This window comes from Aliivibrio sifiae (genome assembly GCF_002954715.1).
Taxonomy (GTDB): Bacteria; Pseudomonadota; Gammaproteobacteria; order Enterobacterales; family Vibrionaceae; genus Aliivibrio; species Aliivibrio sifiae.
Map to the genome: position 1 here is coordinate 1,178,912 of NZ_MSCP01000002.1, position 441,027 is coordinate 1,619,938.

Genomic DNA, 441,027 nt, shown 5'->3' on the forward strand with positions numbered 1-441,027 from the left:
ACATAAGACAGTACCTAACAAATAAATCCCCTGCCCTAAAATAAAGATTGGTCGCCTACCTAATGCATCAGATAGAGGTCCATAGAACAACTGAGAGCCACCAAAGCCAACTAAAAATAACGTAACAAGTAACTGAACATCTGCAGGGGAAACACCAAGATCTTGGCTAATTAAAGGCAATGACGGCAGATAAATGCTCACACCAACTTGCCCCGTTGCAATAATCATCATTGCAAGAAGTAACGGTGTTTTATTTAAGCGGCCGGCAGGCAGCGCTGAGATATTATTTTTATTCATTTAATCAGTTTACATTCAATCGATATGATTGATAATAGCTATCATAGGAATCAAATTAAGTCCAAATAGGAACTAATCATGGATTGGATTGAAAGCGTTAGAAGTTATATTAAAGTTGTTGAAGAAGGTAGCTTTAATGCTGCAGCTTTAGTACTAAATACATCAGGCTCAGCCATCAGTAAACGCATAAATTGGCTTGAAGAACGAGTTGGAGTGCAGCTATTAACTCGAACCACTCGCTCAGTACACCAGACTGATGCGGGTATTTTATTTTATCAACGAGCGCGCTTGCAGCTTGATCAATGGCAACACCTTGTCGATGAAACTCGAGCAATTAACCAGACTCCTACGGGGTTATTAAAAATAGGCGCTACTCTTGCTGTTGGTTCTAAATTTATTATTCAATATTTAGACGAATTTTTAGTTACTTATCCAAAGATTAAAGTTCAATTAGTAACGACGTTACCCGGGCAAGTTCCTGAAAGTAATATTGATGTATTCATTAGCCGTGAATTAGAACAATTAAATACATTTAGTTATAAATCTACTCCACTTTTTGAGCATCATTCTGGTTTTTTTGCTTCTAAGGAATATATTGAGAAAAAGGGAATGCCCACTAGTCTTGATGATCTCAAACGTCATAATATGCTTATATGGGGGGAGCGCCCTATTAGAGAAGTGAAATTATCGAATGGCAAGCGCATTACTTTACGCGGTAATTTTGCGACCACAAATCCAGAAGCTTTATTTCATGCCGCTAAACGAGGCATGGGGATATTATTAACAAGTAAGCAAATGTTGATTGATGATATTCAATCAGGAAATCTCGTTGCAGTACTTCCTGAATTTACTACAGATCACACCTTAGTTAATGCTTATTATCCGACATTAGATTACGAACATACCCGAACCCAACTTTTTATTAAATACCTAAAAAGTAAACTAAGTTGACGTGTGTAACACTATTAACATGTTTCATATTATGAATGAACATTTGTATTGATTTTGAACTCAATATTCGTACTCTGTTTTGATTATCTCTTAAAACTAAATAGACACAAATGAATACTGCAATTTTATGGGCTTTTATCCCTACCTTTTTCTTCGTTTCTGTTACTCCTGGCATGTGTATGACATTAGCTCTTAGTTTAGGTATGAGCATTGGTTATAAACGTACACTTTGGATGATGATGGGAGAACTGGTTGGCGTCGCTGTTGTGGCTGTTGCTGCTGTCTTAGGTGTCGCTGCCATTATGCTAAATTACCCATGGCTGTTTACTGTATTTAAAGCTATCGGGGCAAGTTACCTTGCTTATATTGGCATCCAAATGTGGCGCTCAAGAGGCAAGTTGGCGATGAGTGCTGAACAAACCGAAGTACCTAAAGGCAAAGATTGGGATCTAGTAGTACAAGGCTTTGTCACTGCGATAGCAAACCCTAAAGGCTGGGCTTTCATGGTTTCGTTACTTCCTCCATTTATTGATGGAAGTAATCCTATTGGGCCGCAATTAGTTGCTCTCGTATCTATTATTTTAATCTGTGAATTTTTATGTATGACACTTTATGCTGCTGGCGGCAAGGGGCTTAAACGCGTATTAGGTCATTCTAATAACGTGAAAATAATGAATCGTATTTCGGGTAGCTTAATGATTGGCGTTGCGATTTGGTTATTCGTTGGATAATCAAAAAATTTAATGATGTTTAAGTAAGACGATCTACGCGAGTGGTCGCTTAATTTAGCATTGCACAGAAAGGTTAACTGCATTTATATAGTAGATCAAGGACGATCGAAGCAGTTGAAAGATAAGAAGGTATGGATGAGCAGAAAGATAGAGAAATTAAATCATTAAAAATTAATTTCTCATTACTTCTGCCAGCATATCCAATTCTTCATCAGTAAGCAGTCCATTCTCTGACTTATTAGCTTTGGCTGCTGCTTTTTCTTCTAATTTTTTAGCGATCGCATATTGAAGACTTCTCAACTGGTATACTGTGAGTTCGTTTAGATCACTCTTTAATGTCTCTGTATTAATCATAATAAACCTTGTATATATTACGTTTCATATCAATAGTGTGAATAATAGTTCTCTTTTTCCTACTCTTTGTCAGACAAATGTCAAAGCTAAAAGTTGCAAAAATAAGTTATACTAATCACATTGTTGTTTAATGGAGAAAACAAATGCGCATTCAAGTAGATACACATACTCATACCTACGCTAGCGGTCACGCTTACAGCACTATCAGCGAAAACGCTTTTTCAGCCTCTCTGCTTGGCTTGCCTATGTTTTGTACGACAGACCACGCCTCTCTAATGCCAGGAGCCCCTCATTATTGGTTTTTTAGCAACCAACGAGTCCTGCCTCGCTTTCTTCATGGTGTAGCGATTATCAGAGGTTGCGAAGTTAATATTCGCAATATAGAAGGCGATATTGATATTCCACCTTCCGTTGACCAAAACCTCGACTGGGTCATCGCAAGCTTCCATGAACCTGTTTTTTCTCCTACAAATAAGTTAGTACACACCCAAGCATTAATCAAGATTATAGAATCAGGTCGCGTTGATGCTTTAGGTCATTTGGGTAATCCAAACTTTGATTTTAACTTTAAAAAGGTAATTCAGTGTGCTGCTGATCATAATGTAGCGATTGAAATTAATAACACGTCTCTTAAAGGTGGAAGTCGAATAGGAAGTATTGATCGTTGTTATGAGATAGCAAAAACAGCAAAAGAATTAGGCGCTTTTATCACGACTGGCAGTGATGCTCATTTTTGTGAGGATATTGGTAAGTTTGAGAAAGTAGAACAGCTTATTGATGCAATTAACTTCCCATTAGATAAAATTATTACTCATACACCTAAGCAATTTTTAAGCTTTCTTGCTTTGCGTGGACGAACGCCAATTACAGAATTTGAAGCATTAGTACAATAGCTTTCAACGTGTTCTAATTTTAGTTCTAGATCGGTATATAAAAAATGGAAGGCTATCATTAACCTTCCATTTTTCAGATCTACTATTGAGATTCTAATTGCCTTAAATTAGATAAATATTTAACCCATCCCTTAGTTTCATTAGACGCAGATATATCATTGGCTTTTTTCGCATTAATCAACCCTTCTTCTAAACGATCCAGTTTGTAATACGCTTTCACCTTCGCCAATAACACCGCTTGTTTTTTCTTGGGATCATTCACTTTATTTAACGATCGTAATGCCGCTTCATAGTGTTTTTGCTGCAAAAGTAATTGAGATTCTTGCCAGTAATAACGAGACGATATTTTTGCGGCTTTACTCCAGAATTGAATAGATTTATCCCACTCTTTCGCATTTTGCCAATGCACGGCTTGCTCTACCAATAAATCGACATCGGTATTTACTGTTGATAAGCGTCCTAATGTCTGTGCAGCTTTCTCTGGAATACCTTGTTTTGCGTATAGCTGAGCCAACAATTTAATGTCTTGCTCAGGAAGAGATAATTTGTTGATATCCGCTAACACCAATACATTTAATGCTTGCTTGGTTTGACCTAACTGCAAGTGAGCCGTAACTAACTGACGCCACCACGTTAATTTCTCTGGTTGTAGAGCAATTAACCGCTCTAAGGTAGGAACAACTTGCTTCCATTGTTTGAGTTGAACTTGCGCACCAAACTTTAACGACAATGGCGTTAATTCATCAGGCTTACGGTACGATTCATATCGACCAATCGCTTTAAGGGTTGGTGCAAACTCTGAGTTCTGATAATGGATCTGAGCGATCCTAAGCCATAACTCATCCCCTTTTTCATTCTTTGGTACCGTTTTAACCAATTGATAATAATGAGGCAGTGCCGCTTTATACTTTTGTTCCATTAAGAGGATATCGGCCAACATTTTTCGGGTTGTCCACGCTTGTTTATCCTGTAATTGACCACTCGAAACCGCATAATCAAGCTGTTTAATCGCTTGTGATCTTTGATTATTCTGCCAATAAAACACACCCAACATTCGAGCTACGAATGCTTTATCATAGGCTTTCGATGTATCAACATCCGCAAGAACATCAATGGCTTCACTCAATTTTTCATTTTGCTGAAGGTTTTGTGCCCTTTGTACTTTTGTAGCGGTATATCGGCTCAATTCAGCGGCCGTCACACCATTGCAGAGCAAGGTAAAAAGAACCATTAGTGCAATTTTCTTTATCATTTGGCTAATTTAAACTCCAGTCTAACGGTTTGATTCTGCTGAACAATGGCCTTTCCTTCTACCAACTTAGGTTGATATTTCCATTGCTTTAATGCTCGAACCGCATCACGGTCAAAAATTCGTTTTGGCTCCGCTCCTTTGACTTCGATATCAAAAGGTTCGCCCGTTTCATCAATAGAAAAAGACATAATAACGTAGCCTTCAATTTTTCGTTTTAATGCTCTACTCGGATATCGTGGTTCTACACGATACAATGGCATTGCCTGTTGATTGGTCGTAAAACTTCCGAACGACGTTGGCGCACTTATTTTTAATCCGTTAATCGCCGTATCTAAACCAACCGAAGACATTGGTGTTACAGGCATCACCGAAGACATCTCTGATTGCGATTGCGATATTTTCGTTTCTGGTGGTAATTCTGGCGGTTTAGGCTGCTCAGGAACAGAACGCTGACGACGTTGAAGATCACTTTCAGGTTCAACCATCATCATAGTAAAGCTTAGATTTTCACTGGCTTCCGGTTTCCCTTGATTACCATTATCTACCATCCATGCCATGACGGAAAATAAGGCAATACTAATAGCCACAGCAATAGGTAACGCCATCAATAACCTAAACACTATTTCTTCTCCGCAGCCAATGCTATTTGCTTCACGCCCGCGCCTTTTGCTGCATCCATAACTTTAACTACGGTGCCGTTATACGCATGTTCGTCCGCTTGGATCACAAGAGAGGCATCAGGTTGCTCTAATAACAGATGCTCTAACGTCGCTTGTACACGCTCTACATCCACTATTCGTTTATCGATGTAAATATCATTTGATGCATTAATGCCAACAAAGATGCCTGCGTCTTTCTGGCTTGTTACATTAGATGCTTGAGGGCGATTCACTTCAACCCCTGATTCGCGTACAAACGAACTCGTCACAATGAAAAAAATCAGCATGATAAAGACAATATCCAACATTGAGGTTAAATCAATTTGAGCTTCTGCTGTTTTTGTATCGCGTCTTCCGAGTCTCATGTTGGACTCCTTAATGATTTTTCTAACTTCAATTCACATAAACGACACGTCTTTGCTAAACGTGCATGAACAAATAACCCAGCAAGAGCGGCAACCATACCCGCCATCGTTGGTAGCGTAGCCAGTGAGATGCCTGAGGCCATCAGTTTCGGTTGGCTACTGCCTAATGTCGCCATCACATCAAATACAGAGATCATTCCAGTCACAGTACCTAATAATCCTAACATTGGGCAAATTGATACTAACCATTTGATTAGGTTTAAGTTCTGATTTAATTCTATGTGGGCCTGATTTAACCAACTGTCACGAATCGCATGGGCATACCAAGATTCATGTTCACTGCGTTGATGCCATTGTGTTACCCATTGTTGGCGGCGCTTTGGAAAATAAAAACCAAGATATATCACACGCTCAACCACAAATAACCAACATACAACCACAACCCCTGCCAGCCACCACAAGATATGACCGCCTTGTGCCATAAATTGCAGTAACGTATCAAGCCAATTAGATAGCCATGACATTGCCATTAGATGTTACTTCCTACCGTTGTTTTCACTGTCGGCTGTGGTTGCTTTTCTGCCTGTATTGCGACTAACCCAATACCTTGTTTCTCTAAAATACTACGTATATTCTCAGCTTGAGTGCTTAAAATATTATGAGCAAACAACAACGGCATTGCAGCAACTAAGCCAAGAACGGTGGTAACCAACGCCATCGAGATCCCTCCTGCCATCACTCTTGGATCTCCATTCCCAAACTGAGTGATCACTTGAAATGTTTCGATCATGCCAGTAACGGTGCCTAACAAACCAAGCATTGGTGCAAGAGCTGCAAGTAATTTCAACATTGAAAGGCCTTTTTCTAACCCTTGTTGCTCATCAACAATCGCTTCTAATAAACGCAACTCTAATGACTCAACACTTCGGTGTTTTTCTTCATCGTAAACAGATAACACTCGGCCTAACGGATTGTCGGTTGGTGCTTCTGGATTCTTCAACTGTGTTTTTATTTGCTGTTGAATAATCGCTAATTTAACGCCTCGGAAAATCGCAATCACCAATCCTAACGTTAATAACGCAAGAATGATTTTACCTACAACACCACCGGCTTGGAGTCTTTCAAACAAGGTTGGTGTTAATGCCAGTTGATCTATCATGAAGCCACGAGACGGATCGACAACCATCGTTTCCATATCACCACTTGCAAGATCAGACAGTGAACTCAAGTTTGGGCCATTATCTGGTTGCTTAACATAATAAGTGCCGTCTTTACGTGTGCCATTCCAATTCAAGTAGCCTTGATCGGCAATTAAACCTATCGAACCTAAGCGATACGACGCTTGAGAAGCGGTTTGACCTTCACCATCAATCACATTGGTATTAATTTTTTTCAGTTCACCACTGGCCTGGATTTGTTCATCCATGCTCATCCATAAGTCAGTTAACTGTGGCAAGGTTGGCAACGTTTTAGCAGATACGATGGTATTTACTGCTTGTGAGTATTGAAGATTATCCGCACCGGTAACACTGGTTTGATTTTCGCTTTTCAACTCTTTAGCTGCTTGACGAACAACACCAAACAATTCACCTAAACTGCCAGTATCTAAACGCAGTTTCTCTTCTCGTTTTGCTAATAGCCCTTCATTTTCGCTGAAGGTTTTTGTCAATGCATTAATCTTTTTTTGAACTTGGCGTTTACGCTCTGCAAGTTCTTTTTTCTGTTGTAGATACGTTTGTTCTGTTTGTTTAAACCCCGATTCTCGCTGCACATCATGTGATTTTTGTGCTTTATTTTGAGCTTGTGCACTGCTTGCTAAATCACCTTGAGCTGCAACTGAAAAAGAAAGGCTTAATAAGCAAACACTAAGAAGTGTGGATACGTAATTCATCTTATTTCTCCTCAGTAATATTCAGTGACACAGGCAACGTAAGTAAGCTTGGGGCTACCTCTTTATTCGCAACGGCATACGCATGATTAAGATCCGAATTAAGTGAAGAGTCTAATAGTACCCATGCCTTTTCTTTTTGATCCCAAGCCCAATATTTGTCTTGATTAAAATTACGTGCAATTAAAGAAATTCGGCCTAAATACAAAATGTTAGCTTCAATAGATTTATCATCATCAAGCGTAATTTTACCTTGGTAAACACCCAACTTAATGCCGTAATCCAGTTCGATTTGATACGCTTCTAAAATACGACGATACTTCTCAGCATCACTGACATTCGCCACTGTCATCATGGTCTCTAGCTTTTCAATGCGAAGATTACGTTGCTCAATACGAATAGGTTTGTCGTTTTTAACCGTTTGTTTTAGACCATCAATCATTTTATACATCAAAGGCACGACCCCTTGACGAGTTTGTTCAATGTCTGAAATTTGCTGATCAATATTACTCAATTCACTGTGTTGATCCTTTACTAATGCCTCTAAATGCTTGCGGTAAACATCGAGGTTTTTAACTTCTTCTTCCAGTTGCTCAATATCAGCACGCAACGATAAAGTAGAATCGGCACTATGACTAATACGAGTCTGGCTTTGAGCAGAAGCCGTATTGGTCTTATTTTGAATGGCTTGAGCCGTTCCTAAATCGCTGGCATATACCGCCATTGGTTGTGCCATCATGACCAATAGCCATGCTTTCTTCGTCATTTTTATCATAATCAAATCGCTAATTAATTAAATTCATCTAGCCAATATCAATGCAAGGCTAGCCATTATTGAACGTCTATTGTTAATGTGCAGAGCGTTGGCCTTTTATCAACAAACCAATAAAGTAAATACCACCAATCACTGATACTAACGTTCCTGCCGCCACTTGAGATGGAAATAAAATATGCTGACCTAACCAATCAGCAATCACCATTAACCAAGCGCCAATTAATGCCGCTACAACAATCTGTTCAAATGCTTTTTTCGCCCCTAAAAGAACCGCCATATGGGGAGCAAGTAAGCCTATAAATGCAATTGGCCCCATGGTAGCAGTTACTGCCCCACAAAGTAATGCAACACAAATAAGCAATGCGATAAAACTCTTAGTTACGTTTAGCCCTCTGGCTTGTGCAAACAATCGCCCTGCTGAAATAAGAGTTAGCCAACGATGGGTTAATAACGCAAAAGCCACCAATAAAACGACGCAAAAGAACAAAACAAAAGCAGATTGGGGAGACACTCGGTAAGTAGAACCGGCAAGCCAATTCAATAATGAATATGAATCCTCATTCCCTTTTGCTAATGAAAATTGGACTAAAGCGTCGATTAACGCCGTTAATGCTATCCCAGTAAGAATGAGCATCGAAGGCGCATACTGATGACGCTTCCCTAGCACCAGTAACAGCACTAATACCGCTAAACTTCCACAAAAAGCCACAAGAGGCGCGGCTTCAAAGATATTAAACCCTAAAAAAACGCTGCCACCAATTAAGCTTAATGTCGCTCCCGCTGAGATACCTAAAATATCAGGACTTGCTAAAGGATTATAAATCAATCGTTGCAATAATACGCCAGCAACTGCCAACCCGGCCCCTGCAGATAAAGAGGTAAGTAGCCTTGGCCATTTTAACTCCCAACTGAACTCACTTGGGATCATCATTACCCACGGATGAAGTGTTTGGGTTGAATCTTTTGTTATCACAGCCGCTAAAACCGCGACGACCACAAGACCTACAATTAATGATGGAATTAACCCTGTTGGTAAATACGATTTCCCTTTTGGTAAGCTGATCGACAGTTGATCTTGCGAGTTCATGTTTCTTCGAGTAAACCAAATAAGTGCAGGTGCGCCAATGAATGCCGCCGCTGTTCCACTTGGGATCATATCTGTTGTGTAATGACTGAGCACTACCGCCAATAAATCAGTACCAACTAATAACGTAGCGCCTAATAATAAGCTAAAGAACAATTCATCTCTTGGAGTTCTAGCTCCTAAATGACGCGCAATATTCGGTGCAAGTAAACCAATAAAACTGATCACGCCAACCACAGTAATCGAAGAGGAAACCAGCCATAAACCAACAGTAAATAACCCAAAGAAAGCAGGAATAACATTCAGCCCGCGAGCCGCAGCACCAACATTACCCAAACGTAATAACGCTAAGACTCTGGGCGCGAAAATAAAAATAAGTACAGCGGCTGATAGTTTAGGTAATAACCATACAATTTGATCCCATCCATTCTGAGCCAGATCCCCTGCTCCCCAAATAAACAAATTCTTTGCGTATTGCTCATTTAATAAAACAATAGCGGTGGCGACAGCACCCAGAAAAATATTCACAGCCATGCCAGATAATACGATAGGTAAGCCTGATAAATTTCGAATACCAGCAATAGCAACGACTAAACCAAACGTGAGCGATGCCCCAACGAGTGCCGCCATAGACGCATAATCAGCCACATACTCAGCAAACCACACATTCATAATGACTAAGGCTAGCCACGCACCAGATGCCGTACCAAGTGTCATTGGGGAAACGAGGGCATTCTGAGTCAATTGTTGCATTAAGCTACCGACTAACCCAAGCATTCCACCAACCAAAAGTGCCATGATTAAACGAGGCAATTGTGACTCAACAAAGATGATCTTATCAAAGTCATCAAGTAAAGTGAGATCAACACTCGCTTGGCTTATTGCTTGCCATTGCTGAGATAAACTCAATACAGCATCAAATTGAAACGTAGCAACCACCAACCCAATCAATACACAAAGTACCGATAGATAACGGAAAGAGACGCCCTTCAACTGACTACTCATTATTACCACTAACATTGATTGATTTAGGTGCTACCTCAAGTAGGCTTTTTGCCAATGCTTGCGCTGTGTATTTGATCGACATTGCGCCACCATAACTCCATACCGATTCAACACTATTCACTCGATGGGCACGTACGAAAGGCATCGCATTCCAAATAACTGATTTGTTTAATTTATTCTCTTCATTAAACGGTTCTATATACAACGCAATGCCATCATCAATATGACGAAGATCTGTTAAGCGAAGTTGTGTTACTCCCCATTGGTTACTTTTTTGAGGTAACGCGGTGGTAAACCCTAACTGATTTAACGCGTATTGCGCTGTTGAATTATCACCATACATAAAGACCGAAGTCAGAGTTGCGAATCGAAACACAGAGACGGCTGGTAGCGAATTACCATACGCGTCAGCTAACTGTTGCTTTAATTCTGCTATCTCGGTATCCATCTCAATTAACTTCTCTTGTGCGACTTTCTCTTTTCCTAACACAAGGGCAATGGCTTCAAAGTTATTAATCGCCATCAAGCTATTATCATGATCTGCAGAGTAAGTTTGAAAATACAACACAGGCGCTATTTTTTCTAACTGAGGAATTAAATCGGCCTGCGGAGAAGCAACAAGAATCACATCCGGTTTTACCGCCGCTATTTTCTCAAAATTTGGTTCTGCGCGAGTACCGACATCTTCAATATCACTCGATAATGCGGGTTGTACTACCCACTCACTGTACCCCGCGGTATCTGTGATTGCGACAGGTGTAACACCGAGCTCTATAACTTGTTCTGCTAGATCCCAATTTAAGGCCACAACTCGCTGAGGTATTGAATCCAGAACTTGTTCATCACGACTGTCTTGCACAACAAATTGAGCCGATGCAGTGTGACTTACCATCAAAAATAGAAGAGTGATAAGCGAAGGAATACGATTTTTCAACATACGATAGCAACTTTATGATTATGAATAGGATGATCAATTAAGGTGATCGGTGTGCCATACAAGTCAGACAATAACGCATCATCAAGCAAGTGACCTGCTTCTCCTTTAAAAGCCACTTTTCCGCCTTTAAGTGCAATGATTTGTGTCGCATAACGAAGCGTTAAATTAAGATCATGCAGAATAACAATGATCCCTTTTTTCGTTTGTTGGTTTAACTCGCTCAATAGTCCCATGAGTTGATATTGGTGATGAATATCCAATGCTGATGTTGGCTCATCTAAAATCAAAATATCCGCTTGCTGAGCTAATAACATCGCCACCCACGCTCGTTGTCTTTCCCCACCAGAAAGTTGGTCAGCCAATGTTGAACGAAAAGTTTCTACTCCTGTTTTTCTCATTGACTCGTCAATAATCTGAGCATCTTCTTTATTAAAACGCCCAAGAACACCACGCCAAGGATAACGACCTAAGCGAACAAGCTCTTCAACATTAAGCCCTGCGACTTCTGGTAATTTTTGAGGCAAAAACGCCACTTTTTGAGCAAATTTTTTCGAATTTAACGTAGACAGCTGTTGTTGATTTAATCTCACTTCACCTTCTTCTGGTGAAAATTGATTCGCCAACAAATTCACCAAGGTCGATTTACCTGATCCGTTATGGCCAAGTACCACCGTTAAGGCGGTTGGATCTATTGTTAATTCATCAATATCAAGAATCGTACGTTCGTCCCTGATCACTTTTATATTATTTAGTTGATACATACAGCTACATTATTTATGTGTGTAAATGGATTTCTTTACGTCATACCTAATTCATTTCTTTCATGGCAAAAACGCAAGAAAAGAAGCACGTAAAATGATACGTACTTCCCCCTTTTTCTTAATTAAGCTTAAAAGTTATAATTAACACTCAATTCTACCGTTTGCTCTGCACCGTACCAACAGTTAGCCGAGTCATAACAACTGTAATATTCAGTATTAAATAGGTTAGTTGCGCTTAGTTGCGCCGTTGCACCAGCCAATGATTCACTTAATCCATCCAACTCATAACCAATAGAGACATCAGCAACCGTATAATCAGGCACTTTATCTGTATTGTTCGCATCCATTTCCATTTCACCCACATAACGTAAACCACCACTAATGCGTGTTCCCGTTAGAATACCATCGTAGATATAGTAGTTAGACCAAAGGCTAGCGGCATGGGTTGGTACATAAATTGGTGTTTTACCTTCTAAGTCATTACCACTGTCTTTGGTAATTTCCATATCAATATACGTATAGTTTGCAGCGACGTCCCAGCTATCATTAACCATCCACTGACCTTGCAGCTCAACACCTTGAGAACGGATTTCACCAATTTGCAATTGAGGTCCCCATGGGTCTGTCGGATCTGACATTAATGCGTCACTTTTTACGATTCTAAACACCGATGCTGACGCTGTTTTTGTATAATCAGCTGAATCATATTTCACACCCGCTTCTATTTGCTCACCCAATTCAGGATCATAAGCGTTACCTTTTCCATCAAGACCGGCAGCTGGTTCAAAACTGGTTGCGTAGCTAATAAATGGTGAGAAACCACTTTCAAGCTCATACAGTGCACCAACACGGTATGAGAATTGACTTTGATCTGCATCTTTAGACGTTGTGCTTGTTGTATTGCTTGATTTATATTGATCGAAACGACCACCGGCAATCAGAACTAAACGATCAATTCGCACTTGATCTTGAGTATAGAACCCTAATTGTTCAACACTGATTTTTTCTTTCGATTCATAAGACTTGGTAAGTTTACTTTTATCAATCATGTCATTGTTTGGATTGAAAATATTAAAATTACCAAACTGATTGGTCGTACCAAACTCTTGATAAAGTGAGTCACCATCTAATTTCTGGTAATCAATACCAAACAACAGATTGTGCTCAATACCTCCAGTCACTACACGACCAGACAGTTGGTTATCAATCGTATAACCAGTTGAGCTTTCATCAGTACTGTAAATATTGCGATCAAGATTGCCCGTTGATGCATCAAAGTTACTTTCAATATGGTATGTATTCTCTTGATACAGCGATGCATTCATATAACGGAAGTTTTGTAAGAATGACCAGTTATTATTGAACTCATGGTTGATCTTATAACCAGCCATAAAGAATTCACGCTCAAACGTACTCCAGTTTTTATCTCCAACAAACGTGGACGGATCTGTACTGCCATTTAGATTGTCGTAAATCATTCCAGAAGATGGCATTGAAGAGTTCATACCCATTGACGGATCATTCTGATAATACATATTAAAGTTGATCAGCGTTCGGTCACTTACTTGCCAATCAATTGATGGGGCAATAACGTAGCGTTCTTCTTTTGTGTAATCAACTTGACCATCTTTTTGACGAGCAAGGGCAATAAAACGATAAGAGAAATCACTGTCTCCAAACTGCCCTGTCGTATCAATAGAGGCTTCCACAAGATTACCAGTACCTGTTGCTAATTTTACATCCGTACTTTTTTCTTTTTGTGGTGATTTGGCGATCATATTGACCATACCACCCGGTGGCATTGACCCATATAATACTGACGTTGGCCCTTTAAATACTTCAATTTGTTGAAGCGCAATAGGATCAATCTGAGGTTGTAAATTCCACCCATTTAAGCCTTGTAAAACCAAACCATCGTAATAGCTTTGGTTTACATCAAATCCACGAATATTGAACGTATCGTACATTGTCACTGCACCACCTTTCTGCTCGGTTGTCACACCAGGAACATAACGTAGTGCCTCATTAAGAGATTTCACACTGCGTTGTTCTAATGCCTCACCATCGAGAATAGTAATGCCCTGAGGAGTTTCCTCTGGCTCTAACGATGTTTTTGTTGCGGTATTACGATAAGCCTGACCAAATATTGAAATAGTCTCAATATCATCAGAAGAGTTATTGTCATTAGCCATTGCTGAAATAGGAAATAAAAAAGAGGCAGCAATTGCCGTTGCTAATAGAGTGACGTTAAGTTTTGGATGTTCAGTAGATACGTTCATTATAATCCTGTTTACAACTTCTTAAAAATTGAATGCAAATGAGAATGATTCTCTTGCGCATGAGTATAATGATTTATTTTATCTAAAGTTAACAATTTGGGGCATGAAATAAAATTTTTACTGATAAATTGATTTATAACAACAGCTACAGATTTCGAATTGGCAACCAATACTCAACATCAATAATTTCTTCATTAGTATTTTGCTGGTAAATTTCAAGATCAAAACCTTCAATGCCTTGATGACCAGATAACGGTAGCCATTCTGAGATCAACCATTCAACGGACTTCGCTAAACCACTTGAAGGCCCGATATAAGGGAGAACCGCATATTCTTGAGATGGAATTATGACGCGTGATACACTTTTACTTAGTAACATTAACTCTGGGGATAAATGTTCATCTTCAATAATTCCTGCCCAGTAAATTAAAGACTCGGTATCATTTCGAGTATCAATGACGCCATATTTACTTTTTGGGGTTGAAGACATTTGCGTCAAATAGTCATCAAGCTCTTGCCATACTTGAGGAACCTTATCTAAAAAATCTGGTACATCAGAAAGCAAACCTTGCAACCTAGTTGGTAGCCCCGTTAACGTAAAGCTCTCTCTATACTCTAAACGTACTTGATAAAAACCAGAGCCTTGGATCTCTGTTTGGCTTTTGCTTTTTAGAAAAGGCTTACGAATACCAACTTTCTTACCTTGTTTTTGGTACTCTCGTGGTGACATTTTAAAATACTGTTTAAAAGAACGACTAAAGGCTATCTCTGAGGTAAAACCATATAAATAGGCAATATCTAACATTCGATATTTTTTATTTAAAACCTCAAGCGCAGCCATACTTAAACGTTGCTCTCGTACGTATTGAGCCACATTCATTCCAGTATGATTTAAAAATACACGTTGTAATTGCCACCGAGACCAACAGCTCATCTCTGCCAGTAGTTCAACAGATAATGGGCTATCCATATTTTGATGGATATACGCCAAAATAGTATCGATTCGATTGAACGTTTTATCATTATCGATATCTGCTGACATTACTATTCTCCGACCATTAAAGTAGGTAATCGCTTATATTAAATATAGGTACTTGCCATAAAGTACAATAGTTAATAAATAATACAAGCATAAAAAATGGCAGCTTATAAATAAGCTGCCATATAGATTTCTATCAGGATTTATTAGCTAAATTAGCCTTTTAGACCTTGTTTTGCTAGGTACTCTTCGTAAGTACCGTGGAAATCGTTTACGCCATCTTTTGTAATTTCGATGATGCGTGTTGCAATTGAAGATACAAACTGACGGTCATGAGATACAAACATTAATGTACCTTTGTAGTTCTCAAGTGCCAAGTTCAATGCTTCGATTGATTCCATATCCATGTGGTTTGTTGGTTCATCCATTAATAGGATGTTTGGCTTTTGCATAATTAACTTGCCAAATAACATACGACCTTGCTCACCACCAGAAATCACTTTTACTGATTTCTTAATATCACTTTGAGAGAAAAGCATACGGCCAAGAATACCGCGAACAACTTGTTCGTCATCGCCTTCTTGTTTCCACTGGCCCATCCAATCTAATAAATTTAAATCTTCAGCAAAATCATGACCGTGATCTTGTGCGTAAAAACCGATGTTGTTATTTTCAGACCACTTCACCATACCTGACATTGGTTCCATCTCGCCCGCTAACGTATTTAGGAGCGTTGATTTACCGATACCATTTTCACCGATGATTGCAATGCGCTCACCCACTTCAACCATTAGGTTTACACCATTGATTAAAATGTTTTCGCCGTAACCTTGTTTTAGACCTTCTACTTCTAATGCATTACGGAAAAGTGGTTTTTCTTGGTCAAAACGAATGAACGGAGATTGACGGCTAGATGCTTTAATCTCTGTTAGTTCAATTTTATCCAGACGTTTCTGACGAGACGTTGCTTGTTTTGCTTTTGATGCGTTTGCAGAGAAGCGGCTTACGAACGTTTGTAAGTCAGCAATTTGTGCTTTCTTCTTAGCGTTATCTGCTTGAAGTTGTTCACGAGCTTGCGTTGCTGCAGTCATGTATTCGTCGTAGTTACCTGGGAACAGACAAATATCACCGTAATCTACATCGGCCATGTGTGTACATACTGCGTTTAAGAAATGACGGTCATGCGAGATGATAATCATGGTGCAGTTACGAGCTAAAAGAACGTCTTCTAACCACGCGATTGTGTGCATGTCCAAGTTGTTCGTTGGTTCATCAAGAAGCATAATATCTGGTTCTGCGAACAGAACTTGTGCTAAAAGAACACGAACTTTAAGACCTGGAGCAACTTCGCTCATTAAACCAAAATGTTGTGATTCAGGAAGACCTAAGCCTAATAGAAGTTCACCCGCACGAGCTTCAGCTGAATAGCCGTCCATCTCTGCGAATTCAGTTTCTAAATCGCCAACACGCATACCATCTTCATCTGACATTTCAGGTAAAGAATAAATACGGTCACGTTCTTCTTTCACTTTCCACAGCTCTTTATGACCCATGATAACAGTATCGATTACTGTGAATTCTTCGAATGCGAACTGATCTTGACCTAATTTAGCCATACGTTCATTTGGATCTGTTGAAACTGTACCGCCAGACTGTTCTAACTCGCCACCTAAAATCTTCATAAAGGTAGATTTACCACAGCCGTTCGCGCCGATTAAACCGTAACGGTTACCGTTACCAAACTTAACAGAAATATTTTCAAAAAGTGGCTTATCGCCAAATTGCATTGTGATGTTAGCAGTCGTTAGCACAGTACATTCCAATTAGTTATTCAAATAGACATAAAAAAACTGGCCCGTACGTCCAGCTTTTCAAATTTGCGCTGATTATAGCAGCATTTGTGATTTACATCACTGTATTATTGTTCTTTTAAACAGTGGTCAAAAAAACCATCTTCAAAGGCTGTTATGTTATAATTTGTTACGTTTTCCATCACCGAAATTTATTGCTTTAGTTTATGAAATATTTAGTCACCGGCGTTTCTGGTTTTATTGGCTTTTCTATTGCCAAGCAACTACTTAAACTTGGTCATACCGTCGTTGGTATTGATAACCACAATGCTTATTATGATATTTCATTAAAACAAGCTCGTCTCAACCAATTACTTCCAAGTTCTTTGTTTGAATTTCACCAGTTATGCATAACAAATGCTCACGAGCTTACTGTGATATTTAAAGATCATCATTTTGATCGCGTGATTCATTTAGCAGCCCAAGCAGGGGTTCGTCATTCTATTGATAACCCTGTATCTTATGGCGAAAATAATCTAATGGGTTACCTCAATATTTTAGAAGCTTGCCGCAAATCACGCATTGCACATTTTATCTATGCGTCTTCAAGCTCAGTTTATGGATTAAACAATAAAACGCCTTTTTCCTGCCATGATAATGTTGACCACCCAGTATCACTTTACGCAGCGACAAAACGTGCCAATGAACTAATGGCTCATTCATATTCTCATTTATATAATATGCCAACCACTGGTCTTCGCTTTTTTACCGTCTATGGCCCGTGGGGTCGTCCTGATATGGCCCCTTTTATTTTCACGAAAAAAATACTCAATAATCAAACTATTAATATTAATAACAATGGGGAAATGTGGCGAGATTTTACTTATATTGATGATATTGTTGAGGGAGTAATAAGGATCGCTGATGTCATTCCATTTCAAGAAAAGAACATTGAAAATAACGATTCTCCAGCGCGAAGCTCCGCCCCTTATCGCATTTACAATATTGGGCATGGCAGTCCAGTGAATTTAATGAGCTTTATTCAAGAAATAGAAAAAGCGACCAATAAAGTAGCAACGAAACATTTTAGAGAAATGCAGCCCGGTGACGTATACCAAACCTATGCAGATACTCAAGACCTCTTTGATGTGATTAATTATACTCCTAAAGTATCTATTACAGAAGGCGTTCCAAAGTTTGTCGATTGGTTTAAATATCATTATCAACACAAAGATAATTCGATGATTTCAACAAACAACAATGATACAAATGGTCGTGTTAATTCAATAGAGAGCATGCTATTACAGTCATAAAAAATGGGGAATGATAGACATATAATTCCCCATTTTTTCATGTTGTTCTCTATTCTGTGTAGGTTTTCACTACTTTTTGAAGCTCAATAACTTCAGGCTCTGGAATGTTTTCATCAGGATAAGCAGCTCGAACTTTATTCGTTAATCCTTTAGCAAACACTTGGTAGAGCACTCTTGTTGATACCGTAATTGGATATTCAACTTTTGTTGGTAACTCAAAGTGTTCTTGACGCGTTTCACCCGATTTAATACGAGTATCTTGCCCTATTTTCACATAACGCCAGAAACGTAATCCAACAGGCTTTCCATCTTTATCAACGCCAATTTTAATAAATCGATGCGCATCTTTGGGAATAAAACCATCCTTCATTACACCACTCTCAAACACATTTTTACCCGTTGCATCCGTCGCAATAACTTCCAACCACACTTGTCGCCGAGCACCTCCTGGCATGTCATGTCCTGAGTTAACATTGGTCACATTTGCTGTAAATGAGTTTCCTTGTTTTTCTACGGTCAATGTTAATGCTGTTTTCAAGATATCAATGCTCAATTTTTTATGCTCAGGATTACGCATCCCAGTAAAGTAATAATTACCTCCAGCAAAATGATGCGAGCGTAAATTTGACTTCATTGGGCCATCGTCTGTTGATTGCCCCCCCACCTTATGATTGAAATCAGTGACATCTTGAGTCATATGGCAATCAATACATGTTTTATTTTTGCTCGGGTCATTAGGAGCATTAAATGGAGACGCTAACCACTCACCAAAATTATCATTAATATTGGCGCCTTGCCCTGTTGTAAATTCATTATGACAACTCGCACAATACAACGAGCTTTGATATAACTTTGGATTAGAGTACGACGCTTTATGTTGCTTTGGAGACGCATTAATTTGTTTTTCAGATAACCATTTCAAGAGACTATTTTCTGTATCTTCAAACACATAGGCTTCACGATCTTTTAGGTTAACCGTAACATCCGTATTACCACCTGCATTTTCGGCTTTAGTGACTCGATGACAGAATACACACCCTGTACCACGTTCACTCACTGATCTACCATGAGCATAGGCTTCTTTTAGATCCTCTCCTCCTTTTGACCACATATCACCAAAGTCTGATAATGGCTTGTTGTCTCCATTAATAACACCTTGTGGGACGTGACAACCACGACAAAGCACTCTGAATTCTTCACCTTCACTCTCAGCAGCAACGTCTTCTTGGAATCGATAATAAGGATGATCCATATTCATTCCATGGTTTGAGTCTGCCCATTGATTAAATATTGTTGTATGACAATCGGCACATTCAGCAGAATTAATCCATTCATCCGGATGGGTATAACGTTTCGTGTCGTCTAATCTTAACCATGTTGATAAATAAGGTAAATTTTCTTGAGATCGTACGTACTCATTCAGTGCTGACATCATTTTAGCAGCCTCAACAGGCGGATGCTCTACACTTATTGGGGGCTTATCTTCTTCACGGGGATCGCCCCCCATTCCACCTTGAGTTTTTTGAATAATATCGATATAGGCACCAACGGGATCACCTGCGATCATTTTTCGTACATCAACATGCCCTGTTAATGCATTTTCAAAGCGATCTTTTTTACCGTCTTCCATTAATTGACGATTAGTAAAATTAAAACCATCTAAATGGCATGAGTTACAACTCATCCAAAAATCACCCGCCATTGGAAAATCAGGATAATCAGCCATATTTGCTGTGTTGAATAATCGTTTACCTTCACGTAATTGTTTTGGCATTGGATCTCTAGTAACTACATTCGCAAAATTCGCCTGAGTTAATTTTACTTTAGCAAAAGGCCCTGCCGCTCCTGTATCAAATTTGGTGATATCTAACGACATCGCATTTTGAACATAAAGCTCGCGCCCTGATATTAAGATCCCTCTTGGATTATCTCCCGGCACATTACGATAAATTTGTGTTGCTTTTACGCCACCTTGAAACTTTTTGCGACGGTGACGTTTCTTATTTCTTTTTCCTTCACGAGATAAATCGAAAACCAACAGATCTTCAGAACCAGCTAATGTAAAAATGACTTTTTTACCGTCATCAGTAAATGCTCCATCATGTGGGTTTGATACGATTCGAATTCGATTCCCACTTTCAATTATATTGATTTGCTTAAAGAGTTGTTTACGCTCATCAACCACTTCTTGTTCATTTCCAGGCGTTAAATCTAAAATTGATATCGTTGGAAAAACTGTTGATTGAAATTGAAAATCATGGCCGAACGACCACAACACGTGTGGTAGCCAAGCAGTTTCACCATCAGGGGATATAACAATATTATCCAATAGCCTTGGTTTACCTTGAGGTGTTGTTTTCTCTTTATGCACTTCAGAGTCAGCTAACTGGATCACCTTAATTAATTTAGGAACACTGCTATTCGTATCAAAAATAGAAACTTGTCCAGTTAACGAATGGGACACCAGTAGACGTCCATCATCCATCAGCGAGAGTCCACGCGGGGTTGATTCTGTACTGATGGTTTTGATCACTTGGCCTGAACGGTCTATCACTAACAGTTTATCTTTCTCAAAACTCGTTACGTAGTATTGTTGATTCTTAGCATCAAAAACTGCACCAAATGGACGCGAAGGCACTTGGGTAATATGCTCAACTTTTAATGATTTAGCATCGAGTAATAAAATATTATCACTTAAGTAATCTGTAATTAAGAGTTGCTTAGCATCATCACTCATAGCAACTCGGCGAATGTCTCTGCCAACAGTCGCTTCATTAATGATTTTTCCGCTCACTCTGTCAATAATACTCACACTACCCGCATCAAAATTAGCACTAATAAATTGTGACTTATCTGAATTGAACAGGATCGAGCTGCTTTTTTCGATTGCCGAAGCAAATTGACTCACACTCATACATAAGATAAGCGTTAGCCAGTGTACCGATGTCCATTTACTACTTAATTTCATCGTCGTATACCCAATTGTTTCATTTCAACCTATTGCTCATCAATTATCTGATATAAATACAGTGCTCTTTCCCCGATGAATCGAGCAGAAAATTGCTGAACTAATATTCCTTTTTCTAATACTGATCCTGATATTCGCCATGCACTTTCTGGTGATACTAATGCCGCTTCGTGTAATTTAATATTACTACTCGGATAATACATATCGTAAACCGCTCGTTCACTTAATCTATCTCTGAGTAAATTAACACTGTAGTTCGTCCCGATAATACTGGCCTCAGGGTGTACTTCAAACCATGCTATCGCTTGCTGTATTGGTGCTTGCCTCGATTGTTCAACGGTTAATTTATCACCGGTAACTATGAACAAAAGAATGATAAATAAAGGCACAAATCGTTTGTTATGTTGCCAAAATATAGAACAAAAGCTCATCGAAAATACAATAATGACAAGAACTAAAACCGGAGCCCAATGCCGTAAATTGTCTGGGTTTTGGCCTAACGTAATCCAACCCCAATAAATCAATGTGATTAAAGAAATCATTCCGACACAACGTGCTTTTAACTGTTGCTTTGATGGTTTTTTAAATAATGTTTTTAGTGACCAAATAAGAAGAATAAAAATGGAATTAAGGACGACCAAACCATAAGCACTCATCAATCCTTTCACCCATTGTATAATTTGAGATTGATTACCCTCAGCCGTATTTCCCCATATCTCAAAATGTCCTTGGGTAAAACGTACTCCTTCTTCAAAATACGCCATTCCATCATGTTGTAAAATAAACAGTAAGCTAACGCATCCTATAATCGCAATCACACTAGCCGCTTGAAAATACGCTTTCAGCTTCAATAGACGACTTGGTACAAATAATGGAAATAATGCCAATCCCATCGCTAATGGAAAATAAGAAGGTCTTGATGCCAACATCAACCCTAACCAAAAACCAACATGGTAGTTCCGTTGTAAAATAGCTGAAATAACAGCCATAAGGAAAAATGCTAGAGCAATTGGATCTGATAAACCACTTAATGCCATTGAAGCCAACAACGGTTGCATTAATAACACAACGCAACCTAAAGCCGACTTCCACCATGACGCCGATAATATAAAAACAATACGAGCCACAAGCAGAGGTAACATAAGTGCGCCAAGCAATGACACCCACACATTCGCTGTAATGGGATTCACTATTGTCGCTGCGACCCTATTCAAGATCACAAACGCGGGATAACCAGGAAAATGAGGGCGAAATTCTAAAACAGAAAATCGCTCTACCGCACGTGAAAAATTAAATGCATCATCACTGGTTATCTCTATCGGGTATTGATTTACATATAAGCCCCAAAGAAAATAACTGGCGACAATAATCAATAGCCAAACGTACTTATTGCCGTTCATTTTTTATTTAAAATCACTGATCGCATTGAGCAGTAGCGCTTTTTGCTTTGAAAATTCAACAGGGTTCGCAGGCGCTTTTCCTACTCCAAACACTCCTGGATTACCAATAGAGGCTAACGCACCTTGAATAGCTTGATTCGCCTCTTGACGTTGGTTACTGCTCATTTTAGGAACAAGTAAATCTAAAAATAACTTACTTTTTACGACCAATACTTTGGCTACTTGATAATCATTAAGATTATTTTCTGCACCATCTAATCGACGAATAATTTCTTCTACTACCGCAGAATCCATTAAAGTTTCTATTTTCTCTGCATCTTTATTATCAATTGCTTCTAACATCGGTGTTAAAAGATCAACTTGATGTTCATTTTTCAAGTAAGTAAATTCGTCATTTAAACTAGCTACGGATGTACTAACTGCAGCATAGTCAGGAATTGTTAGCGCTTGTAAAATCGCTTCTCGCCCTTCAATAACGGGCTCTTTACCTGCCGCTGCATAAGAATACGCATACGAAGATACATTAAAAAGTAGACTTAAAAACAAGACGAATAATTGGCGAACCACCGCTCTTCCATATCTATTCATTTATCACTCCTAAAGGTCACTTTACGCCACGCTTTGAACTTCAATCACCGTTTTTTCATTACGGAAATCAAATATTTCACGACGACGATCTTTGCCATCAATCACACTTTGTGCGGCCATCATTCCCATTTCCATCGCTGTATCTGTGAAAATGTAACGGAAAGTACCTTGTCGCCCAGTCATGATTAAATTTTCAAATTGACATAAATGGGTAATGGCCTTTTCACGTTTGGCTTGATAAGTAATATCCATTAATGGGTAGGCGTGCTCTGTGTATGAGGTAAAAAACTCTCCTGTCGCTAATTTAGGATCAACACCCAGAGCTTCAAGATCACTCAAAATACGTGTTTGTAGTTTTTTGCCATCCATATTCCAAACATCATCATTTTTATTGCATGGGATCTCGATCATCACTGATGAACGTCCCTCTGGAGCCATATACGATGAACGACGTTTTGGTTCTTGCAAACGAGTACCTAACATTTCAGGATCAGATAAATATTGCCATGTATTATCAGAGATATTTTCTGTCTCCATCGGCATATTCATAAAACGTAATGAACGGAATTCTAGTTGACTGTCAAAATCGGTTAATTTACACATTAATGATAATGGAAGTGTTGATATAAGATCATCACATTGAATATGCTTTACTTCATCGTTATGCTTATAACTTACTGAACCAATACGATTATTCTCAGCATCAAGGCCACATACATCACTGTTTAATAAGATTTTAGCACCGCGTGTTTCTAACTCTTCTGCCAATCGAGTATATAACTGACCAAAGCCTAATTTAGGATAGCGGTATTGTCGGGCGTAGGTACGAACGGATGATTTTTTACCTGGTAATAAACGTCGAACAACGTCTTTTAAATCCATCAAGCTAATACGTTGAGATGCCCAATCGCCAGATAAAAATTTAGGATCGATTCCCCATAATTTACCGGTATAACCTTCAAAAAAGTGTTTATATAAAGTACGACCAAAACGGCTTTCTATCCATTCGGCAAAACTTACATTCGATCTATCTTGAGGTTTTGATTTAAATAACTGTTTTATAAAGTCAACACCTCCACCCACAAGTAGAGGCAGCGGTGCATTTTTAATGAGATCTACCAAGGCTAACGGATATTGATAAATACGGCCTTTATATCGAATAACACTTTTACGTTGTGCAAACAGTAAATCATCTCCCATCAACTTATCAACAAAGGTCAATAATTTAGGGTTTTTAGTAATAAAACGATGCCCACCAAAATCAAAACGATATTCGCCATGTTCTCCGGTAAATGTTTGGGTTGCACACATTCCGCCTACGTGATCATCTCGTTCAATAATCGTAACTTGATAACCTGCGTCCATTAACTCCCATGCAGACATTAGGCCTGCCGGACCAGCACCAAGTACTATAACGTGTTTTTTATTTGATGATTCACTCATGCTTGCTTATAACCTCTATTCCAAAATGTAACAAATGTTGCCATGTATCCTCCCCATACTAATAATTGCAATAAACCTGGGGATGAATTGTAACCAAATAAAGCACGTAAAAATGTGCCAAAAACACCTCGATCATCGAGAATATGCGAGATATCAAATAATTGAGCATGCAAAATTGGAAGTAAATGAGCGGCTTGAAGCATATTAATAGCAGAAGATAATAAACCTGCGGCAATCACAATAATCAACAAACTCGTCCAGCGAAAGAATGAACGAATTGGTACATTTTTAGTACTTTTAAGCATCATCCAAACAATAACAAAAGCTAAAACTAAACCCGCGACGGCGCCAATAAGAGCATCTTGTGTACTGAATTCGCCAAAGTTTGAATACATCAATGCAGAGAAAAATAAGATGGTTTCAAACCCTTCTCTCAATACCGCTAAAAACGATAAGAAAACCAACCCGACAACATTGCCCTTAGAGACCATATCATCAATCTCTTTTTTCATGCCTTCTACTTGGCTTTTAGCCTGATTTTGCATCCAAATAGCCATATAAGTAAGAACGACAGTAGCAAAGAGCAATATCCCTGCCATAAGAATATTGCGATACAATTCGCTACTAAACTGATCAACAACAACCTGAAATACAACCGCAATGGCTAACGATAAAATGAGTCCCGCAAACACTCCAACATAGATATATTTATTGTATTGGCGTGCGTTTAATTTTGATAAATACGACAATGCAATCCCTACCAACAAAAAGGCTTCTAGCCCTTCTCGTAGGGTGATTAAAAAACTTGCAAACATAGTGACCTCAAATAGGTTAATTTAATTAAGAGTCTGAGCTCTTTCATTTATTACTTTATTGTTTTAAATACTTTTAGAACAGTCCAACGCATAGCGTGACGAAATACTAACGGTACAAGTAACCACGAAGAATAAAAATGCACATCTTGAATAAACAATCCTAGCTCATTACCAGGTTTACCAATAAAGAACAGATAAAAACCACTAAGACTGCAGATAATAAGCAGCCATTCAATGGCATTACCTGTGTGACGAAGAAAGGCCTTTTTACTTTTAGTAATTAATCGACGATGGGAAATCCAAAATGCACCAACCACTAAAATAAAAAAAGAAGCACCAATCAGCATATGACCTAGTAGTACCCACCGTTCAACTTGCCAATAAATTTCAACACGCTCCCAAAGCAAAACACCACTAATGAACATGGTATAAAGTAGAGCTTCAGCCCATTGATGATGATAGGCTAAACGTTGCCACCACTGACTAAATTTACTTAATTCTATTTTTGATTCAGAGATCTGATTTACAGCCATAATAATCGACACCTATTCTGTTTGAACTTTATGCTGTGTGTTAAGGCAATAGAAACGACAAAGGCAGCGAGAGAAATCGCTGCCTAAATACAGATAATGTCGCTTAATCGTTACTTAACACTGACTTTATTTGCCATTGTCATTGCTGTACCAAACTTACCACCAGCAGCAATAATTTGATAAACACCATCTTCATCAGTATCGGTTGATTTGCTACCTTTTAATTGGTTCTCACCTGAATCTCCCATCCATTCAGCTAATTGCATACCACCATTAATTACACCACGGAACCAACTTACGTAACGATCGGTTAATGTTGTTAGCTCAAGCGCTGGTTCATTTTCACCTTCTTCATTTTTAAGGTGTAAGATCACTTCACGCAAACCACCTGAAATCGCAGCGGCTGTGTATGGGGTATGAATAGTTGCTTTACCTGGTACTGAAGCCCATGTATTAATATTTTTATCAAACATGTTTTTCTCTACCGCTAGGTAAATAGAGCGAGCTGCTTGCTTGTATTTCACGTCATCAGTCGCTAAGAACGCAGCAACTAAACCTCGAATGGCAGCAAACTGTGCATCTAGTGATTTTCCATCATCGACTTTTACCGTTTTAGATAACGTTGCACCATCAGCCACTAAACCATTTTTAGTCACTAATTTATTAATGATGAAATCAGCTTGGCCTTTTATCATCATTAATGCTTCTTTACCTGCATCTGTTTTTAAATCCACATCTCCTGATTCTGCTGAAGCATAACCTACAGGCAGTGCATCTTTCGCTCGTTGATAAATAGACAGAGCAACAATGGAGTAAGCTGCATCATAAGTATCAACTTTATTGCCTTGTTTACCCGATTTATTTTCGGTTACAAATGTCCCTTTGGCTTTATTGTAATGCAGAGCAGCAATGTTCTTAAATAATAAATTCGACAAGTTGTTTGATAGTGAAAATGCATCTGTCGCAATGACATCATTCTTCTCATTAGCATCAATATTTACTTTTGGCGCTGCGGCAAATGGAGCGCCATCAAATACAGCTAAAAATGCCGGATTTTGAGCTGTATTTGCTGTACGTTGATCACTGTATGCAAAGAATTCTGAAACAGGCCATAACATTGACCATGTATCACGTAATGATGATGAACCATCAGTAACTTTCAATGCTTGGATTGATTTAACACCATTCTCCTGCCCTTCAATTACTGCAACTTTATGTGCGAACCAAATTGGTTTTTTAGACGGATTATAATCAGGGCCAAATTTCACACCTAATGTTTTTCCGTCAAATCCCATTTTATCCTGCATGATTTGCATCTTATCAACCGACATTTCAGTAAGAAGCATACCGTTGAAACCATCTGCAGCAGATACACCTAAACTGTGCTGACCATCTTGATCCATGATAGCTGATTCAGCTTCGACTTCTTCATCAGTCGTCGTTACGTGCATACCACCTAAGAAATCTTGCGACCACATCACTTCTTTAAGAAGAATGCCACCAGTGGCAGCTGGATTAAATGACTTATCAAAAGAGGCTTCATTCCAAGATAACGACTTGTAATCACGGAAATAAGCAGGTACTTCTGTTTGAACGGTTTTACTATTGCCTTTAGCTGTTGTGATTTCAACTTCATCACCATTAACCGTCGTTGTATCAGGCTTTTGTGCAAACTCAGGACTACCAGAAACATAAGGAAGTGAAATTGGGTACATATTCTGAGGAACTTCACTTACAGGAAAACCAACCGCTGTTGCCATCTCAATAACACGTTTACCTAAATCGGCTAACTCACCACCACGTGCTTTGTTCGCTGGGCCATTAACTAAATGAGGACCCATTGTTGATTGGTAGTTTAGTGCGTACATCGCTTCTTCAGAATATTCGTAGCTTTCAATACCTGATGCAAAATCAAATGGCGTTGGATCATCGGCAACATTTGGATCTAGCACATCCAAATCAAGACCTAATGACTCGGCAAGAGGCTCACCCGAAAGTTCAAATTCGGTATAAGCTAAGAAGTTACCTGCTGGCTCAAGAGTTTTATCTAAAACGGTTACTTCTGGTGCAGCATATACTGATGAAGCTAATACGGCGGCTGAAATAGCGATACTTAATGTTGATTTTTTCACTGCTTTTTCCTTTAGCTTTGATAATGAGAGTGATTATCATTAATAAACTTATTAACAACAAGGTTTTATTTTTTAAAGCAGGAAAAGTGTGACAATGATCACCAAAGTGTAAGTAAATATTACAAACCGTTAAAACCACAACTAAAGCAAAACAAGTAACCTTAAACATTTTCTGAATATAGTGAATAAAAAAAGAAAAAGCCCAAACCAAAATTTGAGCTTTAGAATGAAATATTAATGCCCATCAGTTAAATCGATAATGTCATTATTTTCCTTCGAACATAGGGTAATCAATATAACCAAGTTCGTTACCACCGAACAACGTTGCACCATCTAACCCTGAAAATTCATAATTGTTCTCTAACCGTGATACTAAATCTGGGTTAGAAACAAACGGACGACCAAAAGCAACTAAATTAGCATAGCCTTTATCTAATATCTCATCAGCTCGCTCTTGCGTATAACTGCCTGCCACGATAATAGTATTTGTAAAAATTTCTCGTAGCGTAATACGAAAACTCTCAGGAATAACAGGTGCATCATCCCAATCTGCTTCTGATAAGTGCATATAAGCAATATCACGAGCCTGAAGCTCTTTTGATGCGTCAAGAATAGTAGGAACAATGTCTGGGCAATCCATATCTTTAAATGTAATAAACGGAGCAAGACGAACACCCACTTTATCAGCACCAATCACTTCAATTACCGCATCGACAATTTCAAGTAAGAAACGAGTTCTATTTTCACGAATCCCGCCGTAGTTATCCGTGCGCTTATTTGAATTTGTACGTAAAAATTGATCAATCAAATAGCCATTGCCGCCATGAATCTCTACGCCATTAAAGCCCGCTTCTATCGCTTTCTTTGCTGACTGAGCGAAATCTTTGATAACCCGATCGATATCCGCCTGAGTCATTTCTCGCGGTTGAATGCAATCAACCATATTTCCATTGCCTTTATCATCAGAGATCCAAACCTTTGTCTCAACAGGCGATAATGCTGATGGTGCAATAGGCAATTCTCCCTTTTGGAAAGTAGGGTGAGAGACTCGTCCTACATGCCAAAGCTGACAAAACATCTTAGCACCTTGTTCTTGAGCCGCTTTAGTTACTAATTTCCAGCCTTCTACTTGCTCATCAGTATAAACACCAGGAGTAAATGAATACCCTTGTGAATCATCTGAAATTTGAGTCGCTTCAGATATAATTAAGCCCGCAGTCGCTCGCTGCTTATAATAAGTTGCCATCATTTCATTTGGGATATTACCCGGCTGACTTGTGCGAGCACGAGTCATTGGTGCCATTACAATACGATTCTGTAATGTCATCTCTTTCAAATTTGTTTTCTGAAATAATTTACTCATTATTATTACCTTACTAAAATAATTTAATCGCTGATGATTGTTATTATATTCATTCGATTTATTTTGATAATTAGGTAAAATATAAATTCATTATTTAGTTAAATCGAATAAAGAAGGTGGTATGGATAAATTCTCAGATATGGCAATGTTCATTAGCATTGTTAAACATCAAGGGTTAGCTGCTGCGGGGCGTGAACTGGGGCTTTCTCCCGCCACTATGACAGCAAGACTCCAAGCACTTGAAGAACGTTACGGAGTTAAATTTCTGAATAGAAGTACAAGGCACATTTCTCTAACCGATTCTGGGGAGCTGTATCATAAAGCATGCCTTGAAATATTAGATAACGTTAATGAAACTGAAACTCTCATTCGTAATGGCGTGAAGGAAGTGAAAGGCCCATTAAAAATCTCTGCCCCAAAAGACATCGGGCAGCAATATATCCTCCCTATTCTATCGGAGTTCTGCAAACTCTATCCTAATATTGTGCCTTATTTATATTTAAATGATCGTATCTCTAATATGGCTGAATCAGGTATAGATATTGTGATCCGATATGGTGAACTCACTGACAGCAGTTTGATATCACGTCGTTTATCCCCTAGTCGCCGAGTATTATGTGCCTCTCCAGAATACTTAGCTCAACATGGAACACCATTAACACCTAAAGATTTAATGAACCATGATTGTTTGGCAATGCTACGCAGTAATGAGGAATTAAAAACGTGGCACTTCCAAGACAAAGAGTCAAAAAGTGCAGTCACTATTATACCGAAACGATTTTCTGATGATGGTGAGGTAATTAGACATTGGGCATTAGAAGGTGCAGGGATTGCATTAAAGTCAATATTGGATGTACAAGCCGATATCAACAGCCAGCGTTTAGTGACTTTACTTAACGGCTATATGAAGAACTTTAATACATCGACATCAAGTGCGAACTTAAATGTGGTGTACATCAGTAAGAAATATCAACCTAAGCGGATCCGCTTGTTCTTAGATTTTCTTCATGACAGATTTGGAGATTTAATCAAAAACCAAGAATTAAATGGAAAGTAGTTCATTTTTGTAGTTTATCTGCCTCGTAACAAAAAGGCTCAAACCTAAGTCTGAGCCTTTTAATATAAGTCATATAACTACTTAACGATTACAGCAATTCAACAGACTGCTGAGCGATCACAAATTCTCCGTTGGTTGGGGTTAGTAAAGTATCGCACCTTAAATGCCTCTAATTTATGATGCTATACATTTCAGCGTTCAGACATTTAGGTTCATGCAACTTCATCTTGCTGATAAACAGGATGTTTATATTGATCATTTAATCTTTTTATTTTGACCATTTCCATTTCTGGGAAAAGTAATTTTAAATGGGATAACAATTCCGCTTTTTGTTCGAGGGTCTGAGTATATATATCACCTATATACCCATACGCACCTTTTTCAGGGATAGTTAATGACACCACACCATCATTAATTATGTGAAAAACAACACTGCGTTCATCAATAAATATATGGCTCTTATCTACAGTTGACTGGAAATTCGTCATCCCAAATGACATAAGCGCAAAGGCCCCAGCACCAACAAAAGCCAGTGGACCAAGCATAAAGGCAACGATAATACAGACCACAATGCCAACCCAAGCAAAGCCTCGCGCGATCTTATAAGCCACTTCAGGGATCATGTCTTGTTCTTTATAATGAATCCCATTGATGTTAGGTGATAACAACGATGTTTATCTGGAAAAATAAATACCTCACGACCAGCATTCCAGCTATTGCACAACCTGTAAAAAACCAAAATTCATTACTCCATAAAGGAATACTTTCAACACATATTAGAAATAAAGGTAAAAGCCAACCAATAAAAGCAGCGACTCCCCAAACTACTAATTTATCCTTTAAACTTCCTCCTACATCCTCCCAACTGTAGATAATCTTTGCCTGATATAGCTGTTCTTTTAATTGATCTATTTTTTCTTTAGAACCCATCATTCACCTCAACGTTAATAGTGCGAATGACGTTATCTTTCCGTGCTGGCAATATAATGAGTTCTCCCTTGACTACTACCTGAAGCAATATAGCCCAACATATCATGCTCTGATGCTTGCCAGTTAAAAGGCATATTAACTAAGATCGTAATGGTATCTCGGATTGTGCCGCCTAAATCTAACTGATAAATTGGATTTCCCATGTCATCTTTACTCCAAATACCATTTTGTTCGTTTACTACTACCGCTGATTTTAATGAAGAAGTCACATAACTATATTTATTTTGCGCTAGCTTGTTAGGAGGAGTAGAAAGTATTGTTTAATCTTATTTGAGGCTTATAAATAAATCACTCTGCAATTTCATCTTGCTGATAAATTGGATGCTTGTATTGATCATTTAATCTTTTGATCTCCATGATTTCCATATTTATAGAAAGTGATTGTAAGTTGGTAAGTAACTCCATTTTTTCTTCGAGAGTCGAAGTGTATACAAGGCCTTTATATTGAAACTTACCTTTTTCTGGGATCGTAAATGACACTACTCCATCATTCCTTATATGAAAAACAACACTACGCTCATCAATGAATATATAACTCTTATCTATGGTTGACTGGAAATTTGTCATCCCAAATGACATGAGCGCAAAAGCCCCTGCTCCAACAAAAGCTAAAGGACCAAACATAAAGGCAACGATAATACAGACCACAATACCAACCCAAGCAAAGCCTCGTGCGATTTTATAAGCCATCTCTGGGATCATGTCTTGTTCAGTGTAATGAATGCCCATTGGAGTCAAGTTATAGCAACGATGTTTATCTGGTGCAAATAAATATCTTCCTATAAACACCAGTGTCATTGATAAAATAAAGAGCCCAAAAAAAACAGGTGAGTCTACTGTCATGTCAGTAACCGACCAAAGAAACAATAATGGTATTCCCCCTGAAAATATTGACAAAATCCAGTATGCTAAATTAGTGTATTTTTGACCCGCGCCCTGATACTCCCAAGAATAAATTGTATTCGCTTTGTAAAGTTGATCTCTTAGCCGTTTTTTTTGTTCACCTGCATTCATTTAGTTCACATCCACATTAATTGTTCTAATAGAAGATTCTTTAAATGCAGGTGATATAACAAGCTCACCTTGGCTATTACATGAAGCAATATAGCCTAACTGTTCATGCTCTGATGCTTGCCAGTTAAAAGGCAGGCTAATGAAGACCGTAATACTATCTTTGGTTGTACCAGCTAAATCTAAACGATAGACTGGATTTCCCGCTTCATCTTTACTCCAAATGCCATTTTGTTCGTTTACGACTACCGTAGGTTTTGGTGAAGATGTCACATAGCTGTACTTATTTTGCATTGGTGTGCGCGTAACTTGTAAACCAATGGACTTACCTTTTGTATACATGGGCAAAGATATCTCTAATTGCCATTGTTGCCCCACAGCGGAAGCGTACATTGCTTTAGAAGGAAGGCTAGAAATTACCTTATTTAGCCTGACCTGAGGCTTATGAATAATCTGCTCCAATCGGGTCAACTCATCAACGACTTCCCATTGCTTTGAAGCTTTTCCCCATGTGGAATGTAATAGCCATTTTTCTAATTCGGAGCGCTTAAAGGTATTGATAATTATAATCGAGATAAAAAAGAGAATTGCACTAACCATAAATGTGGTCAGCATCCAAGGCGCGATAATAGCACCGATACTAGTAGAGAATATCCCAAATCGACTAAAGACGTTTGCTCCAAACTGGAAGAAATATACAAACGTTTGAGAAAAAGTCGATACCCCTTTCAGTCCATATCCAAACCGTTCCATCGGTGAATGACTCGTATCTTTAAATTTATCATGGCTCTCCCACGTCTCTAATCCTGTCGCGATTAAACCAAATAAAGATACCGCAGCGGTTGTTTTGGCAAAGGTTTTAAGTGCTATTGTTTCTGAAACACTAGCTTCTTTTATCGCTAAATGTAAACTCTTCTTAAGTAATTCTCCATCTGTAGCCATCTTACTCCAAGTAACATCTCTCCACATTGCTGTGACAGCCGATACTGCATAACTTGTCGCATAGGTTGCTTCTCTAACAGCAGGGTCGGTCCATAAATCACTCTCTGGATGTTGCGCTGCTTTATGATGGAGATTTTTAAGCACTGCTGCCGTATTCCAAAGGTTAAGGATGGCGACAACCCCACCCATCTTCCCCATTTTATTCCACGATGCTTGAGTAATATCTTTACCTTGCTGCCAACTGCGCTCTATTGCTTCATTGAGCATTTGCTTGGCGGCATTATTGACGGCTTCATACTTGAGCATCACCATCACAGGAAGTTCACTACTCAATAACTTTTGCATTCTTTGTTGAGCGCTGCGCATGGTTTGTATTTGATGGTTTTTCGGTGTCGGTTGCCCTGATGGTGGTTGACTAATTTGGCGAATGATCATCACTTCTGCATTCATCTTTCGCTGCCACGCGGCAAAGTGTGCAGGGTAATCAGGGTTATGTATCACAACTGCCTCGGGGTTAACCAGCGCTTCCAATATGACCAACCTTAAATTACTGATCATCCCCAGAGGCGTTGTTGCAGTGTTCATTTGATGTGGAAACAGTAAATTCGCTATCCCTCGCCAACTCTCCTTAGCTTGGCCTGTCACTGCATTTTGCAGAGCAATAAAACTTAACTGCACAGGCTCAGCTAATGCTTTAAACCATTTATTATCTTGAATTCGAATATCCTCTGTAAAGCCTCCCCAACTCGCTATCGCTCCCGATAATGCCCCCATATCACCTGAGCTATTGGTTGAAATAAGGTGATTACTCAACTCTTCCACATGATCATTAAGTGCTTGTAAGTTGTCGTTTGAAAATCCCAATGACGCTAATGCAAACAGTGTTTTTGGCGAATCGAGGGAAAGTGCGATTTCTAGGGTGGCTAGCTCCTTCTCGGTATTCACCGCTTGTTTGATTACCTGTAAATATTGGCTAATTACACTTAATAAATAAGTAAGGTGGTCTTCATCTTGATTATCAATACCAATGACTAATGGATCAGCTCCTAATTGCTCAAACGCCTCCATAAAATCTTGATAGAGCATGGCAATACGCTTATCTTGATCTTTACGTTGGGTGTAATGTTGAGTAAGAAACTCATCTAACTCATTCCAATTAACCTCATCACTGAAGAGAGTATTCTTTTCCCAAGCGGTTTTCTGCTCATCACTGGGCGTAAAATGGTATTTTTCTTTTAGTTCAGAGTGTTTCTCTAACGCTTCTTCTTGAAGTGGAGTAAATGGGGTATTGCCAATACTTGGATTTGACTCGAAAGCCGCAGACTCTTTATCTGCCAGAGATTGAATGGCTAGATATTCGGTTAACTGGCGTTCAAATTCCAATACCTTCATTGGGTCATCGCTAACTTGCTCAGGTAGCTCCTCAGGCTTTAGCCTAACTCGACCCAGATTACGGGTAATTTCAGCCATTTGCAGTTTATGGATATTATATTCATCTTTGTGTATTGCGCTGCGTAGTGTGATTTCTTCTGCAAGTGGTAAGAATAAATCGGATACATCCGCTAACGGATCATCTAGCGCAATAAACATTCCACAATCTTGGGCTGGTAAATCGACTCGATAATCGACATCCCAACACCCTGGCTTATCTGCTACATGTTTAAAACTATCAGTTTGAGCTTCAGTTGAAGTTAATGGTGTGCAAGTCGAGTTAAATATCCCTGTTGGAGCACCATTTACGCCAATATCTGCTGCATAGTGACCAAGCTTAGAAGAAAGTCCAGTGTGAGGGTGAGCCAAGGCCGAGTTAAATTGTTTTAAATTAACCTTACGCATCCATAATGAGCGATTAGATGTATGGGAGCGCATATGCTCACACAATCGCCATGTCCAACGTTGATGGGCAAATGCCATATAGATCGTATTCTTCGCTGGGTACACTAAGCAACTCTTGGTTTCACCTTTGCTACCTCGTTCATTAGCGAGCTTATCGGCTTCATCGTTTGACCACTCAATTTTAGTAAACTCATACCCTTCAATTTGATATTCATGAAATGTTTTATCTGTTTCATCATACACATACAACCAACCATCACGGAGTTGCCTTAACGTATACTGACGCTGCTTAGGCGTAAATCGGCCTTTCCATTGCGCGTCAGAAGCTGGGAATGGGTGCATCTGCAGCCCTTGCTCATTCATATCGTCCAAGGCATAACTAACGGGAATAATACCAATATCACTACGCTGAAAGGGGCATAAGCCAACAGGACTTCTTACGTCACGGGTTGATGCGCACATAGCGGCTTTGTTGGCAGTACTCATTCAATACTCTTCCTTATGTGTATTTAGCATTTACTTTGACTGGCTGATTGCTTACGAAAAACCAACAAGTAAGGTTTCTTGTAAAATCGAGATGAGAAAACTCTATATAGGTGAGAAATAAGACACAATAAAATCACACATTTTAAGACTTAAAAATCAAATCGACCCGAGAGAGTTCACACTTTAAATGAAAGAGATTGTTGGAAGATGAGTGATTTTTTATTTATAAGGTTGGGGAGAACTTATAAATAATAAAATCAATAGGATGTGAAATTTAGCATTAATTATCTGCAAGTGTTTCTTTTGTATGTATATGCAATCACAAACCCAAGAAACAAAAAAAAGCGAGCCATCACAGCTCGCTTTTAAATCTATGTTTTTATTATAATTTACAGCAATTCAACAGACTGCTGAGCTATCACGAATTCTTCGTTGGTTGGAATAACCATTGCGACAGCATTTAACATTTCAGATTTAGCAATAATACCATCAGCGCCAAAACGAGCACCTTCATTACCAGCAACATCTTCAACAAAACCAAGAATTTTAAGATTGTTTAAGATTTCGCGACGGATTGGTAAAGAGTTCTCACCAATACCACCAGTAAAGATGATACCATCTAAAGAATCTAATGCAGCAAGGTAAGATGCAACATATTTAGCAACACGGTATGTGAACACTTGGAATGCTAGTGTTGCGCCTTCGTGTCCTTCTTCCATCGCTTCTAAGATACCACGAGCATCACTTGTTAAACCGGACACTCCTAAGAAGCCAGACTCTTTATTTAAAGAGTTAAATACTTGCTCTTGTGACCAACCTTTCTTAAGTAGGTATTCAATAATACCTGGATCTAAATCACCACAACGAGTCCCCATCATTAGGCCTGAAAGCGGTGTAAAGCCCATTGATGTATCAACACTGTTACCGTCTTTAATTGCACAAACCGATGCGCCATTACCTAGGTGAACAGAGATAAAGCTAGATTCTTCAATTGGCTTATTAATCATTTTAGCCGCTTCACGACTTACAAAGTAATGACTTGTGCCGTGGAAACCGTAACGACGTACACCAAAATCAGTATATAACTCTTTAGCAATTGCACCCGTGTATGCACGCTTTGGCATAGTTTGGTGAAAAGCTGTGTCAAATACCGCAAATTGAGGAAGAGAAGGAAAGGCTTCAACAGCAGCTCGAATGCCAATAGCACCAGCAGGGTTATGCAACGGAGCTAAATCAGATAGGCTTTCAATCTCTTTTGTGACTTCTTCTGAAATTCGTACTGTTTGCGTGAATTTTTCGCCACCATGAACAATACGGTGACCAATAGCAACAATGCCATCAGTAAAGCCTAGTTCTTCAGTTAAACCAACTAATTTGCCGATAGCAATTTTATGATGGTTTTCTTCGCCTTCAATGGCAATTTCAGTTTTCTGTCCCTGATACTTCCAGCTCATACGAGCATCTTCCAGGCCAAAACACTCACCCAACCCGCTTAATACTGCATCACCAGAAGCAGAATTGATAACAGCAAACTTTAGTGAAGAGCTGCCTGAATTGATAACTAATACGTATTCGTTGTTCATCATTATTCTCTTTTTATAAACTGTAGGTTACACATATATTTGTGCCTTTTGTAACACTCCTATTATTCAACTTTTTTTTAATTATTCAACTTTTGTTTTTCTTTTGTCCGTTTTTTTCTAGCAATTCTTTATCCTAGATCAAAATCCATACTTTTAAGCAGATATTAAACAAACTGATAATTATGTAAAAAGTGTTAGCTAGGTCCGATTACCACCCTTTACTGGAAGCAATGTATTGATTTTGAACTTCATAAACTAAAAAATGACACTTCGTCTATTTTTTGACTTTTAGTACCTATGAATATATTGATCTGCGATGACTCTAAAATCGCACGAAAAGCACTCTCAAGTAATATAGAGCTATCTCAAGACCTTACTCTGTTTTATGCTGAAAATGGGAAAGAAGGATTAGATGTATTACGAGCGCACTCGATTGATATACTTTTCCTTGATTTAACCATGCCTGTCATGGATGGTTTTGATGTACTAAGTCAACTCCCAATCAATACCTACCCAACCCAAACGGTGGTGATCTCTGGTGATGTTCAAGAGAAAGCAAAACAACGTTGCTACCAATTAGGTGCAAATGAATTTATTAATAAACCATTTAAGCAGGAAGAAATTGCAGATGTCCTTCTTCGGTACGGTATTCCTGTTTCATCAAAACTCTTAGCTTTTCGCCCTAAGTTCTCTCTAAGCTCTGCAAATCTAATAGAGAATATTAAAGAGATCAGTAACGTTGCCTTAGGGGCTAGTGCCGCTCTGATTTCTGAACAATTTGACCGTTTTATTGATATGCCATTACCGAATGTCGCTTCTTTACACCATTCAGAGCTTCAAATGACATTACAAGATATTGTTAATAACTCAGAGTATCGCACTATCTCACAACGATTTGTAGGTTATGGCATAAACGGAGAAGCATTAGTATGCTTACATGGCAGTGATTTAGCAGAGTTACTGAGTGTCAATCAAGGTAACGAACAAATCACAACCAATGAAGCGATCTTAGATATTTCAAATCTGTTGGTATCTTCATTTTTATCTTCTTTTAATAAACAATTAGATATAGAGATTTCTCTACGCCAACCTATTGTATTAGAAACAGAACAGTTAAAGGCTGCGTTAAAAGAAAGTCATTCTTTTCTTAACGACTATGACTCTGATATTTTTACGATTGAATTCGTGTATTCAGCGGAAAGCTTAGATTTAAAATGCGATGTCATTTTTTTAATGGATAACGATTCATTAACGGCCATTAAATCAATCTTAGAGAGCGTATTATAATGAACACCGATATGAATGATTTTCATTGGGCAATGCAAGTAATTGGTGATTTGGACGCAGGTTTAATTGTGTTAGACCAAGATTATCAAGTCTGTGCTTGGAATGCGTTTATGCAATCTTATAGTGGTATCACCTCAGATAAAATCTTAGGTAAGGTCATTTTTGATGCCATTCCAGACTTACCTGAAACTTGGTTAAGAAAAAAAGTTAACACTGCTTTTAGGCTTAATACTCGAGGTTTCTCCTGCTGGGAAGATAGACCTTATCTGTTTAAATTCAAAAACTTCACCCCTATTTCTAATAGCTTGATTGAAATGCGTCAAAATATCACCTTTTCTCCTCTTACTTCACTAAATGGGCAAGTTTCTCATGTTAGTTTAGTGATCAGTGACGTTACCGATATTGCAAAGAGTAAACTTCATTTACAAAAATCAAATCAACAACTCTCGAAATTAAGCCGAACAGACGGATTAACACAATTATTTAATCGCGCTTATTGGGAAAAATGCTTACAACAAGAATTTGACCAAGCAAAAATATCCGGAAGTGCTTCATCTGTTGTGATATTTGATATTGACCACTTTAAAAAAGTAAATGATACCTACGGCCACACTGTTGGGGATGATGTGATCCGTAATGCCGCTGACTTGTTAAGAAAAACATCACGTAACACAGACAGCTGTGGCCGCTATGGCGGAGAAGAATTTACAGTTATCCTCCCTGGTGCAAATTCAGAGCAAGCGCTGTATTTCTCAGAGCGATTACGTAAACGAGTAGAAAAGGCAATTGTGAAGTGCGAAGGCTCTAATGTAAGTTATAAGGTCAGTTTAGGTATCTGTGAATTATCAGATGAACATGATGACTATTCAAGTTGGTTAGAAATGGCTGACAAAGCACTTTATCACTCTAAAAAAAACGGTAGAAATCAATCTACAATTTATACTTCTGCTCTAAAATAGCTTTATCTTCTTAAGTAATAAATAGAAAAAAGCCTGAGTGATAATACTCAGGCTCTGATTACAAAAAGTAAAGTTGCATCCTGCAACACTTACCCAGCTATGCGTAATGCCAATACTGCGCTGAACACTTTACCGATCGGCGACCAAACCATCATAAAGCTCTTCACGCAAATGGACCCTGCCCAAAATGTGTCGGGTCCGTATAATTATCGTTATCCTTTTACACCACCGGCTGTCAAACCACCCACAAGGAACTTCTGAGCAAGTAAGAAAACCAATGTAATAGGCAATGCTGATAATACAGCAGCGGCCGCAAAATCGCCCCATAAGTAGTTCTGAGGGTATAAATATTGTTGCATACCCACTGCTAATGTGTATGAGTTTACATCAGAAAGTAGTAAAGATGCTACCGGAACCTCAGTAATTACACCAATAAATGACAAAATGAAGACAACTGCCAAAATTGGTACAGACAATGGTAATAATACTAAACGGAATGCTTGCCATGGCGTAGCTCCATCTAACGCTGCGGCTTCTTCTAATGAATTATCAATGGTTTCAAAATACCCTTTAATCGTCCACACATGTAAAGCAATACCGCCTAAATAAGCAAAGACAAGACCACCATGAGTATTTAATCCTAAAAATGGAATGTACTGACCCAATTTATCAAACAAAGCGTATAAAGCAACCAGCGCCAGTACCGCAGGGAACATTTGGAAAATCATCATACCTTTCAGTATAGTTTCTTTTCCTTTAAAACGTAGTCGAGCAAACGCATAGGCACTGGTCGTTGATAATGCAACTATCAATATAGAACTAATCGCAGCAACTTTTACTGAGTTCCATAACCAAGTGAGAACAGGAAATGGAGGTTGAGTTGTTGAGCCGTCAGCGTGCTCTACTGCTATTCCTAATGCTAACTTCCAGTGCTCTAACGATGGATTTTCAGGAATAATACTCCCTGTTGCAAAGTTACCTTCACGGAATGAAATCGTAATAACCATTAGCAGTGGGAATATTATCATTGCTAAAAATATCCACATTGCTACATGAGTAGCCCAAACACGATACTTTAAGTTTTTTCCTTGAACCATTGCCATATCAATGAATCCTTATTTGTTGGGAATAAAGCAGCTAAATACAAATCTCTTAATAGATAGCTACTTAAACATTAATTATTTGATAATTTAGTGAAACGTAGGTTCAGTAACGCTAAGCCACCAACCAATAAGAAAATAAGCGTTGCAATTGCACTTGCTAGACCAAAGTCTTGACCACCACTGCCCTCAAACGCGATTCGATACGTGTAGCTTACTAATAAATCAGTATAGCCTGCGGGCTCAGTTGTTCCGATCATATTTGGGCCACCTTTAGTCAATAGTGCAATCATTACGAAGTTATTGAAGTTAAAAGCAAAAGCAGCAATCAATAACGGTGTTAACGGTTTTACCATCATTGGCACAGTAATGTTGAAGAAGTTTTGAATTGGCCCAGCCCCATCAATTGCTGATGCTTCATAAAGATCTTCAGGAATAGATTTCAACAAACCCATACATAAAATCATCATGTAAGGGAAACCAAGCCATGTATTCACGATTAATACCATTGTTTTTGCAGTAAATGGGTCGGAGAACCAATTAGGTTGAATACCAAACATGCTATCAAGTAACATATTTATTTCACCAAAGCTTTGGTTAAAAAGACCACGGAAAATCAAGATAGAAATAAATGCAGGAACTGCATAAGGAAGAATTAATAGAAGACGATAAACCGCACGACCTTTAAGCTCTTCCCACTGCACTACCGCAGCAAGAACTAAACCTATTGCTAAAGTGAAGACAACGGTACAAGTTGCAAAAATAACCGTCCAGATAAAAATGCTAATAAAAGGTTCTTTAATACCATCATCTTTCCAGATACGTTCAAAGTTAGCAGCACCAACATTTACAACAAAACCAGGAGAAATAGGATCGCCAATGAAAGCATCATTATCGTTCACTTCTTGATAGAAGCCTGTTTCATGGTTAGCTTTAAAATAAGTTTCAGTTTTATTGTTATAAAGCGTTTCACCGTCTTCCTGTAAAACAAACAGTGGTGCTACCGCTGCAAATTTACGCAACCCACTCATTTGAATCTCACCACCAGATGGTAAAGATAAAGTGATTAAATTTAAATTTGGGCGTTTACCGATAATTTGTTTAATTGTTACTTTTTTACCTTTAACTGAATCAACTGGCGTTAAAGCAAGATTGCGCTCAACAGCCTCAGTTAAATCAAAGGTTTCAGTTGCTAATAACTCACCTGAATCTTTAATCGTTAATGCATAACCGTTTCCCTGATTCATTAATTCAAATTTATAACTCTTTCCACTTTGAAATGTTTTTGATAGATGAACGGTTTGTGCTCGTTCTAATGTCACCTGATTAGTTGCACTATAGTTCGTGAATGCGAGTCCAACGGTATAAACTAATGGAAAAATAATGAATAAAATCATGCCTGCAATACCAGGGAAGGTATATCTATGGGCGTACGTTTTTTTGCTACCAAATACATAAACGGCTAACGATGTTAATACGAGAGTTAACATTGCAAATGCAGTTTCACCACGAGAATACATAAGTACGCATACATAACCATTGATCGCGGCAATAGCAGACAATAGTCCCCATTTTGCTAATGATTTATAATTTGTATGCGAAGCGACTGCTGTTGTCATAAGCTCCAAGACCTTTTTTAAAATACCAACCTAGTAAGTCAATTAATGTGATAACAAACTTACTCAAGTGGGTATATATCGATAAAATGATTCTGTTTTAATCTAAAGAGGAGGATGGTTCCTCCTCTTTATTTTTTATTTAGTCATTCGCTGCTCTGCAGCTGCTAATGCATCATTAATCATTTGGCGACCATCTACCACATTGCCTAATGCTTCTTCCATGCTGTACCAGAACGTCGTGAACTGTGGAATGTTTGGCATGATTTCACCATTCATTGCATTATCCATTGTCGCTGCGATACGCGGATCATTACCTAATTGTGCTTGGTATGAATTTAAAGCTACAGCACCTAGTGGCTTATCATCATTCAGACTTTTTAGACCTTCATCTGTAAGTAGGTAACTTTCAAAAAATTCAACAGCAAGATCTTTATTTGGAGAAACAGCACTGATACCACCAACCCAAACACCAACAAATGGTTTAGATGCTTGACCGTGGAACTTAGGAAGCGTTGTTACTCCATAGTCAATGCCAGCTTTCTCAATGTTTGCCCAGCCCCAAGGACCATTAATCATCATTGCAACATTGCCTTTCACAAATTCAGATTCAGCAACTGAGTAATCCATATCTGCAGAAATGGTTTTATCTTTTACCATCTTCTCAATAAAGCCCATCGCATCTTGAACGCCTTTTTGGTTCACACCTGCGTTTTTAATATCATAGCCGTCTGCCGTTTTCTTAAAGGCGTATCCGCCATCAGCAGCAAGTAGAGGCCATGTAAAGTAAGCACCACCACGTAAAGGCCACATGATTGCTTTTTGGTTTTTAGTCATTAGTTCTTTGTCTAATGCTGGAATATCTTCCCAATTTTTTGGTGGCGTTTTGATAATTGCTTTATTATAAATTAATGACACAGATTCAATCGCGATTGGGTAAGCGATTGTTTTGCCCTTGTACGATACGGCATCCCATGCAAAATCGACGATTTCAGATTTCAACTCTTCAGACGGTTTAATTTCAGCTAAAAGACCTGCTTCTGCAAAACCGCCAAAACGGTCATGTGCATAAAAGATCATATCTGGACCATCACCTGCCGCCGCTACTTGAGCAAACTTCTCTTCCGCCTTATCAGGGAAAGCAACGGTAACCTTAATACCTGTATCTTCTTCAAATCGTTTACCTACTTCAGCCATACCTTCATAAGACTTATCACCAGTCACCCAAATAGTAAGTTGACCTTCTTCGATTGCAGCAGAAGCGTTAATTGAACCAAGAGCTGCCATTGTGCATAGCGCGACAGTACTGAGGACTTTTTTCATTGTGAATCCTTCCTTTATAATTAGCGAATCATCCGTAGGGTTGAAGTAAAAGTAGATGATGATTCAATTTTCAGGATGTATTTTCATTAATAAATCCCTTAAATTCATCCTCCTACTCCCTACGCCCTTTTAACACTCAACAAAAAGCGTGATCTCAATCAGGATAAGAGCTGCGCCACCTCACAAAACAAACGCGAAGTGAGATCATCTTCACATTGAATTTTAAAAAAACTTTGAACTCCGTCGATATTTATTAAAAACGTGACCTAAGTACTCCTCCCCCCTACTCCCCCAAAAAAAAGAAGAAGGAGGAGGATGACGAACGCCTCCATTTACATAAGAATGACACTATAAAAGCGCATAGCTAATACCAAGCTGAATAAGTAGTTGGTAAAAATTATTTAAAATTAGATGAGGATAGACACAATGACGAGTGTCACTTTACGCAACGTTTGCAAATCCTATGGCGACGTTAAAATCTCGAAGAACATTGATTTAGATATAAACTCTGGTGAGTTTGTTGTTTTTGTTGGGCCATCGGGCTGTGGTAAATCAACGTTATTGCGTTGCATTGCGGGTTTAGAAGACATTACGTCTGGCGACTTATACATGGGTGAAAAACGCATGAATGATGTCGAACCCTCTAAACGTGGCGTAGGTATGGTTTTCCAATCTTATGCGCTTTATCCACATTTAAACTTGTTTGATAATATGTCTTTTGGCTTAAAGTTAGCAAAAGCAGATAAATCTGAAATCAAAAAACGTGTTGATCACGCCGCTGATATCCTACAACTAGGTCATTTACTAGAACGCCAACCTAAAGCACTTTCTGGTGGTCAACGCCAACGTGTTGCTATCGGTCGTACTTTGGTATCTCAACCAGACGTTTTTCTTCTTGATGAGCCTTTATCAAACCTTGATGCGGCATTACGTGTTCAAATGCGTATCGAAATTGCCAAGCTGCATAAAAAACTAAATTGCACCATGATTTATGTAACTCATGATCAGGTTGAAGCAATGACAATGGCTGAAAAAATTGTAGTGCTAGATGGCGGGTATGTTTCTCAAGTTGGTGCGCCGCTAGAACTATACCACTACCCAAAAAACCGCTTTGTAGCAGGCTTTATTGGTTCTCCTAAAATGAACTTTATTAGCGTCTTCATTGAAGATGTTGAGAAAAATCAAGTTAAGGTTCAATTTAAGAACGGCGCTTCATTTTGGATCCCTGTCGATGGTACACATGTCACTCGTGGTGAAAGAATGTCACTAGGTATTCGTCCTGAGCACTTAGTTTCTGCTGACAATAGCGACGCTGTTATTAAAGGAGAAGTTTTAGTTGTTGAAAAATTGGGATATGAAACACAAATTTATTTAACAATTGAAGATGCCGATGCCGATATGATATACCGTGTCCCTGACACTGCGTTAGTTGAAGCAGGAGATGCCTTCTCTGTCGGAATTCCCGCACATCGATGTCATTTATTTCATAATGATGGAAAAGCATGCCAAAGGCTCTATAAAGAAGCCGGCGCTTAACAAACATTACTCATTTATAAAAAAAGCCCAACAATGAATTGGGCTTTTGTTGTTTATTCAGTAAGAGGAATATTGTGAACACACACCATGCTTTCCCGCACCCTCTAGGCGCAACATTAACTCCCGATGGATGTAATTTTTCAGTCCATCATTCGTCTTCATTTCCTCTATCATTAATTATTTTTAATGATGATGGTACCTATAATGAACATCCATTCACTGAAGAATATGGTTCAATTAAATATACCTTCATTGACAATATCACTAAAGACACTGCTTATGGTTTTAAAATAATTCAAGATAAAAAAGCACTGCTTTTACTTGACCCATACGCTAAAGCTTTAAAGAACACACCTCATTATGATGTCCCTTATACTGCAGAACAAAGTTGGGTCCTAGCGCAATCTCTTGTCGTTGATGACACATTTGATTGGCAAGAAACACCAAAACCAATGATCTCTCGTTCTGAAACTATTTTATTAGAAACTCATGTAAAAGGATTTACGCTATTAAATCCAAAAGTGGATACTAAAGTAAGAGGCACCTACCTTGGTTTGGCTGATCCAGCCAACATCGCACACTTAAAGCACCAAGGCATTACAAGTATTCAGTTGCTTCCTGTTGCCGCTTGCATGCATGAGCCTCATTTACTTGAAATGAACATGGTTAACTACTGGGGTTATAATCCAATTTCATTTATGGCACCCGATCCACGCTATGCGCGTAATGACGCTGTCACTGAATTAAAAACAGCAATCAGAGAGCTTCATAAAAACAATATAGAAGTCATTCTCGACGTGGTATATAACCATACCGCTGAGGGCGGAGATGGTGGAGTTACCTTTAACTTAAAAGGCCTAGACCAAGACTATTATCTGCATCACCATGGCAAATATACCAACTATACAGGGTGCGGGAATACACTAGACATTACACATCAACCAAGCTTAAACCTTGTTATGGATACGCTAAGATATTGGGTTGAGCAATACCATATCGATGGTTTCCGATTTGATTTAGCAGCAACACTAGGGCGTGAATACGATCAATTTAACCCTAATAATGCGTTCTTTAAAGCCGTAGCTCAAGATCCAATACTTCAGAAAGTAAAATTGATTGCAGAGCCATGGGATATTGGCCCTAACGGTTATCAAGTGGGTCAATTTCCTGATGGTTGGAATGAGTGCAGTGATAAATTCCGTGATACGACAAAGAGCTTTTGGCGTGGTGAGCAAAACTATTTAAAATCAATGGCAACTCGTTTAATGGGTTCTCGCGATCTGGTTAGTGCTTCCCGCTGGCCTCATAAACTGCCTGTCAATTATGTCAGCTACCATGATGGGTTTACGCTTCAAGATCTTGTTAGCTACAAAGAACGCCATAATCTTGCTAATGGTGAAGAAAACCGCGATGGACATGGTGATAATCGTTCTGATAACTATGGTGTTGAAGGCCCAACAGATAACCCAAGGGTCATTGCTCTACGTGAAAAACAAAAGCGTAATATGGTGACTACCTTATTGTTTAGTTTTGGCATCCCTCATCTTTTAGCTGCTGATGCTTGCTCGCACACTCAACAAGGTAATAATAACGCTTATTGTCAAGACAGTGATATTAGTTGGGTAAATTGGGATTTAGATGAAACCGCTCTAGAGTTTAAACGCTGGCTATCAGACATGATCCAAGCCAGACAAACTCATATGGTACCAGTCATTAATGCATTTAGCGGCACGAGTAGATCCAAACAGAAAGTCGCTTGGTATACGCCTGAAGGTAGTAATATGACTCATGCCGATTGGCACGGTGCTGAATCATTATGTCTTCATCTCAATATATATGATGGAACTAAAGAGTTACTGATTTTAATTAACCAATCAAACATACCAACTCGTTTTGAGTTACCAAAACCCAAGCAACATTCACGTTGGTCTTTAGTATGTAATACTCAGCATACTCAAGTAACATCAAAACATGCCGTTGTTGATTACAGCTTATCGCCGTTATCTATTGCCATATTTAATGCCGAATAAAGAAAGGCTATCAAAATCACAATAAAAAAGGAGGCAATTAAGCCTCCTTTTGTTTTTCAACTAAGCTAATCTAGCCCAGATTCAGATTTTACACGTCCTTTGTGATATGTTCTATACGCTAAAACCGTCAGCGTAATTATTAGCTTAGATATCATCCAGATCATATACGAACAATCTACCTTATAACATGGTGTGTAAAAGACAAAGCGTCTTGCTCTTAGCGCTCCAATGTCATGGAACTGTCAATATTATACCAAATAACAACAAACCTGTCACATTTAGTATGAACTTACCCACATTACGATGATGTAAAAACTTAATACAACATTAAACGAATAAAAGACAACTAAATGATTTGAGCTAATCTCTCTTGAACAACGCCTACAATCAGATCTGGTTGAAACTTAGAAATAAAACGGTCACACCCTACTTTCTGAACCATTGCATCATTAAAACTGCCACTTAACGACGTATTTAACGTAATAAACAAATCATTCATTCTAGGATCATTTCTGATTTCATGAGTCAGTCTATAGCCATCCATCTCTGGCATTTCTGCATCTGTGATCATTAATAAAATTTCATCATTAACCACTTTGCCTTCATCACACCACCCTTTTAAAAGATCGAGAGCTTGGCGTCCGTCACTTCGCTCAATCACTTCAAGACCAAGTTGTTGTAATGTATTTCTGACTTGAGTTCGTGCCGTACTTGAATCGTCAACGATAAGCACTTTACGCCCATGCATATGACTAACCAATTCTTGATCTAGCACGCCTTCCGAGATTGAAATGTCGTATTCAATAATCTCAGCTAATACTTTTTCTACATCAATAATCTCAACGATTCTCGTGGTATTAGGTTCAACCTCAACTTGAGTAATTGCAGTAAGAAAATTATGGCGTCCTACCGTTTTTGGTGGCGGTTGAATATCAGCCCATGTTGTATTAATAATATTCTGAACTTGGCCAACCAAGAACCCTTGGGTTGTGCGGTTATATTCAGTAATAATTAGTGTGCTTTCTTCATCATTACCCATTGGTTTCATACCGATAGCACCACGCAGATCAATCACAGGAACTGATTCACCACGCAAACTCGCAACACCTGAAATATGATAATGAGAGCCGGGCAGCTTAGTTAGCTTTGGTACTTTTAATATTTCTTTTACTTTAAAAACATTAATCGCAAAAATTTGAGTGGTGTTTAGCTTAAAAAGCAACAATTCCAATCTATTTTCACCCACGAGTTGGGTGCGCTGATCAACACTATTTAACATTCCACTCATAAACATCACTCATTTGATTATCATTGCCGATATTATCACCAGCAATTATTTCTGTAACACGTTAATACTATATATTATCGGCATTTTTCTAGAAGTCTTTAACAAGTTAGTGCAAAAAAATAGACAATAATGTTACTATCTTTCGCATAAGCATCAGATAAGATGCATGTTGTACTAAATTAAAGGAATTTAATATGCCGCAAGCCCAACCCTTACTCGTTCGTATGATGAATACAAACATTGTTATACAAATTCTAATAGGTATTGTCGCTGGTGTCACACTTGCCACACTGTCACCAGAAACTGCTGTTTCTGCTGGTCTTTTTGGTCAACTATTTGTTAGTGCCCTAAAAGCCGTCGCTCCTATTCTTGTATTTATTCTAGTTGCATCTTCAATTGCAAATCAGAAACGAGGCCAAGATTCAAACATGAAACCTGTCGTGGTTTTATATTTAGTTGGTACTTTTTGTGCGTCACTAACTGCCGTCACTATGAGTTTCATTTTCCCAACTACTTTATCTCTAGTCACTGATGCTGCAACCAATAGTGCTCCTGAAGGCATTATGGAAGTCCTTTATACTCTACTATTCAAAATCATTGATAACCCAATCAATGCATTAATGACTGGTAACTTTATCGGTATTTTAGGCTGGGCAATTGCTCTTGGTTTGGGCTTACATTCTGCGTCTGATGCAACAAAAAAAGTGTTCATTGACCTTTCAAACTGTATTTCGAGCATTGTAACGGTAGTTATCCGTTTTGCACCAATTGGTATCTTTGGTCTTGTAGCAAGTACCTTTGCAGAGACAGGCTTTGATGCATTAGCTGGCTACTCTCACCTATTAGCCGTTCTACTTGGTTCAATGGCAATTATCGCATTAGTTGTAAACCCATTAATTGTGTTTATTCGAACAAAACGCAACCCATACCCACTTGTGTTCTTATGCCTGCGTGAAAGTGGTGTGACGGCATTCTTCACTCGAAGCTCTGCTGCAAACATTCCAGTAAACATGGCATTATGTGAGCGTCTAAACCTACATAAAGATACTTACTCAGTATCAATCCCATTAGGTGCGACAATCAACATGGCCGGTGCTGCAATAACAATTACCGTACTTACGCTTGCAGCAGTACACACATCAGGTGTTGCTGTTGATTTACCAACCGCTCTATTACTTAGTTTAGTTGCTGCTGTCTCTGCGTGTGGTGCCTCAGGCGTTGCCGGTGGTTCATTGCTACTTATCCCATTAGCATGTAGCCTATTTGGTATTCCAAACGAAGTGGCCATGCAAGTTGTTGCTATCGGCTTTATCATTGGTGTGGTTCAAGATTCAGCAGAAACAGCGCTAAACAGCTCTACTGATGTTCTGTTCACTACAGCAGCTTGTCGTAAAGCTGACAATCCATATAAGCCACTAGTTCAAACATCAAATTCTTAATCAATACTAAGAAATAAAATCAAAAATGGCAGCTAATTTTAGCTGCCATTTTTTTATTTACGGATTTATACCAATGTAACGAATTAGATGATCTATTTATTACTGGAATTGGTATTATTATCTAACTTTATTAATGATCTTTATGCTGATACAAATAAATAGAATAAGAGAGTGCTAATAAAGCACATAACGTAGCAGGTATCGCTAGCGTATTGATCCCTAAAGAAGGATAAAAATAACCGCCAATTACACCGCCAAAAATAAAGCCAAACGCAATGAATAAATACAATGCTAAACGACGGTGATGAATTGGTTCACCTTTTAACTTCATTCCTAACATGATCCCAAGATCTGTAAGCACACCTGTAACATGAGTGGTTCGAACAACAGCACCACTATAAGTTGTGACTAGACCATTCTGTAAACCACATGCAGCAGAAGCAAAATAGTGTCCCCACTGACTGCCTTCATTCAACACGAACATCGCAACAAAAAGTAAAAGGCTTTCAATAACCAAAGCAAAGTTATAACGACGCCCTAATTTTAATGCGGTACACCCGACAATAAGACTACTTAATGAAGAGCCTAAAATGAAACTGAATATAATGAAAAATAAATGCCATGTTTCCTCATTAAAACCAAGCAATTGCGTGCCTAGTAACGTTGCAGTCCCTGAAAGATGAGAAATTGACTGATGTTGAAAACCCAGCAAGCCCACTGAGTTAGTAATTCCAGCTAAGAGAGCTAGAAAAAAGGTGCCGTACTCGACCCATTTAGGTAATTTTGAAATCACAATTCGATACCTAGCCAGTAAAGAGCGTTATTCTATACCCAAGTAAGCATAAGATACAATTTCAGCAAGAATTTATTATACTCTATACTGATTATTGACTTACCAACGTTAAAATAAAAAGGAAAGACAAAATGCCTTTCCTCCGTTATTGATTATTTGTTACTGCTAAAGAAGTTTAAGACAAATACATCTCAACATATTTATCAGCCGCTTCATCCCAACTAAAATTTTGCTTCATTGCATGCAGTTGCACACGCTTAATTTCATTTAGGTTTTGGCTATAAAGTAATAAAGAACGCATTAATACTAATAACAATTCTACAGGCTCTGGATTTTTAAAACTAAACCCTGTGGCATTATCAATATCACTGTCGTAATCAGTTACACTGTCTTTAAGACCACCAACTTCACGAACAATTGGAAGCGTGCCATAAGCCATACTATAGATTTGATTCAATCCGCACGGTTCAAATTCTGATGGCATCAAAAAGAAATCCGACGCAGCTTCAACCCAATGAGCTAACTTATTGCTATAAGCTTCCACAAAAGCAAATTTATCACTATTTATTGCCGCAATTTCTGCTAGTTGATTAGCAAGAACAGGATCACCAGTTCCAACAATAACAACTTGAACATCATTCTTTAAGAACTGCTCTAAAATAGGTAATAGATAATGAATGCCTTTTTGATTAGTCAAACGACAAACCATGCCATACATCGCTACCTCTTTTTGAGGTAAATTCACTTCTTCTTGCAATGCAGATTTACATGCCTTCTTGCCACGAACCATACTAATACGGTTTGCTTTAAACTGTTTAGGAATGAAGCTATCTACTTCCGGACTCCACTCACTATAATCACATCCATTAAGGATCCCAAACAGATCCGACTCTCTTGATTGGAAATCAACAGCCATGCCATGAGAACCTAACTCTGTAAGTAGTTCTTTTGCATAAGTTGGGCTTACTGCATTAATTTTATCTGCACATAGTACGCCCGCTTTTAGCATACTAATATGACTATGGCTTACTGCAGCTTCAGGGACATAATTTGCTTTAAATTCAGCAAGGCATGCAATTTCATCATAATGAAAAATACCTTTAAATACCGCATTATGAACAGACAAAACTGAACGGATATGCGAAAAGAAAGCGTCATTTTCATAACGTTTTTTCAGCAGATATGGGACTAATCCGGTATGCCAATCATTTGCATGAATTATATCCGGTTGAACATTAAGTTTTGGTAACATATCAAGACAAGCTGCACTGAAAAAAGCAAACCGTTCACCATTATCAGAATACGCTTGGTTATTTTCAGCGTACATCTCTGAACGATCAAAATACTCTGCACACTCAATACCAAACACAGAAATGCCATCAACTTCTAGCGCTCTTACTTGATAAGGCGTATGTGGCCAGTGTGTTAATGTTGTTTCCAGTAAGATATCAGCGGCATCTCGGCCTGAAATCGACTGATAGGCAGGCATCACGATGTTAACCTGATGCCCTAACTTTTTAAGTGACTTAGGCAGAGCCTTGGCAACGTCTGCCAAGCCTCCACTTTTAATCAACCCTTCAACCTCAGATGCTACAAATAAAATTGAAAGCGTCTTAGTAACCAATTCTCTCTCCTTTAGGGATAACGACTATACCCTCATCTGAAACATGATATCTCTTCTTATCTTCTTGAAGATTAACACCAATTTCAGTTCCTGGGGCAATATCTACGCCTTTATCAATGATAACTCGGCGTAAAACACAGCCTTTACCGATTTTTACATCACCTAAAAGAATACTTTCACTAATATCACACGCTGAAGCAATATTACTACGGAAGCCTAATACTGATTTTTCAATGCGTGAACCACGGACATAACTACCGCCACACACTAAGCTGTCGATAATTTGCACTCGGCCATTATCTGAATCACTGAATGTTGCAGGTGGAAGTGGTGGGTAATACGTATGTAAAGGCCATTTACGATTATAAAGAGAGAATGGAGCATCTTTCTTTAACAGATCCATATGAGCTTCCCAGTACGATTCAATCGTACCTACATCACGCCAATATACTTCTTCTTTTTCACCCGTAATATGGTTAGTACTGAAATCATAAACATAGACATTTCCTTCAGGGAACATCTTAGGAATAATATCTTTACCAAAGTCATGTGATGAATCAGCAAGATCAGCATCATACTTAAGCTCTTTACATAAACTTTCAGATTCAAAAATGTAATTACCCATTGATACAAGAGCAATACCTGGATGACCAGGAATACATTTTGGTGTTGCTGGTTTTTCTTCAAAGCCAATCATTTTCCCGTGCTCATCAACCTCTATAACACCAAAGCCAGTGGCGTCTTTTGCAGGCATACGAAGTGCAGAGACAGTCAGAGCTGCTTGTTTCTTCTTATGGAAATCGAGCATTTGTCGAATATCCATCTTATAAATATGGTCAGACCCAAAAATACATACATGTTCAGGATCTGATGCTTCAATAAAGCTAATGTTTTGATAAATCGCATCCGCAGTACCTTCGTACCAACGTTTACCTGTACGCATTTGCGCAGGAACAGGGTCAATAAAGCGATCTGTAATTCCGTTTACATTCCAACCTTTTTTCATATGTTGGAATAATGATTGCGACTTAAACTGAGTTAATACATAAATACGCATTAAATCTGCATTTACAAAATTGTTTAAGGCAAAATCGATTAAACGATAACTACCACCAAACGGTACTGCAGGTTTTGTACGTGACTCTGTTAACGGACGAAGACGTGAGCCTTCACCTCCAGCCAAAATCATTCCTAATACACCAGCCATTTTCTCTCCAACTTTTATAATTAAAATCGTAATTATTAAAAATATTACTTATATCTGTTTATTTTGGGATTAACTTAACACATTTGGATTACAAAACTGTGAAGCATGTAACTTCAATTTATTTACAAAAAAGATTCAATCAATAATGTGCATCAGCTCAATCTTTACCACTTTCAAGTTAACTATACGTTAACATAAAAAACACAAAACCAAAATACAGTACGGCAAACTAAATACACTATTTGCATGATCAACAGAGCCTATGTAATTATCAAATGACTCATATAAAGTTTCGAGGTTTTTATGTCACCTTCGCTTTTCCAGCAACTGCAATTGGTATGGGATTACCATTTACTGAATCAACCGATTAAAAAAAGTGATGCTATTTTTGTTTTATGTAGTTATGACTTACGCGTTGCTGAGCATGCAGCACAACTATATCTGGATGGTTATGCACCGTTATTGATCTTTTCAGGAGCTCAAGGTCGTGCAACTGAGGGGCTGTTCACATTAAGCGAGGCTGAAACCTTTGCGAATGTTGCCAAAGACATGGGAGTTCCTTCTTCAGCAATTATTATCGAGACAAAGGCAACAAATACTGGAGAAAATATACTCTTCACTCAAGCCTTATTAAAAGAAAAAAAGATTACGCTTAACTCTCTTCTTTTAGTTCAAAAGCCATATATGGAGAGAAGATTACTCGCTACTTTCTTAAAAAACTGGACCAATATAGAATTCTGTATTTCATCGCCTAATATTACTTTTGTTAATTACCCTACAGAAGAGGTCACATTTGATCATGTCGCTAGTATTATTCTAGGTGAATTACATCGCTTAAAAGTATATCCAACACTAGGATATCAAGAAGCACAGGATATTCCCGATGATGTTTGGCAAGCCTTTGAAAATTTGACTACGATTGGGTTTGATGAGTATTTATTGCCAGAATAAAGCAAGTAATAAAAAATCCCTGAATAACATAATTATTCAGGGATTTTTATTACGTAAAGCTTAATTATTACTTCAAACGATAAAACATTGTCGACAATGGAGGCAATGTGATTGAAATAGACTGTGGTAAACCTTGAGACTCAATAGCTTCTGTTTTCACTTCACTAACAACAGTGTAGTCACTACCACCATAGAAGTTCGCATCACTATTTAGAATCAGTTCGTAATCGCCGGCAATAGGCATACCTAAACGGAAATCTTCTCTTGGAGCTGGTGTGAAGTTACTAATAACTAAAATACGTTCGCCGTTATCACCTAAACGCTCATGAGCTAACACACTCATTTCAGCTTCGTCGTGCAAACGCCACTCAAAACCCACTGGGCTACAATCATTTTGATACAATGCAGGCTCAGACGTATACATTTTATTCAGGTCTCTCACTAAAGACTGCATACCTGAATGACGTTCAAATTGCGTTAAGAACCATTGTAATTGACTATCATGATCCCATTCAGCACTTTGAGCAATCTCTGTTCCCATGAAGTTTAATTTCTTACCAGGTTGCCCATACATGTACCCCATGTACGCACGCATATTGGCTGTTTTCTGCCACTCATCACCCGGCATTTTATCTAAAATAGATCCTTTACCATACACTACTTCATCATGAGAAAGTGATAATACATAGTTTTCACTAAATGCGTATACCATTGGGAAAGTGATAGTGTCGTGGTGATAACGTCTGTGAATTGGATCTTCTTGAATATAGCTAAGGCTATCGTGCATCCAACCCATATTCCATTTAAAGCCAAAGCCTAAACCACCATCAAATGTTGGTGCAGAAACACCAGGGAATGCGGTTGATTCTTCGGCAATAGTCATTGCATTTGGATAATGAGAATATACTTCTTCATTCATCCATTTTAACAAGGCTATTGCGCCGTGGTTATGGTTACCACCATCCCAATTAGGAATCCACTCACCATCATCGCGTGAATAATCAAGGTAAAGCATTGACGCAACAGCATCAACACGTAAACCATCAATATGGAAATGTTCAAACCAGTACAAAGCATTTGAGACTAAGAACTCACGTACGTGTTGTTGGTCATAATTGTAAATAAAACTCTGCCAATCATTATGCCAACCACGACGAGGGTCAGGATCATTAAATAATGATGTACCATCAAAGTTCGCTAAACCGTGTGAGTCTGATGGGAAATGTGCAGGAACCCAATCAAGAACAATACCTACACCAGCTTGATGACATTGATCAACAAAAAATTTGAAATCATCAGGTGTACCGAAACGACTTGTTGGAGAGAATAAGCCGATTGGTTGATAGCCCCATGAGCCATAGAATGGATGCTCTGAAACAGGCATTAATTCGATGTGGGTATAGCCCATGTCAACAATGTAAGGAATTAATTGCTCCGCTAATTCACGATATGTTAAGAAATCACCCTGTTCGTTTCGTTTCCATGAACCAGCATGCAACTCGTAAAAAGATAAGGCTTCTTTCTGCTTTTGGGTTACCGAGCGAGTTTGCCATGTCGTATCTTGCCATTGGTATTCTTTTTGGTCATAAACCACCGAAGAAAAAGAAGGATATTGCTCATTATAGGCACCAAACGGATCCATTTTATGAGGTAATGCTTCACCATTTGGCCCTTTTAGCTCAAATTTATATTTAGTTCCTGCTTCTTGCTCAGGAATAAATAGTGCCCAAAGTCCATTATCTATGCGCTGCATTAAATGACGACGACCATCCCATTGGTTAAAATCACCAATAACACTGACAGAAGAAGCATTAGGAGCAAAGACGACATAACGAACACCTTGGACTTCCTTGCCATCTCGCTCCACCGTCATTAAATGCGCGCCTAAATGGTTATACATCTCTTTTGGTGTATGGGCTTGAGCATTAGTTGGCGAAATATTATGGTACTGATAAGGGTCATCAATAACTTGTTCTGTACCATTCCAATCAACCACAAGTTGATAATGTGTACTTGTAAGATCAATCGATTGATTTAAAACGAAGATGCCAGAACAAGAAGGTTCAGGAATGAGAGGATAATCAGAATGAGATTCAAGACGAACGCTTACCGAAGTGGCTCCAGGAAGCCAAACACGTAGTGCAATGTCTTTAGATTGATATTGTGGACCTAGAAAAGAAAATGGATCTGAAAATGCAGCCCTTTCGAGCTGCATGTAAATGTCCTTTTCTTTACGTTCAACAAGTAAGTTCAACGTAAATACTCCTATTATTTTCGGCTAGCTTGAGCTCGAATGTCAGTTAAACGCTTAGTTAACTCATTTACTTCTTGGCGATTAAATATTTCATCCAAGGTAATTGATAACTTACGACGCCAGTTTGGATATTCATCAACAGTTCCCGGTATGTTAACTGGTTTATCCATTTCTAGCCAATCTTCAAGCTGTAAACTGAGAAGCGTGCTCGATCCTGCTGCTAAATGATACTGAAGCGCATCACTTAAATGCCTATCCATAGGAACATAAGACGCATCACGACCAATACCTTCCGGAAGGTAACCATGAAAGTCAACGCTATTTAGTATCTCTTGCTTTGATTCAGCACGAGTTTTAAATAGCTCTTTCAATTGTTCAGGATCTGGATAAAGACCAATTTCTTCGCCCATTTTTAAATCATCACAATGCCAAAAGCCACGTAATGTCGGCATATCATGAGTACATAATGCTGACATTGATTGCTCTTGGTAATGCGTTGGAGAATAGAATCCACCATCTTTTGCTGTTTCGAAGAAGAAAACTTTATAAGAATGAATACCTGCATCCGCTAATAAATCAACAATCTCATCAGGTACAGTACCGAGATCCTCACCAATAACAGAACATTGATGACGATGGCTCTCTAAAGCAAGGATCGATAACATGTCTTCTACTGGGTAGTACATGTACGCGCCTTTAGTTGCATCTTCACCTTTAGGGATCCACCACAAACGTAATAAACCCAATACATGGTCAATACGTAAGGCACCGCATGCTTTCATATTTGCACGAAGTAACTCAATGTAAGCATCATAAGCCGTTGATTTTAATGTATGAGGGTTTAATGGTGGTAACCCCCAGTTTTGACCTAGAGGGCCTAAAATATCAGGTGGCGCACCAATACTAACATCCAAACATAAATTGCCATGATCAGCCCATGTTTCTGACCCTGAATCTGCAACCCCTACCGCTAAATCACGATATAAACCAACATTCATACCTTTGTTTTCTGCAAAATGTTGAACGTCATTAATTTGTGTAAATGCAATCCATTGTAAGTACATGTATAAATCAACTTGATCACGGTTATCCGTAATAAATTGCTGTACTTGCTTATTATCAAAATGCTGAAGTTCGCTTGGGAATACTGGCCAACCCCAAATGCTTTGGTCTTGTGTGTAAAGCGTATTATGTAACGCATCAAAAGCAGCTTGATGAAGTAAGCTTTCTCCGCCCTCTTCTACAAATGCCAAGAATGCATCTGCTCGTGCACTATTTTTGTCAATATGACGCGCTTTAAACTCTTCAAAAAGGAAAGGTAATACGCTCATTTTAAGTGATGACACTTCTGTGTAATTCACCCAATGAGATTGACGCGCTTCATTTAATCGCTGTTGGAATTTAGCGCTACCGACTAATTCTTGAGCTTGGTTACATAATGCAAATTCAGGAACTGAACACACATCAATGTATAAAATATTCAACCAACGACGTGATGATGGACTATACGGACTTGCGCCTTCAGGGTTTGCAGGGAACAATGAGTGAATTGGGTTGAGACCCACAAAATCACCACCACGATTCGCAATGTCACCAACAAGTTGTTTAAGATCGCCGAAATCACCAATACCCCAGTTATGAGACGTTCTTAATGTGTAAAGTTGGACACTTGGGCCCCACATTTTTTTGCCTTGATTGATCGCGTTTTGCTTAAAACATGCTTTTGGAGTGACAATTAATGTCATTACATACGGTGTTTTACGGCGTTTGCGAATAATCTCTAATGTATGGTATCCCCAAGGTAATACAGGCAGAGAAAATAATAATACGCCACCATTATCACGGTCATCAGCAACAACTTGAGATTGTAAATATCCCTCAAGGATTTCACCTTCTTCTGTCGTTACTTTCCAGCTGAATTCGCTAATACGCGCACTTTTACCTAGGTGCATTTCAACGTGTAAAGGTTCACTGTCTCTAATGACTTTTACTGCCGCTAACACTTCTTTCTTCTGCATTTTTTCAGAAGACGTAATCAGTGTTTTATCATTCTTAGTGTCATAACCTAAAGAAGCCAGTAAACGAGTTAAGGTCTCATCACTGACTTTTGCTTCATCGCCCCAAGCACTTACGTAACTATTTGCTAGCCCAGCCTGCTCTGCGATTTGATGTAGTACATTATTATCTTTCATCGCTTTTTCTCCAAGGGCAGCATGATACTGCCCTCATTTATCTACTTCTAAATCAAATTAACGTTTAACCGCTTCTAGTTTCCAAATGTTATTTACATAATCACGGATACTACGGTCAGAACTGAATTTACCCACAAGAGCAGTGTTTAAAATAGCCATTTTTGCCCACTGTTTTTGGTTACGATATGCCGCATCAATGTCATTTTGAGCACGTACATAATCAGCAAAGTCAGCCAATACTAAATATGGGTCACCACCGTAAAGCAAATTGTCACGTGTTGCAGATAGTAGGCCCACTTTACCTGGAGTAAACTCATCACCAGCAAGAAGATCTAACGATGCTTGCAATAATGAGTCCGCTTCATAATATTTATACGGATTGTAACCAGATGCTTTAAGTGCTTCGACTTCATCAACATCTAGACCGAAGATAAAGATATTTTCATCACCAACTTCTTCGCGGATCTCAACGTTTGCTCCATCCATCGTACCGACAGTCAATGCACCGTTTAGCGCCATTTTCATGTTACCAGTACCAGATGCTTCTTTACCTGCGGTAGAGATTTGCTCAGACACATCCGCTGCTGGGATGATGATTTCAGCCATACTTACACGGTAATCAGGAATGAAGACAACTTTTAAGAAATCAGACACACGAGGGTCATTGTTTACTTTCTCTGCCACTTTATTAATCGCAAAGATGATCTCTTTTGCTAGGTGGTAACCCGGCGCGGCTTTTGCGGCAAAGAAAAACACTCGTGGATGCATATCAAAGCTAGGTTCGTTCAAAATACGGTGGTATAGAGAAAGAATATTTAGCAAATCTAAGTGCTGACGTTTGTATTCATGCAAACGCTTAATCTGAACATCAAAGATTGCATCGGTATTTAATTCAATACCCATGTTCTCTTGAACCCAATCAGCTAAACGTTGTTTATTTTGCTTCTTAACCGCCATGAAATCTTTTTGGAATTTTGCGTCATCAGCAAATTTTGCAATATCACGCAATTGATCTAAATCTGCTGGCCAGTCATTACCAATTTTAGTTGAAATCAAGTTAGAAAGACCTGGGTTACAGAACTTCAACCAACGACGAGGCGTTACACCATTCGTTACATTCGTTAATTTACCTGGGAAATATTCATTAAACTCAGGGAATAAATCACGCTTAACTAACTCTGAGTGAAGTGCCGCTACACCATTTACCGCGTAAGAAGAAACTACACATAAATTCGCCATACGCACCATACGGTGTGTGCCTTCTTCAATAATAGAAAGCTTACGCAGCTTATCTACATCACCAGGCCACTTAAGTTTAACGCCTTCTAAGAATAGGTAGTTAATGTGATAAATGATTTCCATGTGTCTAGGCAGTAAGCGAGAAATTAACGATTCGCTCCACGTTTCTAATGCTTCAGGAAGTAATGTGTGGTTCGTGTAAGCAAACGTCTTAGAACAAATAGCCCAAGCCGCATCCCACGTTAAATTACGCTCATCCACTAAAATACGCATCAACTCAGGAATACCAATCGTTGGGTGTGTATCATTTAATTGGATCGTTTCGTATTTTGGAAGATCTTCAATTTTATGACCTGCCGCATCATGACGACGTAAAATATCCGCAATAGAACATGCACAATGGAAGTATTGCTGCATTAAACGCAGTGTTTTACCTTTCTCATGGTTATCATTAGGGTACAAGACTTTCGTTACGTTACCCGCATCAATCAAAGCGTGTTGCGCTTCGAAATAATCACCATTATTAAAGCTTGCTAGGCTGAACGGTGCTTTTGCACGACATTCCCATAAACGTAATGGGTAAACGGTATCACTTTGATAACCTACAATTGGTAAATCCCAAGGCATACCTTCTACTGACATTCCAGGAACCCAACGACGCTTCTCTTCACCATCAACAATATGTGTTTCTACATGACCATAGAAACCTGCATTTTGAGCGAAGTCTGGGCGAGCCACTTCCCATGGGTAGCCTTCTACACCACACCATGCATCTGGAGCTTCTTGTTGACGTCCATCTTCAAAAGACTGACGGAATAGACCGTATTCGTAATGAAGACCGTAACCAATAGCTGGGAACTCTTGTGCAGCCAAAGAATCCATAAAACAGGCAGCTAAACGACCTAAACCACCATTACCTAATGCTGGATCGCGTTCTTCTTCTAATAAATCAGTCAGATTATGTCCTAACTCACCCATTGCATCCGTAATGTCTTCATAAAGACCCATGCTAATTAGGTTGTTACCCGTTAAACGACCAATCAAAAATTCTAACGATAAGTAGTTTACGCTTCGTGCATTCTTAATTTTCTCATCATTTTCAGTGTTAACAAGATCAAAAGTCGTCAGTTCAGCTAGGGCTTTACCCATTGCTAAGTACCATACTTTTGACGCTGCTGTTTTTTCATCAGCACCAAATGTTGTTACTAAATGCTGTTTTACAGAAGCTTGAAATGCCGCTTTATCAAATTTTTTGATGTTGTTCTTTTTCATCTTTTGTCTCTCACGAAAGTTCATAAATCAACTGTGATTAATCCTGCCTGTTTCGTCTAGGGGTCACATCCTCCTTCTTAGGGGGAGGAGAATAAAAAGAGATAAGGCGTAGCTAAAAGGAGAAAATATAGTGTGATAAGACGCAAGTTTTGTAGGCTTACAGAGAGATTAGACGTGATGATAAACACACTTTTACAGCATAAAACACAAAATGATAACAAGATCACATTTTTAAACATTCAGGAAATTACATTCAACACCGTACTAGAAGCTATTGATTTATAAATCAAATCACAACTAAAAGAGAACTTAGATCACATTTATAGGGCGTAGAAGAGACATTTCTTCTCATTATTGAGGATAATCTTCTTAGTATTTTTAAGAAGAACAATAATTATGTTAATACCATCGAAATTACATTTTCCAAGGCGCTTACATAACGCAATTATCAGACAGAGAGTATTAGACACTCTATCTGATGCAATGCATTACAAGCTTGTTTTGTTTCGATCTCCCGCTGGCTACGGTAAAACAACAATGGCTGCGCAGTGGCTATCAAATAAAGAAGCCACTGGTTGGTATAGTCTTGATGACGGCGATAATGATGAATTCAAATTCGCAAAGTACTTTATTCAAACCATCAGCAATGCCACTGAATTAGAACTCCAACACTCTAAAGCATTAACTGAAAAACGGCAGTTCGCTTCTTTATCCAGTTTATTTTCTCAGGTCTTTACTGAGCTTATTCCATTCGAAGGTGAAGCTTACTTTGTGCTTGATGACTATCACCTAATCACGAATGAAGCGATTCATTTAGGCTTGAAATTTTTCCTTAAACATCTGCCTGATAATCTCACCCTTGTTATTACCAGTCGCTCTCAACCCCCTCTTAACACGGCAAACCTACGTGTTCGAGATTTATTAATTGAAATAGACAACCAAAGCTTAGCTTTTGATCAATCAGAAACGTCTCTATTCTTTAATCAACGTCTTAATGACGATATCGACCAAGAAGCGATTACCCACGTTCGAGAGCACGTCGAGGGATGGCCTTCGGCTTTACAATTAATCGCCTTACACAGCATTCAAAATAATCAGTCTTTAAGTAATTCAGCTCAAGCAATGGAGCAACTTAATCATGCTCATTTATGGGATTATCTTGCAGAAGAAGTCTTTGACCATTTAGATAAAGAAACACAACAATTCTTAATGCGCTGTGCCGTATTTGAACATTTTAGTACTCAGCTATTAACAAGTGTGACGGGACGAAACGATGCCCAACTATTAATTGAAAACTTAAACCGTTTTGGTTTATTTATTAATAGTGATGGTGAAAAAGGTGACTGGTATAAATTCCATAATTTATTTGCTGAATTTTTAACACATCAACGCCAAAATCATCTTGCGCATGAAGAAACCCATCTACAACAAAAAGCGGCTCATGCATGGTTATCTAATAACAATATTTATCAGGCACTTCGTCATGCTAAAAATGCGCACGATGATGTTTTAGTCGCAGAAATATTAACTCAACACGGATGGTATTTATTTAATAATGGCGAACTTACGTTACTCGAATCTACGATTAAAGGACTTGAACCCGAAGTATTATTCACCTCCCCACGTCTGGTGATTATTCGTGCGTGGTTAGCACAGAGTCAGCACAACTATTTACAAGTGGATGATCTGATCTCTGAAGGTCAGCGAGAAATGTCTGAACGAAACATTACGTTAGACAGGCACATGCAAGGTGAGCTTGATGCCCTACGCGCTCAAGTTGCTATTAATAAGAATGAACCTGAAGCTGCTCTCGCCTTTGCAGAAAAAGCCCTTGAAGAGTTGGAAACCAATAAATACCGTAGCCGTATCGTTGCAACATCTGTTATTGGTGAATATCACCATGTATCAGGTAATCTTGCACAAGCGCTTGCATTGATGCAACAAACTGAAAAAATGGCCATGACTTATGGCATTTATCATCAAGCGTTATGGGCAATCTTACAACAAAGTGAAATCTTAATGGCGCAAGGTTTTATGCAAGCGGCTTTTGATTTACAAGATAACGGTTTTAAACTAATTAAAGATCAAGACTTAGGTCAATTGCCACTTCATGAATTCTTATTACGTGCACGAGCTCAAATTTATTGGTTCTGGTTCCGATTTGATGAGGCAGAGCAATACACGTGGAAAGGCTTAGACGTACTGTCTCCATTTGATGAAACAAAGCACTTACGTGGTTATTCAATGCTGGCACGTCTTGCTGTTGCTCGCGGAGAACTAGATAAAGCAGAGCGATACCTTGAGAAATGTCAGCAGCTTTTAAGCCAAGCTGATTACCACATCGATTGGAAAGCTAACGCTTCTTCAGCTCAACTGTTCTATTGGCAATCAAAAGGAAACACAGAAGCCATTAGTTACTGGTTAGCTCATACTGAAAAGCCAGAAACTCGCTGTAATCACTTTACTCAACTTCAGTGGCGAAATATCGCAAGGGCGCATTTCCATTTAGGCGATATTGAAAAAGCAATCAACACCTTACAAGCATCACAGATTATTGCTCAACAACATAAACTGATTACTGACATTAATCGTAACGCCATTATGGAGTCGGTTCTGTTGTATGAAAACAAACAGATAAATGAATCGATTGAAGCAATACACCTTGCAATTAAACAATCAAATCAAACGGGTATTATTGGCAGTTTCTTAATGGCTGGCAGAGACATTTTAAAACCTTTAGCTAAATTACAGCAAAAAGGAAACATCACAGAGCTTGAAAAACATCGAATTGAACAGTTGCAAAAAGCATTATCTAATAATGAACGTTCTCGCTCTGCCCATTTTGATGAAGCCTTTATTGAAAAAGTAATTAACACCCCAGAAGTGCCAGAATTAATCCGCACTAGTCCTCTTACTCATAGGGAGTGGCAAGTGCTCGGCTTAATTTATTCAGGGTTTAGTAATGAGCAAATTGCGGTTGAATTTGATGTAGCACCAACAACCATTAAAACTCATATTCGTAATTTATATCAAAAGCTTAACCTACCAAACAGAAAAGCAGCAATTGCAATGGCAGATGAGCTTGTTAGTATGATGAAATAATCACTTTTACGACATTCTTTCCACAAAACTTATGTATAATCATAAAATATTTATGCATTGTGCATAAGTTTTTCTTTATCTATATAGAGCTAAAATGAACTATTTAACGACATTCTTCAAAGGAATGGCAATGGGCGCAGCTGACGTTGTTCCTGGAGTATCTGGTGGTACGATTGCCTTTATTACTGGTATTTACGATACGCTTTTAGAAAGTATCCGCCGTATTAACCCTTCAATTTTAGGATTATGGAAACGCGAAGGATTTAAAGCCGCATTTGCCCATATTAATGGCTTTTTCCTTATCTCTCTTTTTGGTGGGATCCTTACTAGTATCTTAACGCTAGCAAAATTCATCACTTGGATGCTTCATACTCACCCAATTCCATTATGGTCATTCTTCTTTGGATTGATCATCATTTCAATTATCCATATAGCAAAACAAATTGAAAAATGGTCATTAGATCGTTTTGTTATGCTATTAGCAGGGGCAGCATTTGCTTATAGCATTACCGTGCTAAACCCAATGACAATGACACCATCAACCTTCACTTATATCCTTGCTGGTTCTATCGCTATTTGTGCGATGATTTTACCAGGTATTTCAGGCAGCTTCATCCTTCTGCTTATCGGTATGTACAGCCCAGTTCTTGGTGCCGTAAAATCATTAGATTTAGTAACTATGGGTTTATTTGCTTCAGGTTGTTTGATTGGTTTATTAAGTTTCTCACATGTACTTTCTTTCTTATTAAGAAAATTTCGTGATATTACGTTAATCTTTTTGACTGGTTTAATGGCTGGTACATTAGGTAAAATCTGGCCTTGGAAAGAAGTGATTGAATGGCGTATTAACTCAAAAGGTGAGCAAGTGCCGCTTATTGAGCATAACTTATCTCCATTCAATTATGAGCAAGTAACACAACAACCTGCATTAATTGGTTTTGCTGTTGCTGGTGTCGTTCTGGGTATCGGCTTAGTGGTTGGCTTAGAAATGTACGCAAAGAAAAACGAAAAATAATCTTCTAATTTTCGTATAAAAAACACTATTAATACAAAATGGCAATTAAGAAAAAGGATCATACACCTCATCTTAATCGCCATTTTTATGGAAAAAATTAACTCTTATTTAATACCATAAGATTGAATAAAAATAGACGTTACCGTATCAACCTTACTCTTCATTACTTCACCTGTTGGCTCAGTATCTAAATTCATTACCTGAGGCCAAAAGAATAGCCCTTGAAATAAGCTCACGTAAACATCAGTCATCAATTTCGAATCAACATTCTTTAGTCTTCCGGCTTCAATCGCTGTATTAAACCACTGTGTAATTGCTCGAATACTATAAATGTTTTTAATCAAATTTTTTGCCATTTCTGGTTGGCGTAAAAATTCCATCACGATGGTACGAGCAAGTGCTATTCCGTACGTTTGATAAAGTATTTCGATTTCTTTGTAAGCAATCTCATTTAACTGTTCTTCAGTGCTTTTTTCATCATCAAATTGATAAGAAACATTTTCATTAACTGAATTATTAATGATGGTTAATACGGATTCAAACAACACTTCTTTACTTTCAAAATGACGATAAAGCGTACGCTTAGACACCTCAGCAGATGACGTGATTCTGTCCATATTGGCTGAAAGGAAACCGTGCTCAATAAACTCTTCTTTTGCTGCATTGATTATATCAAGGTGCTTTTGTTGTGAACGCGTCAGTTTTTTCATAGTCCCTCCATCAATAAACTCATCGTATTCTACCTACTCAAAATAAAAATGTATACGCGAGAGTTTACTTTGTAATATTTAAACCATAAAATAAACTCAATAGTTTACTTTATTACTAATGAATAACATATCCGTTCATTTTATGTTCAACCACACTCTATTTCATAAGGAATGAGCCAATGAGATCAACTATCTCTACAGTAATGTTAATTAAAAAAACCGTATTGGCTGTTAGCCTTGCGATTGGCACTCTAATGGCGTCAGGTTGCGACTCAAATAGCCTACAAACCAACACTGCACAAACGGTGACGGTTCGCCCTGCCCTTATTGAAGTCATTGCTCCAAGTATGAATGCACAATTACGTTTTAACGGCGTTGTACGCTCTGCGGAACGTGCTGATCTGGCGTTTAGAATGAATGGACGTATTATTAACGTGCTTGTTGCAGAAGGCCAACAAGTAACAAAAGGACAATTATTAGCGCAGTTAGATCCTCGTGATGCAAAAACAGCACTAGAGTCAGCGCGTGTTGAATATAAAAACAGTCAAGCAGAATACAACCGTGGCAAAGCGATTTACGAGAAAAGCCAAGCCATTGCTAAAAGTGATTTAGACACACTAAGTACCCGCTATAATTTAACAAAAAATCGATTAGAAGAAGCAAAACGTCAATTAGAATACACCCAATTAACTGCTCCTTTTGATGGTATTGTTGGGCGTAAAATGATCGACAATCATGTACAAATACAAGTGAATAGCCCTGTATTGACCATTCATGATCTTGATAACTTAGAAGTACTTATTAATATTCCAGACAGTGTGATGTTAGGTGAATTAAAAGGCTCAGAAGCAATTGCTCAGATCAGTGCGATCCCGAGTGAACGCTTCCCTCTTGTACTAAGTACTTATGGAACTCAAGCCGATCCCATTACTCAAACCTATCCAGTCGTTCTGAAATTTAAAGATTTAGGTGGCTTTAATGTATTACCTGGCATGACAGTAAAAGTAATTCCAATCTATCCAACTCCTACTGTCGAAGAACATTCATTAATTACCGTACCTCTTACTGCTATCGTACCAGATAACAAAGGGGGGCAATTTGTGTGGGTTGTTGATTCACACAATCAAGTACAGCAACGTGTCGTTAATACAGGTGAATTATTAACTAATCGCGTAGTAATTACGAAAGGATTGCAGATAAATGATCGCATTGTCATTGCTGGCGTTACCAGTATAAAAACTGACATGATCGTAAAACCCTATTCTGAACAATCAGCAATGAGTCACGGGGAATAAAAATGGACATTGCACGTTATACCATTACTAAGCGTACCTCTGTGTGGGTGCTTATCACTCTGATCCTATTTGGCGGCTATTTAAGTTACTTAAAATTAGGTCGCTTCGAAGATCCTGAGTTTGTCATTCGCCAGGCGGTCATTAATACACCATATTCAGGGGCAACCGCTCAAGAAGTATCTGATGAAGTCACCGATATTATTGAAGGTGCCGTTCAATCACTTCAAGAAGTCAAAGAGGTCAAATCCGTCTCGAAACAAGGCATGTCAGAAGTCACCGTCGAGATCAAACTTGAGTTTGCTCAAGGCCAAGCCGCTTTGCAACAGGTATGGGATAAGTTACGCCGCAAGATCAGCGATGCTCAACGTTTATTACCTCCAGGTGCGCATCCATCAATTGTTAATGATGATTTTTCTGACGTATATTCATTATTCTTTGCTGTAACTGGCGAAGGTTTTAGTGATAAACAACTGCAAGACTATGTGGATGATTTGCGCCGTGAACTAGTTCTTGTTCCTGGTGTAGCCAAAACAGCAACATTAGGTGAACGCCAAGAGACCATTTTTGTAGAGATGTCGAGTGAGCGTATGGCGCAGTTTGGTGTGTCTGCTGAAAAAGTATACCAAGTACTACAAAAGCAAAACATCATCACTGTCGCTGGCAGTATTGAAACCAATTCAATGCGGATCCCCGTTATTCCAAACTCAGGAATTAACTCAATTAATGATTTAAATAACTTGCAAGTTAATCTAGGTGATCATAATACGGTACTTCGCCTTGGCGACATAGCAACGATTACTCGTGGGTATCAAGAACCAACCTCAATGCTCGTTCGTTACAATGGTGAACGTGCTGTCGGTTTTGGTATTTCAAATGTCTCTGGTGGTAACGTGGTTGATATGGGAGATGCTGTAAAAGCCCGTATTTCAGAACTTGAAAGGCAGCGTCCATTAGGCATCGAACTTAACATTATTTCCATGCAATCTGATTCGGTTCGCGCATCAGTAACCAACTTTATTGATAACTTAATTGCTGCGGTAGTCATCGTATTTGTCGTATTACTATTGTTCATGGGATTACGCTCTGGAGTGATCATTGGGTTTGTTTTATTACTAACCGTTGCTGGTACTTTATGCATAATGCTCATTCAAGATATTGCCATGCAAAGGATCTCTTTGGGGGCTCTGATCATTGCATTAGGTATGCTAGTAGATAATGCGATTGTTGTGACTGACGGCATTTTAGTTCGCTTACAAACTACGCCAAATGACAGTCGTGATGAAATCGTTTCTGATGTTGTTAATGCAACAAAATGGCCTTTACTTGGAGGGACAATTGTCGGGATTTGTGCGTTCAGTGCTATCGGTTTATCTCCATCAGACATGGGCGAATATGCTGGTTCTTTGTTTTGGGTGATTTTATATTCCATGTTATTAAGTTGGGTATTCGCGGTCACCATAACACCAATGCTGTGTTATGACTTTTTAACGGTAAAAGCCATTGATAATCAAGCCCCAGCGAGCCGTATCAGCCAACAATACCGTCAATTATTAACTTGGGTATTAGCCCATCGAGGCATTAGTGTAAGCCTACTATTAATTGTTTTATTTACTTCAATCTATGGTGTCCGATACATTCCACCCGGGTTTATGCCTGAATCGCAACGCGCTCAATTCGTGGTTGATGTCTATTTACCACAAGGTTCTGATATCAAACGCACCGAAGAAACTATTGCGGGAATAGAACAAGACGTAAAACAAAAAGAAGGTATTACTAATATCACCAGTTTTGTTGGCGGTGGGGGTCTGCGCTTTATGCTAACTTATTCGCCAGAAGCGCGTAATCCAAGTTATGGTCAGCTATTGATTGATATTGATAATTATAAAAATATCGCGCCATTATTGATAGAACTACAAACTGAATTAGATGATAAGTACACTGACGCGTCAATAAAAGTGTGGAAATTCATGCTAGGTCGTGGCGGCGGTAAAAAGATTGAAGCAGGGTTCAAAGGTCCAGACAGCCATGTATTACGTCAATTAGCAGAACAAGCCAAAGCGACGATGCTAAATGATCCACAACTGATCGCTGTTCAAGATGATTGGCGTCAACAAGTTCCGGTATTACGTCCTCAGTTTTCAGAAGAGAAAGCACAGCAATTTGGGTTAACGATACAAGAGATCAATAAAGCCATCGCTCAAACTTTATCTGGACGAAATGTTGGTGTTTATCGTGAAGGTAATGATTTAATTCCGATCGTTGCTCGCTCACCAGAAACTGAACGTAATCATCAGCGTGCAATTGAAAATACAGAGGTATTTAGTCCCGCAACAGGCAGCTTTATCTCAGTAAGTCAGTTCATTGAGTCATCAAATCTGGTTTGGGAAGATGCCATTCTACGTCGAATTGATAGAATGCCGACCATTTTAGTTCAAGCAGATCCAGCACCGGGTGTATTAACTGCCGACGCATTTGCACAAGTGCGAACGAAGATTGAAGCAATAGACCTTCCATCTGGATATGAACTGATTTGGTATGGCGAATATAAAGCTTCTAAAGATGCGAATGAAGGCCTCGTCATTTCTGCTCCTTATGGATTTGCAGCGATGATCTTAGCGGTTATTTTTATGTTCAATGCACTGCGCCAACCATTAGTCATTTGGTTAACGGCACCACTGGCAATTATTGGGGTTTCAATAGGCTTAATTGTGTTTCAAACCCCCTTTGAATTTATGGCAATTCTTGGATTCTTAAGTCTTATAGGAATGATGGTGAAAAATGCAATCGTACTTGTTGACCAAGCAGATGTTGAGGTCGGTCATGGAAAAGCGCCTTATCACGCAATTATTGATGCATCATTAAGTCGTGCAAGGCCGGTATTACTAGGTGCATTAACCACAATATTAGGAGTTGCACCATTGCTAATTGATCCATTCTTTAAAAGTATGGCGGTAACTATTATGTTTGGTTTACTGTTTGCTACGATCTTAACCTTGGTAGTAATTCCTCTCTTTTATGCGATATTTTTTAGAATAAAGACAAGCCAATAACTGTAAATTTCAGGTACAAAAAAAAGGAGCGTTCAATACGCTCCTTTCTTTACAATCTATGTCAGAAACATAAGATTAATGGTGATTTGGTTCACGCAGATAGATAATCCAGTAACCCATACCAACAAAAATACCACCACCGATGATGTTACCAATTGTCACTGGGATCAGATTATTAATCACAAAGTTACTTAGTGTTAAATCAGCAAAATCTAATGCTGTATAACCACTTGTCGACCAAAACTCTGGAGAAGCAAAAGTTTTTATACCAACAGCCATTGGGATTTGGAACATGTTAGCAATACAGTGCTCAAAACCTGCAGATACAAACATTGCAACAGGAAGAATCATCACTAAGATTTTATCCGTTAATGTACGGCCAGAGAATGTCATCCATACACCAACACATACCAATACATTACACATAAGGCCTAGCGCAACCGCCTGCCAAAAACCGTGATGTAATTTATGCTGTGCAATTTTCATGGTATTAATACCAACAGCACCGCCATCACTCATGTATTGTTTTGCAACTAGCATGATACCAACTAACAGCATCGCACCAATAAAGTTACCAATATAAACAACAGCCCAGTTAGCACATAAGCTTTTCCAGCTTATTTTTCCACTTGCACGAGCAACTAATGTTAATACCGAGCTGGTAAATAGCTCACCACCAGTAACAACCACTAAAATAAGACCAAGACTGAAGGCTAAACCACCAATAAAGTGAGTCATCCCCCAAGGCATATCTTCAGCACCGGTGGTCACTGTAGTATAAAAGATAAAAGCAATACCAATGTGTATACCAGCGGTAATTGCTAATAAAAATGATTTAAATGGGTCTTTAGTTGCTTTTGCTACGCCAACTTCAGCAGCGCGTTCAGCCATTTGTGGCGGTAATAAAGAGTCGAACTGGTTCATATTAGAAACATTTTGATACAAGTGAAAAGGAAGTCGGATAATCCTCCTATTTTGTATGGAATACAAGCAATTTTCTGACGTAAAAGCATTAAAAATGAGAAAATTTACAACGACCTGACAAATAGAAAAAATGAGAGCTAGTTCACACTCAATAAGTAAATATAAGATTTATATTTTGATATCTACCTTATCTTTATGCCGACGATCTTCTTTAAATCTTCTCTCATATAAAACAGGTTTTGATGGGTAATTACGTCTCTCTTCCTTTTTACGTAATTCTTCTTGGTATGTCCCATCAACATCTACCGTTTCTATAATTGTTTCTTTTGAGTTTGGTAAGGATTTTTTATCCATAATTGTCCCTCCCTATCTATTGCAGTCTACCTACTTTAAAACGTTCACATTCAAATGTTACTCATATGTTATTATTAGCATAACAAGGACAATTAACCAAATGATCATTTACAACACCCGTTGCTTGTAAGAATGCATAGCAAATAGTTGAACCTACAAACTTAAAACCACGTTTTTTTAAATCTTTACTTAGCTTATCCGATAATTCTGTTGTAGCGGGAACCTCTGCCATTGTAGCCCAATGATTTATAATCGGTTTATCATCAACGTAACTCCAGAGATACTGAGAAAAACCACCAAACTCTTTTTGTATTTTGATAAATGCATGTGCGTTAGTTATTACTGAATTAATTTTTAATCGATGACGAACAATACGTGCATCTACCATTAGTGCTTCGACCTTTGCTTCATCGTATTGACTTATTTTTTCAATATCAAAATTATCAAATAACAATTGATAGCCTTCACGTTTCTTTAAAATAGTCGACCAGCTTAAACCGGCTTGTGCACCTTCCAATGTTAAGCATTCAAATAATTTGCGTTCATCGTAAACCGGCACCCCCCATTCATTATCATGATAATCTCGATCAAGATCCGATACTTCAGCCCACTCACATCGTTTTTTGTTCATTTCTCATTCACCTTTGCTTTAGGTTATTAACTAAGCTCACATTACCACAACAAGTATTCTATCCAGAATTTACCTTATGTTACCATTTATGCATATTTTTCTTGAGCCATTATCTATATGAAGATGCTTACTTCTACGGTTAAAATTTTATCGCTACTAGCCTTATTCTTTATCGGTTTCTTTTTCTCAGAGCTAACAACATTAGTAAAGAGTCACATAACACCGACAATTACTGTTGAAGAAAGTTGTCAATTATCTAGCCATGCTTGTGTAAAAAACGGCGTAACAATTAAATTAGAGAGGGATACATTAACACCTTTAGAATCTAGTTCTATTAGTGTTAATTGGCCAAACTCTATGGCTGAAAATATTGTGGTTTCTCTTGAAGGACTAGATATGTCTATGGGAAAGCCTCTCTTTCAATTGCATAAAACAACAAGCGAAACCTATGAAGGTAAGATCTTATTGCCAATATGCACCCAAAATACCATGACATGGATTGGAACCATCAGTGACGGTTCAAACTCAATTCCTATTTCATTAAAGGCTGTACAATGAAAAAAACCATACTGATTATCGCTCTGATTCTATTAGGATTTGGCGCTAAACAAGCTTACCTATCTTTTTCCAAAGCAGACACTGCACTTTATGGATTAGAAAATAAAAAAATCGCTCTGTTCGATCTGAATGATCCTCGTATCCGTATCGTTTACTTTGGGTTTACTCGCTGCCCAGATGTATGTCCAACCTCTCTCGCCATGTTGTCTGGTGCATTAAACCAAATAGACGCCAACACGCTGGCTCAATTTCGTCCAATATTTATTACGCTTGATCCAGAAAGAGACAACCCTGAGCATTCCGCCGAATATGCTCACTACTTTCATTCTACTATCGAAGGCTCCTCTGGATCTCTAGAAGCAATAACAATGCTAGCCGAGCGCTATGGCGTTATCTTTCATAAAACAGAACTCGCAGACTCTGCATTAGAGTATACGATTGACCACTCTTCTTACTTTTATTTTTTAAAACCCGACGGCACTTTAATAACAAAAGTACCTCACACCACAACTCCAGAACCAATCGTGGAAGCGATACTTTCTCTTTCACAATAATAATTAGTGTCAATCATTGACCATAACCCTTTAAAGGAATATCTAATGAAAAAAACAATCTTTGCTCTAAGTGCACTTTTATTAAGCTCAACGGCTTTTGCTCAAAGCGAATTGGTAATTGAAAACCCATATGCGCGCGCAACACCACCAAATGCCGTTAATAGCGCAATCTTCATGACAATTAAAAATACAGGCAATGAAGATCGCACATTAATATCAGCAAGCACATCAATAGCTAAAAAAGTGGAACTTCATACTGTAGTTAAAACCGACGGAATGATGAAAATGCGCGAAGTTGATACCATTGATATCCCAAAAAACAAAGATGTGATGCTAAAACCTGGTGGCCTGCACATTATGTTATTTGAACTAACACAACCCTTAAAAGAAGAAGAGTTTATTGATGTGACACTAAACTTCAAAAATGGTGATAAAGAACAATTCAAAGCACCAGTGAAGAAAGTAATGGCCGGCATGAAACACAAAATGTAATGCTAATCTGGTTTAATACCATTATGTCTTTCTACTAAATCAAAATGTCTGATTAAAGATATATATATTTTAATAGACCTGTCAAACTACATCTCATTACCTATTAACGAGATGCAGATCACATGTATTACCTATTACCATTATTTACCGTCCTGATCTGGGGTGGTAACTCTATCATAAATAAAATGGCTGCATCGGCTATAGAACCAAGTGCTATGAGTTTTTATCGTTGGGCATTTGCAATGCTTTTATTAACTCCATTTTGTTTGCCTTCAGTCATTAAATCACGTCATGTTATTCGCCCTTACCTTTCTAAATTGGCATTTTTGGCATTACTTGGCATGGTATTAAATCAGTCTTTAGGTTATTACGCGGGGTTAACGACAACAGCATCTAACATGTCATTAATTACCTCTTTAGTCCCCTTAATTAGTATCTTTCTTAGCTTACCTTTATTGGGTAAACGCATTTCCAAATTAAGTATTGTAGGTGCAGTAATTTCATTAGCAGGGCTGACATTTATGCTTGGTCATGGAGATATTACTTTCTTCTTACATCAGCCTATAACTGAAGGCGATGGCTTGATGGTAATCGCTGCCTGCTCTTATGCTGCTTATTGTGTTTTACTCAAACGTTGGAAAATGCCAATCTCTAGTTGGCAGTTAATTTATATGCAGGGCATATTTGCAGTTGCTATGCTAACGCCACTATGGTTGACCAGCGACAGTTTATTACCAACTGAACGTTCTATTCCTCTTATTATGTACGCATCAATTGCCGCGTCTATTTTAGCGCCTTGGATGTGGGTAAAAGCCATTGATGTCATTGGTGCAGAATCAAGTGCGATGTTCATGAATTTGCTACCAGTGGTTGCAGTGTCACTTGCCGCAATTTTACTCGGAGAGAAGATTGAGAGTTATCATTTAATGGGTGGGTTAATGGTTATTTCTGGTGTCATTTTAGCTCAAGTAAAAACTAAAAAAGCCAAACAAGAAGCAAGTGTACTCGTTAAAGCATAATCATTATTGATAATGAATTTATATAGAAAAGCCGACTATCTGCTAGTCGGCTTTTTCGTTTTGAGTTCAATCACTTGATATTAATTACTTGCGGTCTCATGATGCGCTGTCAGTTGCTTATACAGAATGTCTTTTAACTCCATACGCTGCAACTTTAATGTATTCATATTTTCATCATCAATTGGACTGCCTGATATTTCCAATTCTCTAATGTCATAATCCAGTTGATGGTATTTCTGTAGCTCAGCCTTGAATGTAGAATCGTCGTGATTTAGCTGAACAATGTCTAATTTAAGCTCCGGAAAATCTAAGATAAAAGCATGGTTTTCATTTAGCATTGGCATTCCCTTTTCAATCAGATTGCCCTCAGTATAAGAGGTATTTCTGAAAATAAATGTGGGGTGTAGCTCAAAAATCATTAAGATAAAAAACGAATTAATTAACCATTCATAACGCTTTATTATCTATAATTACGTTAAGCTCCTGCTAACTGATCTTCATGCTTAGCAACTTTATGCCCATCTTCTGTGCAGCCTTCTTTCCAATAACTACTGATATAAATATCATCTTTATCTATTTCTTTCTCATTACGGAAATACGTACGAAGCTGCTTCATATTATTAAACTCACACGCACTCCAAATAGCCACTCGACCTGGTTTCCATACTTGAGCACGAACAATATTAATTAATTTACTTTCTGTTAAACCATCTTGCTGTTTAACCACCCAGACTATATTAATACCCTCAGGTTTAACCAATACTTGCTTGTCTGACTCATGATTAATTTCAATCACTGCATAACCAATTGCGCCTGATGGCAGTACTTCTAACTTTGCAGATAACGCTGGTAATGCCGTCATGTCTGCTACTAAGAAAAACCAATCTGCCTCTTTAGTAAGCCCTTTGATTGAACCAGGACCAACAATAGAAATTTGACTACCTACTTTAACTTGTTGTGACCAATTAGACGCAAAACCACCACTATCAGCATTAACACAATCAACAGAGTGATGATGACGTACAAAATCCACATCTAATTCGTTCTGCTCTTTACGTAAATGACGAATAGTATAGGTACGCATTTTAGGACGTTCGCCTTCCTCTATCCCAGAAAGATCTGTTCCACCATTCTCATTAAACAATAGCTTGATGTACCCGCCTTCGCTCTCGGTTTCAAAATCAGATAAATCACCAGCTTTAAACGTAATACGCTGCATATTTTTTGTTAGCAGTACGTTGTTGATGACGGTTAATACTCGTGGTGATGGCTTACTCATAAACATGTTCCTTATCTTTTCTATGTACCATCAATTACTGACCGTAGTACATACAAATACGTTGCCCATTAACTTCATGGATATCAAAGTCTGTTTCATAAATCTCTGAAAGAACCTCTTTTCTAATGACTTCAGCAACCGTTCCATTGGCAACAACTTTACCTTTCTTTAATGCCACGATATTGTCTGAATAGCATGATGCAAAATTAATATCATGAATAACAATCACGACCGCTTTGCCTAACTCATGAGCTAACGTTTTAATGTTTTTCATGATTTGCAATGAATGTTTAATATCAAGATTATTCAATGGCTCATCCAAAAATACGTAATCTGTATCCTGAGCTACGACCATCGCAATAAAAGCTAATTGACGTTGGCCACCACTCAATTCGTCTAAATATTTACTTTGGATTGCCGTTAAATCAAGATAATTAATGGCATTGTCAATCACCTCATTATCATGTTTAGTTAATTTACCTTGGCTGTAAGGAAAGCGACCAAAAGCCACCAATTCACGCACGGTAAAACGCATATTTAAATGATTTGATTGACGAAGTACCGACAGCTTTTTTGCTAATGCCTTTGTGCCCCAATCGACCACTTCTTGATTTTCGATCAGCACACTACCGCTGTCTTTCGCTAACAGACGGCTTGCCATTGATAAGACCGTACTTTTACCTGCGCCGTTAGGTCCAATGATTGACGTCACTTCTCCTTTAATGAAAGAAGCTGATGCTTGATCAACCACTTTTTGTTGACCAAATGATTTAGATAATTGAGATAATGAAATCATACGTTTCTCTATTGAATTTTTTGTCTAACTAGCAGTGATAAGAAATACAAACCACCGATAAAATTAATTACTACGCTTAATGTTGTTTCAAACTTAAAGATGTTTTCGATGGCCCACTGCCCAGAAAGCAACATAGACATCGCCATTAAACTGCTGCCCAATAACAAAGTTCGATGACGGTAAGTATGAAAGAATTCTTTAGCTAAGTTTGCCACTAATAAACCAAAGAACATCACAGGACCAACTAACGCTGTAGATACCGAAATTAGAATCGCCACTAAAATAAGTACGTGTTTAGTTACCTTACTTACATCAACACCTAAACTTATGGCGTTATCATTATCAAGCCAAAATACATCAAGGATAGTCGACATTCGGAACAATACCCCACTAATAAGCAATAAAGGAATAACGCAGAAATACACTAACTCTTTATTAATATTATTAAAGCTCGCAAACATACTTGATTGAATCGACGCAAAATCATTTGGATCAACCAACATCATAAAGAAAGAAGATATATTCGAGAATAATTGCCCAAAAATCACACCAAGCAACAATAACGTAATCACATTGCTGTTGTTCTTCTTAAAATAAAAACCAAATAGCAATAATGAAAAACCGATCATAATGACAACTGATAAAGCAAAGTTAACAAATGGATTAATAACTAAAATACTAATGCTGCCAAAAATCACAACGACCAAGACTTGAGTTAACAAATACAAGGCATCAAATCCCATAATACTCGGGGTTAAAATACGGTTATGTGTAATGGTTTGAAACACCAATGATGATTGAGCAATCGCAATACTGGCCAATACCATTGCCAATACTTTAGGTACTCGACGAGATAAGAAGTACTCGTAATTTGATGCATCCAACCCAATACCAATAAATAAAAACGTAAACAGAACCGTAATGAATGCTAACCCTGTTAATTTAATTGAATCAAACATTCTGTTTTCCTTTCACGATAAAGCCAATAAATACGACACCACCAAGAATACTAATGATCATTGAGATTGGAATTTCATAAGGGAAGATAACAATACGACCAACCAAATCACAAACAAGAATAAGAATGGCTCCTACAATCGCGGTTAGTGGAATATTTTTACGTAAATTATCACCATAAAATTGCGCGACTAAATTTGGCACAATTAAACCCAAAAACGGCAATTGACCAACAATCATAACTACCGTTGCTGACATCACTGATACCAGCATAATCCCAATAAACAACACTTGTTTGTATTTGAGGCCAATATTAGTGGCAAAATCTTTCCCCATACCAACAGCAGAAAGACGAGTTGCATACCAATAGCTAATTATTGATATGGGTATCGCAATATAAAGCAGTTCATAGTTACCTTGAAGAATGCTAGCAAAATTCGCAACAGTCCATGCTGAGAGGTTTTGAACAGCATCATATTTGTAAGCAATAAAGGTCGCCGCAGAGGAAACAACATTACCAAAAATAATTCCGACTAAAGGTACAAAGATGGCGTTTTTGAATTGAATACGATGGATAAATTGAATGAACAATAATGTACCAGCAATCGACATACCAAAAATTAACAGTAAATTATCTCCATGACCAAAAATGACTAAGCTAAGCACATAACCAAGCATTGCACATTCAATCGTTCCTGATGTAGAAGGGGCAGCAAATCGATTCTGACTGATCTGTTGCATAATTAAGCCTGCAATACTAAGGCCTGCTCCTGATAACAAAACAGCTAATAAGCGTGGTAAACGGCTAACGGCAAGTAACTCTAACGCCTCGGTATCACCACTGAAAATAGCGTTCAAAGGCAAGTCAGCAACACCAATAAATACAGAAGAAAAGCTCAATACAATAAGAACAAGCAATAACTTTTTCAAAGCTAACCTCAGCCTGAACAAGCGTGCTATCTCAAAAGAAATAGCACGCTTAAAGGGGAATTAAATGTGAGTTATAAATATTAGGAGTACTCGCCTAAAGGTGAATAGATTGCTTTACGTCTGCAATCATTTGATCTGTTGCCGTAACCCCTGCAATCGCTAAGTACCATGCATTAATATCTAAATAAGTTAGGCTATCGTTTTTATACGCATCGGTAGCTTGCACTAGTGGGTTAGCAAACTCTTCACGTGTACGACTTTTGTCTTTGTTGATTAATTTGTCCTTATCAACAATAAGAAGATTTGATGGATTTACATCACGAATATACTCATAAGAAACTAAATCGCCATGGCGAGATTCTTTAATACCTTTAGCTGCTTCTTGGAAACCAAAATCTTTATAAATAGCAGAGAAGCGAGATTGAGCACCAAACGTTGTGATATTTCCACCTGCACTCATTACTGTTAGTGCTGCTATATTGTTCTCTTTATTATAAGTGGCGATTTCATTAATCTCAGCGGTAACACTAGAAATTTTTGCTTCTACTTTATCTTGAATTTCAAACACATGACCTAACATACGCCATTGTTCTTGCGTGCTTTCCCAGTATCCTTTTGAATCAGCTGCAAATACAATCGTTGGTGCAATTTCAGACAATTCTTTATATGCTTTAACGGCACGAGGGCCAATAATAATCACATCAGGTTTTTGCATGTAAATCGTTTCAAAATCGGGTTCATTTAAGCTACCAGATGAAGCAAATTCTTTCGCTTTATATTTCAAAAGGTAAGAAGGCATTGTTGTTGCCTGAGTTACCGCTACTGGTTTAATACCAAAATAATCAACTGCATCTAGTGTGCCAGTCCCGATAACAACAACTCGTTGAGGCTTAGTTTCTAGGGTTGTGTTGCCTAATTGGTGAGAAACCGTAATTGTTTCTGCATAACTTGATGCTGAAACTACCAAACCAAATAACATTGTAGCGATATTTTTTTTCATGCTCTTTACACTCAAGTGATAACCATTCGTATTTAAAGTCACTATAATGAAAATCACTCTCATTCGCTAGAATAAAAAAGTAAAGATTGTAAAGACATATAATATGTAGGGGTAAAGAGTGGTATAGCATTAATGAAGGTAGAAGTTAAGTAATTCGCTTTATTAGGAGGAAGAGTTGAAGCAAAATATAAATCTATAACAAGAAGGTTAATTATAGAACATTAAGACATTAAAAAAGGCCATTATTGGGGGAGTAATAACGGCCTTAAAAATACATAGCTTGTTTACTTTAGTGTAAGTGTCTCTTCGTTACTTCACATGAAAGAGTCTCATGATCAAATAGGAAGCGAAATGCATGAGAATTAAAATACTTCCCATCACTCCATAGAACTTCACCAAAGATCTTGCAGAGATCCATGTCTGATGCTGAACCTTTCTTATCGATTAATCCAATAACAGATAAAACTTGGCTCTCTATATCCTTGGGACAATTTTTAATTGACCATTTATGAGTCATACTCATTTTTTCCATAATAACTAGCCTAATGTGTTTTTATTTTATTGTGAATCAAGTCACGAAGAACAGTTTAACTGAACCGTAACTTAAAACCAAGCTTTTTGTGACTTGAGTCTCATAAAGTAATAAAAACGATTAGTAATAGAACTATTAACAATCAATTCTCATAAATAACACACTATAATTTTCACATAAAAAAAACATTAAAAAAGCGAGCCATAATAGACTCGCCTTCTTGGTAACACTTTAGTAGTAATTTAACCGTATGAGATTTAAGGGTATTTTTCTTCTAAAAAAGCCATAATATCTGATGACTCATACATCCATGTTGTTTCACCCTCTTTATCGATACGTAAGCACGGTACTTTTACACGTCCTCCGCCCGCTAATAATTCAGATCGATGTTGCTCATTATTTTTTGCATCACGTAGCTCGATCTTTAATGATTGGCGTTTAATTGTTCGGCGAACCTTTACACAAAATGGACATGCTTCAAACTGATATAATGAATAGTTAGCCGTTTCTGCATCTATTTCTGCTTGCTTCTCTGATGTTCGCTTTACACCTGATGGTGAAAATGCACAATCCAAGCCTAAAATGACTTTCCCAAGCACGAAACGAATTAATTTCATGTTTACTCTCCTAGTAATGCAATCTAATTGATTATAATTGTTATTTCTTTTTGAAGTGTTTGGATTGTAACAGTTTCATTTCATTGAACATACAAAAAAGCCCCAAATAGATAAACTCTAAATGAGGCTTCTAATTTTAAACTGCTATTACATTGATTTATTCAAATTCAATTAAGTTACGCTCAAATTGTTCGTGCTGTTTACGCACTTTTTCTTCAGGCTCACCTGTTAACTTACTTACTGTTATAATAGCCACAGTTGCAAAGATAATCCCTGGAACAATTTCATATACATCAAACATACCGCCAGTTAACTGCTTCCAGATAACAATGGTAAGACCACCAACAACAATACCAGCAAGCGCACCATTACGGTTCATTCCTTTCCAGTACAAACTTAGAATAATAGCAGGACCGAATGCAGCACCAAAGCCTGCCCATGCATAAGATACAAGACCAAGTACAGAACTGTCTGGGTTCATCGCTAATGCAAGTGCTATCAATGATAATCCAATAACCGCAAAACGACCTACGTTAACAATTTCTTTACTCGTTGCATCTTTTTTAACTAATTGCTTGTATAAATCTTCAGACAATGCAGAAGAAGACACCAGAAGTTGTGAATCGGCAGTACTCATAATTGCCGCTAAAATCGCAGCTAAAAGTACACCAGCAATTGCAGGATGGAAAATCGCATTAACTAGTAGCATGAAGACTTTCTCACCATCGATCACTTCTCCACTCATTGAACCATTAACGTAGAGTAAGCCAACTAGACCAACTAATACCGCACCAGCCATTGAAAGCGCAGTCCAAACTACAGCAATACGACGAGCAGTTGTTAATTCTCTATTTGTACGAGAAGCAAGAAAACGAGCAAGAATATGCGGCTGACCAAAATAGCCAAGGCCCCAAGCAACTAAAGATATAATCGCAACGGCACTTAATGGGTTACCATCCATGCCAGTCCATAATGTCATCAGTTCTGGATTAATGGTTGTTAAATCCGCACTTAATTGGCCAAAGCCACCTTGCATTGCTGCGATTGGAACAATCATTAGTGCAGCAGACATGAGTAATCCCTGAACTAAATCTGTCCAAGCTACCGCTAAGAATCCACCAAATAAAGTGTACGATACAACACAAAGCGTTCCGATCACGACCGCAACTTTGTAATCAAGACCGAATACAGTTTCAAATAACTTACCGCCAGCAACTAAACCTGAACTCGTATAGAAAAGGAAGAAAAGAAGAATAAACAATGCAGAAATTGTCTGGATAAGTTTTGAATTATCATTAAAGCGACGAGATAAAAATTCAGGTAAAGTAAGCGCATCATCGGTTGTGATACTGTACGTTCTTAAACGTTTAGCACAAATCAGCCAATTCAACCACGTTCCTAATAATAAACCACCAGCAAGCCATAATGACTCAAGTCCTGCCGCATAAGCGTATCCAGGTAAACCAAGCAACAACCAGCCACTCATATCAGAAGCACCTGCAGACAATGCCGCAGGCCAAGGACCTAATGTACGACCACCTAAAAAGTAATCTGATGAACTACTCGTTCGCTTATATGCGTATACACCAATGGCAAGCATCATTATCAGGTAGGCGATAAACGTACCTGTAATGGCAAAATTATTTTCTATCATTTTATTTCCTTTATTTGATTTGGCAGTAAATTTAACGTCGTTACTACTATGTATGAGCATCAAGGCCCTATTGTTATGGCGCAATAACGACGATGGGGCATTTAATTATTAACTTTTTAGTGGTTACCGCCTCCAAGTTCTAGCAGAGTTGCGTTACCGCCGACTGCTGTCACATTTATTGTTCGAGTACGCTCTGTAATAAAGCGTAGAACAAAATGGGGGTCAGTAATGTTTGCTAAACGTTCTTGATCTGTTTCTGCGATCAATTGCGCTAATAATCCATCTCGTTTTGCTAATTGTTGATTAAGCTCTATTTCTTTTTGTTTACTTCCTACAAAGCAAACCCCCGCTAATCGAACATCATCAACATCTGTTTCTGTGGCATTTACCTGTTGAACCGTTAATTTAGGCACATTTGCTTGATGCAAACCTTCAACGATCACAGAGGCAATCATTGCCTCCTCATTTTGAAGGGCAACAATAATAGCGTTTCCAGCGGCCAATGCCGCAGTTATTTGCCCAACAATAGCAACAACTGATGCTTTATTATCCGATGTGATGTAAAAAACACCTCTTGGAGCCGTATAGAGTTCGTTACTTTCACCTGTTGGCCCCGGCATCAACTCTGCTTCGGCTATCAAATTCAGTGCTCTTTGACATTGAAAGCGCACCATTTTTGCAGCAAGCACACCAAAATCAGGATGTTCAGCTAAATGATTCGACCACTGAAGTAGCTTTTCTACACGTTGAGAAAATGAATGATCTGCCCATTCAGGATGACCTTGAGAAAGAGCAGAATCAATAATCTGAGTAATAATTGTCATGAGGTTCTCCTTTCTCATTTATTAGATACAAAATTAGATGCAACCGCTTGGGTATAACGGAATAAATAACGCGGTCCACCCGCTTTCGGCCCTGTCCCCGATAACCCTTGCCCACCAAATGGCTGTACTCCAACAACTGCTCCAACTTGATCACGATTGATATAACAGTTACCAACCTTAATATTTTTCTCAATGCGGCTGTAAGTCACTTCATTACGACTATGAATCCCCATTGTTAAACCAAATCCTGTTGCATTAATATCTGCAACCATTTGGTCTAATTCACTCGCTTTAAAACGTACAATATGAAGAATAGGACCAAATTGTTCATTTTCTAATTGGGCAATTGAGTCAATCTCAAACGCACTCGGTGGTACAAAATCTCCCTTCTCTGACCAATCGGGCAATGTTGCTTGAGCTATGAGTTTTCCTTCTTTTGTTATTCGCTCAATATGCGCTAATAGCTTTTCTTTTGCTTTTTTATCAATTACTGGACCAACATCAGTGCTATGAAGTTCAGGCAAGCCAACACTCAACTCTGCCATCGCACCTTTAATTAAATTAATAATACGTTCGGCAATATCTTCTTGAACAAACAATACTCGAAGTGCTGAGCAACGTTGACCAGCAGAAGCAAAAGCGGAACGAACAACATCTCGAACGACTTGCTCTGGTAATGCTGTGCTATCAACTATCATGGCATTTTGACCACCCGTTTCCGCAATAAATGGAACTGGCGAAACACCTTCACTTTCAAATGTGCGATTAGCCAATGTGCGATTAATTAACTGAGCCGTTTCTGTTGATCCCGTAAAGGCAACACCGGCAACGCGATGATCTGACGTTAATGGGGCACCTACCGTTCTACCATCCCCAGGGAGTAAGTGAACAACTTGTGGTGCAATTCCTGTCTCTAATAAGAGTTCAATCGACCGCACTGCAATTAATGAGGTTTGTTCCGCGGGCTTTGCAACCACAGTATTACCAGCAACCAATGCAGCAACGACTTGACCTAAGAAAATCGCAAGCGGGAAATTCCATGGGCTAATACATACAAATACCCCACGACCTTGGCGTGCTATCTGATGTGAGATATCATCAAAACCGACAATGGTTTCTGGCGTAGTAAAGTTTAGTTTTGCTTGAACCGCGTAATAACGACAAAAATCCACCGCTTCACGAACTTCATCGATACTGTCATGAATGGTTTTCCCTGCCTCTTTATGACACAACGCGACAAGTTCAGGCATATTTTCTTCAAGTTTATCAGCCAATGCATTCAAATAATCAGCACGGTCTGTCACTGGAGTTTTCTGCCATGTAGGGAAATAATCATCCGCTACCGTTAATGCTGTAGAGACCTGTTCTTGTGAACTCCATACTAATGAACCAACATTATTACTACGATCATACGGAGACGTAATTACATGAAGTCGAGACTCTCCATCCTTGATCATGCTTTCATAATCTCGAACATTATTAACAATAGCCCCCCCCTGCCAATAAGTCTTCATTTTCGCTTTTATAGCCACTTCAAATGGATGAGCTTCACTCTCTACATCAAAATTAATGCTATATGAATTTTTACGATCAGAGAAAATATGTGGCGGTAACGGGATTAATTGATTATCTAATGATGGACACGCTAATAGAGTATCAACCGGATGCTCTGTCAAACTTTCAATTGGGCAATTTGCATCAACTAAACGATGAACAAACGAACTATTTGCTCCATTTTCAAGCAATCGACGAACTAAATACGGCAATAGATCTTTATGACTCCCCACTGGCGCATATATTCGCACGCTGCGGTTAAACATATCCATAGCATGATCGTATAACGCATCCCCCATGCCATGTAAGCGCTGGAATTCGAACTCATCATGCGTTGCCATAGAAGCAATCGCTGCCACAGTGTGTGCATTATGACTGGCAAACTGAGGAAAAATATTGCCTTTAACGTGATCGCTTAATAGATAACGAGCACAAGCAAGGTAGGAAACATCTGTCGCCTCTTTTCTTGTAAATACAGGGTAACGAGCAAAACCAAATTGCTGTGATATTTTTAATTCTGTATCCCAATATGCTCCTTTTACTAAGCGAAGTGGGATCGAATCACCCTGCTCTTTTGCTAACGCGGTTAACCAAACCAGCACTGGTAGTGCGCGTTTTGAATACGCTTGAACGACAATACCAAATTTACCCCAGCCTTTAACGATATCGCTGCTATACAGTTTTTCAAATAATTCTAGCGACAATTCTAAACGATCGGCTTCTTCTGCATCAATCGTGATACCTACATCTAATTCACGAGCACGTTCAAGAAGCTGTAAGACTGACTCACACATTTCTCCCATTACACGGGCTTTATTCGCCATTTCATAACGAGGGTGCAACGCCGATAGTTTAATAGATACGGTAGGATCAGGAGAGCCTGCAATATTAGCAGCACGCCCCACACTCTCAATTGCCACAATATAATCTTTAAAATACTTATGCGCATCAGATTGCGTTAATGCTGCCTCTCCTAACATATCGAATGAATAGGTATAGCCTTTATCACGCATAGGCTTACCTTTCTTCTGCGCTTCTTCAATCGTTCTGCCTAATACAAACTGATGTCCCATGATCTTCATCGCTTGATTCATTGCTTGACGGATCACTGGTTCTGAAAACTTATTAACTAAACGACTAATGGCATTAGAAGGTGAACCATCAGATTTAACGTCCATACTCACTACTTTACCAGTCAGTAACAGCCCCCAAGTTGATGCATTCACAAATGTAGAATCTGAATTTTTAAGATGTGATTTCCAATCAGCAACACTTAACTTATCACGAATAAGTGCATCTGCCGTTGCCGCATCAGGGATCCTCATTAGGGCTTCGGCAAGGCACATTAATAAGATACCTTCTTTAGTATCTAAACTATATTCCAATAATAGAGCATCTATCATCTGTACTGCTTGTTTATCGTTACGCACTCTTTGAATAAGTTCAGCGGCCTGTTCTCGCATCACCTTAGCTTCATGCTCACTAGGTTGAGCTAATGGGATCAGCTCTTTTAACCATTTGGCTTCATCTACCATATAAAGAGGAGAAATAGTTGACCACAACACAGTTAATGGTTGATCAACAATGGACGACAACAATACATCTTTCGCTTGAAACATACCTGTTCCTCTTATTAATCGGATCGTTATTAAGGCTAATTGCGAAAGAGTCTATTTTCTATTTAGATAAAATACTTGCCAAAAGCTCCGATTAAATTGCTAAATTGTCCATACGGTTACAAAATGAGAACAAAAGCAGTATTTTTCAGTTACGAATAAAGTGAGCATAACGATATTTACTTGGTGAGCGACCTTTATATTTTACAAATGCATGACTAAACGCACTTTGATTCGCAAAACCTGTTTGTTGCGCGATATCACCGATACTTAAGTTACTTTTTATAAGTAATAACTTGGCGTAATCAATACGCTTCTCAATAATGTATTGATGAGGACTTTTTCCAAATTCTTGCTTAAAAATGGCATAAAATTGACTCTCACCAAGAAAAACAGTGCTTGCCAACTGAGCAACTGTGATCTTAGTTCCGATATGCTGCGTTATAAAATTGTCGATCACATCAGAATTCAAACGATTTTGCTTTCTTTCTGAGTTTTCATCAATTAAATGACGGTGAAGTAAAGCAATAATCGTATCACTGCAAGCCCGACTAAGAAGGTGGTCATCAAGGTTAGCTTGTATTTCACAGACTAGAAGTTGAATTAAGTTCTGTATTTGTGCATCAAGCTGATAATAACCAGGATTAATAAATAGGGCATTAACACGGGAAGCAAGCTCTTCATCCTGAAAATATTGAGGAAAATTAAGTACTAAGATTTCTGATTGATACAAACTTGAAAAAGAATGTTGCTGATGTGAAGGAATAACACCAACTCTACCAGAAGAGATAACACTACTTTCACCACTAATCTCAAACTCAGATTGTCCTTTTAATCCAATGACTAATTGATGGTGTTCGTGAGCATGTAACTCTCTTTCTTCCGGCAACATGATAATTTGTGCCGGTGAAATCCAATCCAAAACCATGATAAATCCATTTATATACTGTTTATTTTAATATGAAGAGTGTAACGAAGATCATAATAACAATCTATTCTGAATTCACTATCGAAAGCATGATCAGGTTTAACTACAATACAGTTGATGTAAATCCAATTAATAATCTGAATAAAAAGCCATATATAAAGTAGAAAATACATTATTTTTCATGTAATTAATGAACAATTTCATCTTTAAGAAAATCATATCTCACTTTTAACCTTGATCATGCTTCTATTGCTATGAAACGATGATCAAGTAAAACCTCACCTACTTCCTTTTATAAAGCAAACATCTGGTATAAAAATTGCTTTAATAATTAATGTTAAAACTATGAATAACAGATACTCATCTGCTTCGATTTTTATAATTAATGATCTAAGCAGATCAGTATCGATATACATTAACCGTCATGGATGTGCTCTGAGCTAAGTAACCATATGCTCAGCCTGTTAGCTATGCTGATACCGTTAATTCACTAATTTCCGAATGAAAATTTATTTATGTCTAATATTAAAAGCAGAAAAATTATGAACCGTAAAGGACTACCCGCTCTAGCACTACTGTTATCGCCGGCACTTTTTACCTCTGTTGCGCTTGCTAATACTGACACTCAATCTACTGCTCCTGCGGTTGATTCTGTTGCTTCAATTGATGCAAAACTAACGAATAAGCGTAGTGAAGTTAAGCAGTTGGAAAACACAGTAACCAACAATCAAAATCACCTTCGTGATTTACGTAATCAAAACGACGCGCTAGATAAAAAAGCAGACCAACTGGATGCTAAGCGTAAACTTGCTCAACGTAATTTGGATGAGCAATATAACCGTATGATTGATGATCCTGATCTTGATATCACACCTTTTCAAAAGCAATACCAAGATTCTTGGAAAGAAGTAAAAGAGAACCAAGTGGCTAAACTTGCGATTCAACAAGATATCCAAGAGCAAAGTCGTGTACTAAAAGAAAGCAGTACTAAAAAACAACGCTCTTTAGATGAGCTGGAAATTCTTGGTGAGTCTCGTCAAGAAGCTCGCGTTCTTCGCCTTCAAGAAGAATTAGCAGCGCAAGATACTCTAGATGTTGTTCATACTATTACTTGTAAAATGTCGATGACATTAGACGCTTGTGCAAGCCAAGGCAAAACACTAAGCATGCAAAAAGCAGTCAACAACTTCCAGCAACAGCTGATCAACGGTTTCACCGAAATGGATACGGTAAAACAGCATGTTGATAGTGTGTCATTAAATATTCATGTATTAGATAGCGCTATTATCGACAGTGGTTTCAATGGTAGTAATCGTTACACAACGAAACTTCAAGCTTCTTTACGTGCTCGCCCAAATTCAACAGCTGCATGTCAACTGCTTGGTCTAGAAAACCGCTATTGTATCGAACAAGGCACAACTCAAGCGTCTAATGACAAGATCAAAAAAGAGAAGAAATGGGTTGGTATAACTATTCGCTCAAATCGTCATGGCGATAATGTAACAGTAAACGGCGTTAATTACGGCAGCACTCCTGTTGATGTAATGCTTCCTGCTGGTCAGCACCAAGTTACTGTTGAAAAATCAGGATTCGAACCATATAGTCGTCAAATGACGTTGTCTAAAGATATGACAGTTTGGGCTGAGCTTAAAACTCAAGAAAATCGCCCAAAACCTGGTAAGAAATTTGCTGACCTTTTAACTAATAACCAACAAGCACCTCAAATGGTTGTGATTGGTTCTGGTAATTATCATATCGGTGAAAATGCAAAGCAAGATGTTAACATTTCAAAAGCATACTCTATTGCAGCAACTCCAGTTACTGTAAACCAATTTAATGCATTTGTTGCGAGCACTGGCTACATCACTGAAGCTGAAAAAGGCGCTGGCTGTAACGCAATTAATGGTGGTGAAACAAAACGTCACCAAAACCAAAACTGGCGTAAACCTGGTTTTGAACAATCAAAAAATGCACCTGCTGTATGTATTTCTAAAACGGATGCCGAAACTTACGCTAATTGGTTAACAAAACAAACTGGCTTTACTTACGCACTACCTTCTGAAGCACAATGGGAAGTTGCCGCTCGCGCTGGCAGTAAAGAAGCATATTGGTGGGGTTCAGATATCGGTTCTGGTAACGCGAATACTGGCTGGGGTGGTTCTTCTTGGGCAAACAAATCTACTTCACCTGTAGGCAGTTTTGGCGCTAACCCTTACGGTATTTACGATACTGCAGGTAACGTTTGGGAATGGACAAACACCACATCTGGCGTTGTCCGCGGTGGCGCATGGAACTTTGCACCAACAAAAGCAAAAGTATACGAATCTCTAGAATTATCACCATCAACAAGCGCTAACTACACAGGCTTCCGTGTGGTTCGTTCTTTGTAATTAATAGACACATTATTAAAAAAGCCGCTATAACTAGCGGCTTTTTTTATATGACGTCATACTACTGAGCAAACAAACTCACAGTCATTACGTCTTGATAAATACCTGCTGTCGCATAAGGAGAAGGATGGTTTTCAACCCCTATTTTTAACGGTGTACCTTCTAAATTCGAAGCATTATACATCCGATATTCTACTGGTGTGTTTAATGACCTTCGTCGGCCATCAATAGTAATAAAATAAGGAATCGTACGATTAGGGATCTCTATATTCACAAGATTACCTTTATTTTCCGAAGCTAACCACACTCTAACGCTAGAATTACTTTGCACGGTAAAATCTAATACGCGATGATTTCGCTTCGTTAAATTCCCCATATCAAGTCGTATACTGCTACCAGTGAAGCTTAATCCATTTTTTCCTTGACCATTAATTCGTACTTTTACATAAGGTTTAACGCTGTATTTAAATTGAGCATAACGTAATCGTTCTCGTCCTGCATAGTGATTAATAGAAAAACCTAATTCACCACTGTATACCCCTGGTGATAATTGCCGCCCATTTGCTAAATACAACCAAAAACGAATACGACGTTTACCTAATGTTTTTAATACATACTGACCCTTACCATTTTTAGCTAACGGTATTCTTTTATCATCAGATAATGACGACACCACATCACTTTGTGGTCCTTTGATTATACGATCTCCTCCTCGCCCTAATGGCTCAATCTCAATCCATTGAACGCATGAAGATAAAGATTTGCTCAATTCAATATAAGCCGGAAACCACAAATCCCCTCGATCCCTTGCTGATGAGTTAACTGATGTATTTGATAGCGATACCGTCCATTCACCATCACATGCCTCCTCACTTTTTGCAGAAACAGAAAAGCATAAAATAAATGTTAAAATGATATTATATAAATTGAATGTATTACTCATCACATACCCCCGCACACGCTATACGAAGTACTCCTACATCAATGAGATTACTTTCTCCCCCAATCACTTGAACCTTAATTGATGATGAATGTTTTATCCCATCTACCGTTAAGGTGTAACTTCCGGGAGTTAATCCTTGAATAAAGAAGCGTCCTTGTTTATTAGTAAAGATAGAAATAGCGATATCTTCACCTTTGATCTTTCCTTGATAATAAGTTAATGGGCTTCCATCAACGAACTGTAATATCCCTTTAATGGTATAAGACGCATCTGAGCCAATCTCCATAAAATGTCCAGTAGCAGCTCCAGGTATGAAGGTTATTTGACCTTCTCCCCAATCATAACCTAAAGGTGCATCTTTCATATTATAATCAATGTGATTGCTAGAATAAGGTTGAGTTAATGGGTATAAACCATCAATTAACGATGTAGCTTGAGCTGTTGGCCTACCATCTTGGTCGACATCTAAATCTGCCGTATTCTTTGCTAGCGTTGGATGCAAACTAGAAACAACAAACGGACCAGAAGGTGCCCTTCCCCAACCGAGATGACCATCAACGATACCTATTGCTGTGTTGGCTCTCAACGACGTCTGATAGGTATCATAATCTGTTGATTTTGAATTATTTCTCGTTATTTCAATTTCAGAACGATAGCGATTAGCGGTATAGCTTGCTAATACATTTTGCTTCTCTTGATGTTGATCATTTTCAATCTCGGCTCTTACGCCTATATCTCCTACTTTTTCAGAGCCTTCGTTGCTCAAATAAAAGCGAGACCTTTCATCTTTACCATTATAAGAAAGTCCAATTCTGTAATCATCATTTGAAGAATACCAACTCCAATCTACAGTAAATAACATCCGAGAATCTGGGTCGGTGTATCGTTCAGACTCTTCATATTCAACTCCGACACCAAGAGCTAAATTATTTTCCCGCCAATTAACTAAAGAAGAAGCTGTAAATTCATTCTCTAATTCTGAAAAAGTTGTTAACTTTCCCGACAACGTAAAATCAAATTGTGAGTTTATTTGCCAATAATAATTACCTAAATACCGAATAAATTTATTCATGTAATCGTTTTGAACCCAAGGCTGATTGGTAAAGTAATCTGAATGCTCGATAGCTAAACGTAAATTAGGCGATTGTGTTTCACCTCGACCAATCACACTGTGTTCATAATCAATTGAGACAACATTACCTGTTTCTTGATCCTTAATATGACTCATAGAAAAACGTCCGGTGATATTTCCCCAATCACTACTTAATGTCATTATACTGCCAATAACAACCCCATCATCGGAGCTTAATCCATTAGCACCAATGGTTAGCCAATCTAAGAAGCCGTATTCAACAAACCCTGTAGTCACCCACATATCACTATATTCAATACCACTCTCACCATAATTTAATGGCCGTCCCGTTGAAAATGAGTAATCAAACAACCCTCTTTCTAGTAAACGACTATTATAAAATTGTGTGAATACCAATGTTTCTTGTTTACCAGAAAGGTAAGAAACATAGACAGTAATATCATTCGCACCATTACCTAGCATTAGCTTTTGTAAATTATATCGTCCGGGCTCAAGCCGACCACCAGATATCCTTTCTCCATTCACGTAAACATCAACATCGGCAGATTCTAAAAGAAACAGTTGTTGACTACTTTCAGGACTAATATCTCTATTAGGTTGCAGATCAGCATAACGACTATCTATCGTAATACCCCCAATAGCCATGCTGCTTATATGGCCAGACTCTCCAGTCGAAACATCGCCGACAGAAACTCGCATTGGCGTGTTCGGTCTGTCATAAAATGCTTTCCATTCACCTCGATGGAAATCAGTACCTATTTCATTACTATCAAGGTAGTTCGCCATTTGAACGTTAAGTCCATTAGAACCACCAATGTTCAGTTGTGATAGCCAATCTATAGAAGTAGAAGATTCTTGAAGTGAATCACTCCATACCGTGTCATAACGGACGTTGAGACTATTTAACCAAGCAAAACTTCCACTTTCTGATGGAATAAATAAAGGATATTGATTCGCTAAACTAATATTTTGTTCGGCCAAGGTTTCAGGGGAAATAAATAAGTCGATCACTAATGCTTCTTGATCCAATTTAGCAGATAGGCCGAACTTAGAGAGTAATTGAATACTAACAAACCCACTATCATCTGTATTTTCACCCTCTAATTCTGTCCACCAATGATCACTTAATCGCTCCGAGAGTAAGTTTTTTAAGTCTGCCGTTGATAGCGCGGTTAGTGTCATGCCATCAACCAATACTGGTAATTGTCCTAATTCAGAATCACCATAAATAACAGGAAGAATGACATTAAATGCCGCTGTAGTGGGTAATGATAAACACAGTAAAGAACAAAATAGCAGCATCAAACGACGCATAAACACCTTCTCCACCATCAGTGGTGAGTTTTTATTTCTCTACTAATTCAGTAACAGGAACACTCACGTTTTGGCCGGGAACCAAATAATGAAGAGGAATAAAAGGCTCAATTTGTTCCCATTTCCAAGTGTATGAATTGTCTTGCCATTTATTTTTAAATGAATGCTTACTAACCTCAATAACACTATTACCTAAATTATCAATTTTAAGTACTGGCTCTTCTTTTTCATTTAACAATATGCGACTTGCTATCTTCTCTTCTGCATTATGGGGAGAAACAAAAATTAACCCTCCAATCCTAAATAACATCTGAATACTGTCGTCCCCCATATCATCTTTTAGAGGTAATTGACTTACTATTAACCGATATGATTCTGCAAACTTTTTAGGTGAACCAACATATTGAACCCTGATCGTTTGAGATGCCCCAGGAGCAATCATAGCTTGAGGAGGAAAAACAAAAATATCATCCGTATTGGTAAGTTCTTCAGGCTGTTCTCCACTAATCAATCTTTGATTAACGACGATCTCTACAGGAAGTTGTTGTAATGAAGTATTTGTTATTTTAAAAAAACCAGATGTACTTTTCCCTGAATCACTAAAAAAATTAACCATAGGAAAAAGTTCAAACGAAGAAACTTGAAAAGAGCATAAAACTATAAATAAAAAGGCATAACATTGTTTTTTCATAACAGATCTCATTGGGGAGTAGATTTACTCCCCAAACAACGAAGAGTAAATTACATATGGAATAAACTTACGTACATTGCACCATTGTATGCACCATGACGCGCACCTTTCTGCGGTGATGACTTAATCGTTAATTCATGTCGATCAGACATTGATTTATTGATGTCATTACTAATATCAATAACTTGGTCAATACGTGTAAAAACTGTGTCAGCAGTATTTGTAACTTCATCGCCATTGAACTTATACGTCATTGGAATCACGTCACCATTACCATTTTTAAATTGGAAGCCATCAATAACTAGCTTTCCTTTGCTGCCATACGAGTTACACCATGCTTTAAATGCGAATGTTTTAGTGTCTGATTTTTTTTCCAGATCAAAAGTTAATGTTTCTAAGTTTTTATTCGCACGCATTTCACAGCGTTTTGGAACTTCACCATTAAATTTTACATAAAAATCTGCACGACCTTCATCACTACCGACAACCCACGCACTTGCGCTTGCTCCAGTTGAGCATAATAATGCTAGCGCAACGCCACCAATTAAACGGTTCATAACTTTTCCTTCCCTAGTTGACTTATTTTGTACAATCCAAGGTGATTGTATGCGGTCAATATAAGGGGCAAAGATAAAATAAAACATAGGCCAAATGGCCAGTTTGGTACTTAAAGCAGTGTATTTATGGCCTATATTGAGAAATTTAAGAACTACTATATTCTGAAATATTATCAACTAATAATGAACTGAGTTGACTACGGCTATGCTTACCTGTTTTTAATAAAATATTTGAGACATGACATTTTATTGTGCTCGGACTTACGCACATCTTTAATGCAATTTCTTTATTACTAAGTCCTTGTAACAAAGACAAAAATATCTGCTGCTCTCTTTGAGTAAGTTTATATTTCGCAGCTAAGATATTGACTGAACTTCCAGAATGATTACCAACTCTAATTATCTGCCTAAGAGATAAGGAAAGTGCTTCTCGGCTAAACCATAATTCACCATCAATTATGGTTCGTATCGCTTTAGGTAGCATCTCAATTGTATATTCAGAAACAATTAAACCAGAGAAGCCTAAGGCGATTAAGCCAGGACAAGCCTCAATATCAGCGCTTTCCCCATTCACGATTAACCACTCTCCGCCTCTAGCCCCTGGAGATACCAATTTTAAGCAAGGGCTACCAAGTGTTTCTTTATCATAAATAACAATAGCTATATCTGATAAATCCCATAACTCATCAATTGTCTTTACATGATAAAAAGCGGAATCACTAAAAATTCGAGAAAGCCCACCTTTCATTGCGTCAGCCCATCCAACATTCTCTGAAACAATATATATTTCACTAGATTTAGTCATGACCGTCCGTGTATGTGTAAATAAATTAAAATATCATTGAGGCATACTAATAAAAATTTAGTCATATTTATGACCTTTAAAATCAATACTACAACGCTGAAAACAACATAATGCCAAATATAAAAAACTAATCATTACAAAGATATATTTTGCTAATTCTATCCATTAAAAAATTGAAGTCAGCCGCAGACATTGATGATATAAAGCACTATATATCAATGATATAATTAACATTAAGCCAATAACATATTTCTTCATAATAGTTCAACATTAGATTTGGTAAGTATAATTTACTCTTTAACCCTTTCTCTTTATTTCCATAAAAACCCACTTTAATGCTTAACGGAAGTTTTGTTATGAACTCAATAAAAAGTAGATTTTTTTACTCATTATCAGTTAGCATCTCTCTGGTTAATACTCTATTTTTAAATATGAAAGCGTTACCGCTCTCCATCATGCAGTAAAAAAACACAATAAAAATACCTTAAAAATTAATGTGTTTTAAATTTTTAGAGAGGACTCGTAGTGAAGAAAATGGATGCTCCACTTGATATGGTTAATGGAGCTAAATTCAAAACAAACAAACACGGCTATGTCACTGTTGTCGATTATTATAACTGCCATACCGTAATTGTCGCTTTTGATAACACCGGTAATGTCAGGGCGATTAGTGCAGCAAAATTGCGAAGTGGTTTAGTCACAGATCGTACCGTTCCACCAGAATCAATTATGGTAGGTGAGCAATTTGAATCAGCTAAACATGGTTTACTTACCATCACTCAAGTGGAATCAGACAACATTGTGGTGTTAACAACCGTCAATGGTGAAGAAATTCGAATGCTTCTGCCAACCGTCCAAAAAATGAAGGATAAGCTAGAGCAACTTAATGCAGCAAGAAATACACAAAAATCACCAGCATCATTAAGCGATCTCACTAAGCGAAATAAAAAGACAAAAGAAATTAATAATATGTTTAATAAGATATTGAAAGATTACGGTAAATATTAAACCTATTTAATATCTATATTAATGGTGATGATTAAATATCATCGCCACTTCCCTTCTCCTCCCTCTTTCCATTTTTGATAATTGATATTTATAAAAGTTATTTTCTATAAATTATTAACTTTACAACTATCAATAACCTCCCCAATAATAGATCTGCATCACAATCTCATTCTCGCTTTGTGATTCAGATCTTATTTAGATTGTATTTATTCCATTATGATTCTCACACAAACTTCAAACGGTGCAACTTTGCATTTTGATTTATCCAACTGGGAATTAATATTATGAAAAAGATTTTAGTGGTATGTGGCAACGGTTTAGGTACTTCATTAATGATGGAAATGGCAGTTAAAGAAGTCGTTAAAAAGATTGGTTTTGAAGCTGAAGTCGATCACGAAGATCTATCATCAGCCGCATCAAGCAAGGCTGACATCTGGGTTGCTGCTACAGATATCGCAAATCAATTAGAAGATGCAGGCAAGCAAAATATTATTAGTTTAAAAAATATTTTTGATAAAGCGTCAATCGAAGAACAATTAAAAGCATTCATGTAAGGTTTTAATATTATGACAAACTTTTTTGAATTTATGCTCGGCTTATTAAAAGAGCCAGCAATCATGGTTGGTCTTATTGCTTTTGTTGGCCTTGTTGCACAAAAGTCTGATGTATCGACTATTTTAAAAGGTACGATTAAAACCGTAATGGGATTCTTAATCCTTGGTTTTGGTGCTGGCGCTCTTGTTGGTGCATTAAATAACTTTTCAACCGTATTTACTGAAGCCTTTGGCGTAAGTGGTGTTATTCCAAATAACGAAGCGATTGTAGCATTAGCACAAGAAGCATTTGGTTATGAAATGGCATTAATTATGTTCTTTGCTTTTGTCGTGAACATTATATTGGCGCGTATCACTCCTTTGAAATATATATTTCTAACGGGCCACCACACAATGTTTATGTCTATGCTTGTTGCGGTAATTTTATCAACGGCAAATATTGAAGGCACTGCATTAGTTGCTATCGGTTCACTTATCGTTGGTTCTTTGATGGTTATCATGCCTGCGTTAGGTCAAAAATACACAGAAAAAGTAATGGGTACTGATCAACTTGCTATCGGTCATTTCTCTACTTTGTCTTATATTGTTTCAGCTTACATCGGCAGTAAATTTGGTGATACATCAAAAACAACTGAAGATATTAATGTACCAAAAAGCCTAATGTTTTTACGCGATACCCCTGTCGCGGTAGCAACTACCATGTTCGTTTTCTTCATGTTCGCATCAATCATTGCTGGTGGTGAATTTGTTGAAAGCGTTTCTGGTGGGCAAAACTGGGTTGTATTTACCTTTATGCAATCATTAATCTTCGCTGGTGGTGTTTACATCGTTCTTCAAGGTGTAAAAATGCTAATCGCTGAAATCGTTCCTGCATTCAAAGGCATTTCAGATACTTTAGTTCCTGGTGCTAAACCTGCATTGGATTGCCCAATGGTATTCCCTGTTGCTCCAAATGCAGTATTAATTGGTTTCTTATCTTCATTCTCTGCTGGCCTATTAATGATGGGCGTACAAGGCATGATGGGTTGGACTATTATTGTTGCAGGTGTTGTACCTCACTTCTTCGTAGGTGGCGCATCGGGTGTTTATGGTAATGCAACAGGAGGCTTACGCGGTGCGGTATTAGGTGCGTTTACTCAAGGTATCTGTATTTCGATCTTACCAATGTTATTACTTCCTGTTCTTGGTGGTTTAGGATTAGAAGCCACAACTTTCTCTGATTTTGATTTTGGTGTTGTTGGCCTACTGCTAGGATGGATTGTGTCATGAGTTTATTTGACTTAATTGGTAACGACGGCATCGTTATTACCTCAGATAAAAACTTAAATGTTGATACTGCGCTTGATTTAACCTGCTCAGCTTTATTAGCAAAAGGGAAAATCAAACAAAGTTATTTAGAGGCAATTAAACAAAAGCACAACGAAATTGGCGCTTACTATGTTCTTGCTCCTAAGATCGCTATGCCTCATGCTCGCCCAGAAGATGGAGTCAACGAAGCGGCCTTACAAGTAACTGTATTTAAAAATGGAGTTAACTTAGAGTCTGAAGATAACGGGGATGTATTTGTTTCTATCACCTTAGCAGCAATGGATTCAGACAGTCATATTAATACGATTATGGCCCTATCTGAGCTATTCCAAAATGACGACGATATTGAAAAAATCATTAACTCTGGTTCAATCAAAGAGATTGCTGAGATCATGAAGCAATACTAATGCTCTAGCTATGTTAAACGCCGTTGATCGATTTATCGCTCAGCGGCTTTTTTATTCCCCCTTCTATTTCATTTCTTTTGCACTAAAGGCCACAAAACCAATTATTATGTTTAGAAACTTACGCATTCTTGAGATAATAACTAAACCCTCAATGTTACGAGTACAACACCAATGCAATCAGCCTTAGATATTAGTTGGCCACTCATGGGTTTATTCAGTCTGACTCTCCTTATCCCATTCTCTATCAATCGTTTCTATCAATTAAATCTCGCTAAAGATATTACCGTCAGTGTGCTTCGAATGGTGGCTCAACTTGTATTCATTGGTTTATATTTAGAATTTGTGTTTCAACTGGATAATCCCCTATTAAATGTGGTTTGGATCATCGCGATGATCAGCATTGGCTCTAGCTCTATTGTGTCTAAAGCCAAGCTTCCAAAACGTCACATTTTCTTCCCTGTACTTATAGGGCTTCTTATCGGTTTGTCACCTTTGCTGTTGCTATTGAGTGGAGTAATTATTCAGCCTACCCCATTTTACAGTGCTCAATATCTGATCCCTCTTGCTGGCATGCTATTGGGCAACAGTTTGAGTGGCAATATCGTGGCACTGCAAAACCTCTTCACTTCGTTTAAAGAACGAGAAAGTGAATATCACGCAGCGATTGCGCTAGGGGCATCCCCTCAATATGCGTCAATTCCGTTTGTTCGTGCTGCGATGCAAAAAGCGTTTGCACCAATAATGGCGTCAATGGCAACCACAGGGTTGGTTACATTACCCGGAATGATGACAGGGCAGATTTTAGGTGGCGTTAATCCAATGGTCGCCATTAAATATCAATTACTGATTTTAATGGCCATTTTTGTCATGCTGACTATTTCTGTCACCATCACTCTGCAACTCACCATTAAAAATAGCATTACAAAAGAAGGAAAAGTGTTGGTATCATTACCGACTGATTAATCGTTTTCTCTTATTATTGGGTTCTACGTTCATTTGCGTTGAACCCTCTCTGTTAGTTGGTATAACGCAAACAAAATAAACAACGTAACGGTAAGCTCCCAGCCGCGTAAAAACGTTCTTTCTAACCCATCATTTACACTCGTAATATAGAGTTGGATAGGCAACATCGTTGCGAGTAATGCGTCACCATGAATGTCACGTTTAATACCCACTTCATTGACCATAGCTTTGGCAATCACATAGATAACCATCGCTAAAACAAAACCATAAAAGCCAATAACGGATTGATGTTCAACTAAGACTATCGTGAATATTGCCGCTAAAGCACAGCCTCCTACTTGCGTTATAAACCGCAGTTTTACCGTCGCTAAAAATTTTTCACGTGTGAATTGAGAAGCAGCTGCAATAACCGGCACTAAACAAAACGTTGCCGAGACTAGATCTACGATCATTAAAAAACCAATCCCACTACCAATTAGTGCCGTTGATACAAAACGATGTTGGTAAGTGACCTCATGTGGTTCAAACAAAGGTGGTTTGCCATTGCTAACGATAGGAAATAAAGACACCATTGTCTTTGCGACAATTATCGTGATCGCCATAGAAATAAAGATTTCATGAATTCGTGTCGGCATTGAGGCATCAGTGTGCATTGAAAAGATAACCACCAGTATCCAGTTGAAAGTAGGCATTAACATCGCCCCTAACTTGGGTGGTGTGTTTGCTTTTTTTCTCATGTAATCAAAGAACAATAAACTGATCGCCCAAATGATAAATGGATGATTCGAAAAAACCTCACAAACCACCAATGCTAACGAGGCGGCACACAGAACCGGAACAAACATTTTTACCAGTCCTTTTAATGAGTAATCCTTTCCTTTTGTCATGACGATCACGGGGTATAACGCTAAATAAACAGGCGAATGTAATCCCATCAACTTACCTGCCAACATACAAATCGTAACGGTTAATGTGATGCGCAATATTTCATTGCGTTTACTGTCATTCATTGCACAACCCGCCTATTAGTAAACGTATCGGAACAATGAAACGAAATGCATCCACGCTATCCCTACCGCATCAATGATAGGGTTCCCATTAGCAACCATTACTGTTGCTCTTGACCCACTGATCAGATCGCTATTCATGTTATCGACTGCAATTCGAGTTCTTATTTTTTGTTGGTTTCGGATCCAACGATCATCATTTTCTACACTTGCTAACTGATTTGTTGGGTTGTATATATCAAAAATCGCACTGTCTTTACTTATGATTTTTCCATCGAAAACATAACCGGGTAATGCATCAAAAACGACATAAGTTACGTTCCCCGTTTTTAAATGACTGACACCTTTTTCATTAAAATCCGCACTTACCCACTCCGCCTTATCATTCACAACAAATAATGATGGTGTACCAATATTAATGTAGCTGCCTTTTTGCAACTGCAAGTTTGTCACTACTCCATCAATAGTTGATCTAATCTCAGTATTACTTAGATCTAAACGTGCAGAAGACACATTATCACGAGCAATTTTCATCGCAGCATGATCGCCATGATTAAGCTCAATGTTAATCTGCTCAATATTACTCTTTGCTATCTCAATATTATTAATCGCTAAATCAAGCGCGACTTTCGCATCATCAATGGCTTTCTTATTGGTTAAGCCTTTTTTATCTAGCGTAAGATAGCGGTGGTAATCTTTTTCAGCATCAATCAATTCTAACTGTCTTTGCACAAGCGTCAGCTTGGATGACTCTAATAATTGCTCTTTTGAATGATTCGATTCAATGGCTTGTTGTAATTGAGATTCTGCTTTTTCAACGGCAAGTTGATATTTCGCTTTATCAATCGAAAATAAGAGTGAACCTGTACGAATATGATCTCCATTCGTAATGTATACCTCCGTAATTTTCCCTGATACTTCCGGTGCAATATTCGCAATAGGTTTATGAACTGTGGCTTGTGTCGTAAAAGGCGATACATTATCCGATAAGATTAAGAATACAGAAAAACCTACCGTTATCGCTAGCACTGAATTAATCGCGTATTTGTACACATTGCCTTTCATTGTTTTTTGTCTCTTTTGTCATCTTATTTTATGCGCTGATATTATCAATTATGGTGCTAGGAACAATAACAAGAACTGCAATCAACACTTCCATTTATGGAATTATTATCAAGGAAATCTCATTAAACAACCATAATTATGAGATTTATTTTCTGTAATACTCAAAAACAAAAAACACAAAAAACGATCTAAGTACGATAAGATTAATAATAAAATAGATTAAGGAATCCGCTCAATGGAATACTCAACACTTGGTAGCAGCAATCTCTCTGTCTCTCGTATCTGCTTAGGCAGCATGACATGGGGAAAACAAAACAATCAAGAAGATGCCAATCAACAAATTGATTACGCACTTAGCCAAGGCATTAATTTTATCGATACCGCTGAGATGTATGCGGTTCCACCTTCCCCTGATACCTATGGAAAAACAGAAACCATTATTGGTAACTGGCTTGCTGCAAACCCTAAACGCCGTAAAGAGATTATTCTGGCTTCAAAAATTGCAGGTCCAGGTTTACCTTGGGTTCGTAATGCTGCGCCAATCACAGGTGAAGCCGTTATTGCCGCAGTAGATGCGTCACTTACACGCCTACAAACGGATTATATTGACCTCTACCAACTCCACTGGCCAAATCGTACTTCTCCACATTTTGGTAAGCACTTTCCTAATCAATTCAAGTTCAGTGATTTTGATGCGAAGAAAGAAGAAGCGGATATGCTTGAGATCTTACAAGCACTAAACGAATGCATTAAGGCAGGAAAAATTCGTCATATTGGATTATCAGATGATACACCGTGGGGCATTAACACTTACCTGAAATTGAGTGCTAAATACGATTTACCACGCATGGTTTCAATCCAAAATGAATTCAGCTTACTACACGCGAAAGATTGGCCTTATTTAATAGAAAACTGCGTTCATGAAGACGTTGCCTATTTACCTTGGTCGCCATTAGCCGGAGGTATGTTAAGTGGAAAATATCTGGATGGACAAATGCCAGAAGGAAGTCGTTGGACCTATTCACAACGTAATGGGATCTTCCGTGATACACCTGCAGCGAATGAAGCAGTTAAAGCCTATATAGATGTTGCAGAAAAACACGGATACACACCTTGCCAACTTGCTTTAGCTTGGTGTGATCAAGTCGATGGCGTGACATCAACCATCATTGGTGCCACTTCATTAGAGCAGTTAAAAGAAGACATTGAAGCGTTTTCTAAACCATTAAACGATGATGTATTGGCTGATGTTAATACGGTCTTTAGAAAGTACCCAATGCCGTTTTAAATTAAGACTTTGCACTAATAGTAAAAAATGGCGCACAAATTAATCTGTGCGCCATTTTTCTTATGAATCAAGACCGTTTTATTTTGCTTCTAAAGACAATAATACACTGCTTGTATCTTGCTCAATATCAAATCGACTGTCCAATAAGAACACTCGTGATGCATCGACTTTTACCACGTCAACTAAATAAGCCTTTACAGCTTGAGCTCGTTGCTGAGCTAATTGCCCTAAATCACCTTTTGCGACTTCTTGTTTATTTAATGCCAAATTATACAAAGCAATATGCCAACGTTTAGCTAACTCTTCATCAGTTAACTCTATGCCTTTTTCATCTTGCTCGTCTTCAATCTTATCTTCTACTAAACTTGCTTTTTCGCCAAACTCTTGTTTATACAAGCGCTGTAAAGCATCAGACAATTTTCCTGATATCGGCATCGTAGTTGCACTTAAATTTGCTGGTAGTTCTGCAACATTAATTTCTGCTGTATCCGCCAGTAATTGATTAAACTGTGTTAATGCTAATGCTTTGCTATCTTCTTGTGCGCTTACTGCACCATCAACCGTCAGTTTTAGCTTTGGTCGAGTTTCTAATGCTTTTCCTAACGTCTGTAGTTTTTCTTTCTCTTCCGCCGTTAGCGTATTTGTACCAAAATCAAACGCGATTATATTCAACTCTTCATCTGAACCTGCAAGACCAGCAATGAAAGAAAATGGTGCAGTCACGGCTTTAGTTATGATATTAGAAATCGTACTCCAAATAACCGCACCAAGGCTAAATTCTGGATCATTCACATCCCCAGATACTTCAACGCCTAAGTCAATCACCCCGTTATTATCTTGCAATAAGGCAATAGCCAACTCTAACGGCAGTGACGTTGCAACATCACTGTCACTGGCTTTACCTAACTTAAGCTGATCGATAATAACGTGGTTTTCGCCTTTTAGTTTGTTATTTTCCAATTGGTAATTTAATGCTAGTGTCAATTGCCCTTTATCAATGTAATGACCTGCGTACGTACCTGAATAAGGGTTTACCGTGGTTAGCTCAACACTTTTAAAGATAACGTCTAGATCTAAATAAGGCTCTTTAAGTAATGGATTGATTTCACCTTTAACTTTCACTGGTGCGTATTTCTCAATATTACCGCTGATATCAACCGTTGCTTTCGTTCCAGGAATACTTGATACATGACCAATATTTCCTTTTAATTGTTCGATACCTGATGAAAAATTTGGCGTTAAAGAGTTATCCGCAAAGAAGGCTGAACCATTATTAAATGCTATTTTTCGCACACTTAATGCAAATGGTTTCCCTTTATTCACTTTACTTGCTTTTATTTTCTTCTTGCTCGTCGGTTGCGCGACAATCAAATCACCAATATTGGTAGTACGATCGTCGTTTATCACCACTCGTGCATAAGGTTGGTTTAAACTTAATGTATCAATGTTTAATTTCGATTTCTGTAAGTCAAAATTAAACTTATTCACCGCCAACGAACGCCACTTAACAAATGGTTTTCTTAGCTTATTATCACGAACTGAAAGATAGTTAACTTGAACGCCACCACTTACCTCAACGTTACCTTTTGCGTTAACCTCTAATTTTGCTTGAGTATTCACTTCACCTTTAGTTACCGTCGCATTCACAGCGGTTGCTACATAAGGCTGGAACTGAGCTAACTTCAATGATTTTACATCAATGTTGGCTAATACAGCTTGTTGCTTAGCATCAGCCTGACCTTTAACACTAATATCACCTTTACCATTTATAGAGGTAAAGAAATCAAAATCAATCGGTTTAGACAAATCACTTACAATCTGACTTGTGGTTAAATTAATTGGAGAGATCTGCCATTGATTGGCTTTTTTAGTAACCGCTTTCTCTTCAACGTTTAATCGGTAATTTTTTATTTCTACCTCATCAAGAGTGACTAACCACGCAGGAGAATTACGCTCAGATTCTGGCTCTGTTGGTGGTGTGACTTCTTTTTTCTCTTTTGGTGCCACTGACTCTTGAGAAAGAAATTTAGGCGTAAATAAGGTCACTAAATCAGCGCCTTTATCGTCTACTTTTGCTGATACATTAAGTCCATGAGACGTAATAGAAGCAATATTGATGGCTTGGTTTTCAACATTGGTCGCAATATTATTCACAGAAAGATTTGATAACGAAACGACCGATTTATCACCTGCATTGAAGTTCACATCATTAAGCGAGAACATCCCTTTTGCGGTTGAGATACTCATGGCATCATCCGCTTCAGTGTTATCCATCGTTTGTGCAATATGATAATTTGATGAGAAGTTTACTTCACCCGACGTTAATTTTGCAATGATGTCTTTTTCAATGAAGCCCCATAAACGTGGTAATTGAATATGCTGAACATCAATATCACCGACAACTTCTAGCGGTTTTAATTGAACTTGGCCCGTCAACTCAACCGTGCCTGAATCTACATCAGTAATATGTAAACGGTAATCGTTCTTTTTCTCTGCATCCGAAAGCAAGCTTTGAGTCGAAAACTCACCAAGTGTGATATTAATATCTGGATAAGCAAGCTGAGTTCCTGTTACTCCATCTAATAAACGAACCTCACCTTGAGCTAATGCGGTGTGTTTAATCAATACTGGAAATAACGGGGCTTTTCTATCAATGACTTCATCAGTCTTTGGTTCTGACTCTTCTGTCGTCACCGTATTACGAGCAACAGCATCGATAATATCGCTAAAATTAAATAGTAATTCATCGGTATTATTTAAACGTTCGAGATTAATGTAAGGCTTATTAAGAGAAATATATTCAACCGAAATAGCGGCATTAAAAATCGATTGCCAAAAATTAACCTGAACGCTGGCATGTTCAAATTGAACGAAAGGTTTAGTTCCTTCTAAAATAGCAAATTGATGAACATCAAGCTGAAGCGTAAAAGGATTAATAGTAAAGTCTGTTAGTGTCACAGGACGTTCAATCAGCTTTGATACTTGTTCAGGAATTTGTTGCTTTGCAATATAAGGAACAAGTAACCCGAGTAAAGCAGCATAAAAAAGGTATGCGCTTAATGTATACGTACTCCAACGAATGTATCGAGGAAAGGCACGAAACTTTACCATTGCTGCTTTAAGTTTGTTCGACATTATGACTCTCTACTCCTACGTCTATATCGACAATAATATAATACTCATCTGGATAACTCTCGTTTAAAAAATCTATTCAGATAAGTATGACTCTCTGACTATTTTAAAGAATGGCCATAACTACAATAATTATTACTTTTTGCCTGCCGACATTAAGTAATACGCAAAATTTTATCCCTCCCGCATTGGTATGTCTACCACTCTCCCTCTATCAACTCGCAAAACCCAAATATATTTAGTTTGGAATAAGGATCACGCCAAATCATGAGTGAATAATACTCGTATTTTTGTTTCTAGGAACAATTCATAAAGCATGGCATTATCTTTCGATAATCAAAAATACACTCATAGCTAGGACGGTTTATGAATAAAATTCATCTTATTGGTTCATTAATTCTAGGGCTTTGCTCTGCATCTGCGATAGCGGGAGTTTCAAACGTTACACCATCACAATGTCAAGTGATGACAAATAAGAACGTTATGGCACCAAATGCACCAATACAATGTAATCGTCTAAAGAATGTTACATTTAAGCATTATGATTTTAAGGGAAAAACAGCAACAGGTCAGATCGTTGTTTTAGATGCCGTGGCTCCATATGTTGACCACATTTTTACTGAGTTATACCAACAACGCTTTCCTATCGCTCAAGCAAAACCAATCGAAAACTATTCTGGTGACGATATCAAATCGATGGATGCTAATAACACTTCTGCATTCAACTATCGTCCAATTACGGGGAAATCTTCTCTTTCATTACACGCTTATGGTGTAGCCGTCGATATCAACCCATTACAAAACCCATTTGTTGAATTTACTTCTTGGGGAACCGCGACATTTAAGCCACTTAAAGGTCATGAATATTCAAATCGAATGTTACAACGCTTAGGAAAAGAAAACAGAAAAGGATTTGCAGAAGAAGTAATAAATATCTTCGCTAAAAACGGATTTATTTATTGGGGCGGGTACTGGGATACGCCGATTGATTTCCAGCACTTTCAAACCAGCCGAGACATGGCTTATTTAATGACGACAATGCCAACCAAAGAGGCATCCCTATTCTTTAGTCATTATGTAGATTGGGTTCAATCATGCCAACAGAATTACGGCACAAAACGTATGAACGAATTCAAAGACTACACTTCATATTTACAAGCTGAATTAAAAACGACCACCTCGTTGAATAGATTATATAAAGTAAATCCTAATGCCGTTATGCAAGCAATAAACAAGAAAGCGCAAGTTTCACAAACTCGTTGTTTTAAATAAAAACAATCCAGATGGCCACATTATGTGGCCATTATTTACCAACAATTCAAAGCATGTCCTTCATTGCTTTATCTATACATTACACTTTATTTATCAAGTGAACTGGGATCACTTACTAATCTAATTTTATATTCATCTTTATCTTCATTTTTTGTTACGTAAACAAAAAATGTTCTTATCAAGCCAGAGTCTCCTGGAATCCATCGATTATCCTCTAGTATAAAATCCTTACTTCCCAGCACCCCTTCATCCCAAGAAGATATCTGTACTGTTGCTGTTTCTCCTTCAGTATATTTGTAATTAGAAAAATAAACGACATAAAGACCTGTTTGAATTATATTTGGATCACATGAAACGAGATAACGCTCAGGCCCATACCCTGTTGTATTATTTATATCAAGATAACCAGATTCACCAATAGGGTATTCAAAATTAACAAGATCCCAAGGACTTAGAGGAAGCGGCTCTTGAATCGATAAATCTACGTCTCCTAAGCCACTCCATGTTAGCGTTGCTGTAAATAATCCAGTAGAAGCCTCCACTGATGGTGGCGCTAATGAATTCAATGCATCATCAATATAGCTCTTCACTGAAGTTGAGATATGTATTTGGGGATTCAAATATATCTCTAATAAACCATGACCCAAAAAGTCTGTTTCACCATTAAGCCCAGCGGGACGAAATAAATATGGGGGGATGAAGTCTGTAATATTAGGAACACTACCAACAAGACGAAGACCATTGATAACTAAATCTTGATCCGCCAACACATACTCTCCTCTTAAGGTGGGAGATGCAGGTCCGATATGAACAACCTTTACTGCTTCCTCTCGCGTATTTTGAGTTAAAGCGTAGTCATACGCCACATTTACAAATAAATTTCCTTGAGAATGCGCGACAAAAAGTAGCTTTTTCCCCTCAGCAATCCATGTATCAATTCGCGTTTGTTGCTCTGAATAATTTTCTAATGTCGGAGGATTTTCAATAAATTTTGTTAGAATTTCAACAGCTGCTGCTTGAGCGAAATCAGTCAGTTCATCTCTAAGCTCAATAGCAGATGGAACCGTCTCAATAATAATCCCCCACCAATCACCACCACCATGAATTGACTCAAAAAATAATTCATATCGCTCAGATAAAAGCCCTTCTTGCTCTCGTAATCTTTGCTCAAATGTTTCTACAAAATCTTCAAATCCATTGGAGTAATTATATACAAGTTCATATTTAATAGGCTCGCCATCTTCATTTTTATTACCGTGAATTTTTTTCAATTTATTGAGTGCATCTTTAGCTTGTATTTCTGTTGTTAAAACGCCATTAAAAAAACCAAATACAATACCTTGGACTTCACATTTTTTTTCATTAATACTACTAGCTTGAACAAAATTAAATGGATAAATAAAAAGCATACTAATAAGAATAAATCGATTGATTCTAGTCATGACAAGAACCATCTTGTAAACTAAATACCATTCCACTAGCAGCTTTACTTACAGATAAATAGGCAAGCAATCTCTTTTTGGTATTAGTCATCATTGATTCAATTTCACTCCATACAATTGATGTGTTCTTAGCATCAGGTCCACTAAATTGGTCATTAAGACAATTTAACGCCTCCCCAACAGCTACATCCATTTTTCTTATATCAGCTTTTACCTTATTTCTGTCTTTGTTTGTTACATCAATAACCATATTCATTTGTAGAGCCTTAGCCATTTGCATTGCTGCCGTACGTTGCTTCGGTTCTTGGTAAGTGATTTCAATGTACTTTTCTATGTCATCCCTAATGCCATTATTATTAATATCTGGCCCTGCAATGTCATCGCTGCGATCTAACGTTGGTAATTCACCCGTCACTTCTAATTCTGCAATTTTATCTTTAGGAGAGAGTTCATCATCACTGTCATTGCAACCAACAAGAGCAAGAGATAGAAGAATAAGTACTGTAATTTTGTTCATTTTATTTATCCGTTAATAAGGCTGAATAAATAACGATCTCATAACTATGTATCTATAAACCAAGGCATATCAAAACTTAATTTCAAAAAATAATCACATAATTGCAGTAAATCATTTGAAATTTACGAAGAGAAAAAAGCAGAAAGAGGATGACGGGTTCTATTACGGAAGTTTTTTATAACAACATAAAAAATCCGATATTAATCACTTAATATCGGATTTGAAATTGTTAGCAACAATCATTCAAGCATTTCAATTAATATATTACACCGTCATTTCAATGCTTATATGTTTGTCTTTATTATTCAATGATAATACTTATTTCCCAATACGGTTCGCAGTCCACACGTACAGTAATTCAAGTGCAATGGTTGCACCTGCTAGTGCAGTAATATCACTTTGGTCATACGCTGGTGATACTTCGACCACATCCATACCAACCATATTGATACCTTGTAAACCACGAATGATTTTTAAGATCTTATCTGAATTCAAGCCACCACACACAGGTGTACCTGTACCCGGAGCAAATGCAGGATCAAGACAGTCAATATCAAACGTTAGATAGACTGGCTTGTCGCCAACAATGCTTTTCACTTGTTCGATAATGGCATCAACGCTCATGTCATTCGCTTGCATCGCATTAATCACATTGAAGCCATGATCTTTTGGGTCATACTCAGTACGAATACCAATTTGCACTGAATGCTCAGGCGAAATTAAACCTTCGTTAGGCGCATGATAGAACATAGTACCGTGATCATAACGACTACCATGACTGTAAGTATCTGTATGTGCATCAAAATGAATCAATGCCATTTCACCGTATTTTTTCGCGTAAGAACGGAGTAATGGCAGAGTAATGAAATGATCACCACCTAAGCCTAATAATGTTTTACCACTATCTAAAATCGCATCAGCAGCGGCTTCAAGACGTACAGTAAAATCTTCTGCATCACCCGTATCAAACACTAAATCACCAGAATCGATAACTTTAGTATGATCAAATACATTGAAATCCCATGGGAATTTTTTACCTTCCCACGATAGATTTACTGATGCACGACGAATCGCATCAGGGCCTAAACGCGCACCAGGACGACCTGAAGTAGCCATATCTAACGGTGCACCTAAAACAACGATGTCTGCATCATTATCGATTGGGTTTTGTACCAATGGGCGACGCATAAATGTCATTGCATTTGAGTACAATGAGTAATCTTTTTTAGTGAATAAATCGTTCATTAAAAATCTTCCAAATAAGTGTAACCCATCAAGCCTTGCTCTAACTCTTCAAGCACGCTTTGTTGTTCTTCTTTTGCGACTTTAGCCGTAACCATGTCTTTGTAGTTTTGACGAATTAAATCCACATCAATATGAACATAACGCATCATGTCTTCAACCGTATCGCCTTCATTGATGTAATCAATATTGGCTTCACCGTTGTCATCCACATTGACAACTACACTGTGCGTATCACCAAATAGGTTATGCATATCACCCAAGATCTCTTGGTATGCACCCACTAGGAAAAAGCCCATTAAATAAGGTTCATCTGGGTTCCACGCTGGTACTGGCAGTGTTGTTTCAATGCCTTGGCCATCAACGTATTGATCAATAATACCGTCAGAATCACACGTAATATCAAGAACGACTGCACGATGCTCATCCGCATTATCAAGACCACTTAATGGCAATACAGGGAACACTTGGTCAATACCCCATGCATCAGGCAACGATTGGAACAAAGAGAAGTTAACAAAGAACTTATCTGCTAAACGCTCACTCAACTCATCCAAGATTGGGCGATGGTAGCGGTTCTTAGTATTCATTTTTACGCTTAACTCGTAGTTAATACGTAATGAAACCTGCTCTGCCCATGCTCGATGTTGCAGGTTAATCATACCTGTCGCAAATTGATTATGTGCTTCAGATACATCGCACTGCGTATCATTATAAATCTCAATTAGTGCACGGTCATCACTGCCATTTTCTAGCTGCTCTAAGTTACGCCACATATTGTGTAGCAACAAAGGTGCATCACCATGAGGTTCTTCAATCGCTTCAGGTGTGTAACTTTCTGTGCCGATCACATTAGTAATCAATACTGCGTGATGCGCTGTCAATGAACGTCCAGATTCAGAAATAATGACTGGCATTGGTTGTGAGTAAAGCTGACAAATATCACCAATGGTCATCACAATGTTACGTGCGTACTCCGCCAAACCGTAGTTCATAGAATTAGATGATTGACTACGAGTACCGTCGTAATCCACCGCCAAACCGCCCCCCACATCTAGGTATTTTAGTTTTGCGCCAATATCACGTAATTCACAATAGAATCGTGCCGCTTCACTTACGCCATTACGTACATCACGAATGTTTGCCATTTGTGAACCTAAATGGAAATGCACAAGCTCTAGAATATCCAATTGGTCTTCTGCTTTTAGACGATTAATTACCGTCAGTACTTGAGAGGCAGATAAGCCAAATTTAGATTTTTCACCACCACTTGCTTGCCATTTACCTGCACCTTGCGATGCAAGACGAATACGCAAGCCTAATCTTGGTGTTACTCCTAATGCTTTTGCTTCAGATAACACCAAATCTAATTCTGATAATTTTTCTAATACAATGAAAACACTGTGGCCCAGTTTCTCACCGATAAGCGCTAGACGCACGTATTCACGGTCTTTATAACCATTACATACAATCACAGAACTCGCTTTTTGAGCCAACGCTAATACGGCCAATAATTCAGGCTTACTGCCCGCTTCTAGACCTAATTGCTTTTGCTCTAATTGCGCTTGGCTTGCCAAGATCTCATCAACCACTTCTTTTTGTTGGTTTACCTTAATTGGGTACACTAACAAATAGTGGTTTTCATACTGATATTCATCAATCGCTTGGTTAAATGCATTACAAATACTATGCACACGCTGATGTACGATTTGAGGAAAACGAACCAAAGCAGGCAATCCAATATTTCGCTGCTCTAATTGATTCACAATATGACTTAATGGGACTTGATGATCTGCATCACTACGCGGTGATACATAGACTTCACCATTATCATCAATACCGTAAAAACCTTGGCTCCAATGCTTTACATTATACTCAGCACGGATGCGTTCCAAATTAACCGAATGTTCCAAATCTAGAGACCTCACACAATAGGGCCATCAACAGAAAATACCTCGTTGGAATATCGAGGCATAACCCAACAACATCGCAATCCAGCGAAGTGTTGACGGCATTAACTTATATTATTAAAAGGTAGTCCAATAATGAATATTTATCGTGATAATCAAAAAAATTTGTCGATAAATGTGATGTTTATTGTGTGGTTTTATCACTTTATTTTCGCTCTAATAAGCACCATAAATACAAGCAAAATGTAACCGTTTATATCTATCCCTTGTTTCTCTCTCATTACCCAGTAAAATCCCTATTAACATTTGCTGTAATTAATATGTTCTATGCCAAAACTGAATCTGCACCGCCGTGACTATGTATCAATTTTAGGAGGCGATCTCTCTGCAGATAAATTAGAGCAATCGCTCAATCCTCATTTTGAAAAACCAACCAATAAGATCACCCCGAGCCCTTATTTAACTGAAAAAAATTTGGTGCGACGCTGGGGAAAGCTAGATAACGACGCTCTACAAGCTGAATTATTGGATCCACATACTCAAGCCCAGAGCCACGTATACGAAAAGAATATTGAACACTTTATTGGTACCGTCAAAGTACCTGTCGGTCTTGCTGGGCCATTACGTGTGAATGGGTTATTTGCTAATGATGATTATTTGGTTCCTCTAGCGACTACCGAGGCGGCTTTAGTAGCCTCTTATAATCGCGGAGCACAATTGTTAACGGCGAGTGGTGGTGCAAGTGCCATGCTATTAAATGAAGGCGTCACACGAACGCCTGCCTTTGCCTTTTATGGGTTAACCGAAGCGGGACAATTTGTTGCATGGGCAGTCACCCAATACGACACATTCAAACAACTTGCAGAAGCCACAACATCCCACGGAAAACTCAGCGATATAAATATCAGTATTGAAGGCAATCATGTCTATTTGGTGTTTGAGTTTTTAACCGGTGATGCCTCAGGTCAAAACATGGTGACCATTGCCACTAACGCTATTTTTGAATTCATCATGGATAACTCCCCGATCACGCCTGAAAACGCGTATTTAGATGGCAATTTATCAGGCGACAAAAAAGCGAGTAGCCAATCACTTCGTAGTGTTCGTGGTAAAAAAGTGACCGCTGAAGCGCATATCCCTGCCGATTTAGTTAAAAAATACCTGCATACTACTCCTGAAAAAATGATGCAATTTACTCAGATGAGTACGGTTGGCGCAACGCTCAGCGGTACTATCGGTATCAACGCGCATTATGCGAATGCGCTTGCTGCTCTTTATATAGCTTGCGGGCAAGATGCGGCGTGTGTTGCTGAATCAGCCATTGGTATGACTCGTATTGAAGTTGATAGAAATGGAGATTTGTACGCGAGCGTCACTTTACCAAACTTAATGGTTGGAACAGTTGGCGGGGGTACTGGATTACCAAGCCAAAAAGCCTGTTTAGAATTAATGGGGTTACGCGGTTCAGGCAAATCTCAAGCATTAGCGGAAGTGTGTGCTGCTTTATGCTTGGCGGGTGAATTATCGATTGTTGGTGCGTTTTGCGCAGGGCACTTCTCTCGTGCGCATCACAAATTAGCGCGCTAGTTAATAGACTGGAATACCCAATGCCCGTTAACTAACGCAACAATTAATTATTGTTCAACAAAGATAAGTTCATTTGTTTTAAAACCTAGAGATTGAGCGGTTGATACAAAACGCTCAATCACTTCTTGATCAACGTCTTTTGTTCGAGAGAGTAGCCATAAATAATCTAAATCAGGCCCCGACACAAATGCATATTCATAGTTTTCTTTGTCTAACTCAAAAATAACGTATGAACCATAAAAAGGCCCAAAGAAAGACACTTTTAAATAGCCTTCATCTGGTTGATTAACAAATTTAGCTTTGCCAAGCGCTTCGCTCCATTCGTTATCTTCTGCCGAAAATCCCTTATTAATAACCTTAACCGAGCCGTCATCGTTCACGCTGTAAGTCGCACTAACTTGACTTAAACCACGCTCAAACGAATGATCCAACCTCGCAATTTCGTACCATTCTCCAAGATAGCGATTAAGCTCAAATCCTGAAATAGGCTGAACGTCTTTTGGCATCCCTAAACAACCACTTAGCATCATCAAGGTTGCACCTATAACACCAAATTTTGTTATCTTCTTTATCATCGTTATCATCGTTAACTCCATTAACTTTATCTCTTTATTATTACGAATAGTCCGTGTAAAAAGATCACTTGCCACTATTATTTTTATCACACCTATTTAACGCCATCCATAAACATTGCTTGTAAATATGATGTTGCCGCGATTAAACGAACGCTTTCACTACCAATAGCTCAATAGAACCTAATTCAACATCATATGTTTAATACATTAGGTAAGAACCTTAAAGATCAACCGAGAAGGTATTAAATTGAGGAGGCTTATCATCCCAAACGTTACCAATTAAAGTTTGTTCATACCCATATTTATACAAGTACTGCATATAGGTAGAATCAAACGGCTGATCAGGGTCTTGCTCTACCTCCAATGCCATATCACTTTCCATATGACTAAAATAAAAATCAATGTTTGAGCGTTGCGCCAAGTTATAAATACGCATCACATCTCCTCGACCTTGGTACTTAATTAACGTTGATAATGAGCGTGAAGCAACGTAATTTAAATTCAATTCTGGATCATCGACCTTAGGCTCAAATTCCCCATTTCTTATTACATAAATATGATGGTTTTTATTTGGATTATTCACACTAGATAACGAATCGGAAATTAAGAATACTTGCCTTGTCACTCCTCCATCGACATGCAGTTCTTGATAAGTTTCTTCATCACTTTCAACATTAACTCGGACTGCCGGGAATGCTCCTGGAATGGACGCTGAAGCTAAAATAATGTCTTCAAATAACCGTTGGCTCTCGTCAGATTTTAACGCTGCAATCTCTCCCATATTCCAAATAGACAATCGCTGGCTGCCTAAATCGGTTGTACCGACCAATAATAAGCGACCTTGGGCATTATATTCAGCGACTTTATCAAGCAATTCTGTTGTGACGGTTTCTCTTATTGTATTTTCAAGTGGCGAACTGTCTAACAATGCAGTTCCACTTAGCATATTAAATATACGTTTGGTGATAAAAATATCGTCAGTTTCTGTTGTGGTATAAAATTCGGTGAGTTCATCATCATAGTCTTCTCCTAAATACGCAAACACCGCGATTAATGCTCCTGTACTTACTCCCGTCACAATATCAAAGTCAGGTCTTCCCCCCATCTCGCTCCATGCAGTTAAAATGCCTGCACCATAAGCCCCATTTGCGCCACCACCAGATAACGCTAAGTAATGATGATCATCTTTTTCTTGTTGGAAATGAGATAAGTACACTTCATCAAAAAATAGATCACTGCTGTCACCCCAGTAGCGTAAATTGTCTTTTCCTAAAGGATAAACCTGATCGCTTTGTTCACTTGGAACAGCGGTGAAAGAAGCGCTAGTTGAACAACCAATTAAGGATGTGGTGCATAAAATAATAAAAGGCCATTGCCTAAGCATCGAAATAATGGACATAAATTCATTCTCTTTATGTTGAAACGCGTAAGGAAGTACGTAAGAGGCGGTACTTTAATAGCAGTAATAACGTGGTAATTTGAGGCAACTCGTACCGTGAACTATCAATGAACGTTCACGGTGTAAGTCATTTACTATGTGACGCTAAATCTCCCACTCTCCGCCCAGAGCTTTGTGTAACCCCACCACTGATTGCGCTGTTTGTAATTTAGCGGCCACGACTCTGTCTTTCATCATATTATGTTGTCGTTGTGCATCTAATACCGACAGATAATCAATCAAACCTGCGTTGTATAAAGCATTGGCTTTGCTTAACGCGGCCTCTGTTTGTTGCTGTGCTTCGGTAATGCTTGCTTGGTATTTCTGGCTGTTACCATAAGCAAACAACAACGTTTCTACTTCTGCAAAGGCGCCATTTACCGCGTGTTGATAAGTAAGAACAGACGTTTCAAGACGCGCTTCTTGAATATCTACCATTGCCGCGCCTCTGCCACCATCAAATACCGTCCAACTTACGCCTGCACTTGCCATCCAACCAAATGAGCCACTGTTAAACAAATCATCGAAATCACCGGCAACTAACCCTGGTGTGCCCGTTAAAAACAACTTTGGATATCGACTGGCAATAGCGGCGCCTAACTCTTCATTGATTGCGGCTATTTCTCGCTCAGCCATACGAACATCAGGCCGACGCTGCAATAAATCTGACGGTAGTCCTGTAGGGATAATACCGGCTAATTCTGGAGTAACTTGCTCAATTGAATCATCACCAAGATTCAGCGAACTAGTTGGTTGCCCTAACAAAATAGCCAATCGCTGCTTGTGAATATTCGCAGCAATATCTAGCTGGGGAATAATCGCCTCTGTCGCCGCTAACATTGCACTGGCCTGAGAGATATCAAGCTCTGAACCATAACCGTTATCAACCACTTTTCTTACCAGTTTCAACGTGCTTTTTTGGTCTTCAATCGTGCCCATTGCAATCGCTTTACGCTCTATTGCGCCGCGATATTGTAAATAGTTACTTATCACATCAGCCGTTACCAAGGTGTTTAATCCGCTTCGATAAATTTCGACTTGTTCTTTTCTTATTTCAGCCGCATCAGCTTGGCTATCAATTCGACCAAATAAATCCATTTCCCAAGCGATGGTAGCTCCGACACCAAAACCATCTTGCTGTTGGTCCATTAATGTCACACTAGAACCGACAAGAGGTTGAGCTGCAGCAGGTACCCCAATAGGTGAAACCGCTGCACCTAATAAAGGATCATTTTCACTGATTTGATAATTAACATACCCAGCACCAAGGCTAACGGTTGGCACTTTAAATGACGACACCATTTCATGATAAGACTGCGCCATTTTAATGCGCTCAGAAGCAATTCGTAGCGGAATATTCTGCTGCTGTGCGTCTGCAACCAATTGGTTTAATATTGGGTCATTAAACCCTTTCCACCACGCTAGATCACTTGATAATGTTTGTGACCCATTTACGCCTTCAATCTGGGTATAGGCTTCACTCATCGTCATTTCTGGCGGAGTATAATCTGGTGTCATGCTGCAACCTGTCAATATACCAGCCAAGAATAATGCTTTTGTTATTGTCGATACTTTATGCATTTTCATGGTTGATACCCTTCATATTAAGTTCGTTTTTGATTGACGTCATTTCCACATTTATATCGTTATTTGAGCGATCATTTTTATAGAACAATTTATACATTGCAGGCATTGCTAGCAGTGATAAGAACGTTGCTGCTGCAAGGCCACCAATAATGGTTGCTGCCATTTGGTCAAATAACCTATCTGATAGTAATGGGATCATACCTAATGCCGTGGTTAATGCGCCTAATGAAATCGCCATGGTTCTGTTTAGCGTGGCATCTTTAATCGCATCATCTAATAACTTACCTTGCTTACGCTCTAACTCAATTTGGTCCATCAATACAATGCCGTTTTTCACTATCATGCCAGACAGCGCGACTGCACCAATTAATGCCATGTAACCAAATGGTTTATCAAACAACAGTAAACTTAAACTGGCCCCAGTCGCCGCAAGAGGCACAGTGGTTAAAATAATCACAGGCTGCTTAAAGCCGTTAAACATTGCCACCAAAATAATCACCATTAAGATCAGTGCTTTTGGCAGTTGTGAAAAGGTATCCATAATTGAGCGATGTTCATCATAATATTCACCACCCCACTCAAATGTGTAACCATAAGGCAATTGAATCGCTTCAATCTCCTCGGACACTTGTGATCGTACTTGCGCAGCTGTTTTACCTTCAATCGCAGCTTGAGCCGTAATTGATGGCACACGATCACGTCGCCAAATCATGCTTTCCTCGTTTTTCAATTCAAAGCCATCAATAACTTGGCCTAATGGAACAGAATGAAGACCTAACAGTGATTTAACCGGAAGTTTTTCTAACGACGCCATGCTTGATTCTGGGCTTTTTAATAATAATGGAATTAACTCATCCTCTTGCTGCATTGCCCCCAATATCATGCCATCGGACGAGCGCTTTAATGCCATTGCAATATCAGCACGATTAATTCCCGCACGACGCGCCTGCTCTTGATTAATGATTGGTACCAAGACTTTACTGGTTTGACGCCAATCATCACGCACGTACTTAGTGTATGGGTTGTCATTCAAAATAACCTGAGCTTCTTGAGACAAACGACGCAGCACTTCAGGATCCGGCCCTGTAAATCGTGCTTCAATACTGAATTTATCTTTCGTTGCCAGTTTCAATGAACGGAATCTTGGTTCAGCTTGAGGAAATTCGTTTGTTAACCATTCATCACCACGCTTAACTAATGGTTTAATTGCGTCATAATCAGCAGTATTGATCACAATTTGACCATAACTTGGATCAAACGGCTCTGGCTCTACGGTTACAGAAAATCGAGGAGCACTGGCGCCCACATAAGTTGAGATTAAATCCACCTCAGGCTGCTCTAATAACCATGCTTCAATGCGTTTCATGTCTTGTGACGTTTCTTCAATTTTAGCGCCATTGGGTAACCAATAATCAAGGAATACAACTGGACGATCCGAACTTGGCATAAAGTTAACCGAGATTTGAGGGATAACCACCGCCGTCATTAACAGCAACGGAACCACCGCAGACAACGCTTTTTTAGGATTATCGACTGTCCAACCTATCACCTTTTTAAAACGACTTGGCTTCACGATCTCTTCACTGCCCACTTCTGGTTTTAGCCATAACCAACACATCAATGGCGTAATGGTCATTGCAACCAGCCATGAAAGCAACAACGATGAACACATGATTTTAAACACAGACCCAGCAAACTCAGCCGCATCGGTTTGTGAGAATAACACAGGGCTAGCGCCCATAATGGCAATGAACGTTGCTCCTAATAATGGCAATGCTGTTTCGTGAATACAATCGGTCGCGGCTTTGGTTTTTTCAATGCCACTTTTTACTTTTGAGGTGTACATATCGGTAATAACAATGGCGTTATCAACCAACATACCCAGAGCTAAAATGAAGGTGCCTAATGATACTCGCTGTAAATCAATACTCGCTAGGTACATATAAATAAGCGTTAGTAAAATCGTGACGAGCAAACTGGTTCCAACAATGGTCGCGCTTTTGAATCCCATAAAGATCCACAATACGACGACAACAATCAGCACACTTTCTAATAGGTTTAAAACGAAATTATCAATCGATTTTTGTACTTCATCGGGCTGAAAAGCAACAATCCCAACTTCAACGCCAACAGGTAATGTTGATTGATACTCAGCAATGACCTCATCAATGCTTGATCCTAAACTCACCACGTTAATACCACTCACCGGGCTCACCGCTAACGTCACTGCATCAATACCATTATAACGACTTAGAGATAACGCAGGCGTTTGATAACCCATTGATACATCTCCAACATCTTGCAATCGAATAAGTCCAGTACCTAGCTCGCTTATCCCCCCTTTTAGAGTGAAGTTTTGAATATCTTGCAGCGATTGAAATGAGCTACTTTGATCAATACGAATACGCTCATGTCCTGCCGCCATACTGCCTGCATCGAACACCATGTTTTGACTATTTAATTGGTTCAATACTTGAACGGTAGATAAACCATAAGCCGCTAAGCGCTCATCGGTAATATCAATATTCACTACTTGGTTTTGAACACCATGTAACTCAATTTTTTTAATCCCATCGACGGTTTTTAAGCGACGTTGCAGCTCTTTAGCGTATAAACGTAAATCGGCAGGTGACGTATCTTCTCCATAAACAGAGAAAAGCATGCCGTACACTTCAGAGAATTCATCTTGCACAATACTTATCTGTGCTGTAGCTGGTAAACCAAGCTTCACATCCGAAACTTTACGGCGTAATAAATCCCATTCTTGAGGTAATTGCGTTGATGAAATCGATTCTTTCAAATCAATAAACACCATCGACATACCCGGTTTAGATAGCGATCGTAATTTCCAAAGCGATCCCATTTCTTGTAATTTTGTTTCAACTTTGTCTGTCACTTGCTGTTCAACTTCTTCAGCAGAAGCGCCAGGATATAGCGTGACAACCACGGCACTTTTTACCGTAAAGCTTGGGTCTTCTAATTTACCCAATTTAAAATACGATAACCCACCCGCTATCACACACAATACCGTAAAGAAAATAACGAAGGTTCGTTGTCTTATGGCAAATTCAGCTAAATTCATCATAACCTCCTATTGAGTAACAAAGCGCAGTTGACCAACAGGGTCACCGTCTTTTAGATAATCAGCACCCGTAACCACTACTTTATCGCCAACCATTAGTCCCGTATTAATACACGCTTGGTTTGCATCTAATGAAGCCAGTTCTACGTGTCTGCTTTCAATTTCATGGTCATTCGCCAATAAGACTTTTTGTTCGCCTTTTTGTCCGATAAGTGCAGAATAAGGTAAACAGTACGCATTATTTGCATAAGCAAAAGGAACTGATACTTTTACGGCTTTACCCGGAAGTAAATAGACAGGCTTTTCTGACACATCAAAGCCGTCTAATTGAAAAGTGACTCGGTAGGTTTGCTTAATCGGGTGAGGTTGCGTTCCGACCTCTTTTAATGAGGCACTGTAAATCTGTTTTTCTTGATACCAACTGATATTGGCACTTTGATTTTCTTGGAATAAATGCGCGAGGTTTTCAGGTACATCAATCACCGCTTCTAACTGGTTTGGTTGGTGTAAGGTAAATACACTGATCCCCGGAATCGCTTGCTCAAACTGTTCAAATTTTTGATTCGAGATCACGCCATCAAATGGGGCTTTTAATTCGGTATAACCTAACGCATCATTTGCTCTGATTAGGTTTTGTTGCACCACTTTTACCATTGCAGCACTGCGTTTATAGCCACTTAATGCGCGGTCAAGGTTCACTTTTGCTATCGCATCATCTTGCGTCGCTTGTTTTACTCGAAGGTATTCTGATTTCGCTAATTGGTGTGCAGCTTTAGCTTCACTTAATCGTGCTTCAATTTCTAATACTGATATTTTGTAATCGTGTGGATCTAAACGTGCAATCACAGCCCCTTTAGAAATGCTCTGGCCTTCTTGTACCAAAACATCATGAATAGTACCGGGAACACGAAATGACAACTCAGCCATATCACTTGCTTGCAACGTACCAGAAAATTGCTTAATGCTATGAGTTTGTTGTGTGCTTAATTCTACAACTTCAATTGGACGAGGTGTTTTTTCTACCACCAAAGACTGAGTTTGGTTACAGCCAACCAACGCTACGCTAGATAACGCTAATACACTTATTAATTGTTGTTTTTTCATCACTGACTCCTAAGATTTTAGAGTCAGTGTATAGATATAAAGGAGTGAGATAAGCCAGTAAACGCGACAAACACTGTCTCAAAATTCAGGACAATGATACAAGCTTCGGCATTTCGATCAATAAATGGTCAATCAATAATCGAGTGACTCGAGATATTCCTTTTTTTTCAGGTGACAGTAACCAAATGTCTTCTTTTTCAGAGCGGTAATCCGGCAAAATATGGATTAACTGTCCATTTCGTATCTCATCACCAATCAATATTTGTGGTAAAAATCCAATTCCACGACCATGAATAATGGCATTTTTCACAAAACCAATACTATTACTGGTAAGCTTTGTTTTTACTTGCAGATATTCATCATTTAAATGCCATTGATTTTCTATTCCACTACTTGGCCAGCGATAACAAATGCAGTCGCACTGTTTAATATCTTGTATATTATTGATATTTTTATTCAAGGTGAGGAACTCAGGACTCGCAACTAATACACGTTCAAGCCCAAAAACTTTCCTCGCAATAATATTGCTATTGAGTAATTCTCCACCATGCACAGCCAAATCCAAACCTTGGGGATACATTTCTAAAAAACCATTATTGATAATGCGAATATCTAACTCAATGTCTGGGTATTTATCTTGAAATGAAAAAATAATCTCTTGCAGTGGGCCATCACTTTCTGGGAGCAAGCCAAATTTTATCTTCCCTTTAGGTGAGTCGGACACTTGCTGAGCCGCATCGTTAGCTTGATCCAACGCTTCCAAGGCTTTCAATAATTTTTGGTGATAAGCTTCACCATGCTGAGTTAAAGACAACTGTCGAGTAGTACGAAAAAACAACGCAACCCCTAAGTCCTGCTCTAACTCACTTATTCTGCGGCTAACATTACCTCTTGGTAGATCTAACGCATTAGCGGCTGCCGTAAAACTACCAAGTTTAACGACGACAGTAAACAAGGTTAAATCTTCAACTTTCATACTTTTCCCTTCATCATTAAAAACCCACTATGTCATAATTTTCATGACAATTATAATCATAGGCCATTCGTATCTTTGGCTATCAATACCATATTATTAAACAAAAAAACGAATTAACCACTCTAATACAGTTAACTCGCTTTATTTAAAATGTAGATTAAATGGTCTAACTATAACGCTTGTAAATAAGATTTAGCCGCGCTTAAACGAACTGTCGCTCCACCAATGACATCAATAAATCCCAATATAGAATAAGGTTTCTCTGCACTGATCCATGCTGATCCTGTTGCTCCTATTGGCATCATATCCATCGTATTTTGATCGATCTCTAAAATCACCGTTCGGCCAACAGGGGCTGAACCACGTTGAATATGACTCGATACCGATTGTTCTTGAGGTAGCAAACTTCCTTGCGCTTCACCAGTTGCATTCACTACACTGTGAACTCTTGCTCTAAAGATTTCACCCGGATATGCCGTGACGAAAAACTCACTAAATTGACCCGGCTTAATATTTTTATACGCTTGATCGGGTATGCGCATCTCAACAAACTTTTTACTCGTATCCCACAAATGAAGTGAACCAATACGAGATCCATCAGCAATAAATATGTGTGTCACCATGCCATCAAACGGCGCAGTAATAGTTAAACGGTCGAGTTCAAAATTTAGGTTTATTAACTGTGCTTCTAGCCCCAACTGCTTCGCTTCAAGTACATGAATATCAGCAATAAGCATTTCAACCAAATCTAAAGACTCTTCAGTATCACGAACCGAGACATGCTCTTTCATACCTACGTTACGTTTATGATTACGGTCAGCTTGTTGCAATGCGACTTGCTTTGCTTCGATGCTTTTTTCAACCTCAAGCTGAGCAGACTCTACCTCAATAATTGCAGAGGTAATTTTGTCATCTTTAAGCAAATAAAGAACCTCTCCTTTTTTGACATGTTGGTTATGATCAATGTAGATCTCATCAATATGTTGGCCAACAGAAGGGGAAAGTACAGCATGAGGTGCTTTTACTGTGGTTGAATTGGTCAAATCGGCAGGAGAATAAAACCGATGTCCTAAAAAAAGAGCCAGCGCTAATACCACACCAATAAAAGTAGTAATGAAGTAATTACGACCTGTCGGTTTAAGGACTTTAAATTTAAATAATAGCCAAACAATTAAGATATACGGCAGCATAATCTCTTTCATGATTGTGCTCCTCTAAACCAAGTTTGGACTTTATCCCAATCCGTCACTATCGCAAGTACGGCGAGAACCCATAACGGTTTCCAAACTAGCCCTAAAATACACATCCAAAAAATTAATTTTGCTTGAGCCAATCCTTTTTCTTTTGCCAAATGTTTAGGGATAGAGTGCACATACCACACCTTAGCGATAACCCATGCAATAACACCAAGAGTGACTAAAATAATAAACCACATAAAGACTATGGAATCGAGCAAAGCATAAATACTTGGGAGGGACTCAAATTCCAAGCTGGTAGGGTGTATTTGCATAATGGCACCTATCTCTCTTGATCTTATTTAATCTCATCCTGAATCTAAGCGCCCTCTTGTTCCATAAAATGACGAATTTAATTTATTGATACAATTAAAGATATCTAAATGGATAGTAATAACCAATGGCATAACCACATAAGTGATATATCAATATTGATATCTAAAAAAGATTAAGATAGATTAAAATACATCCGATATAAAAATAAAGGTGTCATCATGGACTTATCAGACTTTGATTTAAACCTCCTCAAAACACTCCTTATTCTTCTGCAAGAAAAAAATACAAATAAAGCAGCAGAGCGACTTAATACAAGTCAACCTGCCGTTAGTAGAACGCTTGCTAAGTTAAGAAATAAACTTGATGACCCTTTATTTATTCGCCAATCGAGGGGGTTAAAATTAACCCCAAAAGCGGAAGAATTGGCAATTCATCTTCCAAAAGTTTTCTCTGAATTAGAAATGGTATTACAAGGAAAATCATTCGAACCAGCACGACTAAGCGGGACGATAAAAATAGCAATGAATGGCTTTATTATTGAAACTCATGGATATCAAATATGCCAAGCCCTCACAAAAGATGCGCCAAACATTGACATTGAATTACACTCTTTTAGTCAGAAAACAGCCATTGAATTAGTTAATGGGGAACTAGATTTAGCTATCAGTTATTATCCTCTTGATATATCAAAAGAGTTAAGGCAAGTGCCTATCGGACGATTTACTTTTGATTGTATTTGCAGAATAGATCATCCTCTTGCTAACCAAAAACTAGATATGCAAGAGATATTTACTTACCCTCTTGCTGGATTAATAGTTCCAGAATTTAATTCAAAAACCATGCTTGCCACTAAATTTTCCGAAGATGAAATACTCAAAAAACCAATGCTTCGTTGCCAGCACGTAAACCCTATTTTAAAGGCCATAGAAAGCTCTGATATGTTATTCATTGCACCACAAAGTTTAATGGGCAGTTTGGACCAAACAAAATATGCGTTAATAAAAGTAGAGGACCATTTAAAGCGACACGAAATGAAAATAGCATTAACCTACAACAGCAAGTACATGAATTCGGCTAAATTTAATTGGATAGAAAAAATCACTGATAATATTTTACCTCCTAAGATGACAAGGCATTGATTGAACTTATACATAAGAATAAATTTAATAATGATTTGGCTAGAGTCGACCAGACACTATCCAGCGGAATGATCATGCCTGATATTATTGATATAAGCTTAAGCTACGCATTAAGCAAAGACTTAAATCTATTAGCTAGCATACAACTTCACCGCTGGAGCCATTGGGATGCTACCGTTTTAGACCTAAACCACGGTAAAGGTGGTGCTACAATTCAACGAGATTGGGATGATGTGTGGAAATTTGCGATAGGTTCTGATTACCGCTTAAATGCAGATTGGCGCTTAAAAGCCGGTTTCTCATATGAAACATCACCACAAGACGACCCGTCTATGCAGTGGGTCGATTTACCCGTTGGTGAACAATACCGCTACTCGGTTGGTGCATCGAGCTCATGGGATGACATCACGATGGACATGTTCTACGAATATGCTGACTTAGGCTCTGTGGATATGAACCGTCAAGTTATTGGTCTAGGAAAAGGCGTTAATGGCACTTTCGACGGCCGAATTCACTTTGTCGGGGTAAACTTTACCTTTTAATACAAGCCCTCTAATTTAAGCAGTACGCTGACTGTACTGCTTAGACTTCACACGATCTATTAATCTGATAAACACACTCCTTCAGTCACTAAATTATTAATTTCAATAATAATGACCGGCGATAACTTATAGCCTTGCATGCCTTAAAAAACCGATATGCAGTCTCTTATCCTACAATAGGCAGATAAAAATAAACAATCTAAGAAAATGCTATCAATACAAAAGTCAATAATCACTACTATCGTAAGTTGACATTCAATACATACTGAGCCAATCGTGAATATATTAATAGTAAGTAATTATTTTCTAATCAAAGAAGTAGCAAATAAAGTACTGCGTGAACTCAATGATGTACATGAAACAAAAACAATGAATGTGGCGAAGTTTCATAGCTTAACCACAAAAGATACCCATGACATCCCTCTTCCCGACCTTGTCGTTTACGATCTTGATAGTGAGAAATACTCTATAGAAGATAAAATGCAGTTCTTAAATGACAATTCATACTACCCCTTCTCAGAAGCAAAAAATTTCATTCTCATGGGATCATTTGAAAAATTGAGAGAAATGAAGCAATATAATATCTCGAATAAGACAATTTTAGAAAAACCATTCTCAGTAAAAATGCTACAAAACACAGTTAAAAAGAAGATTACTCTTTACCATACATAATAATAAATAAAGGCCAATTAATGCTTTTAAAAAATAAATTCTTTGTAGCTCTTACCGGTACAATCACGATCTATTCAATCCTTATATCTGTCGCCACCTATCAAATAATTGCCATCAATGAAAAAGAAATTACGTCAGTAACAACAAACGTTGAAAATAAATATATACACAGAAACGTATCACATTACGCAAACGACATGAGTAATCATTTAAGTGTAAAACTAAAAGAAATAAGTCACATATCCAATAAATACGCAAATATATTAAAAAAAAACAGCAATAATATTGAGGATGTATTAAATAAATCAAATGAAGAATTGAGAAAATATTCCACATCAACATACTTAATGAATGATGAAATAATATTCACCAATAAAAATGATCGATTTACCATTAAACAATATAAGATAAACAACGGTATTTACCTCACTTTCAAAACAAATATCACTAGGCTTGTCTATTCAATATCAGAAAGCCAAACTAGAAATGATTTCCTTTCATTGATTATTGATCAAGACATGAATGTTGTAACTAAAAACAAAAGCGCACAACAGTATCTTTCAGAATACAAAGAAAAATTAAATGACATAACAAAAATAGAAGAATTAACATTTGATGAAATGATAACCATGAGAAATATATCAACTAAAAAAGCATGGGATTCAGAAATTCATTTAGGAAAAGAGTTATATATTATTGCGACTCAACCTATAAATAATTACCCATGGAATGTCGCAGTGTTAATAAAGAAAAAAACGGCTAAAAGTTATAGCGAAGAACTTACAAATAAAATACATAATAACTACAATACTTTTATTAAAAAAATAATCAGCTCTATTATCATGTTAACTATATTAACTTTATTCATATCAACACTAATTGCCAACTATATTAAAGGTCCTTTAATTTTATTCAGCCAATGGATTAGAGAGATACAAAATGGTAACTATGAATATAATAACCCTCTATTATATAGAAAAGATGAACTTGGAGCACTCGCAAGAAATGTATCTTTAATGGCTCAACATATCTCTACTTTAGTTTATGATTTAGAAAAAAAAATAGATGATAGAACTAATCGATTAAAAAAATCAAAAGAACTAGCAGAGTCAGCAAACATAAAAAAATCAAAATTTATAGCAAATATATCTCATGAACTTAGAACTCCGCTTAATGCTATTTTAGGTCTTAGTTTATATCTTATTGAGAAAGAAGATGATGAAGAAAAAAAGAAAACATTAAATACATTATATAAAGCAGGAGAAGGTTTATTAGAGATGGTAAACGATATTTTAGATCTAAGTAAAATTGAAGCGAATAAAACAATAACCAATAATGAACCAAACTCTATAGATAATATAATAACTAATATCATTGATATAATAAGTTTTCAATCTAACTCAAAGAATATAAATATTAATTATAAAGAAAACAAATTCAACCATTTAAATATAGATAAGAAAAATCTAAATAAAATAGTAATGAATATTTTAAGTAATGCTATAAAGTTTACCGATAATGGTGGAAACATAAATATAAAAGTAAAATATCTTAATTCCACTAATCTATCGACTGATTTAATGCTAGAGTTTACAGACAACGGTAGAGGGATCGAAAAAAAAGACATCGAACGAATTTTTAATCCTTTTGAACAAATATATGATAAAGATAAAGATCAAGGAACAGGATTAGGCTTATTTATTACAAAAAAAATAATCGAGGATATGAACGGAAATATATCGATCGAAAGTGAAGTTGGTACTGGAACTTCAATTTATATTACCTTAAAAGATGTAGAAGTTATAAAAAGTAAAATCATCAATAAGTATCACCATATGAGAAGAGAGATATGCAAGTTCAACTCAAGAAAATACATCGCAATTGTTGATGATATTGCATTCAACCGTGAGGTGTTGAAAAAAAAACTAGAGCCTTATGATTTTGATATTATTGAAGGCAGTAATGGCAAAGATATTCTCGATAAATTGAATGAAAATCGACTTCCTGATGTAATTTTTACAGACATAAAAATGCCAGTAATGGATGGAATTGAGTTATCTAGAATAATAAAAGATCTAGAAAAAACCAAGCATATCCCAGTAATCGCAATTACGGCCCAAGGAATGCTCGATGAAGAAACTGAAATAAAAAAATATTGCGATGGTTATTTAACAAAACCTATTGATAACGAAAGTCTAGATCTTGTGATCTCACATTTGTTTAAATAATATTCGTTTATAGAAAGAGAGTAATACATTACTCTCTTTTTTTTACCTTAAAATAGACTTAGACCCACAAAGATACCAAATAACTACCGTGATAGGGCCGCTGACCAAACCATCAACGGCATAATGCCAACCTAATGTAAATGAGCCGATATATATTATAAAACTGAAACACCAAAAGATGATCCCTAATTTCCGATTTATAGAACCAACCCCTAATGCCATAAGCACAGACATAGATACATGCATACTTGGCATCGCAGAAATACCACTCCCTAGAATTTCTTTACCAGTAGAATAAGATGTCCATAAATTATCTTGAGTATTTAAGGACCAAATCAAAAGGCTTGGAACATGTTGTTGTATCCACCTATCTTGTTGATGTAGTAATGCCATTAATGGTTCATAGCTTGTATGATCAGGAGCTAACCGTCCAATAAACGTCGGACCCACAGAAGAAAATAACAGCGCTAACAAATTTCCAATAACAATCCAGCACAACAACCAAGCCAAAACATAGCGTCTTCTATTTTGCCCATTTTGAGTGACTAAAAATGTAATTAAAACGCCGTAAACCAAAAAAAACCACACATTATAAGCAAAATCTAACCCTAAAGTTACCCAAGGAGATTGATACAAATTATGAATTAACCTCCAAGGTTCATTTCCTAAAAATAACCATAGGTCCATTTGACGAAGACTTTCATCAAATTCAAATGGATGAAGTACAGGTATCATCGCTTTAAACGTTGAATAATAAGATGAAAAAACGCTAATAACTACAAGTAATAAAAAAGCAGATATAATTTGATACCGTTGCTCATAGAAAAAGATAATTTGTTGCCAAAAACAGTATAATGGTCTTTTTTCTTTACGATAAACTAAAACAATGAAATACCCTATGCTTCCAATAATAAATGACAATTGAAGAACCGTCGGTAATAATAATAAATAGCCAATAAGTTGGCTTTTTGTATCATAACCATTAAGGTTAGCAATAATTGTGACCGTTATACTGAAGATAATGATCAAACCATAAATTATTTTATCTGCTTTTATGTTCTTATAAATATCTAAGAAATTGCTTTTCCAATGTTCCTTATTAGCAAGTTGATTTAACATTCGAATTCCTTTCTTACTATAATTTTTCTATTTCAACTCGACGATTCTTCTCTCGCCCAACGGATGTGGTATTTTTTTCTACTGGCTCTAGTTCCCCTTTTGAGATCGGCGTTAACCTTTTAGGATCAGCACCATGTGCGACAAGATATTTAACTGTTGCATAAGAACGTTTTAGTCCTAATTCATAGTTATAATCTTTACTTCCTTTTGAATCCGTGTGGCCGATTACATTTAACTTAGTGCTTTTCTCTTCAATTTGAGTAAATAGTTGGCCTAACACGTATTCAGAACGTTTTGTTAATGTCGCTTTATCAAAATTAAAATAAACACGAGCAAGTACCTCTTTATTATTTGTAGTCACTGTTGATGATTGGCTTAACAAAAACTCTGAACAATTGGCATTAATATCCATACTATCCAATTCATGACGAATAAAAGAGGCTTCTGGTGTTACTGGCTCAATTTGTTGAATTTGAGAGAAACCACCTTGATTAAGAGAGACTTTAACTCCCTCACCAACTTGTATCTCTTTTTGATACTCACTATCAGAAGACCCACAATAAAGTAAAAGAGATTGATTTAACGTGTTGTTATCTTGCGCATATACATTAAATGATGCACTTACAAAAAGGGCGACTACTGTAAAATATTTATTCATTGCTTAATTCTCTATCTTGCGTGAAATACACGATTTATTTTAAATGACCAATTTCTTCACTGATTAATTCAAGAATTGTATTTTGAATATCATCAGCATCCTCTGCTTTATAAACATTCTCTGCACCAACACAATCTCTTAGTGCTTGGTTTGAATAAGGGTCATAATCAAATCCAATAACCGCCATTTGAGCTCTAATTGGTCTATTATCTGGGGTTGTATCTGACTCTAAACCTTGTTGAATATCACGACACATTCCAGCTGCAACTAGTCCATTAGCGATGCCTTTTTCATTATCGTCCCCATCAGAAAGTACGATAAGTAACCGACGAGAATTAGTTCCTTCTCCAAGTAATTGCGCCCCTCGGATTAAAGCTTGATATGAGGCTGTCCCTCCTTCAGGCCAAAATCGACTTATTTCTTGATTAGCAGAATCAAAATCAGAAGTCAGCGGAATATCATTAAAGCGACCATATCTATAGCTTCTACAAGCACTTTTCGTTTTTTCAATCCAAAGATTAGAAACAGTAGCGCTATATGACATGCCCCCCCAACCACTAGAAACACCTTGTTCAAGGTAACACCAATCGTCATCCCACCAATTATTAGAAGAGCCGGCATATTTAGAATAGGTATAGACATTATAAGCGGACACCCCCACGGTGTTGTCGTTATCGTTGTGCTCTAAATCATTAAACTTCTGCAGTTCATCAGAGATATTTTTAATTATCTCAATGAGATCTTGATATTTTCTATTTCCTCCAGACCAACGATCCTCCATTGAACCTGAAAAATCAGCTGCAAACATAACATCAACAGCCTCACTCTGATATTTACGCGCTAGAGAATGGCCTGTTGTGGTAAAGCTTTCTCCCATACCGACAATCGCATCATTCCCAGGAAACCAAGATTTTTGTGTGGTTTGTACACCAACTTCATGTTCAAAATAGCGAGGCTCTCCTATCGCTAAGCCGGCGCTGCATTCAGGGATCTCTTCACAACTACGCTTATAGACTTTGATACTTTGAATCGTATCTACGTCGCTAATATAGGCATTAATATAATCCGTCACTATTTGTCGATTGGTTGAACTTGCAGAGCCACCACTACTATTCCCCTGATCGGGGTCGTTATGAGCAGAAATAGCAAGCGTAGCTACTTCTGCGGCATCTTCAATTCTTGCTTTTGTTTGAATGGCTCTCGCCCCATCACTGGCTAATGTAAAAATACCAAATAACGCAGGGATCATCATGGCAAACAGAATTGCCGCATGTCCTTTTTGGTGCTTCCTTAATCTCATAATTATCTTCCAATCATGATGGATGACGAACTCACATCCGTATAAGACTCATCAACCAATGAACCAAACATATTATCTGTCTGATAACAAAGCGTAACTCGATATAACGTTGCTTGTCGTGTCCAAGTAGTAACAACAGAAAGATCATCATACTGGTCAATGGTTTGAGATAATGTGCACGCATAAGAACCTAAATTATAACGCTTTGGTGCATTTGGATTCCCAATGCTTCGAAACGTTAATTCCTCAACAACAGCACCAAAATTACTGTCTTTGTAACTGGCTTGCATACGACGAAGTGAGTTTTGAGCGATGGTATATATCGTATCAGCTTCGCTTCGTGTGATTGAATAATCTTCGTCATACAACTGAGTTCGCTCTTTTAATACATTAACTAAGGAATACGACAAGCGATCGAGCTTGCCTCTAATGGAGAGCTTAATAATCACATCGGCACTAAACACAAACATAATGCTCAGCGCTATCCCCACAATCGCAAATTCAACAGTAAAATTTCCTCGCTGTTTAAATTTCAAAGGCATCACGTTCATACTCCTGAATAACAATCACTTCGCGACTAAAAAGGCTTTCAGTATCAACAAAATAAGTAAAAATAGATGAGAACCGGTAATCGATGCGATACACAGCTAATGCTCTATCATCAGCATTTCCGCATTCAGCACTAACTTCATCCTTCGGAACCACACATGGATTAACTAACCCACCGAGTTCGCTTACACTATCAAGATATTGAATCGACATCGTAAACTTATTAGGGTCGACCACACTCCCCCATAGCGATTGATTCGTATTAATTGCTTGATTAAAAGAATCCAAATAATCGGCTTCTTTTGTTTTAGATTCACGAGCTGATTCAGATACAATCAAATCACTAATTGCTGAAATATAAGACATATAGCTCATTTCAACCCATGCCATACAAATCAACCAAAATGCCATAAAACCAAGAACAAACTCGATACTGGCCGTTCCTTTATTTTTACTAATCTTCATTGCTACTCTCTACCTCAGTAGGGACAACATCTAAACGTTGAAGCTCTGTGTTTCTTAATGCGTTATAACGCTTTGATATTTGACGCTCAGTATATTTAGGAGACAGTACTTTCTGCATAAACTCTAATTCCCCCGATTTCGCCATAGCGAGCATTAAATTAGATTGGACTAATGGATCATTTTGATCCTTCATATATAAATGCAATAAACGATTATTTGCTTGGTCATATTTCCCTTCGATAATATCGAGAACCGCTAAATTATTTTTGATTTTACTGTCGTTATATAAATGCTTTCTCGCTAACGTAAAATAATGCCTTGCTTGCGGAATGTCTTTTTTAGCGGCATAGATAATGCCAAGTAGATTCTCTACCTCCGCATTATTTTTATCAGTCTGATATATCTTCAGGGCAGTATTTAGAGCTTCATCAACCATTCCTAGCTCTAATTGCGCGTTCGCTTCTACTAAAAAAGAGGATACAGAACGAGAATCTTCATCAAGAGAGCTAATCGTAAATAATGCGGAATCTGGATCCCCTGAATTTAAATACGTTTGCGCTAACTTCTCTCGAGTTTCTTCACTTTCGTTTTTCTTTAACTGCTCTTTATAAAAAACAATCAACTCTGGATAGTTTTCCGTATTAATGAGAATTTTTTCTTTTGCGCTTTGAGTATCAACGCCTGAACTTGTTACGCATCCTGCTAAGCTCAATAACATTAGCCCGATAGCTATATTTTTAATAAACACCTGACATCATCCTCATTATTCCTGGCGCAGCAATTAGAATTACTACGGGTATCATTATGAATAAAATCAGTGGAACCGACATTTTAGCCGCTAACTTACCCACTTTTTCTTCTAATGAAAGTAACCGTACATTACGAATATCCGCGGCTAAGGTATTCAAAATTCCATAAATTGAACTTCCGTAATGTAAGCTTTGTTTTAACGTCATGACGAAGCTTCGCATTTCATTTGTTGGTACCTTGATGTATAACTCATCCAACGCAACACTTAATCCGACAATGCGAGCACGATCATTAGTACGACTCACCATATACGCTAAATCTTTATCAAAACCGCGCATTTCTTTAGCAAGGTAGGCCATTGATGACTCAATAGTCATGCCCGTATGCACACACATCGCTAATAGATCGAGTAAATAAGGCAACTGCCCAGACAACTTCTCTTGCAACGATTTAATTCTAAAATTGAGGATTGCATCAGGTACCGAGATACAAATAACTAACCAAATACACATAAAAGCGATTAATTGCTTTTGATCTGTGTTATCCCCTAGACTCCAATAAATTGCACCAAAACCTAATAGCACCGCTGTATACTTAGCGGGCATGTAAATATGGGCCCATTTAAACTGATAGAAACCTGCAGAATAAAATTTTCGTTCTATGTCATCAGCATTAGTTGATACCGAGCTCGGTAAGAATTTTTCAACTTTATCAGCCATGTTTTCAGTACGATCAAAAACATCATTATCTACCAACAGTTTTCGTAATACTTTTTTCTGTAACACTATTTGGTATAACAACCAAAATAGTAAGGATAAACCTGACGTAATAATTATTAAAAATAATGCCATTGATGGCGAGATCATGAACGCACCCCTTTCATTAATAGCCAGATAGTCAATATACCTATCGACTCACTAATTAATACATAATATAAAATTGGTCTTCCATCAGGATTAAACATAACGTATTCATAGTTTTCTGGGCTTAAATATTGCAGCATGAATAAAAATATAAATGGAATTGCAGCAACAATTTTTGCCGATGTTCTCGCTTCAGATGTCAGTGCATATTTCTTTTTTTCAATGGCTCGAGCCCCAAACATTAAACGGTTTAAGCGAGTCATAATTTCTTTTAATTGCCCACCTCGCTCCATACTGGTGCGTAATGTAATGACAAAAAATTGAAATGAAGGGTAAGGAAAACGCATGCATGATTTTCTAAAAACAGTATCTGCTGATTCACCTAATTGAAGCTGTTCCCCCATTCGTTTAAATTCATTCCCTACTTTTCCATCAAGAGAATCACCAACAAATATAATGGCGTGCATGATCCCCTCACCAGAACTTACAGCACTAGAAAGCATATTTAATGCATCAGGAAATGAATCTTCAAATCTCTTTTTTTCGCGTTTAGCAAGCCATAACACACCAGCAAAAATACCACCAACTTCCACAATTGTAATAACAACAATGACGTTGCCTTGAATGAAATTTTGATTAATATAAATGCCAAGCAAGACCATCACTATGCAATAAATGGCAATTTTTATATTTGCATATACATCGATTTGTTGATGTGTGTTTTTAATAAATCGTAATAATTTCTGACCTATTTCTTCATCAGATAAAGAGGCCAACTTTACGGCTTGACGACCATCATCGAGTATTGAGTTAGAAGACGTATCGAGATGTTCACGGTATCTTTTGTTGTAAGTAAAGATCACATACAACATTAAACACCCACCAAGAATTAAAGCCATTCCATAAATCATGCGCTCTCATCCATCTTATTAAAAGCGGCATTTAGCTGTTGTTCTAAACCAAAAAATCTCGCTTTTTCTACTAATACAGACCGCTGCATTATCCCTGCGGTAGAATAATGACCTAATATTTTTCCATCATGACCATGTTGGCCAGAAGATTGAAACTTATACAATTCTTCTAAAACAACGTTATTTCCTTCAAGACCAACCACTTCAGTAATGCTCATTACTTTTCGACTGCCATCATGTAATCGACTGATTTGAATAACTAAATCCACTGCACTTACTATGGTTCGTCTAATTGCTTCCAATGGAAGGTTATTGCTAGCCATCATAACCATCGCTTCTACACGCGCCATCGCATCACGAGGAGTATTGGCGTGTAATGTAGACATAGAACCATCATGACCTGTGTTCATTGCTTGAAGCATTTCAAACGCTTCTCCGCCACGACACTCCCCAACAACGATACGATCAGGACGCATACGTAAGGCGTTAATCACAAGATCTCGCTGGGTAATGGCTCCTGTACCTTCAATGCCTGAATTACGTGTTTCTAAACGAACTACATGTGGTTGCAGCAATTTAAGCTCAGCCGCATCTTCAATTGTGATGATCCTTTCTTTCTCTGAAATAAATTGAGAAAGTGCATTCAACATGGTGGTTTTGCCTGAGCCTGTACCGCCAGAAATCAAAATATTCAAACGACAACGCGAAGCTATCATTAAAATCTGAGCCATCTCAGGACTTAATGCACCAAATTCAGTCAACTTATCTAAGCCAATGCTGTCTTTTTTAAATTTTCGAATTGACATAGAAGTGCCATCGATAGCAATCGGAGGTATGACGATATTGACACGACTTCCATCCTGTAATCGCGCATCACACGTCGGTGAAGAGTCATCAACACGACGCCCCACTTGAGAAGCAATTCGCTTAGCTATGTGAATTAACTGCTCTTCATCAATAAAGCTTACAGGGGCTATCTCAACCAAACCATTACGTTCAATAAAGATTTGGTTATATCCATTGATCATAATGTCACTGATTGATTCATCTTCCATTAATACTTGTAATGGACCAAGGCCTTGTAATTCATTAACAAGGCTAGTTACAAATTCAGTACGAATAATAGTACTAACAGACCAACCTTGTCGCTCTATAAGTAAATCAATAGCACCACTAAGTTGTTTACTTAACTCCTCTTTTGACAAAGAGTTAACTGCCTCTGCTTCTAAAGCTTCAAAGATTTGATTACGAATTTCAATATAAATTAATTTATGCTGATTCATAATGACATTCTCTGCGTTAAACGTTTAAATAAACTAGGTCGCTTTAATGTCTCTCCAAGCAATAAAGCAGTAATGCTGTTAAGGCTTAGACTTATTGGCATATTTTTTGAAAATACACTTTCCCCGAGTAGCAAAGCACTGCCAATTTTAGGTTCAAATGGACAAATCACATCGACATTTTTTCCGATATGTTTTTTTATGTCTTTCAAATCAACCGTTGAATATTTCTCTGGTTTCGTATTATTCACCACAATAATAAAACGCATTGCTAGTTTTTTTTCTTTTACAGAGCTTAATACTCGTGAAGCTTCTCTCAGGCTTGATACTGTTTGATCAATAACTAATACCACAACATCAATGTCTGTTTCTTTAGTCAAGAAGTGTATTTTCTCACTTGCAGAACCAGACAAATCTTCAATAATAAAATTGGTTTGCAGTGCGAGTTGATTGGTTAAAACATGAATATATTCTCGGCACTCTTCGACAGATAAATTATCTGACTCGATCGCTAATAAAGAAAGCATATCATTCACTTTCGTTGTCATGCCCTCTGCATATTCAGGGTCTAAATTACTAACCAACATACCAGGAGCTAATTTTCGTCTCGCAAACTGTTTAAGCCCTAGCATAATGTCAAGGTTACCACCGCTAAAATTATGATCGATAACCATGCATGAACTATTACGTCTTTCTGATAACTCTTTACTTATCTCAGCGGTTAACATAGATGTGCCTACCCCGCCTTTTGAACCCAATACAACAATTCTCTTTGCTTGGCGACTTTTACTTATTTGATTATTTTTTGTGAAATCATCATTCACACCTTTGATAAAGTCGATCAACTCTAGTTTGGTAATTGGCCAAAATAGATAGTAATAACCCATTGCTCTTAGGCTACGGATCGTAGAAATTGAATTTTCACTACCAACAACAATAACAGAAGCACTATGTGGTAACTGGTGGCTGATCTGTTCTATATCTGTTGTAATATTGGTACTCTCGTTTAACTCAATCATAATAATATGATCGGTAAACTCTTGTGCGTTATCACGAATGGCATCGTCGCTGTACTTAAAAACAATCGGAGCTGTAATGCCTTCAAAACGAAAAACTTCTTCCATTAACTCTCGAAATTTCTCAGTTTGATAGAATAAAATTAATGCCAATTTTTTTTCTTCATTCACCGGTAAGTTCATTGAACTTGCTAGATCAAACATGTTATTCACCGCTTTCTGTATTTGAATTGGTTTTTTCTAATAGCATTTTTTGAGGATTCACCATTGAAGACCAACGAGCATTTTCGACAAAACAGCCACTACTTACGTTCCCTATCGTGCCAATGTTGGCATATTCACAGGTTGAAACTTGAACTTTATGTGTAACAAGAGAAAGCTTAATATCAAAATGAGAGACCTTTTTCTCTTCATTACTAAGGATAATTAATTCCTTATTTACTCCATTTTTAAGCAGCTCTTTGTTAATCTTGTCTGCCCATTTTTTACCTTTAGTGCTAAACCAACTGATCTTGACCCCATGATTCAATATCTCGTTTTCATACTTATCAAAAAACGCCGACAGTTTACCGTCTGATTCTTTAGATTTAGATAACGCGATAGAGAAGGTAACTGGATATACATCAATTTCTGGTCCAAAACGTTCGTTTACTTTTTCTACACAACCAATCATTAAAACTAGCGGCAGAAACAACACATATTTCCAGTTCATCATTTCTTAAACCCTCCAGTGGCTAGTAATTCTTTTGCCCATTTGTCACTGGCAGTAATATAAGAATCTTCTATTGCGAAGAAACGACTTAATGTGGTTGTTTTCTTCATCGTTGGCAGTTGAATTTGAGAAGGATGGATCGGTTGCACTAAATTTACTGTTGCAACAATGATCAATTCTGTTTTGTTTCTCTCAGTCACAGAATGACGAAATAGCGCTCCTAAAATAGGGATATCACCTATGAATGGGACTTTTTGTAAACTTTCTTTATCTTCAGAGTTTAATAACCCACCAAGAACGAAGCTTTGACCATCCCCTAACTCCACCGTTGTACGCGCTCGGCGTGTTTTTAATGCAGGAAGATCATAAGAGTCATTTTCATATTGAGTATCTAAAGAACTAACTTCTGGCACTAAAGCAAGAGTGATTTTGTCATCCTTCTTTACCTTCGCCATTAGTTCAAGACGCACACCAAACTCTTTATAAACAACGTTAGTACTGTTATTTACACTCGTAACTACAGGCAGCTCACCACCAACAAGGAAACTTGCACTCTCACCTGAAATAACCGATAAGTTAGGCTCTGCGAGTATTTGCCCTACAGAATCATTTCCAATTGCAGATATTACCGACATGATGTCGGATGAACTGAAACTTGTTAAAGGCTGAACAAATACACCAGGGACACTAGCACTACTGCCGTATTGAATACCTATATCCTCAAGAAAAGATTGAGAAACTTCAGCAATAGATATTTTCACATTCACTTGTTTGGTTACCGCTACAACAATATTATTTACAATACCTTTATATTGGTGACGTTCCATAAATTGAACTTCGTAATCTTGCTCTTCTGTATCAAATTCAAACTGAAAATCTTTACTATTCTTTTCTAATAGCTCACCAACAATAGTATTAATTTCATCTTTTTCTTGTTCATTTGATACCGTACCGCTTAATACAACCTGCTTACCGACATTAAATATGTCTACAGCTGTATCTGGATATTTCACAGAAATATATTGTTGTATATCTGCTAGGCTTTTATTGACCATTATTTTTTTACTTGAAAGCGTATCCCCTTTTTCGCCAAAAATAAAAACAGAACTTGTCCCTATCTTTTTCCCATAAATAACAACTTTACGTTTATCAATTACTTGGTAATCTGCAACCTTAGGATCAGAAAGAAAAACAGAAGAGATATCCTGATTGACTGATATCGTTCTTGCTCCACCTTCAGACATATTAATAAGACCAGCAGCATTCGCAAAAACAGAAATCGATAATAAACTCAATGTAATTATAGATTGGTAGTATTTATTTATCATTGTATTACCCTCACTTAATTACCACTTTATTTGCGCGATATTCTGTAATTGAGTTGAAGTCTTTTAGAATATCTCCCGCGTCGGCTTGTAAATCACTAGAGTCATATTTTCCAATTGATTTATATACTTCAATGCTCGCTATTTCTTTCGCTACAATTAACTTAGTTGCTTGCTCTCTGGTTAATTCTAAAATTAAATTAACGGTTTCTGTTTCAACATCATTGCGTTCCTTTTTAACAGTACGCTTAACCTTTAATACTTTTACACCAGAAAATATTGGTGTAATTGAAACTGACTTTTTCACATTTCTATTTGTGTTACTCATGTTTTTAGTCGATGCCAAAGCAAGAATATCAACAATGGTTCCACTTCGAATAACGCCACCAGTAATTGATGAAGGATCTACGGTGAGCGGGAAAGGAACTCTCTCAGGAGCGATAACATAATCAATGTAGCCATCATCGTTAGGGGCAATTAAGTCATTCATTGATAGATAATCCCCTTTATTTAGAGTATTTCTAAACACGGTTCCTGGTTTTAGTTCTATCGCTACGTCTTCAAAAAAGCCAAGAGAATTCGCTTTTTCCTCAGAAATAGACTCAATTGATAACATACGACGGTCAATTTCTTCGCTCAGTTCCACATCTTTTTTTAAACGCCAAACTTTAATTTTCACTTCTTTAGTTGGTTGTATGTTTATAGGATTTGGCATAGATAAGTTATTCACTAATCCGTACAAACCAAATAGGATAGTCGCTATCGCGAGTACCATTATTATTTTAACTTTCATTATTTACCTTAAATTGATGCTGCAATACCAAATAAGTAACCAATACAAATAGGGACACCATAAGGGACACCATTTACTTTTCCATCTGATTTATATTCATTCCAAATTAATTGGCACAGTGCTACAACACCTCCAAGTAATAAAATGATGGTAATAACTAACAATTGATACTTTGGATTAACTGCTATTGAAAAAGCAACAGCAAGTTTTACATCTCCTGCTGCAATAATATTCAATAAAAAGAGAAAGAATCCTGTAACAAGTATTATCACTGGACATAATATATTATTAAAATTATCCGTAATGATCCCAAACAAAATACAAATGATAAACACAGCCATGCATGCTCTGTTAGAAATAACCCTTTTAGTAATATCTTGATAGCATATAAACAAAGAAATGGTGGTTAATAAAAACCACCAAACTATTAAAAAATCATCCACTTAACGATGATTAACTTGTCACATTGGCAGAATCAATATTGCTTGAAATTGTTCCCATAGCACCAACTAAAGCATCTTTAAGGGTGCCATTGAACATCAATAAAACAATTGCAGAAATAGAAACACCGATGATTGCATATTCAATCGCAGTAACACCACGTTGATCATTTTTAAAATTTTCGAACGCCATTTGAGAACGAACTACAAGTTGAGTTAGCATTTTATAACCTTAATGTTGAATTTTCACTTTACAAAAAAATAATCATTTACTTTTTTACGATTTATATTTGTTAATACTGACTAGTATTTGGAATCAATGTATCAACAAACTGAAGACATCATAATAATCTGATATAAAAATGAATAAGGCATATTTTTTTAATATAAAGATAAAAATGCTAATAAATGTAATTTAGCCTTATCTAACAAATAGATACGATCGATGTCACACTTTTAACCGTGAAAATAAAAATTAAACAACTGTGTATTTTGTTAATAAATGTAACAGTAAAAAATCAATTTATAATAAATTAGAAATTTATGACGTGAATACTCATTACCTACAACGTAACAAAATTATTTTTCATTAAAAAATAGGTATAAAAAAAGCATGACAAATATCATGCTTTAGAGTAATTAATCAAATAATAAAGTTTTCATTTTTCAAAATATTTTCGTATTCTTTATTTAACGTTGTCTTTATTAAGTCAAAGGTCATTATTTGATGGTAATTTTCTAATCTGCTGCATATTTCATGCATTCGATTTAACCCTCCATAACTAGATATTCCTTTAATTGCATGAATTGTATCTCTAATCTTTTCATGATCGGTAGAATCAAGTTCATTTTGGAGGCTTTCTTTGATCATCATTTTAAAAAACAAAGCATCTGATGTGGTATTTCTTGTACTCGTACCATTCTCAAAATCAACCACATTAAACTCTTGAAGTCTCTGACTCATAATTTTCAATCCATTTATTTATGTCTGCAGATGTCATTAATGGTGATAAATAATCACCTTGTAAAAACTTAAGTCCCTGCTCGATCAGCTTATCCTTTACACCATCATTATTAACATCATAAATCACCATACCATTATCACTGATTGATAATGCATTACATATATGCAACCTACTCGATGTTGGGATATTATGATCCATAGTTACCCTAGCTAAAGGTAACTCTTTATAAGCATCCGATATATATGTTTTATTACACTGCTCACAGAAATTAATTGATACACCAATACCAATGTCTTTTAGCATTTTCGTATTTTCAACGAGCTTAGTTCTATCATCTATCTTGTCGTGACAATCAATCACAAAAACAATTTTATTAGAAGGGATACGAAGTTTTCTATTCAAAAGATACCCTATAAATTCATCATCACAAATTATTTTTAGTGGTACTCGTAAGTTTAGTTTGAATTCATCATTCATATTATCAAAATATTCACAAACTTCATCAAACAACATAGACACAGATAATCTCATGAAATTTAATAGTTTTTTCATATCATCAATTTTTGGCATGAATACATTCTGAGAAACAGAACTATCCTCCTTATTCTTCCATTGAATAAAGACTTCAGCTCCAATAGTGACTCTATCTTGTATGTTAACTTGGGGTTGATAATACAACTCAACTAACGAATTTTTATTACATCCTGTAAAACACTCTTTTTTTTCTTCTAATTCCTGTAAAGAAAAGTTCTCAATCGATTTAATAATATCTTCTGATGATATTGGTTTCCTATATGAATTAATAATATTGACACCGCTGACTTCAGCAAGATTCATTATTTTCTCAAGTATATTCATTTTAACAGAAGACACGATAACAATAGGTATGTTGTAATTATTCATAGAAAGAACATTAATTAAATCAAATCCACTACCATCAGGCATTATTATATCTGTAATTATCCCATTGATTTTTATATTGCTTTTTATTATTTTTTCTACATCGTAACTATTTTCTGCTTCTATAATATTGACTTCATCATTAAACCTTTTCTTTATAATGTAAGAAATTACTTTCCTTGAGAATTCGATATCATCTACAATTATGATGTTACTTTTCATATTCTTTCCTTCTAAATCCGACAAGAAAATACAATGCCTCTCTAGAACTGTTGATATCAAACTTCGTTAATTCAGAAATTTTCAAATTTTTTCCATCATAAGACTCATTATATTTAACTTTAGATTTAAGCTTTAGAAAAAGCTTATGTATGTTTTTTTCAAATGACGACATATACAATTTAGATTCAATGTTTGGAATATCTAAGAATTTATTTAAAATATTCCCAAGAATGAATCTCAAGGTGGTAAGTGTTGAAGCATGAAATGAAATCACAAATGGATGACTTCCTGAATATGACTCTATTTTTGATAGTTCAATAGTGTCACCTACAATGTCTTTTATGAAGTCAGGTTCGATATAAAGAGTGATTGAATGAGCAATTATCCTTTGGTTGTATTTACAAATAATTATTTCTGCATTGAATTTTTCGATGAGCATTTTAATGACGTGATCTTTCTTGCCTGATTGTAATGAATCAAGAATTCTCTTTACATAAACATCATTATTTTCAATCAATTCCACTTCATTGACAAAATCAATCACCTCATCAATATTAGTACGGTTAAGGTAATAAGAATAAAAATCATTTACAGATTCCGTATAGTAATCACTAATAAAGTAATCTTCGGCATCTATCTTCGGTAACTCTATATCAAGTTTTATAATCTCATCAATGGGATCGACGCCAAGCAATCGATATATCTCAATTTGTTTTCTAAATGGGGGAATTGTTATCCCTCTCTCCCATCGGCTAAAAGTAACATTATCTAATTTCTTCAGATTAGATGAATTATTACTCAATAAATCGACCATGAACTCTTGAGTAATACCACTTTTCAATCTATATTTTTTTAAAATTTGCTCAAATAAATTCTTCATACAAATGAACTAATCCTCTACCTAGCTTAAGGGTAATACTTTATATTTTTAACACACATAGCATTTGAAAATTTAATATAAATTAAAATGCCTAGATTAAAATTATTCTATAGAAGTTCATATGAAAGTTAAATAACATTATTGATATAATTAACTGTTAAATATGAGATTTTAAGTATGAACCAATGATTTCATAACATGAATATAAATTTAAGATATCAAAATTATTCTAAATTAGATTCAACATAGAAAGAATTGTTTTATTAAAATATAAAAAATCAATGGGGCAGATCTCAATTTAAAGTTTAAACGGTCTTTTTTTTGAGACGGAATTTTGAAGGGGATCTTTAATAATTTGAAAAAAAGAGCAAGCAATATTGATATTACGCCTGTATATTGCTCGCTCTTTCATTTAAGTTTTATATTATTTTCCGTAACGGACTAACCATTCTTTTTCTAACGCTAACTGCCAACTTGGATGTGGTTCAGCTAATGATTTAAACAATTTGGTCTTTTTTGCTGAGCCCGTTAGGTATTGTGATTGTAAGACAGATGGATCGCCCCAAACACTTAAATCCCCTTTACGAGATTGTGCTTCAGGGCTCAGTAAAAAATTAATCGCTACTTGAGCGCCCTCTTTTGCTGATGCATTCCAAGGAATAGCTAAAAAATGGATATTTGATAGTGCGCCCGCTTCCATAGCATAAGCTTCTGTGCTGTCGGCTAGCTTACCACTTGCTTGTGCTGAGAATACTTCATTTGGATTAAACGTAACCGCAAGATCAATTTGATCGTCATCTAATAGCTGCAGTGATTGTGCTGTACCTGATGGGAACTGCTTTCCTTTACGCCATGCGTTTTGATGAAGCTCGTCCAGATACATCCATAATGGTTGTGTGATTCCAGCAAAATTTGCTTGCTCCACAGGCTTCATTAATTGCGGATTATTATTTGTCAGTTCAATCAATAGTGCTTTTAAGAAACTCGTTCCATGAAACTCAGGTGGTTTTGGGTAAGTAATTCGATTTGGGAAAGCCTTACTGTAACTAAGTAATTCAGCAAAAGATTGTGGCGGATTACTTAAGGTTTGTCTGTCATGAATAAACACAAGTTGACCAACGCCCCACGGGGCTTCCAAACCTAATGTAGGTTCAGAAAAATCACTGTCTACGGGTAAGGTTTTATTTACATATTCCCAACTTGGTAAGTCTTTAGTAAATGGGCCAAACAATAATTTATTATTCTTCATAGATTTAAAGTTTTCACCATTAATCCAAACCATATCAACGCTTCCACCCTCGTTTTTACCTGCTGTTTTTTCTGCAATCAAACGAGATGTGCTTTCTGCAATATCAGCAACCTTCACATGCTTTAAAGTAACGCCATACTGACGTTGTAGCTCTTTATCCGCCCAACGAAGATAATTATTTATCTCTTGGCTTCCTCCCCAAGCATGAAAATAGACAGTTTGCCCTTTCGCTTTTTGTTCTATATCTTTCCATGTATCAGCAGCATTAACACCAAAAGAAAGAATTACACTATTGAGCAATAATAACCACTTTTTCATCTTTTTTTCCTTTATCCATTAAAGAGTATTTTTATTATGTTCGTCCCGATTATAGTGTATAACTAATGATTATTCAGAGCTTTGTGGTTATATTTAATAATCAAAACATCAATACGAAGATGGGTATAAATGCATAATAAAGATCTTAATTTACTCAGATTACTTATCATTCTTAATGAAGAAAGACAGACCGTTTTAGCGGCAAAAAGAATGAATTTAAGTCAACCAACTATCAGTATTATGTTAAAAAAACTGCGTGACCAATTTGATGATCCCTTATTCATTAGAGATAAGAATAATCTAGTTCCTACCATCAAGTGTTTGGATATTTTATCCACACTACCTAATCTGCTAACTCAGCTTGATAAACTATACAGTGACAATACTGAATGGGATATCTCTCAACTTAATGGTGAATTACATTTACTGATATCTCCTCCATTGATATCCACTCTTGGCGCTCAGTTAATAAAGAAACTGACATTGTTAGCCCCTGCTCTCACGGTTCAATGCTCGCATTGGGACATCAATACACCACAAAAATTGGAAACGAACCCTCATCAACATTTTGGTATTACTTATTTACCAATGGAAACCAATAAAACATTGATGGAGCAAGAAGTGGGAGCCGATGAATTTGCTTTTGTGGTTCATAATGATCACCCAATAACTGAAATCACTATTGAAGAAGTTCTCGTTTATCCCGTCGCTATCTGCCTGATCCCTGGAGTTACCGGTCCTTCTAAAGCTGAACAGTTGATCCGCAGTTTTAAATTAAAGAAAAACATTAGTCTTAGAACCAGTGATATTACGCTAATGACAACCTTGATGGCTGAAAGTAAATACATTGGTATTATGCCGCGCTCTTTAGAAGAATCTATTGGTGAGAAATTTCGTTTTTTATCCATTCCTCATTCACTTGTTCCTAAAGGTTATCAACGTAAAATTGCCTTTTTTAGCCACCAAACCAACAGAAAACAGCCTCTGACTGAGTGGCTTTTGACTGAAACCAAACGTTTTCTCTCTTAATCTTAACTATTCATTTTTCAAATCTAAAAACACTCTCTATTAAAAATAGTAATAGAGAGTATAGGAACAATTTTTTAGTAAAAAACGTAAGATGACTCTATATATTGAGAGGAGTCGCTAATGTTTAAAAAACAGTTCACCGCTACTATTATCGCCACTATTTTAATGAGTTCTTTGAGTATTAATGCTCAAGAAGTAAAATCAACAACACTGAGTCCTGCCGCTCAAATCCATCAAAATCAAGCCTCAACATGGCTAAATCAAGAAAGCTATATTTTGGCGACTAATGCCTATTTATGGGGTTCAACTTTAGTTCGTATGGAGCAGGTTGCTCGCCAATATACGGATATGTCTCAGCCACAAAATGACACGAGTTATCGTGCGCCTTTAAATCATTTTGGTCATGCTCGTCGCCTACCAACAGATCAAGACACTGACATGCCGACCGCCAATCGAGACACCTTATATTCAAGTGCCGTTGTTGATGTGTCTAAAGAACCTATGATCTTATCGACACCTACTGTTAATAATCGCTACTTTGTAATTAATATGTTCGATATGTGGCATAACCTCTTCAAGTATGTCGGCACACGCACTACAGGCGACAATGCACAAGAAATTATGATTGTTCCTCCTCATTGGCAAGGGAATATTCCAAAAGGCATGGCAGTAGTTGAAGCTCCAACGACCAAGGTATGGTTATGGGGTAGAACTCAAGTCTTTGGTGAGAAAGATTACCCAACAGTTCATACCATACAAGATCAATATAAATTAACCCCATTAAGTCAATACCTCTCTCAAGATGCATCTGATTTTATTTCACCCACATTATCACCAAGAGCAGGAAAACCGGATGACCCACTACGTTTTTACGAAGAGCTCGGCACATATTTAACAGCAAACCCTATTCCTGAACGTCAGCAAGCATTGCTTGGTCAATTTAATAAGATTGGGTTAAGTAAAGATGGATTTGATCGTTCCAAATTAACGCCATCAATGAAAATTCAGCTTGAAAAAGCAGTGAAAGATGGCCAACAAATTGTAGCAAATCAAACATCTAACCCTGTCACAATGAAAATGAAAGATGGGTGGTATTACTCTTTTGTTTTGGACCAATTTGGTGACGACAATGCATTACGTTCACTCATTTCTCATCCTTATCTTGGAGGGCAAGGCGCAAAAGAAGCCATGTACCCAATTACCTATACTGATGCCAAAGGCCAACTATTATCGGGTAATACCCAATACACGATGCATTTTAAAGATAAGCCACCAGTGGGTTCCTTTTGGTCAGTTACGGTTTATGACGCAAAAACAAAAATGTTAATTAGCAATGATATCCGTCGTTTCAATATTAATGATCAAACGCCGATTCAGAAAAATAAAGACGGCTCTTTTGATTTAGTTCTGTCCCATAAAAAACCAACCGACAGTAAGCAACTCGCCAATTGGTTGCCAACTGCTGAAGGTAACTTTTATGCCATTACTCGTTTGTACATCCCATCCCAAGATATCTTAGATATGAAATGGACAGTACCACCGATTAACCCAATCAAATAAATGCTAAATCTAGCTCGAAACCTCTATTTTTATTCATAGGTACTTTAATATGAAAACCAAAACCATAGCTAAAACAGCGATTGCACTGGCTGTCACCTCTTTTGGTGCACATGCAGCTCAAACGCAACCTAACATTGTTACTATCATGATTGATGATGTTAGCCCAATGGATATTTCTGCCTATCACCGTGGTCTGGGCGCAATTGAAACACCAAACATTGACCGTATAGCAAAACGCGGCATGATGGTAAGTGATTACTACGCTCAAGGCAGCTCAACCGCTGGACGAAGCGCTTTTATTACCGGTCAATATCCATTTAGAACTGGCTTAACAACAGTTGGTCAACCTGGTTCTAATATTGGTCTACAAAAAGAAGACCCTACTTTAGCTGATATGTTGAAAGCCAAAGGCTACGACACGATTCATGTTGGTAAAAGTCACCTAGGGGATCGCAATAAATTCTTACCTACCGTACATGGATTTGATGAATTCTACGGCTTCTTATACCACCTAAATGTAATGGAAATGCCTGAGCAACCAAACTTCCCGAAAGATCCTAATTTTGTTGGCCGCCCACGTAACATGATCCACAGTTTTGCAACCAATAAATATGATAAAACTGAACAGCCTCGTTGGGGCGAAATAGGTAAACAGCGCATAGAAGATAAAGGGCCTCTAGGGTCTGAGCGCATGAAAGTCATTGATGATGAGTTTGTGCAATTCTCTACCGATTGGTTAGACAAACATGAAGCCAATACACCTGATAAGCCTTTCTTTATGTGGTTTAACCCATCACGTATGCATCAGCAAATACATGTAAAAGACGAGTACTTAGGCGCAAGCGGTCACACTGAATATTTTGATGCACTAAAAGAATTAGATGATCAAATCGGTGTTCTATTAAACAAATTAGATGATCTTGGTGAGACTGATAATACCATCATCATGTTTACTGCCGATAACGGTATTAACCTTGATCACTGGCCAATGGCTGGCACGGCTTCGTTCCGTGGACAAAAAGGCACAACATGGGATGGTGCATTCCGAGTTCCTATGTTAATTAGCTGGCCTGGACATATCCCTGAAGGAGAATATACCAGCGGCTTTATGACTTCTGAAGATTGGGTTCCAACTCTAATGGCAGCAGCTACGGGTGATACTACCGTTAAGCAAGATCTTCTTAAAGGCAAGAAAATTGGTGATACTAAATATAAAGTTCATCTCGATGGTTATAACCAAATGGATATGCTAACCAATAAAGGCCCAAGTAAACGTAATGAATTTTTCTATTACAACGAGCAAGATTTAAACGCTGTTCGCGTGGGTGATTGGAAAGTACACCTGAAGACCAAAACAGAATGGACTGAACCAGCAAAAGCATGGCCTTTAGGTATTATCCTTGATATTAAAGCCGATCCTTATGAGCGCAGTGTTGATACGAATGGTTGGTTCTTGTGGATGAAAGAGCGTTCTTGGATTGTCCCAACATTACAAAAATCAATTGTAGAATATAAAAAGTCTCTAAAGACCTTTCCACCACGCCAGAAATCCGGTGGAATTGGTATGTCAGATACGTCGGTAAAATAATAATTACCTGACAGTGACTCCATAAGAAAAAAATAAAAAGAGGAGCATGCAACTCCTCTTTTTATTTTTATAACCCAATAACCACACTAAACGTAATCACTTGTTCATCGTTATAATCTACAGATAAATCATAGCCATTTAGTTGTGCAACATTCTTTACTATCGACAATCCTAAACCATGTCTTTCTGTATGAGTTCGCGAGCTATCTACCTGATAAAGCGGCTTAAATAAGTTGTCTATATTCTCTTGAGTTAACTTATTTGATGTCGTATTTTTAATAGCTAAAATTACGTTATCTTTATCATCGTTAGCCATAGATGCCACGATTTTCGTATCCTCTACACCATAAAATAATGCGTTATCCAATAGATTTTTCACTATCGTTTCGATACTAAACTTATCGACATAAATGATTGGTGATGCTAAAGAAGAAACAAATACAACTCTATTATCTATATCCGAATACTTAAATTTTAGCTCTGAACTGATCTCTTCCGCTAACGTTCTAATATCGACTTCTTGCTTTTCAATATAATAATGTCCCGATGTACTTTGATTCAATGCCATCAACTTATTGACGATATTTTTCATATTATGCGCAATGGATAAGACATCTTCCTTATAAGTTTCTGAAATACGAATATCATCAGGAAAACGAATATTCATCTCACTCAAGCTGATGATCTCAGCAATTGGCGTTTTAAGCTCATGAGCGATATCAGAAGAAAGACGCTTCTCATTCGCAACATTTTGAATATTTAACTCAATGTATCGATTTAACTCTTTTCTAATTGGCGCTATTTCTCTACTCTCTTTCGGATTTATCTTTATCTGTTGTGCATGAGCGTCTAGTTCTGAAATCTCTTTATTTAATAAATAAAGTGAATCTAGTTCTTTATCGACAACTTTAATTACAACAAATCTCACCCCGAAAATTGCCGTTATAAACACAAATAACAACGATAAATCAGCAATCAATAATATGTTACTGACTCTTTGATTTGAGATAGCTAACGTCAGGTACATAGTGTCGATATAGGTTACATCAGCTGGATTAACATCTGATGACAATTGAGGCTGAAAACGAGCAGAAATGGCCTTTCCCATGCTGCCATCAGGCAATCTAATCTTAAAAATACGGCTACCATGCGTAGGAACGTCTTTGTATTTCAAATCAACATCATCAAAATAAGCAAGTGATTGAGACTTCGCGAAAGTCTCTTCCTCTAACCAAATCTGAAAATATTGAGCATTATCTTTACGCTCAAATTGGGGCATAAAACCAGTATGATATTCAAATTCAATTTCATCACTTTCGACTTCAACCAGTGATTTTAAATAGTTTGATTTTTCAACTAACGCATCATCGAATTGCTGATCAACCCAAGCATCAAGAATGAAATCCAACGATAAGAAAACCACCAATAAAATTACGCCAATAATCACGGTTAATGCATTAACTAATCTGTTTTTTATTGAGTACATGAGTTTTTTTCCAAATAATAACCAAAACCACGTTTGTTTTTAATTGGCAACTCACCGCCTAATACTTTTACCTTTTTACGCACAGAAGAGAGGTGTGACTCTATGGTATTTTTCGATAATGAATCAAACGAACCAACGACATAATTGCTGATATTTTCAGTCGTTATGACTTGGTTTTTAGATAAGAATAAGCACTCAATAATCTTGTACTCATTTTTAGTAAGATCGATGAGTTGCTCAGAAAACTCCAACTCTTTTTTGGCAAGATCGAGTGTAAAGTCACCCAACCTAATATCATCATCGCTATTTTTAACCACACCTCTTCGTGCCACCGTTAAAATACGAGCGTGTAACTCATCAAAAGAAAAAGGTTTCACTAGATAATCATCCGCACCGGACAATAAGCCTTCAACACGATCTTCAGGTTGTGATCTTGCCGATAAGATAATCACTTTTACGTCATTACCCATCTTTCGAATACTTTTTAATAACGTAATGCCATCAACATTAGGAAGCATTAAATCAAGAATAATAAAGTCGTACTCATTAGTGATAGCCATTGATAAGCCTATTGAACCATCTCCGGTTTCATCAATCGTAAAACCAAGATTACTTAACCCGACGACTAAACTACGTCGCAAGTGTGCAGAGTCTTCAATCAAAAGTATTTTCATTATCTAGTACCACGTTATTCTTGAGATTAAGCATTATCCAACGATAATAACAAAAAATAGGCTAACCATTGTTATGGTTAACCTATTTCTTTCTACTTTAATTATAGCTGCGTTTTGTTAGCTTTGAATTGCCATGATGTCTAACGCATTATCTTTCGCATCCGTTTTCACGCCATACAAGCCAAGCATGGTATGGAACAAGTTATCATGCGAGTATTGACCCGTTGCAGCTTTCTCAATGACACTTTTTTTATCAATGCCTTTTTGGTTTGCATAGTCATCACTCATCCAGATGTACCAAGGCACATGGGTTTGCTCTTTAGGTGCAATCATATAAGGTGCACCATGAAGGTATAAACCATTCTCACCCAGTGATTCTCCGTGGTCTGATATATACAGCATCACAACATTGTATTTATCAGAATATGTTTTTAGTTTTTCGATAGTTTGAGCGATCACATAGTCAGTATAAACAAGCGTGTTGTCATACACATTGGTGATCTCTTCATCACTGCAATTTTCAATATCACTGCGATTACATGCAGGAGAAAACACCGCTATATTATCAGGATAGCGTTTCCAATACGTTGGCCCATGGCTGCCAATCATATGCAGAGCATACAGTTGGTCCCCTTTACTATTTTGAATTCGCTGATCAAGTCCTTTAAGTAATATTTCATCATAACAACTTGAGCCATTACATAATTTAGCGTCTGCATTATCCGCAATCATCTCTTTTTCAATGTTCTTAGCAACGGCTTTATCACCACCATCATTATCAACCCATACGGATTTCACCCCAGCATGAGTCAGTACATCTAATACGTCATCTTGATTGTTAGCACGTTCTTTATTGTAATTGGTGCGCGGCATATTCGAGAACATGCAAGGTAAAGAATGAGCCGTTGCGGTACCACAAGAACTGACATTTTGAAACGCAATCAAACCTAGATCTTTGGTGTATGGATTTGTTTCTCTTGAGTATCCATTATAAGCACTGTTTTGAGCGCGAGCCGTTTCTCCAACTAACACAACCATTAGGGTTGGTTTACCATTCTTCGCTGGGATAATTTGCGCATCTTCGCCGATCGTTATATATTCTAACGGCTCGGTCAGGTACGTATTATTGATGTATTTAACTGTATTAAACGCATCCGCAGGATTAATCATTTTATTAAGGTATGAGTTATTTCGGCCAATTGACGCGTAATCTTTAAAGTAAAAGACGGAGATAAGCAACATACCGACAATAGCAACACTAATTAATGCCGCACGATGAAAAATCTCTTTTGACCAAGAGACATTACGTACTATTTTCACTTTAAGTAGTAATAAAACGGGAACAATACCGAAGGCAATCAAATAAAAAATAGACGCACTACTTAAATAAGATGAAGCTTCGTCTACATTACTTTCGAACACGTTTTCTATCATTGCGTAATCAAACATGGTGTTGTATTGCAAAGCTGCATAAAACGCCATCGCTGATGTTATGGTTAAAATAACAACAATACTTTTAAATAGGTAAGGAAAAGCAATAAGCGAGAAAATGATAATAAAAACACAAGTAAGAAGCGCAGGAGTCATAAACAAAAAGATGCTTTGACCTTGGGATAGCTCATAAATTTTTTCATTAATTGGGTAGTTAAAAACCACAGAAAAATAAAGCGAAACAACCGTTATCAACGTCACCATGTTCAGGGTTATTTTTTGATTTTTAATTTTTGACAACAAATTCAACAACACAAGGATACCTTCAGGATCTTTAAGAATGAAATAAGTGTCACATATCAAACTTAAGATTCACTGAAGATAAACTTATGATTTACTGCACTTCATTACTTCACTGAATGATTAATGCGAAATTTGGTTATTTAAACGACATATTTAGAGTTATGCCAATAAACTGATTCGAATTATCAAATTGGCCAATAACTCCATTATTGTTGATCTCTGGATCACCATAATCTACGTAGCTATAATAGGTGTTAAAAGAAATATCCTTTTTCCATTGATAGGTAGCTCCTACACTGTATCTATGCTGTGTATCCACAGGGAGATCTAGCCCTTGAGATTCAGGTTCATCAAGTGGTGAACTTGCGTATCCAATCCCTGATTCTAAACGTAACCTTGATGTTAGTTGATAACGAGCACCAATGGCTGCTGTCCATACATCTTCAAAGTTTCTCTCTATTTGTGATATACGATTACCATCATTAATTGAGATAGTCGTGGAATCATTATCACTCCATTGCTCGAAGCCTACACTCCACACTAAGCTCAATGGATTAGTAAGTTGATGTAAACCTGAAACTTCAACTTGACGAGGATTGAGAACGTTTAAGCCTGTATCTCCCGACTTAGCTGATATATCTTTATCTATTGTTCCCGGGATTGGCCCAGGAATAGGAACGGAAACCGTCATCGTATTACTACTAAATAATCCTGTAAGATCATGATTCATACGTGAACGATAGGCGATACCTAAACGGTTATTCTCATCAATCTGATACATCAGACCCAAGTTATAGCCCAGAGTCCAACTGTCAGTCTCAATATTACCTTGTCCGTATAACAAGCTCTCTTCAAAACTAGCGTAATCAATTTGTAATCCACCACCAATAGATAGCTTATTATTTACTTGATAAGACACACTTGGGTTAAATTGAATTACCGACAATTTCAAATCATTTAAGGTTAATGCCCCCGCATAATCAGTTCCATAGTTAAGCGCACTTCCTCCTTGAGCTGATACACTCATTCCTAAATGGACATCATCATTCAACTGGTGGACGTAATAGATCGACCCGTAAGGTTGAATACCACCTGCATTATCACTGTCTAGACTTGAGTCTGTATCGTCATGATAATAAATACCCAAATCCATCACTGCGGCATTAACGCTTAATGCATCCCCCTCAATATAACTCATGCCTGCGGGGTTCGAATAAGCCACGGAAGCATTTTCAGCTAATGCTGCACTGCCTGCCCCTGCTGTACTGACTGTCATTTTACTCATTTCTTGTACTAAGGTTCCGGCAGCATTGGCTTGAAAGGTCAACACTAAAGTAGAACTTAGTAGTATTAATGAATAGTTTTTTTTCATTATTAATTCTCTAACTAACAAAGTAAAAAAGAGCACATTAAACACAATCAATGTACTCTTTATTGAAAATGAAAATTTATTGTTTAACGACTTGAGGGAGTGCGTAGGTATTATCTAATACAGCTTGAGTTGGCTCATACAAACGTAAGTGCAAATAGAAATCATCTTTTGGTGCTGGTAACCAATTACAACTTGCATCCGTAGGTTTACGGTTTTGGATACATACGGTTAATGATCCATCTTTGTTGTAGGTAAGTTCATCTTTTCTATTCGTCGATACTGAGTAACGATCAATGCTGTTTGGCACCATAAATAAGTGCTTCGCATCATACATAGTTAATGACCAAAACTCTTTCGCAGGTGCGTCAGCAGGCATGGTCATGCGGTACTTGTTTTTTCCTGACAATTGCTGATCGTTAGAATCCGTATAGCGATTTGGATACAGCGCACGCTCTTTAGTATTCAAACCCGCAGCACGGAAGTTAATACTGGCACGGCTCAGGTAATCGTTACCATAGCGCCCGCCTTCGTACATCATCGCCCAACCGTTATTTTTAACGCCTAAATCACGACTTGCGTATTGAATAATTTGTGGTGCCACATTTAATGCACGCAGTAAACCTTTTTTCTGATCTGCCGTTAAATCGTCAGCATTAAATGGCTTATCACCACCAATGCCAATGTACTTAAATTGATCAACTATTGCCGCATCGCCTGCTATCGGGTTTGCACGCAGTTCGCTATCAATCAATTTAAACCATTCCAATCCTTTTGGTGGCGCTAATCGTGAAATACCCGTTTTAGCGTGAGTTAATTTAACTGGTTGATGTGCTTGCCCTAACTCTGATAATGGATAATTGATAAATCCATCATGAACTTTTAAAGCAGTAGGCAGATCTTTATCACCAAAGACACTGGTGCGTTGAATATACCAAACTAGCGGTGTTCTTGATTCTATGATCCCATCAATCCCATCAGGAATTCCGTCCTCAAGGCCTTTCCATCCTTTATTGACTAAAAGATATTTCCCCCCATTTTCACCGACATTTTCTTTAATTAAATTACCTATCGCTTCTGAGTAATCATCCAGCAGTTGTACAATAAAATAGCGATTATCCGTTGGTGGAATTTCAATCACTAATGGTCCAGTGTCATTCAAATTAATATGAGATTGAGAATACAGGCTATCGTTATTCACCGTTGGGACAACTTTATCTTCAGGACCCGCTAACTTAAGGGTTTTCCCCATCATATTTAACGGTGCCGCGCCATTATCCATTGGGGCATCTACATTGGTCGAAGCGGCTCTAACTTGTGCAACCGTTAGTGGGCCAGCGCCATAAATAAAGGCCTGTAATCCTAGGGTATAGGCTAATTCTTCTTGGGGATTAACTGGAGTGAGTTGTGCCGCAAATACTGCAGTACTGCTTAATAAACTACTCGTAATTACTGTTGCTATGAGTGCCTTTTTCATAGTAGAACCTCTATTTATAAATATCGTTCCAGATTAGCGACTCTTAATAAAGAAGAACAATTGAAAGAATGAATATCCTTTATTAAAAAATGCAATTCGACTATATCTATATAATTAATTAAATTAATAGACATGAATTATAAGTCATCAACAAGGTAATCAAATAATGTCTGTATCCCCTACCACAACTACAATGCCTTATAGCCTATTTATTAAATCTGAAAGCGCAAAATGTAATCTAGATTGTCATTATTGTTATTACCTCAAAAATGAAGACAAAAAAAAGCCCGGCATAGATAATGAGACATTAGAAAAAATGATCATCAATCACATGCACTCTCAACCAAGCAAAACCCCCGTGGTTGATTTTATTTGGCATGGAGGAGAGCCAATGATGCGTGGTCTTGAGTTTTATCAATTGGCCATTCAACTACAGCAACAACAAAACTCAAACATTCCAATACAAAATACCATTCAAACCAATGGCACTTTAATTAATGACCGTTGGGCTTCGTTTTTTGCTCAAAATAAATTTATGATTGGGATCAGTATTGATGGCCCACAACTAATCAATGACATTGCTCGTATTGATAAATCAGGAAACTCATCTTTTGAACGAACCATGCGTGGCATACGTCACTTAAAAGATCACCATGTAGAGTTTAATACTCTAACGGTTATTAATAATAAAAGTTACAAGCACGGAAAAACAATTTATAACTTTTTAAAAGACAATGGCAGCAATTACCTACAGTTTCAGCCTTGTATTGATCATGAAATGGATCGTCGTTTTGATTACGATTGGACATTATCAGGCAAGCAATGGGGACAATTTTTGTGTGATATTTTTGATGAATGGGCCGCCAATGATATTGGTAAAACCTATGTACAATTTTTTGAAAACTGCTTAATGATACTTATGGGCCACCAAAGCCAAATGTGCCACCACGCCGATACTTGCGGACAACAATTAATGATGGAGTCTAATGGTGAGGTATTTAGTTGCGATCACTATGGCTATGATGACTATCAAATTGGAGATATTCATCAGGATAACCCCTCATTAGCACACATGGTGAGTTCAAAAGAACAAATAACATTCGGGCAAGATAAACACGACTCGCTAAGTCAAAAGTGTCAACGTTGTGATTTTAAGCCTTTATGTAATGGTGGCTGTCCAAAAAACCGAGTGGATAAAACCAATAATGGTGAAGATCATAATATATTATGTGAAGGGTATGAACTATTTTTCAAGCACGCACTACCCGTGATGCTAAAAATGGTTGATACAATGAAACAGGGATATTCTCCAATCCATTATCCTATGTTTTAAATATACTTTAAAAACATCACGCTAATTGATTAAAAAATAACACTTAACTTATTTATCACCCATACTAATAAGTGCGACCTCGCTTATGAATGGGTGTTGAATAATGATAAAAAAACAACTTTTGATTTGCTTTCTACTGCTACTGCCAACTTTATTATGGAGTGCTGCATCGAATTTTACGCATACTTGGTGGGTTGAAAATATCACGGGTATTCCCAGTATTATCGTCGGAGTTTATTTTTTATTTTTTCTCCTTCTATTACTTTGCCGTTATTATCTTTATTCTTTCTTCTGTTTATTGCTCGCCACCTTGTGGTTATATCAAACCCCATCACAACACTACATTACGTCATCCTGCGTTGATCCTTTAAAAGTGCTGCAATATAACCTTTATTACACTAATCCTGACCTCACGCCTTTTTTAAATTATTTAACCAAAACGGACATAGACCTCGTTGTACTTCAGGAAACGTCCCCTTGGCATGGTGAACGATTCATGGCATTGATTAATAATTACCCTTATCAATTTGGCGGAGCTCCAACATTAGGTTATCCAAGTGGGCAAATGATCATTAGTAAACAACCGTTAAATTTGCGCGCTCAAAACACACCCGCAGGTCATTATATGATTAGTGGAATATGGCAAAGCAGCGAAGAACGACCAGTTAGTTTATATACAGCGCATCCTCCCTCACCTAGAACTAAACAACTATGGCACGAAAGAAACGCATTAATTGGTAGTTTAGAGCGCTTAGCTGATTACTCCCCCTATGCTGATACCTTGATAATTGGTGATTTCAATTTATCAGCCAACACTAAACGTTTTAATACTATTTATAATGACTACCACACAGCCCCAATACAAAGCTGGCCAAGAGAACTTAAAGGCATTTCCATCCCTTCATTTACTCGTATCGCTATTGATCATCTATGGATAAAAAATGCGGAATCCCCCTCATTATCGATCTGTAAACGAGAAGTGTTACCTCAGTTTTCAGGTTCAGATCATAGTGCGGTAATTACGTATTTATCAGTACAATAAATCCACCTAATCTGCTTTACCTGGTATCTCCCTTTCCGCCCACTTAGTATAATGTAGTAGTCTAATAGTTCCGGACAACTCTATAAGTTTTAGTTATTATGTCACTAGAGGTGAATATGGATAAGAAAAATATACGCAGAACGTTTACCCTTGAGTATAAACAAGATGCTGTTAAATCAGTTACATTAAACCTTTCAGAACGAAGTGAGTTAGAGCGCTTAAGAAAAGACACTCAATACTTATTGATTAGACTATCTTGTTTAGTTAATTATCAATTTAGGTCATTACAGAATGACTTTCACCCGAAATGAATCGAAATTTCATTTTATGTAAATCGAACTGAAATCGTTATAAACTTTCAACCACATTTAGGGATATATTTTTTTGATTTACATCTAAAAAGCGGTTCTATAAGCTTTTTTGGCTACGAAAGAATGGGGTTTATAGGCTAACTTACAGACTTAACATAGTGGAAATAATGAATACCAGTATAGTGACAGGTGATGATAATTTCTTGCCTTTCCTTTATAATACTCAAATTAAAATATTGAGAGTTATACATGAAAAAAATTATTTTATCTTCTATGGTCTTTTTCTTTTATGGCGTACATGTTGGCCAAGATAAACCATTTCCTTACAGTGAAATAAAGGCGATGACATCGTTCTTTAAAGGTGTATTAGCTCCTCAGCCTGAGATTGGTAGCTTTGGCAGAGTGATATCTATGCCTGACAGCGTTCAGGTTGAGTGTCCTACACAGAATGAAAAATTAGGTGTAATTGTTGCCTTTGGTCAAAGTAACTCTGCCAATCAGGCTGAGTACAAATATACGAGCCAAGAACTAGAGGGGGTAGTTAATTTTTATAATGGTAGGTGTTATCAAGCGAAATCCCCTTTATTGGGAGCTACAGGTTTAAGAGGTGAGTGGATATCAAAAACAGCCAAGAATCTTATTGATAATGACGTATACGATAAGGTTGTTGTGATGTCTAGTGGTATAGGAGGTACTCCGATTATTCGTTGGGCCAGAGATAATGACTTGAATCAAATGTTTTTAAATGAACTGCAAAAAATATCAGAAAAATATGTAGTTACAGATATGATTTGGCATCAAGGCGAAACAGATAAAAAGTATACACCTACTGAAGCATACGAAAATATGTTCTTGAGTATGAAGGAAACTATCACAGAGGCTGGAGTTAATGCTCCTATCTTTATATCTATTGCTAGCGTTTGTGGTTCGAGCTTCTCTTATCCAAATAAAGTAACTATGGCTCAAGAAAATCTGGCGAAAAAAAATAATATTTACCTAGGGGTTAATACCGATAAGTTGATACCTCCTGATATGAGGTTCGATGGCTGTCACTTCGATAAAGCAGGACAAGAGATTGCGGCTAGAGTTATGGCTGAATCAATAAAAAATAGCAAATAGCAAATAGCAAATAGCAAATAGCAAATAGCAAATAGCAAATAGCAAATAGCATAATCTTCGTTATCTGTACTAACAACTAGAAAACAAAGGTCGCTTAAATTGGTGACCTTTTTTCTGATACAACATCACCGCAACTGCACATCAATTTTTTGAAAGCACATCTCCCTGGCTTGATTGACTAGATTATCCAATCGCCATATTCTAAGATCTGCAACCCGACCATGACGCACAGCATAACCAATGCCATTGACTTGAACGATACCAATCAGATGGAATTTATTTGGAAATTCAGTGGATTCTTGAGCAAGAATTTTCGTCATGGTTTTGGCTTCAGCTAACCGACGAAACTCCCCATCTTTGACTTGATGAAAGACAATTGACATACATAATGACAATTTATAAATTATATATATTAGCTCTAACTACAATTAATTATTATATCAACTTTCAACTTTCAACTTTCAACTTTCAAAACACTATAAACAGTCGTTCGACTACAACTCAACTCTTTACTGATCGCGTTCTTATTCATCCCCTCACTCGCAAGCTCTTTAATGCGATTATGAAGCGCTTATTATACCTTCTGCTTTAACGTGTTCTCAGCCCTCATTACAGCGCTGTAAGACGCGTTTTCTTTCCATTTCTGCGAAAGCTGGAATAGTGGTATAAATCACTCGCCTACATCAGAATTAATATCGACATTACCGAGATCGTGAAATATCAAACCAACACCTTTCGCTGATAAGGTATCGGCAATTTGAAGAGCATTAATGGTATTACGAGCCAAGCACTCCACTTTCATGACATGAATAATATCCCCTTCACGAGAGAAATCGATCATCGCATTTAATTGGCGCGCTCTGAATCTTTGCCACTGGCATTTTCTTGGAAGATTTTTTCACAGCCTAATCGTTCAAGTTGTTCAACCTGCAAATCGAGAAATTGGTCGCTTGAGCTAACTCTTGCATAACCAATAAGCATAAATATCATCTAAAGGTGTTCAGTAAGATTCTATTTATATTATGGTCATGTTTTTTATTAAGCTGTAGGACTTAATGAACAGTTTGAAAGCAGGATTTAATGGCGCATAAAAACCGGAGTACATATTTCGAACTGAGGATGAAACATAAATTATTACTATAGTCATGCAGAGGCTTTTTTCTATGATACTCTTGATATAGAGCCAATTTATCAACCATTTTTACGGTATTTCAAAAGTAGAACCATCTTTAGTACTAACAAGGTTTGCAAGAAAAAATTCGGAGGTTGAAATCATCGAAAGCACAATTCAAAACCTACAATTGTCGTATCAATTTGACGGTATCTAGACTTGTTCATCTTTACTTCACGTACCATCATAGAGTATTGGATTACGGGAGATCAGAGAAAAGACGAATGGTTGAATGTAATTATGACTAGTTATACTGTGCTAATTATACAATCGATACAATGAATATACATAAGCCGAACGAAATTAGAGCTCTAGCAGACTTATGAATAAAAAACTTGTCAGCATAACAATGGAATTATGTTTTCTACAGATGTACCAAATGCAATTAATCTTAGGTTTAGCGGCATATTCAGATATGAACGAAGGTACTTTAGATAATCTCAATTTCCTATTAAAAAATTTCAGTGAGAAAGAATACAAAGATGACCAAAATAATATAATAAAATGGTTCAAAAAGTATACCGAAGTACTCATATAATATAAAGAGTGTAAGATCCTTAAATTAAAATAAACTTTTAATTTAACCAGTGTATTACGCTGAAATTTAATCTTAGAACAAAACCCTTAAAAAGGTTAAGGTTTTTTTAACTCTATATATGGAATTATTAAACTTACTAAACCTAAGAAAAGTGATATCTTTTACTTTCCTGTGCCTAAGAATAATAAACATGACTTATAATAAACAACACTTACAACATTACTTTCCTTTTTATCTTGCTGCCCTACTAACATTAACCCCTTGGGTTAGTTCTCCTACCGCTTTAGTTATGGGTTTTGCTCTGGCAAGTTTTGGTTTTGTACCCACGACCTTTGCATTGGGAAAAGTCACTAAAAAACTGTTAGCTTACTCTATTATTGGTTTAGGATTTGGCATTCAGCTGAATGAAGCAATAGAAGCAACCTCAAATGGGATTGGTATTATTTTATCAACGATTGTTGGTACATTAGTTCTGGGTTGGCTGCTCGCTCGACTCATGAAACTTGATAAAGTGACTGGGCATTTGATCGCATCTGGTACTGCGATTTGTGGCGGTAGCGCTATTGCTGCAGTTGCCCCTGCGATTAATGCCGATGAAGAATCTACAGGCCTTGCTCTGGCTACTGTATTTGTATTGAACTCAATTGCACTCTTTATTTTCCCTGTCATTGGACATGCATTAGAGCTAAGCCAACACGCCTTTGGTACTTGGGCAGCTATTGCGATTCACGATACTTCATCCGTGGTTGGTGCCGCCTCAGCATACGGCGAAGAAGCGTTAAAAACCGCAACAACGCTTAAATTAGCACGTGCATTATGGATTGTTCCTGTTGCCTTTATTAGTGCTCTACTTTTTCGTAGCAACAGTAAAAAAATCACGATCCCTTACTTCATCCTCTTTTACTGTTTAGCAATTCTAATCAACGATAACCTGCCACAATTCCAAATGGTTTATAACGGTATTTTTGATATATCAAAAAAACTATTAGTACTGTGCCTCTTCTTTATTGGTTGTGGGATTTCCATTGATAAAATCAAATCAGCAGGAGCTAAACCGTTGATCTTCGGTGTACTTCTTTGGGTTGTTATCTCTACAACCTCTTTGCTTTATATCATGAACTATATTCAATAGAAACTTACAGAATGGCAACTCGCGTTTATGGAATCCTATTTTTAATAAATGAGTACATACTATGCTACTGAACTACCCTATAATGATAAATTAGTTAATAAGTATTAGAGGTAGCCATGATGTTTTCTTATTCAAAATCCGCTGACATAAAAAAAATCCAAAAAGGACTATTACAGTTTTTTATTCAATGTCTTGTTGTTGCTGTTGCCTACTTAGTCATCCGTACTGACATTATTGTTTTAAAGAATGAGCTTAGTGAAAATTCATTAACTGAATATTACCAACAGATCTTATTACTTATTGTTGCTTTTTCTTTTAGCTACATCGCTATAACCAATAAAGAAGCACGCTCTTTTTCAATTCTTATCATTGGGTTTTTTAGTTGTATGTGCATAAGAGAGAGTGATGGTGTTCTTGATGAGGTTTATCATGGTTTTTGGCTAGTTCCGGCTCTAATCGTTACTTTTACGTGCATTTACTTTGCATTAAAAGATAAGAAAGGTCTTCTATCTACCGCGGCTCGATTTTTCGATAGCCGTTATTTCTACACGTTAAGTTGCGCCTTAGTTATTGTTCTGGTGTTTTCTAGATTAGCTGGCATGGGTTATCTGTGGCAAACGTTACTTGATGATCACTACATTCGTACAATAAAAAAACTAGCAGAAGAAGGAACTGAACTACTAGGTTATTCTCTGCTCGCTTATAGCGCACTAGGCTTTGGTATTGAAGTTCATCGCCTTAATAAAAATTCATAATTTTATCTAGCTAACGGCAATCGTCGTTAGCTAATTATTCATTCAATGCCTCTGCTTTCATCGCAAAATAACGGATCATTTTAACAAGATCTGACTTACTTATTTCTTTTAACGTTAATGCGACTTCTACATCTTTTTTTATCGTCTTGAGCAACACTTGCTTTCTCAAACTTTCACTTTGCATACTGAACTCCGAACATTAACATGCTCATTTAACCGCTAGAATGTGTGCTAAGTATAAAAAGTAATAAATACAATTTATGTAGGACATATCCTAAAAATGAATGGCACAAGTCTATAGCTTTAACGAAGCATTCCAATAGCATATTAAAAGGTTAATAAATTCAATGTGCTAAAATAGCAACATAGAATTCCTTAATCTTAAATACAAGTCACTAACTCCATTCATTCCTTTAGAGTTCTCTTCTATTCTTTGATAATGAGAAATCGCTTTTTGCAAATACTCTTGATGATTTACATCTGACAAATCCCACATTTCAGAACCGATATTAGTCAGAGGGATAGCCGCTTGATTACTGACATGAATAATTTCATAAAAGCGTTTATTTTCTTTAATTAACGTTTCTGAGACTAAACCAAAACCCATATCAATTAACTCAGTTCTCACTTTGTAATGATGCAATACAGGGCACAAGATAAACTCTAACTCGGAATCTTGATTACATAATTGAATGGATCGAACTAATTCAATTAATAAATCCCCCCCGACTCCGGCGATAATAATCAGATTTTTTTTATCTGAGACAATAGGCAAATTTGCCACATCCATGCAGTGCACTTGCCATTGAGAACTGACATTTGAGGCATGTTTTTGCAACTGAGACTCGAGTTCAATCATCAATCCATCCACGACGTCAACAAAGTGGATCACACTTTTTGGTTGTGAAGCCAATAAGGCAGTGCCTAACTGACCATGATCACAGCAGCAATCCCAAATATGATCATAGTGCTTGGTAACTTTATTTTTAATAGTATCTAAACGAGAACTTAATTTCATGGTTCAATATCGGTAGTGAAAATCAGGCACAGTATATAGTATTTTTTTCACAAAAATCAGGTAAGCTACCTCAAGATAATTTAACCAAATGGTAAGTACTATGTATAAACTGATCGCATTGGATATGGATGGCACTCTGCTTAATTCTGATAAGCAAATCTCAGCCGAAAACAAAACCGCTATTGCAGCTGCTCGTGAAAAAGGGGTAGTCGTCGTTTTAGCCTCTGGCCGCCCACTAAACGGCATGAAGCCACAACTAGAAGAACTAGGCATGACAACAGAGGACGATTACGTTCTTAGTTACAATGCATCACTGGTTCAAAAAGTGAAAAGCGAAGAAGTTATCCGTAGCCAAATAATTACAGGTACAGACGCAAAAATCATTGCTAAATTAGCTAAAGAACTGGGAGTTCACGTCCACGCCTTCTCACAAGAAAAAGGGCTAATTACACCACAATTAAATCATTACACCGAACATGAATCAAGCATCACTGGCATGCCAATTACAGTAATTGATTTCGAAGAGTTAGCAGACGACGAACAAGTTATGAAAGCGATGATGATTGATGAACCAGAGCTACTTTCTGCTGCTATTAAACAATTACCTGTCGCTTTATATGAGCAATTTACCATTGTACAAAGCGCTCCTTTCTTCTTAGAGTTTTTAAACCCAAACAGTAATAAAGGCGTAGGCGTAAAAGCATTAGCAGACCATCTTGGCATTACTGCTGATGAGGTTATTTGCATGGGTGATGCGGGTAATGATTGGCATATGATTAAGTATGCCGGTCTTGGTGTTGCTATGGAAAATGCCACTGACGATATAAAAGAAATCGCGAACCACATTACCGTAAGTAATAACGATCATGGTGTAGCAAAAGTAATCGAAGAGTTTGTATTAAACGTTTAATTCTAAATAAATAGATTCATAACAAAATAAACCCCAGTATAAATTACATATCATATACTGGGGATTTTATTTACTATAGGGATCTTGTCTTAAATCACTAAACTACGCTTCTGATTCAACCAACTTTCCTTCTTGATCATCACCGCTGTTTTTCTTTTTCAGAGAGATAAGGATCAGTGAACATATCATACCAAGTACCGCAACAGTTAAGCCAATACCAAAGATCATTTGATATGCTTGAATCGCAGGATAAGTATCAATAATCCAACCATTTAATGCGTATGCCCAAAACACTGATGCATAAGCAGCAAATGAACCAACACTCATTGCTGAACCACTGTAGTCCTTTGGTACACCCGCTTCAGCTACCGGTGCTAAGATAATTCCTTTAGCTAAGAAGATACTGAAAGAGAAGCACATTAACAACACCATGTTCATCATTAGCATGCCTTCTGTTTTAGGCAGTGCAATCGTCACACCCAAACAAATTGCCGTTAAACCCAAAGCAAAAAACATCATTTTAATTGAAGATTTAAATACGAAATCAGCAATAGATCCGGCAACTAAACCAGCAACTACTCCCATTGCACCTGTATTAATAATACCGAAGATAGCGGCTTGTGCTGTTGATAAACCAAATACGGCTTGTAGGTAAGGCACTGTATAAATTAGCGTAATATAAATCCAATATACTGTTAGAGAAGTAATCGCAGCTAACCATACTGTTGGCATTTTTAGTACATGAACTAACCCTTTTAATGCTTCTTTGTTTTTGCTCTCACCTTGCTTAATTTCCATGTGATTATCTGGTACAAATTTCCATACACAGAAAATCATTGGAAGGATAAGTAACGTATAGAAAACAATTGCGCCTTGGAATACAAGGATTGAACCACCAACCAACGCCATGATACCAACGATAACAGCATTCATACTCATTTCAGCAGCACGGCGCACTGATTCTAGTAACCCAAACGCCATGCCTTTGTTTTTATCGCCAGACATTAAGGTAACGCCATTAACGACTGATGGCCAAAAAGCAGCATCCACTAGGCCCCAAATACCGGCAATCACAACCAAAATACTGAATCCAGGTTCTAAGAAAATGATGGTCATCATACTCAAAAAACGTATCGTCAGGCTGGTAATTAAAATGGATTTTACTGAAAAACGGTTATTGACCCAACCTGCTGGTATATAGAAAAACATTGCAGAACCAATTAGGGTAAATAAGATCCCCATTTGGGTGTTGTCTATTTGTAGCACTTCTAAAAGTAAGTTATAAAACGTACCTTTAAATGCTTCAAACGCAGAGTAAATGATTTGTCCTGACATCACGACAGAGAAAAAACCAAACAGCTGGTTTCGACTCGTGAAGCCTATTTTTTCAAACAAGTTCATAGTGGTAATCCTTTCACGTTATTGTTTTAATTATTATATTAAGCTTTATATTTCGATGGGAATTTATGTGCGATATCAGTACAGATACCATCAACACCCCAATTAAATAACTCGTTTGCACGAGCCAAATCATTTACCGTCCACACATTTACTTTAATTCCTGACGCTTTAAATTTATTTACCATTTCACGAGTTAAGCCCTTCTCTTCAGGGTGAATGTAATCGGCTTGACACCATTCAATGATTGAGTTCCAATCATCCCATAAGTTATGACTTTCAAACAAACAAGCAACTTTACTTTCAGGGCTTTTACGTTTGAATTCAGACAATACTAAGTGGTTAAAACTTGAAATAATAAGCTCACGTTCAGGGTTTAACTCTTTAAGTGCCATGATCAAATTATCGATCAATAAATGACTTAATTTAGCACTTGCCGAACACGATTTAATTTCAATATTTAAATTCAATTCTTTTTCGTTCGCTAATTTGATCAATTGTTGAACAGTTGGTAAACGCTCATCAATATAATCATCACTAAACCAACTTCCAGCATCAATAGAGTTCAAATCGGCGTGGCTAATATCACACAATCGGCCACTTTTATCTGTACAGCGATCTAACGTATCGTCATGAGAAATAATCACCGTGCCATCTTGTAGAATATCAACATCACATTCAAACCATTGAACACCATGGTCTTTACATAATGAGAAAGCAGAAAGCGTATTTTCGGGAGCCAGAGAAGACATACCACGATGAGCTATTAATGTTTTCATTGTTAACCTATTTTACGTGTTAGAAGATGTGAAGGATGATAACGCTTAGATCATTTCATAAATGTGACAAGAACAGATAAAATGAGCATTCGAACGTTCGAATAGGAACTTATTTCATTTTTTGCCTATGGGTTAACAATATTAATATCATTAACTTTAATTTTTTCGATATTAAAGAGAGCAGAAATCAAACAAGTTACCACCCTTCAGAATTTATCTTCTTAAATTACAATTAATAACTGAATAAATAACAATAAATACATCGAGATTATTTATGTATTGAAATGGCAATTACGGCAAAGATGAAGGTAACATACGATTAATAATCGTTAGAGCACGATCAAAATCATACGCTTGTAACGCCTTAATTAATTGTTGCTCATCGCAATCTAAATTGACTTGTTCAGGAAAAAGATGAGTGGCTAAATCTAAAGCATTACTATCATATTCTTCTACTTTATTTTTCAGATCCTGTCATTCTTGTCTACTTATCGTAGTTTTCTCTTTTTGAGCACTTCCTGTCGCCAGCAAAGATAATTGCTCAAAGAATAATAAATACTCAGCATCACTCTGCGTAAGTAGTTCCACAATATCACTCTTACTACTATAAGTTGCGCTTGATTCAACTTGCTGTAAAAGTGCAGCAAGCTTACGACCACCTAAATTTGCAGTCATACTTTTCAATGTATGTGCAGTACGCTCAAGTAACCCCATATCACTTTGTTTCAAAGCAGATTGAAGATCACCCAACATTAGCTCAGCGGTTTCCATATAGCGTTTAATTAAGCGCTGTAATAAATCAGGATCATTATTGCTGTACAGCATTGCATCATCTTTAGAGAATGTAGACTTATAGTGAGATTGCTCATGACCCGAAGACGTTGAAGTAAAAGACATATCCAATGGTAACCCATCAAAAGCATTAGCAATATGTATCGCTAGTTTATCAAACACAATCGGTTTCTCGATAAAACTAATAAAACCACACAACATTGCTTTGTGCTTTATTTCTGGTAACACATTAGCAGAAAGGGCAATAATAGGCGTTGTTATATTTCTTTTACGGATTGCTTCTGTCGCTTGGTAGCCATCCATTATTGGCATCTGAAGATCCATTAAAACCAATGCATAAGTATAATTATCAATATACTCCAGAGCCTCTTCTCCATGATTTGCAACATCAACACGTAAATTCAATTTCGTTAACATCGCCGTCGCAACCTCTTGGTTAAACTCATTATCTTCAACGAGTAATACACTTTGCCCTTCAAACTCAACAACAGCGCGTTTCCCATCGTCATGATTTTTCGGCTTTATTTGCGTTAAGCTTTTTAACAATGTTAATTTAAAATAAAATTCGCTACCTTTACCTAACTCACTTCTTACTTCAATGAGTCCTCCCATTGAGGAAACCAAATTTTGGCTAATGTTTAAGCCTAACCCTGTTCCACCAAAACGTCTTGTTGTCGAACTATCAGCTTGAGAAAAAGCGGTAAATAAATCATCAACTTGTGAAGGAGTCATGCCTATTCCTGAATCAATAATCCGAACGACAAACGTAGCATCTGTATCGGTTGACTTAATAGCTGAAAGGTAAATAATCACTTTGCCTTCAGGGGTATTTCCTGCTAAGTTTAGGATGACTTGATATAACCTTAGGGGGTCTCCTATTAGTGTCATACTCAAGGCTTCGTCTAATATTATCTCAAGTACAAGCCCCTTCTCTTGTGCCTTAATAGATAAAATATCATTTACGTCATCTAGCGTATCTGATAATAAAAAAGGGATGGATTCTAATTGTAATTGACCAGCTTCAATTTTTGATAAATCTAGAATATCATTAATAATCAACAATAAAGATTCAGCCGAACGGTGAACCTTTCTAATATAGTTAGCGACTATCGGCTTCTCAACCTCTTGCAAAGCGAGATAAGACATCCCTAGAATAGCATTCATTGGTGTTCGTATTTCATGACTCATATTCGCCAAAAAATCAGATTTTGCTTTACTGGCCTCATCAGCTGTTTTCTTTGCAATTTCGAGTTGAATATTAAGCTTCCTTAATTTTCGACTCCAAATAAAAATCGCAATAAGAATAAAGGTGGAGGAAAAACCAATGGTATATACTAATTCATAATCTACTTTTTCTATTAACTTTGGAGCACTCCATTTAAGTAAAATACGTTTTTTTTCTTGTTCAGAAATTGAACTTACTACATTATTAATAATTGAATATAGTTCAGGCTCAGAATCTAATACGTGAAAAGTAGGACTTATTTTTTGCTCAAGGCGACCAACAAGATCAATACTTTGATACTCATTAGTTGAAATTAAATAATTTAGAACATGAACGGTATCAATGACCCCCATAACTTCTTCATTATTAACAAGTTCAAGTCCTTCTTCTGTATTATCAACGAGCACCCAACTAATATTTGGGTATCTTTTTAAAATTTCTGGCGTATTTGCCCCATTACGCAAAATACCTATCGTCCAATTCGTTATATCACTTAACTCAACACTGTGAACATCAAGATTAGAAGCAAGAGCAAGTTTATTTGAAAAAAGAGGATCTACTGGATGATAAGAATAACTTAATGTATTGTTTTCTACTGCAGCTGAAACTAACTCTACCTTCTCTTGAGAAATGAGATCTTTTGTTTCAGTCCAACTATCTACAACTTTTGGGATAATCTTAAGACCCGTTTTATTCTGAATTAACTGCAAAAAATATTGACCTAATTATTCATTAAATATAGAAGACATATCAGTAATAACCATTAATTTCTTTCGTATTTATTCCCCTTCAATAAAGCATTCAAAACCAATTTTTTATTTGACATATACATCAGTTAAATCTTAGTTGGCACAAAATGGTAAGTATTGTTTTATAACGAAAAGCATAATAGCTCCAAGAAAACACACCACTGATTACTTACTTTTGGAACTAAATTATGAAAAAAACACTGATTAAAACTGCAGGCATCATTATTCTAGCGACAACATTAACCGGTTGTATTGGTAGCAATGCAGTAACAGGGAAAGTAATGAAATTCAATGTTGAGGTAGTTGATAACCGATATGCTAGGGCTGGGGTTAATTTACTTCTTGCGCCTGTTTACGGTATCACGACTGCGGCTGATTATGTTTTATTTAACTCATTAGAATTTTGGACAGGTAAAAACCCAATCTCTGGTAGCCCACATATTTTTGATTCAAAAACTGATACTCATTTTAAAGTAAATGATGAATTAGACCCATCATTGCGTGATGCGCCTATTGACCCATTAGTGAACCAAAGAACTATTTCTACTGGTGAAATGCAAAAAATCGACAACAATACCATTCAAATGGACATCACTTATAACACGGGAGAGACTGCTATTTTACGTGGCGTGCGTGATGGAGAAAATGTAAGTTACTATATTGATGATAAACTTATCTCTCAAACAACCATAGCTCAATTAGAATCTCTACAGCAGAGTTAAAATAGACGAGATATATTCAAAATAAACCATGCACTAATAATAAGATAGAGCATGGTTTTTCATTACTTTTAAAACAACTATGTTACTTTACAATTTTACTTTCTAACCACTTATCTAATGCAACTTTACCAGAACCAGATAACATCAATGATGCACTTGCAGCCAATAATGCCAAACCAAACTCATAGCCGCCATCAGACATAAATAAACCATTAGGCAAGTGTACGCTTACAATCGCAATCAACATCGTAAATGCAAGTACAAATGCAGAAGGACGAGTTAATAGGCCTAATAGTATAAATAACCCACCAAAAAATTCAGCACTACCAGCCAAAAATGCCATTGCCACACCAGGTGCTAATCCTATAGATTCAAAAAACTGACCTGTACCTTCCAAACCATAACCACCAAACCATGCAAATAATTTCTGAGCACCATGAGCCATAAAAATGATACCAACAGGAATACGAAGAGCAAGTGCGCTAAAACCAGCGTTCGATGATAATAATTGAGCGATTTTTTGTTTCATAATAATGTCCTAAAGCGAATAGATTTTAATGAGGTTCCCCTCTTAGTTGTGAGTCAGTATAAATATGTTACCCTCAAAGAAAATTGGAACAATTTGAGTAAGTAGTTCAATTTTTTTGAACATATAAAATAAGGACATATATGAACTCTCTTATTACCCTAGATGCTTTACGTGCATTAGATGCTATTGACAGAAAAGGAAGCTTTGCTGCAGCTGCTGAATCATTATTTAAAGTACCATCGGCACTCACTTACACTATAAAAAAACTCGAAGAAGACCTTGATGTTGCTTTATTTGATCGCTCAAAACAAAAAGCAAATCTAACTCCAGCAGGCAAATTAATTTTAGACCAGGGTCGAGAGATTTTAATTGCGACAGATAAACTTGAATCAGCAGTGAAACAATTAACTTCTGGTTGGGAAAGAGAAATAAAGATAGTAAGAGACACTATTATGCCTCTTTCCCCTCTTTTAGATACCATTCTTGAGTTCAACAAATTAGAACAAGAAACAGAGATTACCGTTTCAGAAGAATCGCTCAGTGGAGGTTGGGATGCTCTGCACAGTAACCGTGCCGATATTGCGATCGGAGTTTCTGACCATTTACCAAAAGGCGAATATCAGATCACTGAAATTGGACGTGTGGACTTTCTCTTTGCAGTAGCGAAACATCACCCGCTAGCACAATTAGAACGAACCATTGAAACTGATGATTTACTTAAATATCCTTCAATTATTGTCTCTGATTCTTCACTTTTATTGCCGACACGCGATACTGGGTTGTTTAAAAGTAAACAGCGAATTCGTTTTCATACTATGCAAGCAAAAATACAGGCACAACTAGCAGGCGTAGGCACAGGATTTTTACCAAGGCATTTGATTCAATCTTATTTAGATTCTGGTGATTTAGTTGAAAAAACATGTGCAGTACCAAGAGTTAATCCACCTTTATTTATTGGATGGCATAAGAGTAACGACGGAAAAGCATGTGAATGGTTTGCAAGAGAATTGGCACTTAGAAAATGGCTGTAGTGCCTCTTAATGTGCCATCTTTATTGCTATTTTTTACAATCAAACTTGTCGTAATACAAACAAACTACCTGTTTAGACATTCAGATAATAAGCTTTCTTATCACGATACATATGCTCATCTGCAACCGTGAACATCTTAAATAGTTCAGTATTATCAGAGCATGACCAACCGATGGAATAATGGGCTTCATAGTTGGCGCCCTCTTTATCAAAGAAAGTTAAACTCTTTTGATGTAGCTGTAATTTCTCAGCTAATGACGTACATTCTTTCCATGTCATGCCTTTAGTTAACAGAGCAAACTCATCTCCACCTATGCGATAGAAGGCCTCGTTCTGTGTTAACTGTTCTGAAATATGTCGACTACATGTCCGAATTAATTCATCACCTAAATCATGCCCATATTGATCATTAATCGCTTTTAGTCCATTAACGTCTAAGATGAACAACCCAAAGTTCCATCCCGCTTCAGTGTCTCTATAGCGCTTCTGATAGTGCGCTAAATCTTCATCGAATGCTTTGCGATTACCGCATTTTAATAATGCATCACTTCGCGCTACATCCACCAACTCTAACCAAGAGGAAAGCTGTTTAACAAAAAGCTTAAACACTAACTGATGCTCTTCTAATTGAGGTGTTGATATAAAACGCAGACTTGCAAGTAATTTATCCTTACTCGACAATATCTGTATTCCAAAATGATCACCTAACGGCTTAAATCTCAATTCCCATTGAATATCAGGGAAAAGCTGCTGCAGTTGCTGCTCTACTTTATCTGGTAAATTACGATAACTCAGCGTCTTATATATTGAACCGAATTCAATCACAGCTGCTAAATTATTTTTATTTAGCTCTTCTCTCTGCAAAGCGTCACTAATTTGAGCAGTCTGTTTAGTAACCTGAACTTCTAATTCTTGGTTAAAACTAGACAGTTTTTTATTATTCAGCTCTATTAACTCTTGAGATTTATTAAGCTCATTATTGGTATTTTTTAATTCCAGCAGTTGATTTTGAATCGTGACTCTCATTTTACTGAGAACTATCGCCATTCGATTAAACTCTGTAAATTGGAACTGCTTTTCTTTTGGCTCTTGATTTGATGCATAGCTGAAAATTGTTTTTTCTATCTCAAGGAATGCCTTTGATATCCAACGAGTTATCCCCATTGCGATGAAAAGAACAGTTACAAATGTCCAACCAATCACAGTAAATAACGCAACTAGAGTCGATTTCATCTCTTTTAAACGAGAAAAATCAGAAAACTGATAAGAGATATCTAGCTTTAATGGCGATGAAAAAAACGTATTATTTAACACAAACAAACGGTCAATACGGTCACTGTCGCTAACTTCTGGAGTTATTTTAAGCTTCTCTCCCACATGCTGCTTAACACTGAAGCTTTCGTCTTTAAGTAGAAAGTGTTGGAAGTGCTTTTCAATCGTATCAAATGAAATCAATACCACCACATAACCAGATGCGCGATAGCGGCCAGAGCCTTCTAAATTATATGGCAGCATTGGAGTAACTAAAGCAACCCCATTAGAGGTTGCTATCCCTTTAATCAAATTAGGCTCAGTGTAAAATCTCGCAGCCGTTAATCCTTGTTCATACACCGATTTATTTTTGCTAATTTCTTGTAATAATTTACTATTTTCAAAATAATATGAGCGCCCGTTTAAATCATACAACGGCTCCCAATCATCATTTAATATATAAACACTATTAATTAAGCTGGATAGCTCACTAAAGCGCGTAAGGTTATGCATTACTACGCTAGAATAGAGAATATTATCAAGCGCTTGAATGTTAAACCGGTCACGAGATAACCAATTTAAACTTTGTTGAATGCGATCAAACTCAACCACGATCTCTTGGGCTATCGTCGATACTGCATTTTGTATTTGTTGTTCTTTTTGATTTAACAGTTTTTCGCCAATACTGTTCGTCAAAAAATGACTAATAAACAGCAGCGGGACTAACGTAGTAACCAACAAAACGTAGGTGAATACTTTACGTAAACTTAAAAATGGACGACGGATCATTCCTCCTCCACTTTTTTAGAGTATCGGTCTATTAAGTTTTCGATATATTCCATGGTTTCCTTTTTTGGCATACCATCAGAATGTCGGGATGCCCCTCTTGCTAGCGCTTCCCAAATAAAAGAAACACGTAAGCTCGTCGGTATAGGTTGTGAACGTAAATATTGCTGATACACAGAATACATCACCGTTTTATCTGGTGACATTGAAGCGTGATTCACTTTCGCAGAAGCGGAAATATATTGGTGCTCATTAATCAGTTGAGTTAGGAATTTCTCATCTTGGGAAATCAACATTAATTGTTTAATCATTTCTCTTTTTTCTGGATTTTGATAACCACCTTTTGTGATGGTTAGTACTTTACCAGCAGATAATGATTTCATTGGAACACCTTGGTAGCTAGGTAACGAAGTAATACCAAGATTGTCACCAAACGCTTCTGTTAAGCTATTTACAGCCCAATCACCATCAATTAAATAAGATGCCTTACGATCGATGAATGGTTGGCGTCCGCATACATTACTGCATTCGACACCAATATGGTTAAGCGTTGCCATATCATGATAAAACTGCAAAGTATCCATGCTTTTTTCATCATCAAAAACAATTTGATCAAACAATATCTCAGGATGAAATAGACTAAAAAACGCTGAGAAGAAATACATATCTTTCACGCTAAAAGTAATATGAGTTTTGCTTGGTTCTTGTTGTGAGAATGCTTGCAGTTGCTCCCAGCTTGTTATTGGTTCTTTAATTTTGCTTTTATCATAGAAAAGCATGAGGTGGTTTCCGAGAAATAGAGGTAATCCCATATACTCATTACCCACCATTGCACTTTGTTTTGCTACGGTTTCAAGTTGGTCTTCTTTAATCCATTCTTTTGGGATGGTTTTTAAACCAATAAATCGGTGTAACCCTAAGAAATCAGAAGGAACCCATGCCACATCTGGCATGTAGTTTTTTGAGCGTGATGCTAATAGCAATTCGGCTTTCATTTCATCAATAGAAAACTTACGGATCATCAATTGATTACCCGTTCTTTTTTCGAATTCGTCTGCAAGTTTTTTATCAACGTTATCCCCGAAGGCACTCCAGAATTCAAGCATTCCTGCTTCAGATGAGAACGAGACAATAAAAGTAATTAATACGAGGAATTTACGCATGACAGTTAAATAATATCTATTTGAAATGAAAAGAGAGACACAAGCTTCCTATCTATGTCACGAACCGATAATTATATCAGAAAAAAAAGCAATTAACGTTGGCTACCCACAAATGGTCATACCACTAACATCCGGTTATACATGTATTTTTGCATACGTCATAACGAGATCGGCAACCGTCTCAGCATTCAGTTTCTTCATTAAACTAGAGCGATGTACTTCTACCGTACGAACCGCAACAAATAACTCTGCTGCAATCTGTTGGTTTCGTTTTCCAGCTACAATTAAATGCAAAATTTCAGATTCTCTTTCGGTCAATGAACCCAGCACTTTTTTACGGTTTTGTTTATCATAAAGACTTAAAGAGGCCGTCATTGCTTTATGAATAGCTAACGCTAATTGCTCACCATCGACGGGTTTTTGAAAGAAATCCACCGCCCCTAACTTTAGAGCATCCACCGCCATTGGTACGTCACCGTGTCCGGTTAAAAATATCACAGATAATGGACTTTGCTGTTGATTAAGTACTGTATGCACCTCTTGGCCACGAAGGATAGGCATACGGCTATCAAGCACCACACAACCGGGCTTCATTACATCCACATTATCAATAAAATCTTGTCCATCGTTAAAAGAAACAACAGTAAAATCATAACCTTCCAACATGAAGGTTAATGAATCACGTACAGATTCATCGTCATCGACAACATACACTGGTACTACTAATTCAGACATTAACTTCCCATTCTTTTTTTATTTAGTAATGAGTGTACTTAATCGTGGCAATATTACTGTGACACAGCACCCTTGTGGTGATGCGGGTTCCAATAAAAATTGCCCTTGATGCGCTTCAATCACATCACGACAAATCGCAAGTCCTAATCCTAATCCATTTTCTTTCGTGGTAAAGAACGCTTTAGATAACAGTTCGCTATCGTCCTCAAACCCTATTCCATTATCTTGTATTGTGAGCACGATATTAGAATCATCACATTGTGTTTCAATATGAATGTGATGGGTAACACTGCCTTTTTGTTCTTCGCGTTGCATACAAGCATCAGCGGCATTATTAAGTACATTGAGCAGTACTTGTTGTATGCCTACCCCATCTCCCAATAAAAGACACGGTTTAACTGCATTGTTTCGCGTCAGGTGAATTTTTTTCTTTTGAAAGTCGTACTCTAATAACGTTAAGGTATCGCTAATGATGCCATTAATATCACATTCCGCTTTTTCTATTTGGCGCTTATTAATCAGTTTACGTAACCGCTGCACAATACTATCAGCGCGAATGACTTGCTGCTCTATTTTCTCTAAAACGGGAATTAATTCTTGCGCTGGCAGTCCTTTTTTAAGGCGTAACAATCCCCCTTGGCTATAATTACGGATTGCAGCTAATGGCTGATTAATTTCATGCGCCAAACTGCTTCCTAGCTCTCCAACAATACTCACTCGTTGAGCGTGTTCTAGCATCGAATTTTTCTCTTTTAAACTATGAAGCGTATTTTCTAGCTCACGTTTACTGCGACTGAAACGATATTCCAGCAAAAAATGATAACCATTAAGTGAAATAACTAAGATAAATAGCATCCATCCCCATTGTTGATTCTGCTTTAGCCACGATACAGCTTCTTGCCACCACGGCTTTTGCAATGGGTGCATATCCAAACCTTGATACAATTTATCAACTGAGAGCTGGCTAATGGGTGATGTCCAACCCAACGAATTTGCAGCAAGCGCTGCAGACTCATGACTGGGTAATGATAACAAAGCTCTGGTGATCGGCTTGGCTAATCGTTCATCTCCTTTCCCTGTTTTAGCAAATGACCAGTTTGGGTAGAGCGGCGTTGAGGTGGCGCAAGAAAAATCGTCTGGTGCGATATTATTGATCACTCGATAGTTAGAGGCGTCAATCAATCCCTCTTTGTTCATTCTCTCAATTAAACACACAGGTACAATCGCACCATCAATATGTTTATCACGTAATTGATAAATTAAAGCATCTAACGGGAACCCTAAAAATTGCGTATCTGAAAAGTACGTTGATTGACTTAATCCGAGTTTATTAATCTCAAATCGTAACGTCAGATACCCCCCAAAGGCATTTTCATCGACCGCTGCTAAGGAGTGTCCACTTAATGATTCGATGGTCGAAAATGATGAATCGTTACGGACCACTAACGCCGAGCCAATCGCATGGGTGGTTCCATTTTTACGAGTGGTGTTCGCACTGCTTAATGTCGCAAGCCAAGAGAGTGGGTATTGTCTGCCTAATCGTACCGCTTGACCGGGGTTGGTGATAACAAAATCAACGGTTTGATTCTCGACCACTTGTTCCATTTGTTGAAGCGTAAAAGGATGCAAAACAAAATGAGTATTAGGAACGCGTTCACTCAGCCAATCCATCGTCGGTTGCCAACGATTTTGTGCTTCAGCCCCACCACGGGTAGCCAATACACCAACATCAACATTAACGGTTTGCGCTTGAGCAAAGACCGCATGAGATAACAACAAACACACACACCCTACCCACAGCGATAGACTGATTTTACGACCCTGTATTTGCCATCCATTGCTCATTATCTTTTCGCTCTTATTTGAAATACTTGCCAAGAATAACAACTTCTGTTTTTTTCCCAACTCTTTTTCTTGTTTTAGATCAACTCACCTTACGCTATGTGGAAAACCACAATAGGCGGCACTGACTTAATTCTTAATAATCCGTTCATATTATGAAATGCACTCTAACTCCTAACCAAAAAGGTGTTTTATGGACAATACCAAACGTCGATTTCTCAGTCGTCTTGGCACCCTTACCGCAGGCGCTGCGATTATTCCTGTCGCTGGCGCAGGCACATTATCAGCCAATACCATTATCCGTAATAATAACCAACCAGACCGCAAAGGCATGGTGGGTAAACGTTACGCGATGGTTGTTGATTTACGAAAATGTGTTGGCTGCCAAGCCTGTACCGTGGGTTGTTCCATCGAAAACCAAGCACCTATTGGGCAGTTTAGAACAACCGTAAAACAATACGAAGTCACGCTAGATAATGGCGATACTGAAGTTCAAAACGTCAAATCATTCATGTTACCGCGTTTGTGTAACCATTGTGAAAATCCCCCTTGCGTGAAAGTTTGCCCAGTTCAAGCGACCTTCCAACGTGAAGATGGCATTGTCATGGTGGATAACGAACGCTGCGTAGCCTGTGCTTATTGTGTTCAGGCTTGTCCTTACGATGCCCGCTTCATTAATGAAGAGACCTTAACCGCTGACAAATGCACCTTCTGTGCTCACCGCTTAGAAAAAGGCTTATTGCCCGCTTGTGTCGAAACCTGTGTAGGTGGCGCGCGTGTGATTGGTGATTTGAATGATCCAAGCAGTGAAATTGTGCGCTTAATGGCAGAAAACCAAGCGGACATCAAAGTACTAAAACCAGAAGAAGAAACACAACCGCATGTGTTTTATATCGGCATGGACGAGCGCTTTACGTCTCACATTGAGGGCAAAGCCGCGATTTATGATCCAAAAGGAGAAAACGCATGAACATCACTGAAGTTTTAGTTCAACCACAAGCAACCGCGTGGCTTCCGTGGGCCGTGCAATATTTCTTATACATTGGCTCTGCTTACGCTGCTGCTATTTTGTTTTTACTGAGCTTGGTATTTCAACAATTTACAAGCCATAAAATGCGCTCTGCATTGGTATTAACCCTCGCGATTGGCGCAATTGTTGGCCCGTTAGCGTTAACCGGTGATCTGCATCAACCAGGTCGTGCTTGGCATTTCTTCTTCCATCTTACGCCTTGGTCTTGGATGTCTCTTGGATCGTTATTCTTGCCTCTTTTCTCAGGGCTAGCAGTACTCACAGCATGGCTATATTTACGTGATGACATTGCCCAATTGAAAAACAGTACCAATCCAATCGCAAAATTAGTGGGCTTACTCACTCTGGGTGATTGGAAAATAAGTGCCGTACAAATGAAAATCATCGCGGCGATCACAGTTTTATCAGGGTTAAGCATCGCGCTTTATACGGGCGCTGAAATTGCGATTGTAGAAAGCCGTCCATTATGGAATCAAGCCGCTTCTCCTCTGCTTTGGTTTATCACCGCTTTCTTAGGTGCGATTGGTTTCTCTGCAATTTTATTGTGGCTGTTCCCATCAGAAAATAACGACGTCATGAAGAGCGGGGATTTATCTCTCATCAAACGCGTGATGACATTAAGCTCACTGCTCGCTTTTATTCTTATGCCGCTTTGGGCTTCAAATAATCCGTACTTTTCATTGTACGAAAACAGCGATTGGATCACTCGGTTAAGCATTGTCAGCATGGGTTTTGTCCTTTGTTTTATTGTGGCTCAAAACATCAAAAAACTGCATCGACTGAGTTTCGCTGTGATTGCATTAACGACCTTGTGTGCGAGCTTTTATTTACGTTGGGTTACCATGATGGATGTACAAACCATACCAAAATTTGATGTGGGTGCTTACCCATACGAACTGCCAATGGGCGGCTCTGGGCTGCTGGGCATTATTGGTATGTTTGGCTTATGGATGGCGTTAGCGCTTGCTGCATCTGAACTCATCAACACAACAAAATCAACCAAGTAAGGAATTGAACATGGATAACAAACGTCGTCAGTTTTTAAAATCAGGTCTTGCTGTTGGTGGTGTTGGTGCTTTTGCGGCAGGCTATGCAACAACAGCAAAACACATGGCTCATGGGGTGATTGAAGGCACCGCAGGTAAGAAAACCAACCACATACATCATGGTAATTCATTAGAACCAGAATACACGGTGACAGAAGAAGGGAAATTTATTCCTAATCCAAAGCAACGTGTTGCCCCTTCAATGTGTTTTGGTTGTTGGACATTATGTGGCCTACGCGTTCGTATTGATAATGACAGCGATAAGATCTTACGTATCTCTGGCAATCCATATCATCCGTTATCACACGAGCAACAAATCCCATTTAATACGTCAGTAAAAGACGCGTACATTGGCTTAGCCGGAGAAACAGGCATTGCAGGTCGCTCTACGGCGTGTGCCCGTGGTAATGGCATGATGGAAATTCGCAACAGTCCGTATCGTATTACTCAACCATTAAAACGTGTCGGTAAACGTGGTGAAGGAAAATGGGTGCCCATCAGTTATGAACAATTACTTGAAGAAGTGATTGAAGGAGGCGATTTATTTGGTGAAGGTCATGTTGAAGGATTACGCGCTATTCGAGATCTAAAAACACCTGTTGATCCTAATAACCCAGAATACGGCCCAAAGGCCAATCAACTGTTAGTCACCAACGCGGGTAACGAAGGTCGTGATGACATTTTAAAACGCTTTGCTTTCAACAGTTATGGTACACGTAATTTTGGTCATCATGGTTCATATTGTGGTTATGCTTTCCGCGCAGGCTCTGGCGCATTAATGAATGATCTCGACAAGTTCGCTCACGTAAAACCGGATTTAGAACACACCGAATTTGCAATCTTTATTGGTATGTCGCCAGCCCAAGCCGGTAATCCATTTAAACGTCAAGCTCGCCAATTAGCCGCTGCTCGTACTCGTGGTAATTTTGAATACACGATTATCACACCAAGCTTACCGGCTGGTTCATCAAGCCTAGCGGCGGGTGATAATAACCGCTGGATGCCAATTAACTCAGGCACGGATTCAGCTTTAGTGCTAGGTATGATCCAATGGATCATCACTAACGAGCGTTACAATCACACCTTCTTAGCGCAACCAAGTGCGAATGCAATGAAAAGCGCAGGCACAGCCCACTGGTGTAATGCCACTCACCTTGTTATTAGCGATGAATCTCATCCTAGAAATGGCGCGTTCTTACGTGCGTCTGAAATGGGATTAACGTATGAAGGCGAAGCGCTGTCTGACAGTGATCCTTATGTGATTATTGATGCAGAAACGAAGCAGTTAGCCATCAATACACAGAACCAACCAGCGATGTTATTTGTTAGCCAACAAGTAGAAACCATCACTGGCACCGTCACCGTTAAGTCATCATTACAACGCTTAAAGGAAGAAGCGTTTAAATATGACTTGGCGTTCTACAGTAAGCAATGTGCGATCTCAGAAGATGAAATCATTGCATTAGCCACCAAATTTACCAGTCATGGAACTAAAGCTGTCGTCGATACCCACGGAGGTAACATGCACAGTAATGGCTTTTATAACGCTTACACCATTTTGATGTTGAATGCCCTTATCGGTAACATCAATTTAAAAGGTGGAACGATGGCAAAAGCAGGCGGTTATCCTACGTCGGCGGAAGGTCCACGTTATAACTTTGCAAAATTCTCAGGTAAGGTGAAACCACAAGGCGTTTTCTTATCTCGCAGTAAATTCCCATACCAGAAAACCAGTGAGTACAAACGTAAAATAGCGGCAGGGCAATCGCCTTACCCAACTCGCTCACCTTGGTACCCTATTTCTTCTCCGTTACTGACAGAGCATTTGTCAGCGGCGATTGATGGTTATCCATACCGTGCAAAAGCATGGATAAACCACATGGCAAACCCGCTTTATGGCGTTCCTGGATTAGATAATTTATTAAGCGATAAAATCAAAGATCCAAAACAATTAGGATTGATTGTCTCTGTTGATGCGTTCATTAACGAAACCACCGCCCTGTCTGATTACTTAGTACCCGATACCGTTACCTATGAAAGCTGGGGAATGGCGACACCTTGGCATGGCGTACCAACAAAAGCCGTCACAACTCGTTGGCCTATTGTTGAACCATTAACAGAAAAAACAACTGATGGTCGCGCTATTAATCTTGAAAACTTCGTTATTGATATTGCCAAACAAATGGATCTTGGTGGTTTTGGGAATAACGCGATTTCCGATGCTAACGGCAACTGGCATGGCATTCATTGTGCGGAAGATTTCTATTTACGCTCAGCGGCTAACCTTGCTTATGTGGCTAATGGTGTACCAAGTGCCACCGCAGAAGACATGGTGTTGTCAGGATTAGATCGACTAATTCCAGACATGCAACGAGTTTTATCGCCAGAAGAATTAGGCAAAGTAGCCTATATTTTTGCTCGCGGAGGGCGTTTTGAAGACGCAACAGAAGCGTACAAAAACGATGAAATGAAATACAAATGGAAAAAACCATTAGCGATTTGGAACGAGAGACTCGGCACCTCTCGCAACACCATGACAGGTGAGCAATACAGTGGCTGCCCTACGTGGTATCCACAAAAGCTCGCTGATGGCACACCGTTAAGTGATAAATACCCAAAATCAGAATGGCCATTTACGTTAACTAACTTTAAATCCAACATTCACAGCGCGGTGTCTAACTTATCTCCTCGCTTGAATTCAATTAAAGGCGTAAACCCTGTTTATATTCATCCGACAGACGCACAAAAACTCGGCGTCAAAACTGGCGATGTATTCACAATAACCACGCCAAGCAGCTCAACCAAAGCATTAGCGATGTTAGTTGATGGTATTCAACGTGGCACACTAGGCTTTGAACATGGCTTTGGTCATAAAGAGTTAGGTGAACGTGCCCATTGGATTGGCTATACTCAACAACCAGTAAAAATGAAATCAAATGATGGCGTGAATATCAATGACATTGGCTTAATAGACCCAACTCGTAAAGGTAAAGGCGTTTTACTTGATTGGGTGGTTGGTGCAGCAGCAAGACAAGCGCTACCTGCCAAAATTAGCCTAAGTTAACGCTAGCTACTTTATTCATATTATAAACGGGTGTAAATGACAGCACTCGTTTTGATACATTTCATCTCACAAACACTCCCATTGATATCACACACTTGATAATAAATGTGGAAAACCACAATACCCAAGTCTATAAATACTATTGATAATAAAAAGAAAAGATCCCTAAAAAATAAAGTAATTTTTGTGGAGCAAATATGTCATTACCCAAAATAATTCAAAGCAGCTTAGGGTTAGGAGTGTTACTTCTATCTACCAGTTCAGCCTTTGCAGCACCTGCGCCAATCCCACCCGCAGCAACCGTGTGTACCAGTTGTCATATGCCTACTGGAATGGGATTACCTAACATGGCACCGATGATTGCAGGTAAAAACGCCGACTATCTAACGCATCAAATCGATTTATTCATTGCAGGTGAACGCAACGATCCTCTAATGACACCAATGGCAAGCCTCATTGCGGATCCACAAAAGAAAGCTGAAGCCATTAACTATTTCGCCTCTTTATCTGCTCCTGAAATTAAAAATCCAGAACACCGCGGTGACCATGTCATTATTACCGGCCCTGCTCGTAAACTCGTTTACCAAGGCGATTGGAATCGCAATATTCCAGCCTGCTCTACTTGTCACGGTGCCAGTGGCATTGGGGTACAAGATTTTCCTCGCTTAGCAAATCAACATCCTGATTACCTTGAAGAACAATTAAAAGCGTGGAAAAACAAAACCCGATCAGGTGATCACAATGACGTGATGGGCAGTATCGCACGACAACTCACAGATACTGAGATCTCGCAATTATCGCACTATTTTGCCACTGTGAAATAAGGAACATACGATGAATAAAACCATAATCACTCTGGCAGCCGCAACTTTATTTTCACACTCAGTATTAGCAACGACAGAGTTACCAGACAAACAAGCAGAGCTGCCAGCTCATCCCAAAACAGAAAAGTCGGATCACTTAGTTCCACGTGATTTCAGTACAATTCCGAACACCCCTTTTGGTGACAAAGTTAAACAAGGTTATTCTCTATTTGTAAACACGCAAACCTTGCAAGGCAAATACGTTAATAACCAACAGAATTGCGTAAACTGCCATATGCAAGCGGGCATGAAAGCGGATTCAGCGCCACTTTGGGGAGCCTTTATGGCCTACCCCGCTTATCGTTCAAAAAATGACAAAGTAAACACGTATGCAGAGCGTATTCAAGGGTGTTTCACTTATTCAATGAACGGAACTCCGCCACCTCAAGACTCTCCTGAATTAGTCGCATTAAGTGCCTATTCTTATTGGTTAGCTATGGGGGGGTTATTAGACAAATACAATATGCAGAACACGCCAATCCCTGAATTGTCAGATGCTGCCGTTCAATTAGGAGGCAACGATGAGTCGTTTATCCTACCTATTGAGATGATGAAAGATTTACCCGCAGGTAAACGTGGATCTCTCGCTGGACGTAGTTTTCCTAAGTTAGATAAACCAGAGCAAGCGCCTTCTATTGAGCGTGGCGAGATCGTTTACAACACTACGTGTGCAAGCTGTCATGGTGCCAATGGCGAAGGCATTAGAGATCACGGCGTGCAATCTTTCCCACCATTATGGGGCAAGGACTCATTTAACTGGGGGGCAGGCATGCACCGTGTAAATACTGCCGCCTTCTTTATTTATGAAAACATGCCACTTGGGAAAAGTATTCAGATCACCAAACAAGAAGCATGGGATGTTGCAGCCTTCATGAACAGCCATGAGCGCCCTCAAGATCCCCGCTTTAAAGGTGATTTAAAAGCAAACCAAGAAAAATACCATAACCACCAAGGCTACTATGGTAAAACCGTAAACGGAAAAGTATTAGGTGAACATTCATATTAATAGCATTGCCTAATTAAAATAATAAAATAGCACCGTCTATTGGCTTAACATAAAGTCCTTATTCACTTTTAGTAATAAGGACTTTTTATTGCGGTATTGTTAACACCGTCCCTGTTTATTACAACAAAATACGTTATATTCTCGCGAAATTAATCCTTATTGATAATTGAGTTCATAATGAAATTTAGCGTTAACACATTAGTTATTTCTACTCTATTTGCTTCTTTTTCGGCTTTTTCTGCCCCTGTTGAATTTCAGAAGATCCCAGAGATCATGACGAAATTTGAATCTGCTCAGCTGTTTGTAAAAAGCTCACCAACCTTAGGCCGATTACCAAAAACCGCTGAACTAGGCAAACAGTTTCCTACTTATGTGTCTGATGGCAAAGGCGGTTATCACCTAGAAACAAGCAATACGATGATCAAAGAGGTTGTTGTCGCTAGAATGCCAACCGCGGTTGTCGATGATGTCTATAACGAATGGTTAGTACCTCAAGACGTATGGAAAGTCACTTATGGTGTTCTTCCTACCTCAACAGAGTTCGCATCCTTTAAACGAATCAAAAGCATTAAAGCCATCAAAATAGATGACGAAATGTTAACACTGATGGGCAGTGACGATGGTAAAACTGCGACCATTAAAGTGAGCTGGGACGATAAAGGAATGACAGTCTACAAAGACGGTTACCTTGCTGATTATGAATACGGCATTGCTCCAGAAGAAATGAAAGCAAACTACGAATTGGCAAAATAAAGTAGCCAAATGAATAAGAAGAGAGGCGATTAACACCTCTCTTTTTATTCATAAACTCTTTATTCTCTAGGTAACAGCATAGCTCCTGCTAATAAAGACATTGCGATTAGTACGAATCCTAAATCTCCAATAACCCCAGCAAGAGCCAGCCCACCGCCAATTAAGCAATAATACAACAACCCTAGAACTGCGCCCGCTGTTCCTACTTGGTGTTTATAATTAACGAGTGCGGTGCTAAATATATTAGGAATTGCCATACCAAATCCGGCGACCACGCTTGCCATTCCAACCAAAAACCAAAGACTATCTTGATATAAATACACCTGAGCTGAACCTATCATACTAAATACAACAGCAACCTGAATTAATCGTTGCGAACACCACTCTTTTTCTAACAATCGCTTATTCAATGTGCTACCAAAAATAGAAGCTACAGCCAGCACCACACCACTGTAACCAAATTCTATTGAACTTAATCCAAGCTGATTAAACATAAATGGTGCTAAAGAGTAGTAGCTAAACATCATGACATTAAAGCAAGCAACCAAAATCGCACTTTTCCAAATAGCACCATCTTTTAACATCGCATTAAAAATACTCATAAAACTGACAGGTTGCAGATGGTTGGGTTTTGTTTCTGGTAATAACACAACAGATACTGCTAATAATGTAATAGCCATAACAAATAACAAGCTAAACACAATCAAATGGCCGAAATACTCTGCAATAAATCCTCCCAGCATTAAACCTACAACAGGACTAATCGATACCGCAACAACCGCTACTGAAAAAACTTTTCCTAACTCTTTGCCCTCATAGCTATCACGTAATATTGTCTGACCGATAACAGATCCAACAGCAGCACCAAAAGCAGAGATAATACGTGCAACCAACACCATATTAAAATCAACAGCAGTAATAGCCAGCAAGCAACCAATACCATAAATAAACAAACCACATAACATCGCTTTTCGGCGTCCAATCACATCAGCGACTCGCCCCCAGATAACAACACCCACAGCAAAAGCCATAAAATAGATAGACAAGGTTTGACTGGCGCTTGCCATTGATACATCAAAATAATCGACGAGGTGAGGTAATACAGGGCTGTAAATGGTTTCAACAATTTGAGGGAACATCAATAGTATGATGAGTAATCCCATGTGGCGTTTTTTATTCATATTCTTTTCTTCTAAAATTGGAATAAGAGAAGTATATGGAATTGATTTGTGTTCAAATACCAACATTAGAACAGCAAACATCAAAATAAGGACAAACCATGTTGATTGATGGAAACACCCCCTTTTATGTTGATGACATGCCTTACTCTTTTGTTGGCATTGCAGCCCAAATTGGTAAACACGATTCAGGCATGCATATTCACAACCGTGCACAACTGCTGTTTGCACCTCATGGTTGTATGAGTATTACTCTTGATGGGCAACATTGTGTTTTACCTCCAACCAAAATAGCTTGGATACCTGCGGGGATTGAACATTGCGCTACCATGACCAATGTCGTTGCCTATCGCTCTCTTTATTTTGATCCTCTCGCTATCGATAATTTACCAACAGAACTGAGTATTTTTAGCGTCACACCATTATTAAAGGAATTGATCGAACGAATGGCTTTTTGGGAATGGGATAAACCAAGTAATGAGCAAGCAAATACCTTGGCTTTATGTTGTGAAGAACTTTTTTACGCAGAAAAGAATGAACTCACACTACCTTTACCCAAAGATAAACGATTAGCACTGTGGTTAGAAAAAGTAAAACAAAGAACACTATTACCTCAACCATTGAATGAAATGGCAAAGCATATAGGGGCAAGCAGCAAAACCATTAGCCGGTTATTCATAAAAGAAACCGGGATGCCTTACCAAGCGTGGCGACAACAATGGCGACTGCTCACTGCGATTGAACAATTATCAGAGAAAAAAAGTGTCTCTGTTGTCGCCCACGCGTTAGAGTTCTCCAGTGACAGCGCGTTTATTCATTTCTTTAAGCAACACACTGGAGAAACCCCAACTCATTACATAAAATAATATTCCTTATTTAAAATTTGAATACCCTTTAATTTCCAAAATAGAAATAAGTCTTCTTATTAATTTCACTAAATGAAAGTGGATTTATCACTTAAAATAAAACCATACTAATAAAAAGGGTTTTATCATGAGTCAAGAACGCTTCTATAGCATCATTACCGATGCCAACTTATCTCCAAAACAAAAATCTCAGTATTTAGCATTAGAGGCAGAAGCAAGCTTGCCTTATATGGAGATTGACTCAGAAACTCAACAAGCTTTAAAAGATGGCGTGTTATGTGACATGTTTGAAGGTCATGCACCATTTAAACCACGCTATGTATTACCAGATTATGCTAAGTTTTTAACTCAAGGTTCTGAATTCCTAGAGTTGAGCCCAGCTGAAGACTTTGATGATGCATTAAATTTACTGACTATTATTTATCATCACGTTCCTTCGGTTACTTCTATCCCTGTTTACCTTGGCCAACTTGATACAGTGCTTATGCCTTTTGTTGGATCTCTTAGTGATGAAGAGATTTACCAAAAACTAAAACGTTTCTGGATCATGCTTGATCGCACCCTTCCTGATGCATTTATGCATGTAAATATTGGTCCAACAGATAACATCATTTGCCGTACTATCTTGCGCGTTGATGCCGAATTAAAACAAATCGCACCGAATCTAACCTTTATGTACGATGCTGACGTTACACCAGACGATTTACTTCGCCAAGCCGCATCAAACATTTGTGAATGCAGCAAACCGCACATTGCAAACTACCCTGTGCACGCAAAAGCGTATAACAATACAGGCTTTGGTATTGTTAGTTGCTACAATTCTCTGCCGCTTACTGGTGGGTCAAACACATTAGTTCGTATGAACCTAAAAGAAGCGGCTAAAAAAGCACAAAATAAAGCTGATTTTATTGAGAACGTTTTGCCATATTACTGCAAAGTAATGTTTGGCTTAATGGATACTCGTAGCGAGTTCTTACATGAAAAATCTAACTTCTTTGAAGGCTTCTTAACAAAAGAAGGTCTAATCAATGAAGATCGATTCGCACCAATGTTTGGTATTTACGGCATGGCTGAAGCGGTTAATATTTTGCTGGAAAGAGAAGGTATTGATGCAAAATACGGACACGATGAAGTTGCAAACCTATTAGGTCACGCTATTTCGAAACAACTTTCTGAAATTGTGGCAACGACGGATGTTAAATACGGCTACCACAAAAAAGCATTGCTTCATGCTCAAGGTGGGATCAGTTTAGATCTTGATGTGACTCCTGGTGTTCGTATTCCTTACGGTACCGAACCTGATCCAGTATCTTATGTGCAAGCAACCGCAGGGCACCACCAATACTACACGTCAGGTATCAGTGATATTTTAACGATTGATGAAACCGTTAAATCAAACCCAGAAGCGATGTTTAATCTAGCGAAAGGGGCTCTTCAATCTGGCTACCGTGAATTTACAGCAAACGTTGCATCAAATGATTTAGTTCGTGTAACAGGTTACATGATTAAACTGTCTGACATTGCAAAATTTGATGATGAAGGTTCTCGCACTAACACCACATTCTTAGGTGCAGAAGCGGCTAAGAACACAGGTATTTTAGAGCGAAAACCTCGTGTTGCAGCGTTAGAAATTACACCAACGTACGCAGAATAAGTTAACAATATTATGGTTGACGCTATCACTCAACAGAGCAATACCATCAACTATGACAAAACAGGATTGGTCAGTAAAATACTGACCTTTTCTTGTGTCGATGGCCCTGGAAATCGTCTTGTGATCTTCTTACAAGGTTGTAATTACGATTGTATAACTTGTCATAACCCCCACACCATTAACCACTGCGATCATTGTGGTGATTGCGTCGAGCCTTGTCCAACAGGAGCATTAGCCTTTAATGATTCTCCAAATAGAAAAGTCATTTGGAATGAAGCCTTATGTACTCAATGTGATAAATGTATTGATGTCTGTCCAAGTAAATCTAATCCTAAAATAACGACTTACTCAGTAGAAAAGCTGCTTGAATTTACTAAAAAACATGCTCCATTTTTAAGTGGCGTTACTATTTCTGGTGGTGAAGCAACCCTACAATTGCCGTTTATTATTGAATACTTTAAAGCTATAAAATCAGAAGAATCATTAGGTCACCTTACCTGTTTTATTGACAGCAATGGCAGTTTATCAGAGCAAGGATGGAACAAAGTTTTACCTTATCTTGATGGCACAATGATTGATTTAAAAGCATGGCAAAATGACACACATTTATGGTTGGTCGGCAGAGAAAACCACCGAGTATTGCACTCTATTAATTTATTGGCTCAATACGGAAAATTACACGAAGTTCGTTTATTGTATATTCCGAATAAAACCGATTTATTGAGTGAGATCGATGCTGTTAGTGAATATTTAAAAACACTGCCAGAGCACGTAACTATCCGCTTAAATGCTTTTCAACATCATGGTGTAATTGGTGAAGCCTTGGCATGGGATAAATGCAGCAAAGTACAAATGGAAGAATTTGAGGCCAAGTTAATTACTAAATTGGGGCGACCAGTTATCACCCCATCGGTTTATACCTAAACAAACCATTGATTCATAAAGAAAGCCTCAGCTATAATGTTACTGTAACATTAACTAAGGCTTATTATGACTACTGAGATTAGAAAATCACGCCCAACTTTACAAGATATTGCAGACAGAATCGGCATCACCAAAATGACGGTCAGCCGCTATATGCGAGCTCCTAGTTCAGTTGCAGAGCCAACGCGAGTCAAAATAAGAGCCGTTGTTGAAGAGCTTGGATACATTCAAAACCGTGCCCCAGCAATGCTTTCAAAAGCCTCAAGTAAAGCGATTGGTGTATTGCTACCTTCTTTATCAAACCAAGTATTTGCTAATTTTACACAAGGTATTGAAGCGGTAACCAATGCTTGTGGTTATGAAACCTTAATTGCCCACTTTAGTTACAGCAAAGATATTGAAGAAAACAAGATAGCGGCCCTACTTTCTTATCAGGTAGATGGACTTATTTTAACCAGTTCAGAGCATACTCCGCGTACATTACAAATGATAAAAACCGCTGGCGTACCAATTATCGAAGCGATGGAATTACCTGAAAACCCAATTGATATTGCTGTCGGATTAGATCACGAATTAGCGGCTTATACTGTCATTAAATCTATGCTCAATAAAGGGAAAAAACACATCGTCTACTTTGGTGCCCGACTGGATACCCGAACACAACTACGTATGAATGGTTACGATAAAGCGATTACAGAAGCTGGATTTGAGCCAATCCACATCCTAACCGAAGCTCACTCAAGCTTTACCTTAGGTCAAAAACTTCTTGAACAAACATTAAACATGCACCCTACTGTAGATGGGATCTTCTGTACTAATGACGATATTGCTATCGGAACAATCATGGCTTGCCAAGAAAGAAAAATCCCAGTACCACAACAAATTAGTATCGTTGGATATAACTCATTAGACATAGGCCAAGCAATGTCACCAAAACTAACCAGCGTAGATACGCCTTTATATGCTATTGGAGAGAAAAGTGCACAATTACTGCTAGATTCTCTGGCAGGAAAAAGCCCAGAACAAAAAGTGTTTGATCTGGGCTTTACGATTACACAAGGAGAAAGCTTGTAATTTCAGCTTTCTCTATTGCGCTTTATTCCTGCTCCTTAGATATTAAGCCAATCTATTAATACAAGAATGAAGCGCCTTCTTCTGCACTCGAAACATTGTCTCGCATAATTTTGAACATATCTCGTCCCCACGTGACCTGCTCTTTTTCCGTATCAATGACCATAGGTTGACGCCCCTCATACGAGGTTAATAAATCTAACTTTCCATTTTCACTGTCAAGACGAACAATATCTCCTTCTTGAATCAGTCCAATCACACCACCACGTAGGGCCTCAGGAGAAATATGGATAGCCGCTGGAATTTTGCCTGACGCGCCAGATAATCGACCATCAGTAACCAAGGCAACTTTATAACCGTCTTTCTGAATATTTCCCAAAATAGGCATTAGCTTATGTAGCTCAGGCATTCCATTCGCTGCGGGTCCATTGTGGGTCACGACAATAATACAATCTTGATTTAACAGGCCTTTTTTGTACGCTGTCTCCACATCATGTTGTGAAGTAAATACTTTCGCTGGCGCTTCTATAAATCGGTATTCTTTTGCCACAGCAGACACTTTAATCACTGCGCTACCTAAATTACCGTGTAGCACTTTTGTTCCACCAGTACTTTGAAACTCTTCGCCACTACATGCAATAACATTAGGGTTTGCAGTGCCTATGACATCGAACCATTCAAGCTGCCCATCAACCAAGGTTGGTGACATTAGCTGTTGATTGAAATCGCCAAAAGCTGGAGTAACATCAGTATGCAGTAATTCACTTTCATGCAGACGCTTCATTAGTGCAGGAACACCGCCAGCGACTTGAAATTCATTAATATCAGCTGGCCCGTTTGGATAAATCTTCACTAAAAGTGGAACAATATCAGACAAGTCGCTTAAATCTTCCCACGTTAAAATAAAACCTGCTGCACGAGCGATGGCAATCATATGAATGCTGTGATTTGTACTGCCACCAGAGGCTAATAATGCAATTAAGCCATTCACTAAACTCTTCTCTGTAAACACCTTTTTTAACGGTCTATACGATGGGGTATCAGCAGTCATTGATGCCAAACGTACTGATGCATAATCAGTTAATGCCGCACGAAGTGGCGATTCTGGATGAACAAAAGCGGAACCTGACAACATTAACCCCATCGCTTCAAATACAAGCTGATTTGTATTTGCGGTTCCATAAAAAGTACAAGTTCCAGAAGAGTGATAAGCATTACATTCCATTTTCTGCAACGCATCTTGCCCGACTTTGCCCGCTACAAATTTTTGTCGAACATCGACTTTTTCTTCATTGGTGATACCAGTAGACATTGGTCCTGCAGGAATAAATGCCGTCGGTAAATGAGCATAACTTAGTGCCCCTATTAACTGTCCCGGGGCTATCTTGTCACAAATCCCAAGCAGTAATGTCGCATCAAATACATTATGGCTTAACGAAAACGCGGTAGATTGAGCAATTAAATCACGAGAGAAAAGAGACATATCCATGCCTGCTTGACCTTGCGTCACACCATCACACATAGCAGGAACGCCACCCGCGATTTGTGCGGTATGACCGTGCTCATTTAGTGCTGATTTAATTTGATCAGGATAGTCTTTATATGTTTGATGTGCACTTAGCATGTCGTTGTATGCAGTAATAATCGCAACGTTTGCGTGTGTTAAATTCAATATCGTCGATTTTTCACTAGAACAAGAAGAAGCAACTGCATGTGCTAAATTACCACAAGACATTTGAGCTCGACCTTTACCCGCCTTTTCTTGTTCTTCAATTTTATTCAAAAAAGCCTGACGACTATCAACACTTCGTTCTTGGATTCGTTTCGTTACCGCTAAGATGGTTGAGTGAGTCATGCTACTACCTTATTTTGTTGTGTATTACTTAGGTTGCTAAAGCGAGAAAGGCTTTCTAATTCTAAAACTGTTTTTTCAATAATGTCATTCAGCGTCGCATCAATATTTATGGTAATAACGCTTTTCTCACTCACTGGACGCTCTAAAATATCAAACTGACTCTTTACCATATTCTCTTTCATGAAATGACCAGAGCGAAAAGACATTCTTTGTAAGATAAGCTCAATACTTCCATCCAGAAAAACAAAACTGACGTTTTTATTCCCTTCTCGGATTTTATCGCGATAGCTTTTTTTCAATGATGAGCAAACAATTACACCTGTTTCGTTTTTACTTTCAATGCTAAATGCCGCATCACGTACTCGCTCCAACCAAGGCAAGCGATCTTCATCGCTCAATGGCTCACCACGTGACATTTTTAAAATATTCGCTTTTGGGTGTAAGTCATCCCCATCGATAAATTTCGCTGAAATTCGTGTTGCCAGCAATTCACCAATCGTGCTTTTACCACAGCCTGAGACACCCATAATAATGATGCTTTTTCCTGACATTTTTACTCCCTAAGTTTTTTTGAGCTAGATCTCACTTTTCAAACATCGTGAAGAATTTAGTTTATTTCCTAAATGTTATTGGTAACATGTTACCCGTAACTTAGAGGTTTGTGAAACTATTTTCTTCAAGCTTCGACCAATTAAGGGATAAAAAATGCAAACCATCGAACAGCAATTAAAAGAAATCAAAATCGTTCCAGTTATCGCAATTGAAGATAAAAATAATGCAGTTCCACTCGCTAAAGTACTTATAGAAAATGGATTACCTTGTGCTGAAATAACCTTCAGAACCGAGGCTGCTGTTGAATCTATTCGTTTAATGAGAGAAGCATACCCAACACTGTTGATTGGTGCAGGTACAGTATTAACAACCCAACAAGTTGATGACGCTATCGATGCGGGTGCTGATTTCATTGTCAGTCCAGGTTTGAACCCAACCACAGTGACTTACTGCCAAGAGAAAAACATTCCTATTATCCCAGGAGTTAATAATCCAAGCTTAGTTGAACAAGCAATGTCTTTAGGATTAAAAACCGTCAAATTCTTTCCTGCGGAACCTTCTGGTGGCCTATCGATGCTAAAAGCTTTATCTGCAGTTTATCCTGTCAGCTTTATGCCAACCGGCGGCATTAGTCCAACGAATGTTTCTGATTATCTTGCTTTACCCTCTGTTGTCGCTTGTGGTGGAACATGGATGGTGCCAAATGCCATGATCAACAACGGTGATTGGAAAGGTTTAACTCAGCTAGTAAAAGACGTAAATAATTAAATTTTGACAAAAACAAAACAATAACAAGGCGAGCGATGAGTACTCTGTTGGTTATTTAATCAATGATTCGTTCGTCTGTTCTCACACATGGAAAGTAAACTTGGAGTTAAGCATGTCAAAGAATTATGGCGCTACTGCACAATCCGTCGTTGAAAAACTCGGTGGTTCACACAACGTTATCGCAGTAACTCACTGTATGACACGATTACGCTTTGTTGTAAAAGACGAAAGTTTGATTGATGTTACTTCCCTAAAAGCAATTAAAGGCGTAATGGGTGTTGTTCATAACAGTGATAAATGCCAAGTAATTATTGGCAATACTGTCTCTTACGTATTTAAAGAAGTGACTGCGCTTTGTAATTTAAGTGGTCAAGAAGATATCGAGACGACTAAAGTAAAGCTGACACCAAAAGTCATTGGTGCAAAAATTTTAGATGCCTTAATTGGTACCATGTCTCCACTGATCCCTGCGATCATCGGTGGCTCAATGGTAAAACTATTAGGCATGATCCTCCTAATGGCTGGAGTATTTGAAAAAACAGATTCAACCCTTATTATTTTAAATACCATAGGCGACGGTGCTTTCTTCTTCTTACCAATTATGGTTGCCGCTTCTGCCTCTATTAAATTTAAAACTAACATGTCATTAGCCATTGCGATTGCGGGCGTGCTTGTTCACCCTGCTTTTGTTGACCTAATGGCACAAGCAGCAAACGGGGTCGAAGCAACCTTCTTTGGCGTTCCTGTCCTTGCCGTGAAATACACCTATACGGTTATCCCAGTATTATGCATGACATGGGTGCTTTCTTACATTGAACGTTGGGTTGATAGTATTACCCCCGCGGTAACTAAAAACTTCCTTAAACCAATGTTAATTGTCCTTATTGCTGCACCTATCGCTATTGTTGTGATTGGCCCTGTTGGCATTTGGATTGGTACAGGTATCTCAGCAATTGTTTATACCGTTCATGACACACTTGGTTGGTTAGCCGTAGCGATTATGGGTGCAATTTGGCCTCTGCTTGTTCTTACTGGTATGCATCGAGTATTTACACCCACAATTATCCAAACGATAGCAGAAACAGGTCGTGAAGGTATGGTTATGCCATCAGAAATTGGCGCAAACTTATCTCTTGGTGGTTCATCACTTGCGGTTGCTTACAAAACTAAAAACAGTGAATTACGCCAAACTTCATTAGCTGCTGCAGCGTCTGCCATCTTAGCGGGCATTTCAGAGCCAGCACTTTATGGTGTTGCGGTTCGATTGAAGACGCCATTAATTGCAAGTGTCATCAGTGGGTTCATTTGTGGTGCCTTGGCGGGAATGGCCGGATTATTTAGTCATTCAATGGCTGCTCCAGGATTATTCACCAGTGTACAGTTTTTCGATGTTGATAATCCGATGAGTATCGTATGGGTATTTGGGATAATGGTGCTTTCTGTCGTCCTCTCCTTTGCTCTAACGTTAATTATTGGTTTCAAAGATATACCGGAAGATGAAACTGACATTGAGCAGAAAGAAGTTCAGAACGAAACTATGCCAGCTAACATCAATACAAAACCTGAAACCGCGTAACTGATAAACCAATTTATATCATAAAATCAAAGTGCCAATTCTATTTGGTACTTTGCTATTTAAAGGATAACAAAATGTCTAATAATGTATTTCCTAAAGACTTTTTATGGGGCGGAGCTATTGCTGCAAACCAAGCAGAAGGCGCACACTTAGAAGGTGGGAAGGGATTAACCACAGTCGATATGATCCCTTACGGTGAAAATCGTATGGCAACAAAATTAGGTTTATTGGAAAGTGTTTCATTAGATGAATCAGAATATTACCCTAGCCATCAAGCCATTGATTTTTACCATCGCTATAAAGAAGATATCGCCCTACTGGCCCAAATGGGATTCAAAGTATTTAGAACCTCTATTGCATGGAGTCGTATTTTCCCTAAAGGTGACGAGTTAGAGCCAAACCAAGAAGGCATTCGTTTTTATCGTGATCTCTTTTTAGAATGTAAAAAGTACGGTATTGAACCTTTAGTAACACTTTGCCACTTCGATGTTCCTATGCATTTAGTCAAAGAATACGGTTCTTGGCGCAGCAGAGAAATGATTTCATTTTTTGAACGCTATGCAAAAACCTGTTTTACTGAATTTGATGGACTAGTAAAACATTGGCTTACTTTCAACGAAATTAATATCTTACTGCACAGCCCATTTTCAGGGGCCGGTATTCTTTTCAAAGAAGGAGAAAATAAAGAACAAGTTAAATATCAAGCTGCGCACCATGAGTTAGTTGCTAGTGCATTAGTTACACGCATCGCACATGACATTAACCCACAAAACCAAGTGGGTTGTATGTTAGCCGGGGGGAATTTTTACCCATACTCATGCAAACCAGAAGACGTATTAACCGCAATGCAAAAAGACAGAGAAAACCTGTTTTTTATTGATGTTCAGTCTCGTGGTTACTACCCATCTTATGCTCAAAAGGTCTTTGATGATAAAAATGTGATTATCGATATCACTGATGAAGATCGTAAGATCTTAAAGAATACGGTCGATTTCATCTCATTCAGTTATTACGCTTCTCGTTGTGCCTCTGCAGATATGAATGATAATAATACCAGTGAAGCCAATGTGGTTAAATCCATCAAGAACCCTCACTTAGAAGCAAGTGATTGGGGCTGGGTGATTGACCCTGTTGGATTACGGATCACAATGAATACTTTGTATGACCGTTATCAAAAACCATTATTCCTAGTAGAAAATGGATTAGGTGCGGTAGATACAATTGATGAAAATGGCGAGATAAACGACGACTATCGCATTAACTATCTTAAAGAACATATTAAAGCGATGAAGGATGCAATTTCTGATGGCGTTCCATTAATGGGCTACACCCCATGGGGAAGCATTGATTTAGTCGCGGCTTCGACGGGTGAAATGAGTAAAAGATATGGTTTTATCTATGTTGACCGAGATAATTTAGGTAATGGTTCATTAGATAGAATGCCTAAAAAATCCTTTTACTGGTATAAAAAAGTCATCGCGACTAATGGCGAAGATTTAGAATAAAAGAATCCTAATAATAAATAGCCAACCTCTTCCTCCAGAGGTTGGCTATTTTTTTATTCTTTATTTAGAAAAAACAGCGGTGAGATAACGATTGTTTAGCCCTTTCGTTAATATCGAATGCACTCTAAAGAACAGCGCACTTGGCTTTTTAACATAGTGTTTAACGATATTTCGCCCCACGCCTTGAGAGCGGTTTTCTTTCGATTCTTTTTTCGAAAACAACCCTTTAAATTCCCAATATTGGATCTGTTCAAACGTTTCATTCGGCTGATAATTCGAGGCTGAAAACAGACGATAAAAAGAAGCAACAGTAAAATCATGCAAATGATGAGGGTTTCCATCTACCGTTGGCGTCGTCGGAACTGAAGCAATCATCACTCCTTTTTCGCTCAATTGAGTCAATAAATGTGTCACCATCTTTTGAGGTTCTGGCACATGCTCTATGGTTTCTAAACTAATAATAGTGTCAAACTGTTGATATTCATCATCACTAAGTAAAAGTTGGAAATCCATACTATTACCGCATTCATAGCGTAAGTTTTCTGCTTGATAATGGGTTTTCGCGTATTCAACCGCTAGTGGGTCAACATCAACTCCTACAAATATTTTTTCTGGATGTGCTTCAGCCATTAATGCTGTGCCATATCCACAACCACAAGCAATGTCCAGAATATACGTTCCACATAACTGCTTTGAAGCAAATTCATAGCGTTCTAGATGAATGTCTAGTACATCTTGATGACTTTTCTCATCTTGATTCAGCTGTTTTGGGTAAATTCGTTCTAGAGAATGCTCAGCTGTTATCTTTTCTTTTGTGAAATCCATTTAAATACCTTGATAGATGACGCCTAAAAATAGTAATGACAATGCTTATATTGATTGAGGGTCAGATAGTAACATTATTTGGCTTTTTCATACGCTCACATAACCAGTTTAGCGACTGATCATTCAAACTTAATTTGTTATAAACCATGCTATAAGCAACCTGACCATAATCAAAAGGCAACGCTTTAATAACTAATCCTTGAGCTTGCTTTGCCGTTTCCGCCCATTTTTTAGAGCAGGTAAATAAAAATTCAGTTTGATGACAAAGAATTGCTGCACTACCAAAATCAGCCACCGAAATAACAACGTTTCTTGGCTTATATTGCTGTGTAAGACACTGTTCAAAATAAGGCACATTTAGTTCCTTATCAAAAATACCTACGTGCTTGTATGCTAAATAGGCTTCAACGGTTAATTCTTTATCGACTAACGGATGATCAGAACCCATCAAACAAACCATCTCATCATCAAGTACGGTTTCCCACACTAATTGCTTTTCTGTCGTTGGTGGCTGGCTTCTATCATGAGGTAACAAAATGACATCAACTTGGCCATTTAATAACGCATCAAATCCTAAGTGTTCTTTGGAATGAATATCAATATGCGAATTAGGCGCTTGAGCTGATAAAATATCACTAATTATTGGTGCAAATATCTCAAAGGTACTCTCCCGCATTGAGAGTGAAAACTTACCTAAAAACCGCAAAGGTTCAAAAGCAGATTGATTCAATAACCCATTCATATTGTTAATAATGACATGTACCGTCGGGCCAATTTTTAATGCATAAGGCGTAGGAATTAATTGCGTCCCTTCTCGATAAAAAAGCTCATCGCCAAGTAATGACTTTAATTGTGATAACGTTTTACTGACACTGGATGGACTCATACATAAAATTTCAGCGCTTTGAGTAACACTATGAGTCGACAACATTATATGCAGCGCCGTTAGTTGTTTAAAATTAATACGAGAAAGTTGAATAAGATCCATAGCGCCATTTACATAAGGTGATTGAATGAAGCGGATTATAATACGAACCCATCAAAATAGGTGTGTAAAAAACTCTACGACTACGATCACAAACAGAGTGATTCACATTCTCCAACAATACCTTGACTTGAATCTAGACGCTGATTCCCCTATTATCACGTCCTTACTCTTTGGGGAGTAGCCTGCTTTCATGTTTTAATTGTCTAAACAAAATAAACAGAAAGTTTGTATATCAACATAATTGATGCAAAATCATCATGGTATACGAGACAAGTATGAGCAACTTGTTCGGCAAGACCTTAGATTAACATCACGAACCATTGGGTGGGCGTGAGGTTTTTCTATGGATCTTATAATTATAATCCCGCCCAAGTGAGTAATGTCGTGAGTGTATTAGCAATATCTATAACCACCGTCGCACTAGCCGAAATCGGTGATAAAACCCAACTTCTCTCTTTACTGCTTGCCAGTAGATACCGAAAACCACTTCCTATTATTGCTGCAATCTTTTTTGCAACCATTTTAAATCATGCTTTAGCGGCTTATTTAGGCGTTGTCGTTGCCGATTTTTTAACACCAGAAACCTTGAAGTGGGTTCTTATTGTGAGCTTTGTAGCAATGGCTGGTTGGGTCTTGATCCCAGATAAATTGGATGATGACGAAAAAATATCAAACAGAGGTCCTTTTGTTGCTAGCTTCATTGCCTTTTTCATTGCTGAAATTGGTGATAAAACTCAAATCGCAACGTCTATTCTAGGCGCACAAAATGCTGATGCTTTGCATTGGGTTATTTTAGGCACCACTATAGGTATGTTACTTGCCAATGTGCCCGTTGTACTAATTGGTAAGTTCTCTGCTGATAAACTGCCATTAACCTTAATTCATCGTATTACTGCTGTTATCTTCTTAGGGTTGGCAGTAGGGACTTTCTTCGGAATGTAGCTTTCTTAACTTGTATTCTATTAATAAGCCCTTATCTTTGTAATATAAGCAGATCATCTTTTGGGTGATCTGCTCTCCTAACTATCACAAGATGGAATGTATTATGAACCCAGTTATCGATACGATTTTAAACCACCGCTCTATTCGTTCTTTCACTAACGAACCTATCTCTAAAGAGCAATTAGATACCATCATCAGCGCTGGTATTGCAGCCTCTTCTTCTAGCTTACTTCAAGTAAATTCAATTATTCGTGTTACCAATATAGATAAACGTAAAGCATTAGTTGAGCTTTCTGGCGGTCAACCTTATGTTGAAGGTGCCGCGGAGTTTCTGGTTTTTTGTATTGATTTTCAACGTCACCATGAAATGAACCCAGAAGTAAAAACGGAATATACAGAACTAACACTGATTGGTGCTGTTGATGCCGGGATCATGGCGCAAAATTGCTTATTAACGGCAGAATCAATGGACCTCGGTGGCGTATATATTGGTGGCTTACGAACTCACGCACAAGAAGTGGATGATTTACTTGAGTTGCCAGATTACACCGCCGTTCTATTTGGCATGTGTTTAGGTCACCCTGCTCAAACACCACAGAAGAAACCTCGTTTAAGTCCAGAGGTTATCGTTCATGAAAATACCTATCAACAACTCGATAAAAACAAAGTCCATGAATACGACGACATCATGTCGACATACTATGCAACGCGTACCAGTAATCAAAAACAAAGTTCATGGTCAGAGCAAATTACAAGCAAGTTGTCACAAGAGTCACGCCCTCATATCAAGGGGTACTTGAATAACAAAGGCCTAGCGATTAAGTAATCAATAAATCCTTTACCCCTTATTTTTTGGGGTATTTGTCCTCATTCATTTATGTTACGTTTCACTATCTTAATCCCAAGTTCTAGTTGTTAGTGCTTGGGATTCGTCATTTTTAAGCACAAATCTACAAAACAACTAAACTTAATAATTATAATAGTAAAACCAGTAAGCGATGCTCACACGTTTATGATTTTGGTTTTACTGCATTTAAATAGGTAATGTCTTATGCTGTCTATCTTTGATATCTACAAAATTGGCGTTGGGCCATCAAGCTCACACACCAATGGTCCTATGATTGCGGGGTACAACTTCACGCAATTAATCCAACCTCATTTAGCACAAGTTTCTCGTGTCCAAGTTGATTTATATGGCTCACTCTCTTTAACAGGTATCGGTCACCACACTGACCGCGCAACCATTTTAGGGTTATTAGGTAATCGCCCTGACACAATCAAGATAACCAGTGCAAATTTGGCAATGAAGAAAGCCATCGAAGATAAGATATTGCATATCGCGGGTGATCACGAAATCACTTTTGACTATGAAACCGACATGCTTTTCCATGAAACTAACTTACCATTGCACGAAAATGGCATGACGATTTCCATTTTTGATACGGCAGGCCAACTGCTTGCCATCGAAACTTATTACTCTGTGGGTGGTGGTTTTATTGCTACCGCAGATGAATTAACTAATGGCAAAAGCACCACTGATGTTGAAGTTGAATTCCCATTCAAATCAGCCGATGAAATGCTAGAAAAAGCAAAAGTTCAAGGATTAAGTTTAGGTAGTTTTATTCTGCGTAATGAAGTCGCCTTCCAACCGATGGAAGCGATTGATGCGAAAGCCGATCAAATCTGGAAAGTCATGTCATTGTGTATGGAGCGTGGTTTTCAAACTGAAGGCATTCTTGATGGTGGCTTAAACGTGGTTCGTCGTGCCCCTGCGTTATTGAAAAAACTAGAAGCAAACGCCTCTATTGAAAACGATCCAATGGAGATCATGGATTGGATTAACTTATTTGCTTTTGCTGTAAGTGAAGAGAACGCCGCAGGTGGACAAGTTGTTACTTCTCCAACCAATGGTGCCGCTGGTGTTATTCCTGGTGTATTGATGTATTACCATCGTTTCATTAAAGAGCTTGATACAAAGCAACTAAAAGACTTCTTAGCGGTATCTGGTGCGATTGGTATTTTATATAAAACTAATGCTTCCATTTCTGGCGCTGAGGTAGGTTGTCAGGGTGAAGTAGGCGTTTCATCATCAATGGCAGCGGCTGGCTTAACGGCACTTCGCGGTGGCAGTAATGAGCAAATTTGTATGGCGGCTGAAATTGCCATGGAACATTCGTTAGGTATGACGTGTGATCCTATTGGCGGCCTTGTTCAAGTACCTTGTATCGAGCGTAATGCAATGGGGTCAATGAAGGCGATTAACGCCTCTCGTATGGCGCTTAAACGAACAAGCAAATGTCTTATCTCACTCGATAAAGTGATCGATACCATGTATCAAACAGGTAAAGATATGAACCGTAAATACCGTGAGACATCACTCGGTGGTTTAGCATTAATTCACATGGCACCACCGTGTGAGTAGGTAATAAATATAACCAACAAAAAATCCAGAGTGACTCACCGAGACTCTGGATTTTTTATACTTATTATCCAAATATTGAATTACTTTTTATACGGCGACACTATCGTATTCCCTGTCACCGCATGATTCGACACCATCACTAAATCTTGATATAAAGTTCGGATATTCTCTTCACTCAACACCTCATTTGGCTTACCTTCTGCCATCACTTCACCTTGGTTAATCAAGATGAGTCGATCACAAAACTCTGCCGCAGTGTTTAAATTATGAATAGCGACTAGAGCTGACTTTCCGTTTTGGCATTCTTGATAAAGCACATTCATTAACTGCGATTCATGACCAATATCCAAACTGGCCGTTGGCTCATCAAGCAACATTAATGACGTTCCTTGCACTAATGATCGCGCAAAGTGTACTAACTGTTTTTCACCACCAGATAAATCAGTCACTGTTCGATTATGTAAATGCCCTATTCCAACTCTTTCTAACGCGGTTTTGCTTTTTTCTTTAATAACCACAGGTGAAATCAATTCTTGTTGCTGACGCGCATGAAACCCAAAACCAATAGTATCCAATACACTGAATGGAAAGGCTGCTTCACTGTATTGGGGTAAATAACTCATACTTAATGCACGTTCAATATGAGAAAGACTCGATAGCGATTCGCCTTTAATTGATATCTCCCCCTGAGAATAGGCTTGAAAACCACTGATGCATTTCATCAAGGTACTTTTACCAGCACCATTAGGGCCAATAACACCAACTAACTCACCCGCATTCACTGAAAATGAGATGTCGTTTAATAACATTTTTGAACCAACTTGATAACTTAGGTTTGATACGTTTAGTAATGCCGCTGTTGAATTCATCATGCTAAACGCCCTTTTCTTTGGAATCGAATAATTAAGCCTATAAAATAACAGCCGCCAATAAACGAGGTGATTATCCCTGCTTTCAATTCATTTGGTGCGATAATCCAACGACCTAACAAATCACATAAAAGCAAGAAAATAACACCAAAAATGGCAGAGAACGGCAACAGTTTTTCATGTGCAGGGCCCACTAATAAACGCACTAAATGCGGCACCATCAAGCCAATAAAGCCTATAGGTCCGGCAATCGCTATCGACATCGCAGTAAGCAAGGTAGCAAACATCAATAGCTTGAATCGAGTCTGTTTTACATTAAGCCCCATTCCGTGCGCACTTTCTTCACCTAATGCTAATAAATTTAAGGCTCGACTTTCTTTTAATAGCAGAATTGAAACAATAATAATGACAGGTGTTGGCCACAATAAATGTTGCCACATACGCCCATCCAAACCACCCATTGCCCAAAAAACAAATTGGCTGACTTCATATTGTTGAGCCATTAATAATAGCCCCATGCGAGCGCCACCCAATAAGCTCGATAACGCCAAGCCCGTTAAGATTAAAAACAAGATCTGCGAAGAAGAACTGCGAGAAGCCAATACATAGATAAACGCTGATGCTGCTAATGCCCCCACTGTAGTAAAAATCGGTAGCCACATCGGGTTCATAAATGAAAAGCCCGTGACTATCGCAATCACCGCACCAAAACTACTGCCAGAACTCACTCCCAACACATCTGGACTTGCTAATGGATTTTTAAATAAACCTTGAGTACACGCCCCAGCCAAGGCCAATGCACCACCAGCAAGAATAGCGGCGCACGCTCTAGGTAATCGAATATGCATAACAATCGCAGAGGCTAATGGGTATTCTTTTGCTGCGAGTTCGCTACCATTAAGCAAATAACTCTTAAACATCGCCAATATATCGATAATTGGAATATGCACAGCACCAAGGCTGAGATACGCCAAAAATAAGCCAACAAAAAGACTCACAGAAATAATAATTTGAACTGAAGTTAAACGATAAAAAGGCATTAGGGTTTCTTATACGCAGAATGATTAACAAAAAGAACAGCATCAATAATATACTGACTATAAACACTTCTTAATACATGAGGCATTTGATACACACGCCCTTCTTTAATCGCAGTGACAGATTGTAGTGATGGATCAGACATTACATCTTGCTTGAACTGCTCTGCTCCATTGTCATCGCCATAAACCCAAGCAGGAATAAACAACACATCCGGATTAAGCACAATCACCATTTCTTTTGATACTGGCACTTGTCCGTATTTATCACTGACTAATCCTTCAATCGCATTATCTAGATCTGCCTGCTTTAATACTTCATCCCATGTTGAGTCTTGCCCACTAGAAGTTCCCCAAGGGTTGTAATCTAACGCTATTAATCTTTGTTTTGGCTTAATCACATCTTGAGTTAATCGTGCTTTCATTTTGGCAACGACTTTTTTAGCCGCTTCGCTTTTGTTAACTATTTCACCAACACGTAAGATCTCAGCTTCAATCTCTGCAATTGTTTTAGGTGTTTGAATTCGATAAACAGGAATGCCCGCACTTTCAATAATCGCCAATTTTGAAGCATCACTCCAATTCGCAGCAAACACAATATCAGGACGATTAGCAATAATCATTTCTACATTCAATGCCAATAAAGGCACTGATTTTGGAAGAATGTCTTTTACCGCTGAGTAATTAAGGTTATTGGCTAAATCAGTCAAACTGGATAGTGAACTGTCATCCACCAATTCTAATAACACAGCATCAGTAAATAGGGTTTTAGATGAGATTTTCTTAGGTTCTTGTTCAATAACAACAGAGTTCCCTAAGCCATCAACCACGCTTAATGGATAAATAGTCTCAGCCATCGATGAAAAAGAAAACAAAAAAGAAGAGGCAATAATAAATAATTTTAACGCAGGCCAGCGCATGAAAACTCCTGTAAATCGCGTACATTATTGTTCTAATGTAATAGAACATAAAATTAAGCACTTCGTATCTGACTCAAATCCCATTGAGACTCTCACAGTGGCGCGTCCGTTACGGATTCTCACCGTATTCCGAAGATGGGTCGTATTGTACTTTGCTACCGCTATATATTCTATATTTATACCTTCAAACCCTTTTTTATTAGAGCTAAGCAATGGAAATAGAAGTGATTTCTTTCTATAGTTACCCTACATAGGATATATTGTCCAAAGGATTGAAAATGAAATACACGCTACTGCTTCTACTTACTTTGTTTACTTCTGTTAGTTTTGCTAATAGCGAAGAGGAAATCACACAGCCTCTTATCAGCATTAACGCCATGGTTGATATTAAAGGCATTGAGCAATCTGCAGAACAAGGTGCCCAAGCAATGCAAAGAATGGCAAACTCCCTTGAACTAATCGCACAAAATAGAAACCTCACTCCAGAGCAACAGCAAAACATTCATAAAACGATAGAGAACATCAATAACCTTGTCGATGTATCATCTAACTCTCTTCAATCGTTACCCACTTTTTTAAAAGAATCAAAAGAAACCCTTTCTACAACCAGTACCCAATTCTTTGATGATCTAACTTTTAAAGTCATTTTATTACTCGCTATCGTTGTCCTTGCCTTAGTCGCAATTATTACCTGCTTTTATTGGTTTATCCTTCGTCCGTTACAAAACACCTTATTACAAGCGACTACTAATATTTCAACCATGGCAAAAGCCATCGAGAATTCAGCCCTATCTCTTGAAATGACCAATAAAAATCACGACAACATTTTACAATTACTAAGCCAAGAAAAGGATAATCAATCCTAGAGTAGACGTGATAAAGTACCTTCATTCTTTATTGATAACTAAGTGATTTAATTATGGCACTAAAAGCATCTGGTGTGGTTGGTGAGCTTTCATACCCTTTTATTTTTGAAGACAGTCCATTGTGTGATTTTGAGATTTTAACCGATGAGCTATGTGCCTATACCGGTTTGGCGCTTTCTCAAATCACTCATGCACAAGTAAGAGAATCTCTTGAGCGTTTACAGCCAAAGATATTTCATTTAAATGGTTCAATACGTGGTAAATGCGGTATTTTTGAAGAAGACGTACAAGAGCTACTCGCTGAAATGCTCGCGTTTAAAGAACAAGTAGAAGATAAAGGAAAACGCTTTGTCCTTCCAAGAGGAACAGGTCCTGTGATCCAACTGCACCAGTGCCGTAGCCTAAGTAAGAAAGTAGTTCGCGCTTTGGTTCAAATCGATAAATTAACCACAAAGAAGATACCAGAAACCTTACCTCGCTTTGCCAATGTATTAGCTAACTACTATTTCATACTAACGCGCGTATTAAACCAAGACGCAGGAATTGAAGAACCCGAATACGTTAGTATTAATTACCCAATGCCACCAAAATCAACGTCAAATTAAATTAAGCACATTAGCTTTCTACATTAAATAGAAATAAGAAAGCTAATGCTTATATTGAATTCTTAATAATAATAAGATTAATAACCATTATTGTTACAGTTGTACAATATATGTAACCGTAGTTAAAAAGTAAGGTTCGATTTAGAATAATCTCTACTTTCATCATAATAAAGGTCAATTAATATTCATTTAACTATTCTATAAGCATTGATAGCGGTGGTTATATATTATAAAGTCCCCCTAACGGTTACTTTCCAAATTTAGTGATGTACGCCTCAAAATTAGGCCCATTTTTACTAAGTTATTTTAATATTTGTTAATTTTTTGTAAGTGAATGACGTAATGAGATTAAATAAGCCTACTAAATTCTTTTTTTGGCCACGCTTTATCGTTTTATTCTTGTTATTTTTTACATTGTTATTTTCTGCTTTTTATTTTTACAAATATTCAGAAAACGAAATCTCTATTAATAAAATAAAGTCTGAGCAAAAAGCAATTGTTGCTGCACAGAAAAAATATATTTCAATGACACTTGATAGTATTGGACAAGATTTACTGCTGTTGTCTGACTTTATTGAAATTCATCATGCTTATAGTGGCCGAAATAAAAAACTCACTGAACTTGCTGAGTTAAATACCCTCGCCTTGAGTTTACGTAAAGGACTTTATGACCAACTCCGTTACCTTGATCTTCAGGGTAATGAAATTATTCGTATTAACTATAACGATGGTGTCCCATCCATTGTTCCAAAAAAACAATTACAAAATAAAGCGGATCGTTACTACTTTAAAGACAGTTTAAAACTGCATGATGGTGACGTTTATATCTCTGTGCTTGACCTTAATATCGAACATGGTGAAATTGAGTTTCCTCATAAACCTATGATCCGCCTTGCCACCCCTGTCTATGATAAAGAAGGCCGTAAGCGTGGCATAGTGATCTTAAATTACTTAGCAGAGCATCTACTTGATGGTTTAAAAATCTTTAATCTGAATGATAAAGATCACCATATGCTAATTAACAATAACAATTACTTCCTATTTTATGATCGTCGTCCTGAGCTTGAGTTTGCCTTTATGTTCCCTAATCACGAGCATAAGAAATTTTCTGACATCTATCCAAAAACATATGATTGCATAAATAATAAAGACGCAGGTCAAGTCACTCTAGATACTGGCGTATTAACGTTTGATTCTGTATTTTCTTACCCTAAAAATATAGATTCATTAAAAGAAGTTCACATAATCAAGCAAGATACTTGTTGGCATTTAATTACGTTTTCGCCATACTCAGATCAATGGTCATTAGAAAATGCATCAGTCAATGACCTATATATTTCATTAAGTATCATCTTATTCTCATTCTGTATGGCTTATGTTATTGCTCGATTACAACTTAAAAAATCCAACGACCACAATGAAATTAGAAAATTAGCTCATCACGATAGTTTAACTGGATTAATTAACCGTGGTTACTTTAAAAAACTATTTCATTGGAAGATGCAAAACGCACGACGAACTGGCACAAAACTAGCGCTAATCTATATTGATCTCGATGGCTTTAAGGATTTGAATGACAGCTTTGGTCACAGTGTAGGTGATCTGGCATTAAAAGCCGTTTCTAAAAATCTAGAATATGCGTTTTCAATTAATGCTTATGTATCTCGAATTGGTGGTGATGAATTTGCTATCCTCATCTACGACTTTGAAGATACAAAAAACATTATTTCGCAAGTTGAAGCGTATTTATATTTATCACATAGACCATTGAAGCTTGATGGTGAACAGCACATGTTAAACACCAGTATTGGCGTTGCTTTCTACCCTGAACATGGCTCAAACATTAATGACTTAATGCATAATGCTGATGAAGCCATGTATTACATTAAACGCTCAGGCAAGAATGGGTTCCAAATATTTAACGCTTAATCTTTTCCTTTATGCCCACACTGTCTTGGTGTGGGCATAATGATACAAACGCCAACATAACCAAAAAATCACACCATATAATATACCAGCACCTAATATTACCCTTTCCCATCCACCATGCTGCCAGCAATACATCAAATAAAATCCGCCTAAACTGCCACTAACATAGTAATGAACTAAATATAGAGCCGTTGCTGTAGATTTTGCGGTTTCCGCTTGTTGACTCACCCAACCATAAGCCAAAGAGTGAGTAAAAAAAGCACCAAAACTAAGTACGTTCAATCCAATAATAATCATAATAAGTGATTCACTACTGGAAATTAGCATCCCAACTAAACTTAATAATGCCCCAACAAACATCCCTGATACCGAGCTAAAACGTTGACACCATATCCCTACTAATCGAGAGCTGACAGTGCCGGATAAATAACAAAGGAAAATCATAGAAGCAATACTAATAGGTAACAAATAAGGCGCACCGACTAAACGAAAACCAGCCACTGTGTATAGATTAACAAACAAAGCAAAGTTCACCCCACCAATCAACATCGCAAACAGAATCTTTTTATTTCTAAGGTGTTGAAAAATAATTCGATGATATTGAGATAGTTGCGGTATTTTAGGAATAGATCGTGTCTCTTTAGGAAGAACAAAAGCGACCACAATAGCCCCTACTAAGCTAAGCATAGCCATACTAATAACCGCAGTCTGCCAATCAAAATGGTCCGTTATCATGCCTCCAAAAATACGACCAGATATCCCACCTAATGAGTTAGCACTAATATAAGCCCCAATTGCATGACTGAATGCCTTTGTTGAAAACTCTTCAGCCATGTAGGCTACCGCTACCGCAGTAAACCCTGCCAAAGCAAAACCCATTAATGCACGACTGATGATAAGTAACAGTAGATTGTCAGTAAGTAATGACGTCAAACCAATAGCTGGTAATAAGAATAAGCTAATGAGCAGCACCTTTCGTCTGCCTATCATTTCCGAGGCTATAGCCCAAGGTAATAGCATTAAAGCTAAAGTGAATGTTCCCGCGGCTAATAGCCAATTGATTTGAGTTGCAGAAACCGAAAAATGGTCTGCTAAAACCGGCAACATCGGTTGAAATAAATATAGGTTACAAAATACCAAAAAGGATCCAAAAGCCAGTGCGGCGCTCACTTGGTAATAGGCTCGGCTACGAAATTCAATCATCTCAGTGATCATCATCAGGAAAACAATATCAAAACAGTAGCAAGTTCATTGAAATAGTGAAAATATATAATAATTATTGATTTGATAGTTTTTAGTTATGGAGAATTATTAAGATGGATACAAGATTATTGAAGTATTTTGTTGCAGTGGCCGAGCACCAAAACATTACTCACGCGGCGAATGCATTGCACATTGCCCAACCCGCACTAAGCGTCGCCATCAAAAAACTTGAAAGTCAGTTAGAACTGGAACTCTTCCGTCGCCACGAACGCAGAATAACCCTTACTCATGAGGGAGAAACCCTACTTAAACACGCCAAACTTATCCTCCAGCAGCTGGATGATGCGACTTTAGCGATGAAAGAATTAAGGGGATTAGAGAAAGGCGAAGTTCGATTAGGCGTTCCAAGTATAATGGGAACCTATTATTTTCCCGATGTACTGATGGCCTTTAAAAGTCGCTACCCAAAATTAAAACTCACTATGGTAGAAGCCGGGGCTCAATCAATTCAAAAAATGTTGCTTGATGGGGAGATTGATCTTGGGATTACTCAAGTAAGAAACTTACCTGACGCACTGGATTCTGACCATTTATTACGTTCTCAAATGGTTGCAGTTGTGAGTCCTGAGCATGAGTTTGCAACCAAAGACACCTTGTCATTTAAAGAGTTTTTCTCTCAAGAATTAGTCATGTTTAAACAAGGATATTTTCATAGAGAAAGGTTAGATTTCATTTGCCAACAACAAAAATTGACCGCTACTTTCTCTTTTGAAACCAATCTATTACCAGTGATACTGAAAATTGTAAAACGAGATTTTGCCATTAGTGCCTTGTTAGAACTCGCCACAGAGAACGAGCCCGACATTGTATCCATTCCTTTTAGTGACCCTATTTTTCTTGATATTTCGATTGCATGGAGAAAGAACGGTTATCTATCTAAAGCCGACAGAACCTTCTTAGACTTTGTGAAACAAAACCACTAGAACTACCTTAAGAAGCACGAAAAGTTCCCTAAATTTACACCTCATAAATGAAAAGTATGACTACCAAATTCGGTACTGACATTCATAAAAATAAGTGGAATATTGAATACCAGCTTAGCTTTTAACATCAAAAAAATAAAAATGATGGAAGCGATATAGGCGAAAACCACAGCCATTCAATGTGAAATGTTAGCGAAAAAATGAGGTACCACTATGAAGAAATATATTCCTGTTCTACTTGCTCTAAGTGCAGTGTCTGGTGCCAGTTACGCAGCAACAGCACCAAAAGACAGTTCTGTTGATTACTTACAAATGCGTAATGGTGTAGCTTATCAAGTGAACCAAGAAACTCCATATACAGGAGCATTCGTTCAAAAATATGATAATGGACAAATCTCTACCAAAGCGCAATTCAACAAAGGATTGGAAGTCGGCACCGAAAGTAATTGGTACCCAAATGGTCAAATGGCCTCAAAACTTAATTACAAAGACGGTAAGTTAAATGGCCAAATGCAAACTTGGTATGCAAACGGTCAAAAGAAAACAGAATTTACTTACAAAAATAACCAGCTAGATGGTCAAGCAACCCGTTGGTATGACAATGGCGAGAAAAATTTAACCATCAGCTACGACGATGGCCAAAAAGACGGTCAATACACCAGTTACTATGCTAACGGCAAAAAAGCGACCGAGGCCAATTATGATAACGGCAAAATCAAAGATGGTTCAGTCACTCATTGGAACAATCATGGTGATAAAGTTGAACAATTGACATTCAAAAACCAAAAAATTGTGTCAGAGCAAACTTGGTTGCCAGAGAGTTAATTTTTCCTTGCCTAATAAAGAATAACCTTATCAAAGCCCTTACGCTATATCATGCTAAGGGCTTTTCTATGTCTACGTAGTTATAAATAACATAATAAAAAACCCCCATTTCAACCACTGTCGAAATGGGGGTTTTTATTGATTTATTCACTTTCTATCTAACTTCTTCTGCTTCTACATCTTCATGCTTGTATGCGATAAAGCCATACATAGTCCAACCAAAGAAGGTTACAATTGAACCCCACATCATGGCTTCATAACCAGAACCATACAGTGCATAGAAACTATATACCGCAGCAACTACCGCAATAAAGTTTGTTTTACTCATCTCTTTTTTATCTACATGGGCAAACTTTTGCATAATAAAGATAGCAGCCATACATAGGATATAAGGCACTACGTTAGTCACTACTGCTAAATTAACTAGCGATTCGAATTGTTCATTCAACGTAGGGCTAATCGTCATTAAAGATAAGACGGTTTGGATAACGGTAATGATGATCATCCCTTTTACTGGAGTGCCTCGTTGATCAATTTCAGAAAATACTTCTGGGAAAAAACCTTCATCCGCAGAACTTTTAAATACAGAAGCAATAGTAAACTGCCATCCTAATAAAGAGCCTGTACATGCGATTACGGCTAAACCTGCCACAGCTTTACCAGCCCAAGAGCCAAGCATTACTTGCCATACTAAACTGAATGGCGCAGTTGATGCAGCTAAAGCACCATTCTCAACAATACCTGCACAAATGTTAGTAGACACAATGTAAACCACAGCCGCAATTAACGTACCACCAAGTACTGCGATAGGTACATTTTTCTCTGGATTTTCAACTGAATCACTGTTCGCACAGGCTGATTCTAACCCAAGGAATGCCCATAATGTCATGGCTATTGAAGCACTCACCGCCTCACCAAATGGTAAGCTGTGTGGATTCCAAGAGTTAACGTACATCTCAGGGCTAAACCAGAACCAACCAATAATCCCTAAACTACATACAGGTAAAATTACCCCCCATACTGTAAACGTACCAATCTGGCCTGTCACTTTTGCACCACCAAAGTTAGCAGCAGTACATAACCACAAGACTCCTATTGTAGCGATACAAGTTTGAATCGGTGTTAGCGATACTTCAAAAAAAGCTTGGGCGTAACCAACAGAAGTAATAGCAATGGCAATGTTCGCTATCAGTAAAGATAGACCATAAGTCCACCCCGCCATGAAAGCACCAGAATCACCAAAGGCATAAGACGCATAACCATTCATACCACCTGGACGTTTACTAAATCGCCCACACTTAGCAAATACATAAGCTAAACTCATAGACCCAATAGCAGTCACAAGCCATGAAATAATTGAAATCGAGCCTACTTGTGCCAATTTACTTGGCAACATAATAATACCGGAGCCGGCCATATTAATGAAAGTCAGGACAGTAAGTTGCACTACGCCCATTTTTGATTTTTGTGTCATAAGTTCACCACTGAAGTGGCGCGGAAGGAGGCTCCCACCGCGCTCATTAGTTATTAATTTGATTCGTTAAGGACGTAACAAAATGCGGTTGTTCGGCCATTTACTTCTTCTAAATAAACACCTTGAATTTCAGGAGCGAATCCTGGGAATTGGTTAATCCCTTCTTCTAACGCTAAGAAGTATTGAGTGACTTCTTGAGTCCATGCTTCACCAGGGATCACACATAGCACGCCAGGAGGATAAGGAAGAGCGCCTTCAGCGGCGATACGACCCGTTGCTTCTTTTAATTCAACGTATTCACAATCACCACGGAAATACTGAGTATTCGCTTGTTGAGGAACGACTTTCATCTCAGGGAAATAAGCTTCTCGGAACATACAACGTTGCAACTCTTTCACGTTTAGTTCTCGGTACATATTGTGCATTTCAAGGCACAATTGTTGAATCGTATATCCCCTATAACGCTCTTTATTGGCTTCATATACGGTTGGCAATACCACTTGTAATGGTGCATCGTCTTTAACAAATTGTTCAAAACGATTAATTTGTGCCACTAGCTGGTGCATTTTTGCCATATCTTCTGCTGGTGTAAGTAAGAACAGAATTGAGTTCAAATCGCATTTTTCAGGGACAATACCATTTTCACGTAAGAAGTTAGCCAATAAGGTTGCAGGGATACCAAAATCAGCATAACCACCATGTTCATTAATACCCGCTGTTGTTAGTAATAACTTACAAGGGTCAACAAAGTATTGTTCATTTCCATAACCTTCAAACTTATGCCATGTATCTTCTGGATTAAATAAGAAGAATTTTTTCTCATTCGCAATAAGTTCGGTATCGTATTCTTGCCATAATTGACCGTCTACTTTTTCAGGAATAAACGGAATAATGTATTCACAGCTGTTCAATAGCTCTTTACGAGTATCAATACCGATTTTCACACATTCATGCCACAACTTACGACCAGAGGCACCATCATGGATCTTCGCATTCACATCTAATGCAGAGAACAACGCATAAAATGGACTGGTTGATGCGTGCATCATAAAGGCATTATTGAAACGTTTATGATTGCAGTAGCGAGCTTGTCCTTTTATATGGCTGTCTTTTTTATGAATTTGGGACGTTTGAGAGAAACCCGCCTGTTGTTTATGAACAGATTGAGTAACAAGTACCCCTGCATCTTCTGGTTTCAAATCCAATAACAGCGGTGAACAGTCTTTCATCATAGGAATAAATTGCTCATACCCTACCCACGCAGAGTCGAACAAAATGTAATCACATAGATGACCAATTTTATCCATAACAAAACGAGCGTTATAAATAGTACCGTCGTATGTACCTAACTGAATAATCGCCATTCTGAATGGACGCTCAGCTTTTGCTCTCTCTGGATCTGTCTTTGCAATGAGATCGCGAATATAACTTTCATCAAAACAATGCTCATCAATACCACCAATAAAGCCATAAGGATTACGAGCGGTTTCTAAATAGACAGGAATTGCACCCGCTTGAAATAATGCACCGTGGTGATTTGATTTATGATTATTTCTATCAAATAACACTAAATCCCCGGGGGTTAAAATAGCGTTACAAGCCACCTTGTTCGATGCCGATGTTCCGTTAAGAACAAAATAGGTTTTATCTGCATTAAACACTTTTGCTGCATGTTTTTGTGCAGCACACGCGTGTCCCTCGTGAATCAATAAATCACCTAACGCGACATCCGCATTACATAAATCACTTCGGAATAAGTTTTCACCAAAGAAATCATAAAACTGCTTACCTGCTGGATGTTTTTTAAAGAACTGACCACCTTGATGCCCCGGACAATCAAACGCCGCATTCCCTTGATCAACATATCGAGTAATCTTTTCAAAAAATGGGGGCAGAACTTTTGATTCGTATTTATGCGCAGCTTCATTAATTTGGCGGCAGTAATACGAGATAGATTGTTGAGTTAAGTCAATCACACTGGTTACTTTCGCATAATCACAAGAGCATAATTGGCGAGTACCATTGCCACAAATAACAAAGACTGGAATGCCATAACACGTTTCTTCAATTTGCTTATGTACGTTTCCCGACACATCCTCAATTGACAAAATAACGGCACTAACGTCTGTTAGCGCTACTGTATCAATAGGTCTTAATTCTCGATTAAACGTTTCAACCAACATATCAGCGAGAGGCATGAAGTAATCGCCAAGATTATTACTTATCGCTATGCTTAAATTTTTCATAATTAATTTCTTCTGTTTGAATGACAGGAGGGAAATTAAAATATTTAAAACACTAAAAACAACATCAAGAGTAATTTGTTGATCTAATTCACATTAATCACATTAAGAAAAAAGACAATCATAAATATCCGATTGCATGACTTTTATTATTAAATTAAAAGTGCTATTCACGCTCGCATATTAATAATGAACAACACTATTTATGTTATTAAAATTAACCAATTTTAACACGCAAGACATTTATGCCATCCTGTAAATATACAGTTGCATATTTTTAACCTGTAATTTATATTCTAAAAAAGCCACATGGTGAATGGCTAAAGATTAATCATAAAAATTAGTTATATTTAAATATAACACTTTATTTAAAGTTAATTTAAATATTATAGGGATATGACTATGTATAATATTAATACCCATTATAAATTTATTGCTGTCCGATTTTTACTTGAATTAAATACTGCATATCTTTCAAAGTTATTTGGAGTCCCAATATCAAAGATAAATAGAATGGAATCGAACACTTGCAACATACCAGCAGTCTACTCATATGCTCTTAACAACTTGATTTCAAATGAAGAAAATTCAGAAGGGATATATAAATCATTGGAAAATGATGATCTAGAAAGTTTTTGTCGGAAAATCGACAGAGCGTCAAAAATAAATAGACTAAGTTGTTCTAAATGTCATTCAAGAAAACTTCACGTTATGAAAATAAAGGAGGGCATATATTTCATTGAATGTATGAAATGTAAAAAAACAATGTATTCAAGTAAAGATTCAGCAGTAAGATATTATTCTTGGCAAAATAGAGGGGTTTATTTGTCTCATTATTTATATACAAAAAAAGAAACATGTTAGAATTAAAAGTTAACATTAAATAAACTTACCACACAAATAGTTAACATTGTAATGTGTATTTACTTAGTCTAAATAAAAGTAACAGTTAAATATAAAAATTAAATTTCCATGTTTAATAAATTCTTTTAAGTAAAACTTATATTCACATGGTATTTCCACATTATAATTTAGCTGTTTTTATTTAATTGTTCAATTATCGCTCACAAAGTATACTCTCAATCCACTTTAACATTCATTTCATCAATCGTTATGCCCTTACACTTAAAGGAAGGTACTTAAAAGTGCCCTTTGCCTCAATAAAAAGACTCTCATCACAATTTAATTTCTTTTACACTATGTAATGAAAAGTAGATCAGCCTGAACATTACATTCAATTATATGAATTTATGTCATTTTCAGCCTATATTTAAGATCTCGAAAGTAAAAATTAAAGTCAGGAACTCATAAATCCAACATAGGATTTAGGGTAATCAATTAAACCTTAACTAAAGGAAGTGTTAACTTATGATGAGTTTAATCTTCTTGCTTCTACTCGTTGCGATGCTCTGCACGTTTAGTGGCAAAAAAAGTACTAGCTACGTTTTATTTACCGCCTCAGTCATTATTGGCTTATATTGGTTTCATCATCACGCGACAGACCCTCTGTCTATTTTACTGTAGGTGAACATATGAATAGTAAAAACGTAACTTTACTTAATATTTTGGGGCTACTCGGTATTACGTTTGTATTACTGATGGGCTCAGTGCTTCAAGTTGCTTGGAATGAACTGCCTTGCCCACTTTGTCTTTTACAACGTGTTGGCTTTGTTATGGTGATGTTTGGTTTTATGCTAAACATTATTTATGGCACACAACAGCGTCATTATGGCGTGATATTAATTGGCGCATTATTTGGTGCTGCAACTGCATTACGTCAAGTTTCTTTGCACGTAATTCCTGGCACTCCAGGCTTTGGCAGCCCAATCCTAGGTATGCACTACTACACATGGGCTTTTGTCATCTTTATGATGGCTATTGTAGGAGTCGCTGTGCTGCTAATGCTTTGGAATAATGAATGGTCATCTGAAGTCTATCAAATGGATCAATTTGGTCGATTTGCCTGCATATTAGCAATTATTGCGGTATTGGTTAATGTGCTTTCAACCTTTATTGAATGTGGCCCATATCAGTGTCCTGACAACCCTGTAAGCTACTGGTTATTGGATATGTTTAGTTAATACTAGTAGCTAGCAAGCAATAAAAACGGCACTATTAATTAGTGCCGTTTTTATTTTAACGAGTAATAAACTGTCATTAAATATGGTCAAAATAAATATGCTGAGTTTGCCACTCTACTTTTTCAATATTGTCAGAAAGCACATATTTAGCTACTGTAAACGCAAATTCAAAACTAACACCAAGCCCCTTACCACTAATAAAATGTCCATCTACAACAACTTTCTTATCTTGGAAAGTACCATCCGAAAACTTCTTCTCAAGTCCTCCGCCTGTTGTGTAATTTCGTCCATTCAATAAATTATTTGCCGCAAGTACCTTTGCACCAGAAGAGCACAATGCACAAATGTATTTTTCTTTCGTTATGTGGCGTTCAAGAAAAGCAATAACCATTGGGTTGGCAGATAAATTATCCGTACCTTTTGGGCCTCCTGGCATCATTACTGCGTCATACAGAACGTTTTGTTTATCTTTTAACGTATAATCGGCAGAAATTCGAGTTTCAAAATAGGTTTCTAATGCGGTCGTTTTCATACAAGATAAGACATCAACCTTAATATCTAAACGACGCATTATATCGATAAAAACAACCGCTTCGCCTTCTTCAAAACCATCAGCAAGTAAAACAGCAACGTGTTTCGTTATTTGATTATTTTCCATCTTCATCACCAGTAATTAATGAACAAGTTTCACGTACATTTTTAGCGATAACCTTCCAGTCATGATTTTTAATCGCATCCGTTGGAGCTATCCATGTTCCACCACACGCAATAACCTGTGGTATTGCCAAATAACTTAATAAGTTTTTCAGGTTAACCCCACCTGTAGGCATTAATTGAATATTGCTATAAGGTCCAGTTAATGATTTCAACATATTCAACCCACCAGATGCTTCTGCAGGAAAGAATTTTAATGCCGAGAGTCCCATCTCTAACGCTTGCTCAACTAAGCTTGGATTATTGATTCCCGGAATAATCTTAATATTGTTATCTAAACAATATTGAACCGTCTTTGGATTAAAACCAGGGCTCACAACAAAATCGGCTCCTGCATCGACAGCGAGCTTGGCTTGCTCTTTTGTTAATACTGTTCCTGCACATAAAATAATATCTGGATATACTTGACGAATGCGACGAATCGATTCTTCTGCAGCTGCCGTTCTAAACGTAATTTCGGCAGCAGGTAATCCATTTTCTATAAGCACTTTTGCTAAAGGAACAGCGTCATCTGCATTTTCAATTTGAATAACAGGCATAACACGTAAGGCTTTTAATGTTTCGATCCAAAGATTATTTTTCATTTGTCTGTTCCATAGTTGTAATAAGTGTTTGCATGTTTTCTATTGGGATAATAGCGCCTTTATGTTGAATGACTTTTGAGGCTAAACGATTTCCCCAAGTACAACTTTCAGCCATTGTTAAACCTTGGCTATACGCTGCGATATATGCAGCATTGAATGAATCACCCGCTGCAGTGGTATCTACCAATTGATCCACAGGTTCCGCATCTACATAACCGGTTTCACCATGTTGACTTGACCACATCGCGCCTTTAGCACCAAGTTTCACCACAACGTTCCAGACGCCTAAAGCGTGCAATCGGTCTGCAATGTTTTGCGGTGGGGTATTTTCAATTCCAAGAAGTAACTCTTCATCGTCTCCAGTCACTAGAGCGATGTCACTCAATCGATATAAATTATCCAACCAAAATTTAGCGTCTATTCGATCTTTCCATAGCTTTGGACGGTAATTAGAATCAGTAATTATCGTCGCACCATGTTTTTTTAATGTTGATAATGCATCCAATAATATTTCACGATCATGGATTGGCAGAATAGAAAGTGAGATACCGGATAAATACACAATGTCTGCATCCATTACTTTTGCAATATTAGGGACAAACATAAGATGCTGACACATATATTTTGCTGCCGAATTATCACGCCAATAATAGAAACTGCGTTCTCCGCTATCGTCAATATTAATGCTATATAACCCCGGAAGTCGTTCCTTATCACGCAAAACTAGTGAACAATCTAGCCCTTCTTCTTCCCAAGCTTGAAGCATTAATAAACTGTATTCATCTTGGCCTAATGCTGTAATGTAATAAGGCGAAACATGAGAAAGTAAGCGTGATAAATATACTGCGCTATTTAGCGTATCCCCACCAAACTGTTGGGTTTGAGTTGAAAACGCTTTGCCACTAAGTTCAATCATACATTCGCCAATAATGGCTATTTTTGTTTTTTTCATAACGTAACCTAAAAAAACCACATTGATTCAATTAGAGGGTTTATTAAATCAAGGTGGCAAAACCAATAAGGTTAAAATAAAAGCAAAACTAAAATCCTAAGTTATAATTTACCTTCGCTACCGCACACTCGAATTTTATCTTGCACGACTTTTTTCATCGCTTCTTTACCTGGAATAATGTAATGACGCGGATCGTTAGCTCCTGGGTTCTCAATAAAATATGCCTTCACTGCATCTGAAAATGCAATTTTTAATTCTGTTGCGACATTCACTTTTGTAATGCCTAATTCGATACAACGGCGAACGTCTTCATCTGGTACATCTGATGCACCGTGCAATACTAGTGGGACATCTGTTTTACGGCGAATAATGCCTAATCGATCAAAATCTAAACATGGTTTTTCTTTATAAAGACCATGGGCAGTACCAATTGCAATCGCTAATGAATCAATTCCTGTCGCTTCGATAAATTCAACCGCTGCATCAGGATCAGTAAATAATGCATCTTTAGCATCAACAATTAGATCATCTTCCTGTCCACCTAAACGGCCTAACTCTGCTTCTACCGAGCAATCCCAACGATGACAAAATTGAACCACTTTACGAACTAACTCAATATTTTTATCAAAGCTTAAATGAGAACCATCAATCATTGCAGATTTAATGCCCGCTTCTACTTTTTGTTGAATATCAGAAAAAGACTCATGATGATCAAGATGAAGAGCAATTGGCATGTGATAACGCTTTGCTGCTTCTTTACAAATGCCAATTAAGTAATCTGTCCCTGCATAAGAAAAAGTACCGGGAGTGCCAGCAAGAATTACTGGGGTTTGCATTTCAGCCGCTGTTTCTACAACAACTTGAGCTGTTTCTAAGTTATGAATATTGAATGCAGGAACGGCATAACCACCCAACTGCGCTTTATGGAGCATTTCACGGGATGATACAAGAAACATAATAACCTCAAATTAAATTCTTCGTTTTCTTTCGCTATTATAGTATTCGAAAGAAAACATAAATAAGATGAGCAAGATCACAGAACAAACAATCAACGAAAGCAAATGAAAGCAAATAACTAAGAATCAATGAGGTTAAACTGACGAAATTAACTTTCGAACACTTTCATTGTTTGTTTTTTATTATTACGCATAAAAAATCCCAAACAGCAGCAATGCTATTTGGGCTTAAATAAAACAGGAACTCACTTACATTATTGTGCGTCTTTTGCATTGTCTTCTAAAAAGGCCATCACTTCTTCACGCTCTAATGGATTTAATCCTGCCCGAGGGAACATACTTTTAGTGATCCCATGCCATTGAGTTTTTGTATATTGCTTAGGATCTTTTGCTGAGTGGCACATCGTACATCGTTGATAGAACAGCGCCTCACCAACACTTTGTGCCGTAGCCTCCACCTCTGCCCCCTCAGTACCTAATGTTGTATTCACTTTATCAATGCGAATATCCGTATCTACAGTGACTATTCTTGGTGGCTCAAAAGCAAGGTTAGATGACTCAGGATCACTGCATCGTTGGATATATGCCAAGCAAGTATTTGCGCTATTTGCCTGACTTAAATCACTGCATGCTTGACTTGAAGTTAACACATTAATGGATCCACTATTACAGCGTCCTTGGCTATCAAATTGCAGCCATGCACCTTCTTCTAAACTAATCACGCCGGGCATAATCTGATCAGAGACTTTCGCCCCAGCGATCACTCGGCCACGTTCATTAAATATCTCAACTAATTGGCCAGAACGAATACCGTGCTTCTCTGCATCATTATCATTGATAAGTACGTATTGTCGCCCTTGCACACTTTCATATTTGCGAACCTCTGTATTTGCCAATTGCGAATGCAAACGCATATAAGGATGCGGACTCACGACGTGAACTTCATTAGGTTTTGCGTCACCTAAGTATTCAAACGGTTCTAAAAACGTTGGCATTGGAGGGCAATTTTTCACATCAAAATTAGCGATATCTTGGCAATACAGTTCTATTTTACCTGACGTGGTATGAAGCGGGTTCTTATCTGGATCTTGATAAAAATCTCCATGCCTTACCCATTGGTTTGCTTCTTGTGGGACTGGTAATAAAGCTACGCCATTTTTCCAAAATTCATCAAACGATAACGTTGCAGAAGACGCTTTATAAGCACGTTTTAAAATATCATCAAATGGCAAACCATCCGTAAATTTATCTTCAACTTTAAAGATCTCAGCCAGTTTTCTAAATATTTCAAAATCATCTAAGCTTTCACCGTAAGGCTTAATAACTTGGCGCATCGCATAAATTTTATCATTACTGTAAGTTCCTCCAGAAGAGAGATCATTTCGTTCTAACGTACTGGTTGCTGGCAATACAATATCAGCATAACGAGATGATGCGCACCACCATGGGTCTTGGCACACAAACGTTTCCACTTTTTGATTAAGTGCATTAATAAGTTCATTTGTATCTTGCTGATGAGAAAGGAGATTATTGCCTGCGTTATACACCATTTTGACATCAGGATAGGTGTATTCAATACCATCTCTAGTGAAGGTTTTTCCTGGATTCATTAGCATTTCAGAAATGCGTGAAGCAGGGCAAATAGCGCTGACTGGATTTTTACCCTGAGATAAGCCAATCGGTAGTGCCTTACCTGATTGAGGCATGCCACCATTACCATAATGCCAGCTAAAACCAACGCCTTCACCCGGTTTACCAATCTTCCCTAACATGGCTGCAAAGTTAATGATTGCCCAATGGATCATCTCACCGTGATCCGCTCTTTGTAATGACCAGCCGGCTGCAAATTGAGTTTTACTCGTAGCAAAAGTAACGGCCATTTTTCGAATATCTTTTGAGGATATTCCTGTAATTTTAGCAGCCCATTCTGGTGACTTAACTACCCCATCCGTTTTACCCATCAGATGGTCAATGTACTTATCAGCACCGACGGTATAGCGGTCTAGATATGCGGTATCGTGAAGATCTGTCGCATAAACGTGTTGAGCCATAGCTAAAAACAACGCCGTATCGGTATTAGGTACAATTTTCACCCATTCTGCGTCTAACTCATCATCCGTTCGCGTGCGCTGTGGGTTAATTGAAATGAATTTGATGCCATCTTCTGCAAATTGCTTCCAATGTGGGTACATCTGATGGTCGGCAACTCTGAATTCAATGCGGTTATTTTTCCAAGGATCACAACCAATCAATACAAATATCTCAGTGTTCTCTTGAATCACAGGCCACGCTGTTTGTGGTGAGTACACTTCCATATCACCAATAACATGAGGAAGTATAACTTGAGAAGCACCACCTGAATAATCCCCTGTAGTGGTGCTTTGTCCACCAATTAAGTTAAAGAACCGACCTTGCAATACCTGCGGCCTCATTAGGCCTGCGTTCGACCAACCACCATAAGAGCTACTAAAAATAGCTTCATTACCATAATCTGTTGCCGTCGTTTGAATCGCGTCTGCCACTAGAGATAATGCGGTTTCCCAACTCACTCTCACAAAAGGTTCTTTTCCACGTAAATGAGGCTTGGTATCACCTTTAGGGTCAGCGAGATAAGATGCCCTTACCATAGGATATTTAACGCGAGTTTTATCGTAGACTCGACCAATTAAACCCTCAGTGAGCATTTCAGTTGGCATTGCGTCTAGTTCTTTACGCGGTTGAATACCAACAAGCACGCCAGCTTTGACTATGGCATTAAATGGTCCCCAATGACTGGCGTGTGGAATAACCTCGACATCTTCATCATCAAAGAATTTCGAAGCTGGATAAACCATTAAACCACCACCCGCAACAACAGCAGTAGCAATGGATGTTTTTAAAAAGGTACGTCGAGAAATAGCCATAATACATTCCGTAGTGTTAGTTACTTATCAATACTGATGATTCGATAAATAATTCATTGGGAACATAGTAAACCTTTAAAGATTCATTTTACATGCACATTTAAAGGTTAAAAAATAATGCTATTAAATAAAATATACCTTATAAGAAGTTAATAACTTTAGGCTGCATTTTCTCTAATTTTAGCAACGTAATTATGAACTTCTAAATATTAAAAGAATGATTCCATTTTTGATGAATAGCAAGTGACCCCTTTTCTTAATAAATTATTCTTGGGTCTATCTGCTCGCCCCGTTACCTTTTCTTTTAATTCACGCCATGCAGATTGTGTTAACAGACGACGACTTAATGGGGACTGTTCCGCAATATACTCATTTTTAAATATGGCTATCACCTCTTGAGTTTCGTATATGCCAAGTACCTTCATATTAATTGCAGGAATATCGAATTCAAAGCCTCCCTGTTCTATTTCTAATGGCGCCTCTTCTGCCTCCCAAAGGTTGATTTTATCTCCACAGAAGAGTGCTACATTGAGGGCTCTCAATGACCATAAACTGCTGGCAGGTCCACTGTAGTTATCTACCAAACGGACATCTTCATCAAACATCCCTTGTGTGGGTAATCCTGCTTTTAGAGATCCATGACTAATAAAATATTTAAGATTACAGTGGAAAGCTCTTTTGGCTTCACCAACAGAAATGTTATTACTTCGTAAATCGACAGCAGCTAATAATGGTGCAGCAGCAGCTAAGCGATAACATGCACTCCTCCCAAAAAACGGTAAGCCTTTCTCTGTAAAGAAATATCGATAATTGCCGACAAAATCAGACAATACATTTTTTATAAAATCAGAATCAAAATCAGGATTAATCTGGGTGAACCAATATAAACTATAATGAAAAGCCCACGCATTGTAATAATCGTAATTACCCTTAGCCCCATCACGAAACCAACCATCGCCGACATAAAACTCTTTTATTCTTTCGTATTTATCATATTGAATAACATCTTCACCGTTCAATGCTTTCAATACGACTTGCACCGTAAGTACAAATAAATGCCAATTATTATCAACCGTTTCACAATGATTAACTTGTTTAAACCACGTCACTATTTGTAGTTTTTCACTTATTGAGAAACTGTCCCACACCCATTCTTTACTCAACCATAATGCTAAAGCTAAATCTGCACTCTCGCAGACTCTCTGATCACAATGATGAAGAGTGCCCCAATATCCTTTATGTTGCGGATTGGTTCCTGCCAAGAAAGCCTTACGGAGGACCTCTGGAACTAAAATTGGCTGCTGATTTAAACCTGTAATTATTGTATTAGATTTTCCATTGGCATGTAGCCACGCAGCTAATGTAGGCAAAGTTCGACTTGTTCCCTCCATTGCATCTGTTCTTGCTGTTTGCTGGCTTGGTCTTCCCGGATAATAAGCATGGCTATAATCCCATACTGAGTAATGTACAAACGCCTCTGAAATATAACTAACAATGAAATCACATTGTTGTTTTAAAACTGTATTTTTATCTGAAAGAAGGTTTTTTATATATTCATCATGTTGCGTATATGCAGGCTTTTTATTTTTGTATCTAATGATATTTTCTTTAATCGATGTTACATACATCATTAAATTTGGGTGTTCATAAGCAATGGTTGGCCGAGCAGTTTCTCTTATCTGTTTTGGTTGATATAAAAGCGTTTGATTTTCGACTTTTTGCTTCATTTTTTATACTCCTCTCAAAAACGAAAAAAGCCACAAAACACAGAGGTTATGTGGCTTAAACAAAGTGCTGATTTACTCTTTGGCAGATTCAGTTAAAACTTGATAACGATCTTGACCCCACGCGACTGGTTTTGGTTTATCTTTAATCCAGTTATAAAAGGCGTTTTTCATCTCTTTTACTTTCTCTGGGTATTTTTTAGCTAAATCAATCGACTCAGACGGATCTTCTTTATCATTGAATAACTTCACTTTATTTGAACCATCATCATAGAAATATAAAGCCCAATCTTGATCACGAATAGCCCATGATCCTTTAGACAGTTTTTCTAAATTTGGATTCTCAGGAATTGTGTTGGTTTCGTAAGTGATCCATTTCCAATAGCCGTACCAGAACGCATCATTTTCTTCACTGTAATGTTTCGCTCCAGGACCTGCCCAATATAAGTATTGATGAGGTGATGTTTCTGCCTTCCCCTCCAAAACAGGCATAATGTTTTTACCATCAACCTGCATATCTTTCGGAATATCAATGCCTGCAGCAGCTAGCGCTGTTGGTAGGATATCGAGTGCAGAAATTAATGAATCGCTTTCACCGCCCGCAGGTATATGTTTTGGCCAATAAGCAACGAATGGAACTCTTACCCCACCATTATACATTTGTCCTTTAAAGCCTTTATCCATCCCGTTCATTGGCATTGGTGACTCATGTACTGCACCGTTATCAGACAAGAAAAAGATGATGGTGTTATCTAACTCCCCTTTCTTCTCTAAGTTATCCATGATAATACCAAGGCTTTCATCCGCCGCATTAATAGCCGCAAAATACTTATCTGCCTCGACATTACCTGTATTAAATCTATCCATGTATTTCGCCGGAGATGCTTCTTCTAACGGAATATGAGGCACGCTAAATGCAAGATTAACAAAGAAAGGTTTATCGCCACTTTCATCGATGAACTTCAACGCTTGATCAGTTAAGTTATGCGTTAAATAACCCGGAGCGGAGATGTTTTTTCCATTCTGCCAAATTGCAGGAGAATCCCATAAAGCGGCACCAGATGCATAAAAACTATAAGAATAATCAAAACCACGATCTTCTGGTCCATAGCCTTTTGGTGTTACTGTTATTTGATTATCATGGTAATCACGGGTGCGTTTATCTTCATCAACTAAATTCTTCCCAGCAATTTTAGCATTATGCCATTTACCTATAGTCGCAGTTCGGTAACCATTTTCTTGGAAAAGAGCAGGTAATAGTTTGATATCAAGCGGGATGCCCAATTTAGCATCATCATTACTATACGTACCAAAACTGGTTGGGTGACGGCCTGTAAAAATACCCGCACGTGATGGGCCACATACAGGATGAGCCACAAACGCATTGGTCATTTTTATGCCATTCGCCGCCAGTTTTTCAACATTTGGCATCGCTCGTTGTGCGGCATCGATCATCTTATCCAAATCGCCCTGATAACGAACAGGGACAGAGCGCTTAGCTAATTCAGACTTATCCAAACTGTCTAGGGCAAAATTAAGTTGGCCCGTGCCTAAATCATCCATAACGACAAGTAATACGTTAGGTTGATCAGGATTGTGATTTGCAGCATAAGAAAGCGAAGGTGCAGCTACACAGGCAGCAGCAACTAGGCTTGCAATTACTGTCTTCTTCGATGAGGACAGGTTCATTGTTTACTCCTTGTTATTATTTTCAATTTATCGTGTTGCGTTAAATACGTAGGGTATTTTTAATCAGAGGTACGGCATCAATCGCGGTTCCTCCTTGTTGAATGGCTTGAGACATTAAATGCATGGCAGGTGCGGTTTGCGTAAAAATTTGCTGATAAGATTTACAAAGATAATTGTGCTTATGCTTTTCTCCATCAAGAGAAACGAGGCGATGTTTAGGGCAACCACCATGACATAAACGATACACATCACACGCTTCACATTGACCAGTTAACTTAAGGGATTTCGCGGAGCCAAAACGCTTCTGTTGTTTACTTGTTGCCATTTGAGCTAATGTCGTTTGCTCAATATTCCCTAATTTATTTGCCGGATAAACATAATGATCACAAGAATAAACATCACCATTTGCTTCTATTACCATGGCTTGCCCACACTCTTTTGATTGCACACAAGTAGAAGCTGGGTATCCCATCCAACTGCCTAAGATACTATCAAAAATACGAACAAAAACCTGACCGACATCTTCCTTAACCCACTGATTAAACACAGCCATCATAAACTGCCCATAACCATCATCAGGCACACTAAAATGAGTTAATTCTGCATCTTGTAAGGGAGAATAATGTCCATTTGTTGATTGCTGACAATTCGCATTAACTTCAACAATTGGAATAAATTGCATATGAGTTGAACCTAACTCTTTTAATGCTTGATACGTTTCTTTACCACGTTGCCAATTTTGATCGTTAATCACCGTTAATGTATTAAACTCAACCTTGTACTCTTTTAATAATTCAAGTGCTCGCTTCACTCGCTCAAACGTTGGTTTACCATTAACTGAAATACGATATTTATCATGAACCTCAGCAATGCCATCAATAGAAACACCAAGCAGAAAATTGTGTTGAGAAAAGAACTCTGCCCATTGACGATTAATGGCAACAGCATTGGTTTGAAAGCTATTCGTAATCGTTTTACCTTCAGCGTACTGCTGCTGATATTTCACTGCATTTCGATAAAAACCTAAGCCAGCTAGTGTTGGTTCACCACCCTGCCAAGAGAAATCAACCTCTTGCCCTTGATGTGAGCGGATATAATCACGCACATAACGCTTTAACATTCCATTAGACATATTTTCACTTGGCTCAGATGTCGTCTTATTCACCACACCATCTTTTTCTAAGTAGAAGCAGTAATCGCATTTTAAGTTGCAATGAAAACTGGTTGGTTTTGCCATCATATGAAAAGCAGCATGTTGTGCATTAGAAGCCATAACGATCCCTATCGAAAGTATTTGAAAGCAAGAGCAACAATACACGAAAGTAAATTAAGATTTAAAGATCGACATCACAAACAAACGAAAGAAAACAAAAATAAATAATTTGCGATATTGATCGATAAATAACCAATTCATTTTCGTTAACCTACGAACGTAAAATATCGAAAGTGATTTTGCATCTTACAAATTCATTAATATTTAAAGGGAATCAATTATGTATATGATCAAAAAACATCGTTTGAATACGATTGCTCTCTCTATGTTATTTCTATTTACTGGGAACGCTTACGCTGCAAAAAATACCCAAACACCACAATATTTACTGAGTGATTTTGAGCAAGTAAGAGAAAACTGGGCTGAAAATTATTTAGGCGATCCCGCTATCACGTTTGATCAAACGCTAAAAAATATGGTGGCCAGCACCAATAACTCAGCGCAAAAACATTGGGATAGCATGACACCACAACCAAACACTTCTGGAATTTGGGATGATTTACCATTAATAGATAAAGATAAAACGCTCGGCCCTAATATACGCAGCTCTTATCAACGTTTATTTACCATGGCAAAAGCCTATCGTTTGCGTAATGGCAATTTAGAAAATAATCAATTAATGCTAAACGACATCATGACTGCCATGAACTACATAAATCAAAATTTCTACTTTGTTAATCAATTAGAATATGGCAATTGGTGGCAATGGGAATTGGCAATTCCAAAAGATATTCATAACATTTTAGTGCTACTTTTTGATGATATTAAAGACAATTACCAAACCATTATAACCAATCACCTTAATGCCACTCGCTATTTCACACCAGACCCAACCCACTTAGGAGTCAGTCCTGGTGCAGCTGAATCGACGAATCCTAACTATCGAGAATCAACTGGCGGTAACCGAACCGACAACGCTCAAGTTGTACTTATTCGTGGCATGCTTGAAAACAATAGTGAAGAAATCAGCCAAGCAATTGCGGCTCTGCCAGCGGTTATTGAATATGTTAGCGAAGGGGATGGCTATTACACTGATGGGTCATTCTTGCAGCACTCTGATATTGCTTATAACGGCACATATGGCAATGTATTACTTGGTGGTTTAGGCATTCAAATGAACGCAGTCGCAGGCTCACCTTGGAGTATGGATAGCCAAACCATTAGCGCCGTTTACAATATCATTAACCAATCGTATGAACCTTTACTGTATAAAGGAGCAATGATGGATATGGTTAATGGTCGCTCTATTTCTCGAAGTGCAGAACAAAATCATGATGTTGGATTAAATATTGTCAACTCTATGTTGTTCTATACCAATGGACCAGATAGCGATAAGAATAAACAGCTGTCATCACTGATCAAAACCCAAATAACCGATGATACTTACCAAAACTTCTTTGATAAAATTTATTATGTATCCACGTACCAAGCAGCTCAGCATATTGTTAATGACCCAACGGTTTCACTTAAAGACCCTTTGATTGGTAACTTCAACTACCCTTCAATGGATCGTGTTGTGCACCGTAGAAATGATTGGGCTTTCGCTTTAGCTATGCATTCATATCGTATTGGTAACTACGAATGTATGAATGGTGAAAACCTTAAAGGCTGGTTCACTGGCGATGGCATGACCTATTTATATAACGATCAGCTTGATCATTACACAGGATATTGGCCAACCGTAAATTCATCTCGCATACCAGGAACTACCGTTGATAATCAACCAATGACCGATTGTAGTGGTGAGCGAGGAGGGACGAATTTAAATACCAATATGCAATGGGTTGGCAGTACATCACTAAACAATTATGGTATTGCTGGTATGCAATTTTATAACTGGAGTGACACACTAAGTGCCTATAAATCTTGGTTTATGTTTGATAATGAAGTCGTCATGCTTGGTTCTAACATTAAAGACCAAAGTAATGGAAATAACATAACTACGATTGAAAATAGAAAGCGCTTAGCAGATACGCAATTATTTATTGATGGTATAGAGCAAACAGTACTGCCATATCAAGGAACACCAACCACTTTTAGTATTCGTAATGACACACTCGCTAACAGTGATTTAAGCTATGTTATGTTAACGCCTAAAACCATATCAATAAGCCAAAATAATGTAGATGGTAATTGGAGCGATATTGGCAATAGCAAAGGTGATGTTTCAGACTCGTACTTACAAGCAACATTAACTCAAGTAGATCAAGCTGATTATCAATATGCTCTACTTCCTAATCAAAACAATGATGCTGTACAAAACTACGCTCAACATCCTGATGTCACCATTCTACGTCAAGATGAACAAGCACACGCGGTACAAGAAAACACCTTAAATATCATTGCTGCAAATAATTGGAAAAATAGTCCCGTTGATATCACCGATACTATTATGCTTAACTCGATAATGGGCTTTATGATTAAAGAAGAAAGTTCAAATACGTTCACTGTTGCAGTTAGTGAACCAATTCAAACTATCGATAGCGTAAACTTTACCTTTGATAAACAAGACATTGTAATTAAAGACGATATTGAAAACCGTGTGGTACTAAATGGCACAACGATTACCATTAATACCTCTGGTTTACAGGGACAGTCTTATTCTTTCCAACTAACGACTCAAGATTAAACTACCAACAAGGCCGCAGGAACTGTCTCTTGTGGCCTTTCTCTTATCTCTCTACTTCTTCTCTATTTTATCAATATAAGTTCCCATAAATACAAATAGAATTGATAATGATTTGCATTATTATGATTTCACTCGATGAAATAGGATGTTTTTTATGTTTGCCAGTATGACGATTGTATTTAGAGAAGGCTTAGAAATGGCCATTATTGTTTCTTTGCTTTTAGCCGCGACAAAAGATATACCCAACAGATCAAGATGGATTTTAGGAGGTACAGGAATTGGAATCTTTATCTCTTTATTGTTAGCCATTCTAGCGTTAAACAACGCAACTATTACAGCATTAATTGAAGGGAAAATGACCGGAGGGGTTATTCTTGCATTATCTAGTATTTTAATTGGCTATACGGTTATTTGGATGAAATCAAACGGAATGAAAGCTTCTCAAGATATCAAAGCTTCAGTAAATGATATCAAAGAAAACAATAAACCTTTATTTTCATTAAGTTTAGTTGCTTTCTTTTGTGTGTTCCGTGAAGGTATTGAAGTTGTATTATTTCTTTTAGGTTTAACCAGCGATAGCGAAACCACTGGGGTTTCAATATTAAGTGGAAGCTTAGTTGGAGCTGTTGGTGCGATTGCTTCAGGCATTGCAATGTACTTTGGCTTTATCAAAATCAATCTTGGTAAAGTATTCAATTTCTTTGCCGTATTGATGTCATTTTTAGCAGCAGGTATGGCTATAAATGCGGTAAGTAAGTTTACTTCTGCTGGGCTCATTAACCCAATAATCAATCCATTATGGAATAGCACAGCCTTACTTGATCACCATTCAAATTGGTTTGGCCTATTTATTCACGTGATGTTTGGATACACAGAAAAACCAAGTCTAGCGCAACTTATCGCATACATAGCTACATTAAGTATTCTTTTTGTATTAACGAAAAATCAAACAAAGAAGTTAATAAAAACAAAAACAGCAGCTTAGTGATTCAGTAAAATAACACAGGATCAATAAATAAAAAAGCCGATCGATGATTGGCTTTTTTTATACTAATTAAGATGAAAATCCGTTTATTCAGCTAGCTTAGCAACTTCTGTAGCCGCTAACATAAATGCTCCCGCGCCATAATCGATGTTATGCTCAAACTTCACGTCACGTGGATTAAAGGCTGGTAACTGTACCCAACCAATCATACCGTTATCGTGAATGCATTCGAGTAACGCTGCCCACGCTTTTTCGATGACAGGTAAGTAGATTTCTTTATCTAACTCACCAGTATTAACCCCCCATGCTAAACCATAACAAAACAGAGCTGTTGCACTGCTTTCTGGGGCTGGGAAATTTTCTGGCGCTAATAAGCTAGTACGCCAAAAACCATCGTCTTGTTGGTATTTAATAACTTCAGTCGCTAAATGTGTAAATAGAGTAATGTACTCAGAACGATTCATATAATCTTCTGGAATATTCGCTAAAATACGAGGAACAGAAGCTAATACCCACCCTATACCACGACTCCAGAAAACTTTATTACCATTTTCTTCTCGTAATTCTTCGCCATTTCCCGTTGGAATATAACGATGATCACGATAATACAGCCCAGTTTCCGTATCTAATAAATGTTCTGCCGAATCCCAAAAAGCAGTATTCATGTAATCCAAATATTTTGGATCACCTGTTTGCTTTGATAGCGCAACAAAAGCTGGTGGCGCCATAAATAATGAATCACACCACCACCAATCTTTACGACCTAGCTCTGGTGAATCAACCATAATATCAAGCGCTTTGATTGTTGGTTCTAATGCTTCTGGTTGATTAAACTCTGGGTAAATATCAAGATATGCTTGGCAACAAACATGGTCATCAGCAAAGCGAGCATTAGGCCCAGTTCTAAACCCTGTATGTAAGGCATAATCTTTTACTCCATCTAAATACTCAGTATCACCTGTTGCTTTCCATGCAGCGGCGGCGCACGACCAAAATACTCCACGCTCCCAATCCGTGTCTTTGATAAAACGTGTTTTACCACTCCGTCTTATTACACTTCTTATTTGGTTTTCAGCTTGGTAACGATAAACCCGCTTCATTGCCTGTAATACGTCTTGCTTTGTTCCTAATGTCATTTTACCGATCCTTCTGTATTGCATTAACGAGCTAACCAACCACCATCAACCGCAATTGTATAGCCATTAATGTAATCACTTGCTGATGATGACAAGAAAATTGCTGGTCCTTCAAGATCAGAAGGTAATCCCCAGCGATTTGCAGGGATACGCTCTAAAATAGCCGCATTTCGAGCCTCATCGGCACGGAGGGCTGTTGTGTTATCTGTTGCCATATAACCCGGAGCAATCGCATTAACATTGATATTATGTTCTGCAAGTTCAGTTGCTAGAGCACGAGTTAATCCCATAACCGCTGACTTACTTGCGGTATAAGAAGGAACACGGATCCCACCTTGATACGATAACATCGATGCAATATTGATGATCTTACCGCCATTTCCCTGTTTAACAAATTGCTTAGCCACTTTTTGAGAAAGGAAGAATAATGTCTTTTGATTAATATTAATAACGTCATCCCAATCTTTTTCAGAGAACTCAAGTAAGTCTTCTCGACGAATAATACCAGCATTATTAATTAAGATATCAACATGCCCCATCACCTCGACCGCTTCAGCAACGAGTTCTTCTAATCCTTCTTGCTCCATCAGATTTGCAGTAATGTAATAAAATTTACGACCTAATGCTTTCACTTGCTCTTCTGTCTCTGGTGCAGCTTGGTGACCGACACCTACAATATCTGCACCGGCTTTTGCTAACCCTAATGCCATTCCTTGACCAAGACCTGTATTACACCCCGTTACGATGGCAACTTTGCCAGTTAAATCAAAAAGTTTCATGTTTATCCCTATTCTTTTGAAAATATGTTGCCAATGAATACCAACAACATAACAATGTAATTAAAACGACTATTTAATATCAGTCATTGCTACGTGGTCCATATCATGGAAAGTCTGATTTTCACCGACCATTCCCCAAATAAAGGTATATGACGAGGTTCCCACACCCGAGTGAATAGACCAACTAGGGCTAATTACTGCTTGCTCATTACGGATAACCATATGACGAGTCTCTTGTGGCTCTCCCATGTAATGAAAAACAATATTGTCGTCTTTCATATCAAAGTATAAGTACACTTCCATACGACGTTCATGAGTATGACAAGGCATGGTATTCCATAGACTACCTGGGGCTAATTCTGTCATTCCCATTAATAATTGGCAGGTTGGTAACACTGATGGATGTAGATACTTATAAATGGTTCGAACGTTGCAGTTTTCTTGGTTACCCAATGTTTCAGGAGAAGCTTCTTCACGTGTAATTTTACGAGTTGGGTAAGCGTGGTGCGCTGGTGCACAATTAAGATAAAAACGAGCAGGATCTTTTGGATCAATACTTTCAAAATTGATCTCCTTTGCCCCCATACCCACGTACATTGCTTCACGTGCGGCAATCTCAAAGGTTTCACCATCGACAGTAACTCGACCAGCTTGACCTATATTGATGATCCCTAACTCACGGCGTTGCAAAAAGAAATCAACACCAATTTCTTTGCCACCTTCAAATGGAATCGTTTCTGATGTTGGTACAACACCACCGACAATAATACGGTCGATATGGCTGTAAGTAAGCGTAATGTGATTTTCTTGGAACATACCTTCAATAAGGAATTGCTCGCGTAAACCTGCAGTATCTAATTGTTTTGCATGGTCACTATGAATTGGTTGACGAATTTCCATTTTAAACCTCTAAACATTATCTTAATATTTTCATTTATATAAATGGCAAGAGTTAATAAACCCATTTGCCTTTCATCATTGTGTTTTGTACTTCAAAATCTTGATTAACGACGGTAAAACTTGCATCCATTCCTGAAGCAATACTTCCTAAGCGTTGATCTATGTCTAAGTATTTAGCAGGAACTGAAGTTGCCATTTGCACAGCTTCCCATTCAGGAACTCCGCTTAATTGAATCATATTTCTCAACGCTTGATCTAAACTGCACGTACTACCAGCAAGCGATCCACACTTTGTTCTTGCTTCACCATTAGTTACTGTGATGGTTTGAGCGCCAAGTTGATAGTCACCATCATCAAGGCCTCCTGCTCGCATACAATCAGTAATAAGCGCAATGTTTTGGTAGCCTTTCATTCGATAAGCAAGTTGCATCATGACTGGATGAACATGGATACCATCAGCAATAAGCTCTGCAAGCATGTCATGGTATAAAACCGCACCAGTACAACCAGGCTCTCGGTGGTGTAATCCACGCATACCATTAAATAAATGCACACCACAATCAGCACCTAATTGATAAGCCAGTGTGACTTGTTCGAACGTAGAATCAGTATGAGCAACCGACGTTTTGATGTTTTTACTCTGTAACCATTGAATGGCTTCCATCGCACCATCAGCTTCAGGAGCTATCGCCACACGTAATAACGAATGATCCGCGACTTGATAAAGCTCTTCTAATTCTTGAATTGTCGGCGATTTTAAATAAGCAGTTGGATGAGACCCTCGATGTGCTTCTGTAAAATAAGGGCCTTCTAAAAAACTACCTAATAATTCAGCTCCACATTGCTGTGATTGTTCTAACCATGTTTTTATCGCATCAAGCGAATAAACAATGCTACTCCATGGCGCAGTAACTGTAGTCCCAACCCAAGCAACGACTCCTGTTTGAAGTAATGCGTCTGAAATCGTTTGTAATGATTCCGGTGTTGCATCCATAACATCAGAGCCAGCTCGACCATGAATGTGAATATCAATAAAACCCGGCAGCAATGTTTTACCTTCTAACGATAGGATTTCACAATCAGTTGGCAGCGTGTCTGTGACCGCCTCTACTTTCCCATCATTGACGACTACATAATGGTTTTCTTTAATACCATCAGAGACAAACACCCTTTGTGGATATAAAGCATAACGCATATTACAGCCCATCTTCACATTCAGGTTCCGGCTCCATAAACAATTCAAGCTGTAATCGCATGTCTTGCATACATGAAGAACCAATCTCTAATAAGGTAACCACTAATTCTTTAACTGTCGTGTCGTCTCGCTCAAAAGCAGCATTAGCAATCATTGGTAAGTTCGCACCACCTATCAACTCAACATTTTCTGTGTCCATTAAAATGGTTAAAGCACGATTCGCAGGAGAACCACCAGGGATATCCGTTAAAAAAAGTACCCCTTCACCAGAATCAACACGTTTTGCCGCAGCTCGCAGTGCTTGCTCTAACTCATCAGTCGACATTGATTCAACAAAATCGACAAACTCCATTTGTTCTTGCTCGCCAGCAATTGCTTTTACTGCCGACTCAACCCCTGTTGCAAAATTAATATGACCTGAAACTACAATACCAATCATGATTTAATCCCTGTTACCAATGCGTTATATAATCTGTTGAAATTAAAGGGGGAAATCACTCCCCCTTATGCCGCTTTCACTTGTTTTTTTACAAAATACCTAGGTAATGCCCAACAACACCTGCCGCCAACGTTGAGAATATTAATACTGGTGGTTTCGCCCAAAAACCGGTTCCTTTCACCATTTTCAACATGAAGAACACAAGAGCTAATGGCAAAATATTTGGCATAATTTTGTCAAATAACGCAGTTTGTAACTCAACAACTTTCCCTCCAAGTTCAAGCGAAAGCGTGGTTTGAACTTTAATAAAGGAAGCGGATAATGCCCCAATAACAAAGATACCCATGATATTCGCGGCTTTTGCCAATTTCTCAGTTGCATCGCTCATGTTAACCATGGCCGCGGTGCCCGCTTTGTATCCCATAAACATCAAACCGAAATAGACAAAGAAGTGCACTATTTGATATAGGAAGAAGAATACAAATGGACCAGCAATTGAGCCTTGCATTGCAATTGATGCTCCTAATGCAAGGGTCAAAGGCATAAGTGTCATGTGATCTATTGCATCACCGATCCCACCCGTGGGTCCCATACCAGCTACTTTCATTACGTTAACAGTGGATGGCTTTTCTTTGTTCTCTTCCATTGCAATGGCAGTACCAAGCAAGAAAGTAAACAGTTTTGGACTGGCATTAAAAAATTGAAGATGGTTTTTTGTTGCTGTTGCTAAATCGCGCTTATTATTGCCATGTATTTTTTTCAACGCTGGGACAATTGAATAAGCAAAACCACCACCTTGCATTCGTTCAAAGTTAAAGTTGCCTTCCATGAACAAGCCACGAATGGCGCATTTCCATAAATCTTTTTTCGAAATAACTTTTCTAACTTCTGTATCTTGATATTCATCAATACCATCAACTAAGCTATTTGGATTCGCAACTTGCGTGCCTTGGTATTCATCAGCACCATCAATTAAAATTTCTGTTTTAGATACCATCTTCAAAATCCTCTGGCTCTTGATTTGAATTTCCATTTCCATTTCCACTAAAGAAGTAATATAAGGCAGCAGCTGACGCACCTAAAATTGCCACGGCCATAATTGGTAGTTGTAAGTAAGTCGTCATTACAAACCCAATAAAGAACACCCCTGCCACTTCTTTTGACCACATAATTTTCAGTAACATTGCAAAACCAATTGCAGGAACCATCTTCGCTCCAATACCTAAGCCTTCTAATAATGTTTTTGGCGCGTTGGCATCAATCCAAGCGGCACCATGCTCGCCAAAGTAAACGGTAAGAAAGGCAACAACAGCGTAGAGCATTGACCGCATCGTAATGGTTGAAAGTAAGAGAAAATCTATACCATTCGTGTTTGCTTCTTCAGCGTATTTGTCTGCTTTACCCATAGTGAATGAGGTCATAGCAAAGAAACCAATGATCAGCATTTGCATAAGTACTGCGATAGGCATACCAACACCCATTGCAACTTCTGGTGATTGACCAGTCATAACAGCAAACGCAACAGCAGCTATCGTCCCCATAGTTACATCTGGCGGCTGAGCTCCAGCATTAGGCACTAAACCTAACCATGCTAATTCCAGTGTTGCACCTGCGATTAAGCCTATTTGCATATCGCCCATAATGAGGCCAACAACTGGCCCAGTGATAAGTGGTCTATGAATATTCAGTGCAACATCGTATTTATCGATACCACAAAAGAATGCCCACACCGCCACTAAACTTGCTTCAAATAACATAAATACCTACCTAGGCTGCTGTTTTTGCTAGTTCAAGAACGTTAATTGGTGTTTGATCTGGTGTATTCTGAATGGTGCATGTCACCCCTTTATCCACCATTCTTTCAAACGCTAGTATGTCGGTTTTATCAACTGAAACCGTTTTAGCTATTTGGCGTTTTCCATCGTGATAATGCATGTTGCCAACATTACAATGTGTAATAGGAACCCCACCGTCAACTAAACGCGCAACGTCTGTTGGGTTATTACATAAGATGAAAATTTTCTGTTTCGGTGATGCTTTATGAATCACATCAATTGTTTTTTGGATTGAGAAGAAACGCACCGCATATTCTCCACCAGCAGATGCTTTCATTCCTGCTTGCATAAATGCAGCATTCGGTCCTTCAGCTGCATCATCATTAGCTACAAGAATCAAATTAGCTTCAGAATGTTTTCCCCAAGTAATTCGAATTTGGCCATGAAGTAGACGCTCATCGATACGCGTCCAAACGATTTGTGGTCCTGTCATAATAGTTCCCTGCTTTAATTTTTATTATTAAAAGTATGAATATTGACACCTTGAACAACCCGATTAACTTCACCTGTAGGGCACGGATTATCAGGGGTATTACCGAGTGCAACTGCACGGTGAAATGCGTAAGCTTGAGCAAACAACATATAAGGAAACAGCAGTTCAATATCTGAAGCCTTTTCCATCTCAGGTACACGAATAATGTTCTCATCAGCAACCACATCATTAAATTGAGCGGTGATCGCAATGACTTTTTTAGCGATATTGTCACGACGTAGTTCAGCTAATAAATCTAAATCGTATTGACGGGTGTAAGGGTCGTTTGAAATAAAAACAATAATCATGGTTTCATTATTAACGATAGATTTAGGGCCATGACGAAAGCCAAGAGGTGAATCGAAATAACCAACGACTTTACCTGCGGTAAGTTCTAATAACTTTAATGCAGACTCTTGAGCTAATCCTTTCAAACCACCGCTACCTAAATAAATAACCCTACTAAAATCATGGGAAGCAGTATCTCTGACATTGGAATTAATTTCTTTGATCAACTCCTCAGAACACTTACAAATGCTTTCGATTTCTTTCGATTTGTTATTTTTGTGCGTTAAAGCAGAAAAACAAGCTAATGTCATTGACGAGAAACTAGAGGTCATCGCGAATGACTTATCGTTTGTTTCTTCAGGCATCAATAAAACAAGTGCATTTTTCGCATGATGAAACTGAGTAAATAACGCCCCTTCACCATTGCAAGTTAAGATCAGATGATAACAATTAGATAAACACTGGTTAGCCAGATTTGCAGCAGCTACGCTTTCGGGGCTATTACCTGAACGGGCAAAAGAAACCAATAATGTTGGAATATCCTCCGCTAATATTTCTGCGGGGTTCGACACAATATCAGTTGTTGAAATGTCTTCTACACGACACTTAAGTACACGAGATAATGTAGGAGCAATAGCTTGCCCTGCAAATGCTGAAGTACCTGCTCCAGTTAATATAATTCGGCGTTCAGTATGGGTATTCCACCCCTCCATAAAAGCTGAGATCTCAACAATATTGTCTTGAATTATTGAGTTAGTTCTTCTCCAGCTCATTGGTTGTTGTGTTATTTCTTTTGCTGTCCAAAAGCCGGAAAGCTGTTCTAATTCTGATTCTGAGTAGCCAAGGTAATGGTTCATAATGCAATGCCTTCTTCTTTATTTTGTTTGCATGCCTTCGCATAACTACGAAGAGTTTGACGAATTTTGTCGAGTACTAATGCTTTCGGATCTGAACTTAATTGTCCTTCACGAACCGCATGAAATTGCGCAGATAAATGTTGGCTAAGTAAAGGAAGTGGGATACCACTACGAGATAAATTGTTAAACAACGTTGTTTGTGCTTGATTAATATTTTCATCTGGCCAGTAATAACGAATTCGGTCACTAAAGCTGTAGCTACGAGAGAAACGTTGTTGAGCTTCATTACCTTGATAATACGGTTGCCAATATTCTGGAGAGTCACACATTTCTTTTTCGATATGCTCACGCAGATCTGAACAATGTGCTTTAGGGATAAGTTGTTCTTCGATATCACATAAATTGTATAAGGCTTCGCGTAGAGCAAAAGTCAACGCTGGTCCTACTTTCAAAATAGCGAAATGATCTTTAACAAGAGATTGATAAGCTTTATCGGTTTGATAATCCGTTGAATGAGCTTCAAACACCATGTGATCAAAGTCATTCACAACTTTACTCAGTTCGGTTGCGTCTTCAGGGCGGTAATCAATCACGCCAGTGTGGTCAAACTCAACGCCAGGCTGCACAACTAACCCGACAACACGCTGCCAACATTCCGCAATGTCTGCTCTTTCAAATGCAAATTGGTGTGCTTGGATCGTTTTTCGAGCAGCTTCCGGAGAAGTAACTTGGAGGGTATCTAACTCTTCTGCAGCGCCTCCAGGAACAGGAACTTCAGTGCCAATAACATAAACAAGATCACTATGGCCAAAACATGTATTTGCAGTTTTTTCTGCAATTTTAGCTAATCTTGCTGCACGTTCGGCAACAATTTCATCAGAGAGAGGCCTTGGATCATCAGAACAAGACATGCTGCAATCAAGATGGATTTTTTTGAATCCAGCAGCAACATAAGCTGCGATAAGATCGTCAGCATTTATCATGGCTTCTTTAGCCGTTAGTTTTTGCCAGCGATTAGGTCCAAGATGATCGCCACCCAAGATAAGTTTATCGACTGGAAAATGAAGTGATTGAGCTAGATCTAAAACGAAATCTCGAAAATCTGCTGGTTTCATACCTGTATAGCCACCAAATTGATCAACTTGATTAGAAGTTGCTTCAATTAATAGCAAGGAATCATCACTTAAAGCTTGAGAAAGCGCCGCTTCAATAACAAGCGGGTGTGCAGAACAAACAGAATAAATACCATTTTGTTCACCCGCTTTATGACGCTGTACAAGGTGTTGAAAGGTGTTCATTTACTAACTCCATACTGTATCTAAATGCAGCTATGGAGTTAGTTAGGTTATTTATCTTTATCTACAATAATAACTTCAACTTTCATTTCACGAAGACCTTGTAAATATTCTTCGGGAATATCAGAATCCGTTACTAAGATATCAATATTTCCAAACTCTCTAATCATATGGCAGCTGCGCTTACCAAATTTGGTAGAATCCGCAACAGCAATGACTTGTTCTGAAATATCACACATAAGTCGATTTAAACTTGCTTCTTGTTCATTATGTGTGGTGATACCTGACCTCAAATCAAAACCATCAACCCCAAGAAAAACCTTATCAAAACGGTAATTCTTCAGGCTTGCCTCTGCTTGAGATCCAGAGAAAGAGAGAGCCTTCTTACGAAGAACTCCACCTGACATCAATACTTCTATACCAGAAGCTGATGCTAACTCCATAGCTACATCTAGACCATTAGTCATGACTACAGCTTGCTCTAACAACTTTAAGTTAGATGCAATTTCTCGCGTAGTCGTACCTGAATCCAGAATAACGGTGTCACCATTCTCTATCAGCTGCGCTGCTGCATACCCAATGGAGGATTTCGTTCCAATATTTTGATGGCGTTTTTCATGAACCGTAAGTTCTGCAATTACGCCAGTATTTGGAATCGCCGCCCCATGAGAACGAACAACATACCCATTCTTTTCTAAAAAGCTCAGATCACTGCGAATAGTGACACTAGAGACATCAAATCGTGCAGCAAGGTCCTCTACACGTGCTTTACCATCTTGGTTCACCACGTTTACGATTTCCATGCGCCTTTCGACAGCACTAATCATTTTTTCTCGTCTCCCTAAAATCAACGAAACTTCTTTCGTTTGATTTCGAATTAACCTTACACCTAAAAATTATTCCCACAATATGGAAGTATAAAACTTTTGATCTCTTTCACATTCTTTCGTTAATTTTCGCTTTGTTTTTATCTTACGTTGATTTTCGTATTTCTTCATATATTACTCTTTGAAAGTAAAAACACCAAATAAAACGCATAGTTAATGCGACTTGTCTTTCATTTATTTTTATATCTATGGAAAAAGAAAATCACCTTTGATTAAAAATCCATCGCCACTCTCAATATTTGTGATCGCTAACACAGCAAGTTAACTTTCGATCACTTACGATCCGCAAAAGTTCGAAAGCAAACAGCCAATAACGTAACCCTAAAAAATAGAATAAGAAAGGAGACATTATGTCAATTACTCGCCGTGACATTTTAAAAGGTGTCGCAGCAACAGGAGCGCTTGCAGCAACGTCTGCAATAACTGGTTGCCAAAAAAATACAGTGCAAGATCCTATGGGCGAACTAGCTAGAAAAGTTAAGCGCCCGAATCTACTGATTATTTTCCCTGATGAAATGAGAGCTCAAGCTCTTGGTTTTATGAACCAAGATCCTTCTCTTACTCCTAATTTAAATAGATTTGCTAAACAAAGTTCAGTATTAAAACAAGCAGTTTCAAACTTTCCTTTATGTACTCCATTTAGAGGAATGTTAATGACAGGGCAATACCCATATCGCAATGGTATTCAAGGAAATAGCCATACTGCAACCCCTGGAATGTTTGGTGGGAAAGACTTTGGAATTGAGTTGAAAAAAAACCAATCAACATGGTCCGATATTCTAAGCAAAGAAGGATATAGCATGGGCTATATCGGGAAATGGCATTTAGATACTCCCGAAACGCCTTTCGTTCCTAGCTACAACAATCCAATGGAAGGTCGTTACTGGAATGATTGGACAGCGCCAGATCGTCGCCATGGTTTTGATTTTTGGTATTCATACGGGACTTACGATAAACATTTAACGCCAATGTATTGGACGAATGATACGCCTCGTGACAAACCTCTTCACATTAATCAATGGAGTCCTGAGCATGAAGCTGATATCGCAATTAACTACCTAAGAAATGAGAATGGTAAGTATAGAGATAGCACAAAACCTTTTACGCTTGTTGTGTCTATGAACCCTCCTCATTCTCCTTATGATCAAGTCCCTCAAAAATATCTTGACCGATTTAACAAAAGTTCGAAAGAACTAAACTCTCGCCCAAATGTTATATGGGATAAGGAATACCTTGAAGGTTATGGTCCTGAATATTTCAAAGAATACATGGCCATGGTTAATGGCGTTGATGAACAATTTGGTCGTATTATCGATGAGCTCGACACCTTAAATCTCGCCGAAGATACTTTAGTCGTGTTCTTCTCAGATCATGGTTGCTGTATGGGTTCTAATGGAAATCCAACCAAAAATGTTCATTATGAAGAAGCAATGCGTATACCAATGATGTTTCGTTGGCCAGGAAAAATAAAACCGACCTCAGACGACATATTATTCTCCGCTCCTGACATCTACCCAACCCTATTTGGATTAATGGGTATGGACGATTTAATTCCAGATACCGTAGAAGGTACTGATTTCTCAAAAACAGTTAAAAGTGAAACTGGCGATATTAAACCCACCTCTCAATTTTATACCTTTATGCCTTATGGCGGGCAATCTTATGGTCGTCGTGGAATTCGAAATAAGCAATACACACTGATGATTGATAGAAAAATAGGCAAACCATTAACTTATGTTCTTCATGATAATCAAGTAGATCCTTATCAAATGAAAAACATTGCCGAACAACAACCCGAACTCATTTCTCAATTAATTCAGAACGAACTCATGCCTTGGCTTGAGCATACTGGTGACCCATGGCGTCCAACAGAAGTACCCAAAAACACAGCCAATGCGTACACCTAAATACATATTTAAACAGTAACAATAAACACAAATTCAAGATTTAGCAGTGAAACACCCATAACAATAAATAGGGAATATTATGAAACAATCTTATAAAGTTATTATCGCTTCTGGTTTAGCAATATTTGCAACACAAACCCTAGCCAATGACTATAAAACAACAGTGGAATATCGCCATGAATATAAAGATGGCAATAATAAGCATGCAGACAGAGTTAAAATGTTCTTAGATACAGGGAAGAATATCGGCTTTGAATTGGATGCAAGATACAACAATAAAGATCAAGACCAAATGTACGATGAAATGAGTATGAATGGTTCAGAACTTTCGATTTTTTACTACGATAAAATAGCAGAAAACACGACAGGCCTATTGGGTTCATCTCTCGATTTTAATCCAGATGGTTTAGTGTATGTTCCATATGTTCGTGTAAACCACTCTTTCGATAATGGTTTTAGAGCACAAGCACGTTATAAATGGAAAATCTGGGATTACACACAAACTAACGCAGCAGGCGAAAAATACACATCGAAAATCCAAGAGCTAGATACATGGCTTGGCTACAATACGGGGAAATGGGATTTCCAATATGAGTTCCAAATTTGGAATGAAACCGATGATGATGCAAAACCTCAATTTGATAATGAAAGCTACGACTATCTCCACAATTTCCGCATCATGTATAGCTTCGTTAATCCAGATGGCACTAAATGGCGCCCATTTGTTGAAGTGGGTAATGTACGCCAAGACAGCTACAGCGATAACCGTCAAACTCGTTACCGTGTTGGTATCAAATACACATGGTAACTATCGACTTAAGTAAACACGTAATATATCTGTTTATATAAGCCAATAAAAAAACGGCACTTCTATAATAGAAGTGCCGTTTGATTATTTAATGACTGAATTTACTGTGTCTAAAGTAAATTATTTAACGCTAGTTACTCGGCTAACACGCTCGCCAGTAAATGATGCTGAACGAATTTGAACGTCACCCGTTACTTTTGGTTTGTTTGCATTATCGTATTCAGCCCATGTTTTACCGCCATCTACAGAGTATTGTAGCGTTACACCTGGGAATGAAATGTTCATGCTTAGTTCACCATTCACAATTTCTGCACCTGGGATTGGTAGACGGTAATCAATACCCGCTCTTTCAAGCTTCGCTAATTCACGTTGACCCATAGTGTTTGCAAAGTTCGTCCAATCAGTAAGCTGTGCTTTCTTATTCACTAAGTTTGTTTCTAGAGAATATTTAACACCTGCTTTGTATTCATTTTCCCAAGACGCTTCATGCCATGCACGTTCTGCTGCTGCGATAACACGTGGGAATACCATGTATTCATATTGCTCATCAGTACGTACTGTTTCAGACCAAAGTTGTGCAGACAGACCGTAGAATGGTTTCTTCGGTGTTACCGTACCCGCACTTTCAAAGCCGTTACCGTCACGGTCAACCGATGTTTCTGCATTTTGAGGTAGGTTTTCTGGTGCGAAGCCGAACATTTTACGCGTATCTGTTGCACGAGTTGCCCAGTAATAGCCACGCTCTTTCGCATCAACTTCATATGGGAAATCCATGTAAACGTAATCTGGATTAGAGATAACTACGTCGTAACCTTTATCAGCCCATTCGTACGCTGAAGCACCACCGCCCCAGTACAGAGTATCCCAGAAGTTTGCACGTACTGATTCTGTTGCGAATGCACCTGCGTCTTCAGAGTGTTTCAGGCCATCTTGCCACGCTTGGAAGTATGGGATGCCTTTATCTGCAACAATTTTAGATACTTGCTCTGCAAAATGACTTGGTAGATGTTCGAAATCTGCAACTTCACCGCTTGCAATCAGAGACTGACACTGTGGCGATTTTTCAAATGGGAAGTCTTGCTTAGATAAATCTAAATCACCTTTCCATGCGATTTTTTCTTCATCGTTGATGTCTTGGAAACCAGCGTGAAGTTTGATGTTTTTCGCTTCATCACCACCAAAGTGCCATGTTGATAAAGGAACGCCTGCCGCTTTGTGCATTGCTGCAACTTCAGTGATTACTTTATCTACAAACGTTGCAGATGAATCTAAACATGGGTTGATAAAACTTTGCTTGTTGTAGAACTGAACCGTTGTTACGTTTGATTCATCTTTTGGATCCATCAGACGGTATTGGTTCGCTTCTTCCATTTTGCCTTCAGCAGCAAGACGAGCGTAACGTGCTTCCATTGACATAACGGCTGCACGTGAGTGAGCTGGCATATCGATTTCAGGAATAACTTCAATGTTACGGTTTTTCGCGTACGTTAGGATCTCTAGGTAATCTTCTGTTGTGAAGAAACCAGAACCAAAGTTATCTGAATCTGCACCTGAACCTAGTTGAGGCAGTAGACAAGAGGTTTCTGACTCATCAAAACAACGGTTGCCACCGATATCCGTTAGCTCAGGAAGACCAGGGATCTCTAAACGCCAGCCTTCATCATCTGTTAGGTGAAGGTGTAGTTTGTTAAGTTTGTATGCTGCCATTTGGTCAACTGTCGCAAGAATCGCTTCTTTTGAGTGGAAGTTACGAGCAACATCAACCATTACACCACGGTATTCAAAACGAGGAGCATCTTCCACGTTTAGAGTCGGGATTTCAGAGCTATCTAGGCTTACTAGTGCTAATAAAGATTGAACACCGTAGAACGCACCGGCTTCATCAAAAGCAACAACCGTTGTTTTACCTTCAGTCACATCTAGTTTGTATGCGCCAGATACGCCATCTTTGAATTGCTTCTTATCTACAGAAACTGATACTGGGTATTCACCCGCAGTTTCTAGACCCAGAAGTTCAGCACGTTGATTTAATGCTGCAAGTTGGTCTGCATCAATACCATTAGCTGTAATTGAAATCCCTTTTGCTAAATCAACGGTTTTGTTAGTTAGTGTTGTTTTTAAAGGTGTTGGAATAATATGAGAAGACGCGTCTACTTCAACTACATCCGCATTTTTCTCAAAACGAGTATTTGCTGTTGCTACTACGTTGTTATCAGCAAGTGTACGTTTTAGTTGAACACCAATGATTTCATCTACGTATTCACCAGTATCTTCAGTATCTAAAGAAATAATATTACGTGCTTCTGCACCTGGTGCTGTTACGAATGCGCCCGGCATGAAGTCAGTTTCAAATAGCTGCCAATATTCAGCAACCAGTGGAATAACTACTTCTTCGCCAGCAGCAAAACCATCAAATTTATCTGTTGGTTCAAGTTTATGTAAGTCACCCGTTACACGAGTAATTTTAAATTGGTCGTTCTCTACATCTAGAATTAAACGGATGCTGTGGAAATAGATTGTCCAATCCGCTGAATCAACCGCTTCGCCAGTGTTAGTGATTGTCATGTTTACTTTGTTACATGACGCCCATTCAGCTTGAAGTTCTTTACATGCAAGGCCGTCATCAGCACCTTGGTTAGTAATAACTGTGTAGTTAACATCTAGGTTTTCAGCCAGTTGGTTAACTGTTGATTGCTCAGAAGAAGTAGAAGAACAAGCCGCTAAACTTGCCATAATAACAGTAGAAAGAAGAGTTCTTTTCAACATGATTCCATTCCTAAAAATAAAGTAATTAAAATTCAAATCTGGAATAACAATACAAAAGTTTTTTAACTTTAAAAATTAAGATAATCCTGATTTATGCTTTGAATCACATTTAATTCTATATTTCACGGTATAAATTAAAATAATGAGATTCACATCAACATATAACAGAACGACATACCAGGCGTTTCGCTAAAAATATAATTATCATTATGTGAAGCATGCCGCAATAACCCCTAACTAGCTGAGGTGCAAAATAAATATTTAAGACAAACAAGACATATTACGGTCCTAACGACACTTAATTCACAGTGAAATAAAGTTTTACAAATATATGAAGTTATAGTCCAAATTCAATTATTCCATTTACATTTACGCTCAATTAAATAGTAATCGATTGCGCCCTCAATTTTAAAAGAGAGCGATGTAACAATAGTTAATTAAGGAGATTTGAATCACTAAAAATCGTATTTAAAGACATTATGATAAGTGATTAGCAAATAACCGATTATAGGTATAACCATGAGTACACTAATTGCAATTGCGATTACTACAGGCATTCTTTCAGGTCTTTGGGGCTGGGTAGCAGTAAGCTTAGGTTTATTAAGCTGGGCTGGCTTTCTTGGTTGTACTACCTACTTTGCATCCCCTACCGATGGCCTAAAAGGGATAGGATTAAGTATTGCTACTAACCTTAGTGGTGTATTTTGGGCTATGGTTATAATTAAGCTTTCTTCAATGGTAAGCCTAGAGATCATTGGTTATGTTATTACTGCTATTGTTGCTTTCTTTATGTGTGCACAAGCAAAGAAGAATTGGTTAAATTTTATTCCTGGTACCTTTATCGGCTCATGTGCAACCTTTGCTTCAAACGGTAACTGGCAGCTAGTTATTCCTTCACTGATTTTAGGTGTTGTCTTTGCTTATGCGATGAAAACATCTGGTTTATGGCTAAAAGAAAAATTAGAAGCAGACAAGTTAGTTGAAGTAAGAAAAAACTAAAGAGTACATATTCCAAAAAAAGCCTCTGACTAATAATATTAGTGAGAGGCTTTTTTATACCAACGCAATTAATTACTGGAATTGGTATTATTCATCCTTGAATGCAGTGCTGGGCTTTCTAGTGTTGTAAAGTGACGAAACGAATTAAAGCACATTCTATAACTATAAAAACAACAACTTATGAGACAAACACGTAAATATATTCGAAATAAAGAATTATTATTTCATAATCTACAAATACAAAAACGCCGCTTGATATTGCTATCAAGCGGCGTTCTTAAATGTGGCTCCCTTTGCTGGACTTGAACCAGCGACATACGGATTAACAGTCCGGCGTTCTACCAACTGAACTAAAAGGGAACAGGTGTTGCATCTCATAAAGAGAAAAGATGGTGCCGACTACCGGAGTCGAACTGGTGACCTACTGATTACAAGTCAGTTGCTCTACCTACTGAGCTAAGTCGGCACACTATATCTTTTGTCATCATCAAGCTAATTTAGCTCAACAATGGAATGTGGTGGAGGGATAGGGATTTGAACCCTAGAACCGCTATTAACGGTTGCCGGTTTTCAAGACCGGTGCTTTCGACCACTCAGCCATCCCTCCACGGGACTCTATCTGAAGCATCTGCCTCATCAAGTGATGTCGCGCATTATAGAGAAAATGAGATCAGGCGCAAGCCTTTTTTGAAAAAAAATGTTCGTTTGATTAAAAGTAACTCTAATTGATTGATTTTTATTGAATTTGAATAAATAAGTAACAGTTATCAAATAGTTATGAATGAAATGCAGTTACGTCCATTTCCTTTTGCTTTATATAATTCTTTATCTGCCGTTTGTAATAACAAAAGCTCAGAGTGCTCTCCTTCTCCCCTAGCTAATGCAACACCAATACTAATACTCACTTTTCCGTGGGAAGAGTACTCATGAGGAATATCTAAGTTATAAATACATTGTCGCAATAACTCTGCCGTTTGTTTTAGTTGTTCAAGGTCGGTATCAAACTGAATAAGGGTAAACTCTTCGCCTCCGTATCGATACACTCGGTCGGTTTGTCTTTGAAGTGCTCTCATTAATGCTCTTGATACTCGAACCAGTGCTTCATCTCCTGCTGAATGACCATAGTTATCGTTAAACTGTTTAAAATGATCAATATCGAAAATAATAAGCCCAACGTTTACCCCTAATCTTCTTCCTTCTGCCCACTTAGTTTCTAAATCAGAATCAAACATGCGTCGATTTAATAAGTTGGTTAATCCATCTAACGAGGCATGCTTTTCAAGTAAGTCAGACTTCAATTTTAATCTTAATTGATTACGTACTCGCTTTTGTAAAATAACTGAATTAAAAGGTTTGGTAATAAAATCCACAGCGCCTAGATCTAACGCTCGTATCTCATCCTCTGTTGAATGATTAACTGTAATAACAATAATAGGGATGTCTTTTGTTTTATCGTCATTTTTTAGCCTTTCAATCACTTCAAAGCCACCCATGATGGGCATATGAATATCTAATAACACCAGATCAATATTTTCTTTATTGATAACATCAAGAGCTTCTGCCCCATTTTTTACCAAAATAGTAGTTAATGGTTTTAATAGGTGATGCAATACTTGGCGACTAACCGGTTCATCTTCAACGATTAATATTTTCTGTTCAACTAGCATACATCCCCTATTTCTATTATCTACATCCAAATAGACATCTATTTGGCTTACCTTTTATAGGTTAATTGAAGTTTCGCAATTTTCTCTTGAAGTACTTCTCTTCTAAAAGGTTTAGGTAAGTAATCATCCATACCACTATCAAAACATTTTTGAATATCATCGTCCAATATAGAAGCCGTAAGTGCAATAATTGTCGTAAGAGTCATGTTTTCATTCTTTTCTAACTGTCGTATCGCTTTTGTTGCATCAAACCCATCCATGATAGGCATCATACAATCCATCAAGATAACGAGAATATCATCATGATGTCGCTTATATAACTCAACGGCCTCAGCACCATTATTCGCTATTTTATAATCAATACCTAACATTTTAAGATTAATAGAGGCAACTTGCTGATTGACTTTATTATCTTCAACAATAAGAACTATTCCTGAGTGCTTTGGCGATGCCCCCTTCTCAACATCAGTCTCTGTATCATCATGTGAGTGTTCAAAAACAGAACACAGTAAGTTATCCAAACGAGAGCCCAAGAGAGGATATGTCACATAGCCACTGACACTTTCAATTTCTAGATTGGTGTCTGTGTTATTTCTAACCAGTACGATGGGTAATTGAGGGTATTTTTCTTTCACTAGGTCTATTTGATCTAAGAAATCTTCTTTTTCTAATACGACCAAAGACTCTGAGGTTTCTCGGATTTTAATTTCTTCAACCGAATATACTTTTTCTATGCAGTAACCATATTTATTAACTTCATTAATAAATAATTCTTTAGGTGATTTCGAACAATAAATAATAGTTTTATTGTCTTTGTTTTTAACATTCTTTTCATGAGTATGATCTTTTTTCAATTCAAGAGAGAAATAAAATTCACTGCCAACCCCTTTACTTGATTTCAGCTTAATTTCATCGCCCATCATTTTGATCATTTTAGATGAAATCGCCAAACCTAACCCAGTACCACCATAGTTCTTTGATGTGTCATCGTCTTCTTGCTTAAACTCTTCAAAAACTTGTTGATGCTTACCTTCTTCAATACCTAATCCTGTATCTTTAACTGAGAACAAGTAATGACAGGTCGCCTCTGTTTCTCCTTTTAGTGATAACTCAAATGAAATAGAGCCAGCATCGGTAAACTTAACCGCATTCGAGGCTAAATTCATTAATACTTGTCTGATTTTTTGCTCATCCGCTTTGACGTAAGTGGGTAAGTCCTCGCTCATGATTATCTTTATATTCACCCCTTTTTGTTGGGCTTTAGGGGCAATTAAAGCGGCGGTATCAAAAATAACTTCTTTGAGTTTACAACTGTGCGCATTCACTTCGATATTACCAGATTCAATTTTAGATAAATCAAGCACATCGTTAATTAACATCAGCAATGTTTGAGATGAAGCATTGATAGTGGCGAGATAATCTTTTTGTATCGCGGTCAATGTAGATGCAGATAATATTTCAGTCATGCCGATAATGCCATTAAGAGGTGTTCGTATCTCATGAGACATATTAGCCAGAAAAGAGCTTTTCGCTTTATTGGCTTTTATTTCTTGATTTTGTGAACTTATGATCCGCTTTTCTAAGCGAGAAGTCATCACAACAACACCACTAAGAACACTCACAATCAAAAAGAAAAGAACGACTGAAAGTACTTGGCTATAAAGATAAAATCGACCGATCTCTTGTGTTGTTTGTATCGATACAGCATCAAGTAAATCGTTTAATTGTACTTCTATCGCATGCACAACCTGACGTAATTCACCATGCAAACCTAATCGATGATTGTAACCAGCAGCAGCATGAATATCTTGAATATCTTGAATATCTTGAATATTAGCAAAGCTATTTTTAAAAATTAAATACTGATAGTTTACCTTGTCATTATTAAAATGAGCGATATCTTTACCTATAATATCAATCAATTGGAAGATTTGACCACGTTCATACAAAATGGTTGCTTCTTCTTTTTTTGAGATATTGGAATAAAAATCATACACTTTTTCTTGCAACACAAGCATGGTTTTATTTAATGCCAAATTATTCAGCGATAATAAACCTTCTTCTAGATTAATTGATTCCTTTTTTAATTGTTCAAACAACCCTTTTTTGTTGTCTTCTCCATTTAATACCCCTAAAAGCTCTGTTAATTCATGAAACGAATCTCCATACTTATGAATTGCTTGTATCAATTCTAAACTGTCATGCCCAATGTCAATATCTTCAATCACAAGTACTCGGTAGATTTGAGTTAATCTATGTTCGAAATTCTCAATTCCAGCTTCTAAACGATCATGATATTTTTCTTCATTTCGACTTATAAAATCTTTTTCATACCGACGTAGCATTAACATGTCATTTCTAGCTAAGTTTATTTCGAGTTGCAATTCCGTTAGCCTCTCTTCATGCTCGTGAAATTGGTAGTTCATGTAGAAATACATCAATAAGAGCGTAGTAATAATTACTCCTGCAGTTTGCAGCAATAATTTTATAGAGAAAGAAGCTAAACGTTTCATGCATATCCTTATGACACTTCTAATGATAAAAATAGTTTAGGATACTTTCCCACAATAGAAAAAACCTTGGCTTCTCTTTATCGTTAGATATTGAGGTAAGCCAAGGTTTTCGTCTTTTGTCGCTACAATAAAGTGTTATTGATCATTCAGTATAGATAGATCGTCATCAGTATTCGCATCTTGAGTTGGGGAATTAAAGCTTGCACTGTCATCCATCACATCAACACCAATATCGGTATTATCTGCGGCTGTCCAATCTTGATTTTGTAAATCATCCCCACCTTGAACTCCTGCATTATTGTTATCTGCGCTTGTTCCTTGCATCTCATAGCTTGAATCAACATCAATCAAACTAAATCCAACAGCACCATCAATTGGGTCATCCATAGCTGTCATCCCAACCATCTCAACCCGAACTTCTCCTGAGAAATTCTCATCAATGGCAAGAGTAATAGGCTGTGATATATCACTAACTACATAACCACCTTCACCATCTGATAGCCCTTGAACTGGCTCGACACCGTCTGGTAATCCATTAACTAAAATGTGTTCAACCTCGTCGTTATTAGAGATGTCACTAGGTATATCAATATTAAGAGTATCGCCTGGTGCTGCGGTGTAATCAGCTTCATTCTCTGATTGACTCTCAACGCTTTGCGATTCAATGTCCTCAGATAGAGAACTTGATGTAGAAGCTTCATCTACGTTATTCTGAATCAGAGTCACTTGATGATTCCCACCGTCAGATGTTGTGAAATCAACATTAATTCCACCGTCATAATCAGGATTTGTCCAGAAGCTCCATGTCCCATTATCGTTATCGATGAGAGTTCCGTTATCCCCTGAGTAAGAAACACCAGAAATACTATTTTCTGTATTTGTTCCCTCTAAGGAGTTAAGTAAATCCGAACTCAACAATAACGCGTAACCATCATCATCAAAAACAAAAGAAGACTCGTCTTGTGGTTGGCTGCCAAGCTCTTGAGTGACAGGGTTATTTGCAGGGTCTTCCACTTCATCTAACGACACAACCGACACGGTTACAAAGAAGTCTCCATTAAAGTCTGCCGGTGGTGTCATGGTCATGTCATCAAGGTTCCAATCACCAATATCGATACTTTGTCCTTGTTCGGTAATAGTCACACTATGCTCACCATCCCCGACAACAAATCCAATTGGATACCCTGTCATCATGACGCTAGTCATAATCTCAGATGTATCTAGTTGTTCAATATTAATGCCGAAGTGTCCTGTTGAGTCTTCAGGGAAAACCAGAGGCCCATCAAAACTTGTAGTAATTGCGACGCCATCAGCAACAGGACGAATATAAACGTTCATATCCATGCTGGCTTCTGTTGTGCCATCAGTCACAACGACTTGTAAACCAGTTGTGCCGGCAAAATCATCCGTTGGGGTAAATGTCCAAGTTCCATCTTCATTATCAATGACTGTACCTTCAGCTTCTTCTCCTTCAGCGGTAATCACTCGTGATACGGTTAATGCACTATCAACATCACCAAAAAGATCAATCAAATCGGCACTATTGAACGTTACTGCACCGTCTTCATTCGTTGCTAAATGTGCATTGCCTGTTTGGAATGGCGCATCATCTACAGGAATGATAGTCAGGTTTACAGTTCCTTCCGTTGTTAACTCTCCATCACTCACCGCATAAGCAATATCTATCGGGCCATTGAAATGTTCAGGTACAATAACTTGATACATTCCTTCTTGGTTTTGAGTAATTGAAGCTTGAGCAGGTGAGCGAATACTGATGCTTTCCAACGTAAGTTCTGCGCTATCTACGTCGCTTACTTGCGATAAAATGAAGTTAGGATCAATCAATAAGATTTCATCTTCACTTTCACTTATCACCAATGTAGGGGCAACAGGAGCATCGTTTATTGCGGTTACGGACAATTGAAGCTCTGTACCTACGGTATGTAAGCCATCGCTCACATCAAAACTCACACCAACTGCACCATTAAAATCAGCATCCGGTGTGATTGTGTATGAACCGTCTTCATTTAAAGTTACCTCAGCTTGTCCATTAGTAACAATTAAATTCGTTGCGACTAAATCATCCCCATTAATGTCCGTTGCATTTGCTAATAAATCAGCTTGGGTTAATGTTATTGAGTTATCTTCATCAATGACAGCTGTTATTGGTGTCACTTCTGGCGCATACTCTATGGCATCAACATGGATTGTTTGTGTCGTTGTTGAAGTGTCTTGATTTGATTCTTCAGTTGAAGTCGCCTCAATAACCAGGTCAAATTCATCACTGTATCCCTCTGGTAACTCAAGGGCGATAACTTGATCTAAAATGATAGTCGGAATAATAATTGGATCATCACCAATGACTGGTATTTCACCACTATAGATAGACTGGTTCACTTCCCCTAAATCAATTGTGAAAGTAAAGTCATCATAATCTCTGTCTCCACCACCATAAAGATCTTCGATACCGTAAACCAATTCACCCTGTTCATTCATGGTTGTTCTAGTATGCTCAACACCATCTTGATTTAAGTTAGTGCTATTACCACCATGATAAATGGTATCACCATTTTGACTTTGAATCAGAGTTTCAATGCCACTTTCATCAATAAAAATCAATTGAGGATCGATTGAATCCATTGTGGATGGTGACCCATCCTCATCCCTAAAGGCAAATTCACCATTGTGCATCTCACCAAAGTTATTATGATTAAATCCATTTGGGACAACGAATAAATTAAAGCTTTGTCCTTCTTCAATATCAAATGAGAAAGAAGACGTTCCAGGAATAAGATCCCCACCAGAACCTTGTTCTGAGGCATTTTCATACACTAACTTAACATCAGAAATCGACCCGTCAGCCTCAACAATATAATAACCTGCAGAATTTTGATAACCAGCGCCTTCACCTTGGAAAGTCACGGTAACATTGGTGTCAGCATAACTAGTTAAACCATAAGTTTGATCATTAATAACGGCATCACCATCATAATGGATCACACTGCCTTCTGGTGCACCACCCATTGTAACGACTAAGCTTTCTGATAAATCTTGGTCTACAAGTTCGGCGGCTAAATTCAGTTCAATGACATTGGCACTATCTCTAATTTCATCGCCATCATTAATCGCTTGGCCTTCACTATCAGAGATCACTAAATTAGGAGCATCAGCAACCGCATCAACCGTAATGGCGATATTCGCATTCACGCTATCAGTACCATCATTAACGCTGAAATCGAGATTTAACGACCCACTAAAGTGTTCATTTGGTGTAAACGTATGTGTTCCATCATTATTAGAAATCAGTGAACCATCGTCACCAGCATAAGTGACGGATTCAACACTTAACTCATCGCCATCAACATCAAAAGACCCCGTAAGAAGCTCTTCATCTGTAATAATCAGATCACCATCTTCATTTAACGTAAAGGAATGATCTTGAACGATAGCGAGGTCATTGACGGCAGTAACAGATACATCAACTTGAGCAGGAACAACAGCACCATTGCCATCGTCAACGCTGTAATTAATTGAGAATTCACCATTAAAGTTTTCATCAGGTGTGATGGTATAAGTACCGTCGCCATTGTCAGTAATCACACCATTTGGAATAGAAATATCGCTAATCGAGCTTTCGCCACTGCCTGAATTTCCCCCCTCTCCCTCAGAACTACCAGAGCCTTCAGTATTGTTGTTTTCAGATTCATGATTTTCATCACCAGAGCCATTCACCACATCACTAATATCAATGGCGTCTAAATGACCACTCACTTCAGCTTGGCTAGGTACTGCAAACTGACTCTCTGAAGCAACAAATTGTGCAGGGACAATCACACCACCAACAATATCAAAAACATGCCAATGATCCCCTGTCAGATGTTCAGGTAAGTTAGGCACAAATGAGGTGACTAAAGTGTCTCCAACAAAAACATCAACCTTAACATCATCAACGCCTTCTACATCCCATGAACGGGCAGTATAGTTATGCACTGAATAATGCATATTCGCATCCGCGTAATTAGGAATTGAAATCGTTTCAGGGCCATAATGACTGGTATCATCGACATCTTGTAAAACGGTTCCGTCACCCAATTGATGTGACATATCTTGATAATAAATATGATCAAGTTCATCACCTGTCTCAGTGTTATACAGCCATAAATGATTATCCAAATCACGAGTTTCGCTCGAATCACCCCATGTCACAACAATACGCATATCAGTCACATCCATGACCTCAGATATCGCTATCGTACCGCTGTTTAATGTCTCCCCTTCATTCACAGGGAAGCATGAAGTAATACAACCTTCTTCAGTAATGAATACCGTGCCTTCACCTGAAACTAACCCAGTAACAGAGTATGAGCCATCCATTTCAGTGACCGTGCTAGTACTATTTCCAAATTCATCACTGAGTTCAACGCGTACGCCTGAAATAGGTTCTCCACTTTCAGCATCAACTACAGTCCCAGTAGCCGTTGTTTCAGTTCCTTGTTCTCCAATGTTCGCTGTTAAATCATCATTATCAACATCAGTTGCAAATTGCAGTAATTCTTCTTGGGTAACCGTATAAGACCCATCTTCTTCAATCGTGATTCGAACATCTGCTGAGATAACAGGCGCATCATTCACTGGATCAACCGTTAAGAGCAAATTCGATGCAACCGTATCGGTTCCGTCATGGATGCCATAACTAACATTTATCATTCCATTGAAATCTTGGTGCGGTGTGATGGTGAAGGAACCATTCTCATGAGCAACGATGTCTGCGTTTTCAGCCACTAGATTAAGAGCTGAAAGATTATCACCATCAATATCTGCGGCATTAGCAAGTAACTGAGCTTGAGTTATCGTTATTGAATGATCTTCATCAGTGGATGCCGATACATCACCAGACACAACGGTTAAGTCATTCACTGCATTAACGGTTAAATCAATCCCTGTTTCTACAACATCAATCCCATCGGTAACGTCAAAACTCATCGCTAGCTCACCATTAAAGTTCTCATCAGGAGTGATCGTAAATGAACCATCCTCATTTTCGATGATTTGTGCATTTCCACCAACTAGAAGATTAGAGGCGGTAAGATCATCGCCATCAAGATCAATAGTATGAGCAAGTAGATCGTCTTGGGTTAACGTAATAGAGCCGTCTTCATCAATAACTAATTCAAGGTTACTTGAAACGATTGGGGCATCTTGCTGCGGAATGACATCAATAGTCACTGTTGCAGAATCAAATGAACCATTACCATCGATTACGACATAATGGAAATCGGCCTCTCCTGAATAGTTTTGATCGGGAATATAAAGTACCTGACCATCTTCGGTTAAGATCACTTCCCCGTGAGAATTATCGGTGGTATGCACATCAATAATAGTAAGAAGATCACCATCCGCATCAGAGTCGTTTGCTAATAAATCGCTAACGCTTAACAGCAATTGTCCATCTTCAAGAACTTGTATTGGTGTTGAGGTAATAGTGTCATCAATATTAATGAGTTCTTCAGTAACATCAATCGCTTGGTCTGCTGTGTTGTAATTCAAATCAAGCGTGAGCTCACTGTTAGTTTCACTGCCATCAGGTTGAATCGTAATTAACTGAAGATCTTCTGATAGCGTGCGTGAAACCGTCATGTTTTGAACAACATACGTACCGCCACCACCACTAGTTCCTAACTCAAAATGATGCACAGGTTGATCAGTCGTAAATGCATATAAGTCTTGATATTCACCTGATTCTCTAAAGCCACCTTGAGAATCAATGACATTGCCTTCACTATTATAAGCAGTGATCACGACTTCTGTTGCTTGTGGATCTGATTCATCAAACCAACTACCGAGGCCATCCAATTGAAAGGTAATTTGATTTACATCCTCCCCATCAATGGTGACAGTTAACGTATCATCATTGGACAATCCGTTATTAGATTGGTCGCCAATACCTGCCCCCATCGAATTTCCAGCACCATTCCAAGCAAACAGCTCACCACTGGTTACCTCAGTGGTAATCGTGACGCCATCTTTAGTAAATATTGCGGTATTTCCATCAACAACTCCCCAATCAGAGGTCGAGGCTGTCCCATCAAAGATTGGGGTTTCGGTATTATTATCAAAGCTACCAACTTGAATATCACACGTTGCAGATTGAACGTCTTCCACATTAGGTACAAATTGGACTTCTGTATCAGCGGGATACTCCTCACCGACCACCATTTCTACCCATTCATACTCGTCATTTAAATACTCTAATGTACCGTGATCAGGTGCGGAATCTAGACGAATAAGGGGCTCACTTGCCGAAAGTTCTGAATCATCAACAGCAATAACGGGATCATTAATAGAAACAATTTGAATATTTGCGGTCGTACTTGCGGTTGCTCCTTCGTTATCAACGATAACAACGTTAAAATCTAACTCTCCATAATAATTAGGGTTTGGCGTAAATGAATAGGTGCCGTCTTGATTATTAACTAACTCCCCTTCAAAGCCTGGATAAGTGACAGATTGAACGAATACTTCTCCCTCAACATCACTAGAGTTAGCCAATAGCTGTTCCGTTGTGAATGTCAGAACATGATCTTCATCTACTTGATAAGACGTTGCACCCGCAACTGGGATGTCATTAACGCCTTCAATCGTTAATTCTATACTGGCTTCAACCGTTGCTTCACTGTCTGAGACAGTAAAACCAAGATTCACATGACCATTAAAATTTTCATTCGGAGCAAAAGAAAAACTGCCATCTGGATTTTCAGATAACACACCATTCATTCCGGTATAAGTTACTGCATCAATGTGTAAGGTATCATTATCAATATCAGCAGAACCCGCCAATAACTCTTCGGCAGTAAAAGTAATGACACCGTCTTCTTGCATTGTAAAAAACTTATCAACCGCAGTTGGTGCATCATTTACTGGAGAGACATTAACAGCAAAAGTCATCGTATCGATTGTTGTATCTGAATGCTCCAACTCGTCAGAGTAAATAGAACGCTCAGATTCAACATTAACACCAAAGGTATGGCTATCCATCGCCTCATCACTAAATGCGCCACCTTCAGAGTTAGCACCTTGAGCACCGCCACTAACAGAAAAAGACGATACTCCGGGCTCTTCAGCATTTCCATTATTAACACTAGACGTTGGGGATCCTTCTTGAGGTTCCTCGCCACCAACATCTTGAGTTTCTGTATTTGATTGTGCTGATGTCGAGTTAGGCTCTTCAGTACCACTTTCATCAAGCTCGCTATCAACCACATTTGAACCTGTGTCGTTGTCAGCGTTATTGCCTTCTTCTTCATTTACGGCTTCAACATTGTTCTCCTCACCTTCTTCTGCTGTGGGTGAGTCATTTAAGTCTTCATTGCTATTGTCTTGCGATTCTTCTTCTGCCACTAATGGAGCAACAGCATCAGTTCCTGTGGCAACGGTATTTGCCGCGGTCGATTGTTGATTATTTTGGTTACCAGTCAGACTATCCGAAGAAGATGCGCCATCCTCCGTAATTACTTGTTCAACAGCACCATTTAGATCATCATTTTCGTTATTATTCTCACTAGCCATGTGTTGCTCCTTGCCATTTATACTGACTTAAACACACCAATAAAGAGTATGCAGTTCATCAGAGAGCATAGGAAAGAGAGTAAGAAAAAACCAAAAAACAAATTTATTATGGATAATAGGAAGTTCTGTCCTATAGTGATTATATGTATTGAATTAATAGGTTAGTGGTTGTGATTAATATAGAAATGCTAGAAGAAATGTTTGGCGGCGATAAAGAGATAACTCAACAATTGTTTGAGTTGTATCTTGCTGAGAATGCCACAATGGGCAGTACCATATTAGAACAATATGAAGCGAATGATTTACCGACATTATTTCATACAGCACATACACTTTCTGGCGCATTAGGAAATTTATGTGAGATGGATATCTTACCTGCGATTAAGGAAATTGAAGCCGCAGCAAAAACAGAAAACACACCAAATAGGGACACCATAAACACCGTAGTAGAAGGGCTAAACAACATAAAAGATCAAATGGAAAACCATCTATCTAATTAACCGAATTCTTGGTAATACATCAATGGCATAAAGAACAAGGATGAACTTAGCCCATGAGTAATTTAGATAAAATAATAGAAAAATCCATCAATAACACTCATGTTGAGCGATTTAACAGTACAGGCACTAATGAAACAAAAGTCTCTACCCATAAGATCTTTATCATTCTTGTTATATTCGCTCTGTTCTTTCTGATCTGGTCTTCTCAAGCCAGTATTGATATTACTGTTTCAACACGAGGTGAAGCACTACTCGACTCGGATGTTGAAAAAGTACAGCACCTTGAAGGAGGGATCCTAAACGAGGTGTATGTTTCCCCCGGTGATTTAGTTTTTAAAGGCCAAAAGATTGCTTTATTGACTTCAAAAGATCGTGTATCTGAATTAAGTTCAACGCAATACGAAATTACCGGATTGCAAATAGAACAACAAAAATACAACGCTCTGATCAACAATAATACGCCCAACTTTAGCAACTACATTGATTTCCCAGAACTCGTTGAGACACACTCTTTATCATGGGAAGAAGAAAATAATCGTAATCGTTCAAGTGACGAATTAATTTTGCACGACATTAAACATAAACAAAGCTTAATCGCTTCAATGTTACGTCGTGTAAAATCATCCAACTCCCAACTCGGCTTAATCAAGCAACAACTCAAAATCAAACAACAGCTGTTTGATGAAGAAATGGCTTCTTATATTGATGTTCTCAACATGAAAGTTCAGCACATGAACATGGTTAGAGAAATCGAAAATTTACGTGAAGCGATTTTAAATGAAGAATTTCAATTAACTCGCCTTGAAAAGCTTTTAGATGATACTCAAAAAGCCCGCAGTACCGATTACTACGCCAAGCTCACTGAAGTAAATAAACAACTAAAGATCAAACTTACCCAATTACCAACGATCAGCGATAAAGTAGATCGCTTACTCGTTTTCTCTCCTGTAGATGGAACCGTCGATAAAGTTAACTATAACTATCTATCTGCCATTATTTCCCCTGGAGATAGCATTGCTGATATTACCCCTTTGAGAAATACCCTTCACGCTGAAGTAAAAATACCTCGTAAAGATGTGGGATTTATCGAGAAAGGCCAAGAAGTTAAATTAAAATTCGATGCGTATAATTTTGCCAAATATGGTGTCATTACTGGCAGCATATCTTCTATTTCGCGCAGCTCGTATGAAGAAAAAGAAGAAGAATACTACCTAGCAACAGTCAATATTAGTCAAAATTATTTAGAGCGTAATGGCATTAAATATCACATTTCTCCTTATATGGAATTTACGGCTGACATCAAAACAGGCAGTCGAAAAATTATCGATTACGCATTGAAGCCTGTAATGGCGGCATTAGATGAATCTTTTGATGAAAGGTAATGAATAATGAAACGATTTTTGCAGCCAAACACGCCGGTTATTCATGTCCTTTTTTTTATTACGTTAGGGATAATCCTTGCACAAGGTGCGTATTCTCTGCGAGAAGTATTGTCCGTAAATGACAACAACGAAAGCAAAACACAAGTCTTACTGGTAAACAAATCAAGAGAAATATTAAATGGTATCAGTAGATTAAATGCCACATTAGAAGTGTGTACCCAAAGCAATTCAAATTGCAGTACCGCACAAGTGCAGTTATTTACGAGCGAGTTATCACGTGAAATTGATAATTTTCATGCCCTTATTGCGAATGAGAAATCTCTTGCATCATCCACAGGTATATTAGGGTTTGATTTAATTCAACTTTACATTAAAAAATACAATCGTACCTTTGACTTAAATGAACTCAAGCAATCATTAGGCGTAGCCTTTACCAACAGCACTTCAATCATAGACAGTTTATTGCTCAATCACGCAAGATTAAGCAAAGAAAAACAAGATAATCACCTTTATATTCTACTAATGTTAAATGGCAGTTTAATACTGGTCTTTGGCCTCTATTATTTTTTAAACACCCAGTTAATACGCGCGGCTAACACCGAAAAAAATCGTATATCCACCACTTTTAAAACCATTTCTAATGATTTAAAAACCATTGACCATGGTAAAGTGAAAGAGCGAATTTCAAACGTATCAACAAGCAGTATTGAAAAAAACATCTACGCCAAATTACTCTCTAGCTATGACCAACTTGAAGAACAAAAGTCAAAAACAGACTTATACCAGCGATTATATAATCTATTAGGTTATGAGGTTCGTGGTATTACAAACACCATTCAAGGTGGAGTAAAACTATTAATTAAAGACGCGGATGAAAGTGGAGCATTACTGGCTAAAGAAATTATGTCTGCCACAAACACATTAGAAAACCTTGCTGATAATTTTAATCGTCTCTCAAACATTGATGCAATGAGTCACAATAAAACCATTCATTTCTATCATCTAATAAGTGAACTCATTGTCTTAACTTCAACCAAAGCCAAACAACAATCCAAAAGTATTGAATGCTTTGTAGATAATGCCATTCCTCTAAAAATGTACGGCAACCAAACGGGGTTATTTTGGTTATTACTACTGCAAGTTTCAAACATGATTTCAGGTTCTAACCAGCCTAAAATACTATTAAACGCAACCTGCAGCAGCTCTGATCGTGTCGATAAACTCACTATAAATTTGCACTTATATTTATATTTAGACGATTACGATACGATGACAAACATTGACGATTTAGCGTGGAACCAAGCCCCAGAAAAGAACGTAGCAAATGATGAGTTATCTAACAACTTACTCAATGGTATTAATAACTACGCAGCAATAACGCAAGATTTAGGATATGCAGAGAGATTATGTGTTTCTTTTGATATAAATACATCAGAATACCAAACACACAATAATCGCTTAGCTGGCAAAAGCATTCTGCTTTGTGGTGAATCCGGCATTCAAGTCGATGTCATTGCAAATACGCTATCTAATCAAGGAGCAACCGTACTTGTTGCTCATACTGCCAATGATATCTTTAAATCTATGAAAGAATTAAATGCCAACGACGGTATCTTCTTAACCGATCGTATTAAAGGCATCACCCTCGATTCTTTCTGTAAAACATTAAAAGCACGCTTAACTAAACGAAACATTAAACTTTTCTTGTCAGTCTCTAATTCTGCCGATATTGATGATATTTATAACCACGTTGATTACGTCTTCTATCACCCGTTCACCCCTGTTGATTTTATCGATAATATCCTCACCACATTAAATAGTGATTCAGGAGAAACAGAAGAAATCACAAGCCGATTCTTAATTGTTGAAGATGATAAAGTACAGCAATTCATTTTAAGCAAAATTCTCACCGGCTTCGAATTCCAGAGTGAAGGCGTTGATGATGGAGCTAAGGCTCTGGCGTTAGTAAAAGAAAACAACTTCGATATTATCTTCATGGATTGCATTATGCCTGGAATGGGGGGGATGGAAGCCACATCATTAATACGCCAATACGAAAAAGAACAGCGCTTACCACCAACAACCATCATAGGTGCAACCGCATTAACCAGTAACAAAGAACACAAACAATGTATTGATGCCGGAATGGATTACGTCATCAGTAAACCGTACAAAAATGAAGAAATTTATGCTGTCATTAAGAAGTACATGGCCATAAGGAAAGTAGGCTAATGACAAAATCAACTCGTCCGAATGCATTTTTAATGTTAAGTTTATTGACGACATGGCATCCTATCAGCCATGCCAGTGAGTTGTCAGCGTTAATTAATGAAGCATTAGAAAACAATTATCAAATCATAAACTCTAGATACGAAGTAGAGTCATCTGAGTTCGATCAAAGTATTAGTGGTGCCTTCTTTTATCCAACCATTAATGCCAGTGCAAATACCACATGGAATGATTCAGAAGTCGATTCCACTACCTCATCAAGCAATGAATACAATAGCTATGGTTATCGAGTGTCTGTCTCTCAAACGATTTTAGACATGTCAAAAATTCGCTCTTATCAAGAAAGTGGCATTGACTTACAAATCAATAAACTAAAGCACGATAAGATAGTTAACGACATTATTATTCAAGTGGTAGAGAATTACTTTTCATACTTGAAATATCACTCCCAGAAAAAAGCGACCGATGCTCAATTTCGCTCATCAGAAGCTCGATTAAAACAGATCCGTCGTAATAATGAATTAGGAAATTTACCTAAAACTGACGTGTATGAAACTCAAGCTCAAAAAGAATCCACCTATAAGAAATTGGCCGACATTCGTAAACGTATTAACCTTGCTTTAGTGCAGTTACAATCTACCACTCAGGCACCTATCAGACCCTCTTACGATGTTAAACTTAATAATCAATATGCTGAAATTGATTACTATGAAAAAAGCACGCTTGAAAAGAACTTGATTGGTAGTAACTATGATATTGCGATTGCGAAATCCAATTTAGATAAATCCAAACGGTCACTGACTCAATCTCGTTCTGATTTCTATCCGACACTATCTGCATCGGCTAATTATGAATACACCGACAGTAATTTTGATAGTTCAAAAACAGACGACGCTACCTATGCACTTACTTTAGATATACCGATTGTAAATGGTGGCTCGGATTACTACGATTACCAAAAAAGTAAAACAAAAATTAGCCAATTTTCATCGCAATATGATCAAGCCGTAAATGATAATCGCGTCAACTTTGAAGAACTTATCTACAGTATCAATACCAATGTCGAATCTTTAGCTATTTTAAAATCCATCATAAAATCTAACTACCTTGTCTATAAAGGCAATCAACGCGCATTTAAGTTAGGCACAAAAACCTTAACTGACTTACTGAATTCTGAATCTGATCTGTACGACAATATTCGTGAGTATCACTCAAATCAGTACGATTACATCATTAACATGACCAAGCTTTACGCTTTATTTGGGGCGGTTGATTTGGCTTCTCTTGAAGATATTTCCAATAAAATGGAGCCCATCAGTGACACTTTTGATATTACTATTTTAGAGCGATTCACTGCAGGAGGAGTTAAGTAATGAATAAACTCCATTATTTACCACGACTTGGATTCTTCGACACGGTCTTTTTATTTGCATCAAGTTTAACAACAACCCTACTCGGCTTGGTGTTACCTTTTTCTATTTTGATTATTTTTGATCGTATTCTACCGAACAATTCAAGCTCTTCTCTTTACTTCATTTTTGCCATTATTTTGGTCGCTATCTTTCTAGATTATAAAGTGAAAAGCTTAGAGGATTCGATGGTGTCTCGTATTGGTAATCGTTTTGAAAAGAAAATAACCAATCAATTATTTCAGGCTATCTGTCATTCAAACTTATCTCTTTTTAAACGATTAGAAACTGGCGAATATTTAGAACGATTAACCACCATTCCGGGACTAAAATCCTTCTTTAGTGGCGATCTTATTCGCTCTGTTATTAATGCGTTTACCTGCTTAATTACTCTTTTGATCATCAGTGTTATTAACCCGGGGGCAGGGATAATCCTCACTCTTTCCTCGTTATTTTTATTATTGGTCTCTCTTCGTTTATCCAAAACAAAAATAGAATTAATGGAAAGAAAGTCTGATATTGAAGGTGTAACTAACTCAAAAGTGATTGAAATTATCTCTTATCCTTTAGATATTAAAAGTCGTTCAATGGAATATCGCTTAGAAAACCTAATGGAAACAATGGTAAATGAACGAGAACACCACACGACAGAATTTGAAAAACAAGAATCTCGATTTAATCTCACTTTACATTTAATTCAACAGCTCGCGGTTACTTTTACTGTCGTAAGTAGTGCTATTGCAGTGATTAATTTAGATATTAGCCAAGGGGTAATGGCCGCAATCATCCTATTAACGAATCGCTACTTTGCCCCATACCAACAGACCATGAGAACGATTAGCCAATGGCGTGTAAATAAAAGTTATATCCAACGATTAAACGATATTTTATCAATGGAAGAGTCTCAACAAAGAGCAACGCCCCCTCAACCAACACCACGCGTACTGAGTTACCACGGCAGCAATGATTATCACTTTACAGCTGAAAAAATCTCGATCATCTCTGGTCCTTCTGGCTCAGGAAAATCATCGATAGTAAAAGCCTTTACTAATAAGCCATTAACTCAAGAATATCGCTTATCAATAAATGGATTACAAGCAGATAACTATTATCAATCCGATACGATAAGTAATGTGATCCTAGTTGATAAACACAGTACTTTTGTTGACGGAACAATCATTGACAACATCACCTGTTTTCGCCCCCAACTTCATAAAGCGGCGTATTCTCTTTGTGAAGCATTATCAATAAAGAACGACATTGATGATCTCAAACTCGGTTTTTATACCGACATTACCACCACAGGTATCAAGCCTTTTTCTCGGAAAATACATTTTGCATTATTAATTGTACGTGCATTATTGAGTAATAAAAAAATCATTCTAATTGACGATTTTGATTTGGTTTTTGACGACGATTTCAGTCTCAATTTACTCTCTTGTCTTCGCCCTCGTATTCAATCTTATTTATTTGTCATTGTGAGTAATAAAATTCAAGACACTGACATTAAGATTCAACATACTCCTATAAATGAGGTCGCTTAGTATGGATACATTAATTGCCTTTGATGAGATACAAGAGCGCCTTCATCATTTTAAAAACGGACACTTACACACTCGATATTCAGAGAATCCATTATTACTTGGGTTAGCTTACACCTTAGTGGCACTTGAGTGGGAGGGTACACCAGATATTCTTTCTGATGCATTTTTGTCTGACGAGAAACACGCCCTTTCATTCAATAAAACACTGACTCGCCTTGGCTATCAATGCATTGAAAGTAACATTACTCACGCCGACCAATTTCTCGAGATTGATTGCCCGAGTTTTATCACATTGCACGATCAGCATTATATATTATTAAATTTTGACGACGGTATTCTCTATCTTTACGACTATGAAAATGACATAACCATAGAGAGTGAAGCAAAAGGAAAGATCTTAGCCCAAGTATGTGCGATTTCTAAATATTCTCGTTTATTTAGAGAGCCACCACCAGAATCACAAGATAAGCGTAATTGGATAAAGCATGTGTTTTATCATTACAATAATGAGTTCAAAAGCCTTGCGTTATTAAGCCTTTTAATTAGCTTACTAGGTACACTACAACCCTTCTTTATTATGGGTGTATATACCTTTGCATTAACTGCAGATTCAGTCTCAACACTTTATTGGCTTGCCTCTGGAGCGGTTGTCATTGCGGGTATGGAATATCTATTTAAAAAACAACGCATGACTATTTTAAATACGTCAGGCCAAGAGTTAGCTCGTTATATTTCTTATCAGGTCATATCAAAATTACTGTGGCTACCGTATGCATTAACATCAAATGCGGCGACCTCTTCTCAGCTTGCTCGTTTAAAGGACATTGATCAATTTCGTAAATTGGTGACCGCAGAATCGAGTTTAAGTTACTTTGATTTACCTTTCATTTTTATCTTCTTAATCGCCATTTTCATTATGTCTAGCAGTGCTGCTATCACTGTTATTATTGGTATCGCTATTATGGTTTTATTCTGTATTTATGCACGGTACATTTATATGCAAGCCACATCAAAAAGCTCTCGTGCAAATGCAATGGTGTCTTATCAATGGAATGAAGTGCTTGGGAACGTTAATTCAATTCAAAAGTTGCCGCTATTATCCGTGATTAAGTCTCGCTTCAATTCAGCCTTAACCCAACGTTTACAAGACTCTCATCATGTTTCTGTTACTAACTCTAAAATACAACAGCTGGGTAGCAGTTTTATTCAAGTCATCGGTACAACAACCATTGTTATCGCGGTGAATGCAGTTATGGCTGGCGATACCAACCCAGGAGCTATGCTTGCCATTATTATTTTAGTTTGGAAAACACTTACGCCAATTATGGGAATTTATAACTCATTAGCTAAAATAGACACCATTAAAGCCTCAACTGCACAAATCAATGCATTAATGTCTTTAGATGATGATAAGAGTCGCATTGAAAAAAGTCCGCCAATTCACCAATTCAGTGGCGCACTGTCCATCAATGGCCTATCTCATCGCTATCAAGGGGTAAATAAAGGGCTAACCAATCTCTCTTTTACCATTAAAGCTGGCAGTAAAGTGTCAGTTTGTGCACCATCAGGAAGTGGAAAAACAACATTAATGAATATTCTTGGCGGTATTGAATCTCGTTTCCAAGGACGCTTATTATGCGATGGGTATAATGTAAATCAATTCAACAATTTTAGATTCCGTAACAGTATTTGTTATGTTCCTTTTAATATGCATTTATACCACGGTACGGTTCACGCAAATTACACCATGTATAATGGTTATGTCCCGCCAACCTTTATTGACGAAATGCTTAACTTTCTTGATTTATTACCTTATCTTCCTCAAGGAAAAAACACCTTACTAAGTGCTGATTTCCTTTCATCCATACCCGATGGAATACTGCGCAAACTGACCCTTGCCATTGGCATTGGATATTGCAGAAAAAGAGTCGTAATAATGGATGAGCCTTTTGTTGGTTCTGAACATGAGAACAGTAAGTATCTGACCTCATTATTTAACAAATATTTAAGTAATAGTACCGTTATTTTTACGACGACAAGTAAGTCAATGGTTGCCCTTTCAGATCAATGCTTATTACTTGAAAAAGACGGTTCTCAGAAGTTTTATGGTACACCAGATAAAGTATTACAAGCAGCGCCTCTAATGCTGACTTAGGCTACTTATCGTTACCACATGACTGTTCAGGCTGAAATGAAAGGTTACGATAGGTACCGCTTAATGGCTGATTCAAAGCACTAACCTTTCCAGCCCAAGACGATAGTTTATTATCCACAGGCCAAACGTTAGCCATGATTTTTAACCGAGAATCAAGAATGGTTGGCGTCGGATTATTTTTTGACCGCACAACTTCATAACGCATTACTCCATCCACAAACCACTGAATTTTATCTTCTTTCCATAACATCGCGTATTGATGAAACTCTTTCGATGCATCGAAACCTAACGGGATCAACACGGCATTGTCACTAAGATACTCATCATCATTCGCCCAAAAGTTAAACTGCACAACTCTGGTGTTTTTACCTAAAAATTCAATATCAATTTCATTATGCATTCCATTACTGCCTTCATGTTTATCATGCTCGCCTGAAAAGAGAAAAAAGGACGTAATAATCCCAGGAGAAGATATAGGTTTTACTTCTACCGAAAAGCAACCATAACCATAAAAATGCCGACTGCGTAACTCACCCGAACGGTACTTGTTTTGTTCATTACTTTGAGGGGCATCACTCACCTCAATATTCATTCCTACCTCAGAGAAATCAATCGCACCTTCTTCCCATCTATTTAAAAACGGAAAACCATTACTCCAATGGTGGGAGCGTTCAAATAAATCACGATTTAACTCCTTAAGAGGCTCAGAGAAATAGCGATCATTACATTCATCCACATTACACGCTCCCGCAGTAAAAGAAGAGAGTCCAATAAGGAACAACGCATCGTATTTATTCATCACTGTCCTTATTATCTATCGGCATCGTTATCGACTTATTATTAAGATTAGTGTCTTTATTTAACATCGGAGTGTTATGTCTCACCTTGTATAATAAAGAAGACAAAATCATTGAGTTGGTATTAATGTTATAAGCGGTATTAACCGATTTATCGCTGTAGATGCCCGTTGGAACAGAGCGAGAATACAAGCTATGACTGATTACTTTTTCAACCAAACGCTCTGCATATTCATCGTTATAAATAACCCCTAAACCAAAAGCGACTTTATTGCTAAACACTTGAAATACTTCTATTGGTTTTCCTCCTGCCGAAGTACTTAACCAACTTTTTCCATAAAAGTAGAGATTGTTATAAGCAAACCACGGCGTTTGATTCATGGCATCTTCTGCAAATACCCACAATTTTTTACTTTGTGTTTCCTTCGCTTTATGTAGGGTATAAATAGTATCAAGCTGATCCCACCACACACTTCCTTTACTCAATTCTAAGCGAGTTAACACATAAGGATCTGGTGTTGAAAATGGCATATTTCTTGAGTCGATATAAAAAGGAACACCATCAATAGAGACTTGTTTTACTGCCGTTCTCTGATAGCTTTCACTGACATCAAAACCAAACAAAGCAAAACCAGAGGCGGCATATTGTAGGTAACCTAAGCGACCTTCCTGGCGATAATGCTCGCTTTTTTTTCCTAATTTAGTGCCATATAACGTATTTTTATGAACCGCAGAAGCAAGTGACCACTCACTTGCAATACGATTAACTAAAGGAGATAGTGAAGGTTTTTCTTGTTTGATGATGTGTAACCAAATCAATAATCGACCAATATCTAATGCCGACCAACCATTACCATTACTCGCTGTTTCGCTGTACCTTCCTGATGGTTTGCCTGTTTTTGTACTGTATTCTCGATTTGGCAGTTTACCTTGGTACAAAGGTGCATTCAGCAAAGTGGTTAATAATATTTCTAATTTACGATTGGTAAGGTCTTCTGATTGTAACCCTAATCCTTCAAGAGAGAGTTGAGCACTAATATCGCTCGCAACATCCCACATGGTCACGTGTTGGTAACCCTGCACTGAATCAGTAAGCCCTGTGCTTTTATTCCAATTTCGTTCAAAATAATATTGCGCTTTTTTAGCTAATAATTTTTCATTTCGAGAAAGTGCAACCAAAGGAAGGGAAGAGTCGAGAGAAGAAGCCTTTTCTTCTTTCACAAATACTGTCGTTGTCTTTGTTGCTTCAATCGACACCGTACTTTCACCAGTCACATCCTGTTCAAGCTCAAGAGGTGCAATCACAATTGAACGACGCTGAAAAGTGGAAACGGGTTGTTCTGATTGTGTTTCACTAGGCGCAACAGAGCGCTTCCCATAAAAACTAGGGGAACCCGTTTCTGCTATTACCGATATTGAAAATGAGGATAAAACAATCCCTATAAGCACTAGCCAAACTCTAATTAGGCCCATCACACCTCCTTTGTGTGTACCTCCTAAGCATAGGATAACTCAGTGCATTTTCGTAAAAATAATCATCAATGATTTAAAGCATTAAGAAAATACCTTTTCCCATTACGAATACGACATTCTTTTTCCTATACTTCTTTCATTGGATTAATCTTAATACCGAGGTGTGCTTTTGTTTAAGGATAAACTGAAAGAATCACTATCAGACACCAAGAAAGACATCTCTTTCGCGTTGTTATTTAGCTGTGCTATTAATTTTTTGGTTCTTACATTACCTATTTACAGTTTACAACTTTTTGACCGAGTGCTTGGCAGCTCTAGCCTAGATACTCTTTATGCTTTGTTGTTCATTGCCGTTTTTTTATTAACTGCACAATCTGTGATTGAATATTTTCGTATCGCCTTGTTGCAACGTTCAGGATTAAAACTCGATGTTTCAATCAGCTCTATCATGTTATCCGAAAGCATTCGACAATCAGCCATGTCAAAAAACATTAATAAACAAGGGCTGCAAGATCTGTCTGAGATAAGACGCTTTTTATTATCCCCTTCTAGCTCTGCTATTTTTGATATGCCGTGGATCCCTCTTTTCCTTAGCATTTTATTTATGCTCCATCCTGCTATTGGCTTAATCACCTTATCTGGTTGCGTTATTTTTATTATTTTAGCGATTGTGATGATGCATTCAGCGAAAGAATCAACGATAGAAAGTAATAAGGTCGCGACAAAAACCACATTAGAATTAAACGATTACCTTCGCAATGCATCGACACTAAAGGCGATGGGAATGTCTGAGAGCATTGGGAATTATTGGAATAAAAAAAATCACAAGATGCTAAATTTACAATGGGTTGTGAACTCTCGTATCGGACAACTACTTGCTATCAGCCGTTATTTTCGAACTATTTTACAAGTCTTGATTTTAACGGTTGGTGTTATGCTAGCGCTGCAACAAGACATTGGAACAGGAGCTATTATCGCCAGTTCCATTATCATGGGTCGAGTATTATCCCCTTTTGAGCAAGCCGTGAATGGCTGGAAATCATGGTATAGCGCATTTAGAGCTTACCAACGACTTAAACATTTTTCTTTTCTTGAAGAAAACGCAGCTAAAACCGCGCTTCCAAACCCTAAGGGCGACATTATTTTTCAAAATGTCGGGTTAAAGCTTCCACATAAAAAAGAACCTGTTTTGCAAAACATCAACTTCAAATTAGGTCATGGAAATGCACTCGCTATTTTGGGGAATTCAGGTTCTGGCAAATCAACCTTAGTTTCTTTATTAATGGGGATCCACACACCTAGCGTCGGTTCTATAAAAATAGACGGTGCAGCCATTCACCTCTGGCCTGAAAAGCAGTTTGGCCAACATATTGGGTATTTACCACAGCAAGTGGCTTTATTATCGGGAACGATTGCTGAAAATATTTGCCGCTTCACCAATGCTCCAGATAGAGACATTATTGCTGCCGCTCGCTTAACTTGTATCCATGAACTAATTATCTCCCTCCCTCAAGGTTACGATACGTACTTAGAAGAAGGAGGCAGCTCCCAACTCTCCGGTGGACAAAAGCAACGCATCGCCTTAGCCAGAGCGGTATTTTCTAACCCTTCTATTCTTGTTCTCGATGAACCCAATTCAAATCTCGATCCCGAAGGGGAAATCGCGTTAGCCATTGTTCTTCAATACTGCAAAGAAAAGAAAATAACAGTCATCATGATCAGTCATCGTCCAGGATTTTTACGTCAAATGGATTGGGTAATTTCATTAAAAGACGGCCAAGTTCAAAAAGCAGGGCCATCAAAACTGTTCTTAGAAGACATGTCGGCGATTGATAGCGCTAACTCTACCCCCGTTCCACAACCCGCTTGAGCAAGGATTATTTTATGACTCAATTTAATACATCGCGCCTTATTGTTCTTTGCTCTGTGTTTATTCTACTGACTGTTGGTGGATTTGTTTGGTGGGCGACAACAGCACAACTAAGCTCTGCATCTATCGCAAACGGCTCTTTAATTGTGGAATCACAGCGTAAAAAAATCCAACATCTACAAGGTGGTTGGGTTAAGGAAATCTATATCACGGAAGGACAACACGTTGAAAAAGGCGACCTTCTCATTGAACTTGCTAACACCAAAGCCGATTCTGATTATTATCGATTAATGCTGCGTTCTATTTCTTTAAAAGCCACCATTGAACGACTGCAAGCAGAGTTAACTGATAATGACACGGTGTCATGGAGCGAGGAATATCATAATGAAGCCAACAGTGCAGACGTTATGAATATTTTGAATAACCAGACGCTTCAGTTTCAACAGTTTTTATTACGTAACGAGCTGAGAACTAACCAATATACTCAAAATAAAGAGCAACTAACGGAGCAAATTCGAGGTTCGAAATCTCAATTAAAATCTATTAAACGTCAGCTTCAACTAGTCAATAAAGAAATCAGCATGATGAAGGGCTTAGTTAAAAAGGGATATGTATCTCAAACTAAAATGTTTGAAGTACAGCGTCATCAAGCCAGTATTGAGTCTCAGCGTGAAGAGTTACAAACCAAAATAAATGTATCAACCCGACAACTCACGTCACTTAAACAAGATTTTGAAGCCAAAGACATTGAGTTAAAACAATCTCTTTCTTCTCAATCAACACAATTAGAAAAAGAATGGTTAGATACAAATCAAGCTTTAAAAACAGCTCTCGATGTTCGCTCTCGAATAAAAGTAAGAAGTGAACACACAGGAACCATTGTCGGCTTAAATGTCCACAGTATTGGTGGCGTGGTAAACCCGGGTGACATTATTATGGAGATAGTACCAAACAACGAACAGCTCATCGTGCAAGCCATTGTTAAACCGGAAGACATTGATGTAGTAAGAACCGGACAAACGGCTAAAGTGAGGCTAAATGCTTATAACATCCGAAAAACACCCCCAATTACAGGAACGGTGATTTATGTTGCCGCTGACCGGTTAAATAAAAAAGATGAAAAAGAGAACGGTTATTTAGTAAAGGTTCAGCTACTTCAAGAAGAGATAACCAAGCTCTCAAACGTAGAGCTTTACCCTGGGATGCCTACTGACGTTTTAATTTTATTAGAAAAACGAACACTTTGGGATTACCTCACTGCGCCTCTGTTTAATTCATATTACAAAGCATTTCGCGAACAATAAGGACATATCATGATTTTTTGGCTCAGTTTTTATTTCTTCTTCTTTGCCTTAACTGCTTTTATTGGCTATCGCAAAGGCAATTTCATTGCTGGAATTTTGCTTGGGTACGTTCTAGGACCTGTTGGTTTATGTCTTATTTTATTAAGTAAAAACCGCGTTAAATTACCTTGCCCACACTGCCAAACCTTAATTCATAAGCATTCTTATTTTTGCCCACATTGTGATGCAAAAGTACTGCATACTTTAGTTTGATAGAGACCATTTTATGACCAAGCACACCAAAAAACTTCAAATTTTTCTGATGTTCCTTATCGCCTGTCTGTTTATAAGTGGTATGACTCTACTATCTTTAAGTTCATCGATTAATAATAAGAATGAAATGATTCAACGATTAACCGATGAACTCATCGCAGAGCAATTACTATCAAGTTCGTTAACGGATTACGACCAAATAATCATTGAGCTTCAATCAAAGAATGACACCCTACATCGAGATTTAAGTATCACCAGCGAAACCTTGGTGGAAAAAAACTTCACCATCAGCCAGCTACAAGAACAGTTAACAACAGAGCGACGTAAGTTGACCCGTTATAAATCAAGTTACAATAAAAACTTAAAATCACGGTTAGCCAATGAACAAAAGAAATTAAATGCTCAGTTAGAAAAAGATCGCCTCGCCTTACAATCTCAAGAAAGTGAGCTAGAACAACAACGTGTAGAATTAGAGAAATTAAAAAATACCCCACCACCAGAAAAAACCACCTCCGCAGCCGCTCAAAAAGCGATTGATGAAGAGCGAGTAGAAGAATTAATGAAAAAATTTAATGCTTACCAAGTTGATTTAAGCGTTGAAAACCAATGCGATAAAGACTACTTATACCGTTATAATGAGGCTAAAAGTACCCTGAGCCACATTAGAACTTATTTACAGAAAAACAAGATGGATTCAAATTATTATCATTTTGTGATTGCTAATGACACGTCAATTACGGCACAAAACCGTAAACTTTGTTTAGATGATTAGCCATTAAAAACAAATAAAAGAACGACAAAAAATGCCGAATATTTCTATTCGGCATTTTATTTTAAGGATGTTTTATTTCAGCATCGAAAGTGGCTATTTATGCAATATCATTAGGATCTGCAATCGTGATTTGGTCTTCATCACAATCACTCCATATGGTGACTTCATCCCCTGCACTGTTTGCAAACGTATAACCATTTAAGTTACTGGTATCAATATTACTGGCTTCATAAGCGTCTTTTAAGCCACTGTCCATCATTGCAGTATTACCCGTGAGCTGCCAGTGAGAACCATCTATATTTAAAGTTTCAACACCTGAACATACAAACTGACCATTAGCTTCTCCTGCGCTGTCATTCACCAATATTTTATCTAGCGCTATTTTTAACTCAGTATTTGACGTATTAACAACCACCCCTTCAATCTCTTGATATGCGGTTTGTGTCATATCAATAATACTACTGTCTTGACCATCATTGCCTACAACCATGACATCAAAGCCTTCACCGCCACTAAAATGAACGGTTGCCCCATCTGTTGCATCAATATCATCTTGGTCAAAAACAAGCGTATCATTACCCGCACCAGCGAACAGTTGATCGCTACCAGAACCACCATCAAGAGTATCGTTACCTTCCTGACCAAAGATTAAGTCGCTGCCAGAGCCACCATCAAATATATCGTTACCAGCACCGCCGTCTAGGTAATCATCATCGTTTCCACCTGACAGTGAATCATTACCTTCACCACCAGACAGATTATCATCACCTGAACCACCTAATAACGTATCGTCACCAAGATCACCATAGAGAGCATCAGCATTGTTACCGCCAGATAAATTATCATTACCTTCTTGGCCGTAAAGAATATCCTCACCAGAGCCGCCTTGAAGTGAGTCATTACCATCCTCTCCCCACAGCACATCGTTTCCGCTGTCTCCTTTTAAGGTGTCGTTGCCCTCGCCACCATAAGCGACATCATCACCAGAGCCGGCTGATATATAGTCATTACCCGAGTTTCCATACAGTTGATCATTGTCATTTTGACCAAACAATCGGTCATCACCAACGCCACCATCAAGAGTATCTGCCCCTGAGCCACCATACAGTTTATCGTTAGCTTCACCACCAAAGAGCTGATCATTCCCCGATCCTGAAATCAAGGTGTCATTACCATTATCACCTTGCAGTACATCGTTACCCGCGCCTGATTCAATTCTATCAGCGCCTTCACCACCAGACAGTTGGTTGTCACCTCCAGAGGTAAATAAAGAATCATTACCGATACCACCGAGTAAAGTGTCATTGCCAGAACCAGAAGTTAAAGTGTCGTTACCTTCTCCGCCATCTAATGTATTAATACCCTCTCCAGCGTCAAGCACGTCAGATCCTAACCCACCAACTAGTGCATCATTACCTGAGCCTGATTTAAGATTATCATCACCTTCGCCGCCATCTAGGGCATTGTTGCCGCTAAGGGCTTCTAAGCGGTCATCACCGGCATCACCATATAAGGAATCATCGCCTGAACCACCATACAAGGCATCATTGTCATTATTCCCATGGAGAATATTGTTACCTGATTCTGCATGTAATTCATCTTGACCATCACCACCAGACAAACTGTCATTACCTGCGCCTGCAAAGAGTTTATCTTCACCCAAACCACCTTCTAAAGTATCACTGCCTTCTCCGCCCGTAAGGACATCATCACCTTCTTGTCCTTGAAGTAAATCAGCCCCTTTACCCCCATCAAGATAATCAACACCACTGCCCGCCGCTAACGTATCATTACCTTCGCCACCATATAATGTGTCGTCGCCACTGCCTGATGTTGTGTTGTCTGACCCACTGCCACCAAATAAGGTATTTGTACCCTCACCTAAATCAATGGTGTTTGTTCCGGCTTCACCATAAACGATATCATCACCAGAACCGGCGGTAACGGTATCAGCGCCATCACCCGCAAATAAAACATTGTCGCCTTCGCCACCTTGAATGACATCAGCACCTTCACCGCCATATAAGGTATCGCTTGCAGCACTACCAACTAAGGTATCGTCGCCAGAACCACCGTATAATTGATGACTGCCCGTTGCTGCTGCAGTCAGTGTATCGTTGCCACTACCACCAACGAGTGTGTCTTGGCCATCATCGAGGAGCGTATCATTACCCGCACCGCCATCAAGATAATCGTATCCTTCGCCACCAATAAGATTATCATCACCATCACCACCAAATAGGCTGTCATTACCGATACCGCCATCTAGTGCATCGTTTCCTGATCCGCCATCCAGTATGTCATCGCCACTGCCTGCGGTTATGGTATCTGTTCCTGCACCTGCATAAACAGTGTCATTGCCTTCACCCGCGATAATAGTATCGGCACCAGAGCCACCATATACCGTGTCGTCTCCAGTACCGGCATCAATTTGGTTTGTTCCTGCATCACCATAAATGGTGTCATTACCTTCTCCGGCAATCAAAGTATCGTTACCAGAACCGGCCGTAAGAACATCATCACCTAGACCACCAGTGATATGGTCGTCATTTCCGCCGCCATGCAATTCGTCATTTTCAGCCGAACCAACCAGTTGATCGTTACCTTGCCCACCAATCAATACACTGCCATTATCACCGGCGTATAAAGTGTCATTTCCGCCTTCACCAACTAAACGGTTGCTGCCTTCTTCACCATAAACAATATCATCGCCTGAACCGGCATAAACCGCATCATTTCCAGAACCTGCATGAATAATATCCGCTGAGCCTCCAGAAAAAATAGCATCATCACCATCGCCAGCTTGAATCGTATCTGCACCTGAGCCAGAGAAAACCTGATCATCACCAGTCCCACCAATTATGCTGTTATCCCCATCCCCTGCATACACAGTATCGTGACCAGAACCAGTATCAATGGTATCACTACCCGCATCGGCATAGACCACATCACTTCCTTCACCCGTAGCGATCTGATTAGCACCAGAACCAGCAAAAATGTAATCATCTCCTGAACCAGAATTAATAATGTCATCCCCTTCATTAGCATGAAGAATATCGTCTCCGGATCCGCCCTCTAAAATATCGGTTCCCTGCCCACCAAAAAGTTGATCGTTCCCTTCGCCACCGATGAGATGGTCATCACCATCATCACCATAAAGGCCATCATCGCCTAAACCGCCAATGATCGTATCATCACCTAACTCACCAAATAACAGGTCATTACCCGCATCACCTGACAGTTGATCATTACCGTCACCACCAAGTAATAAATCATTATCATCTTGGCCTGAAATTACATCATCACCTGCGCCACCAAGGACAAAGTCATCCCCTGCACCACCTTGAATTACATCGTTTCCTGCATCACCTTGCAGTTCATCGTTTCCTTCACCGCCATAGAGTTGATCTACACCTGCCCCACCAAGCAATAGGTCATCTCCAGCATCACCATATAAAACATCATCTCCATCATCACCGATAATGATGTCATTGCCATCACCGCCTTCAATCCGATCATTTCCTAATTCACCAAGAAGAACGTCGTTACCTGCGTTGCCAAAAAGCGTATCATCCCCATCACTGCCTAATAAGGTGTCGGCTCCATCACCTCCATGAAGTTCATCATCTCCATTACCACCAATCAGAACATCGTCACCTTCTCCACCATATAAGCGGTCATCGTTGATATCTCCATCCAAAAAATCATTACCGGCGCCACCAATCAATAAATCAGCCCCTTGCTGTCCAAAAATAACATCATCGCCTTCTCCGCCATCAATACGGTCGTCATAGATGTTATGGGCAATAAATTCAACCGATTCAATATCTGTAATTGGAGAGCCTGAGGGATCTTTCAAAACAAAATTAACAACTTGATCATCAGCAATTTCATTTGCGGTAAAACTAATGTCTATATCGATATTGCCATTTTCATCAACAGGAGCTTGAACGGTTTTAATGACATTGCCATTTTGATCGGTTAATTCAACAGTAACGGTGGTTAACACCGTGTTTAGGGTAAATTTTGTCGTGATATTACCGATATCATCCACCAAATAATTACCCAATCGAGCACCATGACTGACTTCTTCAGCAGGAGCATCTTCTTCGTTTGAGGTAAATTGATAGACGGATTGAGAGGTTCCCCAACTGTCATTCGTTGAATTGGTTTCAGCATTATCTGATACGTCAGTTACCGATGTTTGTTCAACATCTCCGAAGATAACATCTTGTCCTTCGCCACCAGAAATAACATCACTGCCTTCTCCCCCTGCGACGTGATCATTACCTGCTAATCCTTCAACATGATCGCTACCAGATTGTGCATTCACATTATCATCTTCTGATGTACCTATGATGGAATCATTATATTTGGTTCCTTCCATTTGGACCTCTCTATTATTAATAACAATTACATTAATTAGTAATGAAAAATAAGCGACCATTTAAGTAATGGTGTAATACTAGAATAGGAACAAATAATAGGATATCCAGAGAGAGATAATAAAAGTTAATAAGTTTAAAAGGTGAATGAATAAGACAGAGAAATAGCACCATCAATAAATCTCCCCGTTCCTTCAGATCTATCTGATGAATTCCAACGATTTCCTGAATAATTATTATATTGAAGAGTAATAGTTCCCGGATGCCAATCGAAATAACCAAATCCATAGGTATAATCTGGATTCCATGGTTGTTGTTGATTTTTATCTAAATAATAAAAAGCAGTACCGTTAATATACCAATTTCCAAAAATAGAATACTTACACCCGAGCGAAATAGTCTTATGCCCATTTAAATATTCAGAGGTATCTAAATTGAAGTATTCATGAGTATAATTAAAATCGACTTGGCAACCGATGCTGCCCTCTTCAGTAAACGTAAACCAATCAACCACAGGTTCAACTATCGGGAATTTCCAACCTAAAGACCACGTTCCTTGGTTAAAATTAGTGACCGACTCTCCCTCATCAGGACTAAACCGGTTTCCTCCATAATTCGCATAAACTAAACTTAACGTGTATGGACGCCAATCACTGTAGCCAAAGACATAAGTAAAATCTGGGTTCCACGCTTGCTGCTGATCTTGGTCTATATAATAATATGCCGTACCAGAAATAAACCAACTGCCTAAAATACTGTACTTTAAAGAAAGGGTTACTGTTTGATTGGTATTACTTGGACCAGAGGTAGCATCCGCCGGAATATTCGCTTCAGGAGTTTCAAGCAAGGGGTAGTTGTAGCCTACATTGCCACTTAAACCGTGGAAGAATCCTTGCTCATCATTCCATTGTTCAATCGGAAAATAGAATGAGCTTTGCACCCCATTCCAAATATGCTCACCTTCTGAAGGCTTGTCATCTGGCTCTGCTGTATTTCTTGGAGAAGTAATGTTAGGAGATGTCGGTGCACTTTTATGTTTAGCGCTATTAGATAGATACTCATTTGCTATTGCCCATGATGAGAAACACACACAAGCAAATAAACTAATGATAATCCTAGTTATTTGTTTTATTGCATTCTTCATAAAGGCATTCATCCATCCATAGATAAGCCACTCAAACTCTAAAAATCCCTTATTTATAAATACAGAATTAAAGAGATAAAATAAACCTCCAAATAAAAAGGAAGTTTACATATTGTCTATCTCTACTAACTTAGGATGAAATCATTACAAAAACAAACCTCTAAGCCATTGCATGCTCTGTTTTTGACTTTGATTTAGCTTTATCAAACCATTGTTGTAGCGCTTTCGGAGACATTATTTTAGGATCCCCTAATTGATAATCTTCTACGTTCATCAACTCTGGAGGTAAAACATCGATAATCAACTCAAGATCTTTATACGATTTAACCTCTTTATCAAAAATAGCGGCCATTTCGTTACTGTGTGTTGCATTTCTTGCTCTAACCGCCTTCACTAACCCATCTAATAACGTATACCAAGTCGTCATTGGCCCTTGCGTGATGGACGCAGATTCTGCCGCCGAATCAATAAACGCAAAAGGCACCGTAGTAATCGATTTATTTTGCTCCATTGCAGCCAGAATCCAATCAGTATCAAACGAAAAATCATACACAGTTGGCGCCTTTAAAATATCAACTAACGCACTATGGCTATACAGTTTAAACGCCGCTTGTGTATCTTTAATTCCTTGACTAAAAATTTGATTACCTATCATTCTTTGCATATGTCGCAATGTTTTAATACCAACTCCCCAACGCTCTTCTTGTTTAACAAGAATGGAGTCTTTGTGTTTTCTATTACCAAGGATAACCTGAGTATTACCTTCCATATATGGAGAAAGAAGTAAGCCTATTTGACCTAAGTGAACCGAATTATCGGCATCCGTATAGACAACACAATCCATGCCATCATCTAATGCTTTTTGACAGCCAAGAATAATCGCCCCTCCCTTTTTTGAATCATCAACATGGTCTAAATTCTTTAATGGTCCCGTAATTGTAGGAATTGCATCATCTAATCTCATGACATTTACTTGTGAATTTGACTCACTATTCTGTGCAATTCGATGCGCAATACCAAAGCTGTTATTAGGGCAACCATCATCAATTGGATACAAATGCCAATGCACATTACTCCCTTGCGTAATCCAATTTAATTGTTCAATTTTAGTCTCTAGTGAATTCTCACCATGTGGATTTCTCTTCGATTTTTTATTTAATCGATGATGTTCCCCCCACATTGCAAATACAATACCGACAGTTAACGGGGTCGATATATCCATAATTAACCGACGAGATTCAACTAATTTAACCGCCAACTTAAACATCAAAGGAGGGAATTCTAACTCTATGAATTCTTTATATTCAGAAATGGATATCATTGAAAATGAATGTAATTTATCTGCCAACAATAATAATTCTTTTTGATCATTCTCACAGGTCAAATCAAATGAATCATTTGAATTAGAAATAATATTTAAAATGGTTTCTCTGTCCATAAGTCTACCCTTTTCTTCTTTCAAATTTAATTGCAGTTAGAAAAATGATAGGAAAGAGAAGGTAGAAAACCAGTAAATAAAAGCAAAATAAAAATTAATATACCCTTCCCTTGAATCCTACGTTTTATATCCTAGGCTAGATAAAAGTATTCAATTACACACAAGACATTTAGGGTAATTACGAAAAGGATTTTCAATGGAATACATTTTAGTAGTAGACGATGACCCTGTTAGCCTTCTGTTTATGTCATCCCTATTAAAACGTTGTGGTTTTCAGATTGTTTCAGCCAAAAATGGCTTAGAGGCTTTGTCTATCTTGGCTGAAAACCCAAACATTCAATTTGTACTCAGTGATTGGATAATGCCAGAGATGGATGGCATTGAATTATGTACCAAATTGAAAGAGCTTGAATTTGATCGTTATATTTTCTTTGTACTTCTTTCAGGTAAAGATGATCAACGCTCGATCATTGATGGCATCAACGCTGGTGCTGACGATTTTATTGTTAAAGGAACTGATGTTAAAGAATTAGAAGCTCGCGTGAAAGCAGGGTTTAGAACCTTAGAGTTACACAATAAAATTACGGATAAAAATCAAGAACTCGATTCGGCTTACGCAACCATCCGTAAAGATCTTGATGCAGCTGGTGATTTAGTTCGTCAGTTACTCCCAACCCAAACCAATTTCACAGGTGTTGAGCTTAATTACATGTCAATTCCAAGTGCTCAAATTGGAGGTGATATGTTGGGTTATATGCAGCTTGATCCTGACCATCTTGCTTTCTACTTATTTGATGTTGCAGGACATGGGGTTTCTTCAGCATTAATGTCATTCTCCGTGCAACAGAGTTTATCCGTCGTAGGCGGTCCCTCTTCTATCGTTAAAGACATTAACAATAATATTATTCCTCCTGAAGACGTCATTGATAAATTAAACAAACTCTACATCAGTGATGACAAGATCCAACTTTATTTCACCATGATTTATGCCGTTCTAAATGTCAAAACTGGAGAGGTAGATTATTGCTCTGCGGGACATCCACCACTTGTTTGGCACCACAGTCAAACAGAGCAGGCTGAGCTGATTGGAGACGACAACTTTGTGGTTGGAGCTTTTGATTTTGTTGAATATAAAGCGTCAAGCATTCAATTGAATCCAGGCGATAAGATCTGGCTTTATTCGGATGGTATTACAGAAGCAGAAAAAGATAACACCCAATTTTCGGAAGATGGGCTCAGAAAAACCATAATGGACATTCACTCCCATCCAACCCATTTACAAACCGAATTGCTCGTTAATAGAGTAAGAACCTGGCAAGAATCAGATACGTTTGAAGATGATGTCAGTGTGCTTGCTGTTGAGTGGAAAGGTTATTCTAAACAAGAGGATGATTCATGCAATACGAAATTAACAACCAAGGTAAATGCACAGTTCTTCAGATAAAAGAAGAACGTTTTGACGCAAAACTGGCTCCTCAATTTCGTAAAGAAGCAGAGGATTTATTAAGCCAATTTGGCGATCACCTTATTCTTGATCTTGGCAGTGTCCGATTTATGGATAGCAGTGGCTTAGGTGCCATTATGGGGGTATATAAATTATGCCGAGGCAAAACAGTCAGTGTCGTTAACCTACAGAAACCCGTTGAAGATTTATTAAAACTCACTCGAATGGATCGTTTAATTCCAAACTATCCAACCCTTGAGGATGCGATGTTAACTTCAGCATAGAAGGAACCATTATGAAAGGAATGATTTTAGCCGCAGGTAAAGGCACCAGAGTTAAGCCGATTACCCATACCATTCCAAAACCGATGATCCCTATTTTAGGTAAACCGGTGATGGAATCCATGATTGAGCTTTTTGCAAAGCACAATATCAATAAAATAGTTATTAATACCAGTCATTTATCAGAAGTAATTGAAGGCTATTTTAGAGATGGTCACCATTTTAATGCTCAGCTTTCTTATTCTTATGAAGGTGAGATTATTGATGGCGAATTTAAAAGTAAAACATTAGGCTCTGCGGGTGGAATGCAGAAAATCCAACAGTTTTCTGGTTTCTTCGATGATACCTTTGTCGTAGTTTGTGGTGATGCTTGGATTGATTTAGACCTCACCAAAGCGGTTAAACATCATAAAGAAAAAGGAGGTATCGCAACCATTGTGACAAAAGCGGTGCTAAATGAAGACATTCATAAATACGGTATCGTCGTTTCTGATGAGCATGGGCTAATTAAAAACTTCCAAGAAAAGCCCCCTGCTGAAGAGGCGTTATCGAATCAAGCTAATACAGGGATTTATATTTTTGAGCCTGCTATTTTCGACTTCATTCCAAAAGAAGGAGAATATGATATTGGTAGTGAATTATTCCCATTACTCGTTGAAAAAAACATTCCTTTTTATGCCGTAAATATGGATTTTCAATGGCTTGATGTGGGTAACATTACCGATATTTGGGATGTAACAAACGACATATTAAATGGCAAAGTGAATGGTTATCCTATTCCTGGAATGCAAGTTAAAGCAGGAATTTGGCTAGGCATCAATACTGTAATTGATTTTAAGTATTGTAATATCACACCTCCAGTAGTTATTTCTAGTGGCTGTCATATAAAAAATGGGGCGACAATTGAAGGACCAACAGTTATTAGTCCAAATTGTACCGTTGATTCAGAAGCAATTGTTCGTAATTCATTGATTTATGATTACATTCATATTAAAGATTTCATGTTATTAGATCAAAAAACCGTCTTTAATAATTACTGTATTGATAGAGAAGGAAACAGCACCTCTTATTCGGAAATAAGTGAGAGATGTATTTCAAGCGTGATGAATGACACTCTAACGGATATGTCAGCCTTCACTAACGGCACAACGGAAAAGTAACATAAGGAGGGAAGGAACTGTGGCTGCTATTTTTTCAAACACCTATTCAAGTTCTATTGAGGCATCTCGAGTCGTATCGAATGATATTCGACTCTACTGGGAGTCCTTAAACATTGGAGAAGACGCGATAAATCAAATAGAGTTATGCTTGGTCGAAATGGTCAATAATGCCTATGAACATGCCTATCTTAATCAAGATGGGCCAATCATTGAGGTTAAATCATACTTACAAACACCGAGAATGCTGTTAGTTGAGGTATCAGATTATGGTCAGTCTCTTCCTCAAGAAGTCTTAGTGGAATCCACCGAAAGAAGCTTTATTGTGCCAGAAGAAGATAAACCCGAAACATGGCTAACCTCAGGACGTGGGTTTATTATTGTAGAGCAACTAATGGACACCATTGCCTATGAAAATAAAGATGGAAAGAACACTTTTTATCTAGGTAAACGCTTAAACTAATTTAAGCGTTCTCTTTTTCTTTAAAGTGAATTTTATTTAGACTCTTCAGTCACTGTGGGAATAAATGTTCTTCGTTGTAATACTTCAACTTTATTCTTATCTTCAGTACCGATATTGGCTTTATGGATAGGGTTGTATACTGCTTTATTTGTAACCTTGTCTTCCTTTTCATTATTTTTTTCTACTGCTCGATAATCAAACTCCTCATCTGGAGTTATTACAACAGTGTTCGATTTCTCCGAAGAAGATTGTATTACTTGATCTGTTTTAATACTTTCCTTTGTCTCTTTTTCGTCTTGCTTCTCTTCATTAAGCACAGGGATCACACTCTGCCCTCGTGAAAAAGAACGACTTAATCCCGTCAGTTTTTTCTTACCTCCCCCCTCAGAGGCTTTGGATGCCCGTGCTGAATTATAATTGGGGGTTTCTATTGTATTACTCGCATTATAAGAGATAGAAGATCCCACTGACTTCAATCCTAATTTAGGCCCTTTAAAAGTAAAAACACCTAACTTTTCTTCCCATATTTGTAAAATGGTCAGCTCTTGTTGCCATTGATTATCTAAAGAGACACCGACATCAGAAGTGGTCAGTTGAGTTGATAATTGAGTATTAATATTTTCATAGCGACGATGTAAATACTTCTGCATCTGTGGCCACTCTGTTCCACCCGTTAATAAATAACGAGTGCTGTTTGACCAATATTCATAAGCTTTAACATCATTACGTTTATTTGCAGCAATCGCGGCTAATGCCTCTGATAAACCTGCATATTGCCACATTTTTTGAGCGCCTAGCTTAGATTCAGACGCCATGATTTTGTTTGATAAGCGATGCCAATAATCTGCTGATTGTCTTTCTCTTGGACTATTAGCTAACATTGTTCCCTTACCATATATAGCAAGGTCAATCTCAACTACCTTTGCTAAAGAGACTGGAGAACTTAATAACATTACCGCTAAAGAAATCGATGTGTATCTCATCATCGGAATGTCTCCACTAAACAATGACCAGGATGTGAAAAGCGAGATTTAAACTGTACGTCTCTATACTCTTTACTCTTCTCTGGTTGATAAAGTTTACCATTGGCTTTATACAATAATGCCTCTAATACCCCAGCATTAGTCTGTAAAGAAATACTTTTTTCATAGCGGCTGTTTAGCTCATAACGTCCCTCATACCACCCTCTATCTGGATCATATAATTCTTGAACAAGGACCATCAATCTATCGGTATAATCTGTTCGCCATAGTGCCCACATTTGAAAAGCAACACGAGTAGAAACCAACGCCAACTCATCATACGAACTGCCATCTTCCGATAAGGTAATCCAAGGTGTCCCTAAGGCATAAATAGCATCATAAACAAAGTAAGGATCACCAGAAACAATGTGCTCACCTCTCGCGGTATAAATACGATCATTGTCCCAGCGAGCCTCTTGAATTCGATAAACAGAATCCGCCATTGCAGACATCACTTCATTACTATGACTTGCATCACTAGAACTGCTGTCTGTAATATCATCCCAATTAAATTCTAACCCTAAGCGTAAATAAGGCGTGCTATAAACAGGTCTAAGAACATCAAATAGACGTGGATCTCGTCCATCAAATAAAAAATCGATTCCATACATGGTGGCAACATTGTAAGGATCTAGCCTCATCGCCTTTTCTGGCACAATTTGCCAATCTAAATAGCCATAAGAAGTATATTCCTCAACACCTAAGCGCCCTTCTTTATAGCGAGATACATTACCGTTATTTACTGTTCCACCAAATAATTCACCGTCTTCATTAACCAGTTCACAGAAGTTCCACTTCAATACGGCTTTATCAATGTATTCAATGAATTGGGGGTTATATTGCTTCACAATAGCAAGTACAATCAGTAAACGACCAACATCAATAGAAGACCACCCAATATCATTAGGTTGATTACCATAATCAACCATTTGACCCGTTTGGGTGCTATAAACCTTATTCGGTATTTGACCAATACTGAGGGGCATTTCATTCAGAAAAGTTAACACAAGAGAAAGACGTTCATCGTGCTCTTTGCTAGTAATAAATTCAAACTCACGCGCCGCAGTCAAAGCCAATAAATAATCTGCAATTCCTGACATATTAGTGGTTGGGTAGTTATCAATACTGTTTACAAGACCTGTTGCTAATTGAGTATTATTTTCTACATACACCCAAGCAAGGCGAGCCCATTCAAGCTCACCTTCTGTTAAATCACCATACCTACCTTGTCGTATTGCCTGCGACTGATTAAGAGAACTCACTCCATCTTGAACGCCCTTATACAACACACCACAAGATGACAAAAGAAGGCTAATTAAGATCAGTACTGCACTTTTTAGCATTCATATTCCTTTATCAATACTACAAGCGGGAAGGTTTCATGGGTTTTCGTGGTAAACATTGCCCCTCATAACCAAATGGCGATTCTAGTGCTTTCTCCCAAAGGCTTGGAACTACATTATCTTTATAAGTTAAAAGTTTTCCTTGTTCTTTATAAAGTAAAATCTCCAATGTGATGCCATTATTATTTGAAGTGAATGTATTGATTAAGCCAGTTCCGTTTTCAAATACACCCTCATAAAACCCTTTATCTCGATCATATAAATTCGAAATATGATCAAACAACAAGTCAGTATATTCTGTGTCCCACAGTACCCACATTCCCATCGCACCTTTTACTGCAACCGCCGAATACTGTGGTAAAAATTCACCATTTTCAGAAATGGTATTCCACGCAAATCCATCAGTATAAATAGTGTCATAAACAAAATACGGAGCCCCTGCTAATTGATGCTCTGTTCGTGCAGTAATGATACCAGTTTGCTTGTATCGCTCTTCTTGAACTCGATAAATATTCAAGGCAAATTCAGCCATCCAACCATTAGAATAACTCGTATCATGCTTACTACGGTCACTGGTTAGATCCCAACCTAATTCAATCGCATCAAGTACATAACTTTCAGTTACCACATAACTGTGAGCTTTAAGTTTTCTTGGGTCTCGGGTGTCATAAGGAACATCATAACCATATAAGTTAATGGTACCGTATGGCTCAGGCATTGATGCTTGAGAGGTATCAAACCCCCATAATTGGAATCCTTTTGCTGCGTATTCTTCGTACCCTAAGCGCCCTTCTTGAAGGTACTGAACCGGTTTTCCTTGCTCGAATAACGCCCCAAACATGGTGCCGTTTTCATCAACAACATTACAAAAATTCCAACGTAGAACAACAGAATCAATACTGGTCGCAAACTCTGGGTATCTATTTTTTAAAATATGAAGCCAAATAAGTAAACGCCCTAGATCTAAAGCTGAGTAACCAATTTCCCCCGGTTGATTACCGTAATCCACTTTTGCCGCATTCTGGGTATTGTAAGCTTTATTTGGCAGTTCCCCACGGAACAGATCTAGAGTGTTTAAAGTGGTCAAAAACTTAATCAAACGCATATCGAACTCTTCTTTTTCGATAATGCCTAGCTCATACGCACTCGTCATTCCCGCAAGGTAAGACGCAGCATCCCACCAGGTCACTGATGGGTAGTTGTTTACCGCATTCACAAGCCCTGTTGATTCTTGATAATTGTTTTCAAAATAGGTCCAAGCAACTCTTGCCATGTCCATTTCTTTTTCTGTTAAGGTACTTTGACGTGCTTTCGGCACTGTCCAGTGATCTTTTTTATCTACAATATCTTCTGAGAATTGATCGTACTTATTACCACATCCGATGATGAATAAGCTCAGTAATCCGATTGAGATATAACGCATAGAGGCTCTCCTTTCCCAATGCTTATTACTTAATGCCAACACTTAGTAATGAACCATTTTCAATATACGCAAGAGATTCCAAAACAATGCCATTAGTGTTTGCGGTAATGGCTTTGTTAATTTCTCCCGTTAATTCATAGCGGCCCGAATACCAACCTTTATCTTCAGAGAATAACGTCTGGGCTTCTTGAATTAACACCTCGGTATAATCTGTCTTATATAAGGCGTACCAACCAAATGCAGCCTTAGTTGATAACGATTTAAACTCTGACGCATCTTCACCAGTATCAGTGATTGCATTCCATTCTTTACCATCAGAAAACACCGTGTTATAGACAAAGTAAGGGGCTTGATCTAAGTTATCTTCACTTACGGCAGTTACAATCCCAGTATCGTTATAACGAGCTTCTTGAGCTTGATAAACGCGATGTGCAAATATCTTCGATACACTGTCTGCACCAAACTCTAAGCCATCAAGAATATAAGATTCACTAACTACATAGTTATGAGCGTGGTATTTTGCCGGATCTCGCAGATCCGTAGGAACTTCTACTCCACTGATGGTTTTAAATTCAAGGTAATCAATATATTTCATCGCATTAAAAACATCACGCCCCATCAAGGACATAGATTTAGCTGCGTATTCTTCATAGCCGATTCGGCCTTCTTGAACCAGTTCAAACCCATCAGAAGACGTCGATAAACGAGAACCATATAAATACCCCTCTTTAATCATATCTCCGACATGCCATGCATTAAGTACATTGTTCACTTGCTTATTAAATTGAGGGTACTGCCAGACAATAATATTCATAGGGACCAAAATTCGACCAATATCAATCGCTGACCAACCAATGCCATTTGGGGTTGGCTTATTACTGTAATCCACCATTTCCAAAGTAACGGTATTGTAAGCTTTATTTGGCAAACGATTATCTACTAGAGGTAAACGAGCAAGGGTTTGTAGCACCTTTTCCATTCGAATAGTAAAGACATCATCAGTGATTACGTTCAGTTTCTCTGCCGAGATTAACCCCATAATGTAAGAGGCGGTATCCCACATCGTCGTTGATTCATAACCATCTACTGAATTTACTAATCCAGTATTTTCTTGATAATTGTTTTCAAAATATTGCCAAGCAGTATTCGCCCATTGATACTCTTCTTGAGTTAAAATACGGCTCGTTTTTAATGGGATCGGCTCAGAACTTTCAAAGGTTATGTTACCTAATACTTGAGGAGCCTCTCGAGTTTCTATCGTAAACGAGATGAATAATGCGGTCGCCAATCCAAGAATAAATACGATATGATGACGAGCATTCACAACGGCTTTTTTAAATTCCATATTCTACTTCCTCTTTTCCTTGTTCTGATTCTTGTTGTTCATCATCACTTGGTTTTGGATTCCAAAACGCCGAGGCTATCATGCCCCACATCGCCATCATATTATTAATAATCCAAAACGTATTTAGCACTAAACCACCAAACGAGTAACTTCCATATGTTCCTGTTGAGTAGCCAGTCCACGCATAAATTAAGCTAAATAAGCTCAAGCCAAATACCGCCATTTGAGGAATAACCAGCTTAAAGAAGGTTCCGTTTTGTCTCTCTTTAGGTGTCGTAGGAAAACTGATTTTCTTCCCTCTTAATACTGTCCAAAGTGCTTTAAAATTAACAGGGAAGAAGGAAAGGAAGTTTGTCTTCCCTTTGTAACCAGCTACCCCCCAAGTCCCCACCATCATTGCGAGCTCAGCAGTAAGAACAAAAGGTAAGAAGTGCATATAAAAAGTGACATCATAAGCACTGACAGGGGCGATGCTCGTTAAGAAATAGACGATTGGGCATAATAAGAAAATAATGTTCCACACAGCAGATAAGTTCGACCAAAAGCTTGCACCATACATTAGCTTTTGCTTTAAGCTCATCCCTTTCCTAAATAAAGGGTTATCATTCATAAAGATATCGATAGACCCGCCAGAATATTTAAACCGTTGCACAGTCCATGTTTGTAAGTCTTGTGGAGACAACATTTTACTTTCAACTTCAGGATGCATGACTGAACGCCAATTCCTTTCTGAATCAGAATGCAGAACTAACGAGGTATACAGGTCTTCTGATACGTGGAATTTATAAGGAGTAAATTCGGTATCAATAAAAATCTCTTGCTTTAGATTGTCAGAAACGTCTTTATCTACTGATTTTTCTTTGGTCATCTTTCTGATTTGTTTTTCTATTTCAGATTGTTCTTTTACTATTTGTTCGCTGTAACTACGAAGTGCGGCTTCCATAACAGCTTCACGTCGGTGAATAGAACCTGCGCCACAACAAAATGAAGCATTTGCCCAATTTCTACGACGCTGAATGACGTCGTAAAACATTTGAGGATCATTAACAAAAGGATCATCCCCTAACGTAACTGGACCATAAAACTTCTCAATACCTCTCCCTATTTTTCCTGAAAACGAACCAAATTTACGAGTTAAAAAGGCTGGTAATCGCTCTCCTTCAGGAATATCAAAGAACCATTGCGGTGTCTGGACCCAAGCAACATCAGGATCTCTAAAGTAACCCAATGTATGCTCTAAAATTGTAGAGAACGGGCGTGTATCAGCATCGCAAATAACAACAAAGTCGCCATAAGTTTGTTCCATCGCATTACGTAAATTACCTGCTTTAAAGCCTGTATTTCCTTCACGAGTGATATAGCCGATGTTCATTTCTTTGGCTAGCTCTGCCATCGTTTCACGCTTACCATCATCAAGAATGAAAATATTGATATCAATATCGTATGGGTAAGTCACTTTCTGAGCATCTAAAATACTCAGTTTCACTAATTCAGGCTCTTCGTCGTATGACGGAAAAAATACATCAACACTGATGGGTCTATCTTCTTCCGTATCTAGCACACACTCTTTAATCTTATGCGGTGGCTCTCGCTTCGGCTCATCCTTTGTTTTCCATAAATTAAAGGTAAACAATAATGATCCAATAAATGCACAAGACTCAGCAAAAGCCAAAGGAAGTGAAAACCATAATGCATCATAATTAAGAGCGAAACTCCAACGCCACCATAAATACCAAATGCCAAGCGTCAGATTACACGTTGCTAAATATTGGTACATTAGCTCTCTTGAGTGACTATGGGGGACAGGTTCTGGTGGTTTTCGATGTTCGAATTTCTTAAAATAAAAATCCATTTAATCACTCCAAAATGAGGCAGATGAAATCGAATTCCATCATTAGAATTCATTGTTTTCATAAAAAATAACTTAGGATACAAAGAGCAAAAAAGGTAATTAAAACAGTATTTTTTTCAATTATGCGAGAACCAATTGTTTTTCTCTTTCTACTTGCTTTAAAGACCAATGAACCATCTTGGTAAACTCCTGTGGCTTACTGATGTAATATCCTTGAATATAATCACAACCAAGTTCTTTAAGTTCATGAAATAATTCTTTGTCTTCAACCCCTTCAGCAACCACGTTGCAACCTAAGCTATGAGCAAGATAAATCGTAGACGCAACAATGGCGTAGTCACTATTACCAATCGACATATTACGAATGAAAGACTGATCAATTTTGATTTGATTAAATGAAAGAACTCTAAGAAGTGATAGTGAAGAATAACCCGTACCAAAATCATCAATACTAATATAAAAACCAAGTTCTGATAATTTTGAAAGCATTAGGTAAGCTGAATCAACATCTGTCATTAGCGCACTTTCGGTGACTTCTAAAATCACATCTGATGGGTGCAATTTTTGACTGCGTACTAAAGTAAATAGCTGATCGTAAAGATCATCATCATGCAGATCTAACGTGGATACATTTATATGAACTTGTGGGTGTAAATTTTCTCTTTTAAAACCAGCGATATCATGAGTTACTTGGTTTACCACCCACCGAGTTATCCCTTTGATATAGTTATTATTCTCTGCGACTTTAATAAACTTATCTGGCGGGATCATTGTTCCATCTTCTTGCGGCCATCGTATCAAAGCTTCATAACCATGAATGGTTTTATCAATGCTATTTACTATAGGCTGGTAATGCAGTTCAAATTCATTATTAGGAATGGCATAAATTAATTTATTTAAAATTTCAACTTCTTCATGGATAGATTTCGTATAAGTACTACGATAAAAATCGATGATTAAACCTAATTTTTTTGCTTTGTAACAAGCAATATCTGCTTGCTTAACAATCTCTTCTACCGTCGTTATTTTCGACGTAGAAATAACACACCCCATGATAGGCTGTAAGAGAAAATGTTGTTCATTCATTAAGATAGGTGACATCAACGCATCATGCATCTCAGTTGCAATATGTGTCAGTTCATCTTTACTTGTTGAATAACTAATAATGATAATTTCGCGATTATCATGAAAGAAATCTAAATGTTTATTTTTTAGCGTCTTCTTTAAGATAAGCACTGCATGTGATACTACTTTCCCAAAAATTCTATCTGTAGAAGAATCAATGAGTTTCTTGTTATTATTAATCTTAATTTTAATAAAACTAAATGGGACGCCTAATTCTATTTTACTTGATAATGATTTGGTATAAGTAACACTCTTATTCCCTGAAACTAAAATTCCATAGCTATTGTTAATTTTCTTTATTATTAAAAAATGATTAAGTAGACGGCTTATTATCCATAATATCATTACTAGTGTTTGCGTTGCAATAGTCGATATTACTAATACGGCTGTACCAGAATGATCAACAAAGCCATGCTTTATAAAATAACCTTCAATGTATAAAAAACCACAAAAATAAAAAGTAAAAATAATTGATAAATATGTTTTTATACGCTTAAAATTGTGGAACCCTATTCTTTTGATTAGAAGCATAGAATAAAGTAGTGCCAATATATTAAAAACAGTTAACACATTAAAAACTATATTAATATCCATATAGAGTCCCTCAATGTTAAAACAAAGCTATTACCCTAATGCGGATTCTAAATTTAGATTATTAGTTGAAAATATAGTATTTAACTTAATTAACGTTTCTGATTGTATCTGTCTAACTCGTTCTTTTGATAAATCAAGAGCATGACCTAATTCTTCAAGTGTTTGAATATCATGACCAAATAACCCATAACGATTAATTATAATTTGCTTCTCTCTCCCTTGTAGAGAGTTAATCCAAGATGACAGATTCTCTTCTAAGTTCAGTTTAGAAAGAAACTCATCTGGATCTTTTGTATTATCATTAATGCATAAATCAACAAGAATCGATGACTTATCTTCAATTAAAGCAGAACGAAACGTTGTAGAGGAAGGAACTAAACCCATGATTTTATTAACTTTAGATTCATCTTTTTCACAATACGAAGAAATATCACTGATTGATGGTTCTTTTTTGAGCGATTTAGTTAACTCTCGAGCAGCTCTCAAGTAAACGTTCAATTCTTTAGTAATGTGTACAGGTAAACGTACCGTTCTTGAGTGATTAAATAGAGCACTTTCAATCGATTCTTTTATCCACCAAACGGCATAAGTAGAAAAACGATAACCTAATTCAGGATCAAATTTATCAATCGCTTTCATTAGCCCTAAATTGCCTTCTTCAATAATATCAAGTGGAGACAAGTCTGTTTGATTTCTATTTCTATATTTATTTGATATCTTAACCACAAGTCTCAAATTGGATTCAATCAACTTGTTTCTTGATTTCATACAACCAGATTTATAAGAACGGCTATAGCTAACCTCTTCTTTAGCGGTAAGAAGTTGATATTTATTTATTTCTTTTAAATATAATGAATATGAATCTAAACTTCCGTTTTCAGTATTTTTTGTCTCTTTATTTGAACGAATCATAAGTTATCCTTTACCTAGCAAACGTAATATTATTTTTCCGGCTGTATATTCAGCGGTATAAATAAACTATGGTTCAAATACGATTAACACACAATACTGTAACATGAATTTTACGTTCTAAATAAAAGTTATGAGATACTCATCACGAATAAATGAGCAAGATTATCAAATTTAAGACGTCAGGATATTGACACCGCATAAAATATACTTTAATGACAATAGAGACAATAATTTAAGATTAATAATTAATTCCGTTTAAAATATAAAATTAACAATAAATGTCATTATATTCGTCTGTTTATTATCATGATGAGCAGTAAACTGTCCTGAATTATTTTCTTTATCTCCTATTAACTCCATGATTTGCCACTCCGTATTAATTGATACTTTTGTAGTTAAGTCATAGCGCAGTCCAGAGGTAACGCTGTAATTCTCTCTCCATCCATAGCTTTCGATAATCGCTTTTGCTCTTACTGAAAACGAAACAGAAAAAGATAATAAAATCAGTAATAAAATTAAGTATTGCGATATAAATAGCTCAGCATTTTTCACACAAACCACTACCTTTTTTTATTTAATATCCTATGCTCTTAATATAGGTCAGGACGAATGGCTTTTTCAAACAAGGATTGTTTTTATGTCATTAATGAATAGGTTTTCGCTAAAATCAAGGCTGTTAACCTTGGTGATTCTCCCTTTAATTATCTTATTTTCTTTATCTACAAAAGAAATAAAAGTACAACTGCAAAACTTAACAGCCCTTGATGCTATCAATGAACGCTTACTATTTAATGAAGCTTTATCGGCTTACATTACAGCCATGCATAATCTGCGTTTAAATTCATTATATGAGAATAATAATGACATCGAAAAATCATCGTCAAAAATAGCGCTGAAGTTATTGCAAGCCAATATAAATGAAAATAACAATCCTGAATTGGGTAGGTCTGTCAGTGAACTTATTGAAATAAACGCTGAAATAGGTACGTTTTCCTCAAGTAATATTGAAGAGTGGTCAAGCTGGGTTTCTGACGTATTAAATAGAATATATTCTTTAGAAAACTCCGAAAATCTTCAGACCTACATCGAAGAAATAGATCAAAAGCAACAGGTTATCTTACAGCTTCAATGGTTAAGTTACTGGGCTACACAAGAAAACTGGTATATCAACCTTGATGTAAATACCCCAGATCAGAAATATCACGATGAACTGCACTCTCTTTTTTATCGTCAAGAGTTATACGTTAATCAATTTATCTCTATGAATGCCAATCCTATAGATATCGAGTTATTACTAAAAACATTCACCAATGATAGCTTTACTATCAGTATGCAATTTCGCAATGATGTCATAAAAAACAAAGCTAAAAACTATTCACTTCAAAATATCAACTCAAGCATACAAGCGCTTCATCATCGCCTTCTATTGATCCAATCAGTAACGAAAGTATTAACTAATGACCTAAAAACAGATCTTAAAAACCAATTGAAAAAGATTCATTATTCTATTTTGTTTTCTATTAGCTTTTTGATTTTGTCATTACTCATTATTTCTTACCTAGGCATTTCATTATCAAAACGTATTATTTTTTATTTAAATACCATTACGCAGTCTATGGCCACAATTGAAAGAAATCATGATTACAGCATTCAAATCAAAATAGATGGAAAAGATGAACTTTCCTTATTTTCTAAAAATATCAATATGTTAATTTCAGAAAGAGCCATAAATGAAGAAAAAATCATTGGTGCTAAAGAAGAGGCAGAACAAGCTAACTTAGCAAAGAGTTCTTTTTTAGCAAATATGTCACACGAAATAAGAACACCATTAAATGGCATAATTGGTATGTCCGGTATTTTATCAGAAACGAAATTGTCCCCCATTCAACATGATTATCTCAACACCATTGAAACCTCGTCTCAAACGTTATTAATTCTAATTAATGACATTCTGGATATATCTAAAATTGAAGCTGGTAACTTAGCCTTACATGTTCACAGCACAAATGTTAGAGAGCTTATTTTTGATACCATTTCTATTAGTGTCACTAAAGCCACAGAAAAAAATCTAGCCATCAATGTCGAAATAGCCCCTAATTTACCCCGCTATTTAATGCTAGATGATCATCGTATAAAACAAATCCTGACGAACTTAGCTTCTAATGCGATTAAATTTACACATGAAGGACACATCACTATAAAAGCTGATTTTATAGCAACAACTCAGAATAGAGGGTTAATCACTCTTTCGGTATCAGACTCGGGTATAGGAATAAACAAAGATGCTCAAGAGAAAATATTTGACCCGTTTACTCAAGAAGATAATTCAATCACCCGCCAATATGGCGGCACAGGTCTTGGGCTAGCAATCACCCAACAATTGATAGAGTTGATGGGGAGTCAGTTAAAACTAACATCTGAAAAACATAAAGGCAGTCACTTTTCTTTTACTATTGAAACCGAAATAGTTCATGAAAATACTTTACGACTAAAAGAATTAGAACAGACATCGATCATTTTAGTCGGCAATAATTCAAACTTTGCAAATGCAATAATTGAAGAATTAAAATATCAAAAACTATTTAAATCAATAGCGGTAGATTCTATCGATGACATTGTTTTATTTGATAATGAACAAGCGATTATCCTTTATTGCATCGATGACTGTGTCAATATGTGTTGTAAAAATAAGCTGTTAAAACTTCGTAATAAGTACACTGCAACACCTATCGTTTTAATTCAAAATCATCAAAATAGAGCAACCAATTTTGAATCCATTATCGACGGATTGGTAACGTACCCTTTACTCGGTTACCGCTTTACCAAAACATTAACTAACTCGCTAACTTTCCATTCAGAAAACATATCGACACTAATAGTTGATGTTCAAGAAAAATCAGCTCAACAACACACTGACAGTAACCATCATTATGAGGGTGAGAATATCAAAGAACATATTTTAATTGTTGAAGATAACTTGGTAAATCAAAAGGTTGCTTCATTATTTTTAAATAGCTCAGGGTACACCTTTGATATCGCAAATAACGGACAAGAGGCCATCGATAAATTTACAGAAAGTGACATCTATAACTTAATATTGATGGATTGCATGATGCCAATTAAAGATGGATTTTCAGCCACTAAAGAAATAAGAGAAGTTGAAAGAAAACAAAATAGAAAGAAAACCCCTATCATTGCACTTACCGCTAGCGTGCTTGATCAAGATATCTCTAAATGCTACGAATCAGGAATGGATGACTATGTTGCTAAGCCGTTCAAAAAAGAAGTCTTATTAGAAAAAATAACAAAAATAAAAACAGGATAAGATTATGAATTTATTAAAAAATATAGAGCAAAAAAAGAAGATAGAGCAATTCAATATACTCATTGTAGATGATTGTCGCGTATCATCTTTATCACTTTCAAAACTTCTTATGCTACTAGGTTTTAAATCAATAAGTTACGCACACTCTTATCAACAAGCTCTGCAGATGTGTGCTAAAAAACATTATTCTTTACTATTTATTGATTACCACTTAGAACAGATATTAAATGGTTCTGAACTTTATGATTTATTGAAAGAAAAAGGCTTTATTCAACCTTATACAAGGGTAATAACCATTTCTGGCGACAATACCACTCAAACAGTGCTTAGCACTCTTTCAAAAGGAAATGGCGACTATCTTTGTAAACCAATAAGTCAATCTATCCTTAGCTATAAAATGGCAGACGCATACCAAGAGTTTCAAATTTTTAAACATCTCTATTTTTTAAAAAAAGAAGGGAACAACCTCGAAGCTCTTAAAGAAAAAACCACCTATTTAGCGAAAACTAAAAACCTTAATGAATTAGACCTTTTCTTGTTTGATCTTTTCCTGCCAGATAATAAAGAAGAGTTAATCAAACTGTGCCAGCAGCCAGAATTTGTTAATCGACGTAATTATATCTTGGTAAAATTACAGCTAGAAGCTGAGCTTCACCTGACAAGCACAGATGAATTAATACAAAAAACAGACTCCCTTTGTCGCAAGCATCCTTTATTTGCTTCTGCTTTTGATTTTTTAAGCTCATTACAGATCCAGCAATTACGTTATGAAGATGCTTTATTTTCTGCACATGCGGCTTTAGAACTCACGCCAAGCGTACCATCAAGGGCTTTGAAAACATTAAAATTAGCACTCAATTGTAATAATAAAAGCTACTTTCTTAAATCCTCACATTTATTGGCAAACCACTTACCTATAGCAGATCAAAACTGGTGTTCATACGTAGCAGAATGCTTTAGTTACTTCGGTGAATATATTCAAAATTGCCAATCTGAAAGTGATAAAAAACAACTACTTCTTGAACAAAAGAACTTCGTTCGCCGCTCTGAATACCGTTTAACTGAAACACAGAAAAAACAACTAAGCATTTTATTTAGTTTCAGTGAATGCAAACAACTAATTAAAGAAGGGGATATTGTTAAAGCAAAGCAAATAACCTTAAAAGTCACTCAACCTTACTTTGATAATTTACATAGATTAAACTCAGTCGTTCTCATCGAGCTATTATATTTATTATCATTTTTTGGCGAACTATGGTTACTCGAAAAAGTAAATTCTGTAATTAAAACAAAACATCAATTTAATGATTATTGCCTTGATTACTTAAAAGTACTTAAAAATGATACTCAATTGAAAGAATCGATGCTGATATTGTCATACACTATAAACCAAGTTGATAGTCTTTATAATAATGCACTGCCCATCAATGAGTTACACGAAAAGTTAGATCGCTATCAGAAGGCATTTGTGCAATTCCCTTATTCTTCTGAATTAAGTATTGGCCTCTTAGAATGCTACATTGCTTTAAGTATGGATAATCCCGCTAAAATAAGTACGATGGTATCATTAATTCAAAATATGCCTCTGTCTCAACATTTAATGGAAAGAAGAGACACAATATTGAAGAAATTACATGCTAATGAGAATTTTATCGAAGAAAGAAACTCTGAATTATGTGGTTCTACATTTATCAAAAAAATCGAATTAAAAGAACCTAACTCATCCTCCCCAGAACTTCCAACAAAACAAGTATAATGATAGTTCCCCCACTTTCTTATGAATTAAAAGTGGGGGAATTACTAGCACCCATTACTCCCAAACAAGCTCTCCTCCATCTATTTCAAATTTTCTTTGTAAAGGGTCGCTACCATCATAAGACCAAATTTCAGCGGCAATACTTGATTGACTCTCTGCGACAGAAAACTCAATCATTCCCTCACCATTACTAATAGAGGAATCAATCACTTTACTGTCGTAATCAACGATGAACCCTCCACCTTCTTTATCTTTAAACCCTGAATAAATCGTGAGATGAGTTCTCGCTGGTAATGAGCCGCTGAGATTAATTTTCAATGTTTGGCTTATTACTGGATTAAATGTAAACCCTTCAGGAGCCACTAAATCCTGTGTTTTTACTGGTTCTGAATCATCTGATGCAATAGGGCTATCTGCTGCTGGAGGTGGATTACTTCCTGTCCCTCCATCCGAAGATCCGCCGCCTCCACCAGAACTAGAAGACGATCCTCCCCCACTGTCACTACAAGCCATTAAGAACAGTGACGCCATAGTTACAATAATTACCTTTTTCATAATAACGTCCTCTTCTTAATAATATTTATTGGTTATTGCGTTATTGATGTCATACCAATCTGTATGTGTCTCACCACCAGAGAGTGTGTAGTCTGCAAAATCAGGATACGCCGTCGTTAAATCCACGTACTCTCTTGGCCATTGCCATTCATCGTAAATAAGTAACGCCCACGGCATATTATTTACTGTTTTGAAATATCGAGACGTACTCGGATCACTGGTATCTTGAGCAAGTTGATAAAATTCCGTATTAAATTGCTCAGTTGGGGCTTTGTCGGCTAAATGTATTTCATAAGATCGACCAGGGGCTTGAGCAAAAACAGGACCATGATAATAACCAGGAGTAGCGAACAAGAATGGGTCATATGGCATTGCTGGCATATTTTCTGTTGCAACTGGTGTTGTTAAACTAAATTGAAGTTCAAACTCTAGTCCAATGTCTTCTCGGCAACCATGGTTAGTTCGGAAGAAATAACAGTCATAGCTTGATACATCAATAGCATCATTAATTAAGATGAAACTTGCTTCACTCATACCCGCTTCTTGTGGAGAACCACTTTGAAGCACTGAGTTGTAATATAAACGTGTTTTCGTTGTATCAATATCACTCGCAATAATATTTTCCAATCTAACAGCAAAGCCACTGTGATAACTTGCACCTACTGCTGCCAACTTACCGCTAATAATAATTTTTGCTACTTCTCCATTTTTCAATACTTCCGTAATTCGATATCTTAAAACTAAATCATTCATATCGTAATCAGCGGTTTCAGGCCAATTATCTTCATAAGCCAAGGTAACGTAACCCGTAGCTGATGGGAAATGACGCTGTGTCGTATTTGCATCAACAATCGTTATTTCATGATCCTCAACTTCGCCTGACGTCGAACCACCAAAGTAAGCTAACCCACTCTGTTGACTAAAACGGAATCTTGACCAAGTACTACCAACCGTTGCTCCAAATGGCACACTGATAACAATATTATTACTACCGGTTACTAATGCTTTATCAGTAATAACTTGCTCACCTTCATCAGAGAAATCACCATCATCATTCCAATCAAACCATGCAGATAGCACCCCTTCAGTTGAAGCGGTAACACTAATCACAGAATCTAATCCGGGTTCTAACGCAGTTACAAACCCAACGCCATCTTCATCATCACTGGTAATTGAATCATCTGAATCTGGAGACTGAGCCGCATAATAGTCACCATCAACACTGCTACCTAACCAAGTCGTATCATCAAGTGCATGACGGGCACCATTAGAAGCAAGAGTTGAACCATAACTGTCTGGAGCATCACCAAAGTCAATGGTTGCTGGTTCATCAGTATCAATCAGTGGTGCATTAGCACAACGAGCCCCATCATTTTGACTAGAGAATGGGCCATCCGCAAATTTAACCGCAGGAACCACTCCAGAATCAATAATGGCTTGAGTCGATAAATTCACACGATATACCTGACCATCTTGATTACGAGAAAGGTAAAGGTTGCCATCAACATCAAAATACATGGCACCAAATGTACCTGTTTCGCCAGTGTCCCCAATATAAGTTGCTACGCCAGTAGAAATGTTAAACTCATACAAACCACCGCTGCCATTATCTACACCATATAAATGATCATTGCTTGGATGGAAAGCAAAATCCGTTAAGCTCACAGACGCTGTCGACGTAATTAACTCTGCAGTAAGTGTGGCATTAACATTACTATCTAAAGGAGACAGATCTATTTTATAGAAACCAGTGCCACTTCTATAAACGTAATAGTGATGTTGATAAACATCCCCTACATAAAAGGTTTTATCAGAAGGAAGTCCACTGACATTCAAGGTTGTTGCTTGGAAATTTTGTCCTAAACGAACAATTGTATAATTGGTTGTGTCATACCCGTATATATATCGGTCAGTTTCATTAAAACCAACTCCATTTATATTTGAAGGTAATCCAGTATCATCTTGTAATAAACTGTTTGTCCCAGTAACTAAATTAATACCATAAACTGAAACAGGTTTGCCTTGGAATAAATAAGCCTTACTTGGGCATGAGTCAAAAGCAACCGCAAAGACTTTTGGGCTGACTAATAAGAGTATGAATGTCATTATCTTAATAAATAGATACATAGCTTGTCCCTTCTAGTTATGATGTTCTACTTACTGATCATTCAAAAGACATGCCAACTTTAACCTACTGATTAATAATGAAATATTAAATTATAGTTTTATCATTACTATAATGAAAATCACTTTGCATCTCTATTCAAGCGTTTAAATCAAACTATATCGTGACTTTATATTCGGGTTGAATTAGTCAAATAATATCCTTTCGTATTATCTTATTTCTCTGTGACTTCCTCCTTCTATATTCTTCTTTTTTCTTATTCTGCAAACTGCATTGCAAATTGAGAACATCACTTTAAAAACACATTCCCAATTTAAGAAAACATAATAACGAATTGAAATATAAGTAATATATTTTTTGGCACACTTACTGCTCTATTAAACCTATCAACACAACATGGATTTATTCTTAGGAGCTTATTATGGAACTACATCAATTTGAATCTAACACAAATACTCTAGTCCTATCCGTTCAAGGTGATATGGACGCCGTAGGTTGCCGAGATATTCAACCAACTATCGATCAAGTTATTGAGCAAGAGCACCGTCAGGTACATATCGATCTCGCTCAAGTCGCTTTTTTGGACTCTTCAGGTATTGGAGCAATTGTATACCTTTACAAACGACTCGTTGAAAAAGAGCGCACCATGCAAATCCAAAATGCACATGGTCAACCATTAGAATTACTTAAATTACTTCGCATTGAAAATGCAATTCCAGTAAATAGCACAACACACTAATTATCTCGTTTTAATGGATAATCGTTCACATGGAGAGCCAAATCATGAACAAACAAAAATTGCTCATTCTAAGCTTAGGATTTCTTTCTATTTCAGGTTGTACCTCGTTTGCCGAACCTGGTGAAGGTGGAGAAGCAGAAAACTATCCTCAAGCGGCATTCTCTCCCGTGATGCCAGATCAACCTTTAGGCCCAGAGCATGGTTTACGTTTTGATTGGGAGCTTGCGGCTCGTCACCTTGATATTCTTATTTTAGAAAAAGCAGAGTGGTGTTTTCCTGCAACCGTTCATCAAGCAAAACAGAATGAAGCTCGTATTGCTCGAGAGCTAGAAGGTGGATTACAGCTAGATGCTGCTAATGATCTGATTATTCAACGAAACTTACTCAAACGATTAGAACGCCAATTAGATTACGTAAAAAGACAAGAAACATGTCAACCACCTTCAGATTCAAATTCAGGAAATTCAGACATTGAGTTAGCACAAAAAATCTATGATCTCTTAAACCGAGACAACCAATTTGCTTTTAACTCAGCTGAATTAAATCCTAAATACATTGTAAATCTATCTGAAGCATCTCAGTTACTTATTAAAAATCAGGATTTTAAATTACTCGTAACAGGCCACGCGGATGCTGTTGGAGAAGAAGATGGAAATCAAGAATTAGCACTTAAAAGAGCAAAACAAGTAAAACGTTATTTAAGTATATTCGGACTTGCTCAAAACCGTATTCATGTTGATGCTGTGGGATCTAACGACCCTTATTTTGAAGGAACAGAGCCTCACGTAAGATTAACAAACCGCCGAGTTACGATTGAGTTATTAGAACTTGATCAACCTTTACAACTTGAACAATAACAGAGGACAAGATCATGCGTATTTTTCATATTTTACTCATCACCATTTTGTTCTCTTCTATCTCAATGGTGCATTCAAAAGATAAAAACAATACTGTGCGTGTAGGTGACGTTATTACTATCATGTTACCCGGTGAGGATTCTTTAAATAAAGACTTCCAAGTCGATAAACAAGGACGAGTAATACTGCCTGAAGTCGGGCCTTTATTTGTCGCAGGAAAAACAGAAGCTCAAATGGTATCGAGTGTTACTTTAAGCTTAAAAACCATATTACAAGATTTACGAAATCTTCAAGTATTTATAAGTAAACGCCAATTAATCGTAAATATTCAAGGTTATGTAAAACAACCAGGAGAATATACGCTGTCCGATGGTGATTCTGTACAACTAGCACTTTATGCGGCTGGCGGCTTACGCTCAGGGGCTCAATTAAACCGTTTGCAACTTCGTCGTTCAGACAAAGTGACAACCTTTAATTACAAAGCGTTTTTAGACTCTGGTGATCAGTCTTTACTTCCCGAACTTCAATCACTAGATACGTTATTTATCCCAGCCTCCCCGATGGTAGGTAATATCGAACAAGAGTTTGATCCATCAAAATTATCCCAAGCCGGCGATGCAACTGATGGTAAAAAAGCGATTAAAGTCTTTGGTGAGGTTAATGCACCGGGTACCTTCTCTTATAAATCAGGAACAAACCTTGTCGATGTGTTAATGCGTGCTGGTGGAGTTACTCGTTACGCAGGTGTCGAACAAATTCGAGTTATCTCAAAAAACCAACCCGCCCTATTTAATCTAAAACGTTATTTAGATACCGGTGATGACAGTTTATTACCGCCACTTGAAGTTGGATCAACCATCTTTGTTCCAAAACAAGAAGAAGAAATCAAATCGGGCTCAAACATGGTCTATGTCATGGGTGAAGTAGCAAAACCGGGTGCGTTTGAAGGTAAAAAAGGCGCTACCTTTATGGATATCTTAGCGAACTCAGGTGGCCCAACACGATTTGCAGAATCTCGCCAAATACGAATTATTAAAGCCAATGGTGCGGTGATTAACTTTGATTTATCTGGTTATACAGAAGGTACGAACTACCAACGTCCCCCACCAATTTCAGCAGGCGACGCGATTTTTGTCCCTGAAAAAACAGACATGAATGAAAAATCATGGTTAAAAATAGCACCAAGTCGTGCCGTCCGAGTATTAGGTGAAGTACAACACCCCGGCCGTATTGAATGGTCAGATGAAATGTCATTTTTAGATTTATTAGCACACGTAGGTGGGCCAACACTTCGAGGTGATACCACTCGAATCGAAATAGTAACCCCTGACAGTGAAGGTAATAATCAAGTTTATACTTTTAATTTAGATTCATTTATTACTAAAGGAAAACCAGACTCAGCCCTGCCAACCATTCGAGCAGGGGCAACCATTCGAGTGCACGATTTACCTCAAGATCCATCGGATAACAAAGCTCAATGGGTTCGTCAAAGTTCAGACAGCTCTATCTATGTATTTGGTCAAGTAAACGCTGCTGGTCGTTACCGTTTTACCAATGAAATGCACTTTTTAGACATTCTTTCAGCGGCTGATGGACCAACATTAGATGCAGACATCCATAATATCCGAATAACTCATCGTGATAAGAGCTATTCAAAAGTAAGTAAATTAAACCTAGCATTGTATTTTGAAACGGGTGATGAATCACTACTTCCAATAGTAAAAACAGGTGACACAATTTACGTCCCTGAGAAGAATCGAATTTGGGTTGATGAGAGTAAAGAAACCACGATTCGTGTACTTGGTGCCATCAATAAACCCGGCCGTTACCGTTTTAATGATTCAATGACACTATTAGATTTACTGGCAGAAGCGGGAGGTCCAAGTAATGTCGCTTATCTTGAAAAAATCAGTGTCGTAAACCACTCATTAGGCAAAGGGCAAGCAAGAACTTTTGACCTTGTAGAGTTCAGCCGTACTGCAGATTTCAGAAGCCTACCAGTACTAAGAGCGGGTGATACTATCTACATTCCCAATAAAGATGAAAGCGTCATGGAACAAGTTCGTGTCGTAATGAAAGATGTATTCCAAATCGTTGCAACCATTGCTTTAATAGGAGCCTTGTAATGAAAATACCACCATGCAATATGGAAATTGAGCAAGTATTCTTGCAACTAGAGCAACAGGAGTGTCGCTCACTGTGTATTACCTCAACCAATTCAGGAGAAGGCGTTACTTCATTGGCTCAAGCGTTAACTGAACGACATTTATTAGCAGGTTATCGCACTCTATTGGTGGATCTTAATTTACAAAACCCGAGTTTAACCGCGTTGTCTTTTATTACAGAACCACAAGAAGAAAAAGATACGAGACCGCATTACCTTGCTCTTACTCTTCAAGATAATGTTGTGTTATCTGGGCTTCCTATTCCAACAGATAAAGCCGATATGATGGAGCTTCGTCAACCAAAAAATATGAAAAATCATATCACTCAATGGTTAACAGAGTTTGATAAAGTAATTATAGATTCATCTGCATTATCTCAACTTCAGGTTGATAGCATTCCTGCACAGACAGTTGCAGCATCATGTGATGGCACCATTATGGTTATACTGTCGGGTCAAACTCTACAAACTGAATTTAAAGCCGCTGTCGAATCATTAGAGAATAATAAAGCAAATATCATCGGCCATGTCTTCAATGATAAATATCACCCTAGTTTAAAAAATGAATTATGCCGCGAAATTGAACGCTTACGCTTTTTACCTAATCGTTTATCTACTAAATTAATTTCAATGATTAACAATAATCGATTCTTATCAACAGTGGTGTAATGATGACTAATTCCATTCTACTTTTTGAAGACACTCAAGCAGTATCATTAGATTCTGTTAGAGTGCTACGCCAATCACTGTCTAAAATTCTTGATAGTCTGGATACCCAACAAACATTCAAACATCAATGTTTACTTTGTTTTTCAGAATGGAGTACTAATCTCGTACTTCACCCTAAGCAACCTAGCGACGTAATTGCCATTGCATTAAGAAAAACCACACAGCATTGGCAACTCGACGTTTATGATACTGGCGAACCATGGGATCCAACAACTCAACACACAAATGAAAACCTCAGTAATTTCAGTTTAAAATGTGGAGGTCGTGGTATTGATATTATTCAAGATCAAACCGATGAGATGATTTATAGCTCAAGCGATAAAAATAATATGCTAACCATGAAATGGGAGCGTGCCGCTTTTCAAAAAAAACACCATATTTTAATTGTTGAAGATGATGCGATATTTAGAATGCTCTACCAAGCTTATCTTGAGAAAGAATTTACAATTACCACGAAAAATAACGGTGAAGAAGCGCTTGAATTTTTAAACCATGAAACGGTTGATTTGATCATTTCAGATATTCAAATGCCAAAAATGAGTGGATTAGAATTAAGAGCACAACTTGAAAAAAAGGATACCTTTGTTACGCCTTTTATTTTTTTATCACGCTTACAAGATGCGCATACCTTACAAAATGCAAATCAACTTGGTATTGATGATTATTTAGAGAAATCCATTCAAAAAGAACAATTACTGCACTCTATAAATCGTGTGTTAGCTCGCTTTGAACAAGTATATAAATCTCTTTCTCAACGAGTAAATCAAAAAATAACTCATAGTCTTTTGCCAAACACAGAACTTGATTCAACGCATTGGAGCATTGCAACTCAACAACGAAATACAGGACATGGCGGGGGCGATTTCTTACTTTCCCGAACAGAAGATGACATATCACTGTTATTACTGGCCGATGTCATGGGTCATGATGAAAGTGCGAAGTTCTTTGCTTACGCTTATGCAGGCTATGTTCGTGGATTAATGCAGAATGCAGACATTACCCAACCAGCCCAATTGTTATCCCAGCTCTCAAATAACGCATTTAAAGACCACTTGTTGTCACAAACCATGTTAACAAGTTGTTGTTTAAGCTTTATTTCTAATGATACGATAAAAATAAGTAGTGCAGGACACCCAGCCCCTCTGCATATTTCACCTAGCGGGTTAAGCAGTATCGATATTCAAGGAACATTACCAGGCCTTTTGCCAATCACTGAATATCAAGAACAGACCCTCACGCTAAAACAAGGTGAACGTTTAGCGCTGTTTACGGACGGGCTATTTGAGTCTGGCAATACAGTTTCAGAAAGAGAAACCTTAGAACGCACTATAAAAACAACCTTACTAGCCACTGTAGAAAAACCTATAGAAGAAGCTCTCGAACAAGTAATGCAATGTTTCGACAAATTGGCAGGTACACCACCAAATGACGATGCATTATTACTTTTAATCGAAAGAAATAATTAATGAAATAACAGGTAAGCGATGAGAGGTTCATTATGAAAAAACAACAACGCACAACCCCAGCCACGTGGATTGGCATAACCATCCTTATTGCATTTCTGGCTTTAGCAATTCAATTAGCTGATGGCCTTATACTCATCATATCAATAATGAGTTTCTCTTTTTTACTTGGAGCACTCATTGCTCGATCTCACTACTCACATATCAATGACACAATAAATACAGAAGCCTCCGCGTCCAATGCTGATATCAAGGTAGAAAAACATCAACCTAAAAAAGTAGAACAAATAGAAGAAAAGACTGAAGAAAAACAACCAATACACTCTGCAGCACCAACATTACGCATGCAAACCTCAACAGAAAACAAAGATGCACAAGAAGATGACGAGCCTTCAACCGTATTAGTAGATGAAAAGATCCTTCAACAAATCATCACAGACACTGACGCCGAGGTCATGCCAGAATTAATTAAGTTCTATATCATTGAATCTAAAGACAGAGTTGAAACCATCACAAATGCAGCCCATACTGAAGACTTATATGTATTAGAATTTGAAGCCCATACATTAGGCAGCAGTTCTCTCACTCTTGGTAACGTTGCTTTATCAACCTTAGCTCGCCAAATAGAGCTACACTGTATTCAACACGAATTTAGTGACGCATTAGCAAAAGCACGTTTACTACCAGAAATTGCAAAAGAATCATTTTTGGCATTAGAACAGCGAAACGCACTAGGCTTCACAAATTAAAATCAAAAACACAGTACAATGAAAAACTGCTAGGTAAAACAGGACGTTGCTTATGCTACAAAAAGTACTTTTAGTTGAAGACTCAACCTCTTTGGCTATCCTCTACAAACAATACGTAAAGGATGAGCCTTATGAGTTCTTCCATGTGACTACCGGAGAGCAAGCAAAAGCTTTCATGGAGAAGAATCCACCTCAATTGGTGATTCTCGATTTAAAATTGCCTGATATGTCAGGGCAAGATGTACTCGCATGGATGAAAGAAAAACAATTGCCAACCGCTGTCATTGTCGCAACGGCACACGGCACCATCAATATCGCCGTAAATTTATTACAAAGCGGCGCTGATGATTTTATCGAAAAACCCATCCAAGCAAACCGCCTTAAAACTTCTATTACTAATCATTTGAAACGCAATAAGTTAGAAGGGTTAGTTGAAGATCTTCAAAACACCTTTAACCGTAAAAAATACCAAGGGTTTATTGGCTCAAGTTTACCTATGCAAGCGGTGTACAAGATCATTGATGCTGTTGCCCCAACCACAGCCAGTGTTTTTATTTACGGTGAAAGTGGAACGGGTAAGGAAGTGTGTGCTGAAGCCATTCATTACCAAAGCCAGCGCAGTAACAAACCGTTTGTGGCCATTAACTGTGGTGCCATTCCACGAGACTTAATGGAAAGTGAAATTTTTGGTCACATAAAAGGGGCATTTACTGGTGCAACGACGGATCGAAAAGGTGCTGCTATGATGGCAAATGGCGGTACTTTATTCCTAGATGAATTATGCGAAATGGAATTAGAAATGCAGAAAAAATTACTGCGTTTTCTACAAACAGGACGCTTTACTCCATTAGGTGGAAGCAAAGAACTCAGCACCGACATTCGTATTATCTGCGCCACCAACCGAGATCCTCTTACCGAGGTAAACGAAGGCCGCTTTAGAGAAGACCTCTATTATCGAGTCCATGTCGTTCCTATTCAAATGCCACCACTGCGAGATCGTGGTACAGACATTATTGATATCGCTTCTTTCTTCTTAAAAAAATACGCCAAAGAAGATAAGAAAAAATTCAAAGCAATGAAACGAGACGTAGAACTAAAACTATGCAATTACGCATGGCCCGGAAACGTACGTCAATTGCAAAACATCATAAGAAACGTTGTCGTACTTCATAATGAAACTCATGTTGCTATGGAGCATTTACCGCCTCCATTAAACCAACAACTTACGTCACCATCAGCAAAACCACAGGTTGCTACTTCCCAATCGGTGGTTTCGCAAACGCCACAAGAAGAAATGGTTCAACCACAACACGAGGTTATTGCGCCTCAATCGCTCCATGAGCACGCAAATACACAGCAAGACATTGATACCAGCATAATCCGACCAATGGCCGATATTGAAAGAGAAGTGATTCAAAACGCCATTGATCATTGTGATGGAAATGTCCTTAATGCAGCGGTATTACTTGAACTCAGTCCATCGACCTTGTATCGAAAAAAACAAGCATGGGAAGCGTATGAAGAATCAGATTCATAAGAAAAATGCTGAAATCTGGTTATTACTCGATAGTCGAGATGTGGGAGGAATAGAATCCCACATCTTACAACTCGCACAGGGAATAACATCATTTCAACGCTCTGTTCGAGTTATTTTTCTTCGTCAGTACGACAATACCCACCCTCTCACTCATTTATTAAATGAAGCCAATATTTCCTATCGTTTTTTAAATGGATCGTTACGTGATTTATTTCGTTATGCGCGCCACCATCGCCCAGTAGTTATTCACTCTCATGGTTATAAGGCCGCGCTTTACTCTCGCCTATTACGCTTATCATTACTTACCTCCCATCAAAAAATCCGATTTATAAATACCTTTCATGCAGGCGAAGTCAGTAAAGGAAAATTAGCAATCTATGATTTTTTAGATCGATGGAGCGCGCTATTAAGTCATTACAACTTTGTCGTTAGTGAGCAGATAAAATCTCGAATACCAAGTAAAACAACGGTTCTGAATAATTTTATTACCACACAAAATCTTGCTATATCCCAAGGCTCACAAGTGGCCTTTGTTGGGCGCCTTAGCCACGAAAAAGCGCCTGACCGATTTATTCAATTAGCCCAAAAACATACCGACCATCAATTCCATCTTTACGGTTCAGGTCCAATGGAGCAAGAACTCCTAAAACCAACAACGGGTAATGTCGTTTTTCATGGCCATCAAAATTCAATGGATCGTATCTGGAACAACATCGGATTATTGGTCATTTGTTCTCGCTATGAAGGTTTACCAATGACAGCCTTAGAAGCAATGGGAAGAGGCATCCCTGTTATTTCAACACCCGTAGGAAATCTACATAAACTCATCAAACATGAAGAAAACAGTTGGATAGTAAAACCTGAGCAACTCTCTCAATCTCTCATACATTGGTTTTCACTCTCTAATCAACAAAAAGAACCAATACAACAAGCAGCACAGCAAACGATTAGACACTCTTTTTCAACTGAAGCGATTATTCCAACCATATTAACTGCATATCAGGTATAGCCAACTCACTACTATACACACCACTTTTTATTTCTATTATCCTGTTCTCAAATTGAAAATAATTATTCTCAAATTGAGAATCTCTACAGTAATAAAAAATATAACTTAATAAAATCAACATATTAAAAAATATTATAATTTGGCACTCCCTTTGCTCTATCTCTTATATCAAAAGAAAAAGCAAGGGAGGTGAGTCATGTCAAACAGAGCCAAAAAGACCTTACTGTTCGTTCATTATGGTCATGATTGGATCCGCGGATCTGAAATCTGTTTAATCAATCTCATCAAGAGTATCAATCATCAAAAATACGATTGTATTTTGTGGTGCAACCAACAATCTCTTGCTGACAAAGTACAGAAACAACTCAGTGCAAGCTATGTTACACCATTTACCGTGTTACTTGGCTGGCAATCTCCCCGCTTTTCTCTTTCTAATTGGCATGAGTTCTACCAACAAGGTAAAGACATCGTTAATCAACACCATGTTGATTTAATTCACTGTAATAGTGCTGCGCCTTGCCAATGGATGAATCTCGTCGCTCGTCATACTCAAACACCTCTAGTGACGCATTTGCACACCCAATATCCTTTACGAGATAGGTTGAGTTTAGGTCTTCATTTTAGCCCTAAATTAATCACCGTAAGTGATGCTATTGGTCAAAATTTATTGCTAGATGGTTACCAAAAAGAAGACATAACAATAGTTCCAAATGGGATAAATACAAAAAAACTAAACGCTCAAAAACCAACACAATTAAGAGACCAACTAAATATAGATAAAAGCGCTTTTGTATTAGCTACATCCGGTTCATTAATTTATCGAAAAGGCATTGATTTAATAATAGAAAGCTTACACAAACTTGATGCGGTAATGCTTAATATACATTTAATCATTATTGGGGATGGCGAAGAAAGATCCGCCCTAGAGTTACAAGCTAACCAATTAAATTTAAACAATAATGTTCATTTTTTAGGTGAGCAATGCAATGTTGTCGGGCTATTAAAAAGTGACGTTAATGCCTACATCAATGGTGCACGTGATGAAGCGTTTGGCTTAGCTTTGGTTGAAGCCTCTCTTGCACGACTCCCCGTTATCGCCCCTATGGTTGGCGGGATACCAGAAGTCATCACTCATTATGAAACAGGGCTATTAACTCAACCAAATGACAGTGATTCTTTTGCTAAAGCCATCATGGTATTCATTCAAAACCCGTATCTAGCGGCACGAATGGGGCAGCGAGGAAAAGAGACTGTATATCGTCATTTCACTCTTTCACATTATACCAAACAGTTTGAAACCATTTATGAGCAACAACTAGATATACCTACCGATTCAACGTATTCGAAACCATTCTGGCAAACGATACAACCTCTGTTATCCAACGTTTTTAATTTATTATTTAAAAGTAATGAGGTGAAATAATGAAACGATTTCCTTTATCACCAACATTAAACCACACTGCGCTTTATGCTAGCGGCATTATACTAATGAAAGGAATTTTGTTATTTATGCTGCCTTACATTGCCAATCACATTTCACAATCAGAATTAGGTCGTTTAGAGTTATTAGTGACATTTTCGATGTTGTTAAGTGTCATTCTCGGATTTTCATTGCATAAAGCTTTATCTCTATTTGTAGGGTTAGAACAAGACCCTCACAAAAAACGTAAACTTACGGGGGAATTTTTCACTTTAACCATGTGTATTGGTGTGATTTCTCTTGTCGTCGTTTGGCTATTGAGTCCCTTCTTATATGAATTAAACCCACAATACGCAACAACCTTTGAGCTAGAGCTTTTATTAATGCCATTAGCATTTGAAGGCATGATTGCCGTTGTACTTACCTCATTAAAAATGAGAGAAAAGGCCAAGCTATTTTTCTTTCTAACTGCAGGACGAGCCACCCTACAAATACTATTAACTATTGTGTTTTTACATCAAAATTATGGTATTTCAGGGATCTTATTGGCAGGTTTTATCAGCGCAGCCTTACAAATTTGCGCTCTTATATATATTCAAACCAAGCAAAATAAGAAGGTCCATGGAACGGGGTATCTCTTTAACAAAGACATTATTACTCTTTGCTTTCCTTACTGTTTACCATTAATGATCGGCGGTTTAGTCGCATTTGGTTTAAATGGCGGTGAACGTTGGATTTTACTTGAAAATACCTCATTTAACGACCTGGCAGTTTACGCAGTAGCCATTCACTTTTCCTTAATTCTTACGTTATTAATGCAACCACTCCACATTTGGTTAAGCTCAAGACGCATTAATTATTTACAATCAAAAGGAAAAAAACACATCACACAAACAATCCAAAGCCAAATTATATTACTGTGTATATTAACGACCATTGCTTGTTACTGCGTGCCTATATGTATTGAATGGTTAATGCCTGAACATTATCAACAAGCTAAAAATATAGCGATAGCCTTGATCATCGTTTCAGCAATGAAAGAATTAAACAAACTAATAAACATAGGAAATATTGCACATAATAAAATAAAAAAATCATTATGGATTAATGTGTTATCAACTCTATTGGGCGTTATATTGCTAACCTTAATAACCCCTCTCTATGGACTTATTGCCGTACTACTCTCATTAATAGTGGCTCAAAGTATACAGGTCATATTAACGTACATTTTTACACAGCATGATCACCCATTGCCTTATTCAATCGGCAAATTAACGGTGTTGTTTCTTATAACAGGTATATCAATAGCACTGAGCTTGTCTTCACTTCCAAGCACCATTCATTTGATTGCAACCTTAGCCTGTACTTTTTCAATCTTCGTATTTGCTTATCAATTACAACTAATCCCCCTACCTACTCATAAAAACAGTAAATAGGAAAAGTGATGATTAAAAATGATACGCCACTTCAATCAAAACCCCTTCAATGGTTTACCGCTATTGTCTGTTCGTTATTAGCAGGGGTTTTATGGCGCTTATTTCCCCATCCCGCATTAATTATTGTATTAGGTATTTTACCTCTAGTTGTTCTTTATACGCTTAATCGTCCATTCTTGATGGTGTTGCTTTTTGTTATTTTCTCTTTCTTTAGAATCCATGAAGTATTTCCTCAACTGTATAGTTTAAAGATCCCCCTTTTACTTTCTCTTGGCTCTTTAGCCGCATTAAGCTGGCAAGTCGGGATCACGAAGAAAATTAAACTATTCTGGTGTAAAGAATTCACACTACTTACCTGCTTCATGCTGTTAATAATTATTGGTATTGTCTTTGCCAGTAATCGCCCTATTGCCATTGAATACTTCAAAGGGATTTATTGGAAAATAATACTCATGACATTCGCAATTGCTGTATTAGTGCGAAGCCCTCAGCAACTTTCATTTACATTAAAAGCCATTACTATTGCGGGCGTATTAGTGGGGCTCGTCGCTATTCAAAACAAACTTGGTGGTATTGGTTTGGTTGAAGGGACTCGTGTCACCATCGGCCGAGAATTTGGGTCCATGCTTGGTGATCCTAATGATCTCGCCCTAGTGTTGTTGTTTCCCACCTCTTTTGCCGTTGGGCTACTTGTTACTCATCAACTACCTTGGCATCAACGTATGCTTGGTTTTATTGCCATTCCGATTCTCTTCTGGGCAGTCATAGCTACCCAAAGCCGCGGTGGATTATTGGGTATGATCGCAGTATTCGGAATTTATGGACTACAACGCATTAAATCTAAGGCGCTCTTATTCTCTATTGCCATCATGGCAGGCTCAATCTTGTTTGTCGTTGCTGGCATATCCGATAGAGCTTCAGGTGGTGCAGCAGAGGCTGGTGTTGATGAATCAGCCATGGGCCGTCTGTATGCATGGGAAGCCGCCTTTAAAATGGCAATGACCCATCCATTAACAGGGGTTGGTTTAGATAACTTTTTTGCTAATTATTTTTATTACAGCCCTCATTGGGATGGATTAAATCACGCCGTTCACAGCACATGGTTTGGCGTACTAGCAGAAACAGGGGTACTTGGGTTTATTGTTTTTATTAGCTTAATTATTGTATTAATTAAAAATGCCAATAAAACCCTACGAGCGGTCAAGGCGGTACAAAATAATATTGATCCTGCTATCTATACCTGTGCTCAAGCAGTATTCGCAGGGTTAATTGGCACCATCGTTTCTGGCACCTTTTTAACCCAAGGATTCAATTGGCCTATTTATATTTTAGCTGCACTCGTAGTTGCAGTAAGTAAAACCAGTGAAATAGCATTAAATAAATTAGCTGACAAATGAAGCAATAAACAAGTGAACCCACCAAACTTATCGATTCCAAATCGATTCTCAAAATGAGAAATCTCACTAAAGTAAAAAACAGCCTAATCCAATCTATTGATAAATAAATAAAAAATAATTGGCACAATCCATGAAGTATTCATTGTATGCATTATCAAAAAAGGAATGCCACTATGAGTACCTTATCCGTTTATCGCTTAAAACAATGGTTAAAAGAAGGCGATAGTCCATTAGCTTCTGGTCTATTTCAAATAGCTAAATCGATTCGTTATTTTGAATTACCAATGCCTCGCTTCTTGAATCAAATCTTCTATGGATTACATCGAACCATTACGACTCAATGGCAGGCCTTCATTCATCTCGTTTTTTACGTTCCCGCTTTTAAAGGGCGTTTAAGTTCATACGGAAAACGAACGTTATTGTATGGGGGACTGCCTTTTTTTAGTGGTCCATTAACCATGAGCATTGGTGATGATTGCCGAATATCAGGTCAAACGACCTTTAGTGGACGAACTACTTCAGAAAACCCCACGCTAACCGTTGGAAATAATGTTGATATCAGTTGGCAAACAACAATTGCAGTTGGCAATAAAGTCGTTATTAGCGACAACGTTCGCATTGCTGGGCAAGGTTTTTTGTGCGGTTATCCAGGGCATCCAATTGACCCAACCGATCGCGCATTAGGTAAAGCTGATTTAAACAGTCAAGTCGGTGACATCGTTTTAGAAAAAGATGTTTGGCTTGGGTCTCGCGTGAGCATTATCGGTAATGTAACCGTAGGAGAAGGCACTATTGTCGCCTCAGGCAGTGTTGTTACCAAAAGCTTACCTCCATTTGTATTGGCTGGCGGTAATCCTGCAAAAGTAATCAAACAACTGGATATAACAAGCGCAGAAAGCATCAAAGAGGAGATCCATCATGAAGCATGATCTGATTGTTTTTGGCGAAGATTGGGGTGGTTTACCCTCTAGTACTCAACACTTGATTAAGCAGCTCTCTCTTACTAGAAAGATAATCTGGGTGAACTCCATTGGGTTACGTCAGCCAAACTGGTCATTGCATGACATTAAACGCGCTTGGAAAAAGCTAACGCAGCCTAAAACAAAAAAAGAAACAGAGTCAACGGCTAATGACTCTCCCTTTCAAGTGGTGAATTTAAAAACAATTCCAGCCCCAAAAAGACGATTTGCGCGTTGGATAGCAAAACAATTAATCGTAAAACAATTGAAACCACTGATAAAAAAAGCAGAATTAAAAAATCCAATCTTATGGACGTCATTACCAACAGTGGCAGATATTTGTGGCAGCTTAGGTGAATCTAGGATCATTTATTATTGTGGCGATGATTTTGGCGCTTTAGCAGGTGTCGACCATGATGTCGTCCTTGCTCATGAGGAAAGATTAGTAAAAAAATCAGACATTATTTTGGCTGCAAGCCCAGTACTGTGTGACAAATTCCCAAAAAACAAAGTGAAGTATCTACCTCATGGTGTTGATTTTATTCTCTTTAACCAACCGGTTTACAGAGCAAAAGACTTACCTAATGATGGACGTCCTATTGCCGGATTTTATGGCAGTTTATCGAAATGGCTTGATTATGAATTACTTAATCACGTTATTGAGGTTAACCCTGATTGGCACTTCATTTTTATTGGCCAAAACGAGTTGCCTTATAACCCTCTTGTTAAACGAGAAAATGTTCATATATTAGGGCCAAAGCCACACTATCAATTACCGCGCTATAGTCAACACTGGCAAGTGAGTTTATTACCCTTTGTAAAAAATGAGCAAATAAGATCCTGCAACCCACTAAAGCTACTTGAATACTTAGCGACAGGGACACCAATAATTAGCACTGATTTTCCAGCGCTAGCCCCTTATAAATCAGCAATTCACACTGTAAATTCAGTAAATGAATTCAATACAAGTTTAAATACCATTCAACAAAATTGGTTTAAACCTAATAAACTAGAACGCCATAAACAAATACAGCAACAAACAAAGCTAATTAAAGCGCACACATGGCAAGCCAAAGCTAAACAACTTGATTTTTGGTTGGAGGCCTTATGATTACATTAAGCCAACGTATTTTCATTATTATAGAGTCAGCGTGGCGTCGGCGTTATCTGATTGCGATACCTATCTTATTAATGCCAATAATAGGGTTAACAATTGGAAAGCTGACTCCTAAATATTACGACTCACATACAAGTATGTTGATTCAAGAGACGGCAAAAATGAATCCATTCCTTGAGGACTTAGCGGTTTCAACCATGTTGAAAGAACGTTTAAGTTCGTTACAAACCTTATTGCACAGCCGTCATATTTTAGGTTTGGTTGCCGAAGAAAGAGGGTATATACATGACTCGATGTCTCCTCAGGCTATTGATAATGCTGTGGCTCACTTATCTAATAACCTATCTGTCACTATGGCGGGTAAAGACCTTATTCGTATTGATTATCGTTCGACAGAACAAGAAGGAATGAAAGACACACTTGAAGCCGTCAGCCGACATTTTACAGAGCAATTACTCGCACCTGAGCGCTCATCAATGAAAGATTCAAGTCAGTTTTTAGCAGAAAATATTTCTTTTCGCCGCGAAGCGTTAGATATAGCAGAGGAAAAATTAGCTCAATTTAAAAGCAGAGAAAACACCATTCTACCTGAGATGCAAATCACCAGTTTGGATCGATTAACCAAACTAAAACAACGCCTATATGAACGTCAAGCTGAGTTAGCTGGGGCAAAAAAACGTCTCGGTTCAATTGATTTACAATTATCAAAAACCAACCCAGTAATTGGTAAAATAGAAGAACAAATCATTAGAATTCGTGGAGAACTGACCTTACTTCAAGCGAAGTACACTCCACAGCACAGTAAAGTTCAAGGTAAATTAAGAAACCTCAATCGATTAGAAGAAGAGCGTAATCGTCTACTTTCTCAAACTCAACCAAGTTTGAGCAGCGAACAACTGTGGGATATTGCCAGCAGCAATAGCGTAGAAGATTTAGCAAAAGCGCCACCAATCTTACTTTCTCAGCTTGAAGAATTACAAAAAGCGACCAGCAAAGTGGATGCGTTAACTGAAGAAACTAACGTACTAGAAAGCATGATAAAAGATCTTGAAATGCAAGCCGCTAATTTCGGAAAAAATGAAAAAGAGTTATTTCAATTACAGCGAGATTTAGCCTTAAAACGCCAACTATACACAGATCTAGTTGAGCGATTTGAGATGGCTAAATTAACCAGTTCTCTCGGTATTTTTGAACAAGATAAACGAGTAAAAATCATTGATAGACCTTATACGCCAAACAGTCCATCCAACTTACCTAACCTATTATTTATCATTGCCGGGTTATTTGGCGGGATTGGATTGGGAATTGGATTAGCGGTCATTGCCGAATTATGTGATACCACGATTCGAAGAAAAGATGAAATAGCCACATTGAATTCCGCGCCAATATTAAGTCGAATTCCAGTGCAAACAACAACTCATTTTACGAAAAATCGCACTAACCAAAGAACACCAAATAATACATACTCCACCCATCAATTATTTGATCAACATACCTAATTTATGCAGTTTTAATTTCATTCTCATTTTGAGAAAAAAAACCTTTCAAACGATAACCATCTAATTTAAAAGGAAATTAAAACTGGCACAAACCATGCAATCTACTAGTTATAGTGCAGAAAGGTAATTTAAGAGTAAACAGAAATATTATTATGAAGGAGCTAACCATGAAAACTATTGTTCACGTCGTTCAACATCTTGCACCTGGTGGGCTAGAAGCCATGGTTTTAGATATGTTGACGTTTACGAACCCTAAACACAACATCATGGTAGTGAGCTTAGATGGTACGTTAGATAGCGCACTCAATGGTTGGCCTAGATTAAAAGAATACCAACATCAGCTTATCTTTTTAAATAAACCAGCAGGGTTCTCATTATCAACCATTAGTCAGTTGCTAACCGTTTTTAAAGAATACAAGGTTGATGTAGTCCACTCTCATCACATTGGTCCTTTGCTTTATTCTGGTTTCGCTGCAATGTTAAACCGTAAGGTAAACCATGTTCATACCGAGCATGATGCTTGGCATTTAAATACAAAAAAACACCTCTACTTACAAAAATTGGCTCTTTCTTTATCTAAACCAAAATTGGTTGCAGATGCTAATTTTGTAAAAAACACCTTAAAAAATATTTTCCAAGAATACCCCATCCACACAATAAAAAATGGCATCGACCCTTATAAATTTACAACAGGAAACAAACATCAGGCCAGAAAAGAATTAGGTCTGCATTTGCCTAAAAACATAAAACTTATTGGTAATGCTGCTCGTTTAGAAGCAGTAAAAGGGCATCCAAATTTAATAGAGGCCATGATCTTTTTAAAAGATGATTACCACTTACTATTAGCGGGTTCGGGAACTCAAAAAGACTACTTACAGCATTTAACTCGCCAATATAAATTAGAAGACAGAGTCCATTTTCTTGGTCACATTGAGCAAATGCCAACTTTCTATCAATCACTGGATATTTTTTGTCTTCCATCGAATAACGAAGGCTTCCCACTTTCAACCTTAGAAGCTCAATCTTGTGGAATACCTTGTGTCGCACACAACGTCGGAGGTGTTTCTGAAACCTTGTGCCCAACATCAAGTAAATTAGTGAATAATAACCTTCCATTATCACTCGCAACAGCAATAGAAGAACTAACAAACCAACAAATACAAGATAATCCAAGAACATTTATCTTAAATCACAACGATGCTAAATCCATGGCAAGCGCCTATGAGAACCTATATTTTTCAGGAGTATCTATATGAATACTGTCCTTATCATCCTTACCTCTCTTAGTATTTTTGCTGTGGTTTACCATCATGCGCTGTATCCGATGTTTTTACGTTGGTTTTCAGCACGACACCCACAACACAGCGTAGATGTCACACCAAGAGGCTTTCATCAATCAAAGCTTGATCGCACCTTACCGACAATCACCATGATTATTCCAGCGTATAATGAACAAGAATGGATAGCGGATAAAATTCGTAACCTGTCTTGCCTTGATTACCCTTCAAACAAGCTATCAATAATTATTGCCAGTGATGGATGTACAGATAAAACGCTTGAGATTGCCTATAACACCATTCAAGAAGCTGTGTGTTCTGATGTGCATATTGAAGTTCATGACTTTGAGCACAACCAAGGGAAAGTGGCACTGCTTAATCAATTAATCCCTCAATACAGCAGCGATATCATTGCCCTAAGTGACGTATCAGCCTTACTTTCATATGATGCCTTACTTATCGCAGCAAAACACTTTGAAAACCCAAATGTCGGCGTCGTGAACCCGACATATCACCTGCTTGATCCGAGCTCAGAGGGTGAGAAAAAATACTGGGAATACCAAACTAAAATCAAGCAACAAGAATCAACCCTTGGCTCTAGCTTAGGTTCTCATGGCGCTTTCTACTTATTCAGACAAGAATTATTTACCCCATTAGATAAAGACGCCATTAATGATGACTTTATCTTACCAATGAAAATAGTAGAACAAGGCTATCAAGCCATTTATGAGCCAAGCATTAAAGCTTTAGAATTAGAACACGTAATGCAAGATGAAGATTTCACTCGACGTCTAAGAATATCAGCAGGGAACCTGCAACAATTGCTGCGCTTATTTCCACTACTAAACCCAAAATACAAAGGCACTGCATTTACTTTTTTCTCTGGAAAAGGGCTAAGGTTAACCATGCCTTATTTCATGATTTTCGCTTATATCGGTTCTATTTTTCTTCTATCAAATCCCATTTTCTTAGTTGCATTTATCGGACAAACCTTAGGTTATGGTATTGGATTAATGGGGTTTCTTTTCCCTACCTTATTCTCAAATAAATATTGCCAAACGTTAACCTACTTAGTCACAGGACACACCGCAAACTTATTAGGTGGACTTAACTACCTATTTAATAAACCCACCTCTTTTTGGCATCGTGCGCACAAATGATTAAGGAAGCATATTATGATGGATTCTTATTACACTATTAATCAACCAATCATTAGAGCAAAGCGTATTTTCGACATTTGCCTATCACTCATTGGTTTATTGCTCACTTTACCTTTGTTTCCTTTCATTGCATTAGCGATTAAGCTCAATTCAAAGGGGCCAATATTCTATCGTCAATTACGCGTTGGAAAGGCAATGCCAGAGCAAGTTCAGGTTTTTGAAATGATTAAATTTAGAAGCATGGTACAAGATGCAGAAGTAGCAACAGGAGCAACGTTAGCAACCAAAGGCGATACTCGAGTCACTCTTGTTGGTCGCTTTTTACGAAAAACCCGTTTAGATGAATTGCCACAGTTTTTCAATGTTCTAAAAGGGGACATGTCGCTAGTTGGCCCAAGACCAGAAAGACCAACTTTCTATAATAAATTGGAACGAGAAATCCCTTACTTTAGTGAGCGCACTTATGGTGTATTACCAGGGATCACCGGACTTGCTCAAATCAACCAAGGTTACGATACCTGTATTGATGATGTTCGTTCAAAAGTAGGGTTTGATCATAGCTATGCATTGTCATTAAGATCCATATCGAGTTGGTTAAAGTCTGACATCTCTATTTTGTTGATGACAATAAAAGTAATGCTTTTTGCTCGAGGACAATAGCCAGCATATTCTTACACCAACAGATACAACCACTTACTTTATAAATAGTAAGACATCACAGTATTACAAATGAGACGAATGCGGAGTATATTTACCTGCTAGTATGACAATATGTGTAAATTTTTTGCTGGTTACTAGGTGCCTTAATATGCAGAAGTCGCTAACGTCTTCGATTATCATTCCTGAAAAAATACAACAAGATTGGCAGAACATGCTTAATGTACTTGCCGATCTTGCGAAGGTGCCTGCTGCTCTTGTTATGCGTATTGATGAAGATAATATGGAAGTTTTCTCATCCAGTTCATCTAATGGAAACCCTTATATTGAGGGGCATAAAGAACCGCTAAATCAGAATTTGTATTGCGAACACGTTGTTAAACACCGCCACCAATTAATCGTTCCAAATGCATTAAAAGATTCAAAATGGAAAGACAGCCCTGATGCCTCTCTTAATATGATTGCATATTGTGGCCTACCTTTATTTTGGCCAGATAACACACCATTTGGCACGGTTTGTCTTCTTGATAATAAAGAAAACACATTCAGCCAAACTTATCAGCAACTATTAAAAACATACCAACAATCTATTGAAGCACAGCTTAGTATCCTATTTCAGCATTCCGAGTTACTAAAAAACCATCAAAGACTACAACAAGAAATCGCAAAAAATAATAAACACATAAATGAAATAAACACAAAATTAGCCAATGAAATCGATTCTCGACGAGCTGCAGAGCAAAAAGTTGAATACCATAAAAATCATGATGTTGGCACCGGATTCTTAAACCCAATCGCTCTCTATCGCCACATGGATAAATTGATAAACACAAATCAGCAGTTTGTTTTATTGCATATCCATTTTGCAAATAGTCGAAAAATTCAACAAGAACATGGACATTCCGTCTTTGACCTTCTATTGACTCAATATCGCTCCAAATTAACCAAAATAACCGATACCTCCGTCACTGGCCGCTTAGACTCCTCCGACATTTTACTCATCGTCCATGCTGATAAAGAAAAACTGCCTCAACTCTGTCATCATCTTTCCGAAATTGGACAAGCCAGTTTCTCAAATAATAATGAAACCATACACCTACAAAGCTATATTGGCGGAGTGCATTCTAAAGACGATGCCTCTCGCACTGAATTATTACAATGTGCTTATAATACAGTGGTTGAATGCCAAAATTTAGGTAAAACATTTACCATTTCAGATCGTTCTCTACCAATCAAATCAACCCTCTCTGAGCACAGAATTGAAGGTTATTTATTAGAAGCTGTACGTAACAATGATCTATTTCTAAGCTATCAACCAAAAGTATGCCCTTATACAAAACGTTGGTTAGGCTGCGAAGCTCTACTACGTTGGGACCATCCTCACTTAGGCTCGATTTCTAATGATGTATTAATTCAATTAGCCGAACGAAATGGACTTATATACGAATTAGGTAATTTTGCACTTAGAAGCGCAGTACAACAAACCTCTGAATGGGTGTTACATTCACCAAGCTTTGTTACTGCCGTCAATATCTCTGCCGTGCAATTAAAAGACCCATATTTTGTTCAACACATTCAACAACTACTAGAACTCTATAACCTCCCAGCTAAAAATTTAGAGTTAGAAGTCACTGAAAGCGGATTAATTGCAGATGAAGCACTCGCCATTGATACCTTAACTCAACTACACCAAATGGGAATATCCATTGCGCTTGATGATTTTGGCACCGGCTATGCGTCTTTCCAATATTTGAAAAAATACCCATTCGATACGTTAAAAATAGACAAGAGCTTTATTGATAACATTGAACATAATTCTGCCGATCAAAACATCGTGTGTGCCATGATTAATATTGCTAAAAAGCTACAACTAAAAGTCGTCGTAGAGGGGGTTGAGAACATGAACCAAGAACGTTTTGTTAGCCGTGAAGGGGTTGATATTATTCAAGGCTATCTCTACTCAAAACCGATTACCTCAGACAAACTTGAGGAAGGGTTATTTAATCAATCTTCAATTGGAAGCCCCTATTTTCAATTTATGTAGGTAGAATGGTAAAGGGTTTATTAAGAATGGTTAAGATATGCAGTTACTCGCAGACAAAAATGGCGAACAATTTTTACAAGTTCATGAACAAGACCAAGATCGTGTCACCGTTCAATTCATGGACACGTTTGAGCAACTAAAAGGTAAACCGTTCAGCGACTCTCTTGCTGGTTTATTATTAGTGGGATGGACGTACCGCAGTACCTCCACAGCTATTGGTTTATCAAAATTTAGACAAGGTATTACCGAAGATTTAGAAGTCAGCTTTGCGCTTCATCAACGCTTTCCTCTTGGACGAAAAGTTAAACTCCCTTCTGGTGTCATCGCAACCATTGCTAGCTATGCAAATACCCATTCTGATGGTTATTACCTTTATGTTCGTGTAGAAGAAAGAATCGAGCGTCATTTACTCACACCTAATTGGAAAATTCTGCCTTCAGAAGAACTACTACGCTTACCTTATTATCCAAAACCATTAACACAACAAGAATTGAATACAATTTCAGAGTTTGATTCGTGGGCTGGTGGTTTCTAAACTCAATGATAATCTGTTATTCTTGCCAAAAATATTGTACATAAAAATGAAGTCAGCATGAATATTCAAAAAATAGAACAAGAAGTTCGACAATGGTTAGAAGATGTGGTTATCGGCCTTAATCTTTGTCCATTTGCGGCTAAACCAAACCGTAATAAACAAATCAAAATTTTTGTATCAGAAGCAACAACAGAAGAAACTCTGCTTGAGGACGTTCTGCAAGAGTTAATGAACCTAGATTCTAAAACTGCAGAAGAGTTAGAAACAACTTTAGTTGCCATTCCAAACATGCTGCAAGATTTTATGGATTACAATTTCTTCTTGGATTGGGTTGATGCGTTAATCAAACAGCAAGACTGGGAAGGCACGTTCCAAATTGCAACGTTCCACCCTGATTATTGTTTTGGCGGTGCTGAACCAGAAGACGATGAGAATCTAACCAATCGCTCTCCATATCCAGTACTTCACCTTATTCGTGAAGAGAGCATGGAAAAAGTGCTAAAACACTACCCAAATCCTGAAGCAATTCCAGACACAAACATTGCTCGTGTTGAAGCTTTAACGTCTGAAGAGCGCCGTAAGTTATTCCCTTACTTGTTTGTATAAACTACGCTAGTTGTATAGCCCAATTTAATTTGAGAGAACCCTATGAAACGTGTTGTTTTATATGTCGCTGATAAATGCCCACACTGTAAAGATGCGCAGCGCTATCTTGATTCTAAAAAAATTGCATACAGATTAACCAATGCAAAAATGCAACGAGGTCGCAAGGAATTACAAGCCATGGGTGCTCGTTCTATCCCCGTTCTTAAGATTGGTGATCAAGTGATGGTTGGTTGGAATCAGAAGAATTTCGATAAGATGTATAATAGTTAATCACTCTATCTCACAGAATAGTAAATAACAAAAATGGAGCCTAATTGGCTCCATTTTTATATCTCACTAAATTGCGACTACCCAAATATTTTACTCCAAATACTTGGGTTACGTTTCTTATGATACTCGACTCGTAGCTCATCAATTTGAGCAAGCGTATCTTGCGCCTTCTCTAAATCGCCCGCATTTAAGTCAGCCTTGATTAACTCAACAGACGCTGAAAGTTTATTAAAGCCTTCTTGATACATTACTTGTTTCTCTGGGGTGTACTCCCCTTGTTTCAAATAATCAATTAAGGCTTCTAACTTCAATACGGATTGAGTCATTTCTTCGACAGAATTTGCACGCTCACTTAGCTTAAATTCTAATCTCATTTCTTTCATCGCTGCTTTTGTATCAACAGGAGTACTGATTAAGGTTGATGTTGTCCCAATCGCATCTGTAGATTCATTCGTAGTATTTGCAGCAACGCCAGCAGAAAAAGTCAGGGCTAACGTTAAAAATAGAGTTCTCATAGTAATCCTTTAAATAAACGAGATGGGCAGTGTAATGTATTGCCTCTCATACTCACAGGATTAATATGTTTTAATACCATAACGAGCTATATTTTTATCAATCAACAGTGATGCTATCTACGTAAATAAGGTAATTATCTTCTTTATTTACTTCGCCTTTAAGCGTCACTTTATCATTTGGTTTTACTTGTGAGCTTGGCATCTTATCACCATCAATTTTGACATTTAATGTTCCTGTATCATCCTTAAATACATACACTTCTTTGCCTAAAGGCTCGACTAAATACCCTGTCAGTAAGATAGGAGTGTCCTCTATGACAGCACTAGCATTCAATACAGATTCTACTGTATTTATCCCATCAACAGGCTTTGAAAATTCATCCTGATAATTCGCTGTTTGATCATTAGCTGATGCTAGAGTAGATGAACATGCTAATATAAGTGTGAATAAAATATTTCTCATTTTCATAATTAAATACCTTTAATATTATATATGTAAAATTAAAACCACATTAACATTTGTAACTCAACTTAATATCATTATTAAAAATGAGTTATAAATATATAGTGATCTAATAACCTCAATTTTTCACATTACTCTTAGTTTAATCCCATATCAACTATTTATTTATTCTTACTAACCGTAGACTATTTACAGTAAAAAACACTATTTCATTAACCTACTTTAAATAACAAGATTGATATGTATGATGTTTCTATTATTCAAATAAAACAATATTGAAACCTTAGATAACCATAGTTTAACCCATTGATATACAACAACCTTAAAGCCTAATCCTCAGTAAATATTTATACTTTTCATTTTAAAAATTAAGGAGTAGAGTCAGATCAACATTTTTATCGAGAATAAAAAAATGACATCAGAAGACAAATCATTATTAGATCAAGTATTAGAGTTAGAAGGTAAAGATTTAACCAAGCTAACAAAACAAGAAAAAGAGGTATTTGATAAATTTGAGTCCAAAGCTCATGAATTTGGCTTAACCATTGAAGTTGCTACAGAAGCACCTATTGATAATATTAAACAAGGAACATCATCTTACACGGTTAACCAAATTAAAAATCACTTCCCAAATCAAATCATTATTAAAAGAATTTTAGATTAAAGTTGAATAACATTCATAATTTATCTTTTGTTATTAATGTCACATTAATAATATGGCATTAATAACATCAGAATAAATATATGATAAAGAAAGATGATTGCTTATTTTTTATAATCTACATCCATCATCTTAGATACATTATCTTTCACTGTTGATATCAACTCATTTCTAAACCATTTATGGCTTGGATCGTGTTTTAGTTTTTTTAACCAAATTAGATAATTAGAAATCTGTTTTGATTCAAAAGGCGGTTTAAGAACCTGAAGTTGTAAATGCTCTTCAAACTGCAATGCCATTGAAAGTGGCACAGCGGTAAGATAATCAGTCTGACTACATAACAGCATGTTACTGAACATTGAGCGTCCATGGTAAGCGACTTTACGCTTGGTGATGTCTATCGAAGTATAATGACCAAGTGTATACATTTGGTTTCTTGTTCGCTCTAAAACGGCGTGTGTTTCATACATATATTGAGAGATACTCAATATATCTTTAATTCTTGGATGCCCTTTGCGACACACAATCACAAACTCACCATCAAAAAGGTGGGTGGATTCTATATTAGGGTGAGTTGGTGGGACAATATCGATCATCACATCAAACTTTTGAGTCAACAATCCATCGTACATGGTTTCATCGTTGTCTGATTGCTCAAACAATTCTAATGAGATGTTCTTTTTTGGTCGATCAGCAAAGGTTCTAAGCAATATCCATTGAAGGTGCTCTGGCGCTGTCATAACAAAATTTCGAACTGAAGTATTAGGGTCAAACTCACCAAAGCCTTGAAACACGCCATTAAGCTGTTGAATAGGCCCTTGGATCTCTGCATACAAACTGGTGGAATAAGACGTTGGCACCACGCCACGCCCGCTACGTACAAATAACTCTTGCCCTACTTCTGCTTTTAATCTCCCCAATGCAGTACTTATCGTTGATTGATTGGTATTAAGGTGATCTGCGGCCTTACTTAAACTGCCTTGTTCCATCACGGCAGCAAATACCGCTAATAAATTAAAATTTGGAATATCATTAGGCATAAATGCTCATCTTCACTGTATTCACATCACCTAAGTAATTTACCGTAAAGCGATCATATAGGTGAACTCTATTCTTACTTATTGAGATACTCACCACATTAAATCCACCTAAAGTTAGCACTATAATCAAAGCAACCTATCGTAAAAGCGATGAATTGAATTCGGATTAGCCCCTATGTTGCCCCTTCTTAAGTAACTAAAATTAATCACAAGAAATTACTTCACAGTCTAAAAATATAAGAAGGTCGTAACCATGACTAATACATTTAAAAAACTGACTCTACCTATCGCAATCGCAGGTGCTTTATTCACATCTAGTGTAATTGCAACACCAGTAACAGAAGCCACTTCTACTGTGGGTCAATCACTGCAAACGAGCTCTGCGGCTCAATACCAAAATATTGATCTTGATGCTCGTTATAAAAGTGAAGTGCTGTTTGAGCATAAATCAAACCTGTTCTGGGGTAAGGGTGAGCGCATTAAAGTATTGTCTAAGACCGGTGACTCTCTTGCTTTTACCGAAGAATCAGAACACGTACACCCAATCCTGACAAAGCATGGTCGTAAAATGGACCAAGCAATTATTCAAGTCGATGACAACGTGTTCTTAGGTTATGGTTTTGGCCTTGATACACCAGTAATGATTGAGGGTGATGATGGTATTATTATTGTTGATCCTGGCGAATCTGTGCAAAGGGCGGAGTCGGTGCGTGATCAATTTCGTAAGATCACCGATAAGCCAGTAAAAGCAATCATCTATTCTCATAACCATATTGACCATATCTCAGGTGTTCGAGCTTGGACTACCGATGCTGAAGTCGCTTCAGGTGAAGTGAAGATCATCGCGCAAGAAGGCTTAACTGAAGCAGTTGCAAACTGGTCTTCTAACTTAGGTACATTATTTGGTCATCGAACCTCTTACACGGGCGCAAAACATGTGGAAGAAGGTGAACATGGCACAGTAAACGATGGTCTTGGTCCTCGCTTCATGCAAGGTGATATCTCTTTCATCGAACCAAATATGCTGATTGAAGCGAATGGCACGCTAGACATCACTATCTCAGGCGTACATATGCAAATCGTAAACGTACCGTCGGAAACAAAAGATGAAGTGGTTGTTTATCTTCCTGAGCAAAAGATCCTACACGCAGCAGAAGTACTGCAAGGTGAGAACTTCCCCAACCTACATACGATTCGTGGTACTAAATTCCGTGACCCATCAATGTGGTTCAAAGGCATTGATACCATGCGCCAGTTTGATACTGAAATAATGATTAACTCACACGGTCGCCCTGTTGAAGGCAAAGAAGCCGTTGCTAATGTTCTGACCTCTTATCGTGATGCGATTCAATATACGCATGACCAAACAATTCGTTATATGAACAAAGGACTTACTCCTGATGAATTGGTTGAAGTGGTTAAGCTACCTAAGCACTTAGCTGAACACCCTTGGCTAGGTGAGCACTACGGTACTGTTGCTCACGCAGTTCGTCAGATTTATGTTGGCTACAATGGCTTCTTTGAAGCAGACCCTTGGCAGTTAGAACCCATGGCTTATGAGCAACGTGCAAAAGCGTTTGTTGAGATCATGGGCGGTCGTGACAACATCATGAAAACAGCAAAAGCAGCAATAAAAGCAGAGAACTATACCTTTGCTGCAGAGATCCTATCTTACCCAATCACGATAAACAAAGATGATATGGAAGCTCGCAAACTAAAAGCGGTGGCTTATAAAGCGTGGGCAGAAGATCAAGTGAACATTAACTGGAGAAACTGGGCGTTAAACTCAGCCGCTGAGCTTGAAGGCACTCGTGATTTCTCTAACATGATCAGCTTCGCTTCTGTGGATGTATTAACGGCATTACCAAGTAAGCAAATCTTCGACATGATGACTTCAACCCTTATCGCAGAAAATACACTGAATGTAGAAATGGCATTAACGTACAATTTCTCCGATACCAATGAGTCATTTACCATCGAGATCCGCAATGGTATTGCTCAACTGCACGAAACGGCATTAGAGAACGCTGATATACAAATTAACACCTCTCGTGAAGTGTTAAACCAAATATTAATGTCAGGTCCTAACGCTCAGCAAATCATTGGTAAGCACTTACAATCTGGTGACTTTAGTTTCTCAAATGGCAGTTTGCCTGATTTTGGTCTTTTCATGAGCTACTTTGATAAAGCAATGAGTCCTGAAGACATTATGCTGATTGTTCGCTAGGCACCATCAATCTCATAAGCAATGAATAGAAAGGAGTCGAATTGCGGCTCCTTTATTTTTTCTTTGATTATTATTGGGGAAGCTCACCACTATGATTAAAAAATTGACCTTATTGTTAACGCTTGTTTCATCACTCAGCTTTGCTTGTGGTTTGCATCAAGACACAGGATTCAGCTTAATTACTGAACCTGGTTCATTAGAAGTATTTGAAAGCATCATAGAAACTAGAAGAAATAACACACTCAACAACAGTAATAAGCCCGACCATTTTCAACTATTTACCATAAAATCTACCTTAGCTAAACCCAATGAGCACCAAATCAACTTCAGCCTCTTTGAAGCCATTAAAGGGCATTACAGTAAAGTAACGTTAGATAATGGGGTAAATATAACAGGCAGAGATACTTTACCAAAAAAAGACGAATTATTAGTTATTACAGAACTTGATGTACTGGACGCGCTTGCAACAAAAGCAATGACATGGAATGAAGTGAAAGAAAATAACTTGCTGATTATTAATGGTAATAAAACTGAAATCGCACAGTTAGAGCATTGGTTTAGCACTTTACATAAATAAAAACCCACTTATCCAATTTGAATAAATGGGTTTTGTTATTTAATAAAACTAACGCTAATAATGCGTTATTTTAATGGTTTCAATAACTGTTTTATTACACTGACCAAGCTCATAAATACAATCATCATGGCGAGTAATGGCAGCACAATCCACATGCTTATGTGCAATGTAGGTTCTAGTTTAAAACCCCATTTCACTAAGCTAAATACGATGGCTTCTGCACCCATCACTGCAACAAAGCCTGCGGCTAATGCCATTACCCCGTATTCACTCCATAGTGTCTGACTAATACGCTGTCGGCTTGCACCAAGGGTTCGATAAAGGGTTATTTCTCGTTGGCGCTGATACAAACTCAACCGAAGCAAAGTGAATATCAACAGCACACCACTCACTACACCTAAGCCTGCTAATACACTTAACGACCATGTGATTTGAGCAAGCATAGCTTGGATTTTTCCACCCATGGTTCTAAAATCCAATAAACTCACGGTTGGGTAATCACGAGCCAATTGATTCAATAAGGTATTTTCGTTGTCATCTACTTTAAAACTCACTAACCAAGTGGCTGGTAAATCGGCAATCACATCCGGCGTGAAGATAAAATAGAAGTTCGGTTTCATGCTCTGCCAGTCAACAATTCGAATCGAATTAACTACCGCAGAAAAAGACTGACTATTCACAGAAAAACTCAATGTATCGCCAATCTGAATGCCCAAATCATTAGCAACATCTTGCTCCACCGAAACCCCATTAGAGGCACTCCACTGCCCAGAAACTACTTCATTGTGGACAGGTAAAGCATCACGCCATGTAAAGTTAATTTCACGACGTAGCGCATCTGAGCCTTGCCCCTCTCCTTTCATTTTCTCTTTGGTGCTTTCACCATTAATTTCAGTTAAGCGACCACGAACAATTGGATAGCCTTCCGATCGATCTAATTTCTCATTATCTAATTTTTGTAAATACTCTTGTTGTTCATAAGGGGCAATGTTCATCGCAAAAACATTGGGAGCATCTGGCGGAAGCGTTTGTTGCCAATCTCCCAACAGATCGGTTCTTACTAACCAAATCACAGCAACTAGCATCAACGAACCAGAGAGTGCAGCTAATTGCATCATGCTGTTTTTTGGAGAACGCTTAATACGGCTAAGCGCTAGGGTCATCGCTGCACCCCATTTAAAGCGTCCAAACAGATGCACTAAACCGTAGCTAACACCGGCAAGTAGAACAAACAGTACCACTAAGCCAACCGATACCATCCAGACTAGGCTGTTATTGCCGTACATAAATAAGAAAGCGACTACTGGCACCGCAATTAGCCACAAGCCTTTTTTAGAAGGTGCGGTCATTTGAGATTGAAGTACCGCTATCGCAGGAGTGTCCAATAAGCGCAATAATGGAATACCCAACGCAGGTAAACCAATAAACAGCGCAACAACAGAACCAAACGCAAACGGCTGCCAACCATAGCTTGGTAGGTTTTCAGGTAAAATTCCGGCTAATGGGATACGTAATAACAGCTCTAATCCTAGGCCAATAAGAGAGCCTGCAACCACCCCAGTAAAGAACATCAAACCCACTTGGCTTAATAACCAACGTTTCAGCCATTGCTTACTTGCACCCATGCTTTTTAACATCGCAACCGTATTAGCACGGCTAGTTGCGTAATGCTGACAGGTTAACACCAAGGTGACCGATGCCATTAATATCACCATCAAAATAGTCAGCGATAAATATTGTTTGGCTTTTTGCATTAAATCGGCGGTTCGACCTTGGGTTTCTTCGCTTATCCAACGCTCTCCAGCTTGCAGTTCATAATCACTTTGCAGTAACGATATAGCACTGTCATCGCCTTTAAATAAGGTTCGATATTGCACTCTACTACCCAGTTGAATCGCACCAGTTTTATCTAAATCAGACTGATGAATAAACACACTCGGCATGGTTCTAAATGGGTTAAACGCTAATTCAGGTTCAGATTCAATCACACCACTGATTGGTAATTCAGCGTCACCAATGGCAATGACATCACCGATATTTAACTCTAATAACGATAAGAGGCGATCGGCGATCCACACTTCACCTTGTTGAACATGAGTGTGTATTTCATTGTTCACCCCATTTAATAAAAGCTCACCGCGAAGTGGGTAATTACTTTCTACCGATTTTACACTGACCAATTGCATACCAGTGTCGCTGAATGCCATAGTTTGAAAACGCACTTGAGAAGATAAAACTAAATGTTGGTCATGCGCTTGTTGCAAAATAAACTCAGGGGTTGGATTGGCAGAGCGAAACACAAGATCGGCAGCCATCATGGATCGGCCTTGATCTGTCATGACTTTCTCGACTCGGATAGCCAAGGCAGATAAAGCCACCACACAAGCCACTATCAAGGTTAATGCTGCCATTACAGGCCACAACTGACCTTGCCATATCTCTCGCCAACTCCAACGTAATATCATTCTTTTTCCAGACGATTTATTATCTTCTGATGTATTTGGCCTCAATGCTTTTTTATTCATCCTCCTTTCACCTCTTCATTAATCTGTCCTGCATTAATAGTAAGTGTGCGCTCACATCGCTGTGCAAGCTTAGGGTCATGAGTGATAAGCACCAAGGTTGTGCCGTGTTTTTGGTTCATCTCAAACAAAAGTTCAATGATGTGCTCTGCAGTAGATTGATCTAGATTTCCTGTTGGTTCATCTGCAAACAAAATACGCGGTTGAGTCATAAACGCGCGGGCTAGTGCCACTCGCTGTTGCTCGCCACCCGAGAGTTGTGAAGGAAGGTGCGTTTCACGTCCCGATAGGCCTACAGAATCTAACAGCTGTTTTGCCTTTTGAATATCTTCACCCTCTCCTCGCAAAATCGCAGGTAAAGTGACATTTTCGAGCGCAGTTAATGACGGGATAAGAAGGAAACTCTGAAAAACAAAACCAATGGATTCACTGCGAATTTGAGCACGAGCTTCATCATCTAATTGAGATAAACTTTGCCCTAACAATTCAATATCTCCAGAAGTCGGGATATCTAACCCTGCTAGTAAAGTCATTAATGTCGACTTACCCGCGCCAGATGTACCAACAATCGCCACACTTTGGCCTGATTGCACCTCAAAAGAGATGTCTTTTAAAATGGTTAGTTCAGCATCATTTGAGATCACTGATTTCCCTACTGAACTCACTTTTATGGCTGCTGTCATCGTCATTTCCTTTTGATATTATTTTTATGCTATTACGCGTATTGTATACGCAAGTACCAGTTAATCAGCAATTTCATTTACACTTCTTTAACTATTTGTTTCTGGTATTCTATCGGTATTACTTATTTTATAAGGTTGAACATGCGTAAATTACTTACTCTTATTATTGTGGTTCTTAGCAGCCAGTTATTCATAATAAAAAATGCTTACAGCCAAACCTTATTGATCCTTGGTGATAGTTTAAGTGCCGGTTACAACATGCCAATAGAGCAAAGTTGGCCTTCACTGCTGCCTCTACAACTAGAGAAGCTAGGTAAAGTAACTGAGGTAATTAATGGCAGTATTTCTGGGGATACAACAGGTAATGGGCTAAATCGCCTGCCAACCTTACTGTCTCAGCACAAACCAAGTTATGTATTAATTGAGTTAGGTGCAAATGATGGATTACGTGGCTTTCCACCACAAAAAATTAACGCCAATTTAGAAAAAATGTTTGCTCAGATTAAAATAGCTAACGCTCAACCTTTGCTAATGCAAATTCAAGTACCACCTAATTATGGAAAACGTTACAGCCAAGCATTTGGTTCACTTTATCCAAAATTAAGTGAAAAGCATGACATCCCTTTACTGCCTTTTTTCTTAGAAGAAGTGATCGTAAAACCAGAATGGATAATGAAAGATGGCTTGCATCCAAAGCCAGAAGCTCAACCTTGGATTGCTGAATTTATGGCAAAAGAGTTAGTGCCTTACTTAAAGTAGGTAAAAAATAAATTCAATAAAAAAGCCGGATAATCATTATCCGGCTTTTTATTTAATATTAGAGGTAGATCACCTAATCAAGATCATCTGATGATGAATCGCTGTGATCATCAGAGCTGTCATCTGATGAACGTTGAGTACCACACAACGTATAGTACTTAGGTTTAAAGTTAATCTTGTTTTGATACTTTAACCAACACTGAGCAAATTCTGAAATCGCAGCAGGCTGATGCTGTATTTGCTCAACAAATCTTTGTTCAGCCTCTGATTCTGGCATCATTATTCCATTTAATAATGATTGCATTGTTCGACCGTAGGTTTCTAAAATCAACGCTTCGCGGATTGTGAAACCACTGCGACTAAAACCTCTTTTGAAGTTTTTGTCATCGTAAAATTTAGTAAGAGTTCGCATTGATGCTTCTTCGTGACCACAAAAAAGGTATATGTAATTCAGAGTGAGTCCGTTGTACAACAAAAAATATTAGCGCTTTCAATTAAAATATTTTATTGTTGGCAATACCACCATCAAAGAGATGAAAATATTGGATACTGATCTGCTTAAAACCTTCCTAGAAGTTACAAAAACGCGTCATTTTGGGCGTGCTGCAGAGCATTTATTTCTCACCCAATCGGCCGTGAGTTTCCGCGTTCGTCAATTAGAATCGCAATTAGGAAATCCGCTGTTTACTCGTCAACGTCACAATGTGCAACTTACCGCGGCTGGTGAACGATTATTACCTTATGCTGAAGCGATTTTGCAAACATGGGGACGAGCAAAACAAGATGTCGCCCTAACAGAAGAATACAATTCACAAATCACCATTGGGGCAAGTGCATTAATTTGGGAGTTTGATGGTATCTCTGATTGGATAAACGGTATTTACGACACGGTTCCAGGATTAGCATTACGATTAGAATCTATTCCTCGACAAGATCTCGCTAAGTCCTTATTAGATAAAAGTGTCGATCTGTTTATTACCAGTGAACCACCAAAAATTGATGGGATCCGTGTTTTTAAAATTCGAGATTATCAACTGCAACTCGTTTCTCAAATCGAACATTGCACAATGAAAAGCATTCAAACATTGCCTCTAGTTTATTTAGACTGGGGGGCTCGTTTTGCTATCCAACACAGTAAAATCAGCGAATTACAAAGAACGCCTATTTTGCACAGTCACTCTTCTCGCATGGCATTAGATTATTTAATGACTCACCCAAGTGTTGGTTACTTACCTGCACCAGTGATTAATCAAAATGTTGAAAATAACGAACTCTATGTTGTTGATGATGCTCCCATCATGGAACAAGAGTTATATTTAGTGTGGCAAGAGAAAAGCGAAAAATCAGATCTAATCAATCAAATTACCGACATTAAACCTCAGATGGTGACAAAGAGCGTTTAGATGTTTTAATAAAAAACTGCCGAGTAATCTGTTAAATTATTGATTACTCGGTTTTCTTTTTCATAGGAAACTAAATATAATAATAGAGGAATCAATACGTTATTATATTTTTCAAGCCTATCTTAACCTTATTTTAAAATAAAAAATCATGAGTAATTCTTTCATGCTCTACTTTATTGCCTTCTAACTCATTGAGATAATTATTTCTTTTATTCATTTGAATATTTAAGACTATTGTGTCTTTTTTATCTTCCCCTAAAAAACTAATTGCACGCCTCATTACAGCTCTGTCTTTGTAACTCAAATAATATATTTCACACATGACAAGCTGAATAGCCTCACTCATTGTCATTCCTTTTGTTTGTAATTGCTGAAATATTTTTTTATCTAAAGACGCATTGTTTATTAAGTTCATATTCTACCTGTAGTTAAGATAAAACATCCTTGTGAAATTTATGTCTTTAATGATATAAATTTATAATATTAATAAAAATGGCATCTTGAATTTAAATAATTCCAAGATGCAGAATATCTGTCAATAGGTTTATACGCTGTATAAAGCCCAATAAGTCCTTAAAAATATTGAAGGGCATTAAATATCACTTTAATGACCCGTGTTTATAGATACGCATGAAGCATAAAAATCACTAGAAACATCAGGTGGTAGTAAATGAAAAGGATTTGCATCAGGGTCACTGAGTACATTTATTACATTGCTACCTTGCAATGTACCAAATGTTGAAGACCAATAGGGGTACCTAACAGGCCAACCAAATTCATTGAATAATTTATTTTCTCTATTTGGATTTTCATATTCATATAATGAAACTAATTCTTCACTTGTTGCAATACGCCAGTTTGATTTACCTGAAAAATTTATCACCGACAGTTTTTTACACCATCGTCCAAGCTGCCCATACATACCCTCGCCATCCATTGAAAATGTGATGAATGCTGAGGCCGGGTTGTTACCAGGAACCAAACCAAATTCCCATGATTCATTGATTGCACTAGAGCTGTAAGTATCTCCTGAATTATCAGACGTAGGATCTGAAGAGTAACCCAAGTCCCCCATTAGAGCTAAAGAAGGAGTGCTTGTAAACCACTTTGTATTTCCATCTGTTGGGTCTATTATTTCTCTAACTTTTAAGCAAGCTCCAGTGACCACATTGAAGCCATCTTTATCATCGATACCACCTCCAATATTTTTACCAATAGGTTGACTTACTTGATGCCCACATACCATCGAAGATATGATATTAAGTGAGGCTTCATCACTGGTTATTCCATTAAAAAAAGCAGTTATCTGAGTATGACCTACAGATAAAGGGGATGCTAACCCTGTTTCATCTATAGTAACGATACCGGCAGTGACTGTCGACCACTGTACCTTAGTACTAATATCAACCTCTGAGCCATCATCATATTTACCTATTGCAACATATTGTGTAGGAACGTAAAACTCACTAGAGTCTGGGCTTATATTTATCTCATATAATTTTGCTTCAGTAACACTAGTTGGTGGTTTACCTAGTAAATCAGCGTCACCGTTATTACAACCAACAAGCATCAACGAAACAAAAGCCCATAAGCACAGAATATGTTTTTTCATCATTTTGTTTCCTTTTTATTATGAAACGGAGCCGTAATACGTAGCATCACTCGTCGATTCTCTGCTCGACCACTCATCGACCCATTATCAGAAACTGGCTCACTTTCTCCCTTTCCCGATACGGTAAGTTTAGAGGTAGATATCCCTGACTGTTGTAAGTAATTCGCAACAAATTGTGCTCGACGCTCTGATAATGCTTGGTTATAAACTGTTGAACCAATGTTATCGGTATGACCTACAATATTTACTTCTTCTTCATTGATTTCAGTTAATTGCTTCACTATGTCATCAAGTTTTATTTTCGTATTTACAGTACTTGAGTCATGATTAAATAAGATATTTTCAGTCACTACTTTCAAGGGGGTCATCTCTACAAACAAAGCCTCACCGTCAATAGATACAGCAGGAGCTATCGTAATTGTTTTTGTGATAACTCCCCCAAAGTGATAAGTCAGCCCTAAAGAAGTAAAATGCAAATCGGCTTGCTGAATATTGGAACCACCAATACCATCAATGAACTGATACTCTCCTCGTAATGACCATTGTTTCGAAAAGCTATAGCTCAAACCAAGGGCCGCAAGAGTATTTAAATCCCCCTCATTTTGATTACCTGCCCATTCTGAGTTTTTTTCTATATTCTGATATGAAACACCGAGACGCGTATATGCAGACCAACTCTCTGCAAAAGGTTGCCTAAATACGACCGATAATTCAGTACCTTTAATATCACTACTTACCTGATCGTTAGAATAATGAGCACCAGGCTTACCGTAATCGGTAATCCCTCCCTCTAGCGCAAACTAAGACGTCAATTGATACCCGCTATAGATACCGTAACCGACAGTATTATCATCACAATCAATAACGCTATCACTACAAGCGCCATTTACAGAGCTCCAACCGCTTCTTATTCCAAGATAAAAATGCGAATTAACTGAGGATTCTCTTGAGCTTGTTAGCAAGTCTTTATTTTCTTTAGCTAATACTTCTGTTGAAGAAAAAATCAAAAGACAAAATAATAGAGGGGTTACTTTTAACATTCATTATTACCTGTATATTAATGGTTTTTATCTTTCATCAAGATATAAGTCTAATTCCACAGTGCTCGCTCATTCAGCTCATAATAAATCGTCAACAATGTGCGCAATACAACATTGTAACTTCCATGTTAATAAAACCAAGATAATTATTATTAATTATTACATAGCATTTACATTAAACTTAAATGAAAAATATCGCGTCTAAATATCAATAGAATTACAGCAAGCAGTCTAATAGGTACGACTACCGCGATACATATAAAGTAAAAAAGCCCATATGTAATAAAACATATAGGCTTAGTATTTAAGGTTATTGGGCTAGTTAAAGTTAATGACAACGATAAAAATTACCTTAAATTTCATTATAATGATGACCTCATTATTAAATATTCTACTTATATCAAAATAAAGAACACTTCCTTATACATGTCTATAAGAATAATAATAGTAATTTAACCCTCAATCATATATGGCACTTGCAATAAAAATTATACTGAAGTGCCTATTAATAACAATTTAGGTCGCTAAAAAAGGAATAAATATAAGAACCATTAACCTAAAGTGCGAGGGTATTCTTCATTAATATAAATATACTTTTCCTTGCCCATTAGATTCTCTTCTCGCTCCAATAAACATCTGAGAACCATCATCACTAATATCAAGTCCAAGACCAAAATGACCATCCTCTTGATTTTTAGGTGATTTTATATAAGAATCAAAAAACCAAAAATCATTCTCTTTTTTATAAAAATAAACAGCACCACTATTTTCAACTAGATTATCATCTAAAAATATATCTCCAGAATTATCTGTAAATGCCCCTATAATTAAACTATTAGCATCACCACTTAATTTAACTCTATATCCGAATTGATCCCCATTCTGCAAACTAGGATGCTGAACTTTCTCTACTTGTGACCAAGAGTCATTAGATTCTTTAAATATATAAACGGCACCTAATGAACCTTCTTCTGGTGACCCAATAGCTAAGGTTGCTCCTGTATTATCTAATGAGACCGAATATCCGAAATGATATTGTTGCCCCGAAATAGTAGACGGTAGCTCTAATCGAGTTTTTTCTTCCCAATTTCCCATCTGTTTTTTAAAAATATAAACGCCACCTAAATTAGTATGACTTGAGTCTAATGATTCACCAACAGCACCAATAGCAACAACATTTCCATTGCTACTTAAAGATACAGAACTTCCAAATCTATTTGGTCCATAAGGATCGGTATGTGATGGAGCTAAACTCTTGTCTGACCATACTCCACCGTCATTAGTATAGAGATAAACATTACCAATATCATTGTTTTCACCAGGTGATGCTATTGCAATCGTTGAACCATTATCTGAGATTGAAATGTACAATCCAAAGGAGTCGTCATTTACTCCCCGAGTTAATATTCTATCGAAAACCCAACTATCAGCAACATTGTGGTATACGTAGGCTTTACCCGGCTTACCAACTTCTGAAAGTGGATTGTAATTATGATGATCTGCCCCAACAACTAACGTTTTTCCATCTTTACTAATTGCATTTGAAATACCAAAGCGATCCCCAGCCTCTAAATCATCTGGCGATAACTCGACCCTTTGTTCCCATAAATTATCTTTCTTTTGATATATATATACTTTGCCTTTTAAACCATCGACTCCAAATGCACCAATTGATAATGTATTACCATCCTCACTAAATGAAACTGACCTCCCAAAATAGTCATTATCTTTAGCATTTGAGCTTTTAACTACGCCTATTGACTTTAAATATTCATCTTGATTAACACTTCTCACATTGCTTAATTTTATATTATTACCATTTCTGGCTATAATAAAAAACTCTTTATCTAAAAATTTAGGCGTCAAAAGAGTACTCAATTCATATTGAGTAGATAGACCATTTAAGTTATCCTGAATAATATTGCAATTATCTTTATAATTATTATTCTTCTCACATAATGTATAATAAGATGCATTACTACTATCTTCCCACTCAAAAAAATATGTTTTTACATTGCCATCTACCGATAATATCTCATGAAAATTAAAAGATTCCGGTTGATAATTACCACCAACTTGAGTAGGTAAGCCTGAATTTTCACTATTACAAGCAAATAAAGAGCATGCTAATGCCAATATAATAAAGTTTTTCATTATTACTCCTGAATTAAATATATTTCAACACGTCGGTTAGCTTTTCGACCATTTTCTGTATCATTTGACATTACAGGGTTAGTAAATCCAAAGGCTGATAATTCAAATCTGTTCTCACCGATTCCTAGCTTAAGCATATAATCTGAAACAGATTTTGCTCTTTTTTTAGATAATTCATAATTATATTTTTCTGTATGTGTATTATCTGTATAACCGTGAATGTATATATTCACATCCTCATTACTATTGAGGTACTCTAATAATGAATGAATTTTATTTACTTCATGATTACTAAGAGTGTAAGAATCAGAATTAAAATAAACTGTCATTTCATCAGGATGATTGGCATTTAATTCTTTAAATGCCTTCTTCTCAATAACTAAAGGAGACTTAGGTTTCACACTATCATTACCAAAAAACCTATAACCAATACCAACAGTAATTAAATTAACATTACTGCCACCGGTATTTTTACCCCCAACATTATTTACCCATTGATATTCAATTCGTGTAGATAACTTTTTCGACCAAAGATATTCATAACCTAATCCTAGCATTAAAGATGTGCCACTATCTTTTTCATTTACTTTAAATCCTATTTCATCTCCTTTTTTCTCAACATCCCAATAATAGCCACCAACTTTTGAAAACAATACTGATTGGTGAGAAAGGTGATAATCAGATTTTATGCCTAACTCATACCCCTGAATTTCAGCAGAATACTTTGCAACGCCTTGATATCCAGAGATAGGTATATAGTCAGCTTTAACTTTTCCTAAATCACTATAACCTCCTTCAATCGAAAAAATATCGTTAATTTTATACCCTAAGAACCCTCCAAATGATGGCCGAAAATCATTGCACTCTAATGATTCTTTATTACAAGAATTATTATACAGCGTTGAACCAACCTTTCCTCCAATATAAATATCCTTACTCAATTCTTTAAAATCAGTATTAGCATTTACAAAAGGTGATATAAAGAAAAAAAGAATTACTATTTTATACATAACAAACATTCCCAAAAAAACAATCGCGCATTCTATAAGTAAGAGAAACAATTGATACTTAATAATAATTAATTCTTAACAATTAAATCATGGAGAAAAACAATAAAAGATAAATTATAATAATTAAACAACTTAAATCATTAATAAAGGCGATATTCTTAAAGGGTAAATATGATGATTTAACAATAAGTTCTCGGTTAACATTTCAACCTCACAGTGCACTTTCCTATTCTCTTTAGCTTGTAGATAAGTTATCTTCCTTTTAAAGAACAACTTCCTAAAGCTCACTTAGCATTTCAAAATATCATTGATTTATGGAGTAAAAGATTGAACGAACATCAAGATCTATCCTTTCAAATTGAGACGCTTTTTAACGTCGAACAAGAAGAGCAGTTTAAGCTTCTCGGTGAATACGTTGAAAATGGCTTAGATAACGGTTCATTTGCTCGTATCTTAGAAGCTTTCCCAGTTGATCAACGTGTACAATTATGGCGACGCTTGCCATTAGAAATGCATATAGACGTATTAACTGAAATGCGTGCGGATGCTCGTGTCGCAATTCTTGAAGAATTATCTGAAGCTGAATTAAATTTCACACTCGCTAAACTGGATAACTTATCGTTAATTGAATGGGCTGAATCCCTACCAGATGAAATATTCAGTCTTGCTTTACAACTTATTAGCCGCGATGAGTTAGATTTATATGACGATGCAAAGCAGTATGAAGATGATGAGGTAGGTCACTGGGCTGACCGTAAAATTGCAACCCTACCTTTTAACGTCAGCGTAGGACGCGCTAAAAAACTGTTAAAAACCAATTTATTCGAATCACACCAATACATGCACCTTATCAACCGTGTCCATAAATTTCACGGTATTGTGCAATATACAGATATTTTAACTGCCGATGACTCTGTCAAAATTAACACGCTTAAATTAGAAGATTGTTTGGTTCTGAATGTTCATCAACCATTAAATGAAAGTATTGAAGCGATTGAGCATTCTGCGGTTCCTAGCGTTGCGATCGTTGATGACGAAAATATCTTAATTGGTCAACTTGATTGGCAATTTGCCATTAATACCCAACGTGAAATTTACGAGAGCCGTTTAATGGCTGGTACCGGTATGGATGAAGGCGATGATCTCTTCTCTCCCGTACTTAAAAGCTCTAAAAAACGTGGAGTTTGGCTAGGCATTAATTTACTTACCGCTATTTTAGCCTCCGTCACTATTGGGTTATTTGAAGATGTAATTACTCAAGTAGTTGCGCTTGCTGTATTGATGCCAATTGTGGCTTCTATGGGTGGTATTGCAGGCAGCCAAACATTAACCTTGATGGTTCGTGCAATGGCTCTTAATCAAATCACCCCTGGTAACCGTTTTGCATTGCTAAAGAATGAATTAGGTATTGGGTCAATTAACGGGTTGTTATGGTCACTAATCATCGGTGGTATCGCGGGGGCATGGTTCCAATCATTCGCATTAGGCGCAACCATTTCACTGGCTATTATCGTTAATATCATCACCGCAGCATTATTTGGCGTACTGATCCCCATCACTTTAGATAAATTTAAGTTAGATCCTGCACTAGCAGGCTCAGTTATTCTAACGACAGTAACTGATGTTGTCGGCTTCTTCGCCTTCTTAGGTACTGCAAGTCTTGTGATGATGTAATATTTCAAAACACTGAGTGACACAATCACTCAGTGTTTTTGACCCCATTTTAACCTAACCAAATATAGCACTCTCTTCACATTCCCAATATTAATCCGGTTTACTCTCATTTAGCTCCCCTTTAAAACACCTCTATATTCAAAAATTTATCTATCACCACACCACAATCATTCGGATTTTACGAATAATCATTTCGAACTTTACTCAATTATCAAAAATAAATGAACAGATATAATCATCGTCATTAAGTAATAACAAAGAACAAGTAAAGGTCATCATCATGAATAAAGAAAAAATGCCATTCCAAGTCTGGATACTCACATTAGCTGCATTCGCAATTGGTACTGCGGAATTTGTTATTGCAGGCATCCTTCCTCAAATCGCAACATCACTGTCCATTACAGAAGGACAAGCAGGTTATTTAATCAGTGCTTACGCATTAGCCATTGTTATTGGCGGCCCTATCTTAACCATTTATTTAGCTCGTTTTAATAAGAAGGCCGTCCTAATCGGATTGATGGCACTGTTCATCATCGGAAATATATTATCTGCATTAGCACCTAATTATCATTTATTGCTAATTAGCCGTGTTATTTCTGGTCTTGTGCAAGGTCCGTTTTATGGGATTGGGGCTGTAGTAGCCACTAACTTAGTCTCAGAGAAAATGGCAGGTCGTGCAGTAGGACAGATGTTTGCAGGATTAACGCTTGCCAATGTTCTTGGTGTTCCCGCAGGTACGTGGGTCAGCTTACAATTTGGATGGCACACCACTTTCTTTACCGTTGCTGCATTTGGTGCCATTGCAATGATTTCAATTCTAACCTCAATTAAATCAACAGGACATGGCGAAGCAAAAGATATCAAAACTCAGCTTACTGCATTCAAAAACCCAATGTTATTAATTAGCTTAGCCATCACAGCGTTGTCATGGTCTGGTTTTATGACGTTATATGGTTACCTTGCACCTATCGCTATGCACACAACAGGTTATGGAGAAACAGCGGTTACATGGATTCTAGTCATTGTTGGTCTGGGCCTTATTATCGGTAATATCCTTGGGGGGCGCTCTTCTGATAAAGATCTAAACAAAGCCTCTATGTTTTGGGCAGTTGCAATGATTATCTCATTAGTCGCGGTTGGCCTAGTTGTAGACAACAAAATTCTATTCATCATTACTGCTTTTATCTTTGGTATTGCTTCATTTGCAAACGTACCTGCTATGCAACTTCGTGTAATGAACCATGGTGGTGAAGGTCAAGAACTGGCAGCAACTGCAAATATATCAGCGTTTAACTTAGCCAATGCATTTGGCGGCTTCCTTGGCGGTATGGTGCTTGATAGTCAATTAGGTGCAAGCATGATCCCTTTTGCTGCCATCATTATTCCAATAATAGGTTTGTTATTCATTGCTAAAGCAAATAGCAACGAAAAATCACAAAATAAATTAGCGACTAAGTTCAATTAGTTCATATCGTTACGGGCCCAATTCAGGGCCTTTAATCAAAGGAACAAGCCATGACTGTATTAAGTAAAAAATACAGAAAATTAAATTTAAATCAGTGTGTTATTAATGATCTTTCTTTTAACTTTTCAACTAACGATATTGAAATTTTTGATTGGAAAACGTTATTTATACTAGAAATTTCACTGATACTTTCTGCCTGTATTTTCTATCAGATCTTATTCTAAATAAATACGATTTGATTTCAGAATAAACACATTACGAAATAATAAAAAGGGACAAATTATGAACCAAGAAAAATCTATTTACGTCATTATTGGTGGTACATCTGGTATCGGTGAAGCCGTTACAAAACATCTTAATAGTGCAAATAGTATTGTTCATGTTGCAAGTCGAAAAACAGGATTAGACATCAGTGATGAAAAAGCCGTTCATCATTACTTGGAATCTATTGGACCGATTGATCACCTTGTCGTTACAGCCGGATCGTACGCACCATCAGGAAAAGTGACCGATGTGTCGATTGAAGAAGCAAAAACCGCTTTCGATGCTAAATTCTGGGGGTCAATCCATGCCGCTAAACATGCTGCTAGATACCTAAAACCTAATGGTTCTATTACATTAACAACTGGTATGTTGTCGCGTAAAGTCGTGGCGAATACTTACGTGAAATCTGCCATGAATGCTGCTTTAGAAGCCGTAACTAAAGTTCTTGCTAAAGAGTTAGCTCCTATTCGCGTTAATGCTATAAGCCCAGGTCTAACAACCACGACAGCGTATCAACACATGAATCCTCTTTCTCGTGAATCTATGTATGAAAGTGCAAAGAGAAACTTACCCGTAGGTAAGTTGGGTGATGCCTCAGATATTGCAATGGCTTATGTAATGGCGATGACGAATCCATATATGACAGGTTCTATTATCGATATTGATGGTGGTTCTCTAATTAGTTAACACTTGGAAATAACACAACATCAGGTTTCAACTCAGTTCATTTTTACTACGTATTGGATAATAGATTTATGAAAAATAAGATAATCTTAGGAGTTACTAATCTCTCTTTTCATCAGTTAACCGCATCGATAATTACTCATGTATTAGTTGATATGGGATTTGAGGTGGAGCGAATTTACTCCCCACACCAAGAAAATTTTGAGAAATTAAAATCAGGCGACATTGATATGCTGACTTCAGCTTGGCTCCCCTCTAGTCACGGAATATACAAATCGGATGTAGAAGAAAAAGTCGAATTGCTTGAATTAGGGCTACATTATAAGCCATACGCTCTTTGGGGGGTTCCTGATTACATTCCAGAAAGTGCAGTATCTGAAGTAAAAGATTTACTGAAGCCTGAAGTAATTTCACGCATGAATAATACAATTCAAGGCATTAACCCAGGGGCCGGAATCACCCGATTTTCAATCAAAATGATGGAAATATACGGTTTAAACAACGCAGGTTACCGCTTTTATACCGGAAGTGAAGAAGATTGCTTTGATGCATTTGAACAAGCTGTCGAGAATAAAGAGTGGGTTATTGTTCCATTATGGAAACCGCAATTTCTACACCATAAATACAATATCCGTGAAATTTCCGAACCTGAAGGATTATTGGGGATAGTTGATCGTGCCGTCTTATTACTTCGACAAGACAAATCGATTAACTTCACTCCAGAACAGCTTGAAACATTAGATGCTCTTAAATTCTCTAATGAAATTATCGCCGCACTCGATTATCAAGTTTGCCGAGAAGGAAAAGCGATTGACGAAGTAACCAAGCAGTGGCTTCGTCAACAATCATAACCAACAGGGACAATGTTGTTACCTAAACTTCAGCCATAAAAAACGCCTAAAGCAGTTAACTTTAGGCGTTTCATCCATTTCTAATCTTCTACTTAAATATCAATAATTAACGTATTAACAGCAGAGGCACTTCACTTTTTATTAATACCTTGGTTGTGTTACTGCCTAAAAAAAACTGTCTTAGCGTTGAATGTCCATAAGCCCCCATTACCATCATGCCTATCTGGTGATCTTTCTGGTACTTCAGCAAAGCATCATCAACAGAACCTGACAGTATGTCTTCATGCACACTAAGTCCTGCATTTTTTAATTTAATGGCCGCTTTCTCAAAAGCCGCACTTTTTTCTGCAAAGTCATCCACCATCACTAAATGACAATCCAATCCCAAAAGCAGAGGCGTATTGATTGCTTTTTCAATCAATTTTTCACTCGTTGGACTGCCATCAAAAGCAATGAGATAAGACGTTGGAATAGAAAATGGGGTATTAACTACTAGTGTATGAGATTTAATAGAACGAATAACACTCTCAAGTTGAGAACCTATCGTTTTATTACTGCCCTGCTCTTCACCTAATTTACCAATAACTAATACTCTTAGTTCATTTTCTAAATCAATCAGGCTTTCAAGTAAGCTCCCATGACGTTGCAATTGCTCAACATTAGTAATGCCTTCTTTCATTATCCATTCAGCCGCTTCTTCCAGCAATTGTTTTCCATGCTTTAGAGCAACTTTACTGCGCACTTCGTCTAGCTCCGCAAGTTCATTAAGCAACTCTTCTTGGCTGCCTAATCCTATTTGCCCTGAAAGCTCACTCACAACAGGTCTGGTCGTTTTATCAAGAGCGTGCAATAAGATAAGCGGCGCATTAATCTTAGAGGCAACCCATGCACTCGCTTCACACGTTGCAAGCGTCATCGGAGATCCATCAATACAAGCTATTATATTTTTCATTTTCTAATCCTTAATGTCCGGCCAATAGTTTTTCAACTTCTTCTGGTTTGTCATGTACACCAAATTTATCAACAATAGTTTGGGTTGCTTGATTCATACCAATAAGCTCTACTTGTGTCCCCTCTCTACGAAACTTGACCACCACTTTATCCAAGGCTGACACAGAGGTGACATCCCAGAAATGCGCAGACGATAAATCAATTGTCACGCTCTCGATCACTTCTTTAAAATCAAAGGAAGCAATAAATTTATCCGATGACGCGAAGAATACTTGCCCTATTACAGTATATTCACGCGATGTATTTTCATCCGAATTATTCTTTATCACCATCATACGGCTGATTTTATTGGCAAAGAATAATGACGCAAGCAAGACACCGACCAGAACACCAATAGCTAAATTATGCGTCATTACCACAATAATCACCGTGGCTAACATAACAATATTGGTTGATATTGGGTGCTTTCTTAAATCAGTAATTGAACTCCATGAAAAAGTACCGATAGATACCATTATCATCACAGCAACTAAGGCTGCCATTGGGATTTGTTTTAACCACGGACCAAGAAAAACCACCATAATTAACAAAAACACGCCAGCAGATAACGTTGATAAACGTCCACGGCCGCCCGATTTTATATTAATCATTGATTGTCCGATCATCGCACAACCTGCCATACCACCAAGAAAACCCGTAAAGATATTGGCAAGCCCTTGGCCTTTACACTCGCGGTTTTTATCGCTGCTGGTATCGGTTAAGTCATCAACAATCGTTGCTGTCATCATGGATTCTAATAAACCCACCACAGCCAAACCAATAGAATACGGCAAGATAATTAATAGCGTATCTAAGTTTAAAGGCACATCTGGCCATAAGAAAATTGGTAAAGTATCAGGTAAGTTCCCCATGTCTCCCACGGTACGAATATCAATATTAAATGACATCGAAATGACAGTTAATACGATAATACAGACTAAAGGCGAAGGAATTAATTTACCGATAACCGGTAGGTATGGGAACAGATAGATAATCCCTAAACCGGCGGCTGTCATGGCGTAAACATGCCAAGTTACATTCGTGAGTTCAGGTAGTTGCGCCATAAAAATAAGTATCGCTAGCGCATTAACAAAACCTGTGACCACTGAGCGAGAAACAAAACGCATCAAGCTGCCCAGTTTTAAATAACCCGCTAAGATCTGCAATATTCCAGTAAGTACAGTAACGGCAAGTAGGTATTCTAGCCCGTGTTCTTTAACTAACGTGACCATCAATAGTGCCATTGCACCCGTCGCGGCAGAGATCATTCCTGAACGACCTCCAGTAAAAGCAATAACAACCGAGATGCTGAAAGAAGCGTACAACCCAACTTTAGGGTCAACACCAGCGATAATAGAAAATGCGATAGCTTCAGGAATTAAAGCAAGAGCAACAACGATGCCCGCAAGCAGGTCACCACGGATATTAGACATCCAATCAATTTTGAAATTTTTAAACATTGAATTCTCAATTTATGCACGGCAATACGTACCAGAAAGAGATCTGGGGTGTAAATAAGTGCTTCTTTGATAATACCAATTCCAGTAATTCTCTGATCATTATTACTGGTTAAATCACATAATAGCTTCGTTAAAAATTATTTAAGTAGAATAACTACTTATCAGAATTTTTACCTTGCTCTTAAGTGGTTTGCCTGCGTAATAAATAGACTATTTAATTAATGGCAATGGTATGAGTTTTAGCGCGGAAAAGTAGCCGAAAGTACGGCAAAGAATTAACAAGCGCAAAGAGTTAAGCCGAATACTCTGGTGAGTACAGTGCTTAGTTAGCAATGATAGCTATAGGGGGGATGGAGCGTTTAAGGCGGCGTAATTAACACAGTGATCAATATCCTCTAAATCAAACAAGTGGCCAGTCTATATTTACGAGTCAATCAATACAATTTCCATTATCGGTTCTTTAGGTTCCATTAATATGTCTATGAAAAGTAGAATATTAATGGAAGCCATTATTACATCAGCTTGCTAGGCAGTAACTTCCTATAAAAGCCCGTTACAAACATAGTTCCTGTCACAACTAAAATAGTACCTATGATCGCATTAATTCCAACGGTTTCCCCTAAGAATAAATAACCCCACAAAATACCAAACGCAGGAATAAGAAAAGTAACAGAAAGCGCTGAAGATGCACCTAATTCATTTATTAATCGGAAATACAATAAATACGCAAGACCGGTGCAGACCGCACCAAGTGCAAACACTGACAACATAATATCTGAGCTAATTGTTTCTCTTACTGGTATAAAAGGAACCAACGGTAGCACCAAAATTACAGAAGCCCACATACTGCCGTGCGCATTATTAAAGGGTTCAACACTTGGGGCATTTTTCGCGTAATTAGTCGCGATACCGTAGCTAAATGCCCCCATCAAGGCTGCAATCATTGGAATAATCGCTTCATCACCGATATTAATGGCTTCCCAGCCAACAAGAACGCTAACTCCAATCATACCTAATACCAAACCAAATACGACTTCTTTGGTTAGCCAAGTTCGAGTCCAAACTGCACCAATAATCGCTCCCCAGATCGGCGCCGTAGAATTAAGAATAGCTAACGTAGACACATTTAATACTTGTGCGGAATAAGCAAATAACAAGAAAGGCAACGCGGAGTTAAACAGACCTAAGGTGAGGAAATGCTTAATATTTGATATAAATTTCAGTGATTTTTTGAGAAAGAATGACACGACTAATAAGGTTAATGCCGCAAAAGCAACTCTAGTTTCAATCAAAACAGCAGGGCCAAGAGGGTTGGCTGCAATTCTGACAAATAAAAATGAACCACCCCACAACGCAGCTAAGGTAAATAAGCTCAGTATATTAACCATCCATGACTCCAAACGACGAGGTGATTTTTAAGTGTGATTTATAATGACAAATTACTCAACCCCATCGTTTAGAAAGTGTTCTCTAGCGCTCGCCTTGCACTTCAAAATCATCCGCAATTAAACGAGCCTTACCATCTTCTTGAATCGTCCAATGCTCGTTATGTACTACACCAAACGCTTTATTCATCGTCCAACTCGCTGTTAGTAAATAACCATTGCCTCCAATTTCCTCCCATTTAACATCGGTATAATCCACATCAGAAAAGCCTTGGTCCATGATGTTTTGCCAAAATGCTTGGATCTCTTCACGACCAGTAAACGTTCCAAATGGGCGCGCCTCCATAACCGTACCTTCAGCGTATTGTGCTGCACAACCTGCTGCATCTTGAGAATTAAAAGCCTGTTGCCATGCTGAAATTCCCGCTTTGCATGCTGCTAAAATTTGTTCTTGAGCCATGATTGTTTTCTCCTAATGTTTGTATGAAATGAACTATACGTGCATTATTAATAGTGAAAAACAGACGAATAAGAAAACACTGTTTAATTTAAAAGAACAATCAAACTAAATAATACCATTCAAATAAGTAGAGATAGCATGCAAAAACTAAAACAAATGACCCTATTTATGACCGTGGTTGAATCAGGTTCCATCACTAAAGCCGCTGATAAACTTGACCTATCAAAATCAGTCATAAGCCAACATATCAAACAATTAGAAGCGGACTTAGGTTTACCTTTATTAAAACGAACGACCCGAAAACAGAGTCTTACGGCATCAGGTGAGCGCTTTTATTTACAGTGTTGCGAAATGCACCAATTGGCTGAAAAAGCCTGGAGTGATATTTTGCATCAAAAAGAATTTCCACAAGGAAAACTGACAGTAACCGCCCCTCACGCCTTAATGAATGACATTATTATTCCGGCCTTAAGTAGCGTGTTTAGCGTCCACAAAGATGTGAAATTAAATCTAATAGCACATGATGGTCAACTCGACCTAATGCAAGAAGATATTGATTTGGCCATCCGTGTTGGTGAATCAAAATTAAGTAGCCTAAAGCAAAAGCGCATTGGAACCATACAAGACATATTGTGCATTGCCAAAAACTATCCTGAATTTACTAGTGATAACATTGAGGCCTTGCCTTATGTTGCAAACCACTGGCAATCAAAACAAATTTCGCATCAGCTAGTAAATACGACCACAAAAAATGCCCGCGTTATAAACTTTATCGCAGCGCATCAAGTCAACACAGTTCAAAATAGTTTATCTTTAATAAAAAATGGGTTTGGGATTGGGCTTCTTCCTGAGTTTATCTATTTGCAACATCAAGATGAGTTAAAAGAAGTATTACCTACTTTTGAAATGAAAACATCTAATGTCTATGCGCTTCATCCCTTTCATGGCCAAGTTCCGATTAGTGTAAGAATGGCAATTGATGCAATTGAAAGGGCATTAGCCTAGTTATCGACCTATACACTTCATTTTATTCATTGAATCATGCGTTGTCTCAATATTTAGCAAAGCACCAACCAAAGAAAAAGGTATTATGTACGGATACATTTATTCTCTATTAACCCCTTCAATTCAAAGGAAAACAATTATGAAAATTCGCTTTTATCTTCTAGCAGCACTCACTATGACGTCACTTTTTGGCTGCGCAGAAGGCGAACAATCTCTAAAAGTAACCGCAAGCGCATACACATCAAGTGTTGGTGAAACCGATGACACACCCAATCTTGCTGCTTGGGGCGATACATTAAAACCAGGCATGAAATCAATTGCGGTATCGAGAGACCTTATCGATATGGGCCTTACTCACAACCAAGAAGTAACAATCGAAGGACTTGATGGCACATATCTAGTACTAGATAAAATGAATAAACGCTGGAAAAAGAAGATTGATATTTACATGGGTGAAGATGTTGAGAAAGCAAGACAATGGGGTAAAAAAGAAGTCGTTATCCATTGGACTGTAGAAGAAGAAAAGAAGTAGACACTTAATAACTATCAATCCAACACATCCAATTAAAGTGGCCTCGTAATGAAGCCACTTTTTTTGTATCTAAATATAGCGGTCCTAACTGCCGATCACAGCACCGTTATCTTTAGTCACCATCACAATAGTTGATCGTGGTTTGCTATCTCCCCCTTGAGGAAAATGTCCAGATGGATGTTGCACACCAACAAACATGGTTTTTTGATCTTCAGAAAAAGTGAGTCCGGTAATTTCACAGCCAACCGGTCCAGTTAAGAAACGACGCACTTCTCCTGTTTTAGGATCGCCACACAGCATTTGGTTATTACCCTGACCTGCAAAATCGCCTTTATTTGAGTAGTTACCATCGGTTTGGATCCATAAGCGCCCCGCTTTATCAAAACCAATACCATCAGGGCTATTAAACATATTTTCTTTATTGATGTTGTCACTACCTGCGTACAAATTGCCTTTATGAACAGTTGGATTACCAGCAATTAGATATAAATCCCATTGAAACGTATCACTGACGTGATTACCCTGTGTTGGCTCCCAACGCACTATCTGACCATAATGATTTTCTGCACGAGGGTTAACACCATCAACCTCTTGGCCTTCTCTTACGCCACGATATTTATTATTAGTTAATGTACAGAAAACGTGTTTTTTATCAGGATGAACCGCAACCCATTCAGGCCTATCCATTGTGGTTGCCCCCACTTGTGTAGCTGCACGACGAGCAAAAATCATTACTTCAGCTTGGCTATTAAAACCATTTTCTTTGGTTAATCCATTCTTACCATAAGTGAGTTCTAGCCACTGGCCATCGCCTTCCAATTTATCGTCTTTCATTACAAACTTAGCAACGTACAGAGTGCCATCTTCGAGTAAGTCTCGGTTAGCTGAATTATTGCCTTCTTGATACTTACCTTTGGATACAAACTTATACAGATGCTCACCACGTTCATCATCCCCAAGATACACAACCACACGACCATCATCGTTCACAACTAAGGCGGCGTTTTCATGTTTAAATCGCCCCAATGCAGTACGTTTTAATGGCGTTGATGTTGGGTCATTCGGGTCAATTTCAACCACCCAACCAAAGCGATTTGGTTCATTTGGGTTTTTAGAAACATCAAAACGCTCATCAAAATTATGCCATTGGTAATCACTCTGCTCGGCTTTAATTCCATAACGTTTATCATCGGCGGTTAACGCTGCGTTTTGCTCTGAGCCAAAGAAGTCATTAAAATTTTCTTCACAGGTTAAATAAGTGCCCCATGGTGTTTCACCATTTGCACAGTTATTAAATGTACCCAATATTTTTTGTCCTGTTGGGTCTGCTTTGGTTTTCAATAAATCATGACCCGCAGCAGGGCCTGTCATCTTCATTTCAGTATTTGCAGTAATACGACGGTTTGCCTTACCTGTTGGGTCCATCACCCATTGACCATTTTTCTTAGCTATTTCAACAATGGTAATCCCTACCGCGGCTTGTGCTTTTAATACATCGTCAGCTGTCATTGCTTTGCCTTGATGCTCAAACAGAAATTCGTAATTGGTGTATTCATTATTTACGGCAAGAATCGCGCGATCATTAGATAATGGAAACACACTCATACCATCGGTGTTATCACCAAATTGCAGGGCTTGCGCTTTTGAATCTTGTTTGCCATTAGGATTAAATTGGGGAGCATTTGCAAAAATAGGGTCGCCCCACGACATTAAGGTACTTGAGCTATACCCTTTAGGAAGAATAATAGAATCACTGGTAGAAGTGGCAATTGCCTCAAAATTTAATAATGAGCTATCCATACTGCCAGCGATGGCTTTCGCTACTGGATTTAACGCTAAAAAAGCGCCTGCCCCTGCCGCCGCGGTTCCCATTAAAAAACCTCGACGAGATAAACGTGCATTCACCATGTTGCTAAAATCTGATTCTTTCTCTACAAAATTGCTCATCATACTTCCCTTTTGAAATCGTTATTTTTATAAGTGCGTTTATTAATCAGATGTAGCCTAAAGGGGGTTTATGACAGTTTAGTGGAAGATTTATGGCGGTTTTATTTCTTGCGATTAAATTAAGATCCAGTTGCAAACAGTGAAAGAGACTATTTATATTAAAAATGTGATTATCCACTAGTAAATCCATATTAAACACGGTTAATAAAATAGAAATAAATGGTGGATAAAATACACATGAGAAAAATATATATAACCAAACATACAAAAACCACTACAAATACAATCAACAAATTAACACTACCACCTTTATATTTAAAATAACCATTCATAATAAACTTAGTTTTCTATATAAATAAACCATGATCTAATATCTAAGTTATTAATCTCATACAAAAACAAACCAACTCACAAATGATACTATCATCAATAAAACGGTTATATTTAAATGATTAATATAATAATACGGTTATAAATTTATTTTTTATTGAATAAAGATCATAAATTTAACTTTATAAACTTTGAAAGTATATTTAAAAAACAAAAAATACACATCGCAAATAAAATAGATAAAAAACATAACAAAGAGATATAAATAAATGAATAAACAATATTTCGTCTTGCTAGGACTAACACCCCTCGTCTTTCCTGTACAGAGTGCTACCATTCTTGATGTTCAAGACGTCAATATAACAGAGCTTCTTAATCCATTAAGTACAACAAATACTGCTGGCCCCCCTAACCAATATAGTTTCATAGAACAAACTCATATTGAACAACAAGGAAAAAAGTGGGTTCGTCATCAACAACGATATCTCGGTATTCCCATCTATGGTCAATCTGTCGTGTCATTAAAAGATCACTATGGCGTTGCTCAAGCCATCACTGGCAATGTTGTCCAAGATATAGAGAATGATATGGGATCTACCTTACCTCTCATCAATCAAAATCAAGCTATTAACATTGCGAAAGCAGCAAATAAATCCAGCATAAAAAGAACAACAACATCTGTCCATACTGACGCAGAATCCGCCGAATTAATGATTATAATTAATAGTCAAAAAATGGCACAACTTATATACCACGTTTCTTATTTAACCGTTAAAGATAAATCCCCATCCCGTCCAATCACGATAATAGATGCCAAAGATGGTCGCATTCTCGATCGTTGGGAGGGCATTACTTTTAAACAAGCTGAAGGGGTTGGTGGTAACCAAAAAAGTGGACGCTATTATTTCAATGACAATAGTAAATTTGGTGGATTTGAAGTTAATGATGCCTGTCAAATGGACAGCAAAAACGTCGTGACTCTTGATATGAATAGCAGTACCTGGAGCGGACGCATACATCAATTCACTTGTCCTGAGAATACCGCTCGTTCAGCCAATGGCGCCTATGCTCCGATGAACGATGCACAATATTTTGGTCAACAAGTCTTTGATATGTATGACGAGTGGTTAAACACTCGGCCGATCCGTCAAAAGCTAACGATGCGCGTTCATTATGGTAATAACTATGGTAATGCATTTTGGGATGGGAAACAGATGACCTTTGGCGATGGAGGGTCTTACATGTATCCACTAGCTACTTGGGATGTCATAGCCCATGAAGTTAGCCATGGATTTACCGAACAAAATTCTAATTTAGAGTACCGTGGTATGTCTGGAGGTATGAACGAATCCTTTTCCGATGTCTCCGCCGCTGCATTGAGCTATTTTGTTCACGGTTCTTTCAATTGGAAGATGGGGGAACACGTAATGAAACATTCTGAAGCGATGCGTTTTTTCATCAAACCATCACAAGATGGTGCGTCCATTCAACATGTTAGCCAATATTATAATGGCATTGATGTTCACCATAGTTCGGGGATTTTTAACCACGCTTTTTATCTTCTTGCAACTAGCCCAGATTGGAATATCAAAAAAGCATTCTTAGTTTATGCAACGGCGAATAAACTATTTTGGCAACCACGTTCAACCTTCCAACAAGGGGCTGAAGGGATTTGTCAGGCTGCAACACAACTTGGTTATGAAACGCAGTCGATAACTACGGCCTTTCAACAAGTAGGAATAACGGTACAACACTGTGAAAGCTCAACGCCTAATCCACAGCCACCGAGACCCAATCCAGAAACGCCAACGCCCTCGAATGAAGCCACGTTAGTATTAAATCAGCCAACCGTAATAAAAGGAGTTTACGGTGACAAACCACGCTTTAGACTGAATAATCCGCCATCCAATGGTTACGTTAGTATTGATACTTACGGAGGTCAGGGAGATATTGATATATTCATTGCCACGAATCGCCAACCAACACCGACAGATTACGACTGTTCCTCTCAAAATTCTGACACCTACGAAAGTTGCTTATTCTTAGATCATCCAGCCAATAGCTATCATGTATTGGTCGTAAGTAAGTCTGATTTTTCTGATGTCAGTTTACTCATTGGAGGAAACAGTAAACCGACACCGCCGCTACCTACTCCACCGATACCACAACCTGACGATTATTGTGCATATATGCCAGAATGGAGTCCATACACCCACTACGATTACCAAGAAGTCGTACAATCGAATGGCTATATGTTCCTCTCCCTTCAGCCATCATCAGGTTGGAACCCTTATTTCTACCCAACAGTATGGCAATACCTTCGCCCTTGTTAATGAACACCAAAGGCAGCAGTGAATCATCGTAAAAATCCTTACTATAAAAGCAGTTTTCTAATGTTGAAAACTGCTTTTCATAATATAAAAATATAGAACTTACACATAAATATATTATATATAATGAGCCAAATCTCAACCAAAAATCTAATAATAACTATCTAACAGATTATTTAAAGGTATAGGTTTAGAATATAAATATCCTTGTAGATATTCAACATTATTTTCTAACAAATATTTCTCTTGTTCTTTTGTTTCAACACCTTCCGCTATAATTGACACTCCTAACCTTTTAGAAAGGTCTATTATATTATCAACAAAAGCAGTTTCTGATTTTTCATCTTTAATTAAATCTATAAACTGTTTATCAATTTTTATGATATCAGCTTTTAGTTTTTTGATGTTTTCTATTGTAGAAAAACCAGTGCCAAAATCATCCATAGCAAATTTAACACCATATCCTTTCAGTGTGTCAACCGCTTCAACAATACCATCAAATTCAATAACTTGACCTTCCGTAACTTCAAGTACAAGGTTAATGTTATTGAATACAGAAAACAATTTACAAACTTTAATTAAACCTTCACTATTACTATTACTCAAGTGATCCGGACATATATTTATACTTAAATGAGTATTTTTTGGTATCAATGAATCGTATTCAACACACATTTCATAAACACTTTTAAACAAGCTTAATGTTATAGGTATTATCATTCCATTTTTTTCAGCTATAGATATAAAATCACTAGGATATATTATATTATTATTTCGTTTCCATCTAATTAGTATTTCAAAGCCTGAAATAATACCTTTCTCATTCACAATAGGCTGTGCAAAAGGAATGAATTCATTATTCAACAAACCATTTTCCATAAGAAATGTTGTATTTATACAATTCCTAAATTTAAAATAGAACGCTAAATATACAATCATAAAAAACAAAATAACAATCAAAACCTCTAGTTTATCTTGTAAGAAATTCTTAGTATAAACGTAAATAGGTATATTTGTACTTATAGAAAATGGATATAAGTCAGAATGAACTAAAATTGAATCTGGAGTTTTATTACTAATATCAACACCATTACTATTTACTCTGAATTTATCAGTATTAATGTTAAAATTCAAATCCCCCTCAGACAACTTAACTAAATTAGTAAAGGTTAAATCTCTAACACTAATAACTATAGAGTATTTATTCTTTGTTTTTTTTATGATAAGAATAAATTTATTTGGGACAAGAAAATCTGACATTAACAGATCAATATTAGTGTCATTTTCGATTCTATTTTTATAACCAATAATATAAGGGTAAGAAGAACAGACAATGGCGTCATCTTTAATAATATTGATACTTTGTATATCAGGATTTGATACTCTTAATTTCCTAAAAAAAATCATCGATTTGCTACAATCACTTATATTTTTATTAAACAAATCATCTATAGTTGAATGATAATTATCTAACTTATTATCAATTACATTGACAACTGAAGTCATACGGTTAATAACTAAATTGTTAAAATAAGTAACATAATTGAAAGTCAAAAATGATAGAAAAAACAAAAAAAATCCGACAACACTTAAATGAAAATTCTTTATATACAAAAAATTCTTTTTCATAAGACCTTCAATAATTTCCTTAATATATAAAATATATAACCAAATTTATACCTTTACATTCAAAAATATAGCCTTACACATAAAAATTTTAGCCAGACTAATACTCAGATTTTTTAAATATAAAAATGCAAGTTTAATTATACCTATACCTAGAGTATTACAAAAAGAAGCTCTCTGTAGGTATAGAGGCAACCATATTATAGATGGACATTTATACGAAAAGGGCATTTATAGATTATAAAAAAACATAATGCTTGTTTATAGTAAGGTACCTTTATGTTGTACAAATAAACCATTCCAAATAACTTTACTGATAAGAGGCACATAAAAAAATAAAGTCAATAAAATAAAAAGGCATAACCGACACCTTCTAACAAAAACATGACATAGATCACGTGAGTCATAGGGGTTATTCTTGCATAGAGAATAATTAGTATTATAATCAATAATTTATTAATAATTACTAAATTTAGTTTATCTTCAGATATGCTTTAAAAAATGTATTATTTACTTAAAAATAATGATTTGAACACTAACTGTATCAAACTTAAGACAAGAAAAGTTGTTAACTCATACTCTGTTACATATTATAGGCAACATCAATCAACGATTAAAAAGTAAAGTTCATGCCTATTACATTTTCAACATACTTACAAAACTTGCGTGAAGAAATGGATTTGACACAGCAAAACTTACTTGATCTCTTAACTAAAAATAATAGCTTATTTAAGAAACTAGATCTTACAACACTAAGTCGTTGGGAGCGTGCTATCACTATACCAAACTTAAAAAAACAACTCGCTATTGCCAGGTTATTTAATTCTGATATTACTCAATTAATTAATCCAAACACACCTGTACCAACTGTAAAAAAGAAAATTCTAGAGCAGTTTCATGAACGTGTTTTTAATCCATACTCAGAAAACCAAAGTACTTTAGCATTAACTAAATTAAAAACGTTTAACAATGAAGATCAACTATACCATAATATAAATAATTTTCATGAGCATTTCCTTGGTATAAACACAAAAAACATTGATTTTAAACAAAAAACTATGGATATAAATATATTTACAGATAAAGAAAATAATTTAGTGGCTCATTGTTTGTTTGGATATACAAAAACAAATATTAATAAAGACTTATATAAATTTGAAGAAATAGAAAATTGTGATTTTATAAATAAATCAGATGAAAAAACAGTAAATTTATATGTATTCTCAGCATTTAGTTCATTAAAACAATCACGTATGGCCATGTTATTAATGCTAATTAAGAAATTATCTATTAATAACAACATAAAATCATTTATTATTAACATGCATTATCAAGAAGTGCTGAACCTAATAAGTGTTGCTGAACACAATATAATAAACAAAGGCCAACGTATAAACTCTGGTGGAGTAAAAATATTTGGAAAAAACTATTCATTTGTCCAAGCTCTTGTAAATGCAGAAAGTTTTTTATCATCCCCTATGATTTATAGTTTGATAGAAAATATAGACGAACATCTTAATTCATTAGCCATCTCAGTTGAGTGATGAAGACCCATCTCTATTTCTACATAATTTATATGTTTTCCTTACTGTTATGTTTGAATGTTCTTCTTTAGGAATTTTATTATTCCAACTTGCCAATGAAATCAATGAGATGTGACCATAATATTCTAATGATTTTTTGAACGAATAAATACAAGTTCTTTTTATATACCTATTATTAGACATTTATAACCTGAAATAAAATAGATTAGAATTTAATATAAAAATAAAAGGTGCTTACGCACCTTTTACTTATGTGTATTAAAAACTTACAAATGCATTTTTAAAGACTAGAGATTTAGAAATAGCACCAACACTCGGTAACGAAAGACCTTCGCTAAAGGAAATAACTACATTCTCTTCATCATTTAATGATGCTCCCATACGTTTATATTTATCTTCTCCAACGACAAGGAAATCTAAACGTTTCTTACTGTTATGAAAATACTCACGGCAAATAACTTGATCATCTTTTCCAAGATAAAATGAGCCGCCTTTAACCACGTTAGTATAATCATTACTTGTTACAAAATCAGTAGTCAAGCTATATAGCTGCCCATGACAAGCGCTATCTTTAGAATCAGTATTATCTTGACGATACCTAACTAACAAATTAATTATATTTCCACCAGATAACAGCTCGATATTTTCAATCATATCGCGGTTCTCTTTTGTAAAGATATCAGATTCAATTACATTAGCGCGATATCCTCTTTCATTAATTTGATAAAGATTTCTATCAGATACAGCTAATAACCTTGGATACCTTTCATTATCAACAACTACAATATCTTGAATAATATCTTTAGAGCCTATTCCTCTAGTAATTCTATCATTGCTTCTAGGTGCTAACCCAAGACCTTTAGTTAAATATAATGCTCGTTCAGGCCTTACAGATCCTTTAATATCACAAAGGAATAGCGCATAAGTATCATTATACATACTCATATTCTCTACCGCGGCGATCACTCTAATAATCTTATTATCAGCTTTACTCCAATTTACATCATTTTTAAAGCCTTTTTGGCTCACATTATTAATATCTTCGAAACTCGCGTATTTATAATTATCATTAACATTACGTTCAAAAGAATAAATTCTTCCTGGATTCTCTTTAGATGCCGCAATTGAGCGAGGATAAATGACTTCATTATTTAACTCTAAATCAGAATTGTTTTTCCCTATAAAATCAAGAGTTTTTAGAGACATCTTTTTCACATAATTAAAGCCACTGGCATCTTTAACAGCAGAAAGATAGTATCCAGTATCCTTATAAACACGTCCACGGGGAGCAAGAAGCTCATTTGTAAAATGAGCTATTGGAGGTAATTTTTTCAATTTAGGTTTCAATATATCGTAGATTACTTTAGCAATAACTAATACGACACCTATAACAACCAACGCAATGCCTAACGGACCAGCAAAAGCCATCCCTTGAAAAAAAGCAAAACCAAGGACAAAACTAATAGATGCAACAGTGGTATTAAGAGCCTCAAAAATAATATCCGCTACATTCCCCGTAATAATCGCTGTACGCAAAGCATCTACAGCATAATAAAGACCTACAGCAGAAAGGAAAGACGACACTTTACTCGTTAATTTGGCTAAAATACTGGTATTGAATATTGAATGGGCAATATTTGTAATTGGTCTATTAATTAACTTTTGAGTATTTTTAGCGCCTAACCAGAAATCGGAAAACTCTGTAAATCTTGCCGTTGCTTTTGCTAGGCTAGCTGGTTTCATTTTTTTCATATACTTAGAAATAGCTTTAACACCAGCGTAATACCCAATACTTACACCAGTATCGAACATAACAGAGCCAATACCAAGTCTATCACTAAAGCCCATTTGATCTTCTTCTGAAGCAGTCGTAGCCCATACATAATGAGTACCACTAATCAGAAAGAAAAAAGTATTAGCGATCGCAGAAGGTGCTAAAATCGACTGCTTACCAGACATCTTAACAATTCTTTTTACCATTCGGCTTTTTTTCCACTTAATAATCCCCCCAATTACACCTTTACTTTTAGATCTAAAACGCCTTCTTGCCACCATCTTCGGATCAAGGATTTCATTATCTGATTCTACATAATCATCTGAGCTTTTTGCAATAAACCCAGATCTAAGGCTCTTTCTTTCTTTAATTTTTGGAGAATAATCATCTTCTGATGGGTCAATAAACTCAGGGTATTTATCTTGTAATAATTTAAGGCTTTTATCACTATATACACTCGTGTTTTCCCAATTCATTTCTCGTAGGGTATCGACAAAATCATGTTCATTATATTTTTTAAAGAATGCATACCAGAAATCCTGAATCTCAGGTGTACTATTACTTCGGAGCAACGCAAGTGTCTCGTAAATATTATCAGTATTATTTACTGCTGAATAAGTCTCTTTCTTATTACCCCACTTTACACTCATTGACGTTGCTAAACATATAGCTCCGTAAATAGTTTCTTCAAAACGATGTATCTGGTCATCATTTAAAGTTTTTAAACCTTTATCTCGAGAAGTTCGATTAAGAACTCCTAAAGCAGTTATAAGACTATTTGCATTTTGGTAATTAGATTCATCCCCATTTTTGCTGACATCCATCTCATCAATACAAGCTTCAATTTTACCATCTTCACAATACCACTCATGTAAATCAAAAGCCCATTGGTCTGATTTTTTTAACTTATAACGATGTAATTTATCACCTTTAGATCCAGTAGCAAATGAAGTTGCTAAGCTGTATATATCTTCCATCATTAATTTAAATGGACTTTTTGCTTTTTCTTCTTCTACCGATGAATTTACAGACACCATATCCCATGAATTAAGATTCTTTCTCTCTTCACGAGACAACTGATCAAAAATATTTGGGTCTTGGTAATTACCTTGAATTAATTGAGCAATAAATTCAGGCATAATTTCATAAATATAGTCATAATGTTTATTTTTTAGTGAATAAACATCAGTAAGGCTATCAGACATACCCAAAACTTTCACATTAGGTAAAATATCGCCACCAATCTGATTAGCTATAGTCGAATATTTTTCTTGAAATACTGATTTCACCATTTCATTAAACATAACATTCGAAATAAATTGGACTTCATCAACAGGTTGTTCGAATGTAATCGCTTTATTAAATCCAACACAACGCAGCGCATCTGTTTTTTTTGTATAAAAATTAATACTGTCAAGATCATCTAAAGTTAAGCCAGAATATGATGGTTGGATTTTGCATTCTTTTACCATTGCAGCATATACAGGCTTAGGTATAAAGGCATAACCAACAATAGCAGCTAAAGTAGATAACGAAGAATAAGCAAGAAAATTACGTTTTGTTGGATCAAAATCTATACTTAGTTTTTTTTTCATAAAAATACCATATTATTAATAATTATAACAAAGTCACACGACTTGCTAATTAATAATACTAACAGCAATCTATTGATAAATAAGTAAATAATAATTAAATTAAAAAACCATTCATGTGGCAAATATTAAATTATTAATATATTTCATTTAGGCAACCAACTTTAGCAAACTGACTGCCAATATAATTTAATTAATCTTTAGATAGAAAATAACCTTTACCTCTAACGTTATAAATTTTTATATCTGCTGGAAGTACTTTTCTTGTATTATGAATAAGTAAAAGCAAACTATTTGAACTAACGACAGAGTCAGGCCATACAGCATTAAAAATATCATCATAGTTATGAATATAACCAATAGGTTTACTTGACATTAATGATAATACCCGACAAACATGGTCACTCACAGGATAATTCTCTTTTAATTGATGTTGATTATCTATTTCATTATTTTCTTTTTTATTATCACAAAGTTTACATGATAATGTTAATTTTTCACTCATAATCATAAGTTCCCACCATATAATTTATATACATATATAAAAGTCAACAATTTATATTTTTATTAATAGTAAATTCTATTATATGAGAACAAATAATAATTAACAGGAAATAATAATTATTTATCATTATATATTTAATATTCTATTTAATGCTTAGATATAAAGTACCCTTTACCTCTCACATTATAAATTTTCACCCCTTCAGGTAAAATCTTTCTTGTGTTATGTATTAATAAAAGCAAACTATTAGGGCTAACTACAGAAGTCGGCCAAACGGCTTTACATATATCATCATAGTGATGAATATATCCAATAGGTTTATTTGCTATCAAAGATACAAATCTATCTATTGATTTATTCATTGGTTGATTAATTTTTATCTGATGAAACACTATATTAGGATCGCACTGCTCACATGTTAAAGAATTGTTCATACACCATCACACTATATTTTCTGCTAACAAATCGGATAGTTAGATTCTACGTAATATTTTTTCTTATATAATGGGCATTGCGATTTTTATCATTTCTCATTTGCATTTGAAAGCAAGATAAAAATAAGATTGCCTACCATATATAAAATTAACAAAGAAGAAAATGGATGTATGCTAGCCATTTAGAGGGGATTTTAAGAAGGAGATGAGATATATGGATCTTAAGCTTATTATCCCATTACAAGTGGCTATAATGGGACATGTTCATTCTTACATAAATAAAATCTTTAGAAACAATTAGTTAAGAATAAATAAGCAATAATTAAATTTTAAAAAAATCTAATTCAATTTTTTGAGTTATGGCCAATCTAGACAGTTCATCAGAAGATTGTCTAGTTTGATTAATAACAGATACATTTTGAGTCACTAGATCAAAAGTTCGTGTTGTATTCTTTGATATATCTTCAGTCACATGAAATTGCTCTTGTGATGCAGTTGCTACTAATGTATTAATGTCAGAAATTGATTGAACAGATGCAACAATACTATTAAATGATGCTTTTACATTTTCAGTTAAATCCACTGACTCTTGAATTGACTGAACATTTTCCATCATGTTCTTATTAGCTTTTTCAGATTGAGTTTGAAGCTTACTAATTATATCTTGAATATTAGTTGTTGATTCTTGAGTTTTTGCTGCCAAACTTCTAACCTCATCCGCAACTACAGCAAACCCTCTTCCCGCTTCACCAGCTCTTGCTGCTTCTATAGCCGCATTTAATGCCAACAAATTGGTTTGTTCTGAAATACTACTAATAACATTAGTCACTTCACCTATATTTATAGCATCATCTCTCAATGCACTAATCATTTTAGCTGTTTCTTGAACAGAATCATTAATATTAACAGTTAACAAAATAGAGCTCTCTAACATACTATGACCATTTGTAACATCAGCTATAGCTTTTTGAGCCTCTTCTTCCGCATGAGCAGCATTAGTTGTTACCTCTTTTGAAGTGCTAGACAGTTCACAAATAGCCGTTGATATTTCTTCAACTTGTCCTAATTCATGTTGAGAGTTATGTTCAGCTTCAAGCATCACTTTAGTTAATTCTTCAGATGAATTTTTTACACTATTAGATATTGAATGACTAGCAGTTACTATCTCTGATAATTTTTTATTTAAGATTACGACTGACTTATATATGCCACTATCATTTTCTGATGAGTTAAGCTCCTGAGTAAGATCTCCATTTGCTATATTAAATAATATTTCAGATATTTTTTCAGGTTCACCACCAATTGGTTTATAAATAAAATTATTTACCATATAAAATATAGAAACTAATGCTGCAAATAGAATAACAGTAAATATAATTACGGATTCTTTGAACATCAATGTACTAGGTTCATATACATCACTTTCATATTCATAGATAATTACAGTCCAATCGTATCGCGATAAATGCGAAGCACTCGCAACAACATAGTCATCTGTATTCTTATCTAAAAACCTCATATATCCATCATCAAATTGCGCATACGTTGGCTCAATGTTATTAATATTCTTACCAACTTCCAGCGGATCTTTTGCAGCAACAATATATCCATCATCATTAAAAGCAAAAATCTGATTTTTTTCAGTTAAAGTATCAATAAAGTCATTAATTACAGCTTGTTCTATCTCAACACCGACAACGGCTACAATTTCTTCCTTTTTGTAAATAGGCACCACAAAAGTAAACACATCAATATTATTACTATTTCTGTAAACATCTGTAATTACTTCTTTTTCACCTGAAAAGCCTCTAATGTACCATTCTCTTTGCGCTTTTTTAGCATTAAAATTAGGCGTAAAACTTCCATTTTGCTCAAAGGTGGAACCATCTTTAAATCCAACAAAAGCACTTTCGGTATCACTTGTTTTAGCTAAATTAAGTAAAAACTTTGCCGTTGTTTTTTTATTTAACGTACCGTCATCATTAAAAGCGATTCCAAAAGAGCTCAATGAAGAAAAATAACTATCTAATTTTTCATCTAATGCTATTGAGATTAAAGTAGCTCTGCTCTCTGTTGAACTTTGAACAGACTCACTATTAAAGTTTTTGAATTCTCTATACCCATTCCACGTCAAAGAAGAGGAAATTAACAGTAATAATATTAATGTAAATAGTAATATTTTATTTTTTAACGGCATTATTTGGACCTAATTCATAGTAATTAATTTTCGTTATAACTTCATGTCATAATTCTTATTACGTATAAAATCATTCGAATTTATACAAAAAACAATCTACCATAAACTTATATTTATTTTGAGTCCAAAGGTTAAATTTTAATCATTATTAATTAAATATTTATTCCAATTAGTTTCAGTTTTTTCATATCTGAACTTACAATACTCTTTTATATCAAATAGATACTCATCTTCAATTTCATTAAGTAGATTATTATGCTTAATTTCTTGGTTACCATAAACCAAACACAGTATTGAAAAATAACGTTGTAAATCAAAACTATGCTCACCAATAAATTCTCCGAAATCATAGTAATTAGATTTATGCTCTGATTCAAAAGAGAACATTTTAGCCGCATTAATAGCGATATTATCTCCACCTTCAATATACTCAAGTAATAAAAGAGTCGCAAAATCGTCCACCGCATCTTCTTCCTTCCCTAAGATAACAAGTTTTTGTTCTGCAATAAAAGCATGCCCTGCTTCATGTAATAAAGTATGTAGCAAACTATCTAAAGCGCCTTGCTGAGGCTCTATATTTAACATTTCTTGATGTTTACTTCCTACAAAGTAGGAAGCTGATCTTTGAAAAAAGGAATAAGGAATATTAATTGTATTATTAATTGGATTATAAGAGGGTTCTTCCAATCCGCCATACTGAATAATTAATTTATTATTAAATGGAAAGTACTTTTGAGACAACGTCAAAAAAATTGAATTAACATCACTATCTTTAATTATTCTTTTGACAACTTCATCCGATTTACTTTCCGGCTTCATATACTGAATAACGATATTACTTTTATTCACGTAACCATTCGATGAAAGTAAAAGTAAAAGTAAAAGTAAAAGTGCTATATTCTTCATAGAAATTAATTATAGTAAAAATTAGATTGATCCTATATCACTAGCTACCTTTTTTATATCAAATAATTATTACTCTTTAACGAGATACCACACAAAAACCCTACAACTCAATAAGCTGGAGCATATTGTTAAAGCTCAGTTGAAAGAAAAATAACCTTCCTGACCAGAAAAGATTGAGAATCATCTAAACATAAGTACAATGCGGAAATGAACAAGGTTCTAACTCATTTAATTTTACATTTATACAAAGGTCTGTTACGTGGATAAACATGAAGAAGTACTGGTTGCTATTCGTCAGATAATTCGAGCTATCGATTTACAATCGAAAAAACTGAACAAAGAATATGGATTAACTGGTCCTCAACTTATTCTAATGCGTGCTATTCAAAGTATGCATAATGTAACAATCAAAGAATTATCCAACCATACCAACGTTAGCCAAGCGACAACGACTACCATTATCGATCGCTTAGAGCATAATGGTTACGTTCAGCGTATTCGTAGCGAATCAGATAGACGAAAAGTGCATGCTAATTTAACTGAAAAAGGAATAGAGCTGCTTAACAATGCCCCTCTCTCTTTACAAGATAACTTTGTAAACAAGTTCCATAACTTAGAATCATGGGAACAAAGCCTTATTCTATCTTCAATGCAACGCGTTTCTTCAATGATGAATGCCGAAGATATTGATGCAGCGCCGGTTCTACAGCTTGAAAGCATTGCTAAAATCTAGTCATTTTTATTCTAGATACGATTTTAAAAAAAGCCTCTAATTAAAGAGGCTTTTTTATTGCATAAATAATCGCTATATAAACCATTTCCACCAAATGAACACCGCTAAAAAACCAAACAAATAAATAAGACCAGCAATAGATAACGCTTTCAGTTTTAGCCCCATTTTTAACTCATCAGGCAACTCAGTTTTTGTTACTAAAATATAATTAAGAACGGCGAAAATAGGTGTTGTTATGAAGGCCATGATCATGGCAAAATTTAGCATTCCCATTAATGAGGAGATAAATAAAGTCACAATCAACATCGCTATTGAGGAAACAATAATAACCCACCAATTATAATGCTTAGGTTGATTTAGTGGTTTATCTTGCAACAGTAATTGAGCTTCTGATATAGCACGAGAATAGCCATCAATAACCGTAATAGTACTACCAAAAATACAGAAAAAGGCAATTATCGCAATCAAATAACGAGACCATTCACCAATTGTTGCCGCATAAATACCAACTAATTGATGAGAAAAACCAATTCCTGACGCTTTAAATTCAATACCTGAACCATATAAAACCAAAGCCCCTAAAGATAGAAAAACAACAGCAAGTAATGCCGTTCCAATATACCCAACATTAAAGTCAAACAGTGCTGATTGTGCTGTTACTGTCTGAGTTTGGCATTGACGCTTTAACCACATAGATGTGATGCTTGAAATCTCTATTGGTGCAGGCATCCACCCCATCGTGATCACTAAAAAGCCGATAGAAGCAATTGACCATACTGATGGACCTTGATAGTCAACAGGAGCAACTGAACCATTAGAAAAAGCAACACTTAGAGCAACAAGAGTCGTTACGGTAAGTACAACCATTATAATTTTTGAAAGGATATCTAATGCCTTAAAATGCCCGGCAAACAATATGGTCATACAGGTTGCAAGAACAAACCCAGAAAGAACATCCAGTGATAGATCAAAAGGTAAAAAATACCCGAGTAGGCTTGCACTAAACAGTAGTAACGCAGCCGTATTGATTACTGCAGAAATTGCACTTAGGACTAAAAACACCCACAAATAACCACGCCCTAATTTGTGGTAGCCTTGAATAATGCTATCGCCCGTGCCTACCGTATATTGAACACCCGCTCGAAAAAATGGGTATTTGAGTAGATTAACCGCAAGAATTAAAAACAGCAGCTCCCAGCCATAAATAGCCCCTGCTTTAGTTGAAGCAACGAGATGAGAACCACCAACGGCAGCAGCAGCCATCATTATTCCGGGCCCTAGCGATCTAAATAAATCTTTCATTTTTAACTTTGGCTTCACGCCATTCTGAGTGCAAGATGGTTCCATATACGATCTTCTTTTCTATTTACATTGATATTAATAAGTGCCTTAAATGAATAAATTCCATTTACATTTAAGCTAACAATTAAGTTACATAAAGGTTTCTTACAAAGCAATTTAAAAAGTGAATAAATACGCTAAATACCCACTAATGATAAAATACTCACTCTAGTGGTTTTAATTACTCACAATCAAGATATATATTCACTTCATAAATAACGACAACAGTTAAATGCAGAACAATTCAATGCTTAGGTACCAAAAACTAACGCAATACCAACATTCATATCAAACAATGCTAAATGCATCCATCTACAACTGAAATTTTATATATTGTGTGTAAAATAAACACCTACTAGGGAAGCTAATAAGAAAAAATTTATGGATAACCTCATTACTCAATTGCTGTTCTCTGCCTCCATTACTGGCCCTATTTGCCTAATGCTGTTTTTGGGCGTGATTCTTAAACGTATTAACTTAATTAACGATAACTTTATTGAAATCGCCTCTAAGCTCGTATTCCAAGTCACTTTACCTGCGATGCTCTTCTTAAGTATTGTTAGTGCGGATCATGATTTCTCATCCAGCAGTCGTTTAATTATTTACGGGTTAATCGCTAACTTTCTCTTTTTCTTATTCACAACTTTTTCAACTAAGTTTGTTTTTAAAAACAAACAAGATCATGGCGTGATAATTCAAGGTGGCTTTCGAGCAAATACTGCGATAATTGCCCTCGCTTATGTTGCTAATGCTTATGGTGACCCAGGCGTTGCTCTTGCTGCTATTTATGTTGCGGTTACAACCGTTCTCTACAATATTCAAGCAGTCATTACTCTTACACCAAAAGAAGATCATAGCGAGAAACAAGCATTTGGCGTAATCATAAAGACGCTAACTAAAAATCCACTCATCATTTCTATTTTATTAGCCGTTATCTGCTCCTTCCTCTCTATTCCAATTCCTGAAATGGTAACTCAAGCAGGACAATACTTTGCAAACATGACTCTACCTCTTGCCTTACTGTGTGCAGGTGGTTCATTAAATCTCAATTCAATGAGAGAAGAGAAAGGTTCTACGTGGTTTGCAACAAGCTATAAACTGATATTAAGTCCAATATTTATTACCCTTGGGGGAATATTGTTAGGTTTTAGGGGACTAGATTTAGGTCTACTGTTCTTTATGAGTGCAGCACCAACGGCTGCGGCTAGCTATGTAATGGCAAGGGCGATGGGTGGTAACGCAACATTAGCAGCAAATATTATAGCCCAAACGACGGTTGCTTCTTTAATTACTTGCACTTTAGGGATATTTGTTTTGTCTTCATTTGGATTAATTTGATTTTCATACAAACTCGTTGGAAATTAAATTATTCGTATCCTATAAATATAGAGTAACTTTGCTGAACGAGTTATATTCCCCAGAGAACGAATCCTCTTGTTCTCTGGGATTTTTTATTTATTAAAGGACGTAACGTACCCCAAACGTAAATGCGATATCGGTCGAGTTATCCATGTTTACTGCATTTTCTATGACAGACAACTCAAACGAAGCCTTCTCTAAAAGATAGCGATAGCCAAGAACAAATTCATTCGAAGGTTCTGAATAGTCTTCACCATCATCAACAGATCCTTCATAAATATGATAAGACGTGACGATATGATGAGATGGAGTAATTGCATAACCATAACCGGCAGAAAAAGCAAACGTGCTATTTTTATAAGGGATATTATCTGCTGCATTATTATCTCTAAAGGTAACTCCTACTGTCGAAAATAACGCGTGTTTTTCATAACTAAAACTGTAATTAGCTTGCAAACCTTGCTCAAAACTATCTCGTTTAAAAGAACCACTATTTACATGATTAAAATATAAGCTGGCACCTAAACTAATTGCATTATGTTGATTCGAAAATACTTGGTATTCAAGGTAGCTATGTAATGCACTCGATAAGGTCTCACCTTCAAAATCATTAATTTCAACCCCGTATTTAGGGACTGATATATTGAATCGGTCATTCTCAACTTCATCACGTCCATTTTGACCAATACCAAAAAAATCATGAAATCCATGAACAAAAGAATCTAACCCATTATTACCTGCATAACTGTATTGGTACTTAAGCTCAGCTTTCACCTTTGGTGTTAATTGCCATTGAGCACCAGTGATAACTTGATTTTGGTAATAATCTAGATTGAAACTATCAGAGTGAGCCCACACACTAGCAATCGTTCCTGTTGCAAACAACTCAACACTGTCTTCTTGCATAGCAAAAGCGGAACGCAATTCTGTCGATAACGTATTTGAATGAAGTGGCGCTTGGGCATAAATCTTCATTGGCGTAACGGCAGTATCTGCATTAACCAAAGAAGAAGACAAACTGATAAGAATCGTTGGAACTAAAATGTCTGTTATCGATTTTCTAGTAGGCATAATATTTTTCACATAATTAACGGCTACCAATGTACTGATAACAAAAAAGAAGAAGGGTGATATTAATCAGCACCATTATTACTGATGTTATAGTCTCCCCTCAAATGAGTTAATGACATGATGGGATATAGATCAAGTACAGTAAGCATAAACGAACAGAAAAAAAGCAGTTAAAAATAATAACCAAACAGACACATAACGAAGGTAAATAACTCAAGCATCCACATTCAAGCAGTCATTATCTTGTTTCTATCATTTGCTGTTGTAACCACTCTTTAAATGCTTTTACTTTGTCACTCATTAACCCGTTTTTTTTCCAAACAACGTAATATGCAAGTTCAATAGAGCATTCAAGATCAGGAAAAAGTTGGACTAAGCGACCACAGTCGAGATCGTCTTGCACTAATACACTACGACCAAGAGCAATTCCTTGACCACTAATCGCGGCCTGAATAACAGACGCTGAATTATTTATCTTTAATCCTTTATCTGTATTTACATTGTAAATTTCATGTTGTTCAAACCAGCTATTCCATGATGGAAAACCACTTTCTTTAGGTAATGAAAGATCATGTAACAAAGGAAGATGTACAAGGGATCCAAGCTTATCAATCCCTTTATTAAATAACTCAGGAGAGCAGACAGGGAAAATAGATTCAGTCATTAATAATGATGCCTCTAGTCCCTCCCAATTCCCTTTTCCATAACGAACACCAATATCGATACTTTCTGCAAGGTAATCCACCGTTCTAATATTCGTATCCAACCTTAGATCCCATTCAGGATGAGAAATTTGAAAGTCATCAATACGCATCAATAGCCATTTAGCAGCAAATGCAGGACTCACAGCTACCGTTAAAACAGGGCTTATATCTGCTGGTTTTAATAATTCTAACCCTTGTGATAAATGTGTAAATCCACGAGTAATCTCGGGCAAGCCTTGTGTTGCTTCTTTAGTTAACACTAAGCGAGAAGCACCTGAAGAGCGTCTTTCAAATAAAGAAATACCTAACCATTCTTCTAATAGTTTCACTTGTTGTCCTATAGCAGCAGGGGTAACGTTTAACTCTTTTGCCGCTAAAGAAAAACTCAAGTGACGAGCAGATGCTTCAAAGGCTTTTAATCCATTTAAGTGATTAAGCTTCATTAACTCCCCCTTAACCAATTCATACCAATAAAGAAAAACTTTAGTGAGAGTATAGAAGTTCTGATTTGTTACGCCTAGATAAAAATCAGACAATAAATTTAATCAACACACACTTATGCAGGTTTACCATGAAACTAAACACTGATTTTTCAAAACACGCAGATGCATTCTTTTCTCAATCAACTTGGGTTCCGTCACCAATAAAAGAAGTCTCTCGTAAAATGTTAGAACGTGATGGGGGAGAGATTGCAACAGCCACTACCTTGGTTAACTATGAACCGAATAGTTATTTTTCTTCCCATGTTCATACTGGAGGAGAAGAGTTTTTAGTATTAGAGGGTGTTTTTGCCGATGAGCATGGAGATTACCCTGTAGGTACTTATATGCGTAACCCTGTAGGAAGCTCACATGCTCCGGCAGTAAAAAAGGGCTGCATGATCCTAGTTAAATTAGGACAATATCAAAAAGGCGATCACACGCCAGTTCATATCGATACACAAGCCCACACTTTCATCATGGATCCGATACGTGCTGGTGTTACGTTTCTAAAGTTACATACCTTTAAGAATGAAATAGTTCATCTTGAAGAGTGGCCAAAAAATCACACAATAGAACTTGATAATCAAGGCGGTATAGAAATTTTAGTGCTTGAAGGAGAGTTCTCACACGATAATACAAGTTATCAAAAATTTGATTGGTTACGCTTACCTATTGGTCATTCATTACATGCAGTAATGAACAATAAACATTGTAAAGTCTGGATAAAAACAGGCCACCATTTACACCAAATTCAGCCTAAGTGAGAACTCAAATGAAAACAGATTATCTTATTGTTGGCGCAGGACTAAGTGGCCTATACATCGCTCATCAACTTGAAAAAATGGGGAAGAATTTTCGTATTATAGAGGCCAGAGATCGTATTGGTGGGCGGATTTTATCACATCCAATCATCGATCCCGCGGCTGATTTATCATCCCTTGATTGCGTAGATATGGGACCATCTTGGTTTTGGCCACAAATGCATCCCCGTATTACACAGCTTATCGATAACTTAATGTTGCCTATTTTCCCACAGTATTCTCAAGGAGCGTATTTATTAGAAAATCAACAAAACAGCGCTCCTATTCGCTATGAATCAGGGTTTGAACAATCCCCAATATCGATGAGAATTGCAGGAGGGATGCAAAACCTTGTTGATTCATTACTCACCTCTTTACCTACTAATAAAGTTCAACTAAAAAGTACAGTGACTCAAATCGAACACAAAGAAAATGGGTATTCTTATGTCTCAGTCACTCAAAATAATAGGCAAAATATCATTGAAACAACCCATGTTATCTTTGCTTTACCATTACGCCTTTTAGCTGACAGCATTGCCTTTACACCGAATTTACCAACAAAGGTAAAACACCATTTTAAATCAACCTCAACCTGGATGGCTGCTCACGCCAAATTCTTTGCGGTCTATAACACCCCCTTCTGGCAAAAAGAGGGATTATCAGGCTCTGCAAGCAGTCACATAGGCCCATTAGTCGAAATACATGATGCGAGTACATTTGATGGTATTGGGGCGTTATTTGGCTTTGTAGGAGTTGATGCGGCAACACGAATAAAAGCTGGTGATGCACTCATTAAACAAGCGGCAATAGAACAACTCACTCGGATTTTTGGAGAGCAAGCAAACCACCCTATTGATGTAAAGCTAATAGATTGGAGTCAAGAGCCTTATACTGCAACGATAGAAGATCACCAAGCACCGACAACCCACCCTCGCTATGGCTTACCTTCAGCTGCAAAACAATTGGGTCAATTGCATTGGTATTTTGCAGGTACTGAAGCTGCACAAGAAAATGGAGGGTATTTAGAAGGCGCATTAGAAGCAGCTGACGCCGTAATTTCTGCCCTCAATCTACACTAAAAACAAAAAGGCCAAGTCATTAATAACTTGGCCTTCTATTAGTGTCTGACGCTACAAACTAAGTAACTTAACAGCTGTGTTCCATTAAGAACTGAACATCATCTTCTGCGCTGTAATACACAGGTTCTTTACCATGAGAGAACAATTTAAGTGGTTTCTCATTCGCGGTATGGTAGCTCAATTTACCATCAAGAATGTGTAACCATGTACCTTCAGGAATACCAACCACTGGCTCGTGTTTATTCACTTCTAGGAACTCTTGAATACGTTCGTCACGAGTTTCACCAAAATGCCCCTCAACCGATGCTTCTAGATAATGAGGGTTGATTTGGAATGGCACTAAGTTTAGCGAAGGAAGAATCGCTCCTGTAATGATAGGCATATCATTGGTTGTACGGATTGTAGGACAACCAATATTTGTACCCGCACTCCAACCAATATAAGGAGTTCCGTTGTCCAATACTGCTTTTCTAATTGGCCCCACTAAACCTAAGTCATGCAATGTTTTGTTTAGCACCCACGTATTACCGCCACTTACTAAAATGCCATCTGCTTCTTGGATCGTTTTGACTGGGTCTTCTGAACGGTGCAAGCCGGTTACTTTACAATCTAAACCTAGATGATCAAACGTTTGTTGAACCATAGCAACACGGTCATCATGGCTAGAGCGAATAACAGCGTATGGGATAAGTACGAGATTTTTCGCTTTAGTGCGTTGAATTTGCTCTACAATTGCTTCACTCGCAAATTCCATCACGTAGTTGTTACCAGAAATCTTGCCGTTACTTAATAATAAAATATCCATTTCTTACTGCCTTATGTCTATTTAACATCGCTTTTTAATGTCATCTAACTCGAGAAAAACAAGCGATAGGATTACGAAAGATGCAAAAACCATATCAGAAATAATGACCCAAAAACTTGTGTTAGATCGTATCTGTAGTCTATAAATTATGTCGAAACTGAAAGAAATAGTACCGTCATCACAAACAAGACAGAAAATAACTGCTCACCAAAACTTGTGAGAAAGCAGAATATAGGCATAATGCCTTTTAAATTTTATTCATAGTTCAAAAATACGTCACAAATCGCGACGTTTACCTAGGCTCATATGAGGTGCAATGAAAATACCAAACAGATTACTACCATTAGTTGAAGATGGTTTAATAGATGAAGTTCTAACCCAATTAATGAGTGGTAAAGAAGCCTCGGTCTACATTGTACGTAGTGGCGATAATATTCAATGTGCCAAAGTCTACAAAGAGATTGAACAACGTAGCTTTAAACAAGCGGTAGCGTATCGTGAAGGACGAAAAGTAAAAAACAGTCGTCGTGCTCGCGCAATGGAAAAAGGCTCTAAATTCGGACGAGACGAGCAAGAAAAAGTATGGCAAAACGCAGAAATTGATGCGCTATACAAATTATCAGAAGCAGACGTTCGTGTACCAACACCTTATGGTTGTTTTGATGGTGTTCTATTAATGGAATTAGTGACTAACGATGAAGGCGCTGTCGCCCCTCGTTTAAACGACATTACTTTAACGAAAGAACAAGCATTGCGTGATCATGATTTAATGATCCAATACGTCACTCGTATGTTGTGTGTTGGTATTGTGCATGGGGATTTGTCAGAATTTAACGTATTAGTTGATCACCTTGGACCTGTGATTATCGATTTACCTCAAGCGGTAGATGCATCAGCAAACAATAATGCGAAATGGATGCTGGAACGTGATGTAAACAACATGACGACTTACTATGGCCAATATGCTCCAGAGTTGCTTGGCACTGAATACGCTAAAGAAATGTGGGCATTGTATGAAATCGGTGAACTATCGCCAAATACCAAGCTTACTGGTGTATTTATCGATGACGGTAAAGATGCTGATGTTGACGGTCTAATGGCTGAAATTAACGCCGTAATGGAAGAAGCTCGTTTACGTAAAGAGCGTCAACTCGAAGATCAAGATCTCGATTAATTAAATAGACTACATACTCAACGTTTCGTTGGCAGATGATGGATTATCTGCCTTATAGTTCCCCCTAGCCTCTTCCTCTTCTCTTTTAAACTTATGGTTCTCAATAAAGTAATCTACTTGATTAACTGTATCTGTCGCATAAATCAAACTGGTATGAGAATGGTTTAAACACAGATGGTCTGTCAGCTCTGGCAACAATGTTTCCTCTACAGTTACCGTGCCATCAGAGGGTTGCTTATCTCTAATAATAGAAGATCGGATACCAATAGACATTGTTCCTGCAATAGAACCCACAGGACAATCTACCGTCAGCTTATTCACATCAATTAATCCCTGCTCTTTTGAGCTTCCTAAAATAAAGCCTAGTTTCATGTTTTTCAGCTCTTTAGCAATTGAAGAGCCTTGAAGTGGGGAACCAATCGTTACAACAGAGTCTATTGGCGTATTTTTATCTTGGTGAGAATTAACAAAGTGCACAGCAAGAATACCACCAAGACTGTGGCCGACAATGACATTCTTTTTAGATACAGATAAGCAATTATGGATACGTTTAAAAAGTAAGGTTTCATTAATACGTAAAGAATTATAAGTAATGACTTGTACTGTATGGCCTCGCTTTCTCAATCGAGAGGCTAATGGTTTCATTACGACACCATGCATGTACAGTCCATGCAACACAACTATATTCGCCATCACTTATCCTTAAATAAAACTCTTTAGCTTTGACTATATCAAGGGCTGATAGTTCTAACGTATTAGATATATCATTTATCACGACTCACTACATGCTTAGTTTACAAATCGCGATCCAGCACAAACTATTGAATTAAATGGTATTAATTATTAATAGAATCTGAACTTTCTTCTGCTTCATTATTCAACCAAACCGTAAATAATTGATACGTTAAACTCAGAACTACAGCTCCAACAAATAATCCCACAATGCCAGACATCGCCATTCCACCTAGAGCACCAAGTAAAATAACAATCATAGGGATATGAGAGCCACGGCTTAATAAAATCGGTTTTAAAACCGCATCACTGCTGCTTACTAATACACACCAAACTGCAAAAAGTACGCCAGAAGTGGTGGTATCAACACTGAAAACATAAAAAATAATAGGTAAAAGTACCAAAATTGGTGGTAACTGAATAATGGCAAAAACAAGAACCAAAAATATCCATAATCCCAATGCCGGAGCAGGAATACCGATCACCGCCATCCCTAAACCTGCCATCATTGTTTGTATGACAGCAACACCAATTACCCCTTGAACGACACTTCTAATCGTCGTTTTAGATAATTTAGTTAGCTCCTCACCGTGTGCACCAGTCAAACGATTTGAAACCAGAATAAACGCGCGTTCACATTTAGCTGCATTCGCCATAAAGACGCCCGCAATAATGGTAGAAATAATAAACTGAATAAATCCACCGCCCAGAGAACCGACGATAGAGGCGGCTTTACTCGCAACCACTTTCACTTCTGCACTGTATTTAAAAAGCAAACTTTCAAGGTTTGAAGAAGCTAATGACATAAAAGAATACGCTTCATTACCAATAATAGGCCACTCTTGCATACTGGCTTTCGGTTTAGGAATTGCAATAGTGCCATCTTGGTAACCTAAAAACAGCTCAGTACCACTGGTATAAATTCCTGTTGATAAGGCGACTAACGGGATCAACAGTAATAACACACCAATAATAGTTAAAATAATACTGACCTTACTTTCACTAACTCGTGTTTTTTTACTACAGAAAGCAACAATAGGATATATAGCCGTTGCAATAATCCCGCCCCAAATCATCAATAACAGAAAAGGCTTTAAAATAGAGAAACACCACAAAACCAAAACCGCAAGGGCACTAATTTTAATAAAGGCATCAATCGCTTGATTAGAGAAATTATGTTCGAGTTTCATCAACATTCCTTGTCACAAAAAAGGGCATTTTATTCATAATAGGGCTTACCACAATCAAAAGTTAACTCTTCTCTCTGGTAAACCACCAACATAATAGTGACGCAATAGTAACCATTATAACGCCTTGCCAAAATTGAATTGTTAGCTCAATGTCTAAAATCCACGCAGAAAAGAAAGTAGACAATATCGGTGTGAAATATGAGAAAGTAGCTAAAAGCACCATGTTGCCACCAATAATACCGATATTCCATAAAGCGTAACCACTGCCCATAATCATACCGGCAAGCAAGAGATCAATAACTGCACTGCTTGTCATAACAATCGCCCCCTCATCGCTCACTGCGTATTTAATCCATAACGCTAATGCTGTTGCAATAAAAAACCACGTAATGGCATTTTTTCCATTCGCTAATTTTTTAGTAATATTGCAATAAATAGCCCAAAGGAATGCACCCGTAAATGCCAAGCTATAGCTAGCAGGATTACTTGCTGCATTCTCTATTAATTGAGTTATTGATAATCCTTGATCGCCACTTAATGTCCAAGCAACCCCAAAAAATGACAATAATATGGCAGGATAAATAACCTTATTCACTGGTTTATGGCTTGCCAAAACCGCAAATAATACCGTTAACGACGGCCACAAATAATTAATAATGCTCATTTCTACTGCTTGGTTACGGCTATTCGCCATTCCTAATGCCAATGATAAACACATTTCATAACTGACAAATAACCCACCACCAATCAATAAATAGCGTAGGGAAAATACACTAAGCTTAGGAAGCCCCATTACGAGCACTAAAAATAGCGAACCCACGCTATAAATCATTGCAGCACCACCAATTGGCCCTAATTGTTCCGTAACATTGCGAATTAATCCAACAATCATGCTCCAAAATAAAATAGCAGCACAACCAGCGATCGTATATTTATATGAGGTATTCAATTTAGGCGTTTCCTAACAATAAAAAGCAGCAGCGCTACTTTATCATTTAAATAAGAAATTATATTCATAATATAAATAAAAATGGCACGGAGAATGCTTGACAAATGCACAAGTCAAATACTTCTTTCATTCCTATTATTATCTTCAATGTAATATTTATGACATGATTTATTTCGGAGCTTAAAATTATTATGACAAAGTTTGAATATTACTATTCACCAAATCATCATTACATAACTAAAAAGATGGAACTCACATGCTAAAAAACTTATCGCTTAAAAACAAACTAGCTATATCAGCTAGTGCTGCAATTATACTCGGGGGAGTATTAGTTGAAGCCCTATCGTTTAATGCTTCTTTAGGGCGTTTAGATACTGAAGTAGAGCAACGCTTAGAAAGTACGACAGCATCTTATAATCAATACGTTACTGATTGGATTTTATCTAAAGAACGAGCACTAACCTCATTACCTCAAGAAGCAAATGCGGATGCTATCGTTGTTCACTTAAAACAAGTTCGCGACTCTGCAAAGTTTGATAATGTCTTCCTTGCTTACCCAGACGGTTCTCAAGCTAATGCAAATGGTGTGATCCTTCCACCTGGTAATGATGACCCAAGAAAATGGGGGTGGTATACAAATGCAGTTGCGGCTCCTTCAAAAGTATTTATGGACAATCCAACCGTTGCCGCAGCAACAGGGGCAAATGTTGTTTCTTTAGGTAAAGCGTTAAACCTTCATGGTCAACAAGTCGTTCTTGGTGCAGATGTTGAGATCACCGATATGCTAAACAGTATGGAAAAAGTGATTATTCCAGGTGACGGATTTATGTTTATTGCTAATAATAAAGGCAATATTTTTACTCATCCAAATACAAAACTTCTGAATAAATCAGTCTCAACTTTAGGCCTAGATTTTTCAACAATCCAACAAGCAACAAACAGTAACTCTGACATCTCTATTGAATTGGATGGAGAGAAATACATTATGTATGCTCAAAAAATTGATGGTACGAGTTTAATTACAGTGAGCGTCATTAATTATGACTCGTTAGTTGCCCCTCTATTTGATGCGGTATCAGGTCAAGTACTGGTAACGGCAATTGTTGTCATTATTTGTACGTTATTATTCAACCTACTGTGTAATATCTTATTCCGCCCGTTAAACAATGTATCTCAAGCACTTGCACAAATTGCAAACGGCAGTGGTGATTTAACTCAACGAATCCATGTTGAAAATAAAGATGAAGTGGGCGAACTAGCGAATAACTTCAATACTTTTGTGGAAAGCTTACAACAACTTATTCAGCATATCCGTCAGCAATCTCAACAATTAACAGAAGGTTCTGAACAAAGTACTAACCGTGCAAACAATTCAGTTAAAGAGCTTAATCTTCAACAACAAGAAATCACAATGGTTGCCACTGCAGTAACAGAAATGGCATCAGCTACTCGTGAAATAGCCTCTCATGCAGAGCAGACTGCGGAAGCAGCTCAAAACTCATCAAGCAGTACTCAAAAAGGCCATTCTCTTGTTATTGAAACAAAAGCATCAATCAATAATCTAGCGAATGAAGTGAATGAAGCAAGCATGGTAATCAGTGAGCTTCAACAGCACTCTCAAGAGATCAATACCGTATTGGCAACGATTCAAGGTATCGCTGAACAAACGAATTTATTAGCACTAAATGCCGCTATTGAAGCAGCACGAGCTGGAGAGCAAGGGCGCGGCTTTGCTGTTGTTGCCGATGAAGTTCGTGTGTTATCCCAACGCACTCACACTTCAACTGAAGAGATTAAATCAACGATTGATATCCTTCAACAAACAACAAGTCGTGCCGTTAACTTAATGCAAAGCAGCTCTGAACTAGCAAATAGCTCAGTAGAAGACGCAGACAGAGCAACACTGGCACTAGAAGAGATTAGTTCATCCGTCACTTTAATCAGCGATATGGCGACTCAAATTGCGACCGCCGCTGAAGAACAAACGCACGTAACTGGCGAAATAACTCAAAATGTAACGTCAATTAAAGATGTAACCGATCTGCTTGTTATTGATTCAACAGACAGCTTAACTCAATCTAATTCACTTAAAGAACAAGCCATTGATTTAAGTGAAAAGGTAGCAACCTTTAAATTATCGTAAACACTCTAAATGATAGAGGTGGTGATTAACTCACCACCTCTACTGTTTTATGTTGAGGGCCTAAATACGTACCTTCATCAATATAATACCGTAATGACTCTTCACACTCTGGGCATTCAAAAATCTCATTAGGCTCAATGGTTTCGTCTTCAACCCATTCCCAACCAATATGCTCTTCACAGCTTGGACATTCCATTTCTATCTCTTATAAAAATTTTCCACAAGTATAATATCAATCAGATTGAATACTTGAATACTTGAATACTTGAATACTTGAATATTATGTCTACTAAACACATAAAATTATCAGTTATTTTTAATATCATAATATTTTGTTATATTAAAACATCATAAGATAACGACTGATTTTGGTGATCTATGCTTAACCCTCTATGGCTCAATACATTTTGTACTTTGGTTGATGTTGGCCACTTTACTCAAACGGCAGAACAGTTATACATGACTCAACCGGGAGTCAGTCAGCACATCAAAAAATTAGAAAACGCTTGTGGGTATGATTTATTAAAGCGTGAGGGAAAAAGTGTTGAGCTGACTGAACAAGGTCGTTTGGTTTATGATTTTGCAAGACAGCAACAGTGTAATACAGCTAATCTAATTGAAACACTAAGTTTTGATGACCCACATAAAGGTTTGTGTAAACTGTCTTGTTCTGGCGCCTTGGCATTATCGCTTTATCCTGAATGTATCGATTTACAAAAGACATACCCAAACTTAACCACCTCTTTAGAAGCCGCCCCTAATCATAAAATATTAGAAGATATACAACGCGGAACCATTGATATTGGTATTGTTACTCATAACCCCACGCCTAGTTTATTTCGTAGTGAAGAACTAACCGAGGAGCCTCTTTGCTTAGTTCTGCCAAAGGGTGACCAAAACACGACCATCACTCTCGAAGTATTAATGTCCCGAGGATTAATTAAACACCCAGATGCCGAGCATTATTTGTCGTTATACTTCGATCATTGTAAAGATGGAGCCTTAGAAAAAGGAAATGCGAATGGATTCCCTATCGCAAGCTACATTAATCAATTAAGCCAAATATTATTGCCTATCGCTCAAGGAATTGGGTTTACTGTATTACCACAAAGTGCCATTGATGCCTTTCCTGACAAAGACAAATTATATATTCACACACCGACAGAGTTGGTTATGGAGCGCTTATTTTTGGTTCAAAAACGAAACAGAGAATTGCCAAAACGATATCAAACACTGATAAAAAAGATCAAAGAAACATTGATCTAGAAATATTTATTTTTAAGTAGGTGTTCAGTGGGAATAAAGAAATTTTAATGTTCAAATTGAATAAACATAAAGCGCTAAAACCAAAAAACTCCTGACGGTCAGGAGTTTTATTTTTTTACCATTTCTTAGCCGTGTCTTTTGCAGTGTCTTTCCAATATTGAATTCGCGCACGTTGCAACTGGGCTTTTCTTGTTCTTTTCATAAGATACTTCCTTTAATCACTCGCTCATCTTTGAGCTGCTGTCATAAATCTCAATGACCCATTCAATCTATAGTAGTGCGGATCACTTTGCGAGGATCAAGATCACGAATATTTAAACGTACTTCGTATTTTTACTTATGTTTTATGATCTATGCAACATTTTAATAACTCCCATTACTAAACTCCATCGCATTACTTTTTAACTGATAAAAGAAACAACCATTTGAAATTACTCTAATAAATAAAAAAACTGAAACATTAATGACATCAAAATTCACTAAAACTGTCAGAAATCCGCCTCAAAATCGTCACAAACTCTCTCTAGGATGGCAATCAAATTATTGATGTAGTCCAAAGGATAGAGACAAATGAAAACATTATTAACCGGTGTCACTTTAATTATGGCAACATTATCAACGCAGGTATTAGCCAAAGAAACAGACATACAATCTCTGGTGAATGCCGCAAAAAAAGAAGGCCAAGTATATAGCGTTGGTATGCCGGGAAGCTGGGCAAACTGGAAAGATACATGGAATGATCTAAGTAGTATCTATGGTTTAAAACATCAAGATACTGACATGAGTTCAGCTCAAGAAATCGCAAAATTTGCAGCAGAAAAGAAAAATGCAACGGCGGATATTGGTGACGTAGGCTTTGCATTTGCACGAGTTGCAGTAAAAAAAGGCGTAACACAACCATACAAACCAACAACCTGGAACTCAATTCCTGATTGGGCAAAAGATAAAGAAGGTCACTGGGCATTGGCTTATACAGGCACAATCTCTTTTATATCAAACAACAAATTAGTAAAAAATGCCCCAATATCTTGGAACGACTTATTAGAAGGTTCATACAAAGTAAGCATCGGTGATGTAGGTGTTGCTGCTCAAGCAAATAATGCGGTACTCGCTGCTGCATTTGCAAACGGTGGAGATGAAACCAACCTAAAACCAGCGATTAAATTCTTTGCTGAATTAGCGAAACAAGGACGCCTCTCTTATACCGACCCTGGCCTAGCAAACTTAGAAAAAGGCGAAGTTGAAGTTGCTGTGTTATGGGATTTTAATGCACTGAATTACCGCGATAAACTCGGTCGTGAACGATTCAGTGTCAATATTCCTCAAGATGGTTCTGTTATTTCAGGTTACACCACAATCATCAATAAATTCGCGAAAAACCCAAATTCAGCAAAATTAGCTCGTGAATATATCTTCAGTGATCAAGGACAAATTAACTTAGCTGAAGGCTATGCGCGCCCAATACGCAGTGATGTGACATTACCTAAATCAGTTCAAGATAAATTAATTCCGAACGATCAATACACGAATGTTCATCCTGTCGCTGACTTTAAGGCATGGGAAAAATCAGCAAGGAAACTGCCTCGCCAATGGCAAGAAAACGTATTAATTAACCAACAATAAGAGAACACTATGAGCAATAAGACAATTCTTGTTGTGCTCGATGGTCTTAATTACCAAGTAGCCCGTGATTGCATGGGCTACTTAACTGGGTTAATTGAGCACCAAAGAGCAACACTATACAAAATTCAATCAGAGCTACCCTCGATGTCACGTCCATTATACGAATGCTTACTGACAGGCGTCTCCCCAGTAAACAGTGGCATAGTGAATAACAATATTGTGCGCTTATCTAATCAAGAATCAGTTTTCAGCTTAGCGACCAAACAAGGTAAAACAACGGCTGCCGCGGCATATCATTGGGTCAGTGAACTCTACAATATAGCTCCTTATCATGCTGTGCGTGATCGCTTTACTCATGATAAGGAACTCAATATTCAGCACGCTTGTTTCTACCATTGGGATCACTACCCAGATGAAGCGCTCTTTTTAGATGCAGAGTACCTTCGTCAAACACATCAGCCTGATTTTCTATTGATCCATCCGATGAACATCGATGATATCGGACATAAATTTGGTTTAGATTCTCGTCAATACAGAAACAGCGCACGTACCGTTGATATTATTTTATCCAACTATATTGATACTTGGGTTAACGATGGCTATCAAATTCTTATCACCAGTGATCATGGCATGAACAATGATCTATCACATGGTGGGATTTTACCAGAAGAACGCGAAGTACCACTCTTTGTTATCGGCAATAGCTTCAGTCATCAAGACCCTACGCTGAAAGATATGAAGATTAAGCAAACAGATATTTGTGGTGCAGTGTGTCAATTATTAGCACTCGAGCACAATAAACCATACCCTCAGGAATTATTAGCATGATGAGTAGTTCAGTTGTCACTCAATCTAAACGAACATCAATTAGCTCGCCCAAAAACAGGCTAAAAAAACTCAAACCAGCAATTTGGTTAGCTCCTCTCGCCTTGTTTTTCTATTTATTTCAACTTGCTCCTATGCTGTGGGTGTTCATTAATAGTTTTATTTATGAAAATGCATTCTCGTTAGAAAACTATCATGAAATACTAAATTCAAGCTTTATGCTGCAAGGTTTTAGTAACAGCTTATGGTTAGCAACATGGTCTAGTTTTATTGGTCTTTCTATTGCAGCCTTATTAGTTTCATCGCTTCGAAGAATAGATAGCAAGATCCGAGATGGCATTATCGCATTTACAAATATGAGTAGCAATTTCTCTGGGGTTCCATTGGCCTTTGCTTTTATCATCATCCTTGGTGTAAATGGGGCTTTTACTTTATTGCTAAAACAATACGGATTAATTGATGACTTTAATCTTTATGGAAAGTGGGGATTACTCACTTTGTATATTTATTTTCAAATTCCGTTAGCCGTGTTACTACTCTACCCTGCTTTTGATGCATTGAATGACGATTGGCAAGCCGCTTCAGCTCTACTTGGGGCCAAAACATGGCAGTACTGGTTCAAAATAGCATTGCCCATATTATCTCCGGCCTTATTGGGTACATTTATCATTCTCATTGCCAACGCGATTGGTGCTTACGCTAGCGTATACGCCTTAACTAATGGTAACTACAACGTTATTACCGTTCGTATTGCTAGTCTTGTCTCTGGAGACTTATTCCTAGAGCCAAATCTAGCCGCCGCAATTTCTGTTATTTTGATGCTGATTTTAGCCTTTATTACCATCATTAATCAGTGGCTTATCGCTAGGAGTTATCATGCAAAACGTTAATCCTATATTCCATAAATCAATCGTTTACTCTATTGTTGGGATCATGATAATCCCTATTATCGCCACTTTAGTTTACTCTCTTTCTTCACGTTGGGGCGCTACCATATTACCTGATGGTTTTACCTTCTCGTGGTACGGTCAACTACTAACAGATCAACGCTTTATTGCAGCCTTTGGACGTTCACTCTTCATTGGTATTTCAGCGTTAGCGCTAAGTGTTGTTCTTATTATTCCCGCTATCTTTGTGGTTTTTTATTACTTCCCCAAGCTAGATAAGGTAATGAATATACTTATCTTATTACCCTTTGCTGTTCCGCCTGTCGTCTCTTCCGTTGGCTTATTGCAGCTCTATGCCGACAGTGCTATTCCATTAGTTGGTACTCCTTGGATACTGATTGGGACCTACTTTACGATTGCACTTCCTTTTATGTATCGTGCCGTAGCAAACAGCTTTGAAGCCATTAATCTAAATGATCTTATGGATGCAGCCCACTTACTTGGTGCGAGTACGACAAAAGCGTTTCTCTTGATCATTCTTCCGAATTTAAAGAAAGGATTAATGGCATCGATCTTCTTATCCTTCTCCTTTTTACTCGGGGAGTTCGTGTTCGCCAATATATTAGTTGGTACTCGTTACGAAACCTTGCAAATTTATCTTTATAACATGCGTCAAACTAGTGGGCACTTTACGTCTGCTTTAGTGATGACCTATTTCTTATTTATCTTTTTACTGACTTGGTTAGCAAGTCGTTTTAGCCGAGGCATTAAATAATGAGCTATGTAAGCGTAAGTCAATTAACGAAATCATTTGGTGATAACACTGTCTTTGAAAACATAAATTTCAATATAGAAAAAGGTGAATTCATAACACTGTTAGGTCCAAGTGGTTGTGGAAAATCAACTCTACTTCGCAGTTTAACAGGATTAGATCCCCTCAATAACGGCGAAATCTGGGTTAACGGTGAAAATATTACAAACCAAACACCACAACAACGTGGCATTGGAATGGTATTTCAATCTTATGCATTATTTCCAAATATGACGGTAACAGAAAACATCGCTTTTGGACTAAAAATGAAAAAAATTGATGCAAAAACCGTTGAAAAGGAAGTAAATAAAGTCATTGAGTTAGTAGATTTAAACGGTAAAGAAAATCGCTACCCACATCAATTATCAGGCGGACAGCGTCAACGAGTGGCATTGGCTCGTGCATTAGTCGTCAAACCAAGAATATTGTTATTAGATGAGCCTTTATCCGCACTAGATGCCAAGATCAGAAAACGCCTTCGTCAACAGATTCGAGACATTCAAAAAGAACTGAATTTAACCACGATTTTTGTCACTCACGATCAAGAAGAAGCCATGATCATGTCGGATCGCATCTTTTTAATGAACCAAGGTGAGATAGTGCAGCAAGGATCACCCGAAGAGATCTACACACAACCAGGTAATGAGTTTGTTGCTGGATTCATGGGACATTACAACTTAGTTGACGCACCAAAGGCCAAGCAATTATTTAATATTGAAACCGAGTGGAAAGTCGCTATTCGACCAGAATCTATTTATGTAAAGGAAGAAGGACGCCATTATGCAGATCATATATCAACACCAAAACAAGGTATTATTAAAAACCACCAATTACTTGGAAATGTAATACGATACCAAGTAGAAGTAAATGATTGCAGTTTGACTGTTGATTTACTCAATCGCTCATCAGAAAGACTATTAGCCGCAGGAAGTACACTAGACTTACTCTTCAACCTTAATGAAATTCAACCAGTGAGAGCTTAGTATGACGCAACCATTATACGTTTTTGATATGGACGAAACCTTGATTAACGGCGATTGTGCCATGATTTGGAATGAATTTTTAGTTGATAAAGGGATTGTGACTGATCCCGACTTTTTAGACGAAGACAAGCGCTTAATGGCTCTATACTCTCGTGGTTTGATGGATATGGAAGATTATTTGTCCTTTTCAATGCAGCCATTGAAAACAATACCAAGAGAAAAAATAGCGCAACTTACTCATGAATGTGTCGAGAAACGGATTTTACCTCTATTATTTCCAGAGGCTAAAACGCTTATTACTCAACTAAAACGCGATAATATCGACATGATAATTATCTCTGCATCTGTCGCTTTCTTAGTTAAATCTGTCGCAGACCGTCTTGGTATAGAGCATGCTATTGGAATTGATTTAAAAGAAAAGGGGGAACTCTATACACGTCATATATTAGGTGTTGCGAGTTACAGAGAAGGAAAAGTAGAACGCCTATCAGAATGGTTAAATGGAGGAGATAAAACCTATTCTGAAATACATTTTTATACTGATTCTATCAATGATTTACCATTATGTTTGTACGCGAGCCATACGTACTTAGTAAATCCTTGCGAACAGTTGGCCGCTTATTCAGATAAAAAGAATTGGCCTACATTGCTTTGGGGAGAGTGAATAACACAAATGCTGTGATTATAAAGAATAATAATTGATTAATAAGCAATCGAAAAATTGCCAATAGCTTGGTTATTGCTGTTGGTAATGTTTCCTTCACCAGTCTCTTCACAGTATGAAAAACCGATATCAAACGAGTCTAAATTACCCTTCATCAGAACATTTCTTAGTAGAACATCGCTGTTTAGTTGGTGAATTAATGCATTCCATGACACGTTGTTTTTGAAAATAGTAAAATTTACTTTCATTGAGTACCTTTGATTTTATAAATAAGAAAAATAGTTAATTTTTGGCTCATAAATTTAAAAGAAAATGAGGCTAAAAATTATTTAATACAGAGTAGTAGATTAATATTACAGAAAAATGATTGGTTAAAACTAAGATAGTGGGATAACTAAGAGATTTTAGGACAAGTACAAAAACAGGAGCAGATGTTTGAAATGTTTTATATCTTACAGAGTAGAACTAAATCGAGTATTAAGAACATTTAAAAGCAGCGCAAATGGTACGAATACCATCTGCGCAACTTATTTGAAATTAAGCAGCTACAACGTTAGCAGCTTGAGGGCCTTTTTGGCCTTGCTCAACTTCAAAAGAAACTTTTTGGCCTTCAGCAAGAGTTTTGAAACCCTCTGAAGCGATAGCACGGAAATGTACGAATACGTCAGCGCCGCCGTTATCTTGAGTGATAAAACCGAAACCTTTCTCTTCGTTAAACCATTTAACGATACCAGTTGTTTTAGACATGTAATGTCCCTTATATATTTAAATTCATAAAAAATCGCATAATGCGATGTGCTTAGAGCTTGAATTATTAAATGTGACGACAAAGCTAAGGGAAACACTGAGAATAACGACATTACGAAGAAATACTAAGGCTTACTTTACTTGATGTTCATTAACAACTCTGAGCAACAGAGCGAGGTGAATAATACCTTAGTGCCAAACATTGTAAAGTTTTTTCTTCAACTTATTTTCGATTTTGAGGGGTTCTGCTGCATATATCAATACGTTAGTGCCGATCCTCTTTTAGGGTGATTTCTATTGCATGAGATGGTCACAATCAATATTAAAGCCATATAAAACAATAAATTAAAACAAAAACCAATAAAGTAGTATTTTTTGTCGAACAAAATCGTAATCTAACATTACTGAGAAAAGCGATTAATTTCTGTTCCTCTTTAGCTATGATGACTCTGTTAATAAGCCATTATTTCTCTTTTTATCGGAGCATTTACGCATGAAAAAAATTGTCCCATTTATTTTACTCGCCTTTTTCAGCCTGCGTTTATTTGCTTCTGTTGGCCCTCACATTCAACAATTAGAACATGATGGATTTACCATTCTACGTTCAGCATTAATTGTTGGTGTCGTTTGTTTTGCTATTTCATTAATCATTAAAAAGTTTAAGAAACCATCATCAATTACAACAAAAACAGACGACATCTCAGAATAATAAATAAAAAAAAGAGCGACCAAATAGGCCGCTCTTCTTATCTATATACTACTAATAACTAGGCTTCGTGCTTATATACATGCACATCGCGTTGTGGGAATGGGATACTAACGCCCTCAGCATCAAAGCGCTTCTTAACTGTCTCTGTTACTTCCCAGTACACATCCCAGTAATCATCTGTTTTCACCCATGGTCGAACGATGAAATCAACTGATGATTCATTAAGAGTATGCAATTTCACCATATGTTCAGGTGATTTTAATACTGCTGGATGATTTGCTAAAATATCATTAAAGATAGCTTTAGCCTTCTCAATATCATCTTGGTAACCAATACCAAAAACCATATCAACACGACGCACAGTTTCTGCTGTCACATTCTTAATTACGTCACCCCAAATTTTGTTATTTGGGAAAACCAACTGTTGATTATCGATAGTTTTAACAGTTGTTGAAACCAAGTTCATGTGACTTACTTTACCGGTAATACCTGCAATCTCGACTAAATCATTCACGTCAAATGGACGATAAATCAAGATCATCATACCCGATGCAAAGTTAGATAACGTGTCTTTTAAAGCAAAACCGATGACCACACCTGCAACACCAAAACCAGTTAGTAGTGGACCTAAATTGATACCGATCTGAGAAAGTGCAACCAAAATACCAATCATCATTACAAACTTTGAGCCCATCGACACAAAGAAATCCTGCATTAAATGACTGAATTTCATTTTAGAGTGCGACACACTTTTCTTAATCGCTGTTTTAGTAAGACGAGAAAGAATACGACTTACCCATAGAATAAGAGTAAAAATGATAAGTTTAACGATAATAGAAGGCGCATTCTCTATTGCCCAATCTTTAAAGCCTGTTACCCATTCTTCTGTTAAACCATAAGCAACGCTAACGTCTAGAACATCACTATTAATATCACCAGTAATAGAGAATATTAACTGCTTATATTTTGTAATATCAACGCCATTTTCTTCCATTAAAGCAGTGGTTGCTTCTAAACTTGCAACCATTAATGAAATGCGTTCAGTCATTGTCACAGCCGTTTGCTTTAATGCTTCTTTTTGTTCAGCAGACGCAAATTTTAAGCGTTGAGCAATGTCATTTCGTTGGGAGTCGATGTAATGAATTACGTTGAACAATAAATCAGCGCGTGTTTCTAATTCTTTCAAAATCGTTTGCTCTTCATTGGTGAAATCAATATTTAATGATTCACCCCAAGCTAACGTTTCAAACGCTTCAACATAATATTGGTCCATCATAGTTAAGCGTTTTTGAGCAGCAAATTCTAAATCTGCTTTTTCATCACCACTTGCTTTTCTCGACGCCTTAGTAATCCGAACAAGCTCTTTTTGGCTATAAGATAATAGTTGATTAACTAATATCATTTCAGAACGAACAGCAGCTGCTAAAGCGGGTGTTTTAGTATCGTCTTGAATTTTTACAGCAATCTCATTTCTAATGTCTTCATTTTTACGGCGAAGTACATCTTCAAAAAAGAGTTTATCGGCAGGATCAGCTGTAGATAACTGAACTAAACGCTCTTGTAAATCTTGCTGTGTTACTTTCATTTCATCAATGCTTTGGGCGTAAGTTGGTGTAATAAAACTCACCATTAACAACAGCAAAGCGATATATTTCTTAATCATAAAAAACGTCCTATATAAATCATGACCATATAATAATCTAAGCATGTCTATTCTGTTCTATATCTCTTGCTAATAATAGTGCCAAGTGATGAAAGGCTGTTCATTTGTTGGGATTTTGTGAGATATAAAAGCAGTGTCTGAATCTGTTATGGGGAATTTATGTGTCAATTTATGAATAATTTTACTGCATTCGCATTTTTTGCTTTAGTCCAATAAATAAAAAACGCATTCATCAAAAGATGAATGCGCTCTTAAATTTAATAGTTCAATAGTTTATAAAAAGTAATTTTATAGCTCAGCAACAATCGCTTTTAATTGAGAAATAAGATTTTCATTACATAGCTCGCCTTTTTCCATATCAAAATTATCATAAAAACTTGGTACAGAAAGCGAACCTTTTACTTCTGCTGCAAAATAAGGAGCAGAGCCAGTCGCCGCGGCTAATACTGTTGCGGCACCACCTGGGCCTGGAGATGTTGCCAACATCACAACAGACTTACCTTGATATACTTTCATATCAATACGAGATGTCCAATCAAATACATTTTTAAATGCCGCTGCATATGAACCGTTGTGTTCTGCGTATGAAATAACAATCGCATCTGCTTCACCAATCTTTTGGAAAAAACATTTCGCAAGCTCTGGGTGACCTAACTCTTTTTCTTTGTCTTCACTGAAGATAGGCATTTCGAAATCATTTAAATCAAGAACCTCAACCTCAGCATTTGCCACAAGGCCTGCTGCATACGTTGCTAATTGCTTATTGATTGATGTTGAACTGCTGCTTGCTGCTAGTGCTAATACTTTCATGGTTATTCCTTACTTAATCTATTTGAGTAAAAAGAGTAGGTGATGCTTCTCTCTTTTCAATGTCATTCTGTTTTTTTGCGATGAAGTAACTATAGTTTAATTACAGATATTGATTAATAGCCTAAATGTGCAATGATTATTTCCATATGACTAGTAATAGTACTTAGGAATCGAATAAATGGCGTTTAATGCAGCTCTCTTTGATGGAATGATGATTTTTTCTGAAGTGGTAAACAGTGGCAGTTTTACTCAAGCTGCTCACAATAGTGGTCACTCAACGTCATACATTAGTAAAGAAATCGGGAAATTAGAAGAACGATTAGGCGTTAGATTGCTCCATCGCACAACTCGAACGTTACGCTTAACGCCAGAAGGTGAACTCTATTTTCAACAATGCCAGCAATTAATTGAAGACGCACAAATGGCTGAAAATGCCGTTACAGGCCAGCAAAACACACCTAAAGGACGCTTAAAAGTCACCTGCCCTGTAGGCTTTGCTTTTTCTCGCTTTCGTCCAATACTGGGAAAATTTACAGAGCGTTATCCCGACATAACTCTGGAGTTGGATTTAAATGATAGGAAAATTGATATTGTTGCTGAAGGGGTCGATCTTGCTATCAGAGCATCACATCAATTGGATGATTCAAGCTTAATCAGCCGTCGTTTTTTAAGATCAGAAGCCATTGTAATTGCCTCACCTGACTACCTAAAAAAGCATGGTGCTCCAGCTCACCCTAGTGAACTAACGACCCATAAAACTATTGGTTATACCTATGTAAAACAAGGCATGGTTTGGGATTTTATTGATAAAGAAAACCAAAATTTAACGGTCCCACTTAAAAACCAAATCATTACTAATAATTCATTTATGATATTGTCTTTATGTTTAGCAGGACAAGGAATAACTCGTATACCCCGCTTCCATCTCACTGATGAATTAGAAACGGGTAAATTAGTCGAATTGTTTGCAGATTATCCGAAGTTAGCTATTGATGTTTTTATGGTTTATCCAAGCCGTAAAAATATGTCAAGCAAGGTACGCTGTTTTTTAGATTTCATCACAGAGCACCTTGGCGATTAATACGTTACTCTTCTAGTAGCGCTTCAAAACGATCTAATCCTCTCAATGGATCAAAATCCGTTTCTTCAAGAATTAAATCACGCATTGAGGAACTTGCCATAATTGAACGCTGCAAATCATCAATCGCTTGAACCTCTGCTCCCAATTGCGCATATCCACACGCTCGTTGAAACAGAGCGTGTGCATTTTGATCGTCCACTTCTAACACTCGATTACATAAATTCAATGCCCAGTGGAATTCACGCATCTCCATTGCTGCATCAGCCTTATAGGTTAACGCTTCTAAATCTCCAGGCCTAACCTTTAGGATCTCATCATAAATTTCCATTTTTTGTTCTGCGGTTTGAACACTTTGAGCCCTCAACCACAAATTATGGACTTCATTGATGATTTCAATTTCACGGTTATTCTCAGTAATAATTCGAGTTTTACGCTTTAAATCCCGCTCTAAGGCAAGAAATTTTTTCTCATAATCTTGAGCTATTTTATTGAGCTGTTTGTCAGCCATTTCCTTAGTGTTTTGTTTAATTTCTTTTAAAGATTGCCAACCTATCAAAGCCACCAGTGATGCTACCGCGGCAATAACATAGAAAAAGTATGTCACAGTTACATTTGAGTAATTAAGCGATTTGTCCGCAACAGCAAGCTCTCTGTCTGTAATTTGGATAATCATTCTTCGCTCTAAATCTTGCTGATCCGTTCGTAGTGCTTTTAGCTCATCAAGAACATAGCGCTCCATTAATGGTCTATCTAAATAATCTTGATCTGAATACGCCACTTCTTCAGCTTGTACTGAAAGTGAAGAGAAAAGAACAACAATGAGCAAGAAAAAGTGTCGATACATAGGGATACCCTTATTAATCGTGTATTTATAGATGATGTATTAAAGATAACACATCAAAGCCAATTACATCGTATTAACAAGAGGAATCAAACAAAGAAAACATGCCTATCTTATGGGAAGAATAAACAATTAAAAACCGACTACCATAGAACCCACAAGTAACCCAGCCATACTGTAATTAAATACTTTTAAATGACTTGGCTTCGTTAACCTTTTTTGTAATTGCTTACCTGCTGCCGTCCAAAAACTGACCGTTGGCACATTAATACAGATAAACACAAAAGCAATAAGAAACACGCTAAACATATCCGAACTGGTCGCGTAAATACTCATCACAGATAATGCCATCGACCATCCTTTTGGGTTAACCCATTGGAAGCTCGCCGCTTGCAAAAACGACATTGGTTTATAATCGCCATTAATATTGTCCACAGGCTTGCTGCTTGCGATTTTATACGCTAAATACAACAAATAAACAGCACTAATAATCTGTAATGCTTTCTCTAGTTGCGGATACGTTTGAAAAAACTGAAGCAAACCAAATCCAACCAGTACCAACATAAACGCAAAACCAAATATTACCCCCAGCATATGAGGAATTGTTCGAACAAAACCGACATTAGCACCAGAGATCATTAACATAATATTATTTGGGCCTGGCGTGAATGCACCAACAAACGCAAAAGTAATTAACGCAAATAAATGAGGATATTCCATACTGACAATCTTATAAAAATAAATACTGCTTGTATCTTAATGCGAGACTAAGTAAATTTTCTGTCTATATTTGCTTTAAATAAATTAAATACACAAGGATTGGTCGCCATGGATAGATTTGACGAAAGAATATTGCAAGAGTTGAAATTGAATGGTCGACTGACTAATGTCGAACTATCAGAACGCATCGGATTATCTCCTTCTGCAACCCTAAGACGAGTACAAGAATTAGAAAGAAATCAAACGATTCAAGGGTACCGAGCGGTATTGAACCCTAGTAAATGCGGGGTAGGTTTTATTGCGTATGTAACCATTGGTTTATCGAACCACAGTAAGCAATCTCAGAAAGGGTTTGAGGCTCAAATCATGGATTCTAAAGAAGTTGTTGAGTGCCATAATATAACAGGTTCAAACGAATACTTATTGCGGGTTGAGACTGAGAGTCTATCCTCTTATAAGCAATTTCATTCAAATGTGCTTGGAGAGATCTCTCAGGTCAACTCAATTGGAACCTTAGTGGTGATGGACACGCCTAAAGATGAGCGTACTTAGGCGTGTAAATACTTTGCTAGAAATGTGTTTCGGCTTAACTGATGTAATTGTTTTACCGAGCTCAATATCATTTTCACTGGAACAATAATAAAGTAAATAGAGGCAATAACGACCATAACAGGATCCGCAAGCTGGGCATAATGTGCGTATGACGTTAATAACAATAATTTAGCTATCATAAAACCAACAAACACTGCAGCACTGATCACGGTATCCATTAGCCACTGTTTTGCCTCAGCATCAATCAAAGCTGAATTAACTTCATGACCTTGAGTCTTCATAACCCAATAACTGGTATAACAACCAATCATGCTAAACACACCAAATGCCAACGCGATACCCGTATTAACTTCTCTACCGCCCTCCATTATCGCTTGAACCGCAGCAATAAATGACAGTACACACATTAAGGTAATTGCGATCCCTTTTAGCAAAATAACTGAAGACTCAATTACCTTAACGCGCTTAATATTCTTTGATACGTCTTTTCTGCGAATGTATAAAACTGCCATTAGAGAAACTAACGTTAACCCTAAACTGACTAGCGAATATACTCCATCAAAAATAATAACGAGTGAATGAATTAACGTACCTAGCGCAATACCAATCATGGCAAACAATAACGCTGAAAACGTTGAGACTAATAACAATTGCCTTTCTTTATGAACTGAATACGACATACTTTTTACTCCATGACTTATTTTTCGTCTTTTTTATATATGTAGCGCATAATATAACGGAAATTGGTGATAGTATAATCAGTCAGCGTCAGGTTATTCGTCGCTTAATGTTAAGCATATGTTTCACCACTATATTGTTGAGTCTAGATCATGAAAACCAGTCAAATTGAAATGTTCTTATATACGGTTGAGTTAGGCTCTATTGCGGAAGCCGCACGTAAACTTCAAAAAAGCAGAACAACGGTAAGTGCGGCATTAAATGCATTAGAAGATGAGTTGAATGTAACGTTATTAACTCGCACAGGAAATCGCATTACGCCAACCGAAATTGGTGAGTCTCTTGTGCATGATTTCCAACGAATATCTCTTATTAGTAATGATATTGAAAACAAATGCTTTCAATACAATAACGGTGTTGCTTCAACCATTCGAATTGTTCGTGATGATGCGCTACCTGAAGCAATTTGGCGTCAAATCTTAGGTAAAATGAGCCGTAAATTTCCGAGCACCAGTATTTCGATTTATGTTGCCCCTTCTCCCGAATTAGAGGAAATGGTCGAGCAAAATATTGTTGATGTAGCGTATGGTTTACTACCCATAGATAATGAACTTATGCATGTGCAGCAAAATGAATTAGGCCAAATAAGAATGATGTCTGTTGCCCATAAAGACCATCCTCTTAATCAGCTTAGAAAAGTGAATTTCACCGATCTTGAAAGTAATACAGAAATTATTGTCAATTACATTGATGAAGACGGATTAATGATAGTAGAGCCCAAATCAAGTAAGTACATTGCTCTGACGTTTTATGAACACCTGCGTGATGCGGTTTTAGATAAAACTGGCTGGTCTTCGGTTCCTTCATTACTGATTAATGAACACTTACGAAACGGTACATTAAAGGTTCTTAAACATAGTCGAGCAATGAATTGGCAATCTTTCGCTGAAATGACAAAATCAAACATGCCTAGAGGTGTAATTATTGATTGGTTATCAGAGCAAGTTGAAGATTATTTACTCGAAGTCTCAGAATAAGTGTTTATGTATTACTCAATAAACAGTACAGTAGTCGCAATTAATAAAGCTCAAATTAAGCTTTATCGAAACATCAATATTTAACACTTTGATACATGGATCTTTATGAGTATTGAAACCTATCTTCTTTTTATTGCCGGTATGTTTGCCTTTTGCGCAATGCCTGGTGCTGATTTCTTTTATGTACTTTCAAGAGCTTTAAGTGGCGGCGGAAAAACGGGGATTTATGCTGCGTTTGGTGTAGCGACTGGCGTTCTATTTCATACCTTTTTAGCTGTGGTTGGTTTAAGTGCTCTGTTGCTCTCCTCTGCAACGGCTTTTAGTATAATCAAATACCTTGGTGCCGCTTACCTATGCTATATCGGTTTTAAAATGTTTACAGCTAAAGGTGGAATTGCCGAATTAGAGACAGCAAAGAAAACATCAAACATGAAAGTCTATCGTCAAGGAATTTTAACCAATGCGTTAAACCCTAAGGTTTGCCTCACGTTTGTTGCTTTTATTCCTCAGTTTTTAACTCCTGAAACCTCATCACCGTCAATGATAGGTATGCTAGGAATTACAACGGCTTTCATTGCTTTAATCTGGTTTATTTGTATTGCTACTTTTGCAGGAAAATTCAGAACAGTAATAGCAGAAAGCAAAGCGTTCTCTAATCTACTTAAATACGGTTTAAGCTCTTTATTAGTAGGTTTTGGCGCTAAGTTAGCACTAACTAATTAATTTCAACAAATAAGAAGCAAGAAAATAAACAGGTTGAAGATAGCGATATCTTCAACCTTTTTCGTTTAAATTAGGCTTACATTAACGAGTCAAATATTGGTCAACCTCAACCGCTAGTGCCACTGATGCTCCAACCATTGGATTATTCCCCATACCAATAAAGCCCATCATTGCAACATGAGCAGGAACGGACGAACTCCCTGCAAATTGAGCATCTGCATGCATTCTTCCCATCGTATCTGTCATGCCATAAGAGGCTGGGCCCGCAGCCACATTATCGGGATGTAATGTACGACCAGTACCACCTCCTGATGCCACGGAAAAATACGGTTTACCTTGCGCCAAACGTTCTTGTTTATAAATACCAGCAACGGGATGTTGGAAACGTGTTGGATTAGTCGAATTCCCTGTAATACTTACCTCTACGTTTGCTGCATGCATAATAGCGGTGCCTTCGCGTACATCATCTGCACCAAAACATAAGATATCGCCACGCTCGGTTTGTGAAAAACGCTTTCTACTCACTTCAATTAACTCACCGGTTTGGTAGTTAAATTCCGTTCTAACATAAGTAAAACCATTAATTCGAGAGATAAGGTAGGCCGCATCTTTGCCTAAACCATTCAATACTACTCGCAGTGGGGTTTGACGTGATTTATTTGCATTCAATGCAATTTTAATCGCGCCTTCTGCCGCAGCAAAAGATTCATGTCCCGCTAAGAAAGCAAAACATTGAGTTTCATCAGATAATAAACGCGCAGCTAGAGCACCATGACCAAGGCCAACTTGGCGCTGTGCTGCCACACTGCCTTTTTTACAAAATGCTTGCAGACCTTCACCAATAATATTAGCGGCAGCTGCTGCATTATTTGCTTTACGGTATAAAGCTAAAGCCGCACCTAATGTGTAAGCATCGCATGCATTGTCAAAAGCAATTGGTTGAGTATCGAGAACAAGTTTTTTAGGATCTATCCCAAAATCAAGGCAATAATTATACGCTTGATCAAGTGCCGAGAAATTCATTTCTTCAAGTAGTGTTTGGATATTCGTATTCATAATGATGGCCTCAATTATTCTTGATGTGGATCGACAGTTTTTACCGCTTCAGCAAAGCGCCCATAAGTTCCCGTAGCGCCTTTTAACGCGTCTTCAGCAGGAACGCCTTTACCGATATCTGCCATCATTTTTCCAAGATTTAAATACTCATAGCCAATCACTTCACAGCCTTCATCAAGCCCTAAGCGAGTGACGTACCCTTCAGCAAGTTCCATATAACGAACACCTTTTGCGCTCGTTGAATAACTTGTGCCTACTTGGCTTCGTTTATTCTTCCCTAAATCTTCTAAAGCAGCACCAATCTCTAAACCACCCTCTGAAAATGCAGATTGAGTTCGGCCGTAAGCAAATTGAAGAAAGATTTCACGCATAGCAACATTAATTGCATCACACACTAAATCAGTATTCATTGCTTCTAAAATAGTTTTTCCTGTGAGGATTTCTGCCGCCATTGCCGCTGAATGCGTCATACCAGAACAACCAATCGTTTCGATCAGAACTTCTTCGACGATGCCGTCTTTTACATTCAGGGTTAGTTTTGCTGCACCTTGTTGAGGAGCACACGCACCGACACCATGGCTTAATCCTGAAATCGCGATGACTTCTTTAGGATTAATCATTCGACCTTCAATAGGAATAGGAGCTGATGGGTGTAAATCGCCTCTTTGGATAGGGCACATGGTTTGAATTTCTGATGCGTATTGCATAATATTTTCCCAATGATTAGGAAAACAGGTGTAAGTGGGCTTTATTTACCTACAGACCAAGAGCGATCAACAAAGACCGTTCAAACAGATACACCTGTTCTCTTTACTGTAGGAGTCATCAGCCAATATTGGCGGTTAAGTAGGTGGTACCCCATCACCTTGTACACATTTATATTAGACCTAACTCACACTTTCATGCAACCAACTTATTAGACTTATTCCACATAATAATCGTGATTTTTATATGTTAATCACCATAAAGAGATAGAGTTCCCCCCTCTCTCTTTATGATTAAAACACTTCATATTTTATTTAAGACTATAATGCTTTCATATTAATTTTATGACCTAAGTACATAACATTCACCGTTGCGTAGCCAAGGGAAACAGCTTCAAACTGTTGGCTTAATTCATGCGCATGATCTTCATCTTTTGCCATAATAGAGACTGAATATGTTGGTCGTGTTGAACCATCTTTTACTGTTTGGGTATCGATATAAGAAGACGTAACCAGACCCGATTTATTAAGCGCAATGACACGCTGCAAATCAATTCCAATCACTCGATCCATTTCCATTACATCAATATCAGTATTCCATTCAAACATCAGTGCATAGTTTTTATTTACCGGAGTGTTATCTAACCACTTACCCCCTAACAACTGGATATTAGAAATCTTAACTATGTTTTCTTTATAAAAAGGAAGTGATGCTAGTTTACTTTCAACCTCTTTTTCACTATCCGCTTGGATCACAAATCGAAGAATACCCATTGGTTTTCCATCAATATAACTTTCAGAAATAAACATATCTTTAATTTCTTTTTGCTTAATTAATTCTCCGAATGCGGAACGTTGAGCGCTCATTAACTCCAGTACTTTTTCAACATTCGTTGTATTCCAGTTTAATGAAACACCATAATCAGCTGCTTGTGTGAGCGTTGAAAATCCAAATAGTGATGCGATCAATAATGTTGATTTAATTAATTTTTTCATGACTTTATCTCTCTAATTTAATGATTTTTATATTGTTCTAATCAGGGATTACTTAAAAACGTGAACGGTAAGAGCGGTGACACGCATTACAAGTATCTTGTGCTTGTTCTAAACCCGCTTCTGCTAATGCTTTGTCTTGTTGTTGGCTTGCTTGATAAAGCTGAACAAAGCCACTATCCATCTCTTGCATCAATTGATTAAACTTTTCAGGTTTATTCCATACTGCTTCTTTTGCTTTACTGCCATCTTGGCTACTTTCAGGAAATGCTGTGGTTAGTAATTGGCTATGTTTAGAAAGTTCATAACTTATCGACTCAATTTCATTCCAATTAGGTGCATCTTCATCAATCATGTCTTCGACTTGCTCTGATTGATTTTCAATATTCACAAATGCCAGCTGTCTTGCCTTAATTAGCTCAACATTCGATTGAGCAAATACAATATTTGGTAATAAAACACATAAGCTAAGTACTAGTTTTTTCATTGGTTTCTCTCTGATTAATGTCTGACTCACTTCAAGTTGCATTTAATTTACATCACAATATTTGCATATGCAACTATTGTGATGTAAATTATTTCTCAGTTAGTTAAACAATTTATCAATTAGGAACAATAAAATGAAGATTTGGGATTTACCAACACGTTTATATCACTGGCTTCAAGCACTACTTTTTATCGGATTAGCAGCAAGCGGTTTCAACGGTGAAGGACCACATATCTATTTAGGTTTAGTGCTTTTTACTCTTATTATGTGGCGCATTGTATGGGGATTTATTGGCAGTGATACAAGCCGCTTTAAACAATTTATCTCTTCTCCAAAGCGTACTGTTCGTTATTTATTAGGAAAAGAGCCTTCAAAATCAGGTCATAATCCAGCAGGATCTTGGATGGTTATCGGATTAATTAGTACCTTATTTATTCAATGTATTACCGGAATAGCGTTAGCGGGGTTATTTGACCACATCCCTTACGCTGATATTGTCTTAAATGATGATGTCTTTGATGTTTTCGTTACCCTGCATGGAATATGTGCACGTTTACTACCCGCATTAGTTATCTTGCACTTAATTGCTATTCTCTTTTATAAACTGCGTTCAAAACCACTTGTTTGGACAATGATCTCTGGCGTACAGAAGCAACTCACAGAAAATCAAGCCTCGTCGAACCTGATGTTTGTATCCAATAAACGTGCATTATTGGTGCTAATTGCAACCGGATTAGTTACCATTGCAATAGTTGTAAGTGCAGGAGTTTAAACACAATGGAAGAATTTGATCGTCAAAGCAGCTTTGGATGGATGATTAACGTTATTGCCAATCAAGCCTCAAAGAATTTCGAAGCAGAATTAAAACAGCACGGTTTAACTGTTGCTCTTTGGCCAACCATGATGTGTTTATGGGAAGAAGAAGGAGTAACTCAACGTGATATTGCAGAAAAATCAAAAGTGGAAAATTCCACAACAACACGAACATTAGATAAATTAGAAAAACTTGGCCTTGTTGAACGACAAGCGGATCCCAACAGCCGTCGTTCATTTCGTATTTACCTCACAGATGAAGGCCGAGCATTAAGAGAAACACTTTTGCCGGTCCCTGTGAAGGTGAATAAAGAAGCGCTTAGCTCTCTTGATCTAAACGAGCAAAAAGAGATGATTCGACTACTGCAAAAAATGGTCGCTGCTGTATAAATTATCTCTAACAAAATACGATAAATAGCCCACTAGAATGGGCTATTTTTTTATAGAAAAAACATGAAATTGTTCTATTTCACACAATTAAATACATAGAACCCTAACTAAATAAAAGTATAAAAACGAGATCAATGTCGCATTAAACGGCTAAGAAATACTCTTTTTTTGTGATTAACTTGCCTTTAGGTCTCTTTAAATGCCCATAATAAAAATGAATTTAATTAGAGTACAAAGGATATGTATTTACATATGACTATTGCAGCGCCCAGAATCTTGTGTTCAAGCATGGATATTGAACCCAGCAAAAAATGGACATTTAGAGAACCATCAAGGACAGACGGTGACGATGTTTATGCATTGATCACCGAGTGTCCCCCTCTTGATATCAACTCTTCATACTGTAATTTCCTTCAATCTACACATTTCAGTAAGACCTGCGTTTTGGCAGAGAAAGACGGCAACCTTGCTGGTTTTATCTCTGGTTACCATAAGCCTGATGATCCAAAGACATTATTCATCTGGCAAGTCGCAGTTTCTCCTCGCTATCGAGGTAAAGGTTTAGCTTACTCAATGCTAAGTGAACTTTTACAAAGAAAAAACCTCAAGCACACAGAATTCTTAGAAACGACGATCACCAAAGCTAATGACGCCTCTTGGTCACTATTTAAAAAGCTAGATGCCGAGCATGGTGACCAAGGTGAAGTTACGACGTTTCTAGACAAAGAAGCTCATTTCAAAAGCAAGCACGATACTGAATATTTGTATCGTATCGCTCTAAAATAAAATAGGAATCATAAACGGACTCATCATGAATATTTTCAAGAAGCAAGAATCAAAAGTACGTTCATACTCAAACAGTTTTCCAGTTATCTTTCAAAAAGCAAAAGGATGTTGGCTAGAAACCGAAAGCGGTGAACGTTACTTAGACTTCCTTGCAGGAGCCGGATCACTCAACTACGGTCATAACAACCCAGTTTTAAAGCAAGCTTTACTTGAATACATCGAAACAGATGGCATCACTCATGGCTTAGATATGCACTCTAGCGCAAAAGCCACTTTCTTGAATGCATTAAATAACTATATTCTTGAACCTAGAAATCTAGATTATAAAGTTCAGTTTACCGGTCCAACCGGAACCAATGCAGTTGAGGCCGCTTTAAAACTGGCACGTAAAGTTACTAACCGCACTAATATTGTCGCTTTCACTAATGGCTTCCATGGTTGTACAGCAGGTGCATTAGCAGCGACAGGTAATCAACATCACCGCCAAGGTGCAGGTTTTAGTTTAAACAACGTTACTCGTATTCCTTTCGAAGGCTATGCGGATATCGATGGACTTAACTTGTTTGAAACCATGCTATCTGATAACTCAAGCGGCTTAGATAAACCCGCCGCTGTACTTCTAGAAACTGTGCAAGGTGAAGGTGGACTAAACGTCGCATCAAATCAATGGCTACAACGTTTAAGCAAAATTTGTAAAGCCAACGACATTCTTATGATTGTTGATGATATCCAAGCAGGTTGTGGTCGTACTGGTACATTCTTCAGTTTTGAACCATCAGGTATTAAGCCAGATATGGTTACGCTATCTAAATCCATTGGTGGCTATGGCTTACCAATGGCGATTGTATTACTAAAACCTGAATTAGATGAATGGAAACCGGGAGAGCATAACGGAACTTTCCGTGGTAACAATCACGCTTTCGTTACTGCAGCAAAAGCACTTGAGATCTACTGGTCAAATTCTAACTTTGAAGAGCATATTAAACAGACCTCTCAGAAAGTCAGTGATGTCATTCTTCGTGCCGTAAAACGCTACCCTAAGCTGTTTGTTCAGCAAAAAGGCCGTGGCATGATGATTGGTATTGAGTGTAAAGACGGCATTATCTCAAGTGATATAGCTAAAGATTGTTTTAAAAACGGCATGATCATTGAAACCGCAGGTCCATCTGATGAAGTTGTTAAATTCTTCTGCCCACTGACGATCACAGAGTCAGAGTTAGAAGCAGGCCTAACCATCTTTGAAAACGCAATTGACAATATTGCAGAAAAACACTTCAAAAAAGCATCTTAATCAGGGACGAAACAATGATTGTTAGAACACTAGACGAATGTCGTGATAGCGAACGACGCGTAGCATCAGAAACATGGGAAAGCGTAAGAATGTTGTTGAAAAATGACAACATGGGTTTCTCTTTCCACATTACGACTATTTATGAAAACACAGAAACTCACATTCACTACAAGAACCACTTAGAGTCGGTATATTGTATGAGTGGTGAAGGAGAGATCGAAGTTATTGGCGGCGAAACCTACCCAATAAAACCAGGTACTTTGTATATTCTTGATAAGCATGACGAACACTACCTACGTGCTTACAAAAATAAAGAAATGGTGATGGCGTGTGTTTTCAACCCACCAATCACTGGTGCTGAAGTTCACGATAAAAATGGCGTCTACCCTATCCTAGATTGATCATGCCCTTCTATTTATACCAACTTGACTCATTAACAAATGGGTCAAGTTGGTACTTTATTTTAAAGTCAAAAAGGACTTACCCATGACTTATACCGTAGAAAAAATCGGCGGTACATCTATGACGGCATTTGATGCTGTTTTAGATAACATATTCCTTCGCCCAACCAATCCATATAACCGTGTTTTTGTTGTATCTGCCTACGGCCGAATTACCGACTCACTGCTTGAGTGCAAAAAAACAGGCAAACCGGGTGTGTATAAGCTTATCGCTAAACGTGATGACAGTTGGGATGAAGCATTAGAATACGTAAAAAATCGTATGCTATTAACCAATGAACACCTCTTTATTGATCCATTAAATCGTTTGAGAGCTGACAAATTCATTTGCTCACGAATCGATGAAGCCAAAACCTGTATTTCTAATATTCTTGAAACCTGTCAATACGGTCAGTTTTCATTACGTCGTTATTTACCTCAAGTTCGTGAATTCCTTTCTTCTATTGGTGAAGCACACAGCGCCTTTAACACCGCATTAAAGCTAAAAACCGTTGGAATTAACGCAAAATTCGTCGATCTTTCTGGTTGGGATAATCAAACCCCAAGAACATTAGATGAAACCATCACTGATGTATTTAAAGATATTGATGTCACCACAGAGCTGCCGATTGTTACTGGCTATGCATATTGCAAAGAAGGTCTAATGGGCACATACGATCGTGGTTACAGTGAAATGACCTTTAGTCGTATCGCCTCACTTACCAATGCTGATTTAGCCATTATCCATAAAGAATATCACTTAAGCTCGGCTGATCCCCGTGTTGTAGGCACAGATAAAGTCTTCCCGATTGGACGCACCAATTACGATGTTGCCGATCAATTAGCAAGCTTAGGAATGGAAGCGATTCACCCTAATGCTGCGGCAGGGCTTCGTGAAAGTGATATTGAAATCCAGATTAAAAATACTTTTGAGCCAGAGCACAAAGGCACATTGATCTCGTCAGATTACCAACCAGAAACTAATAAAGTTGAAATCATTGCAGGCAAAGAGAAAGTGTTTGCCTTGCACCTATTTGATCAAGCAATGGTAGGCCAAGTGGATAACGTCGGCTATGAGTTAATGGAAATTATCTCAGATGCCCAAGTTAGTTTAATTGGTAAAGAAATGAACGCTAATTCAATTACTTATTACCTTGGCGGTAGCACTGAAAATCTTAATAAACTGTTATACAAAGCAGAAAAACGCTACCCAAACGCCTCTATTAAAGGTCGTATGGTGGCGTTAATCTCGGTGATTGGCTCTCAGATTGATACTAACAAAGCACTAGCAAAAGGGGTTTTATCATTAATGAATAATGACGTCACCCCTGTAGCTCTGCACGCTTCTATGCGTAATGTGAATGTTCAATTTGTTGTAAGTGATCAAGATTACCAAAATGCTATCCGAGCGCTGCACCACGAGTTTTGTGAAAATACAGCCACCACACAAGTAAAAACTGAACAAGTCGCTTAGTTCCGTTTTACAGTGTAAATAAACCGTTAGTTCATTGATGATGAGCTGGCGGTTTTTTTTGGCTAATCACCTGTAAAGATGACAATAACTCTTCGAGTACAGGACCAAATACATGGCTACGAGACACCAAGCACCCCATAGGAGTAAACCAACCATCAAATTCATGTGCAATCGGCAGTGCCACAAGTTTATTCTGCTCTAGCAAGCGCGCAACACTATGCTCTGGTACTATCGTCCACCCCACTCCTTTACAAGCAAGATCCATCAAGGTTTGATGAGTATTGGCATACCACAACTTTGAGCTTATTCCATAACTGAACCACAACTCTTTACGCTTTGAACTGCGATGAACTAACTGTCTATGCCCTTTCAATGCTGCATCATTCACAACAGATAAACTGGCTAACTCATGCTCTGGAGACACAACAGTCAGAAAGCGCACATGGCCTAACGTGAAGAAATCCATATCTACTTTTAGCTCACCATCTGCATAGACAATACCGACTTGGGCTTTGCCTTTTTTTACTAACTCTTCAACATCAAAGGTTGAAGTTGTGATGATCTCAAAATCCGTCACGGGAAACTTATCTGCCAATGCCGCCAATATTTGCAATACATCATCGTTCATTAAGCTCTCATCAATGGCGATGACTAACTCATATTCGTGTTCTCTTTCTAACGACTCTACTTTTTGGTCAAAATATTTTTGTTGATGCAAAATAGATTGAGCAATCGGCAATAACGCTCTGCCTTTCTCTGTCAGAACTGGCGTATTCTTATCACGGTTAAACAGCTCTTGGTTAATAGAGATCTCTAAATTAGCAATAGCCTGACTCACGCCTGATTGAGCACGCTTTAATTGACGAGCTGCTGCGGAGAAAGAACCGCACTCACACACGGTGACAAAGATTTTTAATTGCTCAAAACTGTACATGGCATTAACCCGATAAATAGTTTAAGCGTCCAAGCTATCACGATTTGTGATGGCTGTTAACTTTATCTCTTTTATTCGAACTCTATAATCGCTGATTCATTATTTTTAAATGTATCAATAATCATTAAGAGTCATCGCTATGAAAACCACTGAACGTATTTTCCACGCTGTATTATTTGAGGTATTGGCGGTATCACTGTCTATTCTTGGGTTAGCTATTTTTACTAATCACGACGTTACCTCCCTATCAGGAACCATGATAGTCGTTGCCACTATCGCGATGATCTGGAACTTTATTTATAATTGGATTTTCGATCAATTCTTCACTGGCGAGAAAACACAGCGCACCCTTTCATTACGCATCTTCCACGTTGTATTGTTTGAATTAGGGTTACTGTTCGTAACTGTACCTGTGATGGCTTACTTATTAAACGTAGGTATCTGGGAAGCGTTTGTGATGGATATCGGCGTGACTATCTTTATCACCATTTACGCATTTACCTTTAACTGGGTATACGACAATGTAAGGGCGGCATTGGTGAGAAGATTGGCGAGAGAAGAATCGTTAACTGCATACTGATTCTAAAAAAAATATATTCCATACCTTATATCTTGCAAGGTTAATAATCTTCAATTTAAGTGAGTTAAATGAGAGTTAGCTCACTTATAATTGATATGAAGTAAATAATGTATATACCTAAATATATTAAACAACCAGATAGCACCTTATAAGAAAACATAATAACAACTAATATTTTACATCTTTACCTTTCTATTGAAAAAATCACAACACAAATCACAATATTATCGTAATAAAAATGAGACTTTATAATATTACGTACTTACTCGTACAAGGTGTTTATATGGATATTAGCACTCTCTCTATTGTTAGCGTTTTCTTATCAACAATGCTTAGTCTCAGCTTGTTTTTGGGTTATAGGTATATACTGAATGAAGCCATTAAGGGAGTAAATTATATCTCTTTCTCGCTACTTGCACTTGCTTTAAGTATTTTACCCATCAGTTTAGGCTACACTCAAACCTCCTGTAATGTTATATTTTTATCTCATATTTTATATGTCATTGCTTTTTTTCTATTAATTTTAGGTATTTCATTTATTAGATTACCAAAGAAAAGTGTAACCTCATTTTCTTCTGCCATTTCGATAATAACGTTACTTTTCTTTACTTACTTTACTCTGATTCAACCATCCATTAACGCTAGAATAGAAATCAGAAGTACTTTCATCATCATTATGGGACTAATTGGTATTTATATTAATAAAAATGGTAGCGTTAAAGATAAGAATGCACCATTACTCCTATTAAACCTAATATTTACTGTAAACATCATCGCTATGATGCTGCGCTTGATATGGGTTTACACTGAAACACCAATCACTCACTATCTTAATATTTCAGAAGTACATAAAATTACTTATATTTTATTGATAGTCACAACCATAGCTATCAGCTTTACTGTCTTTTGGCTACTAACTGAACGTCTAATATCCAAAATTCATAACGCTTCTATAACCGATGAACTTACAAATTTGTATAATAGAAAAGGATTAAAAGAATTTTTAGCTAAACACCTACCCATGAAAGAAAATACATCCATTTCTATCATATTGGCAGACATTGATAAGTTTAAATTAATTAATGACACTTATGGGCATGACTATGGAGATTTAGTTATTGAAAATTTTGCAAAAGTCATTCAAGAACAACGAAATGTGTGTTCGTTACGGTGGGGATGAATTTCTAATCATCTCACAAACCTCTTCTCTGGAAGCATCAATAAATATAACCAATAAAATACAACAATCTGTTTCCGTACAAACTATCGGTTCTATCACTTATAGTGTTAGCTTTGGTCTCACTGAAATGACAGTGAATGATGATTGGAATAGCCTTATAAAACGTGTTGATAGTGCTTTATATTCAGCAAAAGAAAAGGGGCGAGGCTGCCTAGTACAAAATTAATCTATCACCACCAATATAAACGTTTGCCTAAACTTATATCGTACAGTAATTTTATTTACTAATTGATAACTTAAAATATTATTTATATTTAAAGCTAGACATTTTACAAAATGAGGAACATTCTAAATCAAGAATCAGATACATAACCTAGAAACATAGACAGTATGACCATGAAAAATAATAAAACTGATGCCTGTTCCCCGCTTAGCCACATAACGACCAGCTCTCAGGTTCTCACCTAGCCCCTGCCAGAACCTAAATATCACAAGTACTACTCTTACTCATTCAGTGTGAGATATAGTGATAATAAGCTAATATAAAAAATAAATAGTAACCTTCACATTCTATTATTCTCCATTAAACCATGGGGGATATATATCATCTGAATTACGGTTTATTATATTTCAATGGTTTATATTAATAATTATTTCTCAATAATATAACCTAGCGTTACTAATTGATTATTAATCTGAACTATTTACTACAGTTTATACAATAAATATTATTAATTTTAAATTTAACAGCTTACTTATTTTTAATTAAAAACATACAGTAACTTATTAAATAACACGTTAAACCTAGGATGAAAAATGAACAATAAAAACACTCATTTCGCTCGAAACTTACTTGCTGCTGGGTGCATCACTGCTGGGCTTATTACTGCAGGTTATTTTTACGTTAAGCATCAAGAACAATTTCCAAACACTGATGATGCTTATGTTCACGCTAACATTGTATATATTGCACCGCAAGTCAGTGGCAAAGTCATTACGACAGATGCAACAGACTACGCCACGGTAAGTAAGGGGGATTTATTAGTACAAATTGACCCTGCTCCATATCAAGCAAAACTTGATGAAGCAAAAGCCGCTTATGAAATAGCAACATCAAACAACGCAGCCACAGACGATGCAATATTAGCGGCCAGTGCCGATGTCAAAAGTGCGATGGCGACACTTAGTGATGCCCAAATTTCCTATAAAAGAATCAAAAAATTAACAGCGAAAAATTTACTACCAGAACAAAATTTAGACGACGCCCGTCAAAAATTATCATCCGCAGAAAACAATGTCACCGCTACAAGAGCACGCATGTCTCAGCTAATTAAATCTCAAGGTGCAAAAGGTGACGCCTCTCCTGAAGTTAAAAAAGCTGCAGCAGCATTAAGCCAAGCGAGTTTATCGCTTTCATATACAAATATCTTTGCTGACCATGATGGAACGTTAGGCAAAGTTGAAGTTCATCCTGGTAGTGTTGTTGTACCCGGACAAGCATTAACCCCTCTTGTAGAGGCAAATTCATATTGGGTGCAAGCCAACTTTAAAGAAACTCATGTCGGGCGCGTAACCAAAGGCATGCAAGCAACGATTACCTTAGATCTTTATCCTAATGTTAAATACGTCGGCACTATTGAAGCAATTTCTCCTGCCAGTGGTGCTTCGTTTTCATTGCTTCCACCAGAAAACGCAACTGGTAACTGGGTAAAAGTGCCTCAACGTTTTCCGGTCCGCATTAAGTTGGATAATGATCAAAACAAACTGACATTTCCTTTACGTGTTGGGGCTAGCGCTTCAATAACGGTTGATACATTAGCGCCTCTAGCGAAATAATCGACAAAAAGGAAAACCATCATGACTAATGTCATTACACCGGCAGAAGAAAGCTTCAAGGATAAAGACGATGCTAAACGCTCCCTAGTGACACTCGCAATTATGCTCTCTGCCATTATGGTATTACTTGATATGACAATCGCTAATGTGGCCCTACCACACATGATGGGCGCATTAGGGGTAACTTCAGAGCAAGTCACATGGGTGTTAACCTCTTACTCAATGGCTGAGGCTATCTTTATTCCTCTTGCTAGCTTTTTAGCTCTTAAAATAGGCGTCAGAAAACTACTATTAATTTCAGTTTCTGGATTTATTATCACCTCTGCGTTATGTGGTCAGGCTGATTCATTAGCTGAAATGGTCACTTTTCGGATCATGCAGGGGGCATTTGGTGCCTCTGTTATTCCATTATCGCAATCTATTATGATTCAAATTTATCCACCAGAACAACGTGGTAAAGCGATGGCTTTATTCAGCGTTGGGATATTACTCGGACCAATTTTAGGTCCTACGTTGGGTGGAATAATTACTCAAAACATGGATTGGCGTTGGATATTTTATGTCAATCTACCTGTTGGGCTTATCTGCTTATCTTTGATTTTCTTTTATGTAAAAATTGAGAATAAAGGACCAACCAAAATCGATTGGCCAATTATTATTGGGATGGCAATAGGAATTGGACTACTACAAATGGTACTAGATCAGGGAAATGAGAAAGGTTGGTTTAGCTCAAACTTAATTCTTTTTTCATCCATAATTAGTGCTATCGCTATTGCTTATTTTGTTCACCGCTCGTTTAAAATCAAAGGAGATATTGCTCCGATATGGTTACTAAAAGATCGTAATTTAGCGATTTCATGTTTAGTCATGGGCGGATTTGCTATGGGGATGTTTGGCATTACTCAACTGCAACCAATGATGCTAGAGCAATTATTAAATTACCCTGTTGATACTACGGGTCTGGCTATGGCACCACGAGGTTTAACCTCTGCTATTGTGCTAATTATGCTCGCTGGTTATATGGATAGATTGAATGCAAAAGTATTGATAGTGATTGGTTTATTATTTAATGCCTATGGCACTTACTTAATGATGAAGTATTCATTAAATATCGATATGTTTTGGATTCTACTTCCAAGTATTATTCAAGGTGCAGGCATGGGTTTGGTGTTCTCGCCATTAAGTCAATTGGCTTACTCTACACTATCAAAACAAGATGCTGTAAGTGGAGCGGTTGTATTTAACTTATGCCGAACTATTGGTGGGTCATTTGGTATTTCGATAGTAAATACTTACTTCAGCCGTATGGAGCAAAAAGAATGGAATTCACTAGGTGGCGATCTAACATTAAGCAATCCAGTACTACAGCAAGCCGCTCACTCCCAAAGTCATCAAGTGACTGATCCTTCGTTCTTAGTCCAAATACAAGCGCTACTTCATCAACAATCGACAATGATGGCTTTTGTATCTACGTTTGGTTTTATATTAGCCTCGTATTTATTACTTATTCCTTTCATTGCCTTGTTTAAGAAAAAACAACAAATCACGAATAAGCATTATAATTCATAACTCCAATGCCGTAAGTAACCACTCACTTACGGCATTCTTTTATCTTTATACTTAACACAACGTCTTTAATCAAATACGCCTATCTTAGTCATTATCTATAAGTAACCACAAAAAGAATATTCATCTACATGAAAGCACTTAATAGTTAAATATATTATCTGAAGACTCGCTATAAAAGATTAAACCATGAAACAACTGGTTACATATATTTATTACTGATGTGATAAATATAATGCGTCACAAATATTTCCAGTATAGAATCCCCGCTCAATGTCCAGTCGGTGTCTTCGCTATATCTTTGCTTAAGAGCAAGGTGATGCTGAACGCAGTAGATTTGTGATAAATAGACGCTGGCCAAACTTACTCAAAAAGAGTGAGATTTGGTGATAACAGCAATGATGTGGCATTGAGAGAATAAAAATGAGTCTTACAACAATAAAACCAACCATTGTTATTGCCCTAGGTGGTAATGCTTTATTACGTCGTGGTCAGGTGCTTTCTTATGAAAACCAACTTGAAAACGTAAAGGTTGCGGCAAAATCGATTGCTAAACTAAGTAAAGATTACCGTATTGCTATTGTTCATGGAAATGGTCCACAAGTTGGTTTATTAAGCCAACAAAACGATGCTTTTGACGCAGTTCCATCTTACCCTCTTAGTTGTTTAGTGGCTGAATCTCAAGGAATGATCGCCACTATGATTGCACAAGAATTACGTAATCTTGTTGATTATAACGTAACAACAATTCTTACCCATGTCGATGTAGATAATGCAGACCCTGCATTCAGTGAGCCAATGAAATTCATCGGCCAAGTCTATTCAGAAACAGAAGCAAATACTCTTGCTGCCGAATTTGGTTGGTCTATCCGTCAAGATGGTGATTATTTTAGGCGTGTTGTTGCTTCTCCTGCTCCAAAAAACATCCGTGAAAGTGAATTAATTTCATTAGCTTTACAACACGATCATATCGTAATTTGTTGTGGCGGTGGTGGTATTCCTATTTGTACAGACAAACACAGTATTACTACAAATATTGATTGTGTGATCGATAAAGATTCAACGGCCTCATTGCTCTCTCAGCAAATATCTGCTGACTACTTCTTAATTTTAACTGATGGCGATGGTGTCTTTTTTCATTACGGAAAACCAAACCAAGTTAAATTAGACATAGCGACAACTGAAGAACTAAAAGGCTATCCCTTTGATAAAGGGTCTATGCAACCTAAAATTGATGCCATGATCAACTATGTTGAAAATGTAGATATTTCTATTGGTATCATTACTGATCTTCACTTAGCGCTAGACGCTCTCAATGGAACAGCAGGAACTAAAATCGTAAAAGAAAAATTTTATGATGATTCTCTTCCATATAGAAAAAATGATGGTGAATTAACTCTCGCTTAATTGTTTTAATGCACTAGAAAAACAAAAAAGCCCTAACGCATTGTTAGGGCTTTTAATATCAAATAATATGCTTTCAACATATTAATAAAGTGGTGACAAAAAGAACAAATTACTCTTAAAGTAATGTCTCTTCTTCTCGCAATGTAAGAATTTCATAACCAGAGCTAGTGACTAATATTGTGTGTTCAGATTGAGCCGAAAGTTTCTTATCTCTCGTAACTACAGTCCAACCATCTTTTTTAGTTTTAACTTTTGCAGCTCCCTGATTAATCATTGGCTCAATAGTAAAGGTCATCCCCTCTTCAAGTATTAAACCACGATTTGGAGAACCATAATGAAGGATTTGTGGCTCTTCATGCATCTCTCGACCAATGCCATGACCGCAATATTCTTTTACGATACTATAACCATTAAACTCAGCATAACGTTGAATTGCATATCCAATATCACCAAGCCTAGCACCCGGCTTTACCTGCCTAATACCAGCCCACGTAGCTTCATAAGTTATCTTAGCAAGTTGTTTTGCTAGAGGTGAAGCATCTGGCATAATAAACATTTTACTAGAATCAGTTATAAACCCATCTTTCTCTAAAGTAATATCTAAGTTAATAATATCTGTACTTTTGAGTATCTCTTTTACTTTGGGCACACCATGACAAACAACTTCATTAATAGATGAATTTAATACATATTGATAATCATACTGTCCCTTGCAAGCAGGACGAGCTTCCAATTCATTTACAATAAAATCTTCAACTTGATTATTAATATCCATTGTTGAAAGACTTGGTTTCATATAAAAGTCTAGCATTTTAAATACTTTTGCTAATAATCGACCAGAGTTACGCATTAACTCAATCTCTTCTTTCGTCTTAATAGTTATGCTATTGGACATAACTATCCTCTTTCGTAACGATAGTCTTAGAAGCTGATACTTCTGCTGATTTCAAAAGATTAGCAACAATCTGATTAAAAGATAATTGGGGATGAAGCTCAGCTAACATCCCCATTTTTATCCAAAATTCAGCTTGAGAATTAATAGAACGTGACATTACAGAGCTTGCTTTTCTTAACTCTTCATGAAGCTCATCTGATATTTTCACAATACCCATATTACACACGACTCATAAATGAAATATACATGAATTGCATACGAATCATATGTTAAATCAAGTTCTTCTCTAAGATTAACAATAAACGACGTCTTCTTGATTCTACCCGATGACTCTGATGAATTAATTCCAATAAATCCAATAATCTCAAAAAAGCCCTAACGCATTGTTAGGGTTTTATGACTAATTAGAATCGATATGCAGCACTTATATAGAGTGAACTTAAATTAAGAAAGTGATCTTCAGATATAGTGATATCAGAGTAAAGGTAAGTAACCTCTTCATCTGCAAAGAACAAATCAGCCTCATAACCAACCCTTAAGCTTAGAGAATTTAACCTCTGGGGCGTGTATTCAACCCCAAATCCATAATGAAACCCGATGTACTTTTCATCATTTAATGCTTTTTTAGATTCATTAATATCAATGCTCGATAACCCCGCAATGCCAAAAGGTCGTAAACCATTATTAAATGTATAACCCACATTTGCTGCAATAGAGAGTGACTCAGGAGACCAACTGTATGTATTTCCCCCTCCAAATAAAGGCGTAGTAACATTTATATCACCATATTTAGTATATTGCGCTTCAAGAGCTACAATTCGATTAAACTGATAGCCAGCAATAAATTTAAATGTATTTCCGTCTTCATCAACTGATAATGTATTAAACAAATCATCGTAATCATTTAGTGTCGTAGACCCAACACCAATACCAGCATAAAATTTTCGCATCTCGTTAGCTTGAGAAAATGTAGCCATAAATAGTGGGCTTAAAATAACGAGTTTTTTAATAAAATTCATATTCTTAATAAAAATCCAAGTAAATGTATATTTTCAATTAAATATAGAGAGGAGTATTCCCAGTGAAATAAATAATAACGACTGCTAGCTATCATTTATTGTAGTGATTCAACATAAAATTTTCTTTTGTGAGATACTTTTTAGGTGATGTTCCTGTAAAGTATCGAAACTCCTTAATAAAATGAGACTGATCGTAATAACCATTATCTAAGGCAATATCCACATAATTATTATCTGCATTATTCAACTGCATACGTAACGTTGATTGAAATCGTGCTGTACGTTCAAAATACTTGGCATCAACTCCTGTATACAATTTGAATTTACGTTGAAAAGTTCGTTTACTCATATTTACCTCTAGCTGTAATTCATTGATCCCTCGATAGTTATTTTGATAGTAAGTTCTATCAATAGCCCATGTAATCGCAGACGAAGTTAAAATCCTAGGGTTAACTCTTCCCATTAGCCATGATTCAAGTAAGCGTATTTTTTCAGCGTAATTAGACTTAATAATAATGCGTTCTATTAATTCTTCTGGTAAAAATTGATACATATCGATTATTTGATCAGATAGTTCATCCATAGGAATACCAAAAATAGAATAGCAACCACTAGAACGAAATCTAATAGAAATAAGTTGGCTTTCTCCTATCTTTTTAAATTTAAACGTCGTTCTTCGTGGACAAATAAGTACACTTTGCCCAGTTAATAATAAATGATGAAATGGTTGTGAAATAACCAATGGACCACCAGTGTTAATTAATAACTCAGCTCCCGTCCCTGGAAGAATATCGGGAACATAAGGATGATGTGTACTTTTCCATAACCAATAATGCGCAATAAAAGGTGAAAGTTGTTGATTGGGTTTAATACGATTTATATGCAAAATAGTAGCAGCCAAATTATATCCATACGAAATAATAATGATAGTAACTCATATTATCATTACAAAAAATGATAATATGAACAATTATTATTTAGCTATAAATAACGTATCACCACTAACATTATCTAAACAAGGATGGTGATCAAAACGAACAACACCAATTGGAATACGTCCGGCAACTACTTTAGATATTTCAGCGACTCCTTGATGACCAAAGCCACCACATAATTCAATTGCTTTAATGCCTTCTTTTTCAAGCCCATCTATAGAATCACATGCTTCTTGGTAACTGGATACCGCTAGAGTTTTAACATGAACTTCAGGGGTTATCACCCATGAAGAGTTAGAGTTTGCATTCGTTTCTGGTGCAATAAAAATAAATGCGGCTTTAAATATTGTTGTCATTTTTCGTTACCTCTGTGTGATTTCCGATGATAATACGAATAATCACACTCGTAATATTGTAGAAATACGCCAAATTTAAACAGTTAGACCTAATTAATAATCAACACTGCGCAAATCGAAATTAGATATATTTATATCCAGGAAGCGTAAGTCAAACTCCTCTATTACAATATTTTATTATTTATTTGGAAGTGTAAATCTATACTTCAAGATAAGAGCGGATAACACTAAAAACACCCGCATCTTTATTACTTGGAGCCATAAAACGGGCTGTCTCTTTCACTTTTTGATGTGAGTTTTCCATTGCGTAAGAGTAGTAACTCTCTTGCAGCATTTCTAAATCATTTAAATAATCACCAAAACTCATTGTCTCTTCAAAACTAAAACCAAGCGTATTTTGTAGATGCTTAATTGCCGCACCTTTCGATGCTTCTGCATTCATAACATCTAGCCAGATCTTAGCACTGACTACTACTTGATGACTGCTACCAAAATTAGCATCAAAAGATGGGAAAACAAACTCTTCTGTTCCATCAAAATGACAAATTGCAACTTTGATAAACTCATCGTCAACCGCAAGAAGATCTTCTACATACTGGCAACGTTGGTAGTATTTTGAAAACTCAGCTAAGGCTTTTGGATCTTGGGTTTCGATGTAGGCTGAGTTTTTCCCGCAAAGTACAATCTGCGTACCTTCGATTGAACGTGCTGTTTGAATGATGTTAATTATCGACGGTGTGTCCATCGAGCAACTGTATAATTCTTTACCTTGATGCATTACTAGCGTGCCATTCTCCGCAATAAACATCATGCGGTCTTTCACTGGCTTGAAGGTTTCTAATAAACTGTAATATTGACGCCCAGAAGCTGCGGCAAACATGATGTTATTATCTTCCAGTTGTTGATAGATCTCGAAGAAACTTGGATCTAATTGACTATGTTCATTAAGTAGCGTGCCATCCATATCGGCAGCAATAAATTTTACGTTGTGTTTTGACATTAATGGGTACTCTGAGAAAAGAAAATTAAATGCGTGGAGTCATATGAGAAAGGTCGAGTATATACCTTCGTATTCTTTGCTTCGAACGGATCGCATTCAAAATGAGATCTTAATATCAAGAAGCACCAAAACAAAAAGGAGCCACGAAGGCTCCTTTGATAACTATTAATTAAGACAATGATTTACTCATCATCAATTGGAACTAGCTTAGTACTGCCGCCATGGAGTTTCTCACGACGACGCTGTACCATGGCATAGAAACCAGGGATAAGTAACGTACCTACCAGTAGCACGCACAGTAAGCCGCCAATCAATGACACACCTAACGAGTTTTGACTGATGTAACCAGCACCCGATGCAAATACCAATGGCAAAATACCTAAGATGAATGACCACGATGTCATGTTTACCGCGCGGAATCGTAAACGGCCACCATTCACCGATGCGTTATCTAAATCAGTCTCTTTCTCTTCTCGCTCATTTTTAGCAAATTCCACAATCAAAATCGCATTTTTAGCTGCCAAGGCAATTAAGAGAACCAAACCAATTTGAGCGTATAGATTCAATGGCATTCCGGCTAAATTCAAGGCAACAAAGGAACCTAACGTTGCAACCGGAACCACAAGAATAATCGCCAGAGGAATACTCCAACTCTCATATTGTGCCACCATAAACAAATAGATGAAGATCAGCGCTAAGGCGAACGCATAAATCGCTTGGTTACCCGCTTTTACTTCTTGGTAAGCCATACCTGTCCACTCGTATTGGTAACCATGAGGAAGCACCTCAGCGGCAACACGCTCCATCGCAGCAATCGCATCACCACTTGAATACCCTTCCGCAGGTTGGCCTTGAATAACGGCTGAACGATACATGTTATAACGCCACGCTACATCAGGTTCAAATACCGTGTCATAAGTCACTAATGTACTTAGAGGTACCATTTGACCAGAGCTTGCACGCACGTGGAATTTATCCAAATCGTCCATACTGCTGCGATATTCACTGTCCGCCTGCATGGTTACTCGGAAGTTCTTACCAAACATAGTGAAATCATTAACGTACATCGACCCCAAATTGCCTTGCAGTGTTTGGAAGATAGAACCTAATGAAACCCCTAATTGCTTTGCTTTTTCACGATCAATATCCACATAGTAATGCGGAACGTTGGCACGGAATGTACTGAAAGTATATTGGATTTCAGGCTGCTGATTAGCAGTCTGGATCATCTCATTCATTACGTTAGCTAAATCGGTACGATTACGACCTAACGTATCTTCTAAGACAAATTCAAAACCAGAAGCTGCTCCCATCCCCGGAACCGCTGGCGCACCCATTGCAAAGATCACCGCTTCTGGTAGTTCCATTGCTGCACGGCCGTTGATACGATTTGTAATAGCAAATGAAGAGTTATCCCCTTCCATATCATTACGTGCATCCCACGGTTTTAATTTCACAAACAAAGACGCACCATTTGATGCAGCAGCACCAGTTAAGAATGCATAGCCATTTGCAACGGTAACACCATCAACGCCTTGCTCTTGCTCTACAATCTCTAGTAATTTTGCAGACACTTCTTCAGTACGAGATAGAGATGCTGAATCTGGTAACTGCACGTTAACCAATAAGATCCCTTTATCTTCTTGAGGAACAAAGGCTGTAGAGGTATTTTTTGCAAGGTAAGTTACCGAGCCAAGAGCCACAGCAAAGAACATCATCAGGATCATTGTTTTTCGAACAAAGAAGCCTGCAATTTCACCGTATTTATTAGTTACATTATCCAAACCACGGTTGAACGCTTTAAACCAACGAGCCGTATTATCTCCGCCCTGTTTCAGCACCAAAGAACATAATGCAGGAGAAAGCGTTAACGCATTAATTGACGAAATAACAACAGCAATACAGATGGTTAATGCGAACTGGCGATACATAATGCCTGTAATACCGGGAAGCATAGCGACAGGAATAAACACCGCAAGCAGTACCAATGTAGAAGTAACAATCGGTCCTGTAACTTCTTTCATTGCCATTAAGGTGGCTTTTCTAGGGCTTAACGAAGGGTTACGCTTCATGATGGTATCGACGTTTTCGATAACCAAAATAGCATCATCCACCACGATACCAATCGCTAGGATCAAACCAAATAACGTCACGGTATTGATCGTGAATCCCGTCATTAGCATCACAGCAAACGTACCAATTAACGAGACTGGGATTGCGACGACAGGAATTAAGGTTGCACGTGCGCTGCCTAAGAACAGATACGTTACCGCTATTACTAATAAAATCGCTTCAATTAGCGTTTTAATAACCCCTTTAATTGATTCTGCAACAAACAAGGTGGTGTCATAACTGGTTTCATACGACATTCCTTCAGGGAAGGTTACGCTGAGTTTATCTAGCATCTCCATCACCGCTTTACCACTTTCCAATGCGTTTGCATCCGATTGCAGAGAAAGCGTTACGATAGACGCATCTTGACCTCTAAATTGACCATTACCATCGTAGAATTTTTTACCTAACTCTACACGTGCAATGTCTTTTAGATAAACTGATGAACCGTCGTTATTGGCACGAAGTACCACATTTTCAAACTCTTCAACCGACTCTAAACGTCCTTTTGTCACCAAGTTAAACTGCACATCTTGCGCGCTTGCATAAGGTGCAGCACCAATTTTACCCGCAGCAACTTGTACGTTTTGTTCCGCCAATGAAGCATGAACATCAGAGGTGGTTAATCCTAAGTTGGTCATTTTGTCAGGATCTAGCCAAACACGCATTGCGTATTCACCACCACCAATAACCCCAACTTCACTTATTCCAGTAACACGTGCTAATTGATCTTTAATGTTCAAATTTACATAGTTAACCAAAAACTGATCATCGTATTTTCCATCAGGAGAATAGAAGTTCAGCACCATTAACAAGTCAGGCGAACGCTTCTTAACTGTCACGCCAACCATTCGAACTTCTTGTGGCAGTTTAGATTCTATCTGCGCCACGCGGTTCTGAACGTTAACCTGAGCCATATCTGGGTCAGTACCCACATCAAAGGTTACGTTCAGAGAGTACGATCCGTCATTGGCACTTTTAGAAGACATATAAATCATGTTTTCAACGCCGTTGACCGAGGTTTCTATCGGGTCGGCAATGGCTTGCTCTACCACCTCTGCACTTGCTCCTGTGTAGTAAGCATTTACGCTTACTGAAGGCGGACTTATTTTTGGGTATTCCGCCACAGGAAGAATAGCGAGTGCGATAGCTCCGGCAAGAGTGAGTATGATAGAAATAACCAGAGCAAATTTAGGACGCTGTATAAAAAATCGACTTAACATATTAAGACCCCGTGTTCTCTAGACGAACCTGAACTCCGTTTCTTACACGTTGTAATCCTTTCACTAACACTTGTTCATTTGCTTCTAAACCCGAGTTAATAATCACGCCTTCTGGTAATTGTTTACCGAGCGTAACATTGCGTCTTTCAACAATATTTCCTTCTGTTAATACCATGACAAAACTGCCTTCTAAATCACTCTGTACTGCTCGTCTTGGTGTCACAACAACTTCAGTGGGTGTTTTTTCACGTAGATTTACATTGATATGCTGGCCAGGTAAAAGCGTATAATCCGGGTTATCTACCAATGCTCTAAGTGTTAATGTACCCGTAGTTTGATCTATTCGGTTACTAATGTAATCAATCTTACCTAGGTGTTTATACTCTTCACCATTTTCAAGATTAAGCACAACTTCAACTTGGTTAGACGCACCAGAACCATCGCCTTTTACTTGATCAATACCCATCAATAAACGCTCACGCTCACTGATAGTAAATCGAGTTTGAATTGGGTCTAAACTAACTAAGGTAGTTAATGGACCAGAAGCAGAGGAAACTAAATCACCAATACTGACTTTACTGTCGCTGATACGGCCAGAGAATGGCGCAACGATAGTCGTATATGAAAGGTTAACTTCAGCAAGGTTTAATTGTGCTTTAGCCGATTCAACTTGTGCTTCACCACTGAGTAGTTGAGCCGTTAAGCCATCAAATTCAGCTTGGCTAATATTACCTTTTGGTAGCAGATTTTTACCACGTTTAAAATCAAGCTGTGCTTTCTTTAATGCTGCATTAGCTTGAGTAATTCCGGCTTTAGCGTTAGCAACTTGGGCTTGGAAAGAAGAAGGATCTATTTGAAATAAAACATCGCCCTTATTGACCATTTGGCCTTCTTTGAACGAACGAGACTGAATGTAGCCAGAAACGTGAGCAACAATAGAGGCATCTTCCATTGCTTCGATACGACCAATATAGGTTTTGCCTTGTTGATATTGAACGGACTCAACGGTATGAGCAGCAACTAAAGGGGCTTGAGGTGCATTTTTATTGGTGGCTTCGTCACTGCAACCAACCAATAAGGCAGCGCTAACTAAAGAAGCAAGAAGTGTTTTTGATTTCATAAAATAACCATTTAACTGTCGAATTACAGGTATTCTGACAGTTAAATGATTGAAATTATTCGATTAAAATTAGAGAGATTGTTACTGAATGTGTCTGTAATTTACGTTGAGTCAAATTTAGAAACAGTTCACAACTAACTTATTGATATATAATAAATTTCGTCTAATTCTAAAAGCTTACAAATTTACATTCGCTTGGAATGTCCATGCCACAAAACGACTGATTTTATGACCTTGTGCCATATCGACAGTCTTAATAGTTTTTACACCTAATCGAGCAAGCTCTTGATACAATGCATCTACGTTTTCTTTCTTAGAGATCAATGTCGTAAACCATTGGACTTGCAGTGCAAACTCACAACTCTCTTTTGCCATTTGAGTAATGAACGCTAGCTCACCACCTTCACACCAAAGCTCTGCTTTTTGCCCACCGAAATTTAATTTTTTCACGCCTTTTAATTCATTATAAGCGTGGCCTTTCTTCGATTTGCTCGTTGCTAAGTTCTGCTGTTTACGCTCTGATCCTGCCGTTGCTTCTTCTTCTGATGCATGGAATGGAGGGTTACACATCGTGAACGCAAATTCGTCTTGTGGCTTAATAATACCTCTAAAGATATTCTCTTCATTCTTTTGCTGACGACACTCAATGCCCTTTTTCAAGCTTGGGTTGTTGTTGGCAATAAATGAGGCCATTTTCAGAGCTTGAACATCAATATCTGAACCAACAAAGCTCCATTGGTATTCACGGTGACCAAGAATTGGGTATACGCAGTTAGCACCAACACCAACGTCTAAACCACGAACATGCTTACCTGTTGGGATCTCACCTTCATTCGTAATTGCCAATAGATCGGCAATATTATGAATGTAATCTGCACGACCAGGAATTGGTGGACAAAGGTAACCTTCAGGAATATCCCAAAATGGAACATCGTAGAAATGAGCTAATAATGCTTTGTTCAATGCTTTAACAGCAAGAGGATCTGAAAAGTTGATTGATTCATTACCATATTGATTCGTTTCAACAAATGCTTTCAGTTCAGGAGACGTCGCAATCAGCGCAGGAAAATCATAACTTGCATTATGTTTATTGCGAGGATGCATAGATTTTTTAATCGGAGCTTCGTTATTATTCTTAGATGCCGCTTGATTTTTTGAAAAATGAGAATGAGACATGTGAACTCAATGGTAATAAATAATGGCGGATATAATAGCTTATCTTCAGCATAATTACTTTAAATAACGTCGATAAAACTACGTGAAATAATACTCTTTGATGCATAAAAAAAGCATCAAATACACACTGGCATTTGATGCTTTCTACTAAGTTTAGAAATAAGTTACGACATTAGAATGCTTGAGGAGCAAAACCTGTCATTTCTTTAAGACCAAGCTCTCTGCCTAACGCAGTCATTGGGTGAACAACAACTAGACCGCGAACTGATTTCTTCAGTTTGCCCATGTCTGCTTGCTCTGCTTTGGTAATTGCACGTTTGAATTCAAGGTTACGAACTTCTGTTCCTTTACTCCCTGTTTCAAATTGCTTTTTACCATTTAATTTTGCTACTTTCTTTTCTAGCGTTTGGATTTCATGCAAAAACTGTTTAACGACAGGTTGATCATCACGCTTTTGAGCAGCATCTAAACGGTGCTTGCAACGATCTAAACGGTTATGAATTTTTTGCAGTTCTTCTTTTACACTCATGAAATTACCTTTGTATTGAAAATGGTGCGTATCGACGCTACCTGATAGTATACCCTCTAATAGAAGTTCGATCATAGGTTTATTACATGTTAACCATTTCAAATTACGTTCAGTTAGCCAGTTGGGAAATTGAACTCACCGCGATTAGAGCACAAGGTGCGGGTGGTCAAAATGTCAATAAAGTCTCTAGTGCAATCCATTTACGCTTTGATATTAATAGTTCAACACTTCCTCCTTTCTATAAAGAACGACTGTTAAAAATGAAAGACAGTCGTATCACGAAGGAAGGTGTCATTGTTATTAAGGCTCAGCAATTTAGAACACAAGAGAAAAACAAAGAAGACGCACTTGAGCGTTTAAAAGTATTGATCCAATCCGCGGCTGAAACTCAAAAAGCACGCCGAGAAACCAAACCCACTCGCAGTTCTCAACGTAAACGTGTGGATAATAAAACACAACGCGGCCAAACTAAAAGCATGAGAAAGAAGGTAGATTACTAATGACATACCAGCAGACATTAAAAGACGTATTTGGTTTTGACTCTCTAAGAGGTGGCCAGCAACACGTTATTGAAAAAGTACTCAATGGTCATTCGTCTGCTGCTATCTTTCCGACAGGCTCAGGAAAGTCATTATGCTACCAATTGCCTGCACTTTTATTACCCAATCTAACGTTGGTTATTTCACCCTTACTTGCTTTGATGAAAGATCAAATTTCATTTTTAAAAAGCAAAGGCATTGCCGCCGCATCAATTGATTCAACTCAAACTAGAGAAGAGACTCAAGCGATACTGCAAGGGGTACGAAATGGCGAAATTAAAATTTTGATGATCTCAGTAGAGCGCTTAAAGAACGAGCGTTTTCGTCAGTTTATCGCTCAAATCAATATTTCATTATTGGTCGTCGATGAAGCACACTGTATCTCTGAGTGGGGCCACAATTTTAGACCCGATTATCTTAAACTACCTCAAGACAGAGAAGCATTAAATATCCCAAACGTCTTGTTATTAACGGCAACGGCAACGCCTGCAGTTATTGAAGATATGAGTAAAAAATTCAAAATAGATAAAGACGATATTGTCATTACTGGTTTTTATCGCCCTAATTTAGATATTTCAATTATTCCTGTGGAAGAAGAGCAAAAACGTTCTGCTTTATTTGCCACATTACAACAAAGACCAAACCAACCAAGTATCGTTTATGTCACGCTACAACAAACAGCTGAGAATGTGGGTCAATGGCTTCAAAGCAATGGCATTCAAGCCAAAGCCTATCATGCAGGTCTGAAACACGATATCAGGGAAGACATTCAACATAAATTCATGCATGGTGAACTTAACTGTATTGTCGCCACCATAGCATTTGGAATGGGTGTCGATAAATCGGATATTCGTCAAGTTATTCACTTTGATTTACCTAAATCAATTGAAAACTATTCACAAGAAATTGGACGTGCGGGTCGAGATGGTAACCCATCTTTTTGTACCGTGCTTGCCAATACTTCTGGACTGAATGTTTTAGAAAACTTTGTTTATGGAGATACACCAGACAGAGAAGCGATTCAATATGTATTGGATGATATCTATAAATCTTCTGATACATGGGAAACCCAATTACTACGCTTATCTAAAGACAGTAATGTTCGCCAACTCCCATTAAAAACACTGTTAGTTTATTTGGAACTCAAGAAAATAATCCAAGCTAAATACAGTTATTATGCAGATTATCGATTTAAAACCTTAATTCCAGTGAATGATATTATTGGTAAATTCCAAACTGAACGCCAGTATTTTGTATCCACAGTTTTTCAGTGTTCTCCAAAATCAAGAACATGGCACACAGTGGATTTTGATGCGCTTTGGATTGGTTACCAAGCTGAACGTAAGCGTGTCATTGCAGCATTAGATTACTTTCACGAACAAGGTTGGATAGAGCTTGAAAGTAAGTTAATGACTGAAGTTTACCAAGTATTAAATAAAGTAGAGAGCACTCACGTACTTTCTCAAGAACAACATCAGCTGTTCAAAAATAAAGAAGAAAGTGAAATTAATCGTATTCATGCCATGCTCGATTTCTTTGAAACAAAGACATGTTTAAGCCATTCCTTAGCGAATTACTTTGCTGATTTTAACGCACCAGTACAATGCGGCCATTGTTCAGCTTGTCGTTCTGAAGGCGCTCATTTACCAAGAAATAATTTTGTCTTTGTGGCAGATGACGAACAAGTAAAAAATTGGTGTCAAGAATTACAAAATGGCAGTAAAGAACCTCTTGCCAATGCTGTTTTTGCTCGTTTCTTATGTGGAATACCAACACCTTTAACGACAAAAATTAAAGCGAATAAAATGCAAGGATACGCGAAATTTGAATCTCAACCATTTTTTGAGGTACTCGAATTAGTCGGAAAATTAAACGGATAATTTATAAACTGTGAGCGTGTTGGCACTTATTACACATTTCGTGAACCCCATACGCTATAAGTGATAATGTTCTTTCTTAATGCTGAGAATTCAGCACCTATTGGGAGAGAATATGATCGATCACTTTTTGGCATTTTCAGATAATAAATCTGTTGTACGTTTTATTGTTCCTGAAAATACAACATTGAACCAATCTATTGAGGTAATGCATTTTCATCAAGCATTACACTCAATTGGTGCTGATCAATTTTATCTTTTTGAAAATAAAGTAGAAGAAATTATCGTTGCAATTAATAAAGGCAGCCTTAGTTCTATTGATGATACTGTGATAGCACAACGCCTAAATGCTCAATTATCTATCCACATTCAAGACGATGAAATGAAAGCCTCTATGACGGTAACTGGGGCTTATGGCGGGCAACCTCTACGCGGTCCTGCCATTATTACAGCATTAACAGAAAATAGAATATTAAAAGGCATACAAAAAGAAAGCCTTAAAACCTTATTATTAAAAAGCAAAGATCTTGCTTCTGGTGAAACCTATTCTGAAGTCATTGCTATTGGTCGAGAAGCTATACCAGGGCAAGACACACTATTTGAAGCGTTAGTTCCTAATGTAAAAGAACGTATTCTACAACCACAAGAAACTGACGATGGTCATGTGGATATGCGAAATTTAGGGGAAGTTATTAGTGTTAAGAAAAATACGCCATTAATGAAACGTATCCCTGCAACACAAGGAGTTAATGGTAAAACGATTACAGGAAAAATAGTAATTGCCACACCAGGAAATGATTCCCCATTCCAACTTTACTCTGGCTCTTCTCTTTCTCCAAATGATCCTGAATTACTCATTTCTGATATTGATGGTACACCACTGATTCACAAAGCAGGCGTTGGTATCGATAATTTGCTAACACTAAAAAGTGTTAATGCAACGACTGGACACGTTTCATTTGAAGGCAGTATTTTTGTACAAGAAGATATTGAATCAGGAATGAAAGTGACCGCAACAGGTTCTATTACCGTAGGCGGTTTTATTGAAAATGCTGAGGTAACGGCAAAACATGATATTACCGTAATGAATGGCATTATAGGTCGCCCTGTACACTATGATGATAACTTAACTTGCGTACTCAAAGCAGAAGGGTCTATAACCAGTAAACTTGCTCAAAATGCATATTTAATAGCTCATAACGACATTCATATTACTCTTCATGCGAACCATTGTTTAGTGGAATCATTAGGCTCTATTTGTGTTCTAGATAAAACAGAGAGAAATGGCACCATCAGTGGAGGCAGTCTTACCGCTAATGGCTCGATTAAAACGGCCAATTTAGGCATTGAAGGAGGGGCTTATACTAAGGTTCATGCTTTTCATAATTTTAATGAGCAAAAAGAAAACCTGCATTCACTCCAAAAACATCTAGATGATGTAAGCGCTCAAGTTGTAAAAATTGCACAAATAAATATTGAACGACAGTCTCCAGAATTAGCAGAGAAGATATTGCGCTCAAAAGAAAAATCAACTCAAGATTTGCAGGCTATAAAATCAAAATTAGCCAAAGAACAGATCATCTTTAATGCAAATTTAAAAGATAATCATGTATTTGTTACTAATAAAATATTTCCAAGAGTAGATGTCCAATTTAACACTGAACATTTAGTCACAAAAAGAGAATATAGCCCAAGTAAAATATCCTACTCTGGTTATGAAATAGATATTGAACCTGTCATGATCAAGAAAAAATAATCAATAAACCAATCCAATATCACCTTAAAAAAGACAAAAAAATAGCATTGGCGGTTTCGCTCAATGCTATTTTTTATGATGTTATTTAGAGAGTATTATTGCTCTGCTAATACCATTTTTTCTTCTTTATTCGATTTAAATACCAATACAGCACCAATGAATAAGAACACCAATTGTAGCAGCATAATACTACCCATTGAGATAGGACCTAAATAGCTAATGCTTGATACCATTGCACTTGCTGCTACACAAAATAGCATTTGTAAAAAGTTTAATAGACCTGAAGCAACTGCGCTGCCTTCTTTAAAATCCATTAATGCGTTATTTACAACAATCGGATACACCGCGCCATTCGCTGCTGCTAAGAAACAGAAAGGAATTAACATTGGAATGATTGATGAAACGTCCATTCTCCACGAGATTAAAAATACTGTAACTACGCTTGCAACAGATAGTTTCAAAATCCAAGGAAGTACTTTTTGGCTTTCAAAACGCTCTAGCGCCCAACGACAGCCGTAACCACCAACAATGAATGCGATTGTTTGTGGAATGTAGCTCAAACCAATATCTGCGCCTGAATAACCCATTTGTGTCATGACAAAAGGTGAGCCTGTTAACCATGCAAAGAAAATTGCAGAGCTTGCAGCGTAAATTAGCATATTACCTGTGAATTTTTTTGACTTAATAACATCACGAAAAGTAATGGTTTTTGCATTCGAATTTGCAGCCTGTGCAGGCTCTTTATCAGCAAACGTTCTTGCCGCTAGACCAACACCAATAACCGTTAATGTTACAAAAATCATCGACCAGCCATAGAACTTTTCAATTGCCGCACCAAGTAAAGGAGCCAGTGCAGGAGAGAGGGCAACTAGCGGCATAATCGTTGCGAAAATACGTTGAGATGTTTTTGCATCATAACGTTGAATCACCATCGCTTGCCAGATAACGTTTGCACTACAAGCACCTAACGCTTGGAAGAAGCGAGCAACTAATAGCATTTCGACACTGGTTGAAAATGAAGCAACTAAACTGCTTATTGCAAAAATGCTTAGACCAATGATTAATGATTTCTTCGTGCCTAATTTTTGAGTCAAACGCCCATAAAAAAGTTGACCAATGGCCATACCAAACAAGAAAATACTTAACGTTAGACCTATCATGCTTTCTGTTGTTGCCAGATCACCACGAATGATATCGAATGCTGGTAAATACATATCTGTAGCTAAAAAGCCCAACATACTTAGGCCAGCAAGCCAGATATAAGGAATAGATTGTTTTTGCTTATCCATGTTCTTTCTCCAAAGATGAACATATTTCTAGAATTATTTGCATTCTATTTGTTAGTTGCTACTCTTGTGAAACGATAATATTTGCACTTTGCATCAATATTTTTGATGTGAATAATTCACCATCAGGTTTTTTATGTTTTCTTATCACGAATTAATCACTATTGAGTCTGTAGCACGTCTTGGCAGTTTTAGTCACGCTGCTGAAGAATTGCACAAAGTACCGAGTGCAATTAGCTATACAATTAAGTCTGTTGAAGACCGCTTAACCGTGTCTCTTTTTACTCGTTTGCATCGTAGAGTAGAATTAACTGCTGCCGGTGAATATTTTGTAGAACAAGCAAGAAAACTGCTTAAAGAGATGGAAGATATACGTTTAAATACACAACGAGTCGCTAATGGTTGGCAACAAAGTGTCTCTGTGGCACTAGATAACGTCGTTCGTGAAAATAGCGTAAACCAACTGGTTCGTGATTTTTATGCAACCTTCCCAGATATAGAGCTTCAATTAACAATGGAAGTATTTAATGGCGTATGGGACGCCTTAATGACAGGCAGAGCGGATATTGGTATTGGAGCTACGGCAACGATACCTATCGGTGGTAACTTCTCTTATCGTCCAATGGGGGAGCTTTCATGGGACTTTGTTATGAGTACAACTCACCCACTCGCAAACTATGACGGTGCAATCCCCGATTCTGAATTAATGAAATACCCTGTAATATGCCTAGAAGATACTTCTCGTATATTACCAAAACGAACAACTTGGCAGTTAGATAATCAACGTCGATTAATTGTTCCTAATTGGCACAGTGCTGAACAGTGCTTTATTGATGGTCTAGGTGTTGGTGTTATGCCGAGCCATAAAGCGAAGCGACTATTATCTTCTGGACATATTATTAGTAAAGAAATCAAAAATAATATAGATCCAAGTCCTTGTTGTTTAGCTTGGAATAAAAACAACCAATCTATCGCAATTCAATGGCTATTAGATTATCTGGGTGATACTGAAAAACTTAACACTGAATGGTTAAAAGAGGGATAAAAAATACCGATGATCATGGATCGTCGATATTTTTATAAAACAATCTAGATCAAACTACAATTAAGTCAAGATCATGGCGCTAATCGGTCGATCATCCACTCATCTTGATCTTTACTGTATAGAAAACGATCGTGCAAACGACTATCACCGCCTTGCCAAAACTCAATAGAATCTATTTTAATTCTAAAGCCGCCCCAAAATTTTGGTACCGGTATTTCTCCTTTCGCAAACTTTTGCTTCAACTCAAGAAATTTCCCTTCTAATGCAGAGCGTGTCGTCAATCGACTACTTTGTTTACTTGCCCAAGCTGCAATCTGACTTTCTTTTGGTCTCGAAGTGAAATATTTCATATTCTCTAGCGCTGAAAGTTTTTCGGCAGTACCCGTTATATGAACTTGACGCTCAAGAGGATGCCATGGGAAATGCAACGAGATTTTACTATGGTCTTCTAAATGCTGTGCCTTTCTAGAAGCAAGGTTGGTATAAAAAACAAAACCAGTTTTATCAAAATGTTTTAATAGCACAATACGCTGAAAAGGCTGTCCATTTTTATCAACCGTAGCCACTGTCATTGCCGTTGGATCTGTTAATTTAGCTTCGACAGCTTGTTTTAACCACTGCTCAAACAAATCTATAGGTTCCTGTGGTAAATCCGCTCTACGTAGACCACCAAGACTATAATCACGGCGGATATCTTCTAATTCCATTACTATATCTCCAACTGCTTTTTCTAAATTGTGCTCTTTTGATATCATTTAATCAAGAGTTAGACCTTGAGGTGTTGTAGCAAGTAAAAAGGGCCTCAAATAGACCCTTTATCTAGTTCACGCTATACAATCAATTATTATCATCTAACTTAAACATTTGATTATCTAATAGTTGAGTTAATATTTCTGATTGATTTGAGAAGTTGGCATCTTCTAATCCAAATGAACCAACGCCACCTTCAACAATAATAGTGTGATTATTATCAGAATCATCGGTAATAGCTAACGTTAAGTCATCACCACTTTCTGATACGGTTACATGAGACAGTAAATCTTCCATATCAACAGCACTATCACTACCACTAATGATATCGGTTAGATCAATTAAATCCTCACCGACAGTAAAATCTTTAATCGTATCGCTACCAGTACTAACTCCTTGGTCAACCCACTTGAAGATATCGTCACCTGAACCACCGACTAAAATATCATCACCTAACCCGCCAATTAAGATGTCATCACCTTCATGGCCTAAAATAATATCTGCATTATCCGATCCGATAACAACATCATCGCCAGTTGATGCATTAAGACTAGACGTTATTGCGGCATTAACTTCTCCACTAGGACTTATATTTAACGTTACAAGTTGCTCACTCTCTAGGCCATTATCATCTACTGTTGTGTATAACACTTCAAAAGCAACCGATTTTCCTGATTCAATATTAGGTGCTGATAATGACGGTTGGAAATAGTAAGAACCATCTTCTTCAATACGCAAATCACCATATTCTGTATCAATAACTAACTGATTATTATCTTCACTAACAATATACGTCGTACTTAAAATTACGCCGTTTTGATCCATTACTTGTAATACTTCAGTTTTAGTCTCATCAATAATAATGGCAGCCGCATCTAAACCTATAACACCCATAAGAAGCGCACCAGTTTGCCCAATAGTAGGGCGAAGCTTTGGTAACTCAGTGAGTAATTGCCCATCGGTGAGGTAAACCACTTTGTCAGAAATCTGATTTAGCCCACTTAGCGTTGTATTTGAATCTCTAACAATACCTATAGCAGTTACATCTTTGCCTATAATAAAATCTTCCCAAATATCTTTAGGTCCATTATTACCACCTTGCCAACCACCATCATTATCACCATCACTGAAGAAGTAAACTACATCATTAGTTTCTCCTGTAATATTGGTAATTTGAGTGTCTTGATAACCAGACATTACAGCGTAGATACCTTCCTCGTAATCAGTGCCTCCTTTAGGATAAAAATTTTCATCCTTATTTTTTTCGGCAATATCAACAAGCGCCGCATTTAATGCATCAATTGCACTTTGAACGGTGAACCAGCCAAGCGACTCTACATCTTTATCCTGACTACTGTATTTTTGATCATCAAAATCAACTAATTGAACTTTAACCTCTTCAGAACCTTCTTGAACCTTCACATTATTAAGCATAGCTATTGAGGCTTCTAAAACTAGCTCCATCCTTGTTTTATCTTGATCTGGATTTGAGTTATCAGATTTAAAAGGTTTATGATCCATACTGCCCGATGAATCAAGAACTAAAGAAATCAATGTTGTCGGCGTTTCCCCTCCTTGATCTGCATGTATATCTTGACTAGGTGACGCAGTAACAGTGGTTGTCGCTTCTGAATTATTTGAAGATTCTTTTGCAACCGCTGAAACATCTATATCAAGAGTTTCTGTCGATGGATAACGAATAACTAAATTATCGTAATTAATCGTTTGAGTGCTTTGACCTGTAATATCAATCACCCAAACTTGCTCACCATTCACATCTTGAAACTCTCCAAGAGGTTGATTGGAATCTTTATCAATAATTTGAGCGCCAGCAGGAAGACCTGAGATATTAATAGCATCTAAATATTCACTACCATCTGTATCCATTACAGATGCAGATAAATCTAGTGTCGTTTCTGTCTCTTGTAGAATCGTATACGTTCCATCAGGATTTAGCTCAACAATGGCATCAGAGAAGATTAATCGCTCGATTTGATATAACTGATCACCATTATCTTCAGGTGCTGTATGGTCATATCCGGTATCTCTACCTAATGTGTCAGTTACAACCCAATGATCGACACCTCCACCATGTGCTCCACCTTGGTTTACGATTAAATATTCACTTATTTTTCCACTATATATAACGCCATCAATACCAGAATCTAGAGGTCCAGTACCTCCATATATTGAGTCATTATAAGCTCCCCCGACAAAAACATCGTTACCAGTGCCTGCAACCGAGTCACCAATCAAATTATTTACAACACCAGTACCAATAATTAAATTGTTACCGTCATCACCAAGCACCATTTCACCGCTATAAACAACATTCCCTATACCAGGTATAGTTCCGCCATTAGCAAAGAAGTCTTTAATTGAATTTACATCACTAGTATCAAAACCAGGGCCAGCAATTACTGATTCACCTAACACAACAGATAGCGTTGGTTCATCCGCTATTGCATTAACGATAAGTGTTGCTGTTCCTTTTGATGATTGATATCCGTCGGTCGCTGTTATTTCAAATTCAACTGCATTATTACTATCAAAATGTACATTTTCTACAGGCGTAAATTGAGCACCTATAACTTCATCACCATTAAAAATAAGCTCTAAAGAACCAAATGCTGGATCAACCGTAATATTAGTTAACGTAACATCATCTCCATCCAGATCTGTTATCAGCAAGTCGTTTAAATTTAATGGGATAGCGACATCTTCATACGTCGCATTAAATACTGAATCGTCAATGATTGGGGCATTATTTATTGCACGCTCAGTACTGTCAGTTGAAACAGTAATAACACCAGTATCGGTAGCATCATCACTATCTGTTGCTTGATAAGGAATATCTTCACTCACCATAGCATCAACAACTTCAACACCTTGCAATGTCACATTCGAATTTGACGCAGTGGAACCCTCTCCATGAACGGTATAAACCCGAATTTGGTCAAAGCCGCTATCAAGCTGAATATTAGCGGTAAACTCACCGCTACCATCATAAACATTATGAGTTTCATCATCGAAGATATAAGGGCTTTCTCCAACAAGAACCCCATCTTTAAATAATAAGATATGAATTTCAGCATTCGCATTACTATTTTCTGAATAATTACCAAAGACACTACCAAAATCAATATTAACTTCTCTAATATCAATATCTGTTGTATTTGTATTTCCTACATCCGTAAAATCGACTTCAATATAATCTTTCGAATTTACATCTATTTCACTACTGCCGACCCCTAATCCTGTTTCATTTGTTGCTGAATCATAATAAAGCTCATCTGCCGTTAATGTACTTGTCGTATCAGGTCGTTCTCCAGAATAAGTTCCCCCTGACACAATAACACCGCTAGCTAAAGTGAAAGACGTCACCGTACCGTTATTATAGTTAGGAGCAAAATCTTCTGTTGCATTAAAACTCAAATCATCGTTTATTGTATCGTTAAGTTCATATTCAATTTGAGAGTCTTCAGTTAATAACGTTGTTGCTGTGATTTCAGTACGAGTGTCTCCATCAACAAGATATAGAGTCCCAAATTCTGGTAACTCAGTAATGTTGATTCCAACAGATTTATCATCTGTAGTACTAGCATCGTCTTCAATATCACTCACATGAGGAGCGAAAGTAAATTGAACGCTTGTATCGTCTGTTAATGTGATTTCAAAATCTGTAGCAATAGGGTCTGAATTAACCGTCACGTCTTGCGTGATCATCGCTTCGTTACCTGCCGTATCTTCCGCTGTAATCGTTAGACTGTTTGAACCCTCGGCCAGCGCGTGGGTAATCGCAATGGTATAAACACCATTTACATCCGCAGTGCCTATCGCTGTGCGAGCGGCACCCGTCGCATCCGTGTACGTAATAGTCACGTTCGCGCCCGCCTCAGTTACGCCAGTGATATTTGGTGTTGTTATGTTAGTTACAGTATCAGTATTTAATCCTGTGTTTGTTGCATCTGTAATATCAGAAGTTAATCCACTTACTTGGGTATCTACCGTATGAGTTGAGGTTGCAGTGCTGTTGACTTCGTTACCCGCCGCGTCCGTTGACGCCACGCTCACTTCAAACTCGGTATCGTTAGCTAGGTCACTGCCAGCCACGTTCACTGTCCAGTTGCCATTTTCATCAACCGTAGTTTGGTAAGCCTGACCATTAATGGTCATGGTTACTACATCGTTTTCACTGATGTCGCCACCGATTGCCGTACCTGTCACTGCGATGACTTGTCCGCTTTCTGCCGCGTTAATCACGTCATCTTCGGTGATATCAGCCACCGTGACAGTGCCTGCATCCGCTGACGTATCTACTGTATGCGTTGAAGTTGCAGTGCTATTAATCGTGTTACCCGCAGCATCGGTTGATGCCACGCTGACTTCAAACTCGGTATCGTTAGCTAGGTCACTGCCAGCCACGTTCACTGTCCAGTTGCCGTTTTCATCAACCGTGGTTTGGTAAGCCTGACCATTAATGCTCATGGTCACCACATCATTTTCACTGATGTCACCACCGATCGCCGTACCTGTCACTGCGATCACTTGGCCGCTTTCTGCTGCGTTAATCACATCATCTGCGGTGATATCAGCCACCGTGACAGTACCAGCTTCTGCAACCAGATCAACCGTATGGGTTGAGGTTGCTGTACTGGTGACTTCGTTACCCGCCGCGTCCGTTGATGCCACGCTTACTTCAAACTCAATGTCGTTGGCTAAGTCACTGCCCGCGACATCAACACTCCAGTTGCC

365 protein-coding genes, 3 tRNA genes, 4 pseudogenes and 2 riboswitches (1 of these 374 running past the window's edge) are annotated in these 441,027 nt (G+C 37.6%); of the genes and pseudogenes, 154 read left to right on the plus strand and 218 right to left on the minus strand.

The window, feature by feature from the left end; translation table 11 throughout:
* A protein-coding gene (locus BTO23_RS16465) for a multidrug effflux MFS transporter (RefSeq protein WP_425427828.1) crosses the window boundary here: on the minus strand, positions 1 to 273 show its start. The gene continues 918 nt to the left of window position 1, outside the view; 273 of the gene's 1,191 nt are visible here — the first part of the coding sequence; it begins with the start codon at positions 271 to 273; the stop codon falls past the left edge of the window.
* Between the two features lie 102 nt (positions 274 to 375).
* On the opposite strand from BTO23_RS16465, the gene BTO23_RS16470 reads away from it, so the two are divergent.
* Both BTO23_RS16470 and BTO23_RS16475 read left to right on the plus strand, forming a co-directional pair.
* Positions 376 to 1,248: a LysR family transcriptional regulator gene (locus BTO23_RS16470; protein WP_061029269.1), complete on the plus strand. Its 873-nt coding sequence runs from the start codon at positions 376 to 378 to the stop codon at positions 1,246 to 1,248.
* A 110-nt stretch (positions 1,249 to 1,358) separates the two neighbouring features.
* Positions 1,359 to 1,979: a LysE family translocator gene (locus BTO23_RS16475; protein WP_060992894.1), complete on the plus strand. Its 621-nt coding sequence runs from the start codon at positions 1,359 to 1,361 to the stop codon at positions 1,977 to 1,979.
* Between the two features lie 171 nt (positions 1,980 to 2,150).
* Here BTO23_RS16475 and BTO23_RS16480 read toward each other — a convergent pair whose 3' ends face one another.
* Positions 2,151 to 2,333 (minus strand): hypothetical protein, encoded by a 183-nt coding sequence (locus BTO23_RS16480; RefSeq protein WP_105064059.1) that lies wholly within the window; start codon positions 2,331 to 2,333, stop codon positions 2,151 to 2,153.
* A gap of 143 nt (positions 2,334 to 2,476) precedes the next feature.
* On the opposite strand from BTO23_RS16480, the gene BTO23_RS16485 reads away from it, so the two are divergent.
* A complete protein-coding gene (locus BTO23_RS16485; RefSeq protein WP_105064060.1) occupies positions 2,477 to 3,226 on the plus strand; it encodes a phosphatase in 750 nt (249 codons plus the stop codon).
* A gap of 82 nt (positions 3,227 to 3,308) precedes the next feature.
* Here the strand turns inward: BTO23_RS16485 and BTO23_RS16490 are convergent, their stop codons facing one another.
* The 12 genes from BTO23_RS16490 to BTO23_RS16545 form a co-directional block, all read right to left on the minus strand.
* On the minus strand, positions 3,309 to 4,478 hold the full coding sequence (locus tag BTO23_RS16490; RefSeq protein ID WP_105064061.1) for a tetratricopeptide repeat protein: 1,170 nt from the start codon (positions 4,476 to 4,478) through the stop codon (positions 3,309 to 3,311).
* On the minus strand, positions 4,475 to 5,098 hold the full coding sequence (locus BTO23_RS16495; RefSeq protein ID WP_061004338.1) for an energy transducer TonB: 624 nt from the start codon (positions 5,096 to 5,098) through the stop codon (positions 4,475 to 4,477). Before BTO23_RS16495 ends, BTO23_RS16490 begins: the two co-directional genes overlap by 4 nt.
* Positions 5,098 to 5,502 (minus strand): ExbD/TolR family protein, encoded by a 405-nt coding sequence (locus BTO23_RS16500; RefSeq protein WP_105064062.1) that lies wholly within the window; start codon positions 5,500 to 5,502, stop codon positions 5,098 to 5,100. Before BTO23_RS16500 ends, BTO23_RS16495 begins: the two co-directional genes overlap by 1 nt.
* Positions 5,499 to 6,032: a MotA/TolQ/ExbB proton channel family protein gene (locus tag BTO23_RS16505; RefSeq protein WP_017021406.1), complete on the minus strand. Its 534-nt coding sequence runs from the start codon at positions 6,030 to 6,032 to the stop codon at positions 5,499 to 5,501. Before BTO23_RS16505 ends, BTO23_RS16500 begins: the two co-directional genes overlap by 4 nt.
* Positions 6,032 to 7,393: a MotA/TolQ/ExbB proton channel family protein gene (locus tag BTO23_RS16510; RefSeq protein ID WP_105064063.1), complete on the minus strand. Its 1,362-nt coding sequence runs from the start codon at positions 7,391 to 7,393 to the stop codon at positions 6,032 to 6,034. Before BTO23_RS16510 ends, BTO23_RS16505 begins: the two co-directional genes overlap by 1 nt.
* A 1-nt stretch (position 7,394) precedes the next feature.
* Positions 7,395 to 8,162 carry a DUF3450 domain-containing protein gene (locus tag BTO23_RS16515; RefSeq protein WP_425427829.1) on the minus strand — a complete coding sequence of 256 codons (768 nt, stop codon included), beginning with the start codon at positions 8,160 to 8,162 and terminating at the stop codon, positions 7,395 to 7,397.
* Between the two features lie 76 nt (positions 8,163 to 8,238).
* Positions 8,239 to 10,254 (minus strand): Fe(3+)-hydroxamate ABC transporter permease FhuB, encoded by a 2,016-nt coding sequence (gene fhuB, locus BTO23_RS16520; protein ID WP_105064065.1) that lies wholly within the window; start codon positions 10,252 to 10,254, stop codon positions 8,239 to 8,241.
* Positions 10,247 to 11,191, minus strand: coding sequence for an iron-siderophore ABC transporter substrate-binding protein (locus BTO23_RS16525; protein ID WP_105064066.1), 945 nt, complete (start codon positions 11,189 to 11,191; stop codon positions 10,247 to 10,249). The genes fhuB and BTO23_RS16525 overlap by 8 nt, the downstream gene beginning before the upstream one ends.
* Positions 11,185 to 11,952 carry an ABC transporter ATP-binding protein gene (locus BTO23_RS16530; protein WP_105064067.1) on the minus strand — a complete coding sequence of 256 codons (768 nt, stop codon included), beginning with the start codon at positions 11,950 to 11,952 and terminating at the stop codon, positions 11,185 to 11,187. Before BTO23_RS16530 ends, BTO23_RS16525 begins: the two co-directional genes overlap by 7 nt.
* A gap of 128 nt (positions 11,953 to 12,080) precedes the next feature.
* Positions 12,081 to 14,231: a TonB-dependent siderophore receptor gene (locus BTO23_RS16535; RefSeq protein ID WP_105064068.1), complete on the minus strand. Its 2,151-nt coding sequence runs from the start codon at positions 14,229 to 14,231 to the stop codon at positions 12,081 to 12,083.
* A gap of 145 nt (positions 14,232 to 14,376) precedes the next feature.
* Positions 14,377 to 15,273 (minus strand): helix-turn-helix domain-containing protein, encoded by an 897-nt coding sequence (locus tag BTO23_RS16540; RefSeq protein WP_060992881.1) that lies wholly within the window; start codon positions 15,271 to 15,273, stop codon positions 14,377 to 14,379.
* A 152-nt stretch (positions 15,274 to 15,425) separates the two neighbouring features.
* Positions 15,426 to 17,021 carry an ABC-F family ATPase gene (locus BTO23_RS16545; RefSeq protein WP_105064069.1) on the minus strand — a complete coding sequence of 532 codons (1,596 nt, stop codon included), beginning with the start codon at positions 17,019 to 17,021 and terminating at the stop codon, positions 15,426 to 15,428.
* A 206-nt stretch (positions 17,022 to 17,227) separates the two neighbouring features.
* On the opposite strand from BTO23_RS16545, the gene BTO23_RS16550 reads away from it, so the two are divergent.
* Positions 17,228 to 18,313, plus strand: coding sequence for an NAD-dependent epimerase/dehydratase family protein (locus tag BTO23_RS16550; RefSeq protein ID WP_105064070.1), 1,086 nt, complete (start codon positions 17,228 to 17,230; stop codon positions 18,311 to 18,313).
* A gap of 49 nt (positions 18,314 to 18,362) precedes the next feature.
* On the opposite strand, the gene BTO23_RS16555 is transcribed toward BTO23_RS16550, so the two are convergent.
* From BTO23_RS16555 to BTO23_RS16590, 8 genes are all read right to left on the minus strand, one after another.
* Positions 18,363 to 21,281 (minus strand): multiheme c-type cytochrome, encoded by a 2,919-nt coding sequence (locus tag BTO23_RS16555; protein ID WP_105064071.1) that lies wholly within the window; start codon positions 21,279 to 21,281, stop codon positions 18,363 to 18,365.
* A 29-nt stretch (positions 21,282 to 21,310) separates the two neighbouring features.
* The gene (locus BTO23_RS16560) at positions 21,311 to 22,681 is read right to left on the minus strand and encodes a hypothetical protein (RefSeq protein WP_245922131.1); all 1,371 of its coding nucleotides are present in this window, start codon (positions 22,679 to 22,681) and stop codon (positions 21,311 to 21,313) included.
* A gap of 3 nt (positions 22,682 to 22,684) precedes the next feature.
* Positions 22,685 to 23,269, minus strand: a complete 585-nt coding sequence (locus tag BTO23_RS16565; protein ID WP_105064072.1) for a hypothetical protein — start codon at positions 23,267 to 23,269, stop codon at positions 22,685 to 22,687.
* Between the two features lie 21 nt (positions 23,270 to 23,290).
* Positions 23,291 to 24,712, minus strand: coding sequence for an FAD-dependent oxidoreductase (locus tag BTO23_RS16570; protein WP_105064073.1), 1,422 nt, complete (start codon positions 24,710 to 24,712; stop codon positions 23,291 to 23,293).
* Positions 24,709 to 25,527 (minus strand): FTR1 family iron permease, encoded by an 819-nt coding sequence (locus BTO23_RS16575; protein WP_060992875.1) that lies wholly within the window; start codon positions 25,525 to 25,527, stop codon positions 24,709 to 24,711. Before BTO23_RS16575 ends, BTO23_RS16570 begins: the two co-directional genes overlap by 4 nt.
* Before the next feature lie 50 nt (positions 25,528 to 25,577).
* On the minus strand, positions 25,578 to 26,060 hold the full coding sequence (locus BTO23_RS16580; protein WP_105064074.1) for a hypothetical protein: 483 nt from the start codon (positions 26,058 to 26,060) through the stop codon (positions 25,578 to 25,580).
* A gap of 110 nt (positions 26,061 to 26,170) precedes the next feature.
* Complete coding sequence (locus BTO23_RS16585) at positions 26,171 to 28,192, minus strand: hypothetical protein (RefSeq protein WP_105064075.1); 2,022 nt, start codon at positions 28,190 to 28,192, stop codon at positions 26,171 to 26,173.
* A gap of 265 nt (positions 28,193 to 28,457) precedes the next feature.
* Entirely contained in the window at positions 28,458 to 29,555 is a 1,098-nt protein-coding gene (locus BTO23_RS16590; RefSeq protein WP_105064076.1) for an alkene reductase, read from the minus strand.
* Between the two features lie 121 nt (positions 29,556 to 29,676).
* On the opposite strand from BTO23_RS16590, the gene BTO23_RS16595 reads away from it, so the two are divergent.
* Entirely contained in the window at positions 29,677 to 30,612 is a 936-nt protein-coding gene (locus BTO23_RS16595; RefSeq protein ID WP_060992871.1) for a LysR family transcriptional regulator, read from the plus strand.
* A 212-nt stretch (positions 30,613 to 30,824) separates the two neighbouring features.
* On the opposite strand, the gene BTO23_RS21515 is transcribed toward BTO23_RS16595, so the two are convergent.
* The 6 genes from BTO23_RS21515 to BTO23_RS16615 all read right to left on the minus strand — a co-directional run bounded on the left by BTO23_RS21515 (position 30,825) and on the right by BTO23_RS16615 (position 37,460).
* Entirely contained in the window at positions 30,825 to 31,235 is a 411-nt protein-coding gene (locus BTO23_RS21515) for a hypothetical protein (protein WP_245922132.1), read from the minus strand.
* A gap of 31 nt (positions 31,236 to 31,266) precedes the next feature.
* Complete coding sequence (locus BTO23_RS21520; RefSeq protein ID WP_245922133.1) at positions 31,267 to 31,545, minus strand: hypothetical protein; 279 nt, start codon at positions 31,543 to 31,545, stop codon at positions 31,267 to 31,269.
* 29 nt (positions 31,546 to 31,574) lie between these two features.
* On the minus strand, positions 31,575 to 31,811 hold the full coding sequence (locus BTO23_RS21265) for a hypothetical protein (protein ID WP_146107804.1): 237 nt from the start codon (positions 31,809 to 31,811) through the stop codon (positions 31,575 to 31,577).
* Between the two features lie 79 nt (positions 31,812 to 31,890).
* Positions 31,891 to 32,616 (minus strand): hypothetical protein, encoded by a 726-nt coding sequence (locus BTO23_RS16605; protein ID WP_105064077.1) that lies wholly within the window; start codon positions 32,614 to 32,616, stop codon positions 31,891 to 31,893.
* Positions 32,617 to 35,877: a T6SS effector BTH_I2691 family protein gene (locus tag BTO23_RS16610; RefSeq protein WP_105064078.1), complete on the minus strand. Its 3,261-nt coding sequence runs from the start codon at positions 35,875 to 35,877 to the stop codon at positions 32,617 to 32,619.
* 389 nt (positions 35,878 to 36,266) lie between these two features.
* Entirely contained in the window at positions 36,267 to 37,460 is a 1,194-nt protein-coding gene (locus BTO23_RS16615; RefSeq protein ID WP_060992861.1) for an acetate/propionate family kinase, read from the minus strand.
* Between the two features lie 297 nt (positions 37,461 to 37,757).
* On the opposite strand from BTO23_RS16615, the gene BTO23_RS16620 reads away from it, so the two are divergent.
* Both BTO23_RS16620 and BTO23_RS16625 read left to right on the plus strand, forming a co-directional pair.
* Entirely contained in the window at positions 37,758 to 38,747 is a 990-nt protein-coding gene (locus tag BTO23_RS16620; protein ID WP_105064080.1) for a response regulator, read from the plus strand.
* Positions 38,747 to 39,706: a sensor domain-containing diguanylate cyclase gene (locus tag BTO23_RS16625; RefSeq protein ID WP_105064081.1), complete on the plus strand. Its 960-nt coding sequence runs from the start codon at positions 38,747 to 38,749 to the stop codon at positions 39,704 to 39,706. The genes BTO23_RS16620 and BTO23_RS16625 overlap by 1 nt, the downstream gene beginning before the upstream one ends.
* 212 nt (positions 39,707 to 39,918) lie before the next feature.
* On the opposite strand, the gene malG is transcribed toward BTO23_RS16625, so the two are convergent.
* The 3 genes from malG to malE form a co-directional block, all read right to left on the minus strand.
* Entirely contained in the window at positions 39,919 to 40,809 is an 891-nt protein-coding gene (malG, locus tag BTO23_RS16630; RefSeq protein ID WP_060992858.1) for a maltose ABC transporter permease MalG, read from the minus strand.
* Positions 40,810 to 40,880: 71 nt separating this feature from the next.
* Entirely contained in the window at positions 40,881 to 42,425 is a 1,545-nt protein-coding gene (malF, locus tag BTO23_RS16635; protein WP_105064082.1) for a maltose ABC transporter permease MalF, read from the minus strand.
* 135 nt (positions 42,426 to 42,560) lie between these two features.
* Positions 42,561 to 43,745, minus strand: a complete 1,185-nt coding sequence (malE, locus tag BTO23_RS16640; protein WP_061004304.1) for a maltose/maltodextrin ABC transporter substrate-binding protein MalE — start codon at positions 43,743 to 43,745, stop codon at positions 42,561 to 42,563.
* Positions 43,746 to 44,171: 426 nt separating this feature from the next.
* Between malE and malK the strand changes: the two genes are divergently transcribed.
* Together malK and glgX are read left to right on the plus strand one after the other, a co-directional pair.
* Positions 44,172 to 45,281, plus strand: coding sequence for a maltose/maltodextrin ABC transporter ATP-binding protein MalK (gene malK / locus BTO23_RS16645; protein ID WP_105064083.1), 1,110 nt, complete (start codon positions 44,172 to 44,174; stop codon positions 45,279 to 45,281).
* Positions 45,282 to 45,355: 74 nt separating this feature from the next.
* Positions 45,356 to 47,311, plus strand: a complete 1,956-nt coding sequence (gene glgX / locus BTO23_RS16650) for a glycogen debranching protein GlgX (RefSeq protein WP_061004302.1) — start codon at positions 45,356 to 45,358, stop codon at positions 47,309 to 47,311.
* 346 nt (positions 47,312 to 47,657) lie between these two features.
* Here the strand turns inward: glgX and BTO23_RS16655 are convergent, their stop codons facing one another.
* On the minus strand, positions 47,658 to 48,599 hold the full coding sequence (locus tag BTO23_RS16655) for a chemotaxis protein CheV (protein WP_060992853.1): 942 nt from the start codon (positions 48,597 to 48,599) through the stop codon (positions 47,658 to 47,660).
* Positions 48,600 to 48,793: 194 nt separating this feature from the next.
* Between BTO23_RS16655 and sstT the strand changes: the two genes are divergently transcribed.
* Positions 48,794 to 50,038, plus strand: coding sequence for a serine/threonine transporter SstT (sstT, locus tag BTO23_RS16660; RefSeq protein WP_060992852.1), 1,245 nt, complete (start codon positions 48,794 to 48,796; stop codon positions 50,036 to 50,038).
* A gap of 130 nt (positions 50,039 to 50,168) precedes the next feature.
* On the opposite strand, the gene BTO23_RS16665 is transcribed toward sstT, so the two are convergent.
* The 3 genes from BTO23_RS16665 to glgC form a co-directional block, all read right to left on the minus strand.
* Positions 50,169 to 50,831, minus strand: coding sequence for a YoaK family protein (locus BTO23_RS16665; RefSeq protein ID WP_060992851.1), 663 nt, complete (start codon positions 50,829 to 50,831; stop codon positions 50,169 to 50,171).
* Between the two features lie 175 nt (positions 50,832 to 51,006).
* A complete protein-coding gene (gene glgA / locus BTO23_RS16670; protein ID WP_105064084.1) occupies positions 51,007 to 52,455 on the minus strand; it encodes a glycogen synthase GlgA in 1,449 nt (482 codons plus the stop codon).
* Positions 52,445 to 53,662, minus strand: a complete 1,218-nt coding sequence (gene glgC / locus BTO23_RS16675; protein WP_061004298.1) for a glucose-1-phosphate adenylyltransferase — start codon at positions 53,660 to 53,662, stop codon at positions 52,445 to 52,447. Before glgC ends, glgA begins: the two co-directional genes overlap by 11 nt.
* A gap of 303 nt (positions 53,663 to 53,965) precedes the next feature.
* Between glgC and BTO23_RS16680 the strand changes: the two genes are divergently transcribed.
* Positions 53,966 to 54,613, plus strand: a complete 648-nt coding sequence (locus tag BTO23_RS16680) for a YdcF family protein (protein WP_105064085.1) — start codon at positions 53,966 to 53,968, stop codon at positions 54,611 to 54,613.
* 67 nt (positions 54,614 to 54,680) lie between these two features.
* Here BTO23_RS16680 and glgB read toward each other — a convergent pair whose 3' ends face one another.
* From glgB to BTO23_RS16695, 3 genes are read right to left on the minus strand one after another with little or no spacing between them, the layout of a single operon-like run.
* Positions 54,681 to 56,828 (minus strand): 1,4-alpha-glucan branching protein GlgB, encoded by a 2,148-nt coding sequence (glgB, locus tag BTO23_RS16685; protein ID WP_105064290.1) that lies wholly within the window; start codon positions 56,826 to 56,828, stop codon positions 54,681 to 54,683.
* 53 nt (positions 56,829 to 56,881) lie between these two features.
* On the minus strand, positions 56,882 to 59,059 hold the full coding sequence (malQ, locus tag BTO23_RS16690; RefSeq protein ID WP_105064086.1) for a 4-alpha-glucanotransferase: 2,178 nt from the start codon (positions 59,057 to 59,059) through the stop codon (positions 56,882 to 56,884).
* A gap of 57 nt (positions 59,060 to 59,116) precedes the next feature.
* Entirely contained in the window at positions 59,117 to 61,570 is a 2,454-nt protein-coding gene (locus BTO23_RS16695) for a glycogen/starch/alpha-glucan phosphorylase (protein ID WP_061004292.1), read from the minus strand.
* 396 nt (positions 61,571 to 61,966) lie between these two features.
* On the opposite strand from BTO23_RS16695, the gene malT reads away from it, so the two are divergent.
* Together malT and BTO23_RS16705 are read left to right on the plus strand one after the other, a co-directional pair.
* Positions 61,967 to 64,672 carry an HTH-type transcriptional regulator MalT gene (gene malT, locus BTO23_RS16700; protein WP_060992845.1) on the plus strand — a complete coding sequence of 902 codons (2,706 nt, stop codon included), beginning with the start codon at positions 61,967 to 61,969 and terminating at the stop codon, positions 64,670 to 64,672.
* Positions 64,673 to 64,766: 94 nt separating this feature from the next.
* On the plus strand, positions 64,767 to 65,687 hold the full coding sequence (locus BTO23_RS16705; protein WP_105064087.1) for a polyprenyl-phosphate transporter: 921 nt from the start codon (positions 64,767 to 64,769) through the stop codon (positions 65,685 to 65,687).
* A 104-nt stretch (positions 65,688 to 65,791) separates the two neighbouring features.
* On the opposite strand, the gene BTO23_RS16710 is transcribed toward BTO23_RS16705, so the two are convergent.
* A complete protein-coding gene (locus BTO23_RS16710) occupies positions 65,792 to 66,397 on the minus strand; it encodes a TetR/AcrR family transcriptional regulator (RefSeq protein WP_081091579.1) in 606 nt (201 codons plus the stop codon).
* A 179-nt stretch (positions 66,398 to 66,576) separates the two neighbouring features.
* Between BTO23_RS16710 and BTO23_RS16715 the strand changes: the two genes are divergently transcribed.
* Positions 66,577 to 67,692, plus strand: a complete 1,116-nt coding sequence (locus tag BTO23_RS16715) for an efflux RND transporter periplasmic adaptor subunit (protein WP_060992843.1) — start codon at positions 66,577 to 66,579, stop codon at positions 67,690 to 67,692.
* A gap of 2 nt (positions 67,693 to 67,694) precedes the next feature.
* On the plus strand, positions 67,695 to 70,742 hold the full coding sequence (locus BTO23_RS16720; RefSeq protein WP_105064088.1) for an efflux RND transporter permease subunit: 3,048 nt from the start codon (positions 67,695 to 67,697) through the stop codon (positions 70,740 to 70,742).
* Positions 70,743 to 70,817: 75 nt separating this feature from the next.
* On the opposite strand, the gene focA is transcribed toward BTO23_RS16720, so the two are convergent.
* From focA to BTO23_RS16735, 3 genes are all read right to left on the minus strand, one after another.
* Entirely contained in the window at positions 70,818 to 71,666 is an 849-nt protein-coding gene (gene focA / locus BTO23_RS16725) for a formate transporter FocA (protein WP_061029216.1), read from the minus strand.
* A gap of 168 nt (positions 71,667 to 71,834) precedes the next feature.
* Positions 71,835 to 72,020: a hypothetical protein gene (locus BTO23_RS16730; RefSeq protein ID WP_060992840.1), complete on the minus strand. Its 186-nt coding sequence runs from the start codon at positions 72,018 to 72,020 to the stop codon at positions 71,835 to 71,837.
* 61 nt (positions 72,021 to 72,081) lie between these two features.
* On the minus strand, positions 72,082 to 72,651 hold the full coding sequence (locus BTO23_RS16735) for a DNA-3-methyladenine glycosylase I (RefSeq protein ID WP_061004281.1): 570 nt from the start codon (positions 72,649 to 72,651) through the stop codon (positions 72,082 to 72,084).
* A 117-nt stretch (positions 72,652 to 72,768) separates the two neighbouring features.
* On the opposite strand from BTO23_RS16735, the gene BTO23_RS16740 reads away from it, so the two are divergent.
* The 4 genes from BTO23_RS16740 (at position 72,769) to BTO23_RS16755 (ending at position 75,274) form a co-directional block, all read left to right on the plus strand.
* The gene (locus BTO23_RS16740; RefSeq protein WP_105064089.1) at positions 72,769 to 73,209 is read left to right on the plus strand and encodes a hypothetical protein; all 441 of its coding nucleotides are present in this window, start codon (positions 72,769 to 72,771) and stop codon (positions 73,207 to 73,209) included.
* The gene (locus tag BTO23_RS16745) at positions 73,206 to 73,763 is read left to right on the plus strand and encodes an SCO family protein (protein WP_105064090.1); all 558 of its coding nucleotides are present in this window, start codon (positions 73,206 to 73,208) and stop codon (positions 73,761 to 73,763) included. Before BTO23_RS16740 ends, BTO23_RS16745 begins: the two co-directional genes overlap by 4 nt.
* Positions 73,764 to 73,808: 45 nt before the next feature.
* Positions 73,809 to 74,255, plus strand: a complete 447-nt coding sequence (locus tag BTO23_RS16750; protein ID WP_060992836.1) for a copper chaperone PCu(A)C — start codon at positions 73,809 to 73,811, stop codon at positions 74,253 to 74,255.
* A gap of 122 nt (positions 74,256 to 74,377) precedes the next feature.
* Positions 74,378 to 75,274 (plus strand): DMT family transporter, encoded by an 897-nt coding sequence (locus BTO23_RS16755; RefSeq protein ID WP_060992835.1) that lies wholly within the window; start codon positions 74,378 to 74,380, stop codon positions 75,272 to 75,274.
* A gap of 80 nt (positions 75,275 to 75,354) precedes the next feature.
* Here BTO23_RS16755 and BTO23_RS16760 read toward each other — a convergent pair whose 3' ends face one another.
* The 12 genes from BTO23_RS16760 to BTO23_RS16815 all read right to left on the minus strand — a co-directional run bounded on the left by BTO23_RS16760 (position 75,355) and on the right by BTO23_RS16815 (position 87,961).
* A complete protein-coding gene (locus tag BTO23_RS16760) occupies positions 75,355 to 75,612 on the minus strand; it encodes an HP1242/YdcH family protein (RefSeq protein WP_105064091.1) in 258 nt (85 codons plus the stop codon).
* Between the two features lie 137 nt (positions 75,613 to 75,749).
* Entirely contained in the window at positions 75,750 to 76,553 is an 804-nt protein-coding gene (locus tag BTO23_RS16765) for a siderophore-interacting protein (protein WP_060992834.1), read from the minus strand.
* A gap of 34 nt (positions 76,554 to 76,587) precedes the next feature.
* Positions 76,588 to 77,349, minus strand: coding sequence for an iron chelate ABC transporter ATP-binding protein VctC (gene vctC, locus BTO23_RS16770; RefSeq protein ID WP_105064092.1), 762 nt, complete (start codon positions 77,347 to 77,349; stop codon positions 76,588 to 76,590).
* 8 nt (positions 77,350 to 77,357) lie between these two features.
* The gene (locus BTO23_RS16775; protein WP_105064093.1) at positions 77,358 to 78,308 is read right to left on the minus strand and encodes an iron chelate uptake ABC transporter family permease subunit; all 951 of its coding nucleotides are present in this window, start codon (positions 78,306 to 78,308) and stop codon (positions 77,358 to 77,360) included.
* The gene (vctD, locus tag BTO23_RS16780) at positions 78,301 to 79,236 is read right to left on the minus strand and encodes an iron chelate uptake ABC transporter permease subunit VctD (RefSeq protein ID WP_060992831.1); all 936 of its coding nucleotides are present in this window, start codon (positions 79,234 to 79,236) and stop codon (positions 78,301 to 78,303) included. The genes BTO23_RS16775 and vctD overlap by 8 nt, the downstream gene beginning before the upstream one ends.
* 94 nt (positions 79,237 to 79,330) lie before the next feature.
* Positions 79,331 to 80,236 carry a siderophore ABC transporter substrate-binding protein gene (locus BTO23_RS16785; protein WP_105064094.1) on the minus strand — a complete coding sequence of 302 codons (906 nt, stop codon included), beginning with the start codon at positions 80,234 to 80,236 and terminating at the stop codon, positions 79,331 to 79,333.
* 289 nt (positions 80,237 to 80,525) lie between these two features.
* Positions 80,526 to 80,753, minus strand: coding sequence for a hypothetical protein (locus BTO23_RS16790; RefSeq protein ID WP_005423266.1), 228 nt, complete (start codon positions 80,751 to 80,753; stop codon positions 80,526 to 80,528).
* 272 nt (positions 80,754 to 81,025) lie between these two features.
* On the minus strand, positions 81,026 to 81,385 hold the full coding sequence (locus BTO23_RS16795; protein WP_060992829.1) for a glutaredoxin family protein: 360 nt from the start codon (positions 81,383 to 81,385) through the stop codon (positions 81,026 to 81,028).
* Positions 81,386 to 81,542: 157 nt separating this feature from the next.
* A complete protein-coding gene (putP, locus tag BTO23_RS16800) occupies positions 81,543 to 83,039 on the minus strand; it encodes a sodium/proline symporter PutP (protein ID WP_105064095.1) in 1,497 nt (498 codons plus the stop codon).
* Between the two features lie 116 nt (positions 83,040 to 83,155).
* On the minus strand, positions 83,156 to 83,863 hold the full coding sequence (locus BTO23_RS16805) for an aldehyde dehydrogenase family protein (protein ID WP_061029204.1): 708 nt from the start codon (positions 83,861 to 83,863) through the stop codon (positions 83,156 to 83,158).
* Between the two features lie 14 nt (positions 83,864 to 83,877).
* Positions 83,878 to 87,036 (minus strand): bifunctional proline dehydrogenase/L-glutamate gamma-semialdehyde dehydrogenase PutA, encoded by a 3,159-nt coding sequence (gene putA, locus BTO23_RS16810; RefSeq protein ID WP_105064096.1) that lies wholly within the window; start codon positions 87,034 to 87,036, stop codon positions 83,878 to 83,880.
* 145 nt (positions 87,037 to 87,181) lie between these two features.
* Positions 87,182 to 87,961 carry a helix-turn-helix transcriptional regulator gene (locus BTO23_RS16815; RefSeq protein WP_060992825.1) on the minus strand — a complete coding sequence of 260 codons (780 nt, stop codon included), beginning with the start codon at positions 87,959 to 87,961 and terminating at the stop codon, positions 87,182 to 87,184.
* A 515-nt stretch (positions 87,962 to 88,476) separates the two neighbouring features.
* On the opposite strand from BTO23_RS16815, the gene BTO23_RS16820 reads away from it, so the two are divergent.
* Positions 88,477 to 90,351 carry an SUMF1/EgtB/PvdO family nonheme iron enzyme gene (locus BTO23_RS16820; protein WP_105064097.1) on the plus strand — a complete coding sequence of 625 codons (1,875 nt, stop codon included), beginning with the start codon at positions 88,477 to 88,479 and terminating at the stop codon, positions 90,349 to 90,351.
* Positions 90,352 to 90,412: 61 nt separating this feature from the next.
* Here the strand turns inward: BTO23_RS16820 and BTO23_RS16825 are convergent, their stop codons facing one another.
* From BTO23_RS16825 to BTO23_RS16845, 5 genes are all read right to left on the minus strand, one after another.
* Positions 90,413 to 91,294 (minus strand): hypothetical protein, encoded by an 882-nt coding sequence (locus tag BTO23_RS16825; protein ID WP_105064098.1) that lies wholly within the window; start codon positions 91,292 to 91,294, stop codon positions 90,413 to 90,415.
* Complete coding sequence (locus BTO23_RS16830; protein ID WP_060992823.1) at positions 91,287 to 93,701, minus strand: fimbria/pilus outer membrane usher protein; 2,415 nt, start codon at positions 93,699 to 93,701, stop codon at positions 91,287 to 91,289. The genes BTO23_RS16825 and BTO23_RS16830 overlap by 8 nt, the downstream gene beginning before the upstream one ends.
* Positions 93,702 to 93,732: 31 nt before the next feature.
* Complete coding sequence (locus tag BTO23_RS16835) at positions 93,733 to 94,392, minus strand: fimbria/pilus periplasmic chaperone (RefSeq protein ID WP_060992822.1); 660 nt, start codon at positions 94,390 to 94,392, stop codon at positions 93,733 to 93,735.
* Positions 94,393 to 94,442: 50 nt separating this feature from the next.
* Positions 94,443 to 94,949 (minus strand): hypothetical protein, encoded by a 507-nt coding sequence (locus BTO23_RS16840; protein WP_105064099.1) that lies wholly within the window; start codon positions 94,947 to 94,949, stop codon positions 94,443 to 94,445.
* Positions 94,950 to 95,094: 145 nt separating this feature from the next.
* Positions 95,095 to 95,754 carry a helix-turn-helix transcriptional regulator gene (locus BTO23_RS16845; protein WP_060992820.1) on the minus strand — a complete coding sequence of 220 codons (660 nt, stop codon included), beginning with the start codon at positions 95,752 to 95,754 and terminating at the stop codon, positions 95,095 to 95,097.
* Positions 95,755 to 96,288: 534 nt separating this feature from the next.
* Here BTO23_RS16845 and BTO23_RS16850 point away from each other — a divergent pair.
* The 5 genes from BTO23_RS16850 (at position 96,289) to BTO23_RS16870 (ending at position 99,994) form a co-directional block, all read left to right on the plus strand.
* The gene (locus BTO23_RS16850; RefSeq protein WP_060992819.1) at positions 96,289 to 96,762 is read left to right on the plus strand and encodes a hypothetical protein; all 474 of its coding nucleotides are present in this window, start codon (positions 96,289 to 96,291) and stop codon (positions 96,760 to 96,762) included.
* A 284-nt stretch (positions 96,763 to 97,046) separates the two neighbouring features.
* The gene (locus BTO23_RS16855; protein ID WP_060992818.1) at positions 97,047 to 97,316 is read left to right on the plus strand and encodes a PTS sugar transporter subunit IIB; all 270 of its coding nucleotides are present in this window, start codon (positions 97,047 to 97,049) and stop codon (positions 97,314 to 97,316) included.
* A gap of 12 nt (positions 97,317 to 97,328) precedes the next feature.
* Positions 97,329 to 98,585 carry a PTS ascorbate transporter subunit IIC gene (locus BTO23_RS16860; protein WP_060992817.1) on the plus strand — a complete coding sequence of 419 codons (1,257 nt, stop codon included), beginning with the start codon at positions 97,329 to 97,331 and terminating at the stop codon, positions 98,583 to 98,585.
* The gene (locus tag BTO23_RS16865; protein WP_060992816.1) at positions 98,582 to 99,031 is read left to right on the plus strand and encodes a PTS sugar transporter subunit IIA; all 450 of its coding nucleotides are present in this window, start codon (positions 98,582 to 98,584) and stop codon (positions 99,029 to 99,031) included. The genes BTO23_RS16860 and BTO23_RS16865 overlap by 4 nt, the downstream gene beginning before the upstream one ends.
* Positions 99,032 to 99,202: 171 nt before the next feature.
* The gene (locus BTO23_RS16870) at positions 99,203 to 99,994 is read left to right on the plus strand and encodes an ABC transporter permease (protein WP_061004254.1); all 792 of its coding nucleotides are present in this window, start codon (positions 99,203 to 99,205) and stop codon (positions 99,992 to 99,994) included.
* A 29-nt stretch (positions 99,995 to 100,023) separates the two neighbouring features.
* Here BTO23_RS16870 and BTO23_RS16875 read toward each other — a convergent pair whose 3' ends face one another.
* Positions 100,024 to 101,004, minus strand: a complete 981-nt coding sequence (locus BTO23_RS16875; protein WP_105064102.1) for a DUF2955 domain-containing protein — start codon at positions 101,002 to 101,004, stop codon at positions 100,024 to 100,026.
* A 15-nt stretch (positions 101,005 to 101,019) separates the two neighbouring features.
* On the minus strand, positions 101,020 to 102,066 hold the full coding sequence (locus BTO23_RS16880) for an HlyD family secretion protein (protein WP_105064103.1): 1,047 nt from the start codon (positions 102,064 to 102,066) through the stop codon (positions 101,020 to 101,022).
* 235 nt (positions 102,067 to 102,301) lie between these two features.
* Here BTO23_RS16880 and BTO23_RS16885 point away from each other — a divergent pair, with 235 nt between their 5' ends.
* The gene (locus tag BTO23_RS16885) at positions 102,302 to 103,354 is read left to right on the plus strand and encodes an aldo/keto reductase (protein ID WP_105064104.1); all 1,053 of its coding nucleotides are present in this window, start codon (positions 102,302 to 102,304) and stop codon (positions 103,352 to 103,354) included.
* Between the two features lie 78 nt (positions 103,355 to 103,432).
* Here the strand turns inward: BTO23_RS16885 and BTO23_RS16890 are convergent, their stop codons facing one another.
* The gene (locus BTO23_RS16890; protein ID WP_105064105.1) at positions 103,433 to 106,489 is read right to left on the minus strand and encodes a DUF748 domain-containing protein; all 3,057 of its coding nucleotides are present in this window, start codon (positions 106,487 to 106,489) and stop codon (positions 103,433 to 103,435) included.
* A gap of 363 nt (positions 106,490 to 106,852) precedes the next feature.
* On the opposite strand from BTO23_RS16890, the gene BTO23_RS16895 reads away from it, so the two are divergent.
* Positions 106,853 to 107,758 carry a M15 family metallopeptidase gene (locus BTO23_RS16895; protein ID WP_105064106.1) on the plus strand — a complete coding sequence of 302 codons (906 nt, stop codon included), beginning with the start codon at positions 106,853 to 106,855 and terminating at the stop codon, positions 107,756 to 107,758.
* An 86-nt stretch (positions 107,759 to 107,844) separates the two neighbouring features.
* Here BTO23_RS16895 and BTO23_RS16900 read toward each other — a convergent pair whose 3' ends face one another.
* The 4 genes from BTO23_RS16900 to speA form a co-directional block, all read right to left on the minus strand.
* Positions 107,845 to 109,200 (minus strand): hypothetical protein, encoded by a 1,356-nt coding sequence (locus tag BTO23_RS16900; RefSeq protein WP_061012585.1) that lies wholly within the window; start codon positions 109,198 to 109,200, stop codon positions 107,845 to 107,847.
* Positions 109,193 to 109,717 (minus strand): hypothetical protein, encoded by a 525-nt coding sequence (locus tag BTO23_RS16905; RefSeq protein ID WP_061012584.1) that lies wholly within the window; start codon positions 109,715 to 109,717, stop codon positions 109,193 to 109,195. Before BTO23_RS16905 ends, BTO23_RS16900 begins: the two co-directional genes overlap by 8 nt.
* Before the next feature lie 318 nt (positions 109,718 to 110,035).
* Positions 110,036 to 110,962, minus strand: coding sequence for an agmatinase (gene speB, locus BTO23_RS16910; protein ID WP_060992808.1), 927 nt, complete (start codon positions 110,960 to 110,962; stop codon positions 110,036 to 110,038).
* Positions 110,962 to 112,854, minus strand: coding sequence for an arginine decarboxylase (gene speA / locus BTO23_RS16915; protein ID WP_172794756.1), 1,893 nt, complete (start codon positions 112,852 to 112,854; stop codon positions 110,962 to 110,964). The genes speB and speA overlap by 1 nt, the downstream gene beginning before the upstream one ends.
* Before the next feature lie 342 nt (positions 112,855 to 113,196).
* On the opposite strand from speA, the gene BTO23_RS16920 reads away from it, so the two are divergent.
* Positions 113,197 to 114,456 carry a hydroxymethylglutaryl-CoA reductase gene (locus BTO23_RS16920; protein WP_105064107.1) on the plus strand — a complete coding sequence of 420 codons (1,260 nt, stop codon included), beginning with the start codon at positions 113,197 to 113,199 and terminating at the stop codon, positions 114,454 to 114,456.
* 47 nt (positions 114,457 to 114,503) lie between these two features.
* Here the strand turns inward: BTO23_RS16920 and BTO23_RS16925 are convergent, their stop codons facing one another.
* From BTO23_RS16925 to BTO23_RS16960, 8 genes are all read right to left on the minus strand, one after another.
* Positions 114,504 to 115,031 carry a lipocalin family protein gene (locus BTO23_RS16925; protein WP_060993050.1) on the minus strand — a complete coding sequence of 176 codons (528 nt, stop codon included), beginning with the start codon at positions 115,029 to 115,031 and terminating at the stop codon, positions 114,504 to 114,506.
* Between the two features lie 220 nt (positions 115,032 to 115,251).
* Positions 115,252 to 116,430, minus strand: a complete 1,179-nt coding sequence (locus BTO23_RS16930; protein WP_060992805.1) for a patatin-like phospholipase family protein — start codon at positions 116,428 to 116,430, stop codon at positions 115,252 to 115,254.
* A gap of 144 nt (positions 116,431 to 116,574) precedes the next feature.
* Positions 116,575 to 118,056 carry an efflux transporter outer membrane subunit gene (locus BTO23_RS16935; RefSeq protein ID WP_105064108.1) on the minus strand — a complete coding sequence of 494 codons (1,482 nt, stop codon included), beginning with the start codon at positions 118,054 to 118,056 and terminating at the stop codon, positions 116,575 to 116,577.
* A complete protein-coding gene (locus BTO23_RS16940) occupies positions 118,043 to 121,138 on the minus strand; it encodes an efflux RND transporter permease subunit (RefSeq protein ID WP_105064109.1) in 3,096 nt (1,031 codons plus the stop codon). The genes BTO23_RS16935 and BTO23_RS16940 overlap by 14 nt, the downstream gene beginning before the upstream one ends.
* A gap of 9 nt (positions 121,139 to 121,147) precedes the next feature.
* A complete protein-coding gene (locus BTO23_RS16945; protein ID WP_105064110.1) occupies positions 121,148 to 122,242 on the minus strand; it encodes an efflux RND transporter periplasmic adaptor subunit in 1,095 nt (364 codons plus the stop codon).
* An 85-nt stretch (positions 122,243 to 122,327) separates the two neighbouring features.
* The gene (locus BTO23_RS16950; protein ID WP_105064111.1) at positions 122,328 to 123,218 is read right to left on the minus strand and encodes a LysR family transcriptional regulator; all 891 of its coding nucleotides are present in this window, start codon (positions 123,216 to 123,218) and stop codon (positions 122,328 to 122,330) included.
* A gap of 170 nt (positions 123,219 to 123,388) precedes the next feature.
* Positions 123,389 to 124,420 (minus strand): HlyD family secretion protein, encoded by a 1,032-nt coding sequence (locus tag BTO23_RS16955; protein WP_060992800.1) that lies wholly within the window; start codon positions 124,418 to 124,420, stop codon positions 123,389 to 123,391.
* A complete protein-coding gene (locus tag BTO23_RS16960) occupies positions 124,417 to 124,728 on the minus strand; it encodes a hypothetical protein (RefSeq protein ID WP_060992799.1) in 312 nt (103 codons plus the stop codon). Before BTO23_RS16960 ends, BTO23_RS16955 begins: the two co-directional genes overlap by 4 nt.
* A gap of 219 nt (positions 124,729 to 124,947) precedes the next feature.
* Here BTO23_RS16960 and BTO23_RS16965 point away from each other — a divergent pair, with 219 nt between their 5' ends.
* The 4 genes and pseudogenes from BTO23_RS16965 (at position 124,948) to BTO23_RS16980 (ending at position 129,310) form a co-directional block, all read left to right on the plus strand.
* A complete protein-coding gene (locus tag BTO23_RS16965; protein ID WP_105064112.1) occupies positions 124,948 to 125,868 on the plus strand; it encodes a LysR family transcriptional regulator in 921 nt (306 codons plus the stop codon).
* 14 nt (positions 125,869 to 125,882) lie between these two features.
* Positions 125,883 to 126,410: pseudogene (locus tag BTO23_RS16970) on the plus strand (OmpP1/FadL family transporter); the annotation flags it as partial.
* A 276-nt stretch (positions 126,411 to 126,686) separates the two neighbouring features.
* Positions 126,687 to 127,082 (plus strand): hypothetical protein, encoded by a 396-nt coding sequence (locus BTO23_RS16975; RefSeq protein WP_061004223.1) that lies wholly within the window; start codon positions 126,687 to 126,689, stop codon positions 127,080 to 127,082.
* Between the two features lie 20 nt (positions 127,083 to 127,102).
* On the plus strand, positions 127,103 to 129,310 hold the full coding sequence (locus BTO23_RS16980; protein WP_105064113.1) for an ATP-binding response regulator: 2,208 nt from the start codon (positions 127,103 to 127,105) through the stop codon (positions 129,308 to 129,310).
* A 42-nt stretch (positions 129,311 to 129,352) separates the two neighbouring features.
* Here the strand turns inward: BTO23_RS16980 and BTO23_RS16985 are convergent, their stop codons facing one another.
* The 19 genes from BTO23_RS16985 to BTO23_RS17075 form a co-directional block, all read right to left on the minus strand.
* On the minus strand, positions 129,353 to 130,429 hold the full coding sequence (locus tag BTO23_RS16985) for a phosphatase PAP2 family protein (RefSeq protein ID WP_060992795.1): 1,077 nt from the start codon (positions 130,427 to 130,429) through the stop codon (positions 129,353 to 129,355).
* Positions 130,430 to 130,445: 16 nt separating this feature from the next.
* A complete protein-coding gene (locus BTO23_RS16990; protein ID WP_105064114.1) occupies positions 130,446 to 131,087 on the minus strand; it encodes an OmpA family protein in 642 nt (213 codons plus the stop codon).
* 34 nt (positions 131,088 to 131,121) lie between these two features.
* Positions 131,122 to 132,387: a TadE/TadG family type IV pilus assembly protein gene (locus BTO23_RS16995; protein ID WP_105064115.1), complete on the minus strand. Its 1,266-nt coding sequence runs from the start codon at positions 132,385 to 132,387 to the stop codon at positions 131,122 to 131,124.
* A 2-nt stretch (positions 132,388 to 132,389) separates the two neighbouring features.
* Positions 132,390 to 132,929 (minus strand): tight adherence pilus pseudopilin TadF, encoded by a 540-nt coding sequence (gene tadF / locus BTO23_RS17000; RefSeq protein ID WP_061004218.1) that lies wholly within the window; start codon positions 132,927 to 132,929, stop codon positions 132,390 to 132,392.
* Positions 132,913 to 133,401 carry a TadE family protein gene (locus tag BTO23_RS17005; RefSeq protein WP_060992791.1) on the minus strand — a complete coding sequence of 163 codons (489 nt, stop codon included), beginning with the start codon at positions 133,399 to 133,401 and terminating at the stop codon, positions 132,913 to 132,915. The genes tadF and BTO23_RS17005 overlap by 17 nt, the downstream gene beginning before the upstream one ends.
* A complete protein-coding gene (locus tag BTO23_RS17010) occupies positions 133,391 to 134,149 on the minus strand; it encodes a tetratricopeptide repeat protein (RefSeq protein ID WP_060992790.1) in 759 nt (252 codons plus the stop codon). The genes BTO23_RS17005 and BTO23_RS17010 overlap by 11 nt, the downstream gene beginning before the upstream one ends.
* Positions 134,139 to 135,017, minus strand: coding sequence for a type II secretion system F family protein (locus BTO23_RS17015; RefSeq protein ID WP_060992789.1), 879 nt, complete (start codon positions 135,015 to 135,017; stop codon positions 134,139 to 134,141). Before BTO23_RS17015 ends, BTO23_RS17010 begins: the two co-directional genes overlap by 11 nt.
* Positions 135,014 to 135,925: a type II secretion system F family protein gene (locus BTO23_RS17020; protein ID WP_060992788.1), complete on the minus strand. Its 912-nt coding sequence runs from the start codon at positions 135,923 to 135,925 to the stop codon at positions 135,014 to 135,016. The genes BTO23_RS17015 and BTO23_RS17020 overlap by 4 nt, the downstream gene beginning before the upstream one ends.
* Entirely contained in the window at positions 135,922 to 137,208 is a 1,287-nt protein-coding gene (locus tag BTO23_RS17025) for a TadA family conjugal transfer-associated ATPase (protein WP_060992787.1), read from the minus strand. The genes BTO23_RS17020 and BTO23_RS17025 overlap by 4 nt, the downstream gene beginning before the upstream one ends.
* Entirely contained in the window at positions 137,205 to 138,425 is a 1,221-nt protein-coding gene (locus BTO23_RS17030; protein WP_061029155.1) for a CpaE/TadZ family protein, read from the minus strand. The genes BTO23_RS17025 and BTO23_RS17030 overlap by 4 nt, the downstream gene beginning before the upstream one ends.
* A gap of 1 nt (position 138,426) precedes the next feature.
* The gene (locus tag BTO23_RS17035) at positions 138,427 to 138,936 is read right to left on the minus strand and encodes a hypothetical protein (RefSeq protein ID WP_060992785.1); all 510 of its coding nucleotides are present in this window, start codon (positions 138,934 to 138,936) and stop codon (positions 138,427 to 138,429) included.
* The gene (locus BTO23_RS17040) at positions 138,933 to 140,261 is read right to left on the minus strand and encodes a type II and III secretion system protein family protein (protein WP_060992784.1); all 1,329 of its coding nucleotides are present in this window, start codon (positions 140,259 to 140,261) and stop codon (positions 138,933 to 138,935) included. Before BTO23_RS17040 ends, BTO23_RS17035 begins: the two co-directional genes overlap by 4 nt.
* Positions 140,262 to 140,271: 10 nt before the next feature.
* On the minus strand, positions 140,272 to 141,051 hold the full coding sequence (gene cpaB, locus BTO23_RS17045; protein WP_060992783.1) for a Flp pilus assembly protein CpaB: 780 nt from the start codon (positions 141,049 to 141,051) through the stop codon (positions 140,272 to 140,274).
* An 8-nt stretch (positions 141,052 to 141,059) separates the two neighbouring features.
* On the minus strand, positions 141,060 to 141,494 hold the full coding sequence (locus tag BTO23_RS17050) for an A24 family peptidase (RefSeq protein ID WP_060992782.1): 435 nt from the start codon (positions 141,492 to 141,494) through the stop codon (positions 141,060 to 141,062).
* A gap of 10 nt (positions 141,495 to 141,504) precedes the next feature.
* Positions 141,505 to 141,714 (minus strand): Flp family type IVb pilin, encoded by a 210-nt coding sequence (locus tag BTO23_RS17055; protein ID WP_060992781.1) that lies wholly within the window; start codon positions 141,712 to 141,714, stop codon positions 141,505 to 141,507.
* Positions 141,715 to 142,134: 420 nt separating this feature from the next.
* On the minus strand, positions 142,135 to 142,455 hold the full coding sequence (locus BTO23_RS17060) for an Hpt domain-containing protein (protein WP_060992780.1): 321 nt from the start codon (positions 142,453 to 142,455) through the stop codon (positions 142,135 to 142,137).
* Positions 142,430 to 143,578: an EAL domain-containing response regulator gene (locus BTO23_RS17065; protein ID WP_061004214.1), complete on the minus strand. Its 1,149-nt coding sequence runs from the start codon at positions 143,576 to 143,578 to the stop codon at positions 142,430 to 142,432. Before BTO23_RS17065 ends, BTO23_RS17060 begins: the two co-directional genes overlap by 26 nt.
* Positions 143,568 to 144,458: a helix-turn-helix transcriptional regulator gene (locus BTO23_RS17070; protein WP_060992778.1), complete on the minus strand. Its 891-nt coding sequence runs from the start codon at positions 144,456 to 144,458 to the stop codon at positions 143,568 to 143,570. The genes BTO23_RS17065 and BTO23_RS17070 overlap by 11 nt, the downstream gene beginning before the upstream one ends.
* Positions 144,459 to 144,882: 424 nt before the next feature.
* Positions 144,883 to 146,025, minus strand: coding sequence for an ABC transporter substrate-binding protein (locus BTO23_RS17075; RefSeq protein ID WP_105064116.1), 1,143 nt, complete (start codon positions 146,023 to 146,025; stop codon positions 144,883 to 144,885).
* Between the two features lie 129 nt (positions 146,026 to 146,154).
* Between BTO23_RS17075 and BTO23_RS17080 the strand changes: the two genes are divergently transcribed.
* The 3 genes from BTO23_RS17080 to BTO23_RS17090 all read left to right on the plus strand — a co-directional run bounded on the left by BTO23_RS17080 (position 146,155) and on the right by BTO23_RS17090 (position 150,202).
* Positions 146,155 to 147,054 (plus strand): LysR family transcriptional regulator, encoded by a 900-nt coding sequence (locus tag BTO23_RS17080; protein WP_105064117.1) that lies wholly within the window; start codon positions 146,155 to 146,157, stop codon positions 147,052 to 147,054.
* Positions 147,055 to 147,174: 120 nt separating this feature from the next.
* Positions 147,175 to 148,614, plus strand: coding sequence for a DUF1254 domain-containing protein (locus BTO23_RS17085; protein WP_105064118.1), 1,440 nt, complete (start codon positions 147,175 to 147,177; stop codon positions 148,612 to 148,614).
* A 49-nt stretch (positions 148,615 to 148,663) separates the two neighbouring features.
* Positions 148,664 to 150,202: a sulfatase-like hydrolase/transferase gene (locus tag BTO23_RS17090; protein ID WP_060992774.1), complete on the plus strand. Its 1,539-nt coding sequence runs from the start codon at positions 148,664 to 148,666 to the stop codon at positions 150,200 to 150,202.
* 67 nt (positions 150,203 to 150,269) lie between these two features.
* Here BTO23_RS17090 and BTO23_RS17095 read toward each other — a convergent pair whose 3' ends face one another.
* From BTO23_RS17095 to BTO23_RS17115, 5 genes are all read right to left on the minus strand, one after another.
* Complete coding sequence (locus BTO23_RS17095; RefSeq protein ID WP_061004206.1) at positions 150,270 to 151,688, minus strand: sensor histidine kinase; 1,419 nt, start codon at positions 151,686 to 151,688, stop codon at positions 150,270 to 150,272.
* On the minus strand, positions 151,676 to 152,362 hold the full coding sequence (locus BTO23_RS17100; protein ID WP_060992772.1) for a response regulator transcription factor: 687 nt from the start codon (positions 152,360 to 152,362) through the stop codon (positions 151,676 to 151,678). The genes BTO23_RS17095 and BTO23_RS17100 overlap by 13 nt, the downstream gene beginning before the upstream one ends.
* A 117-nt stretch (positions 152,363 to 152,479) precedes the next feature.
* Positions 152,480 to 154,057, minus strand: a complete 1,578-nt coding sequence (locus tag BTO23_RS17105) for a phosphoethanolamine transferase (protein ID WP_425427822.1) — start codon at positions 154,055 to 154,057, stop codon at positions 152,480 to 152,482.
* 175 nt (positions 154,058 to 154,232) lie between these two features.
* Positions 154,233 to 155,468, minus strand: a complete 1,236-nt coding sequence (locus BTO23_RS17110) for an OmpP1/FadL family transporter (RefSeq protein WP_105064119.1) — start codon at positions 155,466 to 155,468, stop codon at positions 154,233 to 154,235.
* A 76-nt stretch (positions 155,469 to 155,544) separates the two neighbouring features.
* Positions 155,545 to 156,942 (minus strand): DUF1254 domain-containing protein, encoded by a 1,398-nt coding sequence (locus BTO23_RS17115; RefSeq protein ID WP_105064120.1) that lies wholly within the window; start codon positions 156,940 to 156,942, stop codon positions 155,545 to 155,547.
* 166 nt (positions 156,943 to 157,108) lie between these two features.
* On the opposite strand from BTO23_RS17115, the gene BTO23_RS17120 reads away from it, so the two are divergent.
* The 3 genes from BTO23_RS17120 to BTO23_RS17130 all read left to right on the plus strand — a co-directional run bounded on the left by BTO23_RS17120 (position 157,109) and on the right by BTO23_RS17130 (position 160,747).
* Positions 157,109 to 158,275 (plus strand): anaerobic sulfatase maturase, encoded by a 1,167-nt coding sequence (locus tag BTO23_RS17120; protein WP_105064121.1) that lies wholly within the window; start codon positions 157,109 to 157,111, stop codon positions 158,273 to 158,275.
* 103 nt (positions 158,276 to 158,378) lie between these two features.
* A complete protein-coding gene (locus BTO23_RS17125; protein ID WP_061012541.1) occupies positions 158,379 to 159,317 on the plus strand; it encodes an endonuclease/exonuclease/phosphatase family protein in 939 nt (312 codons plus the stop codon).
* 560 nt (positions 159,318 to 159,877) lie between these two features.
* A complete protein-coding gene (locus BTO23_RS17130) occupies positions 159,878 to 160,747 on the plus strand; it encodes a sialate O-acetylesterase (protein WP_105064122.1) in 870 nt (289 codons plus the stop codon).
* Positions 160,748 to 160,872: 125 nt separating this feature from the next.
* Here BTO23_RS17130 and BTO23_RS17135 read toward each other — a convergent pair whose 3' ends face one another.
* Positions 160,873 to 161,130, minus strand: coding sequence for a hypothetical protein (locus tag BTO23_RS17135; RefSeq protein WP_105064123.1), 258 nt, complete (start codon positions 161,128 to 161,130; stop codon positions 160,873 to 160,875).
* Between the two features lie 71 nt (positions 161,131 to 161,201).
* Positions 161,202 to 161,728, minus strand: a pseudogene (locus BTO23_RS17140) (recombinase family protein).
* Between the two features lie 918 nt (positions 161,729 to 162,646).
* On the opposite strand from BTO23_RS17140, the gene BTO23_RS17150 reads away from it, so the two are divergent.
* Positions 162,647 to 163,588: a YeiH family protein gene (locus BTO23_RS17150; RefSeq protein WP_170066764.1), complete on the plus strand. Its 942-nt coding sequence runs from the start codon at positions 162,647 to 162,649 to the stop codon at positions 163,586 to 163,588.
* A gap of 116 nt (positions 163,589 to 163,704) precedes the next feature.
* On the plus strand, positions 163,705 to 164,343 hold the full coding sequence (locus BTO23_RS17155) for a hypothetical protein (protein WP_105064125.1): 639 nt from the start codon (positions 163,705 to 163,707) through the stop codon (positions 164,341 to 164,343).
* Positions 164,344 to 164,377: 34 nt separating this feature from the next.
* On the opposite strand, the gene BTO23_RS21415 is transcribed toward BTO23_RS17155, so the two are convergent.
* Together BTO23_RS21415 and BTO23_RS17160 are read right to left on the minus strand one after the other, a co-directional pair.
* Positions 164,378 to 164,527, minus strand: coding sequence for a hypothetical protein (locus BTO23_RS21415; protein WP_155643429.1), 150 nt, complete (start codon positions 164,525 to 164,527; stop codon positions 164,378 to 164,380).
* Between the two features lie 168 nt (positions 164,528 to 164,695).
* Entirely contained in the window at positions 164,696 to 165,361 is a 666-nt protein-coding gene (locus tag BTO23_RS17160) for a tRNA (adenine(22)-N(1))-methyltransferase (RefSeq protein ID WP_105064126.1), read from the minus strand.
* A 100-nt stretch (positions 165,362 to 165,461) separates the two neighbouring features.
* On the opposite strand from BTO23_RS17160, the gene yidA reads away from it, so the two are divergent.
* A complete protein-coding gene (yidA, locus tag BTO23_RS17165; protein WP_060992763.1) occupies positions 165,462 to 166,271 on the plus strand; it encodes a sugar-phosphatase in 810 nt (269 codons plus the stop codon).
* A 102-nt stretch (positions 166,272 to 166,373) separates the two neighbouring features.
* On the opposite strand, the gene BTO23_RS17170 is transcribed toward yidA, so the two are convergent.
* The 3 genes from BTO23_RS17170 to BTO23_RS17180 form a co-directional block, all read right to left on the minus strand.
* Entirely contained in the window at positions 166,374 to 167,672 is a 1,299-nt protein-coding gene (locus tag BTO23_RS17170; protein WP_061029125.1) for an MFS transporter, read from the minus strand.
* Positions 167,673 to 167,710: 38 nt separating this feature from the next.
* On the minus strand, positions 167,711 to 168,448 hold the full coding sequence (locus tag BTO23_RS17175; RefSeq protein WP_060992761.1) for a glycerophosphodiester phosphodiesterase family protein: 738 nt from the start codon (positions 168,446 to 168,448) through the stop codon (positions 167,711 to 167,713).
* A 474-nt stretch (positions 168,449 to 168,922) separates the two neighbouring features.
* Positions 168,923 to 171,175: a response regulator gene (locus tag BTO23_RS17180; protein WP_105064128.1), complete on the minus strand. Its 2,253-nt coding sequence runs from the start codon at positions 171,173 to 171,175 to the stop codon at positions 168,923 to 168,925.
* A 227-nt stretch (positions 171,176 to 171,402) separates the two neighbouring features.
* Here BTO23_RS17180 and BTO23_RS17185 point away from each other — a divergent pair, with 227 nt between their 5' ends.
* The gene (locus BTO23_RS17185; RefSeq protein WP_061004186.1) at positions 171,403 to 171,936 is read left to right on the plus strand and encodes a DUF3332 domain-containing protein; all 534 of its coding nucleotides are present in this window, start codon (positions 171,403 to 171,405) and stop codon (positions 171,934 to 171,936) included.
* An 82-nt stretch (positions 171,937 to 172,018) separates the two neighbouring features.
* On the opposite strand, the gene BTO23_RS17190 is transcribed toward BTO23_RS17185, so the two are convergent.
* Positions 172,019 to 172,465, minus strand: a complete 447-nt coding sequence (locus BTO23_RS17190) for a DoxX family protein (protein ID WP_060992757.1) — start codon at positions 172,463 to 172,465, stop codon at positions 172,019 to 172,021.
* 140 nt (positions 172,466 to 172,605) lie between these two features.
* Here BTO23_RS17190 and BTO23_RS17195 point away from each other — a divergent pair, with 140 nt between their 5' ends.
* Entirely contained in the window at positions 172,606 to 173,496 is an 891-nt protein-coding gene (locus tag BTO23_RS17195) for a LysR family transcriptional regulator (RefSeq protein WP_061004184.1), read from the plus strand.
* A 72-nt stretch (positions 173,497 to 173,568) separates the two neighbouring features.
* Here the strand turns inward: BTO23_RS17195 and BTO23_RS17200 are convergent, their stop codons facing one another.
* From BTO23_RS17200 to BTO23_RS17215, 4 genes are all read right to left on the minus strand, one after another.
* Positions 173,569 to 175,536, minus strand: coding sequence for a GGDEF domain-containing protein (locus BTO23_RS17200; protein ID WP_061004182.1), 1,968 nt, complete (start codon positions 175,534 to 175,536; stop codon positions 173,569 to 173,571).
* Positions 175,533 to 176,696 carry a sugar ABC transporter substrate-binding protein gene (locus tag BTO23_RS17205; RefSeq protein WP_105064129.1) on the minus strand — a complete coding sequence of 388 codons (1,164 nt, stop codon included), beginning with the start codon at positions 176,694 to 176,696 and terminating at the stop codon, positions 175,533 to 175,535. The genes BTO23_RS17200 and BTO23_RS17205 overlap by 4 nt, the downstream gene beginning before the upstream one ends.
* 135 nt (positions 176,697 to 176,831) lie before the next feature.
* Positions 176,832 to 177,431, minus strand: coding sequence for a response regulator transcription factor (locus BTO23_RS17210; RefSeq protein WP_060993268.1), 600 nt, complete (start codon positions 177,429 to 177,431; stop codon positions 176,832 to 176,834).
* Between the two features lie 18 nt (positions 177,432 to 177,449).
* A complete protein-coding gene (locus BTO23_RS17215; RefSeq protein ID WP_245922134.1) occupies positions 177,450 to 179,276 on the minus strand; it encodes a sensor histidine kinase in 1,827 nt (608 codons plus the stop codon).
* A 190-nt stretch (positions 179,277 to 179,466) separates the two neighbouring features.
* Between BTO23_RS17215 and dsrO the strand changes: the two genes are divergently transcribed.
* The 6 genes from dsrO (at position 179,467) to BTO23_RS17245 (ending at position 187,035) form a co-directional block, all read left to right on the plus strand.
* The gene (dsrO, locus tag BTO23_RS17220; protein ID WP_023604227.1) at positions 179,467 to 180,243 is read left to right on the plus strand and encodes a sulfate reduction electron transfer complex DsrMKJOP subunit DsrO; all 777 of its coding nucleotides are present in this window, start codon (positions 179,467 to 179,469) and stop codon (positions 180,241 to 180,243) included.
* Positions 180,240 to 181,310: an NrfD/PsrC family molybdoenzyme membrane anchor subunit gene (nrfD, locus tag BTO23_RS17225; RefSeq protein WP_105064131.1), complete on the plus strand. Its 1,071-nt coding sequence runs from the start codon at positions 180,240 to 180,242 to the stop codon at positions 181,308 to 181,310. Before dsrO ends, nrfD begins: the two co-directional genes overlap by 4 nt.
* A gap of 10 nt (positions 181,311 to 181,320) precedes the next feature.
* Positions 181,321 to 184,413 carry a tetrathionate reductase subunit A gene (locus BTO23_RS17230; RefSeq protein ID WP_105064132.1) on the plus strand — a complete coding sequence of 1,031 codons (3,093 nt, stop codon included), beginning with the start codon at positions 181,321 to 181,323 and terminating at the stop codon, positions 184,411 to 184,413.
* 197 nt (positions 184,414 to 184,610) lie between these two features.
* On the plus strand, positions 184,611 to 185,237 hold the full coding sequence (locus BTO23_RS17235) for a c-type cytochrome (protein ID WP_105064133.1): 627 nt from the start codon (positions 184,611 to 184,613) through the stop codon (positions 185,235 to 185,237).
* A 10-nt stretch (positions 185,238 to 185,247) separates the two neighbouring features.
* Entirely contained in the window at positions 185,248 to 186,282 is a 1,035-nt protein-coding gene (locus BTO23_RS17240) for a c-type cytochrome (protein WP_105064134.1), read from the plus strand.
* Between the two features lie 177 nt (positions 186,283 to 186,459).
* Positions 186,460 to 187,035, plus strand: a complete 576-nt coding sequence (locus BTO23_RS17245) for a hypothetical protein (RefSeq protein WP_060993262.1) — start codon at positions 186,460 to 186,462, stop codon at positions 187,033 to 187,035.
* 59 nt (positions 187,036 to 187,094) lie between these two features.
* On the opposite strand, the gene BTO23_RS17250 is transcribed toward BTO23_RS17245, so the two are convergent.
* Complete coding sequence (locus tag BTO23_RS17250) at positions 187,095 to 188,216, minus strand: multidrug effflux MFS transporter (protein WP_146107805.1); 1,122 nt, start codon at positions 188,214 to 188,216, stop codon at positions 187,095 to 187,097.
* A gap of 98 nt (positions 188,217 to 188,314) precedes the next feature.
* On the opposite strand from BTO23_RS17250, the gene BTO23_RS17255 reads away from it, so the two are divergent.
* The 4 genes from BTO23_RS17255 (at position 188,315) to BTO23_RS17270 (ending at position 192,731) form a co-directional block, all read left to right on the plus strand.
* Positions 188,315 to 189,079 (plus strand): AraC family transcriptional regulator, encoded by a 765-nt coding sequence (locus tag BTO23_RS17255; protein ID WP_105064135.1) that lies wholly within the window; start codon positions 188,315 to 188,317, stop codon positions 189,077 to 189,079.
* Positions 189,080 to 189,206: 127 nt separating this feature from the next.
* A complete protein-coding gene (locus BTO23_RS17260; protein ID WP_105064136.1) occupies positions 189,207 to 190,733 on the plus strand; it encodes a YjjI family glycine radical enzyme in 1,527 nt (508 codons plus the stop codon).
* Between the two features lie 12 nt (positions 190,734 to 190,745).
* Positions 190,746 to 191,657 carry a YjjW family glycine radical enzyme activase gene (locus tag BTO23_RS17265; RefSeq protein ID WP_105064137.1) on the plus strand — a complete coding sequence of 304 codons (912 nt, stop codon included), beginning with the start codon at positions 190,746 to 190,748 and terminating at the stop codon, positions 191,655 to 191,657.
* A 66-nt stretch (positions 191,658 to 191,723) separates the two neighbouring features.
* Entirely contained in the window at positions 191,724 to 192,731 is a 1,008-nt protein-coding gene (locus BTO23_RS17270; RefSeq protein WP_105064138.1) for a substrate-binding domain-containing protein, read from the plus strand.
* 55 nt (positions 192,732 to 192,786) lie between these two features.
* On the opposite strand, the gene edd is transcribed toward BTO23_RS17270, so the two are convergent.
* Both edd and BTO23_RS17280 read right to left on the minus strand, forming a co-directional pair.
* On the minus strand, positions 192,787 to 194,583 hold the full coding sequence (gene edd / locus BTO23_RS17275; protein ID WP_105064139.1) for a phosphogluconate dehydratase: 1,797 nt from the start codon (positions 194,581 to 194,583) through the stop codon (positions 192,787 to 192,789).
* Positions 194,580 to 195,134, minus strand: coding sequence for a gluconokinase (locus BTO23_RS17280; protein WP_060993256.1), 555 nt, complete (start codon positions 195,132 to 195,134; stop codon positions 194,580 to 194,582). Before BTO23_RS17280 ends, edd begins: the two co-directional genes overlap by 4 nt.
* 154 nt (positions 195,135 to 195,288) lie before the next feature.
* Between BTO23_RS17280 and BTO23_RS17285 the strand changes: the two genes are divergently transcribed.
* The 3 genes from BTO23_RS17285 (at position 195,289) to BTO23_RS17295 (ending at position 198,984) form a co-directional block, all read left to right on the plus strand.
* Entirely contained in the window at positions 195,289 to 195,903 is a 615-nt protein-coding gene (locus tag BTO23_RS17285; protein WP_060993255.1) for a bifunctional 4-hydroxy-2-oxoglutarate aldolase/2-dehydro-3-deoxy-phosphogluconate aldolase, read from the plus strand.
* A 112-nt stretch (positions 195,904 to 196,015) separates the two neighbouring features.
* Positions 196,016 to 197,479 (plus strand): PTS cellobiose/arbutin/salicin transporter subunit IIBC, encoded by a 1,464-nt coding sequence (gene ascF, locus BTO23_RS17290; RefSeq protein ID WP_061029104.1) that lies wholly within the window; start codon positions 196,016 to 196,018, stop codon positions 197,477 to 197,479.
* Positions 197,480 to 197,553: 74 nt separating this feature from the next.
* Complete coding sequence (locus BTO23_RS17295) at positions 197,554 to 198,984, plus strand: 6-phospho-beta-glucosidase (protein WP_061029102.1); 1,431 nt, start codon at positions 197,554 to 197,556, stop codon at positions 198,982 to 198,984.
* A gap of 60 nt (positions 198,985 to 199,044) precedes the next feature.
* Here BTO23_RS17295 and BTO23_RS17300 read toward each other — a convergent pair whose 3' ends face one another.
* Positions 199,045 to 199,809, minus strand: a complete 765-nt coding sequence (locus BTO23_RS17300) for a class I SAM-dependent methyltransferase (RefSeq protein ID WP_105064140.1) — start codon at positions 199,807 to 199,809, stop codon at positions 199,045 to 199,047.
* 61 nt (positions 199,810 to 199,870) lie between these two features.
* Entirely contained in the window at positions 199,871 to 200,797 is a 927-nt protein-coding gene (locus tag BTO23_RS17305) for a LysR family transcriptional regulator (protein ID WP_105064141.1), read from the minus strand.
* A 160-nt stretch (positions 200,798 to 200,957) separates the two neighbouring features.
* Positions 200,958 to 201,087: riboswitch (yybP-ykoY riboswitch) on the plus strand.
* A 94-nt stretch (positions 201,088 to 201,181) separates the two neighbouring features.
* Here BTO23_RS17305 and BTO23_RS17310 point away from each other — a divergent pair.
* The 3 genes from BTO23_RS17310 to BTO23_RS17320 all read left to right on the plus strand — a co-directional run bounded on the left by BTO23_RS17310 (position 201,182) and on the right by BTO23_RS17320 (position 204,161).
* Positions 201,182 to 201,739: a TMEM165/GDT1 family protein gene (locus BTO23_RS17310; protein ID WP_170066765.1), complete on the plus strand. Its 558-nt coding sequence runs from the start codon at positions 201,182 to 201,184 to the stop codon at positions 201,737 to 201,739.
* A 103-nt stretch (positions 201,740 to 201,842) separates the two neighbouring features.
* The gene (gene nfsA / locus BTO23_RS17315; protein ID WP_105064143.1) at positions 201,843 to 202,565 is read left to right on the plus strand and encodes an oxygen-insensitive NADPH nitroreductase; all 723 of its coding nucleotides are present in this window, start codon (positions 201,843 to 201,845) and stop codon (positions 202,563 to 202,565) included.
* A gap of 225 nt (positions 202,566 to 202,790) precedes the next feature.
* Positions 202,791 to 204,161, plus strand: a complete 1,371-nt coding sequence (locus BTO23_RS17320; RefSeq protein WP_105064144.1) for an L-serine ammonia-lyase — start codon at positions 202,791 to 202,793, stop codon at positions 204,159 to 204,161.
* Between the two features lie 80 nt (positions 204,162 to 204,241).
* Here BTO23_RS17320 and BTO23_RS17325 read toward each other — a convergent pair whose 3' ends face one another.
* The 3 genes from BTO23_RS17325 to BTO23_RS17335 are packed head-to-tail and all read right to left on the minus strand — an operon-like array spanning position 204,242 to position 206,987.
* Complete coding sequence (locus BTO23_RS17325) at positions 204,242 to 205,033, minus strand: ABC transporter ATP-binding protein (RefSeq protein WP_425427823.1); 792 nt, start codon at positions 205,031 to 205,033, stop codon at positions 204,242 to 204,244.
* Positions 205,030 to 206,070 (minus strand): FecCD family ABC transporter permease, encoded by a 1,041-nt coding sequence (locus tag BTO23_RS17330; protein ID WP_105064145.1) that lies wholly within the window; start codon positions 206,068 to 206,070, stop codon positions 205,030 to 205,032. The genes BTO23_RS17325 and BTO23_RS17330 overlap by 4 nt, the downstream gene beginning before the upstream one ends.
* Positions 206,070 to 206,987 (minus strand): ABC transporter substrate-binding protein, encoded by a 918-nt coding sequence (locus BTO23_RS17335; RefSeq protein ID WP_105064146.1) that lies wholly within the window; start codon positions 206,985 to 206,987, stop codon positions 206,070 to 206,072. Before BTO23_RS17335 ends, BTO23_RS17330 begins: the two co-directional genes overlap by 1 nt.
* 278 nt (positions 206,988 to 207,265) lie before the next feature.
* On the opposite strand from BTO23_RS17335, the gene BTO23_RS17340 reads away from it, so the two are divergent.
* From BTO23_RS17340 to BTO23_RS17350, 3 genes are all read left to right on the plus strand, one after another.
* Positions 207,266 to 207,853, plus strand: a complete 588-nt coding sequence (locus tag BTO23_RS17340) for a hypothetical protein (protein WP_060993229.1) — start codon at positions 207,266 to 207,268, stop codon at positions 207,851 to 207,853.
* 53 nt (positions 207,854 to 207,906) lie between these two features.
* Positions 207,907 to 208,458: a cobalamin adenosyltransferase gene (locus BTO23_RS17345; RefSeq protein WP_105064147.1), complete on the plus strand. Its 552-nt coding sequence runs from the start codon at positions 207,907 to 207,909 to the stop codon at positions 208,456 to 208,458.
* Between the two features lie 342 nt (positions 208,459 to 208,800).
* Positions 208,801 to 210,387 (plus strand): sensor domain-containing diguanylate cyclase, encoded by a 1,587-nt coding sequence (locus tag BTO23_RS17350; RefSeq protein WP_105064148.1) that lies wholly within the window; start codon positions 208,801 to 208,803, stop codon positions 210,385 to 210,387.
* A gap of 9 nt (positions 210,388 to 210,396) precedes the next feature.
* On the opposite strand, the gene BTO23_RS17355 is transcribed toward BTO23_RS17350, so the two are convergent.
* Positions 210,397 to 211,590, minus strand: a complete 1,194-nt coding sequence (locus BTO23_RS17355; protein ID WP_245922135.1) for an MFS transporter — start codon at positions 211,588 to 211,590, stop codon at positions 210,397 to 210,399.
* Positions 211,591 to 211,703: 113 nt separating this feature from the next.
* On the opposite strand from BTO23_RS17355, the gene BTO23_RS17360 reads away from it, so the two are divergent.
* Positions 211,704 to 212,573 carry a LysR family transcriptional regulator gene (locus BTO23_RS17360; RefSeq protein ID WP_060993225.1) on the plus strand — a complete coding sequence of 290 codons (870 nt, stop codon included), beginning with the start codon at positions 211,704 to 211,706 and terminating at the stop codon, positions 212,571 to 212,573.
* 213 nt (positions 212,574 to 212,786) lie between these two features.
* Positions 212,787 to 213,398, plus strand: a complete 612-nt coding sequence (locus BTO23_RS17365) for a toxin-antitoxin system YwqK family antitoxin (protein WP_061029060.1) — start codon at positions 212,787 to 212,789, stop codon at positions 213,396 to 213,398.
* Between the two features lie 154 nt (positions 213,399 to 213,552).
* Here the strand turns inward: BTO23_RS17365 and potE are convergent, their stop codons facing one another.
* Together potE and speF are read right to left on the minus strand one after the other, a co-directional pair.
* A complete protein-coding gene (gene potE / locus BTO23_RS17370; RefSeq protein WP_105064150.1) occupies positions 213,553 to 214,872 on the minus strand; it encodes a putrescine-ornithine antiporter in 1,320 nt (439 codons plus the stop codon).
* A 53-nt stretch (positions 214,873 to 214,925) separates the two neighbouring features.
* On the minus strand, positions 214,926 to 217,118 hold the full coding sequence (gene speF, locus BTO23_RS17375; protein WP_060993222.1) for an ornithine decarboxylase SpeF: 2,193 nt from the start codon (positions 217,116 to 217,118) through the stop codon (positions 214,926 to 214,928).
* A 1,365-nt stretch (positions 217,119 to 218,483) separates the two neighbouring features.
* Between speF and BTO23_RS21420 the strand changes: the two genes are divergently transcribed.
* Entirely contained in the window at positions 218,484 to 218,639 is a 156-nt protein-coding gene (locus BTO23_RS21420; protein ID WP_170066766.1) for a DUF5993 family protein, read from the plus strand.
* Positions 218,640 to 218,647: 8 nt separating this feature from the next.
* Positions 218,648 to 219,196: a disulfide bond formation protein B gene (locus BTO23_RS17385; protein ID WP_105064152.1), complete on the plus strand. Its 549-nt coding sequence runs from the start codon at positions 218,648 to 218,650 to the stop codon at positions 219,194 to 219,196.
* 76 nt (positions 219,197 to 219,272) lie between these two features.
* On the opposite strand, the gene BTO23_RS17390 is transcribed toward BTO23_RS17385, so the two are convergent.
* The 8 genes from BTO23_RS17390 to BTO23_RS17425 all read right to left on the minus strand — a co-directional run bounded on the left by BTO23_RS17390 (position 219,273) and on the right by BTO23_RS17425 (position 229,991).
* The gene (locus BTO23_RS17390; RefSeq protein WP_105064153.1) at positions 219,273 to 219,854 is read right to left on the minus strand and encodes a DJ-1/PfpI family protein; all 582 of its coding nucleotides are present in this window, start codon (positions 219,852 to 219,854) and stop codon (positions 219,273 to 219,275) included.
* A complete protein-coding gene (locus tag BTO23_RS17395) occupies positions 219,844 to 220,494 on the minus strand; it encodes a bifunctional 4-hydroxy-2-oxoglutarate aldolase/2-dehydro-3-deoxy-phosphogluconate aldolase (protein ID WP_105064154.1) in 651 nt (216 codons plus the stop codon). The genes BTO23_RS17390 and BTO23_RS17395 overlap by 11 nt, the downstream gene beginning before the upstream one ends.
* The gene (locus BTO23_RS17400) at positions 220,484 to 221,446 is read right to left on the minus strand and encodes a sugar kinase (protein WP_105064155.1); all 963 of its coding nucleotides are present in this window, start codon (positions 221,444 to 221,446) and stop codon (positions 220,484 to 220,486) included. Before BTO23_RS17400 ends, BTO23_RS17395 begins: the two co-directional genes overlap by 11 nt.
* Before the next feature lie 101 nt (positions 221,447 to 221,547).
* Positions 221,548 to 222,402, minus strand: a complete 855-nt coding sequence (locus BTO23_RS17405) for a tagatose bisphosphate family class II aldolase (protein WP_061036864.1) — start codon at positions 222,400 to 222,402, stop codon at positions 221,548 to 221,550.
* Between the two features lie 254 nt (positions 222,403 to 222,656).
* The gene (locus BTO23_RS17410) at positions 222,657 to 225,305 is read right to left on the minus strand and encodes a molybdopterin-dependent oxidoreductase (RefSeq protein WP_105064156.1); all 2,649 of its coding nucleotides are present in this window, start codon (positions 225,303 to 225,305) and stop codon (positions 222,657 to 222,659) included.
* 209 nt (positions 225,306 to 225,514) lie between these two features.
* Positions 225,515 to 227,032: a DUF2264 domain-containing protein gene (locus BTO23_RS17415; RefSeq protein ID WP_105064157.1), complete on the minus strand. Its 1,518-nt coding sequence runs from the start codon at positions 227,030 to 227,032 to the stop codon at positions 225,515 to 225,517.
* 72 nt (positions 227,033 to 227,104) lie between these two features.
* Positions 227,105 to 228,718: a sulfatase family protein gene (locus BTO23_RS17420; protein WP_105064158.1), complete on the minus strand. Its 1,614-nt coding sequence runs from the start codon at positions 228,716 to 228,718 to the stop codon at positions 227,105 to 227,107.
* A 40-nt stretch (positions 228,719 to 228,758) separates the two neighbouring features.
* Positions 228,759 to 229,991 (minus strand): anaerobic sulfatase maturase, encoded by a 1,233-nt coding sequence (locus BTO23_RS17425; protein ID WP_105064159.1) that lies wholly within the window; start codon positions 229,989 to 229,991, stop codon positions 228,759 to 228,761.
* 220 nt (positions 229,992 to 230,211) lie between these two features.
* Between BTO23_RS17425 and BTO23_RS17430 the strand changes: the two genes are divergently transcribed.
* Positions 230,212 to 232,620 (plus strand): polysaccharide lyase 8 family protein, encoded by a 2,409-nt coding sequence (locus BTO23_RS17430; RefSeq protein ID WP_105064160.1) that lies wholly within the window; start codon positions 230,212 to 230,214, stop codon positions 232,618 to 232,620.
* Between the two features lie 154 nt (positions 232,621 to 232,774).
* Positions 232,775 to 233,605 carry an FTR1 family iron permease gene (locus BTO23_RS17435; RefSeq protein WP_060993210.1) on the plus strand — a complete coding sequence of 277 codons (831 nt, stop codon included), beginning with the start codon at positions 232,775 to 232,777 and terminating at the stop codon, positions 233,603 to 233,605.
* An 86-nt stretch (positions 233,606 to 233,691) separates the two neighbouring features.
* On the opposite strand, the gene BTO23_RS17440 is transcribed toward BTO23_RS17435, so the two are convergent.
* The 11 genes from BTO23_RS17440 to agaR all read right to left on the minus strand — a co-directional run bounded on the left by BTO23_RS17440 (position 233,692) and on the right by agaR (position 243,628).
* On the minus strand, positions 233,692 to 234,741 hold the full coding sequence (locus BTO23_RS17440; RefSeq protein ID WP_105064161.1) for a glycoside hydrolase family 88/105 protein: 1,050 nt from the start codon (positions 234,739 to 234,741) through the stop codon (positions 233,692 to 233,694).
* 23 nt (positions 234,742 to 234,764) lie between these two features.
* Positions 234,765 to 235,520, minus strand: coding sequence for a 2-dehydro-3-deoxy-D-gluconate 5-dehydrogenase KduD (gene kduD / locus BTO23_RS17445; protein ID WP_060993208.1), 756 nt, complete (start codon positions 235,518 to 235,520; stop codon positions 234,765 to 234,767).
* A 69-nt stretch (positions 235,521 to 235,589) separates the two neighbouring features.
* Positions 235,590 to 236,420, minus strand: coding sequence for a 5-dehydro-4-deoxy-D-glucuronate isomerase (kduI, locus tag BTO23_RS17450; protein ID WP_060993207.1), 831 nt, complete (start codon positions 236,418 to 236,420; stop codon positions 235,590 to 235,592).
* Positions 236,421 to 236,472: 52 nt separating this feature from the next.
* Positions 236,473 to 237,615 carry an N-acetylglucosamine-6-phosphate deacetylase gene (gene nagA / locus BTO23_RS17455; protein ID WP_105064162.1) on the minus strand — a complete coding sequence of 381 codons (1,143 nt, stop codon included), beginning with the start codon at positions 237,613 to 237,615 and terminating at the stop codon, positions 236,473 to 236,475.
* Position 237,616: 1 nt separating this feature from the next.
* Positions 237,617 to 238,054: a PTS galactosamine/N-acetylgalactosamine transporter subunit IIA gene (gene agaF, locus BTO23_RS17460; RefSeq protein ID WP_060993205.1), complete on the minus strand. Its 438-nt coding sequence runs from the start codon at positions 238,052 to 238,054 to the stop codon at positions 237,617 to 237,619.
* Between the two features lie 88 nt (positions 238,055 to 238,142).
* Positions 238,143 to 239,051, minus strand: coding sequence for a PTS system mannose/fructose/sorbose family transporter subunit IID (locus BTO23_RS17465; RefSeq protein WP_060993204.1), 909 nt, complete (start codon positions 239,049 to 239,051; stop codon positions 238,143 to 238,145).
* Positions 239,041 to 239,811, minus strand: coding sequence for a PTS N-acetylgalactosamine transporter subunit IIC (gene agaW / locus BTO23_RS17470; RefSeq protein WP_105064163.1), 771 nt, complete (start codon positions 239,809 to 239,811; stop codon positions 239,041 to 239,043). The genes BTO23_RS17465 and agaW overlap by 11 nt, the downstream gene beginning before the upstream one ends.
* A gap of 10 nt (positions 239,812 to 239,821) precedes the next feature.
* Positions 239,822 to 240,322, minus strand: coding sequence for a PTS N-acetylgalactosamine transporter subunit IIB (gene agaV, locus BTO23_RS17475; protein WP_060993202.1), 501 nt, complete (start codon positions 240,320 to 240,322; stop codon positions 239,822 to 239,824).
* Positions 240,323 to 240,336: 14 nt separating this feature from the next.
* Positions 240,337 to 241,506 carry an SIS domain-containing protein gene (locus tag BTO23_RS17480; RefSeq protein ID WP_060993201.1) on the minus strand — a complete coding sequence of 390 codons (1,170 nt, stop codon included), beginning with the start codon at positions 241,504 to 241,506 and terminating at the stop codon, positions 240,337 to 240,339.
* Entirely contained in the window at positions 241,503 to 242,804 is a 1,302-nt protein-coding gene (gene kbaZ, locus BTO23_RS17485) for a tagatose-bisphosphate aldolase subunit KbaZ (RefSeq protein WP_060993200.1), read from the minus strand. The genes BTO23_RS17480 and kbaZ overlap by 4 nt, the downstream gene beginning before the upstream one ends.
* Before the next feature lie 47 nt (positions 242,805 to 242,851).
* Positions 242,852 to 243,628: a transcriptional repressor AgaR gene (gene agaR, locus BTO23_RS17490; RefSeq protein ID WP_105064164.1), complete on the minus strand. Its 777-nt coding sequence runs from the start codon at positions 243,626 to 243,628 to the stop codon at positions 242,852 to 242,854.
* A gap of 410 nt (positions 243,629 to 244,038) precedes the next feature.
* Here agaR and BTO23_RS17495 point away from each other — a divergent pair, with 410 nt between their 5' ends.
* Both BTO23_RS17495 and BTO23_RS17500 read left to right on the plus strand, forming a co-directional pair.
* A complete protein-coding gene (locus BTO23_RS17495) occupies positions 244,039 to 245,595 on the plus strand; it encodes a sulfatase-like hydrolase/transferase (protein WP_105064165.1) in 1,557 nt (518 codons plus the stop codon).
* Positions 245,596 to 245,674: 79 nt separating this feature from the next.
* Positions 245,675 to 246,403 carry an oligogalacturonate-specific porin KdgM family protein gene (locus tag BTO23_RS17500; protein WP_105064166.1) on the plus strand — a complete coding sequence of 243 codons (729 nt, stop codon included), beginning with the start codon at positions 245,675 to 245,677 and terminating at the stop codon, positions 246,401 to 246,403.
* A gap of 120 nt (positions 246,404 to 246,523) precedes the next feature.
* On the opposite strand, the gene BTO23_RS17505 is transcribed toward BTO23_RS17500, so the two are convergent.
* Positions 246,524 to 249,169 (minus strand): beta-N-acetylhexosaminidase, encoded by a 2,646-nt coding sequence (locus BTO23_RS17505; protein WP_105064167.1) that lies wholly within the window; start codon positions 249,167 to 249,169, stop codon positions 246,524 to 246,526.
* A gap of 519 nt (positions 249,170 to 249,688) precedes the next feature.
* On the opposite strand from BTO23_RS17505, the gene BTO23_RS17510 reads away from it, so the two are divergent.
* On the plus strand, positions 249,689 to 250,168 hold the full coding sequence (locus BTO23_RS17510; protein ID WP_060993195.1) for a DUF1097 domain-containing protein: 480 nt from the start codon (positions 249,689 to 249,691) through the stop codon (positions 250,166 to 250,168).
* A gap of 284 nt (positions 250,169 to 250,452) precedes the next feature.
* On the opposite strand, the gene BTO23_RS17515 is transcribed toward BTO23_RS17510, so the two are convergent.
* From BTO23_RS17515 to BTO23_RS17540, 6 genes are all read right to left on the minus strand, one after another.
* A tRNA-Asn gene (locus BTO23_RS17515) sits at positions 250,453 to 250,528 on the minus strand.
* Between the two features lie 30 nt (positions 250,529 to 250,558).
* Positions 250,559 to 250,634: transfer RNA gene (locus tag BTO23_RS17520), tRNA-Thr, on the minus strand.
* Positions 250,635 to 250,684: 50 nt separating this feature from the next.
* Positions 250,685 to 250,775 (minus strand) — tRNA-Ser (locus BTO23_RS17525).
* A 160-nt stretch (positions 250,776 to 250,935) separates the two neighbouring features.
* Positions 250,936 to 251,835, minus strand: a complete 900-nt coding sequence (locus tag BTO23_RS17530; protein WP_060993194.1) for a diguanylate cyclase — start codon at positions 251,833 to 251,835, stop codon at positions 250,936 to 250,938.
* A gap of 47 nt (positions 251,836 to 251,882) precedes the next feature.
* Positions 251,883 to 254,348 carry a hybrid sensor histidine kinase/response regulator gene (locus BTO23_RS17535; RefSeq protein WP_105064168.1) on the minus strand — a complete coding sequence of 822 codons (2,466 nt, stop codon included), beginning with the start codon at positions 254,346 to 254,348 and terminating at the stop codon, positions 251,883 to 251,885.
* A 135-nt stretch (positions 254,349 to 254,483) separates the two neighbouring features.
* Positions 254,484 to 261,914, minus strand: a complete 7,431-nt coding sequence (locus BTO23_RS17540; RefSeq protein WP_105064169.1) for a tandem-95 repeat protein — start codon at positions 261,912 to 261,914, stop codon at positions 254,484 to 254,486.
* 170 nt (positions 261,915 to 262,084) lie between these two features.
* Here BTO23_RS17540 and BTO23_RS17545 point away from each other — a divergent pair, with 170 nt between their 5' ends.
* The 6 genes from BTO23_RS17545 to BTO23_RS17570 are packed head-to-tail and all read left to right on the plus strand — an operon-like array spanning position 262,085 to position 271,133.
* Entirely contained in the window at positions 262,085 to 262,414 is a 330-nt protein-coding gene (locus BTO23_RS17545) for an Hpt domain-containing protein (protein WP_061012449.1), read from the plus strand.
* Between the two features lie 53 nt (positions 262,415 to 262,467).
* A complete protein-coding gene (locus BTO23_RS17550) occupies positions 262,468 to 263,796 on the plus strand; it encodes an HlyD family type I secretion periplasmic adaptor subunit (RefSeq protein ID WP_060993190.1) in 1,329 nt (442 codons plus the stop codon).
* Positions 263,797 to 263,802: 6 nt separating this feature from the next.
* Positions 263,803 to 266,028, plus strand: a complete 2,226-nt coding sequence (locus BTO23_RS17555; protein WP_061029033.1) for a response regulator — start codon at positions 263,803 to 263,805, stop codon at positions 266,026 to 266,028.
* Positions 266,028 to 267,398: a TolC family protein gene (locus tag BTO23_RS17560; protein ID WP_061004082.1), complete on the plus strand. Its 1,371-nt coding sequence runs from the start codon at positions 266,028 to 266,030 to the stop codon at positions 267,396 to 267,398. The genes BTO23_RS17555 and BTO23_RS17560 overlap by 1 nt, the downstream gene beginning before the upstream one ends.
* Complete coding sequence (locus BTO23_RS17565) at positions 267,398 to 268,978, plus strand: ABC transporter transmembrane domain-containing protein (RefSeq protein ID WP_105064170.1); 1,581 nt, start codon at positions 267,398 to 267,400, stop codon at positions 268,976 to 268,978. The genes BTO23_RS17560 and BTO23_RS17565 overlap by 1 nt, the downstream gene beginning before the upstream one ends.
* Before the next feature lies 1 nt (position 268,979).
* Positions 268,980 to 271,133 carry an ATP-binding cassette domain-containing protein gene (locus BTO23_RS17570; protein ID WP_105064171.1) on the plus strand — a complete coding sequence of 718 codons (2,154 nt, stop codon included), beginning with the start codon at positions 268,980 to 268,982 and terminating at the stop codon, positions 271,131 to 271,133.
* Between the two features lies 1 nt (position 271,134).
* Here the strand turns inward: BTO23_RS17570 and BTO23_RS17575 are convergent, their stop codons facing one another.
* Both BTO23_RS17575 and BTO23_RS17580 read right to left on the minus strand, forming a co-directional pair.
* Positions 271,135 to 271,932, minus strand: a complete 798-nt coding sequence (locus BTO23_RS17575; protein WP_061004076.1) for a family 16 glycosylhydrolase — start codon at positions 271,930 to 271,932, stop codon at positions 271,135 to 271,137.
* Entirely contained in the window at positions 271,925 to 273,403 is a 1,479-nt protein-coding gene (locus BTO23_RS17580) for a DUF3131 domain-containing protein (RefSeq protein WP_245922136.1), read from the minus strand. The genes BTO23_RS17575 and BTO23_RS17580 overlap by 8 nt, the downstream gene beginning before the upstream one ends.
* A 169-nt stretch (positions 273,404 to 273,572) precedes the next feature.
* Here BTO23_RS17580 and BTO23_RS17585 point away from each other — a divergent pair, with 169 nt between their 5' ends.
* The 4 genes from BTO23_RS17585 to BTO23_RS17600 are packed head-to-tail and all read left to right on the plus strand — an operon-like array spanning position 273,573 to position 277,601.
* Positions 273,573 to 275,273, plus strand: coding sequence for a type I secretion system permease/ATPase (locus BTO23_RS17585; RefSeq protein ID WP_061036846.1), 1,701 nt, complete (start codon positions 273,573 to 273,575; stop codon positions 275,271 to 275,273).
* Between the two features lie 14 nt (positions 275,274 to 275,287).
* Positions 275,288 to 276,577: an HlyD family type I secretion periplasmic adaptor subunit gene (locus BTO23_RS17590; RefSeq protein WP_061036845.1), complete on the plus strand. Its 1,290-nt coding sequence runs from the start codon at positions 275,288 to 275,290 to the stop codon at positions 276,575 to 276,577.
* Between the two features lie 9 nt (positions 276,578 to 276,586).
* Complete coding sequence (locus BTO23_RS17595; protein WP_061036844.1) at positions 276,587 to 276,829, plus strand: hypothetical protein; 243 nt, start codon at positions 276,587 to 276,589, stop codon at positions 276,827 to 276,829.
* Between the two features lie 13 nt (positions 276,830 to 276,842).
* Positions 276,843 to 277,601: a hypothetical protein gene (locus BTO23_RS17600; RefSeq protein WP_061036843.1), complete on the plus strand. Its 759-nt coding sequence runs from the start codon at positions 276,843 to 276,845 to the stop codon at positions 277,599 to 277,601.
* Between the two features lie 97 nt (positions 277,602 to 277,698).
* Here the strand turns inward: BTO23_RS17600 and BTO23_RS17605 are convergent, their stop codons facing one another.
* The 3 genes from BTO23_RS17605 to BTO23_RS17615 all read right to left on the minus strand — a co-directional run bounded on the left by BTO23_RS17605 (position 277,699) and on the right by BTO23_RS17615 (position 284,568).
* Positions 277,699 to 281,988 (minus strand): beta strand repeat-containing protein, encoded by a 4,290-nt coding sequence (locus BTO23_RS17605; protein WP_105064173.1) that lies wholly within the window; start codon positions 281,986 to 281,988, stop codon positions 277,699 to 277,701.
* A 134-nt stretch (positions 281,989 to 282,122) separates the two neighbouring features.
* Positions 282,123 to 283,130 (minus strand): hypothetical protein, encoded by a 1,008-nt coding sequence (locus tag BTO23_RS17610; protein ID WP_105064174.1) that lies wholly within the window; start codon positions 283,128 to 283,130, stop codon positions 282,123 to 282,125.
* Between the two features lie 160 nt (positions 283,131 to 283,290).
* Positions 283,291 to 284,568 carry a glycosyltransferase family protein gene (locus BTO23_RS17615; RefSeq protein ID WP_105064175.1) on the minus strand — a complete coding sequence of 426 codons (1,278 nt, stop codon included), beginning with the start codon at positions 284,566 to 284,568 and terminating at the stop codon, positions 283,291 to 283,293.
* 196 nt (positions 284,569 to 284,764) lie between these two features.
* Here BTO23_RS17615 and BTO23_RS17620 point away from each other — a divergent pair, with 196 nt between their 5' ends.
* From BTO23_RS17620 to BTO23_RS17635, 4 genes are read left to right on the plus strand one after another with little or no spacing between them, the layout of a single operon-like run.
* A complete protein-coding gene (locus BTO23_RS17620) occupies positions 284,765 to 286,012 on the plus strand; it encodes a SpoIIE family protein phosphatase (protein WP_061004058.1) in 1,248 nt (415 codons plus the stop codon).
* Positions 285,964 to 286,296, plus strand: coding sequence for an STAS domain-containing protein (locus BTO23_RS17625; protein ID WP_061004056.1), 333 nt, complete (start codon positions 285,964 to 285,966; stop codon positions 286,294 to 286,296). Before BTO23_RS17620 ends, BTO23_RS17625 begins: the two co-directional genes overlap by 49 nt.
* A gap of 11 nt (positions 286,297 to 286,307) precedes the next feature.
* Positions 286,308 to 287,453, plus strand: coding sequence for a nucleotidyltransferase family protein (locus BTO23_RS17630; protein ID WP_061029010.1), 1,146 nt, complete (start codon positions 286,308 to 286,310; stop codon positions 287,451 to 287,453).
* 19 nt (positions 287,454 to 287,472) lie between these two features.
* The gene (locus BTO23_RS17635) at positions 287,473 to 287,913 is read left to right on the plus strand and encodes an ATP-binding protein (RefSeq protein ID WP_061004052.1); all 441 of its coding nucleotides are present in this window, start codon (positions 287,473 to 287,475) and stop codon (positions 287,911 to 287,913) included.
* Positions 287,914 to 287,945: 32 nt separating this feature from the next.
* Here the strand turns inward: BTO23_RS17635 and BTO23_RS17640 are convergent, their stop codons facing one another.
* The 8 genes from BTO23_RS17640 to BTO23_RS17675 all read right to left on the minus strand — a co-directional run bounded on the left by BTO23_RS17640 (position 287,946) and on the right by BTO23_RS17675 (position 298,081).
* Positions 287,946 to 288,899 carry a hypothetical protein gene (locus BTO23_RS17640; protein ID WP_105064176.1) on the minus strand — a complete coding sequence of 318 codons (954 nt, stop codon included), beginning with the start codon at positions 288,897 to 288,899 and terminating at the stop codon, positions 287,946 to 287,948.
* Complete coding sequence (locus BTO23_RS17645) at positions 288,896 to 290,278, minus strand: DUF3131 domain-containing protein (RefSeq protein ID WP_105064177.1); 1,383 nt, start codon at positions 290,276 to 290,278, stop codon at positions 288,896 to 288,898. Before BTO23_RS17645 ends, BTO23_RS17640 begins: the two co-directional genes overlap by 4 nt.
* Positions 290,279 to 290,297: 19 nt before the next feature.
* A complete protein-coding gene (locus BTO23_RS17650) occupies positions 290,298 to 291,701 on the minus strand; it encodes a DUF3131 domain-containing protein (protein WP_061004046.1) in 1,404 nt (467 codons plus the stop codon).
* A gap of 25 nt (positions 291,702 to 291,726) precedes the next feature.
* Positions 291,727 to 293,046, minus strand: coding sequence for a DUF3131 domain-containing protein (locus BTO23_RS17655; RefSeq protein WP_061004044.1), 1,320 nt, complete (start codon positions 293,044 to 293,046; stop codon positions 291,727 to 291,729).
* Complete coding sequence (locus BTO23_RS17660; RefSeq protein ID WP_105064178.1) at positions 293,036 to 294,898, minus strand: glycosyltransferase family 2 protein; 1,863 nt, start codon at positions 294,896 to 294,898, stop codon at positions 293,036 to 293,038. The genes BTO23_RS17655 and BTO23_RS17660 overlap by 11 nt, the downstream gene beginning before the upstream one ends.
* A 120-nt stretch (positions 294,899 to 295,018) precedes the next feature.
* Positions 295,019 to 296,617, minus strand: coding sequence for a GGDEF domain-containing phosphodiesterase (locus tag BTO23_RS17665; protein WP_105064179.1), 1,599 nt, complete (start codon positions 296,615 to 296,617; stop codon positions 295,019 to 295,021).
* Positions 296,618 to 296,647: 30 nt separating this feature from the next.
* The gene (locus BTO23_RS17670; protein ID WP_060993184.1) at positions 296,648 to 297,529 is read right to left on the minus strand and encodes a sigma-70 family RNA polymerase sigma factor; all 882 of its coding nucleotides are present in this window, start codon (positions 297,527 to 297,529) and stop codon (positions 296,648 to 296,650) included.
* Between the two features lie 255 nt (positions 297,530 to 297,784).
* On the minus strand, positions 297,785 to 298,081 hold the full coding sequence (locus tag BTO23_RS17675; protein WP_105064180.1) for a hypothetical protein: 297 nt from the start codon (positions 298,079 to 298,081) through the stop codon (positions 297,785 to 297,787).
* Between the two features lie 85 nt (positions 298,082 to 298,166).
* Here BTO23_RS17675 and BTO23_RS17680 point away from each other — a divergent pair, with 85 nt between their 5' ends.
* Together BTO23_RS17680 and BTO23_RS17685 are read left to right on the plus strand one after the other, a co-directional pair.
* A complete protein-coding gene (locus tag BTO23_RS17680) occupies positions 298,167 to 300,854 on the plus strand; it encodes an ATP-binding protein (RefSeq protein WP_105064181.1) in 2,688 nt (895 codons plus the stop codon).
* A gap of 4 nt (positions 300,855 to 300,858) precedes the next feature.
* The gene (locus tag BTO23_RS17685; RefSeq protein ID WP_105064182.1) at positions 300,859 to 302,610 is read left to right on the plus strand and encodes a response regulator; all 1,752 of its coding nucleotides are present in this window, start codon (positions 300,859 to 300,861) and stop codon (positions 302,608 to 302,610) included.
* 54 nt (positions 302,611 to 302,664) lie between these two features.
* Here the strand turns inward: BTO23_RS17685 and BTO23_RS17690 are convergent, their stop codons facing one another.
* Positions 302,665 to 303,165 carry a hypothetical protein gene (locus tag BTO23_RS17690; RefSeq protein ID WP_061012435.1) on the minus strand — a complete coding sequence of 167 codons (501 nt, stop codon included), beginning with the start codon at positions 303,163 to 303,165 and terminating at the stop codon, positions 302,665 to 302,667.
* Positions 303,166 to 303,180: 15 nt separating this feature from the next.
* Complete coding sequence (locus tag BTO23_RS17695; protein WP_105064183.1) at positions 303,181 to 305,292, minus strand: LruC domain-containing protein; 2,112 nt, start codon at positions 305,290 to 305,292, stop codon at positions 303,181 to 303,183.
* Positions 305,293 to 305,711: 419 nt separating this feature from the next.
* Between BTO23_RS17695 and BTO23_RS17700 the strand changes: the two genes are divergently transcribed.
* The 21 genes from BTO23_RS17700 to BTO23_RS17800 all read left to right on the plus strand — a co-directional run bounded on the left by BTO23_RS17700 (position 305,712) and on the right by BTO23_RS17800 (position 328,914).
* Positions 305,712 to 306,029, plus strand: coding sequence for an STAS domain-containing protein (locus tag BTO23_RS17700; protein ID WP_060993176.1), 318 nt, complete (start codon positions 305,712 to 305,714; stop codon positions 306,027 to 306,029).
* Between the two features lie 29 nt (positions 306,030 to 306,058).
* Positions 306,059 to 306,886, plus strand: a complete 828-nt coding sequence (locus tag BTO23_RS17705) for an OmpA family protein (protein WP_061004032.1) — start codon at positions 306,059 to 306,061, stop codon at positions 306,884 to 306,886.
* A 14-nt stretch (positions 306,887 to 306,900) separates the two neighbouring features.
* Positions 306,901 to 309,012, plus strand: coding sequence for an SLBB domain-containing protein (locus BTO23_RS17710; protein WP_105064184.1), 2,112 nt, complete (start codon positions 306,901 to 306,903; stop codon positions 309,010 to 309,012).
* Entirely contained in the window at positions 309,012 to 309,719 is a 708-nt protein-coding gene (locus BTO23_RS17715) for a CpsD/CapB family tyrosine-protein kinase (protein WP_105064185.1), read from the plus strand. Before BTO23_RS17710 ends, BTO23_RS17715 begins: the two co-directional genes overlap by 1 nt.
* Positions 309,719 to 311,245 (plus strand): SpoIIE family protein phosphatase, encoded by a 1,527-nt coding sequence (locus tag BTO23_RS17720; RefSeq protein ID WP_245922137.1) that lies wholly within the window; start codon positions 309,719 to 309,721, stop codon positions 311,243 to 311,245. The genes BTO23_RS17715 and BTO23_RS17720 overlap by 1 nt, the downstream gene beginning before the upstream one ends.
* A 32-nt stretch (positions 311,246 to 311,277) precedes the next feature.
* The gene (locus BTO23_RS21470) at positions 311,278 to 311,991 is read left to right on the plus strand and encodes an Hpt domain-containing protein (protein WP_211295938.1); all 714 of its coding nucleotides are present in this window, start codon (positions 311,278 to 311,280) and stop codon (positions 311,989 to 311,991) included.
* Positions 311,992 to 312,043: 52 nt separating this feature from the next.
* Positions 312,044 to 313,528, plus strand: a complete 1,485-nt coding sequence (locus BTO23_RS17730) for a sigma-54-dependent transcriptional regulator (RefSeq protein ID WP_105064188.1) — start codon at positions 312,044 to 312,046, stop codon at positions 313,526 to 313,528.
* On the plus strand, positions 313,509 to 314,537 hold the full coding sequence (locus BTO23_RS17735; RefSeq protein WP_105064189.1) for a glycosyltransferase family 4 protein: 1,029 nt from the start codon (positions 313,509 to 313,511) through the stop codon (positions 314,535 to 314,537). The genes BTO23_RS17730 and BTO23_RS17735 overlap by 20 nt, the downstream gene beginning before the upstream one ends.
* A gap of 196 nt (positions 314,538 to 314,733) precedes the next feature.
* Complete coding sequence (locus tag BTO23_RS17740) at positions 314,734 to 315,960, plus strand: glycosyltransferase family 4 protein (protein ID WP_060993169.1); 1,227 nt, start codon at positions 314,734 to 314,736, stop codon at positions 315,958 to 315,960.
* On the plus strand, positions 315,960 to 317,393 hold the full coding sequence (locus BTO23_RS17745; protein ID WP_105064190.1) for a lipopolysaccharide biosynthesis protein: 1,434 nt from the start codon (positions 315,960 to 315,962) through the stop codon (positions 317,391 to 317,393). The genes BTO23_RS17740 and BTO23_RS17745 overlap by 1 nt, the downstream gene beginning before the upstream one ends.
* Before the next feature lie 8 nt (positions 317,394 to 317,401).
* On the plus strand, positions 317,402 to 318,790 hold the full coding sequence (locus BTO23_RS17750; RefSeq protein WP_105064191.1) for an O-antigen ligase family protein: 1,389 nt from the start codon (positions 317,402 to 317,404) through the stop codon (positions 318,788 to 318,790).
* A gap of 173 nt (positions 318,791 to 318,963) precedes the next feature.
* Positions 318,964 to 319,719 (plus strand): acyltransferase, encoded by a 756-nt coding sequence (locus tag BTO23_RS17755; protein WP_105064192.1) that lies wholly within the window; start codon positions 318,964 to 318,966, stop codon positions 319,717 to 319,719.
* The gene (locus BTO23_RS17760; protein ID WP_105064193.1) at positions 319,709 to 320,860 is read left to right on the plus strand and encodes a glycosyltransferase; all 1,152 of its coding nucleotides are present in this window, start codon (positions 319,709 to 319,711) and stop codon (positions 320,858 to 320,860) included. Before BTO23_RS17755 ends, BTO23_RS17760 begins: the two co-directional genes overlap by 11 nt.
* Entirely contained in the window at positions 320,857 to 322,365 is a 1,509-nt protein-coding gene (locus BTO23_RS17765) for a GumC family protein (protein WP_061004017.1), read from the plus strand. The genes BTO23_RS17760 and BTO23_RS17765 overlap by 4 nt, the downstream gene beginning before the upstream one ends.
* A gap of 167 nt (positions 322,366 to 322,532) precedes the next feature.
* Positions 322,533 to 323,621 carry a glycosyltransferase gene (locus tag BTO23_RS17770; protein ID WP_105064194.1) on the plus strand — a complete coding sequence of 363 codons (1,089 nt, stop codon included), beginning with the start codon at positions 322,533 to 322,535 and terminating at the stop codon, positions 323,619 to 323,621.
* Entirely contained in the window at positions 323,618 to 324,802 is a 1,185-nt protein-coding gene (locus BTO23_RS17775) for a glycosyltransferase family 2 protein (protein ID WP_060993162.1), read from the plus strand. Before BTO23_RS17770 ends, BTO23_RS17775 begins: the two co-directional genes overlap by 4 nt.
* Before the next feature lie 15 nt (positions 324,803 to 324,817).
* Positions 324,818 to 325,462 (plus strand): sugar transferase, encoded by a 645-nt coding sequence (locus BTO23_RS17780; RefSeq protein WP_060993161.1) that lies wholly within the window; start codon positions 324,818 to 324,820, stop codon positions 325,460 to 325,462.
* Positions 325,463 to 325,610: 148 nt separating this feature from the next.
* The gene (locus BTO23_RS17785) at positions 325,611 to 327,503 is read left to right on the plus strand and encodes a sensor domain-containing phosphodiesterase (protein ID WP_060993160.1); all 1,893 of its coding nucleotides are present in this window, start codon (positions 325,611 to 325,613) and stop codon (positions 327,501 to 327,503) included.
* Between the two features lie 37 nt (positions 327,504 to 327,540).
* A complete protein-coding gene (locus tag BTO23_RS17790) occupies positions 327,541 to 328,038 on the plus strand; it encodes a hypothetical protein (protein ID WP_105064195.1) in 498 nt (165 codons plus the stop codon).
* Between the two features lie 57 nt (positions 328,039 to 328,095).
* On the plus strand, positions 328,096 to 328,644 hold the full coding sequence (locus tag BTO23_RS17795) for a DUF1415 domain-containing protein (RefSeq protein WP_105064196.1): 549 nt from the start codon (positions 328,096 to 328,098) through the stop codon (positions 328,642 to 328,644).
* A 42-nt stretch (positions 328,645 to 328,686) separates the two neighbouring features.
* Complete coding sequence (locus tag BTO23_RS17800; RefSeq protein WP_045104395.1) at positions 328,687 to 328,914, plus strand: glutaredoxin family protein; 228 nt, start codon at positions 328,687 to 328,689, stop codon at positions 328,912 to 328,914.
* Between the two features lie 77 nt (positions 328,915 to 328,991).
* Here the strand turns inward: BTO23_RS17800 and BTO23_RS17805 are convergent, their stop codons facing one another.
* Both BTO23_RS17805 and BTO23_RS17810 read right to left on the minus strand, forming a co-directional pair.
* Complete coding sequence (locus BTO23_RS17805; protein ID WP_060993157.1) at positions 328,992 to 329,429, minus strand: cytochrome b562; 438 nt, start codon at positions 329,427 to 329,429, stop codon at positions 328,992 to 328,994.
* A gap of 97 nt (positions 329,430 to 329,526) precedes the next feature.
* Positions 329,527 to 329,898 carry a YgiW/YdeI family stress tolerance OB fold protein gene (locus BTO23_RS17810; protein ID WP_060993156.1) on the minus strand — a complete coding sequence of 124 codons (372 nt, stop codon included), beginning with the start codon at positions 329,896 to 329,898 and terminating at the stop codon, positions 329,527 to 329,529.
* Positions 329,899 to 330,304: 406 nt separating this feature from the next.
* On the opposite strand from BTO23_RS17810, the gene BTO23_RS17815 reads away from it, so the two are divergent.
* A complete protein-coding gene (locus BTO23_RS17815; protein WP_105064197.1) occupies positions 330,305 to 330,556 on the plus strand; it encodes a hypothetical protein in 252 nt (83 codons plus the stop codon).
* A gap of 101 nt (positions 330,557 to 330,657) precedes the next feature.
* Here the strand turns inward: BTO23_RS17815 and BTO23_RS17820 are convergent, their stop codons facing one another.
* On the minus strand, positions 330,658 to 331,593 hold the full coding sequence (locus tag BTO23_RS17820) for a LysR family transcriptional regulator (RefSeq protein WP_105064198.1): 936 nt from the start codon (positions 331,591 to 331,593) through the stop codon (positions 330,658 to 330,660).
* Between the two features lie 253 nt (positions 331,594 to 331,846).
* On the opposite strand from BTO23_RS17820, the gene BTO23_RS17825 reads away from it, so the two are divergent.
* Complete coding sequence (locus BTO23_RS17825) at positions 331,847 to 333,820, plus strand: alkyl sulfatase dimerization domain-containing protein (RefSeq protein ID WP_105064199.1); 1,974 nt, start codon at positions 331,847 to 331,849, stop codon at positions 333,818 to 333,820.
* A gap of 91 nt (positions 333,821 to 333,911) precedes the next feature.
* Positions 333,912 to 334,397 carry a hypothetical protein gene (locus BTO23_RS17830; protein ID WP_105064200.1) on the plus strand — a complete coding sequence of 162 codons (486 nt, stop codon included), beginning with the start codon at positions 333,912 to 333,914 and terminating at the stop codon, positions 334,395 to 334,397.
* A 65-nt stretch (positions 334,398 to 334,462) separates the two neighbouring features.
* Here BTO23_RS17830 and BTO23_RS17835 read toward each other — a convergent pair whose 3' ends face one another.
* The gene (locus BTO23_RS17835; RefSeq protein WP_105064201.1) at positions 334,463 to 336,922 is read right to left on the minus strand and encodes an ABC transporter permease; all 2,460 of its coding nucleotides are present in this window, start codon (positions 336,920 to 336,922) and stop codon (positions 334,463 to 334,465) included.
* Positions 336,919 to 337,602, minus strand: a complete 684-nt coding sequence (locus BTO23_RS17840; RefSeq protein ID WP_060993151.1) for an ABC transporter ATP-binding protein — start codon at positions 337,600 to 337,602, stop codon at positions 336,919 to 336,921. The genes BTO23_RS17835 and BTO23_RS17840 overlap by 4 nt, the downstream gene beginning before the upstream one ends.
* Before the next feature lie 141 nt (positions 337,603 to 337,743).
* Between BTO23_RS17840 and tesA the strand changes: the two genes are divergently transcribed.
* Positions 337,744 to 338,361 carry a multifunctional acyl-CoA thioesterase I/protease I/lysophospholipase L1 gene (tesA, locus tag BTO23_RS17845; RefSeq protein ID WP_061028967.1) on the plus strand — a complete coding sequence of 206 codons (618 nt, stop codon included), beginning with the start codon at positions 337,744 to 337,746 and terminating at the stop codon, positions 338,359 to 338,361.
* A gap of 73 nt (positions 338,362 to 338,434) precedes the next feature.
* On the opposite strand, the gene BTO23_RS17850 is transcribed toward tesA, so the two are convergent.
* Positions 338,435 to 338,833, minus strand: coding sequence for a MaoP family protein (locus BTO23_RS17850; protein WP_081091583.1), 399 nt, complete (start codon positions 338,831 to 338,833; stop codon positions 338,435 to 338,437).
* A 70-nt stretch (positions 338,834 to 338,903) separates the two neighbouring features.
* Here BTO23_RS17850 and hdfR point away from each other — a divergent pair, with 70 nt between their 5' ends.
* Positions 338,904 to 339,764, plus strand: coding sequence for an HTH-type transcriptional regulator HdfR (gene hdfR, locus BTO23_RS17855; RefSeq protein ID WP_061004510.1), 861 nt, complete (start codon positions 338,904 to 338,906; stop codon positions 339,762 to 339,764).
* A 133-nt stretch (positions 339,765 to 339,897) separates the two neighbouring features.
* On the opposite strand, the gene BTO23_RS17860 is transcribed toward hdfR, so the two are convergent.
* The 6 genes and pseudogenes from BTO23_RS17860 to BTO23_RS17885 all read right to left on the minus strand — a co-directional run bounded on the left by BTO23_RS17860 (position 339,898) and on the right by BTO23_RS17885 (position 345,580).
* A complete protein-coding gene (locus BTO23_RS17860; protein ID WP_061028964.1) occupies positions 339,898 to 340,179 on the minus strand; it encodes a hypothetical protein in 282 nt (93 codons plus the stop codon).
* A 189-nt stretch (positions 340,180 to 340,368) separates the two neighbouring features.
* Positions 340,369 to 341,379, minus strand: coding sequence for a DUF1566 domain-containing protein (locus BTO23_RS17865; RefSeq protein WP_105064203.1), 1,011 nt, complete (start codon positions 341,377 to 341,379; stop codon positions 340,369 to 340,371).
* A complete protein-coding gene (locus BTO23_RS17870) occupies positions 341,376 to 341,744 on the minus strand; it encodes an OmpA family protein (protein ID WP_245922149.1) in 369 nt (122 codons plus the stop codon). The genes BTO23_RS17865 and BTO23_RS17870 overlap by 4 nt, the downstream gene beginning before the upstream one ends.
* Positions 341,745 to 341,825: 81 nt before the next feature.
* Positions 341,826 to 342,416: pseudogene (locus BTO23_RS21525) on the minus strand (outer membrane beta-barrel protein); the annotation flags it as partial.
* Between the two features lie 579 nt (positions 342,417 to 342,995).
* Complete coding sequence (locus BTO23_RS17880; RefSeq protein ID WP_105064206.1) at positions 342,996 to 344,570, minus strand: hypothetical protein; 1,575 nt, start codon at positions 344,568 to 344,570, stop codon at positions 342,996 to 342,998.
* 2 nt (positions 344,571 to 344,572) lie between these two features.
* Complete coding sequence (locus BTO23_RS17885; RefSeq protein WP_170066767.1) at positions 344,573 to 345,580, minus strand: OmpA family protein; 1,008 nt, start codon at positions 345,578 to 345,580, stop codon at positions 344,573 to 344,575.
* Positions 345,581 to 345,907: 327 nt separating this feature from the next.
* Here BTO23_RS17885 and BTO23_RS17890 point away from each other — a divergent pair, with 327 nt between their 5' ends.
* From BTO23_RS17890 to BTO23_RS17905, 4 genes are all read left to right on the plus strand, one after another.
* Positions 345,908 to 347,254 (plus strand): magnesium transporter, encoded by a 1,347-nt coding sequence (locus BTO23_RS17890; RefSeq protein ID WP_060993142.1) that lies wholly within the window; start codon positions 345,908 to 345,910, stop codon positions 347,252 to 347,254.
* A 280-nt stretch (positions 347,255 to 347,534) separates the two neighbouring features.
* On the plus strand, positions 347,535 to 348,719 hold the full coding sequence (locus BTO23_RS17895) for an MFS transporter (RefSeq protein ID WP_061012403.1): 1,185 nt from the start codon (positions 347,535 to 347,537) through the stop codon (positions 348,717 to 348,719).
* Between the two features lie 282 nt (positions 348,720 to 349,001).
* Positions 349,002 to 349,670, plus strand: coding sequence for an SDR family oxidoreductase (locus tag BTO23_RS17900; protein ID WP_105064208.1), 669 nt, complete (start codon positions 349,002 to 349,004; stop codon positions 349,668 to 349,670).
* Between the two features lie 68 nt (positions 349,671 to 349,738).
* Positions 349,739 to 350,518: a glycine betaine ABC transporter substrate-binding protein gene (locus BTO23_RS17905; protein ID WP_105064209.1), complete on the plus strand. Its 780-nt coding sequence runs from the start codon at positions 349,739 to 349,741 to the stop codon at positions 350,516 to 350,518.
* Between the two features lie 106 nt (positions 350,519 to 350,624).
* Here the strand turns inward: BTO23_RS17905 and BTO23_RS17910 are convergent, their stop codons facing one another.
* The 4 genes from BTO23_RS17910 to BTO23_RS17925 form a co-directional block, all read right to left on the minus strand.
* Entirely contained in the window at positions 350,625 to 351,470 is an 846-nt protein-coding gene (locus BTO23_RS17910; RefSeq protein ID WP_105064210.1) for a universal stress protein, read from the minus strand.
* Between the two features lie 10 nt (positions 351,471 to 351,480).
* Positions 351,481 to 352,968 carry a SulP family inorganic anion transporter gene (locus BTO23_RS17915; protein WP_105064211.1) on the minus strand — a complete coding sequence of 496 codons (1,488 nt, stop codon included), beginning with the start codon at positions 352,966 to 352,968 and terminating at the stop codon, positions 351,481 to 351,483.
* A 512-nt stretch (positions 352,969 to 353,480) separates the two neighbouring features.
* Positions 353,481 to 354,356, minus strand: a complete 876-nt coding sequence (locus tag BTO23_RS17920; protein WP_105064212.1) for a DMT family transporter — start codon at positions 354,354 to 354,356, stop codon at positions 353,481 to 353,483.
* An 82-nt stretch (positions 354,357 to 354,438) separates the two neighbouring features.
* Complete coding sequence (locus BTO23_RS17925) at positions 354,439 to 354,813, minus strand: YybH family protein (RefSeq protein WP_105064213.1); 375 nt, start codon at positions 354,811 to 354,813, stop codon at positions 354,439 to 354,441.
* Between the two features lie 138 nt (positions 354,814 to 354,951).
* On the opposite strand from BTO23_RS17925, the gene BTO23_RS17930 reads away from it, so the two are divergent.
* Together BTO23_RS17930 and BTO23_RS17935 are read left to right on the plus strand one after the other, a co-directional pair.
* A complete protein-coding gene (locus BTO23_RS17930) occupies positions 354,952 to 355,818 on the plus strand; it encodes a LysR family transcriptional regulator (protein ID WP_105064214.1) in 867 nt (288 codons plus the stop codon).
* 139 nt (positions 355,819 to 355,957) lie between these two features.
* On the plus strand, positions 355,958 to 356,350 hold the full coding sequence (locus BTO23_RS17935) for a 3D domain-containing protein (RefSeq protein ID WP_105064215.1): 393 nt from the start codon (positions 355,958 to 355,960) through the stop codon (positions 356,348 to 356,350).
* Between the two features lie 84 nt (positions 356,351 to 356,434).
* Here the strand turns inward: BTO23_RS17935 and BTO23_RS17940 are convergent, their stop codons facing one another.
* Complete coding sequence (locus tag BTO23_RS17940; RefSeq protein WP_105064216.1) at positions 356,435 to 358,297, minus strand: PhoX family protein; 1,863 nt, start codon at positions 358,295 to 358,297, stop codon at positions 356,435 to 356,437.
* Between the two features lie 599 nt (positions 358,298 to 358,896).
* Here BTO23_RS17940 and BTO23_RS17945 point away from each other — a divergent pair.
* Positions 358,897 to 360,960: a M4 family metallopeptidase gene (locus BTO23_RS17945; protein ID WP_105064217.1), complete on the plus strand. Its 2,064-nt coding sequence runs from the start codon at positions 358,897 to 358,899 to the stop codon at positions 360,958 to 360,960.
* A gap of 147 nt (positions 360,961 to 361,107) precedes the next feature.
* Here BTO23_RS17945 and BTO23_RS17950 read toward each other — a convergent pair whose 3' ends face one another.
* Complete coding sequence (locus BTO23_RS17950) at positions 361,108 to 362,586, minus strand: EAL domain-containing protein (RefSeq protein WP_105064218.1); 1,479 nt, start codon at positions 362,584 to 362,586, stop codon at positions 361,108 to 361,110.
* 626 nt (positions 362,587 to 363,212) lie between these two features.
* On the opposite strand from BTO23_RS17950, the gene BTO23_RS17955 reads away from it, so the two are divergent.
* Positions 363,213 to 364,127 (plus strand): helix-turn-helix transcriptional regulator, encoded by a 915-nt coding sequence (locus BTO23_RS17955; RefSeq protein WP_105064219.1) that lies wholly within the window; start codon positions 363,213 to 363,215, stop codon positions 364,125 to 364,127.
* A 258-nt stretch (positions 364,128 to 364,385) separates the two neighbouring features.
* Here BTO23_RS17955 and BTO23_RS17960 read toward each other — a convergent pair whose 3' ends face one another.
* The 5 genes from BTO23_RS17960 to BTO23_RS17980 all read right to left on the minus strand — a co-directional run bounded on the left by BTO23_RS17960 (position 364,386) and on the right by BTO23_RS17980 (position 371,478).
* Complete coding sequence (locus BTO23_RS17960) at positions 364,386 to 367,496, minus strand: hypothetical protein (RefSeq protein ID WP_105064220.1); 3,111 nt, start codon at positions 367,494 to 367,496, stop codon at positions 364,386 to 364,388.
* 190 nt (positions 367,497 to 367,686) lie between these two features.
* On the minus strand, positions 367,687 to 367,998 hold the full coding sequence (locus tag BTO23_RS17965) for a winged helix-turn-helix domain-containing protein (protein WP_170066768.1): 312 nt from the start codon (positions 367,996 to 367,998) through the stop codon (positions 367,687 to 367,689).
* 146 nt (positions 367,999 to 368,144) lie between these two features.
* Positions 368,145 to 368,432: a helix-turn-helix domain-containing protein gene (locus BTO23_RS17970; RefSeq protein ID WP_105064222.1), complete on the minus strand. Its 288-nt coding sequence runs from the start codon at positions 368,430 to 368,432 to the stop codon at positions 368,145 to 368,147.
* Between the two features lie 322 nt (positions 368,433 to 368,754).
* The gene (locus BTO23_RS17975; RefSeq protein ID WP_061028910.1) at positions 368,755 to 370,629 is read right to left on the minus strand and encodes a methyl-accepting chemotaxis protein; all 1,875 of its coding nucleotides are present in this window, start codon (positions 370,627 to 370,629) and stop codon (positions 368,755 to 368,757) included.
* Between the two features lie 138 nt (positions 370,630 to 370,767).
* Complete coding sequence (locus BTO23_RS17980) at positions 370,768 to 371,478, minus strand: DUF4344 domain-containing metallopeptidase (RefSeq protein ID WP_170066769.1); 711 nt, start codon at positions 371,476 to 371,478, stop codon at positions 370,768 to 370,770.
* Positions 371,479 to 371,794: 316 nt separating this feature from the next.
* On the opposite strand from BTO23_RS17980, the gene BTO23_RS17985 reads away from it, so the two are divergent.
* Positions 371,795 to 372,268 carry a MarR family winged helix-turn-helix transcriptional regulator gene (locus BTO23_RS17985; RefSeq protein WP_060993125.1) on the plus strand — a complete coding sequence of 158 codons (474 nt, stop codon included), beginning with the start codon at positions 371,795 to 371,797 and terminating at the stop codon, positions 372,266 to 372,268.
* 72 nt (positions 372,269 to 372,340) lie between these two features.
* Here the strand turns inward: BTO23_RS17985 and BTO23_RS17990 are convergent, their stop codons facing one another.
* On the minus strand, positions 372,341 to 373,615 hold the full coding sequence (locus BTO23_RS17990; RefSeq protein ID WP_105064224.1) for an NRAMP family divalent metal transporter: 1,275 nt from the start codon (positions 373,613 to 373,615) through the stop codon (positions 372,341 to 372,343).
* Positions 373,616 to 373,990: 375 nt separating this feature from the next.
* On the opposite strand from BTO23_RS17990, the gene BTO23_RS17995 reads away from it, so the two are divergent.
* Positions 373,991 to 374,947, plus strand: coding sequence for an AEC family transporter (locus BTO23_RS17995; protein ID WP_061003958.1), 957 nt, complete (start codon positions 373,991 to 373,993; stop codon positions 374,945 to 374,947).
* A gap of 120 nt (positions 374,948 to 375,067) precedes the next feature.
* Here the strand turns inward: BTO23_RS17995 and BTO23_RS18000 are convergent, their stop codons facing one another.
* Entirely contained in the window at positions 375,068 to 376,039 is a 972-nt protein-coding gene (locus tag BTO23_RS18000) for a DUF3187 family protein (RefSeq protein ID WP_061003956.1), read from the minus strand.
* Positions 376,040 to 376,277: 238 nt separating this feature from the next.
* Positions 376,278 to 377,186, minus strand: a complete 909-nt coding sequence (gcvA, locus tag BTO23_RS18005; RefSeq protein WP_105064225.1) for a transcriptional regulator GcvA — start codon at positions 377,184 to 377,186, stop codon at positions 376,278 to 376,280.
* Between the two features lie 128 nt (positions 377,187 to 377,314).
* Here gcvA and BTO23_RS18010 point away from each other — a divergent pair, with 128 nt between their 5' ends.
* The gene (locus BTO23_RS18010) at positions 377,315 to 377,989 is read left to right on the plus strand and encodes a cupin domain-containing protein (protein ID WP_105064226.1); all 675 of its coding nucleotides are present in this window, start codon (positions 377,315 to 377,317) and stop codon (positions 377,987 to 377,989) included.
* An 8-nt stretch (positions 377,990 to 377,997) separates the two neighbouring features.
* Complete coding sequence (locus BTO23_RS18015) at positions 377,998 to 379,104, plus strand: flavin monoamine oxidase family protein (RefSeq protein WP_105064227.1); 1,107 nt, start codon at positions 377,998 to 378,000, stop codon at positions 379,102 to 379,104.
* 67 nt (positions 379,105 to 379,171) lie between these two features.
* Here the strand turns inward: BTO23_RS18015 and pepE are convergent, their stop codons facing one another.
* Positions 379,172 to 379,909, minus strand: coding sequence for a dipeptidase PepE (pepE, locus tag BTO23_RS18020; RefSeq protein ID WP_061003949.1), 738 nt, complete (start codon positions 379,907 to 379,909; stop codon positions 379,172 to 379,174).
* Positions 379,910 to 380,225: 316 nt separating this feature from the next.
* Between pepE and BTO23_RS18025 the strand changes: the two genes are divergently transcribed.
* The gene (locus tag BTO23_RS18025) at positions 380,226 to 381,083 is read left to right on the plus strand and encodes a PA4780 family RIO1-like protein kinase (protein ID WP_060993111.1); all 858 of its coding nucleotides are present in this window, start codon (positions 380,226 to 380,228) and stop codon (positions 381,081 to 381,083) included.
* A gap of 9 nt (positions 381,084 to 381,092) precedes the next feature.
* Here BTO23_RS18025 and BTO23_RS18030 read toward each other — a convergent pair whose 3' ends face one another.
* The 3 genes from BTO23_RS18030 to yddG all read right to left on the minus strand — a co-directional run bounded on the left by BTO23_RS18030 (position 381,093) and on the right by yddG (position 383,954).
* Complete coding sequence (locus tag BTO23_RS18030) at positions 381,093 to 381,776, minus strand: PGAP1-like alpha/beta domain-containing protein (protein WP_061003948.1); 684 nt, start codon at positions 381,774 to 381,776, stop codon at positions 381,093 to 381,095.
* Positions 381,777 to 381,919: 143 nt separating this feature from the next.
* A complete protein-coding gene (locus BTO23_RS18035; RefSeq protein ID WP_105064228.1) occupies positions 381,920 to 383,005 on the minus strand; it encodes an AI-2E family transporter in 1,086 nt (361 codons plus the stop codon).
* Positions 383,006 to 383,066: 61 nt separating this feature from the next.
* Positions 383,067 to 383,954, minus strand: a complete 888-nt coding sequence (gene yddG, locus BTO23_RS18040; RefSeq protein WP_105064229.1) for an aromatic amino acid DMT transporter YddG — start codon at positions 383,952 to 383,954, stop codon at positions 383,067 to 383,069.
* Between the two features lie 256 nt (positions 383,955 to 384,210).
* Between yddG and BTO23_RS18045 the strand changes: the two genes are divergently transcribed.
* On the plus strand, positions 384,211 to 386,097 hold the full coding sequence (locus BTO23_RS18045) for a methyl-accepting chemotaxis protein (RefSeq protein WP_061037412.1): 1,887 nt from the start codon (positions 384,211 to 384,213) through the stop codon (positions 386,095 to 386,097).
* Positions 386,098 to 386,122: 25 nt separating this feature from the next.
* On the opposite strand, the gene BTO23_RS18050 is transcribed toward BTO23_RS18045, so the two are convergent.
* Positions 386,123 to 386,293: a hypothetical protein gene (locus BTO23_RS18050; protein WP_105064230.1), complete on the minus strand. Its 171-nt coding sequence runs from the start codon at positions 386,291 to 386,293 to the stop codon at positions 386,123 to 386,125.
* A gap of 182 nt (positions 386,294 to 386,475) precedes the next feature.
* Between BTO23_RS18050 and BTO23_RS18055 the strand changes: the two genes are divergently transcribed.
* The 7 genes from BTO23_RS18055 (at position 386,476) to BTO23_RS18090 (ending at position 393,156) form a co-directional block, all read left to right on the plus strand.
* Complete coding sequence (locus tag BTO23_RS18055; RefSeq protein ID WP_105064231.1) at positions 386,476 to 387,363, plus strand: LysR family transcriptional regulator; 888 nt, start codon at positions 386,476 to 386,478, stop codon at positions 387,361 to 387,363.
* A 570-nt stretch (positions 387,364 to 387,933) separates the two neighbouring features.
* On the plus strand, positions 387,934 to 388,986 hold the full coding sequence (locus BTO23_RS18065) for an ABC transporter substrate-binding protein (RefSeq protein ID WP_061003941.1): 1,053 nt from the start codon (positions 387,934 to 387,936) through the stop codon (positions 388,984 to 388,986).
* A gap of 9 nt (positions 388,987 to 388,995) precedes the next feature.
* The gene (locus BTO23_RS18070) at positions 388,996 to 389,814 is read left to right on the plus strand and encodes an alkaline phosphatase family protein (protein WP_105064232.1); all 819 of its coding nucleotides are present in this window, start codon (positions 388,996 to 388,998) and stop codon (positions 389,812 to 389,814) included.
* Positions 389,814 to 390,701, plus strand: coding sequence for an ABC transporter permease (locus tag BTO23_RS18075; RefSeq protein WP_105064295.1), 888 nt, complete (start codon positions 389,814 to 389,816; stop codon positions 390,699 to 390,701). The genes BTO23_RS18070 and BTO23_RS18075 overlap by 1 nt, the downstream gene beginning before the upstream one ends.
* Positions 390,688 to 391,473: an ABC transporter permease gene (locus BTO23_RS18080; protein ID WP_060993103.1), complete on the plus strand. Its 786-nt coding sequence runs from the start codon at positions 390,688 to 390,690 to the stop codon at positions 391,471 to 391,473. The genes BTO23_RS18075 and BTO23_RS18080 overlap by 14 nt, the downstream gene beginning before the upstream one ends.
* Positions 391,473 to 392,492 carry an ABC transporter ATP-binding protein gene (locus BTO23_RS18085; RefSeq protein WP_105064233.1) on the plus strand — a complete coding sequence of 340 codons (1,020 nt, stop codon included), beginning with the start codon at positions 391,473 to 391,475 and terminating at the stop codon, positions 392,490 to 392,492. Before BTO23_RS18080 ends, BTO23_RS18085 begins: the two co-directional genes overlap by 1 nt.
* 1 nt (position 392,493) lies before the next feature.
* The gene (locus tag BTO23_RS18090; RefSeq protein WP_061003935.1) at positions 392,494 to 393,156 is read left to right on the plus strand and encodes an HAD family hydrolase; all 663 of its coding nucleotides are present in this window, start codon (positions 392,494 to 392,496) and stop codon (positions 393,154 to 393,156) included.
* Between the two features lie 38 nt (positions 393,157 to 393,194).
* Here BTO23_RS18090 and BTO23_RS18095 read toward each other — a convergent pair whose 3' ends face one another.
* On the minus strand, positions 393,195 to 393,404 hold the full coding sequence (locus BTO23_RS18095) for a hypothetical protein (RefSeq protein WP_045104442.1): 210 nt from the start codon (positions 393,402 to 393,404) through the stop codon (positions 393,195 to 393,197).
* A 289-nt stretch (positions 393,405 to 393,693) separates the two neighbouring features.
* Positions 393,694 to 393,903: a transcription antiterminator/RNA stability regulator CspE gene (gene cspE, locus BTO23_RS18100; RefSeq protein WP_012552262.1), complete on the minus strand. Its 210-nt coding sequence runs from the start codon at positions 393,901 to 393,903 to the stop codon at positions 393,694 to 393,696.
* A 493-nt stretch (positions 393,904 to 394,396) separates the two neighbouring features.
* Here cspE and BTO23_RS18105 point away from each other — a divergent pair, with 493 nt between their 5' ends.
* On the plus strand, positions 394,397 to 394,612 hold the full coding sequence (locus BTO23_RS18105; RefSeq protein WP_060993100.1) for a hypothetical protein: 216 nt from the start codon (positions 394,397 to 394,399) through the stop codon (positions 394,610 to 394,612).
* A gap of 58 nt (positions 394,613 to 394,670) precedes the next feature.
* Here the strand turns inward: BTO23_RS18105 and BTO23_RS18110 are convergent, their stop codons facing one another.
* Positions 394,671 to 396,275 carry a mechanosensitive ion channel family protein gene (locus tag BTO23_RS18110; RefSeq protein ID WP_061003932.1) on the minus strand — a complete coding sequence of 535 codons (1,605 nt, stop codon included), beginning with the start codon at positions 396,273 to 396,275 and terminating at the stop codon, positions 394,671 to 394,673.
* A 288-nt stretch (positions 396,276 to 396,563) separates the two neighbouring features.
* Entirely contained in the window at positions 396,564 to 397,085 is a 522-nt protein-coding gene (locus BTO23_RS18115) for an NADPH-dependent FMN reductase (protein ID WP_105064234.1), read from the minus strand.
* Between the two features lie 178 nt (positions 397,086 to 397,263).
* Here BTO23_RS18115 and BTO23_RS18120 point away from each other — a divergent pair, with 178 nt between their 5' ends.
* Positions 397,264 to 398,166, plus strand: coding sequence for a LysR family transcriptional regulator (locus BTO23_RS18120; protein ID WP_060993097.1), 903 nt, complete (start codon positions 397,264 to 397,266; stop codon positions 398,164 to 398,166).
* 4 nt (positions 398,167 to 398,170) lie between these two features.
* On the opposite strand, the gene BTO23_RS18125 is transcribed toward BTO23_RS18120, so the two are convergent.
* Positions 398,171 to 399,010, minus strand: a complete 840-nt coding sequence (locus tag BTO23_RS18125) for a TPR end-of-group domain-containing protein (protein ID WP_105064235.1) — start codon at positions 399,008 to 399,010, stop codon at positions 398,171 to 398,173.
* Between the two features lie 129 nt (positions 399,011 to 399,139).
* A complete protein-coding gene (locus BTO23_RS18130) occupies positions 399,140 to 399,727 on the minus strand; it encodes a LysE family translocator (RefSeq protein WP_105064236.1) in 588 nt (195 codons plus the stop codon).
* A gap of 108 nt (positions 399,728 to 399,835) precedes the next feature.
* On the opposite strand from BTO23_RS18130, the gene BTO23_RS18135 reads away from it, so the two are divergent.
* Positions 399,836 to 400,279: an Lrp/AsnC family transcriptional regulator gene (locus BTO23_RS18135; protein WP_061003927.1), complete on the plus strand. Its 444-nt coding sequence runs from the start codon at positions 399,836 to 399,838 to the stop codon at positions 400,277 to 400,279.
* Here the strand turns inward: BTO23_RS18135 and BTO23_RS18140 are convergent.
* Entirely contained in the window at positions 400,276 to 400,959 is a 684-nt protein-coding gene (locus BTO23_RS18140; protein ID WP_060993093.1) for a cation efflux transmembrane domain-containing protein, read from the minus strand. The two genes, BTO23_RS18135 and BTO23_RS18140, sit on opposite strands and share 4 nt — an antisense overlap.
* A 150-nt stretch (positions 400,960 to 401,109) precedes the next feature.
* On the opposite strand from BTO23_RS18140, the gene BTO23_RS18145 reads away from it, so the two are divergent.
* Both BTO23_RS18145 and BTO23_RS18150 read left to right on the plus strand, forming a co-directional pair.
* Entirely contained in the window at positions 401,110 to 401,994 is an 885-nt protein-coding gene (locus BTO23_RS18145) for a LysR family transcriptional regulator (protein ID WP_105064237.1), read from the plus strand.
* Between the two features lie 105 nt (positions 401,995 to 402,099).
* Positions 402,100 to 402,717 (plus strand): LysE family translocator, encoded by a 618-nt coding sequence (locus BTO23_RS18150; RefSeq protein WP_060993091.1) that lies wholly within the window; start codon positions 402,100 to 402,102, stop codon positions 402,715 to 402,717.
* Positions 402,718 to 402,798: 81 nt separating this feature from the next.
* On the opposite strand, the gene BTO23_RS18155 is transcribed toward BTO23_RS18150, so the two are convergent.
* From BTO23_RS18155 to BTO23_RS18170, 4 genes are all read right to left on the minus strand, one after another.
* Positions 402,799 to 403,773 (minus strand): GGGtGRT protein, encoded by a 975-nt coding sequence (locus BTO23_RS18155; RefSeq protein WP_105064238.1) that lies wholly within the window; start codon positions 403,771 to 403,773, stop codon positions 402,799 to 402,801.
* Between the two features lie 14 nt (positions 403,774 to 403,787).
* On the minus strand, positions 403,788 to 404,480 hold the full coding sequence (locus tag BTO23_RS18160) for an iron-sulfur cluster assembly scaffold protein (RefSeq protein WP_060993089.1): 693 nt from the start codon (positions 404,478 to 404,480) through the stop codon (positions 403,788 to 403,790).
* Between the two features lie 102 nt (positions 404,481 to 404,582).
* Positions 404,583 to 404,648, minus strand: a riboswitch (Fluoride riboswitch).
* A gap of 150 nt (positions 404,649 to 404,798) precedes the next feature.
* The gene (locus tag BTO23_RS18165) at positions 404,799 to 405,473 is read right to left on the minus strand and encodes a hypothetical protein (RefSeq protein WP_105064239.1); all 675 of its coding nucleotides are present in this window, start codon (positions 405,471 to 405,473) and stop codon (positions 404,799 to 404,801) included.
* Between the two features lie 52 nt (positions 405,474 to 405,525).
* Positions 405,526 to 405,957, minus strand: a complete 432-nt coding sequence (locus tag BTO23_RS18170) for a c-type cytochrome (RefSeq protein ID WP_105064240.1) — start codon at positions 405,955 to 405,957, stop codon at positions 405,526 to 405,528.
* 133 nt (positions 405,958 to 406,090) lie between these two features.
* Here BTO23_RS18170 and BTO23_RS18175 point away from each other — a divergent pair, with 133 nt between their 5' ends.
* From BTO23_RS18175 to BTO23_RS18200, 6 genes are all read left to right on the plus strand, one after another.
* The gene (locus BTO23_RS18175; protein WP_105055620.1) at positions 406,091 to 406,729 is read left to right on the plus strand and encodes a cytochrome b/b6 domain-containing protein; all 639 of its coding nucleotides are present in this window, start codon (positions 406,091 to 406,093) and stop codon (positions 406,727 to 406,729) included.
* Between the two features lie 5 nt (positions 406,730 to 406,734).
* On the plus strand, positions 406,735 to 407,160 hold the full coding sequence (locus BTO23_RS18180; protein WP_105055619.1) for a MarR family winged helix-turn-helix transcriptional regulator: 426 nt from the start codon (positions 406,735 to 406,737) through the stop codon (positions 407,158 to 407,160).
* A gap of 252 nt (positions 407,161 to 407,412) precedes the next feature.
* Positions 407,413 to 407,946 (plus strand): diaminobutyrate acetyltransferase, encoded by a 534-nt coding sequence (gene ectA, locus BTO23_RS18185; protein WP_061028884.1) that lies wholly within the window; start codon positions 407,413 to 407,415, stop codon positions 407,944 to 407,946.
* A 25-nt stretch (positions 407,947 to 407,971) separates the two neighbouring features.
* On the plus strand, positions 407,972 to 409,237 hold the full coding sequence (ectB, locus tag BTO23_RS18190; RefSeq protein WP_105064242.1) for a diaminobutyrate--2-oxoglutarate transaminase: 1,266 nt from the start codon (positions 407,972 to 407,974) through the stop codon (positions 409,235 to 409,237).
* 14 nt (positions 409,238 to 409,251) lie between these two features.
* Positions 409,252 to 409,638, plus strand: a complete 387-nt coding sequence (locus BTO23_RS18195; protein ID WP_105064243.1) for an ectoine synthase — start codon at positions 409,252 to 409,254, stop codon at positions 409,636 to 409,638.
* Positions 409,639 to 409,723: 85 nt separating this feature from the next.
* Positions 409,724 to 411,151: an aspartate kinase gene (locus BTO23_RS18200; RefSeq protein ID WP_105064244.1), complete on the plus strand. Its 1,428-nt coding sequence runs from the start codon at positions 409,724 to 409,726 to the stop codon at positions 411,149 to 411,151.
* 31 nt (positions 411,152 to 411,182) lie between these two features.
* Here BTO23_RS18200 and BTO23_RS18205 read toward each other — a convergent pair whose 3' ends face one another.
* A complete protein-coding gene (locus BTO23_RS18205; RefSeq protein WP_061003909.1) occupies positions 411,183 to 412,085 on the minus strand; it encodes a LysR family transcriptional regulator in 903 nt (300 codons plus the stop codon).
* Between the two features lie 139 nt (positions 412,086 to 412,224).
* On the opposite strand from BTO23_RS18205, the gene BTO23_RS18210 reads away from it, so the two are divergent.
* The 5 genes and pseudogenes from BTO23_RS18210 (at position 412,225) to BTO23_RS18235 (ending at position 418,654) form a co-directional block, all read left to right on the plus strand.
* Entirely contained in the window at positions 412,225 to 412,665 is a 441-nt protein-coding gene (locus BTO23_RS18210; protein ID WP_170066770.1) for a PACE efflux transporter, read from the plus strand.
* A gap of 781 nt (positions 412,666 to 413,446) precedes the next feature.
* A pseudogene (locus BTO23_RS21530) lies at positions 413,447 to 414,071 on the plus strand (GGDEF domain-containing protein).
* Between the two features lie 590 nt (positions 414,072 to 414,661).
* Complete coding sequence (locus BTO23_RS18225) at positions 414,662 to 415,681, plus strand: HlyD family secretion protein (protein ID WP_105064248.1); 1,020 nt, start codon at positions 414,662 to 414,664, stop codon at positions 415,679 to 415,681.
* Positions 415,682 to 415,702: 21 nt separating this feature from the next.
* Positions 415,703 to 417,250, plus strand: a complete 1,548-nt coding sequence (locus BTO23_RS18230) for an MDR family MFS transporter (protein ID WP_061028876.1) — start codon at positions 415,703 to 415,705, stop codon at positions 417,248 to 417,250.
* 420 nt (positions 417,251 to 417,670) lie between these two features.
* Complete coding sequence (locus BTO23_RS18235; RefSeq protein ID WP_061012345.1) at positions 417,671 to 418,654, plus strand: carbamate kinase; 984 nt, start codon at positions 417,671 to 417,673, stop codon at positions 418,652 to 418,654.
* Positions 418,655 to 418,769: 115 nt separating this feature from the next.
* Here BTO23_RS18235 and map read toward each other — a convergent pair whose 3' ends face one another.
* The 10 genes from map to BTO23_RS18285 form a co-directional block, all read right to left on the minus strand.
* A complete protein-coding gene (gene map / locus BTO23_RS18240; RefSeq protein WP_105064249.1) occupies positions 418,770 to 419,549 on the minus strand; it encodes a type I methionyl aminopeptidase in 780 nt (259 codons plus the stop codon).
* On the minus strand, positions 419,539 to 419,766 hold the full coding sequence (locus BTO23_RS18245) for a ParD-like family protein (protein ID WP_105055605.1): 228 nt from the start codon (positions 419,764 to 419,766) through the stop codon (positions 419,539 to 419,541). Before BTO23_RS18245 ends, map begins: the two co-directional genes overlap by 11 nt.
* A gap of 187 nt (positions 419,767 to 419,953) precedes the next feature.
* Entirely contained in the window at positions 419,954 to 420,526 is a 573-nt protein-coding gene (locus BTO23_RS18250; protein WP_245922138.1) for a porin family protein, read from the minus strand.
* Positions 420,527 to 420,659: 133 nt separating this feature from the next.
* On the minus strand, positions 420,660 to 421,469 hold the full coding sequence (locus BTO23_RS18255; RefSeq protein ID WP_245922139.1) for a helix-turn-helix domain-containing protein: 810 nt from the start codon (positions 421,467 to 421,469) through the stop codon (positions 420,660 to 420,662).
* 72 nt (positions 421,470 to 421,541) lie between these two features.
* On the minus strand, positions 421,542 to 421,859 hold the full coding sequence (locus tag BTO23_RS18260; protein ID WP_060993074.1) for a DUF6506 family protein: 318 nt from the start codon (positions 421,857 to 421,859) through the stop codon (positions 421,542 to 421,544).
* A gap of 199 nt (positions 421,860 to 422,058) precedes the next feature.
* Positions 422,059 to 422,859 (minus strand): Cof-type HAD-IIB family hydrolase, encoded by an 801-nt coding sequence (locus BTO23_RS18265; RefSeq protein ID WP_105064251.1) that lies wholly within the window; start codon positions 422,857 to 422,859, stop codon positions 422,059 to 422,061.
* A gap of 182 nt (positions 422,860 to 423,041) precedes the next feature.
* A complete protein-coding gene (locus BTO23_RS18270; protein ID WP_105064252.1) occupies positions 423,042 to 426,194 on the minus strand; it encodes an efflux RND transporter permease subunit in 3,153 nt (1,050 codons plus the stop codon).
* A 1-nt stretch (position 426,195) separates the two neighbouring features.
* On the minus strand, positions 426,196 to 427,314 hold the full coding sequence (locus tag BTO23_RS18275) for an efflux RND transporter periplasmic adaptor subunit (RefSeq protein ID WP_105064253.1): 1,119 nt from the start codon (positions 427,312 to 427,314) through the stop codon (positions 426,196 to 426,198).
* A gap of 177 nt (positions 427,315 to 427,491) precedes the next feature.
* Positions 427,492 to 428,490, minus strand: a complete 999-nt coding sequence (rlmF, locus tag BTO23_RS18280; RefSeq protein WP_105064254.1) for a 23S rRNA (adenine(1618)-N(6))-methyltransferase RlmF — start codon at positions 428,488 to 428,490, stop codon at positions 427,492 to 427,494.
* Between the two features lie 172 nt (positions 428,491 to 428,662).
* Positions 428,663 to 429,019, minus strand: a complete 357-nt coding sequence (locus BTO23_RS18285; protein ID WP_105064255.1) for a YibL family ribosome-associated protein — start codon at positions 429,017 to 429,019, stop codon at positions 428,663 to 428,665.
* Between the two features lie 86 nt (positions 429,020 to 429,105).
* On the opposite strand from BTO23_RS18285, the gene arfB reads away from it, so the two are divergent.
* The 3 genes from arfB (at position 429,106) to BTO23_RS18300 (ending at position 433,191) form a co-directional block, all read left to right on the plus strand.
* Entirely contained in the window at positions 429,106 to 429,519 is a 414-nt protein-coding gene (gene arfB, locus BTO23_RS18290; RefSeq protein WP_105064256.1) for an alternative ribosome rescue aminoacyl-tRNA hydrolase ArfB, read from the plus strand.
* Complete coding sequence (locus BTO23_RS18295; protein ID WP_061003893.1) at positions 429,519 to 431,438, plus strand: RecQ family ATP-dependent DNA helicase; 1,920 nt, start codon at positions 429,519 to 429,521, stop codon at positions 431,436 to 431,438. Before arfB ends, BTO23_RS18295 begins: the two co-directional genes overlap by 1 nt.
* A gap of 112 nt (positions 431,439 to 431,550) precedes the next feature.
* Entirely contained in the window at positions 431,551 to 433,191 is a 1,641-nt protein-coding gene (locus tag BTO23_RS18300) for a flagellar assembly protein A (RefSeq protein ID WP_105064257.1), read from the plus strand.
* A 95-nt stretch (positions 433,192 to 433,286) separates the two neighbouring features.
* On the opposite strand, the gene punC is transcribed toward BTO23_RS18300, so the two are convergent.
* On the minus strand, positions 433,287 to 434,480 hold the full coding sequence (punC, locus tag BTO23_RS18305) for a purine nucleoside transporter PunC (protein ID WP_060993065.1): 1,194 nt from the start codon (positions 434,478 to 434,480) through the stop codon (positions 433,287 to 433,289).
* A gap of 133 nt (positions 434,481 to 434,613) precedes the next feature.
* Between punC and punR the strand changes: the two genes are divergently transcribed.
* Entirely contained in the window at positions 434,614 to 435,522 is a 909-nt protein-coding gene (punR, locus tag BTO23_RS18310) for a DNA-binding transcriptional activator PunR (protein WP_060993064.1), read from the plus strand.
* A gap of 71 nt (positions 435,523 to 435,593) precedes the next feature.
* On the opposite strand, the gene pdxH is transcribed toward punR, so the two are convergent.
* Together pdxH and BTO23_RS18320 are read right to left on the minus strand one after the other, a co-directional pair.
* Entirely contained in the window at positions 435,594 to 436,229 is a 636-nt protein-coding gene (pdxH, locus tag BTO23_RS18315; RefSeq protein ID WP_060993063.1) for a pyridoxamine 5'-phosphate oxidase, read from the minus strand.
* A gap of 130 nt (positions 436,230 to 436,359) precedes the next feature.
* Positions 436,360 to 441,027, minus strand: a 4,668-nt coding sequence (locus BTO23_RS18320; protein ID WP_146107807.1) for an Ig-like domain-containing protein, incomplete at its 5' end; no start/stop codon positions are given.

Excerpts from the sequence above, each read along its gene's own strand:
- BTO23_RS16785 (WP_105064094.1), bottom strand. The coding sequence starts at position 80,236 with ATGAAAAAAAATATCGCTACAATGTTATTTGGTTTGGTAGTTTCAGCA.
- BTO23_RS17790 (WP_105064195.1), top strand. The coding sequence starts at position 327,541 with ATGCAGTTACTCGCAGACAAAAATGGCGAACAATTTTTACAAGTTCAT.
- BTO23_RS17645 (WP_105064177.1), bottom strand. The coding sequence starts at position 290,278 with ATGCTAAAAAGTGCAGTACTGATCTTAATTAGCCTTCTTTTGTCATCT.
- BTO23_RS18055 (WP_105064231.1), top strand. The coding sequence starts at position 386,476 with ATGCTTAACCCTCTATGGCTCAATACATTTTGTACTTTGGTTGATGTT.
- BTO23_RS17250 (WP_146107805.1), bottom strand. The coding sequence starts at position 188,216 with ATGAATAAAAAACGCCACATGGGATTACTCATCATACTATTGATGTTC.
- BTO23_RS16705 (WP_105064087.1), top strand. The coding sequence starts at position 64,767 with ATGAACTATTTAACGACATTCTTCAAAGGAATGGCAATGGGCGCAGCT.
- BTO23_RS16765 (WP_060992834.1), bottom strand. The coding sequence starts at position 76,553 with ATGAGTAAGCCATCACCACGAGTATTAACCGTCATCAACAACGTACTG.
- BTO23_RS17910 (WP_105064210.1), bottom strand. The coding sequence starts at position 351,470 with ATGAAAAATATAATAGCTTGTATTGATGGATCTCCGATGACGCTTGCA.
- BTO23_RS18225 (WP_105064248.1), top strand. The coding sequence starts at position 414,662 with ATGAACAATAAAAACACTCATTTCGCTCGAAACTTACTTGCTGCTGGG.
- BTO23_RS17970 (WP_105064222.1), bottom strand. The coding sequence starts at position 368,432 with ATGAACAATTCTTTAACATGTGAGCAGTGCGATCCTAATATAGTGTTT.
- BTO23_RS16805 (WP_061029204.1), bottom strand. The coding sequence starts at position 83,863 with ATGACAATTATTACTCAGATTATTGATTCTGCTCTTTCTCAAGGTCAT.
- BTO23_RS17705 (WP_061004032.1), top strand. The coding sequence starts at position 306,059 with ATGGAGAGCCAAATCATGAACAAACAAAAATTGCTCATTCTAAGCTTA.
- fhuB (WP_105064065.1), bottom strand. The coding sequence starts at position 10,254 with ATGAGTAGTCAGTTGAAGGGCGTCTCTTTCCGTTATCTATCGGTACTT.
- BTO23_RS17860 (WP_061028964.1), bottom strand. The coding sequence starts at position 340,179 with ATGAACTTAATAAACAATGCGTCTTTAGATAAAAAAATATTTCAGCAA.
- BTO23_RS16875 (WP_105064102.1), bottom strand. The coding sequence starts at position 101,004 with ATGAATGACAGTAAACGCAATGAAATATTGCGCATCACATTAACCGTT.
- BTO23_RS17115 (WP_105064120.1), bottom strand. The coding sequence starts at position 156,942 with ATGAAAAAGGCACTCATAGCAACAGTAATTACGAGTAGTTTATTAAGC.
- BTO23_RS17570 (WP_105064171.1), top strand. The coding sequence starts at position 268,980 with ATGGATACATTAATTGCCTTTGATGAGATACAAGAGCGCCTTCATCAT.
- BTO23_RS17075 (WP_105064116.1), bottom strand. The coding sequence starts at position 146,025 with ATGAAAAAGTGGTTATTATTGCTCAATAGTGTAATTCTTTCTTTTGGT.
- BTO23_RS16740 (WP_105064089.1), top strand. The coding sequence starts at position 72,769 with ATGAAGATGCTTACTTCTACGGTTAAAATTTTATCGCTACTAGCCTTA.
- BTO23_RS18080 (WP_060993103.1), top strand. The coding sequence starts at position 390,688 with ATGCAAAACGTTAATCCTATATTCCATAAATCAATCGTTTACTCTATT.
- BTO23_RS16470 (WP_061029269.1), top strand. The coding sequence starts at position 376 with ATGGATTGGATTGAAAGCGTTAGAAGTTATATTAAAGTTGTTGAAGAA.
- BTO23_RS21470 (WP_211295938.1), top strand. The coding sequence starts at position 311,278 with ATGAAAAAACAACAACGCACAACCCCAGCCACGTGGATTGGCATAACC.
- BTO23_RS17940 (WP_105064216.1), bottom strand. The coding sequence starts at position 358,297 with ATGAGCAATTTTGTAGAGAAAGAATCAGATTTTAGCAACATGGTGAAT.
- BTO23_RS17565 (WP_105064170.1), top strand. The coding sequence starts at position 267,398 with ATGAATAAACTCCATTATTTACCACGACTTGGATTCTTCGACACGGTC.
- yidA (WP_060992763.1), top strand. The coding sequence starts at position 165,462 with ATGTATAAACTGATCGCATTGGATATGGATGGCACTCTGCTTAATTCT.
- BTO23_RS17780 (WP_060993161.1), top strand. The coding sequence starts at position 324,818 with ATGATGGATTCTTATTACACTATTAATCAACCAATCATTAGAGCAAAG.
- BTO23_RS17710 (WP_105064184.1), top strand. The coding sequence starts at position 306,901 with ATGCGTATTTTTCATATTTTACTCATCACCATTTTGTTCTCTTCTATC.
- BTO23_RS17755 (WP_105064192.1), top strand. The coding sequence starts at position 318,964 with ATGAGTACCTTATCCGTTTATCGCTTAAAACAATGGTTAAAAGAAGGC.
- BTO23_RS17965 (WP_170066768.1), bottom strand. The coding sequence starts at position 367,998 with ATGAGTGAAAAATTAACATTATCATGTAAACTTTGTGATAATAAAAAA.
- BTO23_RS17120 (WP_105064121.1), top strand. The coding sequence starts at position 157,109 with ATGTCTGTATCCCCTACCACAACTACAATGCCTTATAGCCTATTTATT.
- BTO23_RS17170 (WP_061029125.1), bottom strand. The coding sequence starts at position 167,672 with ATGAACTTGTTTGAAAAAATAGGCTTCACGAGTCGAAACCAGCTGTTT.
- agaV (WP_060993202.1), bottom strand. The coding sequence starts at position 240,322 with ATGACAGGACCACAAATCGTTTGGACGCGTATCGATGAGCGTCTACTT.
- BTO23_RS18170 (WP_105064240.1), bottom strand. The coding sequence starts at position 405,957 with ATGAAAAAACTAGTACTTAGCTTATGTGTTTTATTACCAAATATTGTA.
- BTO23_RS17395 (WP_105064154.1), bottom strand. The coding sequence starts at position 220,494 with ATGAAAAATAATCTTTGGATCGAAACATTAAAAGCCTTACGTGTTATG.
- BTO23_RS18145 (WP_105064237.1), top strand. The coding sequence starts at position 401,110 with ATGAAAACCAGTCAAATTGAAATGTTCTTATATACGGTTGAGTTAGGC.
- BTO23_RS17800 (WP_045104395.1), top strand. The coding sequence starts at position 328,687 with ATGAAACGTGTTGTTTTATATGTCGCTGATAAATGCCCACACTGTAAA.
- BTO23_RS17495 (WP_105064165.1), top strand. The coding sequence starts at position 244,039 with ATGTCAATTACTCGCCGTGACATTTTAAAAGGTGTCGCAGCAACAGGA.
- BTO23_RS16720 (WP_105064088.1), top strand. The coding sequence starts at position 67,695 with ATGGACATTGCACGTTATACCATTACTAAGCGTACCTCTGTGTGGGTG.
- BTO23_RS18165 (WP_105064239.1), bottom strand. The coding sequence starts at position 405,473 with ATGAAAAAATTAATTAAATCAACATTATTGATCGCATCACTATTTGGA.
- cpaB (WP_060992783.1), bottom strand. The coding sequence starts at position 141,051 with ATGAAAGTTAAAATAATAATGGTACTCGCGATAGCGACTATCCTATTT.
- BTO23_RS18105 (WP_060993100.1), top strand. The coding sequence starts at position 394,397 with ATGAAAAAAATTGTCCCATTTATTTTACTCGCCTTTTTCAGCCTGCGT.
- sstT (WP_060992852.1), top strand. The coding sequence starts at position 48,794 with ATGCCGCAAGCCCAACCCTTACTCGTTCGTATGATGAATACAAACATT.
- BTO23_RS18295 (WP_061003893.1), top strand. The coding sequence starts at position 429,519 with ATGACATACCAGCAGACATTAAAAGACGTATTTGGTTTTGACTCTCTA.
- BTO23_RS17240 (WP_105064134.1), top strand. The coding sequence starts at position 185,248 with ATGAATAAAACCATAATCACTCTGGCAGCCGCAACTTTATTTTCACAC.
- BTO23_RS18210 (WP_170066770.1), top strand. The coding sequence starts at position 412,225 with ATGAAAACCACTGAACGTATTTTCCACGCTGTATTATTTGAGGTATTG.
- BTO23_RS17770 (WP_105064194.1), top strand. The coding sequence starts at position 322,533 with ATGAAAACTATTGTTCACGTCGTTCAACATCTTGCACCTGGTGGGCTA.
- BTO23_RS16575 (WP_060992875.1), bottom strand. The coding sequence starts at position 25,527 with ATGTTTGCAAGTTTTTTAATCACCCTACGAGAAGGGCTAGAAGCCTTT.
- BTO23_RS16790 (WP_005423266.1), bottom strand. The coding sequence starts at position 80,753 with ATGACTCATAAATGGTCAATTAAAAATTGTCCCAAGGATATAGAGAGC.
- tadF (WP_061004218.1), bottom strand. The coding sequence starts at position 132,929 with ATGCCTTTGAAATTTAAACAGCGAGGAAATTTTACTGTTGAATTTGCG.
- BTO23_RS17405 (WP_061036864.1), bottom strand. The coding sequence starts at position 222,402 with ATGTTTCTTGTATCATCCCGTGAAATGCTCCATAAAGCGCAGTTGGGT.
- BTO23_RS17500 (WP_105064166.1), top strand. The coding sequence starts at position 245,675 with ATGAAACAATCTTATAAAGTTATTATCGCTTCTGGTTTAGCAATATTT.
- BTO23_RS17795 (WP_105064196.1), top strand. The coding sequence starts at position 328,096 with ATGAATATTCAAAAAATAGAACAAGAAGTTCGACAATGGTTAGAAGAT.
- BTO23_RS17070 (WP_060992778.1), bottom strand. The coding sequence starts at position 144,458 with ATGAAGAATTTATTTGAGCAAATTTTAAAAAAATATAGATTGAAAAGT.
- BTO23_RS17160 (WP_105064126.1), bottom strand. The coding sequence starts at position 165,361 with ATGAAATTAAGTTCTCGTTTAGATACTATTAAAAATAAAGTTACCAAG.
- BTO23_RS16920 (WP_105064107.1), top strand. The coding sequence starts at position 113,197 with ATGCCAAAACTGAATCTGCACCGCCGTGACTATGTATCAATTTTAGGA.
- BTO23_RS17595 (WP_061036844.1), top strand. The coding sequence starts at position 276,587 with ATGATTTTTTGGCTCAGTTTTTATTTCTTCTTCTTTGCCTTAACTGCT.
- BTO23_RS16475 (WP_060992894.1), top strand. The coding sequence starts at position 1,359 with ATGAATACTGCAATTTTATGGGCTTTTATCCCTACCTTTTTCTTCGTT.
- BTO23_RS17630 (WP_061029010.1), top strand. The coding sequence starts at position 286,308 with ATGAAAGGAATGATTTTAGCCGCAGGTAAAGGCACCAGAGTTAAGCCG.
- glgC (WP_061004298.1), bottom strand. The coding sequence starts at position 53,662 with ATGGCTGGTGTATTAGGAATGATTTTGGCTGGAGGTGAAGGCTCACGT.
- BTO23_RS17260 (WP_105064136.1), top strand. The coding sequence starts at position 189,207 with ATGAGTCAAGAACGCTTCTATAGCATCATTACCGATGCCAACTTATCT.
- BTO23_RS17580 (WP_245922136.1), bottom strand. The coding sequence starts at position 273,403 with ATGGGCCTAATTAGAGTTTGGCTAGTGCTTATAGGGATTGTTTTATCC.
- dsrO (WP_023604227.1), top strand. The coding sequence starts at position 179,467 with ATGGACAATACCAAACGTCGATTTCTCAGTCGTCTTGGCACCCTTACC.
- BTO23_RS17650 (WP_061004046.1), bottom strand. The coding sequence starts at position 291,701 with ATGCGTTATATCTCAATCGGATTACTGAGCTTATTCATCATCGGATGT.
- BTO23_RS17285 (WP_060993255.1), top strand. The coding sequence starts at position 195,289 with ATGCAAACCATCGAACAGCAATTAAAAGAAATCAAAATCGTTCCAGTT.
- BTO23_RS16960 (WP_060992799.1), bottom strand. The coding sequence starts at position 124,728 with ATGCAAATACACCCTACCAGCTTGGAATTTGAGTCCCTCCCAAGTATT.
- BTO23_RS17190 (WP_060992757.1), bottom strand. The coding sequence starts at position 172,465 with ATGAAACAAAAAATCGCTCAATTATTATCATCGAACGCTGGTTTTAGC.
- BTO23_RS18090 (WP_061003935.1), top strand. The coding sequence starts at position 392,494 with ATGACGCAACCATTATACGTTTTTGATATGGACGAAACCTTGATTAAC.
- BTO23_RS17105 (WP_425427822.1), bottom strand. The coding sequence starts at position 154,057 with ATGGTGACGTTGATAACGGTTGTTTCGCTTTATTTTTCTGTGGTTTTT.
- BTO23_RS17425 (WP_105064159.1), bottom strand. The coding sequence starts at position 229,991 with ATGGCTTCTAATGCACAACATGCTGCTTTTCATATGATGGCAAAACCA.
- BTO23_RS18265 (WP_105064251.1), bottom strand. The coding sequence starts at position 422,859 with ATGTCAAAACACAACGTAAAATTTATTGCTGCCGATATGGATGGCACG.
- BTO23_RS17415 (WP_105064157.1), bottom strand. The coding sequence starts at position 227,032 with ATGAAGCAAAAAGTCGAAAATCAAACGCTTTTATATCAACCAAAACAG.
- BTO23_RS17345 (WP_105064147.1), top strand. The coding sequence starts at position 207,907 with ATGGCACTAAAAGCATCTGGTGTGGTTGGTGAGCTTTCATACCCTTTT.
- BTO23_RS17665 (WP_105064179.1), bottom strand. The coding sequence starts at position 296,617 with ATGGATATTAATATAGTTTTTAATGTGTTAACTGTTTTTAATATATTG.
- agaR (WP_105064164.1), bottom strand. The coding sequence starts at position 243,628 with ATGATTAGTGCTGTCGAAAGGCGCATGGAAATCGTAAACGTGGTGAAC.
- ectB (WP_105064242.1), top strand. The coding sequence starts at position 407,972 with ATGAATATTTTCAAGAAGCAAGAATCAAAAGTACGTTCATACTCAAAC.
- BTO23_RS17700 (WP_060993176.1), top strand. The coding sequence starts at position 305,712 with ATGGAACTACATCAATTTGAATCTAACACAAATACTCTAGTCCTATCC.
- edd (WP_105064139.1), bottom strand. The coding sequence starts at position 194,583 with ATGACTCACTCAACCATCTTAGCGGTAACGAAACGAATCCAAGAACGA.
- BTO23_RS17055 (WP_060992781.1), bottom strand. The coding sequence starts at position 141,714 with ATGCTAACTCAACTTGTAGTTCGTTCTCAAATGGCGTTCGAAAATTTT.
- BTO23_RS18235 (WP_061012345.1), top strand. The coding sequence starts at position 417,671 with ATGAGTCTTACAACAATAAAACCAACCATTGTTATTGCCCTAGGTGGT.
- BTO23_RS17480 (WP_060993201.1), bottom strand. The coding sequence starts at position 241,506 with ATGAACCATTACCTTGGCTACTCAGAATCAGAATTAGAACAGCTTTCC.
- BTO23_RS18140 (WP_060993093.1), bottom strand. The coding sequence starts at position 400,959 with ATGTCGTATTCAGTTCATAAAGAAAGGCAATTGTTATTAGTCTCAACG.
- BTO23_RS17590 (WP_061036845.1), top strand. The coding sequence starts at position 275,288 with ATGACTCAATTTAATACATCGCGCCTTATTGTTCTTTGCTCTGTGTTT.
- BTO23_RS16885 (WP_105064104.1), top strand. The coding sequence starts at position 102,302 with ATGGAATACTCAACACTTGGTAGCAGCAATCTCTCTGTCTCTCGTATC.
- BTO23_RS17640 (WP_105064176.1), bottom strand. The coding sequence starts at position 288,899 with ATGATGAGATACACATCGATTTCTTTAGCGGTAATGTTATTAAGTTCT.
- BTO23_RS16750 (WP_060992836.1), top strand. The coding sequence starts at position 73,809 with ATGAAAAAAACAATCTTTGCTCTAAGTGCACTTTTATTAAGCTCAACG.
- BTO23_RS17215 (WP_245922134.1), bottom strand. The coding sequence starts at position 179,276 with ATGAGCAATGGATGGCAAATACAGGGTCGTAAAATCAGTCTATCGCTG.
- BTO23_RS16795 (WP_060992829.1), bottom strand. The coding sequence starts at position 81,385 with ATGAAATTAATTCGTTTCGTGCTTGGGAAAGTCATTTTAGGCTTGGAT.
- BTO23_RS17615 (WP_105064175.1), bottom strand. The coding sequence starts at position 284,568 with ATGGACAGAGAAACCATTTTAAATATTATTTCTAATTCAAATGATTCA.
- BTO23_RS17185 (WP_061004186.1), top strand. The coding sequence starts at position 171,403 with ATGAAAAAAACACTGATTAAAACTGCAGGCATCATTATTCTAGCGACA.
- gcvA (WP_105064225.1), bottom strand. The coding sequence starts at position 377,186 with ATGAAGCTTAATCACTTAAATGGATTAAAAGCCTTTGAAGCATCTGCT.
- BTO23_RS17060 (WP_060992780.1), bottom strand. The coding sequence starts at position 142,455 with ATGAGTCAGAGACTTCAAGAGTTTAATGTGGTTGATTTTGAGAATGGT.
- BTO23_RS16490 (WP_105064061.1), bottom strand. The coding sequence starts at position 4,478 with ATGATAAAGAAAATTGCACTAATGGTTCTTTTTACCTTGCTCTGCAAT.
- BTO23_RS17390 (WP_105064153.1), bottom strand. The coding sequence starts at position 219,854 with ATGGAAAATAATCAAATAACGAAACACGTTGCTGTTTTACTTGCTGAT.
- BTO23_RS16840 (WP_105064099.1), bottom strand. The coding sequence starts at position 94,949 with ATGAACCGTTTAATTGGTGGCGTTGCGCTAGCATTATTATGCTCAACT.
- BTO23_RS18035 (WP_105064228.1), bottom strand. The coding sequence starts at position 383,005 with ATGAAACTCGAACATAATTTCTCTAATCAAGCGATTGATGCCTTTATT.
- BTO23_RS16880 (WP_105064103.1), bottom strand. The coding sequence starts at position 102,066 with ATGAAAGGCAATGTGTACAAATACGCGATTAATTCAGTGCTAGCGATA.
- BTO23_RS18075 (WP_105064295.1), top strand. The coding sequence starts at position 389,814 with ATGAGTAGTTCAGTTGTCACTCAATCTAAACGAACATCAATTAGCTCG.
- BTO23_RS17200 (WP_061004182.1), bottom strand. The coding sequence starts at position 175,536 with ATGATCCGTCGTCCATTTTTAAGTTTACGTAAAGTATTCACCTACGTT.
- BTO23_RS16995 (WP_105064115.1), bottom strand. The coding sequence starts at position 132,387 with ATGAGATTAAGGAAGCACCAAAAAGGACATGCGGCAATTCTGTTTGCC.
- BTO23_RS17300 (WP_105064140.1), bottom strand. The coding sequence starts at position 199,809 with ATGGATTTCACAAAAGAAAAGATAACAGCTGAGCATTCTCTAGAACGA.
- glgB (WP_105064290.1), bottom strand. The coding sequence starts at position 56,828 with ATGCAGCTCGAAAGGGCTGCATTTTCAGATCCATTTTCTTTTCTAGGT.
- BTO23_RS18085 (WP_105064233.1), top strand. The coding sequence starts at position 391,473 with ATGAGCTATGTAAGCGTAAGTCAATTAACGAAATCATTTGGTGATAAC.
- malT (WP_060992845.1), top strand. The coding sequence starts at position 61,967 with ATGTTAATACCATCGAAATTACATTTTCCAAGGCGCTTACATAACGCA.
- BTO23_RS16555 (WP_105064071.1), bottom strand. The coding sequence starts at position 21,281 with ATGAAATTAAGTAGTAAATGGACATCGGTACACTGGCTAACGCTTATC.
- BTO23_RS17730 (WP_105064188.1), top strand. The coding sequence starts at position 312,044 with ATGCTACAAAAAGTACTTTTAGTTGAAGACTCAACCTCTTTGGCTATC.
- punC (WP_060993065.1), bottom strand. The coding sequence starts at position 434,480 with ATGGATAAGCAAAAACAATCTATTCCTTATATCTGGCTTGCTGGCCTA.
- malF (WP_105064082.1), bottom strand. The coding sequence starts at position 42,425 with ATGACAACAGCAGTCGCTTCGCATACAAATTATAAATCATTAGCAAAA.
- BTO23_RS16535 (WP_105064068.1), bottom strand. The coding sequence starts at position 14,231 with ATGAACGTATCTACTGAACATCCAAAACTTAACGTCACTCTATTAGCA.
- BTO23_RS17880 (WP_105064206.1), bottom strand. The coding sequence starts at position 344,570 with ATGAAAAACTTTATTATATTGGCATTAGCATGCTCTTTATTTGCTTGT.
- pdxH (WP_060993063.1), bottom strand. The coding sequence starts at position 436,229 with ATGGAATTAGAAGATATCCGCCGTGATTATAGTCTTGGTGGTCTACGT.
- BTO23_RS17925 (WP_105064213.1), bottom strand. The coding sequence starts at position 354,813 with ATGGCTCAAGAACAAATTTTAGCAGCATGCAAAGCGGGAATTTCAGCA.
- BTO23_RS16540 (WP_060992881.1), bottom strand. The coding sequence starts at position 15,273 with ATGTCAGCAGATATCGATAATGATAAAACGTTCAATCGAATCGATACT.
- malE (WP_061004304.1), bottom strand. The coding sequence starts at position 43,745 with ATGAAAAAAGTCCTCAGTACTGTCGCGCTATGCACAATGGCAGCTCTT.
- BTO23_RS17870 (WP_245922149.1), bottom strand. The coding sequence starts at position 341,744 with ATGACCCCCTTGAAAGTAGTGACTGAAAATATCTTATTTAATCATGAC.
- BTO23_RS16835 (WP_060992822.1), bottom strand. The coding sequence starts at position 94,392 with ATGAAAAAACAATGTTATGCCTTTTTATTTATAGTTTTATGCTCTTTT.
- BTO23_RS17265 (WP_105064137.1), top strand. The coding sequence starts at position 190,746 with ATGGTTGACGCTATCACTCAACAGAGCAATACCATCAACTATGACAAA.
- BTO23_RS17230 (WP_105064132.1), top strand. The coding sequence starts at position 181,321 with ATGGATAACAAACGTCGTCAGTTTTTAAAATCAGGTCTTGCTGTTGGT.
- BTO23_RS17960 (WP_105064220.1), bottom strand. The coding sequence starts at position 367,496 with ATGAAAAAAAAACTAAGTATAGATTTTGATCCAACAAAACGTAATTTT.
- BTO23_RS16615 (WP_060992861.1), bottom strand. The coding sequence starts at position 37,460 with ATGAACAACGAATACGTATTAGTTATCAATTCAGGCAGCTCTTCACTA.
- BTO23_RS18200 (WP_105064244.1), top strand. The coding sequence starts at position 409,724 with ATGACTTATACCGTAGAAAAAATCGGCGGTACATCTATGACGGCATTT.
- BTO23_RS17690 (WP_061012435.1), bottom strand. The coding sequence starts at position 303,165 with ATGAAAAAGGTAATTATTGTAACTATGGCGTCACTGTTCTTAATGGCT.
- BTO23_RS17735 (WP_105064189.1), top strand. The coding sequence starts at position 313,509 with ATGAAGAATCAGATTCATAAGAAAAATGCTGAAATCTGGTTATTACTC.
- BTO23_RS16510 (WP_105064063.1), bottom strand. The coding sequence starts at position 7,393 with ATGAATTACGTATCCACACTTCTTAGTGTTTGCTTATTAAGCCTTTCT.
- BTO23_RS17125 (WP_061012541.1), top strand. The coding sequence starts at position 158,379 with ATGATAAAAAAACAACTTTTGATTTGCTTTCTACTGCTACTGCCAACT.
- BTO23_RS17935 (WP_105064215.1), top strand. The coding sequence starts at position 355,958 with ATGAAAATTCGCTTTTATCTTCTAGCAGCACTCACTATGACGTCACTT.
- BTO23_RS16680 (WP_105064085.1), top strand. The coding sequence starts at position 53,966 with ATGTCACCTTCGCTTTTCCAGCAACTGCAATTGGTATGGGATTACCAT.
- BTO23_RS18245 (WP_105055605.1), bottom strand. The coding sequence starts at position 419,766 with ATGGGTATTGTGAAAATATCAGATGAGCTTCATGAAGAGTTAAGAAAA.
- BTO23_RS17355 (WP_245922135.1), bottom strand. The coding sequence starts at position 211,590 with ATGATTGAATTTCGTAGCCGAGCCTATTACCAAGTGAGCGCCGCACTG.
- BTO23_RS17745 (WP_105064190.1), top strand. The coding sequence starts at position 315,960 with ATGAAACGATTTCCTTTATCACCAACATTAAACCACACTGCGCTTTAT.
- BTO23_RS17655 (WP_061004044.1), bottom strand. The coding sequence starts at position 293,046 with ATGGAATTTAAAAAAGCCGTTGTGAATGCTCGTCATCATATCGTATTT.
- BTO23_RS17820 (WP_105064198.1), bottom strand. The coding sequence starts at position 331,593 with ATGCCTAATGATATTCCAAATTTTAATTTATTAGCGGTATTTGCTGCC.
- BTO23_RS16930 (WP_060992805.1), bottom strand. The coding sequence starts at position 116,430 with ATGTCCATTATTTCGATGCTTAGGCAATGGCCTTTTATTATTTTATGC.
- BTO23_RS18025 (WP_060993111.1), top strand. The coding sequence starts at position 380,226 with ATGAAAATACCAAACAGATTACTACCATTAGTTGAAGATGGTTTAATA.
- BTO23_RS17030 (WP_061029155.1), bottom strand. The coding sequence starts at position 138,425 with ATGTTTGATCTAGCAAGTTCAATGAACTTACCGGTGAATGAAGAAAAA.
- BTO23_RS17540 (WP_105064169.1), bottom strand. The coding sequence starts at position 261,914 with ATGGCTAGTGAGAATAATAACGAAAATGATGATCTAAATGGTGCTGTT.
- BTO23_RS17955 (WP_105064219.1), top strand. The coding sequence starts at position 363,213 with ATGCCTATTACATTTTCAACATACTTACAAAACTTGCGTGAAGAAATG.
- BTO23_RS17270 (WP_105064138.1), top strand. The coding sequence starts at position 191,724 with ATGACTACTGAGATTAGAAAATCACGCCCAACTTTACAAGATATTGCA.
- BTO23_RS17680 (WP_105064181.1), top strand. The coding sequence starts at position 298,167 with ATGTCATTAATGAATAGGTTTTCGCTAAAATCAAGGCTGTTAACCTTG.
- BTO23_RS17740 (WP_060993169.1), top strand. The coding sequence starts at position 314,734 with ATGTCAAACAGAGCCAAAAAGACCTTACTGTTCGTTCATTATGGTCAT.
- BTO23_RS17695 (WP_105064183.1), bottom strand. The coding sequence starts at position 305,292 with ATGTATCTATTTATTAAGATAATGACATTCATACTCTTATTAGTCAGC.
- BTO23_RS17775 (WP_060993162.1), top strand. The coding sequence starts at position 323,618 with ATGAATACTGTCCTTATCATCCTTACCTCTCTTAGTATTTTTGCTGTG.
- BTO23_RS16500 (WP_105064062.1), bottom strand. The coding sequence starts at position 5,502 with ATGAGACTCGGAAGACGCGATACAAAAACAGCAGAAGCTCAAATTGAT.
- BTO23_RS17865 (WP_105064203.1), bottom strand. The coding sequence starts at position 341,379 with ATGATGAAAAAACATATTCTGTGCTTATGGGCTTTTGTTTCGTTGATG.
- BTO23_RS16695 (WP_061004292.1), bottom strand. The coding sequence starts at position 61,570 with ATGAAAAAGAACAACATCAAAAAATTTGATAAAGCGGCATTTCAAGCT.
- BTO23_RS16560 (WP_245922131.1), bottom strand. The coding sequence starts at position 22,681 with ATGAACGGCAATAAGTACGTTTGGCTATTGATTATTGTCGCCAGTTAT.
- BTO23_RS16570 (WP_105064073.1), bottom strand. The coding sequence starts at position 24,712 with ATGAGTGAATCATCAAATAAAAAACACGTTATAGTACTTGGTGCTGGT.
- BTO23_RS18110 (WP_061003932.1), bottom strand. The coding sequence starts at position 396,275 with ATGATTAAGAAATATATCGCTTTGCTGTTGTTAATGGTGAGTTTTATT.
- BTO23_RS17830 (WP_105064200.1), top strand. The coding sequence starts at position 333,912 with ATGATTAAAAAATTGACCTTATTGTTAACGCTTGTTTCATCACTCAGC.
- BTO23_RS18030 (WP_061003948.1), bottom strand. The coding sequence starts at position 381,776 with ATGGCGAATATAGTTGTGTTGCATGGACTGTACATGCATGGTGTCGTA.
- BTO23_RS18300 (WP_105064257.1), top strand. The coding sequence starts at position 431,551 with ATGATCGATCACTTTTTGGCATTTTCAGATAATAAATCTGTTGTACGT.
- BTO23_RS18260 (WP_060993074.1), bottom strand. The coding sequence starts at position 421,859 with ATGACAACAATATTTAAAGCCGCATTTATTTTTATTGCACCAGAAACG.
- BTO23_RS17340 (WP_060993229.1), top strand. The coding sequence starts at position 207,266 with ATGAAATACACGCTACTGCTTCTACTTACTTTGTTTACTTCTGTTAGT.
- BTO23_RS18195 (WP_105064243.1), top strand. The coding sequence starts at position 409,252 with ATGATTGTTAGAACACTAGACGAATGTCGTGATAGCGAACGACGCGTA.
- BTO23_RS17210 (WP_060993268.1), bottom strand. The coding sequence starts at position 177,431 with ATGTCTGAATTAGTAGTACCAGTGTATGTTGTCGATGACGATGAATCT.
- BTO23_RS16715 (WP_060992843.1), top strand. The coding sequence starts at position 66,577 with ATGAGATCAACTATCTCTACAGTAATGTTAATTAAAAAAACCGTATTG.
- BTO23_RS18045 (WP_061037412.1), top strand. The coding sequence starts at position 384,211 with ATGCTAAAAAACTTATCGCTTAAAAACAAACTAGCTATATCAGCTAGT.
- BTO23_RS17670 (WP_060993184.1), bottom strand. The coding sequence starts at position 297,529 with ATGATTCGTTCAAATAAAGAGACAAAAAATACTGAAAACGGAAGTTTA.
- nagA (WP_105064162.1), bottom strand. The coding sequence starts at position 237,615 with ATGCGTTATGCTTTATATCCACAAAGGGTGTTTGTCTCTGATGGTATT.
- BTO23_RS18155 (WP_105064238.1), bottom strand. The coding sequence starts at position 403,773 with ATGAATACGAATATCCAAACACTACTTGAAGAAATGAATTTCTCGGCA.
- malG (WP_060992858.1), bottom strand. The coding sequence starts at position 40,809 with ATGGCAATGGTTCAAGGAAAAAACTTAAAGTATCGTGTTTGGGCTACT.
- vctC (WP_105064092.1), bottom strand. The coding sequence starts at position 77,349 with ATGATTTCATTATCTCAATTATCTAAATCATTTGGTCAACAAAAAGTG.
- BTO23_RS18230 (WP_061028876.1), top strand. The coding sequence starts at position 415,703 with ATGACTAATGTCATTACACCGGCAGAAGAAAGCTTCAAGGATAAAGAC.
- tesA (WP_061028967.1), top strand. The coding sequence starts at position 337,744 with ATGCGTAAATTACTTACTCTTATTATTGTGGTTCTTAGCAGCCAGTTA.
- BTO23_RS17560 (WP_061004082.1), top strand. The coding sequence starts at position 266,028 with ATGACAAAATCAACTCGTCCGAATGCATTTTTAATGTTAAGTTTATTG.
- BTO23_RS17625 (WP_061004056.1), top strand. The coding sequence starts at position 285,964 with ATGCAATACGAAATTAACAACCAAGGTAAATGCACAGTTCTTCAGATA.
- agaF (WP_060993205.1), bottom strand. The coding sequence starts at position 238,054 with ATGATTGGTATTGTAGTTTCAGGTCATATTAATTTTGCAACAGGGGTT.
- BTO23_RS17610 (WP_105064174.1), bottom strand. The coding sequence starts at position 283,130 with ATGAAGAATGCAATAAAACAAATAACTAGGATTATCATTAGTTTATTT.
- BTO23_RS17420 (WP_105064158.1), bottom strand. The coding sequence starts at position 228,718 with ATGAACCTGTCCTCATCGAAGAAGACAGTAATTGCAAGCCTAGTTGCT.
- focA (WP_061029216.1), bottom strand. The coding sequence starts at position 71,666 with ATGAACCAGTTCGACTCTTTATTACCGCCACAAATGGCTGAACGCGCT.
- BTO23_RS16900 (WP_061012585.1), bottom strand. The coding sequence starts at position 109,200 with ATGACTAGAATCAATCGATTTATTCTTATTAGTATGCTTTTTATTTAT.
- BTO23_RS18050 (WP_105064230.1), bottom strand. The coding sequence starts at position 386,293 with ATGGAATGTCCAAGCTGTGAAGAGCATATTGGTTGGGAATGGGTTGAA.
- BTO23_RS17085 (WP_105064118.1), top strand. The coding sequence starts at position 147,175 with ATGTTTAAAAAACAGTTCACCGCTACTATTATCGCCACTATTTTAATG.
- BTO23_RS16890 (WP_105064105.1), bottom strand. The coding sequence starts at position 106,489 with ATGTCGAACAAACTTAAAGCAGCAATGGTAAAGTTTCGTGCCTTTCCT.
- BTO23_RS17175 (WP_060992761.1), bottom strand. The coding sequence starts at position 168,448 with ATGAAAACATTAATAGCTCATCGTGGTATGTCTTCTCTGGCTCCCGAA.
- kbaZ (WP_060993200.1), bottom strand. The coding sequence starts at position 242,804 with ATGAACACCTTTCAACACCTTGTACAGCGTCATAAAGCGGGTGAACAA.
- BTO23_RS16550 (WP_105064070.1), top strand. The coding sequence starts at position 17,228 with ATGAAATATTTAGTCACCGGCGTTTCTGGTTTTATTGGCTTTTCTATT.
- BTO23_RS17350 (WP_105064148.1), top strand. The coding sequence starts at position 208,801 with ATGAGATTAAATAAGCCTACTAAATTCTTTTTTTGGCCACGCTTTATC.
- BTO23_RS17950 (WP_105064218.1), bottom strand. The coding sequence starts at position 362,586 with ATGAAAAAGAATTTTTTGTATATAAAGAATTTTCATTTAAGTGTTGTC.
- ectA (WP_061028884.1), top strand. The coding sequence starts at position 407,413 with ATGACTATTGCAGCGCCCAGAATCTTGTGTTCAAGCATGGATATTGAA.
- BTO23_RS16760 (WP_105064091.1), bottom strand. The coding sequence starts at position 75,612 with ATGCTAAATGAAAACCATGCTTTTATCTTAGATTTTCCGGAGCTTAAA.
- BTO23_RS18285 (WP_105064255.1), bottom strand. The coding sequence starts at position 429,019 with ATGAGTGTAAAAGAAGAACTGCAAAAAATTCATAACCGTTTAGATCGT.
- BTO23_RS17330 (WP_105064145.1), bottom strand. The coding sequence starts at position 206,070 with ATGCCTTTTTATCGTTTAACTTCAGTTCAAATTATTATTTCTGTGAGT.
- pepE (WP_061003949.1), bottom strand. The coding sequence starts at position 379,909 with ATGGATATTTTATTATTAAGTAACGGCAAGATTTCTGGTAACAACTAC.
- BTO23_RS17100 (WP_060992772.1), bottom strand. The coding sequence starts at position 152,362 with ATGAAAATACTTTTGATTGAAGACTCTGCACACTTGCGACGTAGTTTA.
- BTO23_RS16935 (WP_105064108.1), bottom strand. The coding sequence starts at position 118,056 with ATGAAAATGCATAAAGTATCGACAATAACAAAAGCATTATTCTTGGCT.
- BTO23_RS17760 (WP_105064193.1), top strand. The coding sequence starts at position 319,709 with ATGAAGCATGATCTGATTGTTTTTGGCGAAGATTGGGGTGGTTTACCC.
- BTO23_RS18175 (WP_105055620.1), top strand. The coding sequence starts at position 406,091 with ATGAAGATTTGGGATTTACCAACACGTTTATATCACTGGCTTCAAGCA.
- BTO23_RS16940 (WP_105064109.1), bottom strand. The coding sequence starts at position 121,138 with ATGAATTTAGCTGAATTTGCCATAAGACAACGAACCTTCGTTATTTTC.
- BTO23_RS18160 (WP_060993089.1), bottom strand. The coding sequence starts at position 404,480 with ATGCAATACGCATCAGAAATTCAAACCATGTGCCCTATCCAAAGAGGC.
- BTO23_RS17110 (WP_105064119.1), bottom strand. The coding sequence starts at position 155,468 with ATGAAAAAAAACTATTCATTAATACTACTAAGTTCTACTTTAGTGTTG.
- BTO23_RS17465 (WP_060993204.1), bottom strand. The coding sequence starts at position 239,051 with ATGGTATCTAAAACAGAAATTTTAATTGATGGTGCTGATGAATACCAA.
- BTO23_RS17020 (WP_060992788.1), bottom strand. The coding sequence starts at position 135,925 with ATGATTTATGGAATGGCTTTAATTCTTGGTGGGTGTTTAATGTTGTAT.
- BTO23_RS18250 (WP_245922138.1), bottom strand. The coding sequence starts at position 420,526 with ATGGCTACATTTTCTCAAGCTAACGAGATGCGAAAATTTTATGCTGGT.
- BTO23_RS17920 (WP_105064212.1), bottom strand. The coding sequence starts at position 354,356 with ATGGTTAATATACTGAGCTTATTTACCTTAGCTGCGTTGTGGGGTGGT.
- BTO23_RS16755 (WP_060992835.1), top strand. The coding sequence starts at position 74,378 with ATGTATTACCTATTACCATTATTTACCGTCCTGATCTGGGGTGGTAAC.
- map (WP_105064249.1), bottom strand. The coding sequence starts at position 419,549 with ATGTCCAATAGCATAACTATTAAGACGAAAGAAGAGATTGAGTTAATG.
- BTO23_RS21520 (WP_245922133.1), bottom strand. The coding sequence starts at position 31,545 with ATGATGGGTTCTAAAGAAAAAATAGATCAATTAAAAGAACAGCTATAT.
- nrfD (WP_105064131.1), top strand. The coding sequence starts at position 180,240 with ATGAACATCACTGAAGTTTTAGTTCAACCACAAGCAACCGCGTGGCTT.
- BTO23_RS16730 (WP_060992840.1), bottom strand. The coding sequence starts at position 72,020 with ATGGATAAAAAATCCTTACCAAACTCAAAAGAAACAATTATAGAAACG.
- BTO23_RS16605 (WP_105064077.1), bottom strand. The coding sequence starts at position 32,616 with ATGAATGCAGGTGAACAAAAAAAACGGCTAAGAGATCAACTTTACAAA.
- speB (WP_060992808.1), bottom strand. The coding sequence starts at position 110,962 with ATGAACGATTTATTCACTAAAAAAGATTACTCATTGTACTCAAATGCA.
- BTO23_RS17195 (WP_061004184.1), top strand. The coding sequence starts at position 172,606 with ATGAACTCTCTTATTACCCTAGATGCTTTACGTGCATTAGATGCTATT.
- ascF (WP_061029104.1), top strand. The coding sequence starts at position 196,016 with ATGTCAAAGAATTATGGCGCTACTGCACAATCCGTCGTTGAAAAACTC.
- BTO23_RS17535 (WP_105064168.1), bottom strand. The coding sequence starts at position 254,348 with ATGAAACGTTTAGCTTCTTTCTCTATAAAATTATTGCTGCAAACTGCA.
- BTO23_RS17255 (WP_105064135.1), top strand. The coding sequence starts at position 188,315 with ATGTTGATTGATGGAAACACCCCCTTTTATGTTGATGACATGCCTTAC.
- potE (WP_105064150.1), bottom strand. The coding sequence starts at position 214,872 with ATGACACAAAAATCAAAAATGGGCGTAGTGCAACTTACTGTCCTGACT.
- BTO23_RS18150 (WP_060993091.1), top strand. The coding sequence starts at position 402,100 with ATGAGTATTGAAACCTATCTTCTTTTTATTGCCGGTATGTTTGCCTTT.
- BTO23_RS16620 (WP_105064080.1), top strand. The coding sequence starts at position 37,758 with ATGAATATATTGATCTGCGATGACTCTAAAATCGCACGAAAAGCACTC.
- BTO23_RS18120 (WP_060993097.1), top strand. The coding sequence starts at position 397,264 with ATGGCGTTTAATGCAGCTCTCTTTGATGGAATGATGATTTTTTCTGAA.
- BTO23_RS21420 (WP_170066766.1), top strand. The coding sequence starts at position 218,484 with ATGATGAGTTTAATCTTCTTGCTTCTACTCGTTGCGATGCTCTGCACG.
- BTO23_RS17685 (WP_105064182.1), top strand. The coding sequence starts at position 300,859 with ATGAATTTATTAAAAAATATAGAGCAAAAAAAGAAGATAGAGCAATTC.
- BTO23_RS17915 (WP_105064211.1), bottom strand. The coding sequence starts at position 352,968 with ATGTTTAAAAATTTCAAAATTGATTGGATGTCTAATATCCGTGGTGAC.
- BTO23_RS17155 (WP_105064125.1), top strand. The coding sequence starts at position 163,705 with ATGATGTTTTCTTATTCAAAATCCGCTGACATAAAAAAAATCCAAAAA.
- BTO23_RS21515 (WP_245922132.1), bottom strand. The coding sequence starts at position 31,235 with ATGATCCCTGAAGTGGCTTATAAGATCGCGCGAGGCTTTGCTTGGGTT.
- BTO23_RS16525 (WP_105064066.1), bottom strand. The coding sequence starts at position 11,191 with ATGTTGAAAAATCGTATTCCTTCGCTTATCACTCTTCTATTTTTGATG.
- BTO23_RS16815 (WP_060992825.1), bottom strand. The coding sequence starts at position 87,961 with ATGGTTTTGGATTGGATTTCACCGGCACAAATTATCATGTTGCCGGAA.
- BTO23_RS17385 (WP_105064152.1), top strand. The coding sequence starts at position 218,648 with ATGAATAGTAAAAACGTAACTTTACTTAATATTTTGGGGCTACTCGGT.
- BTO23_RS17550 (WP_060993190.1), top strand. The coding sequence starts at position 262,468 with ATGAGTAATTTAGATAAAATAATAGAAAAATCCATCAATAACACTCAT.
- BTO23_RS17335 (WP_105064146.1), bottom strand. The coding sequence starts at position 206,987 with ATGCGCTGGCCTGCGTTAAAATTATTTATTATTGCCTCTTCTTTTTTG.
- BTO23_RS16955 (WP_060992800.1), bottom strand. The coding sequence starts at position 124,420 with ATGAAAGAGATTATGCTGCCGTATATCTTAATTGTTTGGCTATTATTT.
- BTO23_RS17090 (WP_060992774.1), top strand. The coding sequence starts at position 148,664 with ATGAAAACCAAAACCATAGCTAAAACAGCGATTGCACTGGCTGTCACC.
- putP (WP_105064095.1), bottom strand. The coding sequence starts at position 83,039 with ATGATAGAAAATAATTTTGCCATTACAGGTACGTTTATCGCCTACCTG.
- BTO23_RS16580 (WP_105064074.1), bottom strand. The coding sequence starts at position 26,060 with ATGGCTGTAAATCAGATCTCTGAATCAAAAATAGAATTAAGTAAATTT.
- BTO23_RS18125 (WP_105064235.1), bottom strand. The coding sequence starts at position 399,010 with ATGTATCGACACTTTTTCTTGCTCATTGTTGTTCTTTTCTCTTCACTT.
- BTO23_RS17080 (WP_105064117.1), top strand. The coding sequence starts at position 146,155 with ATGCATAATAAAGATCTTAATTTACTCAGATTACTTATCATTCTTAAT.
- BTO23_RS16965 (WP_105064112.1), top strand. The coding sequence starts at position 124,948 with ATGGACTTATCAGACTTTGATTTAAACCTCCTCAAAACACTCCTTATT.
- BTO23_RS17440 (WP_105064161.1), bottom strand. The coding sequence starts at position 234,741 with ATGACATTAGGAACAAAGCAAGACGTATTACAGGCAATGAAGCGGGTT.
- BTO23_RS16745 (WP_105064090.1), top strand. The coding sequence starts at position 73,206 with ATGAAAAAAACCATACTGATTATCGCTCTGATTCTATTAGGATTTGGC.
- BTO23_RS17430 (WP_105064160.1), top strand. The coding sequence starts at position 230,212 with ATGTATATGATCAAAAAACATCGTTTGAATACGATTGCTCTCTCTATG.
- BTO23_RS17505 (WP_105064167.1), bottom strand. The coding sequence starts at position 249,169 with ATGTTGAAAAGAACTCTTCTTTCTACTGTTATTATGGCAAGTTTAGCG.
- BTO23_RS16485 (WP_105064060.1), top strand. The coding sequence starts at position 2,477 with ATGCGCATTCAAGTAGATACACATACTCATACCTACGCTAGCGGTCAC.
- BTO23_RS17975 (WP_061028910.1), bottom strand. The coding sequence starts at position 370,629 with ATGCCGTTAAAAAATAAAATATTACTATTTACATTAATATTATTACTG.
- BTO23_RS17900 (WP_105064208.1), top strand. The coding sequence starts at position 349,002 with ATGAACCAAGAAAAATCTATTTACGTCATTATTGGTGGTACATCTGGT.
- BTO23_RS18015 (WP_105064227.1), top strand. The coding sequence starts at position 377,998 with ATGAAAACAGATTATCTTATTGTTGGCGCAGGACTAAGTGGCCTATAC.
- nfsA (WP_105064143.1), top strand. The coding sequence starts at position 201,843 with ATGAACCCAGTTATCGATACGATTTTAAACCACCGCTCTATTCGTTCT.
- BTO23_RS17235 (WP_105064133.1), top strand. The coding sequence starts at position 184,611 with ATGTCATTACCCAAAATAATTCAAAGCAGCTTAGGGTTAGGAGTGTTA.
- BTO23_RS17025 (WP_060992787.1), bottom strand. The coding sequence starts at position 137,208 with ATGAATCAGCATAAATTAATTTATATTGAAATTCGTAATCAAATCTTT.
- BTO23_RS17750 (WP_105064191.1), top strand. The coding sequence starts at position 317,402 with ATGATTAAAAATGATACGCCACTTCAATCAAAACCCCTTCAATGGTTT.
- BTO23_RS17205 (WP_105064129.1), bottom strand. The coding sequence starts at position 176,696 with ATGCGTAAATTCCTCGTATTAATTACTTTTATTGTCTCGTTCTCATCT.
- BTO23_RS16595 (WP_060992871.1), top strand. The coding sequence starts at position 29,677 with ATGGATAAATTCTCAGATATGGCAATGTTCATTAGCATTGTTAAACAT.
- BTO23_RS16480 (WP_105064059.1), bottom strand. The coding sequence starts at position 2,333 with ATGATTAATACAGAGACATTAAAGAGTGATCTAAACGAACTCACAGTA.
- BTO23_RS16845 (WP_060992820.1), bottom strand. The coding sequence starts at position 95,754 with ATGACTAAATCTAGTGAAATATATATTGTTTCAGAGAATGTTGGATGG.
- BTO23_RS16990 (WP_105064114.1), bottom strand. The coding sequence starts at position 131,087 with ATGAATAAATATTTTACAGTAGTCGCCCTTTTTGTAAGTGCATCATTT.
- BTO23_RS16625 (WP_105064081.1), top strand. The coding sequence starts at position 38,747 with ATGAACACCGATATGAATGATTTTCATTGGGCAATGCAAGTAATTGGT.
- BTO23_RS16980 (WP_105064113.1), top strand. The coding sequence starts at position 127,103 with ATGCTTTTAAAAAATAAATTCTTTGTAGCTCTTACCGGTACAATCACG.
- BTO23_RS16850 (WP_060992819.1), top strand. The coding sequence starts at position 96,289 with ATGGATGCTCCACTTGATATGGTTAATGGAGCTAAATTCAAAACAAAC.
- BTO23_RS16710 (WP_081091579.1), bottom strand. The coding sequence starts at position 66,397 with ATGAAAAAACTGACGCGTTCACAACAAAAGCACCTTGATATAATCAAT.
- BTO23_RS17365 (WP_061029060.1), top strand. The coding sequence starts at position 212,787 with ATGAAGAAATATATTCCTGTTCTACTTGCTCTAAGTGCAGTGTCTGGT.
- BTO23_RS18010 (WP_105064226.1), top strand. The coding sequence starts at position 377,315 with ATGAAACTAAACACTGATTTTTCAAAACACGCAGATGCATTCTTTTCT.
- BTO23_RS18130 (WP_105064236.1), bottom strand. The coding sequence starts at position 399,727 with ATGGAATATCCTCATTTATTTGCGTTAATTACTTTTGCGTTTGTTGGT.
- BTO23_RS16775 (WP_105064093.1), bottom strand. The coding sequence starts at position 78,308 with ATGTTTGATTCAATTAAATTAACAGGGTTAGCATTCATTACGGTTCTG.
- BTO23_RS18275 (WP_105064253.1), bottom strand. The coding sequence starts at position 427,314 with ATGAAATCAAAAACACTTCTTGCTTCTTTAGTTAGCGCTGCCTTATTG.
- BTO23_RS16865 (WP_060992816.1), top strand. The coding sequence starts at position 98,582 with ATGAGTTTATTTGACTTAATTGGTAACGACGGCATCGTTATTACCTCA.
- BTO23_RS17995 (WP_061003958.1), top strand. The coding sequence starts at position 373,991 with ATGGATAACCTCATTACTCAATTGCTGTTCTCTGCCTCCATTACTGGC.
- BTO23_RS16945 (WP_105064110.1), bottom strand. The coding sequence starts at position 122,242 with ATGAAAAAACAACAATTAATAAGTGTATTAGCGTTATCTAGCGTAGCG.
- arfB (WP_105064256.1), top strand. The coding sequence starts at position 429,106 with ATGTTAACCATTTCAAATTACGTTCAGTTAGCCAGTTGGGAAATTGAA.
- BTO23_RS16565 (WP_105064072.1), bottom strand. The coding sequence starts at position 23,269 with ATGAATAGATATGGAAGAGCGGTGGTTCGCCAATTATTCGTCTTGTTT.
- BTO23_RS17905 (WP_105064209.1), top strand. The coding sequence starts at position 349,739 with ATGAAAAATAAGATAATCTTAGGAGTTACTAATCTCTCTTTTCATCAG.
- BTO23_RS17040 (WP_060992784.1), bottom strand. The coding sequence starts at position 140,261 with ATGATAAATAAATACTACCAATCTATAATTACATTGAGTTTATTATCG.
- BTO23_RS17555 (WP_061029033.1), top strand. The coding sequence starts at position 263,803 with ATGAAACGATTTTTGCAGCCAAACACGCCGGTTATTCATGTCCTTTTT.
- BTO23_RS17410 (WP_105064156.1), bottom strand. The coding sequence starts at position 225,305 with ATGGCTATTTCTCGACGTACCTTTTTAAAAACATCCATTGCTACTGCT.
- malK (WP_105064083.1), top strand. The coding sequence starts at position 44,172 with ATGACGAGTGTCACTTTACGCAACGTTTGCAAATCCTATGGCGACGTT.
- BTO23_RS17400 (WP_105064155.1), bottom strand. The coding sequence starts at position 221,446 with ATGAAAAAAACAAAAATAGCCATTATTGGCGAATGTATGATTGAACTT.
- BTO23_RS18115 (WP_105064234.1), bottom strand. The coding sequence starts at position 397,085 with ATGAAAGTATTAGCACTAGCAGCAAGCAGCAGTTCAACATCAATCAAT.
- BTO23_RS17360 (WP_060993225.1), top strand. The coding sequence starts at position 211,704 with ATGGATACAAGATTATTGAAGTATTTTGTTGCAGTGGCCGAGCACCAA.
- BTO23_RS16905 (WP_061012584.1), bottom strand. The coding sequence starts at position 109,717 with ATGAACAAAATTACAGTACTTATTCTTCTATCTCTTGCTCTTGTTGGT.
- BTO23_RS16590 (WP_105064076.1), bottom strand. The coding sequence starts at position 29,555 with ATGAGTAAATTATTTCAGAAAACAAATTTGAAAGAGATGACATTACAG.
- BTO23_RS17895 (WP_061012403.1), top strand. The coding sequence starts at position 347,535 with ATGAATAAAGAAAAAATGCCATTCCAAGTCTGGATACTCACATTAGCT.
- BTO23_RS16895 (WP_105064106.1), top strand. The coding sequence starts at position 106,853 with ATGAATAAAATTCATCTTATTGGTTCATTAATTCTAGGGCTTTGCTCT.
- BTO23_RS17720 (WP_245922137.1), top strand. The coding sequence starts at position 309,719 with ATGATGACTAATTCCATTCTACTTTTTGAAGACACTCAAGCAGTATCA.
- BTO23_RS16925 (WP_060993050.1), bottom strand. The coding sequence starts at position 115,031 with ATGATAAAGAAGATAACAAAATTTGGTGTTATAGGTGCAACCTTGATG.
- BTO23_RS18205 (WP_061003909.1), bottom strand. The coding sequence starts at position 412,085 with ATGTACAGTTTTGAGCAATTAAAAATCTTTGTCACCGTGTGTGAGTGC.
- BTO23_RS16735 (WP_061004281.1), bottom strand. The coding sequence starts at position 72,651 with ATGAACAAAAAACGATGTGAGTGGGCTGAAGTATCGGATCTTGATCGA.
- BTO23_RS17150 (WP_170066764.1), top strand. The coding sequence starts at position 162,647 with ATGACTTATAATAAACAACACTTACAACATTACTTTCCTTTTTATCTT.
- BTO23_RS17620 (WP_061004058.1), top strand. The coding sequence starts at position 284,765 with ATGGAATACATTTTAGTAGTAGACGATGACCCTGTTAGCCTTCTGTTT.
- BTO23_RS16610 (WP_105064078.1), bottom strand. The coding sequence starts at position 35,877 with ATGAGTACTGCCAACAAAGCCGCTATGTGCGCATCAACCCGTGACGTA.
- BTO23_RS17945 (WP_105064217.1), top strand. The coding sequence starts at position 358,897 with ATGAATAAACAATATTTCGTCTTGCTAGGACTAACACCCCTCGTCTTT.
- BTO23_RS18135 (WP_061003927.1), top strand. The coding sequence starts at position 399,836 with ATGGATAGATTTGACGAAAGAATATTGCAAGAGTTGAAATTGAATGGT.
- punR (WP_060993064.1), top strand. The coding sequence starts at position 434,614 with ATGTTTTCTTATCACGAATTAATCACTATTGAGTCTGTAGCACGTCTT.
- BTO23_RS17015 (WP_060992789.1), bottom strand. The coding sequence starts at position 135,017 with ATGATCTCGCCATCAATGGCATTATTTTTAATAATTATTACGTCAGGT.
- BTO23_RS17600 (WP_061036843.1), top strand. The coding sequence starts at position 276,843 with ATGACCAAGCACACCAAAAAACTTCAAATTTTTCTGATGTTCCTTATC.
- BTO23_RS16870 (WP_061004254.1), top strand. The coding sequence starts at position 99,203 with ATGCAATCAGCCTTAGATATTAGTTGGCCACTCATGGGTTTATTCAGT.
- kduD (WP_060993208.1), bottom strand. The coding sequence starts at position 235,520 with ATGAAACTTTTTGATTTAACTGGCAAAGTTGCCATCGTAACGGGGTGT.
- putA (WP_105064096.1), bottom strand. The coding sequence starts at position 87,036 with ATGTTTCAAGCGAAAGATGTATTGTTGTCGTCCATTGTTGATCAACCA.
- BTO23_RS17805 (WP_060993157.1), bottom strand. The coding sequence starts at position 329,429 with ATGAGAACTCTATTTTTAACGTTAGCCCTGACTTTTTCTGCTGGCGTT.
- BTO23_RS17435 (WP_060993210.1), top strand. The coding sequence starts at position 232,775 with ATGTTTGCCAGTATGACGATTGTATTTAGAGAAGGCTTAGAAATGGCC.
- BTO23_RS17005 (WP_060992791.1), bottom strand. The coding sequence starts at position 133,401 with ATGAAGATTAGTAAAAATAAAGGAACGGCCAGTATCGAGTTTGTTCTT.
- agaW (WP_105064163.1), bottom strand. The coding sequence starts at position 239,811 with ATGTTATTTGAAGCAAGTTTAGTGGCGGTGTGGGCATTCTTTTGTGGT.
- BTO23_RS16950 (WP_105064111.1), bottom strand. The coding sequence starts at position 123,218 with ATGAAAGTTGAAGATTTAACCTTGTTTACTGTCGTCGTTAAACTTGGT.
- BTO23_RS17660 (WP_105064178.1), bottom strand. The coding sequence starts at position 294,898 with ATGGATTTTTATTTTAAGAAATTCGAACATCGAAAACCACCAGAACCT.
- BTO23_RS18095 (WP_045104442.1), bottom strand. The coding sequence starts at position 393,404 with ATGAAAGTAAATTTTACTATTTTCAAAAACAACGTGTCATGGAATGCA.
- kduI (WP_060993207.1), bottom strand. The coding sequence starts at position 236,420 with ATGGAAATTCGTCAACCAATTCATAGTGACCATGCAAAACAATTAGAT.
- BTO23_RS16820 (WP_105064097.1), top strand. The coding sequence starts at position 88,477 with ATGTCTAATATTAAAAGCAGAAAAATTATGAACCGTAAAGGACTACCC.
- BTO23_RS16505 (WP_017021406.1), bottom strand. The coding sequence starts at position 6,032 with ATGGCAATGTCATGGCTATCTAATTGGCTTGATACGTTACTGCAATTT.
- BTO23_RS16825 (WP_105064098.1), bottom strand. The coding sequence starts at position 91,294 with ATGAGTAATACATTCAATTTATATAATATCATTTTAACATTTATTTTA.
- BTO23_RS17510 (WP_060993195.1), top strand. The coding sequence starts at position 249,689 with ATGAGTACACTAATTGCAATTGCGATTACTACAGGCATTCTTTCAGGT.
- BTO23_RS17605 (WP_105064173.1), bottom strand. The coding sequence starts at position 281,988 with ATGGAAGGAACCAAATATAATGATTCCATCATAGGTACATCAGAAGAT.
- BTO23_RS16860 (WP_060992817.1), top strand. The coding sequence starts at position 97,329 with ATGACAAACTTTTTTGAATTTATGCTCGGCTTATTAAAAGAGCCAGCA.
- BTO23_RS17130 (WP_105064122.1), top strand. The coding sequence starts at position 159,878 with ATGAAAAAAATTATTTTATCTTCTATGGTCTTTTTCTTTTATGGCGTA.
- BTO23_RS16830 (WP_060992823.1), bottom strand. The coding sequence starts at position 93,701 with ATGCGTCGTTTGATGCTGCTATTTTGTTCTTTACTGTGTTTATCATTA.
- BTO23_RS17815 (WP_105064197.1), top strand. The coding sequence starts at position 330,305 with ATGACATCAGAAGACAAATCATTATTAGATCAAGTATTAGAGTTAGAA.
- BTO23_RS17930 (WP_105064214.1), top strand. The coding sequence starts at position 354,952 with ATGCAAAAACTAAAACAAATGACCCTATTTATGACCGTGGTTGAATCA.
- BTO23_RS16855 (WP_060992818.1), top strand. The coding sequence starts at position 97,047 with ATGAAAAAGATTTTAGTGGTATGTGGCAACGGTTTAGGTACTTCATTA.
- BTO23_RS18180 (WP_105055619.1), top strand. The coding sequence starts at position 406,735 with ATGGAAGAATTTGATCGTCAAAGCAGCTTTGGATGGATGATTAACGTT.
- BTO23_RS18070 (WP_105064232.1), top strand. The coding sequence starts at position 388,996 with ATGAGCAATAAGACAATTCTTGTTGTGCTCGATGGTCTTAATTACCAA.
- BTO23_RS17530 (WP_060993194.1), bottom strand. The coding sequence starts at position 251,835 with ATGCTAGTTGAACAGAAAATATTAATCGTTGAAGATGAACCGGTTAGT.
- BTO23_RS17095 (WP_061004206.1), bottom strand. The coding sequence starts at position 151,688 with ATGTACTCAATAAAAAACAGATTAGTTAATGCATTAACCGTGATTATT.
- BTO23_RS17765 (WP_061004017.1), top strand. The coding sequence starts at position 320,857 with ATGATTACATTAAGCCAACGTATTTTCATTATTATAGAGTCAGCGTGG.
- BTO23_RS21415 (WP_155643429.1), bottom strand. The coding sequence starts at position 164,527 with ATGCAAAGTGAAAGTTTGAGAAAGCAAGTGTTGCTCAAGACGATAAAA.
- BTO23_RS17245 (WP_060993262.1), top strand. The coding sequence starts at position 186,460 with ATGAAATTTAGCGTTAACACATTAGTTATTTCTACTCTATTTGCTTCT.
- BTO23_RS17835 (WP_105064201.1), bottom strand. The coding sequence starts at position 336,922 with ATGAATAAAAAAGCATTGAGGCCAAATACATCAGAAGATAATAAATCG.
- malQ (WP_105064086.1), bottom strand. The coding sequence starts at position 59,059 with ATGAAAGATAATAATGTACTACATCAAATCGCAGAGCAGGCTGGGCTA.
- BTO23_RS17810 (WP_060993156.1), bottom strand. The coding sequence starts at position 329,898 with ATGAAAATGAGAAATATTTTATTCACACTTATATTAGCATGTTCATCT.
- BTO23_RS18000 (WP_061003956.1), bottom strand. The coding sequence starts at position 376,039 with ATGCCTACTAGAAAATCGATAACAGACATTTTAGTTCCAACGATTCTT.
- BTO23_RS17825 (WP_105064199.1), top strand. The coding sequence starts at position 331,847 with ATGACTAATACATTTAAAAAACTGACTCTACCTATCGCAATCGCAGGT.
- BTO23_RS16530 (WP_105064067.1), bottom strand. The coding sequence starts at position 11,952 with ATGTATCAACTAAATAATATAAAAGTGATCAGGGACGAACGTACGATT.
- BTO23_RS17305 (WP_105064141.1), bottom strand. The coding sequence starts at position 200,797 with ATGGATCTTATTCAACTTTCTCGTATTAATTTTAAACAACTAACGGCG.
- BTO23_RS18065 (WP_061003941.1), top strand. The coding sequence starts at position 387,934 with ATGAAAACATTATTAACCGGTGTCACTTTAATTATGGCAACATTATCA.
- BTO23_RS17135 (WP_105064123.1), bottom strand. The coding sequence starts at position 161,130 with ATGTCAATTGTCTTTCATCAAGTCAAAGATGGGGAGTTTCGTCGGTTA.
- BTO23_RS17065 (WP_061004214.1), bottom strand. The coding sequence starts at position 143,578 with ATGAAAAGTAACATCATAATTGTAGATGATATCGAATTCTCAAGGAAA.
- BTO23_RS17990 (WP_105064224.1), bottom strand. The coding sequence starts at position 373,615 with ATGGAACCATCTTGCACTCAGAATGGCGTGAAGCCAAAGTTAAAAATG.
- BTO23_RS18270 (WP_105064252.1), bottom strand. The coding sequence starts at position 426,194 with ATGTTAAGTCGATTTTTTATACAGCGTCCTAAATTTGCTCTGGTTATT.
- BTO23_RS17295 (WP_061029102.1), top strand. The coding sequence starts at position 197,554 with ATGTCTAATAATGTATTTCCTAAAGACTTTTTATGGGGCGGAGCTATT.
- BTO23_RS17035 (WP_060992785.1), bottom strand. The coding sequence starts at position 138,936 with ATGATGAACTGGAAATATGTGTTGTTTCTGCCGCTAGTTTTAATGATT.
- BTO23_RS17885 (WP_170066767.1), bottom strand. The coding sequence starts at position 345,580 with ATGTATAAAATAGTAATTCTTTTTTTCTTTATATCACCTTTTGTAAAT.
- BTO23_RS17280 (WP_060993256.1), bottom strand. The coding sequence starts at position 195,134 with ATGTCAGGAAAAAGCATCATTATTATGGGTGTCTCAGGCTGTGGTAAA.
- BTO23_RS17320 (WP_105064144.1), top strand. The coding sequence starts at position 202,791 with ATGCTGTCTATCTTTGATATCTACAAAATTGGCGTTGGGCCATCAAGC.
- BTO23_RS17840 (WP_060993151.1), bottom strand. The coding sequence starts at position 337,602 with ATGACAGCAGCCATAAAAGTGAGTTCAGTAGGGAAATCAGTGATCTCA.
- rlmF (WP_105064254.1), bottom strand. The coding sequence starts at position 428,490 with ATGTCTCATTCTCATTTTTCAAAAAATCAAGCGGCATCTAAGAATAAT.
- BTO23_RS17325 (WP_425427823.1), bottom strand. The coding sequence starts at position 205,033 with ATGATGAATTCAACAGCGGCATTACTAAACGTATCAAACCTAAGTTAT.
- BTO23_RS16655 (WP_060992853.1), bottom strand. The coding sequence starts at position 48,599 with ATGAGTGGAATGTTAAATAGTGTTGATCAGCGCACCCAACTCGTGGGT.
- BTO23_RS17785 (WP_060993160.1), top strand. The coding sequence starts at position 325,611 with ATGCAGAAGTCGCTAACGTCTTCGATTATCATTCCTGAAAAAATACAA.
- BTO23_RS16985 (WP_060992795.1), bottom strand. The coding sequence starts at position 130,429 with ATGTTAAATCAACTTGCTAATAAGGAACATTGGAAAAGCAATTTCTTA.
- BTO23_RS17575 (WP_061004076.1), bottom strand. The coding sequence starts at position 271,932 with ATGAATAAATACGATGCGTTGTTCCTTATTGGACTCTCTTCTTTTACT.
- BTO23_RS17715 (WP_105064185.1), top strand. The coding sequence starts at position 309,012 with ATGAAAATACCACCATGCAATATGGAAATTGAGCAAGTATTCTTGCAA.
- speF (WP_060993222.1), bottom strand. The coding sequence starts at position 217,118 with ATGAAAAATTTAAGCATAGCGATAAGTAATAATCTTGGCGATTACTTC.
- cspE (WP_012552262.1), bottom strand. The coding sequence starts at position 393,903 with ATGTCTAAAACAACTGGTATCGTTAAATGGTTTAACGAAGAGAAAGGT.